Consider the following 449,400-nt stretch of genomic DNA (forward strand, 5'->3'; position numbering starts at 1 on the left):
CTCGCTGCTGGTGCGCGATGCGGATGGGCAGCACTGGCTCAAGACCCCGTTCCAGCGCCTGTCGATCGAAGTCGAGGACGCCGCCTTCATCGCCACCGACATGGAAGTGCGCCACGATGGCGATGGCCGTCCCGTGCTCGCCTTCCGGCTCAACAGCGACGATCTGGTGATCTGCGGCCCGGCCAACCCGCTTAGGGTCGCCGGCAGTGCCGAAATCCCCGCGTTCTACATCGCCGTGCGCCACGGCACCGAGGCGCGGCTGAACCGCAGCACGTATGCCCAGCTGATCGATTACGCGCTGACCGTATCCGACGCAGCCGCGCTCGCGGTGACGAGCATGGGCGCGCACTTCCCGCTGGTGCCGCAGGCGTGAGCGCGCTGCTCGAACGACTGAAGCGCCTGTTCGACGAAGGGCACGCCCGGCCGTTCGAGCCCGCGTACGAAGACTTCCGCCCGATTCCCGAGAGCGGCCTGCGCCCCGCCGCCGTGCTGATCGCGGTGACCGATCGCGGCGATCATCCCGATGGCCCCGGCGTGCTGCTGATCCATCGCCCGTCGCACATGCGCGCCCATCCCGGACAGGCTGCATTCCCCGGCGGCAAGATCGATCCCGGCGAAACCCCGATCGAAGCCGCGCTGCGCGAAGCGAACGAGGAGCTGGGCATCGATCCCGCCGACGTGACCGTGGTCGGCGCGTCGGACCAGTACCGCACCGGCACCGGGTACGACATCACCCCCGTCCTCGCCATGATCCCGCCCGACCTGCCGCTGCGCCCCAACCCTGCCGAGGTTGCGAGCTGGTTCGAGCCGCCGCTGGGCTTCGTGCTCGATCCCGCCAACCAGCAGCGCCACTCGGTCGACTGGCAGGGGCGCAATGTGTCCTATGTCGAGATCCTGTGGCGCGAGCACCGCATCTGGGGGGTGACCGGCGGGATCATCGCCAATCTGACGCAACGGCTGCTGTGGCATGGCTGAACCTGCTTTCCTCCCCCACACCGGCTGGTTCGGCCGCAGCGACCTTGCCGCGCTGGTGGCTGCGCTCGGCCCCGGCAACGCGCGCTATGTCGGCGGCGTGGTGCGCGATACGCTGCTGGGCATCGCGCCCAAGGACGTCGACATGGCGACCCTGCTGCTGCCGCAGGCGACGCTGGAGCGCCTCGCCGCCGCCGGCATCCGCGCGGTGCCGACTGGCCTTGCCCACGGCACCGTCACCGCCGTGCTGGAGGGCGGGCCGGTCGAGATCACCACGCTGCGCCGCGATGTCGAAACCGATGGCCGCCATGCCACCGTGGCCTTCAGCACGGAGTGGCGCGAGGATGCCGCCCGGCGCGATTTCACCATCAATGCGCTCTACGCCGATCCGGTGACGGGCGAAGTGTTCGACTGGTTCGGCGGGCTCGACGACCTGAACGCCCGCCGCGTGCGCTTCATCGGCGATGCCGAAACGCGCATCCGCGAGGATTACCTGCGCATCCTGCGCTACTTCCGTTTCCAGGCCCGGTTCGGTTCGATCCCCGCCGACGCGCAGGCCGAAGCGGCCGTGCAGGCGCTGAGCGCCGGTTTGAAGGGCCTCAGCCGCGAACGCATCGCGGGTGAACTGCTTAACCTGCTCGGGCTTCCCGCGCCTTCTGCCACGCTGGCGCGGATGGCCGAACTGGGCGTGCTGGCGCAAGTCCTGCCCGAAGCCGACCCGGCCCCGCTTGGCTCGCTCGAAGCGGCCGAGGCCCGCGAAGGCGTCCCGCCCGATCCGCTGCGGCGGCTCGCCGCGATCCTGCCCGCCGATCCGGCGGCGGTCGACCAGATCGGCGCCCGCCTGCGGCTCAGCAGCGCGCAACGGAAGCGCCTTGCCGCCGCGGCGCGGCGCAGCGGTGCGGAAACCGAGGCCGATGCCCGTGCGCTCGCCTATCGCCTCGGGCTGGACGAAGCGCGGGACCGCTTGCTGCTGGCGGGGCGGACGCTCGCTCCGCTCACCGACTGGGACGTGCCGCGCTTTCCGCTGAAGGGCGGCGATGTCGTGGCGCGCGGCGTGGGCGCCGGTCCCCAAGTCGCCGCCACGCTGCGCAAGGTGGAGGATGGCTGGGTCGCCGCTGGCTTCGACGACGCGGCGATCCCCGCCCTGCTCGACGCCGCGCTCAGCGCCTGAGGATCGTCGCCACGGCGCGGTCCAGCACGGGATCGCGCGCCGCGGCAATGTCGGCGGCGCTGGCCATGACCGCGACGTCGGGGTCGAGCCCGGCATCGGGTTCCGCCGTCGTCGGAAAGTAGCCGACCAGCGGCAGGTCGAATTCGATACCGCTCGCCGGAAGCCGCACGAAGAAGAAGCATCCGCCGTTGATCCCGCGCCGGTTGCCGCCGGTGGTGCGGCCGACCAGCCGCCCCACCCCGGTGGTGCGAACCGCACTTGCGAACTGGAACGTGGCCGAGCTGTTGACCGGCGAGGTCAGCACCACCAGCGGGATCGCCAGGCGCCTCGCGGCGGGCGCGACGGTCAGGTTGTCCGCGCTGCCGGGCCGCAGGAAGAACCCGCCCGGCAGGGGCGTGGCGCCCTGCCCCAGCGTGCGGAAACTGTCGTCCCAGGTGTCGAGATAGGGATCGAGATCGGCCGGCGTCGTGCGGAAGCGCAGGCGCTGTTCCTGCTGCGGCGGATTGTAGGGCCAATCGATGAAGCGCGAGAGCACCGCATTGCCCGGCTCCTCCAGACCGCCCTCGTTGTCGCGGATGTCAACGATCAGGCCGCGCGCCCCGCCCAGGCTGTCTAGCCGCTCGTCGAGCCAGGCCTGCCAGTTCCACTTGCTGTCATAGAGCGCCCAGCCGGGCATGGTCAGCAGCGCGACGCCGTCGGGTCGCATTTCCCAGCGCCAGACCACCGCATCGAGGCCGGAGTCTGCCACGATCATCGCCTTGCGCCGCTCGGCAAGGTCGATGGCGGGAAGCTCGATCCGCCGCGCGGGGCCACCGGGCGCGCGCACCACCAGCCGGTGCACGCCAGCGGTCGGCGGCGCGAGCAGGCCCTGGAACACGTCGAACGTCTCGATGGTGTCGTCTCCGCGCACCTCCAGCAGCGAGACGCGCTTGCCGTCGTTGTGCCCGTCGGCGCGGACATAGGGCAGCAGCCGGTTGCGCAAGGCCGTGGCGCTTTCGCCGTTGATCGCCTCGATCCGGGTGCCCGGCGCCAGCTGGCCCGAAGCATCGGCGGTGACGACCATGGCATCGCCCAGCCAGACGAAGTGGAACGGCAGCCGGGTGCGCCGGTCGAACAGCGCGGCGGCCAGCGCTTTCTTCTGGTTGTAGAAATTGGCGTAGCTGTGGCCGCAGCGGATCGTGGCAAGGAAGCGCGAAAGCGCGAGGTAACGCTGGTCCGGAGTTGCGGCGCCAACGAAGGCGCCCTGCAGCGCATCGAGCCGCGCCGCGACCTGTGCGGGCGTGGCATAGCGGTAGAGGCCGGGATGCATTGCGAGCGCGCGGCGCAGGATCGTCATGTCGCCGGCAAGGTCCGCCGCGCTGGCCCGGCCCACGGGAACCGCGCCGGCCAGAAGCGTGGCGAGACCGGTCTTCACGAAGCTGCGCCGCTGCATCGAAGTCTCCTCAGTGTGTGGGTACGGCAACCTCTCGCCAATCGCCGGGGGCGAGGCCATCGAGCGTCCAGTCCCCGATCCGCCAGCGCACCAGCCGCAGCGTGGGCAGGCCGACGGCGGCGGTCATGCGGCGGACCTGGCGGTTGCGGCCTTCGCGCAGGGTGAGCGCAATCCACGCATCGGGCACGGTCTTGCGGAAGCGGACCGGCGGATCGCGCGGCCAGAGCTGCGGGGGATCGATCGCCTTCGCCTCTGCGGGCAGGGTCATGCCGTCCTTCAGCCGCAGGCCACGGCGAAGCTGGTCGAGCGCCGCGTCGGTCACCGTGCCTTCGACCTGGACGAGGTAGGTCTTGGGCGCCTTGAACCGGGGGTCGGCGATGCGGGCCTGAAGGCGGCCGTCGTCGGTGAGGAGCAGCAGGCCTTCGCTGTCGCGATCGAGCCGCCCGGCCGGATAGACCCCCGGCACCGCGATGTGGTCCGACAGGGTTGCCCGAGGCCCATCGCCCGCGCCCTGGCCCGCCGCATCGGTGAACTGGCTGAGCACGCCGTAGGGCTTGTTGAACAGGATCAGCCGGGCCATGGCCTGCGGTATGGCAAAAGCGGCGCGGGTGAAAGTGTTCTTCGACGGCGGCTGCCGCCCAAATCCCGGCACAATGGAGTGCGCGGTGGTGATCGGCGGCGTGGCGTTCGTGCGCGACGACCTTGGCCACGGCGGGAGCCACGAGGCGGAATGGCGCGCGGCGATCGAGGCGCTGCGGCTGGCGCGCGAGCGGGGCTTGCGCGACTTCGTGCTGCTGGGCGATGCGCTGGCGGTGATCGCGGTGATCGAGGGGCGAACCCGCCCGAGGCCCGAAGCCGCCCCGCTGCTCGCCGCGTTCGAGGCGCTGGCAGGCGGCGAAAAGGTCCGCGTCCGCTACGTGCCGAGGGGGCAGAATCTGGCCGGAGTAGCGCTAGCCAAAAGGCACCCGCGCTAGGCCCCAAGTTGACGAAGTTGACAAACTACAAAGGCGAAAGTCGCGCTTTGGTCCTGTTTGCCATGTTGGAGCGCCAGCGCATTGATCTGCAAGGGTTTCAAAGAGCGAGGGGCGCTCTTCTAGGCAAGGGCCGAAATGTAGGAAACCCTTGCATATGCAAGGGGTGTGTCAACTTGGCCCTGAAGCCGCCTGTTCAGCCCTTCCAGGTGCGGCGATCCTCGGCGGCGCGGAGCACTTCGTAGGAGACCTGCAGCCGCTGGAATTCCTTGGCCGCGGCTTCGTCACCCGGCCGCACGTCGGGGTGGACCAGCTTGGCCTTGGCGCGCCATGCCTTCTTCACCGCATCGAAATCGGCATCGGGATCGAGTTCCAGCACTTCCAGGGCGCGCAGTTCGTCGCGGCTGCGGGTGCCATCGCCCGATCCGCCCCATTCGGCCCAGGCCGCCTGCTTGAAGCCTGAGGCTTCGCCGCGCTCGGCCTTTTCGCGCTGTTCGGCCTCTTCCTTGTCCAGCCCTTCGAAGTAGTTCCAGCCGGCGTTGTATTCGGCGGCGTGGGCGGTGCAGAAGTACCAGCGATCAGGGTTGTTGGGCGATTTGGGCGCGGGACAGTTGCCCGGCTGATCGCAGCCGGCCCGATCGCACAGGCGCACGTTGGTGGCTTCGCGGCTGCTGCCGTAGCCACGCCAGCGGGGAAAGCCCCAGTCGCTCGAACGCCCTTGCCGCGCCATGCCTTGTACCCTGTCGGACCTTTTTTAAGAACGCGGAAAGGACGCCCTGCCGCGAGACTCACACGAGCGAGCCTTGCGCCATGACGCCCTGCCGATAAAGCCCCTTTAGGGCTATGGAGTTCCGCTTACTGGACGGTGACCGTCACCGCGCGGCGGTTCTTGGCCCAGCTCGCCTCGTCCGAACCGAGCGCGATCGGGCGTTCTTTGCCATAGCTGACGACGGTGATGCGCGAAGCATCGACGCCGAGGCTGACGAGGTAGTTCTTGGCGGCGTTGGCGCGGCGTTCGCCCAGCGCGATGTTGTAATCGCGCGTGCCGCGTTCGTCGGCATGGCCTTCGAGCGTGACCATCTTGCCCGGATAGCGCGACAGCCACTGCGCCTGGCTCTGCAGAATGCCCTGGCTTTCGGTATCGACATTGTAGCGGTCGGTATCGAAGTGGATCGTGTCCGCCAGCACCGAGGCGAGGAAATCGGCCTGGCTGCCCGGCGTGGGGCCAACAGGCTGGCCCGATGGTTCCGTCGTGGTCGACGTGGCGGTCGGCTGGGGCGGCAATTCCTTGGGCGGCTTCTTGGCGCAGGCGGCGAGCGAGAGGCTGGTGCCGACGAGCAGCACAATGGGAAGTTTCGAGGTCAGCTTAGGCATGAGGGGGCTCCTGAAGCGAGACGGGGTAGGAGTGTGCATGGCACACGGTGGAAGGGCAACGCAAAAACGCGGGGAAGTCCGCGCCCTTTATCAGGGCAGGACCGGGCCCCAGGCCGGGTCCGAAGCATCGACCGGCGTGTTGAGCTTGCGTTCGTTGCGCCCGGTCAGATCGACCTGCCATATGCCGGTCTTGCCGCTGTTCCTTTCGGTGCGGAAGAACTGGATGATGCGGCCATTGGGCGACCAGGTGGGCGCTTCATCCTGCCAGCTGTCGGTCAAATCGCGCACATTCTGCCCGTTGGGGTCCATCACCGCGATGCGGAAGTTGCCCGCGATGTGGGTGAAGGCGATCTGATCGCCGCGCGGGCTCCATTCAGGCGTGGCCGCGCGGCCGCCGAGGAAGCTGATGCGGCGCTGGTTCGAGCCATCGGCGTTCATCACGTAGACCTGCTGGCTGCCCGAACGATCGCTTTCAAACACGATTCTGCTGCCATCGGGCGAATAGGAACCGCCGACGTTGATGCCCGGCGTGTTGGTCAGCCGGGTGGATGGGCCGCCCTGCGCCGAAACGCGGTAGATGTCGGTGTTGCCGCCGATCGCCATCGAATAGAGGATGAACTTGCCATCGGGCGACCAGCGCGGGGCGAACGTCGGCCCCTTCCCTTCGGTGACGAGGCGCTGCTGCCCGCTGCCGATGTCGTAGACGTAGATCCGCGGGTAGCCGTTGAGGTAGCTGAGATAGACGATCTTCGAATAGTCCGGCGAATAGCGCGGGGTGAGCGCGGTGGCCTGGCCATTGGTGATGAAGCGGTGGTTGGCGCCATCGCTGTCCATGATCGCCAACTGCTTGCGGCGGTGATCCTTCGGCCCGGTTTCGGCGATGTAGGCTATCTTGCTGTCGAAGAACGGATTTTCGCCGGACAGGCGCGAATAGACCATGTCGGCGCACTTGTGCGCGGCGCGGCGCCATTCGTTCGGCTGGACGACATAGCCCTGGCGGATCAGTTCGCTGCCCAGCGCCACGTCGTAGAGATAGCAGCCGACCGTCAGCTTGCCGTCGGGCGCGGCCTTGACGAAGCCCTGCACCAGCATTTCGGCCGAGCGGCCGCGCCAGAAATCGAACGAGGGCGCGGTGACCTGGAAGAAGCGGATGCCGGGCAGCGCATCGGGCCCGACCGGCTTGAACAGGCCGTTGTTCTTGAGATCGTTGTAGACCACGCGGGCGAGATTGCGCCCGAGCGCTTCGGTATTGCCGCCTTCGGCCGCGGTGGCGACCGAGGTGTCGGTCGGGAAAGCGGGGATGGCGATGCCGAGATCCTGCCATTCGCTTTCATCGGTGACCGAACCGGTAAGGCCGCCGGCATCGGCAGGCGCGGCCTGCGCCGCCGGCGAGGCCGAGGAGGCCGGCAGCTGCTGGACCTGCGCGAAGGCAAGGCCCGGGAGGGCGAGGCTCGGCAGGGAAGCGAGGCCGATCAGCAGGGCGAACTTGGCGGTCTTCATTGCGACAACTTCCTGTCAAAGCGGAACTGCGCGATGCGCTTCCAGCTGGTGTAGTATTCCTTTGGCAGCTGGAACGGCGCGGCGAGCTGAACGGCACGGATGGCCTGTTCGGCATGGCGCGCGGCCTGCGGCCGGTTGGCGTCGGTCAGCCCGGTCTGCGAAACGACGACCGGCTTTCCGGCAAGGCTGCCATCGGGATTGAGTTCCCAGGCGAGCACGGTGACCAGCTTTTCGACATCGACGCCCTGCGGGGCGGCCCAGTGCGGCTTGATCTGGCGCGAGATCGCACCGACCAGCGCCGACTTGACCTCTGGCCCCACGGCCTGTGCAGGCGGGGTCTTCGCCGTGCCGGGTGCGGTCGAGCCGGGAATGCCCTGCAGGAAATCGCTGCCGATGCGGCTGCCGCCGGTGGGCGCGTCAGGCCGGCGGCGCGGCGCTTCGTTGCCTGCGGCGGAGGGCTTGGCCGGGGTTGGCCTGGCCTGCGTGGGCTTGGCCTGAGTGGGTTTGGCCTGAGTGGGCTTGGGCTGTGCGGGCCTTGCTGGTTGGGGTTGCGGTCTGGCCGGGGCGGGCTTTGGCTGCGCCGGGGCGGGCCGGGGCGGCGCCGGTTGCGGGCGTGGTGCGGGCGCGGGCCTTGCCGGTGCGGGCTGCGGCTTTGGCTGGGGCTGGGGCTGGGGCCTGGGCGGCGGTGGCAGCGGGGCGGGCTGCGGCGGCGCCGGCTGCGCTTCTTGCGGTTGCGGCTCGGGCTGTGCGAGCGGGGCAGGCTCGCCCAGCTGCGGCGCGACGTCGGGCGCGGCCTGCGCGTTGGGATCGGGCGAGGTCGATTTGTCGGCGATCTCGTCCGAAAAGGTGATCGTCATCCGTTCGGGCGGCGGGGCGATGTCCTTGCCCGGAGGCGAGAGCGTGAGCGCCGCGATCAGCGCGACATGCGCGACGAGCGCGAGGCCGAGCGCCAGCCGCTCCTCGCGAGTCATGCCTGAGGTGCCTTCGCCACGCATCGCCATGGCGCTATGGGGCCGTCACTGAACCGTTGGTGACCAGCGAGATCGACTTGAAGCCGGCGGCGTTCAGTTCGCCCATCACGGCGATCACCCGGTCGTATTTCAGGTTGCGATCGGCGCGCAGGGTAACGAGCGGGGCGCGTGTGCCCTTGTCGATTCCGGCGAGGCGATCGGCGAGTTCGCCGGGCGCGAGTTCCTGATCATCGAGGAACACGCGCCCTTCCCCGTCCATGCTGACGGTGATCTCGTTCTTTTCTTCCTTCAGCGCCTCGGCCTTGCTGTCAGGCAGATCGATCGGCACACCCGCCGTCAGCATCGGCGCGGTGACCATGAAGATGATCAGCAGCACCAGCATGACGTCGACCAGCGGCGTCACGTTGATCTCGCTCATCGCAGCGCCGCCGCCGCGCCCGCGGCGCCGCCGGCGCGAGCCGCCGCCGCCGCCCTGCTGGAGGTTCATCGCCATCGGCTTACTGCTCCAGCTCGCGGCTCAAGGTCGCGTGGAAGCGGTCGGCGAAGCGGAACAGGCGGCCTTCGAAGCGGTTCACGCGGTGCGAGAAGCGGTTGTAGGCGATGACCGAGGGGATCGCCGCGAACAGGCCGATGGCGGTGGCGAACAGCGCTTCCGAAATGCCGGGCGCCACCACGGCGAGCGAGGAATTCTGCTGCGCGCCGATGTTGAAGAAGCTGTCCATGATGCCCCACACGGTGCCGAACAGCCCGACGAAGGGCGCGACCGAGCCGACCGTGGCGAGGAAGTTCAGGCGGTTCGACAGCTTTTCGCTTTCCACCACCACGGCATCTTCCATCGCGATGGTGAGCCGCTGGCGCGTGCCTTCGCGGTCGATCGTCTGGCCGGCGGTGGAGCGGCGCCATTCGCCGAGCGCGGCGGTGACGATGCGGGCCGAGGGAATGTCCTTGCCCTTGTTCGCCTTCTGGAAGGCGTCGATGTCGCGCGCGTCCCAGAATTCCTCTTCATAGGCGTCGCAGCGGCGGGTGACGCCGATCATGCGCAGCGAGAAGCCGATGATGATCGTCCAGACCCAGACGCTTGCCAGCACGAGCGCGCCCATCACGATCTGCACGACGATGTCGGCGTGGAGGAACAGCGCGACGGGGTTGAGCCGGGTGGGCGCGGCGGCGGCGCCGGCGGCGAGCAGATCGAAGGTCATGCGGGGGAAAGGCCTTCCTGGTTGAGTACGGTCTGGAACGCGGCGACCCACGCCGCCGGCTGGCGACGCGGACGGCCGTTGGGCGCGACGAAGGCGACGCGCACCTCGGCGCTGCAAAGCAGCGTTTCGCCCCTGTATGCCTGCTGAACGATACGGCAGGTGGCGGGGGTGACTTCGATGACGCGGCTGGCAACGAACACGGCATCGTCGAGCTTCGCCGGGCGGAGATAGCGCAGGGCAAGCTCGGTCACGGCATAGGCGCCCTCGCCAGCATCGTGCGCGGCGCGCTGTTCTATGCCGAGCACGCGCAGCATGTCGGACCGGGCGCGTTCGAACCAGCGCAGGTAGTTGGCGTGATAGACCACGCCCGAAAGGTCCGTGTCTTCGAAGTAGACGCGGACCGGAAACAGGTGGACCAGGCCGTCGAAGCGGCCGCCGGGGGGATCGGGCGCAAGCATGGGATGACGCACCCTAGCCCAGCGGGGAATCCGAGGGCAAGGACGCGTTAACGATTTTCTCGCGTAATTCCGCCCTCTTGCCGCTTAACGGGCGAGCAGCGGGCCGAGCGGGCGGCCCGCCATGATGTGCACGTGCAGGTGCGGCACTTCCTGGTGGCTGTGCGTGCCGGTGTTGGCGAGCAGGCGGTATCCCGGCGCGACCAGCCCGGCATCGCGCGCGACATGCCCCACCGCGCGGACGAAGCCCGCGATTTCGGCGTCGGAGGCCTTGGCGGTGAAATCGTCCCAGCTGACGTAGGCACCCTTGGGGATCACCAGGATGTGCGTGGGCGACTGCGGGTTGATGTCGTGGAAGGCGAGGCTGAAGTCGTCTTCGTAGACCTTGCGCGAGGGAATCTCGCCGCGCAGGATCCTGGCGAAGATGTTCTGATCGTCGTAGGGCTGGGTGGCGTCGACTGCCATGTCAGTTGCTCCTGCTCTGCTTCTCGACAATGCCCGACGTGCCTTCGCGGCGGTTCAGTTCGGCCAGCACGGCCGACAGCGGCACGCCCTTCTCGCCCAGCAGGACGAGGAGGTGGAAGACGAGATCGGCCGCCTCCCCCGTCAGTTCCTGCGCATCGCCCGACAGCGCGGCGATGACCACCTCGGTCGCTTCCTCGCCCACTTTCTGCGCGATCTTGCCAAGGCCCTTGCCGTGGAGCTTGGCCACGTAGCTTGCCGCCGGATCGCCCTGGAGGCGCTCGGCAATGGTCGCTTCGAGGCGGAACAGCGTGTCGTCGGTCATGGGGGCGGGCATGGCGGCGACGGCCCGACTGGTCAAGAGCGCGCAGGAAGGCCCGCTGCGCGCAAGGCCGCATGAGCCTCGGCGATGGAGTGCTGGCCGAAGTGAAAGATCGACGCGGCGAGCACGGCGCTGGCATGGCCCTTGGTCACGCCTTCGACGAGGTGGTCGAGATTGCCCACCCCGCCGCTGGCGATCACCGGCACGGGCACGGCATCGGCAATCGCGCGGGTGAGGTCCAGATCGTACCCCGCCTTGGTGCCATCGCCGTCCATCGAGGTGACGAGCAATTCGCCCGCGCCCAGCCTGGCGAGATTTTCGGCATGGGCGAGCGCGTCGATCCCGGTGGGCTTGCGGCCGCCGTGGGTGAAGATTTCCCACTTGCCCGACGCGACCCGGCGCGCATCGACCGAGCCGACGACACATTGCGCGCCGAAGCGTTCGGCAATGTCGCGCACCAGTTCGGGCCGGGCGACGGCGGCGGAATTGACCGCGACCTTGTCGGCACCCGCCAACAGCAGCGCACGCGCATCCTCCGCCGACCGGACGCCGCCGCCCACGGTCAGCGGCATGAAGCAGACTTCGGCGGTGCGCGCGACGACATCGAGCAGCGTGCCGCGCCCTTCGTGACTGGCCGAAATGTCGAGGAAGCAGAGTTCGTCAGCGCCCGCCTTGTCATAGGCGCGCGCCTGTTCGACCGGATCGCCCGCATCGCGCAGATCGACGAAGTTGACGCCCTTGACCACGCGGCCATCGCGAACGTCGAGGCAGGGAATGACGCGGACGCGGACGGTCATGACGTTCTCCGACAAAGCCCTCTCTCCTTCAGGGGAGAGAGCAAAACGTTACGCCGCCTCGGCCATCGCGATGGCGGCGGCGAGGTCGAGCCGGCCTTCGAAAAGGGCGCGGCCGGTGATGACGCCTTCGATGCCGTCGGCTTCGTGGATCTTGAGCATGCGGATATCGTCGATGCCCTTGACGCCGCCGCTGGCGATCACCGGAATATCGACACGGCGGGCGAGATCGACGGTGGCGTCGATGTTCACGCCCTTGAGCAGGCCATCGCGGCCGATGTCGGTGAACAGCAGGCTGGCGACGCCCGCATCCTCGAACCGGCGGGCGAGGTCGACGACCTCGACGTCGGACACATCGGCCCAGCCTTGCGTGGCGACCATGCCGTCGCGCGCGTCGACCGCGACGACGATGCCGCCCGGGAACGCCTTGGCCATGTCCTTGACGAACTCGGGGTCTTTCAACGCGGCGGTGCCCATCACGACGCGGCTGACGCCGAGATCGAACCAGCCTTCGACCGCTTCGCGGGTGCGGATGCCGCCGCCCAGTTGCACGTGGCCGCCGAACGACTTGAGGATGCCTTCGACCGCCTCACGGTTTTCGGCGCGACCGGCGAACGAGCCATCGAGATCGACGACGTGGAGGTACTGGCTGCCCGCAGCGGCGAACAGCGTGGCCTGGTGCGCGGGATCGTCACCATAGACGGTGGCGCGATCCATGTCCCCTTCGGCAAGGCGGACGACCTGGCCGCCCTTGAGGTCGATGGCTGGAAAGACGATCATGGGGGCCGCGCCTAGCACCGGTTTTGCCGTACGGGAACAGGGAACGACGCACGATGCGTCAGGGTCGCCGGAAGTAGGAACAGCCCTTCGACAGGCTCAGGGCGGGCGGTGTCGGTGGCGTTCAGTTCCATCGCCGTCTGTGCCTAGCCTGTCGAAGCACGGTTCTTTTATTCGCTGAACGCTTCCTTGGGTACGTGCGTGACCCGGCAGGCAAGGTCGGCTTCGCCCGAGGCGATGATGAAGCGGTCGCCCGCATCGATGACGCCTGTCGTGAACACCACATCGCGCAGATAGAGCATGTCCTCCAGCGGGCGGGTCAGTTCCGCATCGGGTTCGAGCAGCGGCGTGTGGCTGGTCGCGAGCGCGCGGGTGGGGTCGGCTTCGTCGAGCAGGGTCCAGTAGGTGCGATAGATGCCGACGATTTCCTTGGGTTCGACCCCGTGCCACAGCGAAAGCCAGCCGCGCTTGCCACCGATTTCGGTGGGGATCGGCGGGGCGCCGCCGCCCATGCGCGCCGTGGCGACGGTGCCGGCATGCGGGCGGATGTGCGGTTCGATGTGCGGCTTCCAGTGCAGGCCGTCGGGCGAGGTCGCGAGGTTGATCGAGGGGCCGGGACGCCATTCGCTGCCCGGCGGATAGGCGAAGTAGAGATCGCCCAGCGGCCGGGTCTGCGCCCAGTATTTGCCGTCCACCAGCCCTTCGAACAGTAGCATGTCCTTGTTCTGGTGATCGAGCAGGATCCCCTGGAAGTCCCAGTCGAGCCCGTTGTCGGAGGTGTAGAGCGTGGTCGAGTGGCGTTCGGGGCTGACCGAGCACGTGGTCATCCAGTAGCTGCCATCGATGCGCGAAATGCGCGCATCCTCGATGCCGTAGCACTGGTACGACCCTTGCGGGGCGATCGCCTTGTCATAGTGGATCGCGACCATTTCCAGCCCGTCGGGCGTCATTTCGACCGGAAGCAGCCAGGACAGCGAGGTCAACGCCATGACCTTCCACCCGCCGCCGTGGAGCATGAACTTGCGCGGATCGGCGGTGTCGGCCAGTTCGAGCGGCCAGGCATCGAGCACGTAGGCGCCCCGCTCCCAGCGGATCGCGTGGACCTTGCCATCGCGCACGGGGTGGCGCAGCGCTTCGGCCACGCGGACCATCAGCAGGATGTTGCCATTGGGCAGCACGGTCATGCCGGGATTGAACGCACCCAGCACATAGGTTTCGGCATCGAAGTGCCCCGCGAGCGGCGAGCGCGACAGATCGACGACGTGGGGGGTAAGAACGAGCTGGTCGTAAGGGTAATTCGGCAAGCGGCCCTCCTGAGGTGTCCCACCAGGAAGGTCCGAACCGGCTCAACCGTTCCCGGTCTTGCGACGGATCAGGGCTTCCAGTCGAGGAACCGCGCCAGCAGCGCGAGGCCGTAGTCCTGGCTCTTTTCCGGGTGGAACTGCACGCCGAGGATGGTGTCGCGCGCAACCGCCGCAACAAGCCCGCCGCCGTGGTCGGTCATCGCCGCGACGTGGTGGCCATCGTCCGGGGCGAAGTGGAACGAGTGGAGGAAGTAGGCCTCGCCCGGTTCGATCAGGCTGTGATGGTGGCCCGGCTCGACATCGTTCCAGCCCATGTGCGGCACCTTGATTGCAGGATCGGTGCGCTCGATCTGGCGGACTTCGCCGGGGATCCAGTCGAGCCCGTCGGTCGAGCCGAACTCGATCCCGCGCGTTGCCAGAAGCTGCATGCCGACGCAGATGCCGAGGAAGGGCGCTGCGCCGACGTGGACGCGTTCGGCCATCGCCTCGACCATGCCCGGAATGGCGCGCAGGGCCCCGGCGCAGGCACCGAACGCGCCGACGCCGGGCAGGACGATGCGGTCGGCCGCGCGCACGACATCGGGATCGGCGGTGATGCGGATGCCTTCGCCGCCCGCCGCCTTCAGCGCGTTGTGCACCGAATGGAGGTTGCCCGCGCCGTAATCGATCAGCGCGATGACCTCAGCCACCGAGAATGCCCTTGGTGGACGGCACGGCATCGGCCTTGCGCGGATCGATGGTGATCGCTGCGCGCATCGCGCGGGCAAAGCCCTTGTAGATGCCTTCGATGATGTGGTGGTTGTTGCTGCCGTAAAGGCTTTCGATGTGGAGCGTGATCCCGGCGGCCTGGCTGATCGACTGGAACCAGTGCTCGAATAGCTCGGTATCCATTTCGCCGAGGCGGGGCTGCGTGAACGCGGCCTTCCACACCAGCACGGGACGGCCCGAGATATCGAGCGCGACGCGGCTCAACGCCTCGTCCATCGGCGAGTAGGTGTGGCCGTAGCGGGTGATGCCCTTCTTGTCGCCCAGCGCCTGCGCAATCGCCTGGCCAAGCGCGATCGCGCTGTCCTCGGTGGTGTGGTGCTGATCGACGTGGAGATCGCCCTTCACCTTGCAGGTGATGTCGATCAGCGAATGGCGGCTGAACTGTTCGATCATGTGATCGAGGAAGCCGATCCCCGTTTCCACCTGATAGGTGCCGGTGCCATCGAGATTGACCGACACGTCGATGTCGGTCTCCTCGGTCTTACGCTTGATCGATCCGGTGCGCATGAGACAGCGCCTATAGGCTTGCGAGTGCCAGAATCAATCGAGACATCAATTGCGCCGTCATTCGCGCGCTTCGTCGGTTCGGCGCCGCGTCGCCCCTTGACCGCAAGCCGCTGTGAGGCGAAGGGTAATTTCCATGAGCGATAGCCCCGACAGCCTGATCCCCTACGACGAAATCGTGCAGGAGGCCCTGCGCGCCGTTGTCGGCCGCGTGCTGGGACAGGTCGAATCCACCGGCGGGCACCTGCCCGGCAACCACCACTTCTACATCACCTTCAAGACCGGCGCCCCGGGCGTTTCGATCCCGACGCGGCTGAAGGAGCGCTTCCCCGACGAGATGACCATCGTCCTGCAGAACAAGTTCTGGGACCTGAAGGTGGAAGAAGACCAGTTCAGCGTGGGGCTGAGCTTCAACCAGATCCCCTCCACGCTGGTGATCCCGTTCAGCGCGATCACCGCCTTCGTCGATCCGGCGGTCGACTTCGGCCTGCAGTTCCAGGCTGCGGCCGACATGGACCCCGAGGAATACGAGGACGCCGGCAACGACGGCGATGGCGAGCCGGGCGAAGGGGAACGCGGCGGCGGCAAGCCCGTTGAGCGCACCGAAGACGGGTCCAACGTCGTGTCGGTGGACTTCGGCAAGCGCAAGTAACGGCCCCCGGCACACGCGGGCCTTATCGATCGGGGTCGGCAGATGGGACTGTTCAGCAAGGGTGTGAAAAGCGCGAAGGCGCGCGTGGGCAAGGTGCGCAAGGCTTCGGCCGACGCCGCGGGCAAGGCATCGGGCAAGGTGTCCGAAAAGCTGGCCGACGAGCCCATCCCCAATCCGATGACCACGGTGATCCTGGCCGACATCGCCCTGCGCGCCGGTGGCGCGCTGCTGCGGCGCGGGGTGGAAACGGGGCTGCTGGGCCAGAAGTTCGGCACGCGCAAGGCGAAGAAGATCGTCAAGGGTCGCGGCCTGACACAAACGCTGGTGGGCACCGCGCTTGCCCGCGTGGCGACGCGTTCGGTGCCGGGCGCGATCGTGGTGGGCGGCGGGCTGCTTGCCAAGACACTCTATGACCGGCGCCACGCCGCCGCGCAGAAGGCCAAGGGCACCGAGCAGGTCGACGAACAGGCCGAGCGGGGCAAGAAGGCCTGAACTCCAATTCGAGGACTGCCACGGCTTGACCGGCGGCGGGCGCCTGCGGCATGAGCGCGCATGGCCCACGACGCGTCCTCATCCCCCGCTGCCGACCTTCCCCGCCCGTCCGATGCGCTGCACCGGCGCGGGCTGATGTTCATCCTGTCTTCGCCGTCGGGCGCGGGCAAGACGACGATCGCGCGGCGCCTGCTGGCCGAAGTGCCGGACATCGCGATGTCGGTTTCGGCCACGACGCGGCCGATGCGGCCGGGCGAAGTCGATGGGAAGGACTACCACTTCGTCAGCCAGGACGAATTCGACCGGATGGTCGAGGCCAACGAATTCTACGAGTGGGCGCACGTCTTCGGGAAGAGCTACGGCACGCCGAAGGCGCATATCCGCACCCAGCTGAAGGCCGGACAGGACGTGCTGTTCGACATCGACTGGCAGGGCACGCAGCAGCTTTACCAGAAGGCGCAGGCCGACGTGGTGCGCGTGTTCATCCTGCCGCCAAGCCTGGCCGAGCTGAACCGCCGCCTGGTGGGGCGCGGCACCGACAGCGCCGAAGTGATCGCGGCGCGGATGGCGCGGGCACAGGCGGAAATCAGCCACTGGGACGGCTATGACTACGTCGTGGTCAACGACGACGTGGAGACCTGCTTCGCCAAGGTGCAGCAGATCCTGGAGGCCGAGCGCATGCGCCGCACCCGCCAGACCGGTCTGATCGACTTCGTGCGCGAACTGACGCGAAGCTAGGCCCGAACCTTCACGGAAGCCCTGCCCGCGCGACGTCCACTTCGACCACGCGGATATCGCCGAGCGGAGCAGCGGCTGCCTTTTGCGCATCGCTGTGCGGGCCGCAGAGCATGAACAGGTGGCGCCCTTCGGGGCCGCCGAGCATGCAGGCATAGACGTTGGTGCCTTCCACGCCGACGGTTTCGAGCACTTCGCCGCCTTGCGCGATCCGGGCGCATTCGGCCGCGCCAGGGTTGGCGATCCAGATCGCGCCGGATGCATCAAGCGCGATGCCATCGGGCAGACGGGGCGCGGTATCGGCCCAGAGGCGGCGATTCGACAGGCTGCCATCGGCGGCGATGTCGAAGGCGGTCAGCCGCATGCCGAAGGTTTCGGCAACGACCAGCGTGCGGCCATCGGGGGTGATGACCATGCCGTTGGGAAAGGCGAAGCCTTCTGCCGCGCACGAGACCGTGCCATCGGGCGCGATCGCGGCAAGGCTGGCCAGCGGGGGATTAGCGAAGATCGCCTGCAATCCCTGTTCGCGCGCGGTGCGATCAAGATCGAAGCCGAAGTTGCCGACCCATGCCCGCCCGTCTGCGGCGACGACCATGTCGTTGCTGCGGAACACCGAGATGCCAGCAAGATCGGCGTGAAGCGCCAGACGCCCGTCGGGCCAGCGCCGCCACACCTGCTGCTTCTGCATCGACACGAACAGCAGCGAGCCATCAGGCATCCAGCCAAGGCCCGAGGGGTGGTCGTCGATTTCGAGCTCCACCCGCAGATCGCCATCCAGGCCGACCGAGCAGATGGAATGCTTGTAGAAATCGCTGAACCACAGGCGGCCCTGGTGCCAGCGCGGGCCTTCACCGAAGTGAAGACCCGAGGCGAGGATGCGGACGGCGCGGCTCATCGTGCTCAATGCCCCGAAGGATCGACCGCGTCCTGCGGCACCCAGCCGTTGACGATGCCGCCATCAATCGGCAGCGGCGTGCCGACGACATAATCCCCTGCCCGGCTGGCGAGGTAGATTGCGCCGCCCGCCATGTCCTCGATCGTGCCGACGCGCCGCGACGGAATGCCCTTGGCCGAGGCATCGGGATTGCGCGCGGCGGCCTTGTTCATTTCCGAGGGGAAGGCGCCCGGGCAGATGCAGCTGGCGACGATGTTGTCCTTGATCAGGCGCGCGGCCATGCGACGCGTGAGGTGGATCAGCGCGGACTTGGAGGCCTGGTAGGAGTAGGTTTCCCACGGATTGGGGCGCAGCCCATCGATCGAGGCGATGTTGATGACCTTGGCCGGATGATCGGTGGCGGCGGCCTTGAGCAGATCGTGCAGCTTCTGTGTCAGGAAGAACGGCGTCTTGACGTTGAGGTTCATCACCTTGTCCCAGCCGGCTTCGGGGAATTCGGTGAATTCGGCGCCCCAGGCGGCGCCGGCGTTGTTGACCAGGATGTCGATCCTGCTTTCCCGCGCGCGCAGGTCCTCGGCCAGCGCCTCGATCCCCGCCGTGGTCGAGATGTCGCCCGGCAGCGCGATGCACTTGGGCCCGAGGCGCGCGGCGGTTTTCTGCACCACTTCCACCTTGCGCGCGGTGACGTAGACGCGTTCGCAGCCCGCCGCGATGAAGCCTTCGGCAATCATTTCGCCGATCCCGCGCGATCCGCCGGTGACGACGGCGACACGGCCTTCGAGGCTGAACAGCTTGGCAAAATCCATGGCATTTTCTCCCCTGCCCCGCACCCGTGGCGGGACGAAAAAGGGCGGACCGGCTGGCTGGCCGATCCGCCCCGATTGTTCAGTGAAACATCACGCTCAGTAGCCGCTCAGTTCGGCGACCTTCTGCGCGTGGTAGTACTGATCGCCGAGGAATTCGGCGAGCGCGCGGTCGCGCTTCATGTACAGGCCGATGTCGAATTCGTCGGTCATGCCGACGCCGCCGTGCATCTGCACGCCTTCGCGCACGGCAAGGCTGGACGCCTTGCCCGCCTTGGCCTTGGCCACCGCGACCATCAGCTCGGCCTTTTCCGAGCCCGCATCGAGCAGCTGCTGCGCCTTCATAACCGTGGCATCCGCGATCTCGATCTCGGAATAGAGATGCGCGGCGCGGTGCTGCAGCGCCTGGAATTCGCCGATCAGCTGGCCGAACTGCTTGCGCGTCTTGAGGTAGTTGGTGGTGATGTCGAAGGCGCCCGAAGCAACGCCGGTCTGTTCGGCGGCGGCACCGAGGCGGCCTGCGGAAAGCACCTTGTTGAGCAGGGCACGGCCGCCATCGACTTCGCCGATCACGGCGCTGCCATCGAGTTCGACATTATCGAAGGTGACGTGGCTGGCCATGGCGCTGTCGACCAGGCGGACCGAGTTGTGGCCGACGCCGACGGCATCCTTGGGCACCGCGAACAGCGTGATGCCATCGGCATCGCTGTCGCTGCCCGACGTGCGCGCGGCGACGATGATCGCATCGGCCGAAGCGCCCTGGACGACGAAATCCTTCTTGCCGGAAAGGCGGAAGCCGTTGCCAGACCGTTCGGCGCGCGCGGCGATGCGTTCGGGCCGGTGCTTGGCACCTTCGTCGATGGCGATGGCGAGGACAGCATCGCCCGCGATCACGCCCGGAAGATAACGGCCCTTGAGATCGGCCGAGGCTTCGGACAGCGCGGTAACGCCCATCACCGAGGTGGTGAGGAACGGCGACGGCGTGAGGTTGCGGCCGATTTCCTTGAGCACCACGCCGGCTTCGACATGGCCCATGCCAAGCCCGCCATCGGCTTCGGCCGCGAGCATTCCGGTGAGGCCCATTTCGGCGAACTGCTTCCACAGCGCATGGCCGAAGCCATCCTGGCAGTTGATATCGCGGAAGTGGCGCAGCTGCTTCTTGATCGAACCTTCATCGGCCAGGAAGCCGGTGACGGTATCGGCGAGCATCGCCTGATCTTCGTTCAGGTACAAAGGCATTGGGGATCTCCCGTCCCGGTGCGGGCGAGGCGCGAAGGCCATACCCGCTGAGAAAATTCGTTAGATGGCCCAACCCGATCGTCCTGAGCCTGTCGAAAGGCTGACTTTGTCTTCAACGGTCGTGCGCGAAGAACAAGGACAGTGGTTCGACAGGCTCAGCACCACGGAAGTGGGCCGCCTGCGGGTGCTTTACGCGCCCGGCAGTTCGAGGATGCGCTTCGAGACCACGTTCAGCATGACCTCGCTTGTGCCGCCCTCGATCGAGTTGGCCTTGGTACGCAGCCACGCACGCGGCAGGGCGCCGCCCTCGGTCTCCTCGCTCTCCCATTCGAGCGCGGTGCTGCCACCCGCCGACATGAGCAGTTCGTGGCGCGACTTGTTCAGTTCGGTCCCGGCGTACTTCATCATGTTCGGGAACGCGGGGTGGCCCTTGCCGACCTTGACCTCGTCCATGAACTTCTCGCTCATCGCGGTGAAGGCAAGGGCATCGACGTCGAACAGGGCGACCTGCGCGCGCAGCACGGGATCTTCGAGCACACCGTTGCGGGCGAGCGTCGCACCGAGCGAGCCGGCGCGGTCTGCGCCGCCGGTGGCCGATATCATCTCGCGTTCGTGGCCCAGCAGATACTTGGCAACGTCCCAGCCGCGGTTGAGCTGGCCGACGATCTGGTCCTTGGGCACCTTCACGTTGTCGAAGAAGGTTTCGCAGAACGGCGAGCTGCCGGAGATCAGCTTGATCGGCTTGGTGGTGACGCCGGGGCTGGTCATGTCGAACAGCAGGAAGCTGATGCCCTGGTACTTGTTGGTCTTGTCGGTGCGGACAAGGCAGAAGATCCAGTCGGCCTTGTTGGCATAGGACGTCCAGATCTTCTGGCCGTTGACCACCCAGTGATCGCCCTTGTCCTCGCCATAGGTCTGCAAGGAGACGAGGTCCGAGCCCGAGCCGGGTTCGGAATAGCCCTGGCACCAGCGGATTTCGCCGCGCGCGATCTGGCCGAGGTAGTGGACCTTCTGTTCTTCGGTACCGAACTTGAGCAGCGCGGGGCCGAGCATCCAGATGCCGAAGCTCGACAGCGGGGGCCGCGCGTTGATGCGGACCATCTCTTCGCGCCAGATCTTCGCTTCGGCCGGAGTCATCCCGGCGCCGCCATAGGCCTTGGGCCAATCGGGCACGGTGTAGCCCTTGGCGACGCAGCGTTCGAGCCAGACCTTCTGCGCCTCGTTCTTGAACTTGAAGTTGCGACCGCCCCAGCAGGCGTCGTCATCATCGCGCACCGGCTCGCGCATTTCGGGCGGGCAGTTCTCCTCCAGCCAGGCGCGGATTTCCTGCCGGAAGGCTTCCAGGTCAGACATCGATAGACTCCTCTCTTAATCGACAAATTAAGTCGAGTCGAACCCCGCTGGCAAGCGCAGATTTCCGCCATTTGCGGGTATACGTGCATGCCGTAGCGTAAAGTGCGAAGCCATTGACGATGCTCGTTACGGGCCTAAGCTGGCGGCAAAACACATAACGATGGAGAGGAACATGCGCTTTGCCGGAAAGACGGTGGTGATCACCGGGGCAGCCTCGGGAATCGGCCGCGCCACGGCGATCAAGTTCGCGGGCGAAGGCGCGCTGGTCTATGCCGCCGACATCGACGAAAAGGGCCTTTCCGAAACCGCCGCCGCCTCCAACGGGCAAGTCACCTGCGTGCGCTGCGACGTGACCAGCACCGAGGACATCAAGGCGCTGATGGACCGCGCCGCGGCCGAGACCGGCGGGATCGACACGGTGTTCAACAACGCCGGCGCCGGCGGCGATCGCGCCCCCATCGACGAGATCGAGCCCGAAGGCTGGGACCGGACGATGGACCTGCTGCTGCGCTCCGTGGCGTTCGGCATCCGCTATGCCGTGCCGCACATGAAGGGCCGCAAGGGCGCCTCGATCGTCAACACATCGAGCGTGGCAGCGATCGGGCCGGGCTATTCGCCCAATGCCTATGCCGTGGCCAAGGCCGGCGTGCTGCACCTGACCAAGACCAGCGCGGCGGACCTTGCCCGCCACCAGATCCGGGTGAACGCGGTGCAGCCGGGCTTCATCAACACCAATATCTTCACCCGCGCGATCGGGCTGCCCGAAGAGGTCGAGGCGCAGGCCAAGGCGGTGATCGCCGGCATTTCAGCACAGGCACAGCCGGTGGCGCGCGGCGGCCAGGGCGACGACATCGCCGAAGCGGTGATGTTCCTGGCGAGCGAAGCGGCGGGCTTCGTCAACGGCACATCGCTGATCGTCGACGGGGGCCTTACCATCGGGCCGCGCCATTCGTGGGACGAAAGCACGCCGGGGCTGTTCCAGCAGCTGGAAGCGATGGCGAACGCCGCGCCGGCCCAGGGATAACCAACAGGATTCAAGCCCGGATTAGCCGAGCACGATTTGGAATACCGCCGCCGGTGAAGCCTGCGGCCGCAAAGGAGAAACGCGATGAAAGCCGCCATCCTCGAAAAAGCCGGCCAGCCGCTGGTCATCGACGACCTGACCGTGTCGAAGCCCGGCCCGCACGAGGTGCTGATCCGCACCGCCGCCTGCGGCCTGTGCCATTCGGACCTGCACTTTATCGAAGGCACCTATCCCCACGCCATGCCGGCAGTGCCGGGGCATGAGGCCGCCGGTATCGTCGAGGCGGTCGGCAGCGAAGTGCGCACGGTCAAGGTGGGTGACGCGGTCGTTACCTGCCTTTCGGCCTATTGCGGGCACTGCGAATTCTGCGTCACCGGCCGCATGGCGCTGTGCCTGGGCGGGGATACCCGCCGTGCCGCGGGCGATGCGCCGCGTCTAACCCGCAGCTCGGACGGCAGCACGGTCAACCAGATGCTCAACCTTTCGGCCTTTGCCGAGATGATGCTGGTCCACGAACATGCCTGCGTGGCGATCAACCCCGACATGCCGCTCGATCGCGCGGCGGTGATCGGCTGCGCGGTTACGACGGGCGCGGGCGCGGTGTTCAACGCTTGCAAGGTGACGCCGGGCGAAACGGTTGCCGTGGTGGGCTGCGGCGGCGTCGGCCTCGCCACGATCAATGCGGCGCGGATCGCCGGCGCCGGGCGGATCATCGCGGCAGACCCCATGCCGGAGAAGCGCGAACTGGCCAAGAAGCTCGGTGCGACCGACGTGATCGACGCGTTGGACCCCGATGCCGCCAAGCAGATCGTCGAGCTGACCAAGGGCGGGGTCGACCACGCGATCGAGGCGGTCGGGCGCCCGGCTTCGGCCAATCTTGCCGTCGCCACGCTGCGCCGTGGCGGCACCGCGACGATCCTGGGCATGATGCCGCTCAACGAAAAGGTCGGCCTTGCCGCGATGGACCTGCTCTCGGGCAAGAAGCTGCAGGGCGCGATCATGGGCGCGAACCGCTTCCCGGTCGATCTGCCGCGTCTGGTCGATTTCTACATGCGCGGGCTGCTCGATCTCGACACGATCATCGCCGAGCGCATCCCGCTTTCGGGCATCAACGAAGGCTTCGAGAAGATGAAGGCGGGCCACACGGCGCGCAGCGTCATCGTCTTTGAATAAGGGCCATCGGGTTCCGCGCAACTGTCCCCCAACCCCGTCTGTCCTGAGCCTGTCGAAGGACCGCTCTTCTTTTGAAGCCAAGCGCTAGGACCGAAGAGAAGACCGACCCTTCGACAAGCTCAGGGTGGCCGGGGCTGGGATTTGCAGCACGTATTGGATTTGAATAATGACCGGACCCATCGACGCACAGGCTGCCTTCACCGGCACGGTGGAACCAGAAGGCGCGGACCGGCTGGACGAGGCTGCCCTCACCCGCTGGTTCGAGGACAATGTCGCGGGCTTTGCCGGGCCGATCTCGGTGCGAAAGTTCAAGGGCGGGCAATCGAACCCGACCTATCGCATCGAGACACCCCGCCGCGCCTATGTCCTGCGGCGCAAGCCGTTCGGCAAGCTGCTGCCATCGGCGCACGCGGTGGACAGGGAATTCAAGGTACAGTCCGGCCTGTCGCGCGCCGGCTTCCCAGTCGCTCCGCAATATGGCCTGTGCACCGACGACAGCGTGATCGGCTCGATGTTCTACGTCATGGGCTGCATCGAGGGGCGCACCATCTGGGATGGCGCGATGCCGGGCGCCACGCCCGGGGATCGCCACGCGACCTATATCGAGATGGTCGATACGCTGGCCGCGCTCCACAATGTCGATGTCGGGGCGGCAGGGCTGTCCGATTTCGGCAAGCCCGGCAACTACTTCGGGCGGCAGGTGGACCGCTGGACCAAGCAGTATCGCTTGTCCGAAACCGAGGCGATGCCCGAAATGGAGCGGCTGATCGAATGGCTGCCGGCCACGCTGCCCGAACAGACCCGCACCAGCGTGGTCCACGGCGATTATCGCATCGACAACATGATCTATGCGCCCAGCGCGCCCAAGGTGCTTGCCGTACTCGACTGGGAACTGTCGACGCTGGGCGATCCCCTGGCGGACTTCACCTACCTGTGCATCGCCTGGTTCACCGACAACGCCGGACGTTCGGGCGTGCAGGACCTCGACCGCAAGGCGCTCGGCATTCCCGAGCTGGATGAAGTGGTGGCGCGCTATTGCGAGAAGACGGGGCGCAATGGCCTCGAAAACCTCGACTGGTATCTTGCCTACAACTTCTTCCGCCTGACCGGCATCGTCCAGGGGATCAAGAAGCGGGTGATCGACGGCACCGCTTCATCGGCGCACGCCAAGGCAAACTCCGAGCGGGTCTATCCCCTGGCGCAGGCGGCGTGGACGTTCGCGCAACGCGCAGGCGCCGCCTGAAACGGAAAAGGGCGGCGCCGATACCCGGCACCGCCCCGTTTTCCATGAGCTGAAACGCGCGATCAGGCCGCTTCGGCGCGCTTTTCGCTGCGTTCGAGGTTGAGCATTTCCGCAAGCAGGAATGCCAGCTCGATCGACTGCGCCGCGTTTAGGCGCGGATCGCAGTGGGTGTGGTAGCGATCGGCGAGACCTTCCTGCGTGATCGCGACGGCGCCGCCGGTGCATTCGGTCACGTCGCGCCCGGTCATCTCGATATGGATGCCGCCCGCATGGGTGCCTTCTGCACGGTGCACCGCGAAGAAGCCCTTCGCTTCGCCCAGGATGCGGTCGAACGGACGCGTCTTGTAGCCGTTATCCGCCTTGATCACGTTGCCGTGCATCGGATCGCAGCTCCACACCACCGGGTGGCCTTCGCGCTTCACCGCGCGGACCAGCGGGGCGAGCCCGGCTTCGACCTTGTCGTGTCCGAAGCGGCTGATCAGGGTGATCCGGCCGGCTTCACGCGCGGGATTGAGCGTATCGAGCATCTTGAGCAGCGCATCGGGCGTGAGGCTGGGCCCGCACTTCATGCCGATGGGGTTGTTCACGCCGCGCAGGTATTCGACATGCGCCGATCCTTCGAAGCGGGTGCGATCGCCGATCCAGAGCATGTGTGCGCTGGTATCGTACCATTCGCCGGTCAGCGAGTCCTGCCGCGTCATCGCCTCTTCATAAGGCAGCAGCAGCGCTTCGTGGCTGGTGTAGAAGCTGGTGCCCTTCAATTGCGGCACGGTCTGCGGATCGATGCCGCAGGCTTCCATGAAATCGAGCGATTCGCCGATCTTGTCGGCCATTTCGCTGAACTTGGTTGCCCACGGGCTCTTGCCGATGTGCTCCAGCGTCCACTGGTGGACCTGGCGCAGGTTGGCATAGCCGCCGGTCGAGAACGCGCGGAGCAGATTGAGCGTTGCGGCGGCCTGCGAATAGGCGCGCAGCATGCGCTCCGGATCCGGAATGCGGGATTCGGCGGTGAATTCGATGCCGTTGATGTTGTCGCCCAGGTAGCTCGGCAGCTCGACATCACCGATCTTTTCCACCGGCGACGAGCGCGGCTTGGCGAACTGGCCCGCCATGCGGCCGACCTTCACCACAGGCTGCTTGCTGGCGAAAGTCAGCACCACCGCCATCTGCAGCAGCACGCGGAACGTGTCGCGGATGTTGTTGGGGTGGAATTCGGCAAAGCTTTCGGCGCAGTCCCCGCCCTGGAGCAGAAAACCCTTGCCCGCCGCCACCTGGGCCAGATCGGCCTTGAGCGCGCGTGCTTCGCCCGCAAACACCAGCGGCGGAAAGCTCGTCAGGGTCTGTTCGACCGCGTGAAGCTTGTCCGCGTCCGGGTAGGTCGGCAGATGCCGCGCCTCAGCCCCACGCCAGCTGTTTGCATTCCAGTTGTTTGCCACTGTTCCTTCCTTTCAAGACGCGCGGCCATACGCGCGCCGTGGCACAAATGCAAAGGAAGGCTGGCGATCACTGCAATCGGATGCGTCGCTTGGGGCGCGACGCATCCGTTTCGTTTCACTTCTTCTGCGGCACGACCTGCAGGTGCCATGAACGATCGCGCACCAGGTAACGGCTGGCCAGGGCCTGCATCCGTTCAGGCGTGGTGGTGCTGTAGTCGGACAGGATCGAGCGGATATCGTCGAACTTGCCCGGTTCCAGCGCACCGCCCTGCAGCTGGTACATGTAGAAGCCGTTGCCGGTGCTGGCGCGGGTGATCAGCTGCTTCATCGGTTCGGTTACGCGGGCAATCTCGTCCGCAGTCGGCGGATTGGCTGAAAGGTCGGCGGCAATCTTGTCTGCGGCGGCGAAGAACGCCGGCAGATCCTGCGGACGCAGCTGGACCGTTGCGGCGATATAGCCGCCCGAGGGCAGGTCGGTCGGCCAGACCGAGTTGACCTGCGGCGCGTAGCTCGCACCGATCTTCTCGCGCATTTCGTCGAACAGGCGGATGTTGAAGATCTGCGTGAGCAGTTCGAGCTGGCGCGATTCGCGCACGCCGCCGCGGCCACCGCCGGTCGGCCAAGCGACCATGGCGGCGGCCGTGTTGGCATCGCCGTGGTGGGTAAGCGTCAGCGGCTCGACGTTGTGCGCAGGAATCGTCGGCGACAGCTTGGGCGGCACGGCATCGGGCCGCTTGGGCAGAGCGCCGAAGGTCTTCTGCAGCGCGGCAACCGCCTCGTCGCGGTTGAAATCGCCGAACATGTCGACCTCGATCGGCCCTTGCGCGAGCAGCGGCTCCCACACGCGGCGGAATCCTTCGGGCGTGACCTTGTCCAGTTCGGCCGGGTTCGGCTGGGCGTAGCGCGGGTCGCCGTTCTTGAGCAGCCAGCCTGCATCGCGGGCGAGCACCGACTGCGGCGAGGCATTGGTCGCCTCGTAGCCGAGCTTGGCCGCGGCACGGGCGCGCAGGATCGGGTTGGCATCCCAGCGCGGCATGCCGAGCTTGCCGGCAAACAGGTAGAGCTGGTCGGCAAGGTCGGCAGGCCGGGTGTCGGCGCTCATCACGAAGTCGGTATCGTCGATGTCGAAATCGAGGCTGAGCTTGCGTCCGGTGGCCAGCCGGTCGAGCTCGTCGCGGCCCAGCTTACCAAAGCCGCTGTCCATCAGCGCCATTTCGCCCATCGAGCCATAGACCGCATCCTTGGGGTCGATCGCGGCATAGCCCCCGCCGAACCGGACGCGCAGGATGATGCGACCGGGCTCTGCCGCATTGTGCCAGAGCAGCGCCTTGACCCCGTTGGACAGTTCGATCCGCTCGATGCCGAGCAGGCCTGCGGGGGCGGCTGACGCCACGGTGCCCGGCTGGCCGATCGGCGGCAGGTCCGAGAACTTGAGCGTGTTGGCCGAGATACGGCTGCCCGACGCGGCATCGACCGGCGCGGTCAGCGCGGCCTTGACGTCGGCCTCGGTGCCGTCGCTCGCCTTGGGGGTGATCAGGACGCCGCGGATCACGGCGCCCTGGAACAGTGCGCGGGTATGTTCGAACACCGCCTTGGGCGTGAACAGCGGTTTCGATTTCTGGAAGATATCGTAGACGGTGTCAGGATTGGCGACGGTTTCGCGGATGTCGACCGCGTTGGCGATGTCGTCGGCGAGCTTCGAGCCAGCAAGCGTCTCCTGCGTTTCGACCGGCACCTTGAAGGCGACGTCGAATTCGGCGACTTCGCGCTCGATTTCTTCGGGGCTCGGCGGGGTGGCCAGCGCATCGGCGATGACGGCGCGCACGTCGTGGACGGCGCTCTTCCAGTCATCGCCCAGCGGCGTGACGGTGATCAGCGTGGTGTCGGCGGAACGGCTGACATCCTGCTGTTCGACCGAGGCGGCAAGGAAGCTCGCCGTGCCGCGCGCCTTGGCTTCGAGCCGGCGGTTGATGAGCGCAAGGCCGAGGCGGTCGATCATCAGCCCCTGGTTGTAGGCGATGGTATCGTCGACCTGGGTCCAGGGCCGCAGGATCGCATAGTTGAACAGGCGCGGCAGGTCGGGTTCGACAAGGACGCGGGTTTCGCCCACCGGATTGGCCGGATCGGCACCGGCGGGCCGCACCGGCTTGCCGAAATCGGGCTGGGGCGGCTTCTTGCCGACCTTCTTCCAGCCGCCGAACCAGTTGGCGATCTGCGCCACCATCTGCGCCGGCTCGGCATCGCCCGCCACGATGATGACGGTATTGTCGGGGCGGTACCACTTGTCGTGGAAGGCCTTGATGGTCTCTGGCGTGGCCGCGTTGAGCGTATCGACCGTGCCGATCGGCGAGCGGGTGGCGAGCGGCTGCCCGGTGAAGAACAGGCCGCGCGTGCCGTCGATCACGCGGCTTTGCGGACCGGTCCGCTCGCGCATTTCGGCGAGCACGATCGGCACTTCGGTCTTGACGCCCACGGGCGTGAAGATCGGTGCGGTGATCATGCCCGACAGCAGCTTGAACGTTTCGTCGAGCTTGTTGGCGTCGACTTCAGGAACGTCGAGCTTGTAGACGGTCTGCGTCGCGCTGGTTTCGGCATTGGTGTCGCTGCCGAACGTCGCGCCGAGCTTCTGCCAGGTCGGGATGGCCTCCCCCGCCTTGAGATACTTCGAATCGCGGAAGGTGAGATGTTCGATCAGGTGGGCGTAACCGCGCTGGGCGTCGGTTTCGTACATCGACCCCGCATCGACCAGCACGCGCACCGAAACCTGGCCCGGCGGCACGCCGTTCTTGCGCACCGCATAACGCAAGCCATTGGGCAGGATGCCGAACACCCACTCCTTGTCATGCGGCACGTCGCTGCCCTGGTAGAGCCAGTTGGTCGGATCGACCTTGCCGGTAGCCGCCTTGGCCGGCGCCGGCCGTGCCGCGGTGGGTTGGGGAAGCACCAGCGCACTGGCAAGCAGAAGCGCGGCAAACCGGACGAAGCGCTGCGAAGAGCCCGAATTCGATGTCATCGCAGTGTCTATAGGGGCGCGCAAAGTGAAGGGCCAGTGAATAGCCCTTCGCTTCACGCAGAGACTTTCAGTTCTTCGGCGCGGGCACTGGCGCGGTCGGTGCGGCGCCTTCCTGTGCGCCCTGCTGCTTCTGCATTTCGGCGCGCATCGCCTCGACTTCGGCAGGGGTCCGGGAATCGATCAGTTCGATCTGGAACACGAGATCGGCGTTGGCCGGGATCGGGCCAGAGGCATTGGCGCCATAGCCGAGCGCGGCGGGGATGCAGAAGCGGTAGGTCGAACCGCGCGCCATGGTCTGAACGCCTTCGGCAAAGCCCGGGATCACTCCGTCGAGCCGCAGCGGTGCGCCGGCGTTCTGGTCGAACACGGCGCCGGTCGCCGCAAGGTAACCGATGTAGTTGACGAGCACGAAGTCATCCTTGGCCGGCTTGGGACCATTGCCCGCCTTGAGCACCTGGTACCCGAGGCCCGAGGCCGTCTTCGCGCTGCAGCTGCGGAACGCTGCGCCCACGGTGGGCATCAGCGGCACCGGCAGGATACCGGTTGGGGCAGCCGCCGCAGCGGGCGCGGTGGCCGCAGTGGCCGACTGGGCCGGGAGTGCGAGGACGACGAGCGTGGCGAATGCGGCGGTGCGCGCGAGGGTGCTGTTCATGTGATGCGCAGCTATAGCGGGCGACGCGGCGACATTACAACTTGGCCACCTGCGGCATGATCAAGGAATTGGGCGCGGCTTGGGCCTTGACCCTCCCCTCACCCGGCCTACATGCGGAAGCATGTTCATCGAAACCGAAACCACGCCCAACCCCTCCACCCTGAAGTTCCTTCCGGGCGAGCAGGTCATGGCTGCCGGAACGCGCGAGTTCACATCCCCCGAGGAGGCCGAGGCTTCGCCGCTGGCGCAAGCGCTGTTCGATCTCGGCGACGTGACCGGCGTGTTCTATGGCCGCGAGTTCGTATCGGTGACGATCGCGCCGGGCGCGCAATGGTCCGACGTCAAGCCCCAGGTGCTCTCGCTTCTGCTCGACCATTTCGTCAGCCAGGCCCCGCTGTTCGTCGGCGGTTCGGCTGGCGGCATTGCCGTACCGCCCGCGGACGAGGATTTCGGCGATGACCCGGCCGATGCCGACGTGGTCGAACAGATCAAGGACCTGATCGAAACGCGCGTTCGCCCCGCGGTTGCCAACGATGGTGGCGACATCATCTATCGCGGATTTCGCGAAGGCATCGTCTACTTGCAGATGCAGGGCGCCTGCTCTGGCTGCCCATCGTCGACCGCCACGCTCAAGAACGGGATCGAGAGCCTGCTCAAGCACTACGTTCCCGAAGTGAACGAAGTGCGCGCGGCCTGACGCCAGAGGAACTGCCAGACCGATGACCCAGCCTCTTTCCGATGCCGCACTCGACCAGCTGTTCCGCACGGCGCGCAGCTATAACGGCTATCTCGACAAGCCGGTCAGCGAACAGCAGTTGCATCAGATCTGGGAGCTGATGAAGTTCGGGCCGACATCGGCCAACCAGATGCCAGCGCGCCTTGTCTGGTGCGTGTCGGACGAGGCGAAGGAAAAGCTCGCTTCGCTGGCCGGTGGCACGAACCCGGACAAGATCCGCACGGCGCCGGTAACGGTCATTATCGGCATGGACCTCGATTTCCACGAACAATTGCCATGGCTGTTCCCGCACGCCGACGCAAAGAGCTGGTTCGAAGGCAACGAAGCGCTCCGCGAAGTATCGGCGATGCGCAATTCGACGCTGCAGGGGGCCTACTTCATCATGGCGGCCCGCGCGATCGGGCTGGATACCGGCCCGATGTCGGGCTTCGACAATGCCGGCGTCGACGCTGCGTTCTTTGCCGACAGTCCCCGCGTTAAGTCGAACTTCATTTCGACTTTGGGCTATGGCGATCCGGCGACGATCTTCGAGCGTTCGCCCCGCCCCGACTTCCCCACCTTCAATACCATAGCCTGAGCCGAAGAAGGAACTGCGCTTGCGCCGCTTGGTGATCGACAGCGCGACCGAAGCCTGTTCGGTCGCGCTGTTCGAGGATGACCGGCTTGTTGCCGGTGAATGTCTGATGCTGGGTCGCGGGCATGCCGAACGGCTGGTGCCGCTGATCGACGCCCTCCCCGGCAAGGGCCGCGCCGATCGCATCGCCGTGGACATCGGGCCAGGCAGCTTCACCGGCATCCGCGTTGGCCTCGCCGCCGCCCGCGCGCTGGGCCTTGCCTGGAACGTGCCGGTCGAAGGCTACGACAGCCTTGGCCTGATTGCCGCAATGGCCCGCGCTGCCCATCCCGGTCGCCCGATCGACGTGGTGACGACCGGCGGGCATGGCGAATGGTTCTTCCGCGCCTTCGACGCGAACGGCGCGCCGTTGGGCGATCTGGTTTCAGCCGATCCCGAGGCCGTGACGAAAATGTCGCGAGGCGAGATATTGGCTGGCAGCCAGGCCGAAGCATTGGCCCTGCGTCGCGACGGTGGCGCTCTGTCTGCCTTTGCGCTTTGGCCGGACGCCCGCGCGTTTCCCCTGCTTGGCGCCGATGCGCTGTCGGCCGATGTGGCTGCGCGCTATGGCCGCGCGCCTGATGCGCGGCTGCCCGGCGCGGCGTGAGGTAGGCTTGCCGTGATGGACGATCTCGATCGCATCATGGCAGTGATGGAGCAGGCCTTCGCCCCGGAGTTTGGCGAGGCCTGGAACCGGCGGCAGGTGAGCGACGCGCTGCTCATGCCCAACACGCGTTACGGCCTGATTACTAGCGAAGGTCAGCCCAACGTTCGCACGTTGGATACTGTGGCAGGATTTTTCCTGTCGCGCAGTATTCTTGACGAAGAGGAACTGCTGCTTTTCGCCATTTCTCCGGCATTTCGCCGTCGCGGCCTGGGTCATGCGCTACTTGGACGCTTCATCGAATCCGCAAGAAGTACTGGCATGAAGCGCCTGTTTTTGGAGATGAGAGACGGCAATCCTGCTGGAATTCTTTACATTTCGCATGGATTTCGGGCGGTGGGGCGACGGCCGAACTACTACCGGACACCCGCCGGGATCACCCTCGACGCGATCAGTCACGCCCTGGATCTGTGATTTCTTCCTGTTTTTCAGCCGTTTATGAATTTTCGGTCATTATTGCGAATCCGTCATGTCAATACAGTTGTTTCTTGGCCACAACTCTTTATAAGGCGTAACTGTAATAAGGAATCGCAACCGACATTCGCTGCGTCGCAGCAATGGACGAGAATAAGGGTCGAAAACATGGCTGAAATCGAACACGACATGCGCGAAACGCTCATCACCCTCACTTCCGATATCGTAGCCGCACACGTCAGCAACAACAGCGTTGCGGTCGGAGACCTTCCGACGTTGATTTCAAACGTCTATTCGGCGCTTGCCGGCATTAACACAACCGAACCGGTGGCAGAACCGGCGCCTGAACCGGCAGTTTCGGTTCGCTCTTCGGTGAAGAACGATCACATCGTCTGTCTTGAAGACGGCAAGAAGCTCAAGATGCTCAAGCGCCATCTTGCGACGCGCTACAACATGACTCCGGAACAGTATCGCGCGCGCTGGAACCTGCCCGCCGACTATCCGATGGTCGCCCCGGCCTACGCCGAGAAGCGTCGCGAACTCGCCAAGAAGATCGGCCTCGGCCGTAAGCCCGCGCCCAAGCGTGGTCGCGCCAAGACGGCGGCCTGATCTCCACGGGATCGTCAGGTTGCCCGGTTGAAGAAATGGCCTGCCGGTCTATGATCGGCGGGCCATTTTTCTAAGTGACGGATCCAAAGTGCATCAGGCCATCGATATCGAAGCTCTCTGCGCGGAACGTGGCCTGCGGATCACCGACCAGCGCCGCGTGATCGCCAAGGTGCTTTCCGAGAGCAATGACCACCCCGACGTTGAGAAACTGCACGAGCGTGCCTCGGCCGTCGATCCGCGCATCTCGATCGCCACGGTATATCGCACCGTGCGCCTGTTCGAAGAGGCCGGCATCCTCGACCGCCACGATTTCGGCGATGGGCGTGCCCGCTATGAAGCAACGCCCGAAGCGCACCACGACCACCTGATCGACGTCGAGACCGGCAAGGTGATCGAATTCGTCGATCCCGAGCTCGAAGCGTTGCAGCGGCAGATTGCCGAAAAGCTCGGCTATCGGCTGGTCGATCACCGCATGGAACTCTACGGCGTCAAGCTTGACCGCGAAGGCTGAACGCCCGATCGGCCCGCCCCGGGGGGCGCCGATCGATCTGGCCGGCAAGCTCCGGATCGGCCTGCGCGCGTTCCCCCTGGTGCTGGCCCTGCTGGTCTGCGTGCCGCTCCACTATGTCTGGCGCACGCTGCATTACGGATCGCCGATCCCGATGCTGTTCCTGCGCACGGCCGCGCGCATCGCCGGTGCACGTGTTCGCACACACGGCACGCACCTGCGTCGGGACGTATTCTTCATTTCCAACCACGTTTCATGGGTCGACATCCTGGCGCTGGCCGGGGCGAGCGGCACCGCCTTCGTCGCCAAGGCCGAACTGGAGCGCGCCCCGGTGGTTGGATGGCTGTCCAAGCTCAACCGCACCGTCTTCGTATCGCGCGAGGATCGCATGGGCGTGGCCGACCAGATCAACCGGCTGAAGGAGGCGCTGGCGGACAACTGGTCGGTGACGGTGTTCCCGGAAGGCACCACCACCGACGGACAGTCGCTGCTGCCGTTCAAGACCGCGATGCTGCGCGTGCTCGAACCGCCGCCTCCGGGCGTGCTGGTCCAGCCGGTCGTGCTCGACTACGGCCCGGTCGCCGAATGGATCGGCTGGATCGGGGACGAAAGCGGGATCGCCAATGCGCTGCGCGTCCTTTCGCGCAAGGGAAGCTTCCGGCTCGACGTGCACTATCTCGAACCGTTCCACCCGCGTGACCATCCGGGGCGCAAGGCGATCGCGGCGCAGGCACGCGCGCAGATCGTACCGGCGCTGGAAGCCGCGCTGGGCAAGCCGCTGCGCCCCTTTGCGCTCGATGTGCCGCAAGTGCGCTTCGCCGCCCCCGCCGCTTCCGCCGAGGCGTCGGAGGGCTAGCCCTTCACCCCCCTTGCGAAATCGCGTAAGGGGCGCGGCTTATGTCCACTTCGACTCCTCCCAAGACGTTTCACGTCAAGAGCTTCGGCTGCCAGATGAACGTCTATGACGGCGAGCGCATGGCCGAGCTGTTGACCGCGCAGGGCATGACCGCGGCCGACGCGCGCGACGATGCCGATCTCGTCGTGCTCAACACCTGCCACATCCGCGAGAAGGCGACCGAAAAGGTCTATTCCGACATCGGGCGGCTGCGGCGCGACGATGGCACGAGCCCGCTGATCGCGGTCGCAGGGTGCGTGGCGCAGGCCGAGGGCGAGGAGATCATGGCGCGTGCGCCGTCGGTGAAGGTCGTGGTCGGCCCGCAGGCCTACCACCGCCTGCCCGACATGGTGGCGGAAGCTGCGGCGGGAAAGCGCGCGACCGAAACCGACATGCCGGCCGAAGCCAAGTTCGCCGCGCTGCCCAAGCGGCGACGGTCTGGGCCGAGTGCGTTCCTGACCGTGCAGGAAGGCTGCGACAAGTTCTGCACTTATTGCGTGGTGCCCTATACGCGCGGCGCCGAAATCAGCCGCCCCTTTGCCGACCTTGTCGAAGAGGCAAAGCTGCTGGTGGCAGGTGGCGCGCGCGAGATCACCCTGCTGGGCCAGAACGTGAACGCGTGGACGGGCGAGGACGACAAGGGCCGCGCCGTGGGGCTTGACGGGCTGATCCGCGTTCTTGCCGCCGATCCCGACCTGGCGCGTATCCGCTATACCACCAGCCATCCCAACGACATGACCGACGGCCTGATCGCCGCGCATGGCGAGATCGAGAAGCTGATGCCGTTCCTGCATTTGCCGGTACAAGCCGGCAACGACAGAGTGCTGAGGGCGATGAACCGCAGCCACAGCGTCGAAAGCTACTTGCGCGTGCTTGAGCGGGTGCGTGCGGCGCGGCCCGATATTGCCTTGTCGGGTGACTTCATCGTGGGTTTCCCCGGGGAAACCCAACAGGAATTCGAAGATACGCTGCGGCTTGTCGATGCGGTCGGCTATGCCCAGGCGTTCAGCTTCAAGTACTCGGCGCGCCCCGGAACGCCGGCGGCGACGATGGAAGGCCACGTTCCCGCAGCCGTGATGGACGAGCGGCTCAAGCGCCTGCAGGACGCCCTCAACCGCGACCAGCAGGCGTTCAACAAAGCGAGCGTCGGGCGCACCTGCGATGTCCTGGTTGAACGGCACGGCAAGCACGCAGGCCAATGGCTGGGCAAATCGCCGTGGCTGCAATCGGTGCATTTCACGGGCGAGGCGCAGATCGGCGATCTGGTGCGCGTGGAACTGGTCGAGGCGGGGCCAAACTCCCTGGCGGGCAAGGTCCTGACTGCGGTTTCGGCCTGAAGTTTTGACCTGACGTTTCTGACACCTGAGGCGCATTCACCACAAGCCTGTGCAAATCGTCGTGCGTGCCACCCTTTTCGGGCGGGCCTGTCTTGCGCCCGCAACATCGGCCCCTAATCTCTGCAAGGAACCCAAGCGAAAGGAGCACGCTTCCCCTCGATATGGCTCGTAAATTCCCCCGCGCCCAGGAAGCGCATCGCGACTATGGCTCCTCGGGCATGGAGCCGCATCGTCCGGATCTGCACCGGCGAGCGCGTGTCGAGGTGGAATTCGACGAACAGACGGTGTTGGGAGCGTTGTTCGGCCAGTTCGACCAGAATCTCGTCCAGATCGAGAACCGGCTCGGTGTCTATATCTCGGCCCGGGGCAACCGCGTGCTGATCGAAGGGCCCGACGATTCGGTCGCCCGGGCGCGCGAGGTCCTCAAGGGCATGCACCAGCGGCTGCTGGGCGGGCTTGAGGTGGATGCCGGCGCGGTCGAGGCATTGATCATGATGTCGAACGAACCCACCCTCGAAGGGATCATCACCGGCGCCCCCAACGGCGCGCCGCCGATCATGATCCGCACCCGCAAGAAGACGATCGTGCCGCGCAGCGCCACGCAGATCGAATACATGCGCGCGCTGGTGAAGGAGGACGTGATCTTCGCGCTCGGCCCGGCGGGCACGGGCAAGACCTACCTCGCCGTGGCGCAGGCGGTGGCGCAGCTGATTTCCGGCAGCGTGCAGCGATTGATCCTGTCCCGTCCGGCGGTCGAGGCGGGCGAGCGGCTCGGCTTTCTGCCCGGCGACATGAAGGAGAAGGTAGATCCCTATCTCCGCCCGCTCTACGATGCGCTCTACGATTGCATGCCACCCGAGCAGGTCGAGCGGCGTCTGGCATCGGGAGAGATCGAGATCGCGCCAATCGCGTTCATGCGCGGGCGCACGCTGGCGGACGCCTTCGTGATCCTCGACGAGGCGCAGAATACGACGCCGATGCAGATGAAGATGTTCCTGACCCGCTTTGGCCAGAACAGCCGGATGGTGATCTGCGGCGATCCTAAGCAGACCGACCTGCCCGGCGGCGTCAACGCCAGCGGCCTTGCCGATGCGGTCGGCCGGCTGCAGGGCGTGGAAGGCATCGGCATGGTGCGCTTTTCCACCGCCGACGTCGTACGTCACCCGATCGTGGGGCGCATCGTCGAAGCCTATGAAGGGAGCAACGATTGAGCGCCCCCATTCTCGAAATGGACATCGACCCGGTCTGGGGCGATGCGATCGACTGGGAGGCCCTGGCCGCCAGCGCTGCCGAGGCGACCGCCAGGGTCGCCCCGGAACTGGCGCACGAAAACCTGCTGGTGAGCGTGGTGCTGGCCGACGACGACGAAGTCCATGCGCTGAACAAGCAATGGCGGGCCAAGGACAAGCCGACCAACGTGCTGTCCTTTCCCATGCTCTCGCGCGAGGAGGTCCTGCTGGCCGGAAGCAATGAAGGCGCACCCGGCATGCTGGGCGATCTCATCCTTGCCCAGGGGGTCTGCGCCCGGGAGGCGGCGGAAAAGGGCGTTTCCATCGAGGTTCATGCGAGCCACCTCGTCGTCCACGGGCTGCTCCACCTTGCCGGTCACGACCACGAACTGGGCGAGGCCGAAGCCGAGGAAATGGAAGAGCTGGAGCGGAAGGCGCTTGCGCTGATCGGCATTGCAGACCCATATGCGGTCGAAGATTGACCAGCAGGGGACAAGTACCAGTGGCCGAAGGCAGCGCCTCCGCCGGCGAAAGCCGATCGGGAGACGGAGATAGTAGCGGCGCGCTATGGCGCGTCATCAAGGCTTTCTTCCGGGGTCCGGACCACGATCAGTCGCTGCGTGCGCAGATCGAGGAAGCGATCGAGGAACACGAGCACGAGCCGGGGCACAGCGAGGGCGGTGACGGCGATCTCGTACCGCTCGAACGCCAGATGCTCAAGAACCTGCTCCATTTCAGCGAACACGACGCAGACGACGTGGCGATCCCGCGCGGCGAAATCATCGCGATTTCCGCCGAATGCAGCTTCGAGGACGTGGTCGCGGCCTTTGCCGAGCATGGCCACAGCCGCCTGCCGGTCTACCGCGACACGCTCGACGAAGTGATCGGCATGATCCACATCAAGGACGTGTTCCCGCACCTTGCCGCGCTTGCGTTGGAAAAGAAGGCGCCGCCCGAGGACTGGCTTGCCCTGATGCGCCAGCCGCTGTTCGTGCCGCAGGCGCGCGGGGCGATCGACGTGCTGGCGGACATGCGCGCCAGCCGCACGCACCTGGCCGTGGTGATCGACGAATATTCGGGCACCGACGGGATCATCACGATCGAGGATCTGGTCGAGGAAATCGTCGGCGAGATCGAGGATGAGCACGACGATGCGCCGCAGGAACTGCTGACCCGCATAGGGCCGGACATCTGGGACGCCGATGCGCGCGCCGAACTCGATGACGTAGGGGAAATCGTCGATCCGCGGCTTGCCGAAGTTGAAGAAGATGTCGATACGCTGGGTGGCCTTGCCGTCGTTCTTGCCGGTGAGGTTCCGCCCGTCGGCCGCGTGCTCGAACATGCCAGCGGCTGGCGCATCGAAGTGACCGAGGGTGACGAACGCCGGCTGACCCGCCTGCGCCTGCACGCTCCCCAGCCCGCCGAGGCCGAGGAAGAATGATCCGTCGCCTGCCCCCGCTGCGTTCGCTGGAAGCCTTCATCCGCGTCGTGCGCGCCGGGTCTGCCAAGACGGCGGCGGCCGAACTCGCGCTGAGCCCGTCGGCACTGTCGCGCCGGCTGGCCGCGCTCGAGGAATTCGTCGGCAAGCCGCTGTTCGAGCGCAAGCACCAGATGCTGAAGCTGACCGAGGAAGGTCAGGGTCTCTACGACGCGGTAGCGCCGCTGATGGACGAGATGACCGACCGCATCGACCGACTGGTCGACACTGGCAAGGTCATGCGCCTGCGGCTGGGTGTGCTGCCACTGTTCGGCAGCCAGCGCCTGTTCCCGCGGCTGGGCGAGCTGCGCAAGCTGCATCCGCAGCTGCATATCGACATCGACAGTTCGAACGTGGCCGAAACTAAGCTGGGCGACACGATCGATGCTGCGATCATCCTGTCCGAAGGCCCCGACGCGACGCTGCATTCGGTACGGCTCGACCACAACCGGGTCCACGCCATTGCTTCGAAGCAGCTGGTAGAGGAGCTGGGCGAACGGCCCGACGTCAGCAAGCTGTCCAAGCAGACGTTCCTGATCCACAACGACCTGCCGATGAGCTTCGAGGCCTGGAAGCGGGCCCTGCATATCGAGCATCTGGAGCCGGCCGCGATCGACCATTTCGATTCCGGCCAGCTGATCCTGGAAGCTGCGGCGCAAGGCCTGGGCATCGCGATCATGCACGATGACCACTACCTGCGCAGCCACGATCCCCGGCTGGCCCGAGTCTATGACATCGATGTCGACAGCCCCTATTCCTACTGGTTCGTCTGCCGTCCCCGCGCGCTGCAATCGCGGCCGGTGCGCCTGTTCCACGACTGGATGCTGAAGGCAGGGCTGTGACCCGTTCGCGCATCGTCCGGTCGGTGCGAATCCACGTGCCGGTGGAAGCGGAAACGCTGCGCGCGCTGCTGGCGGGCGAGGCAGGCGCGCTTGAAAGCGACCCGACGCTTGCCGCGATGCTTGCGATCATCCGCGAACAGGGCGCGCTGGGCGACTTCGGGCTCTATCACGGCGTTGCCGAGATCACGCTGGGCTGGGAAACCTTCGTGCCGGGGCCCGACGCTTCACCCACGCTGGGCAACGCCGCAGAAACCACGTTCTCGCCCACCGTCACGCTGACCACCTGGATCCGCGAAGGCGCGGCCGAAACGGACGTCGAGACCGCCCTCGATGCGCTGATGGCGGCGCATCCTTGGGAAATCCCGGTGATCGAGGTTGCCGAAAGCCGCCTGCTGCTGCGCGGCTAGAGCACGAAATCGCTCGCTGTGAGTGCCGGTGCGCCATCAATACGGATGGCGAAGTCAGCCTGGCCGTTGCCGTCGATGTCTCCCAGTACCAGACCGACGCCTTGCGAAATGGTGTAGGACAGCTCGCCCGCCTTCTTGCTGAAGGCTGCGCTACCGATCCAGGTGAAAGCCTCGTTGACCGTGGTCGTCGACTTCACCGCATCGATTCCGGAAAGATCGATCTTGTCGCCATCGGACTTGCTGAAGTCGAATATCTCGTCGGCAGCGGCCAAGGCCTTGCCAGCTAGGTCCTTGAGCGCGGTGAAGACGAATGTGTCGGCGCCAGCGCCGCCGACGGTGATGTCCTTGCCTTCGCCACCGATAAGGACATCGGCGCCCGCTCCACCGACCAGGCGGTCCGCACCGGCACCGCCTTCGAGCCGGTTGACTGCGGCATCGCCCACGAGCAGGTCGGCACCGCTGCCGCCGATCAGGTTCTCGATCCCCGACAGGCTGTCGTTTCCGGCGCCCGTCGCCTGAAGGCCAGTGATGTCGAGCGCGACCTTGAGCGCGACGCTGAACGCGGCGTAGGTGGCGGTGTCGACCCCGTCCCCACCGATCAGGACATCGTCGCCCGCGCCGCCATCCAGCGTGTCGTTGCCGGCGCCACCTTCCAGCCGATCGTTGCCGCCATTGCCGGTCAAAGTATCCGCGCCTGCCCCGCCCACAAGCGTGTTGGCGCTGTCGTTGCCGATCAGCGTATCCGCGCCCGATCCGCCGGTCGCATTCTCGATCGTGCAGTTGAAGGCGATGCCGATGTTCTGGCTGAGCGTGACGGAATCATAGGCGAGAGAGGAATAGGCGCCTGCCGCAAGATTGATCGTGCAACCCTTGCTGAAGGACGCCACGCTGAACGTGTCATTGCCCCCGGCGTCCCAGATCGCTTCGAACGACGGGGCCGTTGGAGAGAACGAGTAGACATCGTCACCGGTGTGCCAGCTGGTGTTGGCTCCATAGATCTTCTGTATCGCTAGGATATCGTAGACCATCGGCGTCTTGATCAGGTAAGTCGTCGCGCCGGTCTCCGGGTTGCGCCACCAGACGTTTTCCGGATCGGTGTAGGACATGATCGTGAAGCGCCGGTTGTCGAACCCAGACGGGATCTTGGTGCCTTCGAACGGATGCTTGAGGCCGAGTGCGTGGCCGATTTCGTGCATCATCGCCATGAAGTTGTAAGTGCCGGCCGCGAACGACTGGCCGATGTAGGAATCATCGATCCAGATGTCGCCATGGGCGTTGCTCATCCCGTCGGAGACGCCCAGCGCGTAGCCCCAGTACCGGCTCGGCACCGCCGAGGTGAAAGCAATGCGTATGTCGCCGACCATGCCGGAGGAGGTTTCGGCCACCTGGGTGAAGGCAACTTTGGCGACGCTTGCCCAGGCATCGAAAGCCTTGGCGATCTGTGCGGCCTGGGAAGCGTTTACCGCTCCGGTAACGCTGGCGACATTTTCGCCGAGCCCATAGTTCTGCGCGAAGACGCTGGCCACCCCGTTGGCCCACGGGAAGCTGTACGAAACCTGGGTCGCGCCGCCGTCGATCGTGCTCCACGCGACGCGAGATCCCACCGCGCCCGGCAACAGTCCGTCGATGAACTTGTTGCCGCTCAAAGCATAGCGGCTGACCGCCGATCGATCGGTATAAAGCGCCATTGCAGTCCCCAGAAACCGGCAGGTTCTTGCCGGACGTTGCAGCCTTGACGGCAACGGCGTGAAGGACGCGCTAAGTCTGGCTGCGGGAGGATGCGCAAGGTTACGGGTGCGGCGTTAGCAGCGAAAGGCTGACTTGAGGCGTTTCTGCGCGGCGTTTCAGGAAGTTGTTTGGTGAATAATGTCCGATGCCGTCCTGGCAGGACCATCGAGCAATGCTTGCGCCGGCGCCCCCAGCTGCGCCTTTCGCAAGATCAGCGAGCGAGTCAGCATGGGTGCGCCAATGGCAAGAAAACGCCTTGGTGCCATGCCAAGGAAGGCGTGCGCCTCTCGCACGAAATGCGAATAATCGGTGTAGCCGGGGTCGATCGCCAGCGCACCGTCGCCGCGCCCTGTTGCAAAGATCGCATGGAGCGAGCGCAGGAAGCGCGAGCGGCGCAGCAGGAACTTGGGCGCAAATCCGAACGCGCGGCTGGCAAGCCGTTCGATCGTCCGTTCGGTTGCCATCACTCGTTTGGCCAGCTCGTGAACGGACTGGACCGAGGGATCGAGCAAGGCATTCGTCATCGCCGCAACCCGATCCTCACTGCGCTGGGGGCGGGACAACAGAGGCGCGAGAAACGCATGGAACAGCGCAGGAGCCTCGTCGGGAGAAACACGGCGGATTTCGCTGGCAAACTCGTCGAGGCCGGGGCCGAAAATCGGACCCGGGTCGCCAACCCGGTCCGCCCAATCGACCGCAAGCACGCGTGTGAGGCGCAACCAGCCAAGCGGCGTGAGCCCGGCGCCCACCACTTGTCCCGCGGTACTTTGGGACCACGTCACGGCGCTGCTTGGTCCAAATAGCGACAGGTCCGGCACCCGCACCTTGCGACCTTTCCCGACGCGGACATGCCAATCCGTGCGGGATGTCAAAAGCACGCGCAGGCTGAACCAGGCGGGCTGGAAGACATCGAGATGGTATCGGGCTCGCGGGGGATCCACTTCATAGAAGTGGTATCCGCTGACGAATGGCGCGAGGTCAGCGGCAGGGCGCCAGTAGGCCATGCGACCTTCGCCCACGGCTGCATCGCCGGCGAATGCAGCATCCGCGTTCGAAGATGTCTCTGCCTGTTCTTCGCCGCGCGAAGTCGCAACCCTTTTCATGCCCCGGCTTGAAAAGACCGGGCAGCCAGTCGGTTCCGCGTTGAACCTGCAAAAAAGGGGGCGGATTTCCCCACCCCCTTTTTCAAGCGTAGCAGCTACTTGTGATCAGGCGCTGACCACGCTGGCCTTGCGAATCACGCCCGGGTTTGCCGGCGGCTCGCCCTTGGGCAGCGCGTCGATGTGCTCCATGCCGCTCTCGACTTCACCCCAGACGGTGTACTGCTTGTCGAGGAAACGGGCATCGTCGAAGCAGATGAAGAACTGGCTGTTGGCCGAATGCGGATAGCTGGTCCGCGCCATCGAGCATACGCCACGCACATGGGGTGCATCGTTGAATTCGGCCTGCAGGTCGGGCTTGGACGAGCCGCCCATGCCGGTGCCGTTGGGGCAGCCGCCCTGCGCCATGAAGCCGGGGATCACGCGATGGAACTTGACGCCATCGTAGAAACCTTCGCCCGCAAGCTCCTTGATCCGTTCGACGTGGCCCGGGGCCAGATCGGGACGCAGGTTGATCACGACGTCGCCGGTATCGAGCGACAGCACCAGTTTTTCATTCGCCATGGTGTACACATCCTTTCGGTTTGACGCCGATATAGGGGCTTCCCCAACAAAGTCACGCCGGGCAGGCCAAGGCGGTTGCTTTTGCCCGACCATCGCCTATCCCCGCCTCGATGGAGCGCGAGGAAGACCGGGTCGAGACTCTCCTTGCCGACGGCACCGTCGACCATGGGCCCGACCATGGCGAGGATACGCCGCCGGTCGATGAGACGCGCCATTCGGAAAGCCTCGACGAAGAGGACAACACGCTCAAGCCACGGTTCATCCGCAAGGTAACCGACGCGCTGGAGGCGGATGACCAGGAACAGGTCTACAACCTGGTCGAGCCGCTCCATCCGGCCGACATCGCCGACCTTTTCGAGCTGATCGACGGCGAATATCGCGCACCTTTGGCCCGCGCTATCAACGACCTGCTCGGCTCGGAAGTGATGGCCGAGATGAACGACTGGGTCCGCGAGGACCTTGTCGACGATCTCGAGCCGGAGGAAGTCGCCGAACTCGCCGAGCAGATGGAGACGGACGATGCCGTCGCCATGATCGAGGATCTCGACGAGGAGGACCAGCAGGCCGTCCTCGCCGAGATGGAGCCCGAGGACCGCGCCGCGATCGAAAGCGCGCTGTCGTTCCCCGAGGAATCCGCCGGCCGCCTGATGAGCCGCGACTTCATCGCGGTTCCCGAGCATCTGACCGTCGGCGACCTGATCGACTACATGCGCGAAAGCCGCGATCTCGCGACTGAATTCTGGGAAGTGTTCATCGTCGATCCGAAGCATCGGCCGGTCGGCACCTGCATGCTTTCGTGGATCCTGCGCGCGCCGCGCAGCGTGCCGCTGGCCGACGTGATGAAGCGCGACCAGACGCTGATCCCGGTTGCCATGGATCAGGAAGAAGTCGCGCTGCGCTTTCAGAAGTACGCGCTGATTTCGGCCGCCGTGGTCGATGACGCAGGCCGCCTGGTTGGTCAGATCACCGTCGATGACGTGGTCCACATCATTCAGGAAGAAGCGGGCGAGGACGCCCTGCTGCTTTCGGGCGCAGGCGAAGGCGACATCAACGAGCCGCTGCCACGCACCATCCGCACCCGGATGTGGTGGCTGTTCATCAATCTGGGCACGGCGATCCTTGCCTCGTCGGTCGTGGCGCTGTTCGAAAGCACGATCACGCGGCTCGTCACGCTCGCCGTGCTGATGCCGATCGTTACCGGCATGGGCGGCAACGCCGCGACGCAGACGATGACGGTGACCGTGCGCGCGCTCGCCACCAACCAGCTGACCAGTTCCAACACCTGGCGCATGATCGTGCGCGAATGGTGGATCGCATCGGCCAACGGCTGGGGCCTTGGCTTGCTGATGGCGATGACCTGCCAGGTAATCTATCAGGACTGGATGCTATCGTTCGTGCTGCTGCTGGCGATGATCCTCAATTCGATCAACGCCGGGCTTTCGGGCGTGCTTATCCCGTTGGGGCTGGACAAGCTGAAAATCGACCCGGCCGTAACTTCCACGGTTTTCGTCACGACCATGACCGACACACTGGGCTTCTTCTTCTTCCTGGGCCTTGCAGAAGTCTTCGCGCTGCACTGAGGGCCGGTTTGCACAGTGGCGTGCGGCTGCCTATCTCGAACCTGATGCCGCTACACATGACCAAGGTCGCCTACGGGGCGCAGTCGCTCGACGAAGTCCATGGCTGGTTCCGGACGCGCGGGGCCGAGGCTCGCCTCACCACCCGCTACCTGCCCAAGCGGCATGCCGAGATGGTCGGCGGGTCGCTGTTCTGGATACTCAAGCACCAGCTCGTGGCGCGCTCCCCGATCATCGGTTTCGAGGAAGCACCGGACGGACGGACGAACATCGTCATCACGACGAAGCTGATCGACGTTCACCCCAAGCCCAAGCGCGCCCATCAGGGATGGCGCTACCTTGAGGATGCGGACGCCCCGCGCGATCTTGCGGATGGCGAAAGCGCCGACATGCTGCCGCCTTCGCTGGCTGGCGAGCTTGCCAAGCTGGGACTGGTTTGAGACCGCCGTCGCCGCGGCAGCTTCAATCGTCTTCCGCTGCTTCCAGCGAGCTGGCGATGCCTTGTTCGGCATCCGTCGCCTCCGCAATGAGTGTGCGCAGGGCCTCTGCCGTATCGCGCAGCAGCCGCGAACTGATCGGCCTCTCGCCGTTAACGAAGCGGCGGATGGCGCGCTCGTCGATGCCGAGGCGACGCGACGCCGCCGTCACGCCTCCCAGCACCTGGATGCAGTGGGCGAAGTGGTCTTGCAGCGAAGTAGGGTTCGTCATGGTGCGCTTTCTTCTCGGCGGGCCTTCAAAGGCCCGTACCGTGCGGCGAGGACAATCTCCAGCCTGGCCCCCCTACCCCTCAGCCGCCGCCCGCTCGCGCTCCTTCTGCACCACCTTGCGCAGGACGTTGGCATACGTCTGCTGGTCCTGCGCACCCGGCACCATGAACTTGCCGTTGATGACCATGGCCGGCACGCCGCTGACGTTCATGTCCCAGGCCTGCCGCTGGCCCGCCATGACCAGCCGATCGATCTCCGGATCGTCGAGCGCGGCTTCGGCTGCGTTGCGATCGAGTCCGGTCTCCTCCGCAATGTCGAGCAGGACTTCGCGATCGGCCATGTTGCGGCGGTACTGGAAGTGCGCATCGAACATGGCGTGCTTCAGCCGGCCCTGCACTTGGGGCCCCAGATCGCGAAGGGCCCATACCAGCAGACGGTGGGCGGCACGAGTGTTCCACATCCATGCCGGCGGGGCTTCTCCCTCGCCCGCATAGTCGAACGAATAGCCCGCGCTTTCGCCGATCGTCCTGATGCGCGAGCGTCCTTCCGCCGCTTGTTCCGGGCTTGAGCCGTACTTGCGCCGGATGTGCGCCGCGCTCTCCTCGCCTTCGGGCGGCATGTCGGGATTGAGCTCGAAGGGATGGAAACGGATTTCCGCCTCGATCTCGCCCTCGAGCGTCTCGAGCGCGTTTTCAAGTTGGCGAGTGCCGATGATGCACCACGGGCACATCACGTCGGACCAGATATCGACGATGACCTTGTCGGGAGCGCTCATCTTTGCAGCCACCACTTGAGAAGATGATGCGCCACCGCGAACGGCGGGGGCGCGATAAAGGCGCCGGATTCGTCTCCGGACATTGCCTGTTCGACCTCGGCGCGGGTGAACCAGCGGGCATCGTCCAGTTCGGTCTTGTCGATCACGATGGTCTTGTCATCGGCCACCGCGCAGCAGCCGATCATCAGCGACGAGGGGAACGGCCAGGGCTGGCTGGCGACATAGATCACATCGCGCGCCTTCACGCCCGCTTCCTCGAACACTTCGCGTGCGACGGCCTCCTCGATCGATTCGCCCGGCTCGACGAACCCGGCAAGCGCGGAATAGCGCTTGGGCGGGAAGCGCGGCTGGCGGCCTAGCAGCAGCTCACCGTCGCATTCGACGAGCATGATCGTCACGGGATCGACGCGGGGATAGTGTTCGGCCTTGCACGCTTCGTTGGTGCAGATGCGCTGCCAGCCGCCCTTGGCCAGCGTGGTCGGACTGCCGCACTTGGCGCAAAAGCGGTGCCGCGCGTGCCAGTCCACCAGGCTGCGTGCACCACCGTAAGTCGCCAACTCGGCGCCCGGCAGCATGCTCATCGCCTGCCATAGCCGGGGATTGGGCGGGGCGACGCTGCCGATCAGGCCCGGGCTGACTTCGGCGAAGCAGCCGCGCCCGTCTTCGGACAGGCCCAGGAACACGAGTTCCGCCGTCGGATCGGCGTCGGCCAAGGTGCCCCAGGCAAGTCCCCCGTCATCAGCGATCACCGGATCGATGCCATCAAGCTTGAGCAGCCTTGCCCGCCAGTTCATCAGTCCAGCGAGCTGTTCCGGGTCCGACCGCACGTGATCGGCGCGGTCGAGCCCGGACCCGGCAAAGGCAATCGTCGTTTCCACCATCAAGCAGCCCTTTTCATTCGCGCCAGGACATCGGCAAGCATGGCCGCGCGGAATTCATCCTGCACCGGCAATGCATCGGCCGGCATGTACTGGGTATAGAGTCCGGCCCTGAGGCCGATGCGTGTGTTGACGAAGCCGACCGTACCGGCCGCCCCTGCCCAACCGAAGGTACCTGCATCCTGCCCGAGCCCCACGCGCCCGCCTGCTCCGAAACCGCCGCTCTTGACGAAGCGGTCCTCGACAACCGCGGCAGGCGGCAGAAGGTTGCTGGTGCCAAGACGGACGGCGGCTTCGTCCATGACCCGCGTTCGGCCCAGCCTCCCGCCATTGGCCAGCATCATTAGAAAGCGGTCGTAATCGCGGGGACTTGAGACAAGGCCCGCACCGCCGAAGGGGAAAGCAGGCTTGTCGAGATAGACCGAGGTCCGGGCCGGATCGAGCGGCACCGCCACATCGCCCAGCAGGCCATAGTTCGTGGTAAGCCGGGCCGCCTGGTTCGCGGGAACGGTGAAAGACGTGCTCGTCATCCCGGCAGGGCCGAAGATGCGCTGCCGAAGGAAAGTGTCGAACGGCATGCCAGCGACGATTTCGATCACTCGTCCCAGCAGATCGAGCGAGACCGAATAGCTCCAGCGCGTGCCCGGTTCGTAGACCAAAGGAAGACCTGCCAGCCGTTCGGCGAACTCGGCAAGGTTCGGTGCTGCCTTGCCGAAGAACATTCCCGGCACCGGCACGCGGCTGACCTGCCCCGGCACGATGCCCGCCTTTTCATAGGCTTCCTTGATCGGGCCCTTCTGTATGATGGTGTAGCCAAGGCCCGACGTGTGTGTGAGCAAGTGGCGGATGGTGATCGCGGTGGTTGCCGGGCGGACATGATCAACCGGTGCATCCGGCGAAACCAGCACCTGCATCCGGGCAAAGGCCGGGATGATATCGGCAAGCGGCTGGTCTAGCCCGAGCCGCCCTTCCCCGACGAGGATCATCGCCGCCATGCCGGTGACCGGCTTCGTCATAGAATAGATCCGGAACAGGCTGTCGGGGCCGATCGGATGGGCATCACCCTTGGTGCCCGCGCCGCGCGCGATGACTTCCATGGGCGCTTCGCCCCAACCCGCAGTCGCGACAAGGCCGGAAAGTTTGCCTTGGGTCGCGTACCGATCGACCAGCGACGCGACCTGCGGATAATTCCCTACCGCCGCCACCCTGTCTGTCGCCGTGTCCACCGCCCAGGCCCACCGCGGGGCCAGCGTCAGACCTGCGCCCAGCACCGCGCCTGAACGCAGCAATTCTCGCCGCGAGATCGTCATCCTTCGCGTCCTTGCCTTTCTGCCAGCGCCAACCGTGCCGCCTTGGCAAACACGGTGGGCAGGCCGGCCGCCTCGATATTCGAAAGCGGCCACCATTCTCCCAATTCTAGTTCACGTGGCAGACTACCGATTTCAGGCGAACCGCAAAGCATCAATTGCAATTCGAGATCGAAATGGGTGAAACCGTGACGAACCACGCCACCCGACCGCCATGCGGTGTCCATGGGTGCCCCCAGACCGTCCATGCGCGCTGACCAGCCGTCGTCCGGCAAGGCCCGCATGCCGCCCAGCATGCCCTTGCCTTCACGCCGCACCAGAAGAACGCAACCATCGCGTTCGATCCAGAAGGCACGGCCCTTGCGCACGGGCTTTGCTTTCTTGGCCGCCTTGACCGGCAGGCGCTCTGGTTCGCCCTGGCCGTAGCCGATGCAGTGCGGGCGAAGCGGACAAAGCAGGCAGCGCGGCGCCTTGACCGTGCAGATCGTGGCGCCAAGATCCATCATGCCTTGCGCGAAATCTCCCGCCCTTCGATCGGGCGTGATCCGGTCGGTCGCCGCGCGGATCGCTGGCCGCGCAGCTGGCAAGGGCGTATCGATCGCAAAGAGCCGTGCCACCACCCGCTCGACATTGGCATCGACCACCACAGCGCGCTGATCGAAGGCGATCGCGGCAACCGCGGCGGCGGTGTAATCGCCCAGACCCGGCAGCTGGCGCAGGCCCTGCTCGGTAGAGGGAAAGGCGCCCAGCCGCGCGACTTCCCGGGCGCAGGCCAGAAGATTGCGGGCGCGGGCGTAATAACCAAGGCCCGCCCATGCCGCCATGACATCCGCATCCTCGGCCGCCGCTAGATCCTCGACCCGCGGCCAGTGTGCGAGAAACCGCGCATAGTAGGGCCCCACAGCTGCGACGGTCGTCTGCTGAAGCATGACTTCGGACAGCCACACCCGATAGGGATGCTGGCGCTCTTCGCCGGGAAGCTTGCGCCATGGCAAGCGACGCGCATGTGTGTCGTACCAGGCGAGAAGCGCGTCCGAAACGGCTGCCTTCGAATCTGCGGAGGATGAAAGAGTCGCGCCACTGGCTTGCATCGCCACGCTATGGCATGGCGGCAGGCGTTATGGAACGCGATCCCGCCAAGCCTCGTCCCCTTGCCCCAAAGGCTGCTGCCAAGACCAGCGCAAAGCACGGCCAGCCGCGCGAATACGAACGCCCCCGTGGCGGTGAAGCGCGCCAGATCGCGGACCTGATGCCGGCCATCGGGCGTACTGCTTTCCGCCGGTTCGGCTTCGTACAGAGTTCGGTGGTCACGCGCTGGCCCGAGATCGTCGGCGAGGCGCACGCACGCCATTGCGCGCCCGAGTCCATTCGTTTCCCGCCTGGCGAAAAGTCGGACGGTATTCTCCAGCTTGTCGTTACGCCGGCGCATGCGCCACTCATCCAGCACGTCGCGCCCGAGATCATGGAGCGGGTGAACCGCTTCTTCGGCTATCGCGCCGTGGCCAAGGTCAAGCTTCGGCAAGGCGTGGTTCAGCCACCAAAGGCCAATACCCCCGCGCGTCCGGCCGCTCCGCCATCGCTCAAGCCGATCCCGATGGAACTGGGCGACAGCTTGCGCGATATCGGCGACCCGGAATTGCGGACCGTGCTCGAATCGCTGGCGCGCAGCCTTGGCGAAGCGAGTGGTCGGGGCACGATCGATACGGAGTGAGGGGCAAGATGCTGCGAAAGTTGGGAATGATCGTGCTGGCGCTGTTCGGCGTCGTTGCGCTGGCGGGCGCCGGAAAGCCGCTGCCAGCCAGAAGCGTCGGGAACTGGAACGCGACCGTTGTGCGCACGCCTATCGACAGCCACCTGCTCGGCAACCCCAACGCCAAGGTCAAGCTGGTCGAATACATCAGCTACACCTGCCCGCACTGCGCCCATTTCGAGCAGGAATCCGACGCTCAGTTGCGCATCGGCTTCATCGCCACGGGCAAGGGTTCGATCGAAGTGCGCAGCTTCGTGCGCGATGGCATCGACATGACCGTCGCGCTGCTAACCCACTGTGGCGCGCCCAACCGGTTCTTTGCCAACCACAACGCCTTCCTGCGCAGCCAGCAGACCTGGATCGCGCCGGTCATGACGGCGACCGAAGCGCAGAAAGCGCGCTGGTACAACGGACCGCTGCCATCGCGCACGCGTGCCATTGCAGCAGACCTGCATCTCTACGATATCATGGAGAAACGGGGCTATTCGCGCGCCGAAACCGATCGGTGTCTGGCCGATACCGCACTTGCGGGGCGTCTTGCCAAGCACACCCAGGAAGCGGTCGACAACGACTACGTCAACGGAACGCCGAGCTTCGTGCTCAACGGCGTGCCGCTGGCCGGTACCTATTCGTGGGCCGCGCTCAAGCCCCAGCTTGAAGCGGCGCTTAATTGAGCTGCTTCAATGCACCGCGATGATCGGCTAGTCCGTTCGCAAACACCCCTTCAACAGCTATCGGAAAATCCACGATGAAGCCTGCTGTCACCCGTCTCGCGCTCGGCCTGGCCGCTTTGCCGCTCGCTCTCGGCCTTGCCGCCTGTGGCAAGAAGGATGCTGCCGCACCGACTGGGGAGATTGCAGAAGGGGCACCGGTCGCCGCAGTTGCGCCGCCGGCCGGCAAGACCTGGTCGGACGTGATCGTGACCACGCCCGAAGGCGGCTACCTGATGGGTAACCCCAACGCGCCGATCAAGCTGCTCGAATTCGGCGCCCTGTCGTGCTCGCACTGTGCCGCCTTCTCGAAGGAAGGCTTCCCCAAGCTGCGAGACGAATATGTCAATTCCGGCAAGGTTAGCTACGAGCTGCGCCTCTTCATGCTCAACGCGCTGGACATTCCGGCCGCGCTGCTCGCCATCTGCGGATCGCCCGAAGCCGTCATTCCGCTCAGCGAACAGTTCTGGGACTGGCAGCCGAACATGTTCGCAAACCTGCAGAAGGCGGGCGACGCTGCCTACAAGGACGCTGCGGCTTCACCGCCGGCACAGCGCTTCACCAAGATCGCCACGATGAGCGGCATGACCGAATTCTTCAATGCGCGCGGCATCGCGGCGGACAAGGCCAGCACGTGCGTGACCGATACGGCCAAGGCCACCGCGCTCGCCAATGCGACAGACAAGGCCTCGCAGGATTACGACGTGACCGGCACGCCCACCTTCATCCTCAACGGGACGAAGACCGGCGTCGCCACGTGGGACGCGCTTGAACCGATGATCAAGAAGGCCGGCGCACGCTGATGCGCCCAGCGCGGTAGGGGCCTTGGGGGGGCTTGCACCGATGCAATTCCGGCGCTTGAAGCTCTCGGGCTTCAAGAGCTTTGTCGAGCCTGCCGAACTGCGGATCGAGCCCGGGCTGACCGGTGTTGTCGGCCCCAACGGCTGCGGCAAATCAAACCTGCTCGAGGCCATCCGCTGGGTGATGGGCGAAAGCAGCGCGAAGTCGATGCGCGGCGGCGGCATGGAAGACGTGATCTTCGCCGGCACGGCCAACCGCCCCGCGCGCGATTTCGCCGAAGTGTTGCTGACGGCGGAAACAGATCCTTCGGGCCCGCATGGAGGCGAGCTTGAAGTCGTGCGGCGCATCGAACGCGGCGCTGGCAGCGCCTATCGCGTCAATGGAAAGGATGTCCGCGCCAAGGACGTGGCGCTGATCTTCGCCGATGCGGCAACGGGTGCGCACAGCCCGGCCCTCGTAAGCCAGGGCCGGATCGCCGCAGTGATCGCCGCCAAGCCGGCGGAGCGGCGCATGATGCTGGAAGAGGCTGCGGGGATCGCGGGACTTCATGTGCGACGCCGCGACGCCGAGCAGAAGCTGCGCGCGACCGAAGCAAATCTGGCACGGCTTGATGACATGCTGGCCGGGCTCGAAAGCCAGATCGGCACGCTGAGGCGCCAGGCGCGCGCAGCAGAGCGCTACAAGGCGGTCAGTGAGAGAATCCGCGTCGCAGAGGCGCGGCTGGTCTTCGCGCGCTGGCGTGATGCGGCAGCGGCGGCCGATGCAGCGCGCAAGGAGGCGCAGGCCGCAGATCAGGCGGTCACGCAGGCACAGGCTGCAGCCGCCGAGGCCCAGACCACCCAGCACAAAGCCGGCGAAGCGCTAGCCCATGCGCGCGAGGAATTGTTCGACCGCCGGCAGGATTCCGCAGCGCAGGGCCAGCGGATGGCAAGCCTGACGGCACAGCTCGAAGCAGCGGAACAGCGCCTTGCCGACATCGACCGCCAGTTGCGGCGGATCGACGAAGATCGCGCCGCTGCCGATCGCATGACTACCGACGCCGCTGCAGCCCTCGCCAGGCTGGAAGGCGAAGTCGCCAAGGCCGAAGCGGCGCTGGCCGAAGATGAGGCCCGCCGCCCTGCTGCCGCCCGAGCGGTCGAGGATGCTGAGCGCGCAGCCCGCGCCGCCGAGCTGGCGTTGGCGCAGAAGGTTGCGGAGCAAGCCGGGATCGATGCCGAATGGCGCGTTGCCGAAGCAGCGGTTGCCGCAGCGCGGCAGCGTCTCGTTCGGCTCGACGCCGATCTGGCGCGCCTTGTCCAGCAAGCCGAAGCGCTGTCGCGCGAAGCCGATCCGGCAGCGCAATTAGCCGAGGCTGAGATGAAGCGCGCCTCGGCCGCCGCAGCGCTTGCCGAAGCGCAGGCTCGGCGCGAGGGCCTGACCGTCGAGCGCGAAACCCTGACCATCGCACGCGATGCGGCAGGCAATGCGCTCGCCGCCGCGCGCGCCGACCTTGCCGGGGTCGAACGCGAGGCCGAGGCGCTGGCCCGCGACAAGGCCGCGCGGGAAAAGGCGGCTGCCGCCAAGGGCAAAGGGCCAACGGCACTTTCCGGAAGCCGCGCCGCACCGGGTTGGGAACGGGCACTCGCCGCCGTACTCGGCCGCGATGCCGGCTCGCCCGTCGGCCCTGCTCCTGCACAGGCGGACGGCCGCTTCTGGACCGGCGCAGCCACGCCGACGAATGTTGCAGAATCGCTTCTCCGCTTTGTCCCGGCCTGTCCCGAGGAATTGAAGGCGCGGCTCGCTCTGGTCCACGCGGTGGAGGCGGACACCGGCCAGCCGCTCGCGCCGGGCGAATGGCTGGTCACGCGGGCCGGGCACCTGCGCCGGTGGGACGGTTTTATCGCGCGCGGCGAGGGTGCAGCTGAAGCGGCGGCGCTGGAAGCCGAGAACCGCCTGGCAGAGCTTCAGGACCGGCTGCCTGCGCTGCGTGCGAAGCTGGTCGACGCCGAGGCCACGGATGCAGAGGTACGGGCCGGCCTGCTGCGGATCCAGGCCCAGCTTGCAGAGAGCGAGCGGGCAATCTCGGCGGCGGCCGATGCGGAGCGCAGCGCCCTGCGGGCCATCGATGCGGCAGAGGCGGCACGCGCGCGGATGGAGGCGCGTCGCCAGGAACTCGACCGGATGACCGCCGACCTTGTCGAAGAGCGCAAAGGCGGCGAAGGCGAGCTGGCATTGGCCGAAGCAAAACGCGCTTCGCTGCCGGATCCCGAGGCCGGGCGCGCAGCGGTGGACCTTGCGCGAACCCGCAACGAAGCCGCACGGATCGCGCTGCAATCGGCGACCGCTGCCTCTGCGGCGCTGGAGCAGGCGCTTGCCGTCGCACGCGAAAGGCTCGGCGTGGTGCGCGTCGATATCCGCAACTGGCAATCGCGGGCGGGCGATGCTGCCAAGCGGCTGGCCGACATGACCGGCCGCGCCGAGGAACTGGCCCAGGACCGGCTCGTCTTCGCGGCCAAGCCTGCGGGTCTGGTCGCAGAGATCGAACAGGGCGAGGCAATCCGCAGCCGCATCGCCAGTGATCTGGCCGCGGCGGAAGCCACACTCGCGCAGTGCGAGACCGCAGCGCGCGCTGCCGACGCCCGGCTCTCCGCAACGACCGAGGCGCTTGCCACGGCCCGAGAATCGCGCGCCGGTTCTGCAGCACGGGCCGAGAACGAGGATGCTCGACGGCAGGAGATGGCAGGCATTTCGGGCGAACGGTTTCAGTGCCCGCCCCCGCTCCTGCCCGAACGCTTTGCCTTTGCCTCGGCCGATGTCGGCTCGTCGCAGGCTGAATCTGCCGAGCACGACCGGCTTGCCGCCGAACGCGAGCGGATCGGCCCGGTCAACCTGGTCGCCGCAGACGAACTCGCCGAAGCAGAGCTGCGCATGGGTACTTCGGTCACCGAGAAGGCCGAACTGGTGGAGGCGGTGCACCGGCTGCGCGGATCGATCGGCAACCTCAACCGCGAGGGCCGCGAGCGGCTGCGCGCGGCGTTCGAGGCTGTCGATGCGCACTTCCGCCGCCTGTTTGCTCGCCTGTTTGGCGGCGGCGAGGCCCACCTCGCCTTGGTGGACAGCGACGATCCGCTCGAAGCTGGTCTCGAAATCTTCGCGCAACCACCCGGCAAGCGCTTGCAATCGTTGACTCTTCTCTCCGGCGGTGAGCAAGCCTTGACAGCAGTCGCACTGATCTTCGCGCTGTTCCTGACCAATCCCGCGCCGATCTGCGTGCTTGACGAGGTCGACGCGCCGCTGGACGACGCGAACGTCGAACGCTTCTGCGACATGCTCGATGCGATGGTGGCAGAAACCAAGACCCGCTACCTGATCGTTACCCACAACGCCGTGACGATGAGCCGCATGCACCGGCTGTTTGGCGTCACCATGGTCGAAAAGGGCGTTTCCCGCCTCGTCAGCGTCGACCTTGGCGGTGCGGTCGACTTGCTGGCCAGCCAATGATGAGTGGTCGCTCGAAGCCGCCCGTCCAAACTCGACGGATCGGACCTTGTCAGTCAGTCAACTCGTGAGTACGTCCCGAACTGGCAATGACCTTCGAAGGGAAATCCTTTTGCGTGGCGTGACGACTGCTTTGCTGCTTGTCGCTTCAATTCAGACTGCCACTGCAGCCGGCGTAAAATGGGACCAAGCACCCCAAGGTTTTCTTGCTAATACTGGCCCGCGCGGAACCATAAGCTACAAAGTTGGGAATGAGCCAATACTGCGGCTCCCGCTGGTATGGACCGAGGCGGCTAGGATCGATGCCCCGGTAACATTTTCCTTTTCCGGAGAGAGCGTCACCATTCCTGCTGGCACCGTTCTCCCGGCCGTAACACTGACCGAACCAGCGGCACCCGCAATGCCGCGTAGGCTCTATTGCACACCCAGCAAGGTGAAGACGAGAACGAGGTCTGGCTCGCTTTGGGCCATGATGCAAAACAAGCTGATCAACAGCCTGTCTGACAGCCAAAAATGCCTGGAGGACACCGATGGGGACGGCAAGCTTGATCACACGCTAATGGTGGGCGAAGGGAAGGACGACCTGCGGCCCGGCTCACAGATCGACGCGATTTCGTTTGCAAAACTTTCCAACGCCGAAATTGGGCCAACTGACTACGTCACACTCGAATTGGCCAGCGCGAAGGCGGATAGTGCGACGATCATTTTGCGCGTCTATCAGGGCGAAAAACCCCTCCAGTTCATCCGTGTTAGTCAAGGTCCCTATACGGCAGAAGCCTGGACCAAGTACAAGAGCGCCGAGTCTTTCAACCGGCCCCTCGAGCTTTTTGGCATTCGCTTCGAGATCCTCTCTACAGACCCCGGGCAAAAGAGTGCGACCATTCGCTGGCCTGAGGATGCGCCACGCGATTCATTGCCCTTAATCCCCACGGATCTCTATCTTGTTATGCGCTGATCGGAATAGCGTGCTGTAACTTCCAAACCTCAAAGGTCGTTACGAATCCAGTACGAAGCGCGGGCCCGGCCCGGCAGCGCCGGCGCGGTCCTCCTTGTTGTAGAGCGCGCAGCGATCGAGGCTCAGGCAGCCGCAGCCGATGCATTCGTCGAGCTTGTGGCGGGTGCGGGTCAGCAACTGAATGCGCTGGTCTATCTCTCCGCGCAGCGCACGGCTAATCTTCTGCCAGTCGAGCACGGTGGGCGTACGCCCTTGCGGCAGCGTCGCAAGCGCCTGCTCGATCTGTCCCAAGCCGAGCCCCAACTTCTGCGCGATAAGCACGAAGCTCAGACGACGTATGTCGGACCGCAGAAAGCGGCGCTGGTTGCCGCCCGTGCGGACAGATTGAACAAGACCGCGCTCCTCGTAGTAGCGGATCGCCGAGACGGCGAGCCCGGTGCGCCGCGCCAGAGTGCCAATCGGAATTAGATCGTTGCGATTCACCGTAGGACCCTGCCTGCAAAGCTTGACCTCAAGTCAGCTTGAGCTTGCATAAGGGCAGGCGTCGATTCGAACAACAGTTGAGGAAGGACTTGAAGAGATGCGTGCAGCTCGTCTTGAACACGTGAATATTCGCGTGAGCGATCCCGACCGCACGGCGTCCTTCCTTGCGAAGTTGACCGGCTGGACAGAGCGCTGGCGCGGCCCGGCGATCGACGATGGGTGGACCATCCATCTGGGTGCGCAGTTCGATTACATCGCACTCTATAGACCAAAGGAACCGGTCACCGGCCGCTTCGAGAAGGGCGCTCCGCTCCAGCACGTCGGCATCGTGGTTGACGATCTGGACGCAGCTGAACGTATCGTGGAAGACCATGGCCTCGTGCCGTTCAGCCACGCAGACTACGATCCCGGCCGACGGTTCTATTTCTATGACTGGGACGGCATCGAGTTCGAACTCGTCAGCTATGCCTGACCGGCAAGGCCGATTGTCAGGCTCGCGAGTGCCATCAGCAGTCCAGCGAAACGGTTGGAGCGGAACTTGACCAACGGGTCCGCTCCGTCCTCCTTGAGAGTGAACACCTGCCAGCCGAGATGCATGGCCATCGGCGCAAGCGCTGCGAACACCAGCGGATCTGGCCGGACCAGCCAGAAGGCTCCGGCCCAGCAGACAAGCGCCACGCCATAGATTGCGCCGACGCCAGCCCTGACGTGGCGTCCGAACGAGAGTGCAGAAGAACCGATGCCCACAAGTGCGTCATCCTCGCGATCCTGCAAGGCGTAAATCGTGTCGTAGGCCATGCACCAAGCCCAGGCGCCGGCATAAAGCAGGCCCAAAGGCGCCAGACCTTCGAACCCGCGCGCCTCCACCCAGCCGACCGGCGCGCCCCAGGTGAAAACGAGGCCCAACCACGCTTGCGGCCAGCCGGTAATGCGCTTCATGAAAGGATAGGCGGCAACCAGCGCCAGACTGCCGAGCGCGACCAGTTGCGCCTGCCAGCGCAGCTGCAGCAACACCACCAAGCCGACTGCGCACAGCGAAAGCAGCCAGATCCAGGCAGCCTTCTTCGAAATGCGTCCACTCGCCACTGGGCGCGATGCGGTCCGTGCTACGCGCGCGTCGAGATCGGCATCGACAACATCGTTGTAGACGCAGCCTGCCCCCCGCATCGCGACGGCACCCAGCAGCATCCATAAGGCTATGTCCCAGCGCCTTGCGCCCCCCGCCAGGAAGAGGCCCCACGTGCAGGGCCAGAACAGCAGCCACCAGCCGATCGGCCGGTCGAAGCGCGCCAACTGGGCCAGATCGCGCGCCGGCTGTGGCAAGCGGGCAACCAGCCCTTTGTGCTCGCTATCTGGGACGATGTCGGAACGTGCGGAAGCGCCGGTCATGCTGGCGGCATAGCTCTGCGCGTTGCAATCGGCTAGGGCCTGCAACCATGCCCGCCACCCCTGCCTGGCCGCCTAAGTCGGCACCTCGCCTCTTCGTGCCCGCCCCCCTTGCAGAGGGCGCAACCGTGGCGCTCGACGGGGCGCAGTCGCATTACCTGGGAAAGGTCATGCGCGCAGCCGTGGGCGACGCGGTGATCCTGTGCGACGATACGAGCGGCGAATGGCTCGCTCGTGTGGCCCAGGTGGGCAAGCGCGATATCCAGCTGTCAGTGGAAGCGCTTCTCAGGCCGCGCGAACTGGTCCCGGATTTCTGGCTGTGCCCCGCCCTGCTCAAGAAGGATCGCTTCGATCTCGTCCTCGAAAAGGCGACCGAACTGGGCGTCGCAGCGATCCATCCGGTCCTGACGCGCCGCTGCGTGGCCGACCGGCTCAACCCGGAACGCGCCCGCGCGATCGTGACGGAAGCGGCAGAACAGTGCGCCCGCACCGCGCTCCCCACGCTGGAGCAACCCGTGAAGCTCGACGCGCTCCTGCGCGACTGGCCGGCAGATCGCGCGCTGTTCTTCGCGGACGAGAACGGTGGCGCGCCCGCCGCGGCCGCTTTTGCGGCCTATGCTGGCCCTGCCGCCTTGCTGATCGGGCCGGAAGGCGGATTCGATGATGCCGAACGCGCAGCGATCAGGGCTCACCCAGGCGCCCGGGCGATCACGCTCGGCCCACGCATCCTACGTGGCGAAACCGCTGCACTGGCCGCCACGGCTCTTTGGATGGGGACAACAGGCGACTGGAACGGGTGATCGTTGCGCTTTCGCAACAATGAATGGCAGCATTGGGACTAGCTAAACCCCCTCGCAACCTCTAACTGGCGCGCATGAGCACGCGGCAGGTTTCAGATAGCAACGAACCGGTAATCGAGAGCCGGGACCAGCTGGTCGCCCCGATGCAGAAGGGCGAAAAGCCGCGAGAGCGCTGGCGGATCGGGACGGAGCATGAAAAGTTCGTCTATCGCACCGACGATTTTCGCGCCCCATCGTACGCTGAACAAGGCGGCATCCGCGACCTCCTGCTCGCGCTGACCGAATATGGCTGGGAGCCGGTGATCGAGGGCGACAATGTGATCGCCATGTCCGGGCCGGACGGCACGGTCAGTCTCGAACCTGCCGGACAGCTCGAACTCTCGGGCGCGCCGCTCGAGAACCTGCACGAAACCTGCCAGGAAACGGGCCGTCACCTCGCCCAGGTGAAGTCGATCGGCGACAAGCTCGGCCTCGGCTATCTCGGCCTCGGCCTGTGGCCTGACAAGACCCGGGCCGAACTGCCGATCATGCCCAAGGGTCGGTACGAGATCATGTTGCGGCACATGCCGCGCGTGGGGACGATGGGCCTCGACATGATGCTGCGGACCTGCACCATCCAGACCAACCTCGACTATTCGAGCGAGGCCGACATGGTGCAGAAGTTTCGAGTCAGCCTGGCGCTCCAGCCGCTCGCAACGGCACTTTTCGCCAACTCGCCGTTCCTTGAAGGCAAGCCGAACGGCTTCCTTTCCTATCGCAGCCACATCTGGACCGATACCGACGCGGCCCGCACCGGCATGCTAGGCTTCGTGTTCGAGGATGGCTTCGGGTACGAACGTTATGTCGACTACATGCTCGACGTACCGATGTACTTCGTCTTCCGCGACGGCAAGTATATCGACGCCTCAGGCCAGTCGTTCCGCGATTTCCTGGACGGCAAGCTACCCGCGCTGCCGGGTGAAAAGCCCTTGGAGTCTGACTGGATCGACCATTTGTCGACCGCCTTCCCCGAAGTGCGGCTGAAGTCGTTCCTCGAAATGCGTGGTGCCGACGGCGGACCGTGGAGCCGGATTTGCGCGCTGCCTGCGTTGTGGGTCGGCCTGCTTTACGATCAGGGCGCGCTCGATGCTGCGTGGGATCTGGTCAAGGGCTGGGACATGGACGGGCGCGAGCGGCTTCGCGCCGAAGTGCCCAAGCTCGGCCTTGATGCCCCGCTGCCGGGTGGCGGCAAGCTGCGCGATGTGGCGGCCGAAGTGCTGGGCATTGCAAGGAGCGGTCTGGCCGCGCGGGCGCGCCTCAACGATGCCGGCGACAACGAGACAGGGTATCTCCTGCCGCTCGACGAGATTGTCGCCACTGGCAAGACGCCGGCCGAAAGGTTGCTCGATCTCTACCATGGCGAATGGGCCGGCGACCTCGGCAGGATCTATCAGGCCAAGAGCTTCTGACGCGGGAGCGACAAGCATGATCATCGTGATGGGTACGGTCAGGGTTCCGGTCGAAAACGTCGAGGCGATCCTGCCCGCCATGGAACGCGTGGTCACCGCCACCCGCGCCGAAGATGGCTGCATCGCCTATTCCTATGCGCAGGACATGCTCGAGCCGGGCCTGATCCACATCGCCGAAAAATGGCGCGACAGCGATGCGCTTTCCGCGCATTTCAAGGCTCCGCACATGGCGGCTTGGGTCACGGAACGCGCCGATCTTGGCCTTTACGACCGCCAGATCCGCCGCTTCGAGACCGATGAGGGCGAAGCGATCTAGCCGTTAGCGCGCCAGCGCACTGCGCCGTGCCCAGAGCAGTCGCCCCAGCCTGGTGAGCGGGGCGGTAATCAGGCCGTGCTCGGCCATCCAGGCATGATATTCGCGGTACTTGGCATCGGCGGCCAGCAGATGCTTCTCCTCGGTTTTCGCACGCCAGTAGTAAACGCCGCTGACAAGGCCGAGCGTCACGGTGTTGCGGATCACGTCGACCATGGATCCGCTAGTTGCCAGATAGGGCATCGAAGTGAGCCACCAGAAGCTGTTCTTGGAAAGATACGCGGGATGGCGGGTAAAGGCGTAAGGGCCGTTGGTCAGGATGCCGCGATAGGTCAGGTTCGAGAACCGCAGGCCGAATGCGACCGTCGCCCAGGCGTAGATCGCGGTGAGGATCACCATGGTCGCGCCCCAGACCCACAGCAGCGTGGTGTGCCCGGCCAGCCAATAGTCCCATTCCGCGCTGTGCGGCCGGTAGTCCAGCACGTCGCCGCCACCCATGAGGATGAACGGCGGATAGCAGATCAACGCCGCCACCCATCCCCCGAGATAGGGGTTGGCCGTGCGGATCTGGGCATCGAGCGGCTTCATCGTCAGCAGGTAGCCGACCATCGCAATCTGCACGTCGATCATGAACATCGTCTCGATCATGACGTTGGTCATCACCACTGGCCCAAGGTGCCAGGCAGCGTTCCAGTCGAACGCGACAACACCCATGAATCCCATCGGCAGGATCGAAATCATGAAGGCGCAGAAGAAGCCCTTCACAGCCCAACCGCGAAGATGATGGGCGACTTCGGCCTTGGAGAAAGGCTCTCGGCCCAGGAGCATGGCGCCGAAGTGCCAAGCCCCATCACGCGGTTCTACCAGCACGCGATCGAGCCATAGGACGTAGGGGACCGACAGGACTATCATCACCGGCCCTGCGATCTCGAGCATGTCCATCGCGAACAGGTAGGGGCCCCGCCAGTACCACCGCCCCAGGCAGTAGATAAAGGCGATCAGCGCCCAGGTCGCCCAGAGCCCTGCGATCTTGGTGATCGAAATCTGCGCGATCTCTCGCAGAGGCTTCGGGTTGTCCCAGTCGATCCCGGTCGAGGGGCGGCGATGAACCTTGTCGACCAGCAGCGACCAGAGCACCATCGGAACGCCTGAGAACAGCAGCGCCAAAAGTGCGGCATTGGCGCCATCGAGCTTGGCCCTGGGCCCCGGCAGGCCAAAAGCATCCACGATCGCCGGCCATTCGCGGCATACCATGAGCCAGAACAGCAGGCCGGCCACACCACACAGGCCCACGCCGGCAGAAATGTCGCTTGGCGGCCGGTTGGCCGGGACAGGAGGGCTCATGCTCATGGTCCCGCCCTTACCCGACAGAGCGTGCAGAAACCATGAAGAGACAAGGCCAGTCAAGTGTGCCTTGGCACTTCCCCTGCTCTGCTGCCCCGCGCGCGGCCGATCAGCGAAAAGCAGTGATCCGCCCGCTGTCGTCCAGCACATAGAGCGTCTGGTTCGCCACGATCGGCGCCAGCGATACCGACGATTTCACTTCGGCAAAAGGCGTCACCTTGCCGTCGGCAACCGACGCGGTCTGGATCTCACCCCGCGAGTTCGCGATCCACAGCCGGTTTCCGGCAAGCACTGGCCCGGTCCAGAAGATCGGGTCGATCTTCTTCTTTTCCTTGCGATAGTGCTGAAGCTGGGTCAGCCAGCGGACCTTGCCGTTGGCCTTGGCGATGCAAAGCAGCTTCGCCTCGTCGGTCAGCGTGAAGATCCACTCACCCGCGACGGCAGGCGTCGAAATCCCCGCGAGATTGAGCTCCCAGATGCGCTGACCGGTGACCAGTTCGTAAGCCGCCATGCGGCCGCCCTGGCCCAGCGCATAGACGCGCCCGTTCTCGATGATCGGATCGGCGTCGATATCGGTCAGCGTCGAAACCGACGTCGCGATCGAGGTGCGCGCCAGCGCATCAGACCACAGTTCGCGTCCGTTTTCATAACGGTAGGCAACGAGTTCGCCCGAGCTATAGCCCGCGACGAACGTGCCCTGGCCCGCCGCCGGTGCAGCCACGCCGAACACGCCCGACTGCGTCACCGATCCGGATTCGTGCCACAACTGCGTGCCGTCATCGACGTTGAGCGCAACGATCTGGTTGTCCTGCGTCATGACGGTCGCCGCGCCAAACGCGATGGTCGGCGAACCGCGCAGGGGTCCGGCGGGCTTCACCCGCCACTTGATCTTGCCGTCGGCGGCATCCAGCCGGGCAACTTCGCCAAGGCCGGTGGTCACATAGACCGCGCCGTCGTCAAACGCGGCACCACCGCCGAACACGGAAGCGTTGTTGCCGTCCATGCGGATGGCCGTCTTCCACTCTTCGCGACCGGTCGCGGCGTCGAAGGCATGGACGGTGCCTGCGGTGTCCATGACGAAAAGCTTGCCGCCGCCGACGACAGGCGATGCAGCAAGGCGCTCCTTCTTGGACGATCCCGGAATCTGCGCGACCCAGGCCTTGCGCGGCGCATCGCCGATCGCCAGGTGGCCGGTCGCCTTGGCGGCGCTGCCGGCAGCCTGTGCCCATTCAGCATTTGCTTCAGCCGGCGGCAGGACGACGTCCATCAGCGCGATCGATTCGTCGACCTTGGTCCCCGCCTCGATCCGCGAAAGGACGGGCACGCGCTGGCCGATCGTCGGGGTTGCCTTGACCTTGCCCTTGCCGGCACAGCCGCCGAGCGCGATGGCCAGAGCCGTCACGCCAAGCAGCGCGGCGCGCGAAATGCGGTTGCCATTCATCGATTGCATCCTCGTCATTCTGCCGTTGCCGGAGCGACCTTCACGATCGCGTCCTGCGGGTCGTCCACGGCATCGACGCCGAGCTGCCCCGCCAGCTGGCGAACGCGGCGGCGGAGCGATTCCGGAACGGTCTTGTCCTTGGCGATGCTGGCGAAAAGCGCGCCAGCCTGAGCATTGTCGCCGTTGTTCATATAGGCCACGCCCAGCAGTTCACCGGCGTTTCCGAACCAGGGATTGCCCGGAACGGCGAGCGGCTTGAGCCGGTCGATAACATGCTGCGGCTTCAGCGTGTCGAACTTGAGCGACACTTCCCGCACCGTTGCCAGATCGCGGAAAGGCTGCGGCGCCTTGGTATCTGCGGCGACTTCGGCGAAGATCTTCGCAGCTTCGTCCGTCTTGCCCTGCTGCGCGGCAATCGCGCCCTGCATCGTGCGCGCAGCCGCCTGGTAACCTGGGCCCGAGCTCTTGACGATCGGCGCAAGCGCCTCGTTGCCTGCCTTCAGATTGCCACCTTCGACCTGGTCGAGCGCCTTGGTGAACGCCTCGCCCTGCTCGCCCGCCACGGCGTTCTGATGGTTGTCATACCACAGATAGCCTGCCAGCCCGAGCAGACCGGCCAGGACGACAGCACCGACCGGTCGGCCCCACTTGCGGAGCACATCGATCGTCTGGTCTTCGCGCAGCGCATCGTCGACCTCGCGCAGGAAAACGTCCTGCTGCGCGGCCTGGCGTGCGGCAAACTGGTCGGAACGGGATTGGGGGGTCGTCGGTCTCAGGGCCAAGGCGCTGCTTTCGGTGTTTCGGCGGGGTCGCACGGGCGGGACACCCATTGCGCGCGGTGTTTAGCGGATGAGGCCGCCTTTTCAACTCGAATGATCGTGCACGCTCCTGCCGATCTGCAAGTGAACCACCAATGAAGCGTCATTGCTCAGGGAAAGCGATCGCGTTCGAGCGCCCGTGCATAGACCGCAGCGTAGCGTTCGACCATTCTCGCAGCGTCAAACTCCGCCCGCGATCGGACCTGGTTGGCCGCCCCTACACGCCGGCGCAGGGCTTCGTCAGAAGCGAGTGCGGCCAGTGCGTTGGCAAGCGCCGCTTCGTCGCCTTCTGCCGAAATGAAGGGGCGGTTGTCGGCGCTGACGATCTCGGCCACGTCGCCCACGGCCGGGCTTGCAACAGCCAGTCCGGCCGCCATGGCCTCGACCACGGAAAGCGGGAACTGCTCGCTGTCGGAAGAAAGGGCGAACAGGTCGAACAGCCCGATCGCGTGCGCCGGGTCCGCAACATGCCCGGGCAGGTGGACACGATGGCCGATCTCCAGCGCCATGGCTTCGGCCAGGATCGCCTCGCGCTCGGGCCCTTCCCCCAGGATCACCAGTTGCCATTCAGGCGGCAGATGAACCATCGCCCGCACCAGCCGGCGCAGGTTCTTGACGGGTCGCAATCCGGCCAGAGTACCAACCCAATATTCGCCCTTGCGCTTGATCACCCGCGGCAGCGCATCGGGCCGCGGCCTCGCGCCATAAGCGCGCGTGTCGATGCCGTTCGGGATGCGGCGTACCTTGCTGCGCGACTGACCCCATACGGAAAGCGCGATGTTTTCCAGACGCTGCGAGGGCACGATCAGCGTGGTCGCACGAGTAAGCGCGATACGGCGGTACCAGTTGCGCGCCGGCTTAGGCCCGCCTGCCTCGTCGGCATTGAACCCATCTTCGTGATGCACCAGCGGCGCAAGGCGATAGCGCGGGGCGAATAACGCGTGCGCCATGACCGCATCCATCGCCCCCCAATTGTACGTCAGCAGGAGGTCGTAACCCTGCATCGCCTGTGCGATCGCCTGCAGGCGGCGCACCGACAGGGGTCCGGCAAGCGCGGGAAAATCATGCAGGACATCAAGCCGTATGCGGGGCGCCACGAACTGCGCCGCGCCCAGGGCGTGCGGCTCTGCCGAAACCACGGCATGCTCCACGCCCGGACCGAAACGGTTGATAAGGTCCACGCTGCGCCGCTCCTTGCCTCCCGGTCCGAAGGTCGAATGGAGATGCAGCACGCGCAAAGGAGCCACCTGGGGCAGACTCATGCCAGCGCAGCGAGCAGCCGTTCGATCGCCGCGACCGCCACCGGCTCGTCAAGCGTCGGCGCATGCCCGACGCGCGCAACCGTAACCAGTTCGAGCTGCGGATTGCGCGCGGCCATCTCCTGCGCCGCCTCGGCCGAAAGTATGTCCGAATGCGCTCCGCGCAGCAGCAGCAGGGGCCGCCCGGCCAAGGCATCGAACGCAGGCCATAGATCGGGGGCGGCCCCTTCGGGCGCGGCATCAAGCGGCTCGGCGATCTTCATGTCGTAGTCGAATGCGATCCGCCCGCCGCTTCCCACCGCCATCGTGCGCTTGGCCATGCGCAGCCAATCGGTAATTGCGAAATCGGGGAAGATGTCGCCCTGCGCTTCGGCAAGAGCGCGGGCAGCGTGCATCCAGGTTTCAAAGCTGCGTCCCTGGCCCACATAGCTGCGGATCCGATCGAGCCCCTCGGTCTCGATCACCGGTCCGATATCGTTGATCACGGCCCCGGCGATCCTGTCGGCGCCGCCCAGCGCCAGCAGCATGGTCAGCAGGCCGCCCAGCGACGTGCCGATCGACACGAAGCGCGAAATCGCCTCGGCCTCGAGCAGCGCCTCGATATCCTGGACATACTGGCCCGGATGGTAGGTCATCGGGTCCTTGGCATAATCGCTATCGCCACGGCCGCGCAGGTCGATGCAAAGGACACGCCAGCCAAGGTCCGAAAGATGCTCCGCCAACGCTTCGAAATCGCGCGCATTTCGGGTCAGGCCCGGCATGCAGAGCACCGGTGGGCGCGCTGGATCGCCCGGATAGTCGCGAAAATGGAGGCGCAAGCCATCGCGGCTGGACCAGCTGCGCACCTGGTAATCGGCCATGGTCGCCAAGATGTCCTTCCTGCTGCGCTCGCGCTCGACCGAACGCAAAACGGACCCGGCCGTCCCAGCGCGTGCTTGCGCGGGCGACCGACGGGGGCCACTAATGCCGCGATGATCCCCGACCCGCAAGACGCCGCCTATCGCCCCGCCCCCCGAATCCGCGCTTTGACGGACTGGCTCGGCGATCCGGTGGCTGCGGCGGACTTTCCCGAAACGGTGCTGCGCTTGCGCAACGATCGCGCCGCGGCGCAAGTCGGGCTCGCCAATCTGTCGGATGCGCAATGGCTGGACCATTTCGGCCGGTTTTCGCCGCTGGACGACAATCTCCCCCAGCCGCTGGCCTTGCGCTATCACGGCCACCAGTTCCGCGTGTACAATCCGGATCTCGGCGATGGCCGCGGCTTTCTTTTCGCGCAGATGCTCGATGGCTCGGACCGCCTCATGGATCTTGGCACCAAGGGTTCGGGCCAGACCCCATGGAGCCGCCGCGGCGATGGGCGCCTCACGCTGAAGGGCGCCGTCCGCGAGGCGCTCGCCACCGAAATGCTCGAAGCCCTGGGCGTCAACACAAGCCGCACGTTCTCGATCATTGAAACGGGCGAGGCGCTGTGGCGCGGCGATGAACCTTCGCCCACCCGCTCCGCCGTGCTGGTCCGTCTGTCGCACGGGCACATCCGCTTCGGCACCTTCCAGCGCCTGCTCGCGCTCGAAGCCAGAGACGAAATGGCACAGCTGGTGCAATACTGCCTCGCCAACTTCCCCGGAGCCGCCGGCCCCGATGGGGCGAGCCCGGCGACACGGCTGCTCAACCAGGTGGTTGAAAGGATGGCCGATCTTGCCGCGAGCTACATGGTTGCGGGGTTCGTGCACGGCGTGCTCAACACCGACAACATGAACATCTCGGGCGAAAGCTTCGACTATGGCCCCTGGCGCTTCCTGCCGCGCTGGGATGCCGGCTTCACCGCTGCCTACTTCGACGAAGGCGGGCTCTATGCATTCGGCCGCCAGCCGGAAGCGATCCACTGGAATTGCGGGCAGCTTGCCGTTGCGCTCCGCCTTCTGGAAGATTCGCCACCGCTGATTGCCGCTTTGCAGCGCTTCCCTGACCTGTACCGCGAAGCGATGGCCCGCCGCTGGTGCTGGCGCCTTGGCGTCGAACCCAAGGGGCTCGATCCCGACAGCGCGCTGGTGGCCGCCTGCGAACAGGTCATGGTCAGCGACGGCGTCGCGCCAGATGCGCTGCTGTTCGGCTGGCGAGGCGGACGGCGCCCTGCCGATGCGACAAGCGAAGCGGCCAATGCGCTTGCGGATATGCTCGCCGGGTACGTACCCACACCTTCCGATCATCCCTACTGGAACGACGATGTACCGCAGTCGATGCTGATCGAAGAGGTCGAGGCGATCTGGGCTCCGATTGCCGAAAACGACGACTGGTCGGCCTTCCACGCCAAGATTGCCGCGTTGCGCCGGACGGGCGCAGCGCATGGTCCAGCCCCCATGCCGGCTGGACATATCGAAGGATAAGGGTAATCCCCTAATCCCCCGGTCCGGGTTTACCTTCTTTATTTGGTTACCAATTCCGTCCTAATGCGGAACAGCAGCTTGCGGCGGGAAGGCCGCCGTGATGAAGGAAAACGTGGAGCACACGCCCGTCATTCCCGACGAGATCGTATCGATCGAACCCGCCACCGGCGTCGAATTCTGGCGCGGCAAGGTTGGGGACGTCGACGAGATAGTCGCCCGTGCGCGCAGGACGTGGCCGGCCTGGGCGGCACAACCGCTGTCGACGCGCATCGAACTTGTCCGCCGGTTCGCCAACGAAGTGCGCAAGGAAGCCGACAAGCTTGCCACCACGATTGCGCGCGAAACCGGCAAACCGATGTGGGAAGCCCGCGCCGAAGTCGAAAGCGTGGTCAACAAGGTAGAGATTTCGGTGCGCGCCTACGCCGAGCGCACGGCCCAGCGCCGGCTCGACAGCGCCTTGCAGGGGACTTCGGCGATCCGCCACAAGCCGCATGGCGTGATGGCCGTGATCGGTCCTTACAATTTCCCCGCACACCTTCCCAACGGCCACATCGTGCCCGCCCTGATCGCGGGCAACGTGGTGGTGTTCAAGCCTTCTGAAAAGGCGCCGGCCACGGGTGAATTGCTCGCGCAATGCTTCCACCGCGCGGGAATTTCCGCCGCCGTGGTCCAGGTCCTGATCGGCGGCCCCGCACAGGGCCAGGCGCTTGCCCAGCATGATGGCGTCGACGGCGTGCTCTTCACCGGCTCGGCGCATGTCGGCATCGCCATCAACCGCCGTCTTGCCGGAAACCCGGGCAAGGTCGTTGCGCTCGAAATGGGCGGCAACAATCCGATCGTGGTGTGGGACACGCCCAAGATCGCCGATGCCGCGGCCATCGTCGCCCAGTCTGCCTTCACTACGGCAGGGCAGCGCTGCACCTCGGCCCGCCGCCTGATCGTGAAGAGCTCGATCTACGACGACATCGTGGGTGAAGTGAAGCGGCTTGCCGATCGCATGATCGTCGGCGCGCCGTTCGACGATCCCCCGCCCTTCATGGGTCCGGTGATCGACAACCGCACCGCCGACGGCCTGACCGAGAGCTTCGTCTATCTGCTGTCCAGCGGTGGCCGACCGATCAAGCACATGGTGCGCCTGCACGAAAACCTGCCCTTCCTCAGTCCGGCGATGATCGACGTGACGTCGATCGCGGAACGGCCTGATGTGGAACTGTTCGGTCCGCTGCTCCAGATCGTCCGGGTCGATGATTTCGACGCGGCCATTGCCGAAGCGAACAATACCCGCTTCGGCCTGTCGGCGTCGCTGGTGGGCGGTACCCCCACCGATTACAGCCGCTTCTGGGCGAACGTGCGCGCGGGTGTGGTCAACTGGAACCGCCCGACCAACGGCGCTTCCTCGGCTGCACCATTCGGCGGCACGGGCCTTTCGGGCAACAACCGGCCGAGCGCTTATTACGCCGCCGACTACTGCGCTTATCCCGTCGCCTCGACGGAGATGGAGCAGCCGCGCGCCGGGATCGGCGTGGGCCTGCGCAGCGACTGACGCTTACTGCCCGGCTCGCCCGGTCGGATCGGGCAGCGGCCGCACCGGATCGATCGGCCCGGCGGGCACCATCGCAGCATTGCGCATGTTCTTCTGCGACAGGTCGGGATCGACGAGGAGCTGGCCTTCGATGGCCTCGGTCATCACCGGATCCTCGTTCTGCCTGCGCTCGTCGGGCGCGCTGTCTGCGCACCCCGTCACAAGCGCCAGAAGCGCCAGACTTGCCATCTTGCGACCCGTTCCCATCGACCTGCCCTAGCACGCCGCTGGTTAAGAACGCAAAAAGGAGCGCCCGGCGAACCGGAGCGCTCCTCGTCTGCCTTGCCCTGGTGCGACCCGAAGGGCTGGCTATGTCTTAGCGGCAGCGCGAACCGCCACGGTCCACTTCACGGCCCAGCAGCGCGCCGCCGGCTGCGCCAAGGATGGCGCCAAGCGTGCGGTCGCCGCGGTAACCGGCCACTTCGCGACCGATCAGCGCGCCCGCCGCGCCACCGACCAGCAGACCAGTCGTGCCATCGTTGCGGCGGCAGTAGGTGCGGCCATCCCGCCCGCGCCAGCTCTGCCCGCGGTAGTAATCGCCACGGTTGTAATCACGGCGATCGTAGTCGCTGTAGTAACGACGGCCATAATCGCCGCCGCGATAACGGTCGTACCGGTCATAGTCGCCATAGCGGCCATCGTGGTTCCAGCTCTGCTCGAGCTGCACGGTACGTGCCTGCGGCGTTCCGAAATCGGCGGCCACCGCCGGAGCGACAGCGGTGGTGAAGGTGCCTGCAGCGGCGAGCGCCATCGCGGCCTTGGTCATGATCTTCATGGTTGGTCTCCTGTTCTGGCGGCGCTTCGACCTCTTCGGAGCGGCGTCGTTGGTTCATGTTTAGAAGGTCGAACCTGAACGGAATGCAACGCGTCCGTCAGATTTGCCGAAATCGACGAACCGTTCGTTGGCGGCCATGAGCTGTGCGGAGTGAGCGACGAAACATCGCTTGGCCTGCCAGTCGCTCTCTGCAAGAGAGCGGCCATGACGTCTTCCAAGTTGGTCGGCCCGGGTCTTGGCGCCGCAATCCTCGCCTATCTGATCTGGGGCTTCCTGCCCCTCTACTTCCATGCGCTCGTTCATGTGCCAGCGCTCGAACTCGTGGCGTTCCGGATCTGCCTTACGCTGCCATTCTGCCTGATCGTCATCGCCTGGCGGGGTTTTGGCGCTGAACTGCGCGCCGCGCTGCGCAATCGGGCCGTGCTGATACGTTTGTGCGCCAGTGCAGCGCTGATCGCCACCAACTGGCTGATATTCGTCATGGCCGTCGCCAACGGCCATGTCCTCGCATCGAGCCTGGGATACTATATCAACCCGCTGCTCAACGTGCTGATCGGCACGATCTTTCTAGGCGAAAAGCTGAACCGCACGCAGTGGACTGCCGTCGCCGTCGCTGCGGCCGGTATCGCTCTGCTGCTGTGGGGCGCGCTCGACATGCTCGGGATCGCCATGGTGCTGGCGGTCAGCTTCGCGCTCTATGGCCTGATCCGCAAGATAACGCCGGTCGCCTCGGTTCCGGGGCTGACGATCGAGACGATGGTCCTGTTCATTCCCGCAACCTGTGCGGTGATCTGGTTCGCGCTTCAGCCAGCCGGCTCCAGCCTCACCCACGGCGCAGGCACAGCAGGCCTTCTTGCGCTGAGCGGCATCGTCACCGGCGTGCCGTTGCTGCTGTTCGCCTTTGCCGCACAGAAGCTTGACCTGTCGGTCCTGGGCTTCGTCCAGTTCCTTGCGCCCACGATCAGCTTCCTGCTCGGCACCGTGGTGTTCGGCGAACCGCTCGATACGGTGCGCCTTTCCTGCTTCGTGCTGATCTGGACCGCGATTGCGCTGTTCAGCGCCGACATGCTCCGCCGCCGGCGCCTCGAATCGCGCTCAAGAAGCGAAGCGCCAGCCTAGCGATTCGCCGGCATGGAACGGCACGATTGTCGTGCCGTTCGCATCGACCGTCTCGGGCACGCTCGTTCCCATGCGCTCCAGCGTTACCGTGCCCTCGTTCACCGGCATGCCGTAAAATGCCGGACCGTTGAGCGAGGCAAAGCCCTCGAACTTGTCGAGCGCGCCTTCCTCGTCGAAAACCGCGACGTAGCTTTCCAGCGCATAGGGCGCATTGAAGATGCCGGCGCAGCCGCAAGCCGCCTCCTTCAGATGCTTGGCGTGCGGCGCGGTATCGGTGCCCAGGAAGAACTTCGCGCTGCCCGAAGTTGCCGCCTTGCGCAGCGCCAGCCGGTGCTTTTCGCGCTTGGCCACCGGCAGGCAATAAGCGTGCGGACGGATCCCGCCGACCAGCATCGCATTGCGGTTGATGTGCAGATGCTGCGGCGTGATCGTCGCGCCGATCCGGTCGGATGCCTCTGCCACGAACTGCGCGGCTTCCTCGGTGGTGATGTGCTCGAACACCACCTTCAGCCCGGGCAGCGCTTTCACCAGCGGGATCAGCGTGCGCTCGATGAACACCGCCTCGCGATCGAAGATGTCGACGTGCGAATCGGTAACCTCGCCGTGGATCAGCAAGGGCATGCCGAGCTTCTCCATGCGTTCCAGCACCGGCATGATGTTGGCGATCGCCGTAACGCCATGCGCCGAGCCTGTCGTGGCATGCGCCGGATAGAGCTTGGCCGCCACGAACACGCCGGCGGTGAAGCCGCGCTCGACCTCGTCGGGATCAGTCGCATCGGTGAGGTAAAGCGTCATCAGCGGGGTGAAATCGACGCCTTCTGGCACCGCCGCAAGGATGCGGTCGCGATAAGCCGAAACACCGGCAACGTCGGTCATCGGTGGCGAAAGGTTGGGCATGACGATCGCACGGGCGAACTGGCGCGCGGTGTAGGGGAGCACGCCTTTCAGCACCTCGCCATCGCGCAGGTGAACGTGCCAGTCGTCGGGGCGGCGGATCGTCAGAGTCTCGGTCATGGGGCAGACGCTTTGCCACAGCGCGCCGATGACGCAACCTGCTCTGCAATGAAAAGCTGGACCGCCCCACTTGAACGCGCCCCCGCCCATGCCAAATGGAGCGCATGCCCCAGCCCCGCCTGTTCGACCGCGCGCTCGTCCGCCTCGCCCCCGAAGACCCGGCCGAGGATGTTGCCGCTTTCCTCCAGGGCCTCGTCACCAATGACGTGAAGGGGCCGCTCCCGGTCTGGGCGGCGCTGCTCTCTCCGCAAGGCAAGGTGTTATTCGACTTCCTGGTCTGGCCCGATGGCGATGGGCTGCTGCTCGATTGCGAAGCCTCGGTCGCCGATGCCCTTGCCAAGCGCCTGTCGCTTTACCGCCTGCGTCGCAAGATCCGCATCGAACGCGCCGACAACCTGGGCGTCTACTGGGAAGGCCATGCCGGCGATGGCGCCGCCGCCGATCCGCGGCTTCGCGCGCTCGGCCAGCGCTGGATCGCCCCGGTGGGGGATGAAGACCGGGCCGCGGATGCCGCATGGCTTGAACACCGCCTCCGCCTTGGCGTCACCGAAGGGCAGGCCGAGCTTCGCAGCGACAAGACGCTTTGGCTCGAATGCAACGCGGTGGATCTCAACGGCGTCAGCTTTACCAAGGGCTGCTATGTCGGCCAGGAAAACACCGCGCGCATGAACTGGCGGCAAAAGGTCAATCGCCGCCTATTGGTTCTCCCGCTGGATCGTTCGGACGAATCGCGCCGCCGCGCCGCATATCCCGAGCTTGGCCTGGCGGTCGATCACCTGCGGGTCGAGGACATCATCCCCGACCTTGCCCCGCACTGGATGGACCTTACCCCCCCGGCGTGATCGGCGCGGGCTGCAACCCTTCGACCAGCATCGCTTCGGCCCGGTCGCGTGCGGCATTGCGCGGCAATTCGAGCGCTTGCGCCAGCGGCCCACCCATCAGCGCATCGCCCAGCGCCATCAGCACCAGAGCCAGCGTATTGCCGCGCTGCGTGTCCGAACCATATTCGTCCAGATCGACGACAAGGTCGTGGATCGTATCGACGATGGGATCGAGCGCGTCTTCGTTGCCGGAAAGCAGCATCCATGATGCCAGCGCACCTGCCCCTTCCTTGTCGAACGCATCGAACGTCAGGTCGACAACGTCGCGCGGGCAGCCGATGCCGGAACGCTGTGCGATCACGGCCTCGCGGATCGTGGCGCAGATCGTTTCGGCCAGATAACCCGCCAGCGCCTTCTGCAGGCCCGAGGCAGAGCCGAAATGGTGGAGCAGATTGGCATGCGTGCGCCCGATCCGTCCCGCCACTGCCTTCAGCGTCACCGCTTGCGGCCCAGCCTCGATCAACAGTGCGCGCGCGGCTTCAAGGGCGGCGACGCGGCTTTCCTCCGGACTGAGGCGCTTCCTTATTGACATTGTTGTCAGTTACTCTATCTCTGGCCCTACTGACATATCTGTCAATTATGCGTGGGTAGAACGATGACTGCAGACTTGCAAGCCCTTGACGTAGCGTCCGCCGCCTCGGCGGGCAAGGCGGCCGCCCATGGCAGCGCCACCCCCGCCGATCTGGAACTGGTCGTGCGCGACCGCCGCTTCGGCCGCGAACGCAAGCTGCCGCGCTGGTGGCTGAACAACGATCCCATCGCCTCGGCCTGGTACAATGCCCTGTCGCTGACCTTCCCCCGGGGCGAGGCGTTCTTCATCGAATCGGTCAAGGCCTTCCGCGAAGGCACGCCGCCCCGTCTCGAGGCCGAAATCCGCGACTTCATCCGTCAGGAGATCAACCACACCCGCGAACACGTCGCGTTCAACCGCGCGGCGACCGAAGCGGGCTACGACCTGTCGGAAATGGAACGCCGCCTCGCCGAAAACCTCGACGAAGCGAAAGGCCGCCCGCCGATCGCCAACCTCGCCACGACCATGGCGCTCGAACACTTCACCGCAATCCTTGCCCTCGAACTGTTGCGGACGCCGGCGCATCTCAGGGGCGGCGAGGAAGAGACCGCCAACCTGTGGCGCTGGCACGCGATCGAAGAAATCGAGCACAAGGGCGTCGCCTATGATACCTGGCTTCACGCCACCCGCGACTGGAGCCGGTGGAAGCGCTGGAAGATCAAGTCGCTGCTGATGCTGGCCGTCACGCGCGAATTCTTCATCCACCGCATCGACGATACGCTCGAACTGCTTCGGCAGGACGGCCTCACCGGCTGGAAGATCAAGGCCAGGCTCGCCGCCTACCTGCTGGTCAAGCCCGGCCTCGTCAGTCGTATCCTGCCCTTGTGGCTCAGCTACTTCCTGCCCGGCTTCCACCCGTGGAACCACGACGACCGCGCCCTTATCGGCAAGGCCGAGCGCGACTTCCCGGCAACCGCCGCACTCGCCTGATTCCAGGTCATGCGGGCCGCTTCACGCGGCTCGCATGACTTCTTCCGATTGGCCGCCGCTGTCGTTTCCATCGCCATCGCCGTTGCCGGCGGGGGACAGCAACGTTTCGAACATCACCGACGTGCAGACTGTCCTTCGGCTGGCGCTATAGCGTGGCCGCCATTCACCGGTGGGACGGAATCCCGCCTTGAGCAGCACCTGCCCCGACGCCGGGTTGTCGATGAAATGGCTCGCCTCGATGCGATCGTGGCCGATGGCCCGCGCGACGTTCAGCACTGCGCGCGCCGCCTCGGTCGCATAGCCCCTGCCCCAGTGGCTGCGCGCGATCCAGTAGCCGAGTTCGACGCCGCCCTGTTCCGCGGGCGCAAGCCCCGCGCATCCGATCAGCCGCGAACCATGTGCCCCCGGCAGCGTGACGAAGAAGTGGGGATGGCGCAGATCCTGCGGCTGGCTGGCAAACCAGCGCGCGTCTTCCGGGCCATAGGGCCAGGGCGCGCGCGCCAGGTTACGCACGATGGCCTCGTCATCGATGATGGCGTGCAGTTCGGCCCAGTCTTCGGGCCAGGCGGGCCGCAGGAACAGCCTTTCGCTGCGAATGAACACGTGAATTCTCCTCATCCGCCCTGTTGCCAACGGCCCCTAGGCCCCCGGCATGACAGGGATATTTCGCAGCCGACGCGAAGCCGCCGATGTCGAGACGATCGGGGCTGCGCGCGCGGCGATTCGGGTGAGGGAGAAACGAAAAAAGGGAGACGGGTTGGCCCCTCTCCCTCGATCTGCCGGTTACTGGAACCGGCGGGGCCATCCCGGCAGGATGGCCCTTTGCATGACCACCCGATTTATTCGGCGGCTTCAGCCATGGCGTCGACCGACACGTACTTGCGGCCGAGCTTGCCGGCGTGGAAGCGTACGCGGCCTTCGGCGAGCGCGAACAGGGTGTGATCCTTGCCCATGCCCACGTTGGCGCCCGGGTACACGCGGGTCCCACGCTGACGGATAATAATGTTGCCGCCGACCACTTCCTGGCCGCCGAACTTCTTCACGCCGAGGCGGCGGCCAGCTGAGTCGCGACCATTGCGCGAAGAGCCGCCTGCTTTCTTGTGTGCCATCTCGTCTTACTCCGATCTCGTGCTCAGGCGACCGAAACGATCCGCAGCAGGGTCAGCTGCTGGCGGTGACCGTTCTTGCGGCGATAGTTGTGGCGGCGGCGCTTCTTGAACACCACGACCTTTTCCGACTTCGCCTGCGCGATGATCTCGGCCGAAACCGTGATCGCGGCGGCATCGGCGAGTTCGCCGTCCTTGCCGGCGAGGAGGACATCACCGAGGGTGATCGTGTCGCCGGCTTCACCCGCCAGCTTCTCGACAGCGATCTTGTCTCCGGCGGCTACCCGGTACTGCTTGCCGCCCGTGCGCACGATTGCGAACATGGTTCCTGCTATCCGTTTCAAATGCCTGGCCCACCAAGCACCGCGATTCTCTTGCGAGAAACCGAGGACAGCGGGCAATACGCCGGTATCCCGCCGAATGCGGAACCCCGGAAAGAGCGGTGCCGATAGTCCAAGGAGAGATTCGTGTCAACGCCGCAACACGCGGCAAAGGCGCAGGATCGCGATGGACCGGCTCGGCACGCTGGCGTCGGCGCGCGCGCATGCTATGGCACGCTCATGGCCGACCGCACCTTCTCAGTCCAACCGTATTCCATGCGCCACGGCGCACTCGCCCTGCTCGTGCTTGCCAGCCTTGCCACGACCGCCTGCAGCGGCGATCGCGGACGCTATCCCTCGCTCGCCCGCCGGCCGGCAGAGCGCGCCTATGGTTCCGCCATGCCGGTCACGGCCCCCACACCGGAGTCGCAGGCTCCGATCGCGCCCGATGCCGGCACCGCCGCCCGCGTCGCCGCGCTGACCGATCAGGCGGTCAAGGCCGATGCCAAGTTCGAAGCCCGCCGCGCCAGCGCCGAACGTGCGGTCGCTGCCGCTCGCGGCGCGGCCGTCGGCAGCGAAGCCTGGTCAGTGGCGCAGATCGCCATAGCCGATCTCGATTCGGCGCGCAGCGAAGGCATGGTCGCCATGGCCGACCTTGATCGCATGCTGGTCGTTGCCGCGCAGGCCGCGGTCGATGGCCCGCGCGCCGATCTTGACCTGATCGCACCGGCCCACGCGCAGGTCGACGAACTGATGCGCAAGGAACTGGCGACGCTCGATTCGCTCAAGAGCCGCGTCGCCGGATAAGCCGCCTTCGCGCCGCTACCAGCGCGCCAGATCGCGCCGATCCTCGTCGCGCGGTTCGATCCAGCGCCAGCCGTCGGACGTCTTTTCCCGCTTCCAGAACCACGATTCGCTCTTGAGGTGGTCCATCGCGAAGTCGGCAGCGGCAAAGGCATCGCGGCGATGGCGCGCCGCGGCCGCCACCAGCACGATCGGATCGCGCGGCACCATCACGCCGATGCGATGGACGATCAGCAGCCCGTCGAGCGCCCAGCGGGCGAGTACCGCATCGGCCAACGCCCGCATCCCCGGCAAGGTCAGCGGCTCATAGTGCCGCAGCTCCAGCGCTTCCACGCCTTCACCCTGCCGCACTTGCCCCAGGAAGCTGACCACGCCGCCGGCCTGCGGGTGCCCGGCCGTAAACCGTTCGAGCTCCAGCGAAGGATCGAAGCCCAAGTCGAGCAGCCGCACGTCGCGCATCTCAGCCCCCGCTCACCGGCGGCAAGAAGGCGAGTTCATCGTCATCGGCGAGCACCACGCCGCCGGCCTCGGCCAGCAGCACGCCATTGAGCGCCAGGCGCACCCGTTCGCCCAGCAACTGGACCGCCAGCGCCGGATCGAGCGTGGCGAGAATCTCGGCCAGAGGCCCGCATGCAACCTCGCGCTCGCTCGCACCGGCCGCGTCCTCGAGCCGCCCGAGAAAGATCAGCCTTGCCGCCATCAACCGCCCGTCATCGACATGTGCCGCGCCAGCGCCGGTGCCGCGCCTTCGTGGTCGATGGCAAAGGCGTGCCGCTCGGGCTTCTCCCCCATGGCGCGGGCAAAGGCCTCCGCCAGCGCGGCATCGGGATCGTCGGAGCGCAGCGCCGCGCGCAGGTCGACCCGGCCCTCGCCACCAAGGCACATGAACAGCTGCCCTGTCGCCGTCACGCGAACGCGGTTGCAACCTTCGCAGAAGTTGCCGGTCAGCGGGGTGATGAAGCCCAGCCGTCCGCCCGTCTCGGCAATGTCGACATAGCGCGCGGGGCCGCCGCTGCGCGCGTCGCTGGCCACCAGGGTCCAGCGCTGCGCAAGCTGCTGCCGAACCGCATCGAGCGGCAGGTACTGGTCGAAGCGGTCTTGCTCGATCTCGCCCAGCGGCATGACCTCGATCAGCGTGATGTCGTGGCCCTCGCCATGCGCCCAGGCGATCAGGTCGGGCAGCTCCTCCTCGTTTGCGCCCTTCAGCGCCACGGTATTGAGCTTGACCTTGAGCCCCGCCGCCTTGGCCGCGGCAATGCCGTCCAGCACCTGGGGCAAGGCGTCGCGCCGGGCGAGCCGGGCGAAAGTCGCGCGGTCGCGCGTATCGAGCGACACGTTGATCCGCTTCACCCCCGCCGCCGCCAGATCACCGGCAAATTCGGTAAGCCGCGTGCCGTTGGTGGTAAGCGTCAGTTCCTCAAGACCGTTGCCCAAATCGCGCCCCAGCGCGCGGACCAGCTCGATCATGTCGCGCCGCACCAGCGGTTCGCCCCCGGTCAGTCGCAGCTTGGTCACCCCGCGCGCGATGAAGGCAAGCGCAAGCCGGTGCAGTTCTTCTAGCGTCAGCACTTCGGCGCGGGGCAGGAATTCCATCCGCTCGGGCATGCAATAGGCGCAGCGCAGATCGCACCGATCGGTGACCGACATTCGCAGGTAGCTGATTCGCCGGGCGAATCGATCGATCAAGGGTGCGGAAGCATTCACTTCGCCAGATGTACGAAGTCCCGGGCATAAGATTCAAGGTGCGCGCCCGCATCGACGAAGATTGTCTGCCCCGTTACCGACGGTGCGTTCGCGAGGTAGGCCACCGCCTCTGCGATCTCGGCGGGATCGGCCAGCCGGTCGAGCGGCATCAGTCCGGCAAGTCGTTCCCACTGTCCGGCATCGTAATCGGCGGTCGGCAGGGTCAGGCCCGGTGCCACGCCGTTGACCCGCACCCTTGGTGCCAGCGATCGTGCCAGCGTGCGCACCGATGCGTGCAGCCCCTGCTTCGACAGCGTGTACGAGAACTGGTCCGGCACGGGATTGAGCACCCGCTGGTCGAGGATCATGACCACGCTTCCCGCCGCCTCGCCCAGCGCCTGGGCAAAGGCGCCGGTCATCAGCACCGGCGCGGCGAGGTTGACCTGGAGATGCTCGGCAAGCCCCTTGGCGTTGAACGTCGTCGCATCGTCGTCGCGGAACAGCGAGGCGCAATTGACCAGCAGGCTGGCGGGCCGTCCCGCCGCTGCAGCAGCCCGCGATACCAGCGCCACGGCCGCGTCGGCATCGCCAAGGTCTGCCTCCAGCGCATGGACCTGCGCGCCGAGCTCTTCCAGCCGCGCGGCGAAATCAGGGTCGAACGTCGTCGCGTGGTGGGCATGAAGCGCCAGGTCCCAGCCCGCCACCGCCAGCCGTTCCGCTATCGCTGCGCCGATCCGCCGCCAGCCGCCCGTGACCAGCGCCATCGGGCGCGTCGAGGCGGAGGAGGAGGCGGCAGCCTCGCTCACCCGACGTAGGCTTCCCAGGCGCTGCGCTCGCGGGTCAGCGTCATGCCGATGTCCTCGCCCGCCTCGCTGATCGCCAGCTTGACGATCTTCACCTCAATCCGCTCGACCCGCACATCCTGCAGGAACAGCGTTTCGCAGATGTGGTCAGCCACGGATTCGATCAGCTTGAAATGGACATCCTTCGGCAGACCGTCCGAGGCCGCGAACTTCAGGTCCATGTAGTTCTTGCTCTCGGTCAGCGGGCAGTCGGGCGTGTAGCGCGGGCGCGGGCGCAGCCACGCACGGATCGAGATGCGCAGCGGTTGCGGGCGGCCGGTCTCTTCCGAATAGATGCCGGTCAGGACATCGGTTTCGACGTTGGCGACTTCGAGGATCAGGCTGTCGGACACGGCGCGCCCCTTACACCCGTGCCCGGCAATGTCCAGAGCGGCGCGTTCTCAACCCGCGCGCCATCGGGCGAAGATCGCGGTCGGCAGCACGCGCCCGCCCGCCCCTTCCTCGCGGATGGCAAGGTCGCCATGCTCGATCGTGCCCGGCAGATGGCGCAGCGCCTCGTCCAGCAAGCCTGCGATGGCGAGCGAGGACATGCGCACGGCGTAGACGGTCAGGAACAGGAAGCGGCTGTCGCCATCGAGCAGCGCCGCACAATCCTTGACCAGTCCTGGCAGGCTTTCCTCCAGCCGCCAGACTTCGCCCTCCGGGCCGCGCCCGAACTTCGGCGGATCGAGGATGATCCCGTCATAGCGCCTGCCCCGCCGCACCTCGCGCGCGGTGAACTTGGCCGCATCGTCGACGATCCAGCGCACCGGCCGCGCTTCCATGCCCGAAAGCGCAGCGTTGGCGCGGGCCTGCGCCACCGACTTCTTTGATGCATCCACATGCGTCACCGCCCCGCGTTCGGACAGCGACAGCGTGCCGACGCCGGTATAGCCGAAAAGGTTGAGCGTGCTCGCCTCGGCCTTGCCGGCCAGTTGCTCGCCCATCCAGTCCCACACCGGGGCCATGTCCGGGAAGAAGCCGAGGTGCCGGAACGGCGTGCAACTCGCGGTGAAGCGCACGTCTCCGCGCGACAGGTCCCAGCCTTCGCGCGGGACCGGCCGGTCGAAGCGCCACTTGCCGCCGCCGTCCTCGTCCGATCCGGGCACGAATTCGCCGTGGGCCTGCCAATCGCCTAGGGACGGGCTCCACATCGCCTGCGGTTCGGGCCGCACGAAGCGATAGTCGCCATAGCGCTCCAGCTTGCGGCCGTGCCCCGAATCGATCAGGCCGAAGTCACCCCAGCCCTCGCCGACCATCAGCTTCGGTTGGAGGTCGAGAACCGCCATCAGCCGTGCTTCGGCGTCGCCCGCTCGGCCACGAAGGCCGCGATCGCGTCGTAGGTGCCGGGCAGGTGCGAACAAGCCTCGGCGCGTTCGAACAGGTCTCCCACGCGCGAAGGCAGCGGCGGACGCACGCCCGTGGCGCGTTCGACCGCGTCGACGAACTTGGCCGGATGCGCCGTCGCCAGCGTCACCACCGGCACATCGGCGGGAAGATCGGTGGCCGCACGCGCCGCGTGGAGCGCGATCGCCGTGTGCGGATCGAGCACCTCGCCGCATTCCTCGTGCGCCCAGCGCATCGCGTTGGCCATGTCCGATGCATCAGCCCGCGCGCTGGTGAACAGCGCGGCGGCGCTTTCGCGCTGCGCGTTGGTCAGCTGGATCGCCTTGGTCGCCTCAAACGTGCGCATCTGCTCGGCCATCGCCGCGCCATCGCGCCCGCCGGCATCGAACAGCAGCCGCTCGAAGTTGGAACTGACCTGGATGTCCATCGACGGCGCGGCGGTGGGCGTCACCGTCCCGGCCGAATAGTCGCCGGTGGACAGCGCGCGGTGCAGGATGTCGTTGACGTTGGTCGCCACGATCAGCCGCTCGATCGGCAGGCCCATCTTGGCCGCGACATAGCCTGCGAACACATCGCCGAAGTTGCCCGTCGGCACCGAGAAGGCGACTTTGCGCTGCGGCGCGCCCAGCTGGAGCGCGGCGGCGAAGTAATAGACCACTTGCGCCATCAGGCGGGCCCAGTTGATCGAATTGACCGCGGCGATGCCGAAAGTTCCGGTCATGCCCGGATCGTTGAACATGCGCTTCACCATCGCCTGCGCATCGTCGAAGCTGCCGTCGATCGCGATGTTGTGGACGTTGGGCGCCAGCACCGTCGTCATCTGCCGGCGCTGCACGTCGCTCACCCGGCCATGCGGGTGGAGCATGAAGATGTCGATCTTCGCGCGCCCGGCAACGGCGTCGATCGCTGCCGAACCGGTATCGCCCGAGGTCGCGCCAACGATCGTCAGGTGATCGTCGCGGCGGCCTAGGAATTCTTCGAACAGCAGGCCGAGCAGCTGCAGCGCCACGTCCTTGAACGCCAGCGTGGGCCCGTGGAACAGCTCGAGCACCCACTGCCGCTCATCCAGCTGCTTGAGCGGGGTCACCGCGGCATGGGCGAACCGGCCATAGGCCTGGCGGGTCAGCTCGAGCAGGCGCTCGGGGGTCAGGCTGTCGCCCACGAACGGCTGCATCACCTTCTGCGCCAGCTCGGCATAGGGCAGCCCGGCCATGGCGGCGATCTCGTCGGCGCTGAAGGAAGGCCAGCTTTCCGGCACGTAGAGCCCGCCGTCGGAGGCGAGCCCGGCAAGGGTCACTTCCTCGAAATCGAGCGCCGGAGCCGATCCACGGGTGCTGACGTACTTCATGTGACTTCCAATCTGGCCCCAACCTTTGTCCTGCGCGCGCCTAGCGGCGGGCAGGCTTGGGGGCAAGCCGCCTGTACAGCAGCAGGCCATAGATGACCGAGGCAACCACCGCGAAGGCGAACCATTGCACCGCGTAAGCCAGGTGGTTGTTGGGCAGCGAATTGGGATCGGGCTTGGCCAGCGGCTGCAATCCCGCAGCCGGCGGATAGGCGACTAGCCGCGGGCGGGGATTGCCGTCGGCATCTTTGCCGCCCGAAGCGACGATGCCGTGGACCTCGCCCCCTTCCCACGCGATGGTCTTGGGCTGCTGCGACCAGCCGAGCGAAACAGCGACCTCGCTCTTGAGGCCGAGCCGGCACGTTGCCACCACGGCAAGGCCGGGCTCGTCGAGCGCGTTGCGCGCCGCGATCGTGGTCATCGACAGCACCTTGTCGCAATGGAAGTGCGACGTGCGGTACAGCGCATCCTCAACCGCAGCAGGCCGCTCCGGCCAAGGCACATCCCCGGTCTGTTGCGAAGCGGCGGCATAGCGCGCGATCAGCGCTTCCTTCCACTGCTTGCGCTGCAGTTGCCACACGCCCAGCGCGATCATCGTCAGGATCGCCGAGCAGACGACGATCGTCGAAAACACAGGGAAACGCGGCTTCATGGCTGATCTCTCCGATCGAGGGCGCGCCGCAGCGCGGCCGTCTTGGCCAGGCGCAGCGCACCGATCATGGCAAGGGGCACCAGCGTGCCCCACAGGGCGGCCTGCACCCACAGCGCCGGGCGCAGCGCATCGTCCAGCTTGAGCGCGGCGGCGACGAGAATGACCGTCACCGGCAGCACCACCAGGAACAGCGTGCGCCCGTGCGGTTCATGCGCGGCGAAGTCCGTGCCGCAGGCCCGGCATCGCGGGGCGAACGCCGCCGGGGCCTGCCACAGCGTGCGCGCGCTGCACGCCGGGCACAAACCGAAAAGGGCAGCCTGGGTAACCCCGGGCTGCCCCTTCGATGCCGGGCTTTCGCCGTCCTGCATCATTCGGTGCTCGTCATCGGTGATCGATCACTCGATGTGCGCGCCCCAGTTGCCCCACACGTAGATGGCAACGAACAGGAACAGCCACACCACGTCGACGAAGTGCCAGTACCAAGCGGCGGCTTCGAAACCGAAGTGCTGGCGCGGGGTGAAGTGGCCCTTGTAGGCGCGGATCAGGCAGACGATCAGGAAGATCGTGCCGACGATGACGTGGAAGCCGTGGAACCCGGTCGCCATGTAGAACGACGAACCATAGGTGTTCTGGCCGAAGGCGAACGGCGCGTGGGCGTATTCGAAAGCCTGGATCGCGCTGAACAGCATGCCGAGCAGGATCGTCGCCCACAGGCCCTTCTTCAGGCCGTCACGGTCGCCGTGGATCAGCGCGTGGTGCGCCCAGGTCAGCGTGGTGCCCGAGCACAGCAGGATCAGGGTGTTGAGCAGCGGCAGGTCGAACGCGTTCATCACCGCTTCGATCGCCTTGGGCGGCCAGACGCCGCCGATGACGTCGGTGTTCACCTTCGAAGGGAACAGCGAGAAATCAAAGAAGGCCCAGAACCAGCCGACGAAGAACATCACTTCCGAAGCGATGAACAGGATCATGCCGTACCGCTGGTGCAACTGCACCACCGGGGTGTGGTCACCCGCGTGGGCTTCCTTGATGATCTTGCCGAACCACGAGAAGAACGTGACGATCACGCCCAGGAAGCCGAGCAGGAGCACGGCATTGCCGTTCGGCAGCTTGTGCATGTGGAGCACGCCGCCGGTGGTCATGACGAGCGCAGAGATCGCGCCGATGAACGGCCAGATGTCGGGCGGCAGGATGTGGTAATCGTGGTTTTTTGCGCCGGCCATGGTTCTCGACTTCCCCCGATGAATTTCCGGTCAGTCCGGACCTCGCGCCCGGACGCATAACGAGCCGCCTTTATCGGGCGGAAGCGGTGTGGTCCAGAGGCTTTGCAAGCGTGGACGAACTCTTAGGTGCAGCCCCGCCCGAACCCGCCACGGGCTTCGCCCCCGGGCCGGTCACCAGGCTCTGGTCGGCGGCGAGCAGAAACGTGTAGCTGAGCGTGATTTCCGGCACGTCGCGGGCATTGGCGTCCTGCAGCATGGCGGGATCGACGTAGTAGATCACCGGCATCCGCACTTCCTGTCCGGGCTCAAGCCGCTGTTCGTTGAAGCAGAAGCACTGGATCTTGTGGAAGTAGGCGCCAGTCTGCTCGGGCGTCACGTTGAACACGGCGCGGCCGACGATCGGCTTGTCGGACAGGTTCTTGGCAATGAAGAAGGCGATCTTGCGCTCGCCCACCTTGCCATCCTGCGTCACCTGCTCGGGCTTGAAGATCCACGGCAGGCCCGGGGCGACATTGGCGTCGAAGCGGATGGTGATCGGGCGCGTCGTCGCCTTGATGCCAGCGGCCTGCTGTGCGGTCGCTCGCTGGGTCGTGCCGTTGAAGCCGGTCGCCTGGCAAAACAGGCGATAGAGCGGGACCGAGGCATAGCCCAGACCGAGCATGGCCAGCGCGCCCGAGGCGGCGATGATCGCGACCTTGCGGTTGCGCCGATCGATCCGCGGGGCAGCGCCTGCAGCAAGCTCGCCAGCCATCACATCTGTCCCGAGGAATGCAGCCCCATCTTCACGATGGTTATCGCGAAGAACAGCACCACCAGCGCCAGCAGCACGAAACCGAGCGCGCGATTGCGCGCCTTCTGCCGGGCACGGAACAGTTGCAGGTCGGTGGCGGGATCGAGCTTTGGGTCGTTAGACATCATTGCCAGCCTTGCAGGGTCGCGTAGCGGTCTGCGACAAGCACCGCGAAGAGCGCGAAAAGATAGATGATCGAGAAGGCAAACAGCCGCTTTTCGGGCGCCATGCCATCGCCCGGCACGCTCGTGCGCAGCCCGACTCGGGCGGACAGCAGCAGGAACAGCGCCCCCAGCACCAGCGCCGCCACGCCATAGATCGGGCCGGTGGCCCCGATGAACCACGGCGTCGCCGCCAGCGGCAGCAGCAGCGCGGCGTAGATCAGGATCTGACGGCGCGTGGCCTTCTCTCCCGCCACCACCGGCATCATCGGAATGCCTACCTTGGCGTAATCGGTCTGCACGAACAGGGCGAGCGCCCAGAAGTGCGGCGGCGTCCACATGAAGATGATCAGGAACAGCAGCACCGGCATCAGCGTGATGTGCCCGGTTACCGCCACCCAGCCGATCAGCGGCGGAAAGGCCCCTGCCCCGCCGCCGATCACGATGTTCTGCGGCGTGCGCGGCTTGAGCCAGACGGTGTAGATCCACGCATAGTAGAAGATCGACAGCGCCAGGATCGCGGCGGGGAGCCAGCCGTTGGCAAGGCCCATGACGAAGACGGAGCCGCCGGCCAGCGCGAAGCCGAAGTCGCGCGCCGAGGTGCGGTCCATGCGGCCGGCGGGCAACGGGCGGTTGGCGGTGCGCTTCATGCCCGCGTCGATATCGGCTTCCCACCACTGGTTCAGCGCCGCCGCGCCGCCTGCGCCGACGGCGATGCACAGGATCGCGGTGAAGGCGAGCACGGGGTGGATCTCGCCCGGCGCGGCGAGCAGGCCGCACAGCCCGGTGAAGATGACCAGAGTCATCACCCGCGGCTTCGTCAGGGCGAAAAAGTCCCGCCAGTCAGCGGGCAACGGAAGGGTTCTGGTGGAGTCCATGGATCTTGCCGCCGCCCATAGGCCAGTTGGAGCGCGCTGGAAAGGTGCCGATGGACACCATTCGCCGCGATCGTCAGCGAACCCGCTTCAGCCAGTCGAGCAGCAGCGCGTTGACCTCCTCCGGCCGCTCCTGCTGCGTCCAGTGGCCGCAGCCTTCGAGCATGTGCCCTTCGACGTTGGGCGCATAGCGGCGCATCATCGCGGTGGGATCGGAAACCTGCCCGAACAGCGTGCTTGCAGGGTCCTTCGTCCCGCCGATGTAGAGCGCGGGCTGGTCGAGCGTGCGGTCGGCCCAGGCCTTGAGATAGGCATAGTCCGCTTCGTGGTTGCGATAGCGGTTGAGCGGACCGCGCAGGCCCGATGCGGTGAATTCGGCGACATAGTAGTCGAGATCGGCATCGCTCAGCCAGGCAGACGGCGCGGTCGGTTCGGGCAGGCCATCGAGCAGCAGCGAATCGACCGGCTTGAGCGGCCAGGCCTTGGGCGGCGCTTCCCCCGAGATCGAGTGCAGGAACACGCGCAGGAACCGCCGCACGTCCGGCTCCAGCTCGGCCTCTGCCTTGCCCGGCTGCTGGAAGTATTCCTGGTAGAAGAAGATACCCTTGGCGGTGAACAGTTCGCGAAACACATCGGTGAAGGGCCGGGTCGGCGCCCCGGCGAACGGGACGGAGAGCCCGGCAACCGCCTTGAACCGGTCCGGCCGGGTGAAGGCCGAGTTCCACACGATCGGCGCGCCCCAGTCGTGCCCGACGAGGATGGCGGGCTCGCCCGGCTGGAGCGCGTCCGCCACGCCGACGACATCGCCGATCAGGCGCTCCATCGCATAGGCTTCGACCGGATTCGGCTTGTCCGACCCGCCGTAGCCGCGCACGTCGATGGCGCAGACGGTGAAGCCGGCGGCAGCGACGGGACCGATCTGGTGGCGCCAGGAATACCAGCTTTCGGGAAAGCCGTGGACCATGATGACCAGCGGCCCCTGGCCTTCGACCCGGGCACGCAGGGTGACTTCGCCTGCATCGATCATGCGGAATTCGGACATTGCGGCTCCTCTCGTTGCCCCTTCCCTATCGCACGATAGCCGGACTGCAAACCGGCTTCGCAGGAGAGCGCGAAGGACGCCCAAGTTGACGAAGTTGACAGACTACATGTCAACTTTGCGCAAAGGGCCCGAAAGCAGGTGCGGGCGTCCGTCGGCCCGGGACAATTCGCCCTAGTTCCAGCCAGTTGCGGGGCGAAGATGAAGCCATGACGAAGGGTTTTACGCCCTGCTGTCCCTGTAGGACAGAGCACGTCCATCTTGCGTATGCAACACGAACGAAAACACCCCGGTGTTGCCACCGGGGTGCTTCGAAACATTGCCTTGCGGCGAGGGCTTAGTGGTGCGCGCCGTCTTCGATGACCGGGAGGGTCTCGAACTGGTGGAACGGCGGCGGCGAGGACAGCGTCCACTCGAGCGTGGTCGCGCCTTCACCCCAGTAGTTCCCTTCGGCCTTGCGACCGGCGATGAACGCGTAGGCGATGTTGATCAGGAAGATCACGATCGAGACGGCCATGATCTCGTAGCCGAACGAAGCGATCTTGTTCCAGTGCTCGAACGCCGGGGCGTAGTCGGGGTAGCGACGCGGCATACCCTGCATGCCCAGGAAGTGCATCGGGAAGAAGATCGTGTTCACCCCGACGAAGAACACCCAGAACTGCAGGTGGCTGAGGAATTCCGAGTGCCAGCGGCCGCTCATCTTCGGGAACCAGTAGTAGAACCCGGCGAAGAGCGAGGTCACCGCACCCAGCGACAGCACGTAGTGGAAGTGACCCACGACGTAGTAGGTGTCCTGCAGGTTGTCGTCGATGCCACCGTTCGCCAGCACGACGCCGGTAACGCCGCCCATGGTGAACAGGAAGATGAAGCCGATCGCCCAGACCATCGGCGACTTGAACTCGATCGAACCGCCCCACATCGTCGCGATCCACGAGAAGATCTTGATGCCGGTGGGGACCGCGATGACCATGGTAGCCGCGGTGAAGTACATCTTCGTGTTCACGTCGAGGCCGGTGGTGTACATGTGGTGCGCCCACACGATGAAACCGACGACGCCGATCGCGACCATTGCGTAGGCCATGCCGAGGTAGCCGAATACCGGCTTCTTCGAGAAGGTCGAGATGATCTGGCTGATGATGCCGAAGCCCGGCAGGATCATGATGTACACTTCGGGGTGGCCGAAGAACCAGAACAGGTGCTGGTAGAGGATCGGGTCACCGCCGCCGGCAGCATCGAAGAAGGTGGTGCCGAAGTTGCGATCGGTCAGCAGCATGGTGATCGCAGCGGCGAGAACCGGCAGCGACAGCAGCAGCAGGAACGCGGTCACGAGCACCGACCACACGAACAGCGGCATCTTGTGCAGGGTCATGCCCGGGGCGCGCATGTTGAAGATGGTGGTGATGAAGTTGACCGCACCCAGGATCGAACCGGCGCCGGCGAGGTGGAGCGAGAAGATCGCGAAGTCCACAGCCGGGCCGACCGAGCCCGAAGTCGAGAGCGGAGCATAGACCGTCCAGCCGGTGCCCGCGCCGTTGCCGGTGCCGCCCGGGAAGAAGGCCGAGGCCATCAGCGAGCAGAAGCCCGAGAAGGTCAGCCAGAACGACACGTTGTTCATGCGCGGGAAGGCCATGTCGGGCGCGCCGATCATGATCGGCACGAACCAGTTGCCGAAGCCGCCGATGATCGCCGGCATGACCATGAAGAACACCATGATCAGACCGTGCGCGGTGATCAGCACGTTCCACAGGTGGAGCTGCTGGTCGAAGCTGGGGTTCTTTTCACCCAGGAACTGGGCGAAGATACCCAGATACTGGATCCCCGGCTGCGCGAGTTCGGCGCGCATCATGCCCGAGACGGCGCCACCGATGATCCCCGCGAAGATCGCGAAGATCAGGTAGAGCGTCCCGATGTCCTTGTGGTTGGTCGACATGAACCAACGCGCGAAGAAGCTCGGCTTGTGGTCATGGTCGTGGGCATCGTCGTGATGCGCCCCGAAGTGTTCGTGGTCGGCTGGAATGGAAGCCATGGCTTGCGAACCTTGTCCTTGATTCTCTTACGCGGCCGGGGCGGCCGAAGCGTCCGCCGCGGGAGCGGCAGGCGCCGTGGCGGCAGCAGGCGTGACGGCGGGAGCGGCGGCCGGAGCAGCAGCGGGGGCGCCACCGACGGTGCCACCCTGGGCCTTGACCCACGCCTCGAACTTGGGACGCGGCAGGGCCTCGACGACGATCGGCATGTAGCCATGGCGAGCGCCGCACAGTTCCGAGCACTGGCCGTAATAGACGCCCGGCTCGTTGACGATCAGAACCTTCTCGTTGATCCGGCCCGGCACAGCGTCGAGCTTGAACCAGAGCGAGGGAACCGAGAACGAGTGGATCACGTCGGACCCAGTGGTCTGCAGACGGATCGGTTCACCCACCGGAACGACCATGCGCGCATCGGCACCAAGCTGCGGCGGCTCGCCACGCTTGAGCGCTTCTTCATCGGGCAGCATGTTCGAGATGACTTCGAAGCCGCCGTTGTCCGGATAGGTGTAGCCCCAGTACCACTGGTAGCCAGTGACCTTCACGGTCAGCGCGCCCTTGGGCGCGGGCTTGTACTGCTGGGCAAGGAGACGGATCGAAGGCACCGCGATCACCACCAGGATGAGCACGGGGACCAGCGTCCAGATCACTTCGATCAGCGTGTTGTGGCTGGTCTTCGACGCCACCGGATTCCGGCGGCGGTTGAACTTCGCCATCGCCACGAGCAGCAGCACGAGCACGAGGAACGTGATCGCGACGATGATCGGGAGGAGGATGTAGTCGTGCATCGCCAGGGCCTGCTTGCCCGTGGGCGAGTACTGGTCCTGGAACGTCACGCCACCATCGACGGGCATGCCCTTGCCGGCGGTAGGTTTCATCGGCACGTAGGCGCCATCGGCGGGCGCGGCCTTCGCAGCCTCGGCCGCAGGCGCCGCGGCGGGCGCAGCACTGGCGGAGACAGCCGGAGCGGGCGCGGCAGCCGTGGCTGCCATCGCCGCAAGGGCGAAGCTCAGCGCGGCAGCAAGGCCCAGGGTCCGGATCGCATTGCCCGCGAGGCGGGCGGTATCGGCAAGACTCATCGTCAAAAGTTCCGCTTTTCCCTGATTTGCGCTGTGCCAAAAAGGCGCGGGCGCAACCCCTCTAATTCCCTCGATTGGACCGGCCTATACGCGCCGTTGTCCCAACCCTCAAGCGGCTGGGCGCAGTTTTTTAGGGCAGCCCGAAAGTGTATAAAAGGCTTGCCGCCAGCCGGGTGGCGGGCCATGGCGGCGCGTCTATAGAAGGAGCCCGCCGCCCCTTGTGCGGCGCGTGATGGAAGCGCCATGTCGGAAGACGAAATCCTAGCCGAGTTCCGTGCAAGCCAGGCCCTGCTGGAGGGCCACTTCCTGCTGTCTTCGGGCCGCCACAGCGCGCATTACCTGCAATGCGCGCGCGTGCTGATGGACCCGATGCGCGCGTCGCGCCTTGCCACCGCGACCGCCGCCAGGATCCCGCGCGAGCTGCGCCAGCAGATCCAGAAGGTGGTCAGCCCGGCGATGGGCGGGGTGATCATCGGCCACGAGATGGGCCGCGCGCTGGGCGTGGAGGCTATGTTCGTCGAACGGCCGACCGGCACGTTCGAGCTGCGCCGCGGATTCGCCCTTAGCAAAGGTGACAGGGTGCTGCTGGTGGAGGACGTGGTCACCACCGGGCTTTCGAGCCGCGAGGCGATCGTCGCGATCGAGGCGGCCGGCGGCGAGGTGATCGCCGCAGCCTCGCTCGTCGACCGGTCGGGCGGCAGCGTCGATCTTGGCGTGCCGTTCTTCCCGCTCGTGGCTCTGAACTTCCCGACCTATGCGCCCGACGAAGTACCGGCCGATCTCGCCGCGACTCCGGCGATCAAGCCGGGCAGCCGGGCGCAGGCCTGATGGGCGCGCTCGCTCCGGGGCGCCTGCGCCCCAATTCGCTGCGGCTGGGCGTCAATATCGATCACGTCGCCACCATCCGCAATGCGCGCGGTGGCGATCACCCTGATCCGGTCCGCGCGGCCGAGATCGTCGCGTCTGTCGGCGGCGATGGCATCACCGCGCACTTGCGCGAGGATCGCCGCCATATCCGCGACGAGGATCTCGCCCGCATCCAGGCGGCGACCAGCCTGCCGCTGAACCTGGAAATGGCCGCGACCGACGAGATGCTGGCGATCGCGCTCAAGCATCGCCCGCACGCGGCCTGCATCGTGCCTGAGCGGCGCGAGGAGCGCACGACCGAGGGCGGTCTCGATGCCGCGGGCCAGCACAACCGGCTTGCCCCGATCGTTGCCCGACTGTCCGACGCGGGCATCCGCGTGGGCCTGTTCATCGCGCCCGAGGCGCGGCAGATCGAGGCGGCGATGAAGCTGGGCGCGCCGGTGGTGGAGCTGCACACCGGCGAATATGCCCATGCCACAGGCGAAGCGCGGGCGGTGGAGTTGAAGCGAATCGCCGACATGGCCGCACTTGCCGCGCGCAACGGGATCGAGCCGCACGCGGGCCACGGACTGACCTATGACAATGTGCAGGCCATTGCCGCGATCCCGCAGCTCGCCGAACTGAACATCGGGCACTACCTGATCGGCGAGGCGATCTTCACCGGGCTGGAAGCCGCGGTGCGGCGGATGCGCGAGCTGATGGACGAAGCGCGATAGAACCGGTGTCGGCACGATGATCATCGGCATGGGGTCCGACCTCTGCAACATCGAGCGGATCCAGGCCTCGCTCGACCGGTTCGGCGAGCGATTCGAAAACCGTGTGTTCACGGCCAATGAACGCGCCAAGGCGGCGCGGCGGCCCTTCACCAAGGCGGGCACGCTGGCCAAGCGGTTCGCCGCCAAGGAAGCGTTTTCCAAGGCGGTCGGCACCGGCTTTCGCGCCGGCGTGTTCATGAAGGACATCGGCGTGGTCAACGCCCCGTCGGGCGCGCCGACCCTTGCCCTCAGCGGCGGCGCGGCGGCGCGGCTGGCGGCGATCACGCCCGAGGGCCACGAGGCTGTGGTCCACCTGACGCTGACCGACGACCACCCCTGGGCGCAGGCCTTCGTGGTGATCGAAGCGCGGCCGGTGAAGGCGCCAGCGTGAGCGAGGAGCAGGTCTCCCCTTCCCCCGCCAGTCCTTCGTCCGGCGCGACGCAGGCCACCGAGGGGGCTGGTGCGGAAGCTGGCGAGGCCGCGATCAACTGGTGGGTGGAGCTGCGGGGCCTTGCGCTGATGCTGCTGGCAGTGATCGCGTTCCATTCGTTCGTGGCCAAGCCGTTCTACATCCCGTCGGGTTCGATGATGCCCAATCTGCAGATCGGCGATCGGCTGGTGGTGTCGAAATACCCCTATGGCTGGTCGTGGGTTTCGGCCTCGTTCCACGTGCTGCCGCGATCTTCGGCGCGGCTGTTCGGGCGCACGCCCGAATATGGCGACATCGTGATCGTGGTGCCGCCCAACACCGACGAGGACTATATCAAGCGCGTGGTCGCACTGCCGGGCGACCGGATCGCGGTGGTCAACGGGCAGATCGTGCTGAACGGGCGCAAGGTGCCGCAAGTGGTCGAGCCGCCGATCGAGCTGCCGGTCGATCCCAACCAGCCGTGCGAGCCGGAGGAATTCCCGGGCCTGCGCTTCCGCGCCGCAGACGGGCGGATGTTCTGCGAACTGCCGATCCTGCGCGAGACACTGCCCAACGGCGCCACCTATCGCATCATCGATCACATGCGCCAGCCGCTGGACGACTACCCCGAAACGCGCGTGCCCGAAGGCTATGTGTTCGTGATGGGCGACAATCGCGACCATTCGGCCGACAGCCGCGCGCCGGTGGAAGAGCGCGGCCTGGGCGGACCGGTGCCGCTGTCGAGCGTGGGCGGCCGCGCCGAATTCATCACCGCCTCGCTCGACGGCAGCGAAGGGTGGAACCCGCTGACCTGGTGGAAGGCCTTGCGCCCCGGGCGCGCGTGGACGAGATTGCGCCCCCAGATCGTGACGCCTCCCGGCGCATAATGAGAGCCTGAGCAGCGATGAGCGACGATAGCGGGCCAATCCCCCCGGGCGTGCCGACGCGGACCGGGCCGACCGACATCAGCGACGGCATGATTCGCGCCGAAGCGAAGAAGGCGGCGGTTTGGCTCGGCATGGCGGCGCTGATCGTGCTGGCGGTGTTCTTGGCACAGCCGCTGCTGGTCATCTTCGGCGGTGTGGTGTTTGCCGCACTGATCGACGGCGGCCAGCGGCTGCTCGGCAGGATCCTGCCCGTGCCGCGCGGCGTGCGCATCGCCATCGTGCTGCTGGCGGGCGTGAGCTTTGCCGCCTGGCTGTTCTATTCCGCCGGAAACCAGATCGCGACGCAGGCGGCGGAGCTGCCGGCAATCGTGAAGACGCAGGCGCAGCGCGCACTCGATTGGGCGCACAGCCGCGGGATGCTGATGGAACAGCCCGACTTCTCGCGCCTTGCCGGGCAGGTGATCGGCGGAGTCGGCCCCGTCACACGGGCGCTGGGCGGGATCTTCGGCGGGTTCACCACCGCGTTCCTGATCATGATCCTGGGCATCTACTTCGTGATCGAGCCCGACATCTACCAGCGCGGCTTTGCCTGGATGTTGCCAGTGGAGAATCGCGAGCGGTTTCACGGCACGGTGCGCCGGATGGGGAAGTCGCTGCGCATGCTGCTGTTCGGGCGGCTGATCGGGATGACCGTGGAAGGCGTCGCCACGTGGATCGCGCTGGCCGTCTATGGCGTGCCGATGGCCGCACTGCTCGGCATCCTGACCGGCCTGCTGGCCTTCCTGCCCAATATCGGCGCGCCCATTTCCGGCCTGCTGATGGTCATGGTCGGCTTTTCGGGTGGGACGACCATGGGCATCTACTGCATCGCGGTCTACTTCATCGTGCAGACGGTCGACGGCAACATCATCGTGCCGATGGTGGCCAAGCGCACCGCCGATCTCGCCCCGGCGCTGGTGCTGGGCGCACAGCTGATCTTCGGTGTGCTGTTCGGGATCCTCGGCCTTGCGCTTGCCGATCCGATCGTGGCGATGCTCAAGATCGCGCTGGAGCGGCAGGCCGAACACAACAAGCAAATGGCGACGACGGACCCGTAATCGATGGCTCGCAAGTTTCTCTATGGCGTGGCGCTACTGGTGGTGCTCGCGCTCGGCGCGTCGCTGGTGCTGCGCTTCTATTCCAAGGAGCTGACCCGCTTCGCCTTCGTGCCGCGCGGGACGTTCGAGGCGCTGGGCCCCCTGCCGGCGAATTTCTATACACGCGATGAAGCGTGGATATCGCGTCCCGGCGTCAGGGACGATCCGGCACAATTCCTGCCTGAAGGCGCGAAGCGCACGCCACCCGGACCCGCCTACGTGTTCTTCGCACATCCAACGAGCTATCTTGCCCGCGACCACTGGAACGGGCCGATCGACGACAAGGACGCGCGCTTTCGTGCCGACCTGTTCGTGCGCGGCATGGCGAGTGCGTTCAACGCAGCCGGGCCGGTCTACGTGCCGCGCTATCGCCAGGCGGCGTTCGGCGCGTTCCTGACCGATCGCCCGGAAGCGCGGCGCGCGCTCGACATCGCGCAAGGCGACCTTGCCCAGGCCTTCGATGCCTTCGTCGCGCAAGTTCCCGCCGGCGCGCCGATCGTCATCGCCGGGCACAGTCAGGGATCGCTGCAACTGCTGCGAATCCTGCAGGACAAGGTGCGCGGCAAGCCGATCGCGAAACGGGTCGTTGCCGTCTACCTGATCGGCTGGCCCATTTCGCCCAACCATGACCTGCCCCTGCTGGGCATGTCCGGCTGCACCCGCCCCGACCAGACCGGATGCGTGGCAAGCTGGATGAGCTTTGCCGAACCGGCGGACGCATCGCAGATGATGGAAGCCTGGATGGCGCAGCCCGGGCTCGACGGCAAACCGCGCGGCAGCAGTGCGATCCTGTGCTTCAACCCGTTGACCGGAACCGTTGGCGGAACGGCTCCCGCCTCGGCCAACATCGGCACGTTCGTGCCATCGGACGACTTGGCAAGCGGGAAGATCGTTCCGCGCGCGGTGCCGGCGCGTTGCGACGCAAAGACAGGGCTGCTGATGCTGGGCGACGCGCCGAAGATGGGGCCCTTCGTGCTGCCGGGCAACAACTACCACGTTTATGACGTGCCTCTGTTCTGGTCGAACCTGCGTGTCGACGTCGCCCGCCGCGAGGCCGCCTGGCTGGCGGCGCAGGGGCGCAAGTGATCACGACGTTCGCCCGCGACTTGCGCGATGCGCTGCCGCAGGGTGGCGTGCTGCTGGGGCTGGATACGGGGACCAAGACCATCGGGGTGGCGCTGTGCGATGCGGGATGGCGCTTCGCCACCGCAGGCAAGACGATCGTGCGGCGCAAGTTCACGCAGGACAAGGGCGTGCTCAAAGACCTGATCGCCGAGCGCGGCGTGGTGGGCATCGTCATGGGACTGCCGCTCAACATGGATGGCAGCGAAAGCCCCCGCAGCCAGGGCGCGCGGGCGATGGCAAAGAACCTTGAGGATATCGGCCTGCCGATACTGCTGTGGGACGAGCGCTGGACCACGCAGGCCGCCGAACGCGCCATGATCGAGCAGGATTTCAGCCGCGCCAAGCGCGCCGAGCGCATCGATTCGCATGCCGCCGCCCTGATCCTGCAAGGCGCGATCGACGCGATGGCGGGATCGGCGTTCTGACAATTTAGCCGGTCGATTAAATTTCTTGCCAAGCCCATTGGCTGCGCGCAGGAATTGTTCATGGCCAAGGATCAGGAACACGCCGCGCTCGTCTCGCGGATGATGCAGGACGATAGCTTCGACCCGCAACGCTGGGCGAAGATGATCAACTTTCGCGGACACAGCGGCTTTCTCGACATGCGGTACATCGCGCATGGGGACGACTGGATCGAGCTTGCCGTGCCATGGCGCGAGGATCTTGTCGGCGATCCGGAAACCGGAGTCATGGCGTCTGGGCCGATCATCAGCCTGCTGGACAACGCGACATCGATGTCCGCTTCTGCCCGGCTCAAGCGCTTCCGCCCGCAAGTGACGCTGGACCTGCGGATCGACTATGTCCGTGCGGCGGTGCCGGGGCGGACGATCGTTGCCCGCGCCGAATGCTATCAGACGACGCGGAGCATGGCTTTCGTGCGCGGCATTGCCCACGATGGCGACCTGACCGACCCCGTGGCCCACGCCGCCGGCATCTTCATGCTGGTCGAAGCCCCGCAATTCATGAAGGCCAAGTGATGGTGGCGCTCCCCCCCTATGCCCGCGCGATGGGCATGTTCGTTGTCGAGGCCCATGACTCCGCGGCCCCCGCATCGCCGGTCGTCGCGATGGATTTTTCCGAGTGCAACACCGGTCGCCCCGGCTTCCTGCATGGCGGCGCCATCGGCGGGCTGCTCGAGATGGCAGGCTTCGCCACGCTGCACGCCCACCTGGAGCGTGAAGGAATCGATGCGCAAGTTCGGCTGAAGCCGGTCAACATCAGCATCGAATACCTGCGCTCGGGGCTCCCGGAGCGGATATTCGCGTGCGGTGAAGTGGTGCGCGCCGGGCGGCGCGTGGCCAACGTGCGGGTCGAAGCCTGGCAGGCGGACAGATCCAAGTCGGTGGCAAGCTGCTGGATGAACTTCCTGATCGCGCCGAAGAAGGTGGCGGCCGAGTAGAGCCGTTATGGCTGCGGAAATCGCGATCGAGCGACTCCAGCGCAGCGACTTGCCCGCTGCCCTGCAGCTCCAGTCGGCGGCTTATCCGGCCTTCCTGGTCGAGGAGGAAGCCGCCTTCGCCAGTCGGATGGTGCTGCGCGCCTCGTACTGCCTTGCCGCGAAGCGCGACGGCAGACTGCTGGGCTATCTGCTGGCACATGGCTGGGTGGCGGGATCGCCGCCGCTTGTGGGCACGGTGCTTGCGGACCGAGAGCCGAGCGAAGTGCTGTTCCTGCACGATCTTGCGGTTGGCTCCGCGCTGCGCGGCCTCAAGATCGGGGACCGGCTGGTGGCGCGCGCCTTTGCGCTGGCCGCGGCGGATGGCCTTCGGCGCGCCGAACTGATCGCGGTCGAAGGCGCAGCGGACTACTGGCGCCGGCTGGGCTTTGCCGAGGAGGAGGCTTCAGAAGCGCTGCTCGCGAAAGTGCGAGGGTATGGCCCGGCGGCGCGCTGGATGACCGCGGCCATCCCGACGAGCGAGGCCGCCTAATCAGTCCGGCAGGCGGAGTTCGACGGTCAGACCTTCGGCCTTGGCGCCAACCGGCAGGCGAGCGGCATCGGCGCGAGCACGGGCCAGGATCGCCTGCGGTACCTGCCGGGGCGCGATCACGGCGTCGGCCTGCCCCAGCAGCCGGGCTTCGCGCAAGGTCAGGTCGTCGGGATCGAAGCTGCGCAGCGTGACGACGTGGTGTGCCACCGTGCCCTGCGCCGCGCCTTCGAGCCAGTCGGCCACGGAGCCCTCCGTCGCGTCGCGAAACGGATCGAGCGCGCCGCCTTCTTCGAGCGCGGCATCAAGCGCGCGGCGACGGTCGCTGCCGGTGGGAAACCGCGCCTTGAGCGCCGTACGCGCGGCGTAGAGGGCGTCGGCCAGTCGTCCCAGCCCCTGCGGCAACAGGCGTTCGAGGCGCAGGCGAACAGCCTTGGCGAGCCCGGCAGACGTGCCCGCAGTGCCGACCGCGATGATGACGGGATCGCGATCGACGATCGACGGCGTGGTGAAATCGCACAGCGCGGGGCGGTCGACCACGTTGACCAGCAGCCCGGCGCAGCGCGCGCGGATCGCGTCTGCCTGCGCGGAGGCTTCGTCTTCATGCGCGATGAAAGCGAGCCGCGCGCCCTTGTCGATCCCTTCGGCAAGATCGTCGAGGACGTGTGCCCCGGCGCGCTCGACCAGGCGGCGCTTGGCATCGGCCGCCTCGCCCTGCCCCAGCACCACGACCGGCTGGCCGGACAGGCGATGGAACAGGGGCAGGCTGCTCAACATCTCAGGCGAGCCAGTCCGGAACGCGCTCGGCGGCAAGGATCGTTGCCGGCTCGATGCGGTCGGCGACCACGGCCCACTTATCGCCATCGACCATGACTTCGGGCACCAGGGGCCGCGAGTTGTAGGTGTTGGCCATCGTTGCGCCATAGGCACCGGCGGTGCGGAACACGGCGAGGTCGCCGCGCTTCACGCTGTCGATTTCGCGGGCCATCGCGAAGGTGTCGCTCGATTCGCAGATCGGGCCGACGATGTTGGCGGTGAAGGTTTCGCCGGTGGGCTCGACCGCGGCGAAATCGTGCCACGCATCGTAGAGCGCGGGGCGCGCGAGATCGTTCATCGCGGCATCTACCACCACCCAGGGATTGGTCGCCCCTTCCTTGACGCGGACGACGCGGGTGACGAGCACGCCGGTGTTGCCGGTGATGACGCGGCCGGGCTCGAACATCAGCGTGACGCCCCAGTTGCCGGTAACGCGCGCGACCATCGCGGCGTATTCCTCTGGCTGCGGGAAGACCTCGCCGGCCTTGTAGGGCACTCCGATGCCGCCGCCCAGGTCCATGTGGGTGACGCTGTAGCCGGCGGCGCGGATGTCCTGCATCAGCGCGCCGACCTTGGTGAAGGCGGCTTCGAGCGGTTCGAGCTTCGACAGCTGGCTGCCAATGTGAAGGGCCAGCGCCCGCATCTGCAAGCCCTCGGTCTGGCTGAGGCGCGCGTAGATGGCGGCAGCGCGGTCGTATGGCACGCCGAACTTGTTCTCGGCCTTGCCGGTCGAGATCTTGCCATGCGTGCCGGCGTCGACGTCCGGGTTGACGCGCAGTGCGCAGGCCGCGGTCTTGCCGAGGCGGCGGGCGATCTCGGCGAGTTCGAGCCCTTCTTCCTCGCTTTCGAGGTTGAACTGGCCGCAGCCGGCTTCGAGCGCGCGGGCCATTTCGGCCTCGGTCTTGCCGACGCCCGAAAACACGATGCTGTCGGGCGCCATGCCGGCGGCCAGCGCGCGCTCCATTTCGCCGACCGAGACGACGTCGGCGCCGTAGCCTTCGGCCGCAAGCACCTTGAGCACCGCGAGGTTGGGGTTCGACTTGACCGCGAAAGCGATCCGCGCCGACGGCAGGACCGAAAGCGCATCGCGGAAGACGCGGGCGTGGCGGGTCAGCGTGGCGCGCGAATAGACGTAGACGGGGGTGCCGACTTCGGCGGCGATGCGCGGCAGGGGAACGTCTTCGGCGTGGAGCACGCCGGCGACCTGGTGAAAGTGATCCATCTGGAAACCTTGAAGAAAATCAGTTCTCGGGCGGCAGGTTGAAGGGATCGTCGCCCCTGTCCTGCGAACGGGCGCGCAGCTCCACGCTGCGTTCGGGCTTGGCCTGCACGGGCACCTTGAGCAGGTCGTCCGGATCCGGTTTGTCCGCACGGCCATAGGGTGCAGGCGGCAGCGCCTGGCCCGCGACCGGTTTCAGCTCTCGCCGGTTGCCGCACGCCGACAGCGCGAGGCCCAGCATGCCGAGCAACAGGATCGTGCGGGTGCGCGCCATGACGGTCAGTTCTCCAGCCCCAGCGCGATGCGCGCCTCGGCAACGCGCTTCCTTACCTCGACCGGCGCGGTTCCGCCATGGCTGGCGCGCGCAGCGACGCTCGCTTCGACCGAAAGCGCGGCATAGACGCGATCGTCGATGCGCGGATCGATCGCCTGAAGGTCTTCCAGCGGAAGCTGATCGAGCGCGATGCCGCGCGATTCGGCAAGTTTCACTGCGCTGCCGGTGATGTGGTGCGCTTCGCGGAAGGGAATGTTCGCCTGCCGCACCAGCCAGTCGGCAAGGTCGGTGGCGGTGGCATAGCCGAGTTCTGCAGCCGCGCGCATCCGATCGGTGCGGAACGTGGCTTCGGCAACCATGCCGGTCATCGCCGCGATCGACAGCGCGAGCAGGCTGGCCGCTTCGAACACCGGCGGCTTATCATCCTGCATGTCCTTCGAATAGGCGAGCGGCAGGCCCTTCATCGTGATCATCAGGCTGGTGAGACAGCCGACGATCCGGCCCGAATGGCCGCGCACCAGTTCCGCCGCGTCGGGATTCTTCTTTTGCGGCATGATCGAGCTGCCGGTCGACAGGCTGTCGGGCAGCGTGACGAAGCCGAAGGGCTGGCTCGCCCAGATGATGAATTCCTCGGCAAGGCGCGAGAGGTGCAGCGAGCATTGCGCCGCGGCCATCAGGTAATCGAGCGCGAAATCACGGTCGGACACCGAATCGAGGCTGTTGTCGGTCGGCCCGTCGAAGCCCAGCGCTTCGGCCGTGCGGAAGCGGTCGATGGGAAAGCCGGTGCCGGCGAGCGCGGCCGCGCCCAGCGGGCTGCGGTTCATCCGCTTGCGCGCATCGGCAAAGCGCGACCGGTCGCGCCCCGCCATCTCGTAGTAAGCCATCAGGTGATGGCCGAGCGTGACCGGCTGCGCGGTCTGCAGATGGGTGAAGCCGGGCATGATGCTGTCGGCATGCTCTCCGGCGCGGGCGACAAGCGCGAGCTGGAGCTGGCGCAGGCCCTCTTCGGCCTGGTCCATCGCATCGCGCACCCACAGGCGGAAATCGGTCGCCACCTGATCGTTGCGGCTGCGCGCGGTGTGCAGGCGTCCAGCGGCCGGGCCGATCAGTTCGGCGAGCCGGCTTTCGGTGGTCATGTGAATGTCTTCAAGGTCCCAGTTTTCGGGCACCCCGTTGGCTTCGTATTCGGCGGCCACCTGATCGAGACCGCCCGCGATCAGCTCGGCGTCCTCCACCGTGACGATGCCCTGCGCGGCAAGCATGCCCACGTGGGCCTTTGACGCGGCGATATCCTGCCGCCACAGCGCCTTGTCGAAGGGAATCGAGGCGTTTATCTCGCGCATGATGGCCGAAGGGCCGGCGGCGAAACGCCCGCCCCACATCTGGTTGGAGCCCGAATTGCCGCTCATCTCGCTACGCTCGCCCGCCTTGCTGCTGCTTCCCCTGACTCTGGGGATCGCGGGGTGCGATAGGCAAAGCCCCACGGCCACGCAACCGTCGAGCGCCCCCACCGGCGCGGAAACTGCCGCGAATGCATCACAAGGCAGCAAGGGCGAGTTCAACGGCACGCTCGATATAGCCAATCGCGGCGCGGCCATGCCCGACTTCGCGTTCCAGGACACCGCCGGCAAGACGCTGCGCAGCGCGGACCTGAAGAGCAAGCCGGTGCTGATCAACCTTTGGGCCACGTGGTGCGGCCCCTGCGTGCTGGAAATGCCGATGCTCGACAGCCTTGCCGCGGCGCATGCCGGCAAGCTGCGCGTGGTTACCATCTCGCAGGACATGGGCCAGCCCGAAAAGGTAAAGGCGCTGTTCGAACAGAAGAAGTTCGCTCACCTCGAACCCTGGCTCGATCCCGAAAACCAGCTCGGCTTCCACTACAACACGGGCTTGCTGCCCACGAGCGTGCTGTACGACGCCAAGGGCCGCGAAGTTTGGCGGATGATCGGCGCGCACGACTGGTCTGGCGCGCGCACCAGGGCGCTGCTGGCCGACACGCTGGGCGGCTAAGACCCCTGCGGACCGCCAAGGGGAAGAGGCCGTTGGCCGCCCCTTTCCCCGAAGTCCGGATCAGGCGATTTCCGCGTTGTCGATGACGATATTGGTTCCGGAGACGTGCTTGCCATCGTCGCTGGCAAGGTAAAGCACCATGTTTGCGATATCGATCGGCTGGCCCATGCCCTGCAGGTGGGTGTGGCCGCCTGTGCCTTCGCCGTCTTCGGGCAGTTCGGCCAGGGCCTGCGCGGTCATCGGCGTGACAATGCTGCCCGGCGCGATCGAATTGCAACGGATGCGGTAGCCCTGCTCCTTGCAGTGCACCGCGATCGAGCGGGTCATGCCGATGATGCCCGCCTTGGCGCCGGCATAGGCGGGGATCGCGCTCATGCCCTTCATCCCGCCGATCGAGGCAAGGTTGATGATCGAGCCCGAACCGTCGCGGCTCATGTGCGGGATCGCCGCCTGACAGCCGAGGAACGTGCCGTCGAGCATGACGTCGATCTGCAGCTTGTAGTCGGCGTAGGACAGTTCCTCGATATTGCCGAAGCGGACGATGCCCGCATTGTTCACGAGCGTGTCGAGCCGGCCATAGGCCTTGAGCGTTTCGGCGACCACTTCGTGCCAGCGCGCTTCGTCGCGGACGTCCTGTTCCAGGAAAAGCCCGCCGACTTCGGCAGCGATGGCGCGGCCCTGATCGGCCTGCATGTCGGTCAGCACGACCTTGGCGCCTTCGCGTGCCAACACGCGCGCGTCTTCGGCGCCAAGCCCCGAGGCGGCGCCGGTGACCAGCGCGACCCTGCCATCCATCTTGCCCATGTCGTATCGTTCCTTGCTGCGTTAAAACTGGAAGGTGTTGTAAGCGAAAGCGGCCTCAGGCCGGCCAGGTCAGCGTGACCCGGCGCAGCGCGCCGACGATGCCGGGGACCGGCGACAGATCGGCATCGGGCGCCAACGCAAAGTCGGGAATGCGGCGCAGCCACTCTTCCAGCGTGATGGCGACTTCCTTGCGCGCGAGTTCCTGGCCCGGGCACATGTGCGGGCCGCTGCCAAAGGCCGAATGCGGCGCGCGGCGGCGGGCGAAGTCGATCGCCAGCGGATCGGGGTTGAGCGTTTCGTCGAGACCGTGAACCTGTGTGGGGATGCAGATCATGTCACCCGCCTTGAGCGACACACCGTGGAAATCGGCGATATCGTCGCGCACTTCGCGGGCGATGGTGACAAGGCCGAAGCGGCGGAAAAATTCGTTCACCGCTGGCATCACGTTGTCCCCCATGGCGCGCAGCTGCGCCCGCAACGCCGGGTCGCGCGCGAGTTCGACGATGACGAAGCCGAGGAAGTTGACCACGGTGTCCACCCCGGCGATCAGCACCTGGGTCGAAATCTTGAGCGCCTCGTCACGGGTCAAACGCCGGTCGAGGCCGGGCATCTGCGCCGCCATCATCCCGCTCAGCATGTCCTCGCCCGGCTGGGCGCGGCGTTCGTCTACCACCGGGGCAAGCCGTTCGAAGAACGCCTGCTTGGCGTCCTCGAAGCTCATGTCCATGCCGGGTCGTGTCATGCACGAAGCCCAGTGGCGGATCGTCGCCGCCTCGCTTTCGGGCAAGCCGACCATCGCCATGAATACGCGGATCGGGAAGATTTCGGCATAGCGGGCGGTGAAGTCGCAGCCGCCATCGGCGATGAAGCCGTCTATCAGGTCGATGGCGGTCTGGCGGATGGTATCGTCCAGCCCGCGCACCGTGGCGGGATTGAGGTGCGCGTTGAGGAGCACGCGATAGGGGCGATGTTCGGGCGGGTCTATCGTCGTCGGGATCAGTCCGTGCCCTTCGCCGATCGAGCGCGGCAGCACGATCACGCGCGAGGAGAAGCGCGCCGCATCGGACTGCACATCGCGCAGCGCATCGCCCGAAAGCGCGATCCAGTGCCCTTCGTTCTGCGGGGTCCAGACCACAGCCGGGCTGTTCGCCTGAAGTTCGCGCCATGCGTGATGAAAGCCCAGCTCGGCAATGCGGGGCGGCGCGTAAATATCGACGTCTACAACGTGGTCTGCCGGGACATGCGCCGGCCGCGCCGGGTCGGCAGCAGAGTTCGAGGGGGCAAGCGTTGCCATGGCATTCTCCCGATCTTGGCCCATCGTCTTAATGTTGGGGAGCATGCCGGACCGGGCATCTCCCCTGCCCATTCACGACGTCATGAAATCCGCTCGCTCACAACGCGCAAATTGGAGAGGTGCCGGTTGCTTCCCTCGGAAAAAGCACCCCGGCCGGCAAGCCGACCGGGGCCAGGGAGGAACCGGTCAGAAGCTGTAGTTGAACGTCGCGCCATATTCGCGCGGCGTGCCGAGCGAGGCGAGCGTGCCGATCCCGGCAAGCGTCAGCTTCTGGTTGAAGTACTTTTCGTTGAACAGGTTGCGGGCATAGGCGCCTATCTTCCAACCGGCATCGACCGGCCCCCAGGACAGGCTCGCGTTGACGAGATTGACCGGGGCGATGAGGTCGGTCGGCAGGTTGGTGTAGCCGGTGTATTTCGAGCTGGTGTAGCTGTACTGCGCATTGGCGTTGAACGTACCGTTGCCGAGTTGCGTCGCATAGTTGACCCCGGCCGACGCGCTCCATTCCGGTGCATTCATCAGGCGGTTGCCGGCATAGGATACCGCAACCAGCGCGCCACCCGCGCCAAGCACCTTGGTATCGTACTTCTTGTACTTTGCATCGAGGTAGGCAAGCGAACCGGTGAGCGTCAGCCCGCGTGCCGGCGCGGCCGTCAGCTCAAGTTCGAAGCCCTTCGTTTCGGCGCGGCCGGCATTGGCGATCGAAGCCGAGTTCGCGCCGCTCGGGTAGGTGATGTTCTGCACCACCTGCATGTCGCGGTACTTGTTGTAGAAGGCGGCAAGGTTCAGGCGCAGGTGGTGGTCGAGCAAGTCGCTCTTGATGCCCACCTCATACGTATCGAGCTTCTCGGGATTGAACGGCCCGATATCCTCGGCAATGGCGATGCGGCCGGTGAAGCCGCCCGACTTGAAGCCGCGCGCGTAGTAGCCGTAGAGCAGCACGTTGCGATCGGCCTGGTAGTCAAGCCCGATCTTCCAGCCGGTGTTGTTCCACGACTTCGATCCTGCGGCGCGGATGAAGGTCGCCGGGATGATCGGATCGTCGTAGGTCGCAACGCCGCTCGGATTGATGCCGTTCGCGGTGGTCGAAACCGCGCGGGTCTTTTCGTGGCTGTATCGGATGCCGGCCTGCAGGCGCAGCTCCGGGGTCAGGTTCTGGTAGAGCTGGGCAAAGCCCGAGATCGACCAGTTGTGCTGGTCCTGCGTCTGCGGCTGGCTGAGCCCGGGGAGGAAGCCGTCGAGCTTGCCGCCCTGGTTCAGGAAGTACTTCTGCTGGAAGTAATAACCGCCGAAGATCAGCTGCGTCGCATCGCCGATCTGCAGCAGGTCGCGCAGTTCCTGCGAGAACTGTTCGTGATGGGTCTGCCGGCGAGTTTCGAGCAGGACGCGGGTGGTGCCGTCGTCGTCCGAATAGAGGTCGCTATCGTATTTGCGCCATGCGGTGATCGACGTAATCTTCCCGATCGCGCTGTCGACGTTCTGGGTGAAGGTCAGCGCATAGGTGTCGCGGTTGTTGTAATCGGGCTGGTCGCTGCTGAGCCCGCGCTTGAAGCTGAACGGATCGGTGGTCTGGCCGGGGGTGTAGAACAGCTCGCCCGGGCCGGCGATGACCACGCCGGTCTGCGACCCGTTGCGGCTCTTGACGTATTCGCCGATCAGCGTCCCGTCGTACGCGCCAGCCGAATACTTGAGATAGCCGCGCAGTTGCGTCACATCGCGGCGACCAATGCGGCGGTTGTCGGCCGTGTTGCGGAAGAAGCCGTCGTTCGAATTGTGCATTACGCTGACTTTGCCGGCGAGGCTGTCGGTGATGGGAAAATTCAGCGCGGCGTCGGCTTCGATCTGGTTGTAGTTGCCATAGACGACCTGCGCCTCGCCCCCGGTCTTGCCGGTCGGCTGCTTGGTCACGACGTTGATCACGCCGCCGGTGGTATTTGCGCCGAACAGCGTGCCCTGAGGGCCGCGAAGCACTTCGACACGCTCGATGTCGAACAGCGATAGCAGCGCGGCAGTGTTCACGCCGACGACGACCCCGTCGACCACGACCGACACGGTCGTCCCGACATAGGGGTCGGCATCGTTCACGCCGACGCCGCGGATGGTGAACACCGCCGAATCGGGCGAGTTCGAGAAGCTGTTGATCTGGACGTTGGGCAGCGAGTTGGTGAGATCCGACACGCTGCGCACTTGCGCCGCCTGCAGCGCATCGCCGGTCAGCGCAGTCACCGCGATCGGCACTTTCTGCAGGTTTTCGGCCTTCTTTTGCGCGGTGACGACAATTTCGGCGACACCGCCGTTATCTTCGGCAGACTGCGCCTGGGCGGCGACTGGCGTTGCGGCGGAAATGGCGATTGCGCTGGCTGCGAGGGCGCACGCGTGGAGCGTTTTCATGCTGACTTCCTCTTCCCCTGGAGCCTGGCTGTGATCGCCCTTCGCTCCACCCCGGCAATAACAATCCGGTCGGCATGTTTCTGCGCCGACGTGGTCTCCCCGCAAACTGTGCCTTTGATCAGGTGCCCATTGCGCACGCCTTCGCGCTGATGCAGGACTTCGCCGACAAGGAGGTGCCCCGGAGGCTCCATGGCCAGAACCACGATGCAACAGCGGATGCTGGGTGCGCTGCGCCCCGCCGATCTCGAAGGCGAGCCGGAGCGCTGGCAACAGCAGAAGAGCACGCGCACGCGGCTTCGGATCATCGAGGCCGCGATCGCCTGTCTGCTGGAAGGCGGCTATGTCGGCCTGACCACGCACCGCATCGCGGCGCGCATCGGGATTTCGCGCGGCGCAATGCAGCACCACTTCCCCGCCCGCGCCGATCTCGTGGCAGCGGTGGTGGAGCACGTGTTCTATGCCCGCATGCGGCTGTTCCTGGACGACTACCTTTCCGGAATGGCCAAGGCGGGCGAGGACAACCTGGTCGAGATCGCTACCCAGGCGCACTGGCGCAGCGTGCAGAGCCCCGAATATGCCGCCTATGTCGAACTGGCCGTCGCAGCCCGCAGCGACGAAGCCCTGCGCGAGGTGTTCGAGCCGGCGGCGCGCCGGTACGACGAAGTGTGGGTGTCTGAAATGATCGAGAGCTTCCCGCAATGGCGCGCGCGCTGGGAAGCGATGAAGCTGGCGAGCGACCTGGTCACTTGCGCGCACATGGGCATGCTTTTGCAGCGCCCAACGTTCGGCGAAGCGCGGATCGAGCAGCTCAATACGCTTATCTGGGACGTGCTGCGCGGGCTCTACAAGGCGTGACCGACGCAGCGCTCCGCATCGTCATCCGCATGACCTGCGGCGAAGAGATCGCGTTTGGCCCGGGCAAGGCCGACCTGCTCGAAGCGATCGCGCGCGAGGGTTCGATCTCGGCCGGCGCGCGCGCCCTGGGCATGAGCTATCGCCGGGCATGGACGCTGGTCGACGTGATGAATCGGTGCTGGGACGAACCCCTTGTCGCGACGGTACCGGGCCGGGCGCAGGGTGGCGCCACGCTGACCGATTTGGGGCGGTTCGTGCTGGCGCGCTACCGCGCGATGCAGGAAGCGGCACAACAAGCGGTCAGCGCCGATGCCAGCGCCCTTTGGTCGAGACTGCTGGACGCACCGCACCCGGCAGACGGCTGATACCGTTCAGCCGTGCTCGGCCGCCTCGGCGACTGGTGCCTTGCTACGTCTCAACGCCACGATGAGCACGCCGATGAGGGCGATCGCCGCACCGAGCAGCATCCTTGCATCAAGCCGATCGTGCGTAATGAAATATCCCAGCGCGATGGTGAACAGCGGCGTCAGCAGCGTCAGCGGAGCGATCAGGTTCGCCTCGTAGCGCTTGATCAGGCTGTAGTAGACGGTGTGCGCACCGACCGAGACGACAAGCGCCGAAAAGGCGATTGCGACCCCGAAATGCCAGCCATGCCTCAACGCAAGGTCAATTTGGTGATGCTCGAACCCCCACGAGAACAGGGCGAGCGGCAGCAGCGAGGTAAGCCCCACCCAAGCCTGCAAGCGGATCGCCGGCACTTCTTCCATCTGCTTCATCAGCACCGCGCCAAGCGAGCCGGCAAAAGCTGCCGCGAGGATGTAAAGGACACCGGCGGACAGCTGCAGACCCGGCTGCCATACCACGATCAGCACGCCAGCAAGAGCGAGCGCAATACCGAGCCCTCGACGCCAGTGGATGCGTTCGCCAAGCAGAATAACCGACAGCAGCGTGGTTATCGGGACACTCGACTGGACAACAATGGCTGCCATCGACGGCGTGACGGTGCGCAAGCCGAGGAACAGCACGGCGAAGTTGCCGCCGCCCATCAGCATGCCAACGACAATCATCCGCCACGCCGGACGGGGCATGGGCAACAGCCATGGCAAAGTGGCCAACATTACCACGGCGAATCGCACGGCGGCGAAGAACAGCGGCGGCACCATCCACTGCCCGACGACAATGCGACTGACCACGTTGCTGAGCGCCCAAATCACGCAGACCAGCACAAGCAGGAAGAAATCGCGCAGTCGCATCAGGACGTTGGGCACCTTGCCGCCGGAGTTGCTTGGTCGCTTAACTAGGCCGGCGCCCTTGCGCAAACTCTTGATGGTGTATCCGTCACAGACGGGGGGCGGCGATCCGCCCCTGCTCCATTCAGCCGCGTCCGCGGTAGGATGGCACACCCTGATCGGGCAGCCAGAGATCGGCGGGCGGCGCCGAGGATTGCCAGAACACGTCGATCGGGATGCCGCCGCGCGGATACCAGTAACCGCCAATGCGCAGCCACTGCGGCTTCATCTCGTCGAACAGGCGCTGTCCGATACCGACGGTACAATCCTCGTGGAACGCGGCATGGTTGCGGAACGATCCGAGGAAGAGCTTGAGCGACTTGGATTCGACGATCGTTTCGCCCGGCACGTAATCGATGACGAGGTGCGCGAAATCGGGCTGCGCGGTCACCGGGCAGAGCGAGGTGAATTCCGGGCTGACGAAGCGCACGAGATAGAGCGTGCCCGGCCTGGGATTGGGCACATAGTCGAGCACCGCCTCTTCAGGCGATGCGGGCAAGCTGCTGGTCCGCCCGAGATGCAGCGGCGCGGTGTCGGCCATGAGGGCTGGCTCCTGTGATGCAATGATGCGACGCCCATGCACCTGCCGCTTCGCCGAGGCAAGACGGCGGTTTCGGGTTGCCCATTAAGCCGCTATTCACCCGCCCCCGCCTTGGCGGGACAGGTTTACGAGATCGATGGGGTACAGGACGTGAGTGGGGCGCGGGTCAAGGCGGCGCGATTGGACATGGCAGGGCGGCTCGCCGCTGCTGCGCTGGCGGTTTCGTGCATGGCAGCCACAGTGCCGCTGTCGCACGCGCAGCCGGCGAGCGACTATCAATTGCCGCCCTCGAGCCCCTCGCCCGCACCGCGCGCCGCCGGGCCGGTCGATGACGGCGCACCGCCGCCAACCGTCGCCACGCCGCAGCCGAGCGCCAGCGCCAGTGCCGCCCCGACCATCGTCCTGCCCTCGCCGACACCCGCAGTGCGCCCAACGCCCCGAGCGCGCACCGCGCAGACGGAAGCGGTGGCGCCGGCAGCATCGGCCCCGAGGCCCGCTGACTCGCCCACGCCCGGCGCCGCGGCCGCACCATCGGCCGCTTCGGCGCCCACAACTACTGCGACGAACGAGGCGATACCTGCGCCATCGGCGAGCACGGTGCCGGCATTGCCTGAGGCTCCGGCCGCCGGATCGCAAGCTTCGCCATCCGCTCCATGGTGGCCTTGGGCGGCAGGTGCAGCTGCCCTGGCCCTCGTCGGTGGAGCGCTTGGGCTGATGCAGCGGCGGCGCAAGCCTGGCGTGCCCGAATTCGTGCGCCCCACGCCGGTTGCGTACCCTGTCGCATCGGACGACGCCGAGCCGACAGCCGCCGCGCCGGTTGCAACGCCACTTTCCCCGCCAGCTCCGGCGATCGCTCCGAAACCAGCGCCCGGTCCCGCGATCACGCCCCGGCCTGCGATGCGCGAAGGCGAGCCACTTGTGCTGGTGCTTGAGGCGACGCGGCTTTCGGCAACCCTGGTCAACACCACGCTCGCGTACCGCATCGTGGCGCTCAATCGCGGGCACGAACCGCTGGAGGATATCGCCATCGGAGGCGACATGGTCGCCGCCCATTCCTCGCGCCCGATGGAGGAGCAGCTCGGCCTCGTCGGCCCCGAGCTGCCGCCGATCCACCGGATCGACCGGCTCGATCCCGGGGCCGAAGTCGTGCTGCAAGGCGAGATGCGCCTGCCGCTGGCTGCAGTCATGCCGATCCGTCACGCCGAGCAGGCGTTGTTCGTGCCGCTGGCGCGGCTCGATGCCTGGGCAAGCGCACCCGGCGGCCGGGCAGTCCGCGCGCGGGCGGCATGGCTCGTCGGGCAGGAGGCACGACCGGCAGCCGCACGGCTGCAGCCGTTCCGGCTCGACCTCGGCCCGCGCATCTGGGCCGATCTCGGCCAGCGCCCCCTGGCGATGCCGGCGGACTGAACACATCGCATCCTGAACCATTGAGGGGTCGACGCCTCCGCCCGGCATGGCTAGGCTGACAGCTTCCGAGTCCGCAAAGACGGTCCGGAACCCAGGCAGGAGCACATGATGGATTCGTTGGTGACCACCCAGTGGCTCGCGGACGAGATGGGTGCGAGCGACCTTCGGGTGGTCGACGCGAGCGCCTTTCTTCCCGAGCACACGCGCAATGCAGCGCTCGAGTACGAGGCCTGCCACATTCCCGGCGCAGTGTTCATGGACCTTGCCAATCTCGTCGATCCCGCCGCATCCGTTGCCAACACCCTGCCGAGTGCGGAACGCTTTGCCAGCCGCATGCAGAGCCTCGGGCTCGGCGACGGCAGCCGCATCGTCGTCTATGACGACAGCCCGATCAAATCCGCCACGCGCGCCTGGTTCATGTTGACCATGTTCGGTGCGCAGAACGTCGCGCTGCTGGATGGTGGCATCGCCAAGTGGAAGGCCGAAGGCCGTCCCTGCGCGCAAGGGCGGGAAACGCTGCGCCATCGCCACTTCACCGTGTGGAGCGATGAAAGCCACGTGCGCTCCAAGGCGCAGGTGCTCGCCAACATTGACAGCGGCGCCGAACAGCTGGTCGATGCGCGCGGTGTCGGGCGCTTCACCGGCGACGTGGCCGAAACCAAGCCCGGTCTTGCCAGCGGCCACATCCCGGGCGCCCGCAACGTGCCCTATGCGAGCCTGTTCGCTCCCGACGGCACCTGGAAAAAGCCGGAAGCCTTGCGCGCCGCCTTCGACGCCGCCGGGATCGACATGGATCGCCCGGTGATCTCCTCGTGCGGATCGGGGATGACCGCCAACGTGCTGATCTTCGCGCTGCACCTCCTCGGCAAGGAGGATGTCTCGCTCTACGACGGTTCGTGGTCCGAATGGGGCGCAGACCCGGCACTCCCGGTGGAAACCGGCCCGGCGCGCTGATCTGGGTCGCCTTGCGACAAGGGCGGCTGGCAGCGATTCCCTTCGCGACGGAAACCGCCTAAGGCAGGCGCATGGCCAACAGTGATAGCGAAAACGCCGGTCCCGGCACCCGTCTGGCAGGGGCAGGACGACGCCCCGAATGGACCGGCACGCCCGACCACCCTGGGGCAGTCGTCGCCCCCCCGGTATGGCGGGCAAGCACGCATCTCTATCCCGACATGGCGGCGCTGCGCGCGCATCCGGCGAACGAGGACGGCAAGTTCTACTACGGCCGCCGGGGTGCGCCGACGCAATGGGCATTGTCCGATGCGCTGACCAGCCTCGAGCCCGGCGCGGCCGGCACAGTGCTCTATCCTTCGGGCGTTGCCGCGATCGCCGGCGTCCTGCTGACCGTGCTGCGGCCGGGTGACGTGCTGCTGATGACCGACAACGCCTACGAGCCCAGCCGGGTGATGGGCCGCGGCCTGCTTGCGGACTTCGGCGTGACGACGCGCTGGTTCGATCCGACCGATCCGGCCGCGTTCGAGGCTGCGATCTGCGAAAAGACGCGCTGCGTCCTGCTCGAAAGCCCGGGCAGCCTGACGCTGGAAGTGCAGGACGTGCCCGCGCTGGCCGCGATGGCCAAGGCGCGCGGGATCGTCACCGTGCTCGACAACACCTGGGCCTCGCCGCTTGGTTTCTCCGCGCTTGACCACGGCGCCGACATTACGGTGATGAGCCTGACCAAGCACGTCTCCGGCCATTCCGACTGCATGATGGGTTCGGCAAGCGCCGGCCCCGACTGGTACCGACGCCTGCGCCTGCGCGCGCAAGGGCTAGGCAATGTCGTCTCGCCCGACGATGCCGCGCTGATGCTGCGCGGCCTGCGCACGATGCACCTGCGGCTCGAGGCCGAGACCCGAAGCGCCACGGCCATCGCCGAATGGCTTGCGGCGCGCCCCGAAGTTTCCCGCGTGCTTTGCCCGATGCTGCCCGGCTCGCCCGGGCACGACCTGTGGCGCCGCGATTTCACTGGGGGGTGTGGGTTGTTCAGCTTCGTGCTCAAGGGCGGGACCAGCGCCGCGCGCGATGCGCTGATCGATGCGCTGCACCTGTTCGGCATCGGCTATTCGTGGGGCGGGTTCGAGAGTCTGGCGACGCCGGTCGATCCGCAGGCCATCCGCACCGCAAGCGCCTGGCCGCTTGCGGGCATGGCCGCGGACGACCGGTTCGGCATTCGCCTCTCGATCGGCCTTGAAGACACCGCCGATCTCATCGCCGATCTCGAGCGCGGCCTGCGGGCCTGGGAAGAAGCGCGATGACCCGCCACATGCGCGACCTGTCGCGGATGCTGCGCGATGCGCGCGAAGCGATTGATTCCATTTCGATTGACGTCGGGCATTACCACATCTCGCTGCTCAATGCGGTGTGGATGATTTTCGTCGTGCTCTGCGCCTTCTACGGCGCGCGGCTGGCAGCGCGGATCGGCCGCGTGATGGTGCGGCGCATCACCTCGCTAGACGCGACGCAGAAGGTGCTGACCGAAAAGCTCGCCACGATGGCGATCTGGGCGCTGGCCTTCTTCACCGCGATCGACGTGCTGGGCATCAGCCTGACGGCGTTGACGGTGTTTTCCGGCGCGTTCGGCCTCGCCATCGGTTTCGGTCTGCAGAAGACCTTCGGCAACATGATCGCCGGAATCATCCTGCTGATGGACCGCTCGATCAAGCCGGGCGACGTGATCGCGGTGAGCGATGGCAAGGGCAACACCTTCGGCGAGGTAAAGCGGATCGGCCTGCGCGCGGTATCGGTGACCACGCGCGACAATCGCGAATACCTGATCCCGAACGAGATCCTGATGACCAGCCAGGTGGAGAACTGGTCCTATTCGTCGCGTCAGGTGGCGATCTCGATCCCTGTGGGCATCGCTTACGGCAGCGACATCGACCTTGCCGAACGCCTTTTGCTCGAAGCCGCGCGCTCGGCGCCGCGGGTTCTGGAGCATCCCGAACCCGGCGTGCTGTTGTCCGCCTTCGGCCCCAGCGCGATCGAGATGCAGGTGGTCTGCTGGATCGATGACCCTGAAATGGGCGTCGGCAACGTACGCTCGCAGGTGCTGAAAGCCGCCTGGCACCTGTTCCGCCGGCAGGGCGTGGAAATCCCCTTCCCCCAATCGGACGTGCACTTGCGCGATTCCGATGGCCTGCGCGAAGTCGCGCGGATTTTGGCGGCAAGGGGCGGACCGCAAGAGCCCTAAAGCTGGCCTAGCGATCCCCCAAGCCATTCTCGCTGGCGAGTCTGGCTGGCCCGGCCCACATGGCCGACGATGACCCAGTCTCCTACCCGTTCTGGCACTGTCTACCTCGTAGGCGCAGGCCCCGGCGATCCCGACCTGCTCACGCTGCGCGCGGCGCGCCTGCTGATGCGTGCCGAAGTCGTGGTGCACGACGGGCTGGTCGATCCGTCGATCCTTGCCATGGCGGCCCGCACCGCGCGGATGATCTCCGTCGCCAAGAGCCGGGCGCGCCACACCCTGCAGCAGGACGAGATCAACGCGCTGCTGGTGCGCGAGGCGCTGGAGGGCCACGACGTGATCCGTCTGAAGGGCGGCGACCCGTTCGTGTTCGGTCGCGGCGGCGAAGAGGCGGAAGCCTGCCACGCGGCGGGTGTTGCGGTCGAAGTCGTGCCCGGCATCAGCGCAGCGATGGGCGCGGCCGCAGCTGCGCAGATCCCGCTGACCCACCGCGAGAACGCGAGCATCGTCAGCTTCGTTGCCGGGCAGTGCAAGGGCCTGTCCGAACAGAACTGGGCCGGCCTTGCCGGCGTCGGCCGCACGCTGGTGATCTACATGGGCATCGCCACGAGCGAGGCGATCGCCGAAAAGCTGATCGCCGACGGGCTGTCGCCCGACATGCCGCTGGCGGTGATCGAAAACGCCGCGCGCCCGACGATGCGGGTGCTGCGCGGGCAGCTGGCCGGCCTCGCCGCGCTGGTTGCCGACAACAAGGTCAAGAGTCCTGCCCTCATCGTGATCGGTGAGGTGACAGGCCGGGGAGACATGATGGAATTGAAGCAAGTGCTGGAGGCCGTACAGTGAAGATCATCACCGGCAGCGACCTGAGGACCGGCGACGTGATCTGGTGGACCGGTGAAAACTGGTCGCGCCATGTCAACGACGCCGTCGATGTGCCCGAAGGCGCCGAAGCGATCATCGCCCGCGAAAACGCCAAGCAGATCGTCACCGATACGCAGGTGATCGACGCCGCGCAGACCGACGAAGGCGTTCGCCCCGCGCACATCAAGGACCGCATTCGCGCCCTTGGGCCGACGGTGCGCCTCGACCTTTCCCTCAAGCCTGCCGACCCTGCCGCCGGCACCTGGGTGATCTGACATGTATCAGTACGACAGCTACGACCAGGCGATGGTCGATGCCCGCGTCGCGGAATTTCGCGATCAGGTAAACCGCCGCCTTGCCGGTGAAATCACCGAGGACCAGTTCAAGCCGCTGCGCCTGAAGAACGGCCTCTACCTTCAGCTCCACGCCTACATGCTGCGCGTGGCGATCCCCTATGGCACGCTCCACAGCCGCCAGATGCGCATGCTGGGCGACATCGCGGACAAGTACGACCGCGGCTATGGCCACTTCACCACGCGGCAGAACATCCAGTACAACTGGATCAAGCTGGAACAGGCGCCGGACCTTCTGGCCGACCTCGCCTCGGTCGAGATGCACGCCATCCAGACCAGCGGTAACTGCATCCGCAACACCACGGCCGACCACTTCGCTGGTGCCGCGGCGGACGAGCTGGTCGATCCGCGCCCCTATGCCGAGCTGCTGCGCCAGTGGTCGACGTTCCATCCGGAATTCGATTACCTGCCGCGCAAGTTCAAGATCGCCATCATCGGCAGCGAGACCGACCGCGCGGCCATGAAGCTGCACGACATCGGCATCCAGCTGGTGAAGAACGACGCGGGCGAGATCGGCTGCAAGTTCTACGTCGGTGGCGGCATGGGCCGCACCCCGATGATCGCGCCCGTGATCGGCGATTTCGTGCCGCCGCTGCAGATGATCTCGTATCTGGAAGCGTGCCTGCGCGTGTACAACCGCTACGGTCGCCGCGACAACAAGTACAAGGCGCGGATCAAGATCCTCGTTCACGAGATCGGCGCCGACGAATACCGTCGCCAGGTCGAGGAAGAATTCGCCCATATCCTGACGCTCGGGCTTGAGCCGCCGCCGGCCGAACTTGAACGCATCAAGGGCTTCTTCGAACAGCCCGGCTTCGACGCCGCGGCATCGGACGATCTGGACCTGTCCGACCCCGATTTCGCCGTCTGGGTGAAGCAGAACGTCCACGCCCACAAGCAGGCGGGCTATGCCATCGCCACCATCGCGCTGAAGCCGGTGGGCGGCATCCCGGGCGACGCGAGTGCCGACCAGATCCGCCTGATGGCTGACCTCGCGCGCGATTGCAGCTTCGACGAACTGCGCGTCACCCATGCGCAGAACATCGTGCTGCCGCATGTGAAGAAGGCCGATCTCTACACGCTGTGGCAGAAGCTGGACGAAGCGGGGCTCGCCAACGCGAACCTCGACCTGATCAGCGACATCATCGCCTGCCCGGGCCTCGATTACTGCAGCCTTGCCAACGCGCGCTCAATCCCGGTCGCGCAGAAGATTTCCGAACGCTTTGCCGATCTCGGCCGCCAGCAGGAACTGGGTGAGCTGAAGCTCAAGATCTCGGGCTGCATCAACGCCTGTGGCCACCATCACGCCGGCCACATCGGCATCCTGGGTGTCGACCGCAAGGGCGTCGAGAACTACCAGCTGCTGCTGGGCGGCTCGGAAGGCGCTGACACCTCGCTCGGCACGATCACCGGCCCGGGCTTCAACGAGGACGGCATCGTCGACGCGATCGAGAAGGCAACCGACGTCTATCTCGCACAGCGCACCGACGGGGAGCGTTTCCTCGATACCTACCGCCGGATCGGCATGGCCCCGTTCAAGGAGGCGATCTACGCCAAGGAGTCCGTCAATGGTTGAACAGACCCTGCGCTACCGCTCTGACGAGCCGGTGGCCGACCCCGCCGTGACGGTCGACGCGTTCGCCGATCAATCGAACGCCACCGCCGTCCGCATCGAGCCGGGCGACGATGCGCGCGACCTGTTGCCGCACCTCGACCGGCTGGCGCTCGTGGAAGTGAACTTCCCCGCCTACACCGATGGGCGCGGCTATTCGGCAGCGCGCATCCTGCGCGAACATGGCTACACCGGTGAACTGCGCGCGATCGGCGACGTGCTGCTCGACCAGTTGAGCCACATGCGCCGCTGCGGGTTCGACAGCTTCGCGCCCAATCAGGACATCAGTCGCGAAGCCGCGGACAAGGCTTTCGCCACCTGGCCCGAAGTCTACCAGAAGACGGTCGATGGCCGTCCCGCGATCTGGGCCAAGCGCCACGGTTGACGGGCACCACCGGCTTTCGAGGACAAGAACAATGAGCAGCACCACGCGCAGTTCGGCCGACCGCAAGATCGACCTGATCGACACTTCGCCGCGCTTTACCGAAAGCGATGCGATCCGGCTGAACAACCTGTTTCGCGGCACCGACACGCAGGACATGCTGCGCTCGGTGATCCGCGACGGGCTGGCCGGCGACCTCGCCATCGTCTCCAGCTTCGGCGCGGAGAGTGCGGTGCTGCTGCATCTCGTGGCCAGCCTCGATCCGTCGGTGCCCGTGCTGTTCCTGGAAACGGGCAAGCACTTCCCGGAAACGATCGCCTATCGCGACGCGCTCATCGCCCATCTCGGCATGACCGCGCTGCAGATCGTCGAGCCTGACTGGGACCTGGTCACCAAGAAGGACGAGAACGGCCTGCGCTGGTCGTGGGACCCCGACGGCTGCTGCGAGATCCGCAAGGTCGAGCCGCTCGCCAGAGCGCTGCTGCACTACGATGCGTCGCTGACCGGCCGCAAGGGCTTCCAGTCGAGCACCCGCGCTGGTCTGCCGCGCTTCGAGATCGACAAGTCGGATGCGCAGGGGCGGCTCAAGATCAATCCGCTGGCATCATGGACCAAGGAGCAGCTGGACGGCTACTTCGCGGCGCACGGCCTGCCCCGGCACCCGCTCGAAGCCCAAGGCTATCCCTCGATCGGCTGTGCGCCCTGCACCAGCAAGGTTGCGCCGGGTGAAGACCCGCGCTCGGGCCGCTGGAAGGGTTGGGACAAGACCGAGTGCGGCATCCACGTCCCCGGCAGCGAGGACCAGAGCGGTCCTGCAAGCGATCTGCCTCCCGGATACGACCCCGCCTTCTGAACGTTTGCAGGGATTTCGATACTAACTAAGGTTGACCCCGATACTGCACTGCGTTAGCGGTGCTCGTGGCGGTCAGTCGCCAAAACCCTGAATCGAGGCGGCCGGCCCCCCAAATCCCCGCGCCGCCTCGGTTCTCCCGGTCATCCCGCAGTTTGTTGCGCCCCGCCGAACCAAATTGTGTCTGGCGCGTTGCTGCTTGCGATCAGGCAAGGGACAGCGGACGTGACCAACCAAGCTCCTCACGGAACGCTACTTCTGCTGCGCATTGTCGCGTGGGCGGCCATTGCCATCGGATTGGCAAATCTGGTGGGAGGTGTGTGGCTGCTGGTTCTTGGTGGCTCGCCCTATTATGGATTGGCCGGCCTTGCCCTGATTGTGATCGGCTGGCTGTTGCTGCGCCGCAATCCACTTTCCCTCCACCTGATGGCAGCGCTCATCGTCGTCACCCTGATATGGGCGATCGACGAAATCGGGTTCGACTGGTGGAAGCTGGTACCGCGCGGCGATCTGATCGTGCCGCTGGGCCTTGCCATGACCCTGCCATGGATTACCCGTGCCCTGCGTCACCGGACCGATGACAGCCGCCCTTGGCTGACTGTCGCCGGCCCCCTTGCACTCGCCCTGGTCGGCGCCGGGGGGGTTGCCGTGGCATCGGGCATTGCCGACCATGACTGGCACGGGCGCTTGCCCGGCGTTCGCACGCCCGTCGGATTAAGCGACCAGCCTGACGGCGACTGGCGTGCCTATGCACGGTCGTGGGAAGGACAGAAATGGTCTCCGCTCAAGCAGGTTACGCCCGGCAACGTGGCAAAGCTGGAGCTTGCCTGGCAGATCCATACCGGCGACCGCCAACGCCCGGGTGATCCGGACGAGATCACCTACGAGGTAACGCCGATCAAGGTTGCCGATACGGTCTATCTGTGCACCCCGCACAACCATGTCCTTGCCCTCGATGCCGAGACAGGGCGCACGCGCTGGACGTACGATCCCCGCATTCAGGTAACGGGAGAGATGCAGCATCTGTCCTGCCGCGGCGTATCCTATGCCGAGGTTCCCCAGGCCGCATCGTGCCAGCGCCGCATCATAACCGCCACCAACGACGCTCGCCTGATCGCGCTTGACGCCACGACTGGGCGGCCCTGCCCCGGCTTCGGCACGAATGGCCAGATCTCGACGCTTCCGGGCCAGCCCGGCCATCCGCTGGGATGGTACCAGTTCACCTCCGCACCGTTGATCTCGCGCGGTCTCATCGTGCTCGGAGGCGCGATTTACGATAACAAGGCCATGAAAATGCCTTCGGGCGTGATCCGCGCCTACGACCTTGCCGACGGCCATCTGGTGTGGAACTTCGATCCCGGCAGGCCAGACGACACATCGCCGATCAAGCCCGGCCAGCACTACGTTCTCTCCACGCCCAATTCGTGGAGCACTTCGGCCGCCGACGATAAGCTGGGCCTGATCTACGTGCCGATGGGCATGGGGGCGGTGGACCAGTGGGGCGGCACTCGCCCCGCCACCACCGAGCGCTTTGCGACATCGGTCCTCGCGCTCGATACCATGACCGGAAAGGTTCGCTGGGTGTTCCAGACCGTGCACCATGATCTGTGGGACATGGACGTGCCCGCACAGCCGGCGCTGGTCGATCTCGATCTGCCGGGCAAGGGCCGCGTGCCCGCGCTGGTCCAATCGACCAAGACCGGCAATATCTTCGTCCTGGATCGCCGCACCGGCCAACCGGTCCATTCCGTGATCGAACGCCCGGTTCCGCAAGGCGCGGCACCTGGCGACCGCCTGTCGTCGACGCAGCCCTATTCCGCGGTTTCGATGCTGCCCGACCGCGCGACAGAGAGCGGAATGTGGGGTGCAACCATGCTTGATCAGCTTGTCTGCCGCATCAAGTTCAAGCGCCTGCGATATGATGGCGAATTCACACCTCCTTCGCTGCAGGGCACGCTGGTCTATCCCGGCAACTTCGGCGTGATGGACTGGGGCGGCATGGCGATCGATCCCGAACGCCAAGTTGCTTTCGCTCATCCCAACTACATGGGCTTCGTCGACAGGCTGGTGCCACGTGCCGATCCGGCAAGCGGAAATCGCCACGGTCCGTCCGGCGGATCGGACATGCATGGGGCAAGCGAACACGGCTATAATCCGAACTTCGGCGCACCTTATGCCGTCGAACTGAACCCCTTCCTGTCACCGCTTGGCCTCCCGTGCCAGGCACCGCCATGGGGATATGTGGCCGGGCTCGACCTTGTCACCGGCAAGATCATGTGGCGGCGCGCGAATGGCACGACGCGCGATCAGATGCCCGTGCCCATCCCGTTCAAGATGGGCGTCCCGTCGCTGGGCGGCCCGATGGTGACTGCCAGCGGCCTTGGCTTTATGTCGTCGACGATCGACTATTATGTCCGCGCCTATGACCTGGCGACAGGCGATGTGCTGTGGCGGGCACGGCTGCCTGCAGGCGCACAGGCCACCCCGATGACCTACCTCAGCCCTTCGGGTCGGCAGATGGTGATCGTGGTAGCCGGTGGTCACAATTCGCTCGGCACAAAGCTGGGCGACTCTGTTCTCGCCTACGCGCTGCCGCGTTGACGCGCGGCCCCGCGCGGCGCAGAAGATCCGCCCACGAACGGATGTGCGGGTGACTGCATTCGCGCGGGATGGCAGAGGACGGCGCGACGCGCGCAAAGCACATGAAACCAAGCCTTGAGCAGATCATCGCAGAGCATGCGCACCGCGAAGGGCCGCTGCTGCCGATACTACACGATGTGCAGGCAAGCTTCGGCCATGTTTCCGACGACGCTATCCGATCCATCGCCCATGCGCTGAATCTCAGCCGAGCCGAGGTTCATGGGGTGGTCAGCTTCTACCACGACTTCAGTCAGACGCCAGATCCGCGCCCATCGCTCAAGCTGTGCCGGGCCGAGGCGTGCCAAGCACGCGGGGTGGAAGCGCTGGCCGCGACGATCACAGTGCCCGATGGCGTCAGGATCGAAACGGTCTACTGCCTTGGCCTGTGCAGCGTCGGCCCCAATGCCATGGCGCACGGCAAGCTGCACGCAAGGCTCGATGCGGCAAAGCTTGTGGCGCTGATGGAGACGCTGGGGTGACGTTGGTGCGCATCAGCAACGATTCCCTCGCGCTGGCCTGCGGCGCCGACGAGGTCGCGGCGGCCTTCGACGCCGCTGGCTGCACCGTCGAGCGCGTGTCCTCGTGGGGCATGCACTGGCTCGAGCCGCTGGCCGAGATCGAGGGTCAGGGCTTCGGCCCGTTGCAGCCGCAAGACGTCGCGGCGGTACTATCGGGCCAGTCCGCCAAGGCGATCGGCCCGATTGAGCAGCACCCTTTCATCGCCCGCCAGCAGCGCCGCACGTTCGTACGCGCCGGAAAGACGCGGCCGCTCAGCCTCGAAGACTATGCCGCAACCGGCGGGTGGGAAGGCTTGCGGCGCGCGCGCGACATCGGCAGCGAAGCGATCGTGACCGAAGTCACTACTTCAGGGCTTCGCGGCCGTGGCGGCGCGGGCTTTCCGACCGGCATCAAGTGGCAGACCGTGGCCCGGGCGCAGGCGGCGCAGAAGTACATCGTCTGCAATGCGGACGAAGGCGATAGCGGCACCTTCGCCGATCGCATGGTGATGGAGGGCGATCCCTTCCTGCTCATCGAAGGGATGGCCATCGCCGGTCTCGCAGTGGAGGCAATGCGCGGATACATCTACATCCGCAGCGAATACCCACATGCGATCGCCACGATGGAAGCGGCGATCCGCGCCAGTGCAGACATCGTCGCGCCATTCGTGCTGGAAGTGCGGGTGGGCGCGGGCGCCTATGTCTGTGGTGAAGAGACATCGCTGCTCAACAGCATCGAAGGCAAGCGAGGCGAAGTGCGCGCCAAGCCGCCGCTGCCCGCGCTCGAAGGCCTGTTCGGCAAGCCCACCGTGGTCAACAACGTGCTGACGCTGGCAGCGGTGCCGTGGCTTCTAGCGCACGGCGGCGCGGCCTATGCCGAAGTCGGCTTCAGCCGTTCGCGCGGGACGATGCCTATTCAAATCGCGGGCAATGTGAAGCACGGTGGCCTGTTCGAAACGGGCTTCGGAGTCACACTTGGCGACCTCGTCAATGACATCGGGGGCGGCACCGCGTCGGGTCGTCCGGTGCGCGCGGTGCAGGTTGGCGGGCCGTTGGGCGCGTATCATCCACCCTCCGACTTCCATCTGCCCTTCGACTACGAAGCCTTTGCTGCTGCCGACGGCCTCATCGGCCATGCCGGCATCACCGTGTTCGACGACAGCGTCGACATGAGCCGGCAGGCGCGCTTCGCGATGTCGTTCTGCGCGGCAGAGTCTTGCGGCAAGTGCACGCCCTGCCGCATCGGTTCGACGCGCGGGGTCGAACTCATCGACCGCATTCGCGAGCGCAAGGGCCGCGCGCCCGACCGGATCGAAACGCTGCCCCAGATGCACAACGCCCGCAAGGTGGAGCGCACGCTGGGCGACGAGATCGCGCTGCTGGAAGACTTGTGCGAGACGATGAAGTTCGGCTCGCTCTGCGCGCTCGGTGGGTTCACACCCTATCCGGTGCTCTCGGCGCTGCACCGGTTCCCCGAGGACTTTGGCATCACGCCGGTGGTGGAGCCAGCCGAATGATCCTGGGCGCGGTCCTCGCAGGCGGCCGCTCCAGCCGCTTCGGCAGCGACAAGGCACTGGCCGAACTCAACGGACGCACACTGTTGGCCCGCGCGGTGGATCAGTTGCAGCCGTTTTGCGATGCGGTGATCATCGTCGGTCGGTCGAAAGGCCCTGCGCACTGTATTGCCGACTGGCCTGCCCCCGACGCGGGACCCTTGGGCGGCTTCGCCGGCGCGCTGAACTTTGCGCGGGCCAACGGCTACGCCTCGGTACTGACGTGCGGTGTGGATTCTGTAGACATACCTGACGACCTGCCTGACCTGCTTTCGCCCCCGCCACTCTACATCGAAACGCAGCCGGTCATCGGCCACTGGCCCGCAAGTGCGGCCGACGCGCTCGAAAGACTGCTGCTCAGTTCCGCCAAGCATTCGGTGCGCGCCTTTGCCGAGATGATCGGAGCAAGAGCGGTGACATCTCTGAACACGCCCGCCAACATCAACACGCCAGCGGACCTGAAGGCCGCGCAGGAGCGACGCCATGGGTTATGAGCGCCAGGCCGATTTCGGCACACCGGAAGTGCACGGCGATCATCACGTCACCTGCACTATCGACGGACGCGCCGTCACCGTGCCCGCCGGCACCAGCGTGATGCGTGCCGCCGCGCTCGCCGGGGGATCGATCCCCAAGCTCTGCGCCAGCGACAACCTGAAGGCCTTCGGTTCATGCCGCCTCTGCCTTGTCGAGATCGAGGGCATGCGCGGCACCCCCGCTTCGTGCACGACGCCCGTGGCCGAAGGCATGAAGGTGCAGACCCAGACGCCGCACCTGCAGAAGCTGCGTCGCGGGGTGATGGAGCTCTACATCTCCGACCACCCGCTCGATTGCCTCACCTGCAGCGCCAACAACGATTGCGAGCTTCAGGACCAGGCCGCCGCCGTGGGCCTGCGCGACGTGCGCTACGGCTATGAGGGGGAAACCCATCTCGGCGCCGCGACCGACACCTCGAACCCATACTTCGACTTCGACCCGTCCAAGTGCATCGCCTGCTCGCGCTGCGTGCGCGCCTGCGACGAGGTGCAGGGCACGCTCGCGCTGACCATCGAGGGACGCGGATTTGCCTCGAAGGTTTCGGCGGGCCTTGCCGGAGAGGACTTCTTCTCGTCCGAGTGCGTCTCGTGCGGGGCCTGCGTTCAGGCCTGCCCCACCGCCACCTTGCAGGAAAAGGCGGTCAAGGACATCGGCAAGCCCGAACGCGCCGTCGTCACCACTTGCGCCTATTGCGGTGTCGGCTGCACCTTCCGCGCCGAAATGCGCGGCGAGCAGCTCGTCCGGATGATCCCGTGGAAGGACGGCAAGGCAAACCATGGCCATTCCTGCGTGAAGGGCCGTTTCGCCTGGGGCTATGCCCAGCATGCCGACCGGATCCTCTCGCCGATGATCCGCGATTCAATAGACGCCCCCTGGCGTGAGGTCAGCTGGGAAGAGGCGCTGTCCTACACCGCCCGCCGCCTTCACGAACTGCGCGAACGCCACGGTCGCAACGCGCTCGGCGGCATCACTTCCAGCCGCTGCACCAACGAAGAGACATTCCTCGTCCAGAAGCTGGTGCGTGCGGGGTTCGGCACCAACAACGTCGATACCTGCGCCCGCGTCTGCCACTCGCCGACCGGTTATGGTCTCAAGACCACGTTCGGCACCTCAGCCGGCACGCAGGATTTCGACAGCGTCGACGACAGCGACGTAATCCTCGTGATCGGCGCCAACCCCACCGACGCGCACCCCGTGTTCGCCAGCCGGATGAAGCGGCGCCTCCGCGGCAAGGACGGCAGGCCGGGCGCCCGGTTGATCGTGATCGACCCGCGCCGCACCGACCTCGTTCGTTCGCCGCACATCGCGGCGGATGTGCACCTGCCCCTGCGGCCCGGCACCAATGTCGCGGTGCTGACCGCTATGGCGCACGTGATCGTGACCGAAGGTCTCACCGATGAAGAATTCATCCGCGCGCGCTGCGATTGGGAGGAATACCGGCACTGGGCCGATTTCGTCGCGCTTGATCGCAACAGCCCCGAGTTCCTCGCGGAGGTCACCGGTGTCACACCGCACGATTTGAGGGCCGCGGCTCGGCTTTATGCGACCGGCGGCAATGCAGCGATCTACTACGGCCTCGGCGTTACCGAACACAGCCAGGGTTCTTCCACCGTCATGGCCATCGCCAATCTCGCCATGGCGACGGGCAACATCGGCCGGCGCGGTGTCGGCGTAAACCCGCTGCGCGGCCAGAACAACGTGCAAGGCGCCTGCGACATGGGCAGCTTCCCGCATGAGCTGTCGGGATATCGCCATGTGTCCGACGCCGCGACACGCGCGCTGTTCGAAGCGGAATGGGGCGTGCCGATCGATCCCGAACCGGGCTTGCGCATCCCCAACATGCTCGATGCCGCCGTCGAGGGAGCGTTCAAGGCGCTCTACATCCAGGGCGAGGACATCCTTCAGTCCGACCCAGACACCCGCCACGTTGCGGCCGGACTAGCCGCCATGGAACTGGTCATCGTCCACGACCTGTTCCTCAACGAAACCGCCAACTACGCGCACGTCTTCCTTCCGGGTTCCACCTTCCTCGAAAAGGACGGCACGTTCACCAACGCCGAACGCCGCATCCAGCGGGTGCGCAAGGTGATGGAGCCGCGCAACGGCCTTGCGGACTGGGAAGTGACGCAGGAACTCGCCAGGGCCATGGGGCTGGGCTGGAGCTACACCCACCCTTCGCAGATCATGGACGAGATCGCGCGCCTCACGCCCACGTTCTCAGGCGTGAACTACGCAAGGCTCGATGCGGAAGGATCACTGCAGTGGCCGGTCAACGCCGCTGCGCCCGATGGCAGCCCGATCATGCATGTCGACGGATTTGTCCGGGGCAAGGGCCGCTTCGTGGTCACCGACTACGTTCCGACCGATGAGCGAACCGGCCCGCGCTTTCCGCTGCTGCTTACCACAGGCCGCATCCTCAGCCAGTACAACGTCGGCGCACAGACGCGGCGCACCGCCAACGCGATGTGGCACGGCGAGGACGTACTCGAGATCCATCCGACCGATGCCGAGAACCGCGGGCTGCAGGATGGCGACTGGGTGCGACTTGCCAGCCGCTCGGGCGAGACGACTCTGCGCGCCAAGGTTACCGAGCGGGTCGCCCCCGGCGTCGTCTACACCACGTTCCACCACCCCGAGACGCAGGCCAACGTCGTCACCACCGATTATTCCGACTGGGCCACCAACTGCCCGGAATACAAGGTCACCGCCGTCCAGGTTTCGCCCAGCAACGGCCCCAGCGACTGGCAGGCGGACTATGCCGAGCAGGCGCGCCATTCGCGCCGGATCGAACCGCACCGCGCAGAGCCCGCCGAATGACGATGGACCCGCTCGACAAGCTGGTGGCGATGGTCAACCAGATCGCCCGCAACCTTGCCCATGATGGCGATCCGGCCGGCGCGACGGCCGCCCACATTGCGACCTATTGGTCCCCCCGGATGCGGGCCCAGATCGCGGCTTGCGAAGGCGAAGGGCTGACAAAGGTCGCCCGCGATGCCATAGCTCGCCTAGGCGTGCGCCATGCCGATTGACGGGGCCCGCACCGACGATTTTCTCGAACACTTTTCCGACGGTCGCCCCCAGCGCGAAGCCACGCGCGCGCTGGCGCTTGAGGCACCGGTTGCGATCGAGATCAACGGCATCGGCTACGCCGTGATGATGGCAACGCCAACGGATCTTGCCGACTATGCACTCGGGTTCTGTCTCTCGGAACAGCTGATCGCCTCGCCGGCAGAGTTCGTCTCGGCCGAAGCGAGCGAAGTGCCGCACGGCGGCTGGATGCTGCGGATCCAGCTATCGAGCAAGGGCGCCGGTCCGCTGCTGGAACGCGCGCGATTGCGCTTGGCCGAAGGCAGTTGCGGCCTGTGCGGCATCGAAAGTCTCGAACAGGTCTTGCGGCCGCTCCAAACCATCGAAGGTGCGCTCGCTGTCACGGACGACGCGGTGTTTAGCGCGCTCGCCGGGCTCAATGGGCAACAACCGCTGGGCGCCCTTACCCGCGCCGCCCACGCTGCGGCGTTCTGCACGCCGGCTGGCGAGATCGTCATGGTCCGCGAGGACGTGGGACGTCACAACGCGTTCGATAAGCTGCTGGGCGGTCTTGGCCGAGCCGGGATCGATCCCGCAACCGGTTTCGTCCTGCTCACCGCGCGGTGCAGCTTCGAGCTCGTGCAAAAGGCTATCATCGCTCGGGTTTCGCTACTCGTAACGATCTCGGCCGCATCGAGCTTGGCGGTCGATCAGGCACGAGCTCACGGCTTGCGCCTGATGACGCTCGCACGACCGGACAGCCTGCTCGAAAGCTGACAAACCGCACATTGCTCCGATCGCCCGATCGGTCAGCTTGTGGTAATGTTGCGAGAGCTTAAGAATTGTACGACTGTACAAGTCAAGCACAGCAAGGCGCGCCGATGCCCGATCGCTATCGCAAGGTTCCTTCAGCGCGGCTGTCGCGTCTCGCAGCCTTCGGTCAGCTGGCGGGTGGCCTTGCTGGCGGCGTGATTGCCGAAGGCGCGCGTCGGCTTGCCAAGGGCGAACGCCCGCAACTTTCCAGCCTCGTGCTCACGCCCGGTAACGTGGGCCGGGTGACCGAGCAACTGTCGCGCCTGCGCGGCGCCGCGATGAAGCTCGGACAGATGATCTCGCTCGATGCCGGGGATGTCCTGCCGGCCGAGCTCACGGAAATCCTTTCCCGCCTGCGCGACGCGGCGCATTTCATGCCACCCGCCCAGCTCCAGAAGGTTCTTTCAGGCCATTGGGGACCGGATTGGCGCAAGCGCTTTGCCCGTTTCGATCCGATCCCGCTCGCCGCCGCGTCGATCGGGCAGGTTCATCGGGCGAAACTGCACGATGGCCGGGACGTGGCGGTGAAGGTCCAGTATCCGGGCGTCGCTTCAAGCATCGAGGCGGATGTCGACAACGTCGCCACGCTACTTCATTTTTCCGGCCTGCTGCCTGCCGGGCTCGATATCGCACCCCTGCTGAGCGAGGCGAAGCGCCAGCTGGCCGAGGAAACCGACTACTTGCGCGAGGCCACGCAGATGCGGCGCTATGGCGGGCTGCTGGCCGACGACCGGCGTTTCGTCGTCCCCTCGCCGATCGAGGAACTGACCGGACGGCAGGTGCTGGTGATGGACTTCGTGCCCGGCCGCCCGATCGACGATCTGGCGCAGGCCCCGCAGGAAGAGCGCGATGAGGCCATGGGTGCGCTGCTCGGCCTTGTCCTGGGCGAACTGTTTCGCTTCGGCTTCATGCAGACCGATCCCAACTTCGCCAACTATCGCTGGCAGCCCGATACTGGCCGGATTGTCCTGCTCGATTTCGGCGCGGCACGCCCGGTCGCTCCGGAAACGAGTGCTGCATACACGCGGCTGATGCGCGCCGGGCTGGCAGACGATCACGATGCCCTGCGGGAAGCCCTGCTCGACGTAGGCTTCGTTTCGAAACTGCAGCTTGGCAAGCACCGCGTGCAGATCGACGCCATGATCGCCGTCCTGCTCGCCCACGTGGGCAAGCCCGGCCTGTTCGATTTCGCAGATCGCCGTTTCGTCGAACAGGTCCGCGAACATGCCATGCCGGTGTTCGAGGATCGCGCCAGCTGGCACCTTCCCCCGGCCGAAACCCTGTTCGTCCAGCGGAAGGTGAGCGGCACAGCGCTGCTCGCGGTGCGGATGAAGGCCCGCCTGCCGCTGCGCGACATGGTTGAAGCCGCTGTCAGCAGCGCCGAAGCAGATCAGGCGGCGTAGCGGTCCAGCCGAAATTCGCCGGGCACGTCGAACTGGAACCGCGCCACTGCGCCGGCAAGGTTGCGCGATGTTTCCGCCATGCTCCTCGTCGCGGCGGCCGTCTGCTCCACCATCGCGGCGTTCTGCTGCGTCATCAGGTCCATTTCGGCGATCGCGCGATCGACCTGCGCAGCGTTCTCGGCCTGCTCCTGCGTCAAGCTTGCCGCGTCCGAAACAGCCCCGCTGATATCGGTCACGCGGCCGATGATGCCGTGCAGCATGCCGCCCGCGCTCTTCACCAGCTCGGCGCCACGGTCGACCTGCTCGCGGCTGGTGGAAAGCAGCTTCTTGATGCTTTCGGCGGCTTCGCCGGATCGCTGGGCGAGCGCCCGGACTTCATTGGCCACCACCGCGAAGCCGCGGCCAACCTCGCCGACACGGGCCGCTTCCACCCCGGCATTCAGCGCCAGCAGGTTGGTCTGGAACGCGATTCCGTCGATGATCTCGGCAATCTGGACCACTTCCTGCGCGCTGCGCTGGGCATCGTCCATCGCGCTCACCGCCTGGCCCACCGCCGTGCGACCCTCTGTGGCCTGCCGCTCGGTCTCGCCCGCCGACTTGCGCAGCGCGGCCATGGCCTCCGAACTTTCTGCGAGCGCACGGGACAGCGAACCGATCGCGGCCGCGCATTGCTGGACGCTGTCGGCCTGCCGTTCGGTACGGCTGGCGAGGTTTTCGGATGCCGCGCGGATTTCCTCGGTCCCGTTGGCGATGCTTCCGCTGCTCGCCGCCACGATGCCCAGCGTCTGGGCCAACTGCGCGACGGCAGCGTTGAAATCCTCTTCGGCCTGCCGGTAATCGGCGGGCAGCCCGCTCATCCGGGTGGTGAGATTGCCGACCGCGAGCGAGCGCAATGCACTGCCCATCTGGCCCAGGACGATCTCTCGCGTGTTTTGCTCGGCCTTCGCGAAGTATGTCGACAGCGCCAGGTCCATGTCGATCATCGCCGCCTTGACCAGCGCCGCTGTATCGCGCGCCAGCCGCCTTTGCCCGGGAAGGAAGCGGCGGATTCCGCGCAGCGCCATGCTCTCGATCAGATGCTCCAAGATCAGCGCATAGCCGCCGATGTACCACTGCGGGGCAAGGCCAATGCGCGCATGCGTCATGCCGATGTGATTGGCGCGCTCGAAATAGGCTTGGTCGATCCCGTGTTCGAACAGCTTTACCCAATGGTCGCGCTGGGCGTTCCGCGCGTAGTCGATCTTCTGCTGCGAGGAAAAGAAGCCCGACAGCGCCGGCGTGCTCGACAGCTTCTCGTAGAATTTTGCCAGGCCCTGATCGACCGACCGCGCGATCACGGCGCCGAGGCGCGCGAAGCTACCCCGGTTGCGCTCCAACTCATAGAATTCGATGCGCTGCTGCAATTCCTGGTTGTTTGCCACGGCGGTTGGTCCCTGCTGACGAGTTGCGATCCTCGTTGCAGGAATGGCGAATAGGAACGAATTAGTCTGAAATTGTAACCTCGGGTGATTCCTGATGTACCGAAGGGCAAGAGTCGGCCTTAGAGCCAGCCCGCTTCACGATACCAGGCCGCCGTCGCGTGAAGGCCCATCCTCGTCTCGACCTTGGCGCGCCACAGCGCCTCGGGCGGCTGGTTGCTCTCACCCGCAAGCCAGTCGGGATGGCACATGTATCCGACCCGGTCCTCGGTCAGCTTGGCCTTGTCCTTGCGGAAGAAGCGATCCGCCCGGGCGCCGAAGCGGAGCAGGCCAGGCGGCAGCGACATCGGCGTCACGCGCCGCCCCACCGCAACGCCGATCGCTTTTGCCAGCGAATGATGGGTCCATCCGCCCGGCTGTCCATCATCGGGCTCGAACACCCGGCCGGTGACGTCTTCGCCGGGCGGCAACAGCGCAAGCAGCAGCCTTGCCAGATCGTTCACGTGGATGATCGACAGTCGTCCCTCGGGCGGCAAAGGCATGAAGCCCTTGCGCGCCAGCCGGAACAGCTCGAGCATCTCGGTATCGCGCGGGCCGTAGACCGCAGGCGGGCGCACCACCGTCCAATCGAGCGGCGCCGCCTTTACCAGTCGCTCGCCCTTCAGCTTGCTGGCGCCATACAGCGAAAGCTGCGGCTCGCGCGCCGAAAGCGACGAGACATGGACCAGCCGTGGAACGCCCACACGCAGCGCGGTCTCGATCACGTTCATCGTCCCCGTGACGTTTCCTGCCTCGAAGCCAGCCGCATCGGGCGCGTTCACCACGCCGGCGATGTGCACCACCACCGTCGCCCGGCCGAACAGGCGCCGCAGCGCAGCCTTGTCGGCCAGATCGCCCTGCACCCATTCCACCCCGGCGCGCGGTTCCTGCGGGCGCCGGGCCAGCGCCCTCACCTCGAGCCCGCGCCGCTGTGCCAGGTCGAGCACCGCCTGCCCGACGAACCCTGTCGCGCCGGTTACCGCCAGCAGGTCTGCTCCCATCAGATCAGGACCAACTGGTCGCGGTGAATCAGCGCGGAACGGGGGGCATAACCAAGAATGTCCTCGTGCTCGCGGCTGTGGTGGCCCATGATCCGGGCGCATTCGGCGGCGTCGTATTCGCTCAGCCCCCGCGCCAGCGTGGTCCCGTCGGGGCCGAGCACCGCGATCGCATCGCCCCGCTCGAAATCCCCGTCGACCGCGCGCACACCCGCGGCAAGCAGGCTCGATCCCCGCCCCAGTGCAGCCGCCGCGCCTGCATCGACATGGACCGCGCCGCGCAGGCGCATCCGGCCGCCGAGCCAGGCCTTGCGCGCCCGCTTTCGCCCGCGCGGTACGAACAGGGTGCCCCGATCGGACTCCAGCGCCGTCGCCACTGGCAGAAGCGGCTGCCCGTCGATGATGGCCAGCGCCATGCCCGCCAGTTCGGCGATCTCGGCCGCCTGGAGCTTGCTGGTCATGCCGCCTGAGCCGAGGCCGGAGGACGAGCCGCCCGTCGCCATCGCATGAATGTCGGCCGTCACGCCGCGCACTACCGGGATCCGTACCGCGCCCGGCTGGCGCGGATCGCGGTCATACAGCCCGTCGATGTCCGAAAGCAGCAGTACTCCCTTCGCTGCAGCGGCCTGCCCCACGCGCGCTGCAAGCCGGTCGTTGTCGCCGAAGCGGATTTCCTGCGTCGCAACGGTGTCGTTCTCGTTGATCACCGGGACGGCACCAGCCGCCAGCAATGTGCCCAGCGTTGCCGTCACGTTCAGATAGCGGCGCCGGTCCTCCAGATCCTCGAGCGTCAGCAGGACCTGCGCGGCCGTCAGGCCGTGAGCCGCGAGCAGTTCGGCCCAGAGCCCGGCCAGCGCGATCTGGCCAACCGCAGCAGCGGCTTGCGCATCCGAAAGGCTGCCCCGACCGCCCTTCGCCAGGCCGAGCCTGCGCGCGCCGAGTGCAATCGCGCCCGAAGACACGACGATCACTTCCTGGCCGCGCGCCCGCATGGCCGCGATCTCGCCCACCAGCGCAGTCAGCCACTCGCGGCGCGGCGCGCCATCCTTGCCCACGAGCAGCGCCGACCCGACCTTGACCACGAGACGGGGACAGGCGGCGGAATCGGCTAGGTCTGCGAGCTGGTGGATGGTCATGGCCGCACGGGGCTTAGGTGAATTGTGGCACAAGGTGAAGGGCGGTTCGGGCCGCACAGGGCACGTCCCGACGAACGCTGCCCACCGCGATGCACTACTGGCCGGATCACCTGGCCAAGCAGCAGGTGGAGCGCTTCATCCGATCGGCGACCACGGCTTGCGGTCTTCCTCTTCCTCGACTTCCCCATCGGGCCGCTCGGTCACGGTGGCGGCGGGCAAATAGTCGAGCACGGCGTCGAGCAGCGCCTCGATCCCCCGCCCGGTCGCGCCCGAAATCGGGAAGACTTCGTCTGCCCCTGCCGCGAGCAGCTCCTCGCGGAACGCCTGGATCAGTTCCTTGTCGACAAGGTCGATCTTGTTGAGCGCAACCAGGCGCGGCTTTTCGTCCAGCCCCGCGCCATAGGCTTCGAGTTCGCCCTCCACGATGCGCATCGCCTCGACCGGATCGGTCTCGCTATGGATGTCGATCAGGTGGATCAGCACGCGGCAGCGCTCGATGTGCCCCAGGAAGCGATCGCCGATGCCCGCGCCCTCTGCCGCGCCTTCGATCAGGCCCGGAATGTCGGCCAGCACGAATTCGCGACTGCGATGGCTGACCACGCCGAGTTGCGGCCGGGTCGTGGTAAAGGCATAGGCGCCCACCTTGGCCTTGGTATTGGTGACCTGGTTGATGAAGGTCGACTTGCCGGCGTTGGGCAGCCCGACGAGCCCGGCATCGGCCAGCAGTTTGAGCCGCAGCCACACATACATTTCCTGGCCCGGCCAGCCCGGTCCGCACTGTCGCGGGGCCCGGTTGGTCGACGTCTTGTACGACAGGTTGCCACGCCCGCCGTCGCCGCCACGCAGCAGCACTTCGCGCTGACCGGCCTCGACCAGGTCGAGCAGCACCGTCTCGCGATCGTCGTCGAGCACTTGCGTACCGACCGGAACCTTGATGACCAGATCATCGCCGCCAGCGCCGGTGCGGTTCTTGCCCGCGCCGCCCATCCCGCGCCGCGCCTTGAAATGCTGGGTGTAGCGGAAATCGATCAGAGTGTTGAGCCCGGCCACCGCCTCGAACACGATGTCGCCGCCCTTGCCGCCGTTGCCGCCGTCAGGGCCGCCGTACTGGAGGTACTTTTCGCGACGGAAGCTGACAGCGCCGGGTCCGCCCGCGCCCGAACGGATGAAGATCTTGGCCTGGTCGAGAAAATGCATGGGCTGGGCAATCCGAAGCGAGAGACGGTAACTTGCGCCGGGGCGCTCGGGTCTGCAAGGCGCATCGGCAAAAGCGAAAAGGCCGCCGGAAGACCGGCGGCCTTTCAGGATCTGGTGGAGCCGAGGGGGATCGAACCCCTGACCTCGTCATTGCGAACGACGCGCTCTCCCAGCTGAGCTACGGCCCCGTTCCAGTATCAACCCTCTCGAAGCCTCGCAGGACGAAGCGCCGTTCGGGAGCGCGGCCCTTAGCGCAGGCGCCAAGCCCTTGCCAAGAACAAAATTCGCCGGCGAAGGTTCAGAAGGCGCCAGTCCCTGCCCCCGCCTGCACGGTCGGCAGCACGATCGCGGGCGCGGAAGATGCCGAGGGCGATCCCATTCCCCCGCCAGTGCTGGCCTGCCCCGCAGCGGACTGGCCATATTGCGACTGCCAGGTCGCCAGATCGGCGCGATACTTCTCGTACCGGCGATAGAAGTCGTCGAACACCACCTCGATGTTCGGCAGGTTCACTGCCGCAAAGCTCTCGAGATCTGCCGGCTTGACGGCCACGCCATCACGGCTGACCGCCAGCACCGCATCACAGAAGTCCGACAGCGTCGGCGGCAACGCAAAGTGGTTGTAGACTGAAGTCATGTACGCTTCGCGCGGAGCGACGAACTTGGCGCCGTACTTCTTGCGGAATTCCGCATCGACCGTCTTGTTGGCGGCCGTCAGCACCTTGGCGTTGCTGGTCAGGAAGGCGCGATAGCGCACCAGGATGTCAGCGTGCTTGGGCGCGCTGCAGTTCAGCGCCGCGACGTTGTAAGCCGAACGGAGGTTCCACAACGCCTGGGCCGGGCTGATGTTGCGGTTGACCGACTGGCGCAGGCCGAGCGCATCGACCGGCGGAATGTCGAGATTGTTGCTCGCACCATTGGGCGGCATCGGCTTGGGCGGGATCACCACGACCTTGGGCGGCGGAGGCGGTGGCGGCGGTGGTGGCGGCGGCTTGGCGCACGATGCCAGCAAGACGGCGAGCGAAGTCGCTGCGATGAACGGTACTGGACGGAACAGCACCGCAAGGCGCTTCGAATTCGACATCAACACTCCCCCGAGATCCCCGCTACGACGTAACGCCATGAACCGTTGGGACTTTCTCCAGACTGAACAGCGACGATAGCGGCATTGTCCAGCAATGAAAATGCCCGGCCGGCTTTCAGGGCCAACCGGGCATCGCAAACCTGTGCGTTAATCCCGAACGATCAGCGACGATCGCCCATGAACTGCAGCAGGAAGGTGAACATGTTGATGAAGTCGAGGTACAGCGTCAGCGCCCCCATCACCACCGCCTTGCCCGCGAAATCGGTGCCGGCAAGATAGGCATACTGGTCCTTCAGGCGCTGGGTATCGTAGGCGGTCAGGCCCGCGAAGATCAGCACGCCCAGGAAGCTGATGCCCCAGGCAAGGCCCGGCGACTGCAGGAAGATGTTGATCAGCGACGCGATCAGGATGCCGAACAAGCCCATGATCAGGAACGTGCCCATGCCCGACAGGCTCTTCTTCGTGGTGTAGCCAAAAAGGCTAAGACCAGCGAAGGCGCCCGCCGTGGCGAAGAACGTCGCCGCGATCGAAGGACCGGTGTAGACGAAAAAGATCGAAGACAGGCTCATGCCCATCACCACGCTGAACGCCCAGAACAGGCCGCGCACCGCGTTGGTCGACAGGCGGTTGATGCCGAAGCTCATGATCATGACGAAGGCGAGCGGCGCCAGCGCCACTAGCCAGCGCAGCGGGGTGCCGAACACCGCGGCCGCGGCGCCAGTCGTGGCGAACAGCAGCGCAACGATGCCCGAAAGCAGAATGCCCGAGGCCATGTAGTTGTAGATCGACAGCATGTAGCGCCGCAGGCCCGCGTCGAAGACCTCGCTGCGGCTGGTGGCGCCCGAAAGGCTCGGAGACGCGCCGAAGCCCGTCCGGGGCTGAGGGTCGTTCCAGTTTGCCATAATGCTCGTTTCACTCCATGCGGAACCGGGATCGGCTCCAATGCATGCGAATATCGCGCTTGGGGGCCCGGGTTTCAAGCGAAACCGGAGCCCTGCCTTTGTGACAAATTGTAAATCAGCCTTTCGGAATCCGGTCAGGATTTGCGGGCTTCGCGGGTCATCTCTGCGCTGCGATCCCGCGCCGCGCGCAACGTGTCCTGCATCAGGCGCAGCATCCGCTCGTCCGCATCGAGCACGTCGAGGCCTTTTTGCGTCGTGCCGCCCGGGCTCGCGACACGGCGCGCAAGCTCGCCCGGCGCGTGGGGCGATTGGGCCGCCAGCAGCGCCGCACCTTCTACCATGGCCAGCGCCAGCCGATCGGCCTGCTCGCGCGGAAGCCCCAGATCGGCCGCGCCTTGCGCCAGCGCATCGATGAAGCGGTAGACGAACGCCGGACCCGATCCCGCCAGCGCGGTAACCAGGTCCATCTGGTCCTCGCCAGAAAGCCATTCGCCCTGCCCCAGCGGTTTCATCAGCGCATCGGTCAGCTCGCGCGCGGCTCCTTCGGCATCGCCCACGAGTGCGATCGGCGATTTGCCCAGCGCGACCGAAAGATTTGGCATGACCCGCACGATCGCTCCCGCATCAGGGAAAGCGCCGCGCAGCGTTTCCATGTCCACGCCGGCAAGAATCGACAGGACGAGCGTGTTCGCGCCGACATGCGGGGCCACGGCGGCAATGGCCTCGGCAAGTTGCTGCGGCTTGAAGCCCAGCAGCACGACATCGCCCGGTGCTTCACCCTCCGGCGCGGCGCGCAGCAGTCGCACGCCATCAGGCGCGCTTTCCAGAAACGGATCGACCACGGTGAAAGTGTCTGGCGCCAACCCGCCTGCCAGCCACCCGGCGAGCATGGCGCCGCCCATATTGCCGCAACCGAACTGAAGGATGTGCATCGGAATTTCCTGCTTCAAGCTTCGCCGGCAGCGTCGACCAGCGCGCTTGCCAAGGCATCCACCGGGCTCTTGTCACCCCACAGGATGAACTGGAAGGCGGGATAGAAGCGATCGCATTCGTCGATCGCCGCTTCAACCGCGGATTGCGCCTGACCAAGACTGAGCAGGCCATCGTCGCCAAGCATCAGCGCGTGGCGATAAAGCAGCACCGAACCGTTCGACCACACGTCGAAATGGCCCAGCCAGACCTGTTCGTTGATCAGCGCCATGACTTCATAAACCGCGGCGCGCTTGTCATCGGGAACGCGGATGTCCGGCAGGCACAGGATCTGCAGCACATGATCCTCGGTCCGCCACACGCAGCGAACCTGATAGGTGGCCCATGACCCCTGGATCTCGCCGTGGATCTCGTCGTCGGAAACGAACTCGCAAGGCCACCCGCGCGCCTCGAACAGCGAGGCGAGCATGTCGACGGGCGCCGCATCGTCGCGTTCGCTGTCGTCGTGGCCGGTCCGCATCATCGCTCTCCGGGGCCGGAGCCCATGGCGGTCGGGAGGATCCCGACGCGCGCTCCCCGGTTCCATCGCGAAGTACGGCCGGGGGAACAATCACAGGTTAACAGCCGCTTGGGCAAAACTACACAAGCCTGTGCAAAAGCTGTGGACAGACGGTGAACGCGCGAGATGCCCCGCCGGTTTCAATCGAGCGGAAGAGTGTCCACCGGCTGGCCTGCCGGGCTCGTCCACTGATAGCTCGAAACCCCGTCCTTCTTCAGCGACTTGACGAAATCCTGTGCAGCCGCGTCGCTTTCGAAGGGCCCGGTCAGAAGCCGGAAATTGCCGCGCCAAGGACTGAGGTAGGGCTTGCGCCCCTTCAAAACGGCGGCGTCCTTGACCAGCCGGCGCCATTCCTTGCCCATCTGGTCGCGGTTGCCGCCGGTCAGGACCTGCACCCAGATCCGGCTCGGGTGGCTCGGAGCCGCCTTGCCCTTGGCATCCTTCGCCGACTTGGCGTCCTTGTTCGACTTGGCATCCTTCGTCGACTTGGCGTCCCTGTCCGCCTTCGCGTCCTTGCCAGTAGTGCCTTTGGCACCCTTGGCAGACTTGTCGCCCTTGCCCGGCACGGTCTCATCGTCGGCTTGCGCGACGCGGACTTCCTTCTCGGTCGTGCGCGATACGGCGGTCGGCCCGTCGGGGCGCTCGCCCCGACCTCCGACGCGACCGGCCGTCCTGGCATCCTTGGCACCCAGCGGCGCGTCCGTGGTCGCCACTTTCTCCGTCTTTGCCGATGCGACGGCCTTGGCGTCGCTCGTCCGCGGGCGCGGGCGGATCGTCGACAGATCGACCGCCGCCACCGAGCTCTTCTGCTCGTCCTCAGGCGCCTTGAACCCGTCGAAGAGCGCGCGGAAATCAGCCGGGGGCGGCGGCGCCTCGACACTCGCCACACGCGTCGACGTTGTGGCGGCGCCTGTCGCCGGCGGCGGTGCCGGCGTCGGCTGCACCACGGGGCTCGCCACGAGCGACGGCCCCGCTGCCGCGACCGAGGACGCGGGCGCCGAAGCAGCCTGCGCCGTCGCGAACGTAGTCGAAGGCGAACTCGCCACGCCTGATGGTGATGGCACCTGGGCCGCAAGCACGGGCGTGCCGGGCGTTGCAGCCGTGGCGGCAGCGGGTGCAGGCACGCTCTGCCGCGGCATCGTGAAGGTCTGGACCGAGCTCGCTGGCGCGCTCGCAAGCGGTCCGGGCCCGGAAGCGGAAGCAGCCGTACCCGGCGCGCGCGTCACGGGAATGCTCGTGACCCGGGGCGGCAGCGGCGCACCGGGCGGCAGGTCGAGTCGCGACAGCGGGTAGTTGGCGCCGGCTGCCGAAGAACCCTTGGCGAGAGCAGTCCCCGCCCCACCGCTAGAGATTGCCGCCAGTCCTTGCGGCTGGGATGGCACGCCCGCCCCTGCCACGGATTGTATTGTCGCGGATTGCGTCGGCGCGGATTGAACCGGCGTGGGCTGGACGACAGGAACGGCAACCGACGACGCTGCAACGCTCGTCGCCGGCGCGCGCGAAGGCGTTGTCAGCAGCGAGCTGGAGGTTGCCGGTCGATTGGCGCTCGCCGCGGGCGTTGCCAATGCCAGTTGCTGGTCGCGTCCGGGCCTGCGCCGCTTCTCGCGACTAGCCACTTGCGTGCCCTTGCCACCGAGAGCCTCACCCGCAGGGATCAGGCTGCTGTCGACGCGCGGCGCGCGTGGATGGAGCGCGGCATACTGCACGACCTTGGGATCGTCGCGCCCGATGTCCGCCGCCCGTGGAAATCGACCGAGGTTGGCCGCAGCGGCCTGTTGCGCCGGCGTGAGACGCGGCATGAACCGAAGATAGGGCGCGATGCCCGAGGCAAGGTCCTGCGGCATCGACGAGTACGCGACCGAAACAGCCTCGTCCGGGTTGCCGCTGATCGCCATGATGAAGGTACGGGCGCGCCACGCCGCGCGATCCTGCCGCTGGATCAGCGGCGCCAGCACGGTTTCCGCTCCGCGCCGGTCACCCGCGATGGCCAGGCTCAGCGCATAGCGGCGGACCAACTCGTCGTTGCTGCCCCGCGCCATCGCCTGCTGATAAAGCCGCTGCGCCGCCGCGTTATCGCCAACCAGATCGTAGGCGAGCCCACGGTCCTGCGCGAACATCGACAGATCCGAGCCTGCCGCCTGCGCTTCATCGAAATAGCGGATCGCATCGAGCGGCTGGTCGGCCTTGAGCATGGCCGTGGCAATCTGCGCCTTGACCTGCCCGTTGCCAGGCGCAACCTCGTTGGCGCGCGAGAAGAACCCGACGGCCGCATCGGTATCGCCGAGCTGCAGCGCCGCTGTGCCCGCGTCTACAAGCGCCGTCAGGTTACGCGGATCGCGCGCCAGCCGAGTGAGCGCCGAATTCAGCGCCTGGGTCGGTGACAGGGTCCCTGGGCCCGTGGTCGACTGAACCACCGGCTGCGAAATCGTGGCGGTCTGGGCATCTGCGACCATCGGCACGGCCGACAGGGCGATCAGGCATACGCCATGGCGAAGCATGGCAAAGGGCGAGCTGGTTGTCCGGCGCATCATCGTGCCGACCCCATAGCGGCGCTGACCTTAAGCGGCGGCAACGAACCGACCGCTGTGCGGAAGCGGCGCCACTCGCAAGCAAGCGGCGCCATGTTCCGGTTTACTGGTTGTTCTGGCGACCCAGGAAGCGAGGGATGTTGAGCGAACCGCCATCATCCTGCGCCTCGTCTTCCGATGCGCGCGACGTCCCGCGCGAAAGGTTCGCCATGCGTTCGAACAGCGTGCTGCCCGCCGCCGGCCGTGCCGGCGCAGGCTGCGGAGCTGGAGCCGGAGCTGCGCGACCAAAGCGCGGCGGCGTGGGCTCTTCCTCCGCCGGACCCAGTTGCAATTCGTCCGCAACCGGCGCGGAAGGCGCGGGCTCGGCCTGTTCTTCGCTCAGATCGAGCGTCAGGTCGAGCGCACTTTCCTCGGGCTGTTCGAGCGAGGCAAAACCGGGCTGGACCGGCGCCGCAACTGGCGCCGGCGTCCAGGCGTCGGGCGCAGGCTCGGCCACCGAAGGCGGCTCGGCAGCGGCAACCGGGGCAGCCGGGGCTGCCGGCACGGCGGGGCCACGCGCGGGCGCGGCGCCCGGGAAAGCGGGACCACGCGATGCGCCGGGGATCGAGGCCGGGCGGGCGGCGATCTCGGCCTGCTCGGCGCTCTGCTCGATGCCGGTGGCAACGACCGAGACGCGGATCTTGCCATCGAGGTCGGGATTGAAGGCCGAACCCCAGATGATGTTCGCGTTGGGATCGACCAGTTCGCGAATGTGGTTCGCGGCTTCGTCGACTTCGAGCAGCTTCATGTCGTCGCCGCCGATGATCGAGATGATCACGCCCTTGGCGCCCTGCATCGACACGCCGTCGAGCAACGGATTGGCGATGGCGCGCTCGGCGGCTTCCAGCGCGCGGTTCGGGCCTTCGCCCTCGCCCGTGCCCATCATCGCCTTGCCCATCTCGCCCATGACCGAGCGCACGTCGGCAAAGTCGAGGTTGATCAGGCCCGGCATGACCATCAGGTCGGTGATCGAACGCACGCCCTGCTGCAGCACTTCGTCGGCCAGCTGGAACGCTTCCTTGAACGTGGTCTCCGCCTTGGCGACCAGGAACAGGTTCTGGTTCGGAATGACGATCAGCGTATCGACGTGCTTCTGCAGCTCCTCGATGCCGCTGTCGGCGCTGCGCATGCGGCGCGTGCCTTCGAACAGGAACGGCTTGGTCACCACGCCAACGGTCAATACGCCCTTGCGACGCGCTGCCTCGGCGATCACCGGCGCAGCGCCGGTGCCGGTGCCGCCGCCCATGCCGGCCGCGATGAACACCATGTGCACGCCTTCGAGCGCGCGCTCGATTTCCTCGATCGTCTCTTCGGCGGCGGCACGGCCGACTTCGGGACGGGCGCCCGCACCAAGGCCCTGCGTGATATCGGGGCCCAGCTGGATGCGGGTATCCGCGATCGAGTTGTTGAGCGCCTGCGCGTCAGTGTTGACGACGATGAAGTCCACGCCTTCGATACCGGCGTGGATCATGTTGGCGATGGCGTTGCCGCCTGCACCGCCCACGCCGATGACCGTGATGCGGGGCCGAAGTTCGTCGATCGCCGGCGGTCCGATGTTGATGCTCATGTCGGTCTCTCCCTCAGCGGGTCAGATTGGTGGCGCGACGCGTGAGACGCCGTGCGATGCGGCTTTGCACAATCCTTGGCACACAACGTTTCGTCGAATCAAAGTTAAACTCGGCTTTTCCACAGGATGGAGTGGCGAAATGCTCCGCTTTCCAGCCGATCCGGGCGCCTGCCCTGCTCAGAAGTATTCCCGCAGCGCGCGCCAGACCCGGTTGATCAGCTTCATCCCCTTGTAGCTGCTTTCCGCGGGGTTCCATTTCGGCCCCACCGCGCGGATATCGACCGGGTCTGCGGCGGCGTAGAGAACCAGCCCGACAAGCGTCGACGAACTCGGCGTCGCATGCCCCGGCGGCAGGCCGAGCATCGTCGGCGGGGAGCCGATGCGTACTGGCCGGCCCAGCGCGCCTTGCGCGAAATCGGCAAGGCCAGGAAGCTGCGCCCCCCCGCCGGTCAGCACCACCTGCTGGCCGCTCTGTCCCGTAAAGCCCATGGCCTTCAGCGCCTTGGCCACTTCTTCGGTAAACCGCCCGAGCTGCTGGGTGATGACCGAGATCAGTTCGGCACGCGGGATGCGGTTCTTGTCGTCGGCATGCCTTGCCACCGGCCCGCCTTCGGGATCGCCCGGAGCGTTTACCGGGATCATCTCGCGATGGTCGGCGGGGCTGGCGATGGCCGAACCCGACATGCACTTCAGCCGTTCGGCCTGATAACGGCGGATGCCGAAAGCCGAAGCGATGGCATCGGTAATGTCGCCCGATCCGAACGGGACCACCTGCATGCCAAGCAGCATGCCCGCTGCGTAAACCGAAACCGTGGTCACCTCCGCGCCGAACTCTACCAGCGCAACGCCCAGTTCGCGCTCCTCGGGCGTCAGGCAGGCATGGCCCGCCGCAACCGGCGATCCGACCACCGCCTCGACCTTCAGGTGCGCGTTTTCGACGGTTTCCTTGATGTTGCGGATGGGCGCGCCATCGGCCAGCATCACGTGGATGTCGACCGCCAGCCGTTCGGCGTGGAGCCCCTTGGGGTTTGGCACGCCGTGCGCACCGTCGAGCGTGTAGTGCGCAGGCTGCGCGTGCAGCACGGTGCGGCCATCGGGCTGGATCACCTCGCGTCCGGCGACCAGCAGGTGCTCGATGTCGTCCTGTTCGATCCGCCGCCCGCCGACTTCCACCTCGACCCGGGCTGTTGTGCTGACCAGCCCGGCGCCCGAACAGCCGATCCACACCGACTGCACGCTGGCATTGGCCATCTTCTCGGCCCGTTCGATGGCGTCGCGCACCGAATGGGTCGCGGCCTGCATGTCGGTGACATAGCCGCGCTTGATCCCTTGGCTGGCGCGATGGCCGGACCCGAGGACGACCATTTCGCCGGTTTCCGAAAGCCCGGCGATCATCGCCGACGTCCGGAACGAGCCAAGATTGACGGCGGCAAAGACCTTGGTGATGCGAGGCACGGCCATTGGTCAATCCTGCGCGGTCGCGGTGGGCTTGGGCAGCGCCGCCGCGCTCGATGCGGCGACCTGCCGCCCAGCCTTGGCGGCCGCCTTGGCCTGCGCCGCTGCCTTCTGCTGCGCTGCCAGTTCGTCGGCATGGCCTGGCACCCGCAGGTAGATGCGGTCGGGGGCCCGCATGTCGAAGCTTGCGACCCGGCCACCCAGCAGGCGATCGACGCCATCCATCCTTGCAAAGGTCACCAGGGCAGCCGCTGATTCATCCTCGCCTTCGGGAAGGGCAAGGATCTGTCCGGTCTTGAACGTCAGGTTCCAGCGCCGGTTGCCGATCCACTCGGCCTCTGCCACCTGTGGCTTCAACGCGGGCGCGGCTTCCAGCAGCTTGCCCAGATCGATGACATGGCCTTCGGCCCCTTCGCCCGAAAGCACAAACATGCCCTTGGCCTTGGTCGCGCTCACCGGCTCTAGCTCGTGCCCGGTCTCGTCGATCAGCACCAGCTTGCCGCCCTCGCGCATCACCGCGTGCGGGCTGCGCTCGACCACGTCGACCACCAGAGTGTCGGGAAGCTGGCGCGAAACGCGGGCGTCCTTCACCCAGGGAAGCTGCAGCAGGCCATCGCGCAAAGCCGCAAGGTCCAGCCTGCTCATCGCCTGATCGCGCTGGCCCAGCACGTGCTCGTAGATCGTCAGCTCGTTCATGCGATTGACGCCCCGCACTTCGACCCGCTTGACCTCGAAGCCGGAATTGGCGGCGACTTGCGCCAGCTTGTCTTCGGCCAGCGCAGGCACTCCGGCCACGCTGGCAAGCGTCCATACGAGCGCCGCGGCAATCGCCAGGAACCCGGTCAGCAGAATGCGGTGGAGCGTTTCGTCGCTGAACGGCAGCCAGCGGCGCGCTTGGTTGACGGCGCTGCCGGTCTGCTTCTTCGCGGTTGCCACTTTCGCGCGCGCGCCCTTGGCTGCGGTTGCCCGCCGAACACCTTTGCCTCCTCGCCGGATCGTCTGCGCCATGGCGACCTAGCCCTTCCCCCCGTCGGATGCCTTGCCCGCCGATGCGTTGGCCTTGCCGGCCAGCGCATCGGCGATGATCGCCTCAACCAGATCCTCGTAGCTCATGCCCAGCTTGCGCGCCTGTTCGGGCACAAGGCTCAGCGGCGTCATGCCCGGCTGGGTGTTGACCTCCAGCAGGAACAGCCCGTCGATCCCCTGCTCGTCATCCCAGCGAAAATCGCTGCGGCTGGTGCCCTTGCAGCCCAACAGGCGGTGGGCCCGCAGTGCAATATCCTTGCACGCTTCGGCCACATCGTCGGGGATTTCCGCCGGACAGATGTGGTCGGTCATGCCTTCGGTATACTTGGCATCGAAGTCGTAGAAACCCGACTTGGGCTTCAGTTCGGTCACCAGCAGGGCCTTGTCGGCAATGACGGCAGTGGTCAGTTCCTTGCCACGGATGAAGGGCTCGGCCAGCAGCTGGTCGAACTCCTGCCATGGACCGATGCTGTCGCGCGCGATGGGCGTGCCATAGTTGCCGTCGGCGGTCACGATCGCGACGCCGACCGAGGATCCCTCGTTCACGGGCTTGAGCACGTAAGGACGCGGCAGCGGATCGCGCTCGAACAGCTCTGCGGTCTGCACGATGCGCCCGCCCGGCATGGGAATGCCGTGGGGGACCAGCGCCTGCTTGGTCAGCTCCTTGTCGATGGCAATAACTGATGTGGCGAGGCCGGAATGCGTATAGGTCAGCCCCATCAGGTCCATCATGCCCTGCACGGTTCCGTCCTCGCCGGGCGTGCCGTGTAGCGCATTGAACACGACATCGGGCTTCGCCTCGGCCAGCCGCAGCGCCACTTCGCGATCCATGTCGATGCGCGTCACCGTATGGCCGCGCGCTTCCAGCGCCTTGGCGACGCCCTCGCCGCTCATGAGCGACACCGGCCGCTCGCTCGACCAGCCGCCCATCAGCACCGCGACGTGAATTTTGGGAAGGGTCACTGCTTGCCTACTCTCTGAATTTCCCACTGCAGTTCGACGCCCGACTGCTCCTTGACGCGGCGTCGCACTTCCTCGCCCAGCGCTTCGATCTCGGCGCTGGTCGCCGCGCCGGTGTTGATCAGGAAGTTCGTGTGCTTCTCGCTCACTTGCGCCCCGCCCAGCGTCAGCCCGCGGCATCCGGCCTTGTCGACCAGTTCCCACGCCTTCGCGCCATCCGGGTTCTTGAAGGTCGAACCGCCGGTCTTGCTGCGCAGCGGCTGGCTGGCTTCCCGCGCGGCGCTGATCCGGTCCATCTCCGCCTGAATCGCGCCTGGCTCGCCCGCTTCGCCCCGAAAGCGCGCGGCGACCACGATGGCGCCGTCGGTCAGTTCACTGTGGCGATAAGTGTAACCAAGCTTGGAAAGCGGCATGGTGACGAGTTCGCCAGAACGAATTACAACATCGCAATCGATCAGGATGTCCTTGACTTCCCTGCCATAAGCGCCGCCGTTCATGCGCACGAACCCGCCCACCGTGCCGGGGATGGAGCGGAGGAACTCAAGCCCCGCGATACCGCTGTCCCGCGCCGTGGAGGACACCAGGATCCCCGATGCCCCACCGCCGCAGTCCAAAGTCTGATCGTCGATACGCGTGACCTTGGAAAAGTTCTTCCCCAGCCGCACCACAACCCCGGGCACGCCACCATCGCGGACGATCAGGTTCGAACCGAGGCCCAGCGCCATGACCGGAACGTCGGGTGCAAGGCCTGCAAGGAAATCCTGCAGGTCCGCCACGTCCTTCGGCTCGAACAGCCATTGCGCCTTGCCGCCGGACTTGAACCACACCAGCGGCGCAAGTGGAGCGTCGGGGGTGAGCTTGCCGCGCACCGGCGGCAGGGCAAGCGCGGTCACACCGCCGCCCTTTCCTGCTCGATGGAACTGGCAAGGCCCGCGGCCCACTTGGTGATGTCGCCTGCGCCAAGGCACACGACCATGTCGCCAGGTTCAAGCGTGCTGGCGAGTTCCTTTGCCAGCGCGGCGGGTCCGTCGATCAGGTGGGCGCTGCGATGGCCCCGCGCCTTGATCCCTTCGACCATGGCGGCGCTGTCGACGCCCTCGATCGGCTGCTCGCCCGCCGGATAGACCGGCGCTGCATAGACCACGTCGGCGTCGTTGAACGCGCCCTGGAAGTCCTCCATGTGATCGCGCAGCCGGGTAAAGCGATGCGGCTGCACCACGGCGATCACGCGGCCGCGTACCCCTTCGCGCGCCGCAGCGAGCACCGCGCGGATCTCGACCGGATGGTGGCCGTAATCATCGATGATCGCGGCGCCCGAAACCTCACCCACCTTGGTGAAGCGGCGCTTGACCCCGCCGAACTTGGCAAAGCCGGTGCGGATCAGATCTTCGGACACGCCCATCTCGCGCGCCACGGCCACCGCCGCCAGCGCGTTCTGCACGTTGTGCCGACCGGGCATCGGCAATTCGATGTCCTCGATCCGCCGGAAGCTGCCATCGCGCTGGCGCAACACGGCGGTGAAGCGGTTGCCGCCCGGGATAGGCGTCACGGCTTCGCCGCGCACGTCGGCCTGCGCCGAAAAGCCGTACGTCACCACGCGGCGATCGCGCACCTTGGGGATGACCGCCTGGACTTCGGGGTGGTCGATGCACAGCATCGCCGCGCCATAGAACGGCACGTTCTCGATGAATTCGACGAAGGCATCCTTGACCCGCTCGAACGAGCCGTAGTGATCGAGATGCTCGGGATCGATGTTGGTGACGACCGCGATCGTGCCGTCAAGGCGCAGGAACGAGCCGTCGCTCTCGTCGGCTTCAACCACCATCCATTCGCTGTCGCCCAGCCGCGCGTTCGAGCCATAGGAGTTGATGATGCCGCCATTGATCACGGTCGGATCGATTCCGCCGGCATCGAGCAGGCAAGCGACCATCGAGGTCGTGGTGGTCTTGCCATGCGTTCCCGCCACGGCGACCGTGCTTTTGAGCCGCATCAGTTCGGCGAGCATTTCAGCACGGCGCACAACCGGCACGCGTGCTTCGAGCGCGGCGACGACTTCGGGGTTGTCGCGCCGGACCGCGGTCGAGGTGACGACGACCGACACGCCCTCGACGTTTTCGGCGCGCTGGCCGATCATCACCTTGATGCCCCGGCTGCGCAGCCCTTCGACAACATAGCTTTCTGCAAGGTCCGAGCCTTGCACGGCATAACCCATGTTGTGCATCACTTCGGCAATGCCCGACATGCCGATGCCGCCGATCCCGACGAAGTGGATCGTACCGATATCGATGCCGACGCCCTTCACCGGGCCGCTCCCTGCGCCCGTGACTGACGCGCCAGCGCCTCGTTCGCCTGCGCGAGCGCGCTCTGCGATTCGCCAACGCGGATCACGTCCATCAGGGGCGCACCGCCAAATCCTTCGACAAGGTCGGCAAGATCGCTGACGGCATTGGGCAGGCCGCAGTTCCAGGCGGCGTGCGCGGCATTGGCAAGGGTCTGGGGATGAAGCGCCATCGTCTGGATTTGCTTTGCGAGTTCCTTGGGGGTGAAGCCGTTCTGGCGGATGGCACGCGCCCCGCCCGCCCGCACCAGTTCGCGCGTGTTCGCGGCCTGGTGGTCGTCGGTGGCGATCGGCAAGGGAACGAGGATTGCAGGCCGACCGACCGCGGTCAGTTCCGCGATGGTCGATGCCCCGGCGCGCCCGATGAACAGGTGCGCGTCGGCAAGCCTGCTTGCCATGTCTTCGAAATAGGTACCGAGTTCGGCGGGAATCTGGTGGCCGGCATAGCGCGCGCGCACCGCTTCGAGATCTTCAGCCCGGCACTGCTGCGTCACCTGCAGGCGGTGGCGGAGAACGGCGGGCAGCATTGCCAACCCGTCAGGCACGACATCGGACAGGACCGATGCTCCCTGGCTTCCGCCGGTAACCAGCACGCGAAACAGCGTATCGTCGCCGAAGTCGGGGAACGGCTCGCTGCGCAAGGCCAGCACTTCGGGCCGCACGGGGTTGCCAACGCAGTGCACCTTGCCATCGAGCTTCGGGTCGAGCCGATCGACGTCGGCATAAGCCGTGGCGATGGCATCGACGCGCGGCGCAAGGTAGCGGTTGACCCGCCCCAGCACGGCGTTCTGTTCGTGGATCACCGTGGGGATCTTTGCCGCGCGCGCCGCCAGCAGCGCGGGGAGCGCGGGATAGCCGCCAAAGCCGACCACGCAAGATGGCTGGAAGCTGTCGAACAGCCGCAGCGCCATCGCGCGGCCACGCCAGATCGCGGCCAGCCCCTTGGCCAGCGCCACCGGATTCTTGCCCAGGCGCCCCGCCGGCAGCACGTGCGCGGGCATGAAGTCGGGCTTGCCGGGGATCTTCGCTCCGCGCTCGTCGGTGACCAGCGCGACGTGGTGGCCGCGCCGTTCAAGTTCCACTGCAAGCGCGAAGGCGGGCAACATGTGCCCGCCAGTACCGCCTGCTGCGAGGACGAAGTGCCGCGAGACACCCGGTGGCCTGGTACCGCTCATTTGCGGGGAAGCTCCCTGAAATCGAAGGATTCGCGGCTCAGATAGGGATTTCGCCGGGTAATGGCGAGCAGGAAGCCGACCCCCAGGAGCAGTGCGATGGTCGAAGAGCCGCCATAGCTGATGAGCGGCAGAGTCATCCCCTTCGACGGAAACAGCTGCAGGTTGACGAGGATGTTGATGAACGCCTGCCCCGCCAGCTGCGCAGTCAGGCCAGCGCCGGCAAGGATCGTGAACAGGTCGTCTTCGTCGACCAGGCGAAGCATCACGCGCACCACGATCGCGCAATAGAGCAGCACGATCGCGGCGCAGGCGATCAGGCCGAATTCTTCGCCGATGACCGAGAAGATGTAGTCGGTCTGGGCTTCGGGCAGCGCCATCTTGCGGCTGCCCAGCCACAGGCCCGTGCCGTTCCACCCACCGTTGAGCAGCGTGCGCATCGCAAGGTCGACCTGGTCGAACTCGCTGCCGCCCGAAATGAAGCTGTCGATGCGGTGCGTTGCGTTGGGGTAGAACAAATAGGCTAGGATCACGACGACGATGCCACCCGCCATGGACCACAGGATCCGATTGACCGGCAGGCCTGAAAGCAGCACCAGCACGAACCACACGCCGCCGAACAGCACCGTCGAGCCGAAATCGGGCTGCGCCATCAACAGCACGCCCGTCAGCCCCATCAGCCCCATGGTGATGGCAATCACCGGGATATTGGGATCGCGCAGCCGCCACGACAGGATCCAGGCGACAGCTATGGCGAAGCCGGGTTTGAGGAATTCCGACGGTTGCAGGCTGAACCCGATGTAGAGCCAGCGCTTGGCGCCTTTCACTTCGCTGCCGACCAGTGGCACGAGAACGAGCGCAACGATCATCGCACCCGCAATCAGGATCGCGAGCCGCCGCGCCGATTCCTTGGGCAGGAGCGAAGCAAGGAACATCGCCACCAGCCCCACCGCCAGCCAGCGCAAGTGCAGCCAGAAGAAATACAGATCGCCCAGCGTCTTCTGCGCGGTCGACAGCCGGTGCGCGCCTGCCGGCGACGCCGCGGCCACGGCGATCATGCCGACGACGACCAGCGCCATGATCAGGCCGAGCAGCACGCGATCGATCTCGCGCCACCAGATCACCAGTTCGCTGCGCCGGCTGCGGCGATAGCGGTTGCCCCGGCCGACGACGCGAACGCCGCCATCCTTGGTCGGCGTGGTAACGTGGCGGGTCGGCTCGGCCGTCGTGCTCACGCGCCGTCTCCTGTGGGACAGGGCGCATCGCGATCGGCGATCAGCGCCTCGACGATCTGGCGAAAGCTGTCGCCCCGCGCCTCGAAGTTGCGGAACTGGTCGAAGCTGGCACAAGCGGGCGACAGCATGATCACTTCCCCGGGCTTGGCCGCGTCCATGGCGTGGCGCACGGCATCGCACAGCATTTCGCTGCGCTGCACGGGCATGATTGGATCGAGGATCTCGGCAAAGCGCGGGCCGGCCTCGCCGATGGTGTAGGCCTGGACCACGTGCTCGAAATAGGGAGCGCACTCGTCCAGGTCGTCGCCCTTTGGCAAGCCGCCCAGGATCCAGTGAATTCGCGGGAAGGCGCCGAGCGCCGGCGCGGTCGATGCCGGGTTTGTCGCCTTGCTGTCGTTGATGAACAGCACGCCGCCCGCTTCAGCGACGCGCTCCATACGATGTGGCAGGCCGACGAAACTCTCGAGCCCCTTGCGCCAGACGTCCTCGCCGATGCCGAGCGCCGAGACGATGGCAATCGCGATGGCCGCATTTTGCAGGTTGTGCGGGCCCTGAAGCGATGGCCAGGCCGCCTGCCCCGCGATCGCATTGGGATCGACGATCTGGACCAGATCGCCTGGCCGGCTGCCCGACACTTCGCCCGCAATGCGCAGGGTGTGCGGATCGCCACGGCCGAACACGGCGTGCTGTTCGGCCCGCTGCAGCGCGAACAGCCGCGCCTTGGATGCTGCATAGGCATCGAAGCCGTCGTAGCGGTCTAGGTGGTCCGGGCTGAGGTTGATCAACGCAGCGACGTCGGCTTGCAGGCTGTAGGTCAGATCGATCTGGTAGCTCGAGAGTTCGAGTACATAGACCCCGCCTTCGGGCAGCGGGTCCTGACCCAGCACCGGCAGGCCGATATTCCCGCCCATCCGGGTGGGAATGCCCGCCGCCTTGATCAGGTGGTGGACCAGTGCGGTGGTGGTCGACTTGCCGTTCGTTCCGGTGATGCCGACGACGCGGTGTGTCGGCAGGCTGGGCCGCGCCAGCGCGAACAGCTCGATATCGCCGATCACCGGCACGCCGAAACTCGCGGCATGAGGTCCGATCGGATGACGGTTGAGCGGCACGCCTGGCGAGACGACCACGCCGGCAAACCCGGTCAGGTCCATGGCCAGCGGATCGGCCAGCGTCGCCCGCCCATCGCAGGCGGCGCGCGCTTCCTCGCGCGCGTCCCACGCAACGACGTCCGCCCCGCTCTCCAGCAGCGTCTCGACACTGGTCAGGCCCGATCGGGCAAGGCCGAGCACCGCGTAGCGCTTGCCGGAAAAGGCGGGCGAGACGATCATCCGCTCATCGGACCTTCAGCGTGGCGAGGCCGATCAGCGCCAGAACGATCGACACGATCCAGAAGCGGATCACGACGGTCGATTCCTTCCAGCCCAGTTGCTCGAAGTGGTGATGGATCGGCGCCATGCGGAACACGCGCTTGCCGGTCCGCTTGTAGACGAACACCTGGACGATGACCGAGACGGCCTCCATCACGAACAGACCGCCGACGATGGCGAGCACGATTTCATGGTGCGCCGAGACCGCGATCACGCCCAGCGTACCGCCCAGCGCGAGGCTGCCGGTATCGCCCATGAACACGGCGGCGGGTGGCGCATTGAACCACAGAAAGGCAAGCCCTGCCCCCATCACGGCGCCGCAGAAGATCGCAAGCTCGCCCGCACCCGGAACGTGCGGGATGCCGAGGTAATGCGCAAAGTCCGAACGGCCGGCGAGATAGGCGATGATCGCGAACGTGCCCGACGCGATGATCACCGGCATGATGGCGAGGCCGTCGAGCCCGTCGGTCAGGTTCACCGCGTTACCCGCGCCGACGATCACGAAGGCGGCAAAGACGTAATAGAGCGGGCCAAGCGGAATGTAGAGGTTGCTGAACACGGGGACGTAGAGGTTCGTCTCCGTCACCACCAGGGCCGCGGCGATGCCTGCCACCACGAACTCGCCCAGCAGGCGCACCTTGGCCGGAACCCCCTTGTGGGCGTACTTGGTCACCTTGTCGTAATCGTCGAGGAAACCGATCAGGCCGAAGCCCCAGGTCACCGCAAGGCACGCCCAGACATAGCGGCTGGTGACGTCCATCCACAGCAGCAGGCCCAGCGTCGCCGAGATGACGATCATCAGCCCGCCCATCGTCGGCGTGCCGCGCTTGGCAAGGTGGCTCTGCGGTCCGTCCTCACGGATCGGCTGGCCTTTGCCCTGGCGGATGCGCAGCATGTTGATGAAGCGCGGGCCGATCACCAGACCGATCAGGAGCGCCGTCAGCAACGCCGCCCCGGCGCGGAAGGTCTGGTAGCGGAAGAGGTTGCTGAACCCCTCGTAGTGAAGCAGGTGCGCCAGCAGGTAGAGCATTCAGTTTTCCCTGGCCGTCAGGGCACGCACCAGCGCACCCAGCCCGACCGAATTCGACCCTTTTACGAGGATGGCGTCACCACCCTGCGGTCCCTCTGCAGCAAGGCATTCCGCCGCTTCGGCCGCCGTCGGGACATGATCGACTTCGATCGCCCGGGCAAGCGCGCCACCATCGCTTTTCCCCAGTGCCTGCGCCAGCGCGGCCATTTCCGGACCCACCAGGATGACCCGGTCGATCTTCGCGGCGAGCAGCGGTTCGGCAAGGTCGCGGTGGTAGCGCTCTTCCTCGGCACCCAGTTCGCGCATCGCACCGAGCACGGCGACGCGGCGCGCTGCCGGCGTTGCGCCCAGTTGCTCGATCGTCACCCGCATCGAAGCGGGATTGGCGTTGTAGCTCTCGTCGATCAGCAGCGCTTCACCCGACCCATCGCCCGCGCGCGCGGCCACGGTATGGCGCGCCCCGCGGCCGGCAAGGCCCTCCATCTCGGCAAGCGCAAGGCCCGCCGCCCCCAGGTCGCCGCCGATTGCCTCCACCGCGGCCATCACCGCCAGCGAATTGGCGACCCAGTGCGCGCCGGGCTGGGCGATGGTGTAGCACAGCTTGCGGCCGGCCAGTTCCGCCGTCACCAGCGTGCCGCCGCCAGGTGCCGCCACCGCGTCCAACAGCCGCGCATCGGCGTGATCTGCGCTGCCGAAGGCGATGATCCTGGCGGCATGCTGCGCTGCCTTGGCGCGCAGGCGTTCATAGTGGCGATTGTCCGCCGGAATGATCGCAACGCCGTCCGCTTCGAGCCCCTCAAAGATCTCCGCCTTGGCATCGGCGATCGCTTCCTCACCGGAGAAGTGCCCGATGTGCGCGGGCGCGATCGTGGTGACGACGGCGACGTGCGGACGCACCAGCCGGGTCAGCGCGGCCAATTCGCCGGCATGGTTCATGCCCATCTCGAACACGCCGAAGCTCGTGCGCGATGGCATGCGCGCCAGGCTCAGCGGAACACCGACATGGTTGTTGTAGCTCTTCACCGAACGGTGCGCGCGGCCGCGGCTGCCGCGGTCGAGCGCAGCGAAAAGGGCTTCCTTGACCCCGGTCTTGCCCGCCGAGCCGGTAACGCCGATAATCCCCGCATCCACACGGTTTCGCGCGGCTTTTCCAAGATCCTCAAGCGCACTTGAGGTATCCGAGACAAGCACATGCGGGTGGTCGACCGCCCGGTCCACGATCGCGGCAGCAGCCCCTTTGTCGAAGGCGCAGGTCACGAAGCGGTGACCATCGGCACTTTCGCCCTTGAGCGCAAAGAACAGGTCGCCATCGCGAACTTCGCGGCTGTCGATTTCGCAGCCCGACACCTCGAACGGTCCCGATGCGACCCCGCCTGTTGCCGCAACGATCTCTTCGGACGTCCACAGCGCCGTGCCGCGCGCATCAGCCGGATCGGTCGGCCATGCCATCAATGCGGAGGGAGCGGTCATGCGGTGCACTCCCTTGCCACCTGCACGTCATCGAAGGGCAGTACCCGAACCGCGTCGCCGCGCCCGATGATCTGGCCCTGTTCGTGGCCCTTCCCGGCCACGAGCACGATGTCGTCACGGCCAGCCATGGCGATGGCGGCGCCGATGGCCTCGCGCCGGTCGCCGATCTCCTGCGCCTTTGCGTCGCAGCCCGTCATCACCGCGGCACGGATCGCTGCCGGATCTTCGCCGCGCGGATTGTCGTCGGTCACGATCACCACGTCCGATCCAGCGCAGGCGCTACGGCCCATCTCGGGGCGCTTGCCCCCGTCACGATCGCCACCAGCGCCGAACACCGTGATCAGCCGGCCGCCGACGTGCGGGCGAAGCGCCGCAATCGCTGCCTCGATGGCATCGGGCGTGTGGGCGTAGTCGACATAGACCGGCGCACCCGCCCGATTGATCGCGGCGCGTTCCAGCCGACCCCGCACTGGTTGCAGGCGCGACAGCGCATCGAACGTGGCAGACGCTTCGCCGCCGCTCGCCAGCACGAGCCCCGCCGAAACGAGCGCGTTGGCCGCCTGGTAGGCACCGATAAGTGGCAGCGTAACCTTGCGGCGCGTGCCCTCGTGCTCGATCTCCAGCACCTGTCCGAGCTGTGTCGGGGTACGGGAGAGCAGGCGGACCGCGGTCCCCTGCTCTCCCACCGTGAGCAGCCGCAACCCCCTACGTCCGGCATGCTCGACTGCCCGTTGCGACCAGGCATCGTCAGCCCAGATGACGGCAGCACCGTCACTGGCGACAACCTCGTCGAACAGGCGCATCTTTGCCGCAAAGTAGTCTTCCATCGTCGCATGGTAATCGAGATGGTCGCGGCTGAGATTGGTGAAGGCGCCCGCGACCACGCGCAGGCCCTCGTTGCGGAACTGGTCGAGCCCGTGGCTCGAAGCTTCGTAGGCGACATGAGTCACGCCTTCGCGGGCAAGGCCGGTCATGTTCGACAGGAAGGTGACGATATCCGGCGTGGTGAGGCCGGTCGAAACGCTCTCGTCGGCCGTGGTCACGCCGAGCGTGCCGATCGAGGCCGCCGGGTGCCCGGCCATGCGCCACAGCTGGCGGGTCATCTCCACGGTCGATGTCTTGCCGTTGGTCCCCGTCACCGCAACGATCGTCGCCGGCACGGGGGTAAAGAACCCAGCTGCCAGCCGCGCGAACGCGCGGCGCGGTTCGGAATCGGCGATATGCGCCGCGCCTTCGACTTTCGCTTCCGGGCGCGCCACGATCGCCACCGCGCCGGCCTGCACGGCGGCTGCAATGAAATCCTCGCCATTGAAGCGCGTGCCAGGGAACGCGCCGAACACCGTGCCGGGCGCCACCTTGCGATGATCAATGGCAAAGCCGGTGACATTGGCCTCGCCATCGCCGCCCGCGCCGAGCGCCAGGCCCGCCTGCGCAGTGAGCGTTGCCAGCCTCATTCACCCTCTCCATTGCCGATCAGCGGGCTGAGGTCGGAAATATCGACGTCGCGCGTCGCATCGGGCACGACGCCGAGCAGCGGCCCGATGCGCGGCACCACCCGGCCCACCACCGGCGCCGCGTTCCACGCTGCCGTGCGCTGGAACGAAGTCGCCTGCGTGCCTTGCGGCTCGTCAAGCATGGCGATGACCACATAGCGCGGCTTGTCCATGGGGAAGGCCGCCGCGAACGTCGCGATCAGCGAGGTCTTGCGGTAGCCGCCGCTGCCGGGCTTTTCCGCCGAGCCGGTCTTGCCGCCAACGCGGAAGCCGGGCGCATCGGCCTTCTTGCCGGTGCCGTCGACCACGATCATCCGCAGTAGCTGGCGCAGGCGGGCGCTGGTCGAAGCCTTGAACACGCGCTGGCCTTCGGGAACCTTGTCCGGCGCCACCTTGAACAGCGTCGCCGGGCGCCACACACCGCCATTGACCAGCGCGGCATAGGCCGAGGCGAGGTGCAGCGGGCTCACCGCCATGCCATGGCCATAGCTGACCGTCATGGTGGTGATCCGCGCCCAGTCGCCCTTGGGCCAGATCGGGAAACCACGGGCGGGCAATTCAATGCCCGGCCGCTCGTTCATGTGCAGCGCCATCATCGTGCTGCGCAGTGCCGGCCCGCCGAGCTTGTCGGCAACCTGCGCCGTCACGATGTTCGACGAGTGGATCAGCGCTTCGGGCACGTTGAGCGACGCCCCGAAATTGTGGCTGTCGTGAATGGTGAAGCGGCCGATGTGCAACTGTGCCGCAGGATAGCGCACGGACATGTCGCCGATCACCCCCGCATCGAGCGCCGAGGCGACCGTCACGGGCTTCATCACCGAACCGAGTTCGTAGACCTGATTGGTCACGCGGTTAAACACCAGCCCGTTGAAGGCCCGATCCGAACGATTGGGATTGAACGAAGGCAGCGAAGCGAGCGCGATGACCTCACCGGTATCGCTGTCGAGCACCACGCCTGCGGCACCCTTGGCGTTCGATTCGAGCATGCCGCGGCTGAGTTCGTCCTCCAGCGCACCCTGCGCCCGCGCGTCGATCGACAGCGCGAAGGGCTGGCCGCGCTGCGCCGGATCGAGCAGCCGCTGCTGCAGCACCTGCTCCATGCCCACATGGCCCTCGCCCGCCTCGTCGACGTAGCCGAGCACGTGCGCAGCAAGGGAGCCTTGCGGGTAGTAGCGCTGGTTCTCGCGCGGGAATTCCAGCGCCGGCTCGCCCAGCGCGAAGACCTTGTTCGCTTCTTCCGGCAGCACCCGCTTGCGCAGATAGCTCGGCTTGTCCGACTTCAGCCGCTCCACCAGGTCGGCATAGTCGGCGTCCGGAAAGATCGTCATCAGCGCCTTGGCGACCTCCTCCGGCGTCTTGACGAGTGCGGAACCGCCTTCGCCCAGTGCCTTGGGATTGAACCACAGCGAATAGGACGGGAACGCCCGCGCCAGCACCACGCCGTTGCGGTCGGTGATCTCGCCGCGCGGGGGAAGCAGCGCTTCGGCCATCGAACGGCGCTCGGGCGCATCCTCGAACAGGCCCAGCTGGCCGATCCGCACCAGCGCGGTCAGCGTGGCGAAGACGAACAGCAGCAGCACCCACAGCGCGCGCACCTTGGCCGTCACCAGCGAGCGCTGGCGGACGTTGGCCAGCTGGACGCGGCCAGAAGCGATCGCGGCCGAGGCGGTCAGCGCGTTCACTTGGTTGCCTTCACCTCCCTCTTGCCCGCCGCAGCAGGATTCTTCGCAACCGGCGACTTAGTCGCCGATGCAACCTTTGCGGAAGGCTTGGCCGAGCGCTTGTCCACCGGCTTGTCCTTTCTGGTGGCAACCTTGGCCGGCTTGTCCTTGCTGTCGGCCTTGGCCTGCTTGGCATCCTTCGCGGGCTTTGCCTTGCGGGCAGACTTGACGCTATCATCGCCATCCTTGGCAACGAGCTGGCGGATGCGCGGCTTGACGGGCGCGTCATCGCCGCGATCGACCTTGGCCAGCCGCTCGCCGAGCGATGCCGCGGCCTTGGCATGGTCGATCTTTGCCGCCTTGGGCTTGTCCTCGTCCGCCTCGGCGCCAAGCGGCTTGCCCGAGAGCGGCGAAACCATCGCCGGGAAGGCCGCCTGCGCCACCACCGCATCGTCGGCGCTGGCCACGCGGATCGGCTCGGGCGCATCGGGCTCGACCGGCTTCGACAGCGCGGCAAGCTGGCGCTCGTTCTCGAGGTACTGGCCGGCAGTCGGCGCGACGTAACCGAACTCGACGTCGTTCCAGGCCTTCAGCTGCTGCTGGTTGGCACGCGTCTCGAACTCGGTTTCGAGGTACATCTTCTCCTGGCGCAGCGCGACGATCTTCATTTCGGCGTGATGCACCTGGCTGCGCAGCGCGTTGACGCGGAAGGCGAGGACCATGACCAGCGCGGCGCAGATCGCGAGCAGCGCGATCCAGCCGATCGAACGCAGGCGATGGGCGGTGACGATCATGCCGCGATGCTCCCCTGGTGTTCCCGCGCCGGGGCGGACGTGCGGACCGCCCAGCGCAAGGTTGCCGACCGCGCGCGTGGATTGCGCGCCTCTTCCGCAGCGGTCGGACGGATCGCGGCGGAAGGCTTCTCGAAAACGGGCTTCAGGGTGGGCGCGGTCTGCGGCAGGTGGCGCGAGCCGCCCGGCGTTGCGCCCGCGCCTTCGCGCAGGAACTGCTTGACGATGCGATCTTCCAGGCTGTGGAACGTGACCACCGCCAGCCGGCCGCCCGGCGCCAGCACCTTTTCCGCCGCAGCAAGGCCCGCGGCCAACTCGTCGAGCTCGCCGTTGACGTGGATGCGCACCGCCTGGAAGCTGCGGATCGCCGGGTCCTTGGGCGCATTCTTGCCGCGCATGCCGGGGACGTAGCCCAGCGACTTGCGCACCACCGCCGCGAACTGCCCAGTCGTCTCGAGCGGCCGCGCCGCGACAATGGCGCGCGCCACGCGGCGCGACTGACGCTCTTCCCCGTAGCGGTAGAGGACGTCGGCAATTTCCCCCTCGTCGGCTTCGTTCAGGAAATCGGCCGCGCTTGGCCCCTCCTGCGACATCCGCATATCCAGCGGCCCATCGACGGAAAATGCAAACCCGCGCTCGCCCTGGTCGATCTGCATCGAAGAGACGCCGATATCGAGCACGACGCCCTGAACCTGCGCAATTCCGGCCTCTGCAAGCCCTTCGGCAAGCTCGGAAAAGCGCCGGTGGTGCAGCACCAGCCGCACAGGATTTCCACAGGTTTCTCCCCAGAGCCGCCCGGCTTCGATCGCATCGGGGTCGCGATCGAAGGCGTGGACGGTAACCCCGGCGGCGAGCAGGCGGCGGGTATACCCGCCCGCACCGAACGTACCGTCAACCACCACGTCGCCGGCGGCAGGCGCCAACGCCTGTTCGACTTCATCGAGCAGCACGGGAATGTGCGGGGCGTCGGCGGGAAGATCGGGATACTGCGTCACTTGCGCCGCCCCTTGCTCGATGCCTCGGCCATCAGCGCGCGGCAGGTCGCCTTGGCGGCATCCCAGCCCGCGCCCATCTCGAACAGCACTTCGGGCGCCCAGATGGTGAAGTGCGAACCGCCGCCATGGAAATAGAGCGCCTCGCCGATCGAGGCCTGCTCCCCCAGATGCTCGGGCAGGACGAAGCGGCCCGAATCATCGAAGCTCACGCGCATGAAGCCGAACAGCTGCGCGGCGCGCATGTCGGGGTCGAACTCTTCGCGCCGTTCCAGCGCGACGCGCTCTTCGTGGGCAATCTGCTCGGCAAAGCTTTCGGCGCGGGACAGGCCGAAACCGACGAGGCAGGGATGCTTGGCATGCTTGTCGAGACACAGCACGCGCTGGCCGGCGGAGGCATCGCGGACGGTGCTGCGGAAATCTGCGGGGAGGACGAAGCGGCTCTTTTCGCCGCGCGGCGAAAAGCCTTGCCCCCAGTAATTTGACGGCCCTCCAGCCACGTCAAAAGCCCCCGCGCCCGGGACAAAAAGCTCCTGCCTTCCGGCAAGCGCTAGGCGCTGCCGGCCATCCCCCGCGGATGCGACATGGAGTTCGTCCCGATGAACCCAAGTCTTAACTCGGGAAGCAGCGGGCCACAACGGGATTTTACGGGAATTTGCGGTCAGGCGTTCGTTTTGCTCGAGTTTTTCGCAAGCAATGATCCACTATCGGCCGACAATGAATAGTGGGGAAACCACGATCACCCGCACAAATCCGCGAGTTTTAGCAAAGCATCTGCATTTGGCCGATACGACCCCCCTGCCCTGCCCGCATTTTCCCGTAAAAATCCGGACCCCACCCGATCGCGCCCGCTGAGATGGCGAATCGGCAAGTCAGCCGCGGTCACGGCGTGCGCCGAGCCGCACACGGTGACGGTATTCGGGATGCTGGAGGAACAGGCGGCCGAACCGCCGGCCGATCAGGGCTTGGGCCGCGCGGCGGGTTGCTGTGCGGGCGCGGCGGCCCCGCCGCCGTTGACCGGAAGCTCGGGCGCGACGCCCATGTCCACCAGCGGATCATTGGCGGCGCTCGAACTTGCTGCCGCGTCGGGCATGGCGGCTGCGGAATCGCCCACTTGCGCGCGGTCCATGATCACGTTGGCCAGGCTGACCAGCAACAGCATGCCGGCAAGCCCGAACAGCCCGACCTGCAGCCGGTGTACCGCCTGCGCCCGCAGAGCGCGCGGGGACAGCGGCACGTGGTGGATGGGGGCAATCGGCGCTTCCGCCCGTGCGGCCGCACTTTGTGTCTTGCGCTTGGGAATGCCGGGGAACGCCATTCCCGCAATCCTAGCTTATTGCTTGAGCCAGGGAAAGACCGGCAGCCCCTTGGCCTCGAGCCAGGCGGGATTGTACAGCGACGACAGATAGCGGAAGCCGGTGTCGCACAGGATCGTCGCAACCCGGCTGCCCTTGCCCAGCTGCCTCGCCAACGCCACGGCCCCCGCCACGTTGATCCCGCTGGACAGACCAAGGCACAGCCCTTCCTCGGCGAGCAGGCGCTCGACCCAGTAGAGCCCTTCCTCGTCCGAGATGCGGAACTGCGTGTCGATCGGCGCGCCTTCGAGGTTGGCGGTGATCCGCCCCTGCCCGATGCCTTCGGCCACCGACGATCCTTCGGCCTTCAGCTCGCCATTCGCGTAATAGTTGTACAGCGCCGCGCCATGCGGGTCGGTCAGCGCAATCGTCACTTTCTCGTCGAACGATTTGAGGCCGAGGCTCGTGCCCGCGATCGTCCCGCCGGTGCCGGCAGCGCAGGTGAAGCCGTCGATGCGGTGGCCCATCTGCTCCCAGATCTCGGGCGCGGTGCTTTCGATGTGAGCGCGGCGGTTGGCGATGTTGTCGAACTGGTTGGCCCAGATCGCGCCATCGGTTTCCTCTGCGATGCGGCGCGAGGTGTGGACGAAGTGCCCGGGGTTGGAGAACGGCGCTGCAGGTACCAGCACCAGCTCCGCCCGCAGCGCGCGCAGCGTGTCCATCTTTTCGCGCGACTGCGTCTCGGGCATCACGATCACGGTCTTGTAGCCCAGCGCATTGGCAACCAGGGCAAGGCCGATGCCCGTGTTGCCGGCCGTGCCTTCGACGATCGTCCCGCCGGGCTTGAGCAGGCCCTTCTCCTCGGCATCGCGCACGATCCACAGCGCGGCGCGGTCCTTTACCGACGCACCGGGATTGGCAAATTCGCACTTGCCATAGATTTCGCAGCCGGTCTCCTCGGACGGGCCGGCAAGGCGGACGAGCGGCGTGTTGCCGATGAGCGAAAGCGAATTGGGGGTAAGCGCAGAAACGGTCATGGCGAACGAGTTAGGATGCGTCCGCGCAATCGGCAACGAAATTGCGCTTGGGTGAAGGCAAGTGCCTATTCCCGTGCCGCGCGCAGCGCCGCGCCGCCGGCAAAGGGCGCTATGGCGAGTGCGGCGAGGCTGCTCGCACCAAGGAGGGCAAGCCCGCCTTCTCCGCCCGGCTGCAGCGAACCTGCGCCAAAGATCAGCAACGGCACGGCCAGCGGGATCGCCAGCATGCCGCCGAGTGCCGACCCTGCGCGCAGCCCGGCCGTCAGCGCGGCGATTGTCACGCCGATGGCGGCAAGCCCCGGTGTCCCCAGCAGCAGGCCCTGCTCGATCGTGATCAGTTGCGCCCGGTCGAGCGACAGCAACCCGGCCGAAATCGGCGCGGCCAGCATCAGCGGCACGCCAAAGCTCAGCCAGTGGGCCACGATCCGCACCATCAGCACGGCTTCTTCGGCAAGCCCGCGCAGCGCCCACTGGTCGAAGAAGCCCGCCTCGACATCGGGTTCGACCAGCCGGTCGAGCGGCAGGATCGCGGCAAGCAGCGCCGCCACCCAGATCACGCCGGCGCCGGTGCGGGCCAGCAGCTTCGCATCCGGCCCCACCGCGAACGGGAACAGCATCGCGACCGCCAGGAAGAACAGCAGCGGCAGCACCGCCCCGCCGCGCCCCAGCGCACCCTTGAGCAGGAGTGCAAGGTCACGCGCAAAGATCGTCGCCAGTGCTTTCCCGGCGTTCCCGGTCCCGCCACTCATGGAAGGTGCTCCAGCAACGAGATGGTCCGCAACCGCTGCAGACCTAGCGGCTGGTGCGAGGCCACCACCGCGATGCCGCCCATCGCCCGATGCGCCTCGATGGCCGCCTGCGCCGCCGCGCCCCAGTGCGTGTCGAGTCCATTGAGCGGCTCGTCGAGCAGCCAGATCTGCGCCCCGCTTGCCGCCAGCCGCGCAAGCCCGGCGCGTTTGCGCTGCCCGGTCGAAAGATAGCCGACCGGCACGTCGCGCAGGTTTTCAAGCCCGAAGTCGGCGCGCGTCGCCTCGCCACCGTCGATCCGCTGCCAGAACGCCAGTGCCTCGCCCAGCGGCTTGTGCGCATCGAGCGCCAGCCGTTCGTCCGACAGCGCCAGCGCGCCTTCGCGCTCGACATGGCCCCAGGCCGGGCGGAGCAGTCCGGCGAGGATGCGGATCACGCTCGACTTGCCGATGCCGTTGGGGCCCGCCAGATGCAGCGCCTCGCCCGGCTTCAGATCGAACGACAGCGCGCGCACCAGCACCCGGTCGCCGCGCCGGCAGGCGATATCGTAGGCGGCAAGGCGGGCGGGTTGCATGAACGCGCGCGATAGGGGAAAGGACGAGGCCTGCCAAGGAGAGCGAAACAATGGCCATCGCGCGCCTGTCCCAGTCAGAGATCGAAACCGCACTTGCCGATCTGTCCGGCTGGGCCCTGCGCGAAGACTGCCTTGCCATCGTGAAAGCCTTCCGCTTCGCCGATTTCAGCGAAGCGTTCGCCTTCATGTCGCGCGTCGCGCTGGAGGCGGAAAAGACCGACCATCATCCCGAATGGTTCAACGTCTACAATCGCGTCGATGTCACGCTGACCACCCATGACGCGGGCGGGATCAGCGCGCGCGATCTTGCCATGGCTGCCGCGATGGAGCGGTTCGCACGCTGATGCGGCGGCTGCTTGCGGCGCTCGTCGCCTTCTGCCTGCTGCCATCGCCCGCATTCGCCAAGGCTTCGTGGCCCGAGGGCTTGTGGCGCGGCACCCTCGGAACGGCGCCGGTACAGGTCTGCCTCGAACGCAACGGCCTCGACGAACTGCAGGGATCCTATTTCTATCTCAGGCACCTGCGCCCGATCGCCCTGCGTCTCGACGGCAAGCTTCTGCAAGAGGACGGCGGCGCCATCTGGACGCTGCGCAAGGGGACTGGCGCCAACCTTGAAGGCACGTGGCAACGGGCGAAGCGCACCCTGCCGATAAGGCTGATGCCCGTCGCGTGGAAACCGGCGGAAACATGGGATGGCCCTTGCGGCAGCCGCGCCTTCATCGCGCCACGGCTCAAGCCGGTCACCATCTCCCACCGCGCGCCCCAGGGAAAAGCCAGCCTCGGCTACGACGAACTGCATTACGATGTCGGCGCGGCTTTCGATTCGGTGGACATCGCCTCTTTCGCGCTGAAGCCGCAACTGCCGGGTGATGCCGCGATCAATGCCGCGGTGGCGCTCGATCCGCTCAAGCCCGGTTCGATCGCCGACTTTGCCGAATGCATGGCCAGCAACCTTTCCAGCCTTGGCACCGATGGCGATTTCTCGCTGGCACTGACGCCACAGGCGGTGCGTGGCGACTTTCTGACCGTCGCGGTCGCGCAAGCGTACTTCTGCGGCGGCGCACACCCAGACGCCGTCACCACCTACCGCACGTTCGATCGGCGCACCGGCAAGGAATTCGCCCTAGCCGACTGGCTGGCATCCACCGCCCGCCAGCCGATCGATGGCGATACCAGCGCCGGCAGCCTCATCCAGCCGACCGAAGCGCTGCGCAAGGTCATTCTCGCGCACTTCCCGCGCCCTGCCGACGACACCGAAGGCTGCTTCGATCTTGTCGCAGGCTCAGAGTTCTGGACCGTGTCGCTGACCAGCGATGGCTTCGCCTTCGAACCGTCGCTGCCCCATGTGGCGGCGGCCTGCGGCGATGTCGCAGCGCTGCCATTCGCTGCGCTTGCGCCCTACCTCTCCTCCGCCGGGAAGGCAGGGGCCGCCAGGATCACGCGCCGCTGAGCGTCAGAGCGCGCCGGCCCGCCCGCGCACCTGCTTGCGCACCAGCCCCGGCAGCAGCCGCGAAAACAGCGCCATACGCTTTGCCGTCGGCCCGACCAGCGTGTGCAGCCTTTTTCCATGCACCGCAGCCCAGGCGGCATCGGCCACGTCGCTCACCGGGCTGATCTCCAGCCCCGCGCCTTTCACCCGCGATCGGATGTCCTCGTTGCTCGCGCGGTTGGCGTTATGATCGAGCAGCGGCGTGTCGATGAACGCGGGCATCAGGTCGCGCACCGCGATGCCGTCCGCCGCCCATTCTCCGTCGAGCGACTCGGTCACCGCGCGCACTCCGAACTTGGTCGCCGAATAGACGCTGGCACCCGGCGTGCCATAGATCCCGGCCGCGCTCGCGGTGTTGAGCAGGACCGAGCCCGGCGCGCTGGCCTTCAGCCATGGGTAGGCCGCCTGCGCGCCAAAGATCACCCCCTTGAGGTTGATGTCGAGCGCGCGCTCGATCTCGTCTACTGCAAGTTCGGCGAGCGGCCCGCCAACCGGCACGCCGGCATTGTTGAACACAACGTCGATCCGGCCGCCCGCCGCCTTGGCGAAGTCGCCCAGCGCCGCATCCCACCCCGCCCGGTCGCGCACGTCGAGCTTGTGGATCGAGCTTGCCCCCTTCGGCAGGAGCGCGGCCGTCTCGGCCATCCCGCTCTCGCTCACGTCGGCCAGCCCGACGAACCAGCCCTCGCGCGCGAACCGCTGGGCCACGGCGCGGCCGATGCCGGAGCCCCCGCCGGTGATGAAGATCGTCCTTGCCATCGCGCACTTCCTCCTGCCCTCGCTTTACTTGCACGAATGTCAGTAAAGTCAAAGCGCCGGATTGTTGTAGCAATGCCAGGTGAAGATCGCCGCCGCGCCGCGGTGCGGCCGCCAACCCTCGGCCAGCTCGCGCGTCACCTTCTCGCTCGGCCGCTCTTCCAGCCCGAGCAGCTTGCCAAGGCCGACCTGAACGGCAAGGTCGCCTGCCGGCCAGATGTCGGGCCGCCCTTCGGCAAACAGCAGATAGATTTCCGCCGACCAGCGCCCGATGCCCTTGATCTTGACGAGTTCGGCAATTGCCTCCTCGTCATCGGCCGGCAGCGCGTCGAGATCGAGCTCGCCCGACACCACCAGTTCGCACAAGGACCGGGCATAGCCCTGCTTCTGGCGCGACAGGCCGCAGGCGCGCAGCGCGTCGAAGTCGGCGGCGAGCAGGTCGTGCGGGGGCAAGTCCTCGCCCAGCAGCGCTTCCAGCTTGTTCCAGACAGAAGCCGCCGCCGCGACGCTCACCTGCTGCCCCACGATGGTGCGCAGCAACGTGGCATAGCCGGTCGGGCGCAGCCGCGGCTCGGGATAGCCGACCCGTTCGATCGCCGCCGCCATCCCCGGATGGCTGGCGCCGATGAAATCGAGCCCTTCCCTGATCTGCTCCGCGCTCAATCCCATTGTCCTACACCCTTCTCATGCCTGCTCGTTGTGCGACCTTGCCAAAGCGCAGGCGACGCGATAGCAGCCCGGCCCAAACGGGAACAGTGGGGCGGCAAGGCCCCCGACAGGAGACCTTGACGATGCCGAAGCTTGTTGTCGTGAACCGCGCGGGTGAAGAAAAGACCATCGACGCCGATGCCGGCCTGTCGGTGATGGAAGCCATCCGCGACAACGGCTTCGACGAACTCCTCGCGCTGTGCGGCGGCTGCTGCTCGTGCGCCACCTGCCACATCTACGTCGACCCCGCTTTCGCCGACAAGGTTCCGGCGATGAGCGAGGACGAGAACGACCTGCTCGACAGCTCGGATCACCGCAACGAAACCTCGCGCCTGTCGTGCCAGGTCCAGATCACCGGCGATCTCGACGGCCTCAAGGTCACGATCGCCCCGGAAGACTGATCCTTCCGGTCAGGCTGACGAAAAAAGGCCCGCGCTCCATCGGCAGCGCGGGCTTTTTTGTGTTTGCTGTTCGCTCTCAACCCCGTCCGCCCTGAGCTTGTCGAAGGGCCGTTCTTCCTGCGCGATCCCGCGCTCGCCTTCCAGACCAAACGCGCTTGCCCAGGCTCAGCACCAACGCAAACAGGATTGGCTGGATTACAGCCGCAGGCCCGCCGTCTCGTCCAGCCCGGCCATCAGGTTCAGGCTCTGCACCGCCGCCCCGCTCGCGCCCTTGCCCAGGTTGTCGAGCACCGCGACCAGCCGCGCCTGCTCGCCATCGGCGCTTCCCATGACGTGGAGCGTCAGCCCATCCCACGGCTCCATCGAAGCGCGCAGCAGCATCTCGCCGCTTTCGGGCAGGTCCTGCGCCACGGTCACGACCTTCGAACCTTCGTAGAACTGTGTCAGCGCCGCGCGCAGCAGTTCCGGTGGCACGCTGCCCGGCATCACTCCCAGCGGCAGCGGAATTTCCACGACCATGCCGCGATGCGCCGCAACCACCGCCGGGCTGAACAGCGGGGCGATCATCAGGCCGGCATAGCGCTGCATTTCCGGCACGTGCTTGTGCCCGAAGCTCAGGCCATAGCCGCGCCAGGCGATGTCGCGATCTTCCTCGAACCGCCCGATCAGCGCCTTGCCGCCGCCCGAATATCCCGACACGGCATGCACGCTGTAAGGCCACGCCGCCGGCAGCAGCGCATTGTGCACCAAAGGCGCGAGCAGCGCGATGAACCCGGTCGGGTAACAGCCCGGGTTGGAGACGCGCTTGGCTTCAGCCACCGTGTCCCGCCCGACGATCTCGGGAAAGCCATAGGTCCACCCCTCCGCAACTCGGTGCGCGGTCGACGCATCGATCACGCGGGTGCGGTCATTGGCGATCATCGCCACCGCGTCCTTGGCCGCATCGTCGGGCAGGCACAGGATCACCACGTCGGCGTCGTTGATCGCCTCGCGACGGGCGGCGTCGTCCTTGCGCCGCGCTTCGTCCAGCGTGATCAGCGCAAATTCGCTGCGCCCGCCGAGACGTTCGGCGATCTCCAGCCCGGTCGTGCCGACTGCCCCGTCGATGAAGACCGAGGTCGTCACAGCGCCTGCACCGCACCCAGCGGCACATAGCCGACGAAGCCGTCATCGCCCTGCTGGCCCCAGGCCCAGCCGCCCGCCATGTCGAGCACGTTGAACGTCTCGCCCGCTGCCAGAGTCACGATCACCTCGCCCGTTTCGCTGCCGGTCTTGCGCAGCTCGGTCGCACCCAGCAGCTTGTGCGGCATCGGCACCGCATAGTGCGGCACGAACACCTTGCCGGCCAGCGCCACGTGGGCCAGGTCACCGCGCACCGGGCGGTGCAGCGGGTCGAGCTTGACCGAGGGACCGGACAGCACGAGTTCGCCGGAATCCGGCAGCTGTTCGATCAGGATATCGTCATTCGAAGCGGGCAAGTCTGCGCCTTCCCGGAAAAGGAAAGCCGCGCGCTTACTGGCATCGCCCCGCCGGTTCAAGCGCCGAACCGTTCGAGCAGGAATCCCCATGCGGCACGCAGGCCCAGTGCATCGCCCCCCTTGGGCCGTCCGGGCTTGCCGGCAGGACGCCAGGCAAAGGTGTCGAAATGCGCCCAATCAATGGCTTCGCCCACGAAGCGGTCCAGGAAAAGCGCCGCAACGCTCGCCCCGGCGAACCCGCCCGACGGCGAATTCTGCAGATCGGCCACATCGGACTTCAACCATTCGCGATAGCCATCGTGCAGCGGCAGGCGCCAGCACGGATCGTCCCGTTCGAGCCCTGCACGAAGCAGCCCCGCCGCCGTTTCATCGGTGCGCGCGAACATCGCCGGCAGGTCCGGGCCCAGCGCCACGCGCGCCGCACCGGTCAGCGTGGCAAAGTCGATCACGAGTTCGGGCCTCATTTCGGTCGCGCGGGTCAGCGCATCGCCCAGCACCAGCCGCCCCTCGGCGTCGGTATTTGTGATCTCCACGCTCAGCCCCTGGCGCGAACGCAGGATGTCGCCGGGGCGGAAGGCATTGCCCGAAATCGCGTTCTCGACCGCTGGCACCAGCAGGTGCAGCCGCACCTTCAGCCCATGTCCCATGATCAGTCCGGCGAGCGCCAGCGCATGCGCCGCGCCGCCCATGTCCTTCTTCATCAGCGCCATGCCCGATGACGGCTTGATGTCGAGCCCACCCGAATCGAAGCAGACGCCCTTGCCGACGATGGCCACGCGGGGATGCGCAGGGTCGCCCCATTCCAGTTCGATCAGCCGTGGCGCATGGTGGCGCGAAGCGGCGCGGCCCACGGCATGGACCATCGGATAGTCGTGCTCCAGCGCATCGCCCGCATGGACGTGGACGGTGGCGTGGTGCGCCTTGGCCAGCGCGCGCGCTTCAGCCTCCAGCTGTGCCGGCCCCATGTCCTCGGCCGGCGTGTTGACCAGATCGCGCACCATCATCACCGCGCTGGCTTCGGCAAGCGACGGTTCGATAGCTTTGACCGCCTTGGTCAGCAGCACGCGCGGCTCGACCGCCTTGGCTTCCTTGCGGTAGCGGTCGAAGCGGTACTGCGCGGTCAGCCAGCCGTGTAGCGCCGGCGCTACGCCAGTGCCCTCGCCTCCCAGCGCTTCCTCGCGGGCAAGGCGATAGGTGCCACCCGGAAGCACTTCGGCAAGCCGCGCGAGGCACCAGCTTGACAGCGATGCCGTGCTGGCAACGCCGCCGACGGCGAACCAGCCGTCGCCGTCGGGCACGATCGCCACTTCGCCAGCACCGCTTTCGAACTTCTGCGCCGCAAGCGCGGAACGCTGGCCGGCGTTCAGCGTCTTGGTCCAGTCGGCAAGGCTGGCCTTGTCGACAAGGTGGAGGGCAATGGCGCTCTGGCCATGATCGGGCTGGATCAACGCGTTTCTGTCGGTCATCTTGGAACCGACCTTGCCGCAGCCGCCCTGCGAGCGCGAGAGGAAAACGATCTGTGAAACCGACTTTTGCCAGCGCAACGCTGCTTCTTGCCTCTACTCTGGCGCTGGCCGCCTGCGGGTCGGGCACGCCCACCACGGCGCAGTCGTCGGCATCATCTCCGGCATCCGCTTCGGCAAGCGCGTCCGCATCCGCGATCGCCAGCGGCCCCGTCACGCCGCCTGCCCCGCCTGCGCCGGCCGCCGCTGCGCTCAGCGTGAAGGAAAGCAACGATCTTTATTCCTTCACCTATTCCTATCCTGGCGCCGCCGGAGCGATCCCCGCGCTGAAGGCCTGGCTCGACGCCGATCTCGCCAAGCAAAAGACCGCCCTCGCCAAGGATGCCGGCGCGGGCCGTGACGAAGCCAAGAAGAACGACTTCCCGTTCCACCCCTATGAATTCTCGACCGAATGGAAGGTCGTAACCGACCTGCCCGGCTGGCTCAGCCTTTCGACCATCATCGGCACCTATTCGGGCGGCGCACACTCGAACTACGCCTACGATGCGATCCTGTGGGACAAGCAGGCGGCACGCCGCATCACCGCGATCGACCTCTTCACGTCCAAGGCCGCGCTCACTGCCGCGATCAGGAAACCGTTCTGCGCCGCGCTGGATCGCGCACGCCGCCAGAAACGCGGGACGGACTGGAAGAGCGACGGCATTTCGGATTTCGACAGCTGCATCGCCCCGCTCGATCAGGTGCTCATCCTTGGCTCTGCGGGCAGGCGCGCATTCGACCGGATCGGCTTCCTCATCGCGCCTTACAACGCCGGGCCTTTTGCCGAGGGCAGCTACGAAGTGACGCTGCCCGTCACCCCCGCCGTGCTCGCGGCGGTGAAGCCCGAATATCGGGCCGCCTTTTCGTCGCAATGAATCCTAGCGCGCGTACCTCGCAATTGCCGGGATTAATCGCTACATCGCCGGCATGACCGACTATGTGATCGCCGACGAAACCGACGTCCAGCCGCGCGACGGCACCATCAAGCTGCATGGCCCCGCCGCCTTCGAAGGCATGCGCAAGGCCGGGCGCCTCGCTGCAGAGATCCTCGATGCACTGGCCCCGCTGGTGGTGCCGGGCGTGCGCACCGACTACCTCGACGATGTCGTGCGCCAGATGACGCTGGATGGCGGGGCGATCCCCGCCACGCTTGGCTATCGCGGCTATACCCATTCGTGCTGCATCTCGATCAACCACGTCGTCTGCCACGGCATTCCGTCGGACAAGACGCTCAAGGACGGCGATATCGTCAACATCGACGTGACCCCGCTGCTCGATGGCTGGCACGGCGATACCAGCCGCATGTACCTCGTCGGCGACGTCCCGTTGAAGGCCCGTCGCCTTGTCGACGTCACCTACGAATGCCTGATGATCGGCATCGAACAGGCCCGCCCCGGCGCCCGCCTGGGCGATATCGGCGCGGCGATCCAGGCCCACGCCGAAAAGCACCGCTATGGCGTGGTGCGCGAATTCTGCGGCCATGGCCTCGGCCGCCTGTTCCACGATGCGCCCGAAGTGGTCCACGCCGCCCGTGCCGGCACCGGTCCGGAACTGCGCCCGGGCATGTTCTTCACGATCGAGCCGATGATCAACCTCGGCAAGGCGGCAGTGAAGATCCTCGACGATGGGTGGACGGCGGTGACCCGCGACCGGTCGCTCTCTGCGCAGTTCGAGCACTCCATCGGCATCACCGAGGACGGCGCCGAGATCTTCACGCTGAGCCCTGCCGGCCTGCACCAGCCCCCCTACGCATAAGGTGCAGCCCTGCCTAAAAAACAGGCAGGGCTTGCGTAAAATTTATGCACGAAAAAATCGCGGCCGCGTAACAATCTGGCGCTGATGCCGCGCCAAGCATTCACATTGTTGCACAACCCCTGCAATTCCCGCTTTCGCAACCGCGAGCGATGGCCTAGTGAAAACGTCTAGAGCGTGGCACGATTCTTGTTAGGTCGGGTCACAAGGGACAACCGCCCGCCGCTCCGCAGCGGTGGGCCTCGCGTTGCAGGGGTCTGACCAGGTGAAGAAGGTCGAAGCGATCATCAAGCCGTTCAAGCTGGACGAGGTAAAGGAAGCGCTGCACGAGATCGGCGTCTCGGGCATCACCGTTACCGAAGCCAAGGGCTTTGGCCGCCAGAAGGGCCACACCGAACTCTATCGCGGCGCCGAATACGTCGTCGACTTCCTGCCCAAGGTTAAGCTCGAAGTCGTCGTGGGCGATGCCCTCGTCGACCGCGTGGTCGAAGCGATCGCCTCTGCCGCGCAGACCGGTCGCATCGGCGATGGCAAGATCTTCGTGATGACCGTCGATGCCGCCGTGCGCATCCGCACCGGCGAGCGCGACGACGACGCGATCTGAAATGTCGCCCTCCGGTCCAGGTGCGCCGGGACGGGGGGCTGCAGCCGGGGGTGGCCTTGGGACGGGCGGCCTCCACGATATCCACCCCTGAAACCTGCGCGGCGCTCACAGACCGACGCGGGAGAAAAGAAGGATCAGCGATGGCAAGTGCAAAGGACATCCTCGGCCGGATCAAGGACGAGGAAATCGAGTGGGTCGACCTGCGTTTCACCGATCCCAAGGGCAAGTGGCAGCACCTGACCATGGTCGCCGGCGTCCTGGGTGAGGACGAGCTGGAAGACGGCCTGATGTTCGACGGTTCGTCGATCGAAGGCTGGAAGGCGATCAACGAGTCGGACATGATCCTCAAGCCCGACCTCGACTCGGTCTATGTCGATCCGTTCTCGGCCACGCCGATGCTGATCATCAACTGCGACATCGTCGAACCGTCGACCGGCGAGCTCTACTCGCGCGATCCGCGTTCGACCGCCAAGCGCGCCGAAGCCTTCGTCAAGGCCTCGGGCATCGGCGACACCGTCTACGTCGGCCCGGAAGCCGAATTCTTCCTGTTCGACGACGTCAAGTTCTACGACGGCTATGACGGCAACGGCTTCCGCATCGACGACGTCGAGCTGCCGACCAACACCAACAAGGAATACGAAGGCGGCAACCTCGGTCACCGTCCGGGCGTCAAGGGCGGTTACTTCCCCGTCGCGCCGATCGACAGCTGCGTCGACATCCGTGGCGAGATGGTCAAGACCATGCTCGAAATGGGCCTGCCCTGCGACAAGCACCACCACGAAGTGGCCGCCGCGCAGCACGAACTCGGCCTGACCTTCGGCACGCTCGTCCAGACCGCCGACCGCATGCAGGTCTACAAGTATGTCGTGCAGCAGGTCGCTGCCGCTTACGGCAAGACCGCCACGTTCATGCCCAAGCCCATCAAGGGCGACAACGGTTCGGGCATGCACACCCACATGTCGATCTGGGATTCGGGCAAGCCGCTGTTCGCTGGCAACGGCTACGCCGGCCTGTCGGACATGTGCCTGTACTTCATCGGCGGCGTCATCAAGCACGCCAAGGCGCTGAATGCGTTCACCAACCCGACCACCAACAGCTACAAGCGCCTGGTGCCGGGCTACGAAGCCCCCGTGCTGCTCGCCTACTCGGCGCGCAACCGCTCGGCCTCGTGCCGCATTCCGTACGGCGCCGGCGCCAAGGCGAAGCGCGTGGAATTCCGCTTCCCCGACGCGATGGCCAACCCCTACCTGTGCTACTCGGCGCTGCTGATGGCCGGTCTCGACGGGATCAAGAACAAGATCCACCCGGGCGAAGCCATGGACAAGAACCTGTACGACCTGCCGCCGGCAGAGCTCGAACTGGTCCCGACCGTGTGCGGCAGCCTGCGCGAAGCGCTGGACTCGCTGGCCGCCGACCACGCCTTCCTGCTCGAAGGCGGCGTCTTCACCGAAGACCAGATCGAAGCCTACCTCGAACTCAAGTGGCCCGAAGTGCTGCGCTGGGAAACCACGCCCTCGGCCGTCGAGTTCGACATGTACTATTCGGCCTGATCTTTTCGGATCAGACGAGACAAGAAAAGGGCGTCCGGGAAAACCGGGCGCCTTTTTCTTTTTCGTGTACCAATCGGCCTCTGCAAACGACCGCGCCCCCACTTGCTGACATTGCCGATTGATGGAATGCTTCGATGATGAAGGGTGTGTTGGCAGGCATCGTCGGGATTTTTTTGCTGGCGCACCCCGCTTCAGCCAAGCCCCTTTCACCTCTCGACGTCGAAGCGATCGGACGCCTTCACAATCTGTCCTATGATCCAATCAATGATCTTGATGACTTGCTGGGACACGGTCGGATTACGGCTCGGTTTCAGATATTTCGCTTCTTACATGGCACTACCGCAAGTCGTTCGATCACCATCCAATATGTTGCGCACACTTATATGAGCGAAGACCATCTGATCCGGCTTAAATTGCGAGCCCGGCCGGATGGGATTTACCAGGTCTGCGCAAAGCCAGACGGGGAAGGCTTGAGGTGTGGCGAAACCCAATAAGGGCATCAGCGCCACAGATTACCGTCATCCCAGCGAAAGCTGGGATCGCTCGCCTCCCTGCAAAACACCAGCGGGCGGCAGCCAAAGCGCTAGGCCGCGCGCGATGACAGCCTGCACTGGCCTGACGGCAACGGTGCCGACCTCTGATAGAACGGAACCGTTGAACCCACCGCATCCCGGACGATGACCCCAGCCGCTTCCATCGCCGCCCTTCTTCGCGCCGATGCGCTGCGCTGGCATTTGCTTGGCGTGGTCTCTGGCCTGCATCTGCGCGATGGCTGGATCGCCGCCGGGTTCGTTCGGAACGCCGTGTGGGATCACCTCCACGACCGCGCGCCACGGGCGCCGGACGGCGACGTCGATGTGATCTACCACGATCCCGACGACGCAACCGCCGAGCGCGACCGCGATCTCGAGCGTCAACTCGCAAAGTTGGAGCCTGGCATCGACTGGTCGGTCAAGAACCAGGCCCGCATGCACCTGCGCAATGGGGACGCGCCCTATCGGTCATCCGTCCATGCGATGGTGAACTGGCCAGAAACGGCAACGGCCATCGCCGCCCGCCGCATCGAAGGGGAAGTATGCGAGATCGCGGCTCCGCTTCAGGTCGACGATCTTCTGGGACTGGTGCTGTGCCCCGGCCCTGACTTCCGCGACGACAAGCGAGCGATCTTCGAGCAGCGCGTCGCCAGCAAGCGCTGGCTGGGACGATGGCCCCAGCTCGTCGTCCGGGATGCATAAGCCGATCACATTGTGATCGATCCCCGGGCTCTCCCCCCGACGCAGGGAGAGAGCTCGGGATTTGTTGTACCATCAGCCGCCGGTGTCGACCGCCTTGCTCACCAGCACGTTGACCGCAACGCGGCGGTTCTGCGCCTTGCCTTCGGGCGTGCTGTTGTCCGCCGCCGGGTCGGCCTTGGCCATGCCGGTCGGGGTCAGCATGCGGTAGGGCTTCCAGTGGCAGACCTGCTGCAGGTAGTTGGTCACCCGCGCCGCGCGCTTTTCGCTCAGCGTCTGGTTGTAATCGTCGCCACCGACCGAATCGGTATAGCCGATCACCAGCAGCAGCGCGTTCTCGTTGGTTTCGGCCTGGCTCGCGGCGGTGCACAGTTCAGCCTTGGCCTGCGGCGAAAGGTTCGACTTGCCGGTGTCGAAATAGACGTTGCTGGTGCTCTTGACGTTGTACTTGTCGATGTCGCCAAAGCGGGCGCGCAGCGCCTCGGTGGCCGCGCTCTGTTCGGCAAAGCCCTGCGCGGTGCCGGTGCGGATCATGTTGGCGGTCTTGAGGTCGCCGTTCTTGAAGGTGATCTCGCTCGCCATCAGCGCGCCGCCGGCCTGCAGTGTCTTGATCGAGACCGGAAGGCCGTTGATCAGCGCCGCCTCGTTCAGCTTGGCGCTGCCCTGAAGGAAGCCCTTCTTGGCGCGGATCTTGGTGGCATCGCTTACCGTCACCACGGTGCGCGTGCCATCGGCGGCCAGCACTTCGATCTGGTCGCCCTTGCGCGCCGAGATGTTGCCGTTGAGTTCGGGCCCGGCAATCGCCTGTGCCGATGCGCTCGACTGCAGCGCTTCGGGCGCGGGTTCGGCCGCGGTCGGCTGGGCGGCGGGGTCGGGCTGGCCCATGCCTTGCGCAAAGCTCGCGCTGGCCGAAGCGGCCAGCAGCATGGCCGGGGCGATCAGCCCGGCCGTCTTGAGGGTAACACGCATCTCTTCACTCCTTAAAAGTGCGTCTGAAAGGTGTCCGGTGTTCAGCGCCGTATTGCTGGCGCATGAATGCAGTTGCACGACAGGTCGTTCCTGCGGGCAGCCCGTCACGAACTTGCGACGAACCGAATGAAGGCGTCAATTCGCCCTGCCATGGGCCTCGGCCTGTCCTACACCGCGCGAATCCGGATATCCTCGCGCGATGGAAAGCTTTCAGCCACGCGGGATCACCCAGTTTCGCCGTCATGCGGCGGTGCACCATTCCAGCGGGATTGATCTACTTTCTCAATCAATTGCGTCTTACAGATCGAATGCAATTATTCCCCAGGACACTGTCAACTTTGTCAACTTGGGGTTGTGTCGGGCTTCGTGATGCGCATGCAAAAAGTTTGTTTGGGGCGGGAACCGGCGGGCCTGCTCGCGAATTTTATCCACAGCCTTCGCACATGCGGGATGAACCGTTGGTCGTGCGGGGCAGGTTGCGCCGTGCCTGTCTGTGCGAATCCGCACAGCGCTTTAGAACGGCCTGCATGCTTCGTGTCGCGCTCGCTTCCCTCATCGCCTTCCTCTCGATCGCCCTGCTTCCCGCTGAAGCCAACGCCCGGCTCCAGTGCGTCGCCTACGCCCGGCAGATCGGTGAAGTGCAGCTTTCCGGCAACGGCCGCGACTGGTGGGGCAATGCGCAGGGCGTCTACGCCCGCGGCGCTCGCCCGCAGGCGGGCGCGGTCCTCGCATTCAAGGGCACCGGCGCGATGCCTTATGGTCACGTTGCCGTCGTCAGCAAGATCGTCGACAGCCGCCACATCCTCATCAACCACGCCAACTGGTCGGCCCCCGGCATGATCGAGCGCGGCGTGGAAGTGGTCGATGTCTCGACCGCCGGCGACTGGAGCCAGGTCCGCGTGTGGTACGGCAAGACCCGCTCGCTCGGCCTGCGTCCCTCGCCCACGTTCGGCTTCATCTATCCGCGCAGCGCACCTGCGGACGCCGCGCCCTCGATCGTCCTGCCGACCGTCACCGCCAGCGTCGACGTCGCCAGCGCTGCTGCGCAGGGCTGATTGCAAACAGTCTAATTGCCGGCCGACCGACAGCTTGGCGTTGTGGCGGCCGCCAACGCGGCAGAACTTGCGCTTTCCTACAAAGCTTCGGCTGATATTCTCCCCGCCCAAGGCGTATCGAGCCCCGGGTCGCACCTGATGTTGCCGTTGCAGCTGCAGGAGGAAGACGGGGATGAACCGCAAGCCGATTTTCGACGCCGTGCGCAAGCTGCTCGGCCGTGGCTTTACCGCTGACGAAGTCGCCGCCATCGACAGGGCGATCGACACGGCAACAGGCGCACTCCCCGCGAATGTCGCGCCTGAACCTCCCGACACCCCTACCGTGCCCGAACGCAAGGCCGAGCCCCGCGCGCTCGGGGCCGCGGGCGAAAAGCTGATCAAGGCGTGGGAAAGCTGCGGCCGCCTGCGCGCCGATGGCAAATACGATGCCTATCCCGATCCCGGCAGCGCCGATGGCAAGCCCTGGACCATCGGCTGGGGATCAACCGGCGCGGACATCGCCCGCGGCACGGTGTGGACCAAGGCGCAATGCGATGCCCGCTTCGCCCAGGAAATCCAGCGCTACGCCGCCGAAGTCGAGCGCGCGATCGGCGATGCGCCGACCAGCGCCAACCAGTTCGATGCGCTGGTTTCATTTCACTACAACACCGGGGCGATCTTCTCGGCCTCGCTGACCACGCTGCACAAGCAGGGCAAGTTCGCGCAAGCGGCGGCGGAATTCGGCAAGTGGATCTACAACAATCACAAGCCGATGACGGGCCTGGTCAAGCGGCGCGCTGCCGAAGCGAAGCTCTATTCCACGCCTTGACGGGCCTAGCCTGCGGCGTTCGGCTTATCCCGCCAGCCGCAGGTTCTCGCCGCGTTCGCGCCGCCACAGCAGGCTGCGCGCCTCGCTTACCGGCAGGGCCTTCCAGAACAGGTGGCCCTGCACCAACTCGCACCCCGCCGCCTGGACCAGCCGGCGCTGCACCTCGGTTTCCACGCCTTCGGCCACCACCTTCATCCGCAGCGTGTGGCCCAGCGAAACGATCGCGCAGAGGATCGAGTGTGCATCCATGTCGCCCTCGATGTTCTGGACGAACGAGCGGTCGATCTTGATGCGGTCGAACTGGAACGAGCGCAGGTACGACAGCGAGGAATAACCGATGCCGAAATCGTCGAGCGCGATGCGGAAGCCCATCCGGTTGAGTTCGCGCAGCACGCCGAGCACGTGCTCGGACCGATCGAGCATGATGCCCTCGGTCACCTCGAGCACGATGCGGCGGGGATCGACGCCGGTTTCGGCGACGATCCCGGCAATCGTCGGCAAGAAATCGGCCGCCATGATCTGCAGCGGTGAAAGGTTGACCGATACGTCGCAGGCGGGCCAGGTGCGACATTCGCGGAAAACGTGGCGCAGCATCCAGTTGCCGAGCGGGATCATCAGCCCGCCCTGCTCGGCGATCGGCACGAACAGGCCGGGGCGGATCTCGCCCCGCTCAGGGTGGGTCCAGCGCAGCAGCGCCTCGAAACCCTGGATCTCGCCGTTTTCGACCGCGACGATCGGCTGGAAGGCGACCGACAGCTCGTCGCGGGCGATCGCTCGGCGCAGCTCGGTCTCCATCTCGCGCCGCAGCTTGACCGAAGCATCCATGTCTCGCGTGAAACGGCGATAGCGGGCACGGCCGCGCTGCTTGGCGCGATAGAGCGCGATGTCGGCGCGACGCAACAACTCGCCGGGGTCCTCGCTCTGTTCGGGGCCCCAGCTGATCCCGCAGGAACAGGTCACGTCCAGCGCGTTGCCGGAAATGACGAATGGCTCGCGCATCAGGTCCATGATCTCCCGTCCGAGCTGGTCGGCCGCCTGCCGCCCGCCGGTGGCGCGGCGCATCAGCACGAACTCGTCGCCGCCGAAGCGCGAAAGGAAGTCGCCATCTGGCAAAGCGCGCCGCAGCCGCAGTGCGACCTGGCGGACAAGCTCATCGCCGACGTGGTGGCCAAGCGTGTCGTTGACGACCTTGAAGCTGTCGATGTCGAGATAGGCGACGAACACGTCGCCCTGCGCCCGCCCCTCGATGCAGGCGGAAAGCTCGGCGCGCAGGCGCTGCATGTAGTGGACGCGGTTGGGCAGGCCCGACATCGCATCGTGCAGCGCATTGTGCTGGGCCTGTGCCTCGCTCGCCAGAAGTTCGCGCGCGGCGCGGCGCATGCGGCGCACGATGATCGCCCCGCCAAGCACGACGCCGAGGAAGAACAGGATATAGGTTGCAAGCAAGGGCGCAGTGCGGCGCACGATCGTGGGGCCCGGGGTCTTGGCACGCCAGGTGATCCAGCCGATCCGTTCACCATCCGCTTCGTCCAGCGCGATGGCATTCAACGAGGCGCCGGGCGCGTTCGGGGTGAAGCGCAGTTCGGGCAGCAGCAGATCCTGCCGCATCTGCGGCAGCGTGCTGTTTTCCATGAAGCGCAGGCTGGCGACGAAGGCCGGTTCGCGCTGGAGCAGTCCGTAATTGCGGTCCGGTACGACCGAGGCGACGGCAAGGAAGGCGGGCCGCCCGTGGTACAGCACGGGTTGCGCCGCCCAGCGGGTCAATGGCCGGCCGGCGGCATCGGCCGGCCAGGTGCCATCGGCAAGGCGCAGGGTACGCTCCGCCTTGCCGAACGTCGCGCCCGGCAGGTGCGCCTTCGCAAGCAGCGCATCGACATCGGCCTCGATCAGCGGATCGAGACGTGGGGCGACAGGCTTGCCCTCCGCCCACGCGTGGACCGGCCGGCCGTCGGGCCGCAGCAGATAGAGCCGGTCCGTGCCGAAGTTGGTCCAGAAGAAGGCGCCGAGGTAATAGTTCGACCACGCCACGTTGTCGCCGAGCACGGCGTTGTTCATGGCATCGTCCCAGGTCAGCTGCACTTTCTGCGTAGCGACGAAATCGCGCATCGCGCGATCGAGGTACTGGTTGGCAAGGCCACGTTCGTCCTCGCGCGCCAGTTCATCGGCCACGCTGGTCGAATGATTGAACGCTGCAATGAGCGCGAGCGTGAGCGAAAGCAGCGCGACGAACGTCGCCAGCGCCACCCAGCCCGTGCGCAGACCTTCGGCCATTCGCCGTGCCGCACGCCTGCGCGTAATGGATCTCGCCGTCCCCATGCGGGACGTCTTAGAAGGCCGGTGCGAACAAATAGTTAGCAAGCCTTACGCCTTGCGCCGTGGAACCCGGAGCGATCGTCGTGGTTCTGCTGGTCAGACCGTTCCGTTTCGGAGCGACCCAATAAGGGAGAGCCCCATGCTTCTGACCATCGCCCTTGTCCTGCTCGTGCTCTGGGCGCTCGGCGTTTTCGCGTTCAAGGTGACCGCGGGCGTGATCCACATTCTGCTGGTACTGGCCATCATCGTCGGCCTGGTGCAGCTTTTCCGTGGACGCCGAACGATCTGATATCCCCTATTCGTCCCTCTGGCCGTCACATCCAACGATAGACGGGTTGCAATCCGCCACGCAATGCTGCCATCTTCCCCCGGTGATTCCTTAATCAGGTAACTGGGAGTAATTTGTGATGCGCGAGCGGCTTCAACAATACATCGACGGCCAGTGGGTCGATAGCGAAGGCGGCGTCCGCCACAATGTGATCAATCCGGCAACGGAAGAGCCGACCACCGTGGTCACGCTCGGCACCAAGGCCGATGTCGACAAGGCGGTCGTAGCTGCGCGCCGGGCGTTCAAGACGTTCAGCAAAACGAGCCGCGAAGAACGCCTCGCGCTCCTCAACCGCATCGTGGAAGAATACAAGAAGCGCGTGCAGGACCTTGCCGTTTCGATGGCCGAGGAAATGGGCGCCCCGGTAAGCTTCGCCTCCACCGCGCAGGTCGGCGCGGGCATCGGCGGTTTCCTGGGCACCATCGCCGCGCTGCAGAACTTCGAATTCGTTGAAGACGCGGGTGCGTTCAAGGTGGCTTACGAGCCGATCGGCGTGGTGGGGATGATCACCCCGTGGAACTGGCCGCTGAACCAGATTGCGCTCAAGGTTGCGCCGGCACTGGCCGCAGGCAACACCATGATCTTGAAGCCGTCGGAAGAATGCCCGTCCAACGCGATGATCTTCGCCGAAATCCTGGACGCGGCAGGCGTTCCGCCGGGCGTGTTCAACCTGATCAACGGTGACGGTCCGGGCGTGGGCCAGGCGATCAGTTCGCACCCCGACATCGAAATGGTCAGCTTCACGGGTTCGACCCGCGCCGGCATCCTCGTCGCCAAGGCGGCGGCCGACACGGTCAAGCGCGTTCATCAGGAACTGGGTGGCAAGTCGCCCAACCTGGTCCTGCCCGATGCCGACTTCGCCACGCACCTTGCCCCCACCGCCATGGGGCCGCTGGTCAACACCGGCCAGTCCTGCATTTCGCCGACCCGCGTGCTCGTCCCGCGCGAACGCGAAGGCGAAGCGGCGGCTTTCCTTTCGGCGATGTATTCGGCGACCCCGGTGGGCGACCCGATGCAGGAAGGCAACCACCTCGGCCCGGTGGTGAACAAGGCACAGTACGACAAGATCCGCGATCTTATCCAGTCGGCCATCGACGAAGGCGCGAAGCTGGAAACCGGCGGCACTGATCTGCCCCCGGGCGTCAACCGTGGCTATTTCATCCAGCCGACCGTGTTTTCGGGCGTGACCCCGAACATGCGCATCGCGCAGGAGGAAATCTTCGGTCCGGTCGTAACCGTGATGGCTTACGACAGCCTGGAAGAAGGCATCGAGATCGCCAACGACACCGCCTATGGCCTGTCGGCCGTCATCTCGGGCGATCCGGCCAAGGCGGCCAAGATCGCGCCCGAACTGCGCGCCGGCATGGTCGCAATCAACAACTGGGGTCCGAGCCCGGGCGCGCCGTTCGGCGGGTACAAGCAGTCGGGCAACGGGCGTGAAGGCGGCCTCTATGGTCTCAAGGACTTCATGGAAATGAAGTCGATCAGCGGCCTGCCTGCCTGATCCATTGCTGATGCACGAACGAGAAGGGCCGCCTGAAAGGGCGGCCCTTTTTCGTGGCTGGCTCGAGCGAAGGACGCCACCCCGCAAGCGACATCGCGGCCGTGCTCGGGATCATTGCAAGGAAGGGCAGCCCTTCGACACGCTCAGGGACGGCATTGCTGCTGATCAGATTTGGTGCAGCACAACGCTGAGGCGTCCGCTCAGTAGTCCTTGCTGGCCTTGAGGTTGATCGATTCGCGTCCGATGGTCGAGACGGTGCCAAGCAACGCCAGCCAGCGGGTGATACGGAATTCGATCGAGGTCGCCGAATAGCCGCGTCCGTCGGTGACAAGTTCAACGAAGAAGCGCCGCCCAAGATACTTGCCGACCGCGATCGAGGTACCGCGCCCGGTGGCGGCGTCCGCACCGACGATCCGGAGGCGATCGAGGCCGATGGCGCTGCGCAACTTGTTGATGGGATCAAGCCCGCCGCCACCGCGCAAAGACGCGAGGGCCGAGGCGAGCTGCACGGCTTCGGGAGCGGAAATCTGCGTGATCGAGCTGCCGAACAGCAGGCGACTGAGCAGTTCCTCCTCGGGCAGCGAGGGCGTGGACGTGAACGCAATGATCGGCTTCTGCGCCGTGCCGCCGATGCTGATCTTGGCGCTGATATCGTTGGCATCGCCTTCGGCCACGATATCGAGTTGCGGATCGATCGGGGTTTCGCCGGTGAAGCGGATGCGGCCGCGGGTCAGTTCGAAGCGCTTACCCGCGAATTCATAGCCGCCGCGCACGACTTCCGCAGTGCCGAGGATGCTGGGTGCCGACGTATCGCCGCGCAGGCGGATGTCGGCGCCCCATTCGCTGTCGAGCCCCATGCCGCGCACATCGATCCGGTTGGCGCCGGCGGCATCGATCAGGAAGCGCCAGGGCGCAGAGCGGACCCGCGCCGGCGCAGCGTCGGCGGGCGTGTTGATCTCGGTGGTCTTGATCACCGGCAGCTCGGTGGCGGCGTTCGCCATCCCGAGGCGCCAGCGCGCCTGTTCGATGCGCAGACGGCCGGCGATCGTGCCGCCAACGCCATTGCTGACGATGCGCAACGGGCCGGTGACGGTGGCCCCCATGTCGTCGCGGTTGATCAACTGGGCATTGCTGGCGGCAAGACGCAGATCGAGCTTCACGCCGCCGGTCGAAACATCGGACAGGTCGACCGTACCACTGCCGCTGACCTTTCCGCCGTTCGCCGTGGTGCCCGAGAAACGGGCAAGGCTGAGGCGCGAATCGGCGAAAGTGCCGACTGCTTCGACGTTGCGGATATCCGATCCGGTCAGCGTCGATTGCACACGCAGCGAGCGCGAGGCGACCGCGCCCGACAGCACCGGATTGTCGATGGAACCGCTGACGTCGGCGGCGACGCCCAGGGGGCCGGTCAGGTCGAACACCTCGAGCGCGGCGAGCCGCCAGAGCGCGTCGGCGGGGCCGGAATAGCGCAGCTGACCGCGCAGGCGCCCGGCACGGAGCCTTTCAGCCATGGTGCCACCGCGCGGCAGGTTGTCGATGCGCGCCTGCAGGCGGCCACGCACCGCGCCGCTCTCCTTCATCACGGCGCGCGTTTCGAGGCTGGATGCGTCAAGCTGGGCGACAAGAAACAGGTCGAGTGGGCGGGAGGTGAGGACGAGACCGGACCGCGTGAGATTGCGCACCTGCAGCGCGGCGTGGCCCTGCGGCGCGCCGGTGCCATCGTTGCGGTAATCGACCACGCCCGAGGCGAGACCGCCCAACCCGAGATCGGCGACGACGATGTCGAGCACCGAAAGCGGCATGCGCGAAACGGCCAAGTGCAATTCGGTCGGGCCGCCGAGCAGGTGTCCGTCGGCAATGATCACACCGCGACCGAAGTTGACCTGGGTCGGCTGAAGCCGCCAGCCGCCGCCGGCCTTTTCATCCTGCTTTTCCATGACCAAGCGGCGCGGCATGGTGATTGACCGGCCGGCATACTGGCCCGAGACGAAGGCGATGATCTTGTCGGGCGCGAACGCGGCGGTGCCCTGCAGATCGAAGTCGGTGCCGCGGCGGCCCGACATCGACGCGGTGACCGAACCCGAACCGTTGACGATCGCGGCGTTGGCCGCCAGCCGACCGATGAACACCTTGCCAAGGCCGATGCCCTGCGCCGCGACGTTCGCGTTCACGGTGGAATTACCGTTGGCGAACAGACCGTCGACATCGACCTTGGCCATGCCGATCGAGATCGGGTTCGCGCCTCCGAAGCGCGCGTTGCGCGCGTTGACCAGCGCGGTAACGCCCTGCCCGCCGTCGCGCGGTTCGAGGTGGACGGTACCATCGAGCCCGCCTCCGCGCATGGCGAGATCGCCGGTCACGCCCGCCTTTCCGAGCACGACCGCGCCGGTCACGTCGGTCTGGTAGACGTGGAATTGCTGGATATCGATTCGCGTGTCGCCACCGGGAGGCGAGACAAGGCCGAGCGTGCCTTCGAACGGGCCAAGGCGGGAATCGCCCTTGGTATCGATGCGGAAGCCATCCCCCACCGGCGCCAGCGAAACGCGCACGTCCTTGAGCCCGGCGGCGGGCAGCGGGCTTGCCAGCACGAGCACGGCGTGGGGGCCGTCCTTCTCGATCGTGGCATCGACGGTGAACGCGCCGTAATCGGCATGGCGGCCGCGCCCGACGACCGTGCTGCCACCGCCGGGCAGGACCTTGCCATCGAGCGCGAGATCGAGCTTGCGCGCGGTGATGCGTCCGCCGCGGATGGTCAGCGGGATGGCCCCGCCCATTGCGACGTTGCCGTTGAAGCGGATGCCGCCGCCGGTCAGCGTCTGCAGCGTGGCGTTGTCGACGCGCGTCATCCGGCCGGCCGCATTGGCCTGGACCGACCAAGGCAAGCCGCTGCCGACCTTGAACAGGATCTTGGCATTGGCATCGACCGCGCCGAGATTGGGCACGGTAAAGCCGCGCGCAGTGACGGGGCCGGCCAGTGCATAACCGCCTCGGGCGATATCGCCGCGCAGGGTCAGGCGGGCAGCAAGCCCGCGCAGGTTGATGGCGATATTGTCCGATGACAGCGAATTGCCGGACAACACGATGTCGGCATTGGCCGTCGCACCCGACAGCCGCGGATCAAGCTCTGCATTGCCCGTGGCGAGCTTGCGCGCGGTGAGCGCGACCGGCAGGCGCAGGGTCTTGCCATCCCAGTGGGCGGTTCCAGCCGTCCGCAAGTCTTCGGCCGCGATGGTGCCCGAGCGCAAGCGAGCCACGCGCAAATCGTGCTGGATGGAAAGATCGTCGAACGGTCCGTCGAACGTGGCGTCGAAGCGGACGCCGGCAAGCTTTGGATCGGCAAGCACGCGCTCTGGCCGGGTGAGCGCAAGCTTCGTGGCAAAGTCGTTGGCGCGATTGTTGCCCAGATCGATGGCGCCGCGGCCCGCCATGCGGAACGCCGCACCGGTGGCGAAGACCTGGCCATCGGCAAGGCTGCGCGCGAAAGTGCCGTCGTAGACCAGCGAAAGCTTGTCCCCCACCGCGCCGCGAGCGCTGCCCTTGAGCAGGTCTGCGGGGAAGACCTGCCCTGCAAGGCGGTACTGTCCGGCGCGGTTGTCGAGCAGGAACGCGGCGAACTTGGCACCGCCCTGCGAAGCCCAGGCAATGCCATGCCAGTTGCTGAAGCTGCCGTTGCCGAAGACGCGGGCATGCATGTCACGGTTGATGCCCACCAGCCCGGCAAGAAGGCCGTCCTTGGGCGCATCGGCAACAACGCGCAGCTCAAACTTGTCGCGATCGGGCTCGCTGTCGAGGTGGACGACAAGCCGGTCACGACCACCGAGGCGCGAGTTGAAATCGATCAGCGCGCGGCCACCCCGGATATCTGCCTTCGACCACAGGTCGATGCGGCGCCGCTCGCCCATGATGCCCTTGGCGACGGTCAGATCGTCGAATTCGAGCTGATCGATGCGGATATCGAAGTTGGGGAGGATCGGCTCGTCAGGATTGCCCGGGTTCATCCGTGGCGTGCGCAGCAGCGTGGCGCGGTGGACGAGCAGCTTGCGGATATCGAGCCCCCGCTTCATCCACGACAGCGGACGCCAGTCCAGCTCTGCCTCGGGAATGGTCATGAAGCGGCCCTGGGGGTCGCTCAGCACCACATTGCGCAAGGTGGCGCTGCCGAACAGCGAACCTTCGATGCGGCCGATGCGGATGCGCAGGCCGGAGCCCGGCGTCAGCGCGGCGATGCGATCGACCACGAAGCGGTGGCCGAGCGAGCTGTCGAGCACGGCGAAGCCAGCGAGCAGCAGCCCGATCGCGGCTATCGCGGCAAGTGCGACATTGCGGCTCCAGCGCACGGGCCGGCGCCAGCGTGCCGGCCTTGCCGCGACCGGAGCATCTTCGGCCGGGGGAAAGGTCTCGCCCGCCATCAGAACGCCTGCCCGAGCGCGACGTAGACCCCGATCCGGCTATCGCCCTTGCGGCGGTTGAGCGGCGTGCCGACGTCGATGCGGATCGGGCCGAAGTTGGTATCGTAGCGCAAGCCGACACCTGCACCGACCTGCAGGCCGGACAGTGTCGGCGTTCCACCCGTGCCGACGCTTCCTGCATCGACGAATGGCACCACGCTGACCGCACCGCCGACGAGCCCGGTCTTGACGCGCGCTTCGAGCGAGAATTCGGCTAGCGAGCGCCCGCCGGTGGGATTGTTGGAAGCATCGCGCGGGCCGACGGCCTGGTAGCCATAGCCACGCACCGAGCCGCCGCCCCCTGCATAGAACCTGCGCGAGGGGGCGATGTTGGCAAGGTCGGTGCCCTGGATGGTGCCGAGGCGGGTGCGCGCCGCGAGCACGACCTTGCCCGCCACCGGCAGGTAGGCCGAGGCATCGAACTGCGCCTTGAGGTAGGTCGACTTCGTGCCGTCCTGCACCGAAAGCTCGGGCGAAAGACGCAGGCCGACGCGGAAGCCCTTCTTGGGATCGAGCAGGCTATCGCTATCGTCGAATTGCGCCGACAGCGGGATCGCGCCGATGAAGTAGGTGGTCCGCGGGGTGTTTGCTGCGGCCGCATCCTGCAATTCGCTGGTGGCCACCGCTTCCAGGCCTACCGACCAGACGAACGGCTTCTGGAACAGCAGCGTGGTCTGCCGCTCGAAGCTGGCAATGAACGAAGCCGTGCGCGCATTGAACGCATCGGTATCGCGCGTCTGGGCATAAAGGTCGGCCGTAAGGACCTGATCGCGGCCCCAGAAATTGTTGCGGCGGAACGTGACTCCGGCAAGCTGTTCGCGCGTGCCGAGCACGCCGCGCACGCGCAACATGCCTTCGGGCGGGAACAGGTTGCGGTGTTCCCAGCTGCCTTCGAGGCGCACGCCTTCACCTGTGGAATACCCGATCAGGCCGGCAATGGTCCGCAACGGTGCCTTGGTGATGTCGACATCGATATCGACCGTGCCCGGCTGGCCGAGCGATGCCGCCGTCGCCTCGCGCGCCTTGACGGTGACGGACGAGACGAGCCCGGTGGCGAGGACCGCCTGGCGCAGATCGTCCACCAGCGAACGCTTGTAGAGATCGCCCGGCTCGAACCGCGCAATTTCTTCGAGGTGGTGGCCAGAGAGGAATTTGGGCATCGAGCTGACGATGCGCCCGAAAGCGTAAGTGCCGCCGGTGGTGACGGGAATGGCAAGATCGCCGGTGCGCGGTTCGTGGTCGATGGTCAGCTCAGGTTCGCCGACCTTGGCAAAGGCATAGCCGGTTTCGCCGAGCGCGGTGTCGAGATGGGTGCGTTCCTCGACAATGCGGTCGGAATTGACCGGATCGCCGGAGTTGAGCTTGAATGCCGCACGCAGTCTGGCCGCATCGGCAGCCTGGGCGATATCGCCGAGGTCGATCTTCGCCAGCTTGTACTGCGGCCCTGGGATCACGTCGAAGCGGACGACCGCCTTGTTGACATCGACCCGGGCGCGCTGGCCGGAAGCTGCTCCGCCCTCGCCCGGGCGCTCGATACCGGCAATCGACTGGATCACCTGCGCATCATAGTACCCATAGACGCGCATGACCTGCTGCAGGAGATCGATATCCTCCTTCGCGCGACGGGTCAGCTGGGCGAGATTGTCGTCGTTGTCGTCGAGCGCCTTGAGGTTCGACAGCCCGCCGAAGCGGGCGGCAATCGCATCGCGTTCGGGCAAGGCCGCATCGGGCGGGAAGGCGAGTTCCACCTGATTGCCGACCTTGACGATCGCGGCGTTGGCAATCTGCGCCTTGGCGCTACTCTCGCCTTCGGGAACCGCGGTGTCGAGCAGCTGGCCGGCCTGCTTGGCCTGTTCTTCCGCCAGCGCGATATCGGGATCTGGCGTAAGCGGCTGAATCGCCGGCAGATCGGTTTCATCCGGCCAAGGCAGCGCGATTTCCGGCATGGCCGACATCGGCGCCAGGGTATCGGGACTCTCGATCGAGGCGATGTCGGGCACGGGGGTACGCGCTGCATCGGTATCGCCGGCCCATGCTTCGGGATTGTCGAGCGCGGAATCGGGGATCAGATCCTCCAGTTCCTTGTCGGCATTACGGGATTGGGCAACAGCGGGAACGGGTTGGGCAAGAATGGCGATCGCAGCGCAAACGCTCGCAAGGCCGCCAGAGCGCAGGAGCTCAAGCCTCGCCCGAAAAATTCCCGCACTCGACAACGTCCTTGCCGGCACCCGCAGGAACGCCGCTCGCACTGCGCTGCAGCGATGCGGCGCGAACGATGGCATCGGCTTGCTCATCGGGGTCGAAACGCACCCATCCTTCGCGGCCCAACCGCTCCATAGGGCGGAAACGGACCTTGTACTGCATGCGGTCGGATCCTTCGACCCAATAGCCGAGGTACACGTAGGGCAGGCCGATCCTCGCGGCGTGGAGGATGTGGTCGATGATGATGAAAGTGCCAAGCCCGGTCCGCGTCTCGTGATGGGGGTCGTAGAAACTGTAGATCATCGAGAGCCCGTCTCCCTGATGATCGGTCAGGCAGGCCCCCACGAGTTTGCCCGGGCTGCCATCGGCAGTAGGCTCCCTGTATTCAATCACATAACTTTTTACCGGCGTGTGTTCCACCATGTCGGCGAAATCCATTTCGTCCATGGTGGCCATCCCCCCGCCCGGGTGACGGACCGAAAGGTAACGCTGCAAGAGCTCAAACTGTTCCGGCGTGGACCAAGGCTTGCAGATCGTCATGACCAGATCGGAATTGCGCTTGTGGATGCGCTTCTGCGAAGCCGATGGCTGGAAGGCTTGCGCGACGACACGGACCGAGACGCAGGCGGTGCAATCGACGCAGCTGGGCCGGTAGGCGACGGTCTGGCTGCGACGGAAACCGATGCGCCCCAGCGCATCGTTGAGCTCGTCGGCGTTGTCGCCCTTCAACTCTGTGAAAACCTTGCGCTCGCTGCGGCCCGGAAGGTACGGGCACGGCCCGGGGCTGGTGACGAAGAAGCGGGGAAAGCGTACGGGCGCAGTCACGGCCGGCAAGATTCCTCAGTCGCCAGCGGCCCACCCGCCGGCTCGGTCCTGCAACAATGCATGAGCCGGCCGATTGGTGAAAGAGCCTTAACCACGAATGCGCGAATTGCGGTGCAGTTTTGCCCCGCCCGTGACCTTTCCGTGCCGCTTCGACACAAGTAGGCGCAAGGGAAAGCGCGGTCAGGCGAGCTCGACCTGGATGACGTCGTAGCCGCTATCGCGCAGAGCGCCCACCAGCCCGTCGATCTGTTCGCGATCGCGCGCTTCGCATTCGATCTCGGCCGTCAGCCCCTTGGCCGGGAGCGACGTGAAGATGCGATTGTGCCAGACTTCCAGGATGTTGACCTGATGGCGGTTGAATTCCTCGACCACCTTGAACAGCGCACCCGGCCGATCCTGCAGCGTCAGCCGCAGCCTCGCTAGGCGACCGGAGCGGGCAAGATCGCGCAGCAGCACGTTGGCAAGGAGGCGAGTGTCGATGTTGCCACCGCACAGAACCAGCCCGACCTTGCGACCGGCGAAGCGCTTCTTGTGAGTCATCAGCGCGGCAAGCCCGGCGGCACCGGCGCCTTCGACCACGGTTTTTTCGATCTGCAGCAGCATCGCGACGGCGCTTTCCAGCGCCGGTTCGCCGACCAGCACGATGTCGTCGACCAGCCGACCGATCGTGGCAGCGGTGAACACGCCCGGCTCCTTGACGGCGATGCCTTCAGCCAGGGTATCGCCGCCGCAGGGCAGGTCGAGGTGCTTGAGCTTGGCGTACATCGACGGGAACAGCGAGGCTTGCACTCCGACCAGCCCGATCGAAGGCTTGATACCGCGCGCGGCGGTCGCCATGCCGGAAAGGAGCCCGCCGCCCCCGATCGGCACGACCAGCGTCTCGATCTCCGGCGCATCCTCGAGCATTTCGAGCGCGACGGTGCCTTGCCCTGCCGCCACCTTGGGATCATCGAACGGGTGGACGAAGGTCAACCCGAGTTCGGCTTCGAGCGTGCGGGCGTGGGCATAGGCTTCGTCGAAGGTTTCGCCCTCGAGCACGACGTTGCCACCGACAGCTTCGGTCTGCATCACCTTCACCATGGGCGTGGTGCGCGGCATCACGATGGTAACGGGCACGCCAAGCCGAGTGCCGTGATAGCTGAGCCCTTGCGCATGATTGCCGGCCGAGGCGGCAATGACGCCCTTGGCGCGTTGTTCGGCGGAAAGCTGAAGCAGGGCGTTCAACGCGCCGCGTTCCTTGTACGCCGCCGTGAACTGCAGGTTTTCGAACTTGAGCCAGATCTCGGCGCCGGTGATCGCGCTCAGCGTCTTGGAATGGAGCGTCGGCGTGCGCACGACCTGCCCCGAAATTCGCTCCGCCGCCGCGCGCACGTCGGCAAGCGACAGCACGGGCGCATCGGCGCCGGGCTGCTGGGCGGTCTGGAGAGCGAGGTTTTCCATAGGCGCCGCCCTAGTCGAAAGCGTTCGTGATGAAAACCCGCGGATTGCCGCGGACGTGCTCAGTCCTGCTGGAGCGGGCGCACGGGCCGAAAGAGGTTCATGACACCGACGACAACGATGATCGCAAAGGTATCTGCGACCCAATCGCGAATGTCGCAATCGCGGTGCAAGGCTGGGATCGACTGGACCACTTCGATCAAGGCCCCCAGGAACGAAAGCCGCTCGATGATGCGGAAGCGCGGCGTGTGGCGAAACGCAAGGACCGCCAGGAAGGACAAGGTCGCGAAGGCGACGATGTGCTCCACCTTGTCGCCATACCGGTCGAGCGGGACGCGCGGCGGCTTGGGCAAGACCGCCATGACCACCGCGAACGAGGCGGCGAGCCAGAAGGCCCCAAGTTCGGCAAGGTCGATGAGCCGACGAATCCGGTTGCGCTGCAGCATGGCCCGCCGATTGCCGCAGCGCGTGCAGGCGGGCAAGCGAAACAACGCCGCGCCTGTGCACCCCGTTTCCCCAGCCTTTGACTTGGCAGCACTTGCAAAGCGGCGGAAATTGGCCGATTCCTTGACCATGTTACCGGCGATCTTCGGCCTTTCGGGCCCGGTCCTTACCGCTGACGAGCGCGCGTTCTTCCGCGATGCCGATCCGGCGGGCTACATCCTGTTCGGCCGCAACGTCGAAAGCCGTGCCCAGTTGCGCGCGCTGACCGACGATTTGCGTGCGCTGCATGGACGCGAGCGCACGTTCATCTGCATCGACCAGGAAGGCGGGCGCGTCGCGCGCATGAAGCCGCCGGTCTGGCAACCCTACCCGCCCGGAGAACGCTTCGACCGGCTGTGGGACAGGGCACCTGCAAGCGCCATCGAGGCGATGCGGGCCAATGCGCAGGCTCTCGGCCTCGATCTTGCTGAAGCGGGCATCAGCGTCGATTGCCTGCCGCTGCTCGACGTGCGCGAGCCGGGCGCACACGATGTCATCGGCGACCGCGCGCTGGGTGCGGAGCCGTTGCGCGTCGCCGCGTTGGGCCGCGCTGCCCTGGACGGGCTGGCCCGCGCGGGAGTGATGGGGGTGGTCAAGCACATGCCCGGGCACGGGCGCGCCATGGCCGACAGCCACAAGGAGCTGCCCACCGTCACCGCTTCGGCCGAGGAGCTGGAACGTGATCTTCAGCCGTTCCGCACGCTGAAGGATGCAGCGATCGGCATGACCGGGCACATCCGCTTCACGGAGTGGGACGCCGAGAACCCGGCAACGCAATCGCGCTTCGTGATCGAGGAGATCATCCGCAAGTCGATCGGCTTTGCCGGGCTGCTGCTCACCGACGACCTCGACATGCAGGCGTTGGGCGGCACGGTGCCCGAACGCGCCGCCAGGGCTCAGGCGGCGGGCTGCGACATCGCGCTCAACTGCTGGGCAAAGATGGACGACATGGTCGGTATCGCCAATTTGCTGACGCCGATGAGCGATGCAACTGCGGCAAGGCTCGAGCGGGCGTTGGCTCCCACCACCGCGTTCGATGCGCCGGCCGACATGGCGCGCCAGGCGGCGCTGGCCGACAAGCGCGACGCGCTGCTCGCGCTTGCCTGATGGAAGATGCATCGTCCCCGCCGACGCTGTTTGACGGCGACGAAGCGTGGGATGGGCTGCCTGCGAATGCCGCCACGCGCGACGACGACGCGCTGCATCTCGAACTCGACAACTGGGAGGGGCCGCTCGACCTGCTGCTCGATCTGGCGCGGCGGCAGAAGGTGGACCTGAGGACGATATCGATCCTCGATCTGGTCGACCAATACCTTGCCTATATCGACGAAGCTGAAGCGCTGCGGCTGGAGCTTGCCGCGGACTATCTGGTGATGGCGGCCTGGCTCGCCTACCTCAAGTCGCTGCTGCTGCTGCCGCGCGATCCCGAGATGCAGCCGAGCCCCGAGGAACTGGCGCTGCGGCTGCAACTGCGCCTGCAGCGGCTTGGCGCGATGCGCGAAGCGGGGGCTCGGTTGATGGCCCGCGACCGGCTGGGACGTGACGTGTTCCTGCGCGGCGCGCCCGAGGGGCTGCGCGTCGATCGCCGCAACCGCTGGCAAGCCGACTTGTTCGCCGTGATCCAGGCCTACGGCACCGTGAAGGCCCGCACCGCGCCGGTCGTGCACATGGTCAGAGAGCGGGCGGTGATGACGCTGGAATCCGCACTGGCCCGGGTTGCCGCGTTGCTCGGCACCACGATCGACTGGCAGGACCTGCGCAGTTTCCTGCCACCGCGCGGCGAGCCCGGATGGGACGATCCGGCCCTGCGTCGTTCCGCGCTCGCCTCGAGCTTCGTGGCCGCGCTCGAGCTCGCCAAGCAGGGAAAGGCCGAAATCGCGCAGGACGAAACGTTCGGACCGCTGCGGCTGAGACCGGCGGCGGCTGCGTGAGCGATCCCGACGATCTGATCCGCGCGGTCGAGGCAACGCTGTTTGCCAGCGAACACGCTTTGAGTCCGGAGGAAATCTCCCGACACCTGGGTGGTGCCATGGTGCGCAATGCACTGGCGGAATTGCAGCGGCACTACACCGGGCGCGGGGTCGAACTGGTGGAGCGCGGCGGACGCTGGCACTTCCAGACCGCCGGCGATCTTGCCCACCTGCTCCGGCGCGAAAAGGAAGAAGTCCGCCGCTTGTCCCGCGCGGCAACCGAGGCGTTGGCGATCATTGCCTATCACGAACCTGTCAGCCGCGCGGAAATCGAGGCAATCCGCGGCGTTCAGACGGCCAAGGGCACGCTCGACGTACTGATGGAAGCAGGCTGGGTCAGGGTTGCCGGAAGGCGCGAGGTGCCGGGCCGCCCGACGATCTATGCGACCACGCCCGATTTTCTGGCGCACTTTGGCCTGTCCAGCCGGCGCGACCTGCCCGGAATAGACGAATTGCGCGCAGCGGGCCTGCTCGATCCCGTCGAGGATGCCTATGCGCTATTGACGGGGGGCGAGGACGGCGACAGGGGGCCGGAGTCCGAAAAGGAAGACGAATCTTCCTGAGCATTGCTGGCAAGTCGGACGCCGATGTCCTATCTGGGGGGCGAAGGAGAATAGTAATGGGTGGCCTTTCCCTACCGCACCTGATCATCCTTGCGCTGGTGGTCCTGATCCTGTTCGGCCGTGGCCGGATTTCCGAAATGATGGGCGATTTCGGCAAGGGCATCAAAAGCTTCAAGCAGGGCATGAACGAAGAGACCGACCGCCCGGTGACGCCGCCGCCGGCCCAGCTCTCGCAAGTTGCGCCGCCGCCTGCGCCGCAACCGGTGCCGACCGATCACCAGAACAACACCCCGTCTGCCTGACCTTCAGCGGCGTCTGGCCTGACCCATGTTCGACGTAGCGCCTTCGGAGCTGCTGCTGGTTGTCATCGTGGCGATCGTCGTGATCGGCCCGAAGGACCTGCCGATGGCGCTTCGCACGGCTGGCCGCTGGATCGGTCGCATCCGCCGCGTGTCCAATCACTTCCGCTCCGGCATCGAGACGATGATCCGCGAAGCGGAGCTCGAGGAAATGGAGCGCAAGTGGAAGGAGCAGAACGCGGCGATCATGGCCGCGCATCCGCAGGGCGATCCTGCTGCGGGGCAGACGATCGAGGCGGCGCAGGATCAGAACGCGCCGGTGGACCCGTCGATCGCGGCGCATGCACCAACCGAAGCGCTTGCCGCACCGGTCACTGAGCACGGGGCGGCGCACGCGCCGGCCAAGGCGCCCGAAACGCCATGATCCCCATTCGCGACATAGACGAAACACAGGCACCGCTGCTCGACCACCTGATCGAACTGCGCACCCGGCTGCTGCGGTGCGTCTACGCACTCGCGATCGCGTCGGCGGTGAGCTATTATTTCGTCGACCAGATCCTGGCGATTCTGGTCCATCCGCTGTCCACCGCCTTCCCTGATGGCCATGGCAAGCTGATTTACACAAAGCTCTATTCGGCGTTCTTCGTAAACCTGAAGGTCGCGCTTTTTGCCGGCTTCCTGTTCAGCTTTCCGGTGGTGGCCAACCAGCTGTGGGCGTTCGTGGCGCCGGGGCTATATGCGCGCGAAAAGAAGGCGTTCCTGCCGTTCTTGATCGCGACGCCGGTGCTGTTCACGATGGGGGCAAGCCTTGCCTACTTCATCGTCATGCCGACCGCGTTCAAGTGGTTCGTCGGCTTTCAGGGCGACAAGGGCGGGCTGCAGCTGGAAGCGCTGCCGGGGATCGAGGAATACCTCAATCTGGTGATGCAGTTCATCCTCGCCTTCGGGGTCAGCTTCCTGCTGCCGGTGCTGCTGATGCTGCTCAATCGCGCCGGAATTATCACGCGGGCCCAGCTGGTCGCCGCGCGGCGCTATGTCATCGTGGGCATCACCGCGCTGGCAGCCGTGATCACGCCGCCGGACGTTGTCAGCCAGCTGATGCTGGCGGTGCCCTTGCTGGTCCTGTTCGAAGGCACTTTGGTGGTCATGCGCTTCGTCGAGAGGAAGGATGCCGAAGCGAAGGCGGCGGAAGACGCTGCTGCTAGCACCCTGCCGACCACGCTTCCCTGAAGCGCCCCAGCCCTCTCAGAAAACTGGGGCGGAAAGCCTTCGCTTCCCGCCCCGTATGTCGGGGGTCATTGGCATTTGATCCGGCTCGGCCCCAAGCGGGACTTGGGAGGGGGATCGATCCCCGCCCGGTGCCGTGCCGGACGCGACAAGGTAAAAGGTGTACGCCTGGGAGTCCCTGTCGCAACGCAGCTTCCGGGAACCGCAGTGCCCCTTCCGCCTTCCGCGTCGGGGCCCTCAACGGCCCTTCGAAGGTTTGGTTTCCGACGACGTAATGCCTTTTGCATCCGGGTCGGCCGCATCCCAGACCTTGCCCCCGCCGACCCAGGTTTCCAGCACCCTGGTCTTGCGGATTTCGGCCGGTGATGCCGACATGGGATCGGTGTCGACGAAAATGAAATCCGCACGCAACCCGGGCGCCAGCCTACCGAAGCGGCTTTCGGCAAAGCCCGCATAAGCCGCCTGGCTGGTATATCCCGCCAGCGCCGTCGCGCGATCGACCTTCTCCTGCGGCTGCCAGCCTCCGGGCGGAAGGCCGTTTTCGTCTTCGCGGCTGATGGCAGCGGCTAGCCCCGCCCACGGGTCCGGCTTTTCAACCGGAGCGTCCGATCCGAACGCAAGCGTGGCGCCGGTGCCCTTCAACGACTTCCACGCATAGGCGCCCTTGAGCCGGTCCTGCCCGAGACGCGCTTCGGCCATGACGCGATCCGACGTCTGGTGAACCGGCTGCATCGACGCCACGATCCCGCCGTTTGCGGCAATGCGCCCCATCGTCGGCCAGTCGGCCGGATCGATGACCTGGGCATGTTCGATGCGCCAGCGGCGATCGCCCTTGTAGGTCTGCGACAGGTCATCGATGGCGCCGAGCAGCGTGCCGTTGCCGGCATCGCCGATGGCATGGACGGCGACCTGGAAGTTGTCCATCGCGGCGCGGCTCATCAGGTTGCCGAGCTGGGTCTGGTTAAGCTGCGGCAATCCGCGGATATCAGGCTTGTCGGCATAAGGCGCCTTGAGCCACGCCCCGCGCGAGCCGAGCGCTCCGTCCATGTACAGCTTGACCCCGTTCAGGCGCAAGCGATCCGCGTAGAGCCAGGGCGACGGCCCCGGGCCGCCGATCAGCTTCATCGCATCGACGCCCATCGCATAGGACATGATGCGGACGTACAGCTTGTTGGCATCGCCCGCGCGGCGGAAGGTCTGCCAGTCTTCGATGGTCGAGCCCATGTCCGCGACGGCGGTGAGCCCGTAGCGGATGAAGATGCGCTGCGCTGTGGCGAAGGCGAGATCACGGTCGCGGGCGCTTGGGGGCGGAACAGCCTTGGCAACGAGGTCCTGCGCCGCATCAACCAGCACGCCCGCCGGTTTGCCGCTGGCATCCTTGTCGATGCTGCCCCCGGCAGGCGCCTGGCTGGAAGAGGTCACCCCGGCCGCCTTCAACGCGGCGGTATTGGCCCAGCCCGCATGGCCATCCACGCGTTCGAGCCAGACCGGACGATCCGGCACGATCATGTCGAGTTCGGCCGCCGTGGGAAAACGCCCGAGCTTCCACTTTTCCTGGTTCCAACCGCGCCCGATGATCCACGCGCGATCGGGATGTTCGGCAGCGAAAGCGCTGATCTTGTTCAGTGCATCGGCCAGCGACGTGGTCTCCGACAAGTCGAGCGTGAGTGCGGCAAAGCCGGTGCTGAGCACGTGCAAGTGCGCATCGATCAGGCCGGGCAGCAGGATGCGTCCCTTGCCGTCGATGTGAAAGCGCACGCCCTTCTTCGAAGGCTTCTGGCCGGGCGCGTAAACCGCCTTGATCGTGCCCGCATCGTCGAGAACCATCGCGCCGACCTGCGCGACGGTGCCGTCCGCGCCGACAGTGTATCCCTTGAAGTTGTCGACAAGGACGTCGGCATGCGCCGGCGTTGCGAATGCGCCGGCAAGAAGCGTGGTGAGCAGGAACCTTGAAGTCATCGACAAGCCTTCATGAGTGAGGCCTGCGACGCTAACCGATGGCGATGATCAGGCCGAGCCTTTTTTCGGCAGCCGGCGAATGAGCGCACTGGTATCTTCACGGCCGCCGCCCATCGCCTGAACATCGGCGTAGAACTGGTCGATCAGCGCGGTGGTCGGCACGCTGGCGCCCAGGTTGCGCGCTTCCTCGATGGCAAGGCCCAAGTCCTTGCGCATCCAGTCGATGGCGAAGCCGAAATCGAATTCGCCCTTGGCCATCGTGTGGAAGCGGTTGTCCATCTGCCAGGATTGGGCGGCCCCGCCGGAGATGGCCTCGAACACCTTGTCGAGATCGAGCCGGGCTGCCTGGGCAAAGCGGATCGCCTCGGACAGGCCCGCGAGAGCGCCGGCGATGCACATCTGGTTGGCCATCTTGGCGGTCTGCCCCGCCCCGGACTTGCCGACATGGACTACGCGCTTGGCATAGGCGGAAAGAACGGGACGCGCCGCCTCGATCGCCTTTTCACTGCCGCCACACATGATGGCGAGCGTTCCGGCCTCCGCGCCCGACTGGCCGCCGGTGACCGGGGCATCGACGCAAAGCAGTTCCTTGTCACGCCCTTCCACCGCGATCTGGCGGGCGATGCGCGCCGATACTGTCGTATGGTCGATGAACAGCGCACCGCGACGGGCGCCGGCGAAAACCCCGGTGGGGCTCAGGACTACATCGGCAAGATCGTCATCGTTGCCCACGCAGGTGATAACCGCATCGGCGCCTTCTGCCGCTTCTGCAGGAGTCGCCGCCACGCTGGCGGCAAGGCCGGGATTAGCAGCCTGCCAAGCCTCGATCCGCGCCGGCGAGCGATTGAAGATGGTCAGTCGGTGCCCGGCCTTGCCAAGGTGACGCGCCATCGCTCCACCCATCACGCCCAGGCCGATCATCGATACATTCAACGGCTCGCTCATTTCGCAATCCTGCTGGAAGTCGCGCGCCGTCCTGTCAGCGCTTGACCTGGCACTTCAGGCCACCTGACTGCAGCGCATTGCACAGGGCGTTGGCGCTGGCAACGTCAGCCGAGACGGCTTGCAGGCGATAGACCGTGCCGATGTCCGCGCGCCCTTCGACGACGCGATGCGACAGGCCCTTGAGCGGCTCATGCACGCTCGAAAGCTTGCTCCATGCAGCCTCTGCCGCAGCGTTGTTCGAAAACGCACCGATCTGTACCCCCACGCCCGTGGCTGCCGGCGCCGGTGCTGCACTCGCCGCGGCCGACGCGGTGGCGCTGGGCTTGGGCGCAGGCGGAGGAGTGCTCGCGCTTCCCGCGATCACGGCGGGAGGCTTGCCCCCTTCGCTGACGGTAAAGCTGGAATCGCCCGTGCCCTGGAACGTCTTGCCACCCGGATCCTTGGGCGCAACCTTGTAGGGCTCGCGGCTTGCCTCGATCAGGCTGCCATCGGCAGGCGCGCTGCTCGTGCTTGCGCGGTGAGACAGCCAGTAGATTCCGCCGACCAGCGCAGCGAGCAGGACCAGCGCAAAGCCTGCAAAGGCGAAAAGGCGACCGTTGCCGCTGTCGACCGGATCGTCGAGATCGACGTCGTCAGCGCTTTCGAGCCACGGCAGGCGCTGTTCGTCGCCCAGTGCGAGGCGCTCTGCAGCCGTCCGTTCCGCTTCGCTCTTGTCGTTATCGTCCCAACCGGACGTGACGCCCTCGCCCCCACTCATGCCTGCCTCACAGTTCCTCGGCCGCCGCTACCCCGAGCAGGGCGAGCCCGTTACGCACAACCTGCCCGATTTGGTTGGCAAGGAAAAGCCGGGCTGCGGTCAGCGCCGCATCCTGTGCCACGATGAACCGCTTTTCGGGGCGATCATTGCCCACGTTCCAGTAGGCGTGGAACGCGGCGGCAAGATCGTGGAGGAAAAAGGCCACACGATGCGGTTCGCGCGCGGCCGCCGCACCTTCGACGACGCGCGGGAATTGCGCGGCCAGCTTGATCAGCCCGAGCTCTTCTTCGCCCAGCAGTGCGAGGTTTTCGCCGGCTGGCACAAACCCCTCGGCCGATGCCTTGCGCAGCGTAGAGCAGATGCGAGCGTGGCAATACTGCACGTAGAAGACGGGGTTGTCCTTCGAAGCTTCGACCACCTTGTCGAAATCGAAGTCCATCTGCGCGTCGGGCTTGCGGGTCAGCATGGTGAAACGCACCACGTCCTTGCCCACCATCTCGACCACGTCGGCAAGCGTGACGAAGTTGCCGGCACGCTTCGACATCTTGAACGGCTGCCCACCCTTGAGCAGGGCGACCATCTGCACGAGCTTGATCTCGAACGGCTTCGGCTGCTGACCTTCGGCGCTGGTGAGAGCCGCTACCGCAGCCTTGATCCGCTTGACCGTACCTGCATGGTCGGCGCCCCAGATATCGACCAGAGCATCGGCGTTCTGCGCCTTCTGGAAGTGGTAGGCGAGGTCGGCGCCGAAGTAGGTCCAGGCGCCGTTCGACTTCTTGATCGGACGATCCTGGTCGTCACCAAACTTCGTCGAGCGGAACAGCGGCAGTTCGACAGGCTCCCAGTCTTCGGGCGTCTTGCCCTTGGGTGCTTCGAGAATGCCATCATAGACCAGATCGTGCGCGCGCAGCCACGCTTCGGCGGCATCGACCTTGCCCGAAGCCTGAAGTTCGGCCTCGGAACTGAACAGGTCATGGTGGATGCCGAGCAGCGCGAGGTCCGCACGGATCATGTCGAGCATCGCGGAAACCGCCTTCGCGCGGAACAGCAGCAGCCATTCGCTCTCTGGCGCAGTGGCATAGCGATCGCCGAACTCGGCCGCGAGCGCCTGGCCCACGGGAACGAGATAGTCGCCAGGGTAAAGCCCTTCAGGGATCGCCCCAACGTCTTCGCCCAGCGCCTCGCGATAGCGGACGTGGGCCGAGCGGGCGAGCACGTCGACCTGCGCGCCGGCGTCGTTGACGTAGTATTCCTTGATGACCTTGTGACCCGCAAATTCAAGCAAGGCCGCCAAAGCATCGCCGACCACCGCGCCACGACAGTGGCCCATGTGCATCGGCCCGGTGGGATTGGCTGAAACGTATTCGACGTTCACCGTCGTACCGCCGCCGACCGCCGAACGACCATAATCGCCCTTGGCCCGCGCAATCAGCGCAAGCTCGGCAAGCCAGGCATCGACGGCCAGACGCACGTTGATGAACCCGGGGCCCGCGATCTCTGCCGAAGCGATGCGCGGATCCTTAACCAGTTCCTCCACCAGCGCAGCGGCAAGCGCGCGCGGATTGGTGCCGGCAGGCTTGGCGAGCACCATCGCCGCGTTCGTCGCCATGTCGCCATGGCTCGCATCGCGCGGCGGTTCGCACGTCACTGCGCCGTGCGGAAGGCCCGCTCGAAGCGTACCGGCGGTGGTCAGCGCATCCAGCGCGGCATCGATCACGTTCGCGACCTGGGCGAACACGGGCTTGGTCTGGTCGGGCGTCGTCTGATCAATCATGGCAGGCCCGTTAGCGGACCTTGCACGAAAGCGCTACCGGCTGGGTTAGCGGGTAGCGTTGTAGGCGAGTTGATCGTTGGTGAGCTGGAAACCGACGAGCAGTTCGAAGCTCGCCTTGGCAAGCGCCGCCTTAACATCGGGCTGAGCGAGAGGGTCGGTCGCCGCGTCAGCGTCTCCGGGCTTGCGCTTCTTGTTGAGGCGATCGCGCACTTCGCGCGGAAGGGTTGCCTCGGCACGGTCCACAAACGAGCTGGCACTGCCGCGAGCGCTCGCACGCTCCTGACCGTCAGCAAAGTCGATACCGATCGTCCCAACGCGCTTGGCCAGAACCTGCGTACCACCGCGCATCACCACGCTGAAATAGGGGATGTCGACATGGCGCGCACCGCGCGTGTCGGTCCGGCGAGCGACGACGTCGAAGGTGGCGTTCGACGTCAGCTTCGCGCCATTGGTCGCATCGTCGCACGTGCTGCGAAGGTTGGTGATCGACGCCACCACATCGATTGCCCCCGAATCAGTCCGTCCGGGCGCATTGAACAGCGTGATGTCACCGGTCATTTCGGGGATCGCTACAACCGGGCACGGGCTGCGCAGCGCGGTCACGCCAATGCTGTCGTCGACGACCAGCTCGCCCTTGTTCTTGGCACAGCCAGCCAGCGCCAGGACGCCAAGGGAGACGCCAAGGACGGCGCCGAACGTGGCGGGGCGGCGGGTGCTGAAGATCATTGAGGCAAGTTCCTGTCAATCGGGCGATCGGCTTTGGGCCACCTCTAGCCAGCCCGACCCGCTTCGGCAATGGCGCAACCGGACGCGGCCGGTTCGCGACAAGGCGAGGCGGACGGGCTACCGTCGAAGCGCTACCGCTGCTAAGGGGGCGGCGATGAACGCCACCTTTCCAGACGAGACTGCCGCGAAGGCTCCCCTGCAGCTTCTGATCGCCGCGCCGCGCGGGTTTTGCGCCGGGGTCGATCGGGCCATCGAGATCGTCGAGCGCGCCATCGAGCGGTATGGCGCTCCGGTCTATGTCCGGCACGAAATCGTGCACAACAAGTTCGTCGTGGACAGCCTGAAGGCCAAGGGCGCGATCTTCGTCGAAGAACTGGAGCAGGTACCGGACGGCGTGCCGGTGGTATTTTCGGCCCACGGCGTACCCAAGGTAGTGCCAGCAGAGGCGACCGCGCGCGGGCTCGACTGGCTCGACGCAACCTGCCCGCTTGTGAGCAAGGTGCACCGTCAGGCAGAGCGCAAGGTAGAAGCAGGCAAGCACATCCTGTTCATCGGCCACAAGGGTCATCCCGAAGTGATCGGTACGATGGGCCAGGTGCCTGAGGGCGCGATGACGCTGGTCGAGACGATCGACGACGTCGAAAATCTGAACTTCCCGGACGACGCCCCCCTCGCCTTCCTGACCCAGACGACGCTGTCGGTCGATGACACCGCCGCGATCGTCGATGCGCTCAAGACGCGCTTTCCGCAGATCGTCGGCCCGCGCGCCGAAGACATCTGCTATGCAACGTCCAACCGCCAGGCCGCCGTCAAGGCGATCGCCTCGCGCTGTCAGCTGGTGCTGGTGATCGGAGCGCCCAACAGTTCCAACTCGGTGCGGCTGGTCGAAGTGGCCGAACGCGAAGGGGCGCGGTCGCGATTGATCCAGCGCGCCGCGGAAATCCAGCCCGAATGGCTCGACGGTGTCGAGACGCTGGGTCTGACGGCAGGCGCTTCGGCGCCCGAGTTGCTGGTGCGAGAGGTCGTCGAACGACTGCGCGATTGGCGCTCGGTGTCCGAGGAAACCATCGTGAGTGCAGAGGAGCACATGGTGTTCAAGCTGCCGCGCCAGCTCGTCGGCTGAAGTCGTCACCGTGGCAGTCTATACGCATCTCGGCGCCGAAGACATGGCGGCGCTGATCGCCGAATTCGATGTCGGTACTCTGGTTTCGGCCAAGGGCATCGCCGAGGGCGTGTCGAACAGCAACTGGCTGATCGAAACCACGGGGCAGGATGGCCGTGGCGCCCGCTTCATCCTTACGATGTACGAATTCCGCATCGATATCGGTGAATTACCCTATTTCCTGTCGCTGCTCGACCACCTTGCCGCGCAGGGTTGTCCAGTGCCGCGCACGATCCATTCGCGCGATGGAAGGCTTTACCTCGAACGCCCCAACGCGGCGGGGGAACTGAAAGCGCTCGCACTGATCGAGTATTTGCCGGGGGTTTCGGTTTCGGAACCCACTGCCGCGCAGGCGCGCGCCGTGGGTCAATCACTGGCGCAGATGCACGAGGCGGCGGCCTCCTTTCCGGGCGTGCGCGCGAATGGCATGGGCGTTGCCGAATGGCGGCGGCTCGCTGACGCCTGTGGCGTCGATGGCCTTGCCGAGATCTCTCCCGAGCTTGCCCGCATAGTTGCCGAAAACCTGCCGCGGCTTGAACACGACTGGCCGGCTGGGCTGCCGGCGTCGGTCATCCATGCCGACCTTTTTCCCGACAATGTGCTGATGCTCGGCAGCACGGTCACCGGCCTGATCGACTTTTACTTCGCCTGCAACGACACGACCGCTTATGACGTGGCCGTGACCCACGCCGCGTGGTGCTTCGACGCAAGCGGCACCACCTTCCGCCCCGACCTGTCGCAAGCGCTGCTCGAAGGCTACCGCGACCGTCGCCCACTTTCCGCGGCCGAACTGGCGGCGCTGCCCCGGCTCGCGCAGGGCGCCGCGATGCGTTTTGCCATGAGCCGTGCCTATGACTGGCTCAACACCCCAGCCGATGCGCTGGTGACCAAGAAGGACCCGATGGCTTTCGCACGCCGTCTGGAATTCTATCGCGATCATCCCGAGGTGTTTGGACCGGAAGTGTTCGCCGTATGAAGCATGTCGAAATCTTCACCGACGGCGCGTGCAAGGGCAATCCCGGCAAGGGTGGCTGGGGCGCGCTGTTGCGCATGGGCGAACACGAGCGGGAAATGGCCGGCTCCGAACGCGAGACGACCAACAACCGGATGGAGCTGATGGGGGCGATCAAGGCGCTCGAGGCGCTGAAGCAGCCTTGCAAGGTCACCCTTCATACCGACAGCAAGTACGTGCTCGACGGGATAACCAAGTGGGTTTTCGGCTGGCAGAAGAAAGGCTGGAAGACCGCCGACAACAAGCCGGTGAAGAACGAGGACCTGTGGCGGGCGCTCGTCGCAGCGGCGAGGCCGCACCAGATCGAATGGGTGTGGGTAAAAGGGCACGATGGCCACCCCGAAAACGAACGGGTCGACAAGCTGGCCAGCGACGCCGCGATCGCAGCGTAACGGGTGGGCGCCGCCGAAGCCGCGCCCACCCGATGTCACATTCTTATAACGAGCTGTCGTGGTGAGCCCGCAGCGGATTAGGCGGCCGTGGTATCGACCACTTCTGCGCTCGGCCCGTTCTTCAGAATGGATTCGATCGCATTCTTCGCGCTGGCCTTGCTCGCATAACCCTCCGTCCAGAAGATCGTCTCGGCGTTGTGACAGAAATAGGCCACGAATTCACCGGCCTTGTTCTTCCTGATCTCGAAACGATGTGCCATGGCTACCCTCCTGTGTCTGCGTCAGGCAGCGAAACTAGCACCATGTCGCGCGGTTTTCACCGAAGGAAACGATCCGGATCGTAGGTCTTCGCGTCGATGCGTTCGGTCAGCGCATCCGCCCCAAGCCCCAGCAAAAGCTGCGCACCCAGGCGGGCTGCGGCCGGTGCCGTCTGGATACCGAACCCGCCCTGGCCAGCAAACCAGAAGAAGCCAGCAGCTTGCGGATCGAAACCGTAGACGGGCAGGCGATCGGGCGCAAAGCTGCGCAAGCCAGCCCAGCGACGCTCCAGCGCATCGACCTTCCAGTCGACGACCTGCTCCATGCGATCGATCGCGACGGCAACGTCGAGCTCCTCCGGCGCGGCGTCACGCGCAATATCGGGCGTTTCGTCGTGGGGAGAGAGCCAGAGGCGATCGCCCTGCGGCTTGAAGTAGAAGTCCTCGTTGATCCCAAGGGTCAAGGGCAGGTCTGCCGGCGGGACCGGTGACGTCCGCAACTGGACGACGGTGCGCCGTAGCGGGCGGATACCGATTGGACGAGCGCCGGCAAGCTCGGCCAGGCCGTCCGCCCACGCACCGGCGGCGTTAACCACCAAGCTCGCTCGCGCCTCGCCATCGCGCCACCGCAGTCGCCAGGCGCCGGCGTCCCGCTCCAGATGCTCCACGCGTGCACGGACTCGCAAGACGGTACCGGTCCGGTTCGCCATGGCGAGATAGTGCTGGTGCAGGCCGGCAACGTCGATGTCGGCGCAATCGGGCTCCCACGCAGCGCACGTCCAGTCTTCGCGCAGGCAGGGCACGCGATCCGTGAGCGCCGCACGGTCAAGCAACTCCACGGTGACGCCGTGTTTCGCGAACGTATCGACGAAACCTTCGACCTTTGCCCGGTCGACCTCTCGCCCGATGTTGAGCGCCCCACGCGGGCTGAGATAACCTCCATCGCGCAGAAAACGCCCCGAAGCCTCGGTAAGAGGTAGAACGCCGGGGCCGCCGTAGGCTTCTTCCCAGAACGCTGCGGATCGTCCTGTGGTGTGGTAGCCCGGCGTATCCTCCGCCTCGACCAGCAGGACGCGCGCATGGGGCGCGCATTCCGCCGCCAGGCTGGCGCCGGCCATGCCCGCACCGATGATCGCCACGTCGAAAACTTCGTCCATACCTGCGATCACCCCTGCGGCGGGGGCGCGCTCCGGTCAAGGAAGTCGTCGATGATCTTGAGCACACGATCGCGCACGGGATCGACCTCGCGCAGCAGTTCGTGCCGTGCTTCCGTTCCCCAGACATGCAGTTCGGCATGCGGAAGCCGCAACGAGGCCCGCTCGATCGCCTTGCAGGCCACAAGCCTGTCGTGCCGGGCAGCCAGAAGCAGGACAGGTGCGGTCACGGCTTCCAACAGCCCCGGCTGATTCAGCACTGCAACCGACTGCGCGGCACGCTCGACCCATCCCCAGGTTGCCGGACCCATCGCAAGTTCGGGACGGGCCTGCTTCCACCACAGCTCGTCGGCATAGCGCTCGACATCATGCGTGAGCAGTGCGGCTCGCGTCGCAAGCTTCTCACCCGGCTTCTCGCTTGTTTTCCAGGCCAGGCGCGATGGATCGCCAATGTGGCACATCAGGCGAGCGACAGCGTGCTGGACGAACCCGGGAATCGGGGTGACGAATCCGAGCATCGGTGCGCTGAGCACCACCGCGGCCGGATCGACCATCCGTTCCGCCAAAGCGCGCAGCACGAGATGACCGCCCATCGAATGTCCGACCAGGACGTGGGGTCCGGGGGCCGTGGCAGTCCATTCGCCCCACAACGCGGCGAGATCGTCGATCCAGATCGAGAAGTCGGTCACGTGCCCGGCCATCGGGTTCGGAGAGAAGCGGCCGGAGCCCGCCTGGCCGCGCCAGTCGGCTGCGGTTACGTGCCAGCCCTGATCGGCCCAGTAAGCCAGTGTTTCCAGATATTTTTCATAAAAGTCAGCGCGTCCGGGAAGGAACAGCAGCGAGCCCCTTACACCATCAGGGTGGCTTGCCGGCATGGGCCAGTCGATGCGGCGAATCGGATGCCCATCGCGCGCCGCCCACGTCGTTTCGTGTGCGGCCGAAGGGATGCCGCGCCGGTCGAAAGCCATCGTCATGCCCTTGCTCCGCACCTTCACCTGCTGCCCAATTGCCACGAAGGAGGCGCATTGTGCGCCGTTTTCTGCGGCCGATCTTGGTTACCGTTTGGTAAGTGATTGTCCGGTATGACTACGGTCATGCAGGAAACCACCCTCGTCTACGCACTGGTCGCAGCGCTGGCAATCGCGCTCCTGACTGCGGCCTTCACCGACCTGAAGCGGCGCCAGATCGACAACTGGCTCAACGCGGCGATCGCGTTGGCGGCGCCACTTTACTGGTGGGCGCAGGGACTGTCGCTGTGGCCAGACGTTGCCATGCAGATCGGCGTGGCGGTTGCCGCTTTTATCGTTCTGGCAGGACTGTTCGCGATCAAGGCCATGGGGGGCGGCGACGTGAAGCTGCTGACCGCGCTCGCGCTCTGGCTGCCGGCGCAATTGTTTCTCAAGATGCTGCTGGTGATGTCCATCGCCGGCGGCGTTCTGACCATCGTGTTGGGCATGTGGTACATCACCCGTCGCCAGCGCGACAAGATCAAGATTCCTTATGGCGTGGCCATTGCCGGCGCCGGACTCTGGGCGCTGAGCCCCCAGCTGACCGCCGCCTTCCGCGCTGCGGGTTTCCAATAATAAATATTAACCATTTTGGTCGATTGATGCCGGCCAATTGAATTCGTTCGACACCATTCAACAGGGCGAGATCGTAGCATGGACAAGAAGAAGCTTTTGCTGCTGGTGGGGGCGCTGATCGTTGCGATCGGCACGGCCTTCGCCGCCAGGAGCCTGTTTTCCGGCGCGACCACGCCGCAAGCAGAGGCCGCAGCAAAGGTGCCAGAAGGCCCCAAGGTGCTGGTAGCCCAGCGCGCCTTGCCGGTCGGCACGATCATCACCGCGGACTCGATCGGCTATCAGCCCTGGCCCAAGGACATGGTTCAGGACGCCTACTTCGTCGAGGGCGAGGCGGACATGAGCAAGATGCTCGGAACCGTCGTCCGTCATCCGATCACGGCGGGCGAACCCATCACGCAAGGGTCGCTTGTTGCGCCTGGCGACCGCGGCTTCCTTGCCGCCGCTCTCGGGCCGGGCATGCGCGCCGTGACCATTCCGGTCAGCGCCCGCACCGGTGTTGCCGGCTTCGTCTTCCCGGGTGACCATATCGACCTGGTCCTGACCCAGACGGTCAAGGGCGGCGACGACGCCATGGCGCTCAAGGCGGCGGAAACGATCCTTCGCAACCTGCGCGTCCTTGCGACCGACCAATCGACCGACCAGGAAACCGTCGACGGCAAGACCCAGGTTCGCCAGTTCAGCACCGTCACGCTCGAAGTGACGCCCAAGATCGCCGAGGAAATCGCCGTCGCTCAGACCATCGGTACGATCAGCCTTTCGCTCCGGTCGCTGGCCGACACTTCGACCGAGCTCGACCAGGCGATTGCCTCGGGCGCCGTGAAGCTGCCTGCGGGTGCGACCAAGGAGCAGGAAGAAGCGCTGCTCAAGACCGCACTCAACAAGCCGCGTGAAGGTGGCACGACCTTCGTCACCGGTGGAGACGTCTCGCGCTTCCAGCGCAAGGCTTCGGGTCGCTCGGATTTCGACTCCATGCAGCGCCCCACCCCGGTTGCCGCGCCTGCCTCGCCCATGCCTCAGATGGCGCCGCCTGCCGGTGGTGTGATGATGGCTCGCGGCCCGATCGTCCGCGTGACCCGCGGCAAGGAAGTCGAAACGGTCTCGGTGGGGAGCAAGTGATGCGCCGCCGGATCGACACGAACAATCGCCGCACGGTTGTGAAAGGCAAGACGATGAAGTCCCCTACCCTGTCCATGCTGCTGGGCGCCACGATGATGGCTGGCATGCTTGCCACCCCGGTGCTCGAAGCGGCGCACGCCCAGAGCGTTACCGCTCCGGCCCGATCGCTGGCCCTGTCCATCGGTCGCGGTGAGCTGGTGACGCTGCCGGGCAAGATGGCCGATGTGTTCGTCGCCAACGACGCCATCGCCGATGTCCAGGTGAAGGCATCCAACCAGCTTTATGTCTTCGGCAAGGCCGGCGGCGAGACGACTGTCTATGCCAGCAACTCGGCTGGCGCGGTGATCTGGTCGGCCAACGTGCGGGTGGGTACCAATCTCGACAGCATCGACCAGATGCTTCACCTCGCCATGCCCGAAGCACGCATCGCCACCTCGACGATGAACAACACCGTCCTGCTGACGGGCACTGTTGGCGCGCCGGAAGACGCTGCGGAAGCCGAACGGCTCGTGAAGGCCTTCGTCGGCGAAAAGACCAACGTGATCAGCCGCCTAAAGATGGCCACGCCACTGCAGGTCAGCCTTCACGTCAAGTTTGCCGAAGTGAGCCGTACCCTCGTCCGCAATCTCGGCATGAACTGGACGAGCATCGACAGCTCCAGCGGCTTCAAGTTCGGCATCGGACAGGGCCGCTCGGGCTGGGCGTCGACGGTGACCAACGATCCCAACCTGCCGCTTGGCGTCGGCAATTCGGTGACGGGCTACACCACCGACCCGACTGCAGTGACCGCGAACAATCCTCTCGGTCTTGTCCAGAAGTCGGGCACCGCCGTCAGCGCGCTGACCGGAGCAACGACGCTCGTCGGGCAGGGCAAGCTTTTCGGCCTCGACCTGCTGGGCGCGCTCGATGCGGGTGAGACCATCGGGCTGGTGACCACGTTGTCGGAACCCAACCTCACCGCGCTTTCGGGCGAAACCGCCGACTTCCTTGCAGGCGGCGAATATCCCATTCCGATCAGCCAGGGCCTTGGCGCCACCTCGGTGGAATACAAGAAGTACGGCGTCAGCCTGTCCTACACCCCGACCGTGCTTGCAGACGGACGCATTTCCATTCGCGTCCGCCCGGAAGTGTCAGAACTCTCGTCCGACGGTGCCGTGACGCTCAACGGGTATTCGATCCCGGCGCTCACCATCCGGCGCGCCGAGACGACGATCGAACTGGGATCGGGCCAGAGCTTCATGATTGCCGGCCTGATGCGCAACGGCAATCAGAACAGCATCACCAAGCTGCCCGGTGCCGGCGACCTGCCGATCCTCGGCTCGCTGTTCCGCTCGACCGCGTTCAAGAAGGGCGAAACCGAACTGGTGATCGTGGTGACGCCATATCTGGTGCACCCGGTCGATGCCAACGACATCAAGCTTCCGACCGACGGCTTCCGTGCGGCCGATGCCGTGAGCCAGCTCCTCGGCAACATGGAGAACAACGGGGTGACCGGTGGCGACCGCCACAAGCCGAGCGAAAAGCCCGGATCGGTCCAGCCTGCCCCGAAGGTCGGCGCGCTCGATCGCCCGGCCGAGGTTGCCCCAGCCGATGATCGCCAGACCGGCGCGGCGCCGCGTTCCAAGGACAAGAAGTCCGCAGCTGCCGCCCCCGGCTTCAACCTGAAGTGAGAAGGAAACCCGAGATGTCCACCATCAAGCCTTCCAGCTTCCGCACATTCGCGAGCCTTGCCGCGGTTTCGCTCGCACTCGCCCTTGGCGGATGCGCCGGAATGCCGACCAATGCCGCGCTCGACAGCGTCCACCAGCCGGTGGTGCAGCGTGACAGCTACACCATCGATCTCGCGACCGATGCCGGTCAGGGTGTCTCCCCTGCCGAGCAGCGCCGCCTGGCGGGCTGGTTCGAGACCATGGACCTTGCCTACGGAGACAAGGTCGCCATCGACGATCCCAACGAATCGCCCGATGTGCGAAACGCAATCGAGAACGTGGCGGGCCGCTTCGGCATCACTCTCGCCCCGACAGCACCGGTAACCCAGGGCGAAGTGTACCCCGGCACCGTGCGCGTGGTCGTCACGCGCACCATAGCCTCGGTGCCCGGCTGCCCCGACTGGTCGGCCAAGTCGGATGCCAACATTGGTAACGCCACCTCCAAGAACTACGGGTGCGCCATCAACGGCAACCTCGCCGCCATGGTCGCCAACAAGGAGGACCTTGTCCATGGCGCCCGGACCCGCGGCGAGACGGTGGTGATGAGCTCGAGCAAGGCGATCGAAAGCTATCGCTCGATGGAGCCGACGGGGAAGTCCGGGCTCAAGGAAACGTCCACTAAGTCCGGCGGGGGTAACTGATCGATGAGCAGCACCTGGAAAAACGGCAATCGCGATACCTTTGCCGCGTTCATGTGCGACGATGCAGCGCTCGACGTGCTGCGTCCCGTCGCCGTCGACATGGGCTGGCAGCCCGAAAAGTGCGCCAAGGGTGGTCTGCGCAACGCGGTGCAGTCGCTTTCGATCAGCGCGAGCCCTGCCATCCTGATGGTGGACCTGTCGGAAAGCGGCGATCCGCTGAACGACATCAACGCGCTGGCTGAAGTTTGCGAGCCCGGTACCGTCGTGATCGCGGTGGGCCAGGTCAACGACGTCCGTCTCTACCGCGATCTCATCGCCTCTGGCATTCAGGATTATCTGCTGAAGCCGCTGTCGCCGGGACAGGTGCGCGATGCGCTGGTCCAGGCGCAAGCGATCTTCGCTGCGCCCAAGAGCCATGATGCAGCCACTGCCAAGCGCCACATCTCGACCGCGATAGTCGGAACGCGAGGCGGAGTTGGCGCCTCGACTCTGGCGACCTCGATCGCCTGGCTGTTCAGCGCCGATCACAAGCTTCCGACCGCGCTGCTCGATCTCGACGTGCATTTCGGCACCGGCGCGCTGACGCTCGATCTCGAGCCCGGTCGCGGCCTGACCGACGCGATCGACAACCCCAGCCGCATCGATGGCCTGTTCATCGAACGGGCGATGATCCGTGCGAACGACAATCTCGCGATCCTTTCGGCCGAAGCCCCCATCAGCGCACCGCTGATGACCGATGGCAGCGCGTTCGTGCAGCTTGAGGAAGAGTTCCGCCATGCCTTCGAGATGACGGTCATCGACCTGCCGCGGAACATGCTGATCAACTTCCCGCACCTGCTCGCCGATGTGAACGTGGTCGTCGTGGCTACGGAACTGACGCTTGCCGGCGCGCGAGACGCGATCCGCGTGCTGTCGTGGCTCAAGACCAATGCCGCCCACGCGCAGACGGTGGTGGTCGCCAACAAGGTGCACGCCGGCGTCGGAGAAATCAGCAGGGCAGACTTCGAAGCCTCGATCGAACGCAAGATCAACATCGTCGTGCCTTACGACGTCAAGGCGGCGGCCAACGCCGCCAAGCTTGGTCAGACCTTCGTTGCGGCCAACCGCGGGACGAAGGCGGGTATCGCGGTGCGCGAACTCGGCGATGCGATCATGGCGCTGCAGGACGAAAAGGGCGAAGCGGAAAAGCCGGCCCGCAAGGCTGCTGGCGGTTCGCTCCTCGGCTTGATCGATTTCAAGAAGATGCTCGGCTCCAAGGCCAAGGCCTCGGCCTGAGCCATTCCAGCGACGGTCATGGTCAACGAACACGCGGTCAGCGAGGCAGGATAACGCGATGAACATCGCCCAATTGCTCATCATGTCGATCGGGATCATGGCGGTCCTGGTGCTGAGCTACGCCGCCTTCAGCGGGCCATCGGCGACCAAGGAAAGCTCGCGCCGGCTCCAGGCGGTGCGCTTTCGGCATTCGGACAACGCGGTCGACAAGGTCGAGGCGCAGTATCGCAAGGCCGTCGCCGCTCGAAAGCCAAAGGCCTATCGGCCTGCGGGAAGCAGTTCGCGGCTCGAGGCGCTCGAGATGCGGCTGCACAAGACAGGTCGCAGCTGGACGCTGAGCCAGTACCTTTACGTCTCCGGCGGCCTTGGCCTGGTGGTCATGGTGCTGCTCTATCTCAAGACCTCGGCTCCCCTGCTTGCGCTGGGCGGAGGCGTGTTCATCGGTGCCGGTCTGCCCCACCTGGTGGTGGGCCGCGCGATCAGCCGCCGCGTCAACAACTTCGTGGTGCGTTTTCCCGATGCGTTGGAACTGCTCGTCCGCGGCCTTCGCTCGGGCCTGCCGATCAGCGAGACGCTTGGCCTGGTTGCCACGGAAGTTCCCGGCCCCGTGGGCGAAGAGTTCAAGATGATTACCGACCGCATCAGGGTCGGCCGGACAATGGAGCAGGCGCTTCAGGAAACGGCGGACCGGCTCGACATGCCGGAGTTCAGCTTCTTCTGCATCACGCTCGCGATCCAGCGGGAAACCGGCGGCAACCTCGCCGAAACACTTGCCAACCTGGCCGACGTCCTGCGCAAGCGCGCGCAGATGAAGCTCAAGATCCGCGCCATGAGCTCGGAATCCAAGGCCTCCGCCTACATCGTCGGTGCGCTGCCCTTCATCGTGTTCGGTCTGATCTACTCGATCAACCCGACGTACATGGAAAAGTTCTGGCTGGATCAGCGCCTGATCGTGACGGGCATTGGCGGCTTCGTCTGGCTCGGCATCGGCGCCTTCATCATGGCCAAGATGGTCAACTTCGAGATCTGACGGGAAGACGGCAAGACCCATGCTTATGACACCGCACGGCCCCACCCTTCTCGGCTTCAACGTCATTGCCGTCGGCTCGATCCTTGCCGGGATCGCTGCCCTTGCCGTGATGCTCGCGATCTACGCTGCAATCACCGTGCGCGATCCGATGTCCAAGCGGGTCAAGGCGCTCAACGAACGGCGCGAGCAGCTCAAGTCGGGCATCATGACGGCCAATGCGCGCAAGCGTGCCAGCATCGTCCGTCGCAACCAGACTACGGATTCGATCCGCAGCTTCCTGGAATCGCTGAAAGTTCTGCAGGACAGCCAGGTGAAGGTCGTCCAGCAGCGGCTTGCGCAGGCGGGCATCCGCAAGAAGGAATGGGCCGTCGCGGTTATTCTTGGCCGCATGATCGGGCCGATCGTGCTTGGCGGGATCGCGCTTATCGTGGTCTATCTGATGAACCACTTCCCCGAATGGGGCTCGTTCAAGCGCTTTGCCGCTTTTGCAGTATTTGTGATCGGTGGCTACAAGGGCCCCGACCTTTTCGTCAGCAACATGGTAACAAAGCGCACGGCCGCCATTCGCAAGGGCCTGCCGGACGCGCTCGACTTGCTGGTGATCTGCGCGGAAGCGGGCCTGACTGTCGATGCGGCGTTCAGCCGCGTCGCTCGCGAACTTGGGCGTGCCTATCCTGAACTCGGCGACGAATTCGCGCTTACCGCCATCGAACTCTCGTTCCTGACGGAACGCCGCCAGGCATTCGAGAACCTTGCCTACCGGGTCGATCTCGAATCGGTGAAGGGCGTCGTCACGACCATGATCCAGACCGAGCGCTACGGCACGCCGCTGGCGTCGGCACTGCGCGTGCTTTCGGCCGAATTCCGCAATGAACGCATGATGCGCGCCGAAGAAAAGGCGGCACGCCTTCCCGCGATCATGACCGTTCCGCTGATCCTGTTCATCCTGCCGACGCTGTTCATCGTCATTCTCGGCCCGGCGTCGTGCTCGATCGCCGACAGCCTTGGCGGCAACGGGGCCTTCGGGTCGAAATAAGTCAGCCGGCGGGGCGTCTCGGCGCCCCGCCCTCCTCTCAGGCCGGAACGACGGTCTGTTCGATCGCGCCGAAAACGCTGTGTCCGGCAGCATCGCGCACCTCGATCCGCACGACGTCGCCATGACGCAGGAACGGCGTGCGGGCTTCGCCGTGCAGGATCTGTTCGACCATGCGCTGCTCGGCGATGCAGGCATAACCGCGCCCACCTTCCCCGACCGGACGGCCAGGCGATCCGTCGGGATCGCGGTTGGAAACGGTGCCCGAGCCGATGATCGAGCCCGCCGCTACACGACGCGTCTTGGCTAGATGCGCGATCAGCACGCCGAAGTCGAAAGTGCACTCTTCGCCCGCCTGCAACCGACCGAAAGCCTGGCTGTTGAGGTCGATCGACAGGCGATGGTTGAGCTTTCCGCCCTGGAATGCCGCGCCCAATGTGTTTGGCGTGACGAACACTGGCGAAAAATGGCTCGCCGGCTTGGACTGGACGAAGCCGAAGCCCTTGGCCAGTTCGCCCGGGATAAGGTTGCGCAGCGATACGTCGTTGACCAGGCCGACCAGGCGAATGGCATCGAGCGCGGCTTCGGCGCTCGCTCCCCGGTCGACATCGCCGGTCACCACCACCACCTCGGCTTCGAAATCACCGCCCCATGCCTCGTCGGGCAGGACCAACGGTTCGCGGGCACCACGCAGGTCATCGCTGCCGCCCTGGTACATCAGCGGATCGGACCAGAAGCTTTCGGGTAGCTCCGCACCGCGGGCCTTGCGCACCAGTTCGACGTGATTGACGTAAGCACTGCCATCGGCCCACTGATAGGCGCGCGGCAAGGGTGCCGCCGCTTCGCGCTCGTGGAAGCGCTTGCGGGGGATGGCACCATGTTCCAGCTCGATTGCCAGCGCCTCCAGCAACGGGGCGTAACGATCCCAGGAATCGAGCAGGCTCTGCATCGTCGGCACGATATGATCGGCGTCGGCATACCAGGCGAGGTCGTTCGAAACGACGATCAGCCGCCCATCGCGGCCCTGCGGCAGGGATGCAAGCTTCACTTGGCGTCGCCTTCAAGCGCGCTGACGGAAGCGCGCAACTTGTCGAGCAAAGCCCGCAACTTCTCGATTTCGCGCGGGGAAAGCGCGGCAAAGATCTTTTCGTAGATATCGAGCGCCTGGGGCCAGATCTTGCCATGCATGTCGAGCCCTGCCTCGGTCAGCTCGAGGTGATGCGATCGGCCGTCGGCCTCGTTCGGGCTGCGGCGGATAAGCCCGCGGTCTTCAAGCACCTTGCAGGCACGATTGACGGCAACCTTGTCCATCAGGGTGAACCGGACAAGGTCGCGCTGCGTCAGCTGGCCTGCATCGCCAAGTACGGCCATGATCCGCCATTCGGGAATCTTGAGCCCGAATTCGTTGCGGTATTCACCTGCGATAAGACCGCTCACCGCATTCGAGGTGATGGCCATTCGGTAGGGGACGAAGTCTGCAAGGCGGGTCTGGGATGCGGGCATGCCATTTGGTATCCACTGAAACTAGCGGAGGTGCAAGTGAAAGAATGTGACAGCGACCGTTGCCTGCGCCTTTAGATAATGCCCATCATGCGGGCAAAGTGAAATTTTCTTTACAGCGCCAAGCGTCCAGCTATCGCGTCAAGCCTGCTGATCAGAGCTCTGTCGCGCTTGGCTGGCGCTGTCATGATCGCATTGTCGAGCGCATGGTCGATCGGACTCCCGGCGCGCTCGGGCGGAAGCAGGCGAGCAAGCTCGTTCACGGTGCGGCGAGCGAGCGCTGCATTGGCATGCATGACCTGCAGGACCTGATCGACTTCGACATGCTCGCCATCGCGCCAGCTGTCGTAATCGGTCACCATTCCCAGCAGCGCATATGGAAGTTCCGCCTCCCGCGCGAGACGCGCCTCGGGCATCCCGGTCATGCCGATGACATCTGCCCCCCAATGGCGATACATGCGGCTTTCGGCGCGGGTCGAAAACTGCGGCCCCTGCATGGCAAGATAGCAGCCTCCACGATGCACCTTTGCCCCAGCCGCCTGTGCAGCGTCGGCTGCAAGGGACGAAAGCCGCGGACACACCGGATCGGCGAGCGAAACGTGCGCGACGAGACCTTCGCCGAAAAAGCTGCCGTCGCGACCGCTCGTGCGATCGATGAATTGATCAACGGCAACGAAGCTGCCCGGAGCGAACTCTTCGCGCAGGGAGCCGATGGCCGATATCGCGATCAGATCGGTCACGCCGCACCGCTTCAGCACGTCGATATTGGCGCGATAGTTCACGCCTTCAGGCGGAATGCGATGCCCTTCGCCATGGCGTGGCAAGAAGGCGAAGCGAACTCCAGCAATCGTGCCGATCGTCACGGGACCGGACGGGGCACCGAAAGGTGATGCTATCTCGATCCGCTGCGCATCTTCGAGCAAGGCCAGGTCATTGACACCTGAGCCGCCGATCACACCGATCCGCCAGCCTCGCTCAGGCCGCGTGGGGGGCAAGGATCCCGGCCATGATGAAGTCGACAGTGTGCTCGCGATAGCGGTCGCGAAGGTTTTCGGTCAGCGTGTCCGTGCCATAGCAATGCCGCAGCACGAGCCGGGCCGAGAAGAACCTGTCCGCAGCGCCGGTAACAGTGAAGTAGAACAGCTGCGGGTCGATCTGACGGAAAACACCCTTCTTGATGCCTGCCCCGATGAACTTGTCATAGGCCTGCCCCAGCGGCGTCAGATATTTGTCGGCGATCCGCTGCGCTTCGGATTCATCGCTGTCGCGAACAAGCCGCATCAGCAGGCGGTTGAGGTAGGGATAGGCGTAGTAGGTATCGATGCAAGCCGCGATATGGCGACGCAGCTTGACCTCGGGGTCCATACTGTCCTTCTCGACGAGCGCATCGACCGACTTCACGATGGTGGTCATGTCGCGATCGAGCAAAGCCTTGAGAAGGCCCGCCTTGTTCCCGAAATAGTACTTCACCAACGCGGAGTTCAGACCCGAGCGAAGGGACAGCTCCGACAAGGATATGTCGACCTGATCCCCTTCGCGCATGATCGACGAAGCCGTGTCGAGCAACAGCTCGCGCGCGCCTTGCTGCTCCACGATGTCGCTGCTTTCCCCTGTTGCGCCCATTCCTACCTGTTCTCGCTCACTCGTAGCCCGGTTCATCCCACCACGGATAGAACGCGGGCATATCCGAAGAAACACGTGCTGGGTAGTTGGGCGCGCGCTTTTCGAGGAAGCTGGCCACACCTTCCTTGGCATCTGCCCCGCGCGAGAGCGTGTAAATGGCGCGGCTGTCGACGCGATGCGCCTTCATCGGGTGATCGTATTGCGGATTGTGCCACAGCATCGCCCGCGTCATCGCAACGGAAACGGAGCTGGTGTTGTCGGCAATCTCGCGCGCCAGGGCATTGGCGGCAGGCAGCAGATCTTCAGGCTCGTGCACCGAGCGAACGAGGCCGCCGCGCAGTGCTTCCTCCGCATCGAACACGCGCCCGGTCATGCACCACTCGAGCGCCTGGGGCAGGCCAACGATGCGCGGCAGGAACCAGCTCGACGCCGCTTCGGGCACGATGCCGCGGCGCGCAAACACGAGACCGAAGCGCGCCTTCGTCGAAGCAAGGCGGATGTCCATCGGCAGCTGCATGGTGACGCCGACGCCGACAGCAGCCCCATTGATCGCACCGATGATCGGCTTCTTGGATTGGTAGAGGCGCAGTGTCAGCAGACCACCGCCGTCACGCACGCGCGGGTCGGACAGATCCTCGACCGCCTCGCCGCTTGAAAACACATGCTTGCCATCCTCGGGCGTGAGGTCGGCCCCGGCGCAGAACGCGCGGTCGCCGGCACCAGTCACGATCACCGCCTTGACGCTGTCGTCGGCGTCGGTGCGATCGAAGGCATCCTGCATTTCCAGCATCATCGTGCCGGTGAAGGCGTTCATCTTCTCCGGGCGATTCAGGGTCAGCGTGGCGACACCATCGGCGATGTCGAGGATGATCTGCTTGTATTCGGTCATGGATCTCTCCCGGGGAAGAAAAAAGGGCCGGGGTTCTTGTGCCCCGGCCCTTTCAATTTCAGCTTTCGATCAGCGCGGCGCCATGCGGATGGCACCATCGAGGCGGACGTCTTCGCCGTTGAAGTAGCCGGTCTCGATCATGCAGAGCGCGAGATTGGCGTATTCCGCCGGATCGCCCAGGCGCTTGGGGAACGGCACCGACGCGGCCAGCGCGGCCTTCACGTTGTCGGGCGCCGCAGCCAGCAGCGGGGTATTGAAGATGCCCGGCAGGATGGTGTTGACGCGAATGCCTTCGCTCATCAGGTCGCGGGCGATCGGCAAGGTCATGCCGACGACGCCGGCCTTCGACGCCGAGTACGAAGCCTGGCCCATCTGACCATCCTCAGCGGCAACCGACGCGGTGTTCACGATCGCGCCGCGCTCGCCGAATTCGCCGACCGGATCGAGCGTCATCATGCCCGCAGCCGACTTGGCGATGCAACGGAACGTGCCGACCAGGTTGATCTGGATGATCATGTTGAAGGCGTCGATCGGGAAGTGCTTGATCGAGCCGTCTTCCTTCGACCGGCTGGCGGTCTTGATCGCGTTGCCGGTACCGGCGCAGTTCACCAGGATGCGCTCCTGGCCGATCGCAGCGCGCGACTTCGCAAAGCCGGCATCGACGCTTTCGTCGCTGGTCACGTTCACTTCGCAGAACACGCCGCCGAGTTCGGCCGCCAGGGCCTCGCCCTTTTCCTTGTTCAGATCGAACAGGGCGACCTTCACGCCCTTGGCAGCAAGCGCGCGGGCGGTTGCGGCGCCAAGGCCGGAGGCGCCGCCGGTAATGACGGCGGACACGGTATTGTCGAGCTTCATGGTATCATCCTCCCAGGGAAATTTCTCAGAGCGCCTCGACGATGGTCACGTTGGCGACGCCGCCGCCTTCGCACATCGTCTGCAGCCCGTACTTGCTGCCACGGGCCTTGAGGCCATGCAGCAGGGTCGCCATCAGCTTGGTGCCCGAAGCGCCGAGCGGGTGGCCGAGCGCGATCGCACCGCCATTGACGTTGAGCTTGGCGGGATCGGCATCGTGATGCTTCAACCAGGCCATCGGCACCGAGGCAAACGCCTCGTTGACTTCGTAAAGGTCGATGTCGCTGATCTTGAGACCAGCCTTGGCCAGCGCCTTGTCGGTGGCGAACAGCGGCTCTTCCAGCATGATCACCGGATCGCCGGCGGTCACGGCCAGCGTGTGGATGCGGGCAAGCGGGGTCAGGTTGTACTTCTTGAGCGCCTCTTCCGAAACGATCAGGGCAGCCGATGCACCGTCGCAAATCTGGCTCGAGGTTGCGGCCGTCAGCTTGCCATCGGGGCTCAGCAGCTTGACGCCGGCAATGCCTTCAATCGTCGCGTCCATGCGGATGCCTTCGTCGACGGTGTGCTGTGCGGCACCCTCCGGCGTTTCGATGTCGATCGGCACGATCTCATTCTTGAAGGCGCCGGACTCGGTCGCCGCCTTGGCCTTCTGGTGGCTCTCGAACGCGAACTGGTCCATCATCTCCTTGGAGAAGCCATGCTTGTTGGCGATGGCTTCGGCACCGGCGAACTGCGTCCAGCCAGCCTCGCCGTAGCGCTCGACGATGCCCGGCGAACGATAGGTGCCAAGGCCTTCCTTCATGTAGAGAATGGCCGTCGAGCCCATCGGCACGCGGCTCATGCTTTCGATGCCGGCTGCAATCACCACATCCTGCGTGCCGCTCATCACCGCCTGCGCAGCGAAATGGATCGCCTGCTGCGAGGAACCGCACTGGCGGTCGATGGTCACGGCCGGGACCGATTCCGGCAGAACCTTGGAAGCGAGCACGGCCATGCGGCCGACCTGCTGGGCCTGTTCGCCGCCCTGGCTGACGCAGCCCATGATGACGTCTTCGACGGCAGCCGGATCGATGCCACTGCGCACGACAAGCGCGTCGATCGTGGTTGCGGCAAGGTCGACGGGGTGAACGCCGGCAAGACGACCGCCGCGCCGTCCACCGGCGGTGCGCACTGCGTCAACGATATAGGCGGTTGCCATGGTACTCGACTCCTCTCGACAGGATCTGTTTAATTGAGCGATTAAACAGGATCGATGGCGATGGTCAAGCACCCATGAGGCGATATTTCACTCAGGCGATCAGGCGGTCGGTCCGTGCAGCCACTTCGCGCCAGAGGCCATGGCCACCCAGCCCTGCGGCCTTGCGCCCCAACACGCGCGCCCAATGCGCGTCACTGCCGAATTCGCTGCGCCAGTGCATCAGGCGGCGGGTGTAGCGGTTGAGGGCGTATTCGATGGTAAAGCCGATCGCACCATGGACGCGATGCGCGATCGGCACAGCACGATCGACAGCAAGGCCAAGACGATACTTGCCCGCGGCAATCTCGAATTCTGCATCCCCGGCATCGAGTGCCGCGGCGCAGGCAGCAGCAGCGGCATCGACGGCGGCAGCTTCCTCGGAAAACTCCGCCAGCGCCTGCTGTACAGCCTGGAACTTCGCTAGCGTGCGGCCGAATTGGACGCGCGTGTTGACGTGGTCGATCGCGAGCGTGAACGCGGCTTCCATCGCGCCTGACGCCTGCGCCAACCGCGCGAAAGCGCCCAGCCCGTCGAGATTGGCGGCGCAAGGTGCGGTGGCCGTCGGCTCACCCGCAAGCTTGATCAGGTCGGACGGCTCTCCGGCCAGCGAAGTCCCTTCCTCGACCGCGAAGGCGCCCTTGGCGTAAAGCGACAGCGTGCCGTCGCGCACCATGACGACCGCATCGGCATGGCGGCCGAACGGCGCACGGCCATTGCCGGCGACAAGCGTCACCAGCCCTTCGGGCGCGGCGATTCCCGCCTGCGCCAGCAAGGCGTGGGCGATGATCGGTTCCGCGACCGGCGCGGCCACGGCGTTGAGGCCCGCAAGGCGCAGCACCGCCAGGACGTCGCCCCAATCGCCGCCGAACCCGCCTTGGTCGGCAGGAATTAGCAGCGTGGCGAAACCCGCTTCGGCAAGCCGGGGCGCAGCGTCCTCGAACGATGCTGTGGCGAGATCGGCGAACAGTCCTTCGGCCATCTCGACGAGAAGTTGACGGTTTTCACTCATCCCAGATTCCTCACCGGAGCCCCAGTCCCTTGGCAATAATCCCGCGCAGGACTTCGGGCGTACCGCCGCGCAGCGAGAAGCTGGGCGCGGCCAGCAGGTAATAGGCAAGCAGCTGGGACAGCGCGCTGCTTCCAGCAAGGTCCGTGTCGGTCGCCGCCTGGACCAGGCGCGGCAGCGCCTGTTCGTAGGCGTTGCCCAGATCCTTGACGATCGCCGCCTCGACGATCGGATCCTCGCCCGCGTCGAGCTTGGCCGCGGTCGACATCGACATCTGCCGCAGCGTCCACATTTCGGCTGTGAGCCGTCCGATCAGCTCGGCGATCTCGTCAGCGGGATTCGGGCCGATCGCGTCGATCAGCGCAACGAGCAGGACATGGCTCGAAAGATACCGTTCGGGTCCTGATCGTTCGAGCGCCAGTTCGGCCGTAACCTGCCTCCAGCCCTGCCCTTCGACACCGACCAGCGCATCATGCGGCAGCAGCACGTCCTCGAAGAAGATCTCGTTGAAGTGGTGCGTGCCGGTCATGTCGATGATCGGCCGGATCGTGATTCCCGGCGTGTCGAGGTCGATCATCAGCTGCGACAGCCCCTGCTGGCGCTCGCTGCCTTCCTCGGTGCGCAGCAGCGTCAGCGCCGCATGGCTCTTGTGCGCGCCGCTGGTCCAGACCTTCTGGCCGTTGACCAACCAGCCCTCGTTCGTCTTCTTCGCGAAGGTCCGCACGCTGGCGAGGTCGGAGCCCGAATTGGGCTCGGACAAGCCGATGCAGGCATAGATCTCGCCGCGCGCCATGCCCGGCAGGTACTTCTCGCGCTGCGCCTCGGTGCCATAGCGCACGAGCAGCGCGCCCGTCTGGCGGTCGGCGATCCAGTGAAGCCCGGCCGGCGCACCTGCCGCAAGCAGTTCCTCAAGAACCACGTAGCGTTCGAGCATGGTCCGCTCGTGGCCGCCGTACTGCTTGGGCCAGGTCATCCCGAGCAGACCCGCTGCGCCCATGGCCCGCGAAAACTCGGGGTCGAAGCTGAACCAGCAGTTCGCCCGCTGCAGCGGGGTCCAGCGATGTTCGTGCTCGGCCACCAGCGCGCGCACCTGTTGGCGCAACGCCGGAATGTCACCTTGCGGACGGAAGGGGTGAAGCGGGAATATTTGCATCGCTGCGATGCCTATGGCAGCCCCCGCACAACCGCAAACCGAAAGCCGGTTTTTCACGATGTTGAATTACCCTTTCAGGCAACGAGAAACAGGAGATGCTGCCATGACCAGTCCGTTCCTATCCGTCGAGCGCCGTGGCCGCGTCGCCATCCTCACGATGAGCCGCCCTGAATCGATGAACGCGATCGGCACGCTCGAGGATTGCGACAATATCGTCGACACCTTCTTCCTGCTCGGCAACGATCGCTCGGTCAGCGCGATCGTGCTCACCGGATCGGGCCGCGCCTTTTCAAGCGGCGGAAACATCAAGGGCATGAAGGAGCGCCAGGGCATCGGCGTTCTCGACCAGCCCGATTCGACCCGTGCGAACTACCGCCGGGGCGTGCAGCGTGCGACGCGTGCCATGCTCGACTGCGAAATCCCGATGATCGCCGCGATCAACGGCCACGCCATCGGCTTGGGGCTTGACCTCGCCTGCCTGTGCGACATTCGCGTCGCCGCAGAAAGCGCAAAGATGGCCGCAAGCTTCATCAAGGTCGGCATCGTGCCCGGCGATGGCGGGGCGTGGACGCTGCAGAAGATCGTCGGCTATTCGAAGGCCGCCGAACTGTTCCTCACCGGCCGCACGTTCGATGCCGCCTATGCGCAGAGCATCGGCCTCGTCGGCACTGTCGTGCCCGACGCCGATCTCATCGAAACCGCCGTCGGCATCGCCAACGAAATCGCTGCCAATTCGCCGCGCGCGCTGCGCCTCACCAAGAAGCTGCTGCGCGAAGCCCAGCACGGCCGCGCGCACGACGTGCTCGAACTGTCCGCCGCCTACCAGGCGATCGCGCACGAAACCAAGGATCACGCCGAAGCGGTTGCCGCGATCCTCGAAAAGCGCGCGCCCAATTTCACCGGAGACTGACGTTCATGGCGGGCGAGGCCGACTTCATCGCCGCGCTGCGCGGCCTCGCCACCCATCCTGGCGCGCGCGGGCTTGCCGATGATTGCGCCGTGCTGCGTCTGGGCAGCGAGACGCTTGTCCTCACCCATGACGCGATGGTGGAGGGCGTCCACTGGTTGCCCGGGCAGGATCCCGCCGACATCGCCTGGAAGCTGGTAGCAACCAATCTTTCCGACCTCGCCGCCAAGGGCGCGGGGCCGCTCGGCGTATTGCTGGGCTACGCGCTGGGCGATGATGACAGCCGCTTCCTCGAAGGCCTGCATGAGGTGCTCCGCGTCTACGATGTGCCGCTGCTGGGCGGCGATACAACGGGCGGCGCCGGAAGGCGCACCTTCGGGCTGACGGCACTCGGCCGCGCCACCTGCGATCCCGTCCCGGCCCGATCTGGAGCGAATGTGGGTGACAGCCTGTGGCTGACCGGACCGGTCGGAGCGGCGATGCTGGGGTTCGAGGCCTTGCGCTACGGCCTTGGCGATGTGGACACGACCGCTTTCCGCCGCCCTGTTCCGCGCCTTGCCGAAGGGCGCGCCCTCGCCCCGCTTGTCAGCGCGATGATGGACGTGTCGGACGGCCTGCTGATCGATGCTGCCCGGCTGGCGCAGGCGAGCGCCGTCACGCTGGCGCTCGACCTTTCATTGATCCCCGTGGTTCCTGCCCTCCCCGCCGATCGCATAGACGATGCACTGCGCTGGGGAGACGACTACGAATTGCTGTTCACCTTGCCCGCCGGAATTGCCCCGCCGGTGGCGGCCCACTGCATCGGGCGGGCGTTGGTACAAGCCAACCATCCCCTGCTGCTCGACGGCAATCCTCCGGCTGGCACGCTCGGTTATTTGCACGATTGACGCAGATCATCGAAAGGCTTGCAGGCCTGCCATAAACCTATAGCTTCCCCGCCAACCCGCAACGACGGGGTGCGGCCTTTCAAGGCCGTTTGAATAAGGGGGATGCCAAAGTGAACTTAGTCACATTGTCCATCATATTAGGGTTGCTGGCCGTCGTTTATGGCTTCGTGACCAGCCGCCAGGTGCTGGGCGCACCTGCCGGCAATGCCAAGATGCAGGAAATCGCCGCGGCCATCCAGGAAGGCGCGCAGGCCTACCTCAAACGCCAGTACACCACCATCGCCATCGTCGGCGTGGTCGTTGCCGTCATCGTCGCCTGGGCACTTGGAGCAATAAGCGCGACCGGCTTCGTCATCGGCGCGGTCCTTTCGGGCGTTGCCGGCTTCATCGGCATGAACGTCTCGGTTCGCTCGAACGTGCGCACCGCCGCCGCCGCACAGAGCGGACTACAGGCAGGTCTGACGCTTGCCTTCAGGGCGGGCGCGATCACCGGCATGCTCGTGGCAGGCCTGGCCCTTCTCGCGATTGCCGGCTTCTTCTGGTACCTGACCGGCCCCGCGGGCCATGCCGCCAACGATCGCGTGGTCGTCACCGGTCTCACCGCTCTGGCGCTCGGGGCCTCGCTCGTGTCGATCTTCGCGCGTCTCGGCGGCGGCATCTTCACCAAGGCCGCCGACGTCGGTGCCGACCTCGTCGGCAAGGTCGAAGCGGGCATCCCCGAAGACGATCCGCGCAACCCGGCGGTCATTGCAGACAACGTGGGTGACAACGTCGGCGACTGCGCCGGCATGGCCGCAGACTTGTTCGAAACCTATGTCGTCACCGTCGGCGCTACCATGGTCCTCACCGCGCTGCTGGTGAAGGGTGTTTCCAACCTGATGCCTTTGATGAGCCTGCCGCTGCTGATCGGCGGCGTGTGCATCGTCACCTCGATCATCGGCACGTACTTCGTCCGTCTCGGCAGCTCGAACAACATCATGGGCGCGATGTACAAGGGCTTCCTCGTCACCGCGATCCTGTCAATCCCGGCGATCTGGTTCGCCATGCAATACGCGCTGGGTGACATGAACACCCCCATCGGCGAAGAGGCCTATTCAGGCCGGATGCTGTTCTACTGCGGCCTGCTCGGCCTCGCCATTACCGGGCTGATCATCTGGATCACCGAATACTACACCGGCACCAACTACCGCCCGGTCAAGTCGATCGCGCAGGCGTCGGTCACCGGCCACGGCACCAACGTGATCCAGGGCCTCGCCATCAGCCTCGAAGCAACGGCGCTGCCGACGCTGGTGATCGTCGCCGGCATTATCATCGCCTTCAAGCTCGCCGGCCTGATCGGCATCGCCTATGCCGCCACCTCGATGCTGGCGCTGGCCGGCATGGTCGTCGCGCTCGATGCCTACGGCCCGGTCACCGACAATGCCGGCGGCATTGCCGAAATGGCGGGGCTCGAGGATTCGGTCCGTGAAAAGACCGACGCGCTCGATGCCGTGGGCAACACAACGAAGGCCGTGACCAAGGGCTATGCGATCGGTTCGGCGGGCCTTGCCGCGCTCGTCCTGTTCGCTGCCTACACCACCGACCTGCGGGAATTCTTCCCCACGCTGACCGTCAACTTCAGCCTCGAGAATCCCTACGTCATCGTCGGGCTGCTGCTCGGCGCGCTCCTTCCGTACCTGTTCGGCGCAATGGGCATGACGGCAGTGGGTCGCGCAGCCGGCGATGTCGTCGTCGACGTGCGTGAACAGTTCCGCGAAAACCCCGGCATCATGACTTACGCCTCCAAGCCCGACTACGCCCGCACGGTCGACCTGGTGACGAAGGCCGCGATCAAGGAGATGATCGTGCCCTCGCTGCTGCCGGTGCTGGCGCCGGTCGTGGTCTACTTCGTGATCTCGGCGGTCGCGGGTGCGGAGAACGGCTTTGCCGCTCTTGGCGCGCTGCTCCTCGGCGTGATCGTCGGCGGTCTGTTCGTTGCGCTTTCGATGACCTCGGGCGGCGGCGCGTGGGACAACGCCAAGAAGTATATCGAGGACGGCCACCACGGCGGCAAGGGCAGCGATGCCCACAAGGCCGCGGTGACGGGCGACACGGTCGGCGATCCCTACAAGGATACCGCGGGCCCTGCCGTCAATCCGATGATCAAGATCACCAACATCGTGGCGCTGCTGCTTCTTGCAGCGCTCGCGGGTCACGCGGCGGGATAAACCCGCGCGGCAGACGCCCCGAGTTGGGGAGAGGGTGCAACCCCCGCCGGTCGCAGGGCCGGCGGGGGTTAGCTTTTTAGACCGCACGCAATGCACACGCGCGGTTGACGTAAACGTCAACGCGTAGCATCGAGTTGCAATGAGCAACGAATCTTCCATCGCCCCGTCGCCCGAAGAACTTGTCGCCGACATGCTCGACCTGCTGAATGTCGAGGATCGGGGAGGCGACCGCTTCCGGGGCAAGCGCAAGAAAGGCGGCGTCGGCCGCGTCTTTGGCGGACAGGTCATCGGTCAGGCGCTCGCCTCGGCCGAACTCACTGTGCCCGCCGATCGCCCCGTGCATTCGCTGCACGCCTACTTCGTCCGCGGCGGCAACGAGGATTACGAGATCGACTTCCGCGTGGAGCGGGATCTTGATGGTGGCAGCTTTTCCAACCGCAGGATCGTCGCCAGCCAGCAGGGTCAGACGATCCTCAATATGCTGGCCTCGTTCCACAAGCGCGAGGAAGGCGCCTTTCACGCGGCTCCGATGCCCGATGTCGCGGGGCCTGAAACGCTGGCAAATGAAGCGACCTTGCGGCGGCAGGCGGCAATCGCTGCCGGACGAACCCCGCGCGGCCCGGCACGTCCACGCCCGATCGAGTTGCGCCCGCTCGATCCACTGCACTGGATGCAGGAAGAAGCCCGCGCGCCGGTCTCGAACGTCTGGTTCCGCGCGGCGGCCCCGCTGCCCGATGATCCCAAGATCCACCGCGCTGTGCTCGCTTATGCGAGCGACATGACCCTGCTATCCACGTGCGTCCTGCCCCATGCGGAACTGAGTTGGGCAAAAGGCACGATCATGTCGGCCAGCCTGGACCACGCCATCTGGTTCCACGACGATTTCCGCGCGGACGAGTGGCTGCTCTACACCTGCGAAAGCAACTGGGCGGGACGCGCCCGCGGTTTCAACAGCGGCCGCATCTATGCGCAGGACGGGCGCTTGGTCGCCAACGTGACTCAGGAAGGACTGATCCGGCCGATCGCTCCAAAGTCGAAATCCTGATCGATCAGCCCCAAAGCTCGTCGCGGTAGCGGTCGAAGCAGCGTTCGCCGCATCGCAAACGGATCAACGCCCCCTCTGCCATGGCCGTGGCGCGGGCGGGATCTTCTTCGACCGACGGCCGGATCGCTTCGCGGTTCCAGTCTTCCGAATGCTTCACGTCGAGCACGGCATGCAGCGAGAAATAGCGCCGCTCCTTTTCGCTGAGGCCAATCCGCCGCAGCCCCTCCGCCGTGCAGGCTGAGCGCCCGGGCGCGGTCAGTTCGATCACCCCCAGCGCGCCAACGCTATGCCAGGCGTAGCGGCGGCTGCTGGCCATTGCCGTCATCGCATTGGCGAGCGCAAGGCTTTCCCAGCAGGTCTTTTCGATCGTGGGATCCAGATCCAGCGTCTCGACCAGACCGTTCAGCATCGGACCGTGCATGCCTTTGACATTGCCCCGGCCCATCTCGTCCCAATAGTTGCGCGCCAGTTCCATCTTCGCGCTCGTGGGCAGCTTCACCTGCGTCATGGCGACGAGATCGTCGAAACCGGCTTCACCGGCAGCTTCCTGTTCAAGGAACCAGCAGATGTCGCTGCGCTCCGCCTCGTTCGCGATCCACGGGAACAGCGCATCGCCCTGCCCCGGCCCATCCTTTAACAGGCCCTCGAACCAAGCGATGAAGCCATCCGGATCTGTCGGCACCCGCGCCGCTTCATCGACGACTTGCGCGCGCAATTCCTCCAGGAACGCGCCTTCCAGACGCAGCATCACATGGTCGAGATGGAGACGATCCGCCCAATCCTTCGTCGGCATCGCGGGCGCCAACCTCTCCCGGTTCCAGTGGGCGAGTCGTCGCTGGAAGGCGTCGTTAAGGAACTGCGACCGCGAAGCGATCGCATCGGGCAAACTGGCCATTTCAAAAATCCGTTCTGCGACAATATCTTACTCAAGGTAACCAGCCGTATAGGGGCTGGTTCCTGTCACAGCGGATTGCGTTGGTCGGCTTTTCAGCGGCCAGCGGGGCAGAGCATATCGCGCAACACGGGCGCAGCGATCATCGCGTCGGCGACGGCGGGCAGCGCGCGTGGGTCGCTTGCCGGATTGGCCAAGGTGGCAGCCACGGCGCGGAATATCGCGCACTTCTGCGGATCGGTTGCCCCGCCGCCATAACGGTTGGCCACCTGGGTCACGTACCGATCGTAGCCGGTCCCCCGTGTCGTCCCGAACAGCCGCTGGACCGCCTCATGCGCGCCGTTGAAGCGTGCAGCATTCACGCTGAGCATGCCTTCGTACACGGGGCGAAGGTCGACTCCGGCGCGCGCGCAGCGCAGCGACACCGCCATCATCAAGGTTTCGAACTCGATCAGCTTGCCCGACCGGACGAGCTCCGCGGTACCGCTGTCGGCGCCGCACGCCTGTGCGCTCGCCGTTTGCGCAGAAAGCGTGGCGACTGCTCCCAGCGCCGCGAGCACTGCCTTGCCGCGCATCGTCACTTCGCCCCGGCGCAAGGTGCGACCGGTACGGCCATCAGCTCGTCGAAGGCGCGGACCAGCGCGGCCTGCTGCGAGAACGTCGTCGCCGCATCGGCTTGATAGGCGCGCGCCTCGGCGGCAAGCGCGTTCATCGCCTCGGTATCCTTGCCCAGATCATAGCCGTCGTAGATGCCCTGCAGCGTCTTGAGATAGGCCACCGCCGCATCGTTGTTGCGCTTGGCGGCGTCGACCGCCGGCCGGTAGATCGTGTCGTGATAGCGGTTGCGATCCTCGGCGGAGCAGAAGCTCCCCGGAAGGATGAGTTCCGGAACCGAAACCATCTGCGGATGCGGCGGCAGGGCATAGCGCGACGATATCGACGATACCGGCGCGACCGCAGCCGGCAGGGTTGCCGGCGCAGCCGTCCCGGCGGCCGGGGTTTCCTGCGTATGCGCCAGATCGGCCAGCATCTGCCCCAGCGTGGCGCCGGCACCCGCGGCAGCGGCTGTCGAAACCGGCAGGCCACCGGGAACGCCGACCGGCGAGGCCATCGCCAGCGCTGGCCCGTTCGAGGATGCAGAGGACGCCGGGGCAGGCGCGGCGACGGCCGGGCTTGCCACGGGGTTCGCTACGGGCGTGGCCGGCGGCTGCGCCGCAGCGGGGGCTGTCGTTGACGCCTGCGTCAGCGGGGTCTGCGTGCCCGCCGGCACGTGCCGCAGCATCTGCACCTTCGCGCGTGCCAGAGCGGCAAACGTACCCTGCGGATATTGCTGGAGATAGGCTTCATAAAGCGATGCGTCATCGCTCGAACCGATCGACTGCCAGAACGTCAGCTCGAACGGCGAACCGACTCCATTCGCGGCCTGCGCCTGCGCCATCGGTGCCTGCATCAAGAGCGCCAATGCAGCGACGCTCACCCCTGCCCATCCCGCTTTCGTCATCGAACCCGTCCCCGCTTCGGCCGATGCCGACGGCATCGCGCACTTGTCCCACAGCAAGGCCACTATCGTTCATCGACGTCGCCATGCCTTCAACAAGGGGGGTTAACCTGACACTTACCGTAATGGTACGTATCGCGCGGGTCCGTAGCGCTAGTTCTCAGCCGCTCGGGTGGTAGAAGTCATAGACGGTCTGCGCCACGGTCCCGCTCACCCCGGGCGCGCGCTGCAGATCTTCAAGGCTTGCCGCGCGGACCTTCCCCGCCGTTCCGAAGTGCAGCAGCAAGGCCCGCTTGCGCGCAGGGCCGATGCCCGGAATCTCGTCGAGCGGACTCGCCGTGATCGCCCGGCTGCGCTTTTCGCGATGCGCGCCGATGGCAAAGCGGTGGACCTCGTCGCGCAGGCGCTGCAGGTGGAACAGCACGGGCGAGTTCACCGGCAGCATCTTTTCGCGGCCATCGGGGAAGTGGAACACCTCGCGCCCTTCGCGGCCGTGGTGCGGGCCTTTCGCGATCGCGATCAGCGGCACGTCCTCCACGCCGATCTCGTCCAGCGCTTCCTTGACCGCGCTCATCTGTCCCTTGCCGCCATCGATCAGCACCAGGTCCGGCCACATGCCGTTCTCACGGTCGGGGTCCTCTTCCTGTGCGCGCGAAAAGCGGCGGCGCATCACTTCGCGCATCATTCCGAAATCGTCGTCGGTCTGCGCCGACTTGATGTTCCACTTGCGGTACTGGCCCTTGAGGAATCCTTCGGGCCCCGCGACGACCATCGCGCCCAGCGCATTGGTGCCCTGGATGTGGCTGTTGTCGTAGATCTCGATCCGCTGCGGCACTTCCGAAAGCTCGAGGAACTCGGCCATCTCGCGGTTGACCCGCGCCTTGGTCCCGCTCTCGGCCATGCGGCGGTCGAGCGCCTCGACGGCATTGCGGCTCGCCTGCTCCATCAGCCGACGCCGATCGCCACGCTGCGGCACGGAAATCTCCACCTTGCCGCCTGCCGGAACTGACAGCGCCTCGGCCAGGAGCTCGCATTCCGGAAGGTCGCGATCGACCAGGATCAGGCGGGGTGGCGGCACTTCCTCGTAGAATTGCGCCAGAAAGGCCGTCAGCACCTCGCCCTCGTCCAGACCTTCGGTATGGCTGGGGAAGAAGGCTCGGTGCCCCCAGTTCTGGCCACCGCGGATGAAGAAGGCCTGGATCCCGATCTGTCCGCCCTTGGCTGCCAGCGCGAAGACATCGGCATTGCCGACCCCTTCCGCATTGATCGCCTGGCTGCCCTGGATGAAGGTCGCCGCCCGAAGCCGGTCGCGCAGCATGGCAGCGCGTTCGAAATCGAGCGCCTCGGCCGCTTCTGCCATCTGCGCCTCGATCTCCTTCTGCACGGCGCCCGACCTGCCGCCCAGGAAGTCCTTCGCCTGGCGCACAAGCTCGGCATACGAAGCTTCATCGATGCGGCCGACACAAGGGGCGCTGCAGCGCTTGATCTGGTAGAGCAGGCAGGGCCGGTCGCGCCGCGCCATGAAGCCGTCGTTGCAGCTGCGCAGCAGGAACAGCTTCTGCAGCGCATTGATCGTGGTGTTGACGCTGCCGGCGCTGGCAAACGGCCCGTAATAATTGCCCTTGGCCCGCCGCGCCCCCCGGTGCTTCATGATCCGTGGATAGGCGTGATCGGCGCGCAGCAGGATGAACGGAAACGACTTATCGTCGCGCAGCAGCACGTTGTACGGCGGCCGGTAGCGCTTGATCAGCTGCGCTTCCAGCAGCAGTGCCTCGGCCTCGGAATTGGTCGTGACGATCGTCATGCTGCGCGTCTGGCTGACCATGCGCCGCAGCCGGTTGGAAAGCCGGTCGACCTGCGTGTAGTTGGCCACGCGGTTCTTCAGCGCGCGCGCCTTGCCGACATAGAGCACGTCGCCACGCGCATCCTGCATGCGATAGACGCCCGGCTTTGGCTTCAGCGTCTGCACCACCTCGCGGATCGCAGCGACGCCCGCTTCGATGTCAGGCTGCTCGGCCCCGCGCACGGCGTACGTCGCCTTGTCCTCGTTGAAGCGCTCGGCGCCCTTGGGGTTGGCTGGTGTTCCGGCTGGGGTACGCGACATGGCCTGCGAGATAGGACCTGCCGGGGCATTACGCAAACGTCCGAAGGGGGTCGATTGCACCGTCGAAAGCATGGCAGATGCATGCGTGCGATGTGTCCGCCCCCTTCACCCCGCCCTCTGGTACGCAAGCCGGCATTGCCGGCCGCAGGGCCGATTCACGCCTGCGCCTTGGCGCCGGGCTTCCCTGCCGGCTCGTGCTGTTGAGCGGCACGCTGACGGGCCGGGTCGAGGACATCTCCGCGACGGGCGCGCGGATCGCCGTTGCCGCGATCGTCGCGTCCGGTTCGGAAGGCGTTCTTGAGGTGAACGGCGTCGAAGCTTTCGGAGAAATCGTCTGGTGCCGCAGCGGGCGGGTCGGATTCCACTTCGAGGAAAAGCTCGCGCTCGAACAGCTCGTGCGGCTGCGCCACTTCTCCGATGGTTTCGGCGAGCACGAACGCATGCGGCGCGAACGGATCGCGCATGAGTTCGTGACCGGCCGCCGGGTCTGACGCCTTCAGAACTGCTTGCGGAACTCCAGCTTGATCACCCGCCCAGCCGGATCGAGATAGCCAGCCTGATAGCGCAACGGAACGTCGCCATTGCCATCGGTCACCTTCTGCTGTGCATCGAACACGTTGTCGACGCCGATCGACAGGCGCGCGCCCTTGAAGAACGGTGTCTTGTCGGCAAGGCCCGGCACGCGTCCAAGATCGGCGAAGAGCCGCATGTTGAACGTCGCGATGGGCGCGAAGTCGAGCCGCGTCGATCCCGGCGCGCCGCTTGAATCGACATGCGTTCCTCCGGTGTAGGTGCCATTCAGCCGCAGCCCGAAGCCGCGATAGAAACCGCCTCCTTCCAGCTGGATCGAATGCCGCGCAACACCGCTGCCCGATACCGCATCGCCATCGAGCAGGTTCAGCACCGCCCCGCCCGGCACGATCTGCACGGTGTTGGTGAACTGGATCGTGTGGGTCAGCGACAGGTTCCAGCGCCCCCGCCCGTCATTGCCGCCCCCACCCGGACCGCCACCGCCCGGACCGCCCCCACGCATCCGTCCGAACCCGCCGCCGGACCCGCCCGGGCCACCGGGTGGCGGACCGCCAGCGCCCATCCCACCGGGGGGAGGGCCGCCCATACCGCCCATCATGCCGCGAAAGCCGCCGCGCCGCTGGGCCTGCGAAGGGTCCGGCTTGCCGAAGTTGCCGGCGATATTGATGCCCCAGCGCAACCGGCTCGATTTTTCCGACGCGAAGGTCACCGGGCTCTGGTCGACCGACACGATCCGCCCGTTCGCATCGCGCACCACCCGGCCCGGGAACGCGGCCTCCACCGCCGGGGTCAGCAGCGGGAAGGCGTTGGTCGTATTGGTCGAACGGTTGCGGAAATACTCCACGATCAGCGACGAATTCTTGAGGAACGGCAGCGTCCAGTTGGCCGCCAGCTTGATGTCGTGCTGGCGCTCCTTGCGCAGATTGGGGTTGCCGCCGTTGATCACCGTGGCAAGCACCGTCTCGCCGCGCGTGAAGTCGTACAACGCCACGCCCTGCGTCACCGTGGTCGGCGCCCCCAGGTCCGATAGCCCCGGCGCTGCCTGCGTGGCGATATAGCTTGCGGTCAGGCTCAATTTTTCGGTCGGCCCCCAGGTCAGCCCCGCGCCATAGTCGGTCAGGCTGCCGAAGTCGGACAGGTGGTGAACCTCTCCGTTGAGGTTGAGCGACAGGTCGCCGATCGCGCTGCCGAAGTTTTCACGCCGGCTGGTGATCGGCACATCCAGGCTGAAGCCTGCCTGCACATCGCCACGCGTCAGGCGGATATCCCCCGATGTCGTGCGCGTGTCCGAAGACCGGATGCCCGAATAGGCATAGCCCGCCTTCACCGTCAGCGACGCCGGTCCGCCGGGCAGGGTCAAGGGCTGCCCTGAAAGCGTCGCCAGCGACGTCAGGCTGTTGGTCACGCTGTGCGCGCGGTCGGCGCCTACACCCACGATCGCGTCTTCCGGGATCGGGCCGTCGGCCCCGAACGCGCCGCTGTCGACCAGCGCCTGCAGCCCGGTCAGGTTGGCGCGGTTGTCGATGCGGCTGTCGGTCACGACATGACTGCCGTCCGCTGTTGCGGAAAGCTGCCAGCTTCCGAGCGGCTTGTTGAGCCCTGCCCCCAGCGACATCGTGGTTGTCTTGCGGCGCGTGGTCAGCGCCTCGGGATCGAGCAGCGTGCGGGCATAGGCCGTGCCGGTCGCCGGGTCGGTCAGCGTCACGGTGTTGAGCCCGTTGAGGCTCTTGGCGTCGTCGCGCTGCACCAAAGCATTGAGCGTCAGACCTGCCCCGCCGCCAAGCGGCTTGGCCCATGTCGCGTTCAACTGCGCGCTGGTCGTGTCCGACAGCAGCGTGCGATACTCGGCGGCATTGGGATCGCCAGCCACTTTCACGCCGCTGCTTGCGGTCTGCACGATGCCGCGCTCGGCCTCGGTCAGCGGGCTCTGCTTCTCGAAGCTGCCGGTCACGTTGAGCCGCGCGCCCTTGTCGATCCGCGCCAGCGTCAGCTCCTGCTTCCAGTCGGTATAGCCGCCTCGCGCGGGCAGATTGAGGTCGCTTTCGCTGCCGAAACTCTTGAAATTGTCCTTCAGGATGAAGTTCACCACCCGCTGGTCGGGGCGATAGCCGAACTTGAGCGCAACTTCCTCGGGCAGCACTTCCACTCGTCGGATCGCCTCGGGCGGAAGCCCGCGCATCTCGCGGAAATTGGAAATGCGCATCCCGTTGAGCAGGATCACCGGCGAACCATCACCCCGGCCGCGCCCGGAACCGGTTTGCGGCGCCAGCGCCGCCAGCAGTTCCTGGATTGAACCTGCGCCATAGGACGCGATCTCTTCCTCATCGAGCGTCACCAGCGGCGGCTGCGCGGCCGCGACCTGCCCCTTCAGCCGCGTCGCCACGACCAGGATCTCGCCAGCATCGTCGATCCCATCGCCATTGCTGTCGACCGGAATATTGTCGCCGTTTACCGACGCGGGCGGCGTCGGGTCCTGCGTCGTCTGCGGCTGTTCCGCTGCCAGTGCCAGCACCGGCAGGACAACCGACGCCGGGGCGCCAAGCATGGTGGAAATGAGAAGTCTGTTCATCGCTCTGCTTCAAAAGGAAAATCGGCGCCACGGCGCAACAACCCCGTAGCTGGCTTCCCGGTCCCGGCGAGACAACGACCCTTTGGTATCATTCTGTCGCAACCGCCCCGGTGCAGACGGTTGCAACACGCTCTTTTCTTTTGCGCGCCGGGCCGCTATGCGCGCGGCGCGCGGTCGCTTGTCCATGCCAGGTGCCCGTTTCAAGGTATCGACTTCCAGCAGGCATCAAGCGAAAGGCGCCCGTTTCCGCCCATGGCGAAAGAAGAACTCCTCGAAATGCGCGGCACGGTGGTCGAGCTGCTGCCGAACGCCATGTTCCGGGTGAAGCTGGAAAACGATCACGAGATCCTCGGCCATACCGCGGGCAAGATGCGCAAGAACCGCATCCGCGTGCTCGTCGGTGACGAAGTTCTCGTGGAATTGACGCCCTACGATCTGACCAAGGGGCGCATCACCTATCGCTTCATGCCCGGTCGCGGCGGCCCCGGCGGCTTCTGATCATCGCCATGTCCGCGCCAGCCGCCGACCAGCCGCTGGTTCTCGCGTCCGCCAGCCCGCGTCGTCTCGAACTGCTCGCCCGCCTCGGCGTCAAGCCCGATCGCGTGCTTGCCACCGATATCGACGAATCCCCGCTCAAGGGCGAATTGCCCCGCGCCCACGCCGTCCGCCTCGCTGCGGCCAAGGCGCGCGCCGCTGCCGCGCTTGCCCCTGATGCGCTGATCCTGTCCGGCGATACGGTGGTGGGCGTTGGCCGCCGCATCCTCCCCAAGGCAGAGGACGAAGCGACCGCGCGCCAATGCCTCGCGCTGCTGTCCGGCCGCCGCCACCGTGTCTTTTCCGCAATCGCCGTGCTTTCGCCCGACGGCACTTTGCGCGAAGCGCTCAGCGAAACCATCGTGCGTTTCAAGCGGCTGAGCGCGGAAGAGATGGAAGCCTACATCGCCGGCGGAGACTGGCGCGGCAAGGCCGGTGGCTATGCCATCCAGGGCGCCGCCGAAGGGTTCTGCCAGTGGCTCTCGGGCAGCCACTCGGGCGTCGTCGGCCTGCCGCTCTACGAAACGCGCCGCCTGCTGCGCGCGGCCGGGGTCGCGCTTGGCTGAATGGCTCCACGAAGCCGGGATCGGCGAAGAACGAGCCATCCTGGTCGAAGGCGGCAGCATCATCGCCGCCCGCATAGATTGGGGCGAACCGCTGCGCGCAGGCCATGTCGGCACCGCGCGCATCACCCGGCGCCTTGCCGGGACCCGGCGCGGTTTCGCCCGCTTTGCCGATGGTAGCGAAACACAGGTCGATTCGCTGCCGCCAAGCGCCACCGAGGGATCGGCCCTTCGCCTCAGGATCACGCGCGGGGCCATTGCCGAAAAGGGGCGCACCAAGCTGCCCCAGGCGCGGCCCGCTGCGCCTGACGAACCAGACCGCCCCGCACCCAACCTGCTCGAATCCCTGCGCGCCGAAGGCCACACCGTGCGCAGCCTGCGCGTGACCGACCGCGATTTCGATCAGGCCGGCTGGGATGAACTGGCCGAAGAAGCGCTGACGGGCGAAATCGCCTTCGACGGCGGCAGCCTTGCCATCACACCCACTCCGGCGATGACGCTGATCGACATCGATGGACCGCCGCCCCTCCCCGCGCTGTGCCATGCCGCCGTGCCGGCCATCGCCAGCGCGCTGCCCCGCCTCGATATCGCCGGCTCGGTCGGCATCGACTTTCCCTCGCTGCCCGAAAAGCGCGATCGCCAGGCGGTCGACATTGCGCTGGCCGCCGCGCTCGATGGCATGAAGGTCGAACGCACCGCCATGAACGGGTTCGGGTTCGTCCAGCTTGTCTCGCGCCTCGAACGCCCGTCGTTGCCAGCGCGCTTCGCCCGCCATCCCGCCGGGGCCGCCGCGCGCATGCTGCTGCGCCGGGCGGAACGTGTGCAGGAACCCGGGGTGCTGCACCTGATCGCGCCAGCCGCCGTGCTGCGCGCCATCCCCGGCGATTGGCTTGCCGAACTCGCCCGTCGGACGGGCCGCGAAGTGGTGTGCGAAGAACGCACCGGACTTGCCCTTGGCGGCGGTTTCGCGCAGGCGGTGGCACGATGAACACCCCGCCATCTTCCCAGGGCAAGCGCTGCCCGATCTGCGGCAAGCCCCGCAAGACAGAGCATGCCCCCTTCTGCTCCACCCGTTGCCGCGACCGCGATCTGGTCCGCTGGCTGGACGATGGCTACGCAATTCCCGGGCCTCCCGCGGATCCCGAAAGCGAAGCGTGATCGGGCAGCGCCCGTCGCGCAAAATTTATGCACGCCGGGGCTGGACAAGCCTCGCCCCGTTCGCCATAGGCGCGCTTCCAATCGCCCGCGACCGCCCCAAACGGCCGCCGCGGACCGGATGCCCGGGTAGCTCAGTTGGTAGAGCACGTGACTGAAAATCACGGTGTCGGCGGTTCGACTCCGTCCCCGGGCACCACCTTCCCCTCTTCATATTTTCGCTGAGCCGAGGGTCCGTCCCAACGCCACCACTCCGGCGTGCGCCTTGTCCCGGCGATCGCAACAACCATCCGCACATGCTGCGTTTGATGCTGCGCGGCGAACGGCGGGATACGGCCCGTTCCGGCGCCTGGCGTTCGCGCCTTGCGATGCGTATTCGAGTCGCTATCTGTACGGGATGGTCACCAAGACTCGTCTTCCGAGATCCGCCCCGGACGCGCGACGAGACGACATCGTGCGCAAGGCGAGCGATCTCTTCCTCGAAGAGGGCTTTGCCGCAACTTCCATGTCGACCATCGCGCGCGCCGTCGGGGGATCGAAGGCGACGCTCTACAAATACTTCCCCACCAAGGAAGCCTTGTTCGAAGCGGTCATGGAAAACTGTTCGCAGATCGTGCTGGGCCCGATCTGCAACTCCAGCATCCCGCGCGAAAGCCCGAGAGCGTTCCTCACCGCAGTGGGCGAGCGCCTGATGCAGGGCATCTACACGGCCGAAGCCATTGCCCTCAACCGGGTCGTCGTGGGTGACAGCGGCCGGTCGCCCGAGATCGGCCGCGTGTTCTTCGCCGCCGGGCCCAATCGGCTCAAGACCGAAGTCGTCCGGCAACTCGAGGAATTCTCCAAGGCAGGCGTGCTCAAGCTTCAGAACACGCTGACATCGGCCGAGGACTTTCTCTCGCTGTTGAGCGGGGATCTGCACCTGCGGATCGTGGCAGGCGTCCGCAAGGCGCCCGACCAGCCCGAGATCAGGGCTCACGTGGCACGGATCGTCGACATGCTGCTGCAACTTTGGACGCCGTCAGCCCCATCGGCAAACCCGGCGGACTAAGCGTCCGATCCGCGGCAACCGGGCAGCCTTACCCTAGCTGGACGAGGATCCGGCCGTTCTCGGCACGCACCTGGTAGGTTTTAAGGTCGTCCCACACCGGTCCGCCGGTCGCCTCGCCGGTCTTGACGCAGAAGCGGCCCTGATGGAGCGGGCAGATCACTTCGCCATTCTCGAACTTGCCCTTGGTCAGCATGGCGCTGCCGTGCGTGCAGATACCCTGCATCGCGTAGTAACTGCCATCGTGGCGGAACAGGGCAACCAGCCGGCCTTCGACGGGCGCGGACAGGCAGCCCGCCGCGATCAGGTCGTCCTCGCCACAGGCATCCAGCCATTCCGCCACTCTTGCCGCTCCCTTCGAACCAGGCGGGTTGCATAGGGACACCGCCGCGCCCCGGCAACCGCCGGCTCTAAGCGCAACACTCAGCGGCCGTGCTGGCCGTCGTCCACCCGCACGCAAGTGCCGGTCACCGCGTCCGATGCGGGCCCGACCAGGAACAGCAGCGTCGAATCGAGCTGCGCCGGGTTGCCGAGGCGCTTGCGCGGCATGTGCTGGCTGATGTCGCCCATGCGTTCGAGCATGCCGGCCAGCATCTCGGATTCGAACGCGCCGGGTGCGATCGCGTTGACGTTGATGTGGTTGCGCGACCATTCGACCGCGAGCGTTTCGGTCAGACGCACGACCGCCGCCTTGGTCACCGAATAGAGCGCCGCGCCATTGCCGCTGTAGTGGAACGCTGCTTCCGAGGCGATGTTGACGATGCGGCCGGGCTTTTTCGCCTCGATCAGCCGCTTGGCGACTTCCACTGCCATGATCCAGGGGGCGCGCAAATTGATGTCGAGCACGCGGTCGACCAGTTCGAGGTCCATCTTGTGCGCGCGCTGCGCATCGGGGATGCCGGCGTTGTTGACCAGGATCGTCACCGTGCCGAGCGCGGCTTCGGCCTTGGCCACGGCGCCTGCTAGGTCTTCGGCCTTGGTCGCATCCATCGCGATCGCCACCGCTTCGCCGCCGCTGGCACGAATCTCTTCTGCGAGCGCCTCCAGCCGGTCCATGCGGCGCGCGCAGAGCGCAACCTTGGCGCCACTCGCCGCCAGCACCTTGGCAAAGCGCAGGCCGAGGCCCGAGGAGGCACCGGTTACCAGCGCGATCTGGCCCGTCAGATCGGTCGAAGCATTGGGCAGCGGATAATCCATGGCACATCCTCTCATGGCCGGAAGGCCGTTGCCCCGGCTCTTGTCCTTGCGAATTGCGGTTGGGTGCGCCGGCCCGTCCTGCTGGGACCAGGCCGGCGCTCGCCCGTGTTACTGCGCGAAGGCAGGCTTCTTGCGGCGCACCAGCGTCTGCGCATTGGTGTATTCGAGCAGGCCTTCAAGCCCGCCCTCGACGCCCACGCCCGACTGCTTCATGCCGCCGAACGCCGCCAGCGGCGACAGGTGCTGCGTCTCGTTGACCCACACCGTGCCCGACTGGATGCGCTGGGCGAGTTCGAAAGCCTTTTCCTCGTCGGTCGACCAGACCGACCCGCCAAGGCCGTAGTCGGTCGCGTTGGCGCGCGCGATCACGTCGTCGTAGTCGTCGAACTGGATCAGCGGCAGCACCGGGCCGAACTGCTCTTCCTGCACGATGCGGCTGTTTTCGGGCGGGTTGTCGAGGATGGTGATCGGAATGAAGTAGCCCGGAACGTCGGCCTTCTCGCCGCCCATCAGGAACTTGTAGCCCTTGTCCTTGGCATCCTGGATCAGGTCGAGCACGCGTTCGTACTGCGGCTTGTTGTTGATCGGGCCGATCTGCGTGCCCTGCTCCGACCCGTCGCCGACCTTCACCGTCTTGGCATAGGCGACGATGGCATCGCGCAGCGGTTCGTACACGTCCTTGTGGATGTACATGCGCTTGGTGGCGATGCAGATCTGGCCGTTGTTGGTGAAGGCCGCCCAGAACAGCTGCTCGGCGATCTTCTCGACATCGACGTCGGGCATGACGATCGCGGCGTCGTTGCCGCCCAGTTCCAGCGTCACGCGCTTGAGCGTGGGCGCGGCCGAAGCCATCACGCGGCGGCCGGTCTGGGTGGACCCGGTGAAGCTGATCTTGTCGAAGCCGGCATGGCCAGTCATCCACGGGCCAAGGTTATCGCCGCCGGTCACGACGTTGAGCACGCCGGCGGGCAGGATCTCGTTGGCGAGCTCGGCGAACTTGAGCGTGCACAGCGGGGTGAACGGCGAAGGCTTGAGCACCATGGTGTTGCCCGCGAGCAGCGCCGGGGCGACCTTGAACATGGCGAGGATCATCGGGAAGTTCCACGGCGCGATCGCACCCACCACGCCCAGCGGCACATGGCGCGTGATGCTGATGCGCTCGTCCGAATCCTCGTTGACCGTCTCGGGCAGGTCGAGCGCGGTGAACGCCTTGAGCCAGTAGCCCGCGCCCATGATCTCGCCCTGCGCTTCGGTGCCGGGCTTGCCCTGCTCCTTGGTCAGCAGGCGGGCGAAGCCTTCGATATTGCCGAAGATCGCATCGCCCAGCGCGTTGAGCTTGGCCTTGCGCTCCTCGATCGGGGTGGCGGCCCAGCCCGGGAACGCCTTGCGCGCCGCGGCGACTGCAGCGTCGAGATCGGCCTCGGTCGCGTCGGGCACGCGCGCCAGCACTTCTTCGGTCGCGGGGTTGAGCACGTCGAGCGTGGCGCTGCCGGCGACCAGTTCGCCGCCGATCAGCATCTTGTAGGTGTCGTTGAATTCCATCGGAATCTCCGTCTGGGAGGAAAGGGGGTTGCGTCAGGGGACGAGCACGACCTTGATACATTCGCCGCGCGCCTGCGCCGCGATCGCCTCGTTGATCTGGTCGAGCGGGAAGGCCTTGATCAAACGCTCGAACGGGAACTTGCCCTGCGCCTGCAGCGAAAGCAGCTCGGGGATGAAGTCCTGCGGCACGGCATCGCCTTCGATGATGCCCAGGATGCGCAGGCCCGGTGTCATCAGCGCGGCGATGTTGACCGTGATCGACGCCTCCATCGCCTTGGGCACGCCGACCAGGCCGATCACGCCGTGCGGGGCAAGGTTCGCCAGCCCCGTCTCGATCACGCCGACATTGCCGGTGGTATCCAGCGCGGCATCCACGCCGAGCGGCAGGATATCGCGGATCGCGGTGGCGAGATCGCCCGCCGCAGGGTCGATCACGTGCGTCGCGCCGAGCTCGAGCGCGATGTCGCGCCGCGACGCCACCGGTTCGACCAGCAGCACATGGCTGCAGCCGCGCACCTTGCCGGCCATGACGGCGGCAAGACCGACGGGACCGCCGCCGAACACGATCAGCGACGATCCTTCCTTGCAGGCCATCGAATTCATTACCGCGCCCGCGCCGGTCATCAGCCCGCAGCCGAGTGGCCCCAGGTATTCGAGCGGCAGGCTGTTCGAGGCCGGCACCTTGACCACGTTGCTGGCGCGCGTCACCGCCAGCGTCGAGAACGACGATTGGCCGAAGAAGTGTGATGAGATGCGTTCGCCATCATTGCCGGCATAGGCGGTCGAGCCGTCTTCCAGCCGCATGCCGGCATAGTTGAGCGGCACGAAGGTATTGCAATAGCTCGGCAGGTGTTCCTCGCAGCGCGGGCACCCGCCACAGCTCGAAAAGCCGAGAACCACCTTGTCGCCCACGGCAAGGCCAGTCACGCCCTCGCCCACCGCCTCGATCGTGCCCGCGCCTTCGTGGCCAAGCACGCCGGGCTTGGCAAAGGCATCGAACTGGTCACGGAATACGAGGTCGGTGTGGCACAGGCCGACGCCCGCGATCTTCACCCGCACTTCGCCCGGACCCGGAGGCGAAACCTCGATCTGCTCGATGGTGAAGTCGACATTGGCGCCGCGCGCGACGGCGGCTGTTGCAATGGTCATCCAGGACTCCCGGGTTCTTGGCCGCGCATGCACCACGCGGGCACCTCTCTTTAATCGTGCAATTAAACCGCGTCCAGCCCCTCAGGGCCCGATCGTGACGCTACGGCACCAAAGAAAAACCGCCGCCCCTCCGGTGAGGGACGGCGGCCTTTCCGTCATGCTTTGGCGAAGCGCTTAGAACGCGGCGCGCAGGCGGACGCCATAGGTGCGCGGGGCACCCAGGTAGCCGTTGACGTCGCCGGTCTGCAGCGGAGTCGCAAAGCCATAGGTGAAGTAGGTCTTGTCGAACAGGTTCTGCACCCAGCCCTCGACAGTCAGGCCGGACTTCGGCAGCTTGAAGCCGAGGTTGGCGTTGACCAGGCTGACCGCGCCCTGCTCGGTGAGCCCGGCGGTGTTGATCAGCTGGCTCGAGGTGTACTGGTACTGGGCACGGGCGGTCAGGTTGACCGTCTCGGTGATCGGCTTGTCGATGTTCAGCGTCACGTTGCCCGACAGCTTCGGTGCGAAGCGGAAGCGCTTGTCCGACAGCACCGGATCGATGTTGGCATCCTTGCCGAAGTCGGCCTTCGGGATCCAGGTGCCATCGATCGCCAGCGTCACGCCGTCGGTCAGCTCGAACAGGTTCTCCAGTTCCACACCGTAGTCCTTCGCCGACTTGGCGTTGAGAACGGTGAACTGCAGGCCGACGAACTGCGCAACCTGCAGGTTCGACAGGTCGTAGTAGAACAGCGCGATGTTGGTGCGCGCGCGGCGGTTGAAGTACTGGATCTTGGCACCGACTTCGAACGCGTTGACCGTTTCTGGCTTGTAGGTTGGGTCCTTCGGAGCAGACAAGCCCGCACCACCGTTCAACAGGCTCACGGCAATCTGCTGGCTCGGCGACAGCTTGGCGAAGGCCGCCGCGTTGTTGAGCAGCGTGCCCGCCGCGTTGGCATCGATGTTGACGCCGCCAGCCTTGAAGCCGCGGTTGTACGTCGCATAAAGCATGACGTCGTTCACGGGGCGGTACTGGAGACCGAAGGTGCCCGAGAGTGCCTTGTTCGTAATCTCGCGGTCATAAGCAGGGCTGGGCGCCAAGCCGAGCAGGGTGAAGAGCTCGGTGCTCGAACCGTTGGGCGAAGCACGGTAGAACGGGTTAGAGAACGAACCCTGCTTCTTCTCGATCGAGTAACGCAGGCCAGCGATCACGTTGACCTTGTCGCCCACGGCGAAGTCGAGGTGCGCAAAGCCGGCGTACGACTTGGCCTTGCCCCGCATCCGTTCGATCGCCCAGGTACCAGGCGTCGCGTTGGGCGAAACCGGGCCGAGACCCTGCGAAGCCAGATAACCGTTGATCCCGGCGAGCGGCCCTGCGAGCAGCGTGCTCCAGTAAGCCTGGCCCTGCGAGGCCCAAGGCAGTTCACGGCCCATCTTCAGCTTTTCGTCCGAGAAGAACGCACCGAACACCGCGTCGGCGTTAAGCGCCTCGATCTTGGTGTTGTAGGTCAGTTCCTGCGAGATGAAGCGGCTCGAGAAGTTCTCGTAGTAGCGGAAGATGTCGGCGCCGGTGAAGTCCGGGTCCATGTCCTTCTGGTCCACGGTGAACTTGCGCACCGCCGTGACCGACTTGAGCGTGCCGGCACCGATGCCGAAGTCCATCTGCAGCGTGCCACCGAAGTCCTCGATGACCTGGTTGCCCTTGCCGTTGAGCGTCTGCTCCCAGTCCGAAGCCTTGGTCGACGGAACCACGCCGCCGTTCAGGCGGGTGAGAGCATCAACCAGCGGCTGGGTCGGACCATCCTTGAGATTGGTCGTCGCGTAGCAGCAGTTGCCCGAGCTGTGCGAATAGTCGCCGATCAGGCGGATGGTCACGTCCGACGAAGGTTCGAACAGCAGCTGCGCCTTGACCGCTTGGGTGGCGTCGTTGTTCAGGTGCTGGCCGTTGGTCGGGTTGGTGTAGAAACCGTCACGCTTCGAAGCGAGGCCCGCGATGCGGAACGCCACGGTGTCCGACAGCGGCACGTTGCCCGCCGCCTTCACGATCAGCGAATCGTAGTTGCCATAGGTGGCGTCGAACAGGAACTCGGGGCGCGCGGTCGAAGGCTTGGCCGAAGCCAGCAGCAACGCACCAGCAGTGGTGTTCTTGCCGAACAGCGTGCCCTGCGGGCCGCGCAGGACCTGCAGGTTGTCGATGTCGAGGAAGTTCTGCAGCGCCGAGGCCGCACGGGTGCGGTACACGCCGTCGATGAACACGCCGACCGAACCTTCGAACGAACGGCTGTTGCCGGTCGTGCCCAGGCCGCGGATGACGAGGTTGGCCGAAGAGGACGAGATGTTCGACACGCGGAACGTCACCGACGGGGTGATCGTGCCGATGTTCGAAACGTTGTCGACGCGCGCCTGCGCCAGCGTGTCCGAATTGGCCGCGGTGATCGCGATCGGCACGTTCTGGAGGTTTTCCGAACGGCGCTGCGCGGTAACGACGATTTCCTGGAGACCGCCGGTGTCGTTCGATTCCGCCTGTGCCTGCTGGGCCAGGGCGGGGGTCGCGATCACGGCTGCAAGGATTGCGCCAGCGGTGCTGGCGCGCCAGATGCCTTTCATACTGCTCCCTTTCGAAAGGCGGGCGCGGTCGCGTCCGCCGATGCCACTTGCGCCACCCCTCTTGCCACGGGGGTTGGCTACGCTGCGTTAACTGCGTCAATTCGCCAGTTAAATCTTGACATATCCCGACATGATCATGACAGATCGCGACATGGCCAACACTCCGATGGCGCATGCGTCTTCCATGCAACAGTTTGTCCGCTTTGCCCGGATTTCCGGTATCGATCTCAATGCGATACTCGATCACGACATGCTGGACCTGATCGCTGCGAGCAGCACGGCGGAAACGGTACCGGCCCACGCCATGGTCGACATCATGCAGCTCTGCGCCATCGTCGCGCGCCGGCCCGACATCGGCACCGCCTTTGCCATGTGGTGCAACCTGCGCGGCTATGGCCCGTTGAGCCTGCTGTGGGACCATTGCCCCACGGTCGAGGATTCGATCCGCATCAGCGCGCGCTTCCTCCATCTCGAAAGCGAAGCGCTCGGCTCGCGCATGCGCGAACAGGGGGACGAGATCGTGCTGCAGCAGTTCATCGCCATCCCGGCGCGGTTCGGTGGCAGCCAGTATCTCGAATCCACGCTCACCTTGCAGATGCGCGTGCTGCAGCTGGTGCTGGGGGAAGACTGGCATCCCTTGCGCATGGAGTTCGACCACCCCGCACCGCCCAGCCTCGCCTTCCACCGCAACGCCTTCCGCTGCCCGGTAGTATTCGGCGCCGATCGCTCCGCGCTGATCCTGGCGCGAGCGGACATGCGCCGCCCCTCGCCCAACGGCAACGCCCACCTCCTCGCCTTCCTCGAACGCCAGCTTGCCGGCGAAGAGCAGGCCCGCACCGCACGCGATTCGGTCCTGCGCGTCGAACGGCTGATCGCAGCCAACCTGTCGAGCGGCCGCATCACGCTGGAAACCGTCGCGCAAGGGCTCGCCGTCGGCCCGCGCAGCCTGCAGCGCCGCCTGACCGACCAGGGCGAAACCTTTGCCAGCGTGCTCGAACGCGTTCGTCGCCGCGCGGCCGAGGAATACTTCGCCAACGAACGCAAGCCGAACCTGACCGAGCTTGCCCACCGCCTCGGCTATGCCGAAGCAAGCGCCGCCAGCCGGTTCCTGCGCACCAGCATGGGCTGCGGCGCCAAGGTCCTTACCCGCCGTGCTCATGCCCGCCGCATGGCGGGGGCCACGGGATCGCGTCAGTAATGCCGGAGAATGCCATGCTTGCCGTCGATGCAATCGATCACGTCGTGCTCAATGTCCGCAATGTGGAAGCATCGGCGCGCTGGTATGTCGCGCAGCTGGGCATGGAGCGGCGCGAACAGCCCCGCCCCGATGGCACGGCGCCCCGCGTCAGCCTTCATTTCGGGCAGCAGAAGATCAACCTGCGCCCGATCTCGGCCAGCCAGGACGAATGGTTCACCGGGCACGCCCCCATGCCCGGCAGCGACGACTTGTGCTTCCTCACGCAGAGCCCGCCCGAAGCCGTGGTCGCGCACTTTGCCGCAGCGGGCCTCGCCATCGAAGTGGGCCCGGTCGAGCGTTCGGGCGCGCGCGGCACGCTCCGCTCGGTGTATGTGCGCGACCCCGACGGCAATCTCGTCGAGGTCGCGAGCTACGCCTGATGTTCAGACGGCGGTGAAGTCCGGCTTGCGCTTGGCCAGGAACGCGCCGATGCCTTCGCGACCTTCGGCGCCATCCGCCGCTGCGGCAATCGTCGCCGCCTCGGCTTCGAGCTGTTCGGCAAGGCCGCGTGTCTGGCCATCGACCAGCAGCTTGCGCGCCGCGCCCAGAGCGCGGGTCGGCGCCGCCACCAGCTTCGCAACTACCGCCTCGACCTCGGCCTCCAGCGCCTCGGCCGCGACCGTGCGGGTGATCAGGCCCAGGCTCGCCGCCTCGGCCGCGCTCACCCGGCGGTTGGTCAGGATCATGTCCTGCGCCGTGCGCAGCCCGACAAGGCGCGGCAGCGCCCAGCTCATGCCGCCGTCAGGCGTCACGCCGATGCCGGTATAAGCGGCGGTGAAGTGGCTGGCTTCGCTCGCCAGCACGATATCGCCCAGCGTCACCAGGCTCAGCCCAGCACCGGCCGCCGGACCGTGGACCGCCACTACCAGCGGCTTGTCCATGCGGCTCAGCACCAGCACCGCTTCGTGCAGCTTGTCGGCCAGCGCGCGCAGGAAAGTGCCCATCTGGTCGCCCGCCGCAGCAAAGCTGCCGATGTCGCCGCCAACGCAGAACATCCGCCCCGCGCCCGACAGCACCACGCAGCGTACCGAGGCGTCCTCGGCACAGGCCTGCGCTGCGGTCAGCAGATCCTCGGCAAGGCCCATGTCGATCGCGTTGCCCATGTCCGGGCGGTTCAGCACGATGCGGCCGACGCCGCCGGCAATGGTGTGAGTCACGCTTGTCACTTGCACTTCTCCATCGCTTCGCGCGCCAGCGCGGCGAGCCGGGGGAAAGCCTCGGCGCGCTCCTTGGCCTGCGCATTGGTCGCCGTGCCGCGCAGCACGCGCCCCTTGATCCCGTGGAAGATCGCCGCCAGCCGGAAGAAGTTGAACGCCAGGTAGAAGTCCCAGTTTGGAATGCTGTCCCGCCCGGTCCGCTTGCAGTAGGCGGCGATGTATTCCGCTTCGGTCGGCAGCCCCAGCGCCACCGGGTCCTCGCCGCCGATGCCGGCAACGATATCGGCCGGCATGCGGTACATCATCGCGTGATAGGCAAAGTCCGCCAGCGGGTGGCCCAGCGTCGAAAGCTCCCAGTCCAGCACCGCCACCACGCGCGGTTCGGTGGGGTGGAAGATCATGTTGTCGCAGCGGAAATCGCCGTGGACCACGCTGGTCTCGTCGCCCTCGGGGATCGCCGTCGGCAGCCATTCGACGAGCGCGTCCATGTCCGGATTGCGCCCGGCAAGCTCGTCCTCGAGGTACTGCTTCGACCAGCGCCCGATCTGCCGCGCGAAGTAATTGCCCGGCTTGCCGTAATCGGAAAGGCCCGCCTTCTCCACGTCGACCGAATGGAGCGCCGCGATCGTCGCGTTCATTGCGTCGTAGTAGGCGGCGCGGCTCTCCTTCGGCACTTCGGTGAAGCCCGCGTCCCAGAAGATGCGCCCGTCGACCAGGCCCATGATGTAGAACGCGCTGCCGATCACGCCGTCGTCGTCGCACACCCCATGCACCGGCGGCACCGGCACGTCCGTCTGGCCCAGCCCGGTCAGCACCCTCGCTTCGCGCAGCACGTCGTGCGCGCCCTTCAGCAGCGGCCCCGGCGGCTTGCGGCGCAGCACGTAGCCGGCGCCCGGCGTGGTCAGCTTGTAGGTCGGGTTCGACTGCCCGCCGTTGAACTGCTCGACCGTCAGCGGCCCGGCAAAGCCCGCCACGTTCGCTTCCATCCAGCGCGCCAGCGCATCCTGGTCGAACGCGACGCGGACTTCACCCGCGCCGCTGTTGGCCTTGGCGACGTCAGTGGGCATTGGCATGCTTCCAGTCGCGACGGATCTTCTTGGCAAGGCTCCACTTGTGGACCTCGGTCGGGCCGTCATAGATGCGGAAGGCGCGGATTTCGCGGAACATCGTCTCGACGATGGTCTTGTCGGTCACGCCGGTGCCGCCCATCACCTGCACGCACTTGTCCGCCACGCGCATCAGCGCTTCGGACACCGCCACCTTGGTCATGCTGCTTTCCACCGTGCCCAGCGATCCGGTGTCGAGCACGCTGGCGCACCAGTCGATCATCAGCTCGGCCTGCTTCAGGTCGATCATGTTTTCGGCCAGCATGAAGCCCACGCCTTCGTGGTCGATCAGCTGCTTGCCGAAGGCCATGCGGCGGTTGGCATAGTCGCTGGCGATTTCCTGCGCGCGCATGCAGCCCCCCAGCCAGCGCATGCAGTGCGACAGGCGGGCCGGCGACAGGCGGATCTGCGCATACTTGAAGCCTTCGCCCGCATCGCCCAGCATCTGGTCTGCCGGCACGCGCAGGTTGTCGATGGTGATCTCGGCATGGCTGCCGGGCATCGAGCTGTCGATGGTGTTGGGCACGCGGGTGATCTGGATCGCCGGGTCGGGCAGGTCGACCAGGAACATGCACGCGCCGCCCTTGCTGTCGGGATCTTCCGACCGGGCCATCACGATGCCGACCTTGGCCCCTTCCGCGCCGGTGATGAAGGCCTTCTTGCCGTTGATCACCCAGTGGTTGCCGTCCTTGCGGCAGGTGGTGATCATCATCGAAGGATCCGCGCCCGCGCCCTGCAGCTCGGCCGGCTCGGTCATGAAGAAGGCCGAACGCGCCTCGCCCGAAACCAGCGGCTTGAGGAAGCGCTCCTTGAGGTCGGGGCTGCCGACCTTGCCGATCAGGTACATGTTGCCTTCGTCGGGCGCCTGCGTGTTGCAGGCCAGCATGCCGAGCGGCGTCAGGCCCGACTTGATCAGGATCACCGCCGTCTCGCGCTGGTTGAAGTGGCCGCCATCGTGCTTGATGTGCGGGGTCAGCACGCCCGCCCCGCGCGCCAGAGCACGCAGTTCCTGGACGAGTTCGTCGGTCGGCGCGCCATGGTGGTCGCGGCGGGGGTCCTGCTCATAGGGGAACACCACTTCGCGCACGAACTTTTCGACACGCGCGGCAATCTCCAGCGCTTCGGTGCTGATCGTCATCCTGCCCTCAACCCTTCATCTTAATCGGACGATTAAACGCATCGTCCATAGGCGGGCGGCGATGATCCGCCAACCCGCCAAGTTGTCAGGCCGGTCGCCTGACGTGCAGCCTCGTATGGCCGCCTTACTTCGCCGCCATGCGGATCGCGCCGTCGAGGCGGATCGTCTCGGCGTTGATCATCGGGTTCTCGATGATCGACTGGGCGAGCTGCGCATATTCCTCCGGCTTGCCCAGGCGGCTGGGGAACGGCACCTGCTTGCCCAGCGAATCCTGCGCCTCCTGCGGCAGCGAGGCGAGCATCGGCGTCCAGAAGATGCCCGGCGCGATCGTGTTGACGCGGATGCCGTAGCGCGAGAATTCGCGCGCGATCGGCAGCGCCATGCCATGCACGCCCGCCTTCGAGGCGGCATAGGCGGCCTGGCCGACCTGGCCTTCGAACGCCGCCACCGATGCGGTATTGATGATCACGCCGCGCTCTTCGCCCACCAGTTCGGCATCGAAGATGCGCGCGGCGAACTTCGACAGCACGTTGAACGTGCCGATCAGGTTGATGTTCACGATCTTGGCAAAGTCAGCGAGCGGGATCGCGCTGCCGTCACGGTTGATCACCTTGGCCGGCGGGGCGATGCCGGCGCAGTTGACCAGGATGCGCGCCTTGCCGTGCGCCGCTTCGGCGGCTTCGAGCGCCGCCTGCACCGAAGCTTCGTCCGTCACGTTGACCGAGAAGAACTTGCCGCCGATCTCCTTGGCATGGGCTTCGCCCGCTTCGGCGTTGAGGTCGAACAGCGCAACCTTGGCTCCCAGCGAAGCGAGCCGCGCCGCGGTTGCTGCACCAAGCCCCGATGCACCGCCGGTGACGACCGCGGCAAGTCCGTTGATCTGCATGCTCAAACTCCCGATTCTGCAAAAATCTACTCGTGAGTATATTGCATTCTTGTCGGTAGTGCGTCAATCAAAAGCGGTGAATGAACCGCCTGCCCAAAGTGCCAAGTCGCCCTTCCCGGACGCTGCCCAGCGCAAGGCTGCACGCGAAGCCAAGCGCGAAGCGGTGCTGCTGGCGGCGGTGCGGATGTTCAACGAACGGGGCTTCCATGCAACGTCGCTCGATGATGTCGCGTTGAGCCTCGGCGTATCCAAGCCTACGATCTACCACTACCTCGGCAACAAGGATCAGGTGCTGCTCGAATGCGTGTCGATCGGCCTTGCCCAGTTGCAGCAGGCGGTCGAGGAAGCGCGCGCCCGCCCCGGCGCCGGGATAGACCGGCTGCGCTATTTCCTTGAACGCTATGCCCAGGTGAACATGGACGATTTCGGTCGCTGCGTGATCCGCACGGGCGAGGAACTGCTTGTCCCTGCCAGCGCCGCCAGCTTCCGCGCCAAGAAGCGCGAGATCGACGATGCCCTGCGCAGCCTGATCGACGAAGGCGTGGCGGACGGCACCATCACCGCCCCCGATCCACGCCTGCTGGCCTTCACGCTGGCCGGCGCGCTCAACTGGCCGGCGCGCTGGTTCGATCCGGCCGGGCCGATGACCCGCGAAGAAGCCGCACGCGGCATGGTAGACGTCCTCCTGCACGGATTCGCCCCGCGCTCCTGACCCGTGCTAAGCACCGGGAATGACGAACCTTTCCTGCCCCAAGCTGTCCTGCCACTGTGGCTCCATCGCGATCACCATCGACACCCGCCCCGACTTCATCTTCGCCTGCAACTGCTCGCTCTGCCGCAAGACCGGCGCACGCTGGGGCTACTTCGCCCCTGATCAGGTACATGTCACGGGCGAACCCACGCGCTACCGCCGCACGGATAAGCCCGATCCCTCCGCGGATATTGCCTTCTGCCCAACCTGCGGCGCGACGACCCATTTCACCCTCACGGAAAGCGCCGTCGCCGCCCACGGCAACACGATGATGGGCGTCAACATGGCGCTGCTGGCCGAAAGCGACCTCGCCGGCATCGAACTGCGCTATCCCGATGGCGCCAACTGGGACGGCACCAGCCCCTTCACCTACGTCCGCGAACCGCGCCTGCTCGGCTGAGCCCGCCTTGCCGAATGGGTGGGACCTGCGCATAGTCCCGCCCCATGATCCCGTTCCGCACGCTCGTCGCTGCTGCGCTTGCATTGGCGCTCGCCCCTTCCGCGCAGGCGCGCGCGCCGCTCGATTGCCCGTTGCGCGACGCGCCGTTCTCGGCCGCATCGCCGCTGGTCGATATCCTGCTCAGCAAGCCTGCCACAGCGGCCTTCGAACAGGCGGCGCCGGGCATGCTCGCCAAACTGCCGCCGCTGATGACGGGGACCGCCGCTCCCACCTTCGGCGCGATCGTCACCCCGCGTGAAGCGCTGATGTTCGTCGGCGCCGATACCGCATCGGTTGACCGGGTCGACGTCGCGCTGCGCAAGGTGGCGGTAACGCCCGCGGACCGCACCGCGCGCTGCGCCCGCTACGACGCTGAACGCACCCCCTACCGCCTTGCCCCCGGCAAGCCCGCGATCCTCCTGTTCGAAAAGATGACCGGCTTTCGCGACACGCCCAGCGTGCTCGCCGCCCACGCCATGATCGTCGATCTGGCGAAGGCACGGGGCTGGCAAGTCGTCTCGACCGACCGCGCCGGACTGATCAACCCCGCCGATCTTCGCCGCTTCCGCGCGGTCGTGTGGAACAACATCAGCGGAGACGTGCTGACGCTGACCCAGCGCCGGGCCTTTCGCAGCTGGGTCGAAAACGGCGGCGGCTATGTCGGGATGCACGGCTCGTCGGGCGATCCGGTCAGCTTCTGGCCGTGGTATGCCGATACCCTGATCGGCGCGCGCTTCGCCGGCCATCCGATGAACCCCCAGTTCCAGGAGGCCCGCGTGCTGGTCGATGATCCCCGCTCGCCGATGGCCAAGGGCCTGCCGGCTTCATGGTCGATGACCGATGAATGGTACAGCTTCGTTGCCAGCCCGCGCACGGTGCCGGGCACGCATGTGGTCCTCGCGCTGGACGAAGCGAGCTATGCGCCCGGCACCGGCTTCGGCCGCGATCTGCGCATGGGCGATCACCCGATCGCCTGGACCCGCGCCGTGGGCAAGGGGCGCATGGCCTATTCCGCGATCGGCCATCGGCCGGAAGTCTATGCCGATCCCAACAACCGCCGCCTGATCGAAAACGCGCTGGCTTGGGCGATGCAGCTCAAGGACGGAGAGGCCAGGAACTGATCCGCGCCAATCGCGCGGGGCGTCAGCGCAGCTCCAGCGGCACTTCGGCCAGCACGTTGGCATCGGCGGCGATCTGGCCCAGCCACACGGCCAGCGCTTCCCAGTTGCGCATGCCGATCTTGGACACGATCGTGCCCTGCGTCATCGCCCAGCTCTTGCGCGCGGCCTTGATCCGCGCCGTACCCGCCTCGGTCAGGGTGGCAACGCGGCTGCGCGCCGGGCCATCCGCCACCGCCACCAGCCCGTCGCGCTCCAGCGGCACCAGCGCCCGGGTCAGCGAACTGCGATCGAGCAGCTCCCGCTCGGCAAGGCGCGCCAGCGGCAGCTCGCCCGCCCGCGCCAGCGTGTCGAGCAGGCTGTACTGCGCAAGGCTCAGGCCATGGGGCGCCAGCGCGCTTTCGTAATAGCGGGTCAGCGCGCGATTGGCCTTGCGGACCGTAGTCGCGACGCAGGGCTGCTTGGTCGATCCGGTGCGTTGCATACGCAAGTTGTATCGCTAATGCCTGCGCAGAACAAGTACGTGACTGTCCTACACCGCCCCGGCTCGCTAAACCCAAGCGATGATCGCCCGTCAACCTTCCGTAAACCACGCAAGTCCGCGCCTTTGCGCGATTGGCCCGCTCCGCGCGCAGCCGCGTGGCCTTCGTTCAGGCGGCATCTGCGAGTTTTGCTTTAGAAGTCTGTCAACTTTGTCAACTTGCGCGATTTAGCAACGCCGTTCTGAGGCACGAACAGACCACTTCCCCGCGCTGGTTGATCAGCTCGTGACGGAAGGTCACGATCCCCGCCTGCGGCCGCGATTTCGATTGCTTCAGCTCCACCACCTCGCTCGTCGCCCGCATCGTGTCGCCGATGAACACGGGCCTGGGCATCACCAGCTTGTCGTACCCAAGATTCGCCACCAGCGTCCCCAGCGTGGTGTCCCCCACCGACAGCCCCACCATCAGCGCGAAGGTGAACGTGCCGTTGACCAGGATCTGCCCGAACTCGCTGGCCTTGGCCGCCTCGGCATCGATGTGCAGCGGCTGCGGATTGTGGGTCATCGTCGAAAACAGCAGGTTGTCGGTCTCGGTCACGGTGCGCCGGATCTCGTGCTCGATCCGGTCGCCCACCTGCCATTCATCGAAGTAACGCCCTGCCATCAGCTAAACTCCCGTTCCGGCCCCCGACCCCGCCCACCCTGAGCTTGTCGAAGGGCCGCTCTTTCCTTTGACGCAAACGCTGAACCCGGAGAACAAAAGCAGTGCTTCGACAAGCTCAGCATGGACGGAGTTGCCGACAGCCCGCTCGCTATTCCGCCTTCTCCACCTTCGCCAGCAGCGCTTCGACCTGCACTTGCGCCCCTGCCTCCACGGTCAGGCCGGTGACGGTCCCTTCGAACGGCGCGGTCAGCGCATGCTCCATCTTCATCGCTTCCAATACCAGCAGCTTCTGGCCCTTGGTCACCCGTTCGCCGTCGGCAACGTCGACCGAGATCACCCGCCCGGGCATCGGCGCACGGATCGCCCCGTCGCTGGCAAGGCCGCCCGCTCCGCCCTCGGTCCGCGCAACCCGCAGCACGAAGCGCTCGCCGCCTTCATCCACGCCGGTTTCCGCCTCGGCGGGCCAGCCGTCGAACACCGGCCCATCCGGCAGGGCGGCTTCGAAGCGGCGGCCGAACTGGTCGGCCAGCCGCACATCGCGCCGGGCCGGAGCGTTCAGGCGCAGGCCTGACTGGCTGCTCCACGGCGTATCGCCCGGCGTCCCCGCCAGCCGCGTTGCGGCAAGCGCCAGCGCCTCGGGCGAAGGTTCGGGCCGCACCGCCAGCGATTCCAGGTTGCGCTCGATCAGTCCGGTATCGACCACGCCCGCCTCGAAGGCGGCATGGCCCAGCAGGCGCCACAGGAACCCGGCATTGGTCACCAGCGGGCCGACCATGCCTTCGTCCAGAGTCTGGCGCAGACCCTTGATCGCTTCGGACCGGGTGGGGCGATGAACGATCAGCTTGGCGATCATCGGATCGTAGAACGGCGAGATCTCTGCCCCCGCCTCCACCCCGGTGTCGATCCGGGCGAGGATCGTGGGGTACCGGAAGTCATCGACCCGCCCGATGCTGGGCAGGAAACCCTTGGTCGGGTCCTCGGCATAGAGCCGCGCTTCCATGGCCCAGCCGTTGATGCGCAGCTCGTCCTGCTTCTTGGGCAGCGGCTCGCCGCTCGCCACGCGCAGCTGCCATTCGACGAGGTCGACCCCGGTGATCGCTTCGGTGACGGGGTGTTCCACCTGCAGGCGGGTGTTCATTTCCATGAACCACACCCGGTCCGCCCGCAGCCCTTCGGAACCGTCGGCAATGAATTCGATCGTGCCGGCGCCCTCGTAGTCCACCGCCTTCGCCGCACGGACGGCGGCGGCGCAGACGGCTTCGCGCGTCGCTTCGTCCATGCCCGGCGCGGGGGCTTCCTCGATCACCTTCTGGTGGCGGCGCTGGAGCGAACAGTCGCGCTCGAACAGGTGCACCACGTTGCCGTGGGCATCGCCGAACACCTGCACTTCGATGTGGCGGGGGCTGAGGATGTACTTTTCGATCAGCACGCGATCATCGCCGAACGAGGACGCCGCCTCGCGCCGGCAGGACGCCAGCGCCTCGGCAAAGTCGGCGCTCGCATCGACCCGGCGCATGCCCTTTCCGCCACCGCCGGCCACCGCCTTGATCAGCACCGGATAGCCGATGGCATCAGCTTCGGCCTGCAGCCGCTCGGGGCTCTGGTCCTCGCCAAGGTAGCCCGGCGTCACCGGCACGCCCGCCGCGATCATCCGCGCCTTTGCCGCATCCTTGAGGCCCATCGCGGTGATCGAGGCCGGCTTCGGCCCCACCCAGACGAGCCCCGCATCGAGCACGGCCTGCGCGAACGCGGCGTTTTCCGACAGGAAGCCGTAGCCCGGATGGATGGCTTCTGCCCCGGTCGCGAGCGCAGCAGCGATGATCTTCTCGCCCACCAGATAGCTTTCACGCGCCGGCGCGGGGCCGATGTGCACCGCCTCGTCGGCGCTGCGGACATGCAGCGCGTTCACGTCGGCGTCGGAATAGACCGCGACGGTGCGGATCCCGAGCGCGCGCGCCGTGCGGATGACGCGGCAGGCGATCTCGCCCCGGTTGGCGATGAGGAGGGACTGGATCATGGGCGACTTCCTAGATCCTTCCCGAGCTTGCTCGGGGAGGGGGACCATGCGAAGCATGGTGGAGGGGTATTCGAATGCTGCGCGACACTTCGCCCGATCCGCGAACCGGAACGATCAAGAGGGCGAGACGCCAGCGGCGCCAGATGTCGCTGCCGGAAGTTCTGCTCTGGCGGGAGCTGAAGGCGCGTCCCGATGGCATCAAGTTCCGACGCCAGCACCCGAGCGGCCCGTATATCCTCGATTTCTACTGCAGCGACGCGAGGCTGGCGATCGAGGTGGACGGGCGATCGCACGATATGGGCCAACGTCCGCAGCGCGATACGTTGCGCGACGCCTTCTTTGCGGGCGAAGGCATCGCGACACTGCGAATTGCGGCTGCGGAAATCCTCGACGACGCGAAGCGGGCTGCGGAGGCAATTGTCAGAGCTGCGCGCGGTCGGCTGCCCCTCCACCACCCGGCTGCACCGGGCGGTCCCCCTCCCCGAGACAAGCTCGGGGAGGAACTCGCTTAGCCCCCTCACATCCGGAACACCCCGAAGCGGGGTGCCTCCGGAATGGGAGCCTGGAGGCAGGCTTCGAGGGCCAGGCCGACGACGTCGCGAGTCTGGGCGGGGTCGATCACGCCGTCGTCCCAGCCCCGCGCCGTGGCGTAGTAGGGGTTGCCTTCGTCTTCATACTTCTGGCGGATCGGGGCCTTGAAGGCCTCGGCGTCCTCCGGCGTCCACTTGTCCGCATCGCGGTGGACGGTGGCGAGCACGCTGGCCGCCTGTTCGCCGCCCATCACGCTGATCCGCGCATTGGGCCAGGTGAACAGGAAGCGCGGGGAATAGGCGCGGCCGCACATGCCATAGTTGCCCGCGCCGAAGCTGCCACCGATCAGCACGGTGATCTTGGGCACCTGCGCCGTGGCGACTGCCGTGACCAGTTTGGCGCCGTGCTTGGCGATGCCTTCGGCTTCGTACTTGCCGCCGACCATGAAGCCCGAGATGTTCTGCAGGAACAGCAGCGGAATGCCGCGCTGGCAGGCGAGTTCGATGAAGTGCGCGCCCTTCTGCGCGCTTTCCGAAAAAAGCACGCCGTTGTTGGCCAGGATCGCCACCGGCATGCCCCAGATATGGGCGAAGCCGCAGACCAGCGTGGCACCATACAGCGCCTTGAATTCGTGGAATTCGGACCCGTCGACGATCCGCGCGATGACTTCGTGCACGTCGTAGGGCGCACGCACGTCTTCGGGGATGATGGCGTAAAGGTCTTGCGGATCGTATTTCGGCAGTCTTGGCTCCCTCCTCCCGTTCGCATCGAGCGAAGTCGAGATGCCGCGCGCCTGTGTCTCGACTACGCTCGACACGAACGGACTTTGGAGATGGGACACAATATCCCTGACAATCGTCAGCGCATGTTCGTCGTTGTCGGCAAGGTGATCGACCACGCCGGACTTGCGCGCATGGAGATCGCCGCCGCCGAGGTCTTCGGCACTGATCTCCTCGCCCGTTGCCGCCTTCACCAGCGGGGGGCCGGCAAGGAAGATCGTGCCCTGGCCCTTCACGATCACGGTTTCATCGCTCATCGCCGGGACATAGGCGCCGCCCGCGGTGCAGCTGCCCATCACGCTGGCGATCTGCGGGATGCCACGCGCGCTCATGTTCGCCTGGTTGAAGAAGAAGCGGCCGAAGTGGTCACGGTCAGGGAATACCTCGGCCTGGTTGGGCAGGTTCGCCCCGCCGCTGTCGACGAGGTAGATGCACGGCAGGTGGTTTGCCTGCGCGATCTCCTGCGCCCGCAGGTGCTTCTTCACCGTCATCGGGAAGTAGGTGCCGCCCTTCACCGTGGCATCGTTGGCGAAGATCATGCACTGCCGGCCCGAAACGCGCCCGACGCCGGTGATGATTCCCGCGCCGGGCACCTCGTCGCCGTACATGCCGTTGGCGGCGAGCTGGCCCACTTCGAGGAACGGCGAGCCGGGATCGAGCAGGCGCTCGACGCGGTCGCGCGGCAGCAGCTTGCCACGGCTGACGTGGCGGTCCCGGCTGCGCGCATCGCCGCCGAGCGCGGCCTGCGCGACGCGGGCGCGCAGGTCATCGACCAGCGCCCGGTTGTGCGCGATCCGCGCCTGCGCCTGCGGGCTGGTGGGATCGAGGTTGGTCGGAAGGATGGGGGCGCTCATGGACGGCGCTCCGAGGCGAAGGCTGGATCAATCACGCGGCAGCTCCCGGATTTCGACAGTGCCGCCCGTTTCGTAAACGGGATTGCCGGCAAGGAAGGTCTCGGCCTCGGCAAGGCTTTCCGCGCGAATGCGGATGAAGCCGGTCAGCGGCAAAGGTGCCTCGGCATTGCCGCCAGCCTTCCGGTAGCGTTGCCCTGCGCCGATCGCGCTGCCACCGTCGAAGCGGCCCGACTGGCCGAGGCGTGAGAAGTACCCTGCCCAAGCCGCGCCGGTTTCGGCGCCGCCATCATCGTGCATCAGCAGGATGTAGTCGTTCACGAACCCGCTCCGATCAGTTCGCGCCCGATCAGCATGCGGCGGATTTCGTTGGTGCCGGCGCCGATATCGAGCAGCTTGGCATCGCGCAGGTAGCGTTCGACCGGCCAGTCCTTGGTGTAACCGGCGCCGCCCAAGGCCTGCACCGCCTCGCCCGCGACGCGGAAGGCGCTTTCGCTGGCGAGCAGGATCGCGCCCGCCGCATCGAAGCGCGTGGTCTGCCCTGCGTCGCAGGCGCGGGCCACGGTGTAGACATAGGCGCGCGCCGATTGCAGCGCGACATACATGTCGGCAACCTTCGCCTGCATCAGCTGGAACGCGCCGATCGGCTTGCCGAACTGCTTGCGTTCGCGGACATAGGGAATGACCGTGTCGAGGCAGGCCTGCATGATGCCGATCTGCATGCCCGCCAGCACCACGCGTTCATAGTCGAGGCCGCTCATCAGCACGCCGACGCCGCCGTGCAGCGGGCCCATGACGTTCTCCTCCGGCACGAAGCAGTCTTCGAACACCAGTTCGCAGGTGGGCGAGCCGCGCAGGCCCATCTTGTCGATCTTCTGGCCGATCGAGAAGCCGGGCATGTCCTTTTCGATCAGGAACGCGGTAATGCCGCGGCTGCCGGCCTGCGCATCGGTCTTGGCATAGACCACCAGCGTATCGGCGTAGGTGCCGTTGGTGATCCAGAACTTGGTGCCGTTGAGGCGGAAGCCGCCGGGGACCGCATCGGCGCGCAGCTTCATCGACACGACGTCGGACCCGGCGCCGGTTTCGGACATGGCAAGGCTGCCGACATGTTCGCCCGAAACGAGCTTGGGCAGGTACTTCGCCTTCTGGTCCGGGTTACCCCAGCGGCGGATCTGGTTGACGCAGAGGTTCGAGTGCGCGCCGTAGCTGAGGCCCACCGACCCGCTGGCACGGCTGACTTCCTCGACCGCGATGACGTGGTCGAGATAGCCGAGGCCGAGCCCGCCCCATTCCTCCTCGACGGTCACGCCGTGCAGGCCCAAGGCGCCCATCGGCTCCCACAGTTCGCTGGGGAAGCGGTCGTTGCGGTCGATCTCGGCAGAAAGCGGGGCGATCTGTTCGTCGGCGAAGCGGCTGGCGGCTTCGCGGATCATCAGCGCGCTTTCGGTCAGGCCGAAATCGAGATCGGGCGTCGCACGCAAGGCATCCTCCATAACTTGTTTGCGCACGATGCTATCACACCGGTGGGCAATGACCACTTGGCGCAGCTTCATGCTGTGCATAGAAGAATGCTATCATGGACCGCCTTCTGCTCCGCTATTTCCTCGCCGTGGTCGATACCGGATCTTTCAGCCGCGCGGCCGACCTGACGCGCGTTTCGCAGCCGACCGTCTCGGCCGGGATCGCGCGGCTGGAGCGCGATCTGGGCGCGCCGCTGTTCGTGCGCAGCAACCGGCGGGTGGAACTGACCGAAGCCGGCGCGCGGCTGGTGGAGCCGGCGCGGCGGATCGAAGCGGCGTTCCTCGAGGCGCAGGCGGCGCTCGCCGAAACCCATGCGGTCACCACGATCCGGCTGGGGCTGGCATCGACGCTGGCGGCAGATTTCGTCGAGGCGATCGTCGCGGCCTGCCGCGCGCTGCCGGGCGTGCGGCTGGAGCTGGTGGAGCGGCGCGCGGGCGAGCTTGCCGCGCTGCTCGATCGCGGGCGAGTGGACCTTACTCTTGGTCCGCTGGGGGCGAGCGAGGCGCGGCGCGCGCTGGCGCTGTTCGAGGAGCCTTACCTGCTGGCGCTTTCCGAAACGCATCCGCTGGCGGGCGAGGACACGATTTCGGCCGATGCGCTGGTTGACGAGCCGATGCTGGTGCGCCGCAGTTGCGAGGCGCTGCCGCTGGTCAGCCAGTTCTTCACCGCGCGCGGCGTGCGCCCGTTCATGGCCGCGCGATCGATGAGCGAGGAGCGCGTGGCGGGCTATGTGCGCGCGGGGCTTGGGCTGACCGTGATGCCGCGCAGCCTTGGCGCGCCGGGCGTGGCGCTGCGCCCGCTGGCGGGCTTCGGCCTGACGCGGACGGTGGGTCTGGTGCTCGAGCCCGGCGAGCATGGCCGCGCGGCGCGCAGCGGGGTGGTCGAGGCGATCGGCAGCGTGGCGGACCGCCGGGCGGTCAGCGGCGGCTGAAGTTCGCGACGATGCGCGCGGCGGCTTCGTTCACGTCTTCCCAGGTTTCAGCGAAGGCCTGTTCGTCGCCATAGTAGGGATCGATCACCGCGGTGCCGGCGCGGCCGGGGACCAGGTCCATGAGCAGGCCGACCCGCGCGAGTGGACGGCGCGGTGCGAGCGCCTGCAGATCGCGCAGGTTTTGCGGATCGAGCGCGTAGACGAAATCGAAAGTGCGGAAGTCATCCTCGCGCACCTGGCGCGCGCGGTAGGACGAAATGTCGATGCCGTGGCGCAGCGCTTCGGCCTGAGCGCGCGGATCGGGCGGATTGCCGACGTGCCAGTCCCCGGTGCCGGCCGAATCGATGGTTAGCGCGATGCCCGCCTCCACCGCGCGCGCGCGCAGCGCCGCTTCGGCGAGCGGGGAACGGCAGATGTTGCCGAGGCACACGAACAGGATCCGCGGCTGCATCAGCGGCCGGCCGGGTTCAGGACGTGGCAGAGTTCTCGCTTGTCGTATCGCATGGGATCGCAATTCCTCGCTGGCCTGGCCTGCCAACGCCGATCAGGAACGGATCCTCTCCCTGCCGCGCAGAAAACCTGCTGCGCGACGAAATGTCCAGCCACTTGTTACGTACGAGTACTTGCCCGATGGCACCGCCGAGCGTTTCGCCGGGGCCGAGCAGGACGAGCCGGTCGGGCGCGAATTCGCGAAGGGCGACGGTGATGGCGGTGGTGAAGTCGTAGGGCTGCAGGATCTGGTGGCCGAAGGTGTAGTCCCATAGCGCGGCAGGGTCGGTCGCGGCGCGGCGCCAGATCGCGCCACGACCGTCGATCAGCGGGATCTGCGGCTGGCCGAACCAGTCCTGCGGCAGCGAGGCGCGCGCTGCCGCGGCGCTCGGGTGCATCAGCGGGGTGTGGAACGGGCCGTGGCCGGGCAGCCGCATCGGCGGGCGCGACAGCACTGGCAGCGCCGCCTCGAATGCGGCGAGCGCGGCGAAAGGTCCGGCGACAACCAGCATGCCGCCAAGGCGGATCGAGGGCAGCACGCCGTGCGCCTGCATCAGCGCTGCGACCTGCGCCTCCAGCGATGGATCGACGCGCCAATCGTCATCGGCGAGGACCAGCACGCTTTGCCCGCCTTCGTCGTGCGCCTGCGAATTGACGCCCATGGCATCGGCGATGCGGAAGCCGGCTTCGGCATCGACCGCACCGGCGCAGGCGAGTGCGGTGTACCAGCCCATCGAATTGCCGGTGACGGCGACGATCTCGAACCGGTCGCGATCGAGCGCAAGGAAATCGAGGTAGGCGCAGGCGTGGATCAGCGGCGCGGCGACATCGCCCTTCAGGTGCGCGGCGGTGAACTTGGGCGCGGCATCGAGCGCGGTCAGCGCTTGCTTGCCACCCTGTTCGCGGATCGCATCGAAGCGGGCGAGCAGCGAGTTGCCGGCGTGATGGCGCGCAAGGTAACCCAGTTCGGGCGGGTTGTAGGTTCCGCGCCCGGGGCAGACGACGACGATGCGTTCCCGCTCAGCCACGGACCATCTCCAGCGCGCGGGCCACGATCATGTCGCGGCTGGGCAAGGTGTGGGTGGCGGCGCGCGCCAGCGGGATGAAGCTGTCGGTCGCGGCAAGGCGGGCGGTCGGCTTGCCGGGCTGGCGTTCGGCGAACAGCGCCATCAGCGCCTCGCTCTGCGATCCGGTGACGCGGCATTCGTCGACGATCAGTACCTTGCCGCAAGGTGCGGTGGCAGCAAGCAGCGCATCCTCCGGCAACGGCGCGAGCCAGCGCAAGTCGATCACCCGCGCGGCGACGCCCTGTTCCGCCAGCAGCTTCTGCGCCTGGCGCGAAAGGAACGTGCCGTTGCCATAGGTGACGATGGCGATGTCGGTGCCATCGCCATGAATGCCCGGTTCGCCGATGCGCACGACATGGTCGCCGGGGGCGGGATAAAGCCCGGTCATCTCGCCATCACCTTCGGCATGAAGATCGCGCGTCATGTAGAGCGCGATCGGTTCGACGAAGACGACCACGCGCTGTTCTTCGTGCGCCAGCCGGACGCATTCGCGCAGCATCGCCACGGCATCGCGCCCGTTCGACGGCACGGCGAGGATCACGCCCGGAATATCGCGGAAGACGGCGAGGCTGTTGTCGTTGTGGAAGTGCCCCCCGAAGCCCTTCTGGTAGGGCAGCCCGGCGATGCGCAGCACCATCGGGTTGGTGAACTGACCATCCGAGAAGAACGACAGCGTGGCCGCCTCGCCCCGGATCTGGTCCTCGGCATTGTGGACATAGGCGAGGAACTGCACTTCGGGCAGCGGCAGCAGATTGTTGTGTGCAGCCCCGATGGCAAGACCGAGGATCGCCTGTTCATCGAGCAGCGTGTTGATCACGCGGGCAGAACCGAAGCGCTGGTGCAGCTTCTGCGTGCAGGCATAGACTCCGCCCTTTGGCCCCACGTCCTCGCCACAGACGATGGCGTTGGGGTATTGCAGCATCACGTCGGCAAGCCCCCACGAAATGAGCTTGGCCATGTGCTGGGGCTTGGCCATCGCGCTTGCCTCGTCAGCGAAGAGCGCGGCGTGCGCCTCTGCCGAGGCGAGCGGGCGATCGCCGCCTTCGCGCCTGGGCGGAACGATGCTGGCCATGACTTCGGCCGCGTCCTTGAGCTTGGGACGCAGGATCGCCTGTTCGACCGCCGAAGCGAGCGAGGCTTCGATGGTGTTGTATTCGGCCGCGATTTCAGCGGCGGTCATCACGCCTTCCTCGATCAGCAGCGCCGCGCTTGCCAGCAGCGGATCGCGCGCTTCGTCGGCGGCGATGTGATCCTTGCTCAGATACGCAAGCTGCATGTCGTTGCCGGCGTGGCCATAGAGCCGCACGGTCTTGAGGTGCAGGAACACCGGCTTGCGCTTGGCCCGCGCAAACTCGATCGCCTCACGCGCGGCGCGGTGGGCATCGGCAAGGTCGCAACCGTCCGCCGCGATGTAGCGAAGCCCTGCGCGGTTCGACCAGTTGGCCTCAATCCAGCCGGGCGGGGTCCGCGTCGAAATGCCGATGCCGTTGTCTTCGCAGACGAACACGATCGGCATAGGCGTGTTCTGGAACGCGGCCCAAGCGGCGGTGTTGAGCGCGCCGACGGCCGTCGAATGGTTGGCGCTGGCATCGCCGAACGAGCAGATCACCACACCGTCGCTGGCCAATTCGGTATCGGTCCAGCCCATGCGGCGGGCAATGCCGATGGAAAAGGCCGCGCCGACCGCCTTGGGCAGGTGGCTGGCGATGGTGCTGGTCTGCGGCGGGATCATCAGCCGCTTCGATCCCAGCACCTTGTGCCGACCGCCCGAGATCGGATCTTCGGCGCTGGCGGTGAAGGAAAGCAGCATGTCCCACGCCGGGGTTTCGCCGGGCACGCGGCTGGCGCGGTGGATCTGGAAGGCGGCATCGCGATAGTGGAGGAAGGCGATGTCATCGACACGCGATGCTTCCGCCAGCACGGCGTTGCCTTCGTGGCCGGACGATCCGATCGTGTAGAACCCTTCGCCGCGCGCCTGCAGCTTGCGGCTGAGGCGATCGAGCTGGCGGCTGGTCATCTGCGAATGAAGCAGCGCGGCAGCGCGCGTGGGCGACAGGCCGGCCTCGGCAAGGCCAAGGTTGGAGCGGCGGCGAAGCGTGCCGCCCTCAAGCGCGCCGAGGAACTTGAGGTGAACCTGTTCGGCGGCATCCATCAGCGCAATCCGGTTTCATTGGCAATCATGCTGCAATGGCCTAGCCCAGCAGGATCACCGCGTCACCCCCGCGCGTGCATGCCCTTGCGCCGCAAAACCGCCTGCCGGCCAAGTGCCGGATCGTCGGTGAAGAAGCCGTCGATCCCCGCCGCAATCACGCGGTCGATCAGCGCGAGGCAGCCCGCATCGTTGCGGGCGTTTTCCGGCCCGTTGCGCAAGTCCTTGGGCAGGAAGCGGTTCTCCGGGCGGAAGGTGTAGCAGCCCGCGAGCAGGCCCGCCTTGTGCGCATCGGCGATAAAGCTGGTGACGGGCGCGCTGGTGCCATCGGTCGCAAGCGGCACGATCCGCGACCATGCGGGTGCCGCCCAATCGGCATAGCCTGCGATGGCGGAAAGGCCGGCGGGCGTTGCCATCTCGCGATACGTCAATGCTTGCCCTTGCGCCACGGCATCGGCGGGACTTGCGCCATCATCGTCGAGCAACTGCATCAGCTGGACATTGGCCATGCCCCGCAGCGCCTTGCGCAACCGCTTCAGGTTGGAGACTTCGAACGACTGGACGATCAGCGGCACGCGGTGCAGCAGGCGGTGACGGCGCACCGCCGCAAGGAACAGCGCCTCCATGTCGAAGCCCAGTGAGGCGAACCAGGTCGAATGCTTGATCTCGGGGATCAGGCCCACCGTCCGCCCCGTGCGCGCGTTCGAAGCCTGGAGGAAGCCGACGATCTCATCCAACGTGGGCACCGGGAACTGGCCGTTGAAGCTCTGGCTGATCGGGCGCAAGGCGCCGAGCCGTTCGCGCGCGCGCAGTGTCTGAAGTTCGGCCAAGGTGAAATCGGTGGTGAACCAGCCGTCCTGCTTCTGGCCGTCGATCACCCTGGTGGCGCGGCGGTCGGCGAATTCGGGGTGGTCGGCAACGTCGGTGGTATCGGCGATGTTGGGTTCGTGCCGGGCAACGAGGTGCCCGTCCTTCGTCGGAACGAGATCGGGTTCGATGAAATCCGCCCCGTCAGCGATGGCGCGTTCGTAGGAGGCGAGTGTGTGTTCGGGCCGCAGCGCGCAGGCGCCGCGATGGCCGAGCACCAGCGGCGATGCAGGACGCCTAGGCATCGTGCCGCCACGCACAGCCGGCGCCATTGCCAGCGCGGCCGTGCCTGCAAGAACCGTGCGCCTGCTGAACGATGCGTCCATCCTGTCCTCCATCTCTCACGCTGCGGCTAGGCGGGGGACAAGACAACGCCGTGACAGCGTTCAATCGCCATCGCGCGCTGCGTAGCGCCGCGCGATCGTGGCGCAGGCCATCAGCTGGGCCTGGTGAAAGATCATCACCGGCAGGATGGCGGCGCCGGCTACTGCAGGCGGGAAGATGATCTTGGCCATCGGCGCGCCGCTCGCCAGCGATTTCTTGGATCCCACGAACACGACGGCAATCTCTTCCGCGGTGCCGTAACCCAGCAGGCGCGCGATCAGCGTGGTAAGGCCGAGCACCAGCGCCAGCAGCAGCAGACACAGCCCCAGCACCGCCAGCATCTGCAGCGGCGCGACCTTGTGCCACAGCCCTTCGGCCACGGCGGCCGCGAACGAGGAATAGACCGCCAGCACGATCGTGCCGCGATCGGTGAAGGTCAGCAGCTTGCGGTTGCGTTCGGCCCAGGCGCCCAGCCAGGGGCGCAGAAGGTGGCCCAGCACGAAGGGCAGCAACAGTTCGGTGGCGATCTTGACCACCTGCCCCGCCGAAATCCCGCCCTGCGTGCCGAGCAGCGCGCTCGCCAGGAACGGGGTGACCATGACGCCGAACAGGTTCGAGAACGCCGCCGCGCAGAGCGCCACCGCCACGTTGCCGCGGGCGATCGAGGTGAAGGCGATCGAGGACTGCACCGTCGAAGGCAGCGCGCAAAGGTACAGCACACCGGTCCACAGCGCCGGTGGCAGCAAGCCCGGCATCGCGAAGTGGAAGGCGATGCCGAGCAGCGGGAACATCACGAACGTGCAGGCGAGGATCAGCAGGTGGATCTTCCAGTCGGTCGCGGCCGTTACCAGCGTTTCGCGCTTCAGCCGCACGCCGTGGAGGAAGAACAGCAGCGCGATGGCGGCGGTGGCGATGGCATCGACGATCTCGGCCGCCGTGCCGGTCGCGGGAAACAGGCTGGCCAGCGCGACCGTCGCCAGCATGATCAGGATGAAGGGATCGATCTTCACAGCAGGCTCACGATTTCGACCGGAGGGAGGGGAACGGCGCCGGGCTGCTCGCGCCAGTGCCGGGCATTGAGCACGCCGCCATCAGCGCGCAGTTCGGCGACCAGCGCGGGATCGATGCGGGCGTGGACCCAGCCGGCCGCCCCCTCTTCACCCATCGCGAGCACACCATCTTCGGGCATGGCCCAATCGCCGCCGCGCACCGCATCGGGCGGACCATAGACCCCTGCCGCTCCGCGGTTGACGTCGACCGCCGGAGACCATGGCGCCTCGCCCACGGTGGGCGACTGGACCACGTAGCATTGCCCTTCGAGCGCGCGCGCCTGCGATCCGATCCGCACGCGCCAGTAGCCGTGCAACGAATCGGTGCAGCTTGGCACCAGCAGGACTTCGGCGCCTGCTTCCACTGCTCCACGGGCGAGCAGCGGAAATTCGCTGTCATAGCAGATGGTCACGGCGATGCGGCCCAGCGCGGTATCGAACAGGCGCAAGGTGCTGCCCGGCGCGATGCTCCACTGTTCGCGCTCGAACCGGGTCATCACCAGCTTTTCCTGTTCGCCACGCTTGCCGTTGGGGGCGAACAGGCGGGCGACGTTGCGGAACCGGCCGTCGGCACCACGGCGCGGCGCGCTGGCCGCCAGGATGTGCACGCGATGGCGCGCGGCAAGCTCTGCGTGGAGATCGTCGACCTTGGGCAGCAGGTCCGAGACGGTCGCGATCGAGCCCTGCAGGTCACCCATCGTTTCCGGATCGAGCGAGGCAAGCTCCATCGCGCCGTATTCGGGGAACACCAGCAGGTCCGCTCCGCCCTCGACCGCCAAGGTGACCCAACGTTCGAGCTTTTCGGCGTAGGCCTCCCAGTCCGCCAGCCGGTCGATCGGATATTGCGCGGCAGCCACCTGCCAGCCGAACGTGCTCATGCGACCAGACTCATTTCGGCCCCCAGTGGCGCAGCCAGTACTGCATGGGCTTGTCGCCTTCCTGCGCCTCGCCATGTTCCTTCCAGGCGAGATGGGTGACGAGACCGTCGATCGGCGCATAGCCGCGCCGCGTCCAGAACGCATCGAGCGGCGTATAGCCGGCGGGCCGCGCCGGGTGGTCCGTCGGGCGGATCACGGCGGCGAAGCAGGCCGCCTCGGCCCCGCATGCGCGGGCCTGCGCCTCGCGCGCATCGAAGAACGCGTGGCCGATGCCAGCACCGCGATATTCGGGCAGAAGCACGCTTTCGCCGAAGTAGAACAGGCGTGCTGTGTCGATCCCGCGCTGTTCGAAGGGAGCGCGGAACTCCGCCTTCTGGTGGCGCATCGGCGCAGCGGTGGCGGCGCCGACGATGCGCGGGCCGTCGAACGCAGCGACCAGCACCGCGTCCTCCGAAGCGGCATATTCGGCAAGGTAAGCGCGCTCGTAGGCTTCGTCGCCATCGTAGAGGTAGGGATAGGCGGCGAAGACCGCGATGCGCAGGGCGGCAAGGTCGCCCAGCGCGGCGTGCACCTCGGCGCCGGTCAGCGGCCGGACCGCGATGGTCATGCGCCGATGACCTGCGCTTCCCAGTCGGCAAGGTTGTAGTACATCGTCAGCCGCGTGATCCGGCCCTGCTCGATCGCGAGGAAGGCGCCGGCGGGAAGCACGTAGGTCTGCCCACTGGCTTCGGGCAGGCCCTCGTCGGTCGCCAAATATTCGCCGTGGACGACGAATTCGGCGGCGGCGCGGGTGCCGTCGTCGTTGGCCATCAGCACGATGTCGGTCAGCTGCTCGGCATAGCAGCGTTCCATGTGGACGAGGAATTCGGCAAAGGCCGCCTTGCCGATGACGCGCTTGCCCTGGTTGATGTCGTGCGCGACGTCATCGGCAAGGCAGTCGAGCATACCCTGCCAGTCGCGCGCGTTGAACGCGGCGTAGTAGCGGGTCAGCAGCTCGATCGTCTGGGCGCGGGCCATGGGCGGATCTCCTTCGAGAGCGCCCTTAGCCGCTGGGGCTAAGCGCTGCCAGTGGGGCAGCGCGCCCTAATTCTTAGCTGTCGGCGATCATCGCGGTGAAGCTGCACTCGGTCGCGATCTTGTCGCCGAGCATGGCGCGCCCGGCGAACTTGCAGACGCGCGCACGCTTCTGGGTAAACTCGACGTGCAGATCGAGCAGGCAGCCGGGTTCCACCGGCGTGCGGAACTTTGCTTCCTCGATCGCCATGAAATAAACGAGCTTGCCCGAGCCGGCGAGGCCCAGCGTCTCGACCGCGAGGACGCCGGCAGCTTGCGCCAGCGCCTCGATCTGCAAGACGCCCGGCATGATCGGGCGACCGGGGAAATGACCCTGGAAGAACTGTTCGTTCATCGACACCGCCTTGATCGCGTGGATTCGCTCCCCCACGATCAGTTCGGCGACGCGATCGACCAGCAGCAGCGGATAGCGATGCGGCAGCGCCGCCATCACGCCCTTGATGTCGTAGGAAAGCGGCGCGGGCGCGCTCTCGACGGTTTCTTCGGTCATTCCCCGGTGCGCTCCGACTTAGCGGCCGGACGGCTTCTTGGTGTTGGTGGCGGGCGCGGCAGCCGGAGCGGCGGCACCGGCAGCAGCCTGCTGCTGCGCCTGCTGTTCGCGCTGGGCGCGCGGCAGCCAGCCGGCGGGCGGCACCAGCTGCGCCGACGGCAGCAGGGTGTTGAGCTCGTTCAGGATGTCCTGGTTGAGGTTGTAGACCTGGTCGGCCTTGATGATGCCCTGCGAGTCATAGACGATGGTGACCTTCTTCTTGGTCATCGCCGCCTGGGTCGCATCGTCCAGCTTGTCGCCGATCTGTTCGAGCACGTACTGCTGCGACAGGTTGAGCGGTGCGAGGATCTGCTGGATTTCCTGTTCGCCGGCCTGCTGGATCTGCTGGATCTGCTCGTACTGCTGCTGCAGCGCGGCGCGGTTCGGGGTGGCGACCTTCGAATCCGCCTCGAGCTTGGCGATGAGCGGCTTGAGCTGCGCTTCGATCTGCGCCTTGCGGGTGTTGGCCTGGTCGATCTGGGCCTTGTAGGTCACCGGACGCTGGCTCTGCGCGGTCTTGTACGCGTTCGAGGCCGCGACGACGGCAGGCGGGTTGGCCACGGCGATGCCGGCGACGGTGGTGCCGCCCGGAGTGGCCTGGGCCATAGCGGCCGGAGCTGCCGAAACGAGAAGGCCCGCGATCAGGGCCGAAGCAATGCGGAGTTTCATCAGAACTGTGTTCCCACGTTGAAAGTAAAGGCCTGCGGGTCGTCGCCGTCGACCTTGGAAAGAACCTTGGCGAAGTCGATGCGGAACGGACCGAACGGCGAGTTCCAGTTCACGCCGACACCGACCGAAACGCGCGGCTTGGCAGAATTGCCGACGAAGCTTTCGGTGAACTTGCGCGACACCGTGTAGCCCGAGGGCACGGTGTAGTTGATCCAGTTCGCCGCGTTGTTCGGATCGGGGGTGACCGCGACGTACTTGGTGTCGCCAGTCGTGCTGTTGGCGATTTCGAGCACAAGCGGATTGGTGGTCGGGGTCTTCACGCTGAACACCGCACCGGCATCGACGAAGATCGACGGACGCAGGCCCAGTTCACGCGCGCCCGAACCCAGCGGGATTTCGAGCTCGGCGTGGGCGAGGTAGTAATACCGGCCGCCGATGGCATCGTCCTGCCAGTCGTTGCGATCGGTGCTGGTGGTGCCGTTCTTTCCGCTGGAATCGAAGCCGGTGTAGAACTTGCGCAGCACGCGCGGACCGACACCGCGGATGTCGAAGCCGCGCAGCTGCGGCTGGCCCAGGAAGAAACGGTCCGTCAGGCGGATGCCGTCGACTTCATTGCCGTTTTCGTCATAGCGCTTGGCAAGCGGCTGGATCGCGCCGCCTTCGCCGCGCAGCGAGAAGACGAAGCCCTTGCCGATCGGGAAGTACTTGGCCGCGTTGGCGGTGATGCGGGCATACTTCACCGAACCGCCCAGCCCCGCAAAGTCGGTGCCGACCACGATCGAGCTGCCGCGCGTGGGACGCTGGCGATTGTCGAGAGAATCGTAGATCACCGAGGCGCCGAGGATCGAGCTGGTGCGCTTGCCGATCGCATCGCACAGGTAGAAGCCGCCCTTGAACGGGTCGCATGCGCCATCCGTGTAGTAGAGCGTCTTGTCGAGCGTGACGTTGTCGAAGTTCAGCGTGTAGCGGCCGACCAGCGACATGTATTCGGTCAGCGCGACGCCGATGCGGGCCTGGAAGCCGGTCGTCGCCCGCTTGTAGGTCGTGTTCCGGCTCGAGTTGTAATAGTTGAAGCTGTTGTAGTCGCGCCGGTACACGTCCATGCCGAACGAGACGTTGCGATCGAACAGGTACGGCTCGGTGAAGCTGAGCTGGATCGAGCGCGAATAGCGCGAATAGTCGACGCTCGCACCCACCGTCTGGCCACGGCCGCGGAAGTTGTTCTGCTGGATCGAGGCCTGGAAGATGAAGCTTTCAAGGCTCGAGAAGCCGGCCGAAAGCTGCAGCTGCCCGGTGGGCTTTTCCTCGACGTTGGCTTCAAGGATGATGCGGTCGGCCGCCGAGCCCGGCTTCTGTTCGACCTCGAACTTTTCCTGGAAGTAGCCGAGCGACTTGATGCGGTTCGACGAGCGCTTGATCTGGAACGAGTTGAACGCATCGCCTTCGGCCAGGCGGAATTCGCGACGGATGACCTTGTCCTGCGTCAGCGTGTTGCCGTTGACGTCAACGCGTTCGACGTAGACGCGCGGCGCATCGGCGATGCGGAAGGTGACCGACATCGTCAGGTCATCCTTGTTGCGGTCGAAGTCCGGACGCACATCGGCAAAGGCATAGCCGAAAGTGCCGGCAGTCTCGGTCAGGCTGTCGACGGTGTCTTCGACCAGCTTGGCGTTGTACCAATCGCCCTTGTGCAGCGACAGGCGCTTGGCGAGCGCGGCGCCGTCGAAATCGCGCAGCTGGCTTTCCACCTTCACATCGCCGAACTTGTAGCGCTTTCCTTCCTCGACCACGTAGGTGATGATGAAGTCGCGCTTGTCCGGCGTCAGCTCTGCCACGGCCGAAACGACGCGGAAGTCGGCATAGCCCTTGGTCAGGTAGAACTGGCGCAGCTTCTGCTGGTCGAAGGCCAGGCGATCGGGATCGTAGCTGGTGCCGCTGGAGAACAGGCGGAAGGCGCGCGCCTGCTTGGTCACCATCTCGCTGCGCAGCTCGCTGTCGGAGAAGGTGTCGTTGCCGATGATGTTGATCTGGCGGACCTTGGACTTGGGCCCTTCGGTGATCTCGAACACGATGTCGACGCGGTTCTGGTCGAGCATCACCATCTTCGGCTCGACCGAGGCGGCGAAGCGACCCTGGCGCTTGTAGAGCTCGATGATGCGGGCAACGTCGGCGCGGACCTTCGACCGGGTGAAGATCTGGCGCGCGGTCAGCTTGATTTCGGGGAGGATCTTTTCCTCCTTCAAGCGCTTGTTGCCTTCCAGGATGATCCGGTTGACGACCGGGTTTTCCTTCACCGTGATCGTGATCGCGCCGTTATCGTTGGTGAGCGAGACATCGGCGAACAGCTCGGTGGCGTACAGGTCCTTGAGCACCTGGTCACCGGCAGACTGGCTGTAGGTGTCGCCCACGCGAAGGCGGATATAGGACAGGATGGTGTCCGGCTCGAGCCGCTGGGCGCCTTCGATCTTGATCGAGCGCACGGCCTGGATCGGTGCAGAAGGATCGACGGCGGGCGCCGCCTTGGCCGGAGCGGCCGGCGCCTCGGTCGCGATCGGAACCGCCTTGCCCGTCTTCTGCTTCGGGGCTGCCAGGGCAGCTTCCGGCATGGCGACCAGCGCGGTCGTCGCCAGCAGGGCCACGGCCAGGGAGGAAACACGCTTCACGGCGGGGTTCGCCCGGGCCATGTCAATTCCAGTCATCACCAAGCGCCATCCCGTATATCTGTGCAGCCGCACCGCGCGAGAGCTGGCCCCTGCTACCCAGCCCGCCGTTCGGCAATCGCAGCCCTGTGCCCGATGCAGCCCCGCCAATCAAGCAAGCAAGCCCATCGCAGCGCGTTTAGCCCCGCAATATTGTGAAAAATTCCGTCTCGCCGCAAAGCGCCGATCCGCAACGGCCTTCAACGCGCGAAATCGAATTACCCTCCGAAGATGCTCAGCGACGCCACGTCGTTCAGCGTGACGAAGAGCATGAGCCCCAGCACCAGCGCAAGCCCGGTGCGGAAGGCCCATTCCTGCCCGCGCTGGCTCACCGGTCGGCGGCGGACAGCCTCGGCCGCGTAGAGCGCGAGATGGCCACCATCGAGCACCGGAATTGGCAAGAGGTTGATGAACCCCAAGTTAATGGAAATCATCGCGATGAAGAACACGAACGCCTCCCAGCCTGAGGCCAGTTGCTCGCCCGAATACTTGGCGATCTTGATCGGTCCGCCAAGCTCCTTCACCTCGCGCTTGCCGGTCAGGATCTGGCCGATCCCGGTCACCATCATGCCGATGATATCGCGCGTCTGGCCAAGCGCCGCCACCGTCGCGCCGACGGGTCCGACGGGCACGCGTTCGATGCTGGCGGGGCCGATGCCGAGGAAGCCGATCTTCTGTTCGTTGCCGAAGCGGTCGCGCAGCACCTTCGAGGCCGCTTCCATCGGCAGCGCGATGCGCGTGCCGCCGCGATCGACGACCACGTCGAGCGGCTCGCCAGGGTGCTGCGAAACCTCGAGGCGCACGTCGAGGAAGCTGTCGACGCTGCCCCCGCGCAACGAAACGATACGATCGCCGACCTTGATTCCGGCCTTGTCGGCCACCGAGCCTGCCTGCACCGCACCGATCACCGGCGGCACCACGACCTTGCCATAGGCGAGATTGAAGCCCGCCAGAATCAGCACCGCAAGCAGCAGGTTGGTCACGGGCCCCGCCAGCACGACCAGCGCGCGCTGCCACAGGGGCTTGGCCTGGAAGGTGCGGTTGCGCTCCTCTGCCGGCAGCGAGAGCCAGGCGGGATCGCTTTTGCCCGCCGCGTTCATGTCACCCGCGAACTGGACGTATCCGCCCAGCGGCAGCGCCGACAGCTTCCAGCGGGTGCCGCGCTTGTCGGTCCAGCCGAACAGTTCGCGACCGAAGCCGATCGAGAAGCTGTCGGCCTTGATCCCGAACAGCCGCCCGGCAAGGTAGTGGCCGAGCTCGTGGATGAAGACCAGCGGTCCGAGCACGAGCACGAAGGCGAGAAGGGTGATCAGCAGGCCGGGGGAATGCAGTTCCGGGGTCAACGAACAGGCTCCATCGTCTCGCGCGCCCTGATCCTGGCTTCCCGATCGATCGCGACCACTTCGTCAAGCGAAGCGGGCGCAGGCGGAAGGCCGCGCGAAAGCACGTCTTCAGCACATTGCACGATTCGGGTGAACGCGATCTGACGATCAAGGAAAGCTGCGACAGCAACTTCGTTCGCGGCGTTGAGCACAGCCGCCGCGGCACCACCCGCGACCGCAGCCTCGCGCGCCAGCCGCGTTGCCGGGAAGCGCACCTCGTCGGGCGCGCGGAAGGTCAGTTCGCCGATCGCGGCGAGGTCGAGCGGCGCGCAGGGCGTGTCCATGCGCCTGGGCCAGGCAAGCGCCGAGGCGATGGGCACGCGCATGTCCGATGGCCCCAGTTGCGCCAGCGTCGAACCATCGCGGTATTCCACCATCGAATGCACGATCGACTGCGGATGGACGATGATCCGCAACCGCTCCACTCCCACCGGGAAGAGGTGGAACGCCTCGATGAATTCAAGGCCCTTGTTCATCATCGTGGCCGAATCGACGCTGATCTTGGCGCCCATCGACCAGTTGGGATGCTTGACCGCCTCGGCCGGAGTGGCGCCGTGCAGCCGTTCGAGGCTCCAGTCGCGGAACGGCCCACCGCTGGCAGTCAGGGTGATCCAGCGCACGTCCTCGATGGCGTTGCCGGCCAGGCACTGGAAGATCGCGTTGTGTTCGGAATCGACCGGCAGCAGCGTTGCTCCCGACCGTGCCACGGCGGCAGTCATCACCTCGCCAGCGGAGACCAGGGCTTCCTTGTTGGCCAGCGCCACGGTGCGGCCCTGCTCGATGGCGGCCATCGTCGGGGCGAGCCCCGCGCAGCCGACAATCGCGGCAACGGTTACGTCTACGGCGCGCGACGCAGCCTCGACCAACGCACCGGCGCCGCCCGCCGCCTCGATGCCGCTGCCCGCCAGCGCCTCGCGCAAGTCGCCAAGGCAGCTCTCGTCGGCCACCACCGCCACCGCCGCACCGAATTCGCGGGCGAGCGCGGCCAATTCCTTCGCCTGGCAGTTCGCGGTCAGCGCAACGACCTGCCATGCGTCACGATTGCGCCGCACCAGATCGAGCGTCGATGCGCCGATCGAGCCGGTCGCGCCCAGCACCGAGATCGTGCGGGATCCGCTCATGATCCCGCCCCCAGAGCCCAGAGCGTGCCGACGACTATCGCCACCGGCAAAAGGCCGTCCACCCTATCGAACAGCCCGCCGTGCCCGGGGATCAGGCGCGAGGAATCCTTCACGCCTGCCCGGCGCTTGAGCCAGCTTTCGTAGAAATCGCCGGCCTGCGCGACAACGGCAAGGGCCGCACCGGCAAGCGCGGCAAAGCCGACGTTGGTGATGCGCAGCGCTTCACCAAGGCTTGGCCCGGTCGGTCCGATGGCGGAGATGAGATAGCCGCCGAACAAGACCGCAAGCGCGGTCCAGATGCCCGCCGCCGCCATGCCGCCGGCAAGGCCGGCCCAAGTCTTCGATGGGCTGATCCTGGGCGCGATCTTCGGCCCGCCGAGCGCGCGGCCAGTGAAATAGGCGCCGGTATCGGTGCAGATGACCAGGCCCATGATGCCGATCAGCAGCGGGGTCGGCATCACGATCAAGGCAAAGGCCGCCCAACCGATGTAGAGCGCGCCGGTCAGCACCGCCGCCGACATGCGGGCGGGATCCGGCGCAATTCGCGAGGCAAGGCGGACGTATTCTCCGAACACGACGAGCCCGGCCACGGCGAGGAATCCATCGAGCACCAGGCCGCCGCGCCACAGGGCCACCCCGGCGATCGCCAGCATGACCACCGCCGACGCGATGCGCACTGGCAGGTCGGCGTTCTTCTTCGCCGCCGGCGCGACCACCGTTTCAGCGTCCGCCAAAGCGACGCTCCCGCTGCGCGAACTGGGCCAGCGCATCGGCCAGGTGATCGGGCGTGAAATCGGGCCACAGCACGTCGAGGAAACACATCTCGGCATAGGCCGCCTGCCACAGCAGGAAGTTCGACAGCCGCACTTCGCCCGAGGTGCGGATGAGCAGGTCGAGCGGCGGCATGTCTGCCGTGTCGAGCTCGGCAGAGATCGTCTCGACCGTCACCGCGCCCTTGCCCGCCGCCTTGGATGCCGCGCGCGCGATCTCGTCCTGCGCGCCATAATTGAGCGCGATGGCGAGCGTGGTGCCATCGTTGCCGGCCGTGCGCGCCACGGCCTTGTCGATCAGCTCGACCACGTCGGGCGCGAAGGCCGAATGGTCGCCGATGATCTTCAGGCGCACGTTGTTGGCGGCGAATTCGTCGAGGTCATCGACGATGAAGCGCTTGAGCAGCCCCATCAGCGCGCCGATCTCGTCTTCGGGACGGCGCCAGTTCTCGGTCGAGAAGGCGTAGAGCGTCAGCGCCTCCAGCCCCATCTCGCGCGCGGCACGAACGGTGCGGCGCACCGCCTCCACCCCGCGCTGATGACCGAAGGCGCGCGGCATGTGCCGCCTCTTCGCCCAGCGGCCGTTGCCGTCCATGATGATCGCGACGTGGCGCGCGCCGTGCGTCGCCGGCCCGCAGATGCCCGGCGTCCGCTCGGTCTGGGCCGGCTTCAGGCTCACTTGCCGAGGATTTCCTTTTCCTTCTCGGCCGCAGCCTCGTCCGCTGCCTTGATCTGCTCGTCGGTCAGCTTCTGCAGCTCGGTTTCCGCGCGCTTGCGGTCGTCTTCCGAGATTTCCTTCTTGTTCTCGTCGGTCTTGAGCGCGTCCATGCCATCGCGGCGGACGTTGCGGATCGCGACGCGCGCCTTTTCCGCATACTGGCTGGCGAGCTTGGCCAGTTCCTTGCGGCGCTCCTCGGTCAGGTCCGGGATCGGCAGGCGCAGGTTGTTGCCATCGTTGATCGGGTTGAGGCCGAGTCCTGCCGAACGGATCGCCTTTTCCACCGGGCCAATGTTCGACTTGTCCCACACCTGCACCGACAGCAGCCGCGGTTCGGGCGCGGAAACGGTGGCAAGCTGGTTCAGCGGCATTCGCGAGCCATAGACTTCGACGGTGATCGGATCGAGCAGCGCGGTATTGGCGCGGCCGGTGCGCAGACCGGTAAGATCGTGCTTGAGCGCTTCAACGGCGCCCTTCATGCGGCGCTCGAGATCGGCCTTGTCGTACTTCGCCATGAATCAGGCTTCCTTCTGAACGATGGTCTGGGTGCCCTCACCAGCCAGAACGCGGGCGAGATTGCCCTGTTCGCGGATCGAGAACACCACGATGGGAATGCGGTTGTCGCGGCACAGCGCAACCGCGCTGGCGTCCATCACCTGCAGGTTGTCGGCCAGCACGGTGTCGTAGTCGACCGTGTCATAACGCTTGGCCGCCGGGTCCTTCTTCGGATCGGCATTGTACACGCCATCGACGCTGGTGCCCTTGAGCAGCGCGTCGCACTTCATTTCGGCGGCGCGCAGCGCTGCGCCGGAATCGGTGGTGAAATAGGGTGCGCCGACGCCAGCGGCGAAAATCACGATGCGGCCCTTTTCAAGATGGCGCTCGGCGCGGCGGCGGATTACCGGCTCGCACACCTTGTCCATCTCGATCGCAGACTGCACGCGGGTGGGCACGCCCAGCTGCTCCAGCGCGCTCTGCATCGCGAGCGCGTTCATCACCGTGGCCAGCATGCCCATGTAATCGGCTTGGGCGCGGTCCATGCCCTTGGCTGCGCCCGCCATGCCCCGGAAGATGTTGCCCCCGCCGATCACCAGGCAGATTTCGAGCCCGCTGTCGCGTGCCGCCTTCACCTCGCCCGCCAGCGCGGCGACGAAATCGGTGTCGATGCCGAATTGCTGGTTGCCCATCAGCACCTCGCCCGAGAGCTTGAGCAGGATGCGCTTGAACTTGGGGAGGTTCATGGGAAAGGACCGATGCTAACTGAAGGGGCGCGCTCGGGCGCCCTTATACCCCCAAGGGGCCGCGTGCCAAGGGCGAGCGCACAGCTTTTGCGCGGATGCGGGATCGCCGTGACAGACCCGGTGGCGCAGACACGAAAATCCCCGCGCAAGCAAGCCCGGATCGACCCGGACCGCCCGCGCGGGGACTTCCTGAAGCCTACGCGCTTACTTGATGCCGGCGGCAGCGGCCACTTCGGCAGCGAAGTCGCTCTCTTCCTTCTCGATGCCTTCGCCGAGCTGGAAGCGGACGTAGTCGACCAGCGCGATCTTGGTGCCGGCGGCCTTGACGGCCTGCTCGACGACTTGCGAGATCGGGGTCTTGTTGTCCATCACGAACAGCTGGCTGAGCAGCGCGTTTTCCTTGGCGTACTTGGCGACGGCACCGTCGACCATCTTGGCCTGGACTTCAGCCGGCTTGCCGCTCTCGGCCGCCTTCTCGGACGCGATCTTGCGCTCGCGGGCGATCAGTTCGGGATCGAGGTCGTCAGCGTTCAGCGCCAGGGGGAAAGCCGCGGCGATGTGCATGGCGATCTGCTTGCCCAGCGGCTCGAGCACGTCGGCGCCGGCTTCCGATTCGAGCGCGACGAGCACGCCGATCTTGCCGAGGTTGGTCGCGGCCGCGTTGTGCATGTAGGGCACGACCACGCCGTTGGTGACCGAAACGTGCTTGATGCGGCGCAGCTGCTGGTTTTCGCCGATGGTGGCAACGTTGTTGGTCAGCTTGTCGGCCACGGTGCCGCCGTCGGGGTAGGCAGCGGCCTTGAGCGCTTCGACTTCGGTGGCGCCGGTCGACAGCGCAACTTCGGTGGCCTTGCGGACGAAGTCCTGGAACTGGTCGTTCTTGGCGACGAAGTCGGTTTCCGAGTTGACCTCGACCGCGACACCCTTGGTGCCCGAAACGGCGACGCCGACCAGGCCTTCAGCGGCCGTGCGGCTCGACTTCTTGGCGGCGGCGGCAAGGCCCTTGGCGCGCAGCGCGTCGACTGCGGCTTCGAAATCGCCGGCAGCTTCGTCGAGCGCCTTCTTGCAATCCATCATGCCGGCGCCGGTGCGCTCGCGCAGGTTCTTCACGTCAGCGGCGGTGTAAGCCATCGCAGTGGTCCTTTGTTCTTGAAAACGGGTGAGGCCGCAGCAGGTGCCGCGGCCCGTAGATCGTGTCCGGGTCAGTTCGATGACGGCGCTCCCCATGGAGCGCCGTCATGCGAGATCCGGCAATCAGGCTTCGACAGCCTCTTCGGCCGCCGGCTCGTCCATCGCGCCGAGATCCGCACCCGAAGCGATCATCGCGTCGCGGCCGCCCTTGGTGGCAGCAGCGGCAACGGCTTCGCAGTACAGACGGATCGCGCGGCTGGCGTCGTCGTTCGCCGGGATCGGGAACGCGATGCCATCGGGCGAGACGTTCGAGTCGAGGATGGCGACGACCGGGATGCCAAGAACGTTGGCTTCCTTGATCGCCAGCTCTTCCTTGTTGGCGTCGATCACGAACATCACGTCGGGAATGCCGCCCATGTCGCGGATGCCGCCGAGCGACAGCTCGAACTTGTCACGCTCGCGGGTGAGCTGGAGCACTTCCTTCTTGGTGAGGCCGGTGGTGTCGCCCGAAAGCTGCTCTTCCAGCGCCTTGAAGCGCTTGATCGAGCCCGAGATGGTCTTCCAGTTGGTGAGCATGCCGCCCAGCCAGCGATGGTTGACGTAGTGCTGGCCCGCAGCGCGCGCGGCCTGGGCGATCGGCTCCTGCGCCTGGCGCTTGGTGCCGACGAACAGGACCTTGCCACCGGCCTGGACGGTCGCCTGGATGAATTCGAGCGCGCGCGCCATCAGCGGCACGGTCTGCGAAAGGTCGAGGATGTGGATGCCGTTGCGCGCGCCGAAGATGTACGGCTTCATGCGCGGGTTCCAGCGGTGGGTCTGGTGGCCGAAGTGGGCGCCGGCCTCGACGAGCTGATTCATGGTGACGACGGGAGCCGCCATAGGTCTTTCCTTTCCGGTTCTGCCTCCGGGAAACTGGAACCTGCTGCGGAGGAACCCGCGGGCACGGCACCGGTATGTGTGTTTCCCGTGTGGATTTGCCTGACATCGCGGACAAGGAGCGGGCTTGCTGCCGAATCCCCGTCAGGCGCGGCGGCGCTTAGCGCAAGGTGCGCACTGAATCCACCGAAAAGCGAACGCCATCCTGATTCGCGGGTCGTGCCCATTCCGATTCGACAGCCGGGTGGCGAAGTCTAGGGTTGCGAGGCGCCAAGCGCTGCAGCGCAGTGTTCTGCGCCCTGTCGGCAAAGTGTTGGAATTCCGCCGGTTTCTGGGGAAGTCGCAAATCGGCCACCGTTGGTCGCGGATTTGGCTTGACGGGCGAGAACAAAAAGAGAACAAACGAAGCATCGGCGAATGGAACGGGAACACCGCGCCAGAGCCGGAGTTATCCACAGGCAATCCACCCGTTGTCAAGCTTTCGCGACGGACCGGTTTGCAACGGGTTTGAAAGGCCGACGGAAATGCTCGCAGTTCTCGCTTCGCTCGTGATCGCAGGTGCCGGTGTTGCAGCGGTCGTGTCGATGATCGCCACCGTCCGCAACCAGAAGGGTGCCCTTTCGCGCCTGCTGGGTGACGTGCGCTCGCTTGAACAGGACCGCGTGTTCCTGGTGCACATGACGGGTGAAAGCCGTCCGGCCTCGCCCCTCTCGTTCGCCCGCCTGCGTCGCGCCCCGCAGCGCGCCGTTCGCCGCTCTACGACGCCGGGTGCGCCGCAGACGCAGCGCGCTGCCGCCTGACCCGCGCGTAACGGACCACACCAATGGGAACAAGCGCGAGGTAGACGACGCAGATCGCCGAAAGTGTGAGCCAGGGCTCGGTCAGCAGCGCGGCGATCACCAGACCGAACAGCGCGATTACTTCAAGCCGGATGGACCGGCGCGGGCGCATCGCCCCCCAACCCAGCGTCGCCATGTTCGAAATCATCATGAACGCGATCAGCGCGGCCCAGATCGCCACGGCGATCGGCTCGCGGAATTCCTCGCGCCCGCTGGCAATCCACAAATAGAGCGGCAGGAACGATAGCCCGGCCCCGACCGGTGCCGGCACGCCGGTGAGGAAACCGGCGCTCTTGTGCGGCTGCTCCGCCATATCGATGCGGGCGTTGAAGCGGGCAAGGCGCAGCGCGCAACATACCGCCAGCGCAAGCGCGGCAAACCAGCCGAAGCGCGGAACTTCCTGCAAGGACCACAGATAGAGGATCAGCGCCGGCGCGACGCCGAATGAAATCGCGTCGGACAAACTGTCGAGCTCGGCGCCGAAGCGAGACTGCGCTTTCATCAGCCGGGCAACGCGACCGTCGATCCCGTCAAGAACACCGGCCAGGATCACTGCCAGAACCGCGCTGCGAAAATCGCCGCCGATGGCGAAACGGATACCCGTCAGGCCACAGCAAAGTGCGGCCGACGTGATCGCATTGGGCACCAGCGCGCGCAGTGTCAGCCCGCGCGGCAGGCGCTGCCGGCCAAAGTCATCGGAATCGAACGGACCGCCTCCCGGCGAAGGACTCACTGGCTGACGCCCTCGATCACCGGCGCCTGTCCGATCCGCGCAAGCACGGTTTCCCCGGCAATGACCTTCTGGCCCATCAGGACCTGCGGCTCGGTACCTTCGGGAAGATAGACGTCAACGCGGCTGCCGAACCGGATGAGGCCGACACGCTGGCCGGCAGCGACGATGTCTCCTGCCTTGACGAACGGCACGATGCGCCGGGCAATGAGGCCCGCAATCTGCGTGAAGCCGATCTTCACGCCGTCACCACGCTCGACGAGGAAGTGCTGGCGCTCGTTCTCCTCGCTCGCCTTGTCGAGATCGGCGTTGAGGAACTTGCCCGGGATATAGACCACGCGGCGAATGGTGCCGCCGATCGGCGTGCGATTGATGTGCACGTCGAACACCGACATGAAGATAGACACGCGCGTCACCGGCGTTTCGCTCATGCCGGCAATTCCGCTGCCGTCGTCGGCGGACAGCTCGCGAGGCGGCGGCACCTTCTGGATCAGGGTGATGAGGCCGTCGGCAGGCGAGGTGATCAGGCTGTCGTCGCGCGGGGTGACGCGAACCGGGTCGCGGAAGAAGGCAAGGATGCCCAGCACCAGGCCACCGATTGGCCAAGCCAGCGTTTCCCACGCCATGAACGCACAAACCGCGCAAACCGCCGCGGCGATCAGAGCGAACTTGCGCCCTTCGGGATGGATCGAGGGCCAGCTCCAGCCTGCGCTGCCGCGGCCCCGGTTGTCTAGAATGTCTCCGGGCATTGCCTTCATCTAGGCGCAGACGGCGGCGGGGACAAGCGCACTGGGCCATCGGCGTCCGCGCTGATCGCCGCAGCGCATCCAAATCCTGTATTTATACGCTTGTTCAATGACTTGTTGGCGCTATGCGAGCCGTCGGGGCGGCTTGGCCCCGGTCTGACGGAGTTGACGCTTGCCGCATCGATCGCTTGAAATCTGCCCCGTGTGCCGGTTGCCGGTGCCGGAATGCGACGCGATCCAGGTGGCACGCGGCGTCGCCCTGCGCTTCCTGCGCGACTATGCTGGCTATGCCGAGACAGAGGCGCTTGCGGCACTTGAGCGCAACCTGCCTTTTGCCTTCCACCACCATCCGCCGGCACCAGGCGCGCCCCGCGCGCCCAGTTGATCGCTACAGGTCAATGCGGCGGCATGACCCGCGCGAGGAAACCGATCACGGCAGCATTGAACAGGTCGTTTCGATCGCCAGCCACCATGTGCCCGGCATTGCCGATGTCCGCGACCTCGAGCGTCGGCACCCTGCGGCGCAAGTCCTCCACGCCCTCGTCGGTCACGATATCGGATTTCATTCCGCGCACCAGCAACGTGGGGATGCGCTTGCCCCAGTCCGACGCGCTCAGCATGTCGGGGATGGTCTGGTGGTCCCGCTCGCCTTGGATGAAGCGGGGATCCCAGTGCCACCGGAATCGCCCGTCGCCGCCTTCACGCAAGTTCTTGCGCAAGCCATCGAGCTTGGTCGGGCGCGGCCTGTCGGGGTAGTAGGCCGAAATCGCGTCCGCTGCTTCCTCGATGCTGGCAAAGCCGTCGGGGTTGGCGGTCATGAAGCCGACGATGCGCTCTACGCCTGCAGGTGCGAGCTTGGCGACCACGTCGACCAGAACGATCGCCGCTGGTTCCAGCCCGTGGCTTGCAGCCGCCATCGCCGACAAGCCGCCCAGCGATGCCCCGACGAAGGCATAGGGCCGGCCGGCCGCCTCGATGATGCAGCGCAGGTCCTCGACCCGACGCAGGATCGAATAATCGCCTTCGGGTTCCCAGTCGCTTTCGCCGTGGCCGAGCAGATCGTAGTTGAGCACGTGGTAGCCCGCCTCGGCCAGTTCGTGCCCCGCGCGGTCCCAGCTGTGGCGCGTCTGCCCTCCGCCATGGCCGAGAACGACCGTCGGCGCGCCTTTGGGGCCGAACTCGTCGGCCGTGATGGCGATCCCTCCCGTTACCGGAATTCTTATCGTGTTCATGGACGCAAGGGTGCCGCAGCACGCAAGGGCGTGCAAGGCAATTAATCGGTCGATTAACCCGGGGCTGGCTCTGCGCCGGCAGCGCGGGAAAGGCTGGTGGTGGACAGGGCTAGATTCGAACTAGCGTACGCTTGCGCGGGCAGATTTACAGTCTGCTGCCTTTAACCACTCGGCCACCTGTCCACACCAGATTGCCGGTGCGAGGCGTCTCCTCAAAAAGAGGTTGGCCTGCTGTTTCTGGCGCCTCGAAAGACGCCGTCCGGCCGAGAGAGGCGCCCCTTTGGCGAAGCATCGCTTGCCTGTCAATGGGTCGGCTGGCATGGGCCGCGCGATATTTTTTCATCTTCAGTCCAAGTCAGAAGGTAATCGCAATGCCCCCGCACAATCGCGACCGTGATACAGCCGCCAGGCCCAGCCGCGCCTTGCGCGGGCGTGCGGGCCGCATGCAGGGCGGCAGAGGCTCTGGCCGTGGCAGTGCCGGCGCCGTGCGCCTGTGGGGCCGCCACGCCATCGAAGCGGCGCTGACGAACCCGAATCGCACCGCCAAGAAGCTGTGGGGCACGCGCGAGGCGATCCAGGCGATGCTCGACGATCACGATGCCGAGCTGCCCACCTCGCTGCCGGTGGAATATGCCCAGGCTGCCGATCTTGCTCGCCTTGTCGCGCGCGATGCACCGCACCAGGGGCTGGTGCTCGATTGCTTGCCGCTCGACGACGTCGCGCTCGACGACGTGCTGGACGAGGCGGAGGGCCGCACGCTGGTGATTCTCGACCAAGTGACCGATCCGCACAACGTCGGCGCGATCCTGCGCAGCTGCGCCGCGTTCGACGTCGCCGCGCTGATCACGCAGGACCGCCACGCCCCGCCCGAATCCGGCACGCTGGCCAAGGCGGCCTCGGGCGCGCTCGAAACGGTGCCTTGGGTGCGCGTGGTCAACCTGTCGCGCGCGCTCGAATCGATTTCGGAAGCCGGCTACTGGCGGATCGGGCTCGACGGCGACGGCAAGGCGACCTTCCCGCAGGCCCTGCCCGCCGGCCCGGTCGCGCTGGTGCTCGGCGCGGAGGGCGAAGGCCTGCGCCACAACGTGGCCCAGCACTGCGATTCGATCGCCCGCCTGCCGATCAGCTCGGCGATCGAGAGCCTCAACGTTTCGAATGCCGCCGCAATCGCGCTTTACGCGGTCGCCACGCGTGCGGCGCTGGACGAGGACTAAGCTGCTCGCACTTGGAGGGGCCTTGCGCCATGCTGATGGGCTGCTGCCCTTGATGCAAAGAGGAATGGAGCGCCCATGAAACGCCTTTTGGAACGGGTGACCCAGCCTCCGATCTTCGTCCGCAACGCTACTGCGGGTGTTGCCCTGCTGGTCTTGCTTGCGGCCTGCATGCTCGTCCCCGGCCGCTTCACCAGCGATCTTGCCATCCATCGAGACGGCACCTTCAGCTTCCGTTACGCAGGCGAGATCGTGCTGATGCCGCTGGCGCTTCCCCAATCGGCCGGGGCGGGCGGCGCAGCAGGCTTGTCCCGCGAGGATACCGAGGAGCGCTTCGTCGAGGAAACCTGCACCACGCCCGCCGGCGATACCCGCGCCTGCAGCGCAAGCGAACTTGCCGAGCAGAAGGCGCGCTGGTCGGCTTCCCGCAGCAAGGCAAAGGCCGGAAAGCAGGCGGAGGATGCCCGCACCCGCCAGATGATGGCCGCGATGATGGGCGGGCTTGACCCGAACGATCCGCGCGCAGCGCAGGAATTCGCCGCGCGCCTTGCCCGCCAGCAGGGCTGGACCTCGGTCGTATCGAAGGGCAACGGTCGCTTCGACGTGGTCTACGAGGTCTCCGGACGGCTCGACCACGACTTCAGCTTCCCGGTGATCGAGCGCCTGCCGATGGTCGTGCCCTTTGTCACGCTGGTGCGTCGCAAGGATGGCAGCGTGCGGATTGATGCTCCGGCCTTCACCCCCAGCGCCAGCAATCCGCAGTTGCAGGGACTGGCTGCCGCCACGGCTGCGAAAGACACGCCGGTGATGCTGGACGGGCAGTTCACCCTGCGCACGGATGGGCAGGTCCTCGCCAACAACACCGATGAAGGGCCGCAGAGCGATCCTGCGGGTGGACAGCGGCTTACCTGGAAGGTCGACGGCCGGACCGGCGCCGCTCCCACCGCGCTGGTCCGGCTGGCGAACTGACCGGCGGCGTAACGCCGCTTGCCCGGCGTGGACTGCCAAAAGGAAAGGGCCGCCCCGGTCGATCCGGCGCGGCCCTTTTGCAATTGCGACTGCTTCCCTGGGGTGGTGACCCGAAACCGGTCCCCCGGGAAAGCGTCCGTCTTAGTTGACGGCGTCCTTGAGGCCCTTGCCGGCCTTGAACTTCGGCTGAGCCGAAGCCTTGATCGACATCGGCTCGCCGGTGCGCGGGTTGCGGCCCGTCGAGGCCTTGCGCTTGGCGACCGAGAAGGTGCCGAAACCGACCAGGCGCACTTCGTCGCCCTTGGCGAGCGCGGCCGAGACGGAATCGAACACGGCTTCGACCGCCTTCGTGGCATCCGCCTTCGAAAGGCCGCTCGCGTCGGCAACTGCGCTGATCAGATCGTTCTTGTTCATTGCGGAACCCCCTACCTTTTCTTGGGAAAACTGCGGTTTGGAATCGCCTTTCGGGTGCGCGGGAAGAGAGACGAGAAAGAATCCGCTGTCAAAGGATATTGAGACGAAAATCCGCCGTTTATCCCCGGAATCCCGTCGAAATACGACGAGACCCGGCGGCGGCGCAATTTCGTTGCGCTGCCGCCGGGTCCGTCATGCTTTTAAGAATCAAGCCAGGCCAGGTGTATCAGTGCGCCGTGGGTGCTGGCGCCTGTCCGGCGATGGCCGGTGCCGGCTGGCTGGCGAGGTCATCGGCCTCGGTCCATTCGATCGGCTCGGGCCGCGTCAGCAATGCCCTCGCCAGCACTTCATCGACATGGGCGACAGGCACGATCTCGAGCCCGGCGAGGATGTTGGCCGGGATGTCGGCCAGATCCTTGCGGTTCTCCTCGGGGATCAGCACCGTCTTGATGCCGCCGCGCAAGGCAGCCAGCAGCTTTTCCTTGAGCCCGCCGATCGCCAGCACGCGGCCACGCAGGGTAACCTCGCCGGTCATGGCGACGTCGGCACGAACCGGAATGCCGGTCAGTGTCGAAACCATCGCCGTGACCATGCCGATCCCGGCGCTCGGCCCGTCCTTGGGCACGGCGCCTTCGGGCAGGTGGATGTGAAGGTCCTTGCGCTGGAAGATCGACGGCTTGATGCCATAGGCGGGGCTGCGCGCCTTGACGAAGCTGAACGCCATCTGGACGCTCTCGCTCATCACTTCGCCCAGCTTGCCGGTGGTGCGCACCGCCCCCTTGCCCGGCACCGTCACGCTTTCGATCGTCAGCAGCTCGCCGCCGACTTCGGTCCAGGCAAGGCCGGTGACCGCGCCGACCTGGTTCTCCTCGTCGGACACGCCATGGCGGAACTTGCGCACGCCTGCGTAGTCGGCAAGGTTTTCTGGCGTGACGACGACGGCTTCGGCCTTCTTTTCAAGGATTTGCCGCAGGGCCTTGCGCGCAAGACGCGCAATCTCGCGCTCCAGCGTGCGCACGCCCGCTTCGCGGGTGTAGTAGCGGATCAGGTCGCGCAAGGCGGCCTGGGTCAGCTCGAACTCACCCTGCTTCAGCCCGTGCGCCTCGACCTGCTTGGCAACCAGGTGCCGCTCGGCGATCTCGACCTTCTCGTCCTCGGTATAGCCTTCGAGCCGGATGATCTCCATGCGGTCGAGCAGCGGTTGCGGCAAGTTGAGGCTGTTCGCGGTGCACACGAACATCACGTCCGACAGGTCGACGTCGACTTCCAGATAGTGATCCTGGAACTTGGCGTTCTGTTCGGGATCGAGCACCTCGAGCAGCGCCGATGCGGGATCGCCGCGGAAGTCCTGGCCGAGCTTATCGATCTCGTCGAGCAGGAACAGCGGATTGCTCGTCCCGGCCTTGCGCAGGTTGGTCACGACCTTGCCCGGCAGCGAGCCGATGTAGGTGCGGCGGTGGCCGCGGATCTCTGCCTCGTCACGCACGCCGCCCAGCGACTGGCGCACGAACTGGCGGCCCGTCGCCTTGGCGATCGACTTGCCAAGGCTGGTCTTGCCCACGCCCGGCGGGCCGACGAGGCACAGGATCGGCCCCTTCAGCTTGTTGGTGCGCGCCTGCACGGCAAGGTATTCGACGATGCGGTCCTTGACCTTGTCGAGCGCGTAGTGATCGGCATCGAGGATCGCCTGCGCGCCCGGGATGTCCTTCTTCAGCTTGCTGCGCTTGCCCCACGGCAGGCCCAGCAGCACGTCGAGGTAGTTGCGGATGACGGTCGCCTCGGCGCTCATCGGCTGCATGGTCTTGAGCTTCTTCAGCTCAGCCTGTGCCTTGGCGCGCGCTTCCTTCGACAGCTTCAGGCTGTCGATTTTCTCCTGAAGTTCCTGCAGTTCGTTGGCTTCCTCGCCATCACCGCCGCCAAGCTCGCTCTGGATCGCCTTCAGCTGCTCGTTGAGGTAGTACTCGCGCTGGGTCTTTTCCATCTGGCGCTTGACGCGGCCGCGGATCTTGCGCTCGACCTGCAGCACGCCAAGCTCGCCCTCCATGAACGAGAGCACCATCTCGAGCCGCTTGAGCGGATCGCTCTCCGACAGCACGGCCTGCTTGTCGGCCACCTTTGCCGCGAGGTTGGCGGCCACCGCATCGGCCAGCTTGCCCGCTTCCTCGATATCGCCCAGCTGCGATCCGGCATCCTGCGGCAGCTTCTTCGACAGCTTGGCATATTCGCCGAACTGCTCGACCACCTGGCGCATCATGCCTTCGACTTCGGGGCCATCGACTTCGTCGGCCTCGATCGGTTCGACCTGCGCGATCAGCATCGGGCCGTTGGCACCGCTTTCCTCGCGCAGCGCCTGGATGCCCGCGCGGCGGTGGCCTTCGACCAGCACGCGCACGGTGCCATCGGGCAGCTTCAGCAGTTGCAGCACCGAAGCGACCACGCCGGTGTCGTAAAGATCGTCGCGATCGGGATCGTCGCAGCCGGGATCGAGCTGGGCGAGCAGGAAGATGTCCTTGTCGCCGGCCATCGCCGCCTCGAGCGCGGCGACCGACTTTTCGCGGCCGACGAACAGCGGCACGACCATCCCGGGAAACACCACGATGTCGCGCAAGGGGAGCAGGGGATACAGATTCATCTTTTTTTCTTCCGTCCGGCCGCGCGGGCCACATGAATGCCGCAGCGGCGCTTGTCCCAGATATGGGAGGCCGCATCGCACCCTGCAATGGGATTTGCCACAAGGGTTGTGGATGGGCCCCTACTCCTTCTGGGCGCAGCGCTACCGAACCGCTGTAAACCCGATATTAGGTATAATTGCGCATTCGCTGCAGGGCCCCCTGCTTTGGAGGGCGCAAGAGGACTGGCCTGAAGCTTGCGATGATACGGACACGCACAGTCATCGTCGTGGGCGCAGGGGCCAGTTGCGAACTGCAGATGCCTTCCGGGGCAGAGCTGATCGCCCGGCTGATCCAGGCCTACGACTTCTCGCGGCTCGGCACCGATGCGCAATCGCGCGAAACCGTCATGCTCGCCCGCCAGCTGGCAAAGCTGGGCGAACGCACCGGCCATGACACCAACGCCATGCTGCATGCTGCGCAGCGCCTGCGCTCGGCAGCACGCGTCGGGCGCTCGATCGACGCGGTGATCGACCAGTACGACCACGATCCGCAAGTCGTCGCCGCCGGCAAGCTCGCCATCGCCTTTCTGGTCGGCCAGGCCGAAACGCGCGCCACGCTGCGCGATGCGCCGCGCCTGCCCGGGGACCTGCCGCTGCTCGGCAAGCCAGAGGAGACCTGGCTCTACTGGCTCGGGCAGCTGTTCACGTCGGGGCTGCCCCGCTCGCAGCTCGACAAGGCATTCCAGAACGTGACCTTCGTCTCGTTCACCTACGACCGCTCGCTCGAACACTTCCTGCCCTTCGCGCTGTCGATGGCCTATGGTCTGCCCTTGCGCGAAGCGCAGGAGATCGTCGCCCGCAACCTTGTCGTCCATCACCCCTATGGCGTGGTCGGACGCCTGCCTTGGCAGGGCGGGCAAGATGCGCACGCCGAATGGGCAGGCAGCGACCAGGCGTGGAACATCCAGGCGATCGCCGGGCAGATCCGCACCCATGCGGAACGCGTCGCCGATCACGACTATGTCTCCCGACTGCGTCGCAGCGTGGCCGAAGCCAAGCGCATCGTCTTCCTGGGGTTCGGCTTCCACCCCCAGAACCTCGACCTGCTGTTCGATCGCACGATCAGCCACAACCCCGAAGTGCTGGCCAGCATCCACGGCATTCCCCCGTCGAACCGCGCGCTGCTTGCGCGACAGCTCAAGAAGATCTGCGGCCTCGAACACGACGACCTGCTGACGCTTGCCGACCAGCGCGCGTGGGAAATGCTGCGCGATCACGCGCTGTTGCTCGAGGCCTGAAGGGTTACAAAAAATAATATTTCCCGGTTTGCGCCCCTGCCCGGCGGCCGTTACCCGCCATCGTCGGGGGAAACGTGAAACCTGAAGGTTACCAACAAAAGCGATCGATCGCGCGCGTCGGACTCGCTTCGCTGGCGCTAAGCGGCGCATCGCCCCTTGCCGCCCAGCCCGCGGCTCAGACCAACCCTCAGATCGTGGTCACCGCCCCCGGCGGCGGGATCGACCGCGATGATGCGCTGGAGATCGACCGCGACGCGGTATCGCGCGCCGGCCGGCCCGATGCGCTCGGCGCGCTGGTACGCAACATCGCCGGGATCACGCTGCAGGATGCGCAGGGCAATCCCTGGCAGCCCACGCTCGCCTATCGCGGCTACCTCGCCTCGCCGCTGCAGGGCGAGGCGCAGGGGCTTGCGGTCTATCTCGATGGCGGTCGCTTCAACCAGCCGTTCGGCGATACCGTTGGCTTCGATCTCATCCCCGACGCTGCGATCCGCCGCATCACGCTGCTCGATTCGAGCCCGGTCTATGGCTTCAACGCGCTGGGCGGGGCACTGGTGATCGAAACCGCAACAGGCCGCAGCGATCCGGGCTTCACCATGAGCCTTTCGGGCGGCAACTACGGTCGGCGCGAGGCGGTAGTCTCGGCAGGCGGCGCGCAGGACCGGTTCAGCTGGTTCATCGCCGGGCAGGCCCGTCGCGAGAACGGCTGGCGCGACCACAGTCCCTCGCAGCTCGCCAACCTGTTCGCCGACGTGGGCTTTGACGACGATTCGACCGGCGGCATCCATGCCAAGCTGCTCGTCGCGGATACCGACCTGACCGGCAATGGCGCCGCTCCGGTCGACCTGCTTGCCGCGCGGCGCTCGGCGGTGTTCACCTGGCCCGACCGCGCGCGCAGCCGCTACACCCGCCTCAGCCTGCATCCGCGCCTGCTGCTTGGATCCGACAGCCGGATCGAGGCGACGCTTTACGGACAGGACCTCAGGCTGACCGGGCTGAACGGCGATACCGCCGACATCGCGCCCTGCCCCGACGACGAAGCCCGGCTCTGCGCACTCGACCTTGAGGACGAGGACGCGCTGCTGGTCGGTATGGACAGCCTCCGCGCCGGCCCGCCCGCCAGCGAAGCGCCGATCTACGGCGTGCTCAACCGCGCCATGCTGCACACCCGCAGCGGCGGCGTGCTGGTGCAACTGATCGACGAACGCCCGCTGCTGGCTGGCACCAATCGCCTCGCCCTAGGGATGAGCCACGATGCGGGTCGCACCGACTTTGCAACATCGGTCGAAGTCGGACGCGTAGGCGAAGACCGCCAGGTCACTGGCCTGGGCCAGAGGCTTGCGCCAGGTGGCCCGATCGGCCCCATCTCGGTCCAGGCGCGCAACAGCGCCTGGGGCCTCTTCCTCTCGGACACTGTCCCGCTGCTACCCGGCCTGCAGGCCGAAATAGGGCTGCGCTGGAATCAGGGCAAGATCACGCTCGAGGACCGGCTGGGTGACGATCTCGACGGCAGCCATCGCTATTCGCGCGTCAATCCCGGCATCGAGTTCGACTGGGCCGTGACCAGGGGCCTGTCGCTGCGGGCCGGCTATTCCGAAACCAACCGCATGCCGACCCCGGCGGAACTGTCCTGCGCCGATGAAGAGGCTCCCTGCAGCCTCGCCAACTTCTTCGTTGCCGATCCCCATCTCAAGCAGGTCGTCGCGCGCAGCCTCGAAGCAGGCGCGGTGGCCAGTGGGCGCGTCGCCGGCTGGCAGCTCGACGGACTGCTTTCGCTCTACCGGACCGTGAATCAGGACGATATCCAGCATGTCGCCTCGCGCGTGCGGGGCCGCTCATGGTTCACCAACATCGGCCGCACGCGCCGGCAGGGCCTCGAAGCCACGCTCAAGCTCGCCCGTAACGGCTGGCGCATCGGGGCAAGCTATGCCTTCACCGATGCGACCAGCCTGTCGGCATTGACCCTGTCCAGCCCGGACAACCCCTTCGCCGATCCGGATACCGGCACGATCCGCGTCGAACGCGGCAACCGCCTTCCCGGCATCCCGCGCCACAGCGCCACCCTGTCGATGGACTATGATGCGAAACGCTTTGGTCTCGGCGGCGATCTCGTCGCGCGGTCGGGCCAGGTTCTGTTGGGCGACGCGGCCAATCTCGATCGCCCGGTTCCGGGCTACCTCATCGCCAACCTGCGCGCTCGGCTGGCGCTGGGGCGCGGGGTTTCGCTCACCGTCGAAGTGCAGAACCTGTTCGATCGCCGCTATGCGACCTTCGGCACCTATGGTGAAATCGGCGAGGTGCCGCTGCCCGAAGCACCCGACGCCGATGGCACGCGCTTCTATGGCCCCGGTTCCCCCCGGCGCTGGACGGTCACCGTCTCCGCGAAGTTCTAATGATCTAGCGCTTTTCCGGCAGCGGCTGGACCACCGGGTTCGACACGAAAGTCGGCGCAGGCGGCGGCGCTGGCACGGCAGCCGCCACTGGCGCGGGTGTAGGCTCGGCGGCCGGCGGCACAACCGTTGCCGGAGCTGGTGCTACCGGAGCAGGCACCGGCTTCTTGTCGCGGCCGCGCAGATGGTCGATCTCGGCCTGGCGCTGCGCAAGGTAGGCCTTGCGATAGGACCCATAGGGATCGTCGCTTTCGCGCATCTGCCGCAGCTCGGCATCGGTCTGCACGCGATCGTCGAGCGACTTGATGACGTTCGAGGCGACGACATAGGCCGGATTGGTCAGCGGCTTGCCCACCGCCGCCGGCAGCAGGGCACGGTCGATGGTCAGGCCGATCACGTCGCGCAGCGATGTCGGGCCGACCAGCGGCAGGAACAGGTACGGCCCCGGCCCCACGCCGTAGTATCCCAGCGTCCAGGCAAGGCCGTTGCGGCGATAGGGCAGGTTGAACGGCTTGGCCTTGGCCACGTCGATCAGCCCGCCGACGCCGATCGTGGAATTGATCGCGAAGCGACCGACGGTTTCCGCTGCCTTGCCCGGCTTCAGCTGCAACAGGAAATTGAGCGCGACCACCGGCTCGGTCAGGTTCGACAGGAAATGGCGCAGGCCCGCGCGCACCGGGCTCGGCAGCGCCTTCTGATATCCGCGCGCGAGCGGTGCAACGAACTTGTCGTCGACCTTCTGTACCACCTCGTAGGATTTCAGGTTCACCGCCTGCATCGGATCCTGCGGCGGCGGCTTGCCGTGCCCGGACACCACGATCTCGTTGCCTTGGACGGGCGGCGGCGGGGGCGTGGTACCGCCAGCAGCGGTTGCCGGTGCGGCGGGATCCGGCGCAGCAGGCGAAGGTGCGGCGGCATCGGTCCCGGCTGCCGGAGCAACCGGCGCAGAACTGGAGGGCGCGGCCTCGGAGGAGGCCGGCTTCGCGGACGCGGATGGCACGGGTCCGGATGTGACAGGTACCGTCGCATCCGGCGCAGCCGTGGCCGCAGGCGTTTGGGTGGCGGTGACGGGAACAACAGGGGCCGGCTGGGCGGCCAGGGCCGCGGCTGCAGCCAGGGTGGACAGGCTCAAGGCGTCTTTTGCTCCTCGTGAACGGTCGGGCGGGCAAAACCACGCGTTCCGTTACACCGCCTTATAGAAAACTGTCACGTTGTCGACACAACTCGCCGCTGCGCCGCAATGGGAAGCGACCAACGGCGCGCCACGCAAGCTGGCCGGATCGGGTCAGTGATGAGCGCGCTTGCGCCTGGCAGGCGAATGGCGAGGAGCCTTGCCGACCTGGGCCAGGTTGAACCACATCTGGCGCGTCTCGCCGGTCTTCACCACCCGCACGGTCAGCACGTCGAACTTGCCGCCCTCGGTCACCGATTCCTGCGAAACCGGCGTCGCACCCAGCAGGTTCACGATCGCATATTCATCGCGCAGGCGCGTGATCGGATAAGCCGTTTCGCGCGACGCGCCATCGCCCTTGGCCATGATTGCCTGAAGCCGCGGGGTCAGCGTTGCCGCCTTCGCCACCGGCACGACCGCCTTGCTCGCCGGCGGGACCGGTTCCGAAGTTGCGGCCGTTGCCAGAGCCAGCGCCGCGATCAATGCCAACATGTCCTACCCCCTGCTTGAACTCTTCAATGGCGCGGCCCGTCCGGTCAGAACGGCAGCTTGAAGCCCGGCGGAATGCCGGCCGCCATCTGCACCTTCTGCATTTCCTCGCCAGCCGCCGCGTCGGCCTTGGTGCGGCAATCATTGAACGCCGCCGCGATCAGGTCTTCGAGGATGCCCTTTTCCGACACCACCAGCAGGCTGTCGTCGACGCTCACGCCGATCACCCGACCCTTGGCCGAAGCGCGCACCTTCACAAGGCCGCCACCGGCCGCGCCTTCGACCTCGATCGCGTCGAGGCGCCCTTGCGCGTCCTCCATCTGCTTCTGGATCGTCTCGGCGGCCTTCTGGGCGGCCTGGATCATTTCTTCCATCGACTTCATGCGCGTCTGCTCCACGGCTTGCGGGAATGCTCGAGCGAGCTTTCCTCGTCGACGATCTTCGCCTGCGGGAAGGCAGCAAATGCCGCCTTCACAAGGGGATCGTCCATCATTTCGTTCTCGGCCTGCTTGTCGCGCAGTTCCTTCGCTTCGACAAGGCTCGGCAGCGCGATGACGCCGTCGCCCGCCTGTCCGCGCTCCACGATCCAAGGCTCGCCGGTGGCGCTCTGCAGTGCCTTGCGGATGTCCTGCGTCGGATCGCCCGGCAGCCCCGGCGCCTGTTCATAGCGCAGGTACCCCTGCCGCAGCTCGATCACCCGCACGGAAAGCCGCATCGACGATCCGGTCAGGGGGGACAGGTGCTCGACCTGTTCGACCAGCTGCTCCCAGTCGAGCGCGACCGGCACCGGTGCCGCACGCGCCACCGGCCCTGCTTCGCCTGGCGCGCCTTCGCTCGCCTGGACGACCACGGGGCGAGAGGCGATCTCCTCCAGCTTCTTCACCAGCCCAGAAGGATCGGGCATGTCCGCGGCGTGCAGCACGCGCAGCAGCGCCATCTGCGCCGCAGCGAGCGGATCGGGGGCCGTGCGCACTTCCTCGTGGCCCTTGAGCATCAGCTGCCACAACCGGTGCAGCTGGCCTGCGCTCAACGCCTTGCCCCAGTCCTCCAGCGCCTTGCGCTCTTCGGCGGAACGGCCGTCGGCACTGCCCGACACCTGCGCCACGGTCACCTTGTGGACGATGTCCATCTGCGCCCGCATCAGCGCGACCGGCTCGATACCCAGCGCATACTGGTGCGCCACTTCGGCCAGCAGCGCATTGCCATCGCCGCTCAGGATCGCCCCGAACAGGCGGCGCTGCATCGTCTTGTCGGCAAGGCCGAGCATCTCGCGCACCGCTTCGGCGGTCACTTGCGTCGGGCCTTCGCCTCCGGTCGCAAGGTCGGCATGGCTGATCGCCTGGTCCAGGATCGACAGACCGTCGCGCACCGAACCTTCGGCCGCCGCCGCGATCATCGCCAGCGCCTCGTCCTCGGCCTCGACGCCCTCCTTGCCGCAGACCATGCCGAAGTGGCTGGCGAGCAGGCTGGCGGGAATACGCTTCAGATCGAAGCGCTGGCAGCGGCTCAGCACCGTGACCGGCAGCTTGTCGACCTCGGTCGTGGCGAACAGGAACTTCACATGCGCCGGCGGCTCTTCCAGCGTCTTGAGCAACGCGTTGAAGGCATTGCGGCTCAGCATGTGGACTTCGTCGATGATGTAGATCTTGTAGCGCGCGCTGACCGCGGCATAGCGCACCGCCTCGATGATCTCGCGCACGTCGTCGACACCGGTGTGGCTCGCCGCGTCCATCTCGATAACGTCGATGTGCCGCCCTTCGGCAATGGCGACGCACGGTTCACACACGCCGCACGGGTCGATCGTGGGCCCGCCCTGCCCGTCCGGCCCTACGCAGTTCAGCGCCTTGGCGATCAGCCGCGCGGTGGACGTCTTGCCCACCCCGCGGATGCCGGTCATCAGGAAGGCGTGCGCGAGCCGGTCGCGCTTGATCGCGTTGGCCAGTGTCTGGACCATCGCGTCCTGCCCGATCAGCTCGGAGAACGTCTGCGAACGGTACTTGCGCGCCAGCACGCGATAGGGCGTGGCGGGCGCCATCACCGGCTTGGCCTCTGTCTCGGGCGCAGGGGGAGTTACGGCAGCTGGCGCCGCAGCGGAAGCCAGCGCTGGCGCCGGTGCCGGCGCAGGATCGCCGAACATCGATGCCTGCCCCGCCGCCTCGAGCTCGTCGGCGCTCGGGCCCTTCTCTTCCTCCTCGGGAAGATCGCCAAACATGTCGGTGGATTCGCCCATCACCGCCTTAGGTAGGGCCTCCCCCGTCACTTGTCGAACGGGTCACGCGCAGTTCGTCGTGGATTGCGAGATTGCCTATCTATGATAGGTTGCCGACTCATGAGCAAGCTCCTCACCGCGCGGATGACGGCCGACTACGACGGCCCGCTGGTGATCTTCATCATCGGCATGCGGATCAACCGCGCGCTCAAGGTGCACAAGTGGCTTCCCGTGATCCGGGCGATGGGTCCGATGATCGCCGAACTCACGCCCTGCCAGGGCTTCCTCGGCTGGCAGCCGATGCTCGCCGGCCTGCGCACCGTCACGCTGATCCAGTACTGGCGCGATTTCGACAGCCTGGAAACCTACGCCCGTGCCCGCGACAAGCGGCACTGGCCGGCCTGGGCCGCGTTCAACAAGGCCGTGGGCACCGACGGGACCGTGGGCATCTTCCATGAAACCTACGTCGTCGCGCCTGCCGGGCACGAAGCGATCTACGTCAACATGCCGCCCTTCGGCCTTGGCCGCGTCGGCAACCTGGTCCCCGCCGAAGGAAGGCGCAGCGAAGCGCGCGAGCGGATGAAGCAGGCCGGCACCGCGCCCGACGCCTGAAAAAGAAAAAGGCGGCCTGAAGACCGCCTTTTCGAAAAGGAGCCGGGCGACCCGCCGCAACTCGTTGTGGCTGCTTCCTTCCGGACCTGACCAGGTTGGCGAACGCAAACGTCCACCCGACTCCCGGCCCGCCATATGGTGCGGCGCAGGCGGTTTGTCCAGCCCGCTTACCGCCAGCCTGCTTACTTGAAGTTGTCGGCGTAGCTCTGCAGCTTCAGCCGCTTGGGCGGCGTCGGGATCACGTGCGCCGCAATGCCGTACTTGTCGGCATAGGCCTTGGCCTCGTCGAGCGAGCCGAAGCTCAGCGTCACCTGCGCCTGCGTGTCGCCGGACCCGGCCCAGCCCATCAGCGGATCGGGGCGCTGCGCCTCCGACCGTTCGAATTCGAGGAGCCAGTCGCTCGTCCGGGCCTTGCCGGACTGCATGGCGTTCTTCGGGCGCTGGTAGATGCGTGCGGTCATGGCGCGAGGCTTTCTTGCGAATCGCGTCGCAAATCAAGTCCGCATTAGAGGCAGCCGCTCGCTTACTTTCCGCCCACCTACTTCCGCGAAGCCTCGAACGCGTTGCGGGTCTTGAGGCTGGGGTCCTCGGTCCACGGCGTCTCGGGCCAGCGGTGCTTGGGGTAGCGGCCCTTCATGTCCTTGACCACGTCCTTCCACGATCCGCGCCAGAACCCCGGCAGGTCCGCCGTCGTCTGGATCGGCTTGCCCCCGGGCGAAGTCAGCGACAGCAGCAGCGGCCGCGGCGGCTGACCGACGGCGGGATGGCGGTCCAGCCCGAACAGCGCCTGCACACGCAGTTCCACCATCGGCCCGCCTTCGTGGCCATAATCGATCGCATGGCTCGTGCCGGCGGGCGAGCGGAACTCGGCCGGCGCCAGCTTGTCCAGCGTCTGCCGCTCGTTCCAGTCGAGCCGGTTGAGCAATGCATCGTGCAGCTTGCTTGGGGGAACGTCGAGATCGCGCCGCCCGGCCAGCACCGGCGCCAGCCAGTCGTCCAGATCGGTGATCAGCGCCGCCTCTGAAAGCGCCTCAAGCCCCGCATAGGTCCCGCGCACGATCAGCGCCCGCGCGCCTGCCCCCAGCGGCAGTATGCCAAGGCCCTCTGCCCGCACCCGCTCCAGCAGCAGTGCCACCACCGCGTCGGGATCGGGCTTCGGATCGGGCACCCGCGCCAGCACCACCTGCCCCAGTCGCCGCTCCAGCCGCGCCTCGACCCGGCCTGCCTCGACGTTCCACGAAAGCGCGTGACGCTCTTCCAGCCGATGCCCCAGCCAGCGCGCGATGTCGGCTTCGTCCAGCGCGATGCCGCCCGTGATCCGCGCGCCCTTCGCCTCGCCCTGCGCATCGCCGATGACCAGCCATTTCGCCGTCACCAGCGGCGATGCCGGATCCAGCCGGTAGCCCCGCCCACCAGACGCCAGCCATTCCTCGCCGCTGGCAGAGCGCGCCCGCGCGATCCGGTCTGGAAAGGCTTCGGCCAGCAGCACGCCCAACGGAACGTCCGCCGCCCCGCCCTTGCCCGCCAGCTTGCGCGCCATTTCGGCCCAGCGCCCCGCCAGCTTGCGCGATGCCTCGACCCTCGCCCCCCGCTCGCCGTTCCAGCGGTCGAGCCGCAGCGCCAGATCGTCCGAACGCCCGCCAAGCCCGCGCTCCTGCAGCAGCAGAACCAGCCGCGCGGCCTGCGTCTCGCAAGCCCGCGCGGCCGCAAACAGCAGCATGTGCGCCAGCGCGGGCTCCATCGGCAGCCGCGCCATCGCCCGGCCGTGATCGGTGATCCGCCCCTCGCCATCGAGCGCGCCCAGCGCCCGCAGCTGCGCCTGCGCCGCCGCCATCGCCGGGGCAGGCGGCGGATCGAGCCAGGCCAGCGCGCCCGCATCGGCCGCGCCCCATTGCGCCAGCGTCAGCGCCAGGGGGCCGAGGTCGCTGGTCAGGATTTCGGGCGGCTCGAACGCCGGCCGCCCGGCGTGCCCGGCCTCTTCCCACAGGCGGTAGGCGACGCCCGGCCCCTGCCGCGCCGCGCGCCCCGCGCGCTGGTTCGCAGCGGCTTGGCTGGCGCGATGCGTGACCAGCCGCGTAACGCCCGCCACCTTGTCGAACTCCGCGCGGCGCGAAAGCCCCGCATCGACCACAACCGACACGCCATCCAGGGTCAGCGAGGTTTCGGCGATGCTCGTCGCCAGCACCACGCGCCGGCGCCCTTGCGCATCCCGCCGGATCGCCGCGCGTTGGCCCGCAGGTTCCACCTGTCCGTGCAACGGCAGCACCAGCGCGGAAGGCAACTTCTCGCGCAGCAGGTCGGCGCAGCGCTCGATCTGGGCCACGCCGGGCAGGAAGGCGAGGATGTCGCCGTCCTCTTCCCGCCACGCCTGCATCACCGCCGAGGCGACCTGCTGCTCCACCTTCAGGTCCGCCCGCGCGCCCAGCCAGCGCAATTCGAGCGGGAACGCCCTCCCCTCGCTCTCCACCACCGGCGCGTCACCCAGAAGGCGCGCGAACCGCGCCCCGTCCAGCGTCGCCGACATGACCACGATACGCAGGTCCTCGCGCAGCACGCCCTGCGCCTCGATCGCCAGCGCAAGGCCCAGATCGCTGTCGAGGTGCCGTTCGTGCGCTTCGTCGAACAGCACCGTCGAAACCCCGGCCAGCTCCGGATCGTTGAGGATCGTCGCCACGAAGATCGCTTCGGTCATCACCAGTACGCGCGTTCGGGCCGACCGCTTGGCGTCGAGCCGGGTGACATAGCCGATCGTGCCACCCGCTTCCTCGCCCAGCAGTTCGGCCATGCGCTCGGCCGCCGCGCGCGCCGCCACGCGGCGGGGCGACAGCACGATGACCTGGCCGGTGCACCATGGCTCGCCGATCAGCGCGGGCGCCACCGCGGTGGTCTTGCCCGCTCCCGGCGGAGCGATCAACACGGCGCTCGGCCCCTCGCGCAGCGCATCGAGGAGGTCGGGCAACACGGCATGGATCGGAAGCTCGCTCACACAGGTCGCCTTAGCCCCCGCCAAAGCGCACCTGCAAGCTGCACACGTCTTGACCGCGTCATCCGGCGACGGCAGTCAGGTTGCGAAAAGAAACCGGCCACAGCGGCCCATGGGGGAATTTCGCAATATGCAACACCGCCGCCTCGGCACATCCGCCATCGTCGTTTCGGACATCTGCATGGGCACGATGACCTTCGGCAGCCAGACCGACGAGGCCGAAGCCTTCCGCGTGCTCGACGAATGCTTCGACGCCGGCATCAACTTCTACGACACCGCCGAAGGTTATCCCGTGCCGCCCGATGCCAAGTGGGTCGGCCGCACCGAAGAGATCGTCGGGCGCTGGATGAAGACCAAGCCACGCGACGCCATCATCCTCGCGACCAAGGTTTCCGGCCCCAGCCACGTCTGGTTCAAGAGCCCGCTGCGCTCCGGCATGACCGCGCTCGATCGCCGCAACATCGTTACCGCGATCGAAGGCAGCCTGAAGAAGCTGCAGACCGACTACATCGATCTCTACCAGACCCACTGGCCCGACCATGACACCCCTTACGAGGAAACCATGGAAGTGCTCGACGAGCTGGTCCGCGCAGGGAAAGTCCGCATCCTGGGCTGCTCGAACGAAACCAGCTGGGGCCTGATGAAGTCGATCGCCGCCAGCGAGCGCGTCGGCGGCGCACGCTACCAGACGATCCAGAACAACTTCAGCCTCAACAACCGCCGCTTCGAAGACGAACTGGCCCAAGTCTGCCGCAAGGAAGGCGTCAGCCTGATTCCCTATTCGCCGATCGCCGGTGGCGTGCTGGCGGGCAAGTACAACGGCGGCGCCCGGCCCGATGGCGCGCGCTTCTCGCGCTATCTCGCCATGGAAGGCCGCCAGGCCGCGATGGGTCGCCGCTTCGTCAACGACAAGTCGCTGGCCTCGACCGAACGCTTCGCCGCCATCGCCGCCGAACACGGGCTCGATCCAGTGACGTTCGCAGTCGCCTGGTCGAAGCAGCACGATTTCGTCGCCTCCACCATCGTGGGCGTTTCCAGCCAGGCGCAGGTCGCCCCGATCCTCGCGGCGGCCGATCTCGTCCTTCCCGACGAAGCGATGAAGGCGGTCGACAAGGTCAGCCGCGAAATCATGTACCCCATGGGTTGATCTGGTCAGCCCTGCACGCCGGGGTCTGGCGCCGCGTCGAAATCCCGACGTGCAGGGCTCGACGTGCAGGACCCGACGTGCAGGGAATGCCGCGCTCATCCGTTCATGACCGGTACGGGCGCTTTGCGCTATCGGGGGCGCACGGCATGAAGACCACCTTTGAGATTGTCATCGCGCTGGCGACCAGCATCCTCTTCACCGGGGCGGCTGTCGGCGCGGGCATTCTCGGCATCGGCGTGGTCTCGGCCGGCGGCTGCTTCTGGCTCTGGCGCAAGCTGCGCAGGCCGCGCTCCTGACAGACACGCGCGCCCCAGGATTTTCCTACCCCGGCACGGTCGTGGCACAAATGGCGCCATGTCTTGCCTGCGCGCCTTGCATGAACAACTAATCGCCCCAGGCGATCAATTTCGTCTTACTGATCGATTGCAATTATTCCCCAGGACACTGTCAACTTTGTCAACTTGGCCTCCGAAGGCCGGTTTGACGGTCGCGAATCAGGGGCGGTTCAGTGCGGGGTCAGAACCGGCGAGCGACGGCAAATTCGGCCGCTTCCGTCATTGCCGCCTTGGCCGCGCCATCGGGGAAGCGGGCAATCGCATCGATCGCGCGGGCGGCATAATGGCGGGCCCGTTCGCGCGTCGCGTTGACGGCATCGTGGCGGCGGATCAGCGCCACTGCATGCGCCAGGTCCTCGTCCGAATTGCGGTCGCCGGCAATGGCTGCGCGCCAGAACGCCCGCTCGTCCTCGGTGCCGCGCGCATAGGCCAGGATCACCGGCAGGGTCATCTTGCCCTCGCGGAAATCGTCGCCCTGGTCCTTGCCCATTTCCGATGCGTCGGAATCATAGTCGATCGCATCGTCGGCCAGCTGGAACGCAATGCCAAGGTTGCGGCCATAGGCATCGAGCGCCATCTCGTCCTCGTCCGACCGTTCCGCCACCACGGCGGCGATCCGGCAGGCGGCGGCGAACAGCGCGGCGGTCTTGGCGTTGATGATGGCGAGGTAGCGCTCCTCGCTCGTCTCGATCTGGCGCTGGGCAACCAGCTGGTCCACCTCGCCCTCGGCGATCACCGCGCTGGCATTGGACAGGATGCGCAGCACCTTCAGGCTGCCGTCCTCGACCATCAGTTCGAAGCTGCGGCTGAACAGGAAGTCGCCCACCAGCACCGTCGCCGGGTTGCCGTAGACGATGTTCGCGGTCTTCTTGCCGCGGCGCATGTCCGAGCCGTCGACCACGTCGTCGTGCAGCAGGGTCGCGGTGTGGATGAACTCGACCGTGGCGGCGAGCTTGTAGTGCCGGCTGCCGCCGTAGCCGAGCAGGCTGGCGCTGGCGAGGGTCAGCATCGGGCGCATCCGCTTGCCGCCGCCCGCGATCAGGTGGCCGGCCAGCGCCGGGATCAGCGGGATGCGCGACTGCATGCGATCGAGGATCACCGCATTGACGCTGTTCATGCCATCGGCGACCAGCGCCATCAGCGGCTGCAGCGAAGGTGCGGCCTTGCGGGGAAGCGGGTGGACGTTTCCAGTCATCGTTTGCCCGATTGGCGAACGGTCCCGCGCTTGGCAAGTCGCAAGTTGCGCCTTAGGGGACCCGTCGGGCAATTCGCAGCCGGGGACGGACCCGGGTGTGGGCCGGGCAAGCGGGGATTTCGAGATGAGCGACGATCAGGTTCTGGCCGGGTACCGCCAGAGCATCGACAACATCGATGCGGCGATGATCCATATCCTGGCCGAACGGTTCCGCATCACCCAGGCTGTGGGTGCCTACAAGGCCGCGAACAAGCTCCCCGCCTCCGATCCGGGGCGCGAAGAGCGCCAGATCGCCCGCCTGCGCAAGCTGGCCGAGGACGCCCGGCTCGATCCCGAATTCTCCGAAAAGTTCCTGCGCTTCATCATCCAGGAAGTGATCCGCCACCACGAACAGGCGGCATCAGGATCGCCGGCGGCCTGACCGAAGCAGGCCGGCTTCAGTCTTCCAGCGGAACGCCCGGCAACTGCTTGGCGGTGCGGATGGTCAGGCTGGTCTTGACGCTCGCCACGTTCGGCGCGGGAGTCAACTTGCTGGTCAGGAATTCCTGGAAGCTCTGCAGGTCGCGGCTGACGATCTTGAGGATGAAGTCGATCTCGCCATTGAGCATGTGGCACTCGCGCACTTCGGCCAGCGTGCGCATGTGCTCCTCGAACTGGCGCAGCGATTCCTCGGCCTGGCTCTTCAGGCTGACCAGCGCGAAGACGGTGATCGCAAAGCCGAGCTTCGAGGAATCGAGATCGGCGTGATAACCCCGGATAACGCCCGCTTCTTCCAGCGCGCGGACGCGGCGCAGGCACGGCGGCGCGGTCAGGCCGACGCGCTGCGCCAGCTCGACGTTCGTCACCCGTCCTTCGTCCTGCAATTCGGCGAGCAGCCGCCGGTCGATCGCGTCCAGTGTCGCCATTCTTTCCTACCGCAGCCCAGCCTGCGACCTTCCGCCTAAGACCGGGCGAGGAACCTTGTCGACCGGGACCCCGGCAACTTTCCACACCCAATCGGCGTAAAGACGATAATAATGTTGTGACATACCGCAATCGTGCCACATTGCAACGCAATCAATGTGGACCTTTCAGGCGATTCCACAATTTGTTAGGGTCTCGTAAGCTAGCGCTGCCGGCCCGAAACGGCCATGGTGTGGCCGCCCGCCAGGGTCAGGAGAGCAAGGCTGCAATGATCGTTGACGACCGCCTGGCAACCGTGTTGCGCACGAATGCGACGGGGCGGCTGTCCTTGCGGATCCAGTTCCGCCAGCTGGCCGACCTGCTCGGCAGGGAGATGGCAACGCCGCCCACGCCGGTGCAGGCCGCCGCACTCACCCGCCTCGAAACGATCGCCGATACGCTGGACGAAGACGATTGCGCTTCGCTGCTGCGCTCGGGCGGTCTGCGTTCGCCCGCGCTCGTCTGGCGCTTCGTCCAGCGCAGCCCGGAACTGGCGATGGCGGCAGTGGCCGGTGCCAACCTGTCCGAAGCCGACTGGCTCGATCTGATTCCCGAATTGCCGGTGCGCGCACGCGGCGCGCTGCGCCATCGCCGCGATCTGGGCGACAAGGTCCACGATCTGCTCGCCCGGCTCGGCGTCAACGATTTTGCGCTGCCCGAACCCGACGACTATGTGCCCCAGCCCGTGATGGCCGCGGCAATGGCGATAGCGAACGCGCCGATCCGGACGCCCGAGCCCGAACCGATCGCCGACGATGCAGCGCACGACGACGAGCGCGCGCCCGAGCACAGCTACAAGCCTGACGACGGACAGACGCCGCCGCCGCTCGAACTCGTTTCGGCGCAGCAGGAAAGCCTGCTTTCGCCCCCGCAGCGGGAAGGCATCGGCGACATCGTCCGTCGCATCGAGGCCTTCCGCCGCTTTCGCGAAAGCCAGCCGCCCGCGCGGGCCACGGACGAAGAGGCGGAGCTGGAAGCCGCCGCCGCCGAAGCGCCCGCCCCGCGCATCGTCACCGCGATCGACATCCGCATCGATGCCGAAGGCATGATCGTGGCCGCCGATGCCGCCCACGCGCCGATGCTGGTCGGCCATCGCCCCTTCACCGGCGAAGTCGATGCCCCCGCCACCTGCGATGCCGACACGCTGCGCGCCTTCCGTTCGCGCCTGCCGGTCGAAGCCGGGCTGATGACATTCGAAGGAACCGCGCCGGTCGCCGGTTCATGGCGCGTCGATGCCGTCCCATCGTTCGCTCGCGAAGGCGGCCATTACACCGGCTATCACGCCCGCCTGCGCCGCCCCGAACCCGTGCGCGCGGCAGCGGCGGCCAACGATGACGAAGGCGACAGCAGCACCGATCGCCTGCGCCAGCTCCTTCACGAACTGCGCACCCCGATCAATGCGATCCAGGGTTTTGCCGAGCTGATCCAGCAGCAGATCTTCGGACCAACCCCGCACCAGTATCGCAGCCTTGCCGCCAGCGTCGCCTCCGACGCCGCGCGCATGCTGGCAGGGTTCGAGGAAGTCGAGCGGCTTGCCCGGCTCGAGACCGGCCAGGTCGAGCACGAAGGCGGCGAGACCGACCTGTGCGCAGTGCTGACCCGGCTGGTCAGCCAGCTCGAACCTGCGATCGGCCCGCGCGAAGTGCGCCTGCGCCTGGCCATCCCCGAATCCCCGGTGATGGTCGCGATCGAACCCATCGAGCTTGAACGCATGCTGTGGCGCATGCTGTCGGTGATTGCCGCATCGGCCGCGCCGGGCGAACGTCTGTCGCTCTCGTTGGGCGAGGCTGCCGGCTATGCCCGGCTGGTCCTGCCGCTGCCCTCGGCCCTGGCGATGCGCGACGATGCCGCGCTGTTCGCGCCCGACAACCGGACGACGCCCAGTTCGCCGACGCAGGCCATGCTGGGCAACGGCTTCGCCTTGCGCCTTGCCGCAGCCGAAGTCCGCTCGGTGGGCGGACATCTTGCCCGCAGCGCCGCCCGGCTGCTGGTCGATCTGCCGCTTGCCGGCGCCCACCCTGCGGCTTCGCCCGAACGCCCGCGCGGCGTCGCCTGAACGCCGCCCCCTCGATGCGCCAGTCCGGCATCCTAGACCTGCCGCGCCCGGAAGATTTCGTCCGTTTCGCATCCGATTTCGGTCAGCGCTTCCTGGTCACGATCGACGCGGAAGAGGAGTTCGACTGGTCCAAGCCGTTCGAGCGCACCGGCCATGGCCTTGCCCACGTGCCGCGCCTCGCCAAGTTCCAGCAGTTCTGCGAAGGCTTCGGCGTGACTCCGCTATGGCTGGTCGATCACCCGGTGGCCGGTGATCCGCGCGCGGCCGAAGCGCTTGGTCCAGCCGTGCGCGAAGGGCGCGCCGACATCGGCATACAGCTGCATCCCTGGGTCAGCCCGCCGCATGTCGAAGAACTCAACGTCCACAACAGCTTTGCCGGCAACCTGCCGCCCGAGGTGGAGCGGGCCAAGATCAGGGCGTTGCGCAATCTCGTCGAACAGGCGTTCGGTGCACCCCCGCTGGTCTATCGCGCCGGCCGCTATGGCGTGGGCCCGGCCACGGCCCCGATCCTGGGCGAATGTTCGATCGCGATCGACAGCTCGGTGCGCTCGCGCTTCGATTATTCGAGCCATGGCGGGCCCAATTTCCGCGATCATCCGGTCATCCCCTGGTGGATCGACCGCACCCGCGGGCTGATGGAGCTGCCGCTGACCACGGTGTTCTGGGGCCCGCTGCGGGGACAGGGGCACTGGCTGTACCCCGCGCTGTGGCGGGTTCCCCGTCTGCGCGGGCTACTGGCGCGCACCGGCCTGCTCGAACGCATTCCGCTGACGCCCGAGGGGATCAACGCCGACGAAGCGCTGCGCGGCATCGACATCGCGCTCGACGATGGCTTGCCGGTGCTGGTGTTCTCGTTCCACAGCCCTTCGCTGCGCCCCGGAAACACCCCCTATGTGCGTGACGAGGACGACCTTGACCGCCTGTACGATTGGTGGCGCAAGGTCTTTGCCTACCTGCAGCAACGCGGCGTCCGTCCGACGGGCGTTCAAGAACTGATGCGCGCCGCACAGGTTTGAGCCCGGCTTGCCAAGCGCGGCTGCCGCCACTAACGCAAATTCCGCGTGGGCCTGTAGCTCAGCGGTTAGAGCTGGCCGCTCATAACGGCTAGGTCGCGGGTTCGAATCCTGCCGGGCCCACCACCCTGCGCACCATGATCAGCCGGCCGCCGATGGCTCTGCCGTGCGGGCCGTCGCCATGGGACAACCACCGCCCGTAGCGCGGAAATCGGCAGATTGCTTGTAAGCGCGGCGGCGGGCGCGGTTGACGTTGCCCAGCGGCTGGTGAGCGGCAAGGCCGTTCCACGGCGAAAAGTGCAGGGCCTCGTCGATCCGGGCGACCTTCTCCGCGCTCCAGCTATCCTGCGGTTCGATGCGCAGCGTCGCCACCTGCACGAAGGGCGCCTCGTCCTCTTTCCATTCCACGCTGGCATCCTCGATCGGCTGCTTGTCGAGATCGCGCAGCAACTGCACTTCGAACGCCCATTCGCCGGTCAGGGAGCGGGCATCCTCGCGAAGGGTTTCGCGTAGGCCATCGGGCCGGCCTGACGTGTCGATCTCGGTGCCGGCCAGCGCGGTGAGCGATGGGGAGATCGGGCGCAGTCGGTACTTGGCCACGTAGTCGCCGTGGCGGAACGGCGTCGTCGAAAAATAGGTCTCGCCCAGCGGATGGACCTGCCGCGCACCGCCCATCGCGGCGAGCGCGCCCGATTCCAGCCCGACTTTGCCCAGTGCACCGTTGATGAAGCCCAGCACGCTGGACAGCGCGACCTTCGCGCCTTCGGCACGGTCTGTCGTCGCGGCCAGCAGCTTCAGCTTGCCCGCGAACTTCTTTGCCGATGGCGCGGCGAAAATCGGCGCGTTGACCATCAGGAAATCCTGCGCATCGCCATCGGCATCGGGCAGCATTTCGCCGCCCACCCCTTCGACCTTGAGCGCAAGGCCGCGCGGCAGCACGACGTTGTCATCGAGGATGTCGCCGGGGTTGGTCGAGACGCGCAGGGCCGCGCGGTATTCGCCCGGCTGCGCGAACAGCCCCTGCGCCAGCTCGCGCGGCAGCGTGGCATCTACCGTGAACGTGCCTTCGAACAGCGCGTGCGCCTTGGCGTGAACCGCGCGCACGGGCTTGCCGTAATCCTTGAATGTCGTTTCCAGGATATGCGCGAACGAGGCTTCCAGCGAAGCGTCGGTCTCGTCCTCGTCATCGAGCGGCTGTTCGAGCGAAGGCGAATAGGGGATCGGAGGGGCGATCATCTCTTGGTGTCCTTTCAGGCGACTTTGGCCGTCGCCGGAGCGAAGGGGTCGGGAAGCTGGTCGATCAGCTTGTCGAGCGTCAGCGGGAAGCTGCGCACGCGCACCCCGCAGGCGTTGTGGATGGCATTGGCAATGGCGCCGGCCGCACCGCAGATGCCGAGTTCGCCCACGCCCTTGGCCTGCAGCGGGCTGGCCGCCGCATCCCGCTCCTCGAGCAGGATGACCTCGATCGCCGGAACGTCCGCATGAACCGGCACGTGATATTCGGCGAGGTCGTGGTTGACGAGGTGCCCGTCGCGCAAGTCGAACGCCAGTTCCTCGGTCAGTGCGCTGCCGATGCCCCAGACCATGCCGCCAAGGCACTGCGAGCGCGCGGTCTTGGCGTTGAGCACGCGGCCGAAGCCGAACGCACCAGTCATCCGCCGCACCCGCGTCTCGCCGGTGAAGGCATGGACCGCGACTTCGGCAAAGAACGCGCCGTAGCTTGCCTGCGAGAAATCCTTGGCCGTCTTGCCGGGCTTGATCGAACCGGTTTCGGCCAGCGGCTTTTCCTGCACCAGGCCCGCGATCGGCTGCTGCTTGCCGCCGCCACTTGCGACGCCGTCCTTCAGCTGCAGCTCCTCGGCCTCGCACCCCAGTTTCTTGGCCAAGGTTTCACGGATCGCCTCGCAGGCGCGCATCACCGCAGATCCGGTGGAGATCGCTCCGAAGCTGCCGCCCGATCCTGCGCCAGCGGGCAAGCGCGTATCGCCCAGTTCCACTTTCACGCGCTCGATCGGCAGGCCGAGCATCTCCCCGGCGATCTGGCCGAGAATGGCATAGGAGCCTGTGCCGATGTCGGTCTGGTCGGTTTCCACCAGCGCACTACCATCGGGATTCAGCGTCACCCGCGCCTCTGCCGGGACCATCATGTTGACGCGCGCCGCGCTGGCGACGCCATGGCCGATCCACCAGTCGCCCTCGCGCGTCTGGCAGGGCGTGGGCTGGCGCCGATCCCAGCCGAAGGCCTTGGCTCCGGCTTCGAGCGCTTCGACCAGCATCCGCGAGGAATAGGGCGTGCCTTCGACCGGCACCGTGGCGGGCAGGTTGCGCTTGCGCAGTTCGATGGGGTCCATGCCGATCGCCTCGGCCAGTTCGTCCATCGCCGCCTCGAGCACCTGCATGCCGACCGCTTCGCCCGGCGCGCGCACCGATCCTGCGGTCAGGCGGCTGATCCGCGCGACTTCTACCTTGAGCAGGCGGTTGTCGCCGCCGTAGAGGAATTCGGTCGCCTGCGTCACCGGCTCGGCGAAGTCTTCTTGCGGAAGGTTGGAGACCAGCGCCTCGTGCCCCAGCCCCACGATGCGCCCGCCCGCATCGGCAGCGAGCCGCACACGCTGGCGCGTTTCGGAGCGCCGCATAACCGTCTGGAACACCTGCTGGCGCGTCATCACCACGCGCACCGGCCGGCCGATCTCTCGCGCCGCCACCGCCGCCGCCACGGCTTCGTGCGTGATGCCGAGCTTCGAGCCGAAGCCGCCGCCGACATAAGGCGCGATGATCCGCACCTTGTCCGGCTTGATCGACAGGCAGTCGGCGATCTCCTTCACGTTGTACGACAGCATCTGGTAGCTTCCGCGCAGGATCAGGCGGTCGTCCTGCCATTCGGCAATGGTCACGTGCGGCTCCATCGCCGCGCTGGCATGGCCGGGCGTGTCGTAAGAAACATCGATAGCGAACGCAGCCTCGCGCATGGCGGCGTCAAGATCGCCGCCTTCGATCGGCTTGCTGTCCGACGGGGTCTCGACCTCGGCCTGAGGGCTTTCGGGATCGAGCGGCACCGGCTTTTCCGCCGGATCGTAGTCCACGCGCAGCGCGAGCGCCGCGTCGCGGGCCTGCTCGAACGTTTCGGCGACCACCACGGCCACTGGCTGGCCGAAATATTCGACCGTGGTCACGTCCTGCGCCGGCGCCTTGCCCGCCGTCCCTTGCGTCGAGCGGCGCACCATCGCCTTGTCCGCTATCACCGCGATCACGCCCGGCATCGCCAGCACCGGCTCGGCATGGATTGCGCGGACCGTCCCTTGCGGAATCGAGGCAAGCGCGAGTACGCCCTCGGCGCAGTTCGGCAGCTTCCATTCCGCCGAATAGGTCGCCGCGCCGCTCACCTTGAGCGGACCTTCGGGCCGGTCGAGCGGCTTGCCGATCAGGCCCTGGCCCGTGTGGTCGAGCAGGTTGCGCTCGTCGGGCCGGTTGTACATGTCCGAAAACGGAAGGCGCATGGGATCAGCCCTTTGCCGGGTTGGAGAGGGTCGCTTCAGCAAGCGTCGCGGCCAGCGCGCGACGTGCCAGCACGATCTTGAAGTCGTTTTCGCCAAAGCCGCGCGCATCACGCAGCAGCACGTCGGCGGCCTTGTCGAACAGCGCGGGCGAAGGCGTTTCGCCCACCAGCGCTTGCTCCACTGCGCGATCTCGCCAGGGCACGGTGCCAAGGCTGCCGAAAGCGAGCGCACAGCGCGCGATCCGCCCGTCTTCCATGGCAAGGTCCAGCGCAACCGAGACCAGCGCGAAGGCATAGGACGCGCGATCGCGCACCTTGCGATAGATCTGCCTTCCGCCGCTCGGCGCGGGCAGCCGCACCCCGGTGATCAGCTCGCCGGGGAGAAGCGTGTTGTCGCGCGACGGGTCGTCGCCCGGCTTGCGGTGGAATTCGCCGACCGGAATGGTGCGCTCGCCATTGGGCCCTTGCGTCAACACTTCGGCGTCGAGCGCCAGCAGCGCCACGGCCATGTCGCCGGGATAAGTCGCGATGCAGGCATCGCTGGTGCCCAGCACGGCGTGGATGCGGTTGAACCCGCCCTGCGCGCCGCAACCCGTTCCCGGCGCCCGCTTGTTGCACGCCTGCGTCGTGTCGTAGAAATAGCCGCAGCGCGTGCGCTGGCACAGGTTGCCGCCCGTGGTCGCGCGGTTGCGCAGCTGCGGGCTGGCCCCGGCCAGGATCGCTTGCGCCAGCAGCGGCCAGTCGCGCCGCACCCGGCCATCGGCGGCGCAATCGGCGTTGGTGACGAGCGCACCGATGCGCAGGCCCTCGCCGTCGGGAGCGATCTGGTCCAGCCCCGTGCGCCGGATCGAAACCAGCCGATCGGGCGCCGCGATCTGCAGCTTCATCAGATCGACCAGGTTGGTGCCCCCGGCAATCGCCGTGGCGCCAGCGCCGAGCGCATCGAGCGCATCTTGCGCATCGGCCGCGTGATCGAGCGTGAAGGCCTTCATGCGCTTGCCTCCGCGTCGATACGGACTAGTCCTTCCGCCGCGATCACTTCTTCGAGCGCGGCGATGATGTTGGAATAGGCGCCGCAGCGGCACAGGTTGCCGCTCATCCGCTCCTGCAGTTCGGCGCGGGTCACAACCGGCGCGGCGGCCACGTCCCCGCTCACCGCGCTCGCCCAGCCTTCGGCAAGCTCGGCCATCAGCGCCTTGGCGGAACAGATCTGGCCGGGCGTGCAGTATCCGCACTGGAACCCGTCGTGGGCAACGAAGGCGCGCTGCAGTGGCGCCAGCGCGTCGGCCGAACCGATTGCCTCGATCGTTTCGATCGCATCGCCATCGTGCAGCTGCGCCAGCGAAAGGCAGGAATTGATCCGCCGCCCATCGACCAGCACCGTGCACGCCCCGCATTGGCCGTGGTCGCACCCCTTCTTCGTGCCGGTCAGGCCCAGATCCTCGCGCAGCCAGTCGAGCAACGTGCGGCGGCTGTCGTGTGGCAACGGGTGCTCGGTCCCGTTGACACGGGCATGCATCGGTGAGTTCGCCAAGTCGGAAGGTCCCTGCTTGAGCCAGCGGCGATCGTCGGCTCCACCGCCCGGAAACGTGCAAGGCCGCGCTTCGATCCTGACGGCCGAAAGTCGCGCTTCGATGGGTGACGCGCGCGCCGGGTGCGCGAAACCATTTTCGTCTGAAACCGTATTGCCGCTGCGCGCGCCGACCGTCCGCGCATGCACCACAGGACCGATCCCGATGATGGAGGCCTTTCCTCCTGCTTTCCCGGATGATGCCATCGCCGCCACTCCGGCTGACTGCCTGCGCTTGCTCGCGCGCGGTGCGCAGGCGGGAATCGATGGCGTTCTGGTCACCCTCGTCGGCATCGAGGGCCGTTCCTCGCGCAGCATCGGAACGCAGATGGCCGTGCTGGCCGATGGGCGCAGCATCGGCTCCTTCTCCGGCGGCTGCGTCGAACGCGCGGTGATCGAGGAAGCGCGCGAAGTGTTGGTGCAAGGCACGCCGCGCACCGTGCGGTTCGGCGCCGGTTCGCCCTACATCGACGTGCGCCTGCCCTGCGGCGGCGGGATCGACCTGCTGTTCACGCCGGCGCCATCTGCCGAACAGATCGACGCTGCCCTCGCAACTCTGGAACGCCGCCGCTGCGCCACGATCGACCTGGGCGGCTGGCGGCAGACCTACCGCCCGCGTCCGCGCCTCGTGGCGCTCGGCCATGGCGAGGATCTGGCGGCCCTCGCCCGGCTCGCTCGCCGCTTCGGCCTTGCTGTGGAGGCTTTTGCGCCCGAAGGCGATCCGCACCGCGATCCCGACATCGCCCCGCTCACCCTGCGCACCCGGCTGCCCGACATCAGCGGCGACGCATGGACCGCCTTCGTATTCGCGTTCCACGATCGCGACTGGGAGGAATTCCTCCTGCCGCAGGCGCTCGCGCTTCCCGGCTATTACCACGGCGCTGTCGGCAGCCGCGCAACCCATCGCGCCCGCTGCGAAGCGCTTGCCCGGGCGGGCGTGCCTGCCCACCGCATCGACGCGCTGCGCGGCACCATTGGCCTTATCCCGGGTGCGCGCGATCCCGCCACGCTTGCGCTGTCGATCCTCGCGGAGATCGTGCAGGACTACAATGCATGCGCCGGCGCGCCCGACTGGATGGCGTCAGCCCCCGCTTTGCCTGCCTACCATGGCGCCTGACGCGATTGCGCTGGTCCTGCTCGCCGCCGGGCGCAGCGAGCGGTTTGGCGGCAACAAGCTCGCCGCCACGCTGAGCGGACGACCGGTGATAGAGCACACAATGGCCGCCCTCGCTCCTCTGCCGCTGCGCTGGCGTTTCGCTGTCGTTTCGGCGACGACACCGCCGCTCCCCGGCTACCACACGCTGCCGCTCGATCCCCCCGATTCGCCCCAGTCCGCCTCGCTGCGGCTCGGCGTGGCTGCCGCGCAGGCGAGGGGCGCAAAGGCCGTGCTCGTCGCCCTTGCCGACATGCCGCTGGTGCCCACGGCCCACTTCGCCACCCTGCTCGACCGGTTCGACGGCACCCGTATCGCCAGCCAGGCTGGCGGGGTACCGATGCCGCCCGCCCTGTTCGGCGCTTCGTGCTTCCGCGCCCTTCAGTCCCTCACTGGCGACCGCGGTGCGGGGCTGCTGCTGCGCGACGCCCCCGCCGTTCCCCTGCCCAAAGGCGCCGATCTCGATATCGACACGCCACAGGACCTCGTGCTGGCGGCTCAGGCCTAGGCTTAGAGAAGAAACCGCGCGCCCCGCGATGGAAGCGACATCTAGTTCGGCGCGATAACCGCCACGCGCTGGTCGATCGCGCCGAAGGGGGCGGCGCCATCGCGCGACTTGGCAATCATTTGCACGCTGTCGCCATCGGCCATGAACGGGGTTTGCGGTGCGCCGTGGGCGATGATCTCGATCGCGCGTTGCTCTGAAATGCACGCCGATCCACGCGTGGCATAGGTCGCGTTGGAGACGGTGCCCGATCCGATCACGGTGCCGGCAACCAGATCGCGGGTGCGTGCGGCATGCGCGACCAGTTCCGAGAAGGAAAAGGCCATCTCGCCGCCATCCACGCGGCCGAAGCGCTTTGCGTTCCAGTCGACGCCGAGTTCAAGGCAGACGCGTCCATCGCGCCAGTCGGACCCCAGGACGTCGGGCGTGACCGCAAAGGGCGCCATGCTGCACGGCGGCTTGGCTTGAACCCAGCCGAACCCGGTCTTCATCTCGATGGGCGCGATCGCGCGCAGCGACCAGTCGTTGATCTGCACCAGCAGGCGGATGTACCGCGCCGCCTGTTCGACGCTGACGCCCATCGGCACGGCATCGACGATGACGCCGAATTCGCCTTCGAAATCGATCCCGTCGGCCTGACTGGGGAAGCGGGCTGTCTCGGTCGGCGCGAGAAAGCGGTCGGAAAGGCCCTGGTACATCAGCGGGCGATCGGTCGGCACCGGATCGAGCCCGAAGGCGATCTGCATCAGTTCGCCGTGGGTGGTGTAGGCCGAACCATCGAGCCATTGCCACGAACGCGGCAGCGGCGCGCGCACGTTGGCAGCGTCGAGTGCGTCCCAATCGCCGTTGTCCTGCGCGGCGAGCGCGCGCAAGGCGGGCTCCGCCGCATCCCAGCGCTCGATCGCGGTCAGCAGGTTGGGCCAGTCTGCCCCGGCGGCGCACCAGCGCGCGTCGTCGTCGGAAACGATCATCAGTTCACCGTCGGGCGTACCGTTGGCGCGGGTGGCAAGACGCATGGGTTCAATCCTCGAAGATAGCGACAGCGCGGGTCCAGCCTGCCGAGGCGCCCTTGATCTTGTGCGGGAAGCAGCTGACGGTGAAGCCGCTGGCGGGCAGCACTTCGAGGTTGTGCAGCTTTTCGAGGTGGCAGTAGCCGATGTCGCGCCCGGCCTTGTGCCCTTCCCAGATCAGCGAGGTATCGCCCGTTTCCTTGACCTTCTGCGCGGTGTAGCTGAAAGGCGCATCCCAAGACCATGCGTCGGTACCCGTCACCCGCACGCCGCGGCTGGTCAGGTACATCGTCGCTTCGTAGCCCATGCCGCACCCGATGTTGACGAAGTCGGGATTGCCCACCGCCTTGCCCGCCGCGGTGTTGATCAGCACGATCTCCAGCGGCTTCAATTCGTGCCCGATGCGCGCAAGCTCGTCCTCGACATCCTGCGCAGTCACCACGTAGCCATCGGGGAAGTGCCGGAAATCGAGCTTCACGCCGGGCTGGAAGCACCATTCGAGCGGCACCTCGTCAATGGTCATGGCCGGCTTGCCGCCGTCCTGCGTCGGGTGAAAGTGCCACGGCGCATCGAGGTGCGTGCCGTTGTGCGTGGTCAGCGACACCTTCTCGGCGGCAGCGAAGCCTGCACCGTCGGGCGTGTCCTGTGCCGTCACGCCGGGGAAGAAGAAGCCGAGCTCGCCCACCGTATCGCCGTGCTTCTGGTATTCGATGTGCGGCCGCATGAAGGGCGGATCGGTCACCACCTCGTTTTCGAGATAGATCGACAGGTCCACGAAACGACGGGTCATGGTCTTCTTCTCCCTGCGCCTTTCAGCGCGCAATCAATTCGGCACGAAGTCCGGCGGGTGTGATTAGCGCCGCCAGCACGAAGCCGAAGGCCAGCTTCGCCAGAAGCGCAGGCCACCAGGGCAGCTGCGCCAATCCGGCGAGCGTCAGCCCCGCGCCCGACAGCGCGATTCCTGCAACCGCACCCGCAACGCCGCAACTGACGCCGCGCAAAAGCAGCCCGCGCGGCATCCGCGTCGATCCACGGACCGGGTCGATGGTGCCCGATCGCAAGGCGCGGCGGGCAAGCGCGCCCGGAACCAGCGTCGCCATCAGTCCGATCATGAAACCCTGCGGACCAAAATCGAGCACATACCCCCCGCTTCCCCACACCGGCACGCTTGCGGAGTTCCCGAAAACGGCAAGGAAGAACAGCGCGCTCAACACCGTGTTGATCACGATGCTGACGCGGGTTTCGCGGCGAATATAGGCGGGTCCTGTCATTCAGGCAGTGGTACCCCCAAGGGTCTCGGCAAACCAATCAGAGATCAGGTCGCGACCATAAGCCATGTTGTCGGCACCGACATGTTCCACCCCGCCTTCGCGCGCGGTGAAGATCACCTTTTCCCGCCGCGGCGAGTTGACCAGCTGGTCGTAGAGGTCATCGGCATAGGCGACGCTGATCTGGCGGTCGTTGGCGCCGTGGGTGACAAGGAACGGCACCTTGATACGGTCCATGTGGCCGTTGAGGTTCATGTCCGCGCTGCGTTCGAAGAACTCGTCCATGTCCTTCGCGCCGAACGCCCACATCACGTGCGCCCAGTAATGCGGCACGGGGTTTTCGCCCTCGCGCTTCAGCCGCTTGTCCTGCACTTCGCGCCAGTTGTGGTTGGCGCCCCACACCGCGCCGCTGGCAAAGCGCGGTTCATAGGCGACGGCGCGCGGGGCGAAGTGGCCACCGAGCGAGATGCCCGTCATGCCGATGCGCGCGGGGTCGACGTCTGGCTGCGTCTCGAGCCAGTCGACGGCCTTGCTCGCCCAGCTTTCCGAATGCGGATCGACCGGCAGGTCCTGCAGCCGCAGCGCCTCGCCCGAGCCGGGCTGGTCGACGCAGAGCGTGGAGATGCCGCGCCGCGCCAGTTCTTCGGGCAGCCGGGTCCAGTAGAGCAGTTCCTTGCAGCTATCGAGGCCGTTGCAGAACACCACCACCGGCTTGGCGCCCTCGCCCGGCGCGCGGGTGTAGAGTGCGGGCATCGTGCCATGTGCGAGCGGAATTTCCACCCGCTCGCGGTTGATCTTGCCCAGGGCGGTGGACTTGTCGAAGGCGGCACGGGCCTTTGCAAAGGTTTCCTTGCGGCCCGGATGCCCGTGGCCCTGCATCCGCTCGGCGGTGATCAGGTATAGCGAGGCGCGTTCGAGCTTGTTCGAAGCCGAGAAAAGCCGCTCCTCCGCTTCGTCTTCGGCGGCGAGCGCCAGCAGCTTGTCGCCCATCGCCACCCATTGCGCCATGAATTGCGGCGTGCCGGCGTCCGCGCCACTTGCCGCCGCATCGCGGATCGGCTGGCACATGTCGATGATCTCGCCGATCTGCCCCCCGCTTTCGAGCGCGATGGCTACCGACAGGTTCCAGATATAGTTCGGAAAATATTCGAAGAGAGCCACCGGACTGCCTCAGAAATAGGGGTGCGGATTGACGGTGTGGTCGGCGATCGGCTGCAGCACGTCCCAGTGCTCCACGATCTTGCCGTCCTTCAGGCGATAGATGTCGGCCACGGACCCGCCGTTGCCCTGCGCGCCGGTGCGGCCGTGCAGGTGGATTACCGCCATGTCGCCATCGACGATGATGCGCTTGATTTCGAAGCGCGATCCTTCGGCGCCGAACATGGGCGCTAGGGCATCGATCGCGGCACTGCGGCCATCGAGGATACCCGGGTTGTGCTGGATGTAGTCCGGGGCGACGTAGCGTTCGAAGGCGCCGCGCACGTCGCGCAGATCATAGAAGCGGTGGGCGAAGGAAGTGACGATCGCGCGGTTGCGTTCGGTCTCGCCGCGCCCGCTCCGCGCCACTGCAGGCGCGGAGGCCAGCGCCAGCAGCGCCAGCAGGGGCAAGGCTGCGCGCCGGACGATCACGCTTCGACCGCTTGGAACAGGCCTGGGTTGGGCGCCGGGTGCGGCAGCGTCTGCGGCCCGCCCGTGCCGATGCCCCACTGGTCCATCACCAGCGGCGCGGGCGCGTGGACCTTGTGCTGATGCGTCTCGAAATCGACCTCTTCCAGTTCCGAGGTGTATTCGGTGACGAAGCCGCCCGGCGTCACGAAATAGCTGAAGGTGTTGTTGCCGGCGGTATGGCGGCCGGGGCCCCAGCCGATGTCGATGCCCTTCTGCTTCAGCCGGTGCACGCCGCGCATCATGTCGTCGACCGTCAGCACGTCGTAGGCGACGTGGTTCAGGCACGGCGGTCCGGGCAGGATGGCGATGCGGTGATGCGCCGAATTGCAGCGCAGGAAGCACATGAAGTCACCCAGCCAGTCGGACACCTTGAAACCCAGCACGTCCGTAAAGAACGCGACCATCTCGTGGTGCTTCGGACTGTGCAGCACGATGTGGCTGATCTTGACCGGCAGCCCTTCCCAGCGGGTCAGGTCGCGCGCGGGGCCCTTGGCGACATCGCTCGAAACTTCGAACAGCAGGCCATCGGGCGAAAAGAAACGGAAGCCATAGCCGCCGCCAGGCGTGGTCAGCGCATGCGGAGCGGCAGCGATGCGGCAGCCCGCCGCCTCGACCTTGGCAAACAGGGCGTCGACATCGGCGCGGCTGTCGGCAGCGAGCGCGATCACGTCGACACGGTTGGTCTCCGCCTTGCGCAGCTGCACGACGTGGTGCTCCTGCGCACCGGGTGCCTTGAACCAGGCCATGCCTTCGGCCTCGGCCACGGGGTCCAGCCCCCAGGTTTCGGCGTAGTAGGCCTTCTCGGCGTCGAAGTTTTCGACTCCGTAGCCGACGTAGCGGATTTCGGTGACGCGGCTCATGGCGTGTCGCTCCTTGGCAAGATCAGATGGGTTGCGAAACGACGGCGAACATCTCGCCTGTCGCCTTGTGATTATCGACCGGCGGCGCTTCGCCGAGCTGGCCCTTGCAGATGGCAAGGCTCGCCTCGACGATGTAGCGGCAGCGTTCGTAGCGGCGATCGCGATAGGCTTTGAGCGCGGTCTCCACCTCCGGGTGGCGTTCAAGCTCCTCGGCCAGCACGATCGCGTCCTCGATCGCCATGCCCGCGCCCTGGCCCAGATGTGGCGTCGTCGCGTGGACCGCATCGCCCAGCAAACCGATGCGCCCCCGGCTCCAGGGCCCGTGGACCATGGTCGCTTCGAGCGGGCGATAGACCACCCCTTCATCGTCGGTGATCTGGTCGGCAAGGGCGCGGATCTGCGGCGAGCAGCGGGCGATCCTGGCGCGCATCTCTGCTGCGATGCCCTCGCGCGGATAGCGCGGATTGCCCGGCTCGGGCGTGGTCACGAACATGTACATCGTGTCCGCGCTCATCGGTACGAGGCCCACGCCGGTGGGGCCGTTGTAGATCTGCAGCGCATCCAGATCGGCCGGACGCGGGAAGTTGTAGCGCCACACCGCCTGACCGGTGAATTGCGGCGTCTCTGCCTGCGGCAGGATTTCGGCGCGGGTCTGCGAATAGACACCATCCGCACCGATCACCAGATCGAAGGTTTCGCAGCCGCCGTCGGAGAAGTCGACGGTGACGGCCTTGCCATCATCGGCGAACGAGGTTGCGGTAACACCCAGGCGAATCTGCGCGCCGTGGTCCCTTGCCGCTTCGCCCAGCACCTGCTGCAGGGCACGCCGGCCGATGCCGACGTTGGCGGGCTTGCCTTCGACCAGCCGCGGCGCGGGCACGCGTGCAATCTTGCTGCCATCGGGCAGGAAAATCTCCACCGCGTCGAAGCCGCAGGCCGCATCGAGGAACCGATCGAGCACGCCCAGCTGATCCATCGCCCGCACGACGTTCGCCTGCTGGATGATGCCGACGCCGTAGACCGACCATTCCGGATCGCGTTCGACGATGGTGACGTCGTGCCCCTTGCGGCCAAGCGCAATGGCGGCGGAAAGGCCGCCGATGCCGGCGCCGATGATAAGGGTGCGCAATGGGATCTCCCGGGTCCGCTAAATCTTGTGCCGCCCAAGCTAGTCATGCGCGCGCCATCACAAAAACGATTTGTTCTGATCCATGACGATCCATGCTATTTATGGCACATGCGCTTCAAGGGACTCGACCTCAACCTGCTCGTCGCACTCGACGCCTTGCTCGAGGAAGCGAGCGTCACGCGGGCGGCCGAGCGGCTCTATCTCAGCCAGCCGGCGGCCAGCGCGGCGCTGGCCCGTCTGCGCGAATGGTTCGGCGATCCGCTGCTCAGCGCCCATGGCAAGCGCATGGTGCCGACCCCCTATGCACTGCGCCTGAAGCCGATGCTCAAGTCGGTGCTGACCGAACTCGACGTGCTGGTGGGCCAGCCGACGAACTTCTCGCCAGAGACCGAGCAGCGCCGGGTGCGTGTGTGCACGGCGGACTACATCACCAGCGTCGCCTTGGCGCCGCTGTCGCTGCGGCTGGCCGAGCTTGCGCCGGGTATCGCGCTGGAAGTTGTCCCGCCCGACGACAATGCCGGCGGCCTGCTTGACCGGGGAGAGATCGACCTGCTGATCGTGCCCGCCGAATGGGCGAGCCTTGACCATCCGGTGCGTCCGCTGCTGGAGGAACACCACGTCGTCGCTGGCTGGAACCGCAACCCGCTGTTCCAGCGCGAAGGCGCCATCGACAAGGCCGCGTTCACCGCGGCTGGCCATGTCACCGTGCGGATCGGGCGATTGTCGCGCCTTTCCTTTGCCGAGGCGCAGTTGCGCGCAGGTGGGATTACCCGGCGCGAAGAGGTAGTGGTTCCGGGCTTTGCGCAAGTGCCGCCGCTGCTGGTCGGAACGCAACGGCTGGCAGTCATGCACGCGCGGCTGGCGCAGGATGCGGCGCGGCATTACCCGATCGCCTTCGCCCCCCTTCCCTTCGCGATGCCGCCGATGCGCGAAACGGTGCAGTACCACCGCGCGCGCGCCAACGACCCCGTGCTGCTATGGCTGCTCGACCGGCTGGACGAAGCGGTGTCCGAGCGGGACCGGCAGAACCCGGTCCCGTTTGCCGCCTGACCGCCCCGCCGGGCAGTCCGCGTCAGATCACGCCGGCCTTCATCTGTTCGACCGCATGAGCGCAGGCGCGCGCGGTCAACGCCATGTAGGTGAGCGAGGGATTCTGGCACGCCGACGAGCTCATCTGCGCGCCGTCGGTGACATAGAGGTTGGCCACCTCGTGGGCGCGGCTGAAGCGGTCGAGCACCGAAGTCTGCGGGTCCCAGCCCATGCGCGCTCCGCCCATTTCGTGGATCGCGCTGCCGCCGGGGCCGGGGCGGTCCATGCCCATCAGCACCTTGCCGCCCGCAGCCGTCATCATCACCGCGGCTTGTTCCTTGGCATCGGCAAGCGCCGCATGTTCCTCTGCGCCGTGGGCGAAGTGGATTTCCAGCTGGGGCACGCCGCGCGGATCGGTGGCCTTGCCCAGCGTCAGCCGGTTGCTGGCGCGCGGCAGGCTTTCGGCAAACGTGACCAGCACCATGCGCCACGGGCCGACCTGTTGCAGATCGTCCTTGAAGCCCGCGCCGGTGCCCGCCATCCGCTTGCCCCGGCTCCAGCCGCTCTGCAGTGCGCCGCCCTGATAGGAATAGCCGCGCGTGAAGCCCTGCCCGTCGAGCGTTTCGAGATTGCGGAAGCGCGGGATGACGATGCCCGTAGGGCGGTTACCGAAGCTGGTGCGGTCTGAAAATCCGGGGAACTCGGCGATGACCGACAGCGTGTTGGCGTGGTCCATGATGTGCGTGCCAAGCACGCCCGAGCCATTGGCGAGGCCATTGGGCATCGCCTCGCTTGCCGAATTGAGCAGCAGGTGAACCGAGTTGAAGGCCCCGGCATTGAGGAAGACGAGCCGCGCAGTGGCAGCCTTGCGCGCCCCCGTCTTCGTCTCGATCCAGCGCACGCCCGTCACGCGGCGGGTCTTGGGGTCGTAATCGACCTTTTCGACTTGCGCGTCGGTGACGACGGTGAGCAGCGCGGTCTTCGTCGCTGCCGGCAGCGTCGAGGACTGGGTGGAGAAGTAGGCCCCATAGGAACAGCCGCGCGCGCAGATCGAGCGGTACTGGCAGTGCGAGCGGCCCTCGGCCTCCTTGGCCTCCGTCAGGTTGGCCGTGCGGCCCACCGTCAGGCAGCGTTCGGGCCACTGCGCGGCGATCCTTTCGCGCACGGCCTGTTCTACCACGTTGAGCGCCATCGGCGGCTGGAAATGACCATCGGGCAGTTGCGCAAGGCCCTCCTTCGCGCCCGAGACGCCGACGAATTCCTCGACCTTGTCATACCACGGCGCGAGTTCGGCATAGCGGATCGGCCAGTCGGTGCCGTGGCCGTCGCGCTTGTTCGCACCGAAATCGTAGTCCGACCAGCGATAGCACTGGCGGCCCCACGTCAGCGAACGACCGCCCAGCTGGTAGGAGCGGAACCACGTGAAATCGGTGTCCGCACCGGTCTCGTAGGGGTTGTCCTTGTCGTTGACGAAGTGCCCTTCGGTGAATTCGTTGAAATGCCGGTTCTTGCGCTGCACCGCGTATTCGCGGGCATAGAGCGCGGCATCGCCGAGGCCGCGGAACGGCAATTCCCACGGGGCCTTGGTCTCGGTGTCGTAATCGACCTGATGCTCGATCTTGCGGCCGCGCTCGATCATCAGGACCTTCAGGCCAGCTTCGGTCAGTTCCTTGGCCGCCCAGCCGCCGGTGATGCCCGAGCCCACCACGATCGCGTCAAACTGGTGCTGCATCAGCCGAACTCCACTGCGGTCCAGTCGCTCGACCAGGCCCGGTATCCGGGGGTCAGCGGGATGTCGTTGTCAAAGCGGCCGGGCACCAGTTCGTAGCGCAGTTCCTGCGCGGCGCCGGTCTGGCTGGTGTAGTAGCCGGTAAGGATCAGGCCCTTGACCAGGGCCCACGGCGACGGATCGACCGGCGGCGGTCCCGGCGGGAACGCTGCCGCATCGAGCTTGGCAAGCATGGCGGCGCGAGCCTGCGGTGCAGCACCGAGGAAATCGCCGCCGCCGGCGCGGTCGAGCGTGCGTTCGAGCCAGAGCAAGTGGTCGAGCGAGCCATCGGGACGCAAGGGCATCGGTTCGCCGGCAGGGCTGGAGGCGCTCGCCGGTTCGCGGCTGCCGTCAAGACCATGGGCAAGGGCGAGGATCAGGAAATCGCCGACCCCCACCTCCCCAGCCCCCGGCGTGCCGGTGCGGGGAATGACCAGCTGGCTGACCTCGCGTGCGAGCTGGCGCTGGCGCGCCGTCGGCAGGTCCGCGTCGGCCATATCGCTGAGTTGCACGGCAGCGACGGGAATGCCGAGCGCCAAGGCCAGCAGCGCGGCGCCCGAGAGGAATTCGCGGCGATCGACAGCCATGATCAGAAGCCCATCAGCTTGCGGTTGAGCGCGCGGTCCGAGCCGCTGTCGGCGAAATCGTCGAAGGCGCGGTCCGTGGTGCGGATGATGTGGCGCGCGATGAACGGCGCGCCTTCGGCCGCGCCCTGTTCGGGATGCTTGAGCGCGCATTCCCATTCGAGCACGGCCCAGCCGGCGTAGTCGTATTGAGCCATCTTGCTGAACACCTGCCCGAAATCGACCTGCCCATCGCCCAGGCTGCGGAAACGGCCGGGACGATCGACCCAGTTCTGGTAACCGCCATAGACGCCGATGCGGCCCGAGGGGCGGAACTCGGCGTCCTTCACGTGGAAGCACTTGATGCGTTCGTGGTAGATGTCGATGAAGGCGAGGTAATCGAGCTGCTGCAGCACGAAGTGGCTGGGATCGTAGAGGATGTTGGCGCGCGGGTGGTTGCCGGTGCGCGCAAGGAACATCTCGAAGGTGATGCCGTCGTGGAGATCCTCGCCGGGGTGGATCTCGAAGCCGATGTCGACGCCGTTTTCATCGAACACATCGAGGATCGGCTTCCAGCGCCGCGCGAGTTCGTCGAACGCGTCCTCCACCAGCCCCGCCGGGCGCTGCGGCCAGGGATAGAAATAGGGCCACGCGAGCGCCCCCGAAAAGCTGGCGTGGGTGGTGAGGCCAAGGCGACGGCTGGCCACGGCGGCAAGGCCCATCTGCTCGACCGCCCAGGCCTGCCGCACCTGCGGGTTGCCGCGCACTTCGGGAGCGGCGAAGCCATCGAACAGCGCATCGTAGGCAGGGTGCACCGCCACCAGCTGGCCCTGCAGGTGGGTCGACAGCTCGGTGATGGCAAGGCCCTTGGCGGCCAGCTTGCCCGTCACTTCGTCGCAGTAGTCCTGGCTCTGCGCGGCCAGCGCCAGATCGAACAGGCGCGTATCGTTCGATGGCAGCTGCAGACCCTTGTAGCCAAGCGCAGCAGCCCAGTCGGCAATCGCGTCGAGCGAATTGAACGGGGCCGCATCGCCAGCGAACTGGGCGAGGAAGATGCCGGGGCCCTTGATCGTCTTCATGGCTGAACCTCTTTCAGATATCGAGCGTGACCCAGCCGGCGCGGGCGCGGCTGGCGGCAACGGAGGCGGCGATGAAGGCCATCGAGCGCAGGCCTTCGGCAATGCCCGGCAGGAGCGGCGCCGGCTCGCCCCGCAGCTGCGCGGCGAAATCGCGGTAGAGATTGGCAAAAGCTTCGAGATAGCCTTCGGGGTGGCCGCCCGGCGTGCGGCTGCGCGTGGCGGCATCGGGGCCGAGCAGCCCGGTACCGGCGCGGATCACCTCGCTGCTGCCATCGAGCCGGTTAAGGACCAGCGTGTTCGGCTCCTCCTGCCGCCAGGTGAGGCCGCCCTTGTCGCCATAGATGCGGAAGCGCAGGCCGTTCAATTCGCCCACCTCGATCTGGCTGGCGAGCAGCACTCCGCGCGCGCCATTCGCGAAGCGCAGCAGCACGGTGCAGTCGTCGTCGAGCGCGCGCCCGGGAACGACCGCGCCAAGGTCCGCGAGCAGTTCGGTGACGGCAAGTCCGGTGACGAATTCGGCGAGGTGGAAGGCATGGACGCCGATGTCGCCGATGCAGCCGCCCTCGCCCGCGCGCGCCGGATCGACGCGCCATTCGGCCTGCTTGCCCGCAGCTTCGCCTGCGAGCCAGCCTTGCGGATATTCCACTACCACCTTGCGCACGGTGCCGATCGCGCCAGCGGCGATGCGCGCGCGCGCTTCGCGCACCAGCGGATACCCGGAATAGGTGTAGGTGAGACCGTAGGGCAGCCCTGCCGCCGCGACGAGGCTGGCCAGTTCCTTCGCCTCTGCCAGCGTGGCGGTCATCGGCTTGTCGCTCAACACCGGAATGCCTGCGGCAAGGGCGGCGCGCGCGGCGGGCAGGTGGTGATGATTGGGGCTGACGATGGCGACGAAGTCGATCCCGTCGTCCCGCAAAGATTCGCCCGCCAGCATCGCCGCGACATCGCCATAGGCGCGCGCCGGATCGATGCGATAGACTTCGCCCGCCGCCGCCGAGCGCGCTGCGTCGGACGAAAAGGCGCCCGCGACCAGCTCGATCTCGCGATCCATCTCGGCCGCAATGCGGTGGACGGGGCCGATGAAGGCCCCCGGACCGCCGCCGATCATCCCCATGCGCAAACGTCGAGTCATGGCTGCTCTCCCGTGGAGCCGAACAGGCTACGTGGCAGGGCCGCTGCGCACAATGCAGCAGCTCCGAGAATGGCGGCCAGCACCACCGCGGCGATCGTGGTGCCGTGGCCTGCGAACCACGCGCCGCCCACGACAGCCGCCCCCAACGCGCCGCCGACCTGCTGTGCGGTCTTGAGCATGCCGCTGGCAATGCCGGCATGGGCGTGGCGAACGCGGGCCAGCGCAATCGGCGTCAACGGTCCGGCTACCATGCCCATTGCGAGCCCCGTCGGCACCAGCAGCACGGCGAGCAAAGCGGTCGGCGGGGCAGTGGGCACCAGCAGCAGCACCGACGCGCCCAGCAGTGCCATCGCGCTCGCGCCAACGAAAGGGATCCACTTGCCGAGTCTGGGCAACAGCTTGCGGCCGACGAAGGCGATGCCGAGCGATACGCCCACGCCGAACGGCGCCAGCAGCAACGCGGTATCGAGCGGGCTGCGCGCCAACAGGAGCTGCACCGCGAGCGCGAAGACCAATACGAAGCCGCTCACGCCCGCCGAAAAGCAAACAGAAGCCGATAACCCCAGCGTAAAGGCGCGTTCGTGAAACAGCGTCGGCTCGATCAGCCGATCCTTGCCAACGCGCCCGCGCGCTCGGGCATGAGCCAGCGCCAGCACCGCAATCACGGGAACCGCGCCGAGAAGCGCCAGCGTCCACGCCGGCCAACCAAGTTCAGGCCCCTGCACCATCGGCACCAGCAGTGCGACCAACCCCGTGCCAAGCAGCGCGGTACCGCCAAGGTCGAGGCCCTGCGCATCGGGCGAGCGCGCATCGGGCAGGAAACGCGCACCAGCCGCCAGGGCAATGACCCCGATGGGAAGATTGATCAGGAATACGGCACGCCAGCCAAGGCCGAGCGGGTTCGCCGCGATCAACAGCCCCCCGACGATCGGTCCGAGCACGGCAGCGATGCCCCCCAGCGTCCCGAACCACGCAAGCTTGGCGATGCGTTCGGTGGGCGAGAACAGGACTTGCACCACTGCCATCACCTGCGGCCCCATCAGCGCGGCTGCGCAGCCTTGCGCCACGCGACAGGCGACCAGTTGGTCCGCGCTCTGCGCCATGCCGCAGCCCAGCGAGGCCAGCGTGAAGGCCGCAACGCCGGCCAGGAACAGGCGGCGATATCCGAACAGGTCACCCAGCCGCCCGCCGGCGACAAGGAACACCGAAAAACTGAGGAAATAGCCTGCCACCATCCACTGCGCCGCTGCGTTCGATGCGGAAAGCTCCTGCTGGATCGCAGGCAGCGCGGTGTTGACGATGGTGGAATCGGCGATGTCGAGCACGAACGCGAGCATGACCGTAAGCAAGGCGAGATTTCGCCGGGTATCGGCCTGCGGGGACATCGGCATGCGGGCTTTCGCAAAAAGAGTTGGGCGCCGGCCCGCTTTGGAACCGGCGCCCGTCTGGACTAGGCGGAGATCAGATCTTCCAACCGAAGCGCACACCCCAGGTGCGCGGCGGCTGGAACTGATAAGTGTTCAGGTTCGACACGAAGTTGCGCTGCGCGTTGGCGAGCACGACCTTGTCGGTAAAGTTGCGCACGAACGCGGTCACCGACCACTGGCCGTTTTCCGGCTCATAAGTCAGCGAAGCGTTGCCGGTGGCATAGGGCCGGCTCTGCGTGTCGCTGTTGTTGAACACCGAATAGTAGAACGCCGAGCTGTACTTGCCGTCGATGCGTGGCGTCAGCTTGCCGCTGCCGACCGGGAAGGCATATTCGATGCCGCCCGAAATCGACAGGCTCGGCGCGTTGGGCAGGCGGTTGCCGGTGATGTTGAACGAACTGGGCGGGTTGTCGCCATCGACCACGACGATGTCGTTGCCGTTCACATCCTTGCCGAAGCGGGTGTGCAGGTATGCGGCGTTGAAGTCGATCCGGCCGCCTTCGCCGAACAGGGCGATGGTCTGCAATTCGGCACCGTAGATCTTGGCGCTGCCGACGTTGAAGATGCCCGACGAGCAAGTCGGACACGACGTCTGCGAAGCCTGGTAGCCCTTGTAGTCGAAGTAGAACGCCGCCGCGTTCACCTGCAGGCGATTGCCAAGGAAGCGGTTCTTGGTACCGATTTCGAAGGCGTCGAGCTTCTCGGGCGAATAATCGACCGAGGCGCCGCTGCCGTTCGAGTTGAAGCCGCCCGCCTTGTAGCCACGATCGTACTTGGCATACAGCAGCGTGTTGGACGTGGGCGTGTAGTCGAGCCCGGCGTGCCAGGTCGCTTCGCCATGCTTCATGTTGCCGGCACCATCGGTGGTGACCGTCACGAACGGCGGCACGAAAGGCGAAACCAGCGCGCCGATGATCAGGTTGGCACTGCCGGTGCGGACCTTGCTGTCCCAGGTGTAGCGACCGCCCAGCGACAGCTTGAGCTGCTCGGCCAGCTTGACCGCCACCTGGCCGAACACGGCGTCGGACTTGGTCTTGATCTTGTAGTCGAACTTGATGCCGTACTGGCCGGCATAGCTGTGATCCGCCAGCGGACCGCCCGGAGCGAACGGCCCCGTCATCTCCACGTTGTAGAGACCGGAATCGATCGTGTTGTCTTCCTGGAAATGGAAATAGCCAGCCTGGAAGAACACCTTGCCATTGGCATCGTTGTTGATGCGCACTTCGTGGTTCCAGGTGCGCGGATCCTCGCCCTGGATGAACTGGCGGTTGGCGGGATAGCCCGGACCGGTTGCGTCAAGCCGGTGGTTCCACGTCTGGTGGTCGTATCCGCCGGCGTACGTCAGCGTGAGGTCGCCCGGCAGCCGGTCATAGCTCGCTTCCCAGCGGACGCGATCGCCCTTCAGGCGATTTGACGTCGGCGCATAGTTGGGAAACGACTTCGCATCGCCGAAATCAGGACGCGTGCGCAGAGCGGAGGTGAGCGCGACATCGCCCACCGCGTGGATGTCATCGTGCTGGTACGAGGCCCAGAGCTTGAGCCCGTCGACCGGCTGCGCCGCCATCTGGATGCGGCCCGACGTGGTGTTGTCGTCATCGCCGCGATCATCGATCACGGTCAGCTTGCGGTATCCGTCATGCTGGCGATGCGTGCCCGAAATGCGGAACTGCAGGCGGTCGTTGACAGGCACGTTGGCGCCCGCTTCGACGTTCAGCGCGTTGTAGTTGCCGACTTCGATCGAGCCATAGGTGCCCGCGTCCTTGCCCGGGCGGTTGGTGATGATCGAGACGAGGCCCCCGGTCGAATTGCGGCCGTTGAGCGTGCCCTGGGGCCCCTTCAGCACTTCGACGCGGGCGATGTCGTACATCGACGTGCCGATCGAGAACGAGCGGTTGGTGTAGAATCCGTCGCGCGCGATCGGAACCGACGGATCGCCCACTTCGGTCACGTCGGTCGAAGCCACGCCGCGCACCGCGACATAGGCTGCGCCGGTGGCCGAGGTGACGTTGACGCTGGGATCGATGGCGGAGAGCGCCTGGACAGTGGCAATGCCCTTTTCGGCAAGGTCTGCACCGGTGTAGACGGTGAGTGCCACGGCGGTCTTCTGCGCGCTGGTTTCCGCGCGAGTTGCCGTGACGATGATTTCCTTCAGGCCATCCTCGGACGATGCGCCGTTGGCGGCGGCATCCTGCGCGGCGCCCTGCGCCATCGCAACATGTGGCAAGGCAAGCGTGCTGGCGCCGATCATCAGCGCCGCGGCAAAGCTGCGGTTCATTGCATTCCTCCCCGAATCGACGCCGTATCGCATGTCGACGTCAAACTAAAATCAGCGTTCCAATTTTGATACCGCCTGTCAAGATCCGGCGCTCGATAGCGAGCGTGGTCCGGCGGACATCAATATGGTGCGAGGCAAATACCATATGGATTGCCGTATGATCACGGAAACGATTTGTTCTTATCGTTTTCCATCCACGCTATCGATGATTGGCCGCGCGCGATCAGGCGCTTGACAAGCGCGCCAGACCAGCGCGATACCATAAAACCAGAATAGCGGTTCCAATTTGTCCGCGATCAATGCGAATCCGGGAGAGATCGATGTCAGCCCCAGAAAGCGCCACCGTGTCAGGCGCCCGCCAGCCTGGCCTTATTCAGGGCATGATCGTCGTCATCGCGGGATTCCTGCCGATCATCGCGATCGTTTCGATGTTCCCTGCCGTACCCGCGATCATCGCCCATTTCCACGATGATCCGGCCGCGATGGTCAAGGTGCCGGCGATGGTGTCCGCACCAGGGCTCACCATCGCGCTCTTGGCGCTGTTCGCGGGTTGGCTGGTCGATCGCTATGGCCGGCGCAAGCTGCTGCTGGTGTCGACGCTGACGTATGGCTTCTTCGGCGCGGCGCCCTTCTTCCTCGACGATCTGAACGCCATCTACGCTTCGCGCCTGCTGCTCGGCGTGTCCGAAGCGGCAATCCTGACCACGCTCAACACGCTGATCGGGGATTACTGGGACGAAGCCGGCCGCCATCGCTGGCTCTCTATCCAGGGCATCGCCGGCCCGTTTCTGGGCAGCGCGGTGATCTTTGCCTCGGGCTACCTCACCGCGATGCGCTGGAATGCCATCTTCCTGATCTACACCGTCGGCTTCCCGATCTTCATCGCGATGTGGCTTTTCCTGTTCGAACCGCAGAGCGATGCCAATGCCCGCCGGATGCTGGGCATCGGCGAGGATGCGCGGACGGCGTTCCCGTGGAGGAACGTCCTGGGATACGCCGCGATCACGCTGTTCGGCGCCTCGCTCTACTATGTCTTCATCATCAACGGCGGCATCGTCTGGCAGGAGCTGGGGGTCAGGGATTCGGGCGAGATCGGCCGCCTGACCACCCTGCCCAGCCTGTTCGTCATCGTCGGCGCGGTGATCTTCTGGCTGACCGGCAAGCTCGGCTCGCGCTTCCAGCTCGCGCTGTTCCTCGGCCTCATCGCCACCGGGCTCACGCTGATCGGCATCGCCCGCGACTGGCGCTGGATGGTGGCCGCCATGGCCGTGCAGCAGACCGGCGCCGGCATGGCCGTGCCGACACTGATCGCCCTCGCCCAGTCCAAGCTACCGTTCGAACATCGCGGTCGCGGCATGGGGGTGTGGACTGCCTGCTTCTTCTTCGGCCAGTTCTCCTCGCCGCTGCTGGTCAGCCTGATCCGGCAGGCGACCGGCACGATGCAGGGTGCGTTCTTCGTCGCTGGCCTGCTCGGCCTCGTTGTTGCCGCGCTCGCCTTCTTCCTTTTCGCGCCGCGTCGCACCGATGCGGCCGCCCTCCAAGCCGGAGCCTGAGCTTCAAACGATGACATCCAAGATCAAAAGAGGCGTCAGCCTTTACAGCTTCCAGGAAGAGCTGTTCCTTGGCCGGATGAACGTGGAGGACTGCGTGTCCTTCGCCACGTCGATCGGCGCGAACGGTATCGAGATCCTGCCCGAACAGAACATGCCCACCTTCCCCAACCTGTCCGATGCGCAGGTGGAGGAATGGAAGGCGATGCTGGCGCGTCACGGCGCGCACTTCACCGCCTATGACATGTTCCTCGATACCAAGGTCCGCAAGGACCGCCTGATGACCGATGACGAACAGGTCGAGAGCATCCGCCGCGACCTCGTCCTGTGCAACCGGCTCGGCATCAGGAACATGCGCGTGCTGGTGTTCGTGCGTCCCGACATCCTTGGCGCTTGCGTGCCCTATGCCGAAGAACTGGACGTGCACATGGGCGTCGAAGTGCACGCCCCGTGGCACCTCGAACATGCCTGGATCCTGCGGACGATCGACGAAGCCGATCGTCTCGGCACCAAGCACCTCGGCATCCTGCCCGACATGGGCATCTTCATGAAGCACTATCCGCCCGCCTTCCGCGCCCGCTTCGAGCGGCAGGGCGCGCGGCCCGAAGTCGCGCAGTTCATCGTCGACAGCCATGAAGCCAAGATCATGGCCGAATACACCATCTACGAAGTCGCGGTGAAGATGGGCGGTAACAAGGCCGAAGTGGCGATGGCCGAAACGCTGCGCCATGCACCGTATGCGAACCCCAAGCGGATCGGCGATTACGCCCCCTACTTCCGCCACATCCAGGCCAAGTTCTACGAAATGAACGAGGACTGCACCGACCCGGCGATCGCTTACGACGAAGTGATCCCCGAACTGGTCAAGTGCGGGTGGGAAGGAACGCTTTCGAGCGAATACGAAGGCAACCGCTGGATTCAGGACGTAATGGAAGTGGACAGCCGCGAGCAGGTCCGCCGCCAGCACGTGATGTTCGAGCGCCTGATCGCCGAGGCTGAGGCCAAGTACGGCGCGATGGCTGCGGCATGATGCGGCAGCTTAGCCTCCTGCTGCTCGCCGGCTGTGCGCTGGGGCTTTCGGCCCCGGCGGCAGCCCAGGCGGGCATGCCGGATGTGGCCCGCGAAACCGTGCCCGCGCCGGCGCAGCCCGGTGCCCTCGCCTTGCCCACGGCCACCCCCGGTCCCGATCGCGAAATCTGGCACACCGACGCCGGGCAACTGGCGGTGCGCAATGTCACGCGCCCCACGCTTACTCCGTTTCTGCCCGTGGGACGCGGCACCGGCGCGGCGGTGATCATTGCGCCGGGGGGCGGCTTCCTTGGCCTGGCCATCGAAAAGGAAGGCTGGAACGTTGCCCGCTGGTTCGCCAACCATGGCATCGCCGCTTTCGTCCTCAAGTACCGCGTGCTGCCGACGCCGGTTTCGCAGAGCGAGTTCGCCGACAAGCTCGCCGGGGCTATCCGGGGCGAAAAGGTCGGCTTCGGCCCGCCTGACGATACACCGCCCGAAGCACTGGCCGATGGCCTCGCCGCCCTGCGCCATGTCCGCGCCCACGCCGCCGATTATGGCATCGACCAGGCGCGCATCGGCTTCATGGGCTTTTCGGCGGGCGGATTCCTGACCCGCAGCGTGGTCGAACATGCGGGCGCCGACATGCCGGCCTTCGTCGCGCCGATCTATCCCAACATGCGGCCGATGACGGTGCCCGACAACGCGCCGCCGATGTTCGTGGGCATAGCTGCCGACGATTTCCTGATCGGCATGGCCGGCGGCCAGACCGCCCTGGTCGACAGCTACCGCAAGGCCGGCAAGCCGATCGAATTCCACCTGTTCGACCACGGCGGCCACGGCTTCGGCCTGGGCAACCGCGACGACACCACCTCCCAGTGGCCCGACCTGATGCTTGCCTGGCTCAAGGTTCGCGGCCTGATCAAGGACCAGAACTGATGTTCGACAAGTACATCATCGACCCCGCCACCCTGCGCAACACCGGCCCGGCCGACGCGCCGACCGGCTTCGCTTTCGAATCCAAGCTCGGCTATTATCGCGGTCTCGGCCTTTCGATGATCGAGGAACTGAACGTCTCGGTCGATGGCGAGACGCTGCCGCGCGATGCGGTCCGCTTCGACGAAGGCAACGGCCCGATCTCGCTTGACGAGATGGAAACCGCCTTTGACCGGCGCTGGCCCTTCGGCACCCCGGCGACGATCCTGGTGTCGCGCGAAGGCGGCTTCCCCAAGGGGGCGCACACGCTCGGCCTCGTCCAGAAGCTGCGGGTTTCGTACCTGCCCTTCCCGTCGTTCAATACCGACGAAAAGCAGGTGGACTTCGCCTGATCTCAGCGCGGCGGTGATTGGAGGAAGGCGGCGATCATGCGGGAGATATCCTCCTTCAGCACGACCCAGTCGCCTTCCCACGCCGCCTCGATCGCGGAACCGAAGCCGAGATGCCGCGCGAACGGCGCATAAAGGATGCGGAACGCGGACTCCGTCGCGCGGATCGGATCCTCGTGCCGGATCTCTTCCCGCCGGGCCAGCACGGCGGTGATGAACGCCTCGGCCGATTCCGCATAGAATTGCTTGCCGGTCTGCGCGACGACCGGATCGGAACTCGCCCGCACCATCAGCGGTCGCATCAGCGCAGCATGCTTGCGCAGCGTTTCGGCGACGGCATCGACCAGCCGGCGGACCAGATCGGCGAGATCGCTGGCGTCCTCGCGCGCGATGGCGATCTGCGCCAGCATCTCCTCGTTGACGCGGCCCAGCACCCGGAACTGCACCGCGTGGATCAGAGCGTCCTTGCTGTCGAAGCGGCAGTAGATCGACCCGATCGAAACCTTGCCGGTCCTGCTCACCTCGTTGAGCGTGAATTCGTCGGATCCACGGCTGGCCAGCAGGTTCTCGGCGGCCACCAGCATCCGCTCGAAGCTTGCCTTGCTTCGGCCCTGCTGCGGTGCGCGCACATTGGTGGCGAGGCCTGCTTCTGCAGGAGCATCCTTGGACATGCGGTTTCCTTTGCAGGCCGAAGCGGCAGCGTCAACGCTCCCGATTTAGCCATGGACAAATCAGAATTGGCGTTCTAATTCGATTTTGACGGCACCCCCGCAGGAGCACGAATCCTGCCCGCGGGCAAGGCCCTTGCCGGTTGCCGGTCTGTTACCTGTGGGGAGGAATCGATGCGCTTTTCCGTGTTCCTGAACGCTCGTTCGATGAGCCCGGCCGAAGATGGCCGCCTGATCACCGATCTCGTCGATCACGCAACGCTTGCCGCGCAAAGCGGCTTTGAAGCTGTGTTCATGCCCGACCACCACTTCAACGGCTACATGCCGGTGGCCAGCGACAGCTTCATCCTGGCCGGCTATCTCGCCGCGCGCCTGCCCGACATGCACTTCGGCTTCTCGGTCGTGTCGGTGCCGCTGCATCATCCCGTTCGCTTCACCGAACGCGTCAACGTGCTGGACCATCTGACGAAGGGCAAGCTGCTGGTCGGCGTCGGCTCGGGCACCACGCCGGAAGAAATGATCGGCTTCAACGTCGATTACCGCGATGCCAGCCCGCTCGCCGAAAAGAACCTCGAAATTGCCGAGCAGCTTTGGGCCAAGCGAATGGACGACCCGGCGGTGCTGATCGACAACGGCCCCTACCAAGGCCGCGTGCTGCAGCGCATCACGCCCACGCCCTACGGCGAAAACCATGCCCGCCTGATGCCGGTGGCGATGAAGGAAGCGAGCGCCCGCCGTGCCGCCGTCAATGGCTGGCCCGCGTTCATCCCGGCGTTCACCCCGCCCAAGATCGGGGGCACCGAGCCCTTCGTCCACGTGAAGAAGTATTTCGATATCTACAAGGGCATGCTGCTCGAAGCCGGCCACAGCGACGCGGTGGTCAAGGACGCGCTGTCGTGGACCACGCACACCTATCAGGCGGTCCACGTCGCCGAAACCGACGAACAGGCCCGCGAGGAACTGGAAGTGATCCTCAAGTCCTACCAGGCGGCGGTCGAGCGCGAGGCGGAATTCAACGCCCGCGCCGAAAGCAACGAGGCCAACACCAAGACCGACCGCACACCCAATGCGCTGACCGACGACTGGATCGGCACCTGGTGCCTTTACGGTTCGCCCGAAACCGTGATCGAACACCTCAAGCCCTATGCCGAACTCGGCATCGGAAACGTGCTGTGCGGCACCACCACCGGTCCGCTCACCGAAGAACGGCTCCGCCTTGGCGATCAGACCCTGCGCCTGATGGGCGAGAAGGTCATTCCGGCAATTAAGGGGCTGTAAGGTGAAGGTCGTCGGCATCGGCGGAACCCTGCGCGATGGATCGAGCACCGAGCGCCTCCTCGGCGCGGTGCTCGCCGCCTGCGCGCGCAAGGGCGCCCAGACGCAGCTGTTCGGGGGATCGACTCTGGCGGCGCTGCCCCACTTCGATCCGCAGGCAGGCGAGCGGACCCAGGCAGAGGCGCGACTGGTCGAAGCCGTTCGCGCGTGCGATGCACTGGTGATCGGCTCGCCCGGATACCACGGCGGCGTATCGGGTCTGGTCAAGAACGCGATCGACCTTCTGGAAGACCTGCGCGAAGATGCCCGGCCCTATTTCGACGGGCGCCCCGTGGGTCTGGTGGTCAGCGCCGCCGGCTGGCAGGCTACCGGCGTCACGCTCGGCGCGCTGCGCGGCATCGTTCATGCGATGCGCGGCTGGCCCACGCCGCTCGGCATTGCGGTAAACTCGGTGGTGCAGCGCCCCTTCGCCGCCGATGGATCGCTGGCGGATGACGACATCGCCGGCGCGGTTGAAGCACAGGCAACGCAGATTATGGCATTTGGCAAGGTCCCGGCATGACCCTTTCGCTTGAAGAACAGGCCCGGCTCACCGCCGGGGCCACGATGTGGACCACCGGCGCGGTGCCCGAACTGGGCCTGCGCGAAGTTGCCATGGCCGATGGTCCGATGGGTGTGGCCAGCGGCCGCATCGATGAACGCGATGTCTCGATCCTTACCCCTGCGCCGGTTTCGCTCGGGGCCAGCTGGGATCTCGATCTGCTGGAACGGGTTGGCGCGCTGGTCGGCAACGATGCCATCGGGCGCGGCGTCGATGCGCTGCTCGCCCCCAACGTCAACCTTGCGCGCAGCCCCAACGCGGGCCGCGCGTTCGAATACTATTCGGAAGATCCGCTGCTCGCCGGGCTGTGCGGCGCAGCGTGGACGCGTGGCATCCAGTCGACCGGCACCGGCGCGGTCGCCAAGCACTTCGTGTGCAACGACAGCGAGACCGAGCGCGATACCCTCAACGCGGTGATCGACGAACGCACGCTGCGGCAGGTCTACCTCCTGCCCTTCGAGCTGTGCTGCGAAGCGGGCTGCGGCGGCATCATGACCGCGTACAACCGCGTCAACGGCGATTGGTGTGCCGAAGCAAGCGAACCCTTGCGCATCGTGCGCGAAGAATGGCGCTATGACGGCGTGCTGATGAGCGATTTCTTCGCCACGCACTCCACCGCGCCCACGCTCAACGCCGGCCTCGATCTGGAAATGCCCGGCCCCGCCCGCTTCCTTGGCGCAAAGGCCGCCGATGCCGTTGCGAGCGGCGAAGTTCCGGCCGAACGCCTCGCCGATGCGGCCGACCGCGTCATGCGTTTCGCCCGCCGCTTCGGCGGCGCCAAGACCCCGGCTGACCTCGATGCGGACGAACTGCTGACAGAAGCGGCGGCAGCCGGGATGGTCCTGCTGCGCAACGACGGCCTGCTGCCGCTCGCCTCCGATCTCGCCACGATCGCGGTGATCGGCCCGAACGCCACCGCACCGTGCTATCAGGGCGGCACGTTCGCGCGCATTGCCGTTACGCCCGACGCCCCCACGCCGTTGCAGGCGCTTGAAGCCGCGTTCGCCGGACGCGCCAAGATCCTTCACGAACCCGGTGTCGATCCGCAGCCGCGCCTGCCGTCCCTGCCCGTCGCGCCGATGGTCGATCTTGGCGATGGCTGCAGCGATGGCATGACCGTCGAATACTTCGCCGGGCACGATATCGCCGCCGAGCCACTCACCCGCGAAACCCGCGCGACCAATTCGCTGGTCTGGTTCCACGGCGTCCATGAACAGGCCCGCTTCAACGAAGCCGGGGCGGTGCGCGCGCGCGGATGGTACGTCGCGGCGGCCAGCGGGCTGCACCGCTTCTATGTCGGGGCAACCGGTCCCGTATCGTTGAGCGTCGATGGCGTGCCGATCGTGGTGCGCCAGGAACAGCCCGCCGCGTCCGATATCATGGGTGTGCTCAAGGCGGGCGATGCCGCCCATGCCGATCTCGCGCTCGAAGCCGGGCAGCGGGTCGCGGTCGATGTCGTCTTCCGCTTCGCCCCGGCCCGCGCGCAGGGCTTGTGGTACGGCGTGCGCGCGCCCGATACGCCCGATGCCATGCTCGCCCGCGCGGTCGAAGCCGCACGCAAGGCTGATGCCGTCGTGCTGATGCTGGGCGAAACCGCCGATGCCAGCGTCGAAAGCAAGGACCGCGCCGATACCCGGCTCGATTCCGGCCAGTTGCGCCTTGCCGCAGCGGTCCTCGCCGCCAACCCGCGCACGGCGATCGTGGTCAACGTCGGCCATGCCTTCGATGCGAACTTCGCGACCGATGCCGCCGCCCTGCTCGTCGCGTGGTATCCGGGGCAAGCGTTCGGCACCGCGCTGACTGATGTCCTGCTCGGCACGCGCGAACCGGGCGGACGCCTGCCGGTTACGCTCGCACGCGAAGAGGCGGATTATCCCGCCTTCGACCTCAAGCCAGCGCCCGGTGGCGATCTCGCCTACAACGAACGGCTGTTGCTGGGGTATCGCGGGCTGCGCGCGCGGGGCACCGCGGCGCTTTTCCCGTTCGGCGCGGGCCAGGGCTATACCACCTTCGCGCTTGGTCAACCGCGTGTGGAAGGCGGGCTGATTCACGTGCCGGTTACCAACACCGGCGCGCGCATGGGTGCAGAAGTCGTGCAGGCCTATCTCGTCGACAGCCCGTTCGCGCTTGTCGGCCATGCCCGGATCACGCTGGCACCGGGCGAAAGCGACGAAGTTGCTCTTCGCCCCCATCAGCACATCCTGCGCGATATTGCCGCGCAAGACAGCATTGCCATCCGTATCGGCCGTTCGGCCGAAGACGAAGCCTTCATCGTCGATTTCCCGGCCGCCTGATCTGGCGGCCGGCGCGGCCTCTACGCGCAATCCCTTTGCCCGGCTGAAGGAACCAAACCCCCTTGGTGGGGGTTAGGCGGGCAAAGGGAAGACACTATGATTGGCAAGATCGTTTCCGCCTTGATCGGCAAGAAAATTGCTTCGCGCACGCCTGGTGTCGATGGTGGCACCGGCGCGGTCATCGGCTTGGTCGCCGAAACCGCGCTGCGTCGCATGGGGCCGTTGGGCTTTGCCGCGGCCGCTGCCGGCGGTTGGGCCGTTTCGCGCCACCTCAAGAAAAAGCAGGCTGCCCGCACCGGCCAGCCCGCCTGATCAGCACGCTGGCCGGGCCCGATAGCCGGCCAGACATATTTCATTTCCGTTCGTCGTGCTCCGTCAACCGGGGCAGGCCGCCACGTGGCGCGCCTGCCTGCGGGGTGCTGCGCGCGCCAAAGGCAAGGACCTTTCGATGGCCAAACCAACCAAAGCCGCCAGCACGCCCACCCGCCCCGAAGGCGCACCCGCAGCCCCCGCGCTCGACAACGCGCTGGCAGATCATCAGCCCGGCGGCATTGCCACCTCGCACAAGGATGCAGCCGGCAACGCGGGCGAACTTCACCAGAATGCTGCAGAAGGCAGCCCGCCTGCCGCCTACCTTACCGACAATTTCGGCCATCGCATCGCCGACAACCAGAACAGCCTGAAGGCCGGCGCACGCGGGCCCACGCTGCTCGAAGACTTCATCCTGCGCGAGAAGATCTTCCACTTCGATCACGAGCGCATCCCCGAACGCATCGTCCATGCGCGCGGTTCGGGCGCGCACGGCGTGTTCGAGGTGACCAAGGCGATCCCCGAACTGACTAAGGCCGGCCTGTTCCAGAAGAAGGGCACCACCTGCCCGGTGTTCGTCCGCTTCTCCACCGTCGCGGGCGGCGCCGGATCGGTCGACACCCCGCGCGATGTCCGCGGCTTTGCCGTCAAGCTCTACACCGAACAGGGCAACTGGGACCTTGTCGGCAACAATATCCCTGTGTTCTTCATCCAGGACGCGATCAAGTTCCCCGACCTGGTCCATTCGGTGAAGATGGAGGCCGATCGCGGCTATCCCCAGGCCGCCAGCGCGCACGACACCTTCTGGGACTTCATCGGCCTGATGCCCGAATCGCTGCACATGATCATGTGGGCGATGAGCGATCGCGCCATCCCGCGCACGCTGCGCATGATGGAAGGGTTCGGCGTCCACACCTTCCGCTTCGTCAACGCAGCCGGCGAAGGCAAGTTCGTCAAATTCCACTGGAAGCCGGTGCTCGGCATGGAATCGCTGATCTGGGACGAAGCGGTGAAAATCGCCGGCGCGGATCCCGATTTCCACCGCCGCGACCTGTTCGAAAGCATCGACGCCGGCAGCTTCCCGGCATGGGATCTCGGCGTACAGGTGTTCGACGAGGACTTCGCCGCCGCGCAGCCCTACGACGTGCTCGATGCCACCAAGCTGATCCCCGAAGAGGATGTGCCGGTCCAGATCATCGGCCGCATGACGCTCAACCGCAACGTCGACAACTTCTTCGCCGAAACCGAGCAGGTCGCCTTCCTGCCCACCAACGTCATCCCCGGCATCGATTTCTCGAACGATCCGCTGCTGCAGGGTCGCCTGTTCTCGTATCTCGACACGCAGAAGTCGCGCCTCGGAACCACCAACTTCCACCAGATCCCGATCAACGCGCCCAAGTGCCCGTTCCACAATATGCAGCGCGACGGGCTGATGCAGACGCTGGTTCCCACCGGCCGCGCCAACTACGAACCCAACTCGCTGGATGAAGCGGGAGAGCCCAACGGCCCGCGCGCCTGCCCCGCCACCGGCTTCTCCTCGTTCGAGGCGAATGCCGAACGCAACGATCCCACCGAAAAGGTCCGCGTCCGCGCCGAACTCTTCGCCGATCACTACAGCCAGGCGCGGCTGTTCTTCCGCTCGCAGACCGACAGCGAACAGGCGCACATCGCCTCCGCGCTGGTGTTCGAACTGTCCAAGGTTTCGCTCGAACATGTCCGCACGCGCGTGCTCTCGCGCCTGCGCAATGTCGATGAAACGCTCGCCCAGCGCGTTGCCGATGGCCTTGCCATGCCGCTTCCCGAAGCGGCCCCCGCCGCGCGCCAACCGGTCGAAATGAAGCCGTCGGACGCGCTCTCGATCCAGAAGAACGCCAAGGCCACGTTCGAAGGCCGCAAGCTCGGAATCCTCTTCGCCGAAGGATCGGACAAGGCCACGATCGACAAGCTCAAGGCCGATGTCGAAGCCGCCGGCGGCTCGGTCTTCCTCGTCGCGCCCAAGGTCGGCGGGTTGAAGGTCAAGGGCGGCACGCTCAAGGCCGATGGCAAGCTCGACGGCTCGCCCTCGGTCATGTTCGACGCGGTCGCGTCTGTGCTGATGCCGGCCGAGGCGGAAAAGCTGAGCAAGCAGGGCGCAGCGGTGCAATGGTTCATGGATGCCTATGGCCACTGCAAGACCATCGCCCATTGCAACGGCACCAAGGTGATCCTCGAAAAAGCCGGGATCGAACCGGACGAAGGCGTGTTGCCCAACGAACAGCTGATGAAGGTCGGCCCTGCCCGCCACTTCGCCCGCGAACCCAAGATCCGCGATCTCGCCTGAGGAGACGACACCCCATGGCAACCAAGGCCTCACCCAAGCCCCGCAAGACGGACCCCGCCACGGCCAAGGCCGAGGCCATCGCGCTCGCCAAGGAGATCGCGCCCGATGTGCCCGTGCGCATCGGCCAGACCCCGGCGACCGATCTGCGCGGGCTGCCCGACATCTTCGGACGCCTGGTCGAAGACCACGATCGCCATCGCGCCCTGCTGGCCATGATCGAGGCGACCGATGGCAAGAGCAAGGATCGCCAGAACCTGTTCGCGGAACTGGTGCGCGAGCTCAAAGCCCACGCCGCCGCCGAGGAACAGGCGCTGTGGTCGACCGTGCTGCGCAACCCCGAAACCACCGAGTTCGCGCGCCACGCCGTTGCCGAGCACAAGGAAATCGACAAGATGCTCGATGACCTTACAGCCCGCGACATGGGCACGGCCAAGTGGATGGAGCGGTTCGAGGCGCTGCGCGAGGAATACCTGCACCACATCCGCGAGGAGGAGCAGGAGCAGTTCGTCGAAAGCGAAAAGATCCTCACCGATGCGGATCGCCAGCACATGATGGCCGTGTTCGAACGCCGCAAGCGCGAGGAAAAGGCCGCCGTCGAAATGAAGCCGAAGCTCAAGATCGAGGAAATCGGCTGACATGACCGCAACCCCTGGCGGTCCCGAAGACCCCCGCAACCCCGAGGCCGCAGCCCGCGCCATCGAGGTGCCCGAACCGGCGGGGGGCTGGGGCTCGATGCAGGGGATTGCGGCTACCGAGCTTTCGCAAAAGGCGGGGCCGGGCGCGCTCGAAACGCTGGCCCACCTCAACAAGCCGGACGGCACCGCCTGCACATCGTGCGCCTGGGTCAAGCCGCCCAATCCCTCGGCGTTCGAATTCTGCGAAAACGGCGCCAAGGCCACCCTGTGGGACCTCACCCGCGAACGCTGCACGCCCGACTTCTTCGCACAGCACACCGTCACCGAACTTCGCGCGCTGAGCGCCTACGATCTCGAAAACGAAGGCCGCCTCACCGAACCGATGCGCTACGATGCGGCGACCGACCGCTACATCCGTACCACCTGGGACGAAGCCTTCGCCGCGATCGGTGCCCAGTTGCGCACCATCCCGCCCGAAGCGATGACGTTCTACGCCAGCGGCAAGGCGGCCCTGGAACCGAGCTACCTCTACGCCGCCTTCGCGCGGATGCTGGGGCACAACAACCTGCCCGACAGCTCGAACATGTGCCACGAAACCACCTCGGTGGGCCTCAAGAAGGTTATCGGCTCGCCCGTCGGCACCTGCCAGCTCGACGATTTCGAGCATTGCGACGCGATCTTCTACCTCGGCCAGAACCCTGGCACCAACTCCCCCCGCATCCTCCATCCGCTGCAACAGGCGGTGAAGCGCGGCTGCCGCATCGTGGTCTTCAACCCGCTGAAGGAGGCGGGCCTGGTCGAATTCGTCAATCCGCAAAGCCCGGTGCAGATGCTCACCGGCAAGGCGACGCGGCTTGCCCACCTTTACCTGCAGGTCCGCCCCGGCGGCGATCTCGCCGCGCTGATGGGCGTGTGCAAGCATGTCTTCGCGCGCGACACGGCGGCGCGCGCGGCGGGCGAGGCCCCGGTGCTCGACGATGCCTTCCTGGCCGAACACACCCACGCCTTTGATGCCTTCCGCACAAAGGTCGATGGCACCAGCTGGGAAGCGCTCGAACGCGCCAGCGGGGTGACCCGCGCCGAGATGGAAGCGGCGGGCCAGGTCTATGTCGAAGCCAAGGCCGTCATCGGCATCTACGGCATGGGCCTGACCCAGCAGGTCCACGGCAGCGAGGCGATCGGCATGCTCGTCAACCTGCTGCTGCTGCGCGGCAACATCGGCCGCAAGGGCGCAGGCTGTTCGCCCATTCGCGGTCACTCCAACGTGCAGGGCCAGCGCACCGTGGGCATCACCGAAAAGGTCGCGCTCGCCCCGGTCGAGAAATACCGCGAAGTGCTCGGCCTCGAAACCCCGCCGCAGGACGGGCACAACACCGCCCACTTCCTCGAAGCGCTGCTCGCCGGGCGCAACCGCGCCTATGTCGGTCTGGGCGGCAACCTCGCCATGGCGGTGCCCGATCACGAGCGCGTCCATCCCGCCTGGCGGAACATGGACCTCACCGTCCACATCGCCACGCGGCTCAACCACACGCACCTGCTGCCCGGCAAGCAGAGCTGGATCCTGCCCTGCCTCGTCCGCTCGGAAGAGGATATCCAGGCGAGCGGCAACCAGTTTGTCAGCGTGGAGGACAGCTTCAGCCACATCTACAGCTCGATGGGCCGCCGCAAGCCGGCCAGCGAGCACCTGCTGAGCGAAACCGCGATCCTGTGCGAACTCGCCAAGGCGACGCTGCCGTTCAACCCGCGCTGGCTGTGGGACGAATGGCGCGGCGATTATGCCCGCATCCGCGACCTGATCGCGCGCACCTATCCCGACCAGTTCGCCGACATGGACCGGCGGATGCACGAACCCGGCGGCTTCTTCCGCGGCAACGATGCCCGCCGCCGCGTGTGGAAGACAGACAGCGGCAAGGCCGAATTCACCGACCCATCCGTGCTCAACGCCGGGGGCGACACCAGTCCCGAAGGCGCACTGCGGCTGGTCACGCTGCGGTCCAACGATCAGTTCAACACCACGATCTACGGCCATTCCGACCGCCTTCGCGGCCTTTCGGGCGAACGCACCATCGCGCTGATCAGCCCCGCCGAAATCGCCCGGCTCGGCCTCGCTGAAGGCCAGCGGATTACGCTGGTCACCGCGATCGAGCCCGAAACCCGCCGCGCGGTCGAAGGGCTCAAGGTCGTCGCCTACGACCTGCCCGCAGGGACGATCGCCGGCTACTTTCCGGAACTCAACCCGCTGGTTCCGCTCGCCTTGCGCGAAAAGCTATCGGACACCCCGGCCAGCAAGGGCGTGCCGGTGCTGGTCGAAGCCTGAGGTTCAAGCCTGAACGGGCCAAACAAAAGGGCCGGGAAGATCGCTCTTCCCGGCCCTTGTTGTCTGTGCCTTGAACAGGTCTGGCGATCAGGCGCCCTGCACTTCCGTCAGGTCAACCTTGATGCCCGGGCCCATCGACGAGGACAGGCCGACCTTGCGGACGTACTTGCCCTTGGCGCCGGCGGGCTTCGCCTTGACGATCGCGTCGACGAACGCGTCGAAGTTGGCGCGCAGCGCTTCGTTCGAGAACGAGAGCTTGCCGATGCCGCCGTGGATGATGCCGGCCTTTTCGACGCGGAATTCGATCTGGCCGCTCTTGGCAGCCTTGACCGCATCGGCGACGTTCGGGGTGACGGTGCCCAGCTTCGGGTTCGGCATCAGGCCCTTGGGGCCCAGCACCTTGCCGAGGCGGCCGACGATGCCCATCATGTCGGGCGTCGCGATCACGCGGCCATAGTCGAGGTTGCCGTTCTGCATGTCCTCGAGCAGGTCTTCGGCGCCAACCTTGTCGGCGCCGGCGGCCAGCGCGGCTTCAGCCTTGTCGCCACGGGCGAACACGGCAACCTTCACGTCCTTGCCGGTGCCCGAAGGGAGCGTGACCATGCCGCGGACCATCTGGTCGGCGTGGCGCGGATCGACGCCGAGGTTCAGCGCGATTTCCAGGGTCTGGTCGAACTTGGCGGTGCCGAGGTCCTTCAGGAGCTGGATCGCTTCGTCGATGCCGTGCAGCTTCTGGTTGTCACCGAGCTTGGCGGTCAGCGCCTTCTGCTTCTTGGTCTGGGTAGCCATGGTCTCAGCCCTCCACCACTTCAAGGCCCATCGAACGGGCGGAGCCCTCGATGATCTTGGTGGCCTGTTCGATGTCGTTCGCGTTCAGGTCCTTCATCTTGGCCTGGGCGATCTCGGCGAGCTGCGAGCGCTTGATCGTGCCACTCGAAGCCTTGCCCGGGGTCTTCGAACCGGACTTGATGCCGGCGGCCTTCTTGATGAAGAAGGTGGCGGGCGGGGTCTTGGTCACGAACGTGAACGAACGGTCGGCGTAGACGGTGATCACGGTCGGAAGCGGCGTGCCCTTCTCGACTTCCTGCGTGGCAGCGTTGAACTGCTTGCAGAATTCCATGATGTTGACGCCGCGCTGACCCAGCGCCGGGCCGATCGGCGGCGCGGGCTTGGCTTCGCCTGCAGAAACCTGCAGCTTGATATAGCCTTCAATCTTCTTGGCCACGGGGGCCTCCTTTCTTCCTGTCGCCCGCAAGGCGGGCTCAGAGTGAGCGGTCAGGCGAGAAGCGATGCCCCTCTTCCGCACGGAATCGCGCGGACGCCCCGGCGGGGAATCCGTACGAAGGCCGGCCCCTTACCGGCATCGTCCCGCAAACGCAAGCGCACAGCCGCTTTGCGCGTCATCGCGAACCTGATACCGGCGCGCGATGCGCATTGCCCTGATCGCCACGCACCATGCCGACTACGCGGCCAGCCTCGCGGTCGCGCTGGCCGAACGGCACGATGTGATGCTGGTGCTCAGCCGCCGCAACAGCAGCCGGCAGATCCGGCCCGAATCGCTTGAATGGCTGCGCCGCCGCCTCACGCTGCACATCGTGCCGCATCACCTTGCCCCGCTGCAGCCGGTGATCGCGGCGCTCTGCGCCCGGCACATCGCCCGCTTCCGCCCCGACGTGGTCCATGTCCAGGAACACCCCACGCGCTCGATGGCGCAACTCGCCCGGCTGCTGCGCGGCAAGCTGCCGTTCGTCACCACGGTGCACGATCCGCTGCCCCACAGCGGCAACGACGACAAGGCCGCCCGCACCTTCGCCCGCGCCTATGCCACCCTGCGCGCGGCGAGCGACCGCCTGATCGTCCACGGCGAAAGCCTGGTCGATGATCTTGCCGGCACCGGGCCCGGGCGTGACCGGATCGCGGTGATCCCGCACGGCGTCCTGCACTTCGGCCGCCACGGCGCCGCACTGGCGCCCACCGCGCCCGATCCGCGCCGCCTGATCTTCTTCGGCCGGATGGAAGCCTACAAGGGGCTCGCCGAACTGCTCGATGCCAACGACCTGTGGCTGGCCCAGGGCGTGCCGGTCCAGCTGCTCGTCGCCGGCGCCGGGCCCGAAGCCACGCGCCTTGCCGCGCGCATGGCCGCTGCGCCCAACATCACGCGGATGCCGGGGCGGATCGAACAGGATGAACTGGAACGCCTAGTCGCCGGCTCGGCCGCAGCGGTGCTGCCCTATCGCGATGCCACGCAAAGCGGTGTCATCGCCAGCACCTATGGCGCGGGCCGTCCGGTGATCGCCACGCGCGTCGGGGCGCTGGCCGAAGCGGTGCAGGATGGGGGGCTGATGGTGCCGGCAGGCGATGTGCCCGCGCTGGCCGAGGCAGGGCGGCGGCTGTTCGAAGAACCGGGCCTGCTGCAAACGCTGGAACAGGCGGTGCACGCTCGCCGCACGGGCGACTTGTCGTGGGCGGACATCGCCCGCCGCACCGCCGAACTCTATGCAGCGGCGGGCGCGGGGCGGGCCTGAACCCGCCCGCGCCGTGCGCGCTTACTTGACGAGCTCGACTTCCTCGAAGCTCAGCTCCACCGGGGTGGCGCGGCCGAAGATCGACACGGCAACCTTCACGCGCTGCTTCTCGAAGTCCAGCTCCTCGACGGTGCCGTTGAACGAAGCGAACGGGCCGGCGTTGACCTTGACCGAATCGCCGATCTCGTAGTCGACCGCGACATGCTTGCGCGGCTCGGCGGCGGCCTGCTCACGCGCGCCGAAGTAACGGGCGGCTTCCTTTTCGGAGATCGGCTGCGGCTTGTTGTTGTTGCCCAAGAAGCCGGTCACCTTAGGGGTGTTCTTGACGAGGTGGTAGATGTCGTCGTTCATCGTCAGCTTGGCGAGGACGTAGCCGGGCATGAACTTGCGCTCGACGGCGACCTTCTTGCCGCGCTTCACCTCGGTGACGGTCTCGGTCGGCACTTCGACCGATTCGACAAGCTGCGAAAGCCCCATGCGCTCGGCTTCCGAGATGATCGATTCGCGAACCTTGTTCTCGAAGCCGGAATAGGCGTGGATGATGTACCAGCGGGCCATGTCGTTTCCTTGGATCTCTACCGGGTCAGGCGAGCGACAGCAGCCACTGCACGATGAAGCCGAACACCGTGTCGATGCCGAGGAACAGCACCGACAGGATCACCATCATCACGGCCACGAAGATCGCGGTGGTGATCGTTTCCTGCCGGGTCGGCCATACGACCTTGCGCGCTTCGGCGCGGACCTGGTTCATGAATTCGCCGGGTGTGGTCTTGGCCATCGCTTGTCCCGTCTCGCCTTCGCTTGCCTGAAGAATGGGTCACGCCTTCCGCCTAGGGGACATCGCCGCCCCGGACATGTCCGGGAGGGGCTTGGCGATGTTCCGATGTCGGAAAGTGCTGGTCATTTAGTCGCAAGCGCCAAGGATGGCAAGGACCTGCGCGCTAGGCCCTACGACTGGTGCAAGGCCTGCCCCGCGCGGCGCAGGCGCACTGGCTGCGCGCGATGCTGCCGGGCGCCGGAACACGATGATGGATGGAAAGTCGGCGGCGGCTTGCCGCAACGCCGCTCAGGCGGTCGTTGCGGCAGCGCTGGTTCCGGCAATGGCAGGAGTGGGGGGACTCGAACCCACGGCCCTCGGTTTTGGAGACCGATGCTCTACCAACTGAGCTACACTCCTGTGCCGGAGAAGCGCCCTTAGTGGCTTGACGCAGGCGATGCAACCGGCTGACAACGATAAATGTAAGATATGGCCCGCGAGGACCCGATCATCCCGCCCGAGCTGCTGCTCAGGGCCTACCGGGCCGGCATCTTCCCGATGTCGGACAGCCGTGACGATCCCGAAATCTACTGGGTCGAACCGCGCCAGCGCGCGATCCTGCCGCTCGAAGGCTTCCACCTGTCGAAATCGCTCGCCCGCACGCTGCGGCGTGGGCGCTTCACCGTCACCTGCAACGCCGCGTTCGATGCCGTGATCGATGCCTGCGCCGCGCCGCGCGAAGGGGCCGACGACAGCTGGATCAGCCGCCGCATCCGCGAAAGCTATCGCGAATTGCACCGCCTGGGCCATGCCCACTCGATCGAAAGCTGGGTGGCGGGCGAAGACGGCAGGTTGCAGCTGGTCGGGGGGCTCTACGGCGTGGGGTTCGGCCGCGTGTTCTGCGGCGAAAGCATGTTCAGCCGGGTGGCCGATGCGTCGAAGGTGGCGCTCGCCTGGCTGGTCGCGGCGATGCGGCGTTCGGGCATGGAACTGCTCGACTGCCAGTTTTCCACGCCGCACCTGATGTCGCTGGGCGCGGTGGAGATCCCGCAGTCGCAGTACACCGCCCTGCTGGCGCAGGCGCTGGGCCGGCCTTACGCCGGCGGCGGTTCTTCGGCCGGTGCGTCTTCATCCGCCGCCGGCGCGGCCGGCGCGGCGGGCTTTGCCGACGGGGCGGGCGTGCCCGAGGGCTTTGCCGCGCTGCTCGACGATGCGGGCGCGGCGGGGCTGTCCTCCTCGCCGGGGAACTTCATCGCGCAGTCCTTGACCCAGACGTCATAGACCGGGTGCTGGACCACGTTGAGCGAGGGCGAATTGCGGAACAGCCAGCCCGAGAAGACCTTCTTCCAGCTGAGCTTTTCCTGCGTCGTCGCGCGCTCTTCGACATAGAGCTGGACGAACGCGCCGGTTTCGGGCGGGTCTTCCCACGGCGCGGTCTTCTCGCAGGTGGCGAGCCGGACGATGGCATTGCCGATGCGACGCGATTCGCCGGTGCGCAGGACCAGGTCCTGGGTGATGTTGTTGCGCTTGTTGAGGAAGCCGAGCGTTGCCACGCGGTCCTTGACCGGGGTGCCGTATTCGCTTTCAACCACGCCGCTGGCAGACGCCGCAGGACCCGCGGTCTGCGTCGCTTCGGGCGGAGGGGCGGCCTCTTCCTGGCCCTTGCACCCGGAAACCACCGCCGCGCCGAGCAGCAGCACGAATGCCGGCTTGGCGGCGCGGAACATCAGGCTTCTGGCGACGCTTCGGGAGACCAGGCTTCGTAGTCGCCGGTGGCCGCAGCGCGCTTGCCGCCGCGCTCGAGCGCGCCCTGCGGGCGATAGGCGGCCGACGTGCCTGTGGCGTTGGGGGTGTAGTCCACTTCCCAGATGCGCGGTGGCGGCAGGTTGCTTTCGGGCACGCCGTCGAAGCTGCCATGCAGCCAACCGTGCCATTCGGCCGGCACGCGGCTGGCATCGTTCGGGCCGTTGTAGATCACCCAGCGGCGTTCGCGGCCGGCGAAGGGGTGGCCCTTGGGATAGGGCTTTTTCGCGCGGTAGTACTTGTTGCCCTGTGCGTCGGTGCCGACCTGCTCGCCATTGCGCGCGCTGTCGAGCATGGTGCCGAAGGTGGCGCCGTCCCACCAGGTGAAGATCTTGCCGAGGATGCTCATGGGCCCTGCGCTTAGCCGCGAACGGGGGGAGTCGGCAAGCGCAGGATGCGCCCTATGCCACCCTTAACCGGCACGAGCGCCGCGCTTGCCATTCGGCTTACCATTCCACCAGCGTGCCGGGCCCGATGCCGAGTTCCTTCGCCCGCCCGGCATTGAGTTCCAGCACGGCGGCAGCCGGCGCGTCGGCGGGCAGCGGGGTCAGGTCATAGGGCACCGCATCGGCGGCGATGTTGATCACGCGGTGGTCCGGCCCGATGAAGATGATGTCGAGCGGAAGGATCGTGTTCTTCATCCAGAAGGCCACGCGCTGCGGCGGATCGTAAGGGAAGATCATCCCTTCGTCCGCGCCCATCACCTTGCGGAACATCAGCCCGCGTTCCTGCTGCGGCAGGGTTTCGGCGACTTCGACGGTGAAGGCATGGCGCCCTGCGGCCGTCACTGCGGTCAGCGGGATGACCTTGAGCCCGGCGGCGCTGACCTTTTGCGTCGCCCCATCGGGTGCCGATGCGGGCGCTGCGGCCACGGCCTTGGCCGCGCCCTGCCGCGCATCGGCGGGCGAACAGGCCGCCAGCGCGCCGGCAATCCCGGCGACGAGCGCCAGTGACACGAACCTAGTCGAAATCTTCATCAACCCAACTTTCCGCTTCTTCGATGGTGCGAGCATCGACCATGGCCCGCGCGCTGGCAAGGGGGTGGCCGGCGCGCAGCATGGCCGCCACCTGCTTTTCGCGCGCGGCGGGATCGTGGCGCCCCCCGCCTGAATCGCGCCCGAACGGCCCGAACCGCCGCTTGCGCGCCATGACCAGCGCGGCTTCGCGCCGTTCGCGCGCCGAGCCGAGCCCCTCATCGCGAAGCCCTTCGCCGATTCCGGCCGCGCCCAGCGCCTGCCCGATCCGCCGCGCACCATAGCCGCGGCGCAGCAGGCCCTGCCCCTTGGCGCGGGCGAAGACGGCATCGTCGACATAGCGCAGCGCCACCATCCGCGCGACGATGGCGGCAACGTCGGGCGCTTCCTCCCCTTCCCACCCCCGTTCGCGCAGCTTGCGCTTAAGGTAATCGGCCAGCTTGCCCGCGCTGGTGGCGAACCGGGCAACATAGGCCAGCGCGAGTTCGTCAAGCCGGGCGGTATCGAGCGGGCGCGGCGCGCGCCTGGCCGACCGATCGGGGCGCTGCGAGGAGGGGGTGCCTTCATCCACGCCATATTCGTGCCACAGTCCGCACTAAATGAGAACGGTGCCTGCCGATGCCGCCGATGCGCGCGATGGCGGGTGAAGACAGTCATGGACCATTCACCTGCGAGCGCAGAGAGGGTTCGCAAGGTAACGACAAGAATTCGGGGTATCGCATGACCGTTCAAGGTTCCGTCGCCGAGAAGGCGGCCCTTATTCCGACTCCCAACGACGATGCGCAGCCGCGCCGTTACGCCGACTTCGACACCTTTTGCGAGGCGCTCGACTATGCGGCGAATGGCGAACGCGGATTCAACTTCCACGATCCGCGTGGACAACTTGCCCGCGTCTATCCGTTCAGCGAACTGCGCGCCGATGCGCTGGTCGCCGCGCACCGCCTGATCGCCCACGGCGTGAAGCCGGGCGACCGCGTCGCGCTGATCGCCGAGACCGGCCCCGAATTTGCCGCGCTGTTCTGCGGGGCGATGTATGCGGGCGCCTGGCCGGTGCCGCTGCCGCTGCCGACGAGCTTCGGCGGCAAGGAAAACTACATCGATCAGCTGGCCGTCCAGCTCGGCAGCTCTGACCCCAGGATGCTGGTCTATCCCGGCGAGATCGCCGAGATGTGCGCCGCCGCCGCCGCGCGGCAGGGCTGCCCCGGCCTGTCGTGGGCCGAATTCGATGCTGTCGCCCCCAGCGATGCGCCGCTGCCGACGCCCGATCCCGACGCGATCAGCTACCTGCAGTATTCGAGCGGTTCGACCCGCTTCCCCCATGGCGTGGCCGTGACCCATCGCGCGCTGATGGCCAACCTTGCCGGCCATTCGCACGGCATGGAGATCGATGTCGGCGACCGGTGCGTCAGCTGGCTGCCGTGGTATCACGACATGGGCCTCGTCGGCTGCTTCCTCTCGCCGATCGCCAACCAGGTTTCGGTCGACTATCTCAAGACCGAGGACTTCGCCCGCCGTCCACTGGCCTGGCTCGACCTCATCAGCCGCAACCAGGGCACCACGCTCTCCTATTCCCCCACCTTCGGCTATGACATCTGCGCGCGCCGCATCTCGAGCCAGACCAATGTGGCCGAACGCTTCGACCTGTCGCGCTGGCGCGTGGCGGGCAACGGCGCCGACATGATCCGCCCCGACGTGATGCAGGGCTTCGTCAACGCCTTTGCCGGCGCCGGTTTCAAGGCGAGCGCCTTCCTGCCGAGCTATGGCCTTGCCGAAGCGACGCTGGCCGTCACCATCATGCCGCCGGGCGAAGGCATCCGCGTCGAACTGGTCGAGGAAGAGCGCCTGTCGGGCACCCCGCGCGACCTGTCCCGCCCTGCCCGCTACCGCGCCATCGTCAACTGTGGCGTTCCGGTGCGCGGCATGGAAGTGGAAGTGCGCGGCGAGAACGGCGAAATCCTTGCCCACCACCACATCGGCAAGGTGTGGTGCCGGGGCAGCTCGGTCATGCACTCGTACTTCCGCGATCCCGAAGCGACCGAGGCCTGCATGGTCGACGGCTGGCTCGACACCGGTGACATGGGTTACGTCAACGAAGGCGGCTACCTGTTTATCGTCGGCCGCGCCAAGGACATGATCATCATCAACGGCAAGAACCACTGGCCGCAGGATATCGAGTGGGCCGTGGAACAGCTGCCGGGCTTCCACCAGGGCGACATCGCCGCCTTCTCGGTCGAGACCGAGAACGGCGAGGAAGCGCCCGCCGTGCTGGTCCACTGCCGCGTGTCCGATCCCGAAGAGCGGGTGAAGCTGCGCAACGAGATCCGCGAGAAGGTGCGTTCGATCACCGGCATGAACTGCGTGGTCGAACTCGTGCCGCCGCGCACGCTGCCGCGCACCAGCTCGGGCAAGCTGAGCCGCGCCAAGGCGAAGAAGCTGTACCTTGCCGGCGAGATCGAGCCCTACCAGCTCGCCGCCTGAACACGCTTCAACACCATTGCGAAACACCGAGTCGGCAGGGGGCAACCCCTGCCGATTTTCGTTGTGGCGGGGGCGTTGAAGGGCCTTCCTAAATCGGCCAAGTTGACAAAGTTGACAGACCACAAAGGGGAAAGTGTCAATTTGCCCCTGCCGACGGGCGCGCGCGCCGTGGCCTGGCCGACCGGTTCGACCAAGTTGCTGATTTATCGGGAGACGGCTGGCGGGCATGGGCGCATTTTAGGCAGGAGGTGCGCTGTAGGACATGGGTCAGGGCGACTTGGAAACATCTTGCGGGCACAGTATGTATACGCAATATCGCAATTTGACTGACGGACTTCACCCTGCTTCGTCACCCCGGACTTGATCCGGGTCCCGCTTTTGGTCGCTGAGAATGGGGTTGCGAAAGGCAGCGGGACCCCGGGTCAGGCCCGGGGTGACGGTGGTAGGCTGGGCTGTTTTCCGTCGCGCTCCTGCCCGTGCCGAGGAGGATCAGAACGGCACTTCGGCGCCGTCCCAGGCGTAGAGCTTGCCGGTGTCCGCTGCGCCGAGGCCGTCGAGCACAGCGAGCAGGCGCTGCGCGGAATAGGCCGGGGTGAACAGCTTTTCAGGCGCGACGCCCTTCTGGAACGGGGCGGAAAGGCCGGTGTCCACGGTGCCGGGATGCAGGGCCACGACCACGGCTTCGCGGTGGGTGCGGGAAAGTTCGATGGCGAAGTTGCGGATCAGCATGTTGAGCGCGGCCTTGGCGGCGCGGTAGCCGTGCCAGCCGCCGAGCCGATTGTCCGCGATCGAGCCGACGCGCGCCGAGAGCGCGGCGAACACGGCGCGCCGGTCTCGCGGCAGCAACGGCAGGACGTGCCTGGCGATGATGGCCGGGCCGATGGTGTTGATCGCGAAGCTTTCGGCAAGGTGCGCGCCATCGAGCGCGCGGTAGGATTTTTCCGGGCCAGTGCCGTCCGCCAGCGTGAGGCGGCCGGTGGCTACGATGGCGATATCGAGCGGCGCGGCGATGCGGGCGCAGGCGGCGGCGACGCTGGCTTCGTCGGTGAGATCGAAGGCGAAGCCGCGAACCTTGCCGTGATCCCCCTGCCCTCTTCGCGATCCGGCCCAGACTTCGGCGACGTTTTCCCGCGCGGCCAGTGCGTCCACCAGCGCGGCGCCGATGCCGCCGCTGGCGCCGAAGACCGCGCAGCGCAGGTTCATCGCTTCCACGCGTTCCGGTCGGCGGCGATCCGGCCCACGGCGGCCAGCACGGCTTCGTCCTGCGGGCGGATGTCCTGCGGCGCGTCTGCCGGTTCATAGAACGCGGTGGCGAGCAGTGGCGCCTTGCCCGGGGGGAACAGAATGGCGATGTCGTTGATCTTGCTGTACATTCCCGGTGCCATATACGTGCCCGTCTTGTCGCCGCTGCGCCAGTCGGCCGGCACACCCGCGCGGATGCGCTTCAGGCCTGTGGTGGTCTCGCTCATCCAGCGTAGCAACATGTCCCGCGAGGCAGGGGTGAGCACGTTGCCGGCGAGGACTTGCGCAAGGCTCGTCGTGATGGCGCGGGCCGAGGTCGTATCGCGCACCTCGCCAGCGGGCACGATGTTGAGCGCGGTCTCGTAGCGGTCCAGCCGGCTGACGGTATCGCCCAGCGAACGCCAGAAGGCGGTGAGCGCTTCAGGGCCGCCGAGGCGCTTCATCACCATGTTGGCGGCAAGGTTGTCGCTGGTCTGCTGCGCCGCCTGTGCCAGCGCGACCACGGTCAGGCCCTGCGGCCCGCTGGCGGCGCCGGTGACGGGCGAGTTGGGCAGCAGGTCGAGCAGCGACCACACGAGCCGTTCGTCCGCGGGCAGGCGGCCGGCATCGACTTCGCGCAGGGTTAGCGCGGCAAGGCTCAGCTTGAAGGTGGAGCACATGCCGAAGCGTTCGTCTTCACGCCAGCCGAAGCCCTGCCCGGTGCCGGTGTCGAGAATGTACGCGCCGAGCCGGCCGCCCGCACTGCGTTCGAGCCGTCCGAGCATCTGGATGCCGTGGAAGGGCTTGGGGGGCCTGGGCGCCCTTTCCCGCGCCAAGGCGGGCGTGGCGGCAAGCGCAGCGATAGACAGGGCGAAGCGGCGGCGGTCGAGCATGGAATCCGGCATGGGCGGAGCGTATCGCCGGTGGCGAGAGGAAGAAAGGGCGAGGCGCCAGCTTCCCGTCGACCTGAGCTTGGGCGGACGGTGGGTGGCCCGGGGCGCTCGGGAAAAGTGGGCGCTTCAATCGACCAACGGCTGTATTGCATCGACAACACAGCTTGCACCGCGGCGCGGGGACGGTCATCTTGGGCGCAACCCGCCCATTGTGCGAGCGACAGGAACACCATGGCCAGTACCGCGACCGAGACCGCATCTCCCATCACCCTGACCCCGCCCGATCCGGTGCCGGTGGTCGCGCCGACGCAGGCCGCGGGGCTGGTGCCGGTGAGCGACGATGCCAAGTCCAAGCTTGAGGCCAAGGTCGATGCCTTCGTCACCGACCTGGTTGCGCAGGATGCGCAGAGCCCGGAATTCGGCAAGCGCGTGGACCAGCTGACCGCGATGGGGCGCAAGGAGATCAGCGCGGCGGCGGGCATGTCGAACCGGTTCCTCGACCGGCCGATCCGCGCGATGGACAAGGACACGGGCGTGGGCGCGGACCTTGCCGCGCTGCGCCGCACGGTGGAGGACCTCGATCCCGGCCGGCAGGGCAACCTGTCTTCAGGCCGCAAGTTCCTGGGCATCCTGCCCTTCGGCAACAAGCTGAAACGCTATTTCGACGGCTACACATCGGCGCAGGGGCACATCAAGGCGATCCTCGAACGGCTCGCTTCCGGCAAGGACGAGCTGCTGATGGACAATGCCGCCATCGACGTCGAACGGCAGAAGCTGTGGGAGGCGATGGGCAACCTGGAGCAGATGATCCACATCTCCAAGGTACTGGACCAGCGGCTGGAGGATGCGGCGCTCGATCTTGACCACAGCGATCCCGCCAAGGCCAAGGCGATCCGCGAGAGCGCGCTGTTCTACACCCGCCAGCGCACGCAGGACCTGCTGACGCAGATGGCGGTGACGGTGCAGGGCTACCTGGCGCTCGATCTGGTCAAGAAGAACAACGTCGAACTGGTCAAGGGCGTCGACCGCGCCAGCACGACCACCGTGGCGGCGCTGCGCACGGCGGTGACCGTGGCACAGGCGATGACCAACCAGCGGCTGGTGCTGGCGCAGATCACCGCGCTCAACACCACCACCGCCAACATCATCGACAGCACCGGCAAGCTGCTGCGCGAGAACACCGGCAAGATCCACGAGATGGCAGCATCGAGCACCATCCCGATGGAGACGCTGCAGCGCGCGTTCCAGAACATCTACGACACGATGGACACGATCGACACGTTCAAGCTGAAGGCGCTGGACGCGATGAAGCAGACCGTGGACACGCTTTCGGGCGAAGTCGAGAAATCGAAGGGCTATATCGCGCGGGCCGAAGGCGCGGCGCAGGCGAAGTCGCTTGGCGGCCCTGAAACATCGCCGCTGCTGTCGCTGGAGGGCTGATGAGCGCTTCGCAGAGTGACCGCATCCTGGCCGAGGCGCGCCAGTCGCTGGTGCGCCAGCGCGAGGGCGGGCGGCGGGTAACCGGCCGCGCGATCGGACAGCGCTCGGCTGAAGTGCGCAGGCGGCACATCGGCCGCAAGGTGGCGCGCGTGGCCATGGCGGTTTCGGTGGTGCTGCTGGGCGCGATGGTCGCCGGGCTGGTGATCGACGGGATCGGCTTTACGGGGCTGGTCGTGACGTTCTTCGCCGTGCTGGCGGCGATCTGGTTCTTTTCGACCTATCCCCGGTTGAAAGTGCCCGACCTTGCCTCGCTCAACACGGGCGATGCGCGCACGCTGGTGGCGCGAACCGAGCTGTGGCTCGAAGCGCAGCGCCCGGCCCTGCCCGCGCCGGCGGTGTCATTGGTCGACCGCATCGGCGTGCAGCTGGATGGGCTGGGGGTTCAGCTCGAAGGGCTGGACGGGTCGCTGGCGCCGGTCGGCGAAGTGCGGCGGCTGGTGGGCGAGCACCTGCCCGGCATGGTCGAAAGCTGGCGCAAGATCCCGCCGCACTTGCGCAAGGAGCAGCGCGGCGGCCGCGATGCCGACGAACAGCTGGTCGACGCCCTGGGCAAGATCAGCCAGGAAATCGACGAGATCAGCCGCAATCTGGCCGCCGGCGACCTCGACGCGCTGGCCGTGCGCGGGCGCTATCTTGACTACAAGTACGGCGAAGGGCTTGAAGCCGCGCCGCAACTGGCAGCCCCCAAGGAACCGACGTGAAGATTTCGATCCCCCATACGCTCGGCAAGGAAGAAGTCCGCCGCCGTCTGCATGCCCGCGCTGGCGAGGCCGAGGGCAAGGCTTCGGACATGCTGGGCGGGGCGGTGTCGATCCAGATGACCTGGCTGGACGAGGACCACCTGAAGATGGACGTCAGCGCGATGGGCTTTGCCATCCCCTGCGCGCTGGAAATCCAGGACAAGGCGATCGAGTTCGACGTCGAGATCCCCGCAGGGCTCGGCTTTGCGCGGGGCATGATCGAAGGTGCGATCCGCGAAAAGGGCGACAAGCTGCTGCGCTGACGCGGCGGGTATCAGATGTCGCGGCGGTGCAGTTCTAGCAGCGCCTGCGGCAGGCGGAGCGTGCTCGACACCAGCCGCGTTTCGAGCAGCAGGTAGATCAGCGCCACCATCAGCAGCGCGATGGCGATGAAGAAGCTGATGCCGGTGGCGGTGCGGAATTCGCGGCCCGCCATTTCGCCCACGAACAGCGTGCCCACAGTGATGCCGATGGCAATGCCGCTCAACACCAGCAGCAGCAGTGCGTGGCCGATCAGCTGGATACGGCGATCGACATAGCGGATCTCTATCACCACGGCATCGTGCGCTTCGCCGGTCGTGTCGGCGTGAAGCTGCTGCAGCGTGCGCGAGCGATCGACGACGCGACCAAGCCGGGTGGTGAGGATGTTCATGATATTGCCGATGGCGACGAGGACGAACACCGGCGCCAATGCCAGCTGGATGGTCTGGGCGATCATGCCTTCACGTTTTGCCGCAAATGCACGGCTTCGCAAGGGTTGCGGATACGAATGAGGATGGCACGGAAGGGCTGGAAGCCTCTGGCCGATCTTGGACCGGTGCTCCCCATCGAATCCCGTCTGTCCTGAGCCTGTCGAAGGACCGTCCTTGTCCTTTGGGCCTTGTGCACGCGCGCAAGCGAAGAGCAGCCCTTCGACAAGCTCAGGGCGGACGGGGATTGGCTGAGTGCGCGTTGGCCGGTCAGGCGGCGCGGACGAGGATGTACTGGCCGTCTGCGGGAAGTGTCAGCACGTCGAGGCCGGGGGCCGATGCGCAGTCGCCGGGCTGGAGCACATCGTCGCCAAGGCGCACTTCGCCTTCGCGCGGTATGACCAGCAGGGGCCCCGCATAGGCGGCGCGCAATGCGTCGTCGGGCAGGCCTTCGACGCGATGAGCGGTGAAGTACTTGCCACTGGCGAGTTCGACCGTGCCGTGTGCGGGAATGTGCTTGCGCAAGGCGGGATCGAGCTTTTCGCCCTTCGACACGGCAATGCCCTTGTCGAGATGGAGTTCGCGCGGGCGGCCGTAGTCGTAAAGGCGGTAAGTGATGTCCGAGTTCTGCTGGATCTCGATCAGCGAGACGCCCGCGCCGATGGCGTGGACGGTGTTCGCTGGAATGTAGAAGAAATCGCCGGGCTTGACCGGGTGCCACACAAGCATGTCCTCGATGCTGCCATCGAGCGCGGCGGCGCGCATCGTTTCGGCATCGACCGGCCCGGTGAAGCCGACGCCGAGCGTGGCGCCGGGCTCGGCATCGATCACCAGCCAGCATTCTTCCTTGCCGCCATAGCCGGTGGCCTCGGTCTCGCCCGAGGCAGCCGCCTGTTCGTCGCTGGGATGGACCTGGACCGAAAGCTTTTCGCTGGTGAAGATGTACTTCACCAGCAGCGAGGGCACATCGGCCGGCGGTTCGAACCAGATCTCCCCGATCCGCTGGCCTTCGGGCGCGACGAAGGGCGCGGGCAGGACGTCCTTGCCCCAGGGCTTTTCGACGGTGCGGATGGGAAGCTTGCTCACTGGCCCCTCACTGATTGGCGGCGCCGTGCAGCTTGCCGACGAGTTGAGCGCCCTCGGGCGTGCAGACCAGCACTTCGTCCTTGTCGACCACAACGATCAGGTTCGAGGCGCCGACGACATTGACGCGCGGGCCGTCGGAATGGACGAGGACGTTGGTGCAGTCCTTGAGTTCGGCAGGGCCCTTCACCGCGTTGCCCGCTTCGTCGCGGTCGAGCGCTTCGTGCAGCGCCTGCCAGTTGCCGATGTCGGACCAGGCCATGACGGCGGGGACCATCGCGGCGCGGCTGGTGTTCTCCATCACCGCGTAATCGACGGATTCGCTTTCGATCCTGGCGAAGGCGGCGGGATCGGGATGGAAGCGCATCCCATCGGCGCTGCCCGCATCGACCGAAGCCTTGACCGCGTCGTGGATGGCCGGGCGGTGGGCCTTGAGCTCATCGAGGAACGTGCCGGCGCGGAAGGCGAAGATGCCGCCGTTCCACGAATAGCCGCCGTGGCTGAGGAATTCGAGCGCACGGTCGAGATCAGGCTTTTCGACGAACTTCTCGACGCGGGCGCCGGCCGTGCCTTCGATCGCCTCGCCACGCTTGAGATAACCGAAGCCGGTTTCGGGCGCAGTCGGCGCGATGCCGAACGAGACCAGCCAGCCGTTCGCGGCGAGCGCGGCGGCTTCGCGCGCGGCGGACTGGAAGGCATCGCAATCGCCGATGTGATGATCGCTGGGGCAGACCAGCATGACCGCGTCTTCGGGCAGGCGCAGCGCGGCGAGCGCGATGGCGGCGGCGGTGTTCTTGCCTTCAGGCTCGACGATGATCTGCGTGCTCGCCCGGTCGGGCAGCTGTTCTTCGACATGTTCGAGATGGGCGGCACCGGTGACGATCACCGGATCGCCGAAACCGGCAGCCTTATCGCAGCGCAGCACGGTGGCTTCGAACAGGGTGGAATCGCCGACCAGGGGCAGGAAAGGCTTGGGCTTGGCCTTGCGCGAGCGGGGCCAAAGGCGCGTTCCGCTACCACCGCAGAGCACAACCGGAATGATGTCGTTCATGAAATCCCGTCTTTTTCCACGCATACCCTTCTGAAAAATCAGAGGGTTATTCCATCAGTTGCAAAATTTCCGCGATTGTCGTCGTGGCGAACCCGACGGCGCTGTCGGAGATACCATAGGGAACCAGCAGCGTTTCGCCCACCTTCAAAGCACCACAGGTGTAGACCACATTCGGGACATATCCGAAACGGTCGGCATCGATCGCGGTCAACAAGGGTGTGCGACTGCGAGCGATCACCTTCGAAGGATCGTCGCGATCGAGCAGGGCGCAGCCGAGCGCGTACTTGCGCATCGCGCCAACGCCGTGGGTAAGCAGAAGCCAGCCCGCTTCGGTGAGGATCGGAGCACCGCAATTGCCGATCTGGACGAATTCCCAAGGGTACTTCGGCTCCATCAGCAGGACGCCGTCATCGTCCCAGCAATCGAGCCGGTCCGAATACATCAGGAACAGGTTCTTCCCATCCTGCCGCCCGACCATGCAGTAGCGGCCGTTCACCTTCCGCGGGAACAGCGCCATGCCCTTGTTCCGTCCGGCGCGGCCTTCGATCGGTTCGAGCACGAATTCGCGAAAATCGCGGGTGCGCAGCAGTTCGGAGCGGATCGAGCTGCCGGAATAGGCGGTGTAGGTGCCCACCCATTCGAAATCGCCGGCCCCATGATCGAAGCGCACCAGCCGCAAGTCCTCGAGCCCGCCTTTCTGCTGTTCGGTGATCGGGAAGATGACCGAGTTGGACAGGCTTGATTCGGCATGCCGGTGCACGGTGACGGCACTGTCGGCGTCGACCAACGAGGTATCGTCGATTCCCATCGCGGTGGCGAAGTGGCTCTGCGGCCAGAGCTGGAAGGTGCCGTCGGCATGGGCGATGCCTTCGCGGAACACGATCGAGCTGATGTGACCCTCGCCCACCGCGCGCAAGCTCATCACGAAGCGGACAGCGCCGCCGGTCATGCCCGACTGATCGGGATGCGGGACTACGCTGGGGTTCATCAGCGCGGCGGCGGCATAAGTGTATTCATGGCAGAAATAGGCGCCGATCAGCTTCTTGCGGACAGTGTCGATCGCATCGCCATCAAGGCAGAGGCGTTCCTCCACTTCGCTATAACGTTCGAGGAAAAGCTGCTCGGTCTGCCAATGCCGCTCCTCGAAATCGGCGAGCACGCGCACGTACTCCTCCGCCGCCTCCCTGTGCGGAAGGGCAAGAATGTCGGCAACGAGGCGCGCCGGACGCGATCCTTGCGCGGTGTCCGACGACCATCCCAGATGGAATGGCCGCAGGACTACCCGCGAAGGATCGGCATGCAGACGTTCGTCAAGAATTCGCAAGCTGGTGTGCGTCCTGCTGCGGTCGGTCGACAAGTGCACTCCCCAGGATTCGCGCCGTTTCGGTCGGACGGCCCCTTGGCCGTGCGCGCCGGGCCAGCGCCTGCATCGCGTAATATGAAAGCTGGAATGCCAGAATCGATTCCGCGCCGCAATTCTCGTTCGCGCCCTGGGGTGTAATGCCATCACGGCAACGGCCCGAAGCGATATCGCCCAAAGCCACGCCGCGGTCGTTTTCGCCAAGATACCAGCGGTAGGCAGCCTCCGCATGATCGAGCCAGGCCTTGTCGCCGGTGGCATCCCACGCGACCGCGCAGGCATCGATTGCAGCCCACGCTTCGAGCGGTTGCTGGTCGAACGGCATCGTTTCGAACGGACGGTGGAAAGTTTCCGACCCGATAGCGCGGAAGCGGCCGCTGGCGGAAATCTGCTGGCGACAGATGAAACGAAGCGAATCGAGCCCGCTTTCGAGCCAGTCCGGCCGGTCCATCAGCCGCGCCGCTTCAATCAACGCCTGCGGCATGCGCGGGTTGTCATAGCCGAGCACGGTTTCGAACCAGGCCCAGTCGGGCCGGCGCTCGGCCTGAAGCAGGCGGTGCAGCATGTCCGCGCCGCGCAGCACGATGTCCCGCGCCTGTGCATGATCGGGCAGAACCTTGAGCGCCTCGATCGCGCCGAGCATGGTGAAGGCCGTGGCGCGCGGATAGGATACTTCGGACAGCGGGCCGACGGCTATATCGAACCACTGGCGCGCCCAGGCCCGCAGGCCCGCATCGGGCGCGTGGCCGATGGCGTGGCCCAGCGCCCACAGGGTGCGGCCGTTGCTGTCTTCCGAACCGATGCTTTCGCACCACGTCCGGTCAAACGCCATGAAGTTGCGGAAGCGGCGTTCGTCAGGGTTCCAGGCATACTGGATGAACGAGGCGTAGACCGTGGCCCAGCGCTGGCGTTCGGCCAGCGGCACCGCGTCCGCCTCGCCCATCAGGATCAGCGCGCGGACGTTGTCGTCGATGCAGTAGCCGTGGCGGCGATCGGGGACGATGCCGATGGCATGCTGGTACATGCCGGTATCGTCGCTCATCGCCCGTACGCCGGTAAACCCGGGCGTGGCGAGCACGTTGGCAGGCTTCACGCTGGCGACGGCCACGTCCTCCACCAGGCCGGCGGTGGCTTCGGCAAAGCGGGGCCAGATCGTTTCGCGACCGCGGGCGTAGGCGCGGCGCTGCATCGCCGAAAGCCGGTCAGGATCGCCGAGCAGCGCGTTGACCGCATCGGCCAGCGCGTCTGCCGAACGCGGCGGCACGAGCATGCCGACGTCATCAGACAGCAGTTCGGTCGCATGGACGTAAGGGGTGGACACGACCGCCTTGCCCAGCGCGACGGCATAGCTGAGCGTGCCCGATGTCGACTGCTGGAGGTTGGGATAGGGCGTGACATAGATGTCGCAGGCCTCGATCGCGTCGAGCAGTTCGTCGGTGTCGAGGAAGCGGTTGTCCCACACGATGTTGCCGGCAACGCCAAGCTTTTCGGCGAGCGCGACCAGGCGGTCGCGATAGGCTTCGCCTTCGCTGGCGACGAGGTTGGGGTGCGTGGCGCCGACGATCCGATAGATCGCTTGCGGATGCTCCGCAACGATCGCGGGCAGCGCCTCGATCATCGTTTCGAGCCCCTTGCCCGGGCCCAGCAGGCCGAATGTCATCATCACCGGGCGATCCGACAGGCCGAGGCGGGCCTTGAAGGCTTCGGTACGACCAAAGGGCCGATCGGGCGCTCCATGCGGGATCACCGCGATACGGGCCGGATCGACACCATATTCACGCGCCAGAAGGCCGCAGGAATGGTGGCTCATCACCATGATCCGGCTGGCGCGACGCAGGATGTGATCAAGCACGCGGCGCTGGTCGGCGCTCGGTTCCGCCAGGACAGTGTGCAGCGTGACGATCAGCGGCGCGGCGACTCGATCGATCAGATCGAGCACCATGTCGCCAGCCTCACCACCGAAGATGCCGTATTCATGCTGAAGCCAGACCGCATCCACGCCGTCTTCGTTGATGCGGCGCGCGGCGATCCGGTAGTCCTCAACCGAATCGGCGCGGATGACGCTGCGCGCGTCGGGATAGGCGTGCGGGTCGCTGGGGCTGTCGATCACATGGAGATCGACCGATACGTCACTGCGATGCAGACCGATCTGTTCGAACAGGTCGGTGGTGAACGTAGCGATCCCGCACTTGCGCGGGCGGAACCCGCCGATCAGCGCCAGACGCAGGGGCTGGGCCACAGCCTGGGGGATGTTGGCGGGCGAGTCGGCAAAGAAAGGCAGAACGGCCGCAGAGCCGGTCAGCTGGCGCTGGCGGCCGAAAGCAATGTGATGTTCGATCGTCATCGATAGCAGGCCCCGAATGTCCAGAAACTGTGCGTACGATGAACCAAACGCCGCAAACGCGATTCAGTTGCGCCGCGATGCAGCAAGATTTGGCTTCCTTATGGAGATTTTGTCGCATTTATCCTTCATTTCAAGGGCTGAAACAAAAGACATATTGCTCGCTTGTGCAGCAATCAGGGCGCGAACCAGCGCTGCTCCCAGCCGAAGGTCGCTTCGACGGGAACACCGTTCTGATCGAGGGCCGGCCGGAAGCGGAACCGTTCCGTGGCGAGTTTGCAGGTGATGGCATCAGCGGAAGGATCGCCGCTGGGCCGATAGACCCTGCAACCGGCGACCCGCCCATCGGTTCCAACCGTCAGCAGGATCACCACGCTGCGCCCGATGCGGGCATCGCGCCCTTCGCGCGGATAATCGCGCGCCGAGGTGATATCGCCGGCGACCTTGACTGGCCGCGTGGCGACATACCGTCCACCCGCACCATTGCCCGTACCACCGCTGCCCGTGCCGGCGCCGGCCGAACCGCCCCCGGTGGCATCGCCTGCCGCGCTGGCGCCCGACCGCGTGTCGTTGCCGATAGAAGCAGCGGGCGCGGCGTTGACCGGAGAGGGTACCGGCAGGCGGGGCCTTGGCGCGACGACCTGCGTCGCCCTGGCCTTGCGCGCTGCTGCCCCCTCCCTGCCCTGCTCCTGCCGCGAAGTCGCCGGCGTTGCGCTTGGGGTCGGCGTGGGGCTGGGCGCAGGTTCGACAAGCGCGACATCGGTCGCCACCAGCACCGACCGCGCAGGTTCGGGCAACAACCCTGCCGCGCTCAATCCGCGCAACACGATAAGCGCGAGTCCGAAGTGAACGATGACGACAAGAGCAAAAGCCACGGCGCGGGGGCGTCGCCCCAACTGGTCCGCGCTGGCAAAAGCGTTGGGCGCCGAAAACGAATCGGGTTCGGCCGCCTGAACCAACTCACTATGAAGAGACGATTTTTTCACTCTGAACAGACCGGATCGGACTCAATCTGCGGAAAATGCGATGTGCGGTTTGCTGCAACGGACCAAACCGGGTTAATATCCTGGTCAATAGTGTACTGTGATATACCGCTTAGGGCCGGAAGGGGCCACAGTCGTGGTGGGCTTCCGCCCGGTTAGGAATAATATGAAGATACTCGTCGTCGAAGACGAACCCTTGCTGGCCATGCTGCTCGAGGAAAGCCTCGCCGATCTGGGTCATGAATCTGTCCTATCCGCCGCGACTGTCGATCAGGCGCTGGCTGTGCTGGACAGCAACCCCATCGATTGTGCGCTGCTTGATTTTTCGCTGGGGCGCGACACCACTTCTGCGCCGGTGGCTCGCAAGCTGCAGGAACAGGGCACGCCGTTCTATTACCTGAGCGGGCATGCCTCGCTCGAGGATACCGACGAAACCCCCGATGCGCCGCTGCTGGTCAAGCCGGTCAGCCTCGATGCGCTGAAGAACGCGCTGAGCGCGATGGGCCGGACAACGCGCGCCGCCTGATCGGCGAACCAGCGCCGACGCCGCCCGCCGCGACGGGTAGCGTCAGGCAAGACCGTGATATTGGCGATACCAGTCGACGAAGGCGGCAACGCCGTCGCGCACGCTGGTGCGCGGCTTGTAGCCCAGATCGCGCTCCAGGTCGGAAACGTCGGCGAAGGTATCGGGAACGTCGCCCGCCTGAAGCGGCAGCAGGTTGCGCTCCGCCTTGCGGCCGATCGCCTCTTCGAGCGCCTCGATGTATTCGGTCAGCTTGACCGGTGCGTTGTTGCCGATGTTGTAGATCCGGTAGGGCGCATTGCTCGTGGCCGGATCGGGGTTGCGGGCATCCCACGCCGGATCGGGCTGCGCCGGCTTGTCCAGCGCCCGGATCACGCCTTCGACGATGTCGGTAACGAAGGTGAAATCGCGGGTGTGGTTGCCATAGTTGAACACATCGATCGGCTTGCCGGCAATGATGTTCCTGGCAAACAGGAACAGCGCCATGTCCGGCCGCCCCCACGGTCCATAAACCGTGAAGAAGCGCAGGCCCGTGGTCGGCAGGCGGTAGAGATGGCTGTAACTGTGCGCCATCAGCTCGTTCGCCTTCTTGGTCGCGGCATAGAACTGCAGCGGGTGGTCGACCCCGACGTGCTCGCTGAACGGCATTGCCTTGTTCGCGCCGTAGACCGAGCTGGTCGAGGCATAGACGAGGTGTTCTACCCCGCCGTGCCGACAAGCCTCGAGGATGTTGGTGAAGCCGACGATGTTGCTTTCGACATAGGCGTGCGGGTTCTCGATCGAATAACGCACCCCGGCCTGCGCCGCGAGATTGACCACCTTGCGGATATCGTTGCGGGCGAAGGTGTCTTCGACCACCGCCCGATCGGCGAGATTGGCGCGCACGAAGGTGTAGGACGCATTGGTGCGCCGCGCCGTTTCCTCGAGGATGCGCAGGCGCGCTTCCTTGATCGCGGGATCGTAGTAGTCGTTCACCACGTCGAGCCCGACGACATCGTCGCCGCGTTCGAGCAGGGTCCTGGCGGTGTGAAAGCCGATGAAGCCGGCGTTGCCGGTCACGAGTATCGCCACGTATGCGCTCCGTCCCCGTCGGGTGCTGGAGAATTGCGCGCCGACGCCATGGCCGCTCTAGGCGGCGTGGATAAATTCCGCAACGCCACGGTTTCCCTGGTGAAGGCCCCGGCAAGGAGCGAGGCCGCAGGTGGAGTGGGCCTCCATCAAGGCTGAGCGACGCCGCAGGGGCCTCTTACAGGATAACCCAGAAGGGGCTGGACCAAAAAGCGCCATCGCAGCGTCGGCTCGGCTCGCAATATTCCCGATATTGCTCCGCCTCGCCTTCTCGCGCTGGCGCTTTGTGCCTCCAGCCGTGACGCTGTGGAATTTGTCCACGCCGCCTAGGCCATCGACTTGTGCGACGTAAAGTCCGTTAGCTGCGGCAAATCGCGTTGCGCCGGACCCATGCTGCGGGCATCACCGCGCGATGACCGGTCTTTTGCGAACGATACTGCTGATGCCATGGTGGACCGCCACGCTGGCAACCGGGGCCAAGAGCTTCATCGACCACCCCTTGATCGGATCGCGACGGCTGAACGAGGCGGGTCTGCACGTGACGAGGGTACGTGCCGCGCACGCCATGGCCGCCCGACGGCGCGCGCGCGTCGCTCCGCGCGTAAGGGCCGAAGACCGCGAGGCGTTTGCCCGCGACGGCTTCGTCATGCGCCGCAACTTCCTGCCGCCGGCGGTGTTCGCACGCCTTCACGAAGGCCTGGCCGCCTGGCAGGGGCCTTGTCGCGACATGGTGCAGGGCGATGCGGTAACGCGCCGTTTCGCGCTCGATCCGGCGTTGCTGGGGGCGATCCCCGAACTGCGCGCGCTATCGCTGCATCCCGAATGGCAGGCGCTGATCCGCTATGTCTCGAGCTTCGATGTCGAACCCGTCTCGTACGTCCAGACCATCCTGGCGCGTCGCGGCGATGGAGAGCGGACCGCGCAGACCGACCCGCAGCTGCGACTGCATGCCGATGCGTTCCAGCCATCGGCCAAGGCCTGGCTGTTCCTGGACGACGTGCCCGAGGACGAAGGGCCACTGACTTATGTTCCCGGCTCGCACCGGCTGACCGAACAGCGGCTCGCCTGGGAAAAGCGGATGAGCCTTGCGGCGCCCGAAGCCGAACGGCTTACCGCGCGCGGTTCTTTCCGGGTGCAGGAGGATGACCTTGCCGAAATGGGCCTGCCGGGGCCGATGCGCTTTGCCGTGCCCGCCAACACGCTGGTAGTGGCCGACACGTTCGGCTTCCATGCGCGCGGGCCATCGGTGCGCCCTTCCCGCCGCACCGAGATCTGGGCCTATTCGCGCGGCAACCCTTTCGTGCCGGCGGGCATGCCGGACTATGCTGCGGCGCAGGCGATCAATTCGCGTCGCGTCAACGCCTACTGGAAAGGACGCGATCTGGTGTCGCGCTGGATCGGCCAGCCCTGGCAGGATGTCGGCCCGCGCAATCCGTTCGACGCACTGTAGCGGTGAACAGGACCATAATGGACTATATATCGATCGTTTGCCGTGAAGTAACGGAGGGAGCGATCCTGCAGTTATGATGTTGCTTAATCACGCCGATCATGTCCTAACATACGGGTAATCTTGTCAGTCAGGGACCGGACTGCAATGCGCAATGTCTTGAACCACGGCAGCTATCAAGGCCCTGCCGAGTCGCATGCTTTGATCGACGAGCCGCAGTTTACTGCAGCATCGCCGCAAACATCAGCCGAACTGATCAGCCGCGGGCGCGCGGTGATTCATACCGAGGCCAAGGCCCTGGGCGAACTGTCCGCCCTGCTCGACGAAAGTTTCGCCGACGCCGTCCGCCTCATCCTTGCGACGTCGATGCGCGTGGTGGTCACCGGGATGGGCAAGTCCGGACACATCGGCCGAAAGATGGCAGCGACCTTTGCCGCGACGGGCACGCCGGCGATCTTCGTCCATCCGGCAGAGGCGGCGCATGGCGACCTGGGCATGCTGGTTGCTGGCGATACGCTGCTGGCAATCTCCAACTCGGGCAACACCGCCGAACTGCGCCCGATCCTGACCCACGCGACCACCCTGGGCTGCAAGGTCATCGGCATCGCATCGGCGGCGGACAGTCTGGTGATGCGCCGCGCCGACGTGCAACTGCTGCTGCCCAAAGCGCGGGAAGCCTGCCCGGCCAACATTGCCCCAACAACCTCCACCACGATGACGATCGCGCTCGGCGATGCACTGGCAATCGCCACGATGCAGGTGCGCGGCGTGACGCGGGAAGGATTGCAGGCGCTGCATCCCGGCGGTGCAATCGGCGCACGGCTGATGCCGGTGGCCGACGTGATGCGCGGCGCGGACCACATGCCGCTGGTTTCGCCCGACCAGCCGATGCGCGACGTGCTGGTGACGATGACCGAGAAGAGCCTCGGCATTGCCGGCGTGATCGATGGCGATGGCCGGCTGATCGGGGTCATCACGGACGGCGACCTCAGGCGCCATGTCGACACATTGCTGACATCCTGCGCGGCCGACGTGATGACGCGCAATCCCAAGACCATTTCGATCGCCGCGCGGGCGGGCGATGCGCTGGCCGTCCTCGCCGAAAGCAAGATAACCGCGCTGTTCGTGGTGGACACCGGCAACAGCGCCTTCGATTGGGAAGATCTTGGCCGGCCGGTGGGTGTGATCCACATTCACGATTTCACGGTGCCGGGCGCGGGCTGATCGCGGACCGCTGGCCCCGCCCACGCTCCAATCGCGAGGGGCAGACGAAAATCGACGCAAAGTAAACCGCGGCTTTCCGAGGATTTAACACTAATCCTCTATCAGGCTGCCGTTAACGCGCGAGTCGTCCAAGCCCTATGCCATTGAAAGTCCTTATCGTTTTCGGAACTCGCCCAGAGGCGATCAAGATGGCACCGCTGGTTCGGGCGCTGTCGGGCACGGCGGGATTCGAGACGCGCGTCTGCGTGACGGCGCAGCATCGCGAAATGCTGGACCAAGTGCTGGCGATCTTCGACATCGTGCCGCACTACGATCTCGACATCATGAAGCCGGGCCAGACGCTTTCGGGCATTACCAGCGCGATCCTGAACCGGATGGCGGAACCGCTGGCCGACTTTCGCCCCGATATCGTGCTGGTCCATGGAGACACCTCGACGACCTTTGCCACCACGCTCGCCTGCTTCTACCAGCAGATCCCGGTGGGCCATGTCGAAGCGGGGCTGCGCACGGGCAACCTCTATTCGCCCTGGCCCGAAGAGGCGAACCGCAAGCTGACCGGCGCGCTCGCCAGCATGCACTTCGCGCCGACGGAAAGGTCGCGCGACAACCTGCTCGCAGAAAACGTCTCGGCCGCGGACATCCACGTCACCGGCAACACGGTCATCGATGCGCTGCTGATCATCAAGAACCGGCTCGAAGCCGATGCCGCGCTTGCCGCGCAGGCCTCCTCCCGGTTTTCGGGATTGCTGCGCGAAGATGCGCGGTCCGTACTGATCACCGGGCACCGGCGCGAAAACTTCGGCGACGGATTCGAACGCATCTGCGAGGCCATCTCGCAGCTGGCGGCGCGGCATCGCGATGTCGATTTCGTCTACCCAGTGCATCTCAACCCGCAGGTGCGCGATCCCGTAGGGCGGATCCTGGCTGGAAAGGGCAACGTCCACCTGATCGAGCCGCAGGAATACCTGCCATTCGTGTCCCTGATGGCGCGGAGCCACCTGATCCTGACTGATTCGGGTGGTATCCAGGAAGAGGCCCCGGCGCTGGGCAAGCCGGTGCTGGTGATGCGCGAAACCACCGAGCGGCCCGAGGCGGTCGACGCCGGGACGGTCAGGCTGGTCGGCACCAGCATCGACCAGATCGTCGATGGCGTGAGCGAACTGCTCGAGGACGAAGACATCTATCGGCGCATGGCTTTTGCGCACAACCCCTATGGAGATGGCCAGGCGTGCGAACGGATACGGAAGGTGCTGGAGCAGTGGGCATGAAGACGGTCAAGCGACAGCCGGCCGCGGTCGGCAAGGCCGGCCGGGACGCGCGCCCACAGCGCATCTCGGTGATCGGGCTGGGATACATCGGCCTGCCCACCGCCGCGGTTTTCGCATCGCGCGGGATCGAGGTGATCGGCGTGGACACCAACGCCGGCGCGGTCGAGACGATCAATCAGGGACGCATCCATATCGTCGAGCCCGATCTCGACATGGTGGTGCAGGCGGCGACCTTCCAGGGCAAGCTGAGGGCCACGCTGGTGCCGGAACCTGCCGACGCCTTCCTCATCGCCGTGCCGACGCCTTTCAAGGACGAGCACGAGCCCGACCTTTCGCATATTCAGGCCGTCGCCAAGGCAATCGCGCCAGTGCTGAAAGCGGGCAACCTCGTGGTGCTCGAATCCACCTCCCCCGTGGGTGCGACCGAAAAGCTGGCAGACTGGCTGGCGGCTGCGCGCACAGACCTGACCTTCCCGCAGCAGGCGGGCGAGGCTTCGGACATTCGCATCGCCTATTGCCCCGAACGGGTGCTGCCGGGCCACATCCTGCGCGAACTGGTCGCCAACGACCGGGTGATCGGCGGGATGACACCACGCTGTTCCGAAGCGGCGGCGGCGCTTTATCGCACGTTCGTGAGCGGCGAATGCGTCATCAGTGACGCGCGCACGGCCGAGATGTGCAAGCTGACCGAGAACGCCTTTCGCGACGTGAACATCGCCTTCGCCAACGAGCTGTCGCTGATCTGCGACAAGCTGGGCGTCAGCGTGTGGGAGTTGATCGCGCTCGCCAACCGGCACCCGCGGGTAAACATCCTGCAGCCTGGCGCGGGCGTCGGCGGGCACTGCATTGCCGTGGACCCGTGGTTCATCGTGTCGCAGACCCCCGACGAGGCACGCCTGATCCACACCGCGCGGCAGGTGAACGACCACAAGCCGCATTGGGTGACGGGCAAGGTCATGGCCGCGGTGAACGAGGTCGCCGTCGAAAAGGGGATCAAGGCGGGCGAGGTAAAGGTTGCGGCGTTCGGGCTGACCTTCAAGCCCAACATCGACGACATGCGGCAGAGCCCCGCGCTGGAAATCGTGGGCAACCTCGCCCCGTTCTTCCCGCATGGCATCTGGGCGGTCGATCCCTATATCGACGAGCTTCCGGCCGACCTTGCCGCCAAGGGCGTCACGCTCGTGCCGATGGCGCAGGCGTATGACACCGCCGACGTGCTGGTGCTGCTGGTGGACCACCGCCAGTTCATTGAAAACCAGCCCGAGCGCCGCGCCGGCACGCGCACGATCGACACGCGCGGCATCTGGAGAAGCTGACCGCCGAAGCGAGTGATCGACTGCCTGATGCCGGACGGCCGATCGATCTCAGCGTGCCTGCAGGGGCCGCCACCAATCTTCGTTTTCAAGGTACCAGCGAAGCGTTCCCCGCAGCCCTTCCTCGAAATCGTGGAGGGGCGCATAGCCGATTTCGCTGCGCGCCTTGGTCTCGTCGATGGCATAGCGCCGGTCGTGGCCCTTGCGATCTTCGACGAAAGTCTTAAGTTCGCTGGTGGCCCGCCCCCTTGCCGCCGGCGCATCAGGGTAGCGATCGGCAAGGCCATCGATCTCGACAAAGGCGCGATCGACTTCAGTGCAGATCCGGTCGATCACCGCCATGTTGGGCAGTTCCTCACCGCCGCCGATGTTGTAGGTTTCCCCCGCCACGCCGCGTTGCAGGGCCGCCTCGATGCCCCGGCAATGGTCTTCGACATAGAGCCAATCGCGCACGTTCATGCCATCGCCGTAGATCGGCAATGGCTTGCCTGACAGCGCATTGAGGATGAACAGCGGGATCAGCTTTTCGGGGTAGTGATAAGGTCCGTAATTGTTCGAACAGTTGGTCGTGGTCGTATCCAGGCCATAAGTGTGGTGGTATGCCCGCACGAGATGGTCCGAGGCAGCCTTGGACGCCGAATAGGGTGAGTTCGGCTGATACTGGTGCGCTTCCGAGAATGCGGGATCATGCGCTCCGAGAGAGCCGTAGACTTCGTCGGTCGAGATATGGTGGAAGCGGTGGTCGCGCCCGGTGCCCGTGTCCAGCCAGACCGCCCGCGCCGCCTTGAGCAGGCTGTTGGTCCCCAGCACGTTGGTGTCGATGAACGCATCCGGCGAATGGATCGAACGGTCGACATGGCTTTCCGCCGCGAAGTGCACGATCGTGGCGATGTCGCGTTCGCGCAGCAGCTTGTCGACGAGATCGGTGTCGCGAATATCGCCAACCACCAGTTCCGCCTGTTCGACGCCTGCAATGGTCGAGCGATTGCCGGCGTAAGTCAGGCAATCGAGCACGATGATGGCATCATCGGGGTGGGTTTTCGCCCAGTAGTGGACAAAATTGCCGCCGATGAAGCCGGCCCCGCCGGTGACGAGCAGGTTAGCCAAGTGCCTTTTCCTCTTCCAGCATTGTTCGCAGGTTGTGCCGCCAGTGCACCGCATCATCTCCCAGCAAGCCGCGCGTAGTGCTGACGTCTAGGACGGAAAACGAGGGTCTGCGGGCGGGCGTGGGATAGTCGGAGGTAGCGATCGGTGTGATCGCGGGAATTCTGTCGAGCAAGCCGATCGCCTGCGCTTCCTCTGCGATGGCCACGGCAAAATCGTACCAGCTGGCAACGCCCGCGTCGCGATGGTGGTAGACTCCGGGCGTGCCGGCCTGTGCGAGACCCCAGAGCGTGCGGGCAAGGCCGGTTGCCCATGTCGGCGAGCCGATCTGGTCTGCTACAACGCGCAACTGGTCCCGCTCACGCATCAGCCGCAGCATTGTTCGCACGAAATTGGCACCACCGGCAGCATAGACCCAGCTTGTCCGGACGATAATCGCAGCATCGCCCGCAGCGTCTTCTCCCGCCGCCTTGCTGGCACCGTAGATGGACTGCGGATTGCGCTGGTCGTCCGGCCGGTAAGCGGTGCCACTGCTGCCATCGAACACGAAGTCGGTAGATACCTGGACAAGTTGACCGCCGGTCTGCGCCAGTGCCCGCGCAAACGCACCCGGAGCGGCAGCATTTATGGCGAAGGCCAGATCCGGTTCCGATTCCGCCTTGTCGACCGCGGTGTAGGCGGCCGGATTGAGGACGAGATCGGGTCGTTCGTCAGCGACCAGCCGCTCGATCGCTGCGGGATCTGCCAGATCAAGAGCTGCTCGATCGAGCGCGATGCAGGTCCAGCCTTCAGGAGCCGTCGCGAGCAAGGCCTTACCAACCTGCCCGTTGACCCCGGTAACGAGAGCCTTCTTCACGCGAACACCGGAACCTTGTCGAGCGGCAGGCCAACGGCGTCCTTGGCCGACAACTTCACGTCAACGCCGTCCAGCGGCCATTCAATGCCGACCGCGGGATCGTCCCAAGCGAGGCTGCATTCGTGCTGGGGAGCGTAGGGCGCGGTGCACTTGTAGAGGAAGTCGGTGTCGTCCTCGAGCGTGAGGAAACCGTGCGCAAAGCCTTCCGGCACCCAGAACATGCGCTTGTTCTCTGCGGAAAGCGTGACCCCGGCCCACTTGCCAAACGTGGGCGACGATGCGCGAAGATCGACCGCGACATCGAATACCGCGCCGCGCGCCACACGGACCAGCTTGCCTTGGGGCGCTGGGTTCTGGAAATGCATGCCGCGCAACACACCTTTCTGCGAACGGCTGTGGTTGTCCTGAACAAAGGCCGTCGGCAGACCTGCGGCGCCGAAGGCGGACATGTTCCAGCTTTCGAAGAAGAAGCCGCGATCATCCCCGAAAACCTTCGGTTCGATGATGACAGGGCCTTCGATATCGCAAGGGATGACGTTCACGGCTTGTCCTTCTGGTCGAGGATCTGGAGCAGGTATTCGCCGTAACCCGACTTGCGCAGCGGCTGCGCGATCGCTTCCAGTTCGGCGGTCGTGATGAATCCCTGGCGCCAGGCAATTTCTTCCGGACAGCAGATCTTCAGCCCCTGCCGTTCCTCGGTGACGCGAACGTAGGCCGCAGCGTCGAGCAGCGACCCATGCGTGCCGGTGTCGAGCCAGGCGTAGCCACGGCCCATGATCTCTACCGAAAGGGCACCATCATCCATGTAAAGCCGGTTGAGATCGGTGATTTCCAGTTCGCCACGCGGAGACGGCTTCAAATCCCGGGCGCGCTCGACCACGGTATCGTCGTAGAAGTAGAGCCCGGTGACGGCATAGTTCGATTTAGGGACCGGAGGCTTCTCCTCGATCGAGATGGCGCGACCATCCCCGTCGAAGGCGACCACACCGTAAGCCTCGGGATTGTTCACGCGGTATGCGAACACGCTCGCGCCGCTGGTGCGCTGGTTCGCGCTTTGCAGCAATTCAGGCAAGCCATGACCGTAGAAGATGTTGTCTCCCAGCACCAAGGCGCTGGGGGCATCGCCAAGGAAATCGGCACCGATGTGAAAGGCCTGGGCAAGACCGTCGGGGCTGGGCTGCACGGCGTAGGACAATGCCACGCCGAAGGCGGAACCATCGCCGAGCACGCGCTGGAACTGCGCCGCGTCTTCCGGCGTGGTGATGATCAGGATGTCGCGGATGCCTGCCAGCATCAGTGTGCTGAGCGGATAGTAGATCATCGGCTTGTCGAAGACGGGCATCAGTTGCTTCGAGACGCCGCGCGTAAGCGGATAGAGCCTGGTGCCGGAGCCCCCCGCAAGGATGATGCCCTTCCTGCGAACTGCGAATGCTTTGTCAGTCAACTTGGGGAAACTCCTTCAGGTCGGACTTATCCGCCCTCGCCGACGGCATCCGCCGGAGGGCAACAATGCAGCCTGATACCGCGGTACGCTGCATTGCAACACAAAATGCCCGGGTCAACTGCCGATCGAGCGCACAGGATGGAAATATTTGTCGAACGTGGCTGCAAGCCAGAGTTGCGCATTGAACGTGCAACGGTCAGTCGCAATTTTGCACCGTTTTGGCGGAAATTTTTCAAGTAAATCTTGTGAGGCTAACCTGCGAAATAATCGCCGAACACACGCGCGCTTGCCCAGAAATTCTGTGTGTGCAAAATGGAACTTGCAAGGGGGGAGCAAAAGCCTGGATTAACCGTGGCCAACGCGGGGTTCAGGGGCATCACAAAGGGTGAGCATGGGAAACAATTCCGCCTTCAAGGTCTTCATCGGCTACGATTCCCGAGAAGACATCGCATACCAGGTCGCGCGATATTCATTGCTGCGCCACACGCAATCCGAAGTCAGCGTTCATCCGATCCGCCAAGACGCGGTCCGCGAGCTTGGGCTCTACACGCGCCCGCACGACGCGACGGCAACCACCGAATTTTCCCTGACCCGGTTCCTGACGCCATTCCTTTCGGCCCAGACCGAGGGATGGGCCCTGTTCACCGACTGCGACTTCCTGTTCACGGCAGACATCACTGGCGTGCTGGAAGGGCTGGACCAGACAAAGGCAGTCTATGTCGTGCAGCACGACTACGAGCCTGCGCACGACATCAAGATGGATGGCCAGAAGCAGACACGCTACCCGCGCAAGAACTGGTCGTCGTTCATCCTGTTCAACCTGGCGCATCGCGATGTGCAGGCACTGACGCCCGAAGTGGTCAATTCCGCCGCGCCTGCCTTCTTGCACCGGTTCCAGTGGATCGAGAATGACGTCGACATCGGCGCGCTCGAGCTCGACTGGAACTTCCTTGAAGGTGAATATCAGCGGCCGGCCAAGACGCCACGCGTGATCCACTACACCAACGGTGGTCCGTGGTTTGCGGAGTGGCAGAACGTCGATTACGCCGACCTGTGGCTGGCCGAAGAAGCCGCCTATCGCGCAAAATACAGTTCTAAGGCAGCCTGATCGGCCTGCCCACGCCCCGGAAAATCCGGGCGACATTTCCGAAAGCCAAGGTCAAGACATGCAAGTTGCAGTGGGAAGCGAAATAGTTTTCGCGAACGATCGTCCATTCGTCCTCATCGGGGGCATGAACGTGATCGAAGACGAAGCGATCGTGATGGAGGTGGCGCAGTCCTTCGTCGATGTGACGACGAAGCTGGGCATCCCCTATGTTTTCAAGGCCTCGTTCGACAAGGCCAACCGGTCCTCGATCACCTCGTTCCGCGGCCCGGGCCTCGAGCGCGGATTGGAGGTACTTGCTGCGGTGAAGGCTCGGTTCGGCGTGCCCGTCCTGACCGACGTCCATGAACCGTACCAGGCCGCGCCGGTGGCGGAAGTGGCCGATATCATCCAGTTGCCGGCCTTCCTCGCGCGCCAGACCGATCTGGTCGTGGCGATGGCGAAGACCGGCGCGGTGATCAACATCAAGAAGCCGCAGTTCCTTGCCCCGCACGAAATGGGGCACATCATGCGCAAGTTCGCCGAAGCCGGGAACGAGAAGATCATCCTGTGCGAACGCGGCAGCAGCTTCGGCTACAACAACCTCGTCGTCGACATGCTGGGCATGGACATCATGAAGCCGATGGCGCCGGTCGTCTTCGACGTGACCCACGCGCTACAGAAGCCGGGCGGCCGTGCCGACAGCGCGGACGGCAGGCGGGGCCAGGTGGCGGCGCTGGCCCGATCGGGAATGGCGCTGGGGATTGCCGGCCTGTTCCTGGAAGCGCATCCCGATCCGGACAAGGCAAAGTGCGACGGCCCGTGTGCCCTGCCGCTCCACACGCTTGAGCCGTTCCTGGCGCAGGTGAAGGCTATCGACGACGTGGCAAAGTCGCTGCCGGTGCTGGTCACGGGCTGAGGATTCAACCGGCGAGCCGATCCGCGATCATCCGGGCTGCTCGCCGGAAACCTGCTGGTCCTTGAGCCACCTTGCGCAGCAATGGCCAGAAATCGACCCGGATCGTGCCCTTGTGGTCGAGTGACCGGTAAATGTCCCAGAAACCGTCGATGCCGACGGCCCCGGGCAGATTGAATACGCCGTGGAACCCGAACGTGGCCTGCCCCTGCCCCGTTCGTTCGTGCGAGAAGTGGCTGGCGAGAGAGCGGTCGGCGAAGGTTATCCCGTGACGTTGTTCAAGCATCGCGCGGTTCGTGCGTGCGATCGCGACATCCTCGGCTTCGCCCGCGTCGACGAAGTCGGGATCGCGGCAGGCCAGCATCAGCCGGCGGCTGCGGATGGAAAAACCTCCATTTCCGACGTCGTGCCCGTCGCCGAACTGCGGCCAGGGTGCCCCGATGTAGTCACATTCGAGGAATCGTGGATCCCACGCGGCAGGATTGAGGACAAAGCCGTCCCACTGCACGATCATGCAGTGGCTGGTGTCAATCCAGTCTGCCAAATCGCGGACTACGAAACGCGAATAGCTTGCCGCTGACCGCAGCGGGCCAATCGCGATGCGCTCGATCCCGTCCGGCAGAGAAATTTCGGCATCCGTGAACAGAACAGCGCGCGCGCAGGCCACTTGCTGCAGCGTTCGAACAATGGCGGCCACTGTCGCTTCGACGTTCACGCTTGCGGCCGCACATAGCGTCACATCCGCCAGCTTCAACCGAGGCCCTTTCGTCACAGACGCACCACGAACTGTTCCGAAAGCTGGCTGAGTTCCGGATGGTGATACGGATCATGGACCGTATCCGTGGACCAGAGCCGCTTGAGCGCGGCCAGTTCGGAGGCGAACCGTTCGCGCTGTACCGGACTGCTGTCCCGACCGCGCGACTTAGATTCGTGGTGCACGAGGCAGGCCCGGGGCTCGTAGAAGCTTTGCCACCCAGCGGCGTTGAGCTTCAGGCAAAGGTCCACATCATTGAACGCGACGGTAAAATTCTGCGCATCGAACCCGCCAACCGCCTCGAAACGATCCTTGCGCACCACCAGGCAGGCAGCGGTGACGGCGCTGACGCGTTGGGGCAAGTGGGCACGGGAAAAGTATCCCGGCGATGCATCATCCTGCAGGCGGTGGGCATGCCCGGCACCGCCGCCCATGCCGATGACGATCCCCGCATGCTGGATCGTCCGGTCAGGATACAACAATCGGGCACCGACAGCGCCGATATCATCACGCATGGCATGCGGCGCCATATGCGCGAGCCAATCCGGATCAATGACCTCGATATCGTTATTGAGCAAACAGATCAGTGGCCCCCGCAGGCTCGGTACGACACTGTTGTGCATCGCGGCGTAATTGAACGGGCCAGGCTGCTTCGAAACCTGCACGCCGCTGCGTTCAAGTCCTTCGAGATAGGCAAGGGTTTCGGCTTCAACCGAGCCATTGTCGATGATCGTAATATCCAACGACGGATACCGCGTTGCACGCAAGCCTTCCAGGCACGTCTGCAGAAGCGCAACGTGGTCTCTCGTCGGAATGATGACGCTGACGTGCGGCAAGACCGGGGCTTGCGGGGATAAAGGCCGAGGGTGATCCGGGTGTGGGGCCGGTCTGCTTGCACGATGATGCAGCACCAGCGGTACATGGACGGGCGCATTACGGGCGAGCGACAGGACATCGGCCGGCCAGTGCGTTCCGATTTGATCCTCGCGCGGCAATGCGTCGGCGGCGATGGCGCAACTGCCGCTGACGAAGTCGTGCCCGCGATGCAGTTCTTCTGTCCAGCGCGGTTTGAAATGGGGTGTATGGCGCCGGCCGATCGGCGAGATCAGATCATCGTCGGCATACAACAACACCGCATCCGGCGCCTGCATGATGGCCTGGCGATAACCATTGAGTGCATGGGGTGACAGCAAATCGCCTGCCGCGATCGGCACGATCCACAACTTGCCCGCGGCTTGCGCCATACCGTCCAGCAAGGCAGGCAAGTCCGCTGGGTCTGTGACCGAACGATAGAGCCCGTCGCTGCCTGGCTCGGCCTGCAGCAGAACAATTTCGGGTGTGGCTCCCGCGCAAGCGTGAACGGACCGCACGGACAACTCGACGGCGGCGGCCGTTGCATCCCTGCAATCGATGACGATCACGAACGGGCTGGAACTCTCCTCAGGAGAGACCAGCATCGCATGAAGCATTGGTTCGCGGGTTATCGTCCAGAGGTCGTAGGCATGCCGTGTATGCCCCATCAACGCCGCAAAGCGGTGACGCGCCCGCAGTTTGAGGCGGCGTATACGCCACATGACTGCCTGCAAATAGGCACCCGGGCTGCCAAACAACGCCTCGACGTGCACCAGGCAATGCAAAAGAAACCTTTGGCCGGCGGTTTGCCGAAACCGGGACAACAACTTCGCCGACCTCAGGCTATGCCGCGTTCGGCGAGGATCCGCTCGATCGAGGGGACATCGCTCGGATTGTTCAGCTCGATGGCGTCCCAGGTCAGCGGATCGAGATGGACCAGGCCGACCGCAAGGCCGAGATCGAGGAAGCGCAACTGCTCAAGTCCTTCGAGCTGCTCGAGCGCGCTTGCCGATGCGGCCTTGTAATCGCGCAGGGTCTGCGGGCGGTAGGCATAAAGACCCAGGTGCAGGCTGATCGGCGGAAATTCCTGCTCTGCCGCCGCCGCCGGAAGGTAGGGAATCAGGCGCTTCGAGAAATAAAGCGCCCGGTTGTTCCGGGTGGATACGACCGTCGTGCCGCCGACACGCCCTTCGGCGGCATCGGCGGCAAGATGGGCGTAAGTCGTCCGCGAACAGCGAACGGCCGGAGTCACCATGGTCAGCGCCGGATCTGCAGCGAGAGACGCCACCATGTCGCGCACGATATGCGCAGGCGAGAGCGGCGCATCGCCCTGCAGGTTCACGATCACTTCAGCAACGTCACCAAGCCGGGCGATGGCATCGGCGCAGCGTTCGGTGCCGTTGGCACAGCCCACGTCGGTCATCACGACGTTGCCGCCGAAGCTGCGTACCTCGTCAGCAATCCGGTCATCGTCGGTCGCAACCCAGACACCGGTGCAACCTTCAACTGCCGTGGCACATTCCCAGCTGCGACGGATCAGCGTCTTGGACTCCCCATTCGCGCCCCGCAGCGCGACGAGCGGTTTACCGGGATAGCGGCTCGATGCGTAGCGCGCAGGGATGATGATCGCGAAGGTGGGCAGAGACATTGGCAAGCCGTACCGTCAATTCAGGCCAATGCGAACAAAATCGTGAATGTGGATGATGCCGAGCGGCAAGGGTTGCCCTTCCTGATCCGCTTCCACCACGAAGGCGGCCGAAATCTTGAGATCGTTCAAGAGTTCAAGGGCGGCCTCGGCGCTCATGTTTCCATCAAGGCATTTTGGCGCAGCGGTCATCACTTCCCTGGCCGTCACGTCTGCCAGCACATCGAAATGGCGCCGCAGATCGCCATCGGTGATCACGCCGAGCAGGGCGCCCTGGGCATCGACGATCCCCGCAATGCCGAACCCACGCGAGGTCATGACCGAGATCACGTCGGGCATCCGCGCATCCACCGTTACGAGCGGCATCGATTTCGCGGTGTGCATGATATCCTTCACCGGAAGCAGGCGCAGTCCGATCGCGCCGCCGGGATGGAGCAGTTTCATCCCGTCGCGCGAGAAACCCCGCATGTCCATCACCGCCATGGCGAGCGCGTCGCACAGGGCAAGCTGCATGGTGGTGGACGTCGTCGGCGCGATGTTGGCATGGCACACCTCACGCGCAGCGGGCAGGCAAAGCTGGACGTCTGCATGGCGCATGACGAGCGATTCCGGCCGCGAGGCGATGCCGATCACCGGCACTTCGAGCGCGCGAGCGTGGCGAAGAACCGAATGAAGTTCAGCCGTGCTGCCTGAGTTCGAGATGACAAGCAGCACATCGCCCGCGACGAGCATGCCAAGGTCGCCGTGCGCGGCCTCGCCCGGATGGACGTAAAACGAAGGCGTTCCCGTTGCGGAAAACGTGGCGGCCGCCTTGCGCCCGATCTGCCCGGACTTGCCCATGCCGGTGACGATCACTCGGCCTTCAGCCGCCATGATGGTCCGGCAGGCTTCTACAAAATTGCTGTCGAGGGACTGCTCAAGCTTTTGCAAAGCCTCGATCTCGATGCGGATGGCTTCGGTGCCCCGACCGAGAATAGCATTGTCGTTGTCCTGAAAATTAATGATCCCGGCTTGCATCTGGTAGACCCTGACCTTCTAGTTCACTCGAAATGTCGCTGACAGCCGCGACCTAACGGTCGCGACCGGCCCAAGCGAAATCATGAATGGATGCGTGGAAAAACCGACCAAATAACGAGTTCACGGGCATTTCAGTCCAGACTGCCACCTGACCCTGCATGCTACGCCAACTCACCCTTCTGCATATGGAGGTCGAGCCCGGTTCATTTGCATAGTTCGTAAAGATTGCCAAATAAAATACCGCAATTGGGTTCATCTTGGATGGATTGAAAAAATTTGGGAACTACTTGCGAATTCAAGAATTCCTTTCCGTTGGCTCGCAGCAAATCCATCGAAATTTCGCGATCTTGGCATTCTCCAACGGTCACGATAGGTCTTAGAGTTGGGCGAGCACGTGGTGCCCGCCCTGCCACAAATCCATGGGCAGTTCGCTGCCAGCCAAAGGCCGTGCATCATTTCTGACACCCTGATCCCCGTCTCAGTTTCGAGCGTGCACTGCTGATGTCCGAGGCGCTCGACAAGGCCGTATCAGCCGCAATGAGAGAAGCGGCACGTCGTGCAATACTGCCGCGTTTTTCGCCCGGCCGCGCGATTCATGCGGACTACAAGTCCGTCGGAGAAGCGGTGACCGCAGCCGATCGTGAAAGCGAGGAGATACTGACATCTCTGCTTGCAGGGCTGATCCCCGGGGCCAAGATCATTGGCGAAGAAGCGGTTTCGCAGGACCCCGGGCTGGGTGAGGAACTTGGCAAGGGAACGTGCTGGATCCTCGATCCGCTGGACGGGACCGGCAATTTTGCGCAGGGATCAGTGCCCTTCGGCATGTTGGTAGCGTTGGCGCATGATGCCGAGCCAGTCGCTGGCTGGATATTGGATCCTGTCAGCAACCGGCTCTGCAGCGCAGAGCGCGGGCGAGGCGCGAGAATTGATGGAGAACGCTTCGTCTGCCCCCTGCCTTCACCCACGGCACGACCGAAAGTTGCGATAACGCGCCTTTTTGCCGACCCGCTGTACCGACAAGGCCTCGTGGATGTCCTCTCTGCTTCATGCGGAGTTCTCGACAGCCCACGTTGCGCGGCAGATCAGTATCCACGCGTTGCGACGGGAGACAACGACGCAACCCTGTTCACCCGCACGATCAGCTGGGACCACGCTGCAGGCGTGATCTTTCTGGAAGAAGCGGGAGGCGTTGCCCGTCGCCAGGATGGCCGATCCTATCGCTGCGACGAAGACGACGACGGCCTCGTGGTCGCATCCCATCCTTCGCGTTGGGAAGCTGTTACCCGCCTACTCGATGATGCAGGCATCACTCTCGCAAGGGCGCACTTGCACAGAGAATTGCGCGAGGGGAGATGACGAAAGACCCGTCAGCAAGATTGCGGGCGGGCTCACACATGTCATCGGGTGAGCGTGTCTTGTCGAGCGTGCTCGCAACCGCTTGCCTTGATGTCGTCCCTGAACAATCGTTCCGGGGTCAAATTCAGAAGGCCGAACCGGCAATTGCCGCCGCCCTCGACCGTGACCTTGCTCAGCGAAACCATCGCCGGATGCAATTCGCGCGTAGCAGCCGAACTGCCCGGCTCGACCAGAACGCCCGCGCGCTCCTGCTGCCAAGGCCGTTGCAGGCTCCGACCCAGTCTGACCGACCCGACACCATCGATCCTGACGTTGCTCAAATTGGCGCGCTTTACCGGACCGTAGATGACCACGCCCGCCAGACCCGACTGACTGATGGCGCTATCCACCAGCGTGGGGTCCTGAAGCGAATACCCCCACTTCACCCCGTACCCGAAACTGTTCGTGATCTGCGCGCCGGTGATCAGCAGGTCGCTGACGCCACTGCCGCCACCAACCACATCGATACCCTCCCAAGTGTCATTGACGACCGGCCGCATGATCCTGATGTGGGATGACGACTGTCCGACCGCGATGCCATCGGCCTGCCAGGGGATGTCGCCTTCCGCAAAGCGGGCACGACAACCGTCGACCCGGGGACGGTCCAGCAGCACGGTGTGGGAATTGACAATCATCAGGCAGGTCAACTGTTCTTGCACCCGCATGCCGTGAAAGCCGTTCGCTGACACACCCTGTCGACCGGCTTCACGGAATTCACGAATTGGCGCAGTGTTCCAGCCCTGCGCCCTTACCCGGTCGATCGCGAGTGGCGCATCCCCGGCGTATGGCGCCCAGGTCAAGTCATGGAGCCAGAGCCGGCGAACGGTAACATTGGCCGCATCGACGAGCATGAGCCCGAAGCCTTTTCCGGCGCCGGTAACCTCAACGTCGTCCAGCTCGACCTTTCGCGCGTTTCCGATCCAGATTCCGGCGGCATCGCTCCGCGCGCCCGATGCAGGATCATCGCCTCGATCGATCGCCACCTTCCTGAGCGTTACCGAGATCGGTGGATGAGCCGCTTCCGGGCGGATCAAAAGGGTGCGGGTAAACAGGTACTCGGAAAGCCCTCGGGGCAGGTCGCCCGGCATTGCCGGATCGCCACAGGAAATTGCCCTGGCTGGATCACGCTCGACGGGACAAGTGCCGCGAATCCATTGCCGTGTATCGAATTTGGCGACATCCTGTCGCAACCGGGTGTTGACGAGGCAGAAGTCTTCGGACGCACGCAACGTCCCCCTTACGCGATATTTCCGCCCCTCGCCGTCCAGACAGCGACCTTTTGCCGCGGAGAAAGCGCGCTGCAAGGCCGTTGTATCATCGGTTGCATCGTCCCCCGCTGCGCCGAACGAAGACAGGGTCAGAGGTTCTGGGCCGTCGGCTCTCACGCACATCGACGTGAAAAAGAAGGCGCCCAGCAAAACCGGCAGGGCAACCCAGGCTCTGGTCGAATTTCGCATGGGCGCGTCCCTTTTCTCACGCGAGCGACCGCCACGAAGATGCGATACAGTCGCGCCTATTGAACCGCGTTGGTAATTCCGATCAGGGAAAGCGCCGTCTGCGAGATGATCGAGACGAACTTCTGCAGATCAACACCTGGAGCGTTCGACACGTAAAGTACGTCCTGGTTCCTCATCTGGAAATTCTGCGCCAGGAAGATGCTGCGCGGATCGGACAGATCTACACGGTAGATCACCGGCAACAAGCCGTCCGGCGTCAACTTCGCGCCGGCAACCTGCGATGGATCTAGCCTGCGCGGGTCCTCGAAGCGGAAGAGGAAGACGCCCTTGATGTTGGCGCGATTGTCCTGCAGTCCGCTCACACGTCCGAGCGCCTGAGCAAGCGAAATGCCTGTCGCTTCGAAGGGGACTTCCGCTTGCGTCCCCACGGCACCCATGGCGACGAAGTTGTAAGGCTGGAAAATCGCCGTCACGACATCGTCGGGCTGCATGCGAATATTCTGCCGCGGATCGCGGATCAATGTTTCCATCGGCATCGCGACGACACGAGACCCGCGGGTAACCTGGATCGAGGTGCGCTCTACCTTCTCCACCGCGCCGCCGGCGACGGCGATGACATCGAGCAGCCTCTCGCCCCTAGGGGTCAGGGGAACGCGGCCATTGGTGACGACCTTGCCGACGACAGTCACGTTGGAATTGGCATTACGCATGATGCCGACGCTTACTTGCGGCTTGTTGGCGATTCCGCGCAAGCGAGCGGCAATATCGGCCTCCAGCTGCCGCGGAGTCCGTCCGCCCGCCTGGATACGCCCGACGAATGGCAGGGACAGAATGCCGTTCACATCGACCATCTGCTGGGGCATCGCCGTCATCTTGGCCGTCTCGATGCTCGCTTGTGTAGTGGCGATCTCGGTCTTGTCGCCGAGCATTCCGAACAGGGCTGCTGGCGGGGATTCCCAGATATTGACATCCAGCACATCGCCCGGGCCGATCACGGTCCCGACGGGAAGCCCTTCGCCAAGAACGCTGGCGAACGTATCCTGATGCGTGTTCGTGACCAGTTGCTGGGCCAGATTTGTCGTCAGGTCGAGAACCCGAATGTCCGCCCCAACTAGATCGGTCTTGCCAGCCGAGCGGATCGAGTTTGTGCTCGGACCACTGCTGCCGAGGGTGCTGCAGCCCCCCAAGGCCGACGCCAGCAGCGCGGCGAGAAACACCCGCTGCGCCCTTGCATTGCGAGAAGACATCTTGAGATCACTTGGGAGGGCGCTTTTCATGCAAATTCCTGTAAACGTTGTTCGCAACTACGGCGATACACGCGTCGGTTCAACGAGAATGAGGGAGCCAAACAGAACCTTGTGAAGAAGGATTGCGGGCGATGCATCCATGGGCCCTTCAAACCTCCGCGTCAGTCGTGCGCAGCCTCGGCACGGTTGATCCTGCGAAGGTTTGATTCCTCGAAAGAGTCCTGGCCCGCGTCGAAATCGCTCGCCAGAGAATATTCGTTCGCAACCCATTGAATTCCACGCTTGACGATGCGGGCCGGATTTCCCGCGATGACGCAGTTTTCTTCTTCGAAGCGCTTGGTAACAACACTTTTGGCCCCGACGATGCATTCGTGGGGGATAGTCACCGCTTTCGAGACAAACACCCCTTCACCGATCCAGACATGATTTCCAATAAAGATGCCATCGGACACATCGAGATATTCGCCGGTATTCTTGTCGAAAAGCAAGTGAGGATATTCGCCGCCGCGCAAGGTAATTCCGCTGGAAAACATGCAATTGTCACCGATCTCCATGACATTCCCGGAATTGGCAAGAATTAGCCGCCCGCGGCTTCCGATGGAGAAGCCCCTGCCGATCTTCAGGCGCGCGCGCGAACATCTCCAGCGCGGGCTCCCGATCTCGACCTTCATCGATTGCAGGAGCGAGCGGGGACCGATGGTCACCTTGTTGTTGTTTCCGTAGATGGCAATGTGGATCTTCTGGGGATTCCGGGTCGGAGCGATCCTGATGACATTACCACTTCCCCGGACAGTGCCAGATACTGTGATATTTTGTCCGATCTGGATCGAATTGTCATCCAGATCACCGTCGAGATTGATGACACCAGCAAACGCAGCAGCGTCGCCAACCTGCGCGCCGGACGGGGCTGACACCTTTTGCGATTCAGCCACTCCTTGAGCCTCTTGGACCAAATCCTTGCTCGAAATCGGCCACCCCGCAACGTCGCCGTCTTGGTTTTCCACGCTACTCACCGGGCTGGCCTTGCCAGCAGATGGCGATCCAAAGACGGTCGTAAACGCTTGCCATCCGAATTTTTGCCTCACCCTTGCAATTACCCTGCTTGTTGAAACCTAGCGCGTACTGAGCACTCCGAGAAGTGTCGAGTTAGGTGGTCCAAAAGAGCCTTCAATTGCTCCCGACCCGTGCATGAGTTGAGCCGGGCCGCAATACTCTGTTCGGCCGCCCTGTCTCGATGTCCATTCAGTTGATTTCCAAAGACCTGCGTTTTCTTGAACACGCCGGCGGCAGTGTTGAATGTGCAAGGCCAGTCCCCGCCTGGTGCGCAAGCACCGTGAGACCGGCCGGTTGCGCAATCAGCATCCGTTGGCATCGCACGCCGGGAATTGCGACACATCCTTGGCAAGCGCTCGGGCACATGCCTTTGTTCCGAGATTGGGTTTGCATTGCCACGGATTTGCAGCCATGTGGGCATCAACGTGCTGAAAAGCGAAGCAGGCCAAAGCAAAAGAAGCTCCAGCCCCATGACATTCAAAGTTCCCGATGGATTGAAAAAGCTGAATGGTCTTTTTTACATTTTTGTTGTCATTCCAACACTGATCGCCACGCTGTATTTCGGCTTTCTCGCGTCGGACGTGTACGTGTCTGAATCGAAGTTCGTGGTGCGCAGTCCGGACAAACCCACCCCAATAGGTCTCGGTGCAGCGATTGCTGGCGCCGCCGGCTTGAGCAGTTCAAGCACGGAATCCTTCGCTGCGAAGGCTTATGTTGAATCGCGCGATGCACTGCGTTCGGTCGACAGAAATGGCGCTTTCCGCAAGGCATACGAGAGTTCGCACATCTGGATCGGTGAGCGATTTGGCACACTTGGCCTGACCGACTCCTTCGAGGCACTCTACAAGTATTACCTGACCAAGGTGAAAGTCGAAACGGATGTGACTTCGTCCATTTCGACACTCACTGTTCGAGCCTATTCGGCCCAGGATGCGCGCTCGATCAACGAACACATTCTTCGCCTCGCCGAAGATACGATCAACGGGATGAACGAGCGCAGCCGCGGGGACATGGTGAAATTCGCACTGGCCGAAGTGCAGGATGCGAAGCAGCAGTCCCGACAGGCGGGCGCAGCGCTTGCCGAGTTCCGCAATCGGCGGGGTGTGGTCGATCCGGAAATCCAGGCGACCGCAAAGCTGCAGATGATTTCGACGTTGCAGGATAAGCTGATCGCCGCACGGACGCAGCTTAACCAGCTGCGCCGCTTCACTCCGCAGAACCCCCAGATCCCTGCGGTAGAGGAGCAGATCAGCACGCTCACCGGAGAAATTGACAACCAGTCCAGTTCTCTGACTGGCGGATCGAAGTCTCTCGCTGCGAACTCCGCGCAGTATCAGCGCCTATTCGTCGAAAACGAGTTTACCGACAAGCAATTGGCAGCAGCATTGGCTTCGCTTCAGGAAGCGCGCAATGACGCCCGCCGCCAGCAGGTCTACGTCCAGCGTATCGCCGAACCCAGCCTGCCGGATGCGCCGATCGAACCGCTTCGCCTTCGCGGAATTCTCGCCACGCTCGCCCTTGGATTGCTGGCATGGGGTATCGCCTCGATGCTGGTGGCAGGCGTCAAAGAACATGCTCAGTAACGCGAGGCGATGACGTGGCCCAGGAGCTCGTCCCCCTCCACCAGAGCAATCGCACCCTGACTGGCAACCTTGCGCTGCAGGGCAGGGTGCTGTGGGCCTTGCTTCTCCGCGAAATACTAACGCGGTATGGCCGGAAGAATATCGGCTTCCTGTGGCTGTTCGTCGAGCCGATGCTTTTCACCGGCGTCGTGACGGCATTGTGGACGGCTACGCGACAGATCCATGGGTCGGATTTGCCGATCGAGGCTTTTGCCTTGACCGGGTACTCGTCGCTGATCCTGTGGCGAAGCATGCCCACCCGATGCATCGGCGCGCTGCAGAGCAATCTTTCTTTGCTCTTCCATCGCCAAGTGCAGATCCCGGACGTCTATTTCGCGCGCGTCCTGCTTGAATTCCTCGCAGCCTCGACGAGCTTCGTGGTTCTTGGCTTCCTGCTGTGGGCGGCCGAATGGGTCTTGGCCCCTGAGGACGTTTTCAAAATCCTGGGCGGGTGGATGCTGCTCGCCTGGTTTGGTGCTGCCCTGGGCCTTACGCTTGGCGGACTTTCTGAAAAGTTCGATGTGGTTGCAAAGCTTTGGCCACCCGCCACCTATATCCTGCTTCCGATTTCGGGAACCGCCTTCATCGCGGACGCATTGCCCGAACAAGCGCGCAACATCATGCTGTACCTCCCGATGCTCAATTGCGTCGAGATCATCCGAGAGGGATGGTTCGGTACCAAGATGACCGCTCATTACGATGTGGGATACGTGGTCGTGTTCAATCTTATCCTGACGTTCTGCGGGCTGGCGCTCATCCGCCAGGCCGGCAAGGGATCCGATCAGGAATGATCCTCGTTACCGATCTCGTGAAGCAGTATCCGTCGAATGCCGGCATGCGCACGATTCTCGACGGGATCACCCTTACGGTCCGACCGGGGGACCGAGTGGGCATCCTTGGGCGAAACGGCGCCGGCAAATCGACCCTCATCCGCCTGATCGCTGGTGCAGAGCCGCCGACAAGCGGTACGGTCGAGCGTCTGATGAGCGTCTCGTGGCCGCTGGCGTTTACCGGCGGCTTTCATGGTCGCCTGACCGGGCTGGACAACCTGCGCTTCATTTGCCGGATCTACGGGGTCGATTTCCACGACCGACTGGCCTTTGTCGAGGAATTCACGGAGCTGGGATCCTACTTGCGCGAGCCGGTCATGACCTACTCGTCAGGCATGCGCGCGCGATTGGCATTCGCGATTTCCATGACGATCGACTTCGATTGCTATCTGGTCGACGAAGTCATGGCGGTGGGCGACGAGTCCTTCCGCGAACGCTGCCAGTACGAACTGTTCGAAAAGCGCAAGGACAAGACCATGGTCATGGTCTCGCATAGCCGCGGCTACTTGCAGAGCAACTGCAACAGGTTCCTTCTGCTGCGCGAAGGAAAGATCCTGGAGTATGAAGATCCCGATGAAGCATATTGGGACTACAAGCGCATGCTTATCGGCCCCAAGGCGCTTGAAGAACGAGCACGCGCCAAAGCCAAGGGTGCTCGCCTAACCCAGGAAGAGCCGATCATCAACGACGACATATGAGGCGTTGGGCGGCGGGCGGGAGGGTGCCGCCGGATCCGCCCATTCGCCCGCCGCTATCCCATCAGATTGCGAGCCTTCAATTCAGCGTTGGCCTTGTCCAGCATGTCTTGCGGAATTGGCTGCGTTTCGACCCAGGCACAGAAGCGCCCAAGCCCCTCTTCCAGGCTGATTGCCGGACGGAAGCCAGTGGCCGCCTCCAGCGCCGCCAGATCGGCGAAGTTGTGCCGGATGTCCCCCACGCGATATTGCGCCGTAACGTGCGGCTTCGTCTCTGATCCCATCAGCTGAGCGAGTAGCGTGGCGACTTCCATGATCGAGGTCGGTTCGCCGTATCCTACGTTGGCAAGCGCGCCGCTGAGGGCAGGCTTTTCCACAAACCGCAATACGGCATTTGCGACATCCTCCACGTGGACAAAGTCGCGCGTCTCCTCCCCGTCCTCGAAGACCGGAAGGGATAGTCCAAGCCTTAGACGCGTCGAGAAGATCGACAGGATGCCGGTGTAGGGGTTCTGCAGGGACTGGCCTTCACCATAGACATTCTGAAAGCGCAGGATTGCATATGCCAGTCCCTGTGACGTGGCCGCTATCCGGATCATCTCCTCCTGCGCCAGCTTGGTGGCAGCGTAGATTGACGCAGGAGAAAGCTTGTCATCCTCTCGCGTAGCCGTCTCGGCAATGCCGGCGCCACAGCGGGGGCACTTCGGCGTCCAGTCATGCGCTGCAAGATCCGCCGGCAGCCTGGAATTCGGGAAGCACCGCTGTCCTGATGGTTCGCAATCATGGCAGACATACGCGCCCTCGCCGTAGACCGAACGACTGGAAGCGAGCACGATGTTGCGGACTTCGGTCTTGGTGTTTGCCAGAATATCCAGCAACACGGCCGTGCCTTGCACGTTGACGCGATAATAGCGGTCAATTTCGTACATGGATTGACCGGTACCGGTTTCCGCAGCCAGGTGGACGACGGTATCGATGCCGGCAAGGGCACGCTCGATATCTGCCCGCACGGTGACGTCACCCAGGACGAATTCAACGCCTTCGGGGGGCGCGAACGCAGCATTTTCGCCGTGAATCTGTGGTGAAAGATTATCAAGCAGGCGCACCGAATGTCCGGCAGCCTTGGCCAGACGCGTAAGATGGGTACCGATGAACCCAGCACCGCCCGTGATCAGAATATTCTTCGACATCTCGCTCTTTCGATCTTGCTTAAGCGGGGATTCTCAGCGGTCGAGCCGCTCCTCCTCGCAGACGACTTTCTGCTCTTCGTCCAGCTCCGCGGCACGCGCGCTCGTCGCTCTTTCGAGCTCCAAGCGGCTGTAGTGCTTCAGGAACACGCGCATCACGTGGTCTACTCCGTGAGGAAGCACCGACCGGCAATCCTCAGGATCGAAATAGCTGGCTGCAAAGAAGGGATTGGAAACGATCTCGTAGCTCGGAAAATAGGACGTCGACGGATCGCTGCGACAAACGGCATCTGCGGCACTGCGAAGTATGGCCTTGCTCGCGGTCGTTGATACGAGAACATGCCGGTTTTCGAAAGTAGCGACCAGCGGGACCGGAGAAACCGTCAACAGCACCTTCACTGAAGGCTGCACCGTGCGCAGGAGGGAAAGGAAGCGGCTGAGGTCGTCGACGATCTGATCGTGGCTGAAGTTGATCGGGGCGTATCGATCCGGCGCAAGTGAACCCGAAACGACCATGGGGCACAAGGGAAAGACAGCTTCGTCATCGACGGCCTGCCACGCTTCGGTCAATCCAAGCGTGAATACCAACACGTCGACATCCCTGAACAGCGTGCGGACGGCCGCAAAATGTTCTTCCCGAGCGGCCGCAACTGCCGCGATGCTATCGAAGCCGTCGGGTTCGATCTCGGGACGAAACGGATCGACATAGCGTCCGTCCGCCCGCTGCCAGGCGGTGTCGCGCGGCTCGAAAGTACCGTGCGCGCGTTCGAACAGCTGCACCAATTGGCGGGGCGTATAGATGTTGCCATAACGTGCCGAGTACACGCCGAAGTTTCTTTGGACTCGTTCCGTTGGATCGAGGCCCTCCCCGGCTTCTGTCACAAGGTAGTTGTGTCCCGAAGCGGCCAGTCGTCTGGCAATGTGCTGCGCAAAGCAGGAACCTGCGGTACCGATGCGAGTATCCCGGTCGAGCTGAAAGCCAGGCTTGACGACCGGGTCGATGCCATCATGCCCCACGCTGGCAACGCTGCGCCGCCAGAATTGGTAGTCCGGGAATGCCCGATATGGGTTTTGCGTCTGGACATTCTGCCGGTCCGCCGTTCGCCAGAGATCCAGACGATCCATCTCTTCGGACTGCAGGCGCGGGTGGCACGACGCATCAATTCCGGCGACAGCGTAGGCTTCGTACGAAGCCGCAATGAACGACCGCAGATCGTAGGTATGGCGCGGACTCGGCTTGAACTGAAAGACGTACTCGCCGCCAGTCACTTTGAAATGCTTGGCTATTTCCGGGTAGATCGGCCAGATGACGTTGTTTGCCAGCTCATCAGCCATCAGATTCTCAGGGTAGTGGACCTGGGGTGTGATGCCTGCCTTGCCGAGCAGAAGGCGGGCCATCATCGCAATAACACCGAGCTTGGGGTGCAAGGTGTTGTGCATGAAGCAGCCGCCTGCGAGAAGGTCGTCCAGTTCCGCACTCCCCGCCAGATCAAAACGGGCGAACTGGCGGCACAGATGGGCGTTCGATTCCGCCATCGCATCGTAGTAGCCAAGCAATTGGAATACGTCGTTGCAGAAAAGCGCTTCTGTCTGACGCTCATCAAGACCGCGCAGAAATCCATAGATTGCGATAGCCGAATGGTTGGAGCCCAGAGGGCCCTTCACCAACCGACTGGCAGTTTTCGGTCGAATGAGGTCCGGATGGAAACCTGCATGGACTATCGCGGGGAAATCGATGACCTGGTGGGTGCCGCGCGCCGATTCGACGTCGGACGCGAAAGACATGATCGGGTTCTGCGCAAGGACAAGTCGGCGCTTTTCGGCCGAAAGCATCGAGGCAACATCGACGTCATCATGATAGCGAACATAATCGACCGGGACTCCGGGCAACATCCGCCGAAGACAGGCAGCAAGCGTGTCTCCCTGGCAATTGCCCAAAACGGTGATCGTCTCGATCTGTGACTCGGTCATCGGCCACTCCTCGCTATCGCATCCCGCGGTCACGCTTCCTGAAGGATCACCTGATTGAACTTATCCGAGTACCGGTTGTACTCCGTTTGGTATCGACGATTTTTGAAGCGCCGCTTGCCCTTGCCGGTCCACACCAGAGAGTCTGGCAGAAAATCCCAGTCCAGAAGAGTACGCGGCAACTGCGCGACGTTAAGCGATGGCAGCGTTCCCGAAGTTGGCTCCTTCATCGCGATGGTCAGCGCAATCTGGTCGAGAAACCACGCGACGTGTCCACTGTGAAAGGCGTCGAGGATGTAGTCGGCAGTACGCCGCATGAAATCCCGCGCCGCATCGGTGTCAGCCAAAATGATGCCACAAGCTGCCAGCGCGAGATGAGGGCGCAGTGAAAAGCGATTGCGAACCATGACGTCCGCGCCTTGCACTAGCGAGCGACACGAACTGAGGTCACCACGAACCAGGTTATCGACATCCATCACAAAATACGTTCCAGGTGCCGCGTGCATCACTTCCGAAAGACGCACGAACCGGATCGACGCGAAATAAGTCTTCCGCTGGTCATCGTCGAAATAGACCAGCCGCGCCTTTTCCTGGCTTGAACTGACACGCCCAGCGCCAAGCATGCTTTCCACCATCCGCAAGCGCGCCAGCGATTCCTCATTGGGATTGACCAGATGGACATGCAGGTTTGCGTCAGGAGAGTTTGCCGCGATCGAAGCTGCAATCGATCCGAGATAACGCAAGCAGTAGGACGTATCCATGCAGACAAACACCGTGACCCGTTCGGCTGCCGCCACGGGCAGGGTCATCTCGCTGGTCTGAAACAGGCGCGCAGATCGCTTGACATTCGGCTTGTCGAATTGCGCTCGCCAGAACGTTCCCAGTGGATCGGGACCGAAGGCCCGGGCGCGATCGAGCATCTTGGTCGCATGACCCATCATGCCCGCCCGTCCGAGCGCCACACCGATCGCTGAGATGACCTCACCGTCTGGCGGCCCCGCCAAAGTCTTCGTCAGCGCACGACTGGCCTTCATGAATTCGCTACGGGCCGAATAGGCATTGGCTTGGGTCAGTGCGGCTTCGATATTTTCAGGGTGAGCCCTAAGCACAGGGGTCAGCCTTTCAACGACCTGCTTGTGCTCGTTCTGGCAGGCCATGATCTGCGCTTCGATGACGACGAGATCTGGGCGCAGCTTTTCTAGATCAGGAACCTCGGCGAACAGTTTTTTCATCAAGGCTGCGGCTACCTCAAGTTCGTAACATTCGAGGAGAACCTGAACCTTGCTCATCGTCAATTCGACGAAGTCACCGCCGGCATTGATCGCTTCCTGGTAAGCCCCAAGTGCGTCTTCATAATTGCCGATCCGAAAATGGCAGTCCCCGACTTGCGCCAGCAAACCGGCGTTCGCAGGAAACCGATCGCGAATCGTGTCAGTCAATTCATCGATCTGGCGATATCTGTAGTCGCTCATCGCCAGCGCCAAAGTGTTGCGACAGAATGCTTCCAATCCGTCCCCTTCGCCAGCATTACGGGCCATGACCAGAGGGTCTTGCTGGATTTGAGGTAGATCCAAACCAAGAACAGTCAGGGCAAGGTATCTGCCGACCTGAGCCAAGGCGTTGGTCCAGTCGCCGCGGTCGTCGGCCTGCTGGCGAATGATTCGAGAATGGGGATACCAGACGCAGCTTTCACCCGAACCGAGCCAGTGGGCAAAAGGCGATGACGGAATCAACACGAAATTTGGAATGCCGAGACCGCCGGCAATGTGCGCGGTCGTGTGACCGATGCATATAACCAGATCCATCGCCGCAACCAGGTCGCACATCCCTTTGAGATCTTCGGTGCGGTCAATATCCTTGGCCTCGATCAAAGGTATCCCCGTTGCACGCACGGCTTCGGCGATAACTTCGTCATGTTGCCCATACTGGAGGTTGACGAGTTGAACCCCCGGCACGTCCAAAGCTCTCAGCATCTGCTGAAGGGGAACAGTCTTTTCATCGCCAACGTACGGGTTGTTGGAAGTCCAGGAGATTCCGACAAGCAAGCGACGGAAGCCGGATTTAGCCTGCAATTCCGCACGGAGCGCCTGTGTGTGGGCGGGATCGTTCTTCAGAAATGGCCGGGATGTGGCGAAGTCCAACCTTGAGCGGCGGAAGTACCGAACCAGGCTGCCGATGGGGATGTGGGCCGCGACTTCCGTCATCCACGCTCCACGCGCTTCGTTCGGCTTCACCTGTTCGACAACTGCGATCTGCGGAAATGCCGCAGCGAACACGGGGACGAGCCGCCGTTCCACTTCGAGGACGATATCGATCCCGAGCGCGATCAGATCGGGCAGTACCGAACCGTGAAGCAGGTTTTGCCCCACGCCAAAGTTGACCTCGGCCCAAACGAGCAGCTTCCCGTCGAGGTGAAGCTCTCCTGCCCAAAGCTGTTTGTTTTCCGGAGCATTGTTGAGCTTGATGAAAGTCGGAGTCAGCATCCGACCCTGGTCTTGATCAGCCGCCTCGGCAAATTCACCGGCCAGAAGCAGCGCAGATGCCAGACGTTTGCGAAGGAGAGGCGCCTTGGGATCAGGCCGCAATGCCTGTTTATAGATGGCGATCGCGTCCTCGTAGCGTGAGAAGCGCACGAGGGCGTCCCCTCGCATCTGCATCAAACGCGTGTTCTTGGGGTGATGCATCAATGCGCTCGTGGCCTCAGCCAAGGCACGATCAGGTTGCGAAAGGTTCAGGTGGAGCCATGCGATGGTGCCGGCAAGGTCAGCGAATTGCGCAGTGGCAGGCGCAAGCGTTGCGCGGAGACGATTTGCCTCCAGCATCGCGAGCTTCCAGTCTTCCTGCCCGATAATTGCTTTTATGCGCCCATTACGGGCGTCGAAGCCAGCCGGGTCCGCGGCGATCGCCCGATCAAAATACTCACGTGCCTCAGCATACCGCTCGATCTTGAGCAAAATCTTCGCGACAGCTGACAATTCCGCCGGCCCCACGGGCTCGACTGTCATGGCCCGATCGAGGAGGATGCCAGCAGCTTCGATGTCGAATTGGTCTGCTGCAACACGGGCGGCAACGAGCAGTGTGGAATTGTCGCTGAACAATTCGGGACAGAAAACCTGCTGGAAGACGACGTGGGCAATGCCTGCCTTGCCGCGCTTCACGCTCTTGAGCGCCCGCGCCACCTCGTCCCGCAGCGCATCGTTCAGTTCTGCAAGAATTGCGTCACCCTGCCCGTCAACCTCAAGCCTGATTCCAGGGATGCCCACGGGCGAGCCGTTCTCAGTGTAAAGCGATAGCTCAATACTTCGTTCACGCACATCGATGGGAAGATCAACTTCGAAGAGATGCCGTTCGGGATAGCCCTGTCCAGCAGGAATGGGCTGCCCATTTAGAGGCACCTCAAATATTGCAGCTTGGACACCGTCAATGCTGAGGGATAGCACAATTCGCTCGGCGTCATCGCTTCCCGCTGGAAGCCAGCCCCGCACTCGTCCTGCCGTGGCAAAACGCGAGCCTCGCCGATCGATCACCGCAATCAACCCACCAACATTGGGCTTCATTGCACCGCTCCCGAGTTGCTCTCAAAGTTGCATACAGAATTCAAGCGGCCATACTTCCATCAACCAACAACTCTTCGGCCGAAGCGCGGGAAAACTCGGCAGTCGCTTCGTCGAAGACACTGAGCACCTGCTCGGTGAGCCGCTCTAGGCTATACCGCTCTCGCAGCTTTACCTGGGCCGCCGTGACCTGCTTAAAACGCTGCCCGGGGTCAGCGATGAGTGCGTCGATCGCGGCCTTCCAGTCCTCGAGCGTATCGACGAGGAGACCACAGCCGTCGGCGCAAGCCGCGTCATAAGCCGTATCGCGACTGGCGATTACTGCTGCCCCGATGCTGGTGTAATCTACCCACTTCGTGTCTGCCTTGACTACATTGAAGGGAGTCTGGTGCAGCGGGCAGAGACCGATGTCCCAACGAAGGGTGCGGAATTTAGCGACGAAGCTGTCATAATCGCTCACAGGTGGCGTAGCTGTAATGCGATCGCCAAACTCCTCGAATTCGGGCGGCATCGCCATCGATCCGAACAGTTCGAAGCGCACGTCGGGATGGGATCTCAACGTCTCCACAAGAACTGGCACAAGCGCCGTCAGCTCGGGCGTCTTGTCATTGCCCATGAAGCCGATTGTCCTGACAGCCCGATTTTCTGCTTCGGAGACGACTTCCCCGGAACAATATATAGAACCCGCGAACATGTCGCGTGAAATTCCTATATCGACAAAACGCTGACGCAAACGTGGCGTCGAACAATACACAAAGTCCGCATTGTCCAACAGGTAGCGAACCGTCGACGTCCGTTCCGATCTATTGTGCTCAAGAAACTTTTTTTCCCCGAGTTCCTTGGGCACATTCAGCAGGTCATCATCGATATGGAATATCACTGGTACGCCAGCCTGACGGAGATGCTCGGCCATTGTCTGCACCTCCGGACCGCTGTATCGACAAAATACTGCCACATCGGGCCGCGCGTCATCGATCATTTTGCGCACAAAATCCGCTGCCGACCCGCTGCCGCTGCGCTTCGCCGCTGCATCCGCCGCCAGAATCTCTTTCTCGGTAATGGTGAAAATCTTCAGGGCACCAGCGCTGGCAAGCCCGGCGAGAGGCTTGAGAAAGCTGATGTGAAGCGTTGGGATGATCCCATTGGCTACAAGGAGTACCCGCTTCGGCTGTGCTCTTGACCCAATTTGAGGGCCCGCATCAGCCGTTCTCCAGCGCCCCAGAATCCCGTCAACAAGGCCTGACAATCGTGACGCAATCAAATTCGGTTCGATGTCCAGCCCACTGCGTCGCAGAAAAATCCTCTGCCTTGCCAGAAACGGTTCCGGATCGGCCGCAGCCTCGTCGGCGAACGCCGTCCAATCTTCAGTTGTCGTGACTTTGGCAAGACCCGCGTATGATGTCGTATCGATCAGCGATCCACGATCGGACCAGACGGCGGTAGGAATTCCCGCCAGAACCATATCGATCAAAACAGATGAGGGGGCCGATATTCCAAATATAAAGCCACCAAGATCTGTCTTGTACATAGGCTTATTTGCAAGAACGACGTTCTGCGGCAACTCAACGCGGTTCTTTAAAAGGAATTGTCCTCCGGGGTGCGGACGAACCGCGACCTTACGCTTACTTTTAATTTGCTCTCCAGAAAACTCCAGCAATGTTGCCAAATACGTCGACTGAAATTCGCCGACGGTGCGCATGCGAACCGAGTGCAAGTTTTCGCAAACCAACCCCGTATCCCTTGGTACACGGACGTCGCGTTGGTCGAACAGTCGATTAAGCACCATTGGCGGCCCCAATTCGACGTACTTGTCACGCTCCGAGGGACAAAGGTGGCGCAGTCTTTCACGCGGTACCCAGCCACACAGGATATCTGCTGCAAAACGCACTGCCGTGCCGTGCGCCAAAGTTTGCTCGCGGTTCTGATTGAAGCCGACGCATTCGTAACCATGCTGCACGGTGACACGCACAAACGAAGGGGGAGCGGAGAGAAAAACGTGATGGTTTACCGCATGCGCGGTCAGATTGGATTCACTCGCCGAGAACAGAATGCCGCGTCGGCCATAAAGGTCCTGCACGGCACCCAATGGAGTCTCGAACCGCACCAAACGCGCATCGAAGTCTCGAGCGAGTTCATCAATTTCCGCGCGCCAAATCCACTGCTTGTCGCGCCCTTCAAACTGTCGCGACATCAGGAAAACGAACTCAAGATCCCCCCGCAGCGCGAGCGTCCTGATGATCGGACGCAATACGCTCACATCTTGAATAAGATCGAAAAGGAATGCAGCGACCGGGGAGTCAGACACGGTCTCTGCGTTATTCGCCCTGCCGACAGATGGTGACATCACGACATCTCCGCTACGCGAGTAATTCGCTCCAGACCCATTAACGGAGATTGCAATTCGGAACGATATATTACGGTATCGGGCAGAATATCAGCGCAAACGGCTTCAATTGCATTCATGACCTCAACGTAATGTATCATCTGACCAGCGCGCGTATCGATCATGTAACTCTTGATTCTTTTAAGAGTGCTCCAAGAAGGATGATCAACTTTTCGCAGAATGAACGGATACAGCGAATCTTCACCCAATTCCTCGCAGGACTGCTTCCTTATTTCGGGTTGCAGCGCTTCAATACCCGCTTTCGACAGTCGTATTTCAATATTTTCACCAGCATCGTCGAAAGAAAAAAGTACGTCCAATCTACGCGAAGTTCGTGAAAATGGAGTCCCGATCGACAGAATGGCACGTTCGCTACAATAGGAGAAGGCAGAAGCCGAAGTACGGCTACCATGAAGCACAGCCATTGCCTTTGCCTTGCGTCGGGCCAGTCGCCGCGCCAGAGCACCGCCTTTTACATTCAGCTTGCCCAAGAACGAGAGCAGACGCTTCGCTTCAACGCCTGGGTCAGCCAACGCATCCATGCACGACGCAAGGTCCGTCACTGTGTCGGGCCGCAACTTCAACGAGCCAGTTTCGAGATCGGACAATATGTCGCGGGCATCTCGGTACCGGAAGTCTCGGATCGCACCGTACAGATCGAAGCCGGCAGACAGTATCTGCGTGCCGCCAGTCAACGCGCTGATTCCGCGGTTGAGCGATTTTGCGATGCTGAAATTTTGATGATTTACAGGTAAAAACGAGACCAACGCCTCATCGAGCGCCGTCCGTTCGCGTTCTTCAGTCCATTCTTCTAGCTGAAGTTGCAGCCCCATTCCCCGCAGTTGCGCGAGGGTTGCAGCATGCAGCGCTCGTAGATTCGTGACCACATTCACGTGAACATCGAATCCTGTTGACGCGAGCGGCTGCAACGCAGTTCCGAACGCCGCGAGATCGGCGAGGCCCACGGGAAACATCGGATTGTCGCCAATCCCGAACCAAAGCACATCTATACGACGAGATTCCAGCGCACGGCGCGATTTCTCGGCCAGACGGGTTGCAAGGCGCTCACGATCCAGTTGATCGAAGGGATCATTTAGCACGTGCGAGGGTATGTTCTGAGCAAATTCGGCCACAACTTCCCGCATTCGCTCCGTGGAACACAGGAAAAAATCAACTCTCGAGGTCATCTGGCGAAGAAATTCGCGATGCTGTAGACTCGGACTTATTCCTTGACTGAAATAGTCATCGAACATGTCAACGCCAACGATTACCCCACGTTCGCGAAGGTATTCGGCTGCAAGTACGGCCCGCACATCAGTGCACTTACTCAATATGACGACGTCGGTATCCACAATCCAAGCGTCATCAAGACGGTCGATCGCATCCACAACAAGCTGTGCACCTAGCGCTTCCATGTGCGGTGCAATCCGCCGGTACCGGATGCGAACACCAGCGCGGTCAAGCCAAAGATCAGACTGGACGAGCGCCCGGACTTTCACCGGCGCATTTCCCGAATGACCGTTGCGCGCTCAAAAACTGTCGCCCAGGAATAGGGCCGCGCCATGCTGTGTGCGATAGCATCCGGGAAATCCTCGCTGCGGACAGCATGGCGTGTCGCGGCCCGAACGAGCGTCGTGCAAAGGTTCGAAAAGCCCTCTTGCAGAGCGCGAATACCGAAATCGAGATCGAACATTGCTGCGGGGAAGCGGAAAGCATCGAAGCCATTCAGAGCTTTCCACGCCTTCGCGCTGATCAAGCAACACAGCGCCTGATTGGCGACGACCGGATATGTCGCCGCCGGAATGATCTTGCTCACGTCAACGTGGCTGAAATCAAAGACCGGCTCGCCACTCAATGAAACGCGGGTCGGGAAATAGCCGGCGGAGTGTACGACCGCATCCTCGCCATCATCATGTTCCGTAACGAGTGCGCACGCCGCCGTCGCAGTTCCTTCGGCCTGGACCATTCCGGCCAACAGCGCCATTGTTCTTGGGTCGGAAAGGACCACACTAGGGTCAACGAACAGCAGCGCGTCCCCGTTCGCTCTTTCTGCAGCGGCGTTGAGCCTTGTGGCTCGCGGAAGGTGTGCGCCAGGAACTGCGACGAGGTCCCAATCCGATTGCGGTAACGGCCGCTCCTCGTCCCAACCCGCGAGGATGACCTCAATCTTTCCCGCCGAAACTTGATTCGACAGCGATGCAAGACAAGACGCAAGTGCCTTCTCGTCACCGCCAGCGTCGATGATAGCAGAAAAGAAGATTCCGCTAGCGGGCAGATTACTGGATACTCCCAAGTCCTGATCCGGCGAAACCGGCATCAGAGGGTCTCCCTGCCAGACTAACCGGTTGTAGTATCGCACTGCCAGCGGGAAGGTCGGTGCTCCCGGAACGCTAGCCGATTCAAATTGCCGATTCACAATTACCGGTACATGCGCAGGCAAGGCAGCGTGCTGCGCAACTGGAAATCCAGTTCCATAAGGTATGCTCAAATCCGCCAATGGTTTGAGCGTCGCAGCATCGACGATCGCGACGCGCGCTGTGCAGGGACAATTCGACAAACGGCGTGATACGATCGCAAAAAGCGACGGGACAGTATCGCAAGGCAATTGCAGCACCGCAGGAGCACCGGTCCTCTCGGCAATCTTGATGGGTTGGGCGCTTGCCAAGGAAGCGACCAATTGATCGCGCTGGGGTGGGGCGCTGCTGGCAACGGTTCCGAGAGCCAGACCAAAACGCGCAGCCAGGCCGGAAATCACGGAAGGACGGAAGATCGGCTCGGTTCCGGTCGCCCCGCGCATGTCAATTTCGATCCGCCCAACAGTGAACGTATCCGGCCCTCCTGACCAACCCAGAAGCTCCATTGCGAGGGTCCTGCTATAGTCGGCCAAGGTGACCATGGTTCCGGGCGCCGCTTCGATCACGGCGAGCTCCCCGTAATGCAAGCCGCCGCGGAGCAGCGATGGAAACGGAATCACCATCGCGTCAATCAATGCCCCATCGGGAGAGCAGAATGCCACGAGAAGTTCGCCAATGGGGTCTAGGAGATCGACCGCAGCAAGATCGGCCTCGGTTCCGCACAACCTGGCTTCGCCAACCGCGATTACCGAGTTGTCAGAGCCAAACTGAAATACTCGGACGACCCCGCTTTGACCGTTTGCGAAACGCAGGGTCAAAGTATTGGGGCCATCGTGCCAAGCGTCTGTCAAATGCTCAATGCCAAGGCCCGGAGAGCTCAATAAAGCAAATGGCGATGGACAAGATACGGGATTACCAGCCAATCTTACCGCATCGGCCTCACCGGTTCTCAGCGACGCAAACAAAGCCACTCGATGGACAGCATTGCCAACAGGTGCACCATTGGGTAGCCGGGCAATTACCACCCCGCCTACCGTCAACGGCCGACCGTCCTGCTGCGCCGCGAGTTGGTCCAACGGCACGTAGGGTTCACGCCGAACCGTTACTGGTGCAAGGAGCCCTTTCCAAGTCTGCCGCCGGGGCGGCCGCTTACTGATAAGTTCGCTCTTTTGTGGAGCAATATCGGCCGGCGCCACCTGGGCAAGCGCTGGCTCAGGAGACTTTGCTTTCGAACCCGAAACACCCTTCGCCGCATCAGCGCCGCCAGCGCTGTTGAGCGACCGACGCCTGCGGCCCTCATCCCGGCCAAATTCTAGATAATGGACGAGGGGGTTCAATCCTGCCGACTGTACGTCTGGATTTTCCGACAGATACCATTTCGAGTTGAACGCGGCACTTGGGTGCCTGCCTTCTGCTCCGCCAAACTTGATAAAGTGGTCCAGCGGATCGGCGCCGGCAGCAATCACATCTGGATAACGCGCTGCGTAGAACTTTTCATCGAAAAGTCCGCTTGAGATGATGAGTGCGCGAATTACTCGATTTCGCCGCTCCTTGCGTCGCGCCTTCGGCGACAAAGGCAAGGTGAAGTCGGGCAGCGCGAAAGTCGCCCTGCCCTGCCTTTGCGGCGCCATGGCAAGGCGTGCGTTCGCCGCCGCTCGATCAAGCAATTCATCCTGCAAGCCGTTCAACTGCGCTTCTCGAACGCTTGCTTCTTGTTGCAATTTCTTCACGGAAGCTTGTGAAGCAGCGAGCGACTTTCGAAGGCTGGATGCTTCGACGTTGGCTGCCTTCGCCTCTGCCTGCTGAGCAATCTCGATCAATTTAAGCCGCGATACGTCAGCTTCTGCGACGGCCAGCTTCTCCGTCAACGACGCAACGTCGTCTGACAGCTGCGCTATGGATTGGGAGAAGATCGCGTTCTGTTCAGTCAGGATTTCCGTCTCGTTTCCAGCGTCGCGGAAAATCTCGGCCCAACGCGCCTCCATGAGAGCGACCTGGTTGTTCAATTCATCCGAACGAGCCGGCATGGACTCAGATTGACGAGATATTGGATCAGCACACAATTGCAGTTCAGCAATCTGCCTGGACAACTCCGTGCATCTGTTGCGCAAGCGACGCATTTCGTGCCCGAGCACTGTGATCGTCGTGGTCAGAAGAGGACGGACCTGGCCAAACGCGCCCGCAACGACATCAATGCGATCTCGCCCCGCCTGATCTTCGCCCCCAAGCGCCCAGCGCTCGACTGTCGCCACTACTTCACCGATCCAACGACCGAGTTCTCCGGACGGCAAGTCCAAATGAGGCGCCTGACAAACCTCGATGTTGCGGACCGCCTTCTGCTCAAGGCTTGGCTGGCCCAGATCAATTGCCACCCGTCGTGCAACAGCTTCTGCATCGGATTGCAGCGATGCGGTGATCACATGCGACCGATGCAGGCCACGCCCGGCCTTTTCCATCTCCAGAAAGCGAGACAGCCAGACTGCATCACTTGAAGCACCAGGTTCATTGAAATACTCGGGAACAAGACCCTGGTCGCGCGCCTGAAAATTGTAGATAGCGATGACGACAGGCCGAATATGGGCTGCCTCGAGTGCATCTCTCCAAAATGGCAGCAAAACACCCGTCGACGGGTCATCAATCAACCCATGGGCACGGCTGGACCAATTCCTGGACAAAAGATCTACAGCACGGCCACGAAGGGAGGCATGAAGAGCAGAACCTAACCACGATTCAGCTAGTGGCTCGAACGACAGGCTGTCAGCGCCAAATGCTGCCAGCACGTCCGCATTCAGACTAGCAACCGCAGCGGAGAAATCGGCACTCTCCGGACCCAATGCACCCCAATTCTTGCGCAGCACAAATGACAGTGCGCTTACGTCGGTACCTTGCAACCCTGCGAGCAATATACATGTTTTTCGATCGCCTGCGGCCCCATCATCAACAGCCCAATCAAATGACATTGCAGCAGGTTTTCCAATTATTCTCGACTGGTATCTCGCGTCTCCATGCCCTATGGCCGGAGGGTAAGTCAACGTCCGCACTCACACCGTTCGAGGCTCGACGGAAATAGCCAAATGATTCTGGAGTCAGCGCGATCTCATGCCAAATGACACATCGCTAAATCTGAAAATCCTCGTTTTGGGCGAAAGCCACGCTACTGCAATTTCTAGAGCTGCAGAAGAATTATCGCTCGAAACAATTAAAGCATTTGATGTAAGAAGGGGCAGTCCTTCAAAGAAATTTTGCAGAGATCAATATAGTTCATTAAAGCCAGAAGTGCTCGTTTTGGCATTTGGTGGTACAGAGCATAATATCGTAGGCTTAATCGAAGCCGATCCCAAGTTCGATTTTTATTGGCCCCCTTTCAGTGACTACTGCAGCGATCGCCATTTGTTGCCTGCGAGTGCTTTGGAGGAACTTCTGCGTCACCGGATCAGGAGTGGCCTGGATCGCGCACTGGACGCGCGAAGCGCCTTCGATTGCCCCGCATTTGCACTTGCTCCGCCGCCACCTTTTCGCAAAGTCGATGAAATGACGCTGTTGCCAAGCGCTTTTTCGGGTCTGCTCGAAGCGGGAATTACGCCTGCACCTATTCGGCGAAAGCTTTATGCCATGGGCTGCGCTTTGATGCGCGAGGCCTACGCCAGCCACGGCATACCTCTGATCGAGGCACCGACCGCTGCGCTTGACGAAGATGGCTATCTACATCGGCATTTGTGGGGGCGAGATCCCACACATGGCAATCACCGGTATGGAAGCCTGGTTCTCGATCGATTGAGCGAGGAGGCCATCAATGCGTAAGCGCCACCCCTATTTGGGTCGACCCGACTATCAATTCTGGCGCAAGGATCCTGCGCTTGACGACAAGCGCCTTTTCGATCCCGTGGGCACACCTTCGTTCCAGATCGGCGAACGCGACAAGATTGCCACTGCCGGCAGCTGCTTTGCTCAGCACGTAGCGCGATTTCTGGCCAATGCCGGCTTCGACTTCCTCGTCACCGAGAAGCCCCACCCCGTGCTGTCGCAAGGCGTTGCTGCGAAGCTCAATTACGGCCTGTTCACAGCGCGTTACGGGAACATCTACAGCACCCGTCAACTTCGCCAGCTGCTGGAACGCGCCTACGGCATTTTCGAACCCATCGACGATGCTTGGCAGCGTTCGGATGGTAGGTTCGTTGATCCGTTTCGGCCCCAGATTCTTCCAGGCGGCTATGTGACGCCTGACGAATTGCGCCTTGATCGCGCGATCCACCTCGCAGCAGTGCGCCAGGCGATAGAGCAAATGGATATTTTCGTTTTCACGCTCGGCCTGACGGAGACGTGGTGTGACAGGCGGGACGGTGCTGTCTACCCCTTGGCGCCCGGGGTTGCCGGCGGAACGTACGAAGATTCCATTCACGAATTTCACAATCTTGACGTGACTGAAGTCGCGGCCGACCTGCAGTGGAGCCTCGATTTTATTCGCACGAAAAATCCGACCGTTCGATTCATTCTGACCGTGTCCCCTGTTCCCCTCAATGCGACGGCGATTGACAGGCATGTCGCCGTATCGACTGCCTATTCCAAGGCGGTCCTGCGCGTAGCCGCTGAGCAAGTCGTGGCATCGAATGAACTGTGCGACTATTTCCCCTCATATGAGATCATCACGAGCCCGTTCACAAGGGCTGCTTACTTTGAGGATGATGCCCGCGAAATTCGTGAGACCGGCGTCAAGCACGTCATGTCTTTATTTCTCAAGCACTACACGACGGCCAATAATTCGCCAGTTAAAGTGTCGGAACCCGTTATCGCGAAGGCGCCGCGCCAACCGTCGCGCAACGAGCAAGCCGAAGCTCTGATGCAGGTTCTTTGTGACGAAGAGGCAATTGATAACGAATGACGCCACGCATGCTCAGGCCTTAAATGCCGCTTTCGGTGAATGAAAACGCCCAAGTTAGCCTAATCTTGGATGGGGAGCCTTCACCGTGCTCATTCCGGCGTGATCGGCGCTCCCTCGAGCCGGGCGATCGCGTGACGCACGACCATTGCGAGCGCCTTTTCCGAAAAGAAACCTCCGGGGATCAGGCAGCGATCGATCAGCACGCGCTGAAATGCAGCGAACGTCGCCGCATCCGGCTCAACCGGATTGAGCCAGAATGAATCCAGGCCATCCTGATGAGTCACACTCGGGATATTGTAGATTGCGCTTCCAAGCACCACCACTGGCTTGCTTAGCATCAAGCCCAAGGTTCCACTGGTGCTGTTAATCGTTACCATCCCGAGGGAAGCTCGCGCGACCGGAACAATGTCACCGCCGGGCAAATAGTCGATCCTATGCCCCACGCCGAACTCATGGCCAATTTCGAAAGTTATTCTTCGCCAGTCACGGACCCAATTGTCTAGCGGGTGCTCCTTGACCAGAAGCCTGGTCTTCGGGGAGGAATGCTTCGCAAACGACGCGATCACTGTACGCAGGGCTTCTGCCATTCCGGAGAAGGGAGAATGCAACAGAATTTGGGCATCCGAATCGAGTTGTAGCGGGAACAAGAAGAAGGGAGATGCGGTTCCGTTTTCTATACGCGATAGAATACGCCCCGTTTCAAAATCCCGCTTCTTGCGCTGCAGAATCTTGCGGGCCCAGCCCTTGCCCTCGACAAGGGGCGGCCAAGGGCGATGGTTATCCCAATTTGAGTAATACCAGCGCGTGGTCACGTCGGCGACGTTATAGAGCAATCCTTCAAGTGCGCGCCTGCGAAAGGATGACGGCACTTGGCGGTGCTCTGGCACCGGAGGCAAGGTGGCAGCCATGGACCGGAACCATTCCGGGTCACTGGGAAGGCTCGAGTGGCCATTGACACCCTCACGTTCGAGCGTGACCCAGTCCGGCCGGATGTACCCTTCCTCGAAGACGTGGACGGCAACACCGAGTTCACGACAGACCCGCGTCGCGCGAATGTGATGCTGGCGACAGTCACCGAAAAGGATGACGTCCGTGATACGTCGCTCGGCAAGAATTTGTGCGAAGGCAGCGGGCCACGCTTCAAGCGTGCCGCGATAGTCGATTCCGTTCGGCAGCCGCCAATAAAGCCGATCGCCCCCGTTGAAGTTAACCTTGTGAACCTCGTGCCCGGCGGCGCGGAGGCCTTGCCCCAGACGACGGAACAGCGGCCCCATCAGGCCTTGCAGCAGCAAGATCCGCCGCTTCTCTGGCGCAATTGATCCCAATGTCACGGATTTGCGCGAATTATCCGACGAAACAGGTATGCTGACAGTATCGGCCAAGGACATCCGCCCGGCCATAGCTGCAAGCAATGGCTTCGTCGACGGCGTATTTCCCCAGCACAACGCAATAGTCGATGACTCGGTTTACGCGTGTTGTTAATGGGCCACCAGACCGCCGTGGCAACGCCCGGCCGCCGCGTGGGAGCTACGTCGCTGTCTTTAGTGCTGATGTCCGCAGTCCTCGTTGCAGTCGCCCTCACCGCCGATGCCTTTGTTCGTCCGACCCTCACCGGAAGGATCCCGACTGTGCGAAGCACCGCAGGTGTCGCGCTTCTGTGCCTTCTCGTGCTGACGGCATGGGGCCTGCTCTTGCTTGTGATTGGCAAGGCCGCCGGGGCGGCCATCATCGTCGGGGGATTTGCCACGCTGCTTGCGACAGTTTCGACAGCGAAGCGCCGTGTCTTGGGCGAGCCGCTGCTGTTCAGCGATTTCGCCCTGCTTTTCGCGGTGTTTCGTCATCCGCAGTTTTACTTTTCCGCGCTCGCGCGATGGCAAAGGTCTGCCTTGCTGGTCTGTGCGCCGCTGGTCCTTCTTCTGTTGGCCTGGGCGATCTTGCACGGATCGCAGGCCGAGCGGGTCTGGGGGCTCGCGATATCGGCCGGCAGCGCGATCGGGATTGCGCTCGTGCTGCGGCTGCCGGCAGTTGCGCGGCTCGCCCAGGACCCTGATGCCGATGCCGATGTGGCCCGCCACGGCCTGATCGCGACGCTCTTTCTGCATGCCGTAAGGTGGCGGCAGACGCCCGACCCGGCGCCCTTGCACGCAATCGACCGAAGCACCTTTGCGCAGGACAACCGCCTGATCGTGGTGATCCAGTGCGAATCCTTTGCCGACCCGGTTGAACTGTTCGACGACAACGCTCTCGCGTTGCCGTCCCTCGCCGCGGCACGGCGTCGCGCACGGCAGTGGGGTGATCTGGCCGTGTCCGGTTTCGGCGCTTACACCATGCGCACCGAATACGGGGTGATCTTCGGGAGAAGCGAAGACCAGCTCGGCTTCAGGCGCTTCGATCCCTACCTCACCGCGCTCGGCGAGACGAGCTTCGCGCTACCCGCGCGGCTTGCGCCCGGCAATTGGCGCAGCCTGTTCGTTCACCCGCACGACATGCGCTTCTACAATCGGGCCGAAATCCTGACGGCAGGGGGTTTCGCCGAGTTGGTGGGAGAGGATCGATTTGCGCCTCCGAGAGAAGGCGAAGGGCGCTATGTGAGCGACGCAGCCATCGCCGATGCAATCGTCGATCTTGCACAGGCGGCCGTCGGCCCCACGCTGATCTACGCTGTCACGATCGAGAACCACGGACCATGGGACGCAGGCGGCGGCGATCTTCGCGAAGGTTATCTGCGGCTGGTTCGGAACGGCGATGCCATGCTCGGCAGCCTGATCGAACGCCTGGATAGACTCGAGCAGCCGGTCACTCTTGTATTTTTCGGCGATCACCGGCCGAGCATTCCCGGCCATGTCCAACCCGGAGGGGATCGGCATACGCCCTATGTCATCGTCGACCTCGCACAGAGCAGCAGGGGCGACGACGGATTATCCGCAGCGCAGCCGGTGGGGCTCACCCCCGCTGGTCTCCATCAGGCGATTTTCGAAAGCGCCTTGGCGCGCTAGCGCTCCTGCGGTGCAAGAGCTCTCAACAAGCGATCCCGCATGGCGCGAGGGAGCATGCGATCCAAGAGGCGAAGAATTACAAAGGTGCGGGGCACAACAAGATGCACAACACCCTCTTCAGCTGCCGCGACGATGCTGTTGGCTGCGACCTCGGGCGATAGGATGCCCGGCTTGGGCCCCGGTACCCGCCGTGCGGCAGCCGTGTCGACAAAGCCTGGAGATACCAGCGTAACGGACACACCATGAGGCTTCAATCCAATGCGCAACGCATCGGCAAACCGGGCCAGCCCCGCTTTCGATCCGGCGTAGCCTGCGGCAAAAGGAAGCGCATGGAACGCGGCTGCCGATCCGATCAGCACGATGCGCCCCGCCTGCCGCATCGCCATTTTCTCACCCAACGCTGACGCCATGGCAGCAGGAGCGACAAAGTTGACGATGCCGAGCCTTGCCACCTGATCAGCTGCTTCGACCAATAGGCCAGGTCCCTTTACGTCGCCCGAACCAGCCGCAAACACAGCACAATCGAATGGCGTCGCGGCATCGTCAGCAACGATTGCCTTACAAGCCGCTGCCACGTCCTCTATATCCAGAAGCCGGCTGCTGACCGCGTCGGCGCCAGCGGCAATGCAGGCTTCGGACGTCTTCAGCAAACGCACCGGATCGCGCCCCCACAAGCGCAGGCGCGCACCATGCTTGGCGTAATCAAGGGCGATAGCCGCGCCGATTTCTCCGGATGCGCCGACGATAAGCACGTTCCGGCGAGCGGTGGAATCAGCGTTGGCAAGAGGCGGGCTGTTCATCGCAGCGACCCTTAAGATTGCTGGACAAGTGTGTATACTCGCCACATTCGCTGTCGCACCGCAGCAATCGCTGACGATTCCTCAGTTTACGCTAACCAAATTGATCTACATGGCCAAAATGCAGGATCAAATATGCCGGCCCACTACTTGACAGTCGAGAGCTAGTTTTGTTGACAGAGAAGATTATGGCGCTGCACAATGACCAATCCGGGGCCCTTCGGCTTTTCCGCAGTGAGGCGCTGGAGCGCTTGAGCGTCGTTTCGCTCACGGCATTTTGTGCCACTTGGGCAGTTGCGCTGCCTGTCATCGCATTCGTCGGATTGAGTACCGCTGGCTTTGACCTCTTGGTCGCGCCCCTGTTTTGCGCGGGCGTGCTGGTGTGGAGCCTGTTCGAATATGCCATGCACCGGTTTGCGTTCCACTGGTCTTCGGAAGTGGCGTTTGTCCGATCGGCGGTCTTCGTCCTTCACGGCAATCACCACGTCAATTCGAACGACCCGCTGCGCAATCTGATGCCGCCGATAGTCAGCATTCCGATTGCGGCAGCGGTCTGGGGTTTGTGCGTGCTGGCGCTCGGTGCCAGCGGCACCTGGCTGTTCCTTGGGTTCATCAGTGGATACGTGTTTTACGATGTGATCCACTTCGGCTGTCATCAGTGGCCGATGAAGGGGCGCATCGCCAACGTCCTGAAGCGCCATCACATGCGGCACCACCACGGCAGCGAGGCGGGCAACTTCGCTATCACCACGCCTTTGTGGGACAAGCTGTTCGGCTCGACCATCAAGTCTCAGCGAAAGCGTTCAACGGCCTCGTGACGCCAGTGCACGTGCAGGGCTGCTAGCGATTCACGGCTGACAGGGCCAACTGGTCGATTGCCCGATCGATTATGTCCAAGTGCTCATTCCAGGTTGGGGCGTGCCATTGCGCCAGCCTTGCGCGCTGGGCGATGGCAGCCGCGCCGTCATGGGCGTGATCGCGGATCAGGGTCATCCAACCGGGCCCGTCAAGCGGGTCCAGGTAGTCCGGCACGGCGCCACCGACTTCCCGATGGGCTGCGATATCGCTGCAGATGACGGGCACGCCCGCATCGAGCGCTTCTGCCACCGGCATGCCAAAGCCTTCCGCGAATGATGGCATGAGCAGCGCCCGCGCGCCGCGAACAATGCTGGCGAGCCGAACGTCGGAGCATCCGTTGATTTCCTCGACGTAGGGACGCAGCGCAGCGCAGCGCTCAAGCATGTCGAGGACCTGCTCATTCTCCCAGCCTCGGCGTCCCACGATCACGAGGCGGGGAATCTCGTGTGGGGGCAAGGTCTCAGCCATACGCCGCCAGAGATTGAGCAGAAGCAGGTGGTTCTTGCGCGGCTCGATCGTCCCGACACAGACGAAATAGGGCTTTACTTGGGCTGCCGAAGCATTTGCTTCAGCCTGCGCCGCAATGTCCTGCGTCAGTTTCTCGGTGCCGAGCAAGGCAACATGGATGCTGGGCACACGGCCCGATGCTTGCGCAAAAGATGCGAACGACCTGCCGGTTGCGGCCGAATTTACGATCACCGCATCGGCCAAATCTGCGACGGTCTGCATGCGCAGGCGATGCAACCGCGCGCCTGACTCCCTCGCATATTCAGGATATTCGATCGGGATCAGGTCATGCACCATGCACAGGAAGGATGCGCGCTCGCTATCCAACATGGCCTTGACCGCCTTTGGCCGGGTGAGATGATGCGGCGAAACCTGCACATAGACCGGCACGTTGGTTGCGGCTCGCTCTCTTGACCGTCGGGGTCGCAGGCGCAGCAGCGTAGGCATCACCGAGGCGAGAGAACGCTGCCGCGTCTCATCGCTTCCCGTCAGCCAGCAATGCTCTAGCCAATCGAGATAGCCCAGCGCCGCGTTGCGCGGCACGCGCCCCTTCCAACCTAGCGGGTGAACCGCAGCAAAATGCAGATTTTCGCCATAGCGTTCCAGCAATCCGCGGGCATAGGCCATCTCGACCCGGTCGACGCCGGAGGGCGTGTAGTGACGGATGCGCGAGATCAGGCGCGAAATGTCGAGGATCACCGTCGTCATCGGAGCTTCGCCATGAAGCGCCCCTGCCACCGCCGGACCGGCAGCAGCCAGTCGAGCCAGTTCGGCATCCGGTGCGCGGCCATCCGGGCGATCAGCGTTTCCGGAGGACAGGGCAGATGCGTCACCGGATCAAGGTAACGTGGGTAGAGAATCAGCACGCCGGCGACGAGCTGGTCGAGTGAAAGGTCACGCCCGCGGCGAGAGGGCACTTCCCCCAGATCTGTCGTCAGCCCCCAGCCGGCATAGAAAGGCGTACCATGACAAGTAACCTGACGGCCCCTTAGCAGCGCTTCGAAGCCGGTGAGCGAGGTGATGACGTGCACCTCATCCACGACATCGAGCAAGACAGCCATGCTAGGCTCGCGCACGATCCTGTCGGCAAGGCGGAGCACCTCGTCATCCGGAACTGCGCCCTTGCGATGACCGGCATCGACGTCGGGATGTGGGCGGAACCAGATCTCGGCGTCCGGCTCCATCGCCCTGACGCGGCGCAGGAATTCGAGGTTCGACGACAGGCCGCCGCCACCTGCCACGACCGACATGTCGTCTTCCACTTGCGCCGGCACCAGAACCAGGCGCCGCCCGGTTTGGCGCGGTGGTGGCGGGGCGCTCTCCGCAGCGGCGTACTTGCTGATCTGCGCGCTCACGATCGTGCGGCGCAGTGCGGCGGCGCGGGTCACAAGCGAGTCGGGAAACGCATGCGTTGCGAGGATGTGTTCGAGGTCGCTGGGGGCGGATGGGTCGAAATGTATGCCCCGCTGGTCGACCACGACCGACGATGGCGGGACAAGATTGCTTCCCAGTCCGACCGATCGGACGAAACCATCCTCGACCCGCACCAGAGGAGGCATCCGATCAGGCGCAACCCTGCTGATGGCAGCCGCGCGCGAAGGCCAGATCGCGATTCCACCGCCCGCGCATTCGGCCTGCCGGATTGCGGACGAAGCGCGCCGGGCAAAGGAAATGGCTCGCTCGGGAACCCAAAGGAATGTCGCGATCTCCCGCCGCTTCCACCAGGCCATGCCAAAGGCCACGGCAATGGCGCGGTTTTCCTCGATGATGCGGCGCCAGTCGGCAAGCTGATCGATCACCTGATCTATCGAGGCCGCTTCGCCGTTGAATGGGTCGAGATATTCCGCCTGGCCCAGGAGCGCTCGCGCCCTTTCGGCCAGCTCGGCCGTGCTGTCGCCCCTTCGCCCGTGCTTGCCATCGGACAGCAGTCTGACCGGAGCGCCGATGATGGCGGCGAGTGCCACCCACTCGTCGTCTCCATGCGCGACAAGCAGGCGATCGGCATCGAGCACCGACCAGGGATCGACATCCCCGCACCAAGCCCCACCTTCTTTGCGCGAGAGCTGCCTGGCGACGGACTGCAGGGGTAACGGAACAGCCCACAGCACCTGACCGCCGGCAAACTCTGTCGCGAGCGTCCTGATTTCAGCCTCGGACGCCGGGCGGACGATAACGCTCGGCGGGCTTTCCAGTCTGGCCGGAACAGCCCAGAACGCCCCCCCCACCCGCGCCGCCCGAACGCGTTCGAGCGATACATCCGGGGGCCGAACGGCCGCGCTAGGGTGGCGCGAGACTGTTGCCGTACGCCTTGGAAAGGGGGGCGCGCGTAAAAGGGGAAGATCAGTCATTCAGATCGCTGGCGATACCAACCCATAGGGCAGAAAGATATGGGCGCAGCGATATGTCCAACACGCGCTCGTGGAAAGCGGGTATGCAGACCGTATTTGCGTCTTGTGGGCGGATATCGTCGGTGAGGGCACCTAGCGCGCGTCGGCTAGCTTTCGAGAATGGCCGCCAGCGCCGCCGCCACGGCATCGAGTGTGGCGGGATCGGTCCATGTCGGATGAGGGCGCGAGGTATCTGCAAGCTGGCTTTCGCGCGCGGAGAGAATCCCGCCGAGCGAAGAGCCCATGAACAGCAGCCGCTGATTGACGATGGCTGGCGGCATTGGCGCCAGCAGCCGCCGCACATGATCGAGGCAGCGCAGGTAGCCCGAATTCCAGCGCCCTTCCAGCGCATCCATGAACAGTTGCCGGTTGGACAACTGCAGCACCACGACGAAGCGGTTGTAGCAATCGCTCCAGGGCGAATTGGCGGGCAGCAGCGACGTCTGCACAAGCAAGCGAGTCACGTCGAACAGGGTCTCCGGACCGCCTCGCGCCTCAAGTTGATCGAGGTGATGATTGCGCAGCTCATCGATCAGGCGCGCCCCATGCGCAATCACGGCGCGAACGAGCGCTTCCTTCGATCCGAAATGATAACCGACTGCGGCGTGGTTCTTTTGCCCGGCAAGTTCCGCAATCTGGCGGACCGTCACACCTTCCACCCCGTGCTCGGCAAACAGCCGCAAGGCCGCTTCCTTCAGCATTTCTGCCGGATCGATCCGTGATGCTGCAGCGCTGGTTGCCATGGGCACGAAATACCCTTTGACAGCGGTTTAAGTCAATCACATTATCCATCTGGATAACAGATTCGGTCGCGTCGAACAGCGCAGACCGAACCGGTGATGGAGGATGCGTGATCGAGCAGGACGCAATACCGGGCGTAGACCTGACGGCGCTGAGAGGCTGGATGGATAGCCGAGGGCTGGGTTCTGGCCCGCTGGATGCGGTGCAATCGCTTTCGGGCGGCACACAGAACATCCTGCTGCGCTTCACCCGTGCAGGGCGCACCTACGTCCTGCGCCGCCCCCCGCCACACCTGCGTGCAAATTCGAACGAGACCATGCGCCGCGAGGCCCGCGTCCTGGCTGCGCTTGCCGAAAGCGATGTGCCGCACCCCGGGCTTATCGCCGCCTGCCCCGAGGATGACGTGCTGGGTGCCGCGTTCTACCTCATGGAGCCGATCGACGGCTTCAATGCGACCCAAGGGCTCGAGCCCGTCCATGCTGGCGATGCTGCCGTGCGCCACCGCATGGGGCTCGCCATGGTCGATGCGATCGCTGCCCTGAGCAAGGTTGACTATGCAGCAGTCGGGCTGGCCGATTTCGGCAAGGTCGACAGCTGGCTTGGCCGTCAGGTAGGACGCTGGGCTGCTCAGCTCAAGAGCTACGAGGAGTTCGCCGGCTGGACCGGGCCGCAGGCCATTCCCGGCGTGGACAAGGTGGCGCGTTGGCTTGAAAGCCACATGCCACCCACATTCCAGCCCGGCCTGATCCATGGTGATTTCCACCTCGCCAATGTGATGTTCCGGCACGACAGCGGCGAACTTGCCGCCGTGGTCGACTGGGAATTGTGCACGCTGGGCGATCCGCTGCTGGACCTGGGCTGGCTGGCCGCCACCTGGCCCGAAGACGGCGTGCGCCGGGCCACCGACGTCGCCATCACGCCATGGGAAGGCTTCGCCACGATCGAGGAGATGGTCGCGCGCTACGGCCAGCAGACCGGGCGCGACCTTGCCCACTTCGACTGGTACGCGGTGCTCGCCTGCTACAAGCTCGGCATCATTCTCGAAGGATCGAACGCCCGCGCGTGCGCGGGCAAGGCGCCGCGCGAAATCGGCGATCGCCTCCACGCCCACACCATCGACCTGTTCGAGCGCGCGCTGCGCCGCATCGGGTAAGCAAGAAAGAGCTGCGAATGATCAACGATACCGACTTTACCGGCAAACGGGTGCTGGTCGTGGGGGGCTCAAGCGGCATCGGCAATGGCATTGCTCATGGCTTCCGCCTGCGCGGAGCGCAGGTCCATGTCTGGGGCACGCGCGCCGATGCGGGTGACTATGATGCGGCGGACGGCTCGGATCTGGCCGGCCTTGGTTACACCTGCGTCGATGTGGGTGATCCCGATGCGATCGAGGCCGCGCCCGCCCCCTTCGAAGGATTGGACGTGCTGATCCTGTGCCAGGGCACCGTGGTCTACAAGCGCGGTGAGTTCGAGCGCCCGGGCTGGGATCGCGTGATGGCCGTCAATCTCGACAGCCTGATGCACTGCTCGCGCAAATTCCGCGCTGCCCTTTCGGAAACGAAGGGCTCGATCGTGATCGTCAGCTCGATTTCAGGTCTCAAGGCCAATATCGGGAATCCTGCCTATGCCGCATCGAAAGCGGGGGCAATCAGCCTGACCAAGACGCTGGGCCAAGCCTACGCGGCAGATGGAATCCGGGTAAACGGCCTTGCCCCCGGTCTCGTCGATACCAAGCTGACCAAGGTCACCACGCAGAACCCGCAGCGTCTCGAAGGTGCGCTTGCCGCCATCGCGCAACGCCGCGCGGGCACACCCGAAGACATGGCGGGGGCGGCAATCTTCCTCGCATCCCCGCTCGCATCCTACGTCACCGGCCACACGCTCGTGGTCGATGGCGGTCTTTCTCTCTGATTTCTCTTAAAAAGGCTCCTGCAATGATTTTCGAGCATACCGACAAGGTGAAGGATCTGATCGCCAAGGTCGAAGCCTTCATGGATGAACACATCTACCCCAATGAAAAGGCCTATGGCGAATTCGTGTCCAACCAGGACAACCTCTGGAAGGAATGGCCCGGGATGGAAGCGCTGAAGGAAAAGGCGCGCGAGCAGGGTCTTTGGAACCTGTTCCTCCCGCACGAATATGGCGAATTCTCGCCCGGCCTGACCAATCTCGAATATGCGCCGCTTGCCGAAATCTTTGGCCGCGTGCCCTTCTCGAGCCAGGTCTTCAACTGCTCGGCGCCCGACACCGGCAACATGGAAGTGCTCGCCAAGTTCGGCACTCCCGCACAGCAGGAAAAGTGGCTCAAGCCGCTGCTCGACGGCACGATTCGATCTGCCTACGTCATGACCGAGCCGCAGGTCGCGTCCTCGGACGCCACCAATCTTGAACTGTCGATCATTCGCGATGGCGACGAGTACGTGCTCAACGGGCGCAAGTGGTGGATCTCGAACGCCATGCACCCGCGTTGCGACATCTGGATCGTCATGGGCAAGAGCCGCTTCGACGGACCGCGCCACAGCCAGCATTCGCAGATCCTGGTCGAACCCAAGACCCCGGGCATCACCATCGTGCGCCATCTGTCGGTGTTCGGTTCGCACAACTCGCCCGGCGGCGAATGCGAGCTGCGGTTCGACAACGTGCGCGTTCCGGCCGAAAACCTGTTGCTTGGCGAAGGCCGCGGCTTTGAAATCGCGCAGGGTCGCCTCGGGCCTGGTCGCATCCATCACTGCATGCGCTCGATCGGGCAAGCGCAGCGTGCGCTCGAATACATGGCGCGCCGGGCTGACAGCCGTGTCGCCTTCGGCAAGAAGCTCGCCGACCAGTCGAGCATTCGCCAGGATGTTGCGCGCAGCTTCTGCGAGGTCGAGATGGCCCGCCTGCTGACGCTCAAGGCGGCCGACGCCATGGACCGCTTCGGCAACAAGGTCGCCAAGGACCTGATCGCGGCGATCAAGGTCGTGGCTCCGACCATGGCGCAGACCGTGTGCGATCGGGCCATCCAGGTGCACGGCGGCATGGGCGTGAGCGGCGACACGCCGGTCGCCTCGTTCTTCACGCTCAATCGCTTCGTCCGCCTGACCGACGGACCCGAGGAAGTGCACATGAGCCAGCTCGGCAAGCAGAAGATCCAGGAATACGTGCAGAGCAACGCACGCTGACCTGACGGTATGGGGGCAAGGCAGAGGTTACGGGCCGTCTGCCTTGCCCCATGATCAAGACCCGGGATCCCGGGCCACGGCGGGAGAGAAATGATGGGCTGGATCAAGAGCGGCGATGTCACGCTGAGCCCGGCGCAGTTCGACGAGCGCGCCCGCAAGGCCGCCACGGTGCTGCAGCAAGCCGGCATCGGATCGGGAGACGGTGTAGCGTTCTACCTGCGGAACGATCTCGCTTACTTCGAAGCTTCGTTCGCCGCCGGCATCGTTGGCGCCTACCCGGTACCGGTAAACTGGCACTACACCCCTGACGAAGCCGGATACCTGCTGCGCGACAGCGGGGTGAAGCTGATGCTGATCCACGCGGACCTGCTGCCGCCGATCGCCGAAGCCATCCCGGAAGGGCTGCAGGTGATCGTGGTCGAAACCCCGCCCGAGGTTCGCAATGCCTACCACCTTGGCGAGATCGACCTGCCCGCCGGGCTTCCCGTCTGGGGCCGGATGGTAGACGCCGCCGCACCGTTCGAGGGCGAGCCCCTGCCGCCGCTCGCCTCGATCATCTATACCTCGGGCACGACCGGCCGACCCAAGGGCGTGCGCCGCGCTCCCGCCTCGCCCGAACAGGCCGAGGCCGTCACCCTCATGCTCGGCCGGTCCTATGGCTATATGGATGTGATCGAGGGCCGTGCGCCGCCCGAAAGCATCGTCACGGCAGTCATCGGACCCGTCTACCATTCCGCGCCGAACGCCCATTCGGCCTTCTCGATCCGGCTTGGCGCGAACGTCGTCGTGACGCCGCGCTTCGATGCCGAGGAGCTGCTGGCGCTGATCGAACGCGAAAGGATCACGCACCTCAACATGGTGCCGATCATGTTCAACCGCCTGCTGCGCCTGCCCGATGAGGTGAAACGCCAGTACGATCTGTCCTCGCTGCGCTTCATCACCCATGCCGCCGCGCCCTGCCCGCCGCCGGTCAAGCGCGCGATGATCGAATGGTGGGGGCCGGTCATCAACGAATATTACGGCTCGACCGAGATGGGCAACGTGACCAGCCTGACATCGGAGGAATGGCTGTCGCACCCAGGGTCGGTTGGCCGGGTCATGCCCGGCGTGGATGTGCGCGTCGTCGACGAGGACGGCAACGACGTGCCCCCGGGCACTGTCGGCGAAGTCATCGGCAAGAGCCGGATCGCGACCGAATTCACCTACCAGAACGCGCCGGAAAAACGGGCCGCCATGGAGAAGTACGGGCTGATCACGCCCGGCGACGTCGGCTATTTCGATGCTGACGGGTTCCTCTATTTGTGCGACCGCAAGAATGACATGATCATCTCGGGCGGCGCCAACATCTACCCCGCCGAGATAGAGGCCGAGCTGCACAAGCTGCCCGGCGTTGCCGATTGCGCGGTGTTCGGCATCCCCGACGAGGAGTTCGGCGAAAGCGTCATGGCGGTGGTCCAGCCGATGCCCGGGGCTGACCTGCACGAGGACGATCTCAAGGCCGATCTGCGCCGCGTGCTCACCGCCTACAAGGTGCCGCGCCGGATCGACTTCGCCGACAGCCTGCCCCGCGAGGATTCGGGCAAGATTTTCAAGCGCAAGCTGCGCGAGCCCTTTTGGGCCGGGCGCGATCGCGCGATCTGAGGGAAAAGAGACGATGAAGGCGCTACGCTACCACGGCGAACGGGACATCCGCCACGAGAGCATGGACGATCCCGTGCTCCAGTCCGACCGCGACATCATCGTGAAAGTGGATGCCTGTTCGATCTGCGGGTCGGACCTGCACATCTATCACGGCCATGGCTATTCGGACGACATCGGCTTCTGCGTCGGCCATGAAGCGGTCGGCGAAGTCGTCGAAGTGGGCCGCGGCGTGCAGCAGCTCAAGAGCGGGGACAAGGTCATGATCCCGGCGGCCGTGGGATGCGGCGCGTGCCGCCATTGCCTGTCGGGTGTCGTCAATCTTTGCGAGAACAACGCTTCTGGCTGCTATGGTCTTTCGAACAAGCTCCAGGGCTCGCAGGCTGAAGCTGTGCGCGTGCCAGCGGGCGACGTCAACGCGGTAAAGATGCCTGATGGCGTGACCGCCGAACAGGCCCTGATGATGACTGATGCGCTTGCCACCGCCTGGTATGGCGCGCGCATGGCGGACATCGTGCCGGGATCGAGCGTTGCTGTGGTGGGGCTCGGGCCCATCGGCCTGATGGCGGTGGACAGCGCCTACCTGATGGGCGCGCACGTGGTCTATGCGATCGACCCCATTGCCGAACGGCGTGCGCTTGCGGAGCAATCCGGCGCGATCGCGCTTCATCCCGACGAAGCGATGGATCGCATCAAGCAGGACACGCATGGGCGCAAGCTAGACAGCGCGATCGAGGTGGTCGGGCAGGACAAGACAGTCGATTTTGCACTGCGGCTGGTGCGGCCGCGCGGGACGGTGTCGGTGATCGGGGTCCAGCAATCACGCCGCTTCGCCTTCCCGCTGGAGCGCGCCTTTGCGCAGGGGCTTACGTTCCGTACAGGCACGTGTTCGGTTCCCGAGGAACTGCCCGCACTGTTTGCGCTGGTGCAATCCGGACGGCTGCACCCGGAACGCTACATCAGCCATCGCCTGCCGCTGTCGCAGGGCGAGGAGGCTTATCGCCTGTTCGAGGCGCGCGAGGCCGGCGCGCTCAAGATGGTGCTGATCCCGGACTGATCGCAAAAATGGACGGCGGCGGAGCCCAGGTTACTCCGCCGCCGCCATCGCCTGGGTCGCTTACAGCAGCTTCCAGGTGATCGGAACGGTCACGGTGGTCGCCCCACCGGGGGGCGGCGGCAGCGTGCCTGCGCGCGAAGGAAGCGCCAGCGCTTCCCGGTCCAGCGTCGACGATCCGGACGGAGCCACCAGTTCGGTCTTTTCGACCGCGCCGCTTGCCGAAATGAACACCTTCACGCGGGCAGTGCCTTCTTCGCCGCGCATTTGCGCCGTGCGGGGATAAGTCTGCTTGGCCGCGATGGCACGCGCCACCTGGGCAATCCAGGCGGCGGGTTGCGCAGCCGCGGGCGGTGGCATCATGGCCAGCGCGGCGAGTGCCGCGCCGAAGATCTTGGTCGTTGTCTTGGTCATGTCAGGGTTCCTTGGTGGCGTTGGGCTGGCTTGGGTTGAAATGAAGGGCGGGTCAGAATTCGGACCAATCTTCGGCGTCGAGCTGGCGCGCGGCGCTTCCCTCGAAGCTCGGCGCGGGACCCGAGCTCGGGGTGCGGGACACCGAGGCGGCCCTCGCAGCGGGCGCTGGTTCGATAAAGGCCTCGACAGGCGGATGTGCGGAGGCCCGCGCCGGCACCGCAGCCGGGACCGGCTGGGCCGAATCGGAGCGTCGCATGGCGTCGGCGCCCACGCGGAAGCGCGCCACCTGCTGCACCAGGCTTTCGGTCTCGACTGACAGGTTGCGCGTACCCGCCGAGGTTTCCTCGACCATCGCTGCGTTCTGCTGGGTGAAGGAATCCATCGCCGCGACCATGGCGGAAATGTCGGCAATGCCGCTCGCCTGCTTCTCGGCAGCCTCGGCGATCTCCTCGACAAGGTTGGACACGGCAGCGACTTCGCCGACGATCTGGCGCAGTGCGTCGCCGCTGCTTTCGACGAGCGAGACGCCTCCGCCAACCTGATCGGTGCTGGTACCGATCAGCGCCTTGATGTCCTTTGCCGCATCGGCCGATCGCTGCGCCAGGGCGCGCACTTCGTTGGCGACGACCGCGAAGCCCTTGCCGGATTCCCCGGCGCGCGCCGCTTCGACGCCTGCGTTGAGAGCAAGCAGGTTGGTCTGGAAGGCGATGCCATCGATCACGTTGACGATCTCGGCCATCTGGCGCGAGGATTCCTCGATGCTGCGCATGGCATCGACGGCGCGACGGGCGATGTCTTCGACCCGTCCGGCCGTATCACGCGCCACGGCAAGCCGACCGCTGGTCTGGCGTGCGTTGTCTGCCGTTATCTTCACGGTTCCGGTGAATTCGGCGAGCGTGCGCGCCGTTTCGGCCAGCGAGCTTGCCTGCTGCTCGCTGCGATCCGAAAGGTCGGATGCGGCAGCGGCAATCTCGGTCGTGCCAAGCTTGATCGTGGTGCAACCTTCGGCAATCTGGCCCAGCACGCCCGACAGTGCGGCAACGGCTGCGTTGTAGTCGGCATGAAGCTTGGCGAATTCCCCGGTTCCATTCTCGGGGACGCGATACATAAGGTCACCCTGGGCGAGTGCCGAAAGGCCTCCGCCGATCGCGGCGATCGTCGCTTGCGTGGCGGCGGTGCGCTCCTTTTCCGCTTCGGCGCGCGCGTGGTCGGCAGCAAACAGGTCCTTGAAGCGATCGAGTGCCCGCGCGAGGTTGCCGATTTCGTCCGAACGCGACAGGCCAGGCACGGCAACCGCGTGGTCTCCGCTGATCAGGCGTCCGACGGCGTCGCTCATCCGGTTGAGGGGGCGGGCAATGTTCTGCATCAGCAGCACCAGCAGGATTACCGCGCTGGCCAGCCCCGCACCGATCGCTGCCAGCATGAAGGTGCGCGAGCGGGCGAACAGACGATCGCTGCGCGCCGACACGGCCGATGCGCCCTTGGTATTGAGCTCGATCAGCCGAAGGACATTGTCTTCAAGGTTGTAGAACGCATCCAGCGTTTCGCCGTCGAGCATGTCCTTGGTCGTCGGGTCGCCTGACTTGGCCTTCTGGAAAAGCGTCTCGCTCTGGGCAGCATAGGCCTGCCAGGCGGTCGCAAACTGGTCGAAGGCAACCTTCTGGTCACCACCGACCCCGAGCTTGCCGTAGTCCGCGATCAGGCCGTCGATAACCGCGCCGGCATTGCGGGCCAGCTTTTCGGTACGCGGTGAAGGTGCCGCGACAAGGTCGGTCTGCTTGATGCGGTATTGGGAAATGTAGGCGTGGATATCGCCAAGGTTCTGCGAGGCAGGCAACCAGCGCGTGCGCAGTTCGGTCGAGGTGCGGTTGACTTCGGCCATCTGGTCGATGGCGAACAGCCCCATCGCCGTCATGACTGCGAGGAGGAAGGCAAACGCTGAGATGAGCTTTGTTGATATGTTGAAGCGAATCATTCCGTTTCCCGAGCGCAAATGCTTCCAGATGCTCGGGAAATAGGGCCGCCGGGTCAGGGACAGGTAAGCGCCGGACTGCGGGTCTTCCCTTGGGACGGAATTAACCATGAGCCGCTTCCGGCTTGGAAAAGCCCATGCGGATTTGCCAAGATCACATCATGAAACGTCGATTCGTCCTTGCCGCTGCCATTCCGCTCCTGCTGCTCGCCACGGGCGCTGCGCCGCGTCACAGTGCGCGAACGACGCCCGCTCCCGCGCCGATCCCGCTCGCCGATACCGTGCGCGTGACGATGACGACCGAGCTCGGCCCGATCGTGCTCGATCTCGATGGCAAGCATGCGCCGATCACCACGGCCAACTTCCTGCGCTACGTCGATCTCAAGCGCTTTGACGGGATCGTGTTCTACCGCTCGATGCATCTCGATTGGGGCACGCCGCCCAATGGTCTTGTCCAGGCAGGCCTGCGGGGTGTGGCCACCAAAATCCTGAAGCCGATCGCGCACGAACCCACCAGCCAGACCGGCCTGAGCCACAAGGCTGGCACGATCTCGATGGCCCGCTTTGCCCCCGGGACCGCGACGGCGGACTTCTCGATCATGGTGTCGGACATGACCGGGCTGGACGCCAACCCTGAAGCCACGGATCCCGAAACGCAGGCTGGCTATGCCGCGTTCGGCCACGTGGTCGAAGGCATGGACGTGGTGCGCAAGATCTGGGACGCGCCGATCTCGCCCACGGCCGGAGAGGGCGGGCTCAAGGGCCAGATGATCGAAAAGCCGGTGAAAGTGCTCACCGTCCGCCGCACGCCCTTGCCGGCGACTGCGGCTGCAACGGCAGCGGCTCCGGTCAGCCCCTGACCGCCTCCACGCCGCGGACGATCGCTGCTTCGATCAGGGCGTGGTCCGCGTCATCCAGGCAATAGGGCGGCATGACATAGATCGTGTTGCCCAGCGGGCGCAGCAGCACATCGGCCTCGCGGAACAGCGCCATCAGGCGCGGCGCGAGGTTGGACAGATAACCGCCGTCGGTCACCTCGACATCGACAGCGGCAACCGTGCCGCAGCGACGCGGATTGACGATTCCCGGCACGTGCGCCAGCCGATCGAGCATCGCCTGCTGGCGTACCCCCAGCGCCGCGATCCGCTCCAGCACGGGCTCCTCGCGCCAGATCGCCAGATTGGCGACGGCCGCGGCACAGGCTATCGGGTTCGCGGTATAGCTGGACGAATGGTAGAACATGCGCGCGCGGTCGGTCGACCAGTGCGCCATGAAGATCTCCTCGCGCGCCATGGTCACCGCCAGCGGCATCGAGCCGCCGGTCAGACCCTTGGCGAGGCACAGGATGTCGGGCACCACGCCCGCCTGTTCGCAGGCAAGCAGACTGCCGGTGCGGCCCCAGCCGGTCATCACCTCGTCCGCGATGAACAGCACGTCGTGCCTGCGGCATATCTCGGCCATCGCGCGCAAGATGTCGGGGGAATAGACCAGCATTCCTCCCGCGCCGAGCAGCAGAGGCTCGACGATGAAGGCCGCTGCGCCGCCACGGCAATGCGTTTCCAGCGCCTCCAGCGTCGCGGCGCCATCGCCTTCGGGGAAAGGCACGGTGGCCACGTCGAACAGCAGCGGCTCGTAGGGCTTGTTGAACACCCCGCGCTCGCCGATCGACATCGCGCCGATGGTATCGCCGTGGTAGCTGTGTTCCATCACGATGATGCGCTGGCGATCGATGCCGCGGTTGGACCAGAAGCCGAGCGCCATCTTCAGCGCAACTTCGACGCAGGTCGAACCGCTGTCCGAAAAGAACACCCGGGTCAGTTCGCTCGGCATTATTTCAACCAGGCCTGCGGCGACCTGCTCGGCCGGCTCATGCGTCCAGCCGGCGAAGATCAGCTGATCGAGTTTTTCGGTCTGCGCGCGCACCGCCGCCATGATGCGCGGATGGCAGTGTCCGTGCGTCGTCACCCACCAGCTGGAAATCGCATCGAGCACCCGGCGCCCGTCGGCGGTGTAGAGCGCAGCGCCCTGCGCGTGGGTCACCAGCGGCACGGGCTCCTGCAAGCCATGCTGGGTAAACGGGTGCCAGACGGACGAGGGCATCAGGCGAAGTCCGCGACGTCGAAGTTCTTGGCAAAGGCGGCGGTCAGGCTGTCGCGCGTCAACGAGTCGAGGCGCGGCAGGCGGCCCAGATTCCTGACATTGCCCATCGCGCAGATCGTCATCTGGCTGTCCGCCACTTCATCGCCCACGAAGGCCACGCCATGGATCGGCACCGCGCGCGACCGCAGCGCCTCGATCGTCAGCAATGTGTGGTTGATCGTGCCAAGGCTGGTGCGCGCGACGATGATCGCGGGGATGTTCCACCAGGCGAATACATCGGCGTAGGTCGTATTCCGGGTGATCGGCACCAGCGCCCCGCCCGCCCCTTCGACCACCAGCGGCGAGATCTCTGGCAGGGCCAACCGGGAAAGGTCGATCGCCACGCCATCGATCTCTGCCGCGCGGTGCGGCGAACAGGGCGTTTCCAGGAAATAGGCCTCGGGCAGAACACGTTCTGCAGGCACGCCACCCATCTGAATGACCACGTCATGGTCCGCGCCATCGTCGCGACCCGACTGGATGGGCTTCCAGTAGTGCGCTTCCATGGCGCCTGCCAGGGCCGCCGAAAACACCGTCTTGCCAATACCCGTATCGGTTCCGGTAACGACGAAGCGCGTCACTTCAGGGCCTCCTCCAGTGTCGATGCCAGTGCATCGACATCGTTCGTGGTTGCGTTGAGCGTCAGCGAGATGCGCAGGCGGCTGGTGCCCTGCGGCACGGTCGGCGGGCGGATGCCGCGCACGTCGAAGCCAGCGGTCTGCAGCTTGTCCGCCACCGCCATCGTCCGGGCATCGTCGTGCAGGATCAGCGGCAGGATCTGCGATCCGCTGGGCTCCACGCCGAGCGGTGCAAGCCGTGCCTCGGCATGGCGGACCAGTGCGGACAGGCGCTCGCGCCGCTCCGGCTCGTCGGCCAGCATGCGGATCGCTTCGCGCACGGCGGCGCAGACCAGCGGCGATGGCGCGGTCGAAAAGATGAAGGCACGCCCCCGGTTGACCAGGAAGTCGCGCACGATCCGGGGGCCCAGCACCAGCGCGCCTTCGCAGCCCAGCGCCTTGCCGCAGGTCCGCAGGATCACGGTGTCCGGCCGTCCTTCAAGGTGCCCGGCAACGCCGCGCCCGTCGCGCCCGAACACGCCGGTGGCGTGCGCCTCGTCGATGAACATGATCGCATCGTGGCGCGCCGCCACTTCGGCGAAGGCGTCGACCGGGGCGATATCGCCGTCCATCGAATAGAGCGTTTCGAACGCCAGCCAGATGCGGCCGGTGTTGCCGCGGGCACGCCATTCGCGCGCCGCGTCGTCGAAGCCTTGCGGATCGTTGTGTGCCGCCGACACCGCCGTGGCCCGGGTCAGCCGCAGCCCTTCGTGCATCGAGGCGTGGACCAGCTCGTCATGGATGATCAGGTCCCCGCGCTGCGGCAGGGTGGAAAGCATCGCGGCATTGGCGGCATAGCCTGCCGAGAAGAACAGGGCGGCTTCGCTGCCGAAAAAGGCGGCGGCTTCGGCTTCGAGCACCTCATGCTCGGGATCGTTGCCGCGCAGCAGGCGCGATCCGCCCGATCCCAGCGGTACGCCCCGCTCGATCGCGTTCTTCACTGCCCGCGCCAGGCGCGGCGATGAAGACATCGCGAGGTAGTCGTTCGACGAGAAATCGATGCCGCGCCGGGGCGTGAGCGAGCGCAACCGCGCCCGTTCCCCCAGAGCCGCCAGATCGGCCTTGTGCCCCTGCCACAGGCCGGAGGCGGAAAGCGTCACCGCTTCTGCCTCCGCGCCAGTCACGCCGCGCACCCGCCCGAGCAACCGCCCACGGCCTTCATCGCGCGCAGCGGCTCCTCGCCTTCCATCGGCTTGAGGCCGAGGCGCGCGAACATCGCCGCATCGGCATCGTCGCCTGCGTTGGCGGCGGTCAGCAGCTTGTCGCCCGTAAAGATCGAATTGGCCCCGGCCATGAAGCACAGCGCCTGCGTCGCCTCGCTCATGCTCTCGCGCCCGGCCGACAAGCGCACCATCGACAGCGGCATGGTGATCCGCGCAACCGCCACGGTGCGCACGAATTCGATGTCGTCGATCTTGGCGAGCGGCGTGTCGGCCAGCATGTCGCCCAGCACGGTGCCCTTGATCGGCACCAGCGCATTCACCGGCACGCTTTCCGGGTGCTGCTCCATCGTTGCCAGCGCATGGACGAAGCCGACGCGATCGCTGCGCGTCTCGCCCATGCCGACGATGCCGCCCGAGCACACGTTGATGCCGGCGTTGCGCACGTTGTCGAGCGTCTTGAGCCGGTCGGCGAACGTGCGGGTGGTGATCACTTCGCCATAGCGTTCGGGCGAGGTGTCGATGTTGTGGTTGTAATAATCGAGCCCTGCGTCGGCGAGCTGCGCAGCCTGGCCTTCGTCGAGCATGCCCAGCGTCATGCAGGTTTCGAGCCCCATCTCGCGCACGCCCTTCACCATCGCGACGATGGCAGGCATGTCGCGCTCCTTCGGGTTTCGCCAGGCAGCACCCATGCAGAACCGCTTGGAGCCCGCATCGCGCGCCTGCGCAGCAGACTGCAGCACTGCCTGCACGTCCATCAGCTTGGTCGCGGCAACGCCGCTCTCGGCCTTGACCGACTGCGAGCAGTAGCCGCAATCCTCGGGGCAACCGCCGGTCTTGATCGACAGCAGCGTGCACAGCTGCACTTCGCCCGCGCGGTGGTGCGCCCGGTGGACCTCGGCCGCGCGGAACACCAGCTCGGTGAACGGCAGGTCGTAAAGCGCGGCAATCTCCTCGCGCGTCCAGTCGTTGCGGACCGAGGATGCGGCGGCAGCAGGGGCGGCGCGCACGGAGGCTTCCGGGGCGGAAAGCGTGGCGGTGTCGGACATTGTCATCTCCCTGCAATCAGCGATTCATCGCGCCCTTAATCCAAAAGTGCCGGGCATGCTTGCGTAAAAATGTTTCCTGCCAGATCGCCGGGTTAACGCGCAGAACGCGCGCCTTAAGGCAATCGAAGGATTGGCATGGCAGGGCCGGAGCTCGCTATGTGTCGATTGGCCGATCGCCAAGGGGAAGCTGCGTCTCGTGAACAAACCCGTCGAATCCATCGGTGTCATCGGGCTGGGCTATGTCGGCCTGCCGCTGGCCGTCAGCTTTGCCCGCCACTATCGCGTCGTCGGCTTCGACATCAGCGCCCATCGCATCGCCACGCTGCGCGCCGGCATCGACTACACCAACGAAGTGACGAGCGAAGAGCTGGCAGCCTGCGCGCTTGAAGTAACCGACGATCCCGCCGCGCTCACCGGGTGCCCGGTCATCATCGTCACCGTGCCCACCCCGGTCGACGAAAGCCGTCGCCCCGATTTCTCCGCGCTCGATGGCGCCTGCCGCACCGTTGGCGCCGTGCTGCGCGATTCGGGCGCGCGCGGCACGATCATCGTCTTCGAATCGACCGTCTATCCCGGCGCCACCGAAGAAGTCTGCGCGCCGATCATCGAACAGGTGTCCGGCCTCAAGTGCGGGACAGACTTCAAGCTCGGCTACAGCCCCGAACGCATCAATCCGGGCGACAAGGAACATCCGTTCGAAAAGATCGTGAAGGTCGTCTCGGGCCAGGATCCCGAAACGCTCGAAACGCTGGCTGCGCTCTACGGTTCGGTCGTCACCGCCGGAATTCACAAGGCCAGCTCGATCAAGGTCGCCGAAGCCTCGAAGGTGATCGAGAACACGCAGCGCGACATCAACATCGCGCTGATGAACGAAATTTCGAAGATCTGCGATCTCGTCGGCATCCGCACCAGCGAAGTGCTGGCAGCGGCGGGCACGAAGTGGAACTTCCTGCGCTTCTATCCGGGGCTCGTCGGCGGCCACTGCATCGGCGTCGATCCCTATTACCTCACCGCCAAGGCCGAACAGCTTGGCTACCACCCCCAGGTGATCCTCGCGGGGCGGCGCATCAACGACGGAATGGGCGGCTATGTCGCGCAGCGCGCGGTCAAGATGATGGCGCAAGGCGGGCGTCCGCTGGCCCAGGCCCGCGTCGGCATCCTCGGCCTCACCTTCAAGGAGAACGTGCCTGATATCCGCAATTCGAAGGTCGAGGACATCGTCACCGAACTGCGCGAATTCGGCATCACGCCGATTGTCCACGATCCGCTGGCAGACGTCCGCGCGGCGGAACACGAATTCGGGATAACGCTGTCTGCATTCGAAGATCTGGCCGATCTCGATGCGCTGATCCTCGCCGTGTCGCACCGCGCCTTCGTCGATCTGCCGATTGATCGCCTGCTGGCGATGCTCCGCCCCGATGGTGTCATCATCGACGTGAAGTCGATGCTCGATCCTGCGCGTCTGCCCGACGGGCAGCGCTACTGGAGCCTGTAAAGAAAGGGGCGGCCAGCATTTCTGCCGCCGCCCCTGAAGTCTACATCATGCGCTCACGTCCATCCTGAATGCGCCAACCGCCACTCGGTTCCTTGCGCAGTCAGACAACGATCGATGCGGCGAGGCGACCGGCCACCGCCAGCAGTTGCGCCGGATCGAACGGCTTGCCGATCACCGGCCTGTCGCGGAAATCCTCGGGCAGGTGCTCGCGTCCGTAGCCGCTGACGAAGGCGAAGCCGATCCCGGCCGCATCGAAAGTCGACGCCACCTTGTCGACCTTCTCGCCATGAAGGTTGCCGTCGAGCAGGGCGAAATGCGGCTGCAGGCGCGCGGCGGCGGAAATCGCCTCGGCGCAGGTCGTCGCCGGGCCGAGCGGGGTCGCGCCGGCATCTTCCAGCAACATCTCCAGCTCCATCGCCACCAGCGGCTCGTCCTCGACGATCAGCACACGGCAGCCCGCAAGCGGCAGGCGATCACCAGCCGGTTCGGCGCGGGTGACGGTGCGTGGCGGCATCGCGCACGAAGCCCCCTGCGCCAGCGGCATGCACAGCGCCCATTCAAGCCCTTCGGCATGGAACTGGGCAACGGCCTTGCCGCCCAGGCTCGATTCGATCAGCCGCGTCCCGAACCCAGAACGTTCAGGGCTGCGCACCGGCGGCCCGCCGCTTTCCCGCCAGTTCAGCAGCAGATTGCCGTCCTGCGTCTCCCAGGTTACGTCGACTCGGCCGGTGCCATTCGAAAGTGCGCCGTACTTGATCGCATTGGTGACCAGCTCGTGGAACACCAGTGCCAGACGCAGCGCAGGTTCGGGTGCGAGCTGCGCTTCCGGTCCCGACGCCACCAGCCGTTCCGGGGCCACCGCGCCCAGGGCAAGCTGCTCTTCGACCAGACGCCCTACGCTCGCCCCTTCCCATGTCGCTGCGCTCAGCAGCGAATGGGCGCGGGCCAGGGCCTGCAGTCGGCCGGTAAACGTGCTGAGGAAATCCTGCGGAGATGCAGCATGGCGCACGCTTTGCGTGGCGATCGCCTGCACTGTCGCCAGCGAATTCTTCACACGGTGGTTGAGCTCGCCCACCAGCAGCGCCTGCGTCTCCTCGGCCCGGCGCCGCTCGGTAACGTCGAGCACCTGCAGCGCCAGCGTGCCGCGCCCATCCGCCTCGCTGAGCGAGGAGCAGTACCACTCGCCATCGATAGCCGCGCCATCGGCCCGCAGCAGCCGGTGATGCAAGGTCTCGCTCGCCTCGCCGCGGTCAAGCAGCGCCTGCATCGCCTCGATGAAGCCGCGCCGCGCTTCCTCGGGCAACCACGGCACCTGCATCAGCGACAAGCCCAGCACGTCGGCGCGCGAAAAGCCGGTCATGCGTTCGGTCGAACGCGTCCAGGTGATGATGCGCAGGTCGGAATCGATCTCGATGATCGCGAGGGGCGAATTATCGCTGTGCGCGCGCAGGCGCGCCAGAACGAGCCCCATCTCGTCGCGCTGGCGGGCAAGCTCGCGCCGTTGCCGCGCCAGCTCGGCGAACACCGCCACCTTGCCCGAAAGAACCACCGGATCGACCGGCTTGAGCAGGTAGTCGACCGCGCCAGCCTCGAAACCGCGGAAGCGCTTGCGCTCGTCGGTGGCGAGCGCGGTCAGGAAGATGATCGGCACTGCGCGCGTGCGCTCGATCCCGCGCATCAGTTCGGCAAGCTCGAAGCCGTCCATGCCCGGCATCATCACGTCGAGCAGGGCGAGCGCGAAATCCTCCTTGAGCAGCAGCTCCAGCGCCTCGAAACCGCTGCGCGCCTTGACCACCTCGATCCCGTCCTGCGCCAGCAGCGCCTCGAGCGCGCGCAGGTTCTCCTCGACATCGTCGACGGCAAGAACGCGCACCGGATCAGGCAGCCGCATCGCGGGGCTCCTTCCAGTCTTCGGCGCTGCGCCGGAAGATCTTCTCCTCGGGCACGAAATCGGTAAACAGGTCCGAATGCCGCGAAAAGCGCAGCGTCTCGCGCGAGCCAAGCCCCAGGAAGCCGCCGCGCCCAAGCGAGCTGGCGAACAGGCCCAGCGCCCGGTCCTGCAACTGCCGGTCGAAATAGATCAGCACGTTGCGGCTCGACACCAGCTGGACTTCGGAAAAGACCTCGTCGGTTGCCAGGTTGTGATCGGCAAAAACCGCCTTGCGCCGCAGCGAAGGATCGAACCGCGCCGCACCGAAGGCAGCGGTGTAATATTCCGAAAGCGATCCCGGCGCGCCCGATGCGCGGTGATTGCGGGTGAAGTCGGGAATGCGCTCCAGATCGTAGATCCCAGCCTTCGCCTTTTCGAGCGCGGCCGGATTGATGTCGGTGCAATAGAAGATGGTGCGGTCTTCAAGGCCCGCCTCGCGGAACAGGATGGCCAGCGACCAGAACTCCTCACCATTGGCGCAGCCAGCGATCCACACCTTGAGCGAAGGCCAGGTATGCAGATGCGGCAGGACGTTTTCGCGCAGGGCCCGGAAATACGCCGGATCGCGGAACATCTCGCTCACCTGGATGGTCAGGAAGCCCATCAGCGTGGGATGCACCAGCGGATCGTGCAGCACCCTGTCCTGCAGTTCGGACAGTGTTGCGCAGCCGAAATGCGTACGCGCCCGGTCCATCCGTCGCCGCAGCGATTCGCGCGCATAGTTGCGGAAGTCGTACTGGTAGCGCCGCCAGATCGCCTCGAGTAGAAGGTCCAGCTCGATGTCCTCGGTCGATGTTTCGGCCAGCGAACTCATCGCGGCATCCACACACGGACGAGCGACAGCAGCTTGTCCACGTCCAGCGGTTTGGCGAGGTAGTCGTTCGCGCCTGCGTCCAGGCAGTCCTGCTGGTCCCGCGCCATCGCCTTGGCGGTCAGGGCGATCACCGGCAGGTCGCGCCACAGGCCCTGCTTGCGGATCTCGCGCGTGGCCGTCAGCCCGTCCATTTCCGGCATCATCACGTCCATCAGCACCAGATCCACCGGCAGTGCCTCGCCGCGTGCCACCTTTTCCAGCTCGGCCAGCGCTTCCAGCCCATTTCGCGCGATCCGCACGCGCGCGCCATGCGGTTCGAGCACGCTGGTCAGCGCGTAGACGTTGCGGATGTCATCCTCGACGATCAGGATCTGCCGCCCTTCCAGTGCGGCATCGCGGGTCAGCGCCTTGGCCAGAAGCTTCTGCTGCGGCTCGGGAAGATCGGCGACAACCTGGTGCAGGAACAGCGTCACTTCGTCGAGCAGCCGCTCGGGGCTCTTGGCGCCCTTGACGATGATCGACTTGGAATAGCGCCGCAGCCGCAGCTCTTCCTCGGCCGAAAGGTCGCGGCCGGTATAGACGATCACCGGCGGGAAGCCGACGCTTTCGTCGGTGCTCAGTCGTTCGAGCAGGTCGAGCCCCGGCATGTCCGGCAGGTTGAGGTCGAGCACCATGCAATCGAACGTCTCGGACCCGAGCTTTTCGAGGCACGCCTGTGCACTGTGCGCCTCGATCGTCTCCACCGCACGCGAGGCGAGCAGATGACGCACGCTTTCGGCCTGCGCGACATCGTCTTCCACCACCAGCACCCGGCGCAGGCGCTGGTCCATCCGCGCTTCCAGCCCTTCGAGCATGTCGACCAGCGTTTCGCGGCGTACCGGCTTGAGCAGATAGCCCACCGCACCGTTGGACAGGGCGGGCAGGGTGTCGTCGTCGGCCGACACGACGTGCACCGGGATGTGCCGCGTGCGCGTGTCGCGCTTGATCCGGTCCAGCACCGAAAGCCCGGTGTGATCGGGCAGATTCATGTCGAGGATCACCGCGTGCGGCACGTATTGCCGCGCCATCAGCGCCCCTTCGTCCGCCGTCCCGGCGAGCAGGCACTGGAAGCCCATCTCGTGCGCCAGATCGCGCAGGATGCTGGCGAAGACAGGGTCGTCCTCGACCACGAGGATCACCCGCGCGTCACCCGAAAGGACCTCGCGATCGTCTTCCTCGTGAACTCTCTGCGGAGCAATCCTTGCTACCTTGACCGGCGCGGGCGCAGCCGGGGCGTCAGGGCGCGGGGTCGGCGGCGGGGGTGGCAACACCGCTGCGGGGTCGAACGCTGCCGGAAGGTCCAGCGTGAACGTGCTGCCCTGCCCCGGCGCCGAATCGAGCGCGATCCCACCGCCCAGTAGCCGCGCCAGCTCGCGCGAGATGGAAAGGCCGAGTCCCGTTCCGCCGTACTTGCGGCTGATCGTCCCGTCCGCCTGGCGGAAAGCCTCGAAGATCGTGTCCTGCTGTTCTGGCGGAATCCCCGTGCCCGTGTCCCGCACCGAAAACGCGATGCGGTGGTTGTCCTGCGGCCCGACGATGATCGCCACCTCGCCCCGCTCGGTGAACTTGATCGCGTTCGACACGAAGTTCTTGAGCACCTGCTCCAGCCGCTGCGGATCGGTCTCGATCTCGGTCGGTGCCTCGCCCGAGACCTCGACGCGCAATGCAAGGCCCTTGCTCTCTGCCGAAGCGCGGAACGTCTGGGCGATCTTCTCGACCAGCGGGGCAAGGCGCACGCGCCTTGGCTGCAGTTCGAGCCGCCCCGCCTCGATTTTCGAGATGTCGAGGATGTCGTTGATCAGCGTTAGCAGGTCGTTGCCCGACGTCTCTATCGTGCGGGCAAAGCGGACCTGTTCCTCGTCTAGATTGCCGTTGCGGTTGTCGCCCAGCAGCCGGGCCATGATCAGCAGCGAATTGAGCGGCGTGCGCAATTCGTGGCTCATGTTGGCAAGGAATTCGCTCTTGTAGCGGCTGGCCTGTTCCAGCTCTCCAGCCTGCGCCTTGAGCGATGCCTGCGCGCGGGACAGCTCGTCGCGCTGTGCTTCCAGTGAGCGGGTCTGTTCCTCCAGCTGCACGTTGCTGCGTTCCAGCTCGGCCTGCTGCTGCTCGAGCTCCGCCTGGGCCTGCTGCAGCGCGCGGGTCTGGGCCTCCAGCTCGTCGTTGTTGGCACGCAGCTCCTCGCCCTGCGCCTGCAGTTCCTCGGCCTGCTGCTGCGTCTCGGCCAGCAAAGACTGCAACTGCGCGCGGTACTTGGCAGAGCGGATGGAAAGGCCCAGCTGGCGACGGATCAGGTCGAGGAACGCGACGGGATCGGCCCCGCCAAGCGCCCCGCCATCGGGCAGGGCGAGCTCGACCACAGCATTGACCGTGCCGTCCACCTCGCCGATCCCGACCAGCAAGCGCTGCGGCTCGCCTTGGCCCAAGGAAGATCCGTAGGTGAAATAGCCTGGCGGCAGGTTGTCGAGCAGCAGCACGCGCCGTTCTGCGACGGCCCGGCCGGCGAGGCCATCGTCACGGCCAAGCCGCTGCGACGGCCCGATGCCCTCGGGCACGCCGATCGAGGCCAGCTTGCGAAAGCCGTCCCCATCGCGCACGAAGATCACCCCCGCGCCTGCGCCGATCCGCTCGACCAGATAGCCGAGCGCGGCGCGGCCCAGATCGTCCAGTGCCTGTTCGCCGGCGATCGCATTGGCCAGCCCAGCCTCGCCATCGCGCAGCCATTGCTGGGTCATCGCCTCGTTGCGATAGCGGATGAACAGCGCGCCAAGCCCCGCCAGCGCGATCTCCACGATGGTGGCGAGCGACCGGTTGACGATGGCGACCGAGGGGTCGATCCCCGCAGGCGCGAAATGGAAGCCCACGATCGTCAGCAGCGTTGCAACGAACGCGGACGCCACCGGCACCCAAGGGCGGTCGGACAGAAACGCAAGGACCGTGGGGACAAGGTAGATGACCCACACCGCCGTGCCGAGCGGAAAGACCAGGTCCGCAGCGAAGGTAAGCCCCAGCAGCAGGATGAGCGCGACATTCAGCACGGAGCGAGCAGCGGCCGGAGCACGCGGATTGGGCATTGTTTTCCTTTTGCCGCGTCGGAGTTCGACTGCCGCGGACCGAAAAGCGCAGAGAGACGGTATTTCGCGGGCAAACGCTCTTGAGCCGCAATGGTTCCCTCCTCCACGGGAGGCTTTGCCATCCTTTTCACGGATTGGGTGTTTCGGCCGACGGAATTGCGAAGGAATTTGTTGATCTTGCGCCAGCGACTCGTACTAGCTGCGCGCGACGAATTGAGGACGCCTACCAGAACCTCCAGCAGCAAGGGCGGATCGTGAAGGGACGGGAGCAGACACAGGACAGGCCTGTCGTGCGCAGCATCGCGGATCTGGCCCGCATTGCCGGCGTGTCGGTGTCGACGGTTTCGCGCGCGCTTACCGGCAAGGGCACTCTGAACGAAAAGACGCGCGAACGCGTCCGTGCTCTGGCGGACGAATACGGCTTCCGGCTCAACGTGTCGGCACAGAACCTTCGGCTGGGCCGCACTGGTGCGATCGGCGTGCTGCTGCCGCTCGGCCACGAACGCGGCCAGCATCTCTCGGACCCGTTTTTCAGCGCGATGCTCGGCCATCTGGCCGATGAACTGGCCGAACGCGGCTATGACCTGCTGATGTCGCGCGTGCTGCCCGATCGGGCCAACTGGCTCGACGATTTCGTGCGGTCGGGCCGTACCGACGGCGTGATCGTGATCGGCCAGTCCAATCAGGGCGCAGTACTCGAAGCCGTCGGCAAGACCTATCGCAACATGGTCGTGTGGGGCGCTTCGGACGCGGACCTGCCTTACCTGACAGTTGGCACCGACAACGTCGCGGGTGGTGCGCTGGCGGCACGCCACCTGCTCGAACGTGGCCGCCGCCGCCTCGCCTTTTTCGGCAACATCGACGCGCCCGAATTCGTCGCGCGCGAACGCGGCTTCCTCGAAGCCCTGCCCGAAGAGCTGCGCGCGTCGACCGAGATCGTGCCCATCCACCTCACCCCCGAAAGCAGCTTCGCCGCGGCGAGCGAATACTTCGCCGCCGGCAATCGCCCGGACGGGGTATTCGCGGCCTCGGACATCATCGGGATGAGCATCGTCGCCGCCGCTGCCGAACACGGGATCGCCGTTCCCGAAGCGATGTCGGTGGTCGGCTTCGACGATATCCTGCTTGCCCGGATCGCGACTCCGCCACTCACCACGGTGCGCCAGGACATTGCAGAAGGCGCGCGGCGACTCGTCGACCTTGTCCTGCAGCGAATCGCCGGGGAAGACGTTTCGTCCGCCTTGCTGGACCCCGTGCTGATCGAACGCGGGTCGAGTTGAAACGCTCTTCACGCGCTGAAAGCCGTGCGTGCGGGCGATGGTCCTAAGGGCAATCCGCAAACGATTGCTATTTGACTTGCAAACGATTGCTGATGGCGCTAGCTGAACCCTCGAGCGGTCCGTTCAACGGCCGCCGATGCCCTTCATCGGGCAGCATGGGAGGATTGTCATGAAGCGTGTTTTGCTCACCGCATCCGTTGCTCTGTGCGCGCTCGCCGCGCCAGCGTTCGCTCAGTCTGCACCGGCCGACCAGCCGGCCAGCGCCGAGGACGCCAAGGCCGATCCGCTCGGCCTCAACGAAATCGTCGTCACCGCGCAGCCGCGCGCCGTGAACAAGCTCGACAGCTCGGTTTCCGTCTCGTCGCTCGGCGCCGACGCCATCGCACAGGCAGCGCCCCGCACCACGGCTGAAATCTTCCGTTCGATCCCCGGCATCCGCTCGGAATCGACCGGTGGTGACGGCAACGCCAACATCGCCGTGCGCGGCCTGCCTGTCGCCTCGGGCGGCGCCAAGTTCCTCCAGCTGCAGGAAGACGGCATGCCCGTCATGCAGTTCGGCGATATCGCGTTCGGCAACGCCGACATCTTCCTGCGCGCCGACCAGACCATCGCCTCGATCCAGGCGGTGCGCGGCGGCAGCGCCTCGACGCTCGCCTCGAACGCGCCGGGCGGCGTGATCAACTTCATCTCGAACACCGGCGAAAAGGACGGCGGCGTCGTCATGGCGACGGCCGGCGTGGACTATCGCGACTACCGCCTCGATTTCGATTACGGCGGCCACATCGACGACAAGACCACGTTCAACGTCGGTGGCTTCTGGCGTTCGGGCAACGGCCCGCGCGATGCCGGCTACACCGCCAACCAGGGCTACCAGATCAAGGCGAACCTGACGCGCAAGTTCGATTCGGGCTACGTCCGCCTGTACTTCAAGCACCTCGATGACCGGGCCATCAGCTACCTGCCGATGCCCACGCTGGTCACCGGCACCAACAGCGATCCCAAGTTCGGTTCGATCAACGGTTTCGACATCAAGTCGGACACGATCCAGAGCGCCTACTTCACCAGCGCCTTCGGACTCGATGGCCAGAACAACCGCCGCACCACCGATCTCAAGGACGGCATGCACCCGCTGGTCAACGCGGTCGGCCTCGAAGCGGTGTTCGACGTGGCCGACGGGCTGAAGCTGGAAGAACGCTTCCGCTACCAGTCGGTCAAGGGCAACTTCGTCTCGCCCTTCCCGGCAGAGATCGGCTCGGCGCAGTCCATCGCCGACAGCACCGGCAACTACCTTGCCAACGGCAGCTTCTCGGGCGGCACCACCGGCGCCTATTCGCTCAAGTACGCGACCGGCCCCAACGCTGGCTCGGCCTTCACCGGCGGCGCCAACGGCCTTGCCATGCGCGTCCACCTGTTCAACGTGGACATCAACGATTTCGGCGGGTTCACCAACGATCTCAAGCTGACCAAGACCTTCGGCGACTATTCGCTGACCGCCGGTCTCTACAACGCCCGCCAGTCGATCGACATGGACTGGGTGTGGGACAGCTTCCTGATGGAAGTGAAGGGCCATAACGCCGCCCTGCTCAACGTCGTCGACAAGGCCACCGGCCAGGTTCTCTCGTCGAACGGCCTCTATGCCTATGGCGTGCCCTTCTGGGGCAACTGCTGCACCCGCAGCTACAACGTCGATTACGACATCATCGCGCCCTATGCCGCGTTCAGCGCGCAGGTCGGCCCGGTCAACTTCGACGCCTCGATCCGCTATGACAGCGTCAAGGCACGCGGCGACTATGCCGGTGCGGTGCAGTCGGTGCTCGACGTCAACCAGAACGGCGTGATCGATCCGGTCGAAAAGAGCGTGTCGGTGATGAACAACGGCGGTGCCTCGCCGGTCAACTACAACGTCCACTACACCTCGTGGTCGGTGGGCGCGAACTACCGCGTCAACAACGACCTTGCCGTCTTCGCCCGTGCCAGCCGCGGCGGCCGCGCCAATGCCGATCGCCTGCTGTTCGGTCTGGTCCAGCCCGATGGTTCGGTCCGCCGCCAGGATGCGATCAACTTCGTCAACCAGTACGAACTGGGCGTGAAGTATCGTTCGGGTCCGTTCGCGCTGTTCGTCACCGGCTTCCACGCCAAGACGCAGGAACAGAACTACGAGGCGACCAGCCAGCGCTTCTTCAGCCGCGTCTACAAGGCAACCGGTGTCGAACTCGAAGCGGCATACCGTCAGGGCATCTTCGATCTTCGCGCCAGCGCCACCTGGACCGACGCCAAGATCGCCAGCGACGCGATCAGCCCCGCCAACGAAGGCAACCGTCCGCGCCGCCAGGCGAACCTGATCTATCAGTTCACCCCCGCGCTCGACTTCGACGTCGCCCGCGTCGGGTTCAACGTGATCGGCACCAGCAAGGCCTATGCCCAGGACAACAACGATCTGGTCTTCCCGGCCTATGCGCAGGTCAACGCCTTCGTGAACGTCCGCCCGGTCGAGAACGTGGAAGTCTCGGTCAACGCCAACAACCTCTTCAACGCGACCGGTTTCACCGAAGCGGAAGAAGGTTCGATCACCAACAACGCGACCAACTACATCCGCGCCCGCGCGATCAACGGTCGCACCATCTCGGCCTCGGTCAAGTACACCTTCTGAGCCCGGGTCGCAGCGCAGGCGCCGCCATGCCCTTCGGCGGCGCCTGCCACCCCTTTTTCAATTCATCCCGCACCCAAGGCAGGAGCCGCCGTGTCCTCTCCCTCCCCGTGGAGCGCCCGCCATCTCCACGCCTACCTCAACGCCGGCGTCGAGCCTGACCGCGCCCCCCTCCTGCGCGAAGGCGACTTTGCCCGGGTCTCCGACAGCACCGACATCTGGGATGCCTGGCCGATCCAGCGGCGCGATGGCCATCCCTTCACCCTCGCCGATGGGTCGCAAGTGTGGATGGCGCTCGCCGCGCCGCGCTTTCCCGATCCCGATGAACGCCACGGCCACGCCCGCATCACGCTGTTCCGCCTCGCCCCCGACGGGGCCTGGCACGAAATCGGCCCCGCCCTGCCCGATGGCCTTTCGCCCGGTAGCCGCGAATGGTCGGGCAGCGCGATCGCCGATCCGGACGGCGCGCTGTCGCTCTACTTCACCGCCGCCGGCCGTCGCGGCGAAGCCGAACTCACCTTCGAACAGCGCATGTTCTCCGCCCGCGCCACGCTCGAACCCGATGGCCGCTGCACCGGCTGGACCGACCTTGCCGAAATCGTCGCGCTCGATCCCGCCCACTACATGCCGACCACGGCGGGTGGCGGCATCGGCACGATCAAGGCCTGGCGCGATCCGTCCTATTACCGCGATGCCGATGGCCGCCACTGGCTGACGTTCGCCGCCTCGCTCGCCGGATCGCAAAGCGCCTTCAACGGCGTGGTCGGCGCCGCCTGGGCAGCGGCGGACCGCCCGGACGACTGGCAGCTCCTGCCGCCGATCGTCTCGGCCGATGGCCTCAACAACGAACTCGAACGCCCGCACCTCGTCGGCCACGGCGGCAAGGTCTACCTGTTCTGGTCGACGCAGGCGCACGTGTTCGATCCCGCCGGACCCATAGGCCCCACCGGGCTTTACGGCATGGTCGCCGATCGCGTCGAAGGCCCCTGGACACCGCTCAACGGCAGCGGCCTCGTCTTCGCCAACCCGGTCGAAGCGCCGGCGCAGGCCTACAGCTGGATGGTCCTGCCGGAGCTTTCCGTCACCAGCTTCGTCGACAACTGGGGCGGCGGCGATGTACGCCGCTTCGGCGCAACCTTCGCACCGTTCCTCCATCTCGTGCTTGATGGAGACCACGCGAGCCTGAAACAGGCCTGAAACAGGATTGAGCAGAGATGGCGGAGCCCCGGATAGCAGGCGTCGAACTCGGCGGCACCAAGACCATCCTCGTGCTGGCGAACGGGACCGAGATCGTCGAACAGGTCTCGATCCCCACGCAGGCGCCGGATATTACGCTCGCCGCCGCCAATGCTCGCCTGCGCGAATGGCATGCAGTTGCCCCGATCGCGGGGCTGGGCATTGCCTCGTTCGGTCCGCTGGATCTTGCGCGCGGGGTCATGCTGCCAACGCCCAAGCCTCACTGGACCGATGCGCCGATCCGCGATGCGCTGAACGCCGGTATCGATGGCCCGGTGGTGATCGATACCGACGTCAACGGCGCCGCGCTGGCCGAATATCGCTGGGGCGCCGGCGCGCAGCACGGCTTTACCAGCCTGTGCTACATCACCATCGGCACAGGACTTGGCGGCGGCATCGTGATCGACGGCGTGCCGCTGCACGGCGCGATGCACCCCGAAATCGGCCACATCCGCGTACGCCGCGCACCCGGCGATGATTTCGCGGGCGTGTGCCGCTTCCACGGCGATTGCCTGGAAGGGCTGGTCAGCGGCCCTGCCCTTGCCGCGCGCTTCGGCATGGATGGCAGCCAGATCCCAGACGATCACCCCGGCTGGCAGAACGTGGCCATCGAGATTGCCGATGCCATTGCCACCCTGTTCCTGATGACCTCGGTCGAAGCGGTGCTGATCGGCGGGGGGGTGGGCACGGCGCGGGCGAGCCTGCTGCCGACGATTCGTGCGTGCGTGCTGGAAAGCCTTGCCGGCTACCTGCCGTTCGTCACCTCCGACAGCGTCGCAACCCGCATCGCCCATCCCGCGCTGGGCGATCGCGCCGGCCCGATGGGCGCGCTGGCGCTGGCGCTCGACGCGCTGGACTGAAGCGCTCAGCGAATTCCCGCAGCCGCGATCAGCTGGGGGATCTTCTCCTTCAGCGCGAAGAAGCCCTTGGTGGCATGGGGCCATGCGCGGTCGTCCCACGCCCGGCGATGCTCCCCAAGCGTCAGCCCCGCATGGCGCAGCGCGCGCTTTATTTCAGGGAACGCTTCGAGCGCCGGGCCCACCGTGGCGAACCCGGTGAGCACCTGCCCCGCGCCCTCGCCATGCGCGAATGCGGCCAGTTCCTCGGCCGACGAACAGACGCGGAAGGGACAGTGCCAGCGCGCCACGGCGCGTTGCACCCCGTCGCCCAGCGCGGTCTTGTCGGCCGGCACGGCACCGTCGCTGGCCAGCACGGCCACGCCGCGCACATCCAGATCGCCCAGCGCCGCCTCCAGTTCCAGCGAAAGGTCCTCGGTGGTCAGCCAGATCACCGTCGGCACGCCCGGTTGCCAGCGCAAGGGCGCGCGGGGCGGTGCGGCAGCCGGCGCAGGCGGTTCGTCGGGGATGCGCGCCACGGTCGCAAGTCCGCGTGGGCTGAAGCGCCCGCCGGTCATCCGCGCGATCCGGTCGGCATCCGCGAGATACGCCTTGCCCCGCGTATGCAGGCCCGCGACCCAGCGCCACGACAGCGTGTTCGACGCCGCATCGCCATCGATCAACCGGTCCAGGAAGAAGCGCGCGCCCAGCTGCCATGGCAGGCCGAGCGTGAATACCCAGATCGAGGCGAACTGCATACGCGCCCAGTTGTGGAGATAACCGGTCGCCTCCAGCTCCTCCACCCAGTGGTCGAAGCAGTCGATCCCGGTCTCGCCGCGACAGGCGGCCAGGTGGCGTGCGGCAAAGCCGTCGTCCTCGCCCAGCCGCAGGTCCAGCCGGTGCAGGTCGCCACGCCAGCTGGCCCAGACCTGTGGCCGCGCTTCCAGCCAGCCCTTGAAGTAGCTGCGCCAGAACACTTCGGTGACGAACTTGTCCGCGCTTTCGCCATGCGCGGCGCGCACGCGGGCGACGACTTCGGCTTCGCTCACCAGCCGTCGGCGCAAGGCGGCGGACAGGCGCGAAACCGCATGGTGGCGCCCGGCGCCGTGCTCTTCATTGCGCCGCGCGGCATAGACCAGCCCGGCCTGCGGCAGGAACGCGTCGAGCCGCAGCAACGCAGCTTCGCGCGTTACCGGATGTTCGGCGAAACCCTGTGCCTGGGCGGCCGGGCGGGGAGCGATGGAAGCCATCGCCACCCCATGCAGGGTCACCCGCGCCCGCGCCAGCCGACCATACGGGCAAGACTCATGCGGCCACCGGCACTTCTTCGGGCGCGAGCGGGGCGCGGCCACGGATCTGGTCGGCGATCTTTTCGGCGATCATGATCGTGGGCGCATTGGTGTTGCCACCAACCAGCGTGGGCATGACCGAGGCATCGACCACGCGCAGGCCTTCGAGCCCGATGACCTTGCAGTCCTTGTCGACCACGGCCAGCGGATCGCTCGCCACGCCCATCTTGCATGTGCCGACCGGGTGGTAGATCGTCTCGCCCTTGGCGCGGACCCAGGCGTCGATATCGTCGTCGCTGCGCACGCCCTCGCCCGGCCAGATCTCTTCGCCGCGATAGGGATCGAGCGCGGGCTGGTTCACGACTTCGCGCGCGATCCGCACGCCTTCGCGCACCGCGCGGCGGTCTTCCTCGGCGGCCATGAAATTGCACAGGATGGCAGGGTCGGCATAAGGATCGGCCGAGCCGAGCGAGACCGTGCCCCGGCTTTCCGGGCGCAACTGGCAGACGTGCATGGTGAAGCCATCACGCTTTGCGGCAACCTTGGCGTGTTCCTGCATGATCGCCAGCACGAAGTGCAGCTGCAGGTCGGGCCGGTCGAGATCGGGCCGGGATTTGAGGAAGGCGCCCGCTTCCAGCCCGTTCTGCCGCCCGGTGCCCTTGCCCGTCAGCAGGTATTCGAGCCCCACCTTGAGCATGCGCAGGCCCCGGATATCGTTGTAGAGCGTGATCGGCTGCGTGCAGGCCCAGTTGAGCGTCACGTCGAGGTGATCCTGCAGGTTCTGCCCCACCCCCTTTCGCGCATGGACCGTAGCGATGCCGTGCTTGCCCAGCTGTTCGGGATCGCCGATGCCGGAAAGCTGCAGGATCTGCGGCGATTGAAACGCCCCTGCACAGACCAGCACTTCGCGGCTCGCATGCGCCGTCACCACCGCCTTGCCTTGGCCAAGGCTGTATTCGACGCCCGTGGCTCTGCCGTTCTCGACCAGCACCCGGTGCGTGCGCGCGCCGGTCACGATGGTGAGGTTCGGCCGCTGCCCGGCAATCGGCGCAAGGTAGCCGCGCGCCGCGCTCCAGCGCTGGCCGTCGTGGATGGTCAGCTGGTAACGGCCAAAGCCTTCCTGCTCCAGCCCGTTGAAATCGTCGGTCACCTTGTGCCCGGCCTGCGCGCCAGCGGCGATCACGCCCTTGTAGAGCGGGTGTTCGGACCGCTCGCCCCAGCTGACCTTCAGCGGCCCGCCTTGCCCGTGGTAGGTGTTCGCGCCTTCCTGGAAATCCTCCGCCCGGCGGAAATAGGGCATGACTTCGGCATGGCTCCAGCCTTCCAGGCCCATCTGCCGCCACTGGTCGTAATCGCGGGCATGGCCGCGCACATAGAGCATGCCGTTGATCGCGCTCGATCCGCCCAGCCCCTTGCCGCGCGGATGCCACATCCGGCGGTTGTCCATGAAGGGTTCGGGCTCGCTCCAGAAGCCCCAGTTGTGCTTGCTCTTCTTCTTGATCAGCGAGCCGACGCCCGCCGGCATGCGCACCAGCACCGAGGTATTCTTGCCGCCCGCTTCCAGCAGCAGGACGCGCACCTGCGGGTCCTCGCTCAACCGCGCGGCGAGAACAGAGCCCGCGCTACCGGCGCCAATCACGATATAGTCGAACGTGCCCTCTGGCATCTTCTCATCCCATTCCAACGCTTGTTGACACAGGGGTAAGTAATCGGAATTCCGATTGCAAGCCGCACGATCGGTCACGCGAACCTGACGGAAATTTCACGCAACCGCGTTCTTTCTCCTGCGTTTCCCGCGCATGATCGCAGATAACGCGCCGGCGCTGGTTACCGGGGGAGAGAGTGGCATCGGCCGGGCATGTGCCCTTGCGCTGGGCCACAGCGGCAGGCCGGTCGTCCTGACCTATTACGCCGATGCAGCAGCCGGGCAGGCCGTCGCGGACGAGATCGCGTCCGGCGGCGGCCGCGCTCTGGCGCTGCAAGCCGATGTCGGCAGCGAAGCGGCGATCGATGCGCTGTTCGTTGCGGCGGAGCACGCCTTCGGCCCGATGCGCCTGCTGGTCAACTCGGCGGGGCTCAACATGAGCGGCACGCCGCTGCAGGCGATGACGCTGGCGCAGTTCGACCGCGTGCTGCGCGCCGATCTCTACGGCCCCTTCCTCACCTGCCGCCGCTTCGTGCGCGCGCTGGAAGGCGACGCCCCCACACCGAGCGGCAGCGCCGCGACCGGCGTGGCGCGGATCGTCAACGTCTCGTCGATCCACGAACGCGCGCCGCGCGCGGGCGGGCTCGATTACGATGCGGCCAAGGGCGGCCTCGCCCAGCTCACCACCACGCTGGCGCTTGAACTCGCGCCGCGCGGTATCGCGGTCAATGCCGTCGCGCCCGGCATGATTCTCACCCCCATGAACCAGTCCGCGCTCGACCACCCGGACGAGCTGAAGGCCAAGGAGGCGGCGATTCCCTGGGGCCGCGCCGGCCGGCCGGAAGAGGTCGCCGACCTCGTCCTGTTCCTGCTGTCCAACCGCGCCGACTACATCACCGGCACCACGGTGACGATCGACGGCGCGCTCTCGCTCACCGTGGCGCAAAGCGCATGAGCGGGCCCGACGCCGCGGGCGCCACCCACGCCCCGCTCGCCTTCGCCGTGCTCGCCCACCACGTCGTCACGCTCGATGCCGCGCGCAGCGACGGGCTGCTCTCGGGCTTCGACCTCATGAGCCCTTACGTCTGGCGCCGCGATGCAGCCTACCAGCTGCTGGTGCGCGTGCTGCCCAATCCGCTCGGCCCCGATGACGCGACCGGGATCATCTACGCCGGCACATCGCGCGACGGGCAGTTCTTCGAGATGGCGCATGATCCCGCCATCGTCCCCGGCCCGGACGACGTCGACGCTGCCGGGGTGGAAGATCCCACCGTGGTGCGTTCGGGCGAACAGGTCATGGTGTTCTATACCGGCGTCGAAAAGGGCCGCACCCGGGGGTCGCTGCTCGTCGCCGAGGGGCACGACATCACCGCGATGACCAAGCGCAAGGTGCTGCTCCAGGCGCCCGATGGCGAAGGCAACATCAAGGAGGCGACCGTCGCGCAAGGCGCCGATGGCAAGTACCGCCTGTTCTACGAATACGCGCGAGAGATCGAACCCGGTCGCGCCGCCTCGCGCATCGGCATGGCGATTGCGGATTCGCTCGAAGGGCCATGGACGGTGGCGGACGATCCCTTCACCGTGCGCGACGATGCCTGGGACAACTGGCACCTGTCGACCGGCCCCATGCTGTCGCGCGCCGGAAAGCCCAACGTGATGTTCTACAACGGCGCCACCGACGATGCCCGCTGGCGGATCGGCTGGATCGCCTTCGACGAAAACTACACGCAAGTGGTCGATCGCTGCGTCGAACCGCTGATCGTGCCTCCGCCGCCGCGCCTGCGCTCGGGCATAGACATCGCCTTTGCCGCCTCGTGCCTCGACGAACACGATGGCATCCACCTCTACTATTCGCTTGAAGACCGCGTGCTGCGTCGCGCCACCATCGGCTGGCTCGTGACCGAGTAGTCGCCCGGATTGTCGACAATCTGTTGACAATTGCGTGGCAGGCGGCGAGCCTGCCCGGCATGACGCGTCCTGCCCCCGCCTCCAAACCCCGGATTTCCGCCAGCGAGATCGCCGGCGCGATCGTCCGGGCGATCGAATCGGGCGAACTTCATCCGGGCGAACGGCTGGTCGAAGCGGACCTGTGCCTGCGCTTCGGCACCGGGCGGCAGGCGGTGCGTGAGGCGCTGCAGCAGCTGAAGGCCGCCGGCGTCGTCGAAATCGTGCCAAATCGCGGCGCGCACATCCTCGCCATTTCGGCCGAGCAGGCGATCCTCACGCTCGAAGTCACCGAACTGCTGTTCGGCCTCGCCGCCCGCAGCGCTGCAAGGCGCATCGTGGCCGGTGCCGATGCTTCTTCGTTGGAACGCGCGGTGGCGGAACTCGAAGCCTGCCGCGATGCGGGCGATGCCGCCAGCTACATGCACGCACGCCGCCACCTGTTCGGCGCGCTGGCGCATATCGCGGCCAACCCCGAACTCACCCGCAGCCTCGACCAGGCGCGGGTCCATGTCATGCGCGGCCAGTTCGGCTTCGCCATGATGCGCGGCGAACATGCGGGCGAACTGGCGCAAGTGGGCAAGCTGGTGCTTTCGGGCCACGCCGCCGAGGCCGAAGTCGCCGCGCGCGCCTATGTCGAACGCATCCGCCACCGGCTCGAAACGCCATGAATTCCTGAAGACCGAGGCAAACGTCGCAAAGACGACAAGCGGGAGAGAATGACCATGCAGTACGATCTTGTCATCCGCGGCGGCCTTGTCGTCGACGGCACCGGCACCACCCCCTTCCACGCCGACGTCGCCGTGCGCGATGGCCGCATTGCCAAAGTCGGCACCATCGAGGGGCGCGGCGCGGAGGAGATCGACGCGACCGGCAAGATCGTCACCCCCGGCTTCGTCGACGTGCACACCCACTACGATGGGCAGGTGACCTGGGAAAACCACGTCGCGCCCTCGTCGGGCCATGGCGTCACCACCGTGCTGATGGGCAACTGCGGCGTCGGCTTCGCGCCCTGCCGCCCGCACGAGCGCGACATGCTGGTCAAGCTGATGGAGGGGGTCGAGGACATCCCCGAAGTGGTGATGACGCAAGGTCTGCCGTGGAACTGGGAAACCTTCCCCGAATACCTCGACGCGCTCGACAAGCGCGAACTCGATATCGACGTCGCCACCCAGTTGCCGCATTCGGCCTTGCGCGTGTTCGTCATGGGCGAGCGCGCGCTGCGGCAGGAAGCGCCGACCGCCGAAGATCTCGAAAAGATGCGCGCGCTGGTGGCCGAAGCCATCGCCAAGGGCGCGTTCGGCGTCACCACCTCGCGCAACATGATGCACCGGACCAAGGCGGGCGAGCTTGCCCCCAGCCTCTATTCCGAGGTCGATGAACTCTGCGCGCTGATGGATGGGCTGAACGACGCCGATGCCGGCGTGTTCCAGCTGATCCCGGCGCCGGCCAGCGATGCCGAGGAAGAATTCGCCCTGCTGCGCAAAGTGGCGGAGCATGGCCGCCGGCCGCTCTCGTTCACGCTGCTCGATGTGCCCAACCAGCCGGGTGCCGGCTGGCGCTCGCAGCTGCGCGCGCTCGAACAGGCGCGGGCCGACGGGCTGGAAATACGCGGCCAGGTCGCCCCGCGCCCGGTCGGCATGTTCTATGGCTTGGATCTCAGCCTGCATCCGTTCAGCGCGCATCCCTCGTACCGCGCCATTGCCCACCTGCCGCTGGCCGAGCGGGTCGAACGCATGCGCGACCCCGAATTCCGCGCGAAGCTGCTGGCCGAAGCTGGAGAGGACACCAACCCCGTCACCCTCGCGCTGATCGATGCCTTCCGCGCGACGCACGAATGGGACGGCGATCGCCCCGACTACGAACCGGTGCGCGACAACCGCATCGAACAGCGCGCAAAGGCGGCGGGACAGAGCTGGCAGGAATACGCCTACGACCTGCTGCTGCGCAACGAAGGGCGGCAGATGTTCTATCTGCCAGCGGCCAACTACACCGAAGGCAACCTTAAGGCGGTGCGCGAAATGCTTGGCCACCCCGACACGCTGATGGCGCTGGCCGATGGCGGCGCGCACTATGGCTTGATCTGCGACGGCAGCTTCCCGACCTACTTCCTGCAGCGCTGGGCCCGCGATGCTGCGCCAGACGAGCGCATCGCGATCGAGGATGCCATTGCCGAACTCACTGCGCGCCCGGCGGCAGCGGTACGGATGGCCGATCGCGGACGCATCGCCGAAGGGCTCAAGGCCGATCTCAACGTGATCGACTTGGACGCGCTCGACCTGCACCTGCCCTACATCGCCTACGACCTGCCCGCTGGCGGCAAGCGCATGCGCCAGGAAGCCGATGGCTATGTCGCCACGATCGTTTCGGGAACCGTGATTGCCCGCAACGGCAAGCCGACCGGCGCGCTACCCGGCCGCCTCGTCCGCCGCGGCCGCGTGCGCGAAGCCGTCGCGGCCTGACCGCACTGGTTGGTCCGACGTTTGGGCCGCCCTGCTGACCGCCAGCCCGCATCGGAGGCGTCCGTCAGGTCGTGCCGATGCGGGCTAGGCCATGAAAAAAGGTAACGGCGGCAGCCTGTGGGGTGGGAGGTGCTGCCGCCGTACCGTCAGCCCGCCGATGGCGGGCAGGGGTAGGTTTCGCCGACGCCTTCGACGCGCGCGTCGCGGATCGTCGCGGAAAATCCTTCGGTGGCGCCCACACGCAACGGCGAGCCGATCGCTTCGATTTTGGCGCCGAGCGCGGTGAAGCAGGTCAGCGGAATGCGCAGCGTGGCCACCTTGCCGACCGGGCCCGGCACCGCGCCAAGGTTCAGCCTGACACCGCCGAACGCCACCGTCACCGGGCCGCTGCCCTTGCTGTCGATGCGCCAGTCGAGCCGCAGGGCAAAGCCGCCGTTGAGCTGGCGCTTCATGTCCACGGCGGGCCCATCGAGCGCGAAATCGCCCTTGCCGCTCCAGGTGAACTGGCGTCCGTCTTCCTGCGCGGTCAGGTCGACCGAACGTGCCGTCACCACGCTGTCCAGCCCAAGCCGCCATGGTTCGATCACCTTGCCGGCACGGATGAAGGTGGATTCCGCCAACTTGGACGATACGTCGACGCCGGCATCCTCGTTCACCCGGCCCACGCTCGCGGGGCGGGCATAGGACAGTCCGTAGCCGACCTTGAACAGCGGATCGATCATCGGCGCGCGCCCGTCGCGCGGCCAGTCGAACGACAGCGTTCCCGTGAAATCGCGCGCCGGCTTGCCGTTCTTGCGCGCCACCAGCACATCCGCCACGCCCTGCCCCTGCGATCCGGGCTGCCAGGCGGCGACGAAGGCATCTGCCAGATTGAGCTCCGGCCCGACGAACAGCGGACGGCCCGACAGGAACACGGCCACCACGGGCACGCCCTGCGCCTTCAGGGACTTGAGCAAGTCCAGCTCGCCATTGCGCGCATCGAACGCCAGACTGGTCACGTCGCCCTGGAATTCGGCGTAGGGTGGTTCGCCGAACACGACCACAGCCACATCCGGCTTTCCCTCGGGCGGCTTGCCCTCCGACGCCTCGCCCGCGAATGCCGCCTTGCCGCCCGCCTGCGCCACGGCATCGGCGATGGCGCGCCCGATGGTGCGACCCTTCGGGAAATCGGCGGCGGTGGTGTCGGTGCCCTGCCAGGTGATCGTCCATCCCCCGGCCTGCATCGCCATGCTGTCCGCACCCGGTCCGGTGATCAGCACCTTGGCGCCCGCGCGGATCGGCAGCACCGAGCCATTGTTCTTGAGCAGCACCAGCGATTTGGCGACCGCTTCGCGCGCGATGTCGAGATGCGCCTGCGCGCCGACCGCCGCCACGTTGCCGCGCGTCACCGGACGCGGACCCATCAGACCCAGCTTGTATTTCACCCGCAGGATGCGGCGCACCGCATCGTCCAGCCGCGCCATCGGGATCGTGCCGTCGCGCACTTCGCGCAGCGTGCTGTCGAACAGCCCCTTCCAGCTGTCGGGCGCCATGTAGAGATCGAGGCCCGCGTTGATCGAGGCGGCGCAGTCGGTCGGGCTGCACCCGGCCACCTGCCCGTGGCCGTTCCAGTCCCCCACGACGAGCCCTTCGAAACCCATGCGATGCTTGAGCACGTCGGTCAGCAGCGTTCGGTTGCCGTGGTTCTTCGCGCCGTTCCAGCTTGAAAAGCTGGCCATCACGGTCAGCGCGCCGGCGTCGATCGCCGGGGGATAGCCCTGCGCGTGAAGGCGCACGAGTTCGCTCTCGCCGATCTTCGCATCGCCCTGGTCCTTGCCGCCATCGGTACCGCCATCGGCCAGGAAATGCTTGGCGCTGGCCGCAACCTTGTCGGCCGCCAGCGGCTGCCCGGCACGCAGCGGCCCCTGCAGCCCTTCGACCATCGCACGCGAATAGCTCGCGACGACCGCGGGATCGCTCGAATACCCTTCATACGCGCGGCCCCAGCGCAGGTCCTGCGGCACGGCCAGCGTCGGGGCGAAGGTCCATTCGATGCCCGATCCTGAAACTTCCGCCGCGGTCGCCGCGCCGATGCGCTTGATCAGCGCGGGATCGTGCGCCGCGCCAAGGCCGACGTTGTGGGGGAAGATCGTGGCGCCCGGCAGGTTGGAATGGCCATGCACCGCGTCCACCCCGAACAGGATCGGTATGCCGGCGCCCGCCTTGACCGACGCCGCGCGATATTCGTTGACCAACTTGAGCCACTTGGCGGCATCGGCGCGCTCGTCGCCATAGGGGCCGCTGTTGCCGCCCGCCAGGATCGATCCGACCGGATAGCGCGCCAGGTCGGCCGGCGTGATCGAGCTGATATCGCCCTGGATGACCTGCCCCACCTTCTGCTCCAGCGTCAGCCGGCGCAGGATCGCGTCGATCGCCCGCTCGGTCCCGGCATCGGTGATTGCCGCCGGGCTGTGCGCCGCGGGCCAGGCCTGGGGATGGGCCACGCTGCTGTCGGCAGCCTGCGCAAGACTGGCGGCGGCCATCAGCGGGATCGCGATCAATCCCCGTGCAGTCATGCCCCTGTACCCCTTCGGCATCGCTTCTTCCCAAATTCTGTGAACGTTCTCAAACGAGCGTGTCCCATATGCTCAGGCGGAAATCAAGCCCCGCGCCAACGAAGGGTCAGGCCGCCTCACGCATTCCGGCAAGAAGCCCCACCGCCAGCCCGGCAAGCACCGCCAGGGCGAGGAAAAGCGCTGCGAAACCAAGGCTTGGCACCAGCGCCAGGGTCAACGCGGGGACTGTCAGCGAAGGGATCGTGTTGGTCAGGTTGAACAACCCCAGATCGCGCCCCCGGCGGCGGCTATCGGGCAGCACGCGCAAGGTGTGGGCGCTGTGCAGCGCAAGGAAGGCGGACGTCGAAACGCCGAAGACGATATACCCTGCGATCGCGCCGTCGCGGCTTGACGACAGCGCCATGATCGCGAGCCCCACGGCCGCGCCCAGCGCGCCGAACATCAGCGGCGTCACCGGTCGGCCGGTGCGGTCTGACCGCCGCCCGGCGAACAGCGCCACCACCGCGCCGATCACCATGGCGGCCAGCAGGATGCGCGCGATCGCCCCGCCGCCCAGCCCCGGATCGACCGAGCGCAGCCACAGGTAGAAGAAGGCGAACAGCGACGCTTCGGATATCTGCACCAGCAGCCGCGCCACCCACATCCGGGTCGCCATGCCGCGGATCACCTTGCGCGCAACCTCGCTCCCGGCGGAGACCGCCTCGTCATGATCGGCACCGCCGTCCTTGCCCAGCACGACGATGGGCAGCACGCAGGCGATCACGATCGCGCCGACCAGCGCGAACATTCGCTCGGACCCATGCCCGCCACCCAGCCCGCCACCCAGCCCACCGCCCCACGTGCCGAGCGCGCCCGCCAAGGCTCCCGATGCGGGCGCGAACGCCAGCAGCCCGCCGAGCATGCCCTTGCGCCGGTCGGGCACCTGGTCGCCCGCCCAGGCCGCCAGCGGGCCGATCATCAGGTTGAGCCCGGCCTGCCACAGCGCGATCACCGCAATCAGCCCGGCCAGCGTCGACGCGTGCGGCGCGGCCTGAAGCATCACGCTTGACAGGGTCAGCCCCGCCAGCACGAACGGACGCCTTCGCCCGGCAAGATCGCTGATCCACCCGAACGCCACGTTCGCCACGCTGGCCACCACGGCGCCAAGGAACGTCGTCAACGCAAGCCACCGCACCGCCTGCCCGCCGGCCAGCGCTTCTACCTGCATCGGCAGCAGCAGGGTCAGGAACGGCACGTAGGCAATGGTCGAACCCGCCCAGGCCAGCGCATAGAGGCTGAGAAACCGCGTCTCGCGATGGCGCGCGCCGCTCACACCGCCGGGCCGGTCGAGCCGCGCACCTCGAACCCCATCGGCAGGACCGCGGGCGCCGTGTCGATCCCGTCGCGCTGCGAAGCGATCAGGCTGCGCACCGCCGTCGCGGTGGTTTCGGCGATCGGCTGGTCCACCGCCGTCAGCGGCGGCCGCGTGAAGCGCACCAGCGGCGTGTTGTCGAAGCTCACCAGCGAAAGGTCGGCCGGAATGGACAGGCCCAGTTCCGCCGCGATCTCCACCGTGGCGAGCGCCATCTGGTCGTTGCTGGCGATGATCGCGCTCGGCCGGTCATCGCGCGTCAGCAGCGCGCGCGCCGCGATCACGCCCGAACCATAGGTGAAGTCCCCGGCCTGCAGCAGCCCCTCGGTCGAAAGCCCGGCGGCTTCCATCTCGGCCCGCCAGCCATCGACCCGCTTGCCCGCCAGAAGGTATTCGGATGGACCCGAAATCATCGCGATGGCCTTGTGGCCAAGATCGATCAGGTGGCGCGTCGCCATGCGCGCGCCGCCTTCATCGTCCATCGATACCATGATGCCATCGGGCAGCCCTTCTTCGTGCACTTGCGCACCGATCCGCGCGAACGGCACCTTGTGCCGGGTCAGCGTGGCAAGGATCTGCGGGTTGTCCGAATGCGGCGGCGTCAGGATCGCGCCATCGGGCTGCAGCGCCGCGATCGCCGCGCCCAGTTCGCGCTCGACATGATCGTTGTGGGTATCGACCAGCTCGAAGATCAGGCGGTACCCGTTCTCGGCACATTCCAGCATGCCGCCCAGCAGCATCTGGTCCACCCAGTCGGTGCCCTGTCGCGCCCGCCAGTCCGAAATCGTGCGTTCGCGGTCGTTGAGCGCAAGGATCAGGTACGAACGCGATCCGCTCATCCGCTGTGCCGCGATCGAGGGGACATAGCCCAGCCGGTCGATCGAGGCCTGGACCTTCTCGCGCATTTCGGGCCGGACGTTGGCCTCGTTGTTGATCACGCGACTGACGGTCTGGAGCGAGACACCCGCATCGGCCGCCACATGCTTGATCGTTACCGCCTGCCGCCTGCGCGCCATGGTCGCTCAGTTGTCCTTGCCGTTGGTGACCGGCCCGGCGTTACCCGCATCCCCGCGCTTTTGCCAGACGCGGACCCAGTCGACCGCCATTGTCCGGGGATAGCCGGCCGCATCGACGCCACCCTTGTTGCGCCCTTCGGGCAGATGGCCCCCGATCGCGAGGTTGAGGATCAGGTGGAACGGCCTGTCGAACGGCGCTCCCGCCTTGTCGGAGCCGAGCGTGTGCCATTCGTGCGGTTCGCGCCGGGCATAGTCCTTGCCATCCACGCGCCAGACCATGCCGTCCCTGTCCCATTCCACTTCGTAGGTGTGGAAGGCCGCCGGATCGCCGGGAATGGTCGTCTCGGCCGAAATGTAGCGGTTGCGCGGCGGCTCCCCGCCGAAGTGGATCGTGCCCAGCACCCGGTTTTCGCGCCCGCCCGAACAGGTGGCGCAGGGTTCGCCCAGGTTGACCGCTTCCATGATGTCGATTTCGCCCGAACGGGCCCAGGCGCCATAGCCCCAGTCTTCGGGCAGCATCCAGATCGCGGGCCAGGTGCCCTGCCCCTGCGGCAGCCGCGCGCGCACCTGCACCTTGCCATAGAGCCAGGATGCCTTGCCGTCGGTCGAAAGCCGCGCCGAAGTGAATGGCTTGGTCCGCGTTGCCGCCGCCTTTTCCGCGCTGTCGCGCTGCGATCGGACGAAGGCCGGCCCGGTATGGTCTTCGCGCCGCGCGATGATTTCCAGCACGCCGTCCTTCACCCGGTGGTTAGCCTCGCGCGCGGTGTAGCATTGGCGCTCTTCATTGCCGCCGCCGAAGCAGTCGTCGGCCAGCACCCAATGGCGGGCATCGAGTGCGGTACCGTCGAATTCATCGGACCAGACGAGCTGCCAGTCCGGCTGCGATGCCGCCGCTGCGGCCAGAAGCAGCAGGCTCATGCTGCGGCCGGAACCTCGGCGCCGCAATAGCGGGCCACGTAATCGCCGTGCGAAGGCAACGCCGCCACCGTCCGGCTGACCTGTTCGCGCAGGGAGCCGAGCAGATGCGCCAGCTCTTCGTCGCGCAGCTTGGCGGCAACGGGATGGTGGCTTTGCGGCATGATCCCCTGCCCCATCATCACCTGCACCCAGGAATTTTCGGCGAACAGTTCCTCGTTGCGGCGGAACACGCGGCCGGTTTCCCGGAACAGTTCGATCTTGTGCTCAAGGCTCGCAGGCACCTCCATGCTGGCGCAGTGCCGCCAGAACGGCGTGTCGCGCCGGTCGGTCGCCTTGTAGTGCAGCACCAGGAAGTCCCTGATCTGCTCCATGTCGGTGAACTGCTGGTCGTTGAATTCGTCGATGTCGCGGCGGCTGACCGGGCCTGCCGGCAGCATCCGCACGATGCGCAGGATCGCGCGCTGGATCAGGTGGATCGAGGTGCTCTCGAGCGGCTCCATGAACCCGCCCGAAAGGCCGACCGCCACGCAGTTGCGATGCCACTGCTTGCGCCGCGCGCCGGTGCGGAAGCGGATGGTATTGGGCTTCACCAGCTTTTCGCCCTCCACCGTCGAGAGCAGCTTTTCCAGCGCCGCCTCGTGGCTCAGGTAGTCGCTGCAATAGACCACGCCGTTGCCCTGGCGATGCTGCAGCGGAATGCGCCACTGCCAGCCGGCTTCGTGCGCGATGGCGCGGGTGTAGGGCACGGGCGGCCGCACGCTGGATGTCTGGATGGCGATGGCGCTGTCGCAGGGCAGCCAGTGGGTCCAGTCGTCATAGCCCGCGCGCAGCGCGCCTTCGATCAGCAGCGCGCGAAAGCCGGTGCAGTCGATGAACAGGTCGCCTTCGATCCGCCGGTCGCCTTCGAGCACCAGCGCGGCAATGTCGCCGCTTTGCCCATCGAGTTCGA

Annotated in this window: 431 protein-coding genes, 5 tRNA genes, 1 other RNA gene and 1 pseudogene (2 of these 438 running past the window's edge); 180 read left to right on the forward strand and 258 right to left on the reverse strand. The window is 65.7% G+C overall.

The genetic code is table 11. The features are described 5' to 3' along the window. The 3 genes in view from AACH40_RS13030 to AACH40_RS13040 are tightly spaced (each overlapping or abutting the next) and all read left to right on the forward strand, a layout consistent with a single transcriptional unit that may run on beyond the window. Positions 1-373 carry the 3' portion of a DUF1285 domain-containing protein gene (locus AACH40_RS13030; protein ID WP_338642786.1) on the forward strand. 200 nt of this gene lie to the left of the window's left edge, so only the last 373 of its 573 coding nucleotides appear in the window; the start codon falls outside the window, past its left edge; its stop codon occupies positions 371-373. Continuing rightward, positions 370-975, forward strand: coding sequence for a CoA pyrophosphatase (locus AACH40_RS13035; protein WP_338642787.1), 606 nt, complete (start codon positions 370-372; stop codon positions 973-975). Before AACH40_RS13030 ends, AACH40_RS13035 begins: the two co-directional genes overlap by 4 nt. Then, the gene (locus tag AACH40_RS13040; RefSeq protein ID WP_338642788.1) at positions 968-2,143 is read left to right on the forward strand and encodes a CCA tRNA nucleotidyltransferase; all 1,176 of its coding nucleotides are present in this window, start codon (positions 968-970) and stop codon (positions 2,141-2,143) included. The genes AACH40_RS13035 and AACH40_RS13040 overlap by 8 nt, the downstream gene beginning before the upstream one ends. On the opposite strand, the gene AACH40_RS13045 is transcribed toward AACH40_RS13040, so the two are convergent. Together AACH40_RS13045 and AACH40_RS13050 are read right to left on the reverse strand one after the other, a co-directional pair. Next, the gene (locus AACH40_RS13045) at positions 2,133-3,575 is read right to left on the reverse strand and encodes a S41 family peptidase (RefSeq protein WP_338642789.1); all 1,443 of its coding nucleotides are present in this window, start codon (positions 3,573-3,575) and stop codon (positions 2,133-2,135) included. The two genes, AACH40_RS13040 and AACH40_RS13045, sit on opposite strands and share 11 nt — an antisense overlap. Positions 3,576-3,585: 10 nt before the next feature. After that, entirely contained in the window at positions 3,586-4,155 is a 570-nt protein-coding gene (locus AACH40_RS13050) for a pseudouridine synthase (protein WP_169491875.1), read from the reverse strand. On the opposite strand from AACH40_RS13050, the gene AACH40_RS13055 reads away from it, so the two are divergent. Continuing rightward, complete coding sequence (locus AACH40_RS13055; RefSeq protein WP_338642790.1) at positions 4,154-4,549, forward strand: reverse transcriptase-like protein; 396 nt, start codon at positions 4,154-4,156, stop codon at positions 4,547-4,549. The two genes, AACH40_RS13050 and AACH40_RS13055, sit on opposite strands and share 2 nt — an antisense overlap. Positions 4,550-4,742: 193 nt before the next feature. On the opposite strand, the gene AACH40_RS13060 is transcribed toward AACH40_RS13055, so the two are convergent. From AACH40_RS13060 to hisB, 14 genes are all read right to left on the reverse strand, one after another. Further along, positions 4,743-5,276, reverse strand: a complete 534-nt coding sequence (locus AACH40_RS13060) for a J domain-containing protein (protein WP_338642791.1) — start codon at positions 5,274-5,276, stop codon at positions 4,743-4,745. Between the two features lie 125 nt (positions 5,277-5,401). Then, positions 5,402-5,920 carry a peptidoglycan-associated lipoprotein Pal gene (pal, locus tag AACH40_RS13065; protein WP_338642792.1) on the reverse strand — a complete coding sequence of 173 codons (519 nt, stop codon included), beginning with the start codon at positions 5,918-5,920 and terminating at the stop codon, positions 5,402-5,404. A gap of 90 nt (positions 5,921-6,010) precedes the next feature. Continuing rightward, entirely contained in the window at positions 6,011-7,420 is a 1,410-nt protein-coding gene (tolB, locus tag AACH40_RS13070) for a Tol-Pal system beta propeller repeat protein TolB (protein WP_338642793.1), read from the reverse strand. After that, a complete protein-coding gene (locus AACH40_RS13075) occupies positions 7,417-8,391 on the reverse strand; it encodes a hypothetical protein (RefSeq protein WP_338642794.1) in 975 nt (324 codons plus the stop codon). The genes tolB and AACH40_RS13075 overlap by 4 nt, the downstream gene beginning before the upstream one ends. A 34-nt stretch (positions 8,392-8,425) precedes the next feature. Beyond that, positions 8,426-8,884, reverse strand: coding sequence for a protein TolR (gene tolR / locus AACH40_RS13080; protein ID WP_169491869.1), 459 nt, complete (start codon positions 8,882-8,884; stop codon positions 8,426-8,428). 4 nt (positions 8,885-8,888) lie between these two features. Continuing rightward, complete coding sequence (gene tolQ / locus AACH40_RS13085; RefSeq protein ID WP_169491868.1) at positions 8,889-9,590, reverse strand: protein TolQ; 702 nt, start codon at positions 9,588-9,590, stop codon at positions 8,889-8,891. Continuing rightward, positions 9,587-10,048 (reverse strand): YbgC/FadM family acyl-CoA thioesterase, encoded by a 462-nt coding sequence (locus AACH40_RS13090; RefSeq protein WP_338642795.1) that lies wholly within the window; start codon positions 10,046-10,048, stop codon positions 9,587-9,589. The genes tolQ and AACH40_RS13090 overlap by 4 nt, the downstream gene beginning before the upstream one ends. Positions 10,049-10,132: 84 nt before the next feature. Beyond that, the gene (locus tag AACH40_RS13095) at positions 10,133-10,510 is read right to left on the reverse strand and encodes a histidine triad nucleotide-binding protein (RefSeq protein ID WP_169491866.1); all 378 of its coding nucleotides are present in this window, start codon (positions 10,508-10,510) and stop codon (positions 10,133-10,135) included. Position 10,511: 1 nt separating this feature from the next. Beyond that, positions 10,512-10,832: a phosphoribosyl-ATP diphosphatase gene (locus AACH40_RS13100; RefSeq protein ID WP_338642796.1), complete on the reverse strand. Its 321-nt coding sequence runs from the start codon at positions 10,830-10,832 to the stop codon at positions 10,512-10,514. A gap of 32 nt (positions 10,833-10,864) precedes the next feature. Beyond that, positions 10,865-11,626 (reverse strand): imidazole glycerol phosphate synthase subunit HisF, encoded by a 762-nt coding sequence (gene hisF / locus AACH40_RS13105; protein WP_338642797.1) that lies wholly within the window; start codon positions 11,624-11,626, stop codon positions 10,865-10,867. A 48-nt stretch (positions 11,627-11,674) separates the two neighbouring features. Continuing rightward, a complete protein-coding gene (gene hisA, locus AACH40_RS13110) occupies positions 11,675-12,403 on the reverse strand; it encodes a 1-(5-phosphoribosyl)-5-[(5-phosphoribosylamino)methylideneamino]imidazole-4-carboxamide isomerase (protein WP_169491863.1) in 729 nt (242 codons plus the stop codon). 167 nt (positions 12,404-12,570) lie between these two features. Continuing rightward, complete coding sequence (locus AACH40_RS13115; protein WP_338642798.1) at positions 12,571-13,704, reverse strand: glycosidase; 1,134 nt, start codon at positions 13,702-13,704, stop codon at positions 12,571-12,573. A gap of 68 nt (positions 13,705-13,772) precedes the next feature. Continuing rightward, positions 13,773-14,393, reverse strand: coding sequence for an imidazole glycerol phosphate synthase subunit HisH (gene hisH, locus AACH40_RS13120; RefSeq protein ID WP_338642799.1), 621 nt, complete (start codon positions 14,391-14,393; stop codon positions 13,773-13,775). Then, the gene (gene hisB / locus AACH40_RS13125; protein WP_338642800.1) at positions 14,386-14,979 is read right to left on the reverse strand and encodes an imidazoleglycerol-phosphate dehydratase HisB; all 594 of its coding nucleotides are present in this window, start codon (positions 14,977-14,979) and stop codon (positions 14,386-14,388) included. The genes hisH and hisB overlap by 8 nt, the downstream gene beginning before the upstream one ends. A 133-nt stretch (positions 14,980-15,112) precedes the next feature. Here hisB and AACH40_RS13130 point away from each other — a divergent pair, with 133 nt between their 5' ends. From AACH40_RS13130 to gmk, 3 genes are read left to right on the forward strand one after another with little or no spacing between them, the layout of a single operon-like run. Continuing rightward, positions 15,113-15,628, forward strand: a complete 516-nt coding sequence (locus tag AACH40_RS13130; protein WP_169491859.1) for an SspB family protein — start codon at positions 15,113-15,115, stop codon at positions 15,626-15,628. Positions 15,629-15,670: 42 nt separating this feature from the next. Then, positions 15,671-16,120: a hypothetical protein gene (locus tag AACH40_RS13135; protein WP_338642802.1), complete on the forward strand. Its 450-nt coding sequence runs from the start codon at positions 15,671-15,673 to the stop codon at positions 16,118-16,120. Between the two features lie 60 nt (positions 16,121-16,180). Next, entirely contained in the window at positions 16,181-16,858 is a 678-nt protein-coding gene (gmk, locus tag AACH40_RS13140) for a guanylate kinase (RefSeq protein ID WP_338642803.1), read from the forward strand. Positions 16,859-16,868: 10 nt separating this feature from the next. Here gmk and AACH40_RS13145 read toward each other — a convergent pair whose 3' ends face one another. The 4 genes from AACH40_RS13145 to AACH40_RS13160 all read right to left on the reverse strand — a co-directional run bounded on the left by AACH40_RS13145 (position 16,869) and on the right by AACH40_RS13160 (position 21,145). Next, positions 16,869-17,750 (reverse strand): SMP-30/gluconolactonase/LRE family protein, encoded by an 882-nt coding sequence (locus AACH40_RS13145; protein WP_338642804.1) that lies wholly within the window; start codon positions 17,748-17,750, stop codon positions 16,869-16,871. A gap of 5 nt (positions 17,751-17,755) precedes the next feature. Beyond that, complete coding sequence (locus AACH40_RS13150) at positions 17,756-18,556, reverse strand: SDR family oxidoreductase (protein WP_338642805.1); 801 nt, start codon at positions 18,554-18,556, stop codon at positions 17,756-17,758. A gap of 96 nt (positions 18,557-18,652) precedes the next feature. Further along, the gene (locus AACH40_RS13155) at positions 18,653-19,792 is read right to left on the reverse strand and encodes an acyl-CoA dehydrogenase family protein (RefSeq protein ID WP_338642806.1); all 1,140 of its coding nucleotides are present in this window, start codon (positions 19,790-19,792) and stop codon (positions 18,653-18,655) included. A 189-nt stretch (positions 19,793-19,981) separates the two neighbouring features. Further along, positions 19,982-21,145, reverse strand: a complete 1,164-nt coding sequence (locus AACH40_RS13160) for an acyl-CoA dehydrogenase family protein (RefSeq protein ID WP_169491854.1) — start codon at positions 21,143-21,145, stop codon at positions 19,982-19,984. Between the two features lie 172 nt (positions 21,146-21,317). Between AACH40_RS13160 and AACH40_RS13165 the strand changes: the two genes are divergently transcribed. The 3 genes from AACH40_RS13165 to AACH40_RS13175 all read left to right on the forward strand — a co-directional run bounded on the left by AACH40_RS13165 (position 21,318) and on the right by AACH40_RS13175 (position 24,585). Continuing rightward, positions 21,318-22,169 (forward strand): SDR family NAD(P)-dependent oxidoreductase, encoded by an 852-nt coding sequence (locus tag AACH40_RS13165; RefSeq protein ID WP_169491853.1) that lies wholly within the window; start codon positions 21,318-21,320, stop codon positions 22,167-22,169. Positions 22,170-22,253: 84 nt separating this feature from the next. Next, positions 22,254-23,342, forward strand: a complete 1,089-nt coding sequence (locus AACH40_RS13170) for a Zn-dependent alcohol dehydrogenase (RefSeq protein WP_338642807.1) — start codon at positions 22,254-22,256, stop codon at positions 23,340-23,342. 166 nt (positions 23,343-23,508) lie between these two features. After that, positions 23,509-24,585 carry a phosphotransferase family protein gene (locus AACH40_RS13175; protein ID WP_338642808.1) on the forward strand — a complete coding sequence of 359 codons (1,077 nt, stop codon included), beginning with the start codon at positions 23,509-23,511 and terminating at the stop codon, positions 24,583-24,585. Between the two features lie 62 nt (positions 24,586-24,647). Here the strand turns inward: AACH40_RS13175 and AACH40_RS13180 are convergent, their stop codons facing one another. The 3 genes from AACH40_RS13180 to AACH40_RS13190 form a co-directional block, all read right to left on the reverse strand. Then, positions 24,648-26,021, reverse strand: a complete 1,374-nt coding sequence (locus AACH40_RS13180) for a class II 3-deoxy-7-phosphoheptulonate synthase (RefSeq protein ID WP_338642809.1) — start codon at positions 26,019-26,021, stop codon at positions 24,648-24,650. A gap of 115 nt (positions 26,022-26,136) precedes the next feature. Next, positions 26,137-29,034: a M16 family metallopeptidase gene (locus AACH40_RS13185; RefSeq protein WP_338642810.1), complete on the reverse strand. Its 2,898-nt coding sequence runs from the start codon at positions 29,032-29,034 to the stop codon at positions 26,137-26,139. A gap of 67 nt (positions 29,035-29,101) precedes the next feature. Continuing rightward, positions 29,102-29,686 carry an FKBP-type peptidyl-prolyl cis-trans isomerase gene (locus tag AACH40_RS13190; protein WP_338642811.1) on the reverse strand — a complete coding sequence of 195 codons (585 nt, stop codon included), beginning with the start codon at positions 29,684-29,686 and terminating at the stop codon, positions 29,102-29,104. Between the two features lie 121 nt (positions 29,687-29,807). Between AACH40_RS13190 and AACH40_RS13195 the strand changes: the two genes are divergently transcribed. The 13 genes from AACH40_RS13195 to AACH40_RS13255 all read left to right on the forward strand — a co-directional run bounded on the left by AACH40_RS13195 (position 29,808) and on the right by AACH40_RS13255 (position 39,417). After that, positions 29,808-30,383: a NifU family protein gene (locus AACH40_RS13195; RefSeq protein WP_169491847.1), complete on the forward strand. Its 576-nt coding sequence runs from the start codon at positions 29,808-29,810 to the stop codon at positions 30,381-30,383. A gap of 22 nt (positions 30,384-30,405) precedes the next feature. Next, the gene (locus AACH40_RS13200; protein WP_338642812.1) at positions 30,406-30,999 is read left to right on the forward strand and encodes a malonic semialdehyde reductase; all 594 of its coding nucleotides are present in this window, start codon (positions 30,406-30,408) and stop codon (positions 30,997-30,999) included. Positions 31,000-31,018: 19 nt separating this feature from the next. Next, positions 31,019-31,642: a tRNA (adenosine(37)-N6)-threonylcarbamoyltransferase complex dimerization subunit type 1 TsaB gene (tsaB, locus tag AACH40_RS13205; RefSeq protein ID WP_338642813.1), complete on the forward strand. Its 624-nt coding sequence runs from the start codon at positions 31,019-31,021 to the stop codon at positions 31,640-31,642. 15 nt (positions 31,643-31,657) lie between these two features. After that, a complete protein-coding gene (locus tag AACH40_RS13210) occupies positions 31,658-32,113 on the forward strand; it encodes a GNAT family N-acetyltransferase (RefSeq protein WP_338642814.1) in 456 nt (151 codons plus the stop codon). A gap of 168 nt (positions 32,114-32,281) precedes the next feature. After that, positions 32,282-32,722 (forward strand): MucR family transcriptional regulator, encoded by a 441-nt coding sequence (locus AACH40_RS13215; RefSeq protein ID WP_169491844.1) that lies wholly within the window; start codon positions 32,282-32,284, stop codon positions 32,720-32,722. An 88-nt stretch (positions 32,723-32,810) separates the two neighbouring features. Beyond that, the gene (locus tag AACH40_RS13220) at positions 32,811-33,233 is read left to right on the forward strand and encodes a transcriptional repressor (protein WP_169491843.1); all 423 of its coding nucleotides are present in this window, start codon (positions 32,811-32,813) and stop codon (positions 33,231-33,233) included. Next, entirely contained in the window at positions 33,217-34,086 is an 870-nt protein-coding gene (locus AACH40_RS13225; RefSeq protein WP_422394858.1) for a lysophospholipid acyltransferase family protein, read from the forward strand. The genes AACH40_RS13220 and AACH40_RS13225 overlap by 17 nt, the downstream gene beginning before the upstream one ends. 41 nt (positions 34,087-34,127) lie before the next feature. Then, the gene (miaB, locus tag AACH40_RS13230) at positions 34,128-35,462 is read left to right on the forward strand and encodes a tRNA (N6-isopentenyl adenosine(37)-C2)-methylthiotransferase MiaB (RefSeq protein WP_338642815.1); all 1,335 of its coding nucleotides are present in this window, start codon (positions 34,128-34,130) and stop codon (positions 35,460-35,462) included. A gap of 161 nt (positions 35,463-35,623) precedes the next feature. Further along, positions 35,624-36,673 (forward strand): PhoH family protein, encoded by a 1,050-nt coding sequence (locus tag AACH40_RS13235; protein WP_169491841.1) that lies wholly within the window; start codon positions 35,624-35,626, stop codon positions 36,671-36,673. After that, positions 36,670-37,173, forward strand: coding sequence for an rRNA maturation RNase YbeY (gene ybeY, locus AACH40_RS13240; RefSeq protein ID WP_169491840.1), 504 nt, complete (start codon positions 36,670-36,672; stop codon positions 37,171-37,173). Before AACH40_RS13235 ends, ybeY begins: the two co-directional genes overlap by 4 nt. Positions 37,174-37,193: 20 nt before the next feature. Next, positions 37,194-38,132, forward strand: coding sequence for a CBS domain-containing protein (locus AACH40_RS13245; RefSeq protein WP_169491839.1), 939 nt, complete (start codon positions 37,194-37,196; stop codon positions 38,130-38,132). Beyond that, positions 38,129-39,010 carry a LysR substrate-binding domain-containing protein gene (locus AACH40_RS13250; protein ID WP_338642816.1) on the forward strand — a complete coding sequence of 294 codons (882 nt, stop codon included), beginning with the start codon at positions 38,129-38,131 and terminating at the stop codon, positions 39,008-39,010. Before AACH40_RS13245 ends, AACH40_RS13250 begins: the two co-directional genes overlap by 4 nt. Continuing rightward, entirely contained in the window at positions 39,007-39,417 is a 411-nt protein-coding gene (locus AACH40_RS13255) for a hypothetical protein (protein WP_338642817.1), read from the forward strand. Before AACH40_RS13250 ends, AACH40_RS13255 begins: the two co-directional genes overlap by 4 nt. Here AACH40_RS13255 and AACH40_RS13260 read toward each other — a convergent pair. The 3 genes from AACH40_RS13260 to AACH40_RS13270 all read right to left on the reverse strand — a co-directional run bounded on the left by AACH40_RS13260 (position 39,414) and on the right by AACH40_RS13270 (position 42,809). Continuing rightward, complete coding sequence (locus AACH40_RS13260) at positions 39,414-41,105, reverse strand: M10 family metallopeptidase (protein WP_338642818.1); 1,692 nt, start codon at positions 41,103-41,105, stop codon at positions 39,414-39,416. The two genes, AACH40_RS13255 and AACH40_RS13260, sit on opposite strands and share 4 nt — an antisense overlap. A gap of 156 nt (positions 41,106-41,261) precedes the next feature. Next, positions 41,262-42,248, reverse strand: coding sequence for a helix-turn-helix domain-containing protein (locus tag AACH40_RS13265; protein WP_338642819.1), 987 nt, complete (start codon positions 42,246-42,248; stop codon positions 41,262-41,264). 105 nt (positions 42,249-42,353) lie between these two features. Further along, positions 42,354-42,809, reverse strand: coding sequence for a peptidylprolyl isomerase (locus AACH40_RS13270; RefSeq protein WP_338642820.1), 456 nt, complete (start codon positions 42,807-42,809; stop codon positions 42,354-42,356). A gap of 110 nt (positions 42,810-42,919) precedes the next feature. On the opposite strand from AACH40_RS13270, the gene mgtE reads away from it, so the two are divergent. Both mgtE and AACH40_RS13280 read left to right on the forward strand, forming a co-directional pair. Further along, the gene (mgtE, locus tag AACH40_RS13275; protein WP_338642821.1) at positions 42,920-44,389 is read left to right on the forward strand and encodes a magnesium transporter; all 1,470 of its coding nucleotides are present in this window, start codon (positions 42,920-42,922) and stop codon (positions 44,387-44,389) included. A gap of 44 nt (positions 44,390-44,433) precedes the next feature. Further along, a complete protein-coding gene (locus AACH40_RS13280) occupies positions 44,434-44,826 on the forward strand; it encodes a DUF1489 family protein (protein ID WP_169492101.1) in 393 nt (130 codons plus the stop codon). 22 nt (positions 44,827-44,848) lie between these two features. Here the strand turns inward: AACH40_RS13280 and AACH40_RS13285 are convergent, their stop codons facing one another. The 5 genes from AACH40_RS13285 to AACH40_RS13305 form a co-directional block, all read right to left on the reverse strand. After that, positions 44,849-45,094 carry a hypothetical protein gene (locus AACH40_RS13285; protein WP_338642822.1) on the reverse strand — a complete coding sequence of 82 codons (246 nt, stop codon included), beginning with the start codon at positions 45,092-45,094 and terminating at the stop codon, positions 44,849-44,851. 72 nt (positions 45,095-45,166) lie between these two features. Further along, the gene (locus tag AACH40_RS13290) at positions 45,167-45,868 is read right to left on the reverse strand and encodes a DsbA family oxidoreductase (RefSeq protein ID WP_338642823.1); all 702 of its coding nucleotides are present in this window, start codon (positions 45,866-45,868) and stop codon (positions 45,167-45,169) included. Further along, positions 45,865-46,749: an NAD(+) diphosphatase gene (gene nudC / locus AACH40_RS13295; RefSeq protein ID WP_338646088.1), complete on the reverse strand. Its 885-nt coding sequence runs from the start codon at positions 46,747-46,749 to the stop codon at positions 45,865-45,867. The genes AACH40_RS13290 and nudC overlap by 4 nt, the downstream gene beginning before the upstream one ends. Next, a complete protein-coding gene (locus AACH40_RS13300; RefSeq protein ID WP_338642824.1) occupies positions 46,749-48,056 on the reverse strand; it encodes a serine hydrolase domain-containing protein in 1,308 nt (435 codons plus the stop codon). The genes nudC and AACH40_RS13300 overlap by 1 nt, the downstream gene beginning before the upstream one ends. Further along, complete coding sequence (locus tag AACH40_RS13305) at positions 48,053-49,144, reverse strand: A/G-specific adenine glycosylase (RefSeq protein ID WP_338646090.1); 1,092 nt, start codon at positions 49,142-49,144, stop codon at positions 48,053-48,055. Before AACH40_RS13305 ends, AACH40_RS13300 begins: the two co-directional genes overlap by 4 nt. Positions 49,145-49,173: 29 nt before the next feature. On the opposite strand from AACH40_RS13305, the gene AACH40_RS13310 reads away from it, so the two are divergent. From AACH40_RS13310 to AACH40_RS13330, 5 genes are all read left to right on the forward strand, one after another. Then, entirely contained in the window at positions 49,174-49,764 is a 591-nt protein-coding gene (locus tag AACH40_RS13310) for a DUF721 domain-containing protein (RefSeq protein WP_338642825.1), read from the forward strand. An 8-nt stretch (positions 49,765-49,772) separates the two neighbouring features. Continuing rightward, positions 49,773-50,477, forward strand: a complete 705-nt coding sequence (locus AACH40_RS13315) for a thioredoxin domain-containing protein (RefSeq protein ID WP_338642826.1) — start codon at positions 49,773-49,775, stop codon at positions 50,475-50,477. A gap of 74 nt (positions 50,478-50,551) precedes the next feature. Then, the gene (locus tag AACH40_RS13320) at positions 50,552-51,316 is read left to right on the forward strand and encodes a DsbA family protein (RefSeq protein ID WP_338642827.1); all 765 of its coding nucleotides are present in this window, start codon (positions 50,552-50,554) and stop codon (positions 51,314-51,316) included. Between the two features lie 40 nt (positions 51,317-51,356). Continuing rightward, the gene (gene smc / locus AACH40_RS13325) at positions 51,357-54,794 is read left to right on the forward strand and encodes a chromosome segregation protein SMC (RefSeq protein WP_338642828.1); all 3,438 of its coding nucleotides are present in this window, start codon (positions 51,357-51,359) and stop codon (positions 54,792-54,794) included. 466 nt (positions 54,795-55,260) lie between these two features. After that, complete coding sequence (locus AACH40_RS13330) at positions 55,261-55,746, forward strand: hypothetical protein (RefSeq protein WP_338642829.1); 486 nt, start codon at positions 55,261-55,263, stop codon at positions 55,744-55,746. A 39-nt stretch (positions 55,747-55,785) separates the two neighbouring features. On the opposite strand, the gene soxR is transcribed toward AACH40_RS13330, so the two are convergent. Next, on the reverse strand, positions 55,786-56,229 hold the full coding sequence (gene soxR, locus AACH40_RS13335) for a redox-sensitive transcriptional activator SoxR (protein WP_338642830.1): 444 nt from the start codon (positions 56,227-56,229) through the stop codon (positions 55,786-55,788). A gap of 97 nt (positions 56,230-56,326) precedes the next feature. Between soxR and AACH40_RS13340 the strand changes: the two genes are divergently transcribed. Next, positions 56,327-56,701 (forward strand): VOC family protein, encoded by a 375-nt coding sequence (locus AACH40_RS13340; RefSeq protein WP_338642831.1) that lies wholly within the window; start codon positions 56,327-56,329, stop codon positions 56,699-56,701. Here the strand turns inward: AACH40_RS13340 and ubiA are convergent. Further along, on the reverse strand, positions 56,692-57,618 hold the full coding sequence (gene ubiA / locus AACH40_RS13345; protein ID WP_338642832.1) for a 4-hydroxybenzoate octaprenyltransferase: 927 nt from the start codon (positions 57,616-57,618) through the stop codon (positions 56,692-56,694). The genes AACH40_RS13340 and ubiA overlap by 10 nt on opposite strands. A 47-nt stretch (positions 57,619-57,665) precedes the next feature. On the opposite strand from ubiA, the gene AACH40_RS13350 reads away from it, so the two are divergent. The 3 genes from AACH40_RS13350 (at position 57,666) to AACH40_RS13360 (ending at position 60,179) form a co-directional block, all read left to right on the forward strand. Further along, entirely contained in the window at positions 57,666-58,415 is a 750-nt protein-coding gene (locus AACH40_RS13350; RefSeq protein ID WP_338642833.1) for a 16S rRNA (uracil(1498)-N(3))-methyltransferase, read from the forward strand. A gap of 74 nt (positions 58,416-58,489) precedes the next feature. Continuing rightward, positions 58,490-59,863, forward strand: coding sequence for a glutamate--cysteine ligase (locus AACH40_RS13355; RefSeq protein WP_338642834.1), 1,374 nt, complete (start codon positions 58,490-58,492; stop codon positions 59,861-59,863). 16 nt (positions 59,864-59,879) lie between these two features. Further along, positions 59,880-60,179, forward strand: coding sequence for a putative quinol monooxygenase (locus AACH40_RS13360; RefSeq protein WP_338642835.1), 300 nt, complete (start codon positions 59,880-59,882; stop codon positions 60,177-60,179). Positions 60,180-60,182: 3 nt separating this feature from the next. Here the strand turns inward: AACH40_RS13360 and AACH40_RS13365 are convergent, their stop codons facing one another. From AACH40_RS13365 to AACH40_RS13385, 5 genes are all read right to left on the reverse strand, one after another. Next, positions 60,183-61,526 carry a protein-S-isoprenylcysteine methyltransferase gene (locus AACH40_RS13365; RefSeq protein ID WP_338642836.1) on the reverse strand — a complete coding sequence of 448 codons (1,344 nt, stop codon included), beginning with the start codon at positions 61,524-61,526 and terminating at the stop codon, positions 60,183-60,185. 103 nt (positions 61,527-61,629) lie between these two features. Further along, entirely contained in the window at positions 61,630-62,961 is a 1,332-nt protein-coding gene (locus AACH40_RS13370) for a PQQ-binding-like beta-propeller repeat protein (RefSeq protein WP_240959268.1), read from the reverse strand. Positions 62,962-62,975: 14 nt separating this feature from the next. Beyond that, complete coding sequence (locus tag AACH40_RS13375) at positions 62,976-63,743, reverse strand: tetratricopeptide repeat protein (protein ID WP_338642837.1); 768 nt, start codon at positions 63,741-63,743, stop codon at positions 62,976-62,978. A 146-nt stretch (positions 63,744-63,889) separates the two neighbouring features. Continuing rightward, positions 63,890-65,017 (reverse strand): glycosyltransferase, encoded by a 1,128-nt coding sequence (locus AACH40_RS13380; RefSeq protein WP_422394909.1) that lies wholly within the window; start codon positions 65,015-65,017, stop codon positions 63,890-63,892. Positions 65,018-65,037: 20 nt separating this feature from the next. Then, a complete protein-coding gene (locus AACH40_RS13385) occupies positions 65,038-65,898 on the reverse strand; it encodes an alpha/beta hydrolase (RefSeq protein WP_338646092.1) in 861 nt (286 codons plus the stop codon). A 111-nt stretch (positions 65,899-66,009) separates the two neighbouring features. On the opposite strand from AACH40_RS13385, the gene AACH40_RS13390 reads away from it, so the two are divergent. Continuing rightward, the gene (locus AACH40_RS13390; protein WP_338642839.1) at positions 66,010-67,422 is read left to right on the forward strand and encodes a protein adenylyltransferase SelO family protein; all 1,413 of its coding nucleotides are present in this window, start codon (positions 66,010-66,012) and stop codon (positions 67,420-67,422) included. A gap of 100 nt (positions 67,423-67,522) precedes the next feature. Beyond that, on the forward strand, positions 67,523-68,965 hold the full coding sequence (gene astD, locus AACH40_RS13395) for a succinylglutamate-semialdehyde dehydrogenase (protein WP_338646094.1): 1,443 nt from the start codon (positions 67,523-67,525) through the stop codon (positions 68,963-68,965). Positions 68,966-68,968: 3 nt separating this feature from the next. Here the strand turns inward: astD and AACH40_RS13400 are convergent, their stop codons facing one another. Beyond that, entirely contained in the window at positions 68,969-69,211 is a 243-nt protein-coding gene (locus AACH40_RS13400; RefSeq protein ID WP_338642840.1) for a hypothetical protein, read from the reverse strand. Positions 69,212-69,320: 109 nt separating this feature from the next. After that, positions 69,321-69,779: a glycine zipper 2TM domain-containing protein gene (locus AACH40_RS13405; RefSeq protein WP_338642841.1), complete on the reverse strand. Its 459-nt coding sequence runs from the start codon at positions 69,777-69,779 to the stop codon at positions 69,321-69,323. Between the two features lie 204 nt (positions 69,780-69,983). Between AACH40_RS13405 and rarD the strand changes: the two genes are divergently transcribed. Continuing rightward, on the forward strand, positions 69,984-70,898 hold the full coding sequence (rarD, locus tag AACH40_RS13410) for an EamA family transporter RarD (RefSeq protein WP_338642842.1): 915 nt from the start codon (positions 69,984-69,986) through the stop codon (positions 70,896-70,898). Here rarD and pyrC read toward each other — a convergent pair. Continuing rightward, positions 70,875-71,912, reverse strand: coding sequence for a dihydroorotase (pyrC, locus tag AACH40_RS13415; protein WP_338642843.1), 1,038 nt, complete (start codon positions 71,910-71,912; stop codon positions 70,875-70,877). The two genes, rarD and pyrC, sit on opposite strands and share 24 nt — an antisense overlap. 104 nt (positions 71,913-72,016) lie before the next feature. Between pyrC and AACH40_RS13420 the strand changes: the two genes are divergently transcribed. Continuing rightward, positions 72,017-72,754, forward strand: a complete 738-nt coding sequence (locus AACH40_RS13420) for a folate-binding protein (protein ID WP_338642844.1) — start codon at positions 72,017-72,019, stop codon at positions 72,752-72,754. On the opposite strand, the gene AACH40_RS13425 is transcribed toward AACH40_RS13420, so the two are convergent. Continuing rightward, positions 72,738-73,325 (reverse strand): TetR/AcrR family transcriptional regulator, encoded by a 588-nt coding sequence (locus AACH40_RS13425; RefSeq protein ID WP_338642845.1) that lies wholly within the window; start codon positions 73,323-73,325, stop codon positions 72,738-72,740. The two genes, AACH40_RS13420 and AACH40_RS13425, sit on opposite strands and share 17 nt — an antisense overlap. 63 nt (positions 73,326-73,388) lie before the next feature. Here AACH40_RS13425 and AACH40_RS13430 point away from each other — a divergent pair, with 63 nt between their 5' ends. After that, entirely contained in the window at positions 73,389-74,294 is a 906-nt protein-coding gene (locus AACH40_RS13430) for a metal-dependent hydrolase (RefSeq protein ID WP_338642846.1), read from the forward strand. Between the two features lie 21 nt (positions 74,295-74,315). Here AACH40_RS13430 and AACH40_RS13435 read toward each other — a convergent pair whose 3' ends face one another. The 3 genes from AACH40_RS13435 to rplU form a co-directional block, all read right to left on the reverse strand. Beyond that, on the reverse strand, positions 74,316-74,897 hold the full coding sequence (locus AACH40_RS13435; protein ID WP_338642847.1) for a GNAT family N-acetyltransferase: 582 nt from the start codon (positions 74,895-74,897) through the stop codon (positions 74,316-74,318). 236 nt (positions 74,898-75,133) lie between these two features. Next, entirely contained in the window at positions 75,134-75,403 is a 270-nt protein-coding gene (gene rpmA / locus AACH40_RS13440) for a 50S ribosomal protein L27 (RefSeq protein ID WP_169491811.1), read from the reverse strand. Between the two features lie 23 nt (positions 75,404-75,426). Beyond that, on the reverse strand, positions 75,427-75,723 hold the full coding sequence (gene rplU / locus AACH40_RS13445) for a 50S ribosomal protein L21 (RefSeq protein ID WP_169491810.1): 297 nt from the start codon (positions 75,721-75,723) through the stop codon (positions 75,427-75,429). A 144-nt stretch (positions 75,724-75,867) separates the two neighbouring features. On the opposite strand from rplU, the gene AACH40_RS13450 reads away from it, so the two are divergent. Continuing rightward, positions 75,868-76,527 carry a hypothetical protein gene (locus AACH40_RS13450; RefSeq protein ID WP_338642848.1) on the forward strand — a complete coding sequence of 220 codons (660 nt, stop codon included), beginning with the start codon at positions 75,868-75,870 and terminating at the stop codon, positions 76,525-76,527. 15 nt (positions 76,528-76,542) lie between these two features. Here the strand turns inward: AACH40_RS13450 and AACH40_RS13455 are convergent, their stop codons facing one another. The 16 genes from AACH40_RS13455 to coxB form a co-directional block, all read right to left on the reverse strand. Then, entirely contained in the window at positions 76,543-76,983 is a 441-nt protein-coding gene (locus AACH40_RS13455) for a molybdenum cofactor biosynthesis protein MoaE (RefSeq protein WP_338642849.1), read from the reverse strand. A gap of 1 nt (position 76,984) precedes the next feature. Next, on the reverse strand, positions 76,985-77,224 hold the full coding sequence (locus AACH40_RS13460) for a MoaD/ThiS family protein (RefSeq protein ID WP_169491807.1): 240 nt from the start codon (positions 77,222-77,224) through the stop codon (positions 76,985-76,987). Continuing rightward, the gene (gene moaA / locus AACH40_RS13465) at positions 77,224-78,171 is read right to left on the reverse strand and encodes a GTP 3',8-cyclase MoaA (protein ID WP_338642850.1); all 948 of its coding nucleotides are present in this window, start codon (positions 78,169-78,171) and stop codon (positions 77,224-77,226) included. The genes AACH40_RS13460 and moaA overlap by 1 nt, the downstream gene beginning before the upstream one ends. Positions 78,172-78,224: 53 nt before the next feature. Then, positions 78,225-79,013 (reverse strand): SDR family oxidoreductase, encoded by a 789-nt coding sequence (locus AACH40_RS13470; RefSeq protein ID WP_338642851.1) that lies wholly within the window; start codon positions 79,011-79,013, stop codon positions 78,225-78,227. After that, positions 79,010-79,402: a dihydroneopterin aldolase gene (locus AACH40_RS13475; RefSeq protein ID WP_169491805.1), complete on the reverse strand. Its 393-nt coding sequence runs from the start codon at positions 79,400-79,402 to the stop codon at positions 79,010-79,012. Before AACH40_RS13475 ends, AACH40_RS13470 begins: the two co-directional genes overlap by 4 nt. Positions 79,403-79,450: 48 nt before the next feature. Further along, complete coding sequence (locus tag AACH40_RS13480; RefSeq protein ID WP_338642852.1) at positions 79,451-80,338, reverse strand: class I SAM-dependent methyltransferase; 888 nt, start codon at positions 80,336-80,338, stop codon at positions 79,451-79,453. Beyond that, positions 80,338-81,744, reverse strand: coding sequence for a threonine synthase (gene thrC / locus AACH40_RS13485; protein WP_169491803.1), 1,407 nt, complete (start codon positions 81,742-81,744; stop codon positions 80,338-80,340). The genes AACH40_RS13480 and thrC overlap by 1 nt, the downstream gene beginning before the upstream one ends. Positions 81,745-81,784: 40 nt before the next feature. Next, positions 81,785-82,393 carry an SURF1 family protein gene (locus AACH40_RS13490; protein WP_338642853.1) on the reverse strand — a complete coding sequence of 203 codons (609 nt, stop codon included), beginning with the start codon at positions 82,391-82,393 and terminating at the stop codon, positions 81,785-81,787. Next, a complete protein-coding gene (locus tag AACH40_RS13495) occupies positions 82,390-82,764 on the reverse strand; it encodes a DUF983 domain-containing protein (RefSeq protein ID WP_338642854.1) in 375 nt (124 codons plus the stop codon). The genes AACH40_RS13490 and AACH40_RS13495 overlap by 4 nt, the downstream gene beginning before the upstream one ends. 24 nt (positions 82,765-82,788) lie before the next feature. Continuing rightward, positions 82,789-83,613, reverse strand: a complete 825-nt coding sequence (locus AACH40_RS13500; RefSeq protein WP_169491800.1) for a cytochrome c oxidase subunit 3 — start codon at positions 83,611-83,613, stop codon at positions 82,789-82,791. A 70-nt stretch (positions 83,614-83,683) separates the two neighbouring features. Beyond that, the gene (locus AACH40_RS13505; RefSeq protein WP_338642855.1) at positions 83,684-84,364 is read right to left on the reverse strand and encodes a cytochrome c oxidase assembly protein; all 681 of its coding nucleotides are present in this window, start codon (positions 84,362-84,364) and stop codon (positions 83,684-83,686) included. Next, positions 84,364-84,531: a cytochrome oxidase small assembly protein gene (locus AACH40_RS13510; RefSeq protein ID WP_338642856.1), complete on the reverse strand. Its 168-nt coding sequence runs from the start codon at positions 84,529-84,531 to the stop codon at positions 84,364-84,366. The genes AACH40_RS13505 and AACH40_RS13510 overlap by 1 nt, the downstream gene beginning before the upstream one ends. Beyond that, positions 84,528-85,442: a heme o synthase gene (locus AACH40_RS13515; protein WP_169491797.1), complete on the reverse strand. Its 915-nt coding sequence runs from the start codon at positions 85,440-85,442 to the stop codon at positions 84,528-84,530. The genes AACH40_RS13510 and AACH40_RS13515 overlap by 4 nt, the downstream gene beginning before the upstream one ends. 73 nt (positions 85,443-85,515) lie before the next feature. Then, on the reverse strand, positions 85,516-86,481 hold the full coding sequence (locus tag AACH40_RS13520) for an alpha/beta hydrolase (protein ID WP_338642857.1): 966 nt from the start codon (positions 86,479-86,481) through the stop codon (positions 85,516-85,518). A gap of 334 nt (positions 86,482-86,815) precedes the next feature. After that, positions 86,816-88,504, reverse strand: a complete 1,689-nt coding sequence (gene ctaD / locus AACH40_RS13525; protein ID WP_338642858.1) for a cytochrome c oxidase subunit I — start codon at positions 88,502-88,504, stop codon at positions 86,816-86,818. A gap of 27 nt (positions 88,505-88,531) precedes the next feature. Continuing rightward, complete coding sequence (gene coxB, locus AACH40_RS13530; protein ID WP_338642859.1) at positions 88,532-89,578, reverse strand: cytochrome c oxidase subunit II; 1,047 nt, start codon at positions 89,576-89,578, stop codon at positions 88,532-88,534. 243 nt (positions 89,579-89,821) lie between these two features. On the opposite strand from coxB, the gene pyrE reads away from it, so the two are divergent. From pyrE to AACH40_RS13580, 10 genes are read left to right on the forward strand one after another with little or no spacing between them, the layout of a single operon-like run. After that, positions 89,822-90,406, forward strand: coding sequence for an orotate phosphoribosyltransferase (gene pyrE / locus AACH40_RS13535; protein ID WP_169491793.1), 585 nt, complete (start codon positions 89,822-89,824; stop codon positions 90,404-90,406). Continuing rightward, positions 90,406-91,161: a pyridoxine 5'-phosphate synthase gene (locus AACH40_RS13540; RefSeq protein ID WP_338642860.1), complete on the forward strand. Its 756-nt coding sequence runs from the start codon at positions 90,406-90,408 to the stop codon at positions 91,159-91,161. The genes pyrE and AACH40_RS13540 overlap by 1 nt, the downstream gene beginning before the upstream one ends. A gap of 16 nt (positions 91,162-91,177) precedes the next feature. Next, on the forward strand, positions 91,178-91,591 hold the full coding sequence (gene acpS, locus AACH40_RS13545; protein ID WP_338642861.1) for a holo-ACP synthase: 414 nt from the start codon (positions 91,178-91,180) through the stop codon (positions 91,589-91,591). Then, complete coding sequence (lepB, locus tag AACH40_RS13550) at positions 91,588-92,496, forward strand: signal peptidase I (protein WP_422394859.1); 909 nt, start codon at positions 91,588-91,590, stop codon at positions 92,494-92,496. The genes acpS and lepB overlap by 4 nt, the downstream gene beginning before the upstream one ends. 17 nt (positions 92,497-92,513) lie before the next feature. Beyond that, positions 92,514-93,593, forward strand: coding sequence for an AI-2E family transporter (locus tag AACH40_RS13555; RefSeq protein ID WP_338642862.1), 1,080 nt, complete (start codon positions 92,514-92,516; stop codon positions 93,591-93,593). A gap of 3 nt (positions 93,594-93,596) precedes the next feature. Beyond that, a complete protein-coding gene (locus AACH40_RS13560; RefSeq protein WP_338642863.1) occupies positions 93,597-94,718 on the forward strand; it encodes a DUF3089 domain-containing protein in 1,122 nt (373 codons plus the stop codon). Next, positions 94,715-95,182: a Holliday junction resolvase RuvX gene (ruvX, locus tag AACH40_RS13565; RefSeq protein WP_338642864.1), complete on the forward strand. Its 468-nt coding sequence runs from the start codon at positions 94,715-94,717 to the stop codon at positions 95,180-95,182. The genes AACH40_RS13560 and ruvX overlap by 4 nt, the downstream gene beginning before the upstream one ends. Positions 95,183-95,242: 60 nt before the next feature. After that, entirely contained in the window at positions 95,243-95,734 is a 492-nt protein-coding gene (locus tag AACH40_RS13570; protein WP_169491787.1) for a PaaI family thioesterase, read from the forward strand. Then, positions 95,734-96,156 carry a PaaI family thioesterase gene (locus AACH40_RS13575; RefSeq protein WP_169492090.1) on the forward strand — a complete coding sequence of 141 codons (423 nt, stop codon included), beginning with the start codon at positions 95,734-95,736 and terminating at the stop codon, positions 96,154-96,156. Before AACH40_RS13570 ends, AACH40_RS13575 begins: the two co-directional genes overlap by 1 nt. Positions 96,157-96,163: 7 nt before the next feature. Then, on the forward strand, positions 96,164-96,685 hold the full coding sequence (locus AACH40_RS13580) for a GNAT family N-acetyltransferase (protein WP_338642865.1): 522 nt from the start codon (positions 96,164-96,166) through the stop codon (positions 96,683-96,685). Here AACH40_RS13580 and AACH40_RS13585 read toward each other — a convergent pair whose 3' ends face one another. The 4 genes from AACH40_RS13585 to argH are packed head-to-tail and all read right to left on the reverse strand — an operon-like array spanning position 96,686 to position 100,400. After that, positions 96,686-97,459 (reverse strand): precorrin-2 dehydrogenase/sirohydrochlorin ferrochelatase family protein, encoded by a 774-nt coding sequence (locus AACH40_RS13585; RefSeq protein WP_338642866.1) that lies wholly within the window; start codon positions 97,457-97,459, stop codon positions 96,686-96,688. Between the two features lies 1 nt (position 97,460). Next, positions 97,461-98,720, reverse strand: a complete 1,260-nt coding sequence (gene lysA / locus AACH40_RS13590) for a diaminopimelate decarboxylase (RefSeq protein WP_169491784.1) — start codon at positions 98,718-98,720, stop codon at positions 97,461-97,463. Positions 98,721-98,739: 19 nt separating this feature from the next. Further along, entirely contained in the window at positions 98,740-98,991 is a 252-nt protein-coding gene (locus AACH40_RS13595) for a hypothetical protein (RefSeq protein ID WP_338642867.1), read from the reverse strand. A 5-nt stretch (positions 98,992-98,996) separates the two neighbouring features. Next, positions 98,997-100,400, reverse strand: coding sequence for an argininosuccinate lyase (gene argH, locus AACH40_RS13600; RefSeq protein ID WP_338642868.1), 1,404 nt, complete (start codon positions 100,398-100,400; stop codon positions 98,997-98,999). On the opposite strand from argH, the gene AACH40_RS13605 reads away from it, so the two are divergent. Continuing rightward, positions 100,390-101,001, forward strand: coding sequence for a TlpA disulfide reductase family protein (locus AACH40_RS13605; RefSeq protein WP_338642869.1), 612 nt, complete (start codon positions 100,390-100,392; stop codon positions 100,999-101,001). The genes argH and AACH40_RS13605 overlap by 11 nt on opposite strands. Before the next feature lie 60 nt (positions 101,002-101,061). Here AACH40_RS13605 and AACH40_RS13610 read toward each other — a convergent pair whose 3' ends face one another. From AACH40_RS13610 to AACH40_RS13620, 3 genes are all read right to left on the reverse strand, one after another. Further along, positions 101,062-101,805 (reverse strand): SDR family oxidoreductase, encoded by a 744-nt coding sequence (locus AACH40_RS13610; RefSeq protein WP_169491781.1) that lies wholly within the window; start codon positions 101,803-101,805, stop codon positions 101,062-101,064. A 55-nt stretch (positions 101,806-101,860) separates the two neighbouring features. Next, the gene (locus AACH40_RS13615; protein WP_338642870.1) at positions 101,861-103,099 is read right to left on the reverse strand and encodes a cytochrome P450; all 1,239 of its coding nucleotides are present in this window, start codon (positions 103,097-103,099) and stop codon (positions 101,861-101,863) included. A gap of 186 nt (positions 103,100-103,285) precedes the next feature. After that, on the reverse strand, positions 103,286-105,490 hold the full coding sequence (locus AACH40_RS13620; RefSeq protein ID WP_338642871.1) for a TonB-dependent receptor: 2,205 nt from the start codon (positions 105,488-105,490) through the stop codon (positions 103,286-103,288). Positions 105,491-105,679: 189 nt separating this feature from the next. On the opposite strand from AACH40_RS13620, the gene AACH40_RS13625 reads away from it, so the two are divergent. Further along, complete coding sequence (locus AACH40_RS13625; protein WP_169491778.1) at positions 105,680-106,345, forward strand: TetR/AcrR family transcriptional regulator; 666 nt, start codon at positions 105,680-105,682, stop codon at positions 106,343-106,345. A gap of 29 nt (positions 106,346-106,374) precedes the next feature. Continuing rightward, complete coding sequence (locus AACH40_RS13630) at positions 106,375-106,710, forward strand: winged helix-turn-helix domain-containing protein (protein WP_422394910.1); 336 nt, start codon at positions 106,375-106,377, stop codon at positions 106,708-106,710. 6 nt (positions 106,711-106,716) lie between these two features. Here the strand turns inward: AACH40_RS13630 and AACH40_RS13635 are convergent, their stop codons facing one another. From AACH40_RS13635 to AACH40_RS13645, 3 genes are all read right to left on the reverse strand, one after another. Further along, positions 106,717-107,664, reverse strand: coding sequence for a DMT family transporter (locus AACH40_RS13635; protein WP_338642874.1), 948 nt, complete (start codon positions 107,662-107,664; stop codon positions 106,717-106,719). Between the two features lie 55 nt (positions 107,665-107,719). Next, positions 107,720-108,175 (reverse strand): preQ(1) synthase, encoded by a 456-nt coding sequence (gene queF, locus AACH40_RS13640; RefSeq protein WP_169491776.1) that lies wholly within the window; start codon positions 108,173-108,175, stop codon positions 107,720-107,722. Between the two features lie 275 nt (positions 108,176-108,450). After that, a complete protein-coding gene (locus tag AACH40_RS13645; RefSeq protein WP_338642875.1) occupies positions 108,451-108,906 on the reverse strand; it encodes a hypothetical protein in 456 nt (151 codons plus the stop codon). On the opposite strand from AACH40_RS13645, the gene AACH40_RS13650 reads away from it, so the two are divergent. The 17 genes from AACH40_RS13650 to AACH40_RS13730 all read left to right on the forward strand — a co-directional run bounded on the left by AACH40_RS13650 (position 108,890) and on the right by AACH40_RS13730 (position 127,294). Continuing rightward, positions 108,890-109,582 carry a hypothetical protein gene (locus tag AACH40_RS13650; protein WP_338642876.1) on the forward strand — a complete coding sequence of 231 codons (693 nt, stop codon included), beginning with the start codon at positions 108,890-108,892 and terminating at the stop codon, positions 109,580-109,582. The two genes, AACH40_RS13645 and AACH40_RS13650, sit on opposite strands and share 17 nt — an antisense overlap. Before the next feature lie 108 nt (positions 109,583-109,690). After that, complete coding sequence (gene sseA / locus AACH40_RS13655) at positions 109,691-110,536, forward strand: 3-mercaptopyruvate sulfurtransferase (RefSeq protein ID WP_338646098.1); 846 nt, start codon at positions 109,691-109,693, stop codon at positions 110,534-110,536. Positions 110,537-110,607: 71 nt separating this feature from the next. Then, positions 110,608-111,837 (forward strand): cystathionine beta-lyase, encoded by a 1,230-nt coding sequence (metC, locus tag AACH40_RS13660; RefSeq protein WP_338642877.1) that lies wholly within the window; start codon positions 110,608-110,610, stop codon positions 111,835-111,837. After that, positions 111,834-112,772: a mechanosensitive ion channel family protein gene (locus tag AACH40_RS13665; protein WP_338642878.1), complete on the forward strand. Its 939-nt coding sequence runs from the start codon at positions 111,834-111,836 to the stop codon at positions 112,770-112,772. Before metC ends, AACH40_RS13665 begins: the two co-directional genes overlap by 4 nt. A gap of 69 nt (positions 112,773-112,841) precedes the next feature. After that, positions 112,842-113,612 carry a uroporphyrinogen-III C-methyltransferase gene (gene cobA, locus AACH40_RS13670; protein ID WP_338642879.1) on the forward strand — a complete coding sequence of 257 codons (771 nt, stop codon included), beginning with the start codon at positions 112,842-112,844 and terminating at the stop codon, positions 113,610-113,612. Next, positions 113,609-113,905, forward strand: a complete 297-nt coding sequence (locus AACH40_RS13675) for a DUF2849 domain-containing protein (protein WP_338642880.1) — start codon at positions 113,609-113,611, stop codon at positions 113,903-113,905. Before cobA ends, AACH40_RS13675 begins: the two co-directional genes overlap by 4 nt. A gap of 1 nt (position 113,906) precedes the next feature. Beyond that, on the forward strand, positions 113,907-115,559 hold the full coding sequence (locus tag AACH40_RS13680; RefSeq protein ID WP_338642881.1) for a nitrite/sulfite reductase: 1,653 nt from the start codon (positions 113,907-113,909) through the stop codon (positions 115,557-115,559). Next, a complete protein-coding gene (locus tag AACH40_RS13685) occupies positions 115,552-115,980 on the forward strand; it encodes a DUF934 domain-containing protein (protein ID WP_169491767.1) in 429 nt (142 codons plus the stop codon). The genes AACH40_RS13680 and AACH40_RS13685 overlap by 8 nt, the downstream gene beginning before the upstream one ends. Positions 115,981-116,011: 31 nt before the next feature. Beyond that, a complete protein-coding gene (locus AACH40_RS13690) occupies positions 116,012-116,830 on the forward strand; it encodes a phosphoadenylyl-sulfate reductase (protein WP_338642882.1) in 819 nt (272 codons plus the stop codon). Between the two features lie 222 nt (positions 116,831-117,052). Then, on the forward strand, positions 117,053-119,428 hold the full coding sequence (locus tag AACH40_RS13695; RefSeq protein WP_338642883.1) for a membrane-bound PQQ-dependent dehydrogenase, glucose/quinate/shikimate family: 2,376 nt from the start codon (positions 117,053-117,055) through the stop codon (positions 119,426-119,428). A 101-nt stretch (positions 119,429-119,529) separates the two neighbouring features. Continuing rightward, entirely contained in the window at positions 119,530-119,946 is a 417-nt protein-coding gene (locus AACH40_RS13700; protein ID WP_338642884.1) for an NAD(P)H-dependent oxidoreductase subunit E, read from the forward strand. Further along, a complete protein-coding gene (locus tag AACH40_RS13705; RefSeq protein WP_338642885.1) occupies positions 119,943-121,481 on the forward strand; it encodes an NADH-ubiquinone oxidoreductase-F iron-sulfur binding region domain-containing protein in 1,539 nt (512 codons plus the stop codon). Before AACH40_RS13700 ends, AACH40_RS13705 begins: the two co-directional genes overlap by 4 nt. Further along, positions 121,478-122,011, forward strand: coding sequence for a molybdenum cofactor guanylyltransferase (gene mobA / locus AACH40_RS13710; RefSeq protein WP_338642886.1), 534 nt, complete (start codon positions 121,478-121,480; stop codon positions 122,009-122,011). Before AACH40_RS13705 ends, mobA begins: the two co-directional genes overlap by 4 nt. Further along, positions 122,001-124,868: a formate dehydrogenase subunit alpha gene (gene fdhF / locus AACH40_RS13715; RefSeq protein WP_338642887.1), complete on the forward strand. Its 2,868-nt coding sequence runs from the start codon at positions 122,001-122,003 to the stop codon at positions 124,866-124,868. Before mobA ends, fdhF begins: the two co-directional genes overlap by 11 nt. Beyond that, the gene (locus tag AACH40_RS13720; protein WP_338642888.1) at positions 124,865-125,080 is read left to right on the forward strand and encodes a formate dehydrogenase subunit delta; all 216 of its coding nucleotides are present in this window, start codon (positions 124,865-124,867) and stop codon (positions 125,078-125,080) included. Before fdhF ends, AACH40_RS13720 begins: the two co-directional genes overlap by 4 nt. After that, positions 125,070-125,855 carry a formate dehydrogenase accessory sulfurtransferase FdhD gene (gene fdhD / locus AACH40_RS13725; protein WP_338642889.1) on the forward strand — a complete coding sequence of 262 codons (786 nt, stop codon included), beginning with the start codon at positions 125,070-125,072 and terminating at the stop codon, positions 125,853-125,855. The genes AACH40_RS13720 and fdhD overlap by 11 nt, the downstream gene beginning before the upstream one ends. Positions 125,856-125,959: 104 nt before the next feature. Next, entirely contained in the window at positions 125,960-127,294 is a 1,335-nt protein-coding gene (locus AACH40_RS13730; protein ID WP_338642890.1) for an AarF/ABC1/UbiB kinase family protein, read from the forward strand. Here AACH40_RS13730 and AACH40_RS13735 read toward each other — a convergent pair. The 30 genes from AACH40_RS13735 to ccmA form a co-directional block, all read right to left on the reverse strand. Next, the gene (locus AACH40_RS13735) at positions 127,282-128,715 is read right to left on the reverse strand and encodes a globin-coupled sensor protein (RefSeq protein ID WP_338642891.1); all 1,434 of its coding nucleotides are present in this window, start codon (positions 128,713-128,715) and stop codon (positions 127,282-127,284) included. The genes AACH40_RS13730 and AACH40_RS13735 overlap by 13 nt on opposite strands. Before the next feature lie 119 nt (positions 128,716-128,834). Further along, positions 128,835-129,752, reverse strand: a complete 918-nt coding sequence (locus AACH40_RS13740; RefSeq protein WP_169491758.1) for an NAD-dependent epimerase/dehydratase family protein — start codon at positions 129,750-129,752, stop codon at positions 128,835-128,837. Continuing rightward, complete coding sequence (proB, locus tag AACH40_RS13745; RefSeq protein ID WP_169491757.1) at positions 129,752-130,885, reverse strand: glutamate 5-kinase; 1,134 nt, start codon at positions 130,883-130,885, stop codon at positions 129,752-129,754. Before proB ends, AACH40_RS13740 begins: the two co-directional genes overlap by 1 nt. 135 nt (positions 130,886-131,020) lie before the next feature. After that, positions 131,021-132,082 (reverse strand): GTPase ObgE, encoded by a 1,062-nt coding sequence (gene obgE, locus AACH40_RS13750; RefSeq protein ID WP_169491756.1) that lies wholly within the window; start codon positions 132,080-132,082, stop codon positions 131,021-131,023. A gap of 112 nt (positions 132,083-132,194) precedes the next feature. Then, positions 132,195-132,270 (reverse strand) — tRNA-Ala (locus AACH40_RS13755). Positions 132,271-132,380: 110 nt separating this feature from the next. Beyond that, positions 132,381-133,163 carry a hypothetical protein gene (locus AACH40_RS13760; RefSeq protein ID WP_338642892.1) on the reverse strand — a complete coding sequence of 261 codons (783 nt, stop codon included), beginning with the start codon at positions 133,161-133,163 and terminating at the stop codon, positions 132,381-132,383. Between the two features lie 161 nt (positions 133,164-133,324). Continuing rightward, positions 133,325-134,065 (reverse strand): Bax inhibitor-1/YccA family protein, encoded by a 741-nt coding sequence (locus tag AACH40_RS13765; RefSeq protein ID WP_169491754.1) that lies wholly within the window; start codon positions 134,063-134,065, stop codon positions 133,325-133,327. A 134-nt stretch (positions 134,066-134,199) separates the two neighbouring features. Next, a complete protein-coding gene (gene proC, locus AACH40_RS13770) occupies positions 134,200-134,997 on the reverse strand; it encodes a pyrroline-5-carboxylate reductase (protein ID WP_338642893.1) in 798 nt (265 codons plus the stop codon). Between the two features lie 14 nt (positions 134,998-135,011). Next, positions 135,012-135,515 carry a YbjN domain-containing protein gene (locus tag AACH40_RS13775; RefSeq protein ID WP_338646100.1) on the reverse strand — a complete coding sequence of 168 codons (504 nt, stop codon included), beginning with the start codon at positions 135,513-135,515 and terminating at the stop codon, positions 135,012-135,014. A 179-nt stretch (positions 135,516-135,694) separates the two neighbouring features. After that, on the reverse strand, positions 135,695-138,085 hold the full coding sequence (locus tag AACH40_RS13780; RefSeq protein WP_338642894.1) for an SPOR domain-containing protein: 2,391 nt from the start codon (positions 138,083-138,085) through the stop codon (positions 135,695-135,697). Positions 138,086-138,185: 100 nt separating this feature from the next. Continuing rightward, the gene (gene ftsZ / locus AACH40_RS13785) at positions 138,186-139,688 is read right to left on the reverse strand and encodes a cell division protein FtsZ (protein WP_338642895.1); all 1,503 of its coding nucleotides are present in this window, start codon (positions 139,686-139,688) and stop codon (positions 138,186-138,188) included. 177 nt (positions 139,689-139,865) lie between these two features. After that, positions 139,866-141,149 (reverse strand): cell division protein FtsA, encoded by a 1,284-nt coding sequence (gene ftsA, locus AACH40_RS13790; protein WP_169491749.1) that lies wholly within the window; start codon positions 141,147-141,149, stop codon positions 139,866-139,868. A 3-nt stretch (positions 141,150-141,152) separates the two neighbouring features. After that, complete coding sequence (locus tag AACH40_RS13795; RefSeq protein ID WP_169491748.1) at positions 141,153-142,151, reverse strand: cell division protein FtsQ/DivIB; 999 nt, start codon at positions 142,149-142,151, stop codon at positions 141,153-141,155. Between the two features lie 6 nt (positions 142,152-142,157). Then, positions 142,158-143,132, reverse strand: coding sequence for a D-alanine--D-alanine ligase (locus AACH40_RS13800; protein WP_338642896.1), 975 nt, complete (start codon positions 143,130-143,132; stop codon positions 142,158-142,160). Then, positions 143,129-144,022, reverse strand: coding sequence for a UDP-N-acetylmuramate dehydrogenase (murB, locus tag AACH40_RS13805; RefSeq protein ID WP_338642897.1), 894 nt, complete (start codon positions 144,020-144,022; stop codon positions 143,129-143,131). The genes AACH40_RS13800 and murB overlap by 4 nt, the downstream gene beginning before the upstream one ends. Further along, complete coding sequence (murC, locus tag AACH40_RS13810; protein WP_338642898.1) at positions 144,019-145,431, reverse strand: UDP-N-acetylmuramate--L-alanine ligase; 1,413 nt, start codon at positions 145,429-145,431, stop codon at positions 144,019-144,021. The genes murB and murC overlap by 4 nt, the downstream gene beginning before the upstream one ends. After that, complete coding sequence (gene murG, locus AACH40_RS13815) at positions 145,428-146,642, reverse strand: undecaprenyldiphospho-muramoylpentapeptide beta-N-acetylglucosaminyltransferase (RefSeq protein WP_338642899.1); 1,215 nt, start codon at positions 146,640-146,642, stop codon at positions 145,428-145,430. The genes murC and murG overlap by 4 nt, the downstream gene beginning before the upstream one ends. Next, the gene (locus tag AACH40_RS13820) at positions 146,639-147,874 is read right to left on the reverse strand and encodes a putative peptidoglycan glycosyltransferase FtsW (RefSeq protein ID WP_338642900.1); all 1,236 of its coding nucleotides are present in this window, start codon (positions 147,872-147,874) and stop codon (positions 146,639-146,641) included. The genes murG and AACH40_RS13820 overlap by 4 nt, the downstream gene beginning before the upstream one ends. Continuing rightward, positions 147,871-149,202 carry a UDP-N-acetylmuramoyl-L-alanine--D-glutamate ligase gene (murD, locus tag AACH40_RS13825; RefSeq protein WP_338642901.1) on the reverse strand — a complete coding sequence of 444 codons (1,332 nt, stop codon included), beginning with the start codon at positions 149,200-149,202 and terminating at the stop codon, positions 147,871-147,873. The genes AACH40_RS13820 and murD overlap by 4 nt, the downstream gene beginning before the upstream one ends. A gap of 4 nt (positions 149,203-149,206) precedes the next feature. Further along, a complete protein-coding gene (gene mraY, locus AACH40_RS13830; protein ID WP_169491742.1) occupies positions 149,207-150,271 on the reverse strand; it encodes a phospho-N-acetylmuramoyl-pentapeptide-transferase in 1,065 nt (354 codons plus the stop codon). Then, positions 150,272-151,741 carry a UDP-N-acetylmuramoyl-tripeptide--D-alanyl-D-alanine ligase gene (locus tag AACH40_RS13835; RefSeq protein WP_338642902.1) on the reverse strand — a complete coding sequence of 490 codons (1,470 nt, stop codon included), beginning with the start codon at positions 151,739-151,741 and terminating at the stop codon, positions 150,272-150,274. It lies immediately after the preceding gene. Further along, entirely contained in the window at positions 151,738-153,195 is a 1,458-nt protein-coding gene (locus AACH40_RS13840) for a UDP-N-acetylmuramoyl-L-alanyl-D-glutamate--2,6-diaminopimelate ligase (protein WP_338642903.1), read from the reverse strand. Before AACH40_RS13840 ends, AACH40_RS13835 begins: the two co-directional genes overlap by 4 nt. Beyond that, positions 153,192-154,916 (reverse strand): penicillin-binding transpeptidase domain-containing protein, encoded by a 1,725-nt coding sequence (locus AACH40_RS13845; RefSeq protein WP_169491739.1) that lies wholly within the window; start codon positions 154,914-154,916, stop codon positions 153,192-153,194. The genes AACH40_RS13840 and AACH40_RS13845 overlap by 4 nt, the downstream gene beginning before the upstream one ends. Beyond that, positions 154,913-155,689: a hypothetical protein gene (locus tag AACH40_RS13850; RefSeq protein WP_338642904.1), complete on the reverse strand. Its 777-nt coding sequence runs from the start codon at positions 155,687-155,689 to the stop codon at positions 154,913-154,915. Before AACH40_RS13850 ends, AACH40_RS13845 begins: the two co-directional genes overlap by 4 nt. Then, positions 155,686-156,681, reverse strand: coding sequence for a 16S rRNA (cytosine(1402)-N(4))-methyltransferase RsmH (gene rsmH / locus AACH40_RS13855; RefSeq protein ID WP_169491738.1), 996 nt, complete (start codon positions 156,679-156,681; stop codon positions 155,686-155,688). Before rsmH ends, AACH40_RS13850 begins: the two co-directional genes overlap by 4 nt. Then, complete coding sequence (locus AACH40_RS13860; protein ID WP_169491737.1) at positions 156,678-157,178, reverse strand: division/cell wall cluster transcriptional repressor MraZ; 501 nt, start codon at positions 157,176-157,178, stop codon at positions 156,678-156,680. Before AACH40_RS13860 ends, rsmH begins: the two co-directional genes overlap by 4 nt. Positions 157,179-157,636: 458 nt before the next feature. Then, positions 157,637-157,996, reverse strand: a complete 360-nt coding sequence (locus AACH40_RS13865) for a hypothetical protein (RefSeq protein ID WP_169491348.1) — start codon at positions 157,994-157,996, stop codon at positions 157,637-157,639. A gap of 15 nt (positions 157,997-158,011) precedes the next feature. Continuing rightward, the gene (locus AACH40_RS13870; protein WP_338642905.1) at positions 158,012-159,010 is read right to left on the reverse strand and encodes a cysteine synthase A; all 999 of its coding nucleotides are present in this window, start codon (positions 159,008-159,010) and stop codon (positions 158,012-158,014) included. A gap of 65 nt (positions 159,011-159,075) precedes the next feature. Continuing rightward, on the reverse strand, positions 159,076-159,759 hold the full coding sequence (gene ccmB / locus AACH40_RS13875) for a heme exporter protein CcmB (protein WP_338642906.1): 684 nt from the start codon (positions 159,757-159,759) through the stop codon (positions 159,076-159,078). Continuing rightward, a complete protein-coding gene (ccmA, locus tag AACH40_RS13880) occupies positions 159,756-160,331 on the reverse strand; it encodes a heme ABC exporter ATP-binding protein CcmA (RefSeq protein WP_338642907.1) in 576 nt (191 codons plus the stop codon). The genes ccmB and ccmA overlap by 4 nt, the downstream gene beginning before the upstream one ends. Before the next feature lie 50 nt (positions 160,332-160,381). Between ccmA and AACH40_RS13885 the strand changes: the two genes are divergently transcribed. Continuing rightward, on the forward strand, positions 160,382-160,675 hold the full coding sequence (locus tag AACH40_RS13885) for a 4a-hydroxytetrahydrobiopterin dehydratase (RefSeq protein ID WP_338642908.1): 294 nt from the start codon (positions 160,382-160,384) through the stop codon (positions 160,673-160,675). Continuing rightward, the gene (locus AACH40_RS13890) at positions 160,675-161,781 is read left to right on the forward strand and encodes a hypothetical protein (RefSeq protein ID WP_338642909.1); all 1,107 of its coding nucleotides are present in this window, start codon (positions 160,675-160,677) and stop codon (positions 161,779-161,781) included. Before AACH40_RS13885 ends, AACH40_RS13890 begins: the two co-directional genes overlap by 1 nt. 3 nt (positions 161,782-161,784) lie before the next feature. Here the strand turns inward: AACH40_RS13890 and AACH40_RS13895 are convergent, their stop codons facing one another. Together AACH40_RS13895 and AACH40_RS13900 are read right to left on the reverse strand one after the other, a co-directional pair. Then, a complete protein-coding gene (locus AACH40_RS13895) occupies positions 161,785-162,579 on the reverse strand; it encodes an SDR family oxidoreductase (RefSeq protein ID WP_338642910.1) in 795 nt (264 codons plus the stop codon). Positions 162,580-162,627: 48 nt separating this feature from the next. Then, positions 162,628-163,245 (reverse strand): DNA-3-methyladenine glycosylase 2 family protein, encoded by a 618-nt coding sequence (locus tag AACH40_RS13900; protein WP_338642912.1) that lies wholly within the window; start codon positions 163,243-163,245, stop codon positions 162,628-162,630. Positions 163,246-163,367: 122 nt separating this feature from the next. Here AACH40_RS13900 and AACH40_RS13905 point away from each other — a divergent pair, with 122 nt between their 5' ends. After that, a complete protein-coding gene (locus tag AACH40_RS13905) occupies positions 163,368-163,685 on the forward strand; it encodes a 2Fe-2S iron-sulfur cluster-binding protein (RefSeq protein ID WP_169491729.1) in 318 nt (105 codons plus the stop codon). 195 nt (positions 163,686-163,880) lie between these two features. On the opposite strand, the gene argC is transcribed toward AACH40_RS13905, so the two are convergent. The 3 genes from argC to AACH40_RS13920 are packed head-to-tail and all read right to left on the reverse strand — an operon-like array spanning position 163,881 to position 166,629. Next, a complete protein-coding gene (gene argC, locus AACH40_RS13910) occupies positions 163,881-164,810 on the reverse strand; it encodes an N-acetyl-gamma-glutamyl-phosphate reductase (protein WP_338642913.1) in 930 nt (309 codons plus the stop codon). Beyond that, entirely contained in the window at positions 164,807-165,163 is a 357-nt protein-coding gene (locus tag AACH40_RS13915) for an SH3 domain-containing protein (RefSeq protein ID WP_240959256.1), read from the reverse strand. Before AACH40_RS13915 ends, argC begins: the two co-directional genes overlap by 4 nt. 56 nt (positions 165,164-165,219) lie before the next feature. Then, positions 165,220-166,629: a leucyl aminopeptidase family protein gene (locus AACH40_RS13920; protein ID WP_338642914.1), complete on the reverse strand. Its 1,410-nt coding sequence runs from the start codon at positions 166,627-166,629 to the stop codon at positions 165,220-165,222. Positions 166,630-166,682: 53 nt separating this feature from the next. Between AACH40_RS13920 and AACH40_RS13925 the strand changes: the two genes are divergently transcribed. The 6 genes from AACH40_RS13925 (at position 166,683) to AACH40_RS13950 (ending at position 171,806) form a co-directional block, all read left to right on the forward strand. Further along, complete coding sequence (locus tag AACH40_RS13925) at positions 166,683-167,540, forward strand: DUF4163 domain-containing protein (protein ID WP_338642915.1); 858 nt, start codon at positions 166,683-166,685, stop codon at positions 167,538-167,540. 52 nt (positions 167,541-167,592) lie between these two features. Next, complete coding sequence (gene map, locus AACH40_RS13930) at positions 167,593-168,420, forward strand: type I methionyl aminopeptidase (protein WP_169491725.1); 828 nt, start codon at positions 167,593-167,595, stop codon at positions 168,418-168,420. A 262-nt stretch (positions 168,421-168,682) separates the two neighbouring features. After that, complete coding sequence (locus AACH40_RS13935) at positions 168,683-169,021, forward strand: P-II family nitrogen regulator (RefSeq protein WP_169491724.1); 339 nt, start codon at positions 168,683-168,685, stop codon at positions 169,019-169,021. Positions 169,022-169,161: 140 nt separating this feature from the next. After that, the gene (glnA, locus tag AACH40_RS13940) at positions 169,162-170,571 is read left to right on the forward strand and encodes a type I glutamate--ammonia ligase (RefSeq protein WP_169491723.1); all 1,410 of its coding nucleotides are present in this window, start codon (positions 169,162-169,164) and stop codon (positions 170,569-170,571) included. A 134-nt stretch (positions 170,572-170,705) separates the two neighbouring features. Next, positions 170,706-171,065, forward strand: coding sequence for a hypothetical protein (locus tag AACH40_RS13945; protein ID WP_338642916.1), 360 nt, complete (start codon positions 170,706-170,708; stop codon positions 171,063-171,065). A gap of 183 nt (positions 171,066-171,248) precedes the next feature. Further along, positions 171,249-171,806 (forward strand): nucleotidyltransferase family protein, encoded by a 558-nt coding sequence (locus tag AACH40_RS13950; RefSeq protein WP_338642917.1) that lies wholly within the window; start codon positions 171,249-171,251, stop codon positions 171,804-171,806. 72 nt (positions 171,807-171,878) lie between these two features. Here the strand turns inward: AACH40_RS13950 and AACH40_RS13955 are convergent, their stop codons facing one another. Continuing rightward, positions 171,879-172,772, reverse strand: a complete 894-nt coding sequence (locus AACH40_RS13955) for an OmpA family protein (protein WP_169491720.1) — start codon at positions 172,770-172,772, stop codon at positions 171,879-171,881. Between the two features lie 527 nt (positions 172,773-173,299). Here AACH40_RS13955 and AACH40_RS13960 point away from each other — a divergent pair. After that, complete coding sequence (locus AACH40_RS13960; RefSeq protein WP_338642918.1) at positions 173,300-173,827, forward strand: CHAP domain-containing protein; 528 nt, start codon at positions 173,300-173,302, stop codon at positions 173,825-173,827. Positions 173,828-173,999: 172 nt separating this feature from the next. Then, a complete protein-coding gene (locus tag AACH40_RS13965; RefSeq protein WP_338642919.1) occupies positions 174,000-174,635 on the forward strand; it encodes a lysozyme in 636 nt (211 codons plus the stop codon). 24 nt (positions 174,636-174,659) lie between these two features. Here the strand turns inward: AACH40_RS13965 and AACH40_RS13970 are convergent, their stop codons facing one another. Then, on the reverse strand, positions 174,660-176,906 hold the full coding sequence (locus AACH40_RS13970; RefSeq protein WP_338642920.1) for a bifunctional diguanylate cyclase/phosphodiesterase: 2,247 nt from the start codon (positions 176,904-176,906) through the stop codon (positions 174,660-174,662). Between the two features lie 181 nt (positions 176,907-177,087). On the opposite strand from AACH40_RS13970, the gene AACH40_RS13975 reads away from it, so the two are divergent. Continuing rightward, the gene (locus AACH40_RS13975) at positions 177,088-177,237 is read left to right on the forward strand and encodes a lmo0937 family membrane protein (RefSeq protein WP_169491716.1); all 150 of its coding nucleotides are present in this window, start codon (positions 177,088-177,090) and stop codon (positions 177,235-177,237) included. Positions 177,238-177,355: 118 nt separating this feature from the next. After that, positions 177,356-178,780, forward strand: a complete 1,425-nt coding sequence (locus tag AACH40_RS13980) for an aldehyde dehydrogenase family protein (protein ID WP_338642921.1) — start codon at positions 177,356-177,358, stop codon at positions 178,778-178,780. Between the two features lie 200 nt (positions 178,781-178,980). Here the strand turns inward: AACH40_RS13980 and AACH40_RS13985 are convergent, their stop codons facing one another. From AACH40_RS13985 to AACH40_RS14005, 5 genes are all read right to left on the reverse strand, one after another. Continuing rightward, on the reverse strand, positions 178,981-183,189 hold the full coding sequence (locus AACH40_RS13985) for a translocation/assembly module TamB domain-containing protein (RefSeq protein WP_338642922.1): 4,209 nt from the start codon (positions 183,187-183,189) through the stop codon (positions 178,981-178,983). After that, positions 183,189-185,441, reverse strand: coding sequence for an autotransporter assembly complex protein TamA (locus AACH40_RS13990; protein ID WP_338642924.1), 2,253 nt, complete (start codon positions 185,439-185,441; stop codon positions 183,189-183,191). Before AACH40_RS13990 ends, AACH40_RS13985 begins: the two co-directional genes overlap by 1 nt. Beyond that, positions 185,407-186,255 carry an arginyltransferase gene (locus AACH40_RS13995; RefSeq protein ID WP_169492083.1) on the reverse strand — a complete coding sequence of 283 codons (849 nt, stop codon included), beginning with the start codon at positions 186,253-186,255 and terminating at the stop codon, positions 185,407-185,409. Before AACH40_RS13995 ends, AACH40_RS13990 begins: the two co-directional genes overlap by 35 nt. A 180-nt stretch (positions 186,256-186,435) precedes the next feature. After that, entirely contained in the window at positions 186,436-187,695 is a 1,260-nt protein-coding gene (locus AACH40_RS14000) for a threonine ammonia-lyase (protein ID WP_338642925.1), read from the reverse strand. A gap of 59 nt (positions 187,696-187,754) precedes the next feature. Beyond that, a complete protein-coding gene (locus AACH40_RS14005) occupies positions 187,755-188,138 on the reverse strand; it encodes a hypothetical protein (RefSeq protein WP_338642926.1) in 384 nt (127 codons plus the stop codon). Between the two features lie 127 nt (positions 188,139-188,265). Here AACH40_RS14005 and nagZ point away from each other — a divergent pair, with 127 nt between their 5' ends. From nagZ to tatC, 6 genes are read left to right on the forward strand one after another with little or no spacing between them, the layout of a single operon-like run. Next, positions 188,266-189,282, forward strand: coding sequence for a beta-N-acetylhexosaminidase (gene nagZ, locus AACH40_RS14010; protein ID WP_338646104.1), 1,017 nt, complete (start codon positions 188,266-188,268; stop codon positions 189,280-189,282). Then, positions 189,282-190,106 carry a segregation and condensation protein A gene (locus AACH40_RS14015; protein ID WP_169491710.1) on the forward strand — a complete coding sequence of 275 codons (825 nt, stop codon included), beginning with the start codon at positions 189,282-189,284 and terminating at the stop codon, positions 190,104-190,106. The genes nagZ and AACH40_RS14015 overlap by 1 nt, the downstream gene beginning before the upstream one ends. Continuing rightward, positions 190,103-190,708 carry an SMC-Scp complex subunit ScpB gene (gene scpB, locus AACH40_RS14020; RefSeq protein ID WP_338642927.1) on the forward strand — a complete coding sequence of 202 codons (606 nt, stop codon included), beginning with the start codon at positions 190,103-190,105 and terminating at the stop codon, positions 190,706-190,708. Before AACH40_RS14015 ends, scpB begins: the two co-directional genes overlap by 4 nt. Before the next feature lie 56 nt (positions 190,709-190,764). Further along, on the forward strand, positions 190,765-191,010 hold the full coding sequence (locus tag AACH40_RS14025; RefSeq protein ID WP_169491708.1) for a Sec-independent protein translocase subunit TatA: 246 nt from the start codon (positions 190,765-190,767) through the stop codon (positions 191,008-191,010). A 25-nt stretch (positions 191,011-191,035) separates the two neighbouring features. Next, positions 191,036-191,431 carry a Sec-independent protein translocase protein TatB gene (tatB, locus tag AACH40_RS14030; protein ID WP_169491707.1) on the forward strand — a complete coding sequence of 132 codons (396 nt, stop codon included), beginning with the start codon at positions 191,036-191,038 and terminating at the stop codon, positions 191,429-191,431. Then, positions 191,428-192,237: a twin-arginine translocase subunit TatC gene (gene tatC, locus AACH40_RS14035; protein WP_338642928.1), complete on the forward strand. Its 810-nt coding sequence runs from the start codon at positions 191,428-191,430 to the stop codon at positions 192,235-192,237. Before tatB ends, tatC begins: the two co-directional genes overlap by 4 nt. A 234-nt stretch (positions 192,238-192,471) precedes the next feature. Here tatC and AACH40_RS14040 read toward each other — a convergent pair whose 3' ends face one another. Genes AACH40_RS14040 through AACH40_RS14060 form a run of 5 tightly spaced genes read right to left on the reverse strand, consistent with a single transcriptional unit; the run spans position 192,472 to position 198,395 of the window. After that, positions 192,472-194,193: an amidohydrolase gene (locus AACH40_RS14040; protein ID WP_338642929.1), complete on the reverse strand. Its 1,722-nt coding sequence runs from the start codon at positions 194,191-194,193 to the stop codon at positions 192,472-192,474. Between the two features lie 48 nt (positions 194,194-194,241). Further along, the gene (locus tag AACH40_RS14045; protein ID WP_169491704.1) at positions 194,242-195,138 is read right to left on the reverse strand and encodes an NAD(P)-dependent oxidoreductase; all 897 of its coding nucleotides are present in this window, start codon (positions 195,136-195,138) and stop codon (positions 194,242-194,244) included. Between the two features lie 34 nt (positions 195,139-195,172). After that, the gene (locus AACH40_RS14050; protein ID WP_338642930.1) at positions 195,173-195,895 is read right to left on the reverse strand and encodes an SPOR domain-containing protein; all 723 of its coding nucleotides are present in this window, start codon (positions 195,893-195,895) and stop codon (positions 195,173-195,175) included. 7 nt (positions 195,896-195,902) lie between these two features. Continuing rightward, a complete protein-coding gene (argS, locus tag AACH40_RS14055; RefSeq protein WP_338642932.1) occupies positions 195,903-197,669 on the reverse strand; it encodes an arginine--tRNA ligase in 1,767 nt (588 codons plus the stop codon). A gap of 45 nt (positions 197,670-197,714) precedes the next feature. Beyond that, the gene (locus AACH40_RS14060; RefSeq protein WP_338642933.1) at positions 197,715-198,395 is read right to left on the reverse strand and encodes a hypothetical protein; all 681 of its coding nucleotides are present in this window, start codon (positions 198,393-198,395) and stop codon (positions 197,715-197,717) included. 154 nt (positions 198,396-198,549) lie between these two features. On the opposite strand from AACH40_RS14060, the gene ispH reads away from it, so the two are divergent. The 3 genes from ispH to rnhA are packed head-to-tail and all read left to right on the forward strand — an operon-like array spanning position 198,550 to position 200,961. Continuing rightward, positions 198,550-199,518, forward strand: coding sequence for a 4-hydroxy-3-methylbut-2-enyl diphosphate reductase (ispH, locus tag AACH40_RS14065; protein WP_338642934.1), 969 nt, complete (start codon positions 198,550-198,552; stop codon positions 199,516-199,518). Between the two features lie 10 nt (positions 199,519-199,528). After that, positions 199,529-200,533, forward strand: coding sequence for a homoserine kinase (thrB, locus tag AACH40_RS14070; RefSeq protein WP_338646106.1), 1,005 nt, complete (start codon positions 199,529-199,531; stop codon positions 200,531-200,533). Further along, positions 200,530-200,961, forward strand: coding sequence for a ribonuclease HI (gene rnhA / locus AACH40_RS14075; protein WP_169491698.1), 432 nt, complete (start codon positions 200,530-200,532; stop codon positions 200,959-200,961). The genes thrB and rnhA overlap by 4 nt, the downstream gene beginning before the upstream one ends. Positions 200,962-201,038: 77 nt before the next feature. Here rnhA and AACH40_RS14080 read toward each other — a convergent pair whose 3' ends face one another. From AACH40_RS14080 to AACH40_RS14090, 3 genes are read right to left on the reverse strand one after another with little or no spacing between them, the layout of a single operon-like run. Then, entirely contained in the window at positions 201,039-201,221 is a 183-nt protein-coding gene (locus AACH40_RS14080; protein WP_169491697.1) for a YegP family protein, read from the reverse strand. A 56-nt stretch (positions 201,222-201,277) separates the two neighbouring features. Further along, on the reverse strand, positions 201,278-202,375 hold the full coding sequence (locus tag AACH40_RS14085; protein ID WP_338642936.1) for an FAD-dependent oxidoreductase: 1,098 nt from the start codon (positions 202,373-202,375) through the stop codon (positions 201,278-201,280). An 8-nt stretch (positions 202,376-202,383) separates the two neighbouring features. After that, on the reverse strand, positions 202,384-203,346 hold the full coding sequence (locus AACH40_RS14090) for an alpha/beta hydrolase (protein WP_338642937.1): 963 nt from the start codon (positions 203,344-203,346) through the stop codon (positions 202,384-202,386). Positions 203,347-203,466: 120 nt separating this feature from the next. On the opposite strand from AACH40_RS14090, the gene AACH40_RS14095 reads away from it, so the two are divergent. From AACH40_RS14095 to AACH40_RS14125, 7 genes are all read left to right on the forward strand, one after another. Beyond that, positions 203,467-203,955, forward strand: coding sequence for an A24 family peptidase (locus AACH40_RS14095; RefSeq protein WP_338642938.1), 489 nt, complete (start codon positions 203,467-203,469; stop codon positions 203,953-203,955). A gap of 78 nt (positions 203,956-204,033) precedes the next feature. Further along, positions 204,034-205,071, forward strand: a complete 1,038-nt coding sequence (cpaB, locus tag AACH40_RS14100) for a Flp pilus assembly protein CpaB (RefSeq protein ID WP_169491693.1) — start codon at positions 204,034-204,036, stop codon at positions 205,069-205,071. A gap of 53 nt (positions 205,072-205,124) precedes the next feature. Continuing rightward, entirely contained in the window at positions 205,125-206,741 is a 1,617-nt protein-coding gene (locus AACH40_RS14105) for a type II and III secretion system protein family protein (RefSeq protein ID WP_169491692.1), read from the forward strand. A gap of 14 nt (positions 206,742-206,755) precedes the next feature. Continuing rightward, positions 206,756-207,421: a CpaD family pilus assembly protein gene (locus AACH40_RS14110; RefSeq protein ID WP_338642940.1), complete on the forward strand. Its 666-nt coding sequence runs from the start codon at positions 206,756-206,758 to the stop codon at positions 207,419-207,421. Positions 207,422-207,424: 3 nt separating this feature from the next. Beyond that, entirely contained in the window at positions 207,425-208,696 is a 1,272-nt protein-coding gene (locus AACH40_RS14115; RefSeq protein ID WP_338642941.1) for a pilus assembly protein CpaE, read from the forward strand. Positions 208,697-208,754: 58 nt separating this feature from the next. Further along, positions 208,755-209,726: a type II secretion system F family protein gene (locus AACH40_RS14120; RefSeq protein ID WP_169491689.1), complete on the forward strand. Its 972-nt coding sequence runs from the start codon at positions 208,755-208,757 to the stop codon at positions 209,724-209,726. 19 nt (positions 209,727-209,745) lie between these two features. Next, complete coding sequence (locus tag AACH40_RS14125; RefSeq protein WP_338642942.1) at positions 209,746-210,762, forward strand: type II secretion system F family protein; 1,017 nt, start codon at positions 209,746-209,748, stop codon at positions 210,760-210,762. Between the two features lie 37 nt (positions 210,763-210,799). Here AACH40_RS14125 and AACH40_RS14130 read toward each other — a convergent pair whose 3' ends face one another. The 9 genes from AACH40_RS14130 to AACH40_RS14170 form a co-directional block, all read right to left on the reverse strand. Then, positions 210,800-211,807 carry a fumarylacetoacetate hydrolase family protein gene (locus AACH40_RS14130; protein WP_169491687.1) on the reverse strand — a complete coding sequence of 336 codons (1,008 nt, stop codon included), beginning with the start codon at positions 211,805-211,807 and terminating at the stop codon, positions 210,800-210,802. Further along, a complete protein-coding gene (locus AACH40_RS14135) occupies positions 211,804-212,262 on the reverse strand; it encodes a MarR family winged helix-turn-helix transcriptional regulator (RefSeq protein ID WP_169491686.1) in 459 nt (152 codons plus the stop codon). The genes AACH40_RS14130 and AACH40_RS14135 overlap by 4 nt, the downstream gene beginning before the upstream one ends. Before the next feature lie 110 nt (positions 212,263-212,372). Next, positions 212,373-213,188, reverse strand: a complete 816-nt coding sequence (locus tag AACH40_RS14140) for an S-methyl-5'-thioadenosine phosphorylase (RefSeq protein WP_338646109.1) — start codon at positions 213,186-213,188, stop codon at positions 212,373-212,375. Between the two features lie 46 nt (positions 213,189-213,234). Further along, entirely contained in the window at positions 213,235-213,882 is a 648-nt protein-coding gene (locus AACH40_RS14145; RefSeq protein ID WP_338642943.1) for a TetR family transcriptional regulator, read from the reverse strand. A gap of 16 nt (positions 213,883-213,898) precedes the next feature. Continuing rightward, on the reverse strand, positions 213,899-214,771 hold the full coding sequence (locus AACH40_RS14150; RefSeq protein ID WP_169491683.1) for a crotonase/enoyl-CoA hydratase family protein: 873 nt from the start codon (positions 214,769-214,771) through the stop codon (positions 213,899-213,901). A gap of 69 nt (positions 214,772-214,840) precedes the next feature. Further along, the gene (locus AACH40_RS14155; protein ID WP_169491682.1) at positions 214,841-215,626 is read right to left on the reverse strand and encodes an SDR family NAD(P)-dependent oxidoreductase; all 786 of its coding nucleotides are present in this window, start codon (positions 215,624-215,626) and stop codon (positions 214,841-214,843) included. A 25-nt stretch (positions 215,627-215,651) separates the two neighbouring features. After that, a complete protein-coding gene (locus tag AACH40_RS14160; RefSeq protein ID WP_338642944.1) occupies positions 215,652-216,824 on the reverse strand; it encodes an acetyl-CoA C-acetyltransferase in 1,173 nt (390 codons plus the stop codon). A gap of 91 nt (positions 216,825-216,915) precedes the next feature. Next, positions 216,916-217,872 carry an acyl-CoA dehydrogenase family protein gene (locus tag AACH40_RS14165; protein ID WP_338642945.1) on the reverse strand — a complete coding sequence of 319 codons (957 nt, stop codon included), beginning with the start codon at positions 217,870-217,872 and terminating at the stop codon, positions 216,916-216,918. Positions 217,873-217,882: 10 nt separating this feature from the next. Further along, entirely contained in the window at positions 217,883-219,022 is a 1,140-nt protein-coding gene (locus AACH40_RS14170; protein ID WP_169491679.1) for an acyl-CoA dehydrogenase family protein, read from the reverse strand. 103 nt (positions 219,023-219,125) lie between these two features. On the opposite strand from AACH40_RS14170, the gene AACH40_RS14175 reads away from it, so the two are divergent. The 4 genes from AACH40_RS14175 to AACH40_RS14190 all read left to right on the forward strand — a co-directional run bounded on the left by AACH40_RS14175 (position 219,126) and on the right by AACH40_RS14190 (position 224,068). Beyond that, positions 219,126-219,932, forward strand: a complete 807-nt coding sequence (locus tag AACH40_RS14175) for a crotonase/enoyl-CoA hydratase family protein (protein ID WP_338642946.1) — start codon at positions 219,126-219,128, stop codon at positions 219,930-219,932. 5 nt (positions 219,933-219,937) lie between these two features. Continuing rightward, positions 219,938-220,816 (forward strand): thiamine-phosphate kinase, encoded by an 879-nt coding sequence (gene thiL, locus AACH40_RS14180; RefSeq protein ID WP_338642948.1) that lies wholly within the window; start codon positions 219,938-219,940, stop codon positions 220,814-220,816. A gap of 110 nt (positions 220,817-220,926) precedes the next feature. After that, positions 220,927-223,023, forward strand: coding sequence for a sodium-translocating pyrophosphatase (locus AACH40_RS14185; RefSeq protein WP_169491676.1), 2,097 nt, complete (start codon positions 220,927-220,929; stop codon positions 223,021-223,023). A gap of 139 nt (positions 223,024-223,162) precedes the next feature. Further along, a complete protein-coding gene (locus AACH40_RS14190; RefSeq protein ID WP_338642949.1) occupies positions 223,163-224,068 on the forward strand; it encodes an acyl-CoA thioesterase II in 906 nt (301 codons plus the stop codon). Positions 224,069-224,072: 4 nt separating this feature from the next. Here the strand turns inward: AACH40_RS14190 and AACH40_RS14195 are convergent, their stop codons facing one another. The 4 genes from AACH40_RS14195 to uvrC all read right to left on the reverse strand — a co-directional run bounded on the left by AACH40_RS14195 (position 224,073) and on the right by uvrC (position 228,562). Next, a complete protein-coding gene (locus AACH40_RS14195; RefSeq protein ID WP_338642950.1) occupies positions 224,073-224,963 on the reverse strand; it encodes an iron-containing redox enzyme family protein in 891 nt (296 codons plus the stop codon). 92 nt (positions 224,964-225,055) lie between these two features. Then, entirely contained in the window at positions 225,056-225,535 is a 480-nt protein-coding gene (locus AACH40_RS14200) for a hypothetical protein (RefSeq protein ID WP_338642951.1), read from the reverse strand. A gap of 2 nt (positions 225,536-225,537) precedes the next feature. Further along, positions 225,538-226,461, reverse strand: a complete 924-nt coding sequence (locus tag AACH40_RS14205) for a hypothetical protein (protein ID WP_338642952.1) — start codon at positions 226,459-226,461, stop codon at positions 225,538-225,540. A 157-nt stretch (positions 226,462-226,618) separates the two neighbouring features. Continuing rightward, complete coding sequence (uvrC, locus tag AACH40_RS14210) at positions 226,619-228,562, reverse strand: excinuclease ABC subunit UvrC (RefSeq protein ID WP_338642953.1); 1,944 nt, start codon at positions 228,560-228,562, stop codon at positions 226,619-226,621. A 77-nt stretch (positions 228,563-228,639) separates the two neighbouring features. On the opposite strand from uvrC, the gene AACH40_RS14215 reads away from it, so the two are divergent. Beyond that, the gene (locus AACH40_RS14215; RefSeq protein ID WP_338642954.1) at positions 228,640-229,053 is read left to right on the forward strand and encodes a PilZ domain-containing protein; all 414 of its coding nucleotides are present in this window, start codon (positions 228,640-228,642) and stop codon (positions 229,051-229,053) included. Between the two features lie 5 nt (positions 229,054-229,058). Here AACH40_RS14215 and AACH40_RS14220 read toward each other — a convergent pair whose 3' ends face one another. Further along, entirely contained in the window at positions 229,059-231,662 is a 2,604-nt protein-coding gene (locus AACH40_RS14220) for a TonB-dependent receptor (RefSeq protein ID WP_338642955.1), read from the reverse strand. 252 nt (positions 231,663-231,914) lie between these two features. On the opposite strand from AACH40_RS14220, the gene infA reads away from it, so the two are divergent. The 6 genes from infA to AACH40_RS14250 all read left to right on the forward strand — a co-directional run bounded on the left by infA (position 231,915) and on the right by AACH40_RS14250 (position 234,962). Then, a complete protein-coding gene (infA, locus tag AACH40_RS14225) occupies positions 231,915-232,160 on the forward strand; it encodes a translation initiation factor IF-1 (protein WP_169491669.1) in 246 nt (81 codons plus the stop codon). An 8-nt stretch (positions 232,161-232,168) separates the two neighbouring features. Next, positions 232,169-232,762 (forward strand): Maf family nucleotide pyrophosphatase, encoded by a 594-nt coding sequence (locus AACH40_RS14230; protein ID WP_338642956.1) that lies wholly within the window; start codon positions 232,169-232,171, stop codon positions 232,760-232,762. Continuing rightward, positions 232,755-233,747 (forward strand): ribonuclease, encoded by a 993-nt coding sequence (locus tag AACH40_RS14235; RefSeq protein ID WP_338642957.1) that lies wholly within the window; start codon positions 232,755-232,757, stop codon positions 233,745-233,747. The genes AACH40_RS14230 and AACH40_RS14235 overlap by 8 nt, the downstream gene beginning before the upstream one ends. After that, the gene (yacG, locus tag AACH40_RS14240; protein WP_169491666.1) at positions 233,744-233,917 is read left to right on the forward strand and encodes a DNA gyrase inhibitor YacG; all 174 of its coding nucleotides are present in this window, start codon (positions 233,744-233,746) and stop codon (positions 233,915-233,917) included. Before AACH40_RS14235 ends, yacG begins: the two co-directional genes overlap by 4 nt. Before the next feature lie 120 nt (positions 233,918-234,037). Next, positions 234,038-234,113, forward strand: a tRNA-Phe gene (locus AACH40_RS14245). A 255-nt stretch (positions 234,114-234,368) separates the two neighbouring features. After that, positions 234,369-234,962 carry a TetR/AcrR family transcriptional regulator gene (locus tag AACH40_RS14250; protein ID WP_338642958.1) on the forward strand — a complete coding sequence of 198 codons (594 nt, stop codon included), beginning with the start codon at positions 234,369-234,371 and terminating at the stop codon, positions 234,960-234,962. Between the two features lie 28 nt (positions 234,963-234,990). Here AACH40_RS14250 and AACH40_RS14255 read toward each other — a convergent pair whose 3' ends face one another. The 5 genes from AACH40_RS14255 to AACH40_RS14275 all read right to left on the reverse strand — a co-directional run bounded on the left by AACH40_RS14255 (position 234,991) and on the right by AACH40_RS14275 (position 241,430). Beyond that, a complete protein-coding gene (locus tag AACH40_RS14255; protein ID WP_338642959.1) occupies positions 234,991-235,302 on the reverse strand; it encodes a non-heme iron oxygenase ferredoxin subunit in 312 nt (103 codons plus the stop codon). A gap of 80 nt (positions 235,303-235,382) precedes the next feature. After that, positions 235,383-236,156, reverse strand: a complete 774-nt coding sequence (locus tag AACH40_RS14260; protein ID WP_338642960.1) for an SDR family NAD(P)-dependent oxidoreductase — start codon at positions 236,154-236,156, stop codon at positions 235,383-235,385. Between the two features lie 108 nt (positions 236,157-236,264). Then, entirely contained in the window at positions 236,265-237,698 is a 1,434-nt protein-coding gene (locus AACH40_RS14265) for an aldehyde dehydrogenase family protein (RefSeq protein ID WP_169491662.1), read from the reverse strand. A gap of 33 nt (positions 237,699-237,731) precedes the next feature. After that, positions 237,732-238,847, reverse strand: coding sequence for an NAD(P)-dependent alcohol dehydrogenase (locus tag AACH40_RS14270; protein ID WP_338642961.1), 1,116 nt, complete (start codon positions 238,845-238,847; stop codon positions 237,732-237,734). 174 nt (positions 238,848-239,021) lie between these two features. Then, positions 239,022-241,430 (reverse strand): TonB-dependent receptor, encoded by a 2,409-nt coding sequence (locus AACH40_RS14275; RefSeq protein ID WP_338642962.1) that lies wholly within the window; start codon positions 241,428-241,430, stop codon positions 239,022-239,024. A gap of 184 nt (positions 241,431-241,614) precedes the next feature. On the opposite strand from AACH40_RS14275, the gene AACH40_RS14280 reads away from it, so the two are divergent. Next, positions 241,615-242,628 (forward strand): AraC family transcriptional regulator, encoded by a 1,014-nt coding sequence (locus tag AACH40_RS14280; protein WP_338642963.1) that lies wholly within the window; start codon positions 241,615-241,617, stop codon positions 242,626-242,628. 14 nt (positions 242,629-242,642) lie between these two features. Beyond that, a complete protein-coding gene (locus AACH40_RS14285) occupies positions 242,643-243,047 on the forward strand; it encodes a VOC family protein (protein ID WP_338642965.1) in 405 nt (134 codons plus the stop codon). 3 nt (positions 243,048-243,050) lie between these two features. Here AACH40_RS14285 and AACH40_RS14290 read toward each other — a convergent pair whose 3' ends face one another. The 4 genes from AACH40_RS14290 to AACH40_RS14305 form a co-directional block, all read right to left on the reverse strand. Continuing rightward, positions 243,051-243,833, reverse strand: coding sequence for an enoyl-CoA hydratase/isomerase family protein (locus AACH40_RS14290; protein WP_338642966.1), 783 nt, complete (start codon positions 243,831-243,833; stop codon positions 243,051-243,053). Further along, positions 243,830-244,891 carry a phosphotransferase gene (locus AACH40_RS14295; RefSeq protein ID WP_338642967.1) on the reverse strand — a complete coding sequence of 354 codons (1,062 nt, stop codon included), beginning with the start codon at positions 244,889-244,891 and terminating at the stop codon, positions 243,830-243,832. The genes AACH40_RS14290 and AACH40_RS14295 overlap by 4 nt, the downstream gene beginning before the upstream one ends. Further along, positions 244,881-246,068: an acyl-CoA dehydrogenase gene (locus AACH40_RS14300; RefSeq protein WP_338642968.1), complete on the reverse strand. Its 1,188-nt coding sequence runs from the start codon at positions 246,066-246,068 to the stop codon at positions 244,881-244,883. The genes AACH40_RS14295 and AACH40_RS14300 overlap by 11 nt, the downstream gene beginning before the upstream one ends. Positions 246,069-246,192: 124 nt before the next feature. Then, complete coding sequence (locus AACH40_RS14305) at positions 246,193-246,954, reverse strand: SDR family NAD(P)-dependent oxidoreductase (RefSeq protein WP_169491656.1); 762 nt, start codon at positions 246,952-246,954, stop codon at positions 246,193-246,195. A 76-nt stretch (positions 246,955-247,030) separates the two neighbouring features. Between AACH40_RS14305 and AACH40_RS14310 the strand changes: the two genes are divergently transcribed. Genes AACH40_RS14310 through AACH40_RS14320 form a run of 3 tightly spaced genes read left to right on the forward strand, consistent with a single transcriptional unit; the run spans position 247,031 to position 249,265 of the window. Beyond that, positions 247,031-247,666 (forward strand): TetR/AcrR family transcriptional regulator, encoded by a 636-nt coding sequence (locus AACH40_RS14310; RefSeq protein ID WP_338642970.1) that lies wholly within the window; start codon positions 247,031-247,033, stop codon positions 247,664-247,666. Positions 247,667-247,685: 19 nt separating this feature from the next. Then, on the forward strand, positions 247,686-248,105 hold the full coding sequence (locus tag AACH40_RS14315) for a GFA family protein (protein ID WP_338642971.1): 420 nt from the start codon (positions 247,686-247,688) through the stop codon (positions 248,103-248,105). 44 nt (positions 248,106-248,149) lie between these two features. After that, positions 248,150-249,265, forward strand: coding sequence for a ThuA domain-containing protein (locus tag AACH40_RS14320; RefSeq protein WP_338642972.1), 1,116 nt, complete (start codon positions 248,150-248,152; stop codon positions 249,263-249,265). Between the two features lie 22 nt (positions 249,266-249,287). Here AACH40_RS14320 and AACH40_RS14325 read toward each other — a convergent pair whose 3' ends face one another. The 3 genes from AACH40_RS14325 to AACH40_RS14335 all read right to left on the reverse strand — a co-directional run bounded on the left by AACH40_RS14325 (position 249,288) and on the right by AACH40_RS14335 (position 252,424). Then, positions 249,288-249,746: a MarR family winged helix-turn-helix transcriptional regulator gene (locus tag AACH40_RS14325; protein ID WP_338646111.1), complete on the reverse strand. Its 459-nt coding sequence runs from the start codon at positions 249,744-249,746 to the stop codon at positions 249,288-249,290. A 211-nt stretch (positions 249,747-249,957) separates the two neighbouring features. After that, a complete protein-coding gene (locus tag AACH40_RS14330; RefSeq protein WP_338642973.1) occupies positions 249,958-250,407 on the reverse strand; it encodes a MaoC family dehydratase in 450 nt (149 codons plus the stop codon). 148 nt (positions 250,408-250,555) lie between these two features. Continuing rightward, positions 250,556-252,424 carry an acetyl/propionyl/methylcrotonyl-CoA carboxylase subunit alpha gene (locus AACH40_RS14335; RefSeq protein ID WP_338642974.1) on the reverse strand — a complete coding sequence of 623 codons (1,869 nt, stop codon included), beginning with the start codon at positions 252,422-252,424 and terminating at the stop codon, positions 250,556-250,558. A 74-nt stretch (positions 252,425-252,498) separates the two neighbouring features. On the opposite strand from AACH40_RS14335, the gene AACH40_RS14340 reads away from it, so the two are divergent. Then, positions 252,499-252,936: an endonuclease domain-containing protein gene (locus AACH40_RS14340; protein ID WP_169491650.1), complete on the forward strand. Its 438-nt coding sequence runs from the start codon at positions 252,499-252,501 to the stop codon at positions 252,934-252,936. 5 nt (positions 252,937-252,941) lie between these two features. Here AACH40_RS14340 and AACH40_RS14345 read toward each other — a convergent pair whose 3' ends face one another. From AACH40_RS14345 to AACH40_RS14355, 3 genes are read right to left on the reverse strand one after another with little or no spacing between them, the layout of a single operon-like run. Next, a complete protein-coding gene (locus tag AACH40_RS14345; protein WP_338642975.1) occupies positions 252,942-254,588 on the reverse strand; it encodes a carboxyl transferase domain-containing protein in 1,647 nt (548 codons plus the stop codon). Between the two features lie 27 nt (positions 254,589-254,615). Next, positions 254,616-254,906, reverse strand: a complete 291-nt coding sequence (locus AACH40_RS14350) for a YciI family protein (RefSeq protein WP_338642976.1) — start codon at positions 254,904-254,906, stop codon at positions 254,616-254,618. Beyond that, a complete protein-coding gene (locus AACH40_RS14355; protein WP_338646113.1) occupies positions 254,903-256,069 on the reverse strand; it encodes an isovaleryl-CoA dehydrogenase in 1,167 nt (388 codons plus the stop codon). The genes AACH40_RS14350 and AACH40_RS14355 overlap by 4 nt, the downstream gene beginning before the upstream one ends. A gap of 95 nt (positions 256,070-256,164) precedes the next feature. Between AACH40_RS14355 and AACH40_RS14360 the strand changes: the two genes are divergently transcribed. Next, positions 256,165-257,040, forward strand: a complete 876-nt coding sequence (locus tag AACH40_RS14360) for a LysR family transcriptional regulator (RefSeq protein WP_338642977.1) — start codon at positions 256,165-256,167, stop codon at positions 257,038-257,040. On the opposite strand, the gene AACH40_RS14365 is transcribed toward AACH40_RS14360, so the two are convergent. The 19 genes from AACH40_RS14365 to rpsB form a co-directional block, all read right to left on the reverse strand. Then, positions 257,027-257,491: a low molecular weight protein-tyrosine-phosphatase gene (locus tag AACH40_RS14365; RefSeq protein ID WP_169491645.1), complete on the reverse strand. Its 465-nt coding sequence runs from the start codon at positions 257,489-257,491 to the stop codon at positions 257,027-257,029. The genes AACH40_RS14360 and AACH40_RS14365 overlap by 14 nt on opposite strands. A gap of 16 nt (positions 257,492-257,507) precedes the next feature. Continuing rightward, on the reverse strand, positions 257,508-258,557 hold the full coding sequence (locus tag AACH40_RS14370; protein WP_338642978.1) for an ACP S-malonyltransferase: 1,050 nt from the start codon (positions 258,555-258,557) through the stop codon (positions 257,508-257,510). Then, the gene (locus AACH40_RS14375; RefSeq protein WP_338642979.1) at positions 258,550-260,748 is read right to left on the reverse strand and encodes a dehydrogenase E1 component subunit alpha/beta; all 2,199 of its coding nucleotides are present in this window, start codon (positions 260,746-260,748) and stop codon (positions 258,550-258,552) included. The genes AACH40_RS14370 and AACH40_RS14375 overlap by 8 nt, the downstream gene beginning before the upstream one ends. A 62-nt stretch (positions 260,749-260,810) precedes the next feature. Beyond that, positions 260,811-261,938 carry a glycerophosphodiester phosphodiesterase gene (locus tag AACH40_RS14380; protein ID WP_338642980.1) on the reverse strand — a complete coding sequence of 376 codons (1,128 nt, stop codon included), beginning with the start codon at positions 261,936-261,938 and terminating at the stop codon, positions 260,811-260,813. Positions 261,939-261,998: 60 nt separating this feature from the next. Next, positions 261,999-262,946: a bile acid:sodium symporter gene (locus tag AACH40_RS14385; protein ID WP_169491641.1), complete on the reverse strand. Its 948-nt coding sequence runs from the start codon at positions 262,944-262,946 to the stop codon at positions 261,999-262,001. After that, complete coding sequence (locus AACH40_RS14390) at positions 262,943-263,863, reverse strand: carbon-nitrogen hydrolase family protein (protein WP_338642981.1); 921 nt, start codon at positions 263,861-263,863, stop codon at positions 262,943-262,945. The genes AACH40_RS14385 and AACH40_RS14390 overlap by 4 nt, the downstream gene beginning before the upstream one ends. 10 nt (positions 263,864-263,873) lie before the next feature. After that, entirely contained in the window at positions 263,874-264,470 is a 597-nt protein-coding gene (locus AACH40_RS14395; protein WP_338642982.1) for a GNAT family N-acetyltransferase, read from the reverse strand. Continuing rightward, a complete protein-coding gene (locus tag AACH40_RS14400) occupies positions 264,467-264,880 on the reverse strand; it encodes a ketosteroid isomerase-related protein (protein ID WP_338642983.1) in 414 nt (137 codons plus the stop codon). The genes AACH40_RS14395 and AACH40_RS14400 overlap by 4 nt, the downstream gene beginning before the upstream one ends. Positions 264,881-264,953: 73 nt before the next feature. Beyond that, a complete protein-coding gene (gene fabZ, locus AACH40_RS14405; protein WP_169491637.1) occupies positions 264,954-265,427 on the reverse strand; it encodes a 3-hydroxyacyl-ACP dehydratase FabZ in 474 nt (157 codons plus the stop codon). An 18-nt stretch (positions 265,428-265,445) separates the two neighbouring features. Further along, the gene (locus tag AACH40_RS14410; RefSeq protein WP_169491636.1) at positions 265,446-266,135 is read right to left on the reverse strand and encodes an OmpH family outer membrane protein; all 690 of its coding nucleotides are present in this window, start codon (positions 266,133-266,135) and stop codon (positions 265,446-265,448) included. Beyond that, the gene (bamA, locus tag AACH40_RS14415) at positions 266,135-268,834 is read right to left on the reverse strand and encodes an outer membrane protein assembly factor BamA (RefSeq protein ID WP_338642984.1); all 2,700 of its coding nucleotides are present in this window, start codon (positions 268,832-268,834) and stop codon (positions 266,135-266,137) included. Before bamA ends, AACH40_RS14410 begins: the two co-directional genes overlap by 1 nt. A 218-nt stretch (positions 268,835-269,052) precedes the next feature. Continuing rightward, on the reverse strand, positions 269,053-270,177 hold the full coding sequence (gene rseP, locus AACH40_RS14420) for an RIP metalloprotease RseP (protein WP_240959246.1): 1,125 nt from the start codon (positions 270,175-270,177) through the stop codon (positions 269,053-269,055). Then, positions 270,174-271,337 (reverse strand): 1-deoxy-D-xylulose-5-phosphate reductoisomerase, encoded by a 1,164-nt coding sequence (gene dxr / locus AACH40_RS14425; RefSeq protein ID WP_338642985.1) that lies wholly within the window; start codon positions 271,335-271,337, stop codon positions 270,174-270,176. Before dxr ends, rseP begins: the two co-directional genes overlap by 4 nt. Next, a complete protein-coding gene (locus AACH40_RS14430; RefSeq protein ID WP_240959245.1) occupies positions 271,334-272,071 on the reverse strand; it encodes a phosphatidate cytidylyltransferase in 738 nt (245 codons plus the stop codon). Before AACH40_RS14430 ends, dxr begins: the two co-directional genes overlap by 4 nt. Continuing rightward, positions 272,058-272,702 carry a polyprenyl diphosphate synthase gene (gene uppS, locus AACH40_RS14435; RefSeq protein WP_169492076.1) on the reverse strand — a complete coding sequence of 215 codons (645 nt, stop codon included), beginning with the start codon at positions 272,700-272,702 and terminating at the stop codon, positions 272,058-272,060. The genes AACH40_RS14430 and uppS overlap by 14 nt, the downstream gene beginning before the upstream one ends. A gap of 80 nt (positions 272,703-272,782) precedes the next feature. Next, entirely contained in the window at positions 272,783-273,340 is a 558-nt protein-coding gene (gene frr, locus AACH40_RS14440; protein WP_169491633.1) for a ribosome recycling factor, read from the reverse strand. 3 nt (positions 273,341-273,343) lie between these two features. Further along, positions 273,344-274,066, reverse strand: coding sequence for a UMP kinase (pyrH, locus tag AACH40_RS14445; protein ID WP_169491632.1), 723 nt, complete (start codon positions 274,064-274,066; stop codon positions 273,344-273,346). A gap of 204 nt (positions 274,067-274,270) precedes the next feature. Continuing rightward, the gene (gene tsf, locus AACH40_RS14450; RefSeq protein ID WP_338642988.1) at positions 274,271-275,197 is read right to left on the reverse strand and encodes a translation elongation factor Ts; all 927 of its coding nucleotides are present in this window, start codon (positions 275,195-275,197) and stop codon (positions 274,271-274,273) included. Positions 275,198-275,320: 123 nt separating this feature from the next. After that, positions 275,321-276,076 carry a 30S ribosomal protein S2 gene (gene rpsB / locus AACH40_RS14455; protein WP_169491630.1) on the reverse strand — a complete coding sequence of 252 codons (756 nt, stop codon included), beginning with the start codon at positions 276,074-276,076 and terminating at the stop codon, positions 275,321-275,323. A 521-nt stretch (positions 276,077-276,597) separates the two neighbouring features. Here rpsB and AACH40_RS14460 point away from each other — a divergent pair. Further along, positions 276,598-276,873 carry a hypothetical protein gene (locus AACH40_RS14460; protein ID WP_169491629.1) on the forward strand — a complete coding sequence of 92 codons (276 nt, stop codon included), beginning with the start codon at positions 276,598-276,600 and terminating at the stop codon, positions 276,871-276,873. Here AACH40_RS14460 and AACH40_RS14465 read toward each other — a convergent pair. Together AACH40_RS14465 and AACH40_RS14470 are read right to left on the reverse strand one after the other, a co-directional pair. Continuing rightward, a complete protein-coding gene (locus tag AACH40_RS14465) occupies positions 276,830-277,645 on the reverse strand; it encodes a phosphatidylcholine/phosphatidylserine synthase (RefSeq protein ID WP_338642989.1) in 816 nt (271 codons plus the stop codon). The genes AACH40_RS14460 and AACH40_RS14465 overlap by 44 nt on opposite strands. Further along, entirely contained in the window at positions 277,642-278,391 is a 750-nt protein-coding gene (locus AACH40_RS14470; RefSeq protein ID WP_338642990.1) for a phosphatidylserine decarboxylase, read from the reverse strand. Before AACH40_RS14470 ends, AACH40_RS14465 begins: the two co-directional genes overlap by 4 nt. 169 nt (positions 278,392-278,560) lie before the next feature. Here AACH40_RS14470 and AACH40_RS14475 point away from each other — a divergent pair, with 169 nt between their 5' ends. After that, positions 278,561-278,773, forward strand: coding sequence for a hypothetical protein (locus AACH40_RS14475; protein ID WP_169491626.1), 213 nt, complete (start codon positions 278,561-278,563; stop codon positions 278,771-278,773). 10 nt (positions 278,774-278,783) lie between these two features. Here AACH40_RS14475 and AACH40_RS14480 read toward each other — a convergent pair whose 3' ends face one another. Beyond that, positions 278,784-279,620 (reverse strand): alpha/beta hydrolase, encoded by an 837-nt coding sequence (locus AACH40_RS14480; protein ID WP_338642991.1) that lies wholly within the window; start codon positions 279,618-279,620, stop codon positions 278,784-278,786. A gap of 97 nt (positions 279,621-279,717) precedes the next feature. Then, positions 279,718-279,803 (reverse strand) — tRNA-Tyr (locus AACH40_RS14485). A gap of 188 nt (positions 279,804-279,991) precedes the next feature. On the opposite strand from AACH40_RS14485, the gene rlmB reads away from it, so the two are divergent. After that, positions 279,992-280,834 carry a 23S rRNA (guanosine(2251)-2'-O)-methyltransferase RlmB gene (gene rlmB / locus AACH40_RS14490; RefSeq protein ID WP_338642992.1) on the forward strand — a complete coding sequence of 281 codons (843 nt, stop codon included), beginning with the start codon at positions 279,992-279,994 and terminating at the stop codon, positions 280,832-280,834. A gap of 75 nt (positions 280,835-280,909) precedes the next feature. Then, positions 280,910-281,800, forward strand: coding sequence for a hypothetical protein (locus AACH40_RS14495; RefSeq protein ID WP_338642993.1), 891 nt, complete (start codon positions 280,910-280,912; stop codon positions 281,798-281,800). Between the two features lie 141 nt (positions 281,801-281,941). Here AACH40_RS14495 and AACH40_RS14500 read toward each other — a convergent pair whose 3' ends face one another. Together AACH40_RS14500 and lon are read right to left on the reverse strand one after the other, a co-directional pair. After that, positions 281,942-282,214 carry an HU family DNA-binding protein gene (locus AACH40_RS14500; RefSeq protein ID WP_169491615.1) on the reverse strand — a complete coding sequence of 91 codons (273 nt, stop codon included), beginning with the start codon at positions 282,212-282,214 and terminating at the stop codon, positions 281,942-281,944. A gap of 226 nt (positions 282,215-282,440) precedes the next feature. Further along, a complete protein-coding gene (gene lon / locus AACH40_RS14505) occupies positions 282,441-284,846 on the reverse strand; it encodes an endopeptidase La (RefSeq protein ID WP_338642994.1) in 2,406 nt (801 codons plus the stop codon). Between the two features lie 239 nt (positions 284,847-285,085). Between lon and AACH40_RS14510 the strand changes: the two genes are divergently transcribed. Further along, on the forward strand, positions 285,086-286,123 hold the full coding sequence (locus AACH40_RS14510; protein ID WP_338642995.1) for a hypothetical protein: 1,038 nt from the start codon (positions 285,086-285,088) through the stop codon (positions 286,121-286,123). Positions 286,124-286,197: 74 nt separating this feature from the next. Then, positions 286,198-288,516, forward strand: coding sequence for a TonB-dependent receptor (locus AACH40_RS14515; protein WP_338642996.1), 2,319 nt, complete (start codon positions 286,198-286,200; stop codon positions 288,514-288,516). Positions 288,517-288,520: 4 nt separating this feature from the next. On the opposite strand, the gene AACH40_RS14520 is transcribed toward AACH40_RS14515, so the two are convergent. The 4 genes from AACH40_RS14520 to AACH40_RS14535 all read right to left on the reverse strand — a co-directional run bounded on the left by AACH40_RS14520 (position 288,521) and on the right by AACH40_RS14535 (position 292,403). Next, complete coding sequence (locus AACH40_RS14520; protein ID WP_338642997.1) at positions 288,521-289,645, reverse strand: VacJ family lipoprotein; 1,125 nt, start codon at positions 289,643-289,645, stop codon at positions 288,521-288,523. A 153-nt stretch (positions 289,646-289,798) separates the two neighbouring features. After that, complete coding sequence (locus tag AACH40_RS14525; protein WP_338642998.1) at positions 289,799-290,176, reverse strand: DUF4919 domain-containing protein; 378 nt, start codon at positions 290,174-290,176, stop codon at positions 289,799-289,801. Between the two features lie 44 nt (positions 290,177-290,220). Further along, on the reverse strand, positions 290,221-290,556 hold the full coding sequence (locus AACH40_RS14530; protein ID WP_169491611.1) for a YbaB/EbfC family nucleoid-associated protein: 336 nt from the start codon (positions 290,554-290,556) through the stop codon (positions 290,221-290,223). Beyond that, on the reverse strand, positions 290,553-292,403 hold the full coding sequence (locus AACH40_RS14535; protein WP_338642999.1) for a DNA polymerase III subunit gamma/tau: 1,851 nt from the start codon (positions 292,401-292,403) through the stop codon (positions 290,553-290,555). The genes AACH40_RS14530 and AACH40_RS14535 overlap by 4 nt, the downstream gene beginning before the upstream one ends. Positions 292,404-292,502: 99 nt before the next feature. Here AACH40_RS14535 and AACH40_RS14540 point away from each other — a divergent pair, with 99 nt between their 5' ends. After that, positions 292,503-292,994, forward strand: a complete 492-nt coding sequence (locus AACH40_RS14540; protein ID WP_338643000.1) for a DUF4188 domain-containing protein — start codon at positions 292,503-292,505, stop codon at positions 292,992-292,994. Between the two features lie 32 nt (positions 292,995-293,026). Here AACH40_RS14540 and ffs read toward each other — a convergent pair. The 3 genes from ffs to hrpB all read right to left on the reverse strand — a co-directional run bounded on the left by ffs (position 293,027) and on the right by hrpB (position 295,980). Next, positions 293,027-293,121: signal recognition particle sRNA small type (ffs, locus tag AACH40_RS14545), an RNA gene on the reverse strand. Positions 293,122-293,176: 55 nt separating this feature from the next. After that, complete coding sequence (locus AACH40_RS14550) at positions 293,177-293,455, reverse strand: ETC complex I subunit (RefSeq protein ID WP_169491608.1); 279 nt, start codon at positions 293,453-293,455, stop codon at positions 293,177-293,179. Positions 293,456-293,532: 77 nt separating this feature from the next. Then, entirely contained in the window at positions 293,533-295,980 is a 2,448-nt protein-coding gene (hrpB, locus tag AACH40_RS14555; RefSeq protein ID WP_338643001.1) for an ATP-dependent helicase HrpB, read from the reverse strand. 127 nt (positions 295,981-296,107) lie between these two features. Between hrpB and AACH40_RS14560 the strand changes: the two genes are divergently transcribed. Both AACH40_RS14560 and AACH40_RS14565 read left to right on the forward strand, forming a co-directional pair. Then, a complete protein-coding gene (locus AACH40_RS14560; RefSeq protein ID WP_169491606.1) occupies positions 296,108-297,124 on the forward strand; it encodes an aldo/keto reductase in 1,017 nt (338 codons plus the stop codon). Between the two features lie 146 nt (positions 297,125-297,270). Further along, positions 297,271-297,420 (forward strand): hypothetical protein, encoded by a 150-nt coding sequence (locus AACH40_RS14565; RefSeq protein ID WP_338643002.1) that lies wholly within the window; start codon positions 297,271-297,273, stop codon positions 297,418-297,420. 220 nt (positions 297,421-297,640) lie between these two features. Here the strand turns inward: AACH40_RS14565 and AACH40_RS14570 are convergent, their stop codons facing one another. Then, on the reverse strand, positions 297,641-298,654 hold the full coding sequence (locus AACH40_RS14570; RefSeq protein ID WP_338643003.1) for a polyprenyl synthetase family protein: 1,014 nt from the start codon (positions 298,652-298,654) through the stop codon (positions 297,641-297,643). A 124-nt stretch (positions 298,655-298,778) separates the two neighbouring features. Here AACH40_RS14570 and AACH40_RS14575 point away from each other — a divergent pair, with 124 nt between their 5' ends. After that, on the forward strand, positions 298,779-299,075 hold the full coding sequence (locus AACH40_RS14575) for a chorismate mutase (protein WP_338643004.1): 297 nt from the start codon (positions 298,779-298,781) through the stop codon (positions 299,073-299,075). Positions 299,076-299,091: 16 nt separating this feature from the next. On the opposite strand, the gene AACH40_RS14580 is transcribed toward AACH40_RS14575, so the two are convergent. After that, positions 299,092-299,559: an Lrp/AsnC family transcriptional regulator gene (locus tag AACH40_RS14580; protein ID WP_169491602.1), complete on the reverse strand. Its 468-nt coding sequence runs from the start codon at positions 299,557-299,559 to the stop codon at positions 299,092-299,094. Positions 299,560-299,825: 266 nt separating this feature from the next. On the opposite strand from AACH40_RS14580, the gene AACH40_RS14585 reads away from it, so the two are divergent. The 3 genes from AACH40_RS14585 (at position 299,826) to AACH40_RS14595 (ending at position 302,791) form a co-directional block, all read left to right on the forward strand. Next, positions 299,826-301,652: a HAMP domain-containing sensor histidine kinase gene (locus tag AACH40_RS14585; RefSeq protein WP_338643005.1), complete on the forward strand. Its 1,827-nt coding sequence runs from the start codon at positions 299,826-299,828 to the stop codon at positions 301,650-301,652. Between the two features lie 14 nt (positions 301,653-301,666). After that, positions 301,667-302,668, forward strand: coding sequence for a polysaccharide deacetylase family protein (locus AACH40_RS14590; RefSeq protein ID WP_338643006.1), 1,002 nt, complete (start codon positions 301,667-301,669; stop codon positions 302,666-302,668). 47 nt (positions 302,669-302,715) lie between these two features. Beyond that, positions 302,716-302,791: transfer RNA gene (locus tag AACH40_RS14595), tRNA-Ile, on the forward strand. 15 nt (positions 302,792-302,806) lie between these two features. Here AACH40_RS14595 and AACH40_RS14600 read toward each other — a convergent pair. From AACH40_RS14600 to AACH40_RS14615, 4 genes are read right to left on the reverse strand one after another with little or no spacing between them, the layout of a single operon-like run. Then, complete coding sequence (locus AACH40_RS14600) at positions 302,807-303,901, reverse strand: catalase family protein (protein ID WP_338643007.1); 1,095 nt, start codon at positions 303,899-303,901, stop codon at positions 302,807-302,809. A 14-nt stretch (positions 303,902-303,915) separates the two neighbouring features. Beyond that, on the reverse strand, positions 303,916-306,162 hold the full coding sequence (locus tag AACH40_RS14605; RefSeq protein ID WP_338643008.1) for a xanthine dehydrogenase family protein molybdopterin-binding subunit: 2,247 nt from the start codon (positions 306,160-306,162) through the stop codon (positions 303,916-303,918). 4 nt (positions 306,163-306,166) lie between these two features. After that, positions 306,167-307,153: a xanthine dehydrogenase family protein subunit M gene (locus tag AACH40_RS14610; RefSeq protein WP_338643009.1), complete on the reverse strand. Its 987-nt coding sequence runs from the start codon at positions 307,151-307,153 to the stop codon at positions 306,167-306,169. Further along, the gene (locus tag AACH40_RS14615) at positions 307,150-307,680 is read right to left on the reverse strand and encodes a 2Fe-2S iron-sulfur cluster-binding protein (protein ID WP_338643010.1); all 531 of its coding nucleotides are present in this window, start codon (positions 307,678-307,680) and stop codon (positions 307,150-307,152) included. Before AACH40_RS14615 ends, AACH40_RS14610 begins: the two co-directional genes overlap by 4 nt. Before the next feature lie 217 nt (positions 307,681-307,897). On the opposite strand from AACH40_RS14615, the gene AACH40_RS14620 reads away from it, so the two are divergent. Both AACH40_RS14620 and AACH40_RS14625 read left to right on the forward strand, forming a co-directional pair. Next, complete coding sequence (locus AACH40_RS14620) at positions 307,898-308,848, forward strand: XdhC family protein (RefSeq protein WP_338643011.1); 951 nt, start codon at positions 307,898-307,900, stop codon at positions 308,846-308,848. Further along, entirely contained in the window at positions 308,838-309,392 is a 555-nt protein-coding gene (locus tag AACH40_RS14625) for a nucleotidyltransferase family protein (protein WP_338643012.1), read from the forward strand. Before AACH40_RS14620 ends, AACH40_RS14625 begins: the two co-directional genes overlap by 11 nt. Before the next feature lie 41 nt (positions 309,393-309,433). Here the strand turns inward: AACH40_RS14625 and AACH40_RS14630 are convergent, their stop codons facing one another. Genes AACH40_RS14630 through AACH40_RS14660 form a run of 7 tightly spaced genes read right to left on the reverse strand, consistent with a single transcriptional unit; the run spans position 309,434 to position 315,324 of the window. Then, positions 309,434-310,405 (reverse strand): fumarylacetoacetate hydrolase family protein, encoded by a 972-nt coding sequence (locus AACH40_RS14630; protein WP_338643013.1) that lies wholly within the window; start codon positions 310,403-310,405, stop codon positions 309,434-309,436. Positions 310,406-310,409: 4 nt separating this feature from the next. Then, positions 310,410-311,189 (reverse strand): cyclase family protein, encoded by a 780-nt coding sequence (locus AACH40_RS14635; protein ID WP_338643014.1) that lies wholly within the window; start codon positions 311,187-311,189, stop codon positions 310,410-310,412. A 22-nt stretch (positions 311,190-311,211) separates the two neighbouring features. Further along, positions 311,212-311,670, reverse strand: coding sequence for a hypothetical protein (locus AACH40_RS14640; protein ID WP_338643015.1), 459 nt, complete (start codon positions 311,668-311,670; stop codon positions 311,212-311,214). After that, positions 311,671-312,828 carry an alpha/beta hydrolase family protein gene (locus AACH40_RS14645; protein ID WP_338643016.1) on the reverse strand — a complete coding sequence of 386 codons (1,158 nt, stop codon included), beginning with the start codon at positions 312,826-312,828 and terminating at the stop codon, positions 311,671-311,673. A 9-nt stretch (positions 312,829-312,837) separates the two neighbouring features. Further along, complete coding sequence (locus AACH40_RS14650) at positions 312,838-313,296, reverse strand: nuclear transport factor 2 family protein (protein WP_338643017.1); 459 nt, start codon at positions 313,294-313,296, stop codon at positions 312,838-312,840. After that, the gene (locus tag AACH40_RS14655; protein ID WP_338643018.1) at positions 313,293-314,195 is read right to left on the reverse strand and encodes a VOC family protein; all 903 of its coding nucleotides are present in this window, start codon (positions 314,193-314,195) and stop codon (positions 313,293-313,295) included. The genes AACH40_RS14650 and AACH40_RS14655 overlap by 4 nt, the downstream gene beginning before the upstream one ends. Before the next feature lie 22 nt (positions 314,196-314,217). Next, positions 314,218-315,324, reverse strand: a complete 1,107-nt coding sequence (locus AACH40_RS14660) for an FAD-dependent oxidoreductase (RefSeq protein WP_338643019.1) — start codon at positions 315,322-315,324, stop codon at positions 314,218-314,220. A gap of 108 nt (positions 315,325-315,432) precedes the next feature. On the opposite strand from AACH40_RS14660, the gene AACH40_RS14665 reads away from it, so the two are divergent. After that, positions 315,433-316,374, forward strand: coding sequence for a LysR family transcriptional regulator (locus tag AACH40_RS14665; RefSeq protein WP_338643020.1), 942 nt, complete (start codon positions 315,433-315,435; stop codon positions 316,372-316,374). A gap of 22 nt (positions 316,375-316,396) precedes the next feature. On the opposite strand, the gene AACH40_RS14670 is transcribed toward AACH40_RS14665, so the two are convergent. The 6 genes from AACH40_RS14670 to AACH40_RS14695 form a co-directional block, all read right to left on the reverse strand. Next, positions 316,397-318,085: a GMC family oxidoreductase gene (locus tag AACH40_RS14670; RefSeq protein WP_338643021.1), complete on the reverse strand. Its 1,689-nt coding sequence runs from the start codon at positions 318,083-318,085 to the stop codon at positions 316,397-316,399. Further along, entirely contained in the window at positions 318,085-318,708 is a 624-nt protein-coding gene (locus tag AACH40_RS14675) for a gluconate 2-dehydrogenase subunit 3 family protein (protein WP_338643022.1), read from the reverse strand. The genes AACH40_RS14670 and AACH40_RS14675 overlap by 1 nt, the downstream gene beginning before the upstream one ends. A gap of 2 nt (positions 318,709-318,710) precedes the next feature. Next, entirely contained in the window at positions 318,711-319,763 is a 1,053-nt protein-coding gene (locus tag AACH40_RS14680) for a sugar phosphate isomerase/epimerase (protein ID WP_338643023.1), read from the reverse strand. A 13-nt stretch (positions 319,764-319,776) separates the two neighbouring features. After that, positions 319,777-320,895 carry a Gfo/Idh/MocA family oxidoreductase gene (locus AACH40_RS14685; protein WP_338643024.1) on the reverse strand — a complete coding sequence of 373 codons (1,119 nt, stop codon included), beginning with the start codon at positions 320,893-320,895 and terminating at the stop codon, positions 319,777-319,779. Further along, positions 320,892-322,286: an MFS transporter gene (locus AACH40_RS14690; protein ID WP_338643025.1), complete on the reverse strand. Its 1,395-nt coding sequence runs from the start codon at positions 322,284-322,286 to the stop codon at positions 320,892-320,894. The genes AACH40_RS14685 and AACH40_RS14690 overlap by 4 nt, the downstream gene beginning before the upstream one ends. A 70-nt stretch (positions 322,287-322,356) precedes the next feature. Then, complete coding sequence (locus AACH40_RS14695; protein WP_338643026.1) at positions 322,357-324,597, reverse strand: TonB-dependent receptor; 2,241 nt, start codon at positions 324,595-324,597, stop codon at positions 322,357-322,359. Between the two features lie 320 nt (positions 324,598-324,917). Here AACH40_RS14695 and AACH40_RS14700 point away from each other — a divergent pair, with 320 nt between their 5' ends. Genes AACH40_RS14700 through AACH40_RS14715 form a run of 4 tightly spaced genes read left to right on the forward strand, consistent with a single transcriptional unit; the run spans position 324,918 to position 328,483 of the window. Then, positions 324,918-326,150 (forward strand): MFS transporter, encoded by a 1,233-nt coding sequence (locus AACH40_RS14700; protein WP_338643027.1) that lies wholly within the window; start codon positions 324,918-324,920, stop codon positions 326,148-326,150. Positions 326,151-326,160: 10 nt separating this feature from the next. Beyond that, entirely contained in the window at positions 326,161-327,177 is a 1,017-nt protein-coding gene (locus AACH40_RS14705; protein WP_338643028.1) for a sugar phosphate isomerase/epimerase family protein, read from the forward strand. After that, positions 327,174-328,094: an alpha/beta hydrolase gene (locus tag AACH40_RS14710; protein ID WP_338643029.1), complete on the forward strand. Its 921-nt coding sequence runs from the start codon at positions 327,174-327,176 to the stop codon at positions 328,092-328,094. Before AACH40_RS14705 ends, AACH40_RS14710 begins: the two co-directional genes overlap by 4 nt. Then, a complete protein-coding gene (locus AACH40_RS14715) occupies positions 328,094-328,483 on the forward strand; it encodes a C-glycoside deglycosidase beta subunit domain-containing protein (RefSeq protein ID WP_169491581.1) in 390 nt (129 codons plus the stop codon). Before AACH40_RS14710 ends, AACH40_RS14715 begins: the two co-directional genes overlap by 1 nt. 2 nt (positions 328,484-328,485) lie before the next feature. On the opposite strand, the gene AACH40_RS14720 is transcribed toward AACH40_RS14715, so the two are convergent. Beyond that, positions 328,486-329,151, reverse strand: coding sequence for a TetR/AcrR family transcriptional regulator (locus AACH40_RS14720; RefSeq protein ID WP_338643030.1), 666 nt, complete (start codon positions 329,149-329,151; stop codon positions 328,486-328,488). 171 nt (positions 329,152-329,322) lie between these two features. Here AACH40_RS14720 and AACH40_RS14725 point away from each other — a divergent pair, with 171 nt between their 5' ends. The 7 genes from AACH40_RS14725 (at position 329,323) to AACH40_RS14755 (ending at position 338,899) form a co-directional block, all read left to right on the forward strand. Then, on the forward strand, positions 329,323-330,426 hold the full coding sequence (locus AACH40_RS14725; protein ID WP_338643031.1) for an LLM class flavin-dependent oxidoreductase: 1,104 nt from the start codon (positions 329,323-329,325) through the stop codon (positions 330,424-330,426). A gap of 1 nt (position 330,427) precedes the next feature. After that, positions 330,428-330,985 carry an NADPH-dependent FMN reductase gene (locus AACH40_RS14730; protein WP_338643032.1) on the forward strand — a complete coding sequence of 186 codons (558 nt, stop codon included), beginning with the start codon at positions 330,428-330,430 and terminating at the stop codon, positions 330,983-330,985. Beyond that, a complete protein-coding gene (locus AACH40_RS14735) occupies positions 330,982-333,318 on the forward strand; it encodes a beta-glucosidase (protein WP_338643033.1) in 2,337 nt (778 codons plus the stop codon). Before AACH40_RS14730 ends, AACH40_RS14735 begins: the two co-directional genes overlap by 4 nt. A gap of 96 nt (positions 333,319-333,414) precedes the next feature. Then, positions 333,415-333,630, forward strand: a complete 216-nt coding sequence (locus AACH40_RS14740) for a hypothetical protein (protein WP_338643034.1) — start codon at positions 333,415-333,417, stop codon at positions 333,628-333,630. 136 nt (positions 333,631-333,766) lie between these two features. Beyond that, complete coding sequence (locus AACH40_RS14745; protein ID WP_338643035.1) at positions 333,767-335,947, forward strand: catalase; 2,181 nt, start codon at positions 333,767-333,769, stop codon at positions 335,945-335,947. Positions 335,948-335,961: 14 nt separating this feature from the next. Further along, positions 335,962-336,582, forward strand: a complete 621-nt coding sequence (locus tag AACH40_RS14750) for a hemerythrin domain-containing protein (RefSeq protein WP_338643036.1) — start codon at positions 335,962-335,964, stop codon at positions 336,580-336,582. Between the two features lies 1 nt (position 336,583). After that, positions 336,584-338,899, forward strand: coding sequence for an FdhF/YdeP family oxidoreductase (locus AACH40_RS14755; protein ID WP_338643037.1), 2,316 nt, complete (start codon positions 336,584-336,586; stop codon positions 338,897-338,899). An 87-nt stretch (positions 338,900-338,986) separates the two neighbouring features. Here AACH40_RS14755 and rplA read toward each other — a convergent pair whose 3' ends face one another. Next, positions 338,987-339,688 (reverse strand): 50S ribosomal protein L1, encoded by a 702-nt coding sequence (rplA, locus tag AACH40_RS14760; protein WP_338643038.1) that lies wholly within the window; start codon positions 339,686-339,688, stop codon positions 338,987-338,989. A gap of 4 nt (positions 339,689-339,692) precedes the next feature. Next, positions 339,693-340,124 (reverse strand): 50S ribosomal protein L11, encoded by a 432-nt coding sequence (gene rplK, locus AACH40_RS14765; RefSeq protein WP_338643040.1) that lies wholly within the window; start codon positions 340,122-340,124, stop codon positions 339,693-339,695. A gap of 202 nt (positions 340,125-340,326) precedes the next feature. Here rplK and AACH40_RS14770 point away from each other — a divergent pair, with 202 nt between their 5' ends. Continuing rightward, positions 340,327-341,424, forward strand: coding sequence for a glycosyltransferase family 4 protein (locus tag AACH40_RS14770; RefSeq protein WP_338643041.1), 1,098 nt, complete (start codon positions 340,327-340,329; stop codon positions 341,422-341,424). A gap of 21 nt (positions 341,425-341,445) precedes the next feature. Here AACH40_RS14770 and nusG read toward each other — a convergent pair whose 3' ends face one another. The 3 genes from nusG to AACH40_RS14785 form a co-directional block, all read right to left on the reverse strand. Next, complete coding sequence (gene nusG / locus AACH40_RS14775; protein WP_169491570.1) at positions 341,446-341,982, reverse strand: transcription termination/antitermination protein NusG; 537 nt, start codon at positions 341,980-341,982, stop codon at positions 341,446-341,448. Between the two features lie 25 nt (positions 341,983-342,007). Continuing rightward, positions 342,008-342,202 carry a preprotein translocase subunit SecE gene (secE, locus tag AACH40_RS14780; RefSeq protein WP_169491569.1) on the reverse strand — a complete coding sequence of 65 codons (195 nt, stop codon included), beginning with the start codon at positions 342,200-342,202 and terminating at the stop codon, positions 342,008-342,010. Between the two features lie 323 nt (positions 342,203-342,525). Next, positions 342,526-342,601 (reverse strand) — tRNA-Trp (locus tag AACH40_RS14785). A gap of 69 nt (positions 342,602-342,670) precedes the next feature. Here AACH40_RS14785 and aat point away from each other — a divergent pair. Continuing rightward, the gene (gene aat, locus AACH40_RS14790) at positions 342,671-343,462 is read left to right on the forward strand and encodes a leucyl/phenylalanyl-tRNA--protein transferase (protein ID WP_338643043.1); all 792 of its coding nucleotides are present in this window, start codon (positions 342,671-342,673) and stop codon (positions 343,460-343,462) included. 35 nt (positions 343,463-343,497) lie between these two features. Here aat and AACH40_RS14795 read toward each other — a convergent pair. The 4 genes and pseudogenes from AACH40_RS14795 to AACH40_RS14810 all read right to left on the reverse strand — a co-directional run. Next, positions 343,498-343,908 (reverse strand): annotated as a pseudogene (locus AACH40_RS14795) (DUF2155 domain-containing protein); the annotation flags it as partial. After that, positions 343,908-344,333: an NADH:ubiquinone oxidoreductase subunit NDUFA12 gene (locus tag AACH40_RS14800; RefSeq protein WP_169491568.1), complete on the reverse strand. Its 426-nt coding sequence runs from the start codon at positions 344,331-344,333 to the stop codon at positions 343,908-343,910. The gene AACH40_RS14800 and the pseudogene AACH40_RS14795, both read right to left, overlap by 1 nt. A gap of 97 nt (positions 344,334-344,430) precedes the next feature. Continuing rightward, positions 344,431-344,961, reverse strand: a complete 531-nt coding sequence (locus AACH40_RS14805) for a DUF192 domain-containing protein (protein WP_169491567.1) — start codon at positions 344,959-344,961, stop codon at positions 344,431-344,433. Then, a complete protein-coding gene (locus AACH40_RS14810) occupies positions 344,945-345,529 on the reverse strand; it encodes a regulatory protein RecX (protein WP_338643044.1) in 585 nt (194 codons plus the stop codon). The genes AACH40_RS14805 and AACH40_RS14810 overlap by 17 nt, the downstream gene beginning before the upstream one ends. Before the next feature lie 149 nt (positions 345,530-345,678). Between AACH40_RS14810 and AACH40_RS14815 the strand changes: the two genes are divergently transcribed. Beyond that, the gene (locus AACH40_RS14815) at positions 345,679-347,436 is read left to right on the forward strand and encodes a fatty acyl-AMP ligase (RefSeq protein ID WP_338643045.1); all 1,758 of its coding nucleotides are present in this window, start codon (positions 345,679-345,681) and stop codon (positions 347,434-347,436) included. Between the two features lie 489 nt (positions 347,437-347,925). On the opposite strand, the gene AACH40_RS14820 is transcribed toward AACH40_RS14815, so the two are convergent. Both AACH40_RS14820 and bla read right to left on the reverse strand, forming a co-directional pair. Beyond that, positions 347,926-348,639, reverse strand: coding sequence for an SDR family NAD(P)-dependent oxidoreductase (locus AACH40_RS14820; RefSeq protein WP_338643047.1), 714 nt, complete (start codon positions 348,637-348,639; stop codon positions 347,926-347,928). Beyond that, on the reverse strand, positions 348,636-349,550 hold the full coding sequence (gene bla / locus AACH40_RS14825) for a class A beta-lactamase (RefSeq protein ID WP_338643048.1): 915 nt from the start codon (positions 349,548-349,550) through the stop codon (positions 348,636-348,638). The genes AACH40_RS14820 and bla overlap by 4 nt, the downstream gene beginning before the upstream one ends. Before the next feature lie 231 nt (positions 349,551-349,781). Between bla and AACH40_RS14830 the strand changes: the two genes are divergently transcribed. Genes AACH40_RS14830 through AACH40_RS14840 form a run of 3 tightly spaced genes read left to right on the forward strand, consistent with a single transcriptional unit; the run spans position 349,782 to position 352,053 of the window. After that, positions 349,782-350,990 carry a toxic anion resistance protein gene (locus tag AACH40_RS14830; protein ID WP_169491564.1) on the forward strand — a complete coding sequence of 403 codons (1,209 nt, stop codon included), beginning with the start codon at positions 349,782-349,784 and terminating at the stop codon, positions 350,988-350,990. Beyond that, complete coding sequence (locus tag AACH40_RS14835; protein ID WP_338643050.1) at positions 350,990-351,751, forward strand: hypothetical protein; 762 nt, start codon at positions 350,990-350,992, stop codon at positions 351,749-351,751. Before AACH40_RS14830 ends, AACH40_RS14835 begins: the two co-directional genes overlap by 1 nt. Continuing rightward, positions 351,748-352,053, forward strand: a complete 306-nt coding sequence (locus tag AACH40_RS14840; RefSeq protein WP_169491562.1) for a polyhydroxyalkanoic acid system family protein — start codon at positions 351,748-351,750, stop codon at positions 352,051-352,053. The genes AACH40_RS14835 and AACH40_RS14840 overlap by 4 nt, the downstream gene beginning before the upstream one ends. An 11-nt stretch (positions 352,054-352,064) precedes the next feature. Here AACH40_RS14840 and AACH40_RS14845 read toward each other — a convergent pair whose 3' ends face one another. From AACH40_RS14845 to AACH40_RS14870, 6 genes are all read right to left on the reverse strand, one after another. Beyond that, entirely contained in the window at positions 352,065-352,508 is a 444-nt protein-coding gene (locus AACH40_RS14845; protein WP_169491561.1) for a DUF2721 domain-containing protein, read from the reverse strand. 241 nt (positions 352,509-352,749) lie between these two features. Continuing rightward, positions 352,750-353,565 (reverse strand): class I mannose-6-phosphate isomerase, encoded by an 816-nt coding sequence (locus tag AACH40_RS14850; protein WP_338643051.1) that lies wholly within the window; start codon positions 353,563-353,565, stop codon positions 352,750-352,752. Positions 353,566-353,572: 7 nt separating this feature from the next. Further along, the gene (locus AACH40_RS14855) at positions 353,573-354,613 is read right to left on the reverse strand and encodes a mannose-1-phosphate guanylyltransferase (RefSeq protein WP_169491559.1); all 1,041 of its coding nucleotides are present in this window, start codon (positions 354,611-354,613) and stop codon (positions 353,573-353,575) included. A 46-nt stretch (positions 354,614-354,659) separates the two neighbouring features. Then, a complete protein-coding gene (locus tag AACH40_RS14860; RefSeq protein WP_338643053.1) occupies positions 354,660-355,937 on the reverse strand; it encodes a glycoside hydrolase family 130 protein in 1,278 nt (425 codons plus the stop codon). Beyond that, the gene (locus tag AACH40_RS14865) at positions 355,924-358,317 is read right to left on the reverse strand and encodes a glycosyltransferase family 4 protein (RefSeq protein ID WP_338643054.1); all 2,394 of its coding nucleotides are present in this window, start codon (positions 358,315-358,317) and stop codon (positions 355,924-355,926) included. Before AACH40_RS14865 ends, AACH40_RS14860 begins: the two co-directional genes overlap by 14 nt. Positions 358,318-358,490: 173 nt before the next feature. Then, on the reverse strand, positions 358,491-359,189 hold the full coding sequence (locus AACH40_RS14870) for a TonB family protein (RefSeq protein WP_338643056.1): 699 nt from the start codon (positions 359,187-359,189) through the stop codon (positions 358,491-358,493). Positions 359,190-359,463: 274 nt separating this feature from the next. Here AACH40_RS14870 and AACH40_RS14875 point away from each other — a divergent pair, with 274 nt between their 5' ends. Continuing rightward, positions 359,464-359,823, forward strand: a complete 360-nt coding sequence (locus AACH40_RS14875; protein ID WP_338643057.1) for a response regulator — start codon at positions 359,464-359,466, stop codon at positions 359,821-359,823. A gap of 42 nt (positions 359,824-359,865) precedes the next feature. On the opposite strand, the gene AACH40_RS14880 is transcribed toward AACH40_RS14875, so the two are convergent. Beyond that, positions 359,866-360,891: an NAD-dependent epimerase/dehydratase family protein gene (locus AACH40_RS14880; RefSeq protein WP_169491555.1), complete on the reverse strand. Its 1,026-nt coding sequence runs from the start codon at positions 360,889-360,891 to the stop codon at positions 359,866-359,868. A 439-nt stretch (positions 360,892-361,330) separates the two neighbouring features. Between AACH40_RS14880 and AACH40_RS14885 the strand changes: the two genes are divergently transcribed. From AACH40_RS14885 to wecC, 4 genes are all read left to right on the forward strand, one after another. Next, positions 361,331-362,338, forward strand: a complete 1,008-nt coding sequence (locus tag AACH40_RS14885; protein ID WP_338643058.1) for a phytanoyl-CoA dioxygenase family protein — start codon at positions 361,331-361,333, stop codon at positions 362,336-362,338. A gap of 270 nt (positions 362,339-362,608) precedes the next feature. Next, positions 362,609-363,559, forward strand: coding sequence for a KpsF/GutQ family sugar-phosphate isomerase (locus AACH40_RS14890; RefSeq protein WP_338643059.1), 951 nt, complete (start codon positions 362,609-362,611; stop codon positions 363,557-363,559). 188 nt (positions 363,560-363,747) lie between these two features. Then, positions 363,748-364,827, forward strand: coding sequence for a non-hydrolyzing UDP-N-acetylglucosamine 2-epimerase (gene wecB, locus AACH40_RS14895; protein WP_338643061.1), 1,080 nt, complete (start codon positions 363,748-363,750; stop codon positions 364,825-364,827). Then, positions 364,824-366,143, forward strand: coding sequence for a UDP-N-acetyl-D-mannosamine dehydrogenase (gene wecC, locus AACH40_RS14900; protein ID WP_338643062.1), 1,320 nt, complete (start codon positions 364,824-364,826; stop codon positions 366,141-366,143). Before wecB ends, wecC begins: the two co-directional genes overlap by 4 nt. A 48-nt stretch (positions 366,144-366,191) precedes the next feature. Here the strand turns inward: wecC and rfbB are convergent, their stop codons facing one another. From rfbB to rfbA, 4 genes are read right to left on the reverse strand one after another with little or no spacing between them, the layout of a single operon-like run. Continuing rightward, positions 366,192-367,247 (reverse strand): dTDP-glucose 4,6-dehydratase, encoded by a 1,056-nt coding sequence (gene rfbB / locus AACH40_RS14905; RefSeq protein WP_338643063.1) that lies wholly within the window; start codon positions 367,245-367,247, stop codon positions 366,192-366,194. Continuing rightward, a complete protein-coding gene (gene rfbD / locus AACH40_RS14910) occupies positions 367,240-368,100 on the reverse strand; it encodes a dTDP-4-dehydrorhamnose reductase (RefSeq protein ID WP_338643064.1) in 861 nt (286 codons plus the stop codon). The genes rfbB and rfbD overlap by 8 nt, the downstream gene beginning before the upstream one ends. Beyond that, the gene (gene rfbC / locus AACH40_RS14915; RefSeq protein WP_338643067.1) at positions 368,097-368,642 is read right to left on the reverse strand and encodes a dTDP-4-dehydrorhamnose 3,5-epimerase; all 546 of its coding nucleotides are present in this window, start codon (positions 368,640-368,642) and stop codon (positions 368,097-368,099) included. The genes rfbD and rfbC overlap by 4 nt, the downstream gene beginning before the upstream one ends. Next, positions 368,639-369,544 carry a glucose-1-phosphate thymidylyltransferase RfbA gene (gene rfbA, locus AACH40_RS14920; RefSeq protein ID WP_338643069.1) on the reverse strand — a complete coding sequence of 302 codons (906 nt, stop codon included), beginning with the start codon at positions 369,542-369,544 and terminating at the stop codon, positions 368,639-368,641. The genes rfbC and rfbA overlap by 4 nt, the downstream gene beginning before the upstream one ends. A 391-nt stretch (positions 369,545-369,935) precedes the next feature. Between rfbA and AACH40_RS14925 the strand changes: the two genes are divergently transcribed. After that, positions 369,936-370,652, forward strand: coding sequence for a hypothetical protein (locus AACH40_RS14925; protein ID WP_338643070.1), 717 nt, complete (start codon positions 369,936-369,938; stop codon positions 370,650-370,652). Positions 370,653-370,710: 58 nt separating this feature from the next. After that, complete coding sequence (kdsA, locus tag AACH40_RS14930; protein WP_338643071.1) at positions 370,711-371,547, forward strand: 3-deoxy-8-phosphooctulonate synthase; 837 nt, start codon at positions 370,711-370,713, stop codon at positions 371,545-371,547. Positions 371,548-371,551: 4 nt separating this feature from the next. Here kdsA and AACH40_RS14935 read toward each other — a convergent pair whose 3' ends face one another. The 4 genes from AACH40_RS14935 to AACH40_RS14950 form a co-directional block, all read right to left on the reverse strand. Beyond that, positions 371,552-372,298 carry a DUF5672 family protein gene (locus tag AACH40_RS14935; protein WP_338643072.1) on the reverse strand — a complete coding sequence of 249 codons (747 nt, stop codon included), beginning with the start codon at positions 372,296-372,298 and terminating at the stop codon, positions 371,552-371,554. Positions 372,299-372,312: 14 nt separating this feature from the next. After that, entirely contained in the window at positions 372,313-373,923 is a 1,611-nt protein-coding gene (locus tag AACH40_RS14940) for a glycosyltransferase family 2 protein (protein ID WP_338643073.1), read from the reverse strand. Between the two features lie 65 nt (positions 373,924-373,988). Then, positions 373,989-374,798, reverse strand: a complete 810-nt coding sequence (locus AACH40_RS14945; protein WP_338643074.1) for a manno-octulosonate cytidylyltransferase — start codon at positions 374,796-374,798, stop codon at positions 373,989-373,991. 15 nt (positions 374,799-374,813) lie between these two features. Next, positions 374,814-375,812: a KpsF/GutQ family sugar-phosphate isomerase gene (locus tag AACH40_RS14950; RefSeq protein ID WP_338643075.1), complete on the reverse strand. Its 999-nt coding sequence runs from the start codon at positions 375,810-375,812 to the stop codon at positions 374,814-374,816. A gap of 501 nt (positions 375,813-376,313) precedes the next feature. Here AACH40_RS14950 and AACH40_RS14955 point away from each other — a divergent pair. Beyond that, positions 376,314-377,168, forward strand: coding sequence for an inositol monophosphatase family protein (locus tag AACH40_RS14955; protein WP_338643076.1), 855 nt, complete (start codon positions 376,314-376,316; stop codon positions 377,166-377,168). A gap of 41 nt (positions 377,169-377,209) precedes the next feature. Here AACH40_RS14955 and AACH40_RS14960 read toward each other — a convergent pair whose 3' ends face one another. From AACH40_RS14960 to AACH40_RS14970, 3 genes are all read right to left on the reverse strand, one after another. Then, entirely contained in the window at positions 377,210-378,664 is a 1,455-nt protein-coding gene (locus AACH40_RS14960; RefSeq protein WP_338643077.1) for a hypothetical protein, read from the reverse strand. 56 nt (positions 378,665-378,720) lie between these two features. Continuing rightward, positions 378,721-379,941, reverse strand: coding sequence for a polysaccharide biosynthesis/export family protein (locus AACH40_RS14965; protein ID WP_338643078.1), 1,221 nt, complete (start codon positions 379,939-379,941; stop codon positions 378,721-378,723). Between the two features lie 131 nt (positions 379,942-380,072). Beyond that, entirely contained in the window at positions 380,073-380,996 is a 924-nt protein-coding gene (locus tag AACH40_RS14970) for an acyltransferase (protein WP_338643079.1), read from the reverse strand. 438 nt (positions 380,997-381,434) lie between these two features. Here AACH40_RS14970 and AACH40_RS14975 point away from each other — a divergent pair, with 438 nt between their 5' ends. Genes AACH40_RS14975 through AACH40_RS14985 form a run of 3 tightly spaced genes read left to right on the forward strand, consistent with a single transcriptional unit; the run spans position 381,435 to position 384,114 of the window. Continuing rightward, a complete protein-coding gene (locus AACH40_RS14975; RefSeq protein ID WP_338643080.1) occupies positions 381,435-382,547 on the forward strand; it encodes a hypothetical protein in 1,113 nt (370 codons plus the stop codon). A gap of 14 nt (positions 382,548-382,561) precedes the next feature. Continuing rightward, on the forward strand, positions 382,562-383,377 hold the full coding sequence (locus tag AACH40_RS14980) for an ABC transporter permease (protein WP_338643081.1): 816 nt from the start codon (positions 382,562-382,564) through the stop codon (positions 383,375-383,377). Next, positions 383,374-384,114: an ABC transporter ATP-binding protein gene (locus AACH40_RS14985; RefSeq protein ID WP_338643082.1), complete on the forward strand. Its 741-nt coding sequence runs from the start codon at positions 383,374-383,376 to the stop codon at positions 384,112-384,114. Before AACH40_RS14980 ends, AACH40_RS14985 begins: the two co-directional genes overlap by 4 nt. 53 nt (positions 384,115-384,167) lie before the next feature. Here the strand turns inward: AACH40_RS14985 and AACH40_RS14990 are convergent, their stop codons facing one another. The 6 genes from AACH40_RS14990 to AACH40_RS15015 are packed head-to-tail and all read right to left on the reverse strand — an operon-like array spanning position 384,168 to position 398,517. Then, positions 384,168-385,301, reverse strand: coding sequence for an NAD-dependent epimerase/dehydratase family protein (locus AACH40_RS14990; protein ID WP_338643083.1), 1,134 nt, complete (start codon positions 385,299-385,301; stop codon positions 384,168-384,170). Positions 385,302-385,334: 33 nt separating this feature from the next. Beyond that, positions 385,335-387,269, reverse strand: a complete 1,935-nt coding sequence (locus AACH40_RS14995; protein ID WP_338643084.1) for a GSCFA domain-containing protein — start codon at positions 387,267-387,269, stop codon at positions 385,335-385,337. A gap of 29 nt (positions 387,270-387,298) precedes the next feature. After that, positions 387,299-390,823: a tetratricopeptide repeat protein gene (locus tag AACH40_RS15000; RefSeq protein WP_338643085.1), complete on the reverse strand. Its 3,525-nt coding sequence runs from the start codon at positions 390,821-390,823 to the stop codon at positions 387,299-387,301. Between the two features lie 40 nt (positions 390,824-390,863). After that, a complete protein-coding gene (locus tag AACH40_RS15005) occupies positions 390,864-393,164 on the reverse strand; it encodes a glycosyltransferase (protein WP_338643086.1) in 2,301 nt (766 codons plus the stop codon). Then, positions 393,164-394,702, reverse strand: a complete 1,539-nt coding sequence (locus tag AACH40_RS15010) for a hypothetical protein (protein WP_338643087.1) — start codon at positions 394,700-394,702, stop codon at positions 393,164-393,166. Before AACH40_RS15010 ends, AACH40_RS15005 begins: the two co-directional genes overlap by 1 nt. Further along, positions 394,699-398,517 (reverse strand): hypothetical protein, encoded by a 3,819-nt coding sequence (locus AACH40_RS15015; RefSeq protein WP_338643088.1) that lies wholly within the window; start codon positions 398,515-398,517, stop codon positions 394,699-394,701. Before AACH40_RS15015 ends, AACH40_RS15010 begins: the two co-directional genes overlap by 4 nt. A gap of 139 nt (positions 398,518-398,656) precedes the next feature. Here AACH40_RS15015 and AACH40_RS15020 point away from each other — a divergent pair, with 139 nt between their 5' ends. Together AACH40_RS15020 and AACH40_RS15025 are read left to right on the forward strand one after the other, a co-directional pair. Continuing rightward, a complete protein-coding gene (locus tag AACH40_RS15020) occupies positions 398,657-399,358 on the forward strand; it encodes a hypothetical protein (RefSeq protein WP_338643089.1) in 702 nt (233 codons plus the stop codon). Next, positions 399,351-400,436, forward strand: a complete 1,086-nt coding sequence (locus AACH40_RS15025) for a GSCFA domain-containing protein (protein WP_338643090.1) — start codon at positions 399,351-399,353, stop codon at positions 400,434-400,436. Before AACH40_RS15020 ends, AACH40_RS15025 begins: the two co-directional genes overlap by 8 nt. 89 nt (positions 400,437-400,525) lie before the next feature. Here the strand turns inward: AACH40_RS15025 and AACH40_RS15030 are convergent, their stop codons facing one another. After that, a complete protein-coding gene (locus AACH40_RS15030) occupies positions 400,526-401,818 on the reverse strand; it encodes a capsular biosynthesis protein (RefSeq protein WP_338643091.1) in 1,293 nt (430 codons plus the stop codon). A 99-nt stretch (positions 401,819-401,917) separates the two neighbouring features. Here AACH40_RS15030 and AACH40_RS15035 point away from each other — a divergent pair, with 99 nt between their 5' ends. Then, positions 401,918-403,432 carry an LTA synthase family protein gene (locus AACH40_RS15035; protein WP_338643092.1) on the forward strand — a complete coding sequence of 505 codons (1,515 nt, stop codon included), beginning with the start codon at positions 401,918-401,920 and terminating at the stop codon, positions 403,430-403,432. Here the strand turns inward: AACH40_RS15035 and AACH40_RS15040 are convergent. Then, positions 403,429-404,232, reverse strand: a complete 804-nt coding sequence (locus AACH40_RS15040; RefSeq protein WP_338643093.1) for an SDR family NAD(P)-dependent oxidoreductase — start codon at positions 404,230-404,232, stop codon at positions 403,429-403,431. The genes AACH40_RS15035 and AACH40_RS15040 overlap by 4 nt on opposite strands. Before the next feature lie 185 nt (positions 404,233-404,417). Between AACH40_RS15040 and AACH40_RS15045 the strand changes: the two genes are divergently transcribed. Further along, positions 404,418-405,047: a sterol desaturase family protein gene (locus tag AACH40_RS15045; RefSeq protein ID WP_338643094.1), complete on the forward strand. Its 630-nt coding sequence runs from the start codon at positions 404,418-404,420 to the stop codon at positions 405,045-405,047. 22 nt (positions 405,048-405,069) lie between these two features. Here the strand turns inward: AACH40_RS15045 and AACH40_RS15050 are convergent, their stop codons facing one another. The 3 genes from AACH40_RS15050 to AACH40_RS15060 form a co-directional block, all read right to left on the reverse strand. After that, positions 405,070-406,302 carry a glycosyltransferase family 1 protein gene (locus tag AACH40_RS15050; protein ID WP_338643095.1) on the reverse strand — a complete coding sequence of 411 codons (1,233 nt, stop codon included), beginning with the start codon at positions 406,300-406,302 and terminating at the stop codon, positions 405,070-405,072. Further along, a complete protein-coding gene (locus tag AACH40_RS15055; protein WP_338643096.1) occupies positions 406,299-407,606 on the reverse strand; it encodes a beta-3-deoxy-D-manno-oct-2-ulosonic acid transferase in 1,308 nt (435 codons plus the stop codon). Before AACH40_RS15055 ends, AACH40_RS15050 begins: the two co-directional genes overlap by 4 nt. Before the next feature lie 482 nt (positions 407,607-408,088). Then, positions 408,089-408,724, reverse strand: coding sequence for a helix-turn-helix domain-containing protein (locus AACH40_RS15060; RefSeq protein WP_338643097.1), 636 nt, complete (start codon positions 408,722-408,724; stop codon positions 408,089-408,091). A 107-nt stretch (positions 408,725-408,831) separates the two neighbouring features. Between AACH40_RS15060 and AACH40_RS15065 the strand changes: the two genes are divergently transcribed. From AACH40_RS15065 to AACH40_RS15085, 5 genes are all read left to right on the forward strand, one after another. Then, positions 408,832-409,875: a phosphotransferase family protein gene (locus AACH40_RS15065; protein ID WP_338643098.1), complete on the forward strand. Its 1,044-nt coding sequence runs from the start codon at positions 408,832-408,834 to the stop codon at positions 409,873-409,875. Positions 409,876-409,892: 17 nt separating this feature from the next. Next, a complete protein-coding gene (locus AACH40_RS15070) occupies positions 409,893-410,630 on the forward strand; it encodes an SDR family oxidoreductase (protein ID WP_338643099.1) in 738 nt (245 codons plus the stop codon). Positions 410,631-410,653: 23 nt separating this feature from the next. Continuing rightward, positions 410,654-411,880 carry an acyl-CoA dehydrogenase family protein gene (locus tag AACH40_RS15075; protein WP_169491542.1) on the forward strand — a complete coding sequence of 409 codons (1,227 nt, stop codon included), beginning with the start codon at positions 410,654-410,656 and terminating at the stop codon, positions 411,878-411,880. Positions 411,881-411,970: 90 nt separating this feature from the next. Next, entirely contained in the window at positions 411,971-413,521 is a 1,551-nt protein-coding gene (locus AACH40_RS15080) for an acyl-CoA synthetase (protein WP_338643100.1), read from the forward strand. A 13-nt stretch (positions 413,522-413,534) separates the two neighbouring features. After that, positions 413,535-414,575 (forward strand): alcohol dehydrogenase family protein, encoded by a 1,041-nt coding sequence (locus tag AACH40_RS15085; RefSeq protein WP_338643101.1) that lies wholly within the window; start codon positions 413,535-413,537, stop codon positions 414,573-414,575. Positions 414,576-414,635: 60 nt separating this feature from the next. On the opposite strand, the gene AACH40_RS15090 is transcribed toward AACH40_RS15085, so the two are convergent. Both AACH40_RS15090 and AACH40_RS15095 read right to left on the reverse strand, forming a co-directional pair. Beyond that, positions 414,636-414,986 carry an energy transducer TonB gene (locus tag AACH40_RS15090; RefSeq protein ID WP_338643102.1) on the reverse strand — a complete coding sequence of 117 codons (351 nt, stop codon included), beginning with the start codon at positions 414,984-414,986 and terminating at the stop codon, positions 414,636-414,638. 52 nt (positions 414,987-415,038) lie between these two features. Further along, positions 415,039-416,961 carry a methyl-accepting chemotaxis protein gene (locus AACH40_RS15095; protein WP_338643103.1) on the reverse strand — a complete coding sequence of 641 codons (1,923 nt, stop codon included), beginning with the start codon at positions 416,959-416,961 and terminating at the stop codon, positions 415,039-415,041. A gap of 158 nt (positions 416,962-417,119) precedes the next feature. Here AACH40_RS15095 and AACH40_RS15100 point away from each other — a divergent pair, with 158 nt between their 5' ends. Continuing rightward, positions 417,120-417,818 (forward strand): peptidylprolyl isomerase, encoded by a 699-nt coding sequence (locus AACH40_RS15100; RefSeq protein ID WP_338643104.1) that lies wholly within the window; start codon positions 417,120-417,122, stop codon positions 417,816-417,818. On the opposite strand, the gene AACH40_RS15105 is transcribed toward AACH40_RS15100, so the two are convergent. The 4 genes from AACH40_RS15105 to bioB are packed head-to-tail and all read right to left on the reverse strand — an operon-like array spanning position 417,808 to position 421,923. Beyond that, positions 417,808-419,058, reverse strand: coding sequence for an adenosylmethionine--8-amino-7-oxononanoate transaminase (locus tag AACH40_RS15105; RefSeq protein ID WP_338643105.1), 1,251 nt, complete (start codon positions 419,056-419,058; stop codon positions 417,808-417,810). The genes AACH40_RS15100 and AACH40_RS15105 overlap by 11 nt on opposite strands. After that, complete coding sequence (gene bioD, locus AACH40_RS15110; RefSeq protein WP_338643106.1) at positions 419,058-419,678, reverse strand: dethiobiotin synthase; 621 nt, start codon at positions 419,676-419,678, stop codon at positions 419,058-419,060. The genes AACH40_RS15105 and bioD overlap by 1 nt, the downstream gene beginning before the upstream one ends. After that, positions 419,675-420,838 (reverse strand): 8-amino-7-oxononanoate synthase, encoded by a 1,164-nt coding sequence (locus AACH40_RS15115; protein WP_338643107.1) that lies wholly within the window; start codon positions 420,836-420,838, stop codon positions 419,675-419,677. The genes bioD and AACH40_RS15115 overlap by 4 nt, the downstream gene beginning before the upstream one ends. Then, positions 420,835-421,923, reverse strand: a complete 1,089-nt coding sequence (bioB, locus tag AACH40_RS15120; RefSeq protein WP_338643108.1) for a biotin synthase BioB — start codon at positions 421,921-421,923, stop codon at positions 420,835-420,837. Before bioB ends, AACH40_RS15115 begins: the two co-directional genes overlap by 4 nt. Positions 421,924-422,119: 196 nt before the next feature. On the opposite strand from bioB, the gene AACH40_RS15125 reads away from it, so the two are divergent. Further along, positions 422,120-423,418: a nucleotide sugar dehydrogenase gene (locus tag AACH40_RS15125; protein WP_338643109.1), complete on the forward strand. Its 1,299-nt coding sequence runs from the start codon at positions 422,120-422,122 to the stop codon at positions 423,416-423,418. Between the two features lie 100 nt (positions 423,419-423,518). On the opposite strand, the gene AACH40_RS15130 is transcribed toward AACH40_RS15125, so the two are convergent. The 3 genes from AACH40_RS15130 to AACH40_RS15140 are packed head-to-tail and all read right to left on the reverse strand — an operon-like array spanning position 423,519 to position 429,272. Continuing rightward, complete coding sequence (locus AACH40_RS15130; RefSeq protein WP_169491534.1) at positions 423,519-425,309, reverse strand: response regulator; 1,791 nt, start codon at positions 425,307-425,309, stop codon at positions 423,519-423,521. Then, complete coding sequence (locus tag AACH40_RS15135; RefSeq protein ID WP_422394860.1) at positions 425,296-426,174, reverse strand: CheR family methyltransferase; 879 nt, start codon at positions 426,172-426,174, stop codon at positions 425,296-425,298. Before AACH40_RS15135 ends, AACH40_RS15130 begins: the two co-directional genes overlap by 14 nt. Continuing rightward, the gene (locus tag AACH40_RS15140) at positions 426,159-429,272 is read right to left on the reverse strand and encodes a response regulator (protein ID WP_338643111.1); all 3,114 of its coding nucleotides are present in this window, start codon (positions 429,270-429,272) and stop codon (positions 426,159-426,161) included. The genes AACH40_RS15135 and AACH40_RS15140 overlap by 16 nt, the downstream gene beginning before the upstream one ends. Before the next feature lie 299 nt (positions 429,273-429,571). Between AACH40_RS15140 and AACH40_RS15145 the strand changes: the two genes are divergently transcribed. From AACH40_RS15145 to AACH40_RS15160, 4 genes are all read left to right on the forward strand, one after another. Next, positions 429,572-430,552 (forward strand): LacI family DNA-binding transcriptional regulator, encoded by a 981-nt coding sequence (locus tag AACH40_RS15145; RefSeq protein WP_338646117.1) that lies wholly within the window; start codon positions 429,572-429,574, stop codon positions 430,550-430,552. A 169-nt stretch (positions 430,553-430,721) separates the two neighbouring features. Then, a complete protein-coding gene (locus AACH40_RS15150) occupies positions 430,722-433,202 on the forward strand; it encodes a TonB-dependent receptor (RefSeq protein WP_338643112.1) in 2,481 nt (826 codons plus the stop codon). A gap of 90 nt (positions 433,203-433,292) precedes the next feature. After that, positions 433,293-434,396 (forward strand): glycoside hydrolase family 68 protein, encoded by a 1,104-nt coding sequence (locus AACH40_RS15155; RefSeq protein ID WP_338643113.1) that lies wholly within the window; start codon positions 433,293-433,295, stop codon positions 434,394-434,396. Positions 434,397-434,413: 17 nt separating this feature from the next. Further along, positions 434,414-435,295: an ROK family protein gene (locus AACH40_RS15160; RefSeq protein ID WP_338643114.1), complete on the forward strand. Its 882-nt coding sequence runs from the start codon at positions 434,414-434,416 to the stop codon at positions 435,293-435,295. A 5-nt stretch (positions 435,296-435,300) separates the two neighbouring features. Here AACH40_RS15160 and AACH40_RS15165 read toward each other — a convergent pair whose 3' ends face one another. Continuing rightward, complete coding sequence (locus AACH40_RS15165) at positions 435,301-436,521, reverse strand: FAD-binding domain-containing protein (RefSeq protein ID WP_338643115.1); 1,221 nt, start codon at positions 436,519-436,521, stop codon at positions 435,301-435,303. Positions 436,522-436,576: 55 nt separating this feature from the next. Beyond that, positions 436,577-438,226, reverse strand: a complete 1,650-nt coding sequence (locus AACH40_RS15170; RefSeq protein ID WP_338643116.1) for a choline dehydrogenase — start codon at positions 438,224-438,226, stop codon at positions 436,577-436,579. Positions 438,227-438,359: 133 nt separating this feature from the next. Here AACH40_RS15170 and AACH40_RS15175 point away from each other — a divergent pair, with 133 nt between their 5' ends. From AACH40_RS15175 to AACH40_RS15190, 4 genes are read left to right on the forward strand one after another with little or no spacing between them, the layout of a single operon-like run. Then, positions 438,360-439,160, forward strand: coding sequence for an SDR family NAD(P)-dependent oxidoreductase (locus AACH40_RS15175; protein ID WP_338643117.1), 801 nt, complete (start codon positions 438,360-438,362; stop codon positions 439,158-439,160). Next, on the forward strand, positions 439,157-440,113 hold the full coding sequence (locus tag AACH40_RS15180) for a glycosidase (protein ID WP_338643118.1): 957 nt from the start codon (positions 439,157-439,159) through the stop codon (positions 440,111-440,113). Before AACH40_RS15175 ends, AACH40_RS15180 begins: the two co-directional genes overlap by 4 nt. A 59-nt stretch (positions 440,114-440,172) precedes the next feature. Next, complete coding sequence (locus AACH40_RS15185; RefSeq protein ID WP_169491524.1) at positions 440,173-440,820, forward strand: GntR family transcriptional regulator; 648 nt, start codon at positions 440,173-440,175, stop codon at positions 440,818-440,820. A gap of 54 nt (positions 440,821-440,874) precedes the next feature. Then, positions 440,875-442,611 carry an N-acyl-D-amino-acid deacylase family protein gene (locus AACH40_RS15190; protein ID WP_338643119.1) on the forward strand — a complete coding sequence of 579 codons (1,737 nt, stop codon included), beginning with the start codon at positions 440,875-440,877 and terminating at the stop codon, positions 442,609-442,611. Between the two features lie 146 nt (positions 442,612-442,757). Here the strand turns inward: AACH40_RS15190 and AACH40_RS15195 are convergent, their stop codons facing one another. From AACH40_RS15195 to AACH40_RS15215, 5 genes are all read right to left on the reverse strand, one after another. Beyond that, positions 442,758-445,166: a glycoside hydrolase family 3 protein gene (locus AACH40_RS15195; RefSeq protein WP_338643120.1), complete on the reverse strand. Its 2,409-nt coding sequence runs from the start codon at positions 445,164-445,166 to the stop codon at positions 442,758-442,760. 106 nt (positions 445,167-445,272) lie between these two features. After that, complete coding sequence (locus AACH40_RS15200; protein WP_338643121.1) at positions 445,273-446,478, reverse strand: MFS transporter; 1,206 nt, start codon at positions 446,476-446,478, stop codon at positions 445,273-445,275. Continuing rightward, positions 446,475-447,533, reverse strand: coding sequence for a LacI family DNA-binding transcriptional regulator (locus tag AACH40_RS15205; protein WP_338643122.1), 1,059 nt, complete (start codon positions 447,531-447,533; stop codon positions 446,475-446,477). The genes AACH40_RS15200 and AACH40_RS15205 overlap by 4 nt, the downstream gene beginning before the upstream one ends. A 6-nt stretch (positions 447,534-447,539) precedes the next feature. Next, a complete protein-coding gene (locus AACH40_RS15210; RefSeq protein ID WP_338643123.1) occupies positions 447,540-448,451 on the reverse strand; it encodes a glycoside hydrolase family 16 protein in 912 nt (303 codons plus the stop codon). Continuing rightward, positions 448,448-449,400, reverse strand: the 3' portion of a protein-coding gene (locus AACH40_RS15215) for a tryptophan halogenase family protein (protein WP_338643124.1). 550 nt of this gene lie beyond the right edge of the window; 953 of the gene's 1,503 nt are visible here — the last part of the coding sequence; its start codon lies off the right edge, out of view; its stop codon occupies positions 448,448-448,450. The genes AACH40_RS15210 and AACH40_RS15215 overlap by 4 nt, the downstream gene beginning before the upstream one ends.

It is taken from the genome of Novosphingobium olei (genome assembly GCF_037076535.1).
Classification (GTDB): domain Bacteria; phylum Pseudomonadota; class Alphaproteobacteria; order Sphingomonadales; family Sphingomonadaceae; genus Novosphingobium; species Novosphingobium olei.

What these genes read in the sequence shown, in the direction of transcription:
- AACH40_RS13040 (WP_338642788.1), top strand. Translation starts at nt 968, where the DNA reads ATGGCTGAACCTGCTTTCCTCCCCCACACCGGCTGGTTCGGCCGCAGC.
- AACH40_RS13045 (WP_338642789.1), bottom strand. Translation starts at nt 3,575, where the DNA reads ATGCAGCGGCGCAGCTTCGTGAAGACCGGTCTCGCCACGCTTCTGGCC.
- AACH40_RS13055 (WP_338642790.1), top strand. Translation starts at nt 4,154, where the DNA reads ATGGCCTGCGGTATGGCAAAAGCGGCGCGGGTGAAAGTGTTCTTCGAC.
- AACH40_RS13050 (WP_169491875.1), bottom strand. Translation starts at nt 4,155, where the DNA reads ATGGCCCGGCTGATCCTGTTCAACAAGCCCTACGGCGTGCTCAGCCAG.
- AACH40_RS13060 (WP_338642791.1), bottom strand. Translation starts at nt 5,276, where the DNA reads ATGGCGCGGCAAGGGCGTTCGAGCGACTGGGGCTTTCCCCGCTGGCGT.
- pal (WP_338642792.1), bottom strand. Translation starts at nt 5,920, where the DNA reads ATGCCTAAGCTGACCTCGAAACTTCCCATTGTGCTGCTCGTCGGCACC.
- tolB (WP_338642793.1), bottom strand. Translation starts at nt 7,420, where the DNA reads ATGAAGACCGCCAAGTTCGCCCTGCTGATCGGCCTCGCTTCCCTGCCG.
- AACH40_RS13075 (WP_338642794.1), bottom strand. Translation starts at nt 8,391, where the DNA reads ATGACTCGCGAGGAGCGGCTGGCGCTCGGCCTCGCGCTCGTCGCGCAT.
- tolR (WP_169491869.1), bottom strand. Translation starts at nt 8,884, where the DNA reads ATGGCGATGAACCTCCAGCAGGGCGGCGGCGGCGGCTCGCGCCGGCGG.
- tolQ (WP_169491868.1), bottom strand. Translation starts at nt 9,590, where the DNA reads ATGACCTTCGATCTGCTCGCCGCCGGCGCCGCCGCCGCGCCCACCCGG.
- AACH40_RS13090 (WP_338642795.1), bottom strand. Translation starts at nt 10,048, where the DNA reads ATGCTTGCGCCCGATCCCCCCGGCGGCCGCTTCGACGGCCTGGTCCAC.
- AACH40_RS13095 (WP_169491866.1), bottom strand. Translation starts at nt 10,510, where the DNA reads ATGGCAGTCGACGCCACCCAGCCCTACGACGATCAGAACATCTTCGCC.
- AACH40_RS13100 (WP_338642796.1), bottom strand. Translation starts at nt 10,832, where the DNA reads ATGACCGACGACACGCTGTTCCGCCTCGAAGCGACCATTGCCGAGCGC.
- hisF (WP_338642797.1), bottom strand. Translation starts at nt 11,626, where the DNA reads ATGACCGTCCGCGTCCGCGTCATTCCCTGCCTCGACGTTCGCGATGGC.
- hisA (WP_169491863.1), bottom strand. Translation starts at nt 12,403, where the DNA reads ATGATCGTCTTTCCAGCCATCGACCTCAAGGGCGGCCAGGTCGTCCGC.
- hisB (WP_338642800.1), bottom strand. Translation starts at nt 14,979, where the DNA reads ATGCGCACCGGATCGATCAAGCGTAAGACCGAGGAGACCGACATCGAC.
- AACH40_RS13130 (WP_169491859.1), top strand. Translation starts at nt 15,113, where the DNA reads ATGAGCGATAGCCCCGACAGCCTGATCCCCTACGACGAAATCGTGCAG.
- AACH40_RS13135 (WP_338642802.1), top strand. Translation starts at nt 15,671, where the DNA reads ATGGGACTGTTCAGCAAGGGTGTGAAAAGCGCGAAGGCGCGCGTGGGC.
- gmk (WP_338642803.1), top strand. Translation starts at nt 16,181, where the DNA reads ATGGCCCACGACGCGTCCTCATCCCCCGCTGCCGACCTTCCCCGCCCG.
- AACH40_RS13145 (WP_338642804.1), bottom strand. Translation starts at nt 17,750, where the DNA reads ATGAGCCGCGCCGTCCGCATCCTCGCCTCGGGTCTTCACTTCGGTGAA.
- AACH40_RS13150 (WP_338642805.1), bottom strand. Translation starts at nt 18,556, where the DNA reads ATGGATTTTGCCAAGCTGTTCAGCCTCGAAGGCCGTGTCGCCGTCGTC.
- AACH40_RS13155 (WP_338642806.1), bottom strand. Translation starts at nt 19,792, where the DNA reads ATGCCTTTGTACCTGAACGAAGATCAGGCGATGCTCGCCGATACCGTC.
- AACH40_RS13160 (WP_169491854.1), bottom strand. Translation starts at nt 21,145, where the DNA reads ATGTCTGACCTGGAAGCCTTCCGGCAGGAAATCCGCGCCTGGCTGGAG.
- AACH40_RS13165 (WP_169491853.1), top strand. Translation starts at nt 21,318, where the DNA reads ATGCGCTTTGCCGGAAAGACGGTGGTGATCACCGGGGCAGCCTCGGGA.
- AACH40_RS13170 (WP_338642807.1), top strand. Translation starts at nt 22,254, where the DNA reads ATGAAAGCCGCCATCCTCGAAAAAGCCGGCCAGCCGCTGGTCATCGAC.
- AACH40_RS13175 (WP_338642808.1), top strand. Translation starts at nt 23,509, where the DNA reads ATGACCGGACCCATCGACGCACAGGCTGCCTTCACCGGCACGGTGGAA.
- AACH40_RS13185 (WP_338642810.1), bottom strand. Translation starts at nt 29,034, where the DNA reads ATGACATCGAATTCGGGCTCTTCGCAGCGCTTCGTCCGGTTTGCCGCG.
- AACH40_RS13190 (WP_338642811.1), bottom strand. Translation starts at nt 29,686, where the DNA reads ATGAACAGCACCCTCGCGCGCACCGCCGCATTCGCCACGCTCGTCGTC.
- AACH40_RS13195 (WP_169491847.1), top strand. Translation starts at nt 29,808, where the DNA reads ATGTTCATCGAAACCGAAACCACGCCCAACCCCTCCACCCTGAAGTTC.
- AACH40_RS13200 (WP_338642812.1), top strand. Translation starts at nt 30,406, where the DNA reads ATGACCCAGCCTCTTTCCGATGCCGCACTCGACCAGCTGTTCCGCACG.
- AACH40_RS13210 (WP_338642814.1), top strand. Translation starts at nt 31,658, where the DNA reads ATGGACGATCTCGATCGCATCATGGCAGTGATGGAGCAGGCCTTCGCC.
- AACH40_RS13215 (WP_169491844.1), top strand. Translation starts at nt 32,282, where the DNA reads ATGGCTGAAATCGAACACGACATGCGCGAAACGCTCATCACCCTCACT.
- miaB (WP_338642815.1), top strand. Translation starts at nt 34,128, where the DNA reads ATGTCCACTTCGACTCCTCCCAAGACGTTTCACGTCAAGAGCTTCGGC.
- AACH40_RS13235 (WP_169491841.1), top strand. Translation starts at nt 35,624, where the DNA reads ATGGCTCGTAAATTCCCCCGCGCCCAGGAAGCGCATCGCGACTATGGC.
- AACH40_RS13250 (WP_338642816.1), top strand. Translation starts at nt 38,129, where the DNA reads ATGATCCGTCGCCTGCCCCCGCTGCGTTCGCTGGAAGCCTTCATCCGC.
- AACH40_RS13260 (WP_338642818.1), bottom strand. Translation starts at nt 41,105, where the DNA reads ATGGCGCTTTATACCGATCGATCGGCGGTCAGCCGCTATGCTTTGAGC.
- AACH40_RS13265 (WP_338642819.1), bottom strand. Translation starts at nt 42,248, where the DNA reads ATGAAAAGGGTTGCGACTTCGCGCGGCGAAGAACAGGCAGAGACATCT.
- AACH40_RS13270 (WP_338642820.1), bottom strand. Translation starts at nt 42,809, where the DNA reads ATGGCGAATGAAAAACTGGTGCTGTCGCTCGATACCGGCGACGTCGTG.
- mgtE (WP_338642821.1), top strand. Translation starts at nt 42,920, where the DNA reads ATGGAGCGCGAGGAAGACCGGGTCGAGACTCTCCTTGCCGACGGCACC.
- AACH40_RS13280 (WP_169492101.1), top strand. Translation starts at nt 44,434, where the DNA reads ATGCCGCTACACATGACCAAGGTCGCCTACGGGGCGCAGTCGCTCGAC.
- AACH40_RS13285 (WP_338642822.1), bottom strand. Translation starts at nt 45,094, where the DNA reads ATGACGAACCCTACTTCGCTGCAAGACCACTTCGCCCACTGCATCCAG.
- AACH40_RS13290 (WP_338642823.1), bottom strand. Translation starts at nt 45,868, where the DNA reads ATGAGCGCTCCCGACAAGGTCATCGTCGATATCTGGTCCGACGTGATG.
- nudC (WP_338646088.1), bottom strand. Translation starts at nt 46,749, where the DNA reads ATGGTGGAAACGACGATTGCCTTTGCCGGGTCCGGGCTCGACCGCGCC.
- AACH40_RS13300 (WP_338642824.1), bottom strand. Translation starts at nt 48,056, where the DNA reads ATGACGATCTCGCGGCGAGAATTGCTGCGTTCAGGCGCGGTGCTGGGC.
- AACH40_RS13305 (WP_338646090.1), bottom strand. Translation starts at nt 49,144, where the DNA reads ATGCAAGCCAGTGGCGCGACTCTTTCATCCTCCGCAGATTCGAAGGCA.
- AACH40_RS13310 (WP_338642825.1), top strand. Translation starts at nt 49,174, where the DNA reads ATGGAACGCGATCCCGCCAAGCCTCGTCCCCTTGCCCCAAAGGCTGCT.
- AACH40_RS13315 (WP_338642826.1), top strand. Translation starts at nt 49,773, where the DNA reads ATGCTGCGAAAGTTGGGAATGATCGTGCTGGCGCTGTTCGGCGTCGTT.
- AACH40_RS13320 (WP_338642827.1), top strand. Translation starts at nt 50,552, where the DNA reads ATGAAGCCTGCTGTCACCCGTCTCGCGCTCGGCCTGGCCGCTTTGCCG.
- smc (WP_338642828.1), top strand. Translation starts at nt 51,357, where the DNA reads ATGCAATTCCGGCGCTTGAAGCTCTCGGGCTTCAAGAGCTTTGTCGAG.
- AACH40_RS13330 (WP_338642829.1), top strand. Translation starts at nt 55,261, where the DNA reads ATGATGCAAAACAAGCTGATCAACAGCCTGTCTGACAGCCAAAAATGC.
- AACH40_RS13340 (WP_338642831.1), top strand. Translation starts at nt 56,327, where the DNA reads ATGCGTGCAGCTCGTCTTGAACACGTGAATATTCGCGTGAGCGATCCC.
- ubiA (WP_338642832.1), bottom strand. Translation starts at nt 57,618, where the DNA reads ATGACCGGCGCTTCCGCACGTTCCGACATCGTCCCAGATAGCGAGCAC.
- AACH40_RS13350 (WP_338642833.1), top strand. Translation starts at nt 57,666, where the DNA reads ATGCCCGCCACCCCTGCCTGGCCGCCTAAGTCGGCACCTCGCCTCTTC.
- AACH40_RS13355 (WP_338642834.1), top strand. Translation starts at nt 58,490, where the DNA reads ATGAGCACGCGGCAGGTTTCAGATAGCAACGAACCGGTAATCGAGAGC.
- AACH40_RS13360 (WP_338642835.1), top strand. Translation starts at nt 59,880, where the DNA reads ATGATCATCGTGATGGGTACGGTCAGGGTTCCGGTCGAAAACGTCGAG.
- AACH40_RS13365 (WP_338642836.1), bottom strand. Translation starts at nt 61,526, where the DNA reads ATGAGCATGAGCCCTCCTGTCCCGGCCAACCGGCCGCCAAGCGACATT.
- AACH40_RS13370 (WP_240959268.1), bottom strand. Translation starts at nt 62,961, where the DNA reads ATGAATGGCAACCGCATTTCGCGCGCCGCGCTGCTTGGCGTGACGGCT.
- AACH40_RS13385 (WP_338646092.1), bottom strand. Translation starts at nt 65,898, where the DNA reads ATGGCCGATTACCAGGTGCGCAGCTGGTCCAGCCGCGATGGCTTGCGC.
- AACH40_RS13390 (WP_338642839.1), top strand. Translation starts at nt 66,010, where the DNA reads ATGATCCCCGACCCGCAAGACGCCGCCTATCGCCCCGCCCCCCGAATC.
- astD (WP_338646094.1), top strand. Translation starts at nt 67,523, where the DNA reads ATGAAGGAAAACGTGGAGCACACGCCCGTCATTCCCGACGAGATCGTA.
- AACH40_RS13400 (WP_338642840.1), bottom strand. Translation starts at nt 69,211, where the DNA reads ATGGGAACGGGTCGCAAGATGGCAAGTCTGGCGCTTCTGGCGCTTGTG.
- AACH40_RS13405 (WP_338642841.1), bottom strand. Translation starts at nt 69,779, where the DNA reads ATGAAGATCATGACCAAGGCCGCGATGGCGCTCGCCGCTGCAGGCACC.
- rarD (WP_338642842.1), top strand. Translation starts at nt 69,984, where the DNA reads ATGACGTCTTCCAAGTTGGTCGGCCCGGGTCTTGGCGCCGCAATCCTC.
- pyrC (WP_338642843.1), bottom strand. Translation starts at nt 71,912, where the DNA reads ATGACCGAGACTCTGACGATCCGCCGCCCCGACGACTGGCACGTTCAC.
- AACH40_RS13420 (WP_338642844.1), top strand. Translation starts at nt 72,017, where the DNA reads ATGCCCCAGCCCCGCCTGTTCGACCGCGCGCTCGTCCGCCTCGCCCCC.
- AACH40_RS13425 (WP_338642845.1), bottom strand. Translation starts at nt 73,325, where the DNA reads ATGTCAATAAGGAAGCGCCTCAGTCCGGAGGAAAGCCGCGTCGCCGCC.
- AACH40_RS13430 (WP_338642846.1), top strand. Translation starts at nt 73,389, where the DNA reads ATGACTGCAGACTTGCAAGCCCTTGACGTAGCGTCCGCCGCCTCGGCG.
- rpmA (WP_169491811.1), bottom strand. Translation starts at nt 75,403, where the DNA reads ATGGCACACAAGAAAGCAGGCGGCTCTTCGCGCAATGGTCGCGACTCA.
- rplU (WP_169491810.1), bottom strand. Translation starts at nt 75,723, where the DNA reads ATGTTCGCAATCGTGCGCACGGGCGGCAAGCAGTACCGGGTAGCCGCC.
- AACH40_RS13455 (WP_338642849.1), bottom strand. Translation starts at nt 76,983, where the DNA reads ATGCGCGACGTGCGGCTGCTCGACTTGGGCTTCGATCCTTCGCTGGAG.
- AACH40_RS13460 (WP_169491807.1), bottom strand. Translation starts at nt 77,224, where the DNA reads ATGGCGGCAAGGCTGATCTTTCTCGGGCGGCTCGAGGACGCGGCCGGT.
- moaA (WP_338642850.1), bottom strand. Translation starts at nt 78,171, where the DNA reads ATGTCGGTCACCGATCGGTGCGATCTGCGCTGCGCCTATTGCATGCCC.
- AACH40_RS13480 (WP_338642852.1), bottom strand. Translation starts at nt 80,338, where the DNA reads ATGGCGGTTCTCGACCTCCAACCGAAGCTGATGGTCGGCGAGGGCTGG.
- thrC (WP_169491803.1), bottom strand. Translation starts at nt 81,744, where the DNA reads ATGAAGTACGTCAGCACCCGTGGATCGGCTCCGGCGCTCGATTTCGAG.
- AACH40_RS13490 (WP_338642853.1), bottom strand. Translation starts at nt 82,393, where the DNA reads ATGAAGCCGCGTTTCCCTGTGTTTTCGACGATCGTCGTCTGCTCGGCG.
- AACH40_RS13495 (WP_338642854.1), bottom strand. Translation starts at nt 82,764, where the DNA reads ATGATGCAGGACGGCGAAAGCCCGGCATCGAAGGGGCAGCCCGGGGTT.
- AACH40_RS13500 (WP_169491800.1), bottom strand. Translation starts at nt 83,613, where the DNA reads ATGGCCGGCGCAAAAAACCACGATTACCACATCCTGCCGCCCGACATC.
- AACH40_RS13505 (WP_338642855.1), bottom strand. Translation starts at nt 84,364, where the DNA reads ATGGCTGGCGAGCTTGCTGCAGGCGCTGCCCCGCGGATCGATCGGCGC.
- AACH40_RS13510 (WP_338642856.1), bottom strand. Translation starts at nt 84,531, where the DNA reads ATGATGTCTAACGACCCAAAGCTCGATCCCGCCACCGACCTGCAACTG.
- AACH40_RS13515 (WP_169491797.1), bottom strand. Translation starts at nt 85,442, where the DNA reads ATGGACTCCACCAGAACCCTTCCGTTGCCCGCTGACTGGCGGGACTTT.
- AACH40_RS13520 (WP_338642857.1), bottom strand. Translation starts at nt 86,481, where the DNA reads ATGTCCGAATTCCGCATGATCGATGCAGGCGAAGTCACCCTGCGTGCC.
- ctaD (WP_338642858.1), bottom strand. Translation starts at nt 88,504, where the DNA reads ATGGCTTCCATTCCAGCCGACCACGAACACTTCGGGGCGCATCACGAC.
- coxB (WP_338642859.1), bottom strand. Translation starts at nt 89,578, where the DNA reads ATGAGTCTTGCCGATACCGCCCGCCTCGCGGGCAATGCGATCCGGACC.
- pyrE (WP_169491793.1), top strand. Translation starts at nt 89,822, where the DNA reads ATGTCGGAAGACGAAATCCTAGCCGAGTTCCGTGCAAGCCAGGCCCTG.
- AACH40_RS13540 (WP_338642860.1), top strand. Translation starts at nt 90,406, where the DNA reads ATGGGCGCGCTCGCTCCGGGGCGCCTGCGCCCCAATTCGCTGCGGCTG.
- acpS (WP_338642861.1), top strand. Translation starts at nt 91,178, where the DNA reads ATGATCATCGGCATGGGGTCCGACCTCTGCAACATCGAGCGGATCCAG.
- AACH40_RS13555 (WP_338642862.1), top strand. Translation starts at nt 92,514, where the DNA reads ATGAGCGACGATAGCGGGCCAATCCCCCCGGGCGTGCCGACGCGGACC.
- AACH40_RS13560 (WP_338642863.1), top strand. Translation starts at nt 93,597, where the DNA reads ATGGCTCGCAAGTTTCTCTATGGCGTGGCGCTACTGGTGGTGCTCGCG.
- AACH40_RS13570 (WP_169491787.1), top strand. Translation starts at nt 95,243, where the DNA reads ATGGCCAAGGATCAGGAACACGCCGCGCTCGTCTCGCGGATGATGCAG.
- AACH40_RS13575 (WP_169492090.1), top strand. Translation starts at nt 95,734, where the DNA reads ATGGTGGCGCTCCCCCCCTATGCCCGCGCGATGGGCATGTTCGTTGTC.
- AACH40_RS13580 (WP_338642865.1), top strand. Translation starts at nt 96,164, where the DNA reads ATGGCTGCGGAAATCGCGATCGAGCGACTCCAGCGCAGCGACTTGCCC.
- AACH40_RS13585 (WP_338642866.1), bottom strand. Translation starts at nt 97,459, where the DNA reads ATGTTGAGCAGCCTGCCCCTGTTCCATCGCCTGTCCGGCCAGCCGGTC.
- lysA (WP_169491784.1), bottom strand. Translation starts at nt 98,720, where the DNA reads ATGGATCACTTTCACCAGGTCGCCGGCGTGCTCCACGCCGAAGACGTT.
- AACH40_RS13595 (WP_338642867.1), bottom strand. Translation starts at nt 98,991, where the DNA reads ATGGCGCGCACCCGCACGATCCTGTTGCTCGGCATGCTGGGCCTCGCG.
- argH (WP_338642868.1), bottom strand. Translation starts at nt 100,400, where the DNA reads ATGAGCGGCAATTCGGGCTCCAACCAGATGTGGGGCGGGCGTTTCGCC.
- AACH40_RS13610 (WP_169491781.1), bottom strand. Translation starts at nt 101,805, where the DNA reads ATGGGCAAGATGGATGGCAGGGTCGCGCTGGTCACCGGCGCCGCCTCG.
- AACH40_RS13615 (WP_338642870.1), bottom strand. Translation starts at nt 103,099, where the DNA reads ATGGCAACGCTTGCCCCCTCGAACTCTGCTGCCGACCCGGCGCGGCCG.
- AACH40_RS13620 (WP_338642871.1), bottom strand. Translation starts at nt 105,490, where the DNA reads ATGAAAACGCTCCACGCGTGCGCCCTCGCAGCCAGCGCAATCGCCATT.
- AACH40_RS13625 (WP_169491778.1), top strand. Translation starts at nt 105,680, where the DNA reads ATGGCCAGAACCACGATGCAACAGCGGATGCTGGGTGCGCTGCGCCCC.
- AACH40_RS13630 (WP_422394910.1), top strand. Translation starts at nt 106,375, where the DNA reads ATGACCTGCGGCGAAGAGATCGCGTTTGGCCCGGGCAAGGCCGACCTG.
- queF (WP_169491776.1), bottom strand. Translation starts at nt 108,175, where the DNA reads ATGGCCGACACCGCGCCGCTGCATCTCGGGCGGACCAGCAGCTTGCCC.
- AACH40_RS13650 (WP_338642876.1), top strand. Translation starts at nt 108,890, where the DNA reads ATGCAGCGGCGGCGCAAGCCTGGCGTGCCCGAATTCGTGCGCCCCACG.
- sseA (WP_338646098.1), top strand. Translation starts at nt 109,691, where the DNA reads ATGGATTCGTTGGTGACCACCCAGTGGCTCGCGGACGAGATGGGTGCG.
- metC (WP_338642877.1), top strand. Translation starts at nt 110,608, where the DNA reads ATGGCCAACAGTGATAGCGAAAACGCCGGTCCCGGCACCCGTCTGGCA.
- AACH40_RS13665 (WP_338642878.1), top strand. Translation starts at nt 111,834, where the DNA reads ATGACCCGCCACATGCGCGACCTGTCGCGGATGCTGCGCGATGCGCGC.
- cobA (WP_338642879.1), top strand. Translation starts at nt 112,842, where the DNA reads ATGACCCAGTCTCCTACCCGTTCTGGCACTGTCTACCTCGTAGGCGCA.
- AACH40_RS13680 (WP_338642881.1), top strand. Translation starts at nt 113,907, where the DNA reads ATGTATCAGTACGACAGCTACGACCAGGCGATGGTCGATGCCCGCGTC.
- AACH40_RS13685 (WP_169491767.1), top strand. Translation starts at nt 115,552, where the DNA reads ATGGTTGAACAGACCCTGCGCTACCGCTCTGACGAGCCGGTGGCCGAC.
- AACH40_RS13690 (WP_338642882.1), top strand. Translation starts at nt 116,012, where the DNA reads ATGAGCAGCACCACGCGCAGTTCGGCCGACCGCAAGATCGACCTGATC.
- AACH40_RS13700 (WP_338642884.1), top strand. Translation starts at nt 119,530, where the DNA reads ATGAAACCAAGCCTTGAGCAGATCATCGCAGAGCATGCGCACCGCGAA.
- mobA (WP_338642886.1), top strand. Translation starts at nt 121,478, where the DNA reads ATGATCCTGGGCGCGGTCCTCGCAGGCGGCCGCTCCAGCCGCTTCGGC.
- fdhF (WP_338642887.1), top strand. Translation starts at nt 122,001, where the DNA reads ATGGGTTATGAGCGCCAGGCCGATTTCGGCACACCGGAAGTGCACGGC.
- AACH40_RS13720 (WP_338642888.1), top strand. Translation starts at nt 124,865, where the DNA reads ATGACGATGGACCCGCTCGACAAGCTGGTGGCGATGGTCAACCAGATC.
- fdhD (WP_338642889.1), top strand. Translation starts at nt 125,070, where the DNA reads ATGCCGATTGACGGGGCCCGCACCGACGATTTTCTCGAACACTTTTCC.
- AACH40_RS13730 (WP_338642890.1), top strand. Translation starts at nt 125,960, where the DNA reads ATGCCCGATCGCTATCGCAAGGTTCCTTCAGCGCGGCTGTCGCGTCTC.
- AACH40_RS13740 (WP_169491758.1), bottom strand. Translation starts at nt 129,752, where the DNA reads ATGGGAGCAGACCTGCTGGCGGTAACCGGCGCGACAGGGTTCGTCGGG.
- proB (WP_169491757.1), bottom strand. Translation starts at nt 130,885, where the DNA reads ATGACCATCCACCAGCTCGCAGACCTAGCCGATTCCGCCGCCTGTCCC.
- obgE (WP_169491756.1), bottom strand. Translation starts at nt 132,082, where the DNA reads ATGCATTTTCTCGACCAGGCCAAGATCTTCATCCGTTCGGGCGCGGGC.
- AACH40_RS13760 (WP_338642892.1), bottom strand. Translation starts at nt 133,163, where the DNA reads ATGTCGAATTCGAAGCGCCTTGCGGTGCTGTTCCGTCCAGTACCGTTC.
- AACH40_RS13765 (WP_169491754.1), bottom strand. Translation starts at nt 134,065, where the DNA reads ATGGCAAACTGGAACGACCCTCAGCCCCGGACGGGCTTCGGCGCGTCT.
- proC (WP_338642893.1), bottom strand. Translation starts at nt 134,997, where the DNA reads ATGCACATCCTTCAGTTCGGTTGCGGCAATATGGGCGGCGCCATGCTC.
- AACH40_RS13775 (WP_338646100.1), bottom strand. Translation starts at nt 135,515, where the DNA reads ATGCGGACCGGCCACGACGACAGCGAACGCGACGATGCGGCGCCCGTC.
- AACH40_RS13780 (WP_338642894.1), bottom strand. Translation starts at nt 138,085, where the DNA reads ATGATGCGCCGGACAACCAGCTCGCCCTTTGCCATGCTTCGCCATGGC.
- ftsZ (WP_338642895.1), bottom strand. Translation starts at nt 139,688, where the DNA reads ATGAGCATCAACATCGGACCGCCGGCGATCGACGAACTTCGGCCCCGC.
- ftsA (WP_169491749.1), bottom strand. Translation starts at nt 141,149, where the DNA reads ATGGCCGTGCCTCGCATCACCAAGGTCTTTGCCGCCGTCAATCTTGGC.
- AACH40_RS13795 (WP_169491748.1), bottom strand. Translation starts at nt 142,151, where the DNA reads ATGGCGCAGACGATCCGGCGAGGAGGCAAAGGTGTTCGGCGGGCAACC.
- murG (WP_338642899.1), bottom strand. Translation starts at nt 146,642, where the DNA reads ATGAGCGGTACCAGGCCACCGGGTGTCTCGCGGCACTTCGTCCTCGCA.
- murD (WP_338642901.1), bottom strand. Translation starts at nt 149,202, where the DNA reads ATGATCGTCTCGCCCGCCTTTTCCGGCAAGCGCTACGCGGTGCTCGGC.
- mraY (WP_169491742.1), bottom strand. Translation starts at nt 150,271, where the DNA reads ATGCTCTACCTGCTGGCGCACCTGCTTCACTACGAGGGGTTCAGCAAC.
- AACH40_RS13835 (WP_338642902.1), bottom strand. Translation starts at nt 151,741, where the DNA reads ATGACCGCTCCCTCCGCATTGATGGCATGGCCGACCGATCCGGCTGAT.
- AACH40_RS13840 (WP_338642903.1), bottom strand. Translation starts at nt 153,195, where the DNA reads ATGAGGCTGGCAACGCTCACTGCGCAGGCGGGCCTGGCGCTCGGCGCG.
- AACH40_RS13850 (WP_338642904.1), bottom strand. Translation starts at nt 155,689, where the DNA reads ATGATCGTCACCGCCCATCGCCTGCGTTCGATCGGCTGGATCGCGCTG.
- AACH40_RS13865 (WP_169491348.1), bottom strand. Translation starts at nt 157,996, where the DNA reads ATGGCGTTCCCCGGCATTCCCAAGCGCAAGACACAAAGTGCGGCCGCA.
- AACH40_RS13870 (WP_338642905.1), bottom strand. Translation starts at nt 159,010, where the DNA reads ATGACCGTTTCTGCGCTTACCCCCAATTCGCTTTCGCTCATCGGCAAC.
- ccmB (WP_338642906.1), bottom strand. Translation starts at nt 159,759, where the DNA reads ATGAGTGGCGGGACCGGGAACGCCGGGAAAGCACTGGCGACGATCTTT.
- ccmA (WP_338642907.1), bottom strand. Translation starts at nt 160,331, where the DNA reads ATGCAACCCGCCCGCCTTGCCGCCTACGATATCGCCTGCCGGCGCGGC.
- AACH40_RS13885 (WP_338642908.1), top strand. Translation starts at nt 160,382, where the DNA reads ATGGCCATCGCGCGCCTGTCCCAGTCAGAGATCGAAACCGCACTTGCC.
- AACH40_RS13890 (WP_338642909.1), top strand. Translation starts at nt 160,675, where the DNA reads ATGCGGCGGCTGCTTGCGGCGCTCGTCGCCTTCTGCCTGCTGCCATCG.
- AACH40_RS13895 (WP_338642910.1), bottom strand. Translation starts at nt 162,579, where the DNA reads ATGGCAAGGACGATCTTCATCACCGGCGGGGGCTCCGGCATCGGCCGC.
- AACH40_RS13900 (WP_338642912.1), bottom strand. Translation starts at nt 163,245, where the DNA reads ATGGGATTGAGCGCGGAGCAGATCAGGGAAGGGCTCGATTTCATCGGC.
- AACH40_RS13905 (WP_169491729.1), top strand. Translation starts at nt 163,368, where the DNA reads ATGCCGAAGCTTGTTGTCGTGAACCGCGCGGGTGAAGAAAAGACCATC.
- AACH40_RS13920 (WP_338642914.1), bottom strand. Translation starts at nt 166,629, where the DNA reads ATGACCGACAGAAACGCGTTGATCCAGCCCGATCATGGCCAGAGCGCC.
- map (WP_169491725.1), top strand. Translation starts at nt 167,593, where the DNA reads ATGACCGACTATGTGATCGCCGACGAAACCGACGTCCAGCCGCGCGAC.
- glnA (WP_169491723.1), top strand. Translation starts at nt 169,162, where the DNA reads ATGGCAAGTGCAAAGGACATCCTCGGCCGGATCAAGGACGAGGAAATC.
- AACH40_RS13945 (WP_338642916.1), top strand. Translation starts at nt 170,706, where the DNA reads ATGATGAAGGGTGTGTTGGCAGGCATCGTCGGGATTTTTTTGCTGGCG.
- AACH40_RS13950 (WP_338642917.1), top strand. Translation starts at nt 171,249, where the DNA reads ATGACCCCAGCCGCTTCCATCGCCGCCCTTCTTCGCGCCGATGCGCTG.
- AACH40_RS13955 (WP_169491720.1), bottom strand. Translation starts at nt 172,772, where the DNA reads ATGCGTGTTACCCTCAAGACGGCCGGGCTGATCGCCCCGGCCATGCTG.
- AACH40_RS13960 (WP_338642918.1), top strand. Translation starts at nt 173,300, where the DNA reads ATGCTTCGTGTCGCGCTCGCTTCCCTCATCGCCTTCCTCTCGATCGCC.
- AACH40_RS13965 (WP_338642919.1), top strand. Translation starts at nt 174,000, where the DNA reads ATGAACCGCAAGCCGATTTTCGACGCCGTGCGCAAGCTGCTCGGCCGT.
- AACH40_RS13970 (WP_338642920.1), bottom strand. Translation starts at nt 176,906, where the DNA reads ATGGCCGAAGGTCTGCGCACGGGCTGGGTGGCGCTGGCGACGTTCGTC.
- AACH40_RS13975 (WP_169491716.1), top strand. Translation starts at nt 177,088, where the DNA reads ATGCTTCTGACCATCGCCCTTGTCCTGCTCGTGCTCTGGGCGCTCGGC.
- AACH40_RS13980 (WP_338642921.1), top strand. Translation starts at nt 177,356, where the DNA reads ATGCGCGAGCGGCTTCAACAATACATCGACGGCCAGTGGGTCGATAGC.
- AACH40_RS13985 (WP_338642922.1), bottom strand. Translation starts at nt 183,189, where the DNA reads ATGGCGGGCGAGACCTTTCCCCCGGCCGAAGATGCTCCGGTCGCGGCA.
- AACH40_RS14000 (WP_338642925.1), bottom strand. Translation starts at nt 187,695, where the DNA reads ATGGAAAACCTCGCTCTCCAGACCGCCCAGCAGCCCGGCGCCGATGCG.
- AACH40_RS14005 (WP_338642926.1), bottom strand. Translation starts at nt 188,138, where the DNA reads ATGCTGCAGCGCAACCGGATTCGTCGGCTCATCGACCTTGCCGAACTT.
- nagZ (WP_338646104.1), top strand. Translation starts at nt 188,266, where the DNA reads ATGTTACCGGCGATCTTCGGCCTTTCGGGCCCGGTCCTTACCGCTGAC.
- AACH40_RS14015 (WP_169491710.1), top strand. Translation starts at nt 189,282, where the DNA reads ATGGAAGATGCATCGTCCCCGCCGACGCTGTTTGACGGCGACGAAGCG.
- AACH40_RS14025 (WP_169491708.1), top strand. Translation starts at nt 190,765, where the DNA reads ATGGGTGGCCTTTCCCTACCGCACCTGATCATCCTTGCGCTGGTGGTC.
- tatB (WP_169491707.1), top strand. Translation starts at nt 191,036, where the DNA reads ATGTTCGACGTAGCGCCTTCGGAGCTGCTGCTGGTTGTCATCGTGGCG.
- tatC (WP_338642928.1), top strand. Translation starts at nt 191,428, where the DNA reads ATGATCCCCATTCGCGACATAGACGAAACACAGGCACCGCTGCTCGAC.
- AACH40_RS14040 (WP_338642929.1), bottom strand. Translation starts at nt 194,193, where the DNA reads ATGACTTCAAGGTTCCTGCTCACCACGCTTCTTGCCGGCGCATTCGCA.
- AACH40_RS14045 (WP_169491704.1), bottom strand. Translation starts at nt 195,138, where the DNA reads ATGAGCGAGCCGTTGAATGTATCGATGATCGGCCTGGGCGTGATGGGT.
- AACH40_RS14050 (WP_338642930.1), bottom strand. Translation starts at nt 195,895, where the DNA reads ATGAGTGGGGGCGAGGGCGTCACGTCCGGTTGGGACGATAACGACAAG.
- argS (WP_338642932.1), bottom strand. Translation starts at nt 197,669, where the DNA reads ATGATTGATCAGACGACGCCCGACCAGACCAAGCCCGTGTTCGCCCAG.
- AACH40_RS14060 (WP_338642933.1), bottom strand. Translation starts at nt 198,395, where the DNA reads ATGATCTTCAGCACCCGCCGCCCCGCCACGTTCGGCGCCGTCCTTGGC.
- ispH (WP_338642934.1), top strand. Translation starts at nt 198,550, where the DNA reads ATGAACGCCACCTTTCCAGACGAGACTGCCGCGAAGGCTCCCCTGCAG.
- rnhA (WP_169491698.1), top strand. Translation starts at nt 200,530, where the DNA reads ATGAAGCATGTCGAAATCTTCACCGACGGCGCGTGCAAGGGCAATCCC.
- AACH40_RS14080 (WP_169491697.1), bottom strand. Translation starts at nt 201,221, where the DNA reads ATGGCACATCGTTTCGAGATCAGGAAGAACAAGGCCGGTGAATTCGTG.
- AACH40_RS14085 (WP_338642936.1), bottom strand. Translation starts at nt 202,375, where the DNA reads ATGGACGAAGTTTTCGACGTGGCGATCATCGGTGCGGGCATGGCCGGC.
- AACH40_RS14090 (WP_338642937.1), bottom strand. Translation starts at nt 203,346, where the DNA reads ATGACGATGGCTTTCGACCGGCGCGGCATCCCTTCGGCCGCACACGAA.
- AACH40_RS14095 (WP_338642938.1), top strand. Translation starts at nt 203,467, where the DNA reads ATGCAGGAAACCACCCTCGTCTACGCACTGGTCGCAGCGCTGGCAATC.
- cpaB (WP_169491693.1), top strand. Translation starts at nt 204,034, where the DNA reads ATGGACAAGAAGAAGCTTTTGCTGCTGGTGGGGGCGCTGATCGTTGCG.
- AACH40_RS14105 (WP_169491692.1), top strand. Translation starts at nt 205,125, where the DNA reads ATGAAGTCCCCTACCCTGTCCATGCTGCTGGGCGCCACGATGATGGCT.
- AACH40_RS14110 (WP_338642940.1), top strand. Translation starts at nt 206,756, where the DNA reads ATGTCCACCATCAAGCCTTCCAGCTTCCGCACATTCGCGAGCCTTGCC.
- AACH40_RS14115 (WP_338642941.1), top strand. Translation starts at nt 207,425, where the DNA reads ATGAGCAGCACCTGGAAAAACGGCAATCGCGATACCTTTGCCGCGTTC.
- AACH40_RS14120 (WP_169491689.1), top strand. Translation starts at nt 208,755, where the DNA reads ATGAACATCGCCCAATTGCTCATCATGTCGATCGGGATCATGGCGGTC.
- AACH40_RS14125 (WP_338642942.1), top strand. Translation starts at nt 209,746, where the DNA reads ATGCTTATGACACCGCACGGCCCCACCCTTCTCGGCTTCAACGTCATT.
- AACH40_RS14135 (WP_169491686.1), bottom strand. Translation starts at nt 212,262, where the DNA reads ATGCCCGCATCCCAGACCCGCCTTGCAGACTTCGTCCCCTACCGAATG.
- AACH40_RS14145 (WP_338642943.1), bottom strand. Translation starts at nt 213,882, where the DNA reads ATGGGCGCAACAGGGGAAAGCAGCGACATCGTGGAGCAGCAAGGCGCG.
- AACH40_RS14150 (WP_169491683.1), bottom strand. Translation starts at nt 214,771, where the DNA reads ATGACCGAATACAAGCAGATCATCCTCGACATCGCCGATGGTGTCGCC.
- AACH40_RS14155 (WP_169491682.1), bottom strand. Translation starts at nt 215,626, where the DNA reads ATGAAGCTCGACAATACCGTGTCCGCCGTCATTACCGGCGGCGCCTCC.
- AACH40_RS14160 (WP_338642944.1), bottom strand. Translation starts at nt 216,824, where the DNA reads ATGGCAACCGCCTATATCGTTGACGCAGTGCGCACCGCCGGTGGACGG.
- AACH40_RS14165 (WP_338642945.1), bottom strand. Translation starts at nt 217,872, where the DNA reads ATGAGTGAAAACCGTCAACTTCTCGTCGAGATGGCCGAAGGACTGTTC.
- AACH40_RS14170 (WP_169491679.1), bottom strand. Translation starts at nt 219,022, where the DNA reads ATGCAAATATTCCCGCTTCACCCCTTCCGTCCGCAAGGTGACATTCCG.
- AACH40_RS14175 (WP_338642946.1), top strand. Translation starts at nt 219,126, where the DNA reads ATGACCAGTCCGTTCCTATCCGTCGAGCGCCGTGGCCGCGTCGCCATC.
- thiL (WP_338642948.1), top strand. Translation starts at nt 219,938, where the DNA reads ATGGCGGGCGAGGCCGACTTCATCGCCGCGCTGCGCGGCCTCGCCACC.
- AACH40_RS14190 (WP_338642949.1), top strand. Translation starts at nt 223,163, where the DNA reads ATGAGCAACGAATCTTCCATCGCCCCGTCGCCCGAAGAACTTGTCGCC.
- AACH40_RS14195 (WP_338642950.1), bottom strand. Translation starts at nt 224,963, where the DNA reads ATGGCCAGTTTGCCCGATGCGATCGCTTCGCGGTCGCAGTTCCTTAAC.
- AACH40_RS14200 (WP_338642951.1), bottom strand. Translation starts at nt 225,535, where the DNA reads ATGCGCGGCAAGGCAGTGCTCGCGGCGCTGGGAGCAGTCGCCACGCTT.
- AACH40_RS14205 (WP_338642952.1), bottom strand. Translation starts at nt 226,461, where the DNA reads ATGACGAAAGCGGGATGGGCAGGGGTGAGCGTCGCTGCATTGGCGCTC.
- uvrC (WP_338642953.1), bottom strand. Translation starts at nt 228,562, where the DNA reads ATGTCGCGTACCCCAGCCGGAACACCAGCCAACCCCAAGGGCGCCGAG.
- AACH40_RS14215 (WP_338642954.1), top strand. Translation starts at nt 228,640, where the DNA reads ATGCATGCGTGCGATGTGTCCGCCCCCTTCACCCCGCCCTCTGGTACG.
- AACH40_RS14220 (WP_338642955.1), bottom strand. Translation starts at nt 231,662, where the DNA reads ATGAACAGACTTCTCATTTCCACCATGCTTGGCGCCCCGGCGTCGGTT.
- infA (WP_169491669.1), top strand. Translation starts at nt 231,915, where the DNA reads ATGGCGAAAGAAGAACTCCTCGAAATGCGCGGCACGGTGGTCGAGCTG.
- AACH40_RS14230 (WP_338642956.1), top strand. Translation starts at nt 232,169, where the DNA reads ATGTCCGCGCCAGCCGCCGACCAGCCGCTGGTTCTCGCGTCCGCCAGC.
- yacG (WP_169491666.1), top strand. Translation starts at nt 233,744, where the DNA reads ATGAACACCCCGCCATCTTCCCAGGGCAAGCGCTGCCCGATCTGCGGC.
- AACH40_RS14260 (WP_338642960.1), bottom strand. Translation starts at nt 236,156, where the DNA reads ATGGATTATCCGCTGCCCAATGCTTCGACCGATCTGACGGGCCAGATC.
- AACH40_RS14265 (WP_169491662.1), bottom strand. Translation starts at nt 237,698, where the DNA reads ATGGAATTCAACGACACCTACAAGATGCTGATCGGCGGCGAACTGGTC.
- AACH40_RS14270 (WP_338642961.1), bottom strand. Translation starts at nt 238,847, where the DNA reads ATGACCATTGCAACAGCCGCCGTCGCGCGCGGCGCCAATGTCGACTTC.
- AACH40_RS14275 (WP_338642962.1), bottom strand. Translation starts at nt 241,430, where the DNA reads ATGAAAGGCATCTGGCGCGCCAGCACCGCTGGCGCAATCCTTGCAGCC.
- AACH40_RS14280 (WP_338642963.1), top strand. Translation starts at nt 241,615, where the DNA reads ATGCAACAGTTTGTCCGCTTTGCCCGGATTTCCGGTATCGATCTCAAT.
- AACH40_RS14285 (WP_338642965.1), top strand. Translation starts at nt 242,643, where the DNA reads ATGCTTGCCGTCGATGCAATCGATCACGTCGTGCTCAATGTCCGCAAT.
- AACH40_RS14295 (WP_338642967.1), bottom strand. Translation starts at nt 244,891, where the DNA reads ATGCCCACTGACGTCGCCAAGGCCAACAGCGGCGCGGGTGAAGTCCGC.
- AACH40_RS14300 (WP_338642968.1), bottom strand. Translation starts at nt 246,068, where the DNA reads ATGACGATCAGCACCGAAGCGCTGGAGATTGCCGCGCGTGTCGAAAAG.
- AACH40_RS14305 (WP_169491656.1), bottom strand. Translation starts at nt 246,954, where the DNA reads ATGCAGATCAACGGACTTGCCGCGGTCGTCACCGGCGGTGCATCGGGG.
- AACH40_RS14315 (WP_338642971.1), top strand. Translation starts at nt 247,686, where the DNA reads ATGACGAACCTTTCCTGCCCCAAGCTGTCCTGCCACTGTGGCTCCATC.
- AACH40_RS14320 (WP_338642972.1), top strand. Translation starts at nt 248,150, where the DNA reads ATGATCCCGTTCCGCACGCTCGTCGCTGCTGCGCTTGCATTGGCGCTC.
- AACH40_RS14325 (WP_338646111.1), bottom strand. Translation starts at nt 249,746, where the DNA reads ATGCAACGCACCGGATCGACCAAGCAGCCCTGCGTCGCGACTACGGTC.
- AACH40_RS14330 (WP_338642973.1), bottom strand. Translation starts at nt 250,407, where the DNA reads ATGGCAGGGCGTTACTTCGATGAATGGCAGGTGGGCGACCGGATCGAG.
- AACH40_RS14335 (WP_338642974.1), bottom strand. Translation starts at nt 252,424, where the DNA reads ATGATCCAGTCCCTCCTCATCGCCAACCGGGGCGAGATCGCCTGCCGC.
- AACH40_RS14340 (WP_169491650.1), top strand. Translation starts at nt 252,499, where the DNA reads ATGCTGCGCGACACTTCGCCCGATCCGCGAACCGGAACGATCAAGAGG.
- AACH40_RS14345 (WP_338642975.1), bottom strand. Translation starts at nt 254,588, where the DNA reads ATGAGCGCCCCCATCCTTCCGACCAACCTCGATCCCACCAGCCCGCAG.
- AACH40_RS14360 (WP_338642977.1), top strand. Translation starts at nt 256,165, where the DNA reads ATGGACCGCCTTCTGCTCCGCTATTTCCTCGCCGTGGTCGATACCGGA.
- AACH40_RS14365 (WP_169491645.1), bottom strand. Translation starts at nt 257,491, where the DNA reads ATGCAGCCGCGGATCCTGTTCGTGTGCCTCGGCAACATCTGCCGTTCC.
- AACH40_RS14375 (WP_338642979.1), bottom strand. Translation starts at nt 260,748, where the DNA reads ATGGATGCCGCCGAACAGGTTCACCTCAAGTTCCTCGGCGCGCTTGAG.
- AACH40_RS14380 (WP_338642980.1), bottom strand. Translation starts at nt 261,938, where the DNA reads ATGGACGCATCGTTCAGCAGGCGCACGGTTCTTGCAGGCACGGCCGCG.
- AACH40_RS14390 (WP_338642981.1), bottom strand. Translation starts at nt 263,863, where the DNA reads ATGAGCACGTTCGGCTGGCAGGTGGCTGCCGCGCAATATCCGATCGAC.
- AACH40_RS14395 (WP_338642982.1), bottom strand. Translation starts at nt 264,470, where the DNA reads ATGACCATCGCGGTCCGGCCGCTGACCGGCGCCGAGGTGCACGCCGCG.
- AACH40_RS14400 (WP_338642983.1), bottom strand. Translation starts at nt 264,880, where the DNA reads ATGGCCCGCGCCCAGACGATCGAGCTGCTGACCCGCTACTACGCCGCG.
- fabZ (WP_169491637.1), bottom strand. Translation starts at nt 265,427, where the DNA reads ATGACCGAAGAAACCGTCGAGAGCGCGCCCGCGCCGCTTTCCTACGAC.
- AACH40_RS14410 (WP_169491636.1), bottom strand. Translation starts at nt 266,135, where the DNA reads ATGAAACTCCGCATTGCTTCGGCCCTGATCGCGGGCCTTCTCGTTTCG.
- bamA (WP_338642984.1), bottom strand. Translation starts at nt 268,834, where the DNA reads ATGACTGGAATTGACATGGCCCGGGCGAACCCCGCCGTGAAGCGTGTT.
- dxr (WP_338642985.1), bottom strand. Translation starts at nt 271,337, where the DNA reads ATGAGCGGATCCCGCACGATCTCGGTGCTGGGCGCGACCGGCTCGATC.
- uppS (WP_169492076.1), bottom strand. Translation starts at nt 272,702, where the DNA reads ATGGACGGCAACGGCCGCTGGGCGAAGAGGCGGCACATGCCGCGCGCC.
- frr (WP_169491633.1), bottom strand. Translation starts at nt 273,340, where the DNA reads ATGGCGAAGTACGACAAGGCCGATCTCGAGCGCCGCATGAAGGGCGCC.
- pyrH (WP_169491632.1), bottom strand. Translation starts at nt 274,066, where the DNA reads ATGAACCTCCCCAAGTTCAAGCGCATCCTGCTCAAGCTCTCGGGCGAG.
- tsf (WP_338642988.1), bottom strand. Translation starts at nt 275,197, where the DNA reads ATGGCTTACACCGCCGCTGACGTGAAGAACCTGCGCGAGCGCACCGGC.
- rpsB (WP_169491630.1), bottom strand. Translation starts at nt 276,076, where the DNA reads ATGGCGGCTCCCGTCGTCACCATGAATCAGCTCGTCGAGGCCGGCGCC.
- AACH40_RS14460 (WP_169491629.1), top strand. Translation starts at nt 276,598, where the DNA reads ATGCTCGCAGTTCTCGCTTCGCTCGTGATCGCAGGTGCCGGTGTTGCA.
- AACH40_RS14470 (WP_338642990.1), bottom strand. Translation starts at nt 278,391, where the DNA reads ATGCCCGGAGACATTCTAGACAACCGGGGCCGCGGCAGCGCAGGCTGG.
- AACH40_RS14480 (WP_338642991.1), bottom strand. Translation starts at nt 279,620, where the DNA reads ATGAACACGATAAGAATTCCGGTAACGGGAGGGATCGCCATCACGGCC.
- rlmB (WP_338642992.1), top strand. Translation starts at nt 279,992, where the DNA reads ATGCCCCCGCACAATCGCGACCGTGATACAGCCGCCAGGCCCAGCCGC.
- AACH40_RS14495 (WP_338642993.1), top strand. Translation starts at nt 280,910, where the DNA reads ATGAAACGCCTTTTGGAACGGGTGACCCAGCCTCCGATCTTCGTCCGC.
- AACH40_RS14500 (WP_169491615.1), bottom strand. Translation starts at nt 282,214, where the DNA reads ATGAACAAGAACGATCTGATCAGCGCAGTTGCCGACGCGAGCGGCCTT.
- lon (WP_338642994.1), bottom strand. Translation starts at nt 284,846, where the DNA reads ATGAATCTGTATCCCCTGCTCCCCTTGCGCGACATCGTGGTGTTTCCC.
- AACH40_RS14510 (WP_338642995.1), top strand. Translation starts at nt 285,086, where the DNA reads ATGATACGGACACGCACAGTCATCGTCGTGGGCGCAGGGGCCAGTTGC.
- AACH40_RS14525 (WP_338642998.1), bottom strand. Translation starts at nt 290,176, where the DNA reads ATGTTGGCATTGATCGCGGCGCTGGCTCTGGCAACGGCCGCAACTTCG.
- AACH40_RS14530 (WP_169491611.1), bottom strand. Translation starts at nt 290,556, where the DNA reads ATGAAGTCGATGGAAGAAATGATCCAGGCCGCCCAGAAGGCCGCCGAG.
- AACH40_RS14535 (WP_338642999.1), bottom strand. Translation starts at nt 292,403, where the DNA reads ATGGGCGAATCCACCGACATGTTTGGCGATCTTCCCGAGGAGGAAGAG.
- AACH40_RS14540 (WP_338643000.1), top strand. Translation starts at nt 292,503, where the DNA reads ATGAGCAAGCTCCTCACCGCGCGGATGACGGCCGACTACGACGGCCCG.
- AACH40_RS14550 (WP_169491608.1), bottom strand. Translation starts at nt 293,455, where the DNA reads ATGACCGCACGCATCTACCAGCGCCCGAAGAACGCCATGCAGTCCGGC.
- AACH40_RS14560 (WP_169491606.1), top strand. Translation starts at nt 296,108, where the DNA reads ATGCAACACCGCCGCCTCGGCACATCCGCCATCGTCGTTTCGGACATC.
- AACH40_RS14565 (WP_338643002.1), top strand. Translation starts at nt 297,271, where the DNA reads ATGAAGACCACCTTTGAGATTGTCATCGCGCTGGCGACCAGCATCCTC.
- AACH40_RS14570 (WP_338643003.1), bottom strand. Translation starts at nt 298,654, where the DNA reads ATGACTGGAAACGTCCACCCGCTTCCCCGCAAGGCCGCACCTTCGCTG.
- AACH40_RS14575 (WP_338643004.1), top strand. Translation starts at nt 298,779, where the DNA reads ATGAGCGACGATCAGGTTCTGGCCGGGTACCGCCAGAGCATCGACAAC.
- AACH40_RS14580 (WP_169491602.1), bottom strand. Translation starts at nt 299,559, where the DNA reads ATGGCGACACTGGACGCGATCGACCGGCGGCTGCTCGCCGAATTGCAG.
- AACH40_RS14585 (WP_338643005.1), top strand. Translation starts at nt 299,826, where the DNA reads ATGATCGTTGACGACCGCCTGGCAACCGTGTTGCGCACGAATGCGACG.
- AACH40_RS14590 (WP_338643006.1), top strand. Translation starts at nt 301,667, where the DNA reads ATGCGCCAGTCCGGCATCCTAGACCTGCCGCGCCCGGAAGATTTCGTC.
- AACH40_RS14600 (WP_338643007.1), bottom strand. Translation starts at nt 303,901, where the DNA reads ATGATCGCCCCTCCGATCCCCTATTCGCCTTCGCTCGAACAGCCGCTC.
- AACH40_RS14605 (WP_338643008.1), bottom strand. Translation starts at nt 306,162, where the DNA reads ATGCGCCTTCCGTTTTCGGACATGTACAACCGGCCCGACGAGCGCAAC.
- AACH40_RS14610 (WP_338643009.1), bottom strand. Translation starts at nt 307,153, where the DNA reads ATGAAGGCCTTCACGCTCGATCACGCGGCCGATGCGCAAGATGCGCTC.
- AACH40_RS14615 (WP_338643010.1), bottom strand. Translation starts at nt 307,680, where the DNA reads ATGCATGCCCGTGTCAACGGGACCGAGCACCCGTTGCCACACGACAGC.
- AACH40_RS14620 (WP_338643011.1), top strand. Translation starts at nt 307,898, where the DNA reads ATGATGGAGGCCTTTCCTCCTGCTTTCCCGGATGATGCCATCGCCGCC.
- AACH40_RS14625 (WP_338643012.1), top strand. Translation starts at nt 308,838, where the DNA reads ATGGCGCCTGACGCGATTGCGCTGGTCCTGCTCGCCGCCGGGCGCAGC.
- AACH40_RS14630 (WP_338643013.1), bottom strand. Translation starts at nt 310,405, where the DNA reads ATGCGTCTTGCCACCCGCGCCAACGGTACGCCCGACGGTGAACTGATG.
- AACH40_RS14635 (WP_338643014.1), bottom strand. Translation starts at nt 311,189, where the DNA reads ATGACCCGTCGTTTCGTGGACCTGTCGATCTATCTCGAAAACGAGGTG.
- AACH40_RS14640 (WP_338643015.1), bottom strand. Translation starts at nt 311,670, where the DNA reads ATGACAGGACCCGCCTATATTCGCCGCGAAACCCGCGTCAGCATCGTG.
- AACH40_RS14655 (WP_338643018.1), bottom strand. Translation starts at nt 314,195, where the DNA reads ATGAGCCGCGTCACCGAAATCCGCTACGTCGGCTACGGAGTCGAAAAC.
- AACH40_RS14665 (WP_338643020.1), top strand. Translation starts at nt 315,433, where the DNA reads ATGCGCTTCAAGGGACTCGACCTCAACCTGCTCGTCGCACTCGACGCC.
- AACH40_RS14670 (WP_338643021.1), bottom strand. Translation starts at nt 318,085, where the DNA reads ATGCAGCACCAGTTTGACGCGATCGTGGTGGGCTCGGGCATCACCGGC.
- AACH40_RS14675 (WP_338643022.1), bottom strand. Translation starts at nt 318,708, where the DNA reads ATGGCTGTCGATCGCCGCGAATTCCTCTCGGGCGCCGCGCTGCTGGCC.
- AACH40_RS14680 (WP_338643023.1), bottom strand. Translation starts at nt 319,763, where the DNA reads ATGAAGACGATCAAGGGCCCCGGCATCTTCCTCGCCCAGTTCGCTGGC.
- AACH40_RS14685 (WP_338643024.1), bottom strand. Translation starts at nt 320,895, where the DNA reads ATGACTCGACGTTTGCGCATGGGGATGATCGGCGGCGGTCCGGGGGCC.
- AACH40_RS14690 (WP_338643025.1), bottom strand. Translation starts at nt 322,286, where the DNA reads ATGCCGATGTCCCCGCAGGCCGATACCCGGCGAAATCTCGCCTTGCTT.
- AACH40_RS14695 (WP_338643026.1), bottom strand. Translation starts at nt 324,597, where the DNA reads ATGAACCGCAGCTTTGCCGCGGCGCTGATGATCGGCGCCAGCACGCTT.
- AACH40_RS14700 (WP_338643027.1), top strand. Translation starts at nt 324,918, where the DNA reads ATGTCAGCCCCAGAAAGCGCCACCGTGTCAGGCGCCCGCCAGCCTGGC.
- AACH40_RS14705 (WP_338643028.1), top strand. Translation starts at nt 326,161, where the DNA reads ATGACATCCAAGATCAAAAGAGGCGTCAGCCTTTACAGCTTCCAGGAA.
- AACH40_RS14710 (WP_338643029.1), top strand. Translation starts at nt 327,174, where the DNA reads ATGATGCGGCAGCTTAGCCTCCTGCTGCTCGCCGGCTGTGCGCTGGGG.
- AACH40_RS14715 (WP_169491581.1), top strand. Translation starts at nt 328,094, where the DNA reads ATGTTCGACAAGTACATCATCGACCCCGCCACCCTGCGCAACACCGGC.
- AACH40_RS14720 (WP_338643030.1), bottom strand. Translation starts at nt 329,151, where the DNA reads ATGTCCAAGGATGCTCCTGCAGAAGCAGGCCTCGCCACCAATGTGCGC.
- AACH40_RS14725 (WP_338643031.1), top strand. Translation starts at nt 329,323, where the DNA reads ATGCGCTTTTCCGTGTTCCTGAACGCTCGTTCGATGAGCCCGGCCGAA.
- AACH40_RS14735 (WP_338643033.1), top strand. Translation starts at nt 330,982, where the DNA reads ATGACCCTTTCGCTTGAAGAACAGGCCCGGCTCACCGCCGGGGCCACG.
- AACH40_RS14740 (WP_338643034.1), top strand. Translation starts at nt 333,415, where the DNA reads ATGATTGGCAAGATCGTTTCCGCCTTGATCGGCAAGAAAATTGCTTCG.
- AACH40_RS14745 (WP_338643035.1), top strand. Translation starts at nt 333,767, where the DNA reads ATGGCCAAACCAACCAAAGCCGCCAGCACGCCCACCCGCCCCGAAGGC.
- AACH40_RS14750 (WP_338643036.1), top strand. Translation starts at nt 335,962, where the DNA reads ATGGCAACCAAGGCCTCACCCAAGCCCCGCAAGACGGACCCCGCCACG.
- AACH40_RS14755 (WP_338643037.1), top strand. Translation starts at nt 336,584, where the DNA reads ATGACCGCAACCCCTGGCGGTCCCGAAGACCCCCGCAACCCCGAGGCC.
- rplA (WP_338643038.1), bottom strand. Translation starts at nt 339,688, where the DNA reads ATGGCTACCCAGACCAAGAAGCAGAAGGCGCTGACCGCCAAGCTCGGT.
- AACH40_RS14770 (WP_338643041.1), top strand. Translation starts at nt 340,327, where the DNA reads ATGCGCATTGCCCTGATCGCCACGCACCATGCCGACTACGCGGCCAGC.
- nusG (WP_169491570.1), bottom strand. Translation starts at nt 341,982, where the DNA reads ATGGCCCGCTGGTACATCATCCACGCCTATTCCGGCTTCGAGAACAAG.
- secE (WP_169491569.1), bottom strand. Translation starts at nt 342,202, where the DNA reads ATGGCCAAGACCACACCCGGCGAATTCATGAACCAGGTCCGCGCCGAA.
- aat (WP_338643043.1), top strand. Translation starts at nt 342,671, where the DNA reads ATGGCCCGCGAGGACCCGATCATCCCGCCCGAGCTGCTGCTCAGGGCC.
- AACH40_RS14800 (WP_169491568.1), bottom strand. Translation starts at nt 344,333, where the DNA reads ATGAGCATCCTCGGCAAGATCTTCACCTGGTGGGACGGCGCCACCTTC.
- AACH40_RS14805 (WP_169491567.1), bottom strand. Translation starts at nt 344,961, where the DNA reads ATGAAGATTTCGACTAGGTTCGTGTCACTGGCGCTCGTCGCCGGGATT.
- AACH40_RS14815 (WP_338643045.1), top strand. Translation starts at nt 345,679, where the DNA reads ATGACCGTTCAAGGTTCCGTCGCCGAGAAGGCGGCCCTTATTCCGACT.
- AACH40_RS14820 (WP_338643047.1), bottom strand. Translation starts at nt 348,639, where the DNA reads ATGAACCTGCGCTGCGCGGTCTTCGGCGCCAGCGGCGGCATCGGCGCC.
- bla (WP_338643048.1), bottom strand. Translation starts at nt 349,550, where the DNA reads ATGCTCGACCGCCGCCGCTTCGCCCTGTCTATCGCTGCGCTTGCCGCC.
- AACH40_RS14830 (WP_169491564.1), top strand. Translation starts at nt 349,782, where the DNA reads ATGGCCAGTACCGCGACCGAGACCGCATCTCCCATCACCCTGACCCCG.
- AACH40_RS14835 (WP_338643050.1), top strand. Translation starts at nt 350,990, where the DNA reads ATGAGCGCTTCGCAGAGTGACCGCATCCTGGCCGAGGCGCGCCAGTCG.
- AACH40_RS14845 (WP_169491561.1), bottom strand. Translation starts at nt 352,508, where the DNA reads ATGATCGCCCAGACCATCCAGCTGGCATTGGCGCCGGTGTTCGTCCTC.
- AACH40_RS14855 (WP_169491559.1), bottom strand. Translation starts at nt 354,613, where the DNA reads ATGAACGACATCATTCCGGTTGTGCTCTGCGGTGGTAGCGGAACGCGC.
- AACH40_RS14865 (WP_338643054.1), bottom strand. Translation starts at nt 358,317, where the DNA reads ATGACGATCGAACATCACATTGCTTTCGGCCGCCAGCGCCAGCTGACC.
- AACH40_RS14875 (WP_338643057.1), top strand. Translation starts at nt 359,464, where the DNA reads ATGAAGATACTCGTCGTCGAAGACGAACCCTTGCTGGCCATGCTGCTC.
- AACH40_RS14885 (WP_338643058.1), top strand. Translation starts at nt 361,331, where the DNA reads ATGCCATGGTGGACCGCCACGCTGGCAACCGGGGCCAAGAGCTTCATC.
- wecB (WP_338643061.1), top strand. Translation starts at nt 363,748, where the DNA reads ATGGCACCGCTGGTTCGGGCGCTGTCGGGCACGGCGGGATTCGAGACG.
- wecC (WP_338643062.1), top strand. Translation starts at nt 364,824, where the DNA reads ATGAAGACGGTCAAGCGACAGCCGGCCGCGGTCGGCAAGGCCGGCCGG.
- AACH40_RS14925 (WP_338643070.1), top strand. Translation starts at nt 369,936, where the DNA reads ATGGGAAACAATTCCGCCTTCAAGGTCTTCATCGGCTACGATTCCCGA.
- kdsA (WP_338643071.1), top strand. Translation starts at nt 370,711, where the DNA reads ATGCAAGTTGCAGTGGGAAGCGAAATAGTTTTCGCGAACGATCGTCCA.
- AACH40_RS14945 (WP_338643074.1), bottom strand. Translation starts at nt 374,798, where the DNA reads ATGTCTCTGCCCACCTTCGCGATCATCATCCCTGCGCGCTACGCATCG.
- AACH40_RS14950 (WP_338643075.1), bottom strand. Translation starts at nt 375,812, where the DNA reads ATGCAAGCCGGGATCATTAATTTTCAGGACAACGACAATGCTATTCTC.
- AACH40_RS14955 (WP_338643076.1), top strand. Translation starts at nt 376,314, where the DNA reads ATGTCCGAGGCGCTCGACAAGGCCGTATCAGCCGCAATGAGAGAAGCG.
- AACH40_RS14960 (WP_338643077.1), bottom strand. Translation starts at nt 378,664, where the DNA reads ATGCGAAATTCGACCAGAGCCTGGGTTGCCCTGCCGGTTTTGCTGGGC.
- AACH40_RS14965 (WP_338643078.1), bottom strand. Translation starts at nt 379,941, where the DNA reads ATGAAAAGCGCCCTCCCAAGTGATCTCAAGATGTCTTCTCGCAATGCA.
- AACH40_RS14975 (WP_338643080.1), top strand. Translation starts at nt 381,435, where the DNA reads ATGACATTCAAAGTTCCCGATGGATTGAAAAAGCTGAATGGTCTTTTT.
- AACH40_RS14985 (WP_338643082.1), top strand. Translation starts at nt 383,374, where the DNA reads ATGATCCTCGTTACCGATCTCGTGAAGCAGTATCCGTCGAATGCCGGC.
- AACH40_RS14990 (WP_338643083.1), bottom strand. Translation starts at nt 385,301, where the DNA reads ATGTCGAAGAATATTCTGATCACGGGCGGTGCTGGGTTCATCGGTACC.
- AACH40_RS14995 (WP_338643084.1), bottom strand. Translation starts at nt 387,269, where the DNA reads ATGACCGAGTCACAGATCGAGACGATCACCGTTTTGGGCAATTGCCAG.
- AACH40_RS15000 (WP_338643085.1), bottom strand. Translation starts at nt 390,823, where the DNA reads ATGAAGCCCAATGTTGGTGGGTTGATTGCGGTGATCGATCGGCGAGGC.
- AACH40_RS15005 (WP_338643086.1), bottom strand. Translation starts at nt 393,164, where the DNA reads ATGTCACCATCTGTCGGCAGGGCGAATAACGCAGAGACCGTGTCTGAC.
- AACH40_RS15015 (WP_338643088.1), bottom strand. Translation starts at nt 398,517, where the DNA reads ATGTCATTTGATTGGGCTGTTGATGATGGGGCCGCAGGCGATCGAAAA.
- AACH40_RS15020 (WP_338643089.1), top strand. Translation starts at nt 398,657, where the DNA reads ATGCCAAATGACACATCGCTAAATCTGAAAATCCTCGTTTTGGGCGAA.
- AACH40_RS15025 (WP_338643090.1), top strand. Translation starts at nt 399,351, where the DNA reads ATGCGTAAGCGCCACCCCTATTTGGGTCGACCCGACTATCAATTCTGG.
- AACH40_RS15035 (WP_338643092.1), top strand. Translation starts at nt 401,918, where the DNA reads ATGGGCCACCAGACCGCCGTGGCAACGCCCGGCCGCCGCGTGGGAGCT.
- AACH40_RS15040 (WP_338643093.1), bottom strand. Translation starts at nt 404,232, where the DNA reads ATGAACAGCCCGCCTCTTGCCAACGCTGATTCCACCGCTCGCCGGAAC.
- AACH40_RS15045 (WP_338643094.1), top strand. Translation starts at nt 404,418, where the DNA reads ATGGCGCTGCACAATGACCAATCCGGGGCCCTTCGGCTTTTCCGCAGT.
- AACH40_RS15050 (WP_338643095.1), bottom strand. Translation starts at nt 406,302, where the DNA reads ATGACGACGGTGATCCTCGACATTTCGCGCCTGATCTCGCGCATCCGT.
- AACH40_RS15060 (WP_338643097.1), bottom strand. Translation starts at nt 408,724, where the DNA reads ATGGCAACCAGCGCTGCAGCATCACGGATCGATCCGGCAGAAATGCTG.
- AACH40_RS15070 (WP_338643099.1), top strand. Translation starts at nt 409,893, where the DNA reads ATGATCAACGATACCGACTTTACCGGCAAACGGGTGCTGGTCGTGGGG.
- AACH40_RS15075 (WP_169491542.1), top strand. Translation starts at nt 410,654, where the DNA reads ATGATTTTCGAGCATACCGACAAGGTGAAGGATCTGATCGCCAAGGTC.
- AACH40_RS15080 (WP_338643100.1), top strand. Translation starts at nt 411,971, where the DNA reads ATGATGGGCTGGATCAAGAGCGGCGATGTCACGCTGAGCCCGGCGCAG.
- AACH40_RS15085 (WP_338643101.1), top strand. Translation starts at nt 413,535, where the DNA reads ATGAAGGCGCTACGCTACCACGGCGAACGGGACATCCGCCACGAGAGC.
- AACH40_RS15090 (WP_338643102.1), bottom strand. Translation starts at nt 414,986, where the DNA reads ATGACCAAGACAACGACCAAGATCTTCGGCGCGGCACTCGCCGCGCTG.
- AACH40_RS15095 (WP_338643103.1), bottom strand. Translation starts at nt 416,961, where the DNA reads ATGATTCGCTTCAACATATCAACAAAGCTCATCTCAGCGTTTGCCTTC.
- AACH40_RS15100 (WP_338643104.1), top strand. Translation starts at nt 417,120, where the DNA reads ATGAAACGTCGATTCGTCCTTGCCGCTGCCATTCCGCTCCTGCTGCTC.
- AACH40_RS15105 (WP_338643105.1), bottom strand. Translation starts at nt 419,058, where the DNA reads ATGCCCTCGTCCGTCTGGCACCCGTTTACCCAGCATGGCTTGCAGGAG.
- bioB (WP_338643108.1), bottom strand. Translation starts at nt 421,923, where the DNA reads ATGTCCGACACCGCCACGCTTTCCGCCCCGGAAGCCTCCGTGCGCGCC.
- AACH40_RS15130 (WP_169491534.1), bottom strand. Translation starts at nt 425,309, where the DNA reads ATGCGGCTGCCTGATCCGGTGCGCGTTCTTGCCGTCGACGATGTCGAG.
- AACH40_RS15140 (WP_338643111.1), bottom strand. Translation starts at nt 429,272, where the DNA reads ATGCCCAATCCGCGTGCTCCGGCCGCTGCTCGCTCCGTGCTGAATGTC.
- AACH40_RS15150 (WP_338643112.1), top strand. Translation starts at nt 430,722, where the DNA reads ATGAAGCGTGTTTTGCTCACCGCATCCGTTGCTCTGTGCGCGCTCGCC.
- AACH40_RS15160 (WP_338643114.1), top strand. Translation starts at nt 434,414, where the DNA reads ATGGCGGAGCCCCGGATAGCAGGCGTCGAACTCGGCGGCACCAAGACC.
- AACH40_RS15165 (WP_338643115.1), bottom strand. Translation starts at nt 436,521, where the DNA reads ATGGCTTCCATCGCTCCCCGCCCGGCCGCCCAGGCACAGGGTTTCGCC.
- AACH40_RS15170 (WP_338643116.1), bottom strand. Translation starts at nt 438,226, where the DNA reads ATGCCAGAGGGCACGTTCGACTATATCGTGATTGGCGCCGGTAGCGCG.
- AACH40_RS15175 (WP_338643117.1), top strand. Translation starts at nt 438,360, where the DNA reads ATGATCGCAGATAACGCGCCGGCGCTGGTTACCGGGGGAGAGAGTGGC.
- AACH40_RS15180 (WP_338643118.1), top strand. Translation starts at nt 439,157, where the DNA reads ATGAGCGGGCCCGACGCCGCGGGCGCCACCCACGCCCCGCTCGCCTTC.
- AACH40_RS15185 (WP_169491524.1), top strand. Translation starts at nt 440,173, where the DNA reads ATGACGCGTCCTGCCCCCGCCTCCAAACCCCGGATTTCCGCCAGCGAG.
- AACH40_RS15190 (WP_338643119.1), top strand. Translation starts at nt 440,875, where the DNA reads ATGCAGTACGATCTTGTCATCCGCGGCGGCCTTGTCGTCGACGGCACC.
- AACH40_RS15195 (WP_338643120.1), bottom strand. Translation starts at nt 445,166, where the DNA reads ATGACTGCACGGGGATTGATCGCGATCCCGCTGATGGCCGCCGCCAGT.
- AACH40_RS15205 (WP_338643122.1), bottom strand. Translation starts at nt 447,533, where the DNA reads ATGGCGCGCAGGCGGCAGGCGGTAACGATCAAGCATGTGGCGGCCGAT.
- AACH40_RS15210 (WP_338643123.1), bottom strand. Translation starts at nt 448,451, where the DNA reads ATGAGCCTGCTGCTTCTGGCCGCAGCGGCGGCATCGCAGCCGGACTGG.